448 protein-coding genes, 12 tRNA genes, 3 rRNA genes, 2 other RNA genes, 1 pseudogene, 3 riboswitches and 5 other annotated features (2 of these 474 cut by a window edge) are annotated in these 461,373 nt (G+C 39.4%); of the genes and pseudogenes, 317 read left to right on the top strand and 149 right to left on the bottom strand.

Annotation, left to right across the window (positions count from 1 at the left end; genetic code table 11):
- The 3 genes from PL11_RS07210 to PL11_RS07220 all read left to right on the top strand — a co-directional run.
- Positions 1–1,133: the 3' portion of a CTP synthase gene (locus PL11_RS07210; RefSeq protein WP_035168692.1), read on the top strand. Its footprint begins 484 nt before the window's first position; only the last 1,133 of its 1,617 coding nucleotides appear in the window; the start codon falls outside the window, past its left edge; the stop codon is at positions 1,131–1,133.
- 206 nt (positions 1,134–1,339) lie between these two features.
- Positions 1,340–2,611 (top strand): UDP-N-acetylglucosamine 1-carboxyvinyltransferase, encoded by a 1,272-nt coding sequence (locus PL11_RS07215; RefSeq protein WP_035168689.1) that lies wholly within the window; start codon positions 1,340–1,342, stop codon positions 2,609–2,611.
- A gap of 115 nt (positions 2,612–2,726) precedes the next feature.
- Positions 2,727–2,978 (top strand): type B 50S ribosomal protein L31, encoded by a 252-nt coding sequence (locus tag PL11_RS07220; RefSeq protein ID WP_035168687.1) that lies wholly within the window; start codon positions 2,727–2,729, stop codon positions 2,976–2,978.
- Positions 2,979–3,071: 93 nt separating this feature from the next.
- Here the strand turns inward: PL11_RS07220 and PL11_RS07225 are convergent, their stop codons facing one another.
- Entirely contained in the window at positions 3,072–4,274 is a 1,203-nt protein-coding gene (locus tag PL11_RS07225; RefSeq protein WP_035168685.1) for an MFS transporter, read from the bottom strand.
- 38 nt (positions 4,275–4,312) lie between these two features.
- Between PL11_RS07225 and PL11_RS07230 the strand changes: the two genes are divergently transcribed.
- Complete coding sequence (locus PL11_RS07230) at positions 4,313–5,089, top strand: class A sortase (protein ID WP_035168683.1); 777 nt, start codon at positions 4,313–4,315, stop codon at positions 5,087–5,089.
- Here the strand turns inward: PL11_RS07230 and PL11_RS07235 are convergent.
- Complete coding sequence (locus PL11_RS07235) at positions 5,086–5,550, bottom strand: low molecular weight protein-tyrosine-phosphatase (RefSeq protein WP_035168681.1); 465 nt, start codon at positions 5,548–5,550, stop codon at positions 5,086–5,088. The genes PL11_RS07230 and PL11_RS07235 overlap by 4 nt on opposite strands.
- A gap of 149 nt (positions 5,551–5,699) precedes the next feature.
- On the opposite strand from PL11_RS07235, the gene PL11_RS07240 reads away from it, so the two are divergent.
- From PL11_RS07240 to PL11_RS07270, 7 genes are all read left to right on the top strand, one after another.
- Entirely contained in the window at positions 5,700–6,467 is a 768-nt protein-coding gene (locus tag PL11_RS07240; RefSeq protein ID WP_035168679.1) for a hypothetical protein, read from the top strand.
- 43 nt (positions 6,468–6,510) lie between these two features.
- Positions 6,511–7,893 carry a UDP-N-acetylmuramoyl-tripeptide--D-alanyl-D-alanine ligase gene (locus PL11_RS07245; RefSeq protein ID WP_035168677.1) on the top strand — a complete coding sequence of 461 codons (1,383 nt, stop codon included), beginning with the start codon at positions 6,511–6,513 and terminating at the stop codon, positions 7,891–7,893.
- A gap of 187 nt (positions 7,894–8,080) precedes the next feature.
- Positions 8,081–9,631 (top strand): degradosome RNA helicase CshA, encoded by a 1,551-nt coding sequence (locus PL11_RS07250; RefSeq protein WP_035168675.1) that lies wholly within the window; start codon positions 8,081–8,083, stop codon positions 9,629–9,631.
- 164 nt (positions 9,632–9,795) lie between these two features.
- Complete coding sequence (gene acpS, locus PL11_RS07255) at positions 9,796–10,155, top strand: holo-ACP synthase (RefSeq protein ID WP_035168673.1); 360 nt, start codon at positions 9,796–9,798, stop codon at positions 10,153–10,155.
- Between the two features lie 6 nt (positions 10,156–10,161).
- Positions 10,162–11,286 (top strand): alanine racemase, encoded by a 1,125-nt coding sequence (gene alr, locus PL11_RS07260; protein WP_035168671.1) that lies wholly within the window; start codon positions 10,162–10,164, stop codon positions 11,284–11,286.
- Positions 11,287–11,355: 69 nt separating this feature from the next.
- A complete protein-coding gene (locus PL11_RS07265) occupies positions 11,356–11,649 on the top strand; it encodes a hypothetical protein (RefSeq protein ID WP_035168669.1) in 294 nt (97 codons plus the stop codon).
- Between the two features lie 29 nt (positions 11,650–11,678).
- Positions 11,679–12,035 carry a type II toxin-antitoxin system PemK/MazF family toxin gene (locus PL11_RS07270; RefSeq protein ID WP_035168667.1) on the top strand — a complete coding sequence of 119 codons (357 nt, stop codon included), beginning with the start codon at positions 11,679–11,681 and terminating at the stop codon, positions 12,033–12,035.
- A 126-nt stretch (positions 12,036–12,161) separates the two neighbouring features.
- Here the strand turns inward: PL11_RS07270 and cbpA are convergent, their stop codons facing one another.
- On the bottom strand, positions 12,162–12,809 hold the full coding sequence (gene cbpA / locus PL11_RS07275; protein WP_035168666.1) for a cyclic di-AMP binding protein CbpA: 648 nt from the start codon (positions 12,807–12,809) through the stop codon (positions 12,162–12,164).
- 136 nt (positions 12,810–12,945) lie between these two features.
- Positions 12,946–13,902 carry an L-lactate dehydrogenase gene (locus PL11_RS07280; protein WP_035168664.1) on the bottom strand — a complete coding sequence of 319 codons (957 nt, stop codon included), beginning with the start codon at positions 13,900–13,902 and terminating at the stop codon, positions 12,946–12,948.
- A gap of 223 nt (positions 13,903–14,125) precedes the next feature.
- Between PL11_RS07280 and pth the strand changes: the two genes are divergently transcribed.
- The 28 genes from pth to PL11_RS07420 all read left to right on the top strand — a co-directional run bounded on the left by pth (position 14,126) and on the right by PL11_RS07420 (position 41,434).
- The gene (gene pth, locus PL11_RS07285) at positions 14,126–14,683 is read left to right on the top strand and encodes an aminoacyl-tRNA hydrolase (RefSeq protein WP_035168662.1); all 558 of its coding nucleotides are present in this window, start codon (positions 14,126–14,128) and stop codon (positions 14,681–14,683) included.
- Positions 14,684–14,706: 23 nt separating this feature from the next.
- A complete protein-coding gene (mfd, locus tag PL11_RS07290) occupies positions 14,707–18,237 on the top strand; it encodes a transcription-repair coupling factor (RefSeq protein WP_035168660.1) in 3,531 nt (1,176 codons plus the stop codon).
- Positions 18,230–19,807, top strand: a complete 1,578-nt coding sequence (locus PL11_RS07295; protein WP_035168657.1) for a putative polysaccharide biosynthesis protein — start codon at positions 18,230–18,232, stop codon at positions 19,805–19,807. Before mfd ends, PL11_RS07295 begins: the two co-directional genes overlap by 8 nt.
- On the top strand, positions 19,804–20,082 hold the full coding sequence (locus tag PL11_RS07300; protein WP_035168655.1) for an RNA-binding S4 domain-containing protein: 279 nt from the start codon (positions 19,804–19,806) through the stop codon (positions 20,080–20,082). The genes PL11_RS07295 and PL11_RS07300 overlap by 4 nt, the downstream gene beginning before the upstream one ends.
- Positions 20,083–20,179: 97 nt before the next feature.
- Positions 20,180–20,575 carry an FtsB family cell division protein gene (locus tag PL11_RS07305; RefSeq protein ID WP_035168653.1) on the top strand — a complete coding sequence of 132 codons (396 nt, stop codon included), beginning with the start codon at positions 20,180–20,182 and terminating at the stop codon, positions 20,573–20,575.
- A gap of 168 nt (positions 20,576–20,743) precedes the next feature.
- Positions 20,744–21,238 (top strand): S1 domain-containing RNA-binding protein, encoded by a 495-nt coding sequence (locus tag PL11_RS07310; RefSeq protein WP_035168651.1) that lies wholly within the window; start codon positions 20,744–20,746, stop codon positions 21,236–21,238.
- 54 nt (positions 21,239–21,292) lie between these two features.
- A complete protein-coding gene (gene tilS, locus PL11_RS07315) occupies positions 21,293–22,657 on the top strand; it encodes a tRNA lysidine(34) synthetase TilS (RefSeq protein ID WP_078256942.1) in 1,365 nt (454 codons plus the stop codon).
- Between the two features lie 15 nt (positions 22,658–22,672).
- Positions 22,673–23,215, top strand: a complete 543-nt coding sequence (gene hpt / locus PL11_RS07320) for a hypoxanthine phosphoribosyltransferase (RefSeq protein ID WP_035168649.1) — start codon at positions 22,673–22,675, stop codon at positions 23,213–23,215.
- A 69-nt stretch (positions 23,216–23,284) separates the two neighbouring features.
- Positions 23,285–25,387: an ATP-dependent zinc metalloprotease FtsH gene (ftsH, locus tag PL11_RS07325; RefSeq protein WP_035168647.1), complete on the top strand. Its 2,103-nt coding sequence runs from the start codon at positions 23,285–23,287 to the stop codon at positions 25,385–25,387.
- 96 nt (positions 25,388–25,483) lie between these two features.
- Entirely contained in the window at positions 25,484–26,380 is an 897-nt protein-coding gene (gene hslO / locus PL11_RS07330; RefSeq protein WP_035168645.1) for an Hsp33 family molecular chaperone HslO, read from the top strand.
- 77 nt (positions 26,381–26,457) lie between these two features.
- Complete coding sequence (dusB, locus tag PL11_RS07335) at positions 26,458–27,465, top strand: tRNA dihydrouridine synthase DusB (RefSeq protein WP_035168643.1); 1,008 nt, start codon at positions 26,458–26,460, stop codon at positions 27,463–27,465.
- Between the two features lie 55 nt (positions 27,466–27,520).
- Positions 27,521–29,026 carry a lysine--tRNA ligase gene (gene lysS, locus PL11_RS07340; RefSeq protein WP_035168641.1) on the top strand — a complete coding sequence of 502 codons (1,506 nt, stop codon included), beginning with the start codon at positions 27,521–27,523 and terminating at the stop codon, positions 29,024–29,026.
- Between the two features lie 385 nt (positions 29,027–29,411).
- Positions 29,412–30,987 (top strand): 16S ribosomal RNA (locus PL11_RS07345).
- Positions 30,988–31,210: 223 nt separating this feature from the next.
- Positions 31,211–34,131: ribosomal RNA gene (locus PL11_RS07350) — 23S ribosomal RNA — on the top strand.
- A gap of 76 nt (positions 34,132–34,207) precedes the next feature.
- Positions 34,208–34,324: ribosomal RNA gene (gene rrf, locus PL11_RS07355) — 5S ribosomal RNA — on the top strand.
- The 16S, 23S and 5S rRNA genes sit together here with 2 tRNA genes alongside, the layout of an rRNA operon.
- A 6-nt stretch (positions 34,325–34,330) precedes the next feature.
- Positions 34,331–34,403: transfer RNA gene (locus PL11_RS07360), tRNA-Asn, on the top strand.
- A gap of 61 nt (positions 34,404–34,464) precedes the next feature.
- Positions 34,465–34,537: transfer RNA gene (locus PL11_RS07365), tRNA-Thr, on the top strand.
- A 240-nt stretch (positions 34,538–34,777) separates the two neighbouring features.
- Positions 34,778–35,101 (top strand): PTS sugar transporter subunit IIB, encoded by a 324-nt coding sequence (locus PL11_RS07370; RefSeq protein WP_035167655.1) that lies wholly within the window; start codon positions 34,778–34,780, stop codon positions 35,099–35,101.
- 1 nt (position 35,102) lies between these two features.
- Entirely contained in the window at positions 35,103–35,417 is a 315-nt protein-coding gene (locus PL11_RS07375) for a PTS sugar transporter subunit IIA (RefSeq protein WP_035167653.1), read from the top strand.
- Positions 35,418–35,634: 217 nt separating this feature from the next.
- Positions 35,635–37,125 (top strand): peptide MFS transporter, encoded by a 1,491-nt coding sequence (locus PL11_RS07380; protein WP_035167651.1) that lies wholly within the window; start codon positions 35,635–35,637, stop codon positions 37,123–37,125.
- 57 nt (positions 37,126–37,182) lie between these two features.
- Positions 37,183–38,004 (top strand): metallophosphoesterase, encoded by an 822-nt coding sequence (locus tag PL11_RS07385; protein WP_035167649.1) that lies wholly within the window; start codon positions 37,183–37,185, stop codon positions 38,002–38,004.
- Positions 38,005–38,076: 72 nt separating this feature from the next.
- Positions 38,077–38,159, top strand: a tRNA-Tyr gene (locus tag PL11_RS07390).
- A 7-nt stretch (positions 38,160–38,166) separates the two neighbouring features.
- Positions 38,167–38,238: transfer RNA gene (locus PL11_RS07395), tRNA-Gln, on the top strand.
- A 256-nt stretch (positions 38,239–38,494) separates the two neighbouring features.
- Positions 38,495–38,577, top strand: a tRNA-Tyr gene (locus PL11_RS07400).
- Positions 38,578–38,587: 10 nt separating this feature from the next.
- Positions 38,588–38,659, top strand: a tRNA-Gln gene (locus PL11_RS07405).
- A gap of 123 nt (positions 38,660–38,782) precedes the next feature.
- Positions 38,783–39,580 (top strand): pyrroline-5-carboxylate reductase, encoded by a 798-nt coding sequence (gene proC, locus PL11_RS07410; RefSeq protein WP_035167648.1) that lies wholly within the window; start codon positions 38,783–38,785, stop codon positions 39,578–39,580.
- Positions 39,580–40,716 (top strand): N-acetylglucosamine-6-phosphate deacetylase, encoded by a 1,137-nt coding sequence (gene nagA, locus PL11_RS07415; RefSeq protein ID WP_035167647.1) that lies wholly within the window; start codon positions 39,580–39,582, stop codon positions 40,714–40,716. The genes proC and nagA overlap by 1 nt, the downstream gene beginning before the upstream one ends.
- A 13-nt stretch (positions 40,717–40,729) precedes the next feature.
- Positions 40,730–41,434, top strand: coding sequence for a GntR family transcriptional regulator (locus PL11_RS07420; RefSeq protein WP_035167646.1), 705 nt, complete (start codon positions 40,730–40,732; stop codon positions 41,432–41,434).
- 213 nt (positions 41,435–41,647) lie between these two features.
- Here the strand turns inward: PL11_RS07420 and PL11_RS07425 are convergent, their stop codons facing one another.
- On the bottom strand, positions 41,648–42,382 hold the full coding sequence (locus PL11_RS07425; RefSeq protein WP_035167645.1) for a WecB/TagA/CpsF family glycosyltransferase: 735 nt from the start codon (positions 42,380–42,382) through the stop codon (positions 41,648–41,650).
- Positions 42,383–42,497: 115 nt separating this feature from the next.
- Here PL11_RS07425 and PL11_RS07430 point away from each other — a divergent pair, with 115 nt between their 5' ends.
- The 9 genes from PL11_RS07430 (at position 42,498) to PL11_RS07470 (ending at position 53,170) form a co-directional block, all read left to right on the top strand.
- Positions 42,498–43,970, top strand: a complete 1,473-nt coding sequence (locus PL11_RS07430) for a nicotinate phosphoribosyltransferase (RefSeq protein ID WP_035167703.1) — start codon at positions 42,498–42,500, stop codon at positions 43,968–43,970.
- Positions 43,970–44,797 (top strand): ammonia-dependent NAD(+) synthetase, encoded by an 828-nt coding sequence (nadE, locus tag PL11_RS07435; RefSeq protein ID WP_035167644.1) that lies wholly within the window; start codon positions 43,970–43,972, stop codon positions 44,795–44,797. Before PL11_RS07430 ends, nadE begins: the two co-directional genes overlap by 1 nt.
- A gap of 184 nt (positions 44,798–44,981) precedes the next feature.
- A complete protein-coding gene (locus tag PL11_RS07440) occupies positions 44,982–47,645 on the top strand; it encodes a calcium-translocating P-type ATPase, PMCA-type (protein WP_035167643.1) in 2,664 nt (887 codons plus the stop codon).
- 17 nt (positions 47,646–47,662) lie between these two features.
- Positions 47,663–48,097 (top strand): hypothetical protein, encoded by a 435-nt coding sequence (locus PL11_RS07445; RefSeq protein ID WP_035167642.1) that lies wholly within the window; start codon positions 47,663–47,665, stop codon positions 48,095–48,097.
- A 139-nt stretch (positions 48,098–48,236) separates the two neighbouring features.
- Positions 48,237–50,414 carry a Tex family protein gene (locus tag PL11_RS07450; protein WP_035167640.1) on the top strand — a complete coding sequence of 726 codons (2,178 nt, stop codon included), beginning with the start codon at positions 48,237–48,239 and terminating at the stop codon, positions 50,412–50,414.
- Positions 50,415–50,416: 2 nt separating this feature from the next.
- A complete protein-coding gene (locus PL11_RS07455) occupies positions 50,417–50,863 on the top strand; it encodes a SprT family protein (protein ID WP_035167639.1) in 447 nt (148 codons plus the stop codon).
- A 16-nt stretch (positions 50,864–50,879) separates the two neighbouring features.
- Entirely contained in the window at positions 50,880–51,758 is an 879-nt protein-coding gene (gene thrB / locus PL11_RS07460) for a homoserine kinase (RefSeq protein ID WP_035167638.1), read from the top strand.
- Between the two features lie 57 nt (positions 51,759–51,815).
- A tRNA-Leu gene (locus tag PL11_RS07465) sits at positions 51,816–51,901 on the top strand.
- Between the two features lie 300 nt (positions 51,902–52,201).
- Positions 52,202–53,170 carry a helveticin J family class III bacteriocin gene (locus PL11_RS07470; RefSeq protein ID WP_035167637.1) on the top strand — a complete coding sequence of 323 codons (969 nt, stop codon included), beginning with the start codon at positions 52,202–52,204 and terminating at the stop codon, positions 53,168–53,170.
- Positions 53,171–53,221: 51 nt separating this feature from the next.
- Here the strand turns inward: PL11_RS07470 and PL11_RS07475 are convergent, their stop codons facing one another.
- Positions 53,222–54,076, bottom strand: a complete 855-nt coding sequence (locus tag PL11_RS07475) for a hypothetical protein (protein ID WP_052127803.1) — start codon at positions 54,074–54,076, stop codon at positions 53,222–53,224.
- 387 nt (positions 54,077–54,463) lie between these two features.
- On the opposite strand from PL11_RS07475, the gene PL11_RS07480 reads away from it, so the two are divergent.
- Complete coding sequence (locus tag PL11_RS07480) at positions 54,464–55,312, top strand: helveticin J family class III bacteriocin (protein ID WP_035167636.1); 849 nt, start codon at positions 54,464–54,466, stop codon at positions 55,310–55,312.
- A gap of 133 nt (positions 55,313–55,445) precedes the next feature.
- On the opposite strand, the gene PL11_RS07485 is transcribed toward PL11_RS07480, so the two are convergent.
- Both PL11_RS07485 and PL11_RS07490 read right to left on the bottom strand, forming a co-directional pair.
- Positions 55,446–56,222, bottom strand: a complete 777-nt coding sequence (locus PL11_RS07485) for a hypothetical protein (protein ID WP_052127802.1) — start codon at positions 56,220–56,222, stop codon at positions 55,446–55,448.
- A 190-nt stretch (positions 56,223–56,412) separates the two neighbouring features.
- A complete protein-coding gene (locus tag PL11_RS07490; RefSeq protein WP_035167634.1) occupies positions 56,413–56,823 on the bottom strand; it encodes an ImmA/IrrE family metallo-endopeptidase in 411 nt (136 codons plus the stop codon).
- A gap of 187 nt (positions 56,824–57,010) precedes the next feature.
- On the opposite strand from PL11_RS07490, the gene PL11_RS07495 reads away from it, so the two are divergent.
- The 4 genes from PL11_RS07495 to PL11_RS07505 all read left to right on the top strand — a co-directional run bounded on the left by PL11_RS07495 (position 57,011) and on the right by PL11_RS07505 (position 59,099).
- Positions 57,011–57,427, top strand: a complete 417-nt coding sequence (locus PL11_RS07495) for a hypothetical protein (protein WP_035167632.1) — start codon at positions 57,011–57,013, stop codon at positions 57,425–57,427.
- A gap of 287 nt (positions 57,428–57,714) precedes the next feature.
- On the top strand, positions 57,715–58,044 hold the full coding sequence (locus PL11_RS07500) for a phage terminase small subunit P27 family (RefSeq protein WP_035167630.1): 330 nt from the start codon (positions 57,715–57,717) through the stop codon (positions 58,042–58,044).
- 120 nt (positions 58,045–58,164) lie between these two features.
- Complete coding sequence (locus tag PL11_RS10430; RefSeq protein ID WP_250637998.1) at positions 58,165–58,530, top strand: helveticin J family class III bacteriocin; 366 nt, start codon at positions 58,165–58,167, stop codon at positions 58,528–58,530.
- Positions 58,527–59,099, top strand: coding sequence for a class III bacteriocin (locus tag PL11_RS07505; RefSeq protein WP_250637999.1), 573 nt, complete (start codon positions 58,527–58,529; stop codon positions 59,097–59,099). Before PL11_RS10430 ends, PL11_RS07505 begins: the two co-directional genes overlap by 4 nt.
- 36 nt (positions 59,100–59,135) lie before the next feature.
- On the opposite strand, the gene PL11_RS07510 is transcribed toward PL11_RS07505, so the two are convergent.
- Entirely contained in the window at positions 59,136–59,960 is an 825-nt protein-coding gene (locus PL11_RS07510; protein ID WP_052127801.1) for a hypothetical protein, read from the bottom strand.
- Positions 59,961–60,214: 254 nt separating this feature from the next.
- Here PL11_RS07510 and PL11_RS07515 point away from each other — a divergent pair, with 254 nt between their 5' ends.
- The 4 genes from PL11_RS07515 to PL11_RS07530 all read left to right on the top strand — a co-directional run bounded on the left by PL11_RS07515 (position 60,215) and on the right by PL11_RS07530 (position 64,195).
- Positions 60,215–60,619, top strand: coding sequence for a hypothetical protein (locus PL11_RS07515; protein ID WP_052127800.1), 405 nt, complete (start codon positions 60,215–60,217; stop codon positions 60,617–60,619).
- Between the two features lies 1 nt (position 60,620).
- Positions 60,621–61,535, top strand: a complete 915-nt coding sequence (locus PL11_RS07520) for a GH25 family lysozyme (RefSeq protein ID WP_052127799.1) — start codon at positions 60,621–60,623, stop codon at positions 61,533–61,535.
- 5 nt (positions 61,536–61,540) lie between these two features.
- Positions 61,541–61,834 carry a hypothetical protein gene (locus tag PL11_RS07525; RefSeq protein WP_035167626.1) on the top strand — a complete coding sequence of 98 codons (294 nt, stop codon included), beginning with the start codon at positions 61,541–61,543 and terminating at the stop codon, positions 61,832–61,834.
- A gap of 135 nt (positions 61,835–61,969) precedes the next feature.
- Positions 61,970–64,195 carry a metallophosphoesterase family protein gene (locus PL11_RS07530; protein ID WP_035167624.1) on the top strand — a complete coding sequence of 742 codons (2,226 nt, stop codon included), beginning with the start codon at positions 61,970–61,972 and terminating at the stop codon, positions 64,193–64,195.
- Between the two features lie 39 nt (positions 64,196–64,234).
- Here the strand turns inward: PL11_RS07530 and PL11_RS07535 are convergent, their stop codons facing one another.
- Positions 64,235–65,095, bottom strand: a complete 861-nt coding sequence (locus PL11_RS07535; protein ID WP_052127798.1) for a hypothetical protein — start codon at positions 65,093–65,095, stop codon at positions 64,235–64,237.
- Positions 65,096–65,697: 602 nt separating this feature from the next.
- On the opposite strand from PL11_RS07535, the gene PL11_RS07540 reads away from it, so the two are divergent.
- Together PL11_RS07540 and PL11_RS07545 are read left to right on the top strand one after the other, a co-directional pair.
- Entirely contained in the window at positions 65,698–66,006 is a 309-nt protein-coding gene (locus PL11_RS07540) for a P27 family phage terminase small subunit (protein ID WP_078256943.1), read from the top strand.
- Between the two features lie 122 nt (positions 66,007–66,128).
- Positions 66,129–67,106, top strand: coding sequence for a helveticin J family class III bacteriocin (locus PL11_RS07545; RefSeq protein WP_035167620.1), 978 nt, complete (start codon positions 66,129–66,131; stop codon positions 67,104–67,106).
- Between the two features lie 40 nt (positions 67,107–67,146).
- Here PL11_RS07545 and PL11_RS07550 read toward each other — a convergent pair whose 3' ends face one another.
- A complete protein-coding gene (locus PL11_RS07550) occupies positions 67,147–68,010 on the bottom strand; it encodes a hypothetical protein (protein ID WP_052127796.1) in 864 nt (287 codons plus the stop codon).
- Positions 68,011–68,354: 344 nt separating this feature from the next.
- Between PL11_RS07550 and PL11_RS07555 the strand changes: the two genes are divergently transcribed.
- The 5 genes from PL11_RS07555 to PL11_RS07575 all read left to right on the top strand — a co-directional run bounded on the left by PL11_RS07555 (position 68,355) and on the right by PL11_RS07575 (position 71,581).
- Positions 68,355–68,969, top strand: coding sequence for an HAD family hydrolase (locus PL11_RS07555; RefSeq protein WP_035167618.1), 615 nt, complete (start codon positions 68,355–68,357; stop codon positions 68,967–68,969).
- 89 nt (positions 68,970–69,058) lie between these two features.
- A complete protein-coding gene (locus PL11_RS07560; protein ID WP_035167616.1) occupies positions 69,059–69,475 on the top strand; it encodes a PTS sugar transporter subunit IIA in 417 nt (138 codons plus the stop codon).
- A complete protein-coding gene (locus PL11_RS07565) occupies positions 69,472–69,963 on the top strand; it encodes a PTS sugar transporter subunit IIB (RefSeq protein ID WP_035167614.1) in 492 nt (163 codons plus the stop codon). The genes PL11_RS07560 and PL11_RS07565 overlap by 4 nt, the downstream gene beginning before the upstream one ends.
- A gap of 14 nt (positions 69,964–69,977) precedes the next feature.
- Entirely contained in the window at positions 69,978–70,757 is a 780-nt protein-coding gene (locus PL11_RS07570; RefSeq protein WP_052127795.1) for a PTS sugar transporter subunit IIC, read from the top strand.
- A gap of 11 nt (positions 70,758–70,768) precedes the next feature.
- Positions 70,769–71,581 (top strand): PTS system mannose/fructose/sorbose family transporter subunit IID, encoded by an 813-nt coding sequence (locus PL11_RS07575; protein ID WP_035167613.1) that lies wholly within the window; start codon positions 70,769–70,771, stop codon positions 71,579–71,581.
- An 87-nt stretch (positions 71,582–71,668) separates the two neighbouring features.
- Here PL11_RS07575 and PL11_RS07580 read toward each other — a convergent pair whose 3' ends face one another.
- On the bottom strand, positions 71,669–72,778 hold the full coding sequence (locus PL11_RS07580; protein ID WP_035167612.1) for an LCP family glycopolymer transferase: 1,110 nt from the start codon (positions 72,776–72,778) through the stop codon (positions 71,669–71,671).
- 203 nt (positions 72,779–72,981) lie between these two features.
- Between PL11_RS07580 and PL11_RS07585 the strand changes: the two genes are divergently transcribed.
- The 3 genes from PL11_RS07585 to PL11_RS07595 are packed head-to-tail and all read left to right on the top strand — an operon-like array spanning position 72,982 to position 75,621.
- Positions 72,982–73,947, top strand: coding sequence for an AEC family transporter (locus tag PL11_RS07585; protein WP_035167611.1), 966 nt, complete (start codon positions 72,982–72,984; stop codon positions 73,945–73,947).
- A 15-nt stretch (positions 73,948–73,962) separates the two neighbouring features.
- Positions 73,963–74,931, top strand: a complete 969-nt coding sequence (locus tag PL11_RS07590) for a DMT family transporter (RefSeq protein ID WP_035167610.1) — start codon at positions 73,963–73,965, stop codon at positions 74,929–74,931.
- 18 nt (positions 74,932–74,949) lie between these two features.
- Entirely contained in the window at positions 74,950–75,621 is a 672-nt protein-coding gene (locus PL11_RS07595) for a 2,3-bisphosphoglycerate-dependent phosphoglycerate mutase (protein WP_035167608.1), read from the top strand.
- 47 nt (positions 75,622–75,668) lie between these two features.
- On the opposite strand, the gene PL11_RS07600 is transcribed toward PL11_RS07595, so the two are convergent.
- Positions 75,669–77,003 carry a C1 family peptidase gene (locus PL11_RS07600; RefSeq protein ID WP_035167607.1) on the bottom strand — a complete coding sequence of 445 codons (1,335 nt, stop codon included), beginning with the start codon at positions 77,001–77,003 and terminating at the stop codon, positions 75,669–75,671.
- A 185-nt stretch (positions 77,004–77,188) separates the two neighbouring features.
- On the bottom strand, positions 77,189–77,869 hold the full coding sequence (gene rpiA / locus PL11_RS07605; RefSeq protein ID WP_035167605.1) for a ribose-5-phosphate isomerase RpiA: 681 nt from the start codon (positions 77,867–77,869) through the stop codon (positions 77,189–77,191).
- A gap of 136 nt (positions 77,870–78,005) precedes the next feature.
- Between rpiA and PL11_RS07610 the strand changes: the two genes are divergently transcribed.
- The 22 genes from PL11_RS07610 to PL11_RS07715 all read left to right on the top strand — a co-directional run bounded on the left by PL11_RS07610 (position 78,006) and on the right by PL11_RS07715 (position 98,868).
- Entirely contained in the window at positions 78,006–78,545 is a 540-nt protein-coding gene (locus PL11_RS07610; protein WP_035167603.1) for a dCTP deaminase/dUTPase family protein, read from the top strand.
- Positions 78,546–78,640: 95 nt separating this feature from the next.
- Entirely contained in the window at positions 78,641–80,011 is a 1,371-nt protein-coding gene (gene radA / locus PL11_RS07615) for a DNA repair protein RadA (RefSeq protein WP_035167602.1), read from the top strand.
- A gap of 24 nt (positions 80,012–80,035) precedes the next feature.
- The gene (locus PL11_RS07620) at positions 80,036–81,157 is read left to right on the top strand and encodes a PIN/TRAM domain-containing protein (protein ID WP_035167600.1); all 1,122 of its coding nucleotides are present in this window, start codon (positions 80,036–80,038) and stop codon (positions 81,155–81,157) included.
- Positions 81,158–81,267: 110 nt separating this feature from the next.
- The gene (gene gltX, locus PL11_RS07625; protein WP_035167599.1) at positions 81,268–82,758 is read left to right on the top strand and encodes a glutamate--tRNA ligase; all 1,491 of its coding nucleotides are present in this window, start codon (positions 81,268–81,270) and stop codon (positions 82,756–82,758) included.
- A 154-nt stretch (positions 82,759–82,912) separates the two neighbouring features.
- Positions 82,913–84,322 carry a cysteine--tRNA ligase gene (gene cysS / locus PL11_RS07630; RefSeq protein ID WP_035167597.1) on the top strand — a complete coding sequence of 470 codons (1,410 nt, stop codon included), beginning with the start codon at positions 82,913–82,915 and terminating at the stop codon, positions 84,320–84,322.
- A gap of 5 nt (positions 84,323–84,327) precedes the next feature.
- Positions 84,328–84,741 (top strand): Mini-ribonuclease 3, encoded by a 414-nt coding sequence (locus tag PL11_RS07635; RefSeq protein WP_035167594.1) that lies wholly within the window; start codon positions 84,328–84,330, stop codon positions 84,739–84,741.
- Positions 84,728–85,492, top strand: coding sequence for a 23S rRNA (guanosine(2251)-2'-O)-methyltransferase RlmB (rlmB, locus tag PL11_RS07640; protein WP_052127794.1), 765 nt, complete (start codon positions 84,728–84,730; stop codon positions 85,490–85,492). Before PL11_RS07635 ends, rlmB begins: the two co-directional genes overlap by 14 nt.
- Positions 85,493–85,500: 8 nt before the next feature.
- Positions 85,501–86,040: an NYN domain-containing protein gene (locus tag PL11_RS07645; protein ID WP_035167591.1), complete on the top strand. Its 540-nt coding sequence runs from the start codon at positions 85,501–85,503 to the stop codon at positions 86,038–86,040.
- Between the two features lie 127 nt (positions 86,041–86,167).
- Positions 86,168–86,716: a sigma-70 family RNA polymerase sigma factor gene (locus tag PL11_RS07650; RefSeq protein WP_052127793.1), complete on the top strand. Its 549-nt coding sequence runs from the start codon at positions 86,168–86,170 to the stop codon at positions 86,714–86,716.
- 56 nt (positions 86,717–86,772) lie between these two features.
- Positions 86,773–86,922 (top strand): 50S ribosomal protein L33, encoded by a 150-nt coding sequence (rpmG, locus tag PL11_RS07655; protein WP_035167590.1) that lies wholly within the window; start codon positions 86,773–86,775, stop codon positions 86,920–86,922.
- Between the two features lie 32 nt (positions 86,923–86,954).
- Entirely contained in the window at positions 86,955–87,131 is a 177-nt protein-coding gene (secE, locus tag PL11_RS07660) for a preprotein translocase subunit SecE (RefSeq protein ID WP_035167589.1), read from the top strand.
- 113 nt (positions 87,132–87,244) lie between these two features.
- On the top strand, positions 87,245–87,793 hold the full coding sequence (nusG, locus tag PL11_RS07665) for a transcription termination/antitermination protein NusG (RefSeq protein WP_035167588.1): 549 nt from the start codon (positions 87,245–87,247) through the stop codon (positions 87,791–87,793).
- Positions 87,794–87,809: 16 nt separating this feature from the next.
- A complete protein-coding gene (locus PL11_RS07670; RefSeq protein WP_078256944.1) occupies positions 87,810–88,664 on the top strand; it encodes an alpha/beta hydrolase in 855 nt (284 codons plus the stop codon).
- Between the two features lie 123 nt (positions 88,665–88,787).
- Complete coding sequence (rplK, locus tag PL11_RS07675; protein ID WP_035167585.1) at positions 88,788–89,213, top strand: 50S ribosomal protein L11; 426 nt, start codon at positions 88,788–88,790, stop codon at positions 89,211–89,213.
- Between the two features lie 100 nt (positions 89,214–89,313).
- Positions 89,314–90,006 (top strand): 50S ribosomal protein L1, encoded by a 693-nt coding sequence (gene rplA / locus PL11_RS07680; RefSeq protein WP_035167583.1) that lies wholly within the window; start codon positions 89,314–89,316, stop codon positions 90,004–90,006.
- 57 nt (positions 90,007–90,063) lie between these two features.
- Positions 90,064–90,174: a sequence feature (ribosomal protein L10 leader region), on the top strand.
- Between the two features lie 28 nt (positions 90,175–90,202).
- Positions 90,203–90,715 carry a 50S ribosomal protein L10 gene (gene rplJ / locus PL11_RS07685; RefSeq protein ID WP_035167582.1) on the top strand — a complete coding sequence of 171 codons (513 nt, stop codon included), beginning with the start codon at positions 90,203–90,205 and terminating at the stop codon, positions 90,713–90,715.
- 42 nt (positions 90,716–90,757) lie between these two features.
- Positions 90,758–91,123, top strand: coding sequence for a 50S ribosomal protein L7/L12 (rplL, locus tag PL11_RS07690; protein WP_035167581.1), 366 nt, complete (start codon positions 90,758–90,760; stop codon positions 91,121–91,123).
- A gap of 147 nt (positions 91,124–91,270) precedes the next feature.
- On the top strand, positions 91,271–93,853 hold the full coding sequence (gene mprF, locus PL11_RS07695) for a bifunctional lysylphosphatidylglycerol flippase/synthetase MprF (protein WP_035167579.1): 2,583 nt from the start codon (positions 91,271–91,273) through the stop codon (positions 93,851–93,853).
- A gap of 263 nt (positions 93,854–94,116) precedes the next feature.
- Positions 94,117–95,283 carry a galactokinase gene (locus PL11_RS07700; protein ID WP_035167578.1) on the top strand — a complete coding sequence of 389 codons (1,167 nt, stop codon included), beginning with the start codon at positions 94,117–94,119 and terminating at the stop codon, positions 95,281–95,283.
- A 25-nt stretch (positions 95,284–95,308) separates the two neighbouring features.
- Positions 95,309–96,310 (top strand): UDP-glucose 4-epimerase GalE, encoded by a 1,002-nt coding sequence (gene galE / locus PL11_RS07705; protein ID WP_035167577.1) that lies wholly within the window; start codon positions 95,309–95,311, stop codon positions 96,308–96,310.
- A gap of 4 nt (positions 96,311–96,314) precedes the next feature.
- Positions 96,315–97,778, top strand: a complete 1,464-nt coding sequence (locus PL11_RS07710) for a UDP-glucose--hexose-1-phosphate uridylyltransferase (protein WP_035167576.1) — start codon at positions 96,315–96,317, stop codon at positions 97,776–97,778.
- A 94-nt stretch (positions 97,779–97,872) separates the two neighbouring features.
- Positions 97,873–98,868 carry a D-2-hydroxyacid dehydrogenase gene (locus PL11_RS07715; protein ID WP_035167575.1) on the top strand — a complete coding sequence of 332 codons (996 nt, stop codon included), beginning with the start codon at positions 97,873–97,875 and terminating at the stop codon, positions 98,866–98,868.
- A 53-nt stretch (positions 98,869–98,921) separates the two neighbouring features.
- Here the strand turns inward: PL11_RS07715 and nrdF are convergent, their stop codons facing one another.
- The 3 genes from nrdF to PL11_RS07730 form a co-directional block, all read right to left on the bottom strand.
- Positions 98,922–99,878 (bottom strand): class 1b ribonucleoside-diphosphate reductase subunit beta, encoded by a 957-nt coding sequence (nrdF, locus tag PL11_RS07720; RefSeq protein ID WP_035167573.1) that lies wholly within the window; start codon positions 99,876–99,878, stop codon positions 98,922–98,924.
- 13 nt (positions 99,879–99,891) lie between these two features.
- A complete protein-coding gene (gene nrdE, locus PL11_RS07725) occupies positions 99,892–102,057 on the bottom strand; it encodes a class 1b ribonucleoside-diphosphate reductase subunit alpha (protein ID WP_035167572.1) in 2,166 nt (721 codons plus the stop codon).
- 94 nt (positions 102,058–102,151) lie between these two features.
- On the bottom strand, positions 102,152–102,382 hold the full coding sequence (locus tag PL11_RS07730; protein ID WP_035167570.1) for a redoxin NrdH: 231 nt from the start codon (positions 102,380–102,382) through the stop codon (positions 102,152–102,154).
- A gap of 162 nt (positions 102,383–102,544) precedes the next feature.
- Here PL11_RS07730 and PL11_RS07735 point away from each other — a divergent pair, with 162 nt between their 5' ends.
- The 16 genes from PL11_RS07735 (at position 102,545) to tsaD (ending at position 113,447) form a co-directional block, all read left to right on the top strand.
- Positions 102,545–103,156 (top strand): class I SAM-dependent methyltransferase, encoded by a 612-nt coding sequence (locus PL11_RS07735; protein WP_035167569.1) that lies wholly within the window; start codon positions 102,545–102,547, stop codon positions 103,154–103,156.
- 6 nt (positions 103,157–103,162) lie between these two features.
- Positions 103,163–103,636 (top strand): tRNA adenosine(34) deaminase TadA, encoded by a 474-nt coding sequence (gene tadA / locus PL11_RS07740; protein WP_257787903.1) that lies wholly within the window; start codon positions 103,163–103,165, stop codon positions 103,634–103,636.
- Positions 103,637–103,683: 47 nt separating this feature from the next.
- Positions 103,684–103,770, top strand: an RNA gene (gene ffs, locus PL11_RS07745) — signal recognition particle sRNA small type.
- Positions 103,771–103,903: 133 nt separating this feature from the next.
- Positions 103,904–105,736 carry a DNA polymerase III subunit gamma/tau gene (gene dnaX / locus PL11_RS07750; protein WP_035167566.1) on the top strand — a complete coding sequence of 611 codons (1,833 nt, stop codon included), beginning with the start codon at positions 103,904–103,906 and terminating at the stop codon, positions 105,734–105,736.
- 17 nt (positions 105,737–105,753) lie between these two features.
- A complete protein-coding gene (locus tag PL11_RS07755; RefSeq protein ID WP_035167565.1) occupies positions 105,754–106,065 on the top strand; it encodes a YbaB/EbfC family nucleoid-associated protein in 312 nt (103 codons plus the stop codon).
- Positions 106,066–106,086: 21 nt separating this feature from the next.
- Positions 106,087–106,686 carry a recombination mediator RecR gene (gene recR / locus PL11_RS07760; RefSeq protein ID WP_035167562.1) on the top strand — a complete coding sequence of 200 codons (600 nt, stop codon included), beginning with the start codon at positions 106,087–106,089 and terminating at the stop codon, positions 106,684–106,686.
- 16 nt (positions 106,687–106,702) lie between these two features.
- Positions 106,703–106,972, top strand: a complete 270-nt coding sequence (locus PL11_RS07765; RefSeq protein WP_078256947.1) for a YaaL family protein — start codon at positions 106,703–106,705, stop codon at positions 106,970–106,972.
- Positions 106,973–107,102: 130 nt separating this feature from the next.
- Positions 107,103–107,750, top strand: coding sequence for a dTMP kinase (gene tmk, locus PL11_RS07770; protein WP_035167560.1), 648 nt, complete (start codon positions 107,103–107,105; stop codon positions 107,748–107,750).
- Positions 107,751–107,755: 5 nt separating this feature from the next.
- Positions 107,756–108,082 carry a cyclic-di-AMP receptor gene (locus PL11_RS07775; RefSeq protein WP_035167558.1) on the top strand — a complete coding sequence of 109 codons (327 nt, stop codon included), beginning with the start codon at positions 107,756–107,758 and terminating at the stop codon, positions 108,080–108,082.
- A gap of 23 nt (positions 108,083–108,105) precedes the next feature.
- Complete coding sequence (gene holB / locus PL11_RS07780; RefSeq protein ID WP_035167556.1) at positions 108,106–109,110, top strand: DNA polymerase III subunit delta'; 1,005 nt, start codon at positions 108,106–108,108, stop codon at positions 109,108–109,110.
- 19 nt (positions 109,111–109,129) lie between these two features.
- Positions 109,130–109,459, top strand: a complete 330-nt coding sequence (locus PL11_RS07785; RefSeq protein WP_035167553.1) for a DNA replication initiation control protein YabA — start codon at positions 109,130–109,132, stop codon at positions 109,457–109,459.
- 21 nt (positions 109,460–109,480) lie between these two features.
- Positions 109,481–110,368, top strand: a complete 888-nt coding sequence (rsmI, locus tag PL11_RS07790) for a 16S rRNA (cytidine(1402)-2'-O)-methyltransferase (RefSeq protein WP_035167552.1) — start codon at positions 109,481–109,483, stop codon at positions 110,366–110,368.
- An 11-nt stretch (positions 110,369–110,379) separates the two neighbouring features.
- Positions 110,380–111,135, top strand: coding sequence for an acyl-[acyl-carrier-protein] thioesterase (locus tag PL11_RS07795; protein ID WP_035167551.1), 756 nt, complete (start codon positions 110,380–110,382; stop codon positions 111,133–111,135).
- The gene (gene tsaB / locus PL11_RS07800) at positions 111,135–111,854 is read left to right on the top strand and encodes a tRNA (adenosine(37)-N6)-threonylcarbamoyltransferase complex dimerization subunit type 1 TsaB (protein WP_035167550.1); all 720 of its coding nucleotides are present in this window, start codon (positions 111,135–111,137) and stop codon (positions 111,852–111,854) included. Before PL11_RS07795 ends, tsaB begins: the two co-directional genes overlap by 1 nt.
- Positions 111,838–112,416 (top strand): ribosomal protein S18-alanine N-acetyltransferase, encoded by a 579-nt coding sequence (gene rimI / locus PL11_RS07805; RefSeq protein WP_035167549.1) that lies wholly within the window; start codon positions 111,838–111,840, stop codon positions 112,414–112,416. Before tsaB ends, rimI begins: the two co-directional genes overlap by 17 nt.
- An 8-nt stretch (positions 112,417–112,424) precedes the next feature.
- Complete coding sequence (gene tsaD, locus PL11_RS07810; protein WP_035167548.1) at positions 112,425–113,447, top strand: tRNA (adenosine(37)-N6)-threonylcarbamoyltransferase complex transferase subunit TsaD; 1,023 nt, start codon at positions 112,425–112,427, stop codon at positions 113,445–113,447.
- A gap of 57 nt (positions 113,448–113,504) precedes the next feature.
- On the opposite strand, the gene PL11_RS07815 is transcribed toward tsaD, so the two are convergent.
- The gene (locus PL11_RS07815; protein WP_035167547.1) at positions 113,505–115,457 is read right to left on the bottom strand and encodes an ABC-F family ATP-binding cassette domain-containing protein; all 1,953 of its coding nucleotides are present in this window, start codon (positions 115,455–115,457) and stop codon (positions 113,505–113,507) included.
- A gap of 173 nt (positions 115,458–115,630) precedes the next feature.
- Between PL11_RS07815 and PL11_RS07820 the strand changes: the two genes are divergently transcribed.
- The 4 genes from PL11_RS07820 to PL11_RS07835 all read left to right on the top strand — a co-directional run bounded on the left by PL11_RS07820 (position 115,631) and on the right by PL11_RS07835 (position 120,420).
- Entirely contained in the window at positions 115,631–116,263 is a 633-nt protein-coding gene (locus tag PL11_RS07820) for a redox-sensing transcriptional repressor Rex (protein ID WP_035167545.1), read from the top strand.
- A gap of 195 nt (positions 116,264–116,458) precedes the next feature.
- Positions 116,459–116,743 carry a co-chaperone GroES gene (groES, locus tag PL11_RS07825; RefSeq protein ID WP_052127792.1) on the top strand — a complete coding sequence of 95 codons (285 nt, stop codon included), beginning with the start codon at positions 116,459–116,461 and terminating at the stop codon, positions 116,741–116,743.
- Between the two features lie 52 nt (positions 116,744–116,795).
- The gene (gene groL, locus PL11_RS07830) at positions 116,796–118,412 is read left to right on the top strand and encodes a chaperonin GroEL (protein ID WP_035167541.1); all 1,617 of its coding nucleotides are present in this window, start codon (positions 116,796–116,798) and stop codon (positions 118,410–118,412) included.
- 166 nt (positions 118,413–118,578) lie between these two features.
- Complete coding sequence (locus PL11_RS07835; protein WP_035167539.1) at positions 118,579–120,420, top strand: APC family permease; 1,842 nt, start codon at positions 118,579–118,581, stop codon at positions 120,418–120,420.
- Between the two features lie 98 nt (positions 120,421–120,518).
- Here PL11_RS07835 and lrgB read toward each other — a convergent pair whose 3' ends face one another.
- The gene (gene lrgB, locus PL11_RS07840) at positions 120,519–121,262 is read right to left on the bottom strand and encodes an antiholin-like protein LrgB (protein WP_078256948.1); all 744 of its coding nucleotides are present in this window, start codon (positions 121,260–121,262) and stop codon (positions 120,519–120,521) included.
- A 30-nt stretch (positions 121,263–121,292) separates the two neighbouring features.
- Positions 121,293–121,721 (bottom strand): CidA/LrgA family protein, encoded by a 429-nt coding sequence (locus tag PL11_RS07845; RefSeq protein ID WP_035167536.1) that lies wholly within the window; start codon positions 121,719–121,721, stop codon positions 121,293–121,295.
- A gap of 252 nt (positions 121,722–121,973) precedes the next feature.
- On the opposite strand from PL11_RS07845, the gene PL11_RS07850 reads away from it, so the two are divergent.
- Entirely contained in the window at positions 121,974–123,065 is a 1,092-nt protein-coding gene (locus PL11_RS07850) for a glycosyltransferase family 4 protein (protein ID WP_035167534.1), read from the top strand.
- A 51-nt stretch (positions 123,066–123,116) separates the two neighbouring features.
- Here PL11_RS07850 and PL11_RS07855 read toward each other — a convergent pair whose 3' ends face one another.
- Positions 123,117–123,761 carry a YigZ family protein gene (locus PL11_RS07855; RefSeq protein WP_035167533.1) on the bottom strand — a complete coding sequence of 215 codons (645 nt, stop codon included), beginning with the start codon at positions 123,759–123,761 and terminating at the stop codon, positions 123,117–123,119.
- Between the two features lie 252 nt (positions 123,762–124,013).
- Here PL11_RS07855 and PL11_RS07860 point away from each other — a divergent pair, with 252 nt between their 5' ends.
- From PL11_RS07860 to whiA, 26 genes are all read left to right on the top strand, one after another.
- Positions 124,014–125,129 carry a helicase-related protein gene (locus tag PL11_RS07860; RefSeq protein WP_237047484.1) on the top strand — a complete coding sequence of 372 codons (1,116 nt, stop codon included), beginning with the start codon at positions 124,014–124,016 and terminating at the stop codon, positions 125,127–125,129.
- Complete coding sequence (locus PL11_RS07865; protein WP_035167531.1) at positions 125,119–125,829, top strand: ComF family protein; 711 nt, start codon at positions 125,119–125,121, stop codon at positions 125,827–125,829. The genes PL11_RS07860 and PL11_RS07865 overlap by 11 nt, the downstream gene beginning before the upstream one ends.
- 127 nt (positions 125,830–125,956) lie before the next feature.
- Positions 125,957–126,505 carry a ribosome hibernation-promoting factor, HPF/YfiA family gene (gene hpf / locus PL11_RS07870; RefSeq protein ID WP_035167529.1) on the top strand — a complete coding sequence of 183 codons (549 nt, stop codon included), beginning with the start codon at positions 125,957–125,959 and terminating at the stop codon, positions 126,503–126,505.
- Positions 126,506–126,728: 223 nt separating this feature from the next.
- Positions 126,729–129,092, top strand: coding sequence for a preprotein translocase subunit SecA (gene secA / locus PL11_RS07875; RefSeq protein WP_035167522.1), 2,364 nt, complete (start codon positions 126,729–126,731; stop codon positions 129,090–129,092).
- Positions 129,093–129,158: 66 nt separating this feature from the next.
- Positions 129,159–130,281 (top strand): peptide chain release factor 2 gene (prfB, locus tag PL11_RS07880; RefSeq protein ID WP_191982058.1). Its coding sequence is split into 2 segments (ribosomal slippage): positions 129,159–129,236 and positions 129,238–130,281, totalling 1,122 coding nucleotides; the frame shifts between segments, so codons are not numbered across the junction.
- Between the two features lie 558 nt (positions 130,282–130,839).
- A complete protein-coding gene (locus PL11_RS07885) occupies positions 130,840–131,997 on the top strand; it encodes a PDZ domain-containing protein (RefSeq protein WP_035167519.1) in 1,158 nt (385 codons plus the stop codon).
- A gap of 14 nt (positions 131,998–132,011) precedes the next feature.
- Positions 132,012–132,728, top strand: a complete 717-nt coding sequence (locus PL11_RS07890; protein ID WP_035167517.1) for a response regulator transcription factor — start codon at positions 132,012–132,014, stop codon at positions 132,726–132,728.
- A gap of 28 nt (positions 132,729–132,756) precedes the next feature.
- Positions 132,757–134,085: a PAS domain-containing sensor histidine kinase gene (locus tag PL11_RS07895; protein ID WP_237047485.1), complete on the top strand. Its 1,329-nt coding sequence runs from the start codon at positions 132,757–132,759 to the stop codon at positions 134,083–134,085.
- Positions 134,086–134,231: 146 nt separating this feature from the next.
- A complete protein-coding gene (locus PL11_RS07900; RefSeq protein ID WP_035167514.1) occupies positions 134,232–135,116 on the top strand; it encodes a phosphate ABC transporter substrate-binding protein PstS family protein in 885 nt (294 codons plus the stop codon).
- A gap of 1 nt (position 135,117) precedes the next feature.
- Positions 135,118–136,047, top strand: a complete 930-nt coding sequence (gene pstC / locus PL11_RS07905) for a phosphate ABC transporter permease subunit PstC (RefSeq protein ID WP_035167512.1) — start codon at positions 135,118–135,120, stop codon at positions 136,045–136,047.
- Positions 136,044–136,931 carry a phosphate ABC transporter permease PstA gene (gene pstA, locus PL11_RS07910; protein ID WP_035167511.1) on the top strand — a complete coding sequence of 296 codons (888 nt, stop codon included), beginning with the start codon at positions 136,044–136,046 and terminating at the stop codon, positions 136,929–136,931. Before pstC ends, pstA begins: the two co-directional genes overlap by 4 nt.
- Before the next feature lie 10 nt (positions 136,932–136,941).
- Positions 136,942–137,751 (top strand): phosphate ABC transporter ATP-binding protein PstB, encoded by an 810-nt coding sequence (gene pstB, locus PL11_RS07915; RefSeq protein WP_035167510.1) that lies wholly within the window; start codon positions 136,942–136,944, stop codon positions 137,749–137,751.
- A gap of 12 nt (positions 137,752–137,763) precedes the next feature.
- On the top strand, positions 137,764–138,522 hold the full coding sequence (gene pstB, locus PL11_RS07920; RefSeq protein WP_035167509.1) for a phosphate ABC transporter ATP-binding protein PstB: 759 nt from the start codon (positions 137,764–137,766) through the stop codon (positions 138,520–138,522).
- Between the two features lie 10 nt (positions 138,523–138,532).
- Positions 138,533–139,189, top strand: coding sequence for a phosphate signaling complex protein PhoU (phoU, locus tag PL11_RS07925; protein ID WP_035167508.1), 657 nt, complete (start codon positions 138,533–138,535; stop codon positions 139,187–139,189).
- Between the two features lie 83 nt (positions 139,190–139,272).
- Positions 139,273–139,593: a PspC domain-containing protein gene (locus tag PL11_RS07930; RefSeq protein WP_035167507.1), complete on the top strand. Its 321-nt coding sequence runs from the start codon at positions 139,273–139,275 to the stop codon at positions 139,591–139,593.
- Positions 139,594–139,947 carry a phage holin family protein gene (locus tag PL11_RS07935; RefSeq protein ID WP_035167506.1) on the top strand — a complete coding sequence of 118 codons (354 nt, stop codon included), beginning with the start codon at positions 139,594–139,596 and terminating at the stop codon, positions 139,945–139,947. It abuts the gene before it with no gap.
- A gap of 54 nt (positions 139,948–140,001) precedes the next feature.
- The gene (hprK, locus tag PL11_RS07940; RefSeq protein WP_191982059.1) at positions 140,002–141,024 is read left to right on the top strand and encodes an HPr(Ser) kinase/phosphatase; all 1,023 of its coding nucleotides are present in this window, start codon (positions 140,002–140,004) and stop codon (positions 141,022–141,024) included.
- A 12-nt stretch (positions 141,025–141,036) separates the two neighbouring features.
- Positions 141,037–141,873: a prolipoprotein diacylglyceryl transferase gene (lgt, locus tag PL11_RS07945; protein ID WP_035167502.1), complete on the top strand. Its 837-nt coding sequence runs from the start codon at positions 141,037–141,039 to the stop codon at positions 141,871–141,873.
- A gap of 12 nt (positions 141,874–141,885) precedes the next feature.
- The gene (locus PL11_RS07950) at positions 141,886–142,902 is read left to right on the top strand and encodes an NAD(P)H-dependent glycerol-3-phosphate dehydrogenase (protein ID WP_035167500.1); all 1,017 of its coding nucleotides are present in this window, start codon (positions 141,886–141,888) and stop codon (positions 142,900–142,902) included.
- Between the two features lie 21 nt (positions 142,903–142,923).
- Positions 142,924–143,817 carry a UTP--glucose-1-phosphate uridylyltransferase GalU gene (gene galU / locus PL11_RS07955; protein ID WP_035167499.1) on the top strand — a complete coding sequence of 298 codons (894 nt, stop codon included), beginning with the start codon at positions 142,924–142,926 and terminating at the stop codon, positions 143,815–143,817.
- Between the two features lie 76 nt (positions 143,818–143,893).
- Positions 143,894–144,841, top strand: a complete 948-nt coding sequence (trxB, locus tag PL11_RS07960) for a thioredoxin-disulfide reductase (RefSeq protein WP_035167498.1) — start codon at positions 143,894–143,896, stop codon at positions 144,839–144,841.
- Between the two features lie 145 nt (positions 144,842–144,986).
- Positions 144,987–146,990, top strand: a complete 2,004-nt coding sequence (gene uvrB / locus PL11_RS07965) for an excinuclease ABC subunit UvrB (protein WP_035167497.1) — start codon at positions 144,987–144,989, stop codon at positions 146,988–146,990.
- 13 nt (positions 146,991–147,003) lie between these two features.
- Positions 147,004–149,859: an excinuclease ABC subunit UvrA gene (gene uvrA, locus PL11_RS07970; protein WP_035167495.1), complete on the top strand. Its 2,856-nt coding sequence runs from the start codon at positions 147,004–147,006 to the stop codon at positions 149,857–149,859.
- Positions 149,860–150,008: 149 nt separating this feature from the next.
- A complete protein-coding gene (gene rapZ, locus PL11_RS07975; protein ID WP_035167492.1) occupies positions 150,009–150,893 on the top strand; it encodes an RNase adapter RapZ in 885 nt (294 codons plus the stop codon).
- Positions 150,893–151,888: a gluconeogenesis factor YvcK family protein gene (locus PL11_RS07980; protein ID WP_035167490.1), complete on the top strand. Its 996-nt coding sequence runs from the start codon at positions 150,893–150,895 to the stop codon at positions 151,886–151,888. The genes rapZ and PL11_RS07980 overlap by 1 nt, the downstream gene beginning before the upstream one ends.
- Positions 151,889–151,909: 21 nt before the next feature.
- Positions 151,910–152,848, top strand: a complete 939-nt coding sequence (gene whiA, locus PL11_RS07985; protein WP_035167488.1) for a DNA-binding protein WhiA — start codon at positions 151,910–151,912, stop codon at positions 152,846–152,848.
- Between the two features lie 53 nt (positions 152,849–152,901).
- On the opposite strand, the gene clpP is transcribed toward whiA, so the two are convergent.
- Positions 152,902–153,519, bottom strand: a complete 618-nt coding sequence (gene clpP / locus PL11_RS07990; RefSeq protein ID WP_257787916.1) for an ATP-dependent Clp endopeptidase proteolytic subunit ClpP — start codon at positions 153,517–153,519, stop codon at positions 152,902–152,904.
- Between the two features lie 173 nt (positions 153,520–153,692).
- Between clpP and PL11_RS07995 the strand changes: the two genes are divergently transcribed.
- Positions 153,693–154,601 carry a VOC family protein gene (locus PL11_RS07995; RefSeq protein ID WP_335621936.1) on the top strand — a complete coding sequence of 303 codons (909 nt, stop codon included), beginning with the start codon at positions 153,693–153,695 and terminating at the stop codon, positions 154,599–154,601.
- 234 nt (positions 154,602–154,835) lie between these two features.
- Here PL11_RS07995 and PL11_RS08000 read toward each other — a convergent pair.
- Positions 154,836–154,907 (bottom strand) — tRNA-Arg (locus PL11_RS08000).
- A gap of 278 nt (positions 154,908–155,185) precedes the next feature.
- On the opposite strand from PL11_RS08000, the gene gap reads away from it, so the two are divergent.
- From gap to smpB, 10 genes are all read left to right on the top strand, one after another.
- Positions 155,186–156,196: a type I glyceraldehyde-3-phosphate dehydrogenase gene (gene gap, locus PL11_RS08005; RefSeq protein WP_035167482.1), complete on the top strand. Its 1,011-nt coding sequence runs from the start codon at positions 155,186–155,188 to the stop codon at positions 156,194–156,196.
- 90 nt (positions 156,197–156,286) lie between these two features.
- Positions 156,287–157,501, top strand: coding sequence for a phosphoglycerate kinase (locus PL11_RS08010; RefSeq protein WP_035167480.1), 1,215 nt, complete (start codon positions 156,287–156,289; stop codon positions 157,499–157,501).
- Between the two features lie 130 nt (positions 157,502–157,631).
- Positions 157,632–158,390, top strand: coding sequence for a triose-phosphate isomerase (gene tpiA / locus PL11_RS08015; RefSeq protein WP_035167479.1), 759 nt, complete (start codon positions 157,632–157,634; stop codon positions 158,388–158,390).
- A gap of 104 nt (positions 158,391–158,494) precedes the next feature.
- Complete coding sequence (gene eno, locus PL11_RS08020; protein ID WP_035167478.1) at positions 158,495–159,814, top strand: phosphopyruvate hydratase; 1,320 nt, start codon at positions 158,495–158,497, stop codon at positions 159,812–159,814.
- Between the two features lie 100 nt (positions 159,815–159,914).
- Positions 159,915–161,585: a MucBP domain-containing protein gene (locus PL11_RS08025; protein WP_078256950.1), complete on the top strand. Its 1,671-nt coding sequence runs from the start codon at positions 159,915–159,917 to the stop codon at positions 161,583–161,585.
- Between the two features lie 81 nt (positions 161,586–161,666).
- Complete coding sequence (locus tag PL11_RS08030; protein ID WP_035167476.1) at positions 161,667–163,199, top strand: ClC family H(+)/Cl(-) exchange transporter; 1,533 nt, start codon at positions 161,667–161,669, stop codon at positions 163,197–163,199.
- 79 nt (positions 163,200–163,278) lie between these two features.
- Positions 163,279–163,515 carry a preprotein translocase subunit SecG gene (gene secG, locus PL11_RS08035; RefSeq protein WP_035167470.1) on the top strand — a complete coding sequence of 79 codons (237 nt, stop codon included), beginning with the start codon at positions 163,279–163,281 and terminating at the stop codon, positions 163,513–163,515.
- Between the two features lie 40 nt (positions 163,516–163,555).
- On the top strand, positions 163,556–164,329 hold the full coding sequence (locus tag PL11_RS08040) for an alpha/beta hydrolase (protein WP_237047486.1): 774 nt from the start codon (positions 163,556–163,558) through the stop codon (positions 164,327–164,329).
- Between the two features lie 19 nt (positions 164,330–164,348).
- A complete protein-coding gene (rnr, locus tag PL11_RS08045; RefSeq protein WP_035167468.1) occupies positions 164,349–166,682 on the top strand; it encodes a ribonuclease R in 2,334 nt (777 codons plus the stop codon).
- A 19-nt stretch (positions 166,683–166,701) separates the two neighbouring features.
- Positions 166,702–167,175 carry an SsrA-binding protein SmpB gene (smpB, locus tag PL11_RS08050; RefSeq protein ID WP_035167466.1) on the top strand — a complete coding sequence of 158 codons (474 nt, stop codon included), beginning with the start codon at positions 166,702–166,704 and terminating at the stop codon, positions 167,173–167,175.
- Positions 167,176–167,252: 77 nt separating this feature from the next.
- Here the strand turns inward: smpB and PL11_RS08055 are convergent, their stop codons facing one another.
- A complete protein-coding gene (locus PL11_RS08055) occupies positions 167,253–167,777 on the bottom strand; it encodes an LURP-one-related/scramblase family protein (RefSeq protein ID WP_035167465.1) in 525 nt (174 codons plus the stop codon).
- A 107-nt stretch (positions 167,778–167,884) separates the two neighbouring features.
- Here PL11_RS08055 and PL11_RS08060 point away from each other — a divergent pair, with 107 nt between their 5' ends.
- The 4 genes from PL11_RS08060 to PL11_RS08075 all read left to right on the top strand — a co-directional run bounded on the left by PL11_RS08060 (position 167,885) and on the right by PL11_RS08075 (position 170,615).
- Complete coding sequence (locus tag PL11_RS08060) at positions 167,885–168,583, top strand: uracil-DNA glycosylase (RefSeq protein ID WP_035167464.1); 699 nt, start codon at positions 167,885–167,887, stop codon at positions 168,581–168,583.
- A 23-nt stretch (positions 168,584–168,606) separates the two neighbouring features.
- Entirely contained in the window at positions 168,607–169,590 is a 984-nt protein-coding gene (gene pta / locus PL11_RS08065; RefSeq protein ID WP_035167463.1) for a phosphate acetyltransferase, read from the top strand.
- Between the two features lie 69 nt (positions 169,591–169,659).
- Entirely contained in the window at positions 169,660–170,127 is a 468-nt protein-coding gene (gene tsaE / locus PL11_RS08070) for a tRNA (adenosine(37)-N6)-threonylcarbamoyltransferase complex ATPase subunit type 1 TsaE (protein WP_035167462.1), read from the top strand.
- A gap of 2 nt (positions 170,128–170,129) precedes the next feature.
- Positions 170,130–170,615, top strand: coding sequence for a GNAT family N-acetyltransferase (locus PL11_RS08075; RefSeq protein ID WP_035167461.1), 486 nt, complete (start codon positions 170,130–170,132; stop codon positions 170,613–170,615).
- Positions 170,616–170,660: 45 nt separating this feature from the next.
- On the opposite strand, the gene PL11_RS08080 is transcribed toward PL11_RS08075, so the two are convergent.
- Positions 170,661–171,194 (bottom strand): 3'-5' exonuclease, encoded by a 534-nt coding sequence (locus PL11_RS08080; RefSeq protein WP_035167457.1) that lies wholly within the window; start codon positions 171,192–171,194, stop codon positions 170,661–170,663.
- A gap of 161 nt (positions 171,195–171,355) precedes the next feature.
- On the opposite strand from PL11_RS08080, the gene murB reads away from it, so the two are divergent.
- Positions 171,356–172,264 (top strand): UDP-N-acetylmuramate dehydrogenase, encoded by a 909-nt coding sequence (murB, locus tag PL11_RS08085; protein WP_078256951.1) that lies wholly within the window; start codon positions 171,356–171,358, stop codon positions 172,262–172,264.
- A gap of 14 nt (positions 172,265–172,278) precedes the next feature.
- Positions 172,279–174,399 (top strand): cation:proton antiporter domain-containing protein, encoded by a 2,121-nt coding sequence (locus PL11_RS08090; RefSeq protein WP_035167455.1) that lies wholly within the window; start codon positions 172,279–172,281, stop codon positions 174,397–174,399.
- A 70-nt stretch (positions 174,400–174,469) separates the two neighbouring features.
- Here the strand turns inward: PL11_RS08090 and PL11_RS08095 are convergent, their stop codons facing one another.
- On the bottom strand, positions 174,470–175,129 hold the full coding sequence (locus tag PL11_RS08095; RefSeq protein WP_191982060.1) for a DUF1361 domain-containing protein: 660 nt from the start codon (positions 175,127–175,129) through the stop codon (positions 174,470–174,472).
- A gap of 176 nt (positions 175,130–175,305) precedes the next feature.
- Between PL11_RS08095 and cdaA the strand changes: the two genes are divergently transcribed.
- From cdaA to PL11_RS08145, 10 genes are all read left to right on the top strand, one after another.
- The gene (cdaA, locus tag PL11_RS08100) at positions 175,306–176,151 is read left to right on the top strand and encodes a diadenylate cyclase CdaA (protein ID WP_035167450.1); all 846 of its coding nucleotides are present in this window, start codon (positions 175,306–175,308) and stop codon (positions 176,149–176,151) included.
- Between the two features lie 2 nt (positions 176,152–176,153).
- Positions 176,154–177,116, top strand: a complete 963-nt coding sequence (locus PL11_RS08105) for a CdaR family protein (RefSeq protein ID WP_035167448.1) — start codon at positions 176,154–176,156, stop codon at positions 177,114–177,116.
- Between the two features lie 27 nt (positions 177,117–177,143).
- Entirely contained in the window at positions 177,144–178,490 is a 1,347-nt protein-coding gene (gene glmM / locus PL11_RS08110; RefSeq protein WP_035167446.1) for a phosphoglucosamine mutase, read from the top strand.
- 164 nt (positions 178,491–178,654) lie between these two features.
- On the top strand, positions 178,655–180,472 hold the full coding sequence (gene glmS / locus PL11_RS08115) for a glutamine--fructose-6-phosphate transaminase (isomerizing) (RefSeq protein ID WP_035167445.1): 1,818 nt from the start codon (positions 178,655–178,657) through the stop codon (positions 180,470–180,472).
- Positions 180,473–180,672: 200 nt separating this feature from the next.
- Positions 180,673–182,178 carry a glucosaminidase domain-containing protein gene (locus PL11_RS08120; RefSeq protein ID WP_052127790.1) on the top strand — a complete coding sequence of 502 codons (1,506 nt, stop codon included), beginning with the start codon at positions 180,673–180,675 and terminating at the stop codon, positions 182,176–182,178.
- Between the two features lie 144 nt (positions 182,179–182,322).
- Entirely contained in the window at positions 182,323–182,979 is a 657-nt protein-coding gene (locus PL11_RS08125) for a glucosaminidase domain-containing protein (protein ID WP_237047487.1), read from the top strand.
- Positions 182,980–183,082: 103 nt separating this feature from the next.
- Entirely contained in the window at positions 183,083–184,150 is a 1,068-nt protein-coding gene (locus tag PL11_RS08130) for an ABC transporter ATP-binding protein (RefSeq protein ID WP_035167443.1), read from the top strand.
- A gap of 207 nt (positions 184,151–184,357) precedes the next feature.
- Positions 184,358–184,666, top strand: a complete 309-nt coding sequence (locus PL11_RS08135; protein ID WP_035167441.1) for a hypothetical protein — start codon at positions 184,358–184,360, stop codon at positions 184,664–184,666.
- Between the two features lie 87 nt (positions 184,667–184,753).
- Positions 184,754–184,825, top strand: a tRNA-Asn gene (locus tag PL11_RS08140).
- A gap of 141 nt (positions 184,826–184,966) precedes the next feature.
- Positions 184,967–186,208 carry a peptidoglycan recognition protein family protein gene (locus PL11_RS08145; protein WP_078256953.1) on the top strand — a complete coding sequence of 414 codons (1,242 nt, stop codon included), beginning with the start codon at positions 184,967–184,969 and terminating at the stop codon, positions 186,206–186,208.
- Between the two features lie 104 nt (positions 186,209–186,312).
- Here the strand turns inward: PL11_RS08145 and PL11_RS08150 are convergent, their stop codons facing one another.
- Together PL11_RS08150 and PL11_RS08155 are read right to left on the bottom strand one after the other, a co-directional pair.
- Positions 186,313–186,621: a DUF960 family protein gene (locus PL11_RS08150; RefSeq protein WP_035167439.1), complete on the bottom strand. Its 309-nt coding sequence runs from the start codon at positions 186,619–186,621 to the stop codon at positions 186,313–186,315.
- 73 nt (positions 186,622–186,694) lie between these two features.
- Complete coding sequence (locus tag PL11_RS08155) at positions 186,695–187,549, bottom strand: LicD family protein (RefSeq protein ID WP_269466545.1); 855 nt, start codon at positions 187,547–187,549, stop codon at positions 186,695–186,697.
- 170 nt (positions 187,550–187,719) lie between these two features.
- Here PL11_RS08155 and PL11_RS08160 point away from each other — a divergent pair, with 170 nt between their 5' ends.
- Positions 187,720–188,175: a MarR family winged helix-turn-helix transcriptional regulator gene (locus tag PL11_RS08160; RefSeq protein ID WP_418287655.1), complete on the top strand. Its 456-nt coding sequence runs from the start codon at positions 187,720–187,722 to the stop codon at positions 188,173–188,175.
- A gap of 63 nt (positions 188,176–188,238) precedes the next feature.
- Here the strand turns inward: PL11_RS08160 and PL11_RS08165 are convergent, their stop codons facing one another.
- Positions 188,239–188,598 (bottom strand): hypothetical protein, encoded by a 360-nt coding sequence (locus tag PL11_RS08165; RefSeq protein WP_035167434.1) that lies wholly within the window; start codon positions 188,596–188,598, stop codon positions 188,239–188,241.
- Positions 188,599–188,910: 312 nt separating this feature from the next.
- Here PL11_RS08165 and PL11_RS08170 point away from each other — a divergent pair, with 312 nt between their 5' ends.
- Positions 188,911–190,260 (top strand): amino acid permease, encoded by a 1,350-nt coding sequence (locus PL11_RS08170; RefSeq protein ID WP_035167432.1) that lies wholly within the window; start codon positions 188,911–188,913, stop codon positions 190,258–190,260.
- A 17-nt stretch (positions 190,261–190,277) separates the two neighbouring features.
- Positions 190,278–191,171 (top strand): magnesium transporter CorA family protein, encoded by an 894-nt coding sequence (locus PL11_RS08175; protein WP_035167431.1) that lies wholly within the window; start codon positions 190,278–190,280, stop codon positions 191,169–191,171.
- A 33-nt stretch (positions 191,172–191,204) separates the two neighbouring features.
- On the opposite strand, the gene PL11_RS08180 is transcribed toward PL11_RS08175, so the two are convergent.
- Together PL11_RS08180 and PL11_RS08185 are read right to left on the bottom strand one after the other, a co-directional pair.
- Positions 191,205–191,543, bottom strand: a complete 339-nt coding sequence (locus tag PL11_RS08180) for a hypothetical protein (RefSeq protein ID WP_035167425.1) — start codon at positions 191,541–191,543, stop codon at positions 191,205–191,207.
- A 115-nt stretch (positions 191,544–191,658) separates the two neighbouring features.
- Complete coding sequence (locus tag PL11_RS08185) at positions 191,659–192,360, bottom strand: hypothetical protein (protein ID WP_035167423.1); 702 nt, start codon at positions 192,358–192,360, stop codon at positions 191,659–191,661.
- Positions 192,361–192,469: 109 nt separating this feature from the next.
- Positions 192,470–192,551: riboswitch (SMK box riboswitch) on the top strand.
- Here PL11_RS08185 and metK point away from each other — a divergent pair.
- Together metK and PL11_RS08195 are read left to right on the top strand one after the other, a co-directional pair.
- On the top strand, positions 192,549–193,739 hold the full coding sequence (gene metK / locus PL11_RS08190) for a methionine adenosyltransferase (RefSeq protein WP_035167421.1): 1,191 nt from the start codon (positions 192,549–192,551) through the stop codon (positions 193,737–193,739). Its footprint overlaps the riboswitch before it by 3 nt.
- A 78-nt stretch (positions 193,740–193,817) precedes the next feature.
- On the top strand, positions 193,818–195,293 hold the full coding sequence (locus PL11_RS08195) for an MDR family MFS transporter (protein WP_035167420.1): 1,476 nt from the start codon (positions 193,818–193,820) through the stop codon (positions 195,291–195,293).
- Positions 195,294–195,350: 57 nt separating this feature from the next.
- Here PL11_RS08195 and mnmM read toward each other — a convergent pair whose 3' ends face one another.
- A complete protein-coding gene (mnmM, locus tag PL11_RS08200; protein WP_035167688.1) occupies positions 195,351–195,920 on the bottom strand; it encodes a tRNA 5-(aminomethyl)-2-thiouridylate-methyltransferase MnmM in 570 nt (189 codons plus the stop codon).
- A gap of 2 nt (positions 195,921–195,922) precedes the next feature.
- Positions 195,923–196,414 carry a phosphatase PAP2 family protein gene (locus PL11_RS08205; RefSeq protein ID WP_152639011.1) on the bottom strand — a complete coding sequence of 164 codons (492 nt, stop codon included), beginning with the start codon at positions 196,412–196,414 and terminating at the stop codon, positions 195,923–195,925.
- A 249-nt stretch (positions 196,415–196,663) separates the two neighbouring features.
- Positions 196,664–196,868: a binding site (T-box leader), on the top strand.
- A gap of 69 nt (positions 196,869–196,937) precedes the next feature.
- Between PL11_RS08205 and leuS the strand changes: the two genes are divergently transcribed.
- Positions 196,938–199,358 (top strand): leucine--tRNA ligase, encoded by a 2,421-nt coding sequence (leuS, locus tag PL11_RS08210; RefSeq protein ID WP_035167417.1) that lies wholly within the window; start codon positions 196,938–196,940, stop codon positions 199,356–199,358.
- Between the two features lie 73 nt (positions 199,359–199,431).
- On the opposite strand, the gene PL11_RS08215 is transcribed toward leuS, so the two are convergent.
- Complete coding sequence (locus PL11_RS08215; RefSeq protein ID WP_035167414.1) at positions 199,432–200,388, bottom strand: alpha/beta hydrolase; 957 nt, start codon at positions 200,386–200,388, stop codon at positions 199,432–199,434.
- A gap of 1 nt (position 200,389) precedes the next feature.
- Positions 200,390–201,430 carry an acyltransferase family protein gene (locus tag PL11_RS08220; protein ID WP_418287656.1) on the bottom strand — a complete coding sequence of 347 codons (1,041 nt, stop codon included), beginning with the start codon at positions 201,428–201,430 and terminating at the stop codon, positions 200,390–200,392.
- Positions 201,431–201,633: 203 nt separating this feature from the next.
- On the opposite strand from PL11_RS08220, the gene PL11_RS08225 reads away from it, so the two are divergent.
- A complete protein-coding gene (locus PL11_RS08225) occupies positions 201,634–203,283 on the top strand; it encodes a putative polysaccharide biosynthesis protein (protein WP_035167410.1) in 1,650 nt (549 codons plus the stop codon).
- Positions 203,284–203,319: 36 nt separating this feature from the next.
- On the opposite strand, the gene PL11_RS08230 is transcribed toward PL11_RS08225, so the two are convergent.
- The gene (locus tag PL11_RS08230; RefSeq protein ID WP_035167408.1) at positions 203,320–204,147 is read right to left on the bottom strand and encodes an NAD(P)H-hydrate dehydratase; all 828 of its coding nucleotides are present in this window, start codon (positions 204,145–204,147) and stop codon (positions 203,320–203,322) included.
- A 107-nt stretch (positions 204,148–204,254) separates the two neighbouring features.
- Here PL11_RS08230 and pepV point away from each other — a divergent pair, with 107 nt between their 5' ends.
- Both pepV and PL11_RS08240 read left to right on the top strand, forming a co-directional pair.
- Positions 204,255–205,649 (top strand): dipeptidase PepV, encoded by a 1,395-nt coding sequence (gene pepV, locus PL11_RS08235; RefSeq protein ID WP_035167406.1) that lies wholly within the window; start codon positions 204,255–204,257, stop codon positions 205,647–205,649.
- 14 nt (positions 205,650–205,663) lie between these two features.
- Positions 205,664–206,137 (top strand): universal stress protein, encoded by a 474-nt coding sequence (locus PL11_RS08240; protein ID WP_035167404.1) that lies wholly within the window; start codon positions 205,664–205,666, stop codon positions 206,135–206,137.
- A 103-nt stretch (positions 206,138–206,240) separates the two neighbouring features.
- Here the strand turns inward: PL11_RS08240 and PL11_RS08245 are convergent, their stop codons facing one another.
- The gene (locus PL11_RS08245) at positions 206,241–206,897 is read right to left on the bottom strand and encodes a deoxynucleoside kinase (RefSeq protein WP_035167402.1); all 657 of its coding nucleotides are present in this window, start codon (positions 206,895–206,897) and stop codon (positions 206,241–206,243) included.
- A gap of 151 nt (positions 206,898–207,048) precedes the next feature.
- Here PL11_RS08245 and PL11_RS08250 point away from each other — a divergent pair, with 151 nt between their 5' ends.
- Positions 207,049–207,819 carry a Cof-type HAD-IIB family hydrolase gene (locus PL11_RS08250; RefSeq protein WP_035167401.1) on the top strand — a complete coding sequence of 257 codons (771 nt, stop codon included), beginning with the start codon at positions 207,049–207,051 and terminating at the stop codon, positions 207,817–207,819.
- Positions 207,820–207,876: 57 nt separating this feature from the next.
- On the opposite strand, the gene pgmB is transcribed toward PL11_RS08250, so the two are convergent.
- The 3 genes from pgmB to mscL all read right to left on the bottom strand — a co-directional run bounded on the left by pgmB (position 207,877) and on the right by mscL (position 211,788).
- Positions 207,877–208,548, bottom strand: a complete 672-nt coding sequence (gene pgmB, locus PL11_RS08255) for a beta-phosphoglucomutase (RefSeq protein ID WP_035167400.1) — start codon at positions 208,546–208,548, stop codon at positions 207,877–207,879.
- Positions 208,549–208,563: 15 nt separating this feature from the next.
- Positions 208,564–211,278 (bottom strand): glycoside hydrolase family 65 protein, encoded by a 2,715-nt coding sequence (locus tag PL11_RS08260; protein WP_035167399.1) that lies wholly within the window; start codon positions 211,276–211,278, stop codon positions 208,564–208,566.
- Positions 211,279–211,398: 120 nt separating this feature from the next.
- Complete coding sequence (gene mscL, locus PL11_RS08265; protein WP_078256989.1) at positions 211,399–211,788, bottom strand: large-conductance mechanosensitive channel protein MscL; 390 nt, start codon at positions 211,786–211,788, stop codon at positions 211,399–211,401.
- 140 nt (positions 211,789–211,928) lie between these two features.
- On the opposite strand from mscL, the gene PL11_RS10275 reads away from it, so the two are divergent.
- From PL11_RS10275 to PL11_RS08310, 10 genes are all read left to right on the top strand, one after another.
- Complete coding sequence (locus PL11_RS10275) at positions 211,929–212,120, top strand: hypothetical protein (protein ID WP_152639012.1); 192 nt, start codon at positions 211,929–211,931, stop codon at positions 212,118–212,120.
- Between the two features lie 13 nt (positions 212,121–212,133).
- Positions 212,134–213,966: a S53 family peptidase gene (locus PL11_RS08270; protein ID WP_035167686.1), complete on the top strand. Its 1,833-nt coding sequence runs from the start codon at positions 212,134–212,136 to the stop codon at positions 213,964–213,966.
- Between the two features lie 11 nt (positions 213,967–213,977).
- Positions 213,978–214,685 (top strand): CPBP family intramembrane glutamic endopeptidase, encoded by a 708-nt coding sequence (locus PL11_RS08275; protein WP_035167396.1) that lies wholly within the window; start codon positions 213,978–213,980, stop codon positions 214,683–214,685.
- Between the two features lie 110 nt (positions 214,686–214,795).
- Positions 214,796–215,902 (top strand): DmpA family aminopeptidase, encoded by a 1,107-nt coding sequence (locus tag PL11_RS08280; protein ID WP_035167395.1) that lies wholly within the window; start codon positions 214,796–214,798, stop codon positions 215,900–215,902.
- Positions 215,902–216,447, top strand: a complete 546-nt coding sequence (locus PL11_RS08285; RefSeq protein WP_035167392.1) for a C39 family peptidase — start codon at positions 215,902–215,904, stop codon at positions 216,445–216,447. The genes PL11_RS08280 and PL11_RS08285 overlap by 1 nt, the downstream gene beginning before the upstream one ends.
- Positions 216,448–216,541: 94 nt before the next feature.
- Positions 216,542–218,167 carry a peptide ABC transporter substrate-binding protein gene (locus PL11_RS08290; RefSeq protein ID WP_035167391.1) on the top strand — a complete coding sequence of 542 codons (1,626 nt, stop codon included), beginning with the start codon at positions 216,542–216,544 and terminating at the stop codon, positions 218,165–218,167.
- Positions 218,168–218,176: 9 nt separating this feature from the next.
- Positions 218,177–219,247 (top strand): dipeptide epimerase, encoded by a 1,071-nt coding sequence (locus PL11_RS08295; protein WP_035167390.1) that lies wholly within the window; start codon positions 218,177–218,179, stop codon positions 219,245–219,247.
- Positions 219,248–219,371: 124 nt separating this feature from the next.
- Positions 219,372–220,256 (top strand): C40 family peptidase, encoded by an 885-nt coding sequence (locus PL11_RS08300; RefSeq protein ID WP_035167387.1) that lies wholly within the window; start codon positions 219,372–219,374, stop codon positions 220,254–220,256.
- Complete coding sequence (locus tag PL11_RS08305) at positions 220,256–221,011, top strand: serine hydrolase (protein ID WP_035167386.1); 756 nt, start codon at positions 220,256–220,258, stop codon at positions 221,009–221,011. Before PL11_RS08300 ends, PL11_RS08305 begins: the two co-directional genes overlap by 1 nt.
- Positions 221,012–221,113: 102 nt before the next feature.
- The gene (locus PL11_RS08310; protein ID WP_052127788.1) at positions 221,114–222,100 is read left to right on the top strand and encodes a DUF1002 domain-containing protein; all 987 of its coding nucleotides are present in this window, start codon (positions 221,114–221,116) and stop codon (positions 222,098–222,100) included.
- Between the two features lie 162 nt (positions 222,101–222,262).
- Here the strand turns inward: PL11_RS08310 and PL11_RS08315 are convergent, their stop codons facing one another.
- The 3 genes from PL11_RS08315 to PL11_RS08325 all read right to left on the bottom strand — a co-directional run bounded on the left by PL11_RS08315 (position 222,263) and on the right by PL11_RS08325 (position 223,889).
- A complete protein-coding gene (locus PL11_RS08315; RefSeq protein ID WP_237047488.1) occupies positions 222,263–222,745 on the bottom strand; it encodes a hypothetical protein in 483 nt (160 codons plus the stop codon).
- 340 nt (positions 222,746–223,085) lie between these two features.
- Positions 223,086–223,169: transfer RNA gene (locus PL11_RS08320), tRNA-Leu, on the bottom strand.
- Between the two features lie 21 nt (positions 223,170–223,190).
- Positions 223,191–223,889, bottom strand: a complete 699-nt coding sequence (locus PL11_RS08325; protein WP_035167385.1) for a DUF2238 domain-containing protein — start codon at positions 223,887–223,889, stop codon at positions 223,191–223,193.
- A gap of 111 nt (positions 223,890–224,000) precedes the next feature.
- On the opposite strand from PL11_RS08325, the gene PL11_RS08330 reads away from it, so the two are divergent.
- Positions 224,001–224,444 (top strand): MarR family winged helix-turn-helix transcriptional regulator, encoded by a 444-nt coding sequence (locus PL11_RS08330; RefSeq protein WP_035167384.1) that lies wholly within the window; start codon positions 224,001–224,003, stop codon positions 224,442–224,444.
- Between the two features lie 125 nt (positions 224,445–224,569).
- Here the strand turns inward: PL11_RS08330 and PL11_RS08335 are convergent, their stop codons facing one another.
- Genes PL11_RS08335 through PL11_RS08340 form a run of 3 tightly spaced genes read right to left on the bottom strand, consistent with a single transcriptional unit; the run spans position 224,570 to position 225,175 of the window.
- Positions 224,570–224,815 carry a GlsB/YeaQ/YmgE family stress response membrane protein gene (locus PL11_RS08335; RefSeq protein WP_035167382.1) on the bottom strand — a complete coding sequence of 82 codons (246 nt, stop codon included), beginning with the start codon at positions 224,813–224,815 and terminating at the stop codon, positions 224,570–224,572.
- Positions 224,815–224,946, bottom strand: coding sequence for a hypothetical protein (locus PL11_RS10460; protein ID WP_257787904.1), 132 nt, complete (start codon positions 224,944–224,946; stop codon positions 224,815–224,817). The genes PL11_RS08335 and PL11_RS10460 overlap by 1 nt, the downstream gene beginning before the upstream one ends.
- Positions 224,947–224,989: 43 nt before the next feature.
- Positions 224,990–225,175 (bottom strand): hypothetical protein, encoded by a 186-nt coding sequence (locus tag PL11_RS08340; protein ID WP_035167381.1) that lies wholly within the window; start codon positions 225,173–225,175, stop codon positions 224,990–224,992.
- 218 nt (positions 225,176–225,393) lie between these two features.
- On the opposite strand from PL11_RS08340, the gene PL11_RS08345 reads away from it, so the two are divergent.
- Positions 225,394–225,840: a universal stress protein gene (locus tag PL11_RS08345; protein WP_035167380.1), complete on the top strand. Its 447-nt coding sequence runs from the start codon at positions 225,394–225,396 to the stop codon at positions 225,838–225,840.
- Between the two features lie 468 nt (positions 225,841–226,308).
- Here the strand turns inward: PL11_RS08345 and PL11_RS08350 are convergent, their stop codons facing one another.
- Positions 226,309–226,545, bottom strand: coding sequence for a hypothetical protein (locus tag PL11_RS08350; protein ID WP_035167379.1), 237 nt, complete (start codon positions 226,543–226,545; stop codon positions 226,309–226,311).
- Positions 226,546–226,744: 199 nt separating this feature from the next.
- Here PL11_RS08350 and asnB point away from each other — a divergent pair, with 199 nt between their 5' ends.
- From asnB to PL11_RS08370, 4 genes are read left to right on the top strand one after another with little or no spacing between them, the layout of a single operon-like run.
- Positions 226,745–228,625, top strand: a complete 1,881-nt coding sequence (asnB, locus tag PL11_RS08355) for an asparagine synthase (glutamine-hydrolyzing) (RefSeq protein ID WP_035167378.1) — start codon at positions 226,745–226,747, stop codon at positions 228,623–228,625.
- 34 nt (positions 228,626–228,659) lie between these two features.
- Positions 228,660–230,183: a UDP-N-acetylmuramoyl-L-alanyl-D-glutamate--2,6-diaminopimelate ligase gene (locus tag PL11_RS08360; RefSeq protein WP_035167683.1), complete on the top strand. Its 1,524-nt coding sequence runs from the start codon at positions 228,660–228,662 to the stop codon at positions 230,181–230,183.
- A gap of 2 nt (positions 230,184–230,185) precedes the next feature.
- On the top strand, positions 230,186–231,436 hold the full coding sequence (locus PL11_RS08365; protein ID WP_035167377.1) for a carboxylate--amine ligase: 1,251 nt from the start codon (positions 230,186–230,188) through the stop codon (positions 231,434–231,436).
- A gap of 18 nt (positions 231,437–231,454) precedes the next feature.
- On the top strand, positions 231,455–232,168 hold the full coding sequence (locus PL11_RS08370) for an aspartate/glutamate racemase family protein (RefSeq protein ID WP_035167376.1): 714 nt from the start codon (positions 231,455–231,457) through the stop codon (positions 232,166–232,168).
- Here PL11_RS08370 and PL11_RS08375 read toward each other — a convergent pair.
- Positions 232,158–232,496, bottom strand: a complete 339-nt coding sequence (locus PL11_RS08375) for a DUF1516 family protein (protein ID WP_035167375.1) — start codon at positions 232,494–232,496, stop codon at positions 232,158–232,160. The genes PL11_RS08370 and PL11_RS08375 overlap by 11 nt on opposite strands.
- Before the next feature lie 113 nt (positions 232,497–232,609).
- Between PL11_RS08375 and PL11_RS08380 the strand changes: the two genes are divergently transcribed.
- The 8 genes from PL11_RS08380 to PL11_RS08415 all read left to right on the top strand — a co-directional run bounded on the left by PL11_RS08380 (position 232,610) and on the right by PL11_RS08415 (position 243,967).
- A tRNA-Gly gene (locus tag PL11_RS08380) sits at positions 232,610–232,680 on the top strand.
- 286 nt (positions 232,681–232,966) lie between these two features.
- A complete protein-coding gene (argS, locus tag PL11_RS08385) occupies positions 232,967–234,658 on the top strand; it encodes an arginine--tRNA ligase (protein WP_035167374.1) in 1,692 nt (563 codons plus the stop codon).
- Between the two features lie 187 nt (positions 234,659–234,845).
- Entirely contained in the window at positions 234,846–236,951 is a 2,106-nt protein-coding gene (locus PL11_RS08390) for a PBP1A family penicillin-binding protein (RefSeq protein WP_035167373.1), read from the top strand.
- Between the two features lie 65 nt (positions 236,952–237,016).
- Complete coding sequence (locus PL11_RS08395) at positions 237,017–237,361, top strand: YlbF family regulator (RefSeq protein WP_035167372.1); 345 nt, start codon at positions 237,017–237,019, stop codon at positions 237,359–237,361.
- Between the two features lie 82 nt (positions 237,362–237,443).
- Positions 237,444–238,667 (top strand): metallophosphoesterase family protein, encoded by a 1,224-nt coding sequence (locus tag PL11_RS08400; protein WP_035167371.1) that lies wholly within the window; start codon positions 237,444–237,446, stop codon positions 238,665–238,667.
- Position 238,668: 1 nt separating this feature from the next.
- Positions 238,669–241,194, top strand: a complete 2,526-nt coding sequence (locus PL11_RS08405; RefSeq protein WP_035167369.1) for an ATP-binding protein — start codon at positions 238,669–238,671, stop codon at positions 241,192–241,194.
- A gap of 20 nt (positions 241,195–241,214) precedes the next feature.
- Positions 241,215–243,014, top strand: a complete 1,800-nt coding sequence (locus PL11_RS08410; protein ID WP_052127787.1) for a glycerophosphoryl diester phosphodiesterase membrane domain-containing protein — start codon at positions 241,215–241,217, stop codon at positions 243,012–243,014.
- Positions 243,015–243,016: 2 nt separating this feature from the next.
- Positions 243,017–243,967 (top strand): 3'-5' exoribonuclease YhaM family protein, encoded by a 951-nt coding sequence (locus tag PL11_RS08415; protein WP_035167367.1) that lies wholly within the window; start codon positions 243,017–243,019, stop codon positions 243,965–243,967.
- A gap of 55 nt (positions 243,968–244,022) precedes the next feature.
- Here PL11_RS08415 and PL11_RS08420 read toward each other — a convergent pair whose 3' ends face one another.
- The 3 genes from PL11_RS08420 to PL11_RS08430 all read right to left on the bottom strand — a co-directional run bounded on the left by PL11_RS08420 (position 244,023) and on the right by PL11_RS08430 (position 245,780).
- Positions 244,023–244,904, bottom strand: coding sequence for a peptidylprolyl isomerase PrsA (locus PL11_RS08420; protein WP_035167681.1), 882 nt, complete (start codon positions 244,902–244,904; stop codon positions 244,023–244,025).
- Between the two features lie 131 nt (positions 244,905–245,035).
- Positions 245,036–245,350, bottom strand: coding sequence for a hypothetical protein (locus PL11_RS08425; RefSeq protein WP_035167366.1), 315 nt, complete (start codon positions 245,348–245,350; stop codon positions 245,036–245,038).
- A gap of 1 nt (position 245,351) precedes the next feature.
- A complete protein-coding gene (locus tag PL11_RS08430) occupies positions 245,352–245,780 on the bottom strand; it encodes an HIT family protein (protein ID WP_035167364.1) in 429 nt (142 codons plus the stop codon).
- Positions 245,781–245,903: 123 nt separating this feature from the next.
- On the opposite strand from PL11_RS08430, the gene PL11_RS08435 reads away from it, so the two are divergent.
- From PL11_RS08435 to trmB, 3 genes are all read left to right on the top strand, one after another.
- Positions 245,904–246,650, top strand: a complete 747-nt coding sequence (locus tag PL11_RS08435) for an ABC transporter ATP-binding protein (RefSeq protein WP_191982061.1) — start codon at positions 245,904–245,906, stop codon at positions 246,648–246,650.
- Entirely contained in the window at positions 246,643–247,857 is a 1,215-nt protein-coding gene (locus PL11_RS08440) for an ABC transporter permease (protein ID WP_035167362.1), read from the top strand. Before PL11_RS08435 ends, PL11_RS08440 begins: the two co-directional genes overlap by 8 nt.
- A 65-nt stretch (positions 247,858–247,922) precedes the next feature.
- Positions 247,923–248,564: a tRNA (guanosine(46)-N7)-methyltransferase TrmB gene (trmB, locus tag PL11_RS08445; RefSeq protein ID WP_035167361.1), complete on the top strand. Its 642-nt coding sequence runs from the start codon at positions 247,923–247,925 to the stop codon at positions 248,562–248,564.
- On the opposite strand, the gene PL11_RS08450 is transcribed toward trmB, so the two are convergent.
- Positions 248,554–248,877 (bottom strand): hypothetical protein, encoded by a 324-nt coding sequence (locus PL11_RS08450; RefSeq protein WP_035167360.1) that lies wholly within the window; start codon positions 248,875–248,877, stop codon positions 248,554–248,556. The genes trmB and PL11_RS08450 overlap by 11 nt on opposite strands.
- 106 nt (positions 248,878–248,983) lie before the next feature.
- Between PL11_RS08450 and PL11_RS08455 the strand changes: the two genes are divergently transcribed.
- The 25 genes from PL11_RS08455 (at position 248,984) to rpmF (ending at position 271,480) form a co-directional block, all read left to right on the top strand.
- A complete protein-coding gene (locus tag PL11_RS08455) occupies positions 248,984–249,304 on the top strand; it encodes a thioredoxin family protein (protein WP_035167359.1) in 321 nt (106 codons plus the stop codon).
- Positions 249,305–249,329: 25 nt separating this feature from the next.
- Positions 249,330–249,971, top strand: a complete 642-nt coding sequence (gene ytpR / locus PL11_RS08460) for a YtpR family tRNA-binding protein (protein ID WP_035167358.1) — start codon at positions 249,330–249,332, stop codon at positions 249,969–249,971.
- Positions 249,972–249,994: 23 nt separating this feature from the next.
- On the top strand, positions 249,995–252,211 hold the full coding sequence (locus PL11_RS10540) for a DNA translocase FtsK (RefSeq protein ID WP_035167357.1): 2,217 nt from the start codon (positions 249,995–249,997) through the stop codon (positions 252,209–252,211).
- Between the two features lie 26 nt (positions 252,212–252,237).
- Positions 252,238–253,569 carry a UDP-N-acetylmuramate--L-alanine ligase gene (murC, locus tag PL11_RS08470; RefSeq protein WP_035167356.1) on the top strand — a complete coding sequence of 444 codons (1,332 nt, stop codon included), beginning with the start codon at positions 252,238–252,240 and terminating at the stop codon, positions 253,567–253,569.
- Between the two features lie 97 nt (positions 253,570–253,666).
- Positions 253,667–254,386, top strand: coding sequence for a Bax inhibitor-1/YccA family protein (locus tag PL11_RS08475; RefSeq protein ID WP_035167355.1), 720 nt, complete (start codon positions 253,667–253,669; stop codon positions 254,384–254,386).
- Positions 254,387–254,542: 156 nt separating this feature from the next.
- Positions 254,543–257,191 carry a DNA polymerase I gene (gene polA, locus PL11_RS08480; RefSeq protein WP_035167354.1) on the top strand — a complete coding sequence of 883 codons (2,649 nt, stop codon included), beginning with the start codon at positions 254,543–254,545 and terminating at the stop codon, positions 257,189–257,191.
- Positions 257,192–257,213: 22 nt separating this feature from the next.
- Positions 257,214–258,050 carry a DNA-formamidopyrimidine glycosylase gene (mutM, locus tag PL11_RS08485; protein WP_035167353.1) on the top strand — a complete coding sequence of 279 codons (837 nt, stop codon included), beginning with the start codon at positions 257,214–257,216 and terminating at the stop codon, positions 258,048–258,050.
- Positions 258,051–258,054: 4 nt separating this feature from the next.
- Entirely contained in the window at positions 258,055–258,645 is a 591-nt protein-coding gene (gene coaE, locus PL11_RS08490) for a dephospho-CoA kinase (RefSeq protein ID WP_035167352.1), read from the top strand.
- A gap of 13 nt (positions 258,646–258,658) precedes the next feature.
- A complete protein-coding gene (gene nrdR / locus PL11_RS08495; protein WP_035167350.1) occupies positions 258,659–259,153 on the top strand; it encodes a transcriptional regulator NrdR in 495 nt (164 codons plus the stop codon).
- Positions 259,154–260,527 carry a DnaD domain protein gene (locus PL11_RS08500; RefSeq protein WP_035167348.1) on the top strand — a complete coding sequence of 458 codons (1,374 nt, stop codon included), beginning with the start codon at positions 259,154–259,156 and terminating at the stop codon, positions 260,525–260,527. It abuts the gene before it with no gap.
- 9 nt (positions 260,528–260,536) lie between these two features.
- Entirely contained in the window at positions 260,537–261,463 is a 927-nt protein-coding gene (gene dnaI / locus PL11_RS08505; protein ID WP_035167346.1) for a primosomal protein DnaI, read from the top strand.
- 304 nt (positions 261,464–261,767) lie between these two features.
- Positions 261,768–263,714 (top strand): threonine--tRNA ligase, encoded by a 1,947-nt coding sequence (thrS, locus tag PL11_RS08510; protein WP_035167345.1) that lies wholly within the window; start codon positions 261,768–261,770, stop codon positions 263,712–263,714.
- Between the two features lie 53 nt (positions 263,715–263,767).
- Positions 263,768–263,902, top strand: a sequence feature (ribosomal protein L20 leader region).
- 18 nt (positions 263,903–263,920) lie between these two features.
- Positions 263,921–264,448, top strand: a complete 528-nt coding sequence (gene infC, locus PL11_RS08515; protein ID WP_191982106.1) for a translation initiation factor IF-3 — start codon at positions 263,921–263,923, stop codon at positions 264,446–264,448.
- Positions 264,449–264,473: 25 nt separating this feature from the next.
- Positions 264,474–264,668, top strand: a complete 195-nt coding sequence (rpmI, locus tag PL11_RS08520) for a 50S ribosomal protein L35 (protein WP_035167341.1) — start codon at positions 264,474–264,476, stop codon at positions 264,666–264,668.
- A gap of 40 nt (positions 264,669–264,708) precedes the next feature.
- Positions 264,709–265,065 (top strand): 50S ribosomal protein L20, encoded by a 357-nt coding sequence (gene rplT, locus PL11_RS08525; RefSeq protein ID WP_035167338.1) that lies wholly within the window; start codon positions 264,709–264,711, stop codon positions 265,063–265,065.
- Positions 265,066–265,142: 77 nt separating this feature from the next.
- Positions 265,143–265,658: a YqeG family HAD IIIA-type phosphatase gene (locus PL11_RS08530; protein WP_035167336.1), complete on the top strand. Its 516-nt coding sequence runs from the start codon at positions 265,143–265,145 to the stop codon at positions 265,656–265,658.
- A 10-nt stretch (positions 265,659–265,668) separates the two neighbouring features.
- On the top strand, positions 265,669–266,805 hold the full coding sequence (yqeH, locus tag PL11_RS08535; RefSeq protein ID WP_035167333.1) for a ribosome biogenesis GTPase YqeH: 1,137 nt from the start codon (positions 265,669–265,671) through the stop codon (positions 266,803–266,805).
- Positions 266,806–266,816: 11 nt separating this feature from the next.
- Positions 266,817–267,128 carry a YhbY family RNA-binding protein gene (locus PL11_RS08540; protein ID WP_035167331.1) on the top strand — a complete coding sequence of 104 codons (312 nt, stop codon included), beginning with the start codon at positions 266,817–266,819 and terminating at the stop codon, positions 267,126–267,128.
- Positions 267,129–267,140: 12 nt separating this feature from the next.
- Positions 267,141–267,773, top strand: a complete 633-nt coding sequence (locus PL11_RS08545; protein WP_035167329.1) for a nicotinate-nucleotide adenylyltransferase — start codon at positions 267,141–267,143, stop codon at positions 267,771–267,773.
- Positions 267,763–268,374, top strand: a complete 612-nt coding sequence (gene yqeK / locus PL11_RS08550) for a bis(5'-nucleosyl)-tetraphosphatase (symmetrical) YqeK (RefSeq protein ID WP_035167326.1) — start codon at positions 267,763–267,765, stop codon at positions 268,372–268,374. The genes PL11_RS08545 and yqeK overlap by 11 nt, the downstream gene beginning before the upstream one ends.
- A gap of 11 nt (positions 268,375–268,385) precedes the next feature.
- Positions 268,386–268,742: a ribosome silencing factor gene (gene rsfS / locus PL11_RS08555; protein WP_035167324.1), complete on the top strand. Its 357-nt coding sequence runs from the start codon at positions 268,386–268,388 to the stop codon at positions 268,740–268,742.
- Positions 268,739–269,476 (top strand): class I SAM-dependent DNA methyltransferase, encoded by a 738-nt coding sequence (locus PL11_RS08560; protein WP_035167322.1) that lies wholly within the window; start codon positions 268,739–268,741, stop codon positions 269,474–269,476. The genes rsfS and PL11_RS08560 overlap by 4 nt, the downstream gene beginning before the upstream one ends.
- A 4-nt stretch (positions 269,477–269,480) precedes the next feature.
- Positions 269,481–270,617, top strand: a complete 1,137-nt coding sequence (locus PL11_RS08565) for a nucleotidyltransferase (protein WP_035167320.1) — start codon at positions 269,481–269,483, stop codon at positions 270,615–270,617.
- Between the two features lie 82 nt (positions 270,618–270,699).
- Complete coding sequence (locus tag PL11_RS08570; protein WP_035167318.1) at positions 270,700–271,257, top strand: DUF177 domain-containing protein; 558 nt, start codon at positions 270,700–270,702, stop codon at positions 271,255–271,257.
- 49 nt (positions 271,258–271,306) lie between these two features.
- The gene (gene rpmF, locus PL11_RS08575) at positions 271,307–271,480 is read left to right on the top strand and encodes a 50S ribosomal protein L32 (RefSeq protein ID WP_035167315.1); all 174 of its coding nucleotides are present in this window, start codon (positions 271,307–271,309) and stop codon (positions 271,478–271,480) included.
- Between the two features lie 156 nt (positions 271,481–271,636).
- On the opposite strand, the gene adhP is transcribed toward rpmF, so the two are convergent.
- Positions 271,637–272,653, bottom strand: a complete 1,017-nt coding sequence (adhP, locus tag PL11_RS08580) for an alcohol dehydrogenase AdhP (RefSeq protein WP_035167314.1) — start codon at positions 272,651–272,653, stop codon at positions 271,637–271,639.
- Positions 272,654–272,872: 219 nt separating this feature from the next.
- Here adhP and PL11_RS08585 point away from each other — a divergent pair, with 219 nt between their 5' ends.
- Both PL11_RS08585 and PL11_RS08590 read left to right on the top strand, forming a co-directional pair.
- Positions 272,873–273,559, top strand: coding sequence for a response regulator transcription factor (locus PL11_RS08585; RefSeq protein WP_035167312.1), 687 nt, complete (start codon positions 272,873–272,875; stop codon positions 273,557–273,559).
- Complete coding sequence (locus PL11_RS08590; protein WP_035167310.1) at positions 273,556–275,085, top strand: sensor histidine kinase; 1,530 nt, start codon at positions 273,556–273,558, stop codon at positions 275,083–275,085. The genes PL11_RS08585 and PL11_RS08590 overlap by 4 nt, the downstream gene beginning before the upstream one ends.
- A 123-nt stretch (positions 275,086–275,208) precedes the next feature.
- Here the strand turns inward: PL11_RS08590 and yidC are convergent, their stop codons facing one another.
- On the bottom strand, positions 275,209–276,147 hold the full coding sequence (yidC, locus tag PL11_RS08595) for a membrane protein insertase YidC (RefSeq protein WP_035167308.1): 939 nt from the start codon (positions 276,145–276,147) through the stop codon (positions 275,209–275,211).
- A gap of 72 nt (positions 276,148–276,219) precedes the next feature.
- On the bottom strand, positions 276,220–276,495 hold the full coding sequence (locus PL11_RS08600) for an acylphosphatase (protein WP_035167306.1): 276 nt from the start codon (positions 276,493–276,495) through the stop codon (positions 276,220–276,222).
- 42 nt (positions 276,496–276,537) lie between these two features.
- Here PL11_RS08600 and PL11_RS08605 point away from each other — a divergent pair, with 42 nt between their 5' ends.
- The 9 genes from PL11_RS08605 (at position 276,538) to PL11_RS08645 (ending at position 284,856) form a co-directional block, all read left to right on the top strand.
- Positions 276,538–277,305: a TrmH family RNA methyltransferase gene (locus PL11_RS08605; protein ID WP_035167305.1), complete on the top strand. Its 768-nt coding sequence runs from the start codon at positions 276,538–276,540 to the stop codon at positions 277,303–277,305.
- Between the two features lie 68 nt (positions 277,306–277,373).
- Positions 277,374–277,856, top strand: coding sequence for an HD domain-containing protein (locus tag PL11_RS08610; protein ID WP_035167303.1), 483 nt, complete (start codon positions 277,374–277,376; stop codon positions 277,854–277,856).
- Positions 277,857–277,881: 25 nt separating this feature from the next.
- On the top strand, positions 277,882–278,232 hold the full coding sequence (locus tag PL11_RS08615) for a winged helix-turn-helix transcriptional regulator (protein WP_035167301.1): 351 nt from the start codon (positions 277,882–277,884) through the stop codon (positions 278,230–278,232).
- 37 nt (positions 278,233–278,269) lie between these two features.
- Positions 278,270–278,492 (top strand) — a binding site (T-box leader).
- Between the two features lie 42 nt (positions 278,493–278,534).
- A complete protein-coding gene (gene pheS / locus PL11_RS08620; protein WP_035167298.1) occupies positions 278,535–279,584 on the top strand; it encodes a phenylalanine--tRNA ligase subunit alpha in 1,050 nt (349 codons plus the stop codon).
- A 1-nt stretch (position 279,585) separates the two neighbouring features.
- The gene (gene pheT / locus PL11_RS08625) at positions 279,586–281,997 is read left to right on the top strand and encodes a phenylalanine--tRNA ligase subunit beta (RefSeq protein WP_035167296.1); all 2,412 of its coding nucleotides are present in this window, start codon (positions 279,586–279,588) and stop codon (positions 281,995–281,997) included.
- A gap of 45 nt (positions 281,998–282,042) precedes the next feature.
- Positions 282,043–283,155, top strand: coding sequence for an endolytic transglycosylase MltG (mltG, locus tag PL11_RS08630; protein WP_035167295.1), 1,113 nt, complete (start codon positions 282,043–282,045; stop codon positions 283,153–283,155).
- Positions 283,156–283,176: 21 nt separating this feature from the next.
- On the top strand, positions 283,177–283,848 hold the full coding sequence (gene udk / locus PL11_RS08635; RefSeq protein WP_035167293.1) for a uridine kinase: 672 nt from the start codon (positions 283,177–283,179) through the stop codon (positions 283,846–283,848).
- Between the two features lie 20 nt (positions 283,849–283,868).
- Positions 283,869–284,342, top strand: coding sequence for a transcription elongation factor GreA (gene greA, locus PL11_RS08640; protein ID WP_035167291.1), 474 nt, complete (start codon positions 283,869–283,871; stop codon positions 284,340–284,342).
- A gap of 202 nt (positions 284,343–284,544) precedes the next feature.
- Positions 284,545–284,856 carry a HesB/YadR/YfhF family protein gene (locus PL11_RS08645; RefSeq protein ID WP_035167289.1) on the top strand — a complete coding sequence of 104 codons (312 nt, stop codon included), beginning with the start codon at positions 284,545–284,547 and terminating at the stop codon, positions 284,854–284,856.
- Between the two features lie 109 nt (positions 284,857–284,965).
- Here the strand turns inward: PL11_RS08645 and PL11_RS08650 are convergent, their stop codons facing one another.
- The gene (locus tag PL11_RS08650) at positions 284,966–287,587 is read right to left on the bottom strand and encodes a YfhO family protein (RefSeq protein WP_035167287.1); all 2,622 of its coding nucleotides are present in this window, start codon (positions 287,585–287,587) and stop codon (positions 284,966–284,968) included.
- Positions 287,588–287,713: 126 nt separating this feature from the next.
- Here PL11_RS08650 and PL11_RS08655 point away from each other — a divergent pair, with 126 nt between their 5' ends.
- The 7 genes from PL11_RS08655 (at position 287,714) to PL11_RS08685 (ending at position 292,969) form a co-directional block, all read left to right on the top strand.
- Positions 287,714–289,762, top strand: a complete 2,049-nt coding sequence (locus tag PL11_RS08655) for a peptidoglycan D,D-transpeptidase FtsI family protein (protein WP_035167286.1) — start codon at positions 287,714–287,716, stop codon at positions 289,760–289,762.
- Between the two features lie 111 nt (positions 289,763–289,873).
- Positions 289,874–290,023: a 50S ribosomal protein L33 gene (gene rpmG / locus PL11_RS08660; protein WP_078256956.1), complete on the top strand. Its 150-nt coding sequence runs from the start codon at positions 289,874–289,876 to the stop codon at positions 290,021–290,023.
- 59 nt (positions 290,024–290,082) lie between these two features.
- Positions 290,083–290,622 (top strand): 5-formyltetrahydrofolate cyclo-ligase, encoded by a 540-nt coding sequence (locus PL11_RS08665; RefSeq protein WP_237047489.1) that lies wholly within the window; start codon positions 290,083–290,085, stop codon positions 290,620–290,622.
- A 33-nt stretch (positions 290,623–290,655) separates the two neighbouring features.
- Positions 290,656–291,291, top strand: a complete 636-nt coding sequence (locus tag PL11_RS08670; RefSeq protein ID WP_052127786.1) for a rhomboid family intramembrane serine protease — start codon at positions 290,656–290,658, stop codon at positions 291,289–291,291.
- Between the two features lie 44 nt (positions 291,292–291,335).
- Positions 291,336–291,539: a YqgQ family protein gene (locus tag PL11_RS08675; protein WP_035167281.1), complete on the top strand. Its 204-nt coding sequence runs from the start codon at positions 291,336–291,338 to the stop codon at positions 291,537–291,539.
- 15 nt (positions 291,540–291,554) lie between these two features.
- On the top strand, positions 291,555–292,532 hold the full coding sequence (locus PL11_RS08680; RefSeq protein WP_035167280.1) for an ROK family glucokinase: 978 nt from the start codon (positions 291,555–291,557) through the stop codon (positions 292,530–292,532).
- A 23-nt stretch (positions 292,533–292,555) separates the two neighbouring features.
- Positions 292,556–292,969, top strand: a complete 414-nt coding sequence (locus tag PL11_RS08685) for a rhodanese-like domain-containing protein (RefSeq protein ID WP_035167277.1) — start codon at positions 292,556–292,558, stop codon at positions 292,967–292,969.
- Between the two features lie 58 nt (positions 292,970–293,027).
- Here PL11_RS08685 and PL11_RS08690 read toward each other — a convergent pair whose 3' ends face one another.
- Positions 293,028–293,204 carry a DUF3042 family protein gene (locus PL11_RS08690; RefSeq protein WP_035167276.1) on the bottom strand — a complete coding sequence of 59 codons (177 nt, stop codon included), beginning with the start codon at positions 293,202–293,204 and terminating at the stop codon, positions 293,028–293,030.
- A 98-nt stretch (positions 293,205–293,302) separates the two neighbouring features.
- Between PL11_RS08690 and PL11_RS08695 the strand changes: the two genes are divergently transcribed.
- The 9 genes from PL11_RS08695 to PL11_RS08735 all read left to right on the top strand — a co-directional run bounded on the left by PL11_RS08695 (position 293,303) and on the right by PL11_RS08735 (position 301,114).
- Complete coding sequence (locus PL11_RS08695) at positions 293,303–294,055, top strand: glycerophosphodiester phosphodiesterase (protein ID WP_035167274.1); 753 nt, start codon at positions 293,303–293,305, stop codon at positions 294,053–294,055.
- Positions 294,048–294,956, top strand: a complete 909-nt coding sequence (miaA, locus tag PL11_RS08700) for a tRNA (adenosine(37)-N6)-dimethylallyltransferase MiaA (protein WP_035167272.1) — start codon at positions 294,048–294,050, stop codon at positions 294,954–294,956. Before PL11_RS08695 ends, miaA begins: the two co-directional genes overlap by 8 nt.
- A gap of 93 nt (positions 294,957–295,049) precedes the next feature.
- On the top strand, positions 295,050–295,433 hold the full coding sequence (locus PL11_RS08705; protein WP_035167271.1) for a MerR family transcriptional regulator: 384 nt from the start codon (positions 295,050–295,052) through the stop codon (positions 295,431–295,433).
- A 22-nt stretch (positions 295,434–295,455) separates the two neighbouring features.
- On the top strand, positions 295,456–296,799 hold the full coding sequence (gene glnA / locus PL11_RS08710) for a type I glutamate--ammonia ligase (RefSeq protein WP_035167270.1): 1,344 nt from the start codon (positions 295,456–295,458) through the stop codon (positions 296,797–296,799).
- 206 nt (positions 296,800–297,005) lie between these two features.
- A complete protein-coding gene (locus PL11_RS08715) occupies positions 297,006–297,884 on the top strand; it encodes a hypothetical protein (protein ID WP_035167268.1) in 879 nt (292 codons plus the stop codon).
- The gene (locus tag PL11_RS08720) at positions 297,877–298,809 is read left to right on the top strand and encodes a hypothetical protein (protein WP_035167266.1); all 933 of its coding nucleotides are present in this window, start codon (positions 297,877–297,879) and stop codon (positions 298,807–298,809) included. Before PL11_RS08715 ends, PL11_RS08720 begins: the two co-directional genes overlap by 8 nt.
- A 15-nt stretch (positions 298,810–298,824) precedes the next feature.
- On the top strand, positions 298,825–299,364 hold the full coding sequence (locus PL11_RS08725; protein WP_035167265.1) for a dUTP diphosphatase: 540 nt from the start codon (positions 298,825–298,827) through the stop codon (positions 299,362–299,364).
- Between the two features lie 127 nt (positions 299,365–299,491).
- Positions 299,492–299,761: an ACT domain-containing protein gene (locus PL11_RS08730; protein ID WP_035167264.1), complete on the top strand. Its 270-nt coding sequence runs from the start codon at positions 299,492–299,494 to the stop codon at positions 299,759–299,761.
- A 9-nt stretch (positions 299,762–299,770) separates the two neighbouring features.
- A complete protein-coding gene (locus PL11_RS08735; protein ID WP_035167263.1) occupies positions 299,771–301,114 on the top strand; it encodes a PFL family protein in 1,344 nt (447 codons plus the stop codon).
- A gap of 63 nt (positions 301,115–301,177) precedes the next feature.
- Here PL11_RS08735 and PL11_RS10390 read toward each other — a convergent pair whose 3' ends face one another.
- Positions 301,178–301,315 (bottom strand): hypothetical protein, encoded by a 138-nt coding sequence (locus PL11_RS10390; protein ID WP_191982062.1) that lies wholly within the window; start codon positions 301,313–301,315, stop codon positions 301,178–301,180.
- Between the two features lie 223 nt (positions 301,316–301,538).
- Between PL11_RS10390 and PL11_RS08740 the strand changes: the two genes are divergently transcribed.
- The 14 genes from PL11_RS08740 (at position 301,539) to recN (ending at position 311,238) form a co-directional block, all read left to right on the top strand.
- Positions 301,539–301,612 (top strand) — tRNA-Arg (locus tag PL11_RS08740).
- 587 nt (positions 301,613–302,199) lie between these two features.
- Positions 302,200–302,272 (top strand) — a sequence feature (ribosomal protein L21 leader region).
- Positions 302,273–302,289: 17 nt separating this feature from the next.
- On the top strand, positions 302,290–302,598 hold the full coding sequence (gene rplU / locus PL11_RS08745) for a 50S ribosomal protein L21 (protein ID WP_035167262.1): 309 nt from the start codon (positions 302,290–302,292) through the stop codon (positions 302,596–302,598).
- Positions 302,599–302,617: 19 nt separating this feature from the next.
- A complete protein-coding gene (locus tag PL11_RS08750) occupies positions 302,618–302,950 on the top strand; it encodes a ribosomal-processing cysteine protease Prp (RefSeq protein ID WP_035167260.1) in 333 nt (110 codons plus the stop codon).
- Positions 302,951–302,976: 26 nt separating this feature from the next.
- Positions 302,977–303,270 carry a 50S ribosomal protein L27 gene (rpmA, locus tag PL11_RS08755; protein WP_191982107.1) on the top strand — a complete coding sequence of 98 codons (294 nt, stop codon included), beginning with the start codon at positions 302,977–302,979 and terminating at the stop codon, positions 303,268–303,270.
- 118 nt (positions 303,271–303,388) lie between these two features.
- On the top strand, positions 303,389–303,949 hold the full coding sequence (efp, locus tag PL11_RS08760) for an elongation factor P (protein ID WP_035167256.1): 561 nt from the start codon (positions 303,389–303,391) through the stop codon (positions 303,947–303,949).
- Positions 303,950–303,976: 27 nt separating this feature from the next.
- Positions 303,977–304,429, top strand: coding sequence for an Asp23/Gls24 family envelope stress response protein (locus tag PL11_RS08765; RefSeq protein ID WP_035167255.1), 453 nt, complete (start codon positions 303,977–303,979; stop codon positions 304,427–304,429).
- On the top strand, positions 304,419–304,832 hold the full coding sequence (nusB, locus tag PL11_RS08770) for a transcription antitermination factor NusB (RefSeq protein ID WP_035167253.1): 414 nt from the start codon (positions 304,419–304,421) through the stop codon (positions 304,830–304,832). Before PL11_RS08765 ends, nusB begins: the two co-directional genes overlap by 11 nt.
- A gap of 59 nt (positions 304,833–304,891) precedes the next feature.
- Positions 304,892–305,755 (top strand): bifunctional 5,10-methylenetetrahydrofolate dehydrogenase/5,10-methenyltetrahydrofolate cyclohydrolase, encoded by an 864-nt coding sequence (locus PL11_RS08775; RefSeq protein ID WP_035167252.1) that lies wholly within the window; start codon positions 304,892–304,894, stop codon positions 305,753–305,755.
- Entirely contained in the window at positions 305,748–307,097 is a 1,350-nt protein-coding gene (xseA, locus tag PL11_RS08780) for an exodeoxyribonuclease VII large subunit (protein WP_035167250.1), read from the top strand. Before PL11_RS08775 ends, xseA begins: the two co-directional genes overlap by 8 nt.
- A 1-nt stretch (position 307,098) precedes the next feature.
- A complete protein-coding gene (locus tag PL11_RS08785; RefSeq protein WP_035167248.1) occupies positions 307,099–307,347 on the top strand; it encodes an exodeoxyribonuclease VII small subunit in 249 nt (82 codons plus the stop codon).
- Positions 307,334–308,224 carry a polyprenyl synthetase family protein gene (locus PL11_RS08790; RefSeq protein WP_035167246.1) on the top strand — a complete coding sequence of 297 codons (891 nt, stop codon included), beginning with the start codon at positions 307,334–307,336 and terminating at the stop codon, positions 308,222–308,224. The genes PL11_RS08785 and PL11_RS08790 overlap by 14 nt, the downstream gene beginning before the upstream one ends.
- Positions 308,224–309,039, top strand: coding sequence for a TlyA family RNA methyltransferase (locus PL11_RS08795; RefSeq protein WP_035167244.1), 816 nt, complete (start codon positions 308,224–308,226; stop codon positions 309,037–309,039). The genes PL11_RS08790 and PL11_RS08795 overlap by 1 nt, the downstream gene beginning before the upstream one ends.
- Positions 309,040–309,054: 15 nt before the next feature.
- Positions 309,055–309,513 (top strand): arginine repressor, encoded by a 459-nt coding sequence (locus tag PL11_RS08800; protein ID WP_035167243.1) that lies wholly within the window; start codon positions 309,055–309,057, stop codon positions 309,511–309,513.
- Positions 309,514–309,528: 15 nt separating this feature from the next.
- Entirely contained in the window at positions 309,529–311,238 is a 1,710-nt protein-coding gene (gene recN / locus PL11_RS08805) for a DNA repair protein RecN (RefSeq protein ID WP_035167242.1), read from the top strand.
- A gap of 62 nt (positions 311,239–311,300) precedes the next feature.
- Here the strand turns inward: recN and PL11_RS08810 are convergent, their stop codons facing one another.
- On the bottom strand, positions 311,301–311,609 hold the full coding sequence (locus PL11_RS08810; RefSeq protein WP_035167238.1) for a hypothetical protein: 309 nt from the start codon (positions 311,607–311,609) through the stop codon (positions 311,301–311,303).
- A 153-nt stretch (positions 311,610–311,762) separates the two neighbouring features.
- Here PL11_RS08810 and gmk point away from each other — a divergent pair, with 153 nt between their 5' ends.
- The 11 genes from gmk to PL11_RS08865 all read left to right on the top strand — a co-directional run bounded on the left by gmk (position 311,763) and on the right by PL11_RS08865 (position 323,683).
- Positions 311,763–312,377: a guanylate kinase gene (gmk, locus tag PL11_RS08815; RefSeq protein WP_035167237.1), complete on the top strand. Its 615-nt coding sequence runs from the start codon at positions 311,763–311,765 to the stop codon at positions 312,375–312,377.
- Between the two features lies 1 nt (position 312,378).
- On the top strand, positions 312,379–312,591 hold the full coding sequence (gene rpoZ / locus PL11_RS08820; RefSeq protein ID WP_035167235.1) for a DNA-directed RNA polymerase subunit omega: 213 nt from the start codon (positions 312,379–312,381) through the stop codon (positions 312,589–312,591).
- A 95-nt stretch (positions 312,592–312,686) separates the two neighbouring features.
- Positions 312,687–313,886, top strand: coding sequence for a bifunctional phosphopantothenoylcysteine decarboxylase/phosphopantothenate--cysteine ligase CoaBC (gene coaBC / locus PL11_RS08825; RefSeq protein WP_035167234.1), 1,200 nt, complete (start codon positions 312,687–312,689; stop codon positions 313,884–313,886).
- Positions 313,887–313,900: 14 nt separating this feature from the next.
- Complete coding sequence (gene priA, locus PL11_RS08830) at positions 313,901–316,294, top strand: primosomal protein N' (RefSeq protein ID WP_035167233.1); 2,394 nt, start codon at positions 313,901–313,903, stop codon at positions 316,292–316,294.
- 11 nt (positions 316,295–316,305) lie between these two features.
- Positions 316,306–317,250, top strand: a complete 945-nt coding sequence (gene fmt, locus PL11_RS08835) for a methionyl-tRNA formyltransferase (protein WP_035167231.1) — start codon at positions 316,306–316,308, stop codon at positions 317,248–317,250.
- Positions 317,251–318,591, top strand: coding sequence for a 16S rRNA (cytosine(967)-C(5))-methyltransferase RsmB (gene rsmB / locus PL11_RS08840; protein WP_035167230.1), 1,341 nt, complete (start codon positions 317,251–317,253; stop codon positions 318,589–318,591).
- A gap of 14 nt (positions 318,592–318,605) precedes the next feature.
- On the top strand, positions 318,606–319,355 hold the full coding sequence (locus PL11_RS08845; RefSeq protein ID WP_035167228.1) for a Stp1/IreP family PP2C-type Ser/Thr phosphatase: 750 nt from the start codon (positions 318,606–318,608) through the stop codon (positions 319,353–319,355).
- On the top strand, positions 319,348–321,408 hold the full coding sequence (gene pknB / locus PL11_RS08850; RefSeq protein WP_035167226.1) for a Stk1 family PASTA domain-containing Ser/Thr kinase: 2,061 nt from the start codon (positions 319,348–319,350) through the stop codon (positions 321,406–321,408). Before PL11_RS08845 ends, pknB begins: the two co-directional genes overlap by 8 nt.
- 71 nt (positions 321,409–321,479) lie before the next feature.
- Positions 321,480–322,364: a ribosome small subunit-dependent GTPase A gene (gene rsgA / locus PL11_RS08855; protein ID WP_035167225.1), complete on the top strand. Its 885-nt coding sequence runs from the start codon at positions 321,480–321,482 to the stop codon at positions 322,362–322,364.
- 12 nt (positions 322,365–322,376) lie between these two features.
- On the top strand, positions 322,377–323,030 hold the full coding sequence (gene rpe, locus PL11_RS08860) for a ribulose-phosphate 3-epimerase (RefSeq protein WP_035167223.1): 654 nt from the start codon (positions 322,377–322,379) through the stop codon (positions 323,028–323,030).
- The gene (locus PL11_RS08865) at positions 323,027–323,683 is read left to right on the top strand and encodes a thiamine diphosphokinase (protein ID WP_035167221.1); all 657 of its coding nucleotides are present in this window, start codon (positions 323,027–323,029) and stop codon (positions 323,681–323,683) included. Before rpe ends, PL11_RS08865 begins: the two co-directional genes overlap by 4 nt.
- Before the next feature lie 120 nt (positions 323,684–323,803).
- On the opposite strand, the gene rpmB is transcribed toward PL11_RS08865, so the two are convergent.
- The gene (rpmB, locus tag PL11_RS08870; protein ID WP_035167220.1) at positions 323,804–323,989 is read right to left on the bottom strand and encodes a 50S ribosomal protein L28; all 186 of its coding nucleotides are present in this window, start codon (positions 323,987–323,989) and stop codon (positions 323,804–323,806) included.
- 227 nt (positions 323,990–324,216) lie between these two features.
- Between rpmB and PL11_RS08875 the strand changes: the two genes are divergently transcribed.
- The 19 genes from PL11_RS08875 to PL11_RS08965 all read left to right on the top strand — a co-directional run bounded on the left by PL11_RS08875 (position 324,217) and on the right by PL11_RS08965 (position 344,081).
- On the top strand, positions 324,217–324,576 hold the full coding sequence (locus tag PL11_RS08875) for an Asp23/Gls24 family envelope stress response protein (RefSeq protein WP_035167218.1): 360 nt from the start codon (positions 324,217–324,219) through the stop codon (positions 324,574–324,576).
- Between the two features lie 30 nt (positions 324,577–324,606).
- The gene (locus PL11_RS08880; RefSeq protein ID WP_035167217.1) at positions 324,607–326,289 is read left to right on the top strand and encodes a DAK2 domain-containing protein; all 1,683 of its coding nucleotides are present in this window, start codon (positions 324,607–324,609) and stop codon (positions 326,287–326,289) included.
- 59 nt (positions 326,290–326,348) lie between these two features.
- A complete protein-coding gene (recG, locus tag PL11_RS08885) occupies positions 326,349–328,376 on the top strand; it encodes an ATP-dependent DNA helicase RecG (RefSeq protein WP_035167215.1) in 2,028 nt (675 codons plus the stop codon).
- A 14-nt stretch (positions 328,377–328,390) separates the two neighbouring features.
- Complete coding sequence (plsX, locus tag PL11_RS08890) at positions 328,391–329,437, top strand: phosphate acyltransferase PlsX (protein ID WP_035167214.1); 1,047 nt, start codon at positions 328,391–328,393, stop codon at positions 329,435–329,437.
- 53 nt (positions 329,438–329,490) lie between these two features.
- Positions 329,491–329,730: an acyl carrier protein gene (acpP, locus tag PL11_RS08895; RefSeq protein ID WP_035167212.1), complete on the top strand. Its 240-nt coding sequence runs from the start codon at positions 329,491–329,493 to the stop codon at positions 329,728–329,730.
- An 84-nt stretch (positions 329,731–329,814) separates the two neighbouring features.
- Complete coding sequence (gene rnc / locus PL11_RS08900; RefSeq protein ID WP_035167210.1) at positions 329,815–330,525, top strand: ribonuclease III; 711 nt, start codon at positions 329,815–329,817, stop codon at positions 330,523–330,525.
- A 20-nt stretch (positions 330,526–330,545) separates the two neighbouring features.
- On the top strand, positions 330,546–334,100 hold the full coding sequence (gene smc / locus PL11_RS08905) for a chromosome segregation protein SMC (protein WP_035167207.1): 3,555 nt from the start codon (positions 330,546–330,548) through the stop codon (positions 334,098–334,100).
- Complete coding sequence (ftsY, locus tag PL11_RS08910; RefSeq protein ID WP_035167205.1) at positions 334,100–335,740, top strand: signal recognition particle-docking protein FtsY; 1,641 nt, start codon at positions 334,100–334,102, stop codon at positions 335,738–335,740. Before smc ends, ftsY begins: the two co-directional genes overlap by 1 nt.
- Positions 335,741–335,867: 127 nt before the next feature.
- The gene (locus tag PL11_RS08915) at positions 335,868–336,209 is read left to right on the top strand and encodes a putative DNA-binding protein (protein WP_035167204.1); all 342 of its coding nucleotides are present in this window, start codon (positions 335,868–335,870) and stop codon (positions 336,207–336,209) included.
- Positions 336,210–336,223: 14 nt separating this feature from the next.
- Positions 336,224–337,678, top strand: coding sequence for a signal recognition particle protein (gene ffh / locus PL11_RS08920; RefSeq protein WP_035167201.1), 1,455 nt, complete (start codon positions 336,224–336,226; stop codon positions 337,676–337,678).
- 102 nt (positions 337,679–337,780) lie between these two features.
- Positions 337,781–338,056, top strand: a complete 276-nt coding sequence (gene rpsP / locus PL11_RS08925) for a 30S ribosomal protein S16 (protein ID WP_035167200.1) — start codon at positions 337,781–337,783, stop codon at positions 338,054–338,056.
- An 18-nt stretch (positions 338,057–338,074) separates the two neighbouring features.
- Entirely contained in the window at positions 338,075–338,323 is a 249-nt protein-coding gene (locus PL11_RS08930) for a KH domain-containing protein (RefSeq protein ID WP_035167198.1), read from the top strand.
- A gap of 77 nt (positions 338,324–338,400) precedes the next feature.
- The gene (rimM, locus tag PL11_RS08935) at positions 338,401–338,925 is read left to right on the top strand and encodes a ribosome maturation factor RimM (protein WP_035167197.1); all 525 of its coding nucleotides are present in this window, start codon (positions 338,401–338,403) and stop codon (positions 338,923–338,925) included.
- Positions 338,915–339,667 (top strand): tRNA (guanosine(37)-N1)-methyltransferase TrmD, encoded by a 753-nt coding sequence (trmD, locus tag PL11_RS08940; RefSeq protein WP_035167195.1) that lies wholly within the window; start codon positions 338,915–338,917, stop codon positions 339,665–339,667. The genes rimM and trmD overlap by 11 nt, the downstream gene beginning before the upstream one ends.
- Positions 339,668–339,790: 123 nt before the next feature.
- On the top strand, positions 339,791–340,150 hold the full coding sequence (gene rplS, locus PL11_RS08945) for a 50S ribosomal protein L19 (protein WP_035167194.1): 360 nt from the start codon (positions 339,791–339,793) through the stop codon (positions 340,148–340,150).
- A 139-nt stretch (positions 340,151–340,289) separates the two neighbouring features.
- On the top strand, positions 340,290–341,216 hold the full coding sequence (gene xerC, locus PL11_RS08950; protein WP_035167678.1) for a tyrosine recombinase XerC: 927 nt from the start codon (positions 340,290–340,292) through the stop codon (positions 341,214–341,216).
- An 11-nt stretch (positions 341,217–341,227) separates the two neighbouring features.
- Positions 341,228–341,770: an ATP-dependent protease subunit HslV gene (hslV, locus tag PL11_RS08955; RefSeq protein ID WP_035167193.1), complete on the top strand. Its 543-nt coding sequence runs from the start codon at positions 341,228–341,230 to the stop codon at positions 341,768–341,770.
- A gap of 13 nt (positions 341,771–341,783) precedes the next feature.
- Complete coding sequence (hslU, locus tag PL11_RS08960; protein WP_035167191.1) at positions 341,784–343,193, top strand: ATP-dependent protease ATPase subunit HslU; 1,410 nt, start codon at positions 341,784–341,786, stop codon at positions 343,191–343,193.
- Positions 343,194–343,208: 15 nt separating this feature from the next.
- Entirely contained in the window at positions 343,209–344,081 is an 873-nt protein-coding gene (locus tag PL11_RS08965) for an aldose 1-epimerase family protein (RefSeq protein WP_035167190.1), read from the top strand.
- Between the two features lie 81 nt (positions 344,082–344,162).
- On the opposite strand, the gene plsY is transcribed toward PL11_RS08965, so the two are convergent.
- A complete protein-coding gene (gene plsY, locus PL11_RS08970; RefSeq protein WP_035167189.1) occupies positions 344,163–344,798 on the bottom strand; it encodes a glycerol-3-phosphate 1-O-acyltransferase PlsY in 636 nt (211 codons plus the stop codon).
- Positions 344,799–344,945: 147 nt separating this feature from the next.
- Between plsY and parE the strand changes: the two genes are divergently transcribed.
- The 6 genes from parE (at position 344,946) to msrA (ending at position 352,444) form a co-directional block, all read left to right on the top strand.
- A complete protein-coding gene (parE, locus tag PL11_RS08975) occupies positions 344,946–346,904 on the top strand; it encodes a DNA topoisomerase IV subunit B (protein ID WP_035167187.1) in 1,959 nt (652 codons plus the stop codon).
- Between the two features lie 13 nt (positions 346,905–346,917).
- Positions 346,918–349,356 carry a DNA topoisomerase IV subunit A gene (parC, locus tag PL11_RS08980; protein ID WP_035167186.1) on the top strand — a complete coding sequence of 813 codons (2,439 nt, stop codon included), beginning with the start codon at positions 346,918–346,920 and terminating at the stop codon, positions 349,354–349,356.
- A 97-nt stretch (positions 349,357–349,453) separates the two neighbouring features.
- Complete coding sequence (locus PL11_RS08985) at positions 349,454–350,419, top strand: LysR family transcriptional regulator (protein ID WP_035167184.1); 966 nt, start codon at positions 349,454–349,456, stop codon at positions 350,417–350,419.
- A gap of 14 nt (positions 350,420–350,433) precedes the next feature.
- Positions 350,434–351,363 carry a manganese-dependent inorganic pyrophosphatase gene (locus PL11_RS08990; protein WP_035167182.1) on the top strand — a complete coding sequence of 310 codons (930 nt, stop codon included), beginning with the start codon at positions 350,434–350,436 and terminating at the stop codon, positions 351,361–351,363.
- Positions 351,364–351,474: 111 nt separating this feature from the next.
- Positions 351,475–351,906: a peptide-methionine (R)-S-oxide reductase MsrB gene (gene msrB, locus PL11_RS08995; protein ID WP_035167180.1), complete on the top strand. Its 432-nt coding sequence runs from the start codon at positions 351,475–351,477 to the stop codon at positions 351,904–351,906.
- A gap of 19 nt (positions 351,907–351,925) precedes the next feature.
- Positions 351,926–352,444 carry a peptide-methionine (S)-S-oxide reductase MsrA gene (msrA, locus tag PL11_RS09000; protein ID WP_035167178.1) on the top strand — a complete coding sequence of 173 codons (519 nt, stop codon included), beginning with the start codon at positions 351,926–351,928 and terminating at the stop codon, positions 352,442–352,444.
- Between the two features lie 45 nt (positions 352,445–352,489).
- Here the strand turns inward: msrA and xerS are convergent, their stop codons facing one another.
- From xerS to PL11_RS09050, 10 genes and pseudogenes are all read right to left on the bottom strand, one after another.
- Positions 352,490–353,581, bottom strand: a complete 1,092-nt coding sequence (gene xerS / locus PL11_RS09005) for a tyrosine recombinase XerS (RefSeq protein WP_035167177.1) — start codon at positions 353,579–353,581, stop codon at positions 352,490–352,492.
- Between the two features lie 680 nt (positions 353,582–354,261).
- Positions 354,262–355,212, bottom strand: coding sequence for a quinone oxidoreductase family protein (locus PL11_RS09010; RefSeq protein WP_035167176.1), 951 nt, complete (start codon positions 355,210–355,212; stop codon positions 354,262–354,264).
- A gap of 54 nt (positions 355,213–355,266) precedes the next feature.
- Positions 355,267–355,785, bottom strand: a complete 519-nt coding sequence (locus PL11_RS09015; RefSeq protein WP_035167175.1) for an NUDIX domain-containing protein — start codon at positions 355,783–355,785, stop codon at positions 355,267–355,269.
- 14 nt (positions 355,786–355,799) lie between these two features.
- A complete protein-coding gene (gene folP / locus PL11_RS09020; RefSeq protein ID WP_418287671.1) occupies positions 355,800–356,879 on the bottom strand; it encodes a dihydropteroate synthase in 1,080 nt (359 codons plus the stop codon).
- Between the two features lie 14 nt (positions 356,880–356,893).
- Positions 356,894–358,180, bottom strand: coding sequence for a bifunctional folylpolyglutamate synthase/dihydrofolate synthase (locus PL11_RS09025; RefSeq protein WP_035167174.1), 1,287 nt, complete (start codon positions 358,178–358,180; stop codon positions 356,894–356,896).
- Complete coding sequence (folE, locus tag PL11_RS09030) at positions 358,164–359,237, bottom strand: GTP cyclohydrolase I FolE (RefSeq protein ID WP_035167172.1); 1,074 nt, start codon at positions 359,235–359,237, stop codon at positions 358,164–358,166. Before folE ends, PL11_RS09025 begins: the two co-directional genes overlap by 17 nt.
- A complete protein-coding gene (gene folB, locus PL11_RS09035) occupies positions 359,237–359,584 on the bottom strand; it encodes a dihydroneopterin aldolase (protein ID WP_035167170.1) in 348 nt (115 codons plus the stop codon). Before folB ends, folE begins: the two co-directional genes overlap by 1 nt.
- Positions 359,585–359,657: 73 nt before the next feature.
- The gene (locus PL11_RS09040; protein WP_035167169.1) at positions 359,658–360,185 is read right to left on the bottom strand and encodes a folate family ECF transporter S component; all 528 of its coding nucleotides are present in this window, start codon (positions 360,183–360,185) and stop codon (positions 359,658–359,660) included.
- A gap of 59 nt (positions 360,186–360,244) precedes the next feature.
- Positions 360,245–360,344: riboswitch (THF riboswitch) on the bottom strand.
- 86 nt (positions 360,345–360,430) lie between these two features.
- A pseudogene (locus PL11_RS09045) lies at positions 360,431–361,303 on the bottom strand (DegV family protein).
- Positions 361,304–361,323: 20 nt separating this feature from the next.
- On the bottom strand, positions 361,324–361,737 hold the full coding sequence (locus PL11_RS09050; protein WP_035167167.1) for a MarR family winged helix-turn-helix transcriptional regulator: 414 nt from the start codon (positions 361,735–361,737) through the stop codon (positions 361,324–361,326).
- Positions 361,738–361,852: 115 nt separating this feature from the next.
- Here PL11_RS09050 and PL11_RS09055 point away from each other — a divergent pair, with 115 nt between their 5' ends.
- The gene (locus tag PL11_RS09055) at positions 361,853–363,562 is read left to right on the top strand and encodes an NFACT RNA binding domain-containing protein (RefSeq protein WP_035167165.1); all 1,710 of its coding nucleotides are present in this window, start codon (positions 361,853–361,855) and stop codon (positions 363,560–363,562) included.
- Positions 363,563–363,596: 34 nt separating this feature from the next.
- On the opposite strand, the gene PL11_RS09060 is transcribed toward PL11_RS09055, so the two are convergent.
- The 7 genes from PL11_RS09060 to PL11_RS09090 form a co-directional block, all read right to left on the bottom strand.
- Positions 363,597–366,110: a carbamoyl phosphate synthase preATP-grasp domain-containing protein gene (locus PL11_RS09060; protein WP_035167163.1), complete on the bottom strand. Its 2,514-nt coding sequence runs from the start codon at positions 366,108–366,110 to the stop codon at positions 363,597–363,599.
- Positions 366,094–367,185 carry a carbamoyl phosphate synthase small subunit gene (locus PL11_RS09065; RefSeq protein WP_035167162.1) on the bottom strand — a complete coding sequence of 364 codons (1,092 nt, stop codon included), beginning with the start codon at positions 367,183–367,185 and terminating at the stop codon, positions 366,094–366,096. The genes PL11_RS09060 and PL11_RS09065 overlap by 17 nt, the downstream gene beginning before the upstream one ends.
- Positions 367,186–367,209: 24 nt before the next feature.
- The gene (gene pyrR / locus PL11_RS09070; RefSeq protein ID WP_035167161.1) at positions 367,210–367,743 is read right to left on the bottom strand and encodes a bifunctional pyr operon transcriptional regulator/uracil phosphoribosyltransferase PyrR; all 534 of its coding nucleotides are present in this window, start codon (positions 367,741–367,743) and stop codon (positions 367,210–367,212) included.
- Positions 367,744–367,808: 65 nt separating this feature from the next.
- Positions 367,809–368,708, bottom strand: coding sequence for an RluA family pseudouridine synthase (locus tag PL11_RS09075; RefSeq protein ID WP_035167159.1), 900 nt, complete (start codon positions 368,706–368,708; stop codon positions 367,809–367,811).
- Between the two features lie 3 nt (positions 368,709–368,711).
- Positions 368,712–369,149 carry a signal peptidase II gene (lspA, locus tag PL11_RS09080; protein WP_035167158.1) on the bottom strand — a complete coding sequence of 146 codons (438 nt, stop codon included), beginning with the start codon at positions 369,147–369,149 and terminating at the stop codon, positions 368,712–368,714.
- Positions 369,150–369,160: 11 nt separating this feature from the next.
- The gene (locus PL11_RS09085) at positions 369,161–370,819 is read right to left on the bottom strand and encodes a formate--tetrahydrofolate ligase (protein WP_035167157.1); all 1,659 of its coding nucleotides are present in this window, start codon (positions 370,817–370,819) and stop codon (positions 369,161–369,163) included.
- A gap of 11 nt (positions 370,820–370,830) precedes the next feature.
- Positions 370,831–371,229: an EbsA family protein gene (locus tag PL11_RS09090; protein ID WP_035167156.1), complete on the bottom strand. Its 399-nt coding sequence runs from the start codon at positions 371,227–371,229 to the stop codon at positions 370,831–370,833.
- Positions 371,230–371,263: 34 nt separating this feature from the next.
- On the opposite strand from PL11_RS09090, the gene PL11_RS09095 reads away from it, so the two are divergent.
- On the top strand, positions 371,264–371,650 hold the full coding sequence (locus PL11_RS09095) for a ribonuclease HI family protein (RefSeq protein ID WP_035167155.1): 387 nt from the start codon (positions 371,264–371,266) through the stop codon (positions 371,648–371,650).
- On the opposite strand, the gene PL11_RS09100 is transcribed toward PL11_RS09095, so the two are convergent.
- The 5 genes from PL11_RS09100 to PL11_RS09120 form a co-directional block, all read right to left on the bottom strand.
- The gene (locus PL11_RS09100) at positions 371,638–372,738 is read right to left on the bottom strand and encodes an NAD(P)/FAD-dependent oxidoreductase (protein ID WP_035167153.1); all 1,101 of its coding nucleotides are present in this window, start codon (positions 372,736–372,738) and stop codon (positions 371,638–371,640) included. The genes PL11_RS09095 and PL11_RS09100 overlap by 13 nt on opposite strands.
- Positions 372,739–372,749: 11 nt before the next feature.
- On the bottom strand, positions 372,750–373,883 hold the full coding sequence (locus PL11_RS09105) for a THUMP domain-containing class I SAM-dependent RNA methyltransferase (RefSeq protein WP_035167151.1): 1,134 nt from the start codon (positions 373,881–373,883) through the stop codon (positions 372,750–372,752).
- Positions 373,884–373,968: 85 nt separating this feature from the next.
- An RNA gene (gene rnpB, locus PL11_RS09110) (RNase P RNA component class B) lies at positions 373,969–374,344 on the bottom strand.
- A gap of 14 nt (positions 374,345–374,358) precedes the next feature.
- Positions 374,359–374,739, bottom strand: a complete 381-nt coding sequence (gene gpsB, locus PL11_RS09115; protein ID WP_035167674.1) for a cell division regulator GpsB — start codon at positions 374,737–374,739, stop codon at positions 374,359–374,361.
- Between the two features lie 56 nt (positions 374,740–374,795).
- The gene (locus PL11_RS09120) at positions 374,796–375,368 is read right to left on the bottom strand and encodes an SLOG family protein (RefSeq protein ID WP_191982063.1); all 573 of its coding nucleotides are present in this window, start codon (positions 375,366–375,368) and stop codon (positions 374,796–374,798) included.
- Positions 375,369–375,491: 123 nt separating this feature from the next.
- On the opposite strand from PL11_RS09120, the gene recU reads away from it, so the two are divergent.
- Positions 375,492–376,097: a Holliday junction resolvase RecU gene (gene recU, locus PL11_RS09125; RefSeq protein ID WP_035167149.1), complete on the top strand. Its 606-nt coding sequence runs from the start codon at positions 375,492–375,494 to the stop codon at positions 376,095–376,097.
- Between the two features lie 22 nt (positions 376,098–376,119).
- On the top strand, positions 376,120–378,582 hold the full coding sequence (locus PL11_RS09130; protein WP_078256958.1) for a PBP1A family penicillin-binding protein: 2,463 nt from the start codon (positions 376,120–376,122) through the stop codon (positions 378,580–378,582).
- A gap of 53 nt (positions 378,583–378,635) precedes the next feature.
- On the opposite strand, the gene PL11_RS09135 is transcribed toward PL11_RS09130, so the two are convergent.
- The 5 genes from PL11_RS09135 to PL11_RS09155 form a co-directional block, all read right to left on the bottom strand.
- Positions 378,636–379,346 carry a DnaD domain-containing protein gene (locus PL11_RS09135; RefSeq protein WP_191982064.1) on the bottom strand — a complete coding sequence of 237 codons (711 nt, stop codon included), beginning with the start codon at positions 379,344–379,346 and terminating at the stop codon, positions 378,636–378,638.
- A 31-nt stretch (positions 379,347–379,377) separates the two neighbouring features.
- Entirely contained in the window at positions 379,378–380,673 is a 1,296-nt protein-coding gene (gene asnS / locus PL11_RS09140; protein ID WP_035167148.1) for an asparagine--tRNA ligase, read from the bottom strand.
- A 15-nt stretch (positions 380,674–380,688) separates the two neighbouring features.
- Entirely contained in the window at positions 380,689–381,873 is a 1,185-nt protein-coding gene (locus tag PL11_RS09145) for a pyridoxal phosphate-dependent aminotransferase (RefSeq protein WP_035167147.1), read from the bottom strand.
- 15 nt (positions 381,874–381,888) lie between these two features.
- Complete coding sequence (locus PL11_RS09150) at positions 381,889–382,392, bottom strand: cell wall elongation regulator TseB-like domain-containing protein (protein ID WP_035167146.1); 504 nt, start codon at positions 382,390–382,392, stop codon at positions 381,889–381,891.
- A 65-nt stretch (positions 382,393–382,457) separates the two neighbouring features.
- A complete protein-coding gene (locus tag PL11_RS09155) occupies positions 382,458–385,271 on the bottom strand; it encodes a helicase C-terminal domain-containing protein (RefSeq protein WP_035167145.1) in 2,814 nt (937 codons plus the stop codon).
- Between the two features lie 165 nt (positions 385,272–385,436).
- Here PL11_RS09155 and mvk point away from each other — a divergent pair, with 165 nt between their 5' ends.
- Genes mvk through fni form a run of 4 tightly spaced genes read left to right on the top strand, consistent with a single transcriptional unit; the run spans position 385,437 to position 389,531 of the window.
- Positions 385,437–386,411, top strand: a complete 975-nt coding sequence (mvk, locus tag PL11_RS09160; protein WP_035167144.1) for a mevalonate kinase — start codon at positions 385,437–385,439, stop codon at positions 386,409–386,411.
- Positions 386,395–387,381, top strand: coding sequence for a diphosphomevalonate decarboxylase (mvaD, locus tag PL11_RS09165; protein WP_035167143.1), 987 nt, complete (start codon positions 386,395–386,397; stop codon positions 387,379–387,381). The genes mvk and mvaD overlap by 17 nt, the downstream gene beginning before the upstream one ends.
- 14 nt (positions 387,382–387,395) lie before the next feature.
- Complete coding sequence (locus PL11_RS09170) at positions 387,396–388,478, top strand: phosphomevalonate kinase (protein ID WP_035167141.1); 1,083 nt, start codon at positions 387,396–387,398, stop codon at positions 388,476–388,478.
- A 12-nt stretch (positions 388,479–388,490) separates the two neighbouring features.
- Positions 388,491–389,531 carry a type 2 isopentenyl-diphosphate Delta-isomerase gene (fni, locus tag PL11_RS09175; protein WP_035167139.1) on the top strand — a complete coding sequence of 347 codons (1,041 nt, stop codon included), beginning with the start codon at positions 388,491–388,493 and terminating at the stop codon, positions 389,529–389,531.
- 47 nt (positions 389,532–389,578) lie between these two features.
- Here the strand turns inward: fni and PL11_RS09180 are convergent, their stop codons facing one another.
- A complete protein-coding gene (locus tag PL11_RS09180; protein WP_035167137.1) occupies positions 389,579–390,937 on the bottom strand; it encodes an RsmF rRNA methyltransferase first C-terminal domain-containing protein in 1,359 nt (452 codons plus the stop codon).
- A 93-nt stretch (positions 390,938–391,030) separates the two neighbouring features.
- Between PL11_RS09180 and PL11_RS09185 the strand changes: the two genes are divergently transcribed.
- The gene (locus tag PL11_RS09185; RefSeq protein WP_035167136.1) at positions 391,031–391,858 is read left to right on the top strand and encodes a Cof-type HAD-IIB family hydrolase; all 828 of its coding nucleotides are present in this window, start codon (positions 391,031–391,033) and stop codon (positions 391,856–391,858) included.
- A gap of 68 nt (positions 391,859–391,926) precedes the next feature.
- Here PL11_RS09185 and glpK read toward each other — a convergent pair whose 3' ends face one another.
- Complete coding sequence (gene glpK / locus PL11_RS09190) at positions 391,927–393,435, bottom strand: glycerol kinase GlpK (protein ID WP_035167135.1); 1,509 nt, start codon at positions 393,433–393,435, stop codon at positions 391,927–391,929.
- Positions 393,436–393,552: 117 nt separating this feature from the next.
- Positions 393,553–393,741 carry a 2-hydroxymuconate tautomerase gene (locus PL11_RS09195; protein WP_035167134.1) on the bottom strand — a complete coding sequence of 63 codons (189 nt, stop codon included), beginning with the start codon at positions 393,739–393,741 and terminating at the stop codon, positions 393,553–393,555.
- A gap of 134 nt (positions 393,742–393,875) precedes the next feature.
- Between PL11_RS09195 and PL11_RS09200 the strand changes: the two genes are divergently transcribed.
- Positions 393,876–395,306 (top strand): C69 family dipeptidase, encoded by a 1,431-nt coding sequence (locus tag PL11_RS09200; RefSeq protein WP_035167133.1) that lies wholly within the window; start codon positions 393,876–393,878, stop codon positions 395,304–395,306.
- A 273-nt stretch (positions 395,307–395,579) separates the two neighbouring features.
- Here the strand turns inward: PL11_RS09200 and topA are convergent, their stop codons facing one another.
- The 12 genes from topA to PL11_RS09260 all read right to left on the bottom strand — a co-directional run bounded on the left by topA (position 395,580) and on the right by PL11_RS09260 (position 407,654).
- On the bottom strand, positions 395,580–397,694 hold the full coding sequence (gene topA / locus PL11_RS09205) for a type I DNA topoisomerase (protein ID WP_035167132.1): 2,115 nt from the start codon (positions 397,692–397,694) through the stop codon (positions 395,580–395,582).
- Positions 397,695–397,775: 81 nt separating this feature from the next.
- Positions 397,776–398,645 carry a DNA-processing protein DprA gene (gene dprA, locus PL11_RS09210; RefSeq protein ID WP_035167131.1) on the bottom strand — a complete coding sequence of 290 codons (870 nt, stop codon included), beginning with the start codon at positions 398,643–398,645 and terminating at the stop codon, positions 397,776–397,778.
- A gap of 36 nt (positions 398,646–398,681) precedes the next feature.
- Positions 398,682–399,443, bottom strand: a complete 762-nt coding sequence (locus tag PL11_RS09215; protein WP_035167130.1) for a ribonuclease HII — start codon at positions 399,441–399,443, stop codon at positions 398,682–398,684.
- Positions 399,430–400,302: a ribosome biogenesis GTPase YlqF gene (gene ylqF, locus PL11_RS09220; protein ID WP_035167129.1), complete on the bottom strand. Its 873-nt coding sequence runs from the start codon at positions 400,300–400,302 to the stop codon at positions 399,430–399,432. Before ylqF ends, PL11_RS09215 begins: the two co-directional genes overlap by 14 nt.
- A gap of 12 nt (positions 400,303–400,314) precedes the next feature.
- On the bottom strand, positions 400,315–400,530 hold the full coding sequence (locus PL11_RS09225) for a YozE family protein (RefSeq protein ID WP_035167128.1): 216 nt from the start codon (positions 400,528–400,530) through the stop codon (positions 400,315–400,317).
- A 21-nt stretch (positions 400,531–400,551) separates the two neighbouring features.
- The gene (locus PL11_RS09230; protein ID WP_035167127.1) at positions 400,552–401,151 is read right to left on the bottom strand and encodes a YpmS family protein; all 600 of its coding nucleotides are present in this window, start codon (positions 401,149–401,151) and stop codon (positions 400,552–400,554) included.
- 57 nt (positions 401,152–401,208) lie between these two features.
- Positions 401,209–402,045, bottom strand: coding sequence for a DUF459 domain-containing protein (locus tag PL11_RS09235; protein ID WP_052127784.1), 837 nt, complete (start codon positions 402,043–402,045; stop codon positions 401,209–401,211).
- Positions 402,046–402,141: 96 nt separating this feature from the next.
- Positions 402,142–402,987, bottom strand: a complete 846-nt coding sequence (locus PL11_RS09240) for a DegV family protein (protein WP_035167126.1) — start codon at positions 402,985–402,987, stop codon at positions 402,142–402,144.
- A gap of 91 nt (positions 402,988–403,078) precedes the next feature.
- Positions 403,079–403,567: a dihydrofolate reductase gene (locus PL11_RS09245; RefSeq protein ID WP_035167125.1), complete on the bottom strand. Its 489-nt coding sequence runs from the start codon at positions 403,565–403,567 to the stop codon at positions 403,079–403,081.
- 10 nt (positions 403,568–403,577) lie between these two features.
- Positions 403,578–404,528 carry a thymidylate synthase gene (locus PL11_RS09250; RefSeq protein WP_035167124.1) on the bottom strand — a complete coding sequence of 317 codons (951 nt, stop codon included), beginning with the start codon at positions 404,526–404,528 and terminating at the stop codon, positions 403,578–403,580.
- 15 nt (positions 404,529–404,543) lie between these two features.
- Complete coding sequence (locus tag PL11_RS09255) at positions 404,544–406,439, bottom strand: ABC-F family ATP-binding cassette domain-containing protein (RefSeq protein WP_035167122.1); 1,896 nt, start codon at positions 406,437–406,439, stop codon at positions 404,544–404,546.
- Complete coding sequence (locus PL11_RS09260) at positions 406,440–407,654, bottom strand: CCA tRNA nucleotidyltransferase (RefSeq protein ID WP_237047490.1); 1,215 nt, start codon at positions 407,652–407,654, stop codon at positions 406,440–406,442.
- A gap of 132 nt (positions 407,655–407,786) precedes the next feature.
- On the opposite strand from PL11_RS09260, the gene PL11_RS09265 reads away from it, so the two are divergent.
- Positions 407,787–408,677 (top strand): YitT family protein, encoded by an 891-nt coding sequence (locus PL11_RS09265; protein WP_035167118.1) that lies wholly within the window; start codon positions 407,787–407,789, stop codon positions 408,675–408,677.
- 53 nt (positions 408,678–408,730) lie between these two features.
- Here PL11_RS09265 and PL11_RS09270 read toward each other — a convergent pair whose 3' ends face one another.
- The 17 genes from PL11_RS09270 to dnaE all read right to left on the bottom strand — a co-directional run bounded on the left by PL11_RS09270 (position 408,731) and on the right by dnaE (position 427,750).
- Positions 408,731–409,993, bottom strand: a complete 1,263-nt coding sequence (locus PL11_RS09270) for a tetratricopeptide repeat protein (RefSeq protein WP_035167116.1) — start codon at positions 409,991–409,993, stop codon at positions 408,731–408,733.
- Between the two features lie 65 nt (positions 409,994–410,058).
- A complete protein-coding gene (locus PL11_RS09275) occupies positions 410,059–410,334 on the bottom strand; it encodes an HU family DNA-binding protein (protein ID WP_035167114.1) in 276 nt (91 codons plus the stop codon).
- 201 nt (positions 410,335–410,535) lie between these two features.
- Entirely contained in the window at positions 410,536–411,843 is a 1,308-nt protein-coding gene (der, locus tag PL11_RS09280) for a ribosome biogenesis GTPase Der (RefSeq protein WP_035167112.1), read from the bottom strand.
- Between the two features lie 75 nt (positions 411,844–411,918).
- Complete coding sequence (gene rpsA, locus PL11_RS09285) at positions 411,919–413,139, bottom strand: 30S ribosomal protein S1 (protein ID WP_035167109.1); 1,221 nt, start codon at positions 413,137–413,139, stop codon at positions 411,919–411,921.
- Between the two features lie 81 nt (positions 413,140–413,220).
- Entirely contained in the window at positions 413,221–413,904 is a 684-nt protein-coding gene (cmk, locus tag PL11_RS09290; RefSeq protein WP_035167107.1) for a (d)CMP kinase, read from the bottom strand.
- 21 nt (positions 413,905–413,925) lie between these two features.
- A complete protein-coding gene (locus PL11_RS09295) occupies positions 413,926–414,675 on the bottom strand; it encodes a LysM peptidoglycan-binding domain-containing protein (RefSeq protein WP_035167106.1) in 750 nt (249 codons plus the stop codon).
- A 63-nt stretch (positions 414,676–414,738) separates the two neighbouring features.
- Positions 414,739–416,190 carry a RecQ family ATP-dependent DNA helicase gene (locus tag PL11_RS09300; protein WP_035167104.1) on the bottom strand — a complete coding sequence of 484 codons (1,452 nt, stop codon included), beginning with the start codon at positions 416,188–416,190 and terminating at the stop codon, positions 414,739–414,741.
- Positions 416,180–417,232, bottom strand: coding sequence for a helix-turn-helix domain-containing protein (locus PL11_RS09305; protein WP_035167102.1), 1,053 nt, complete (start codon positions 417,230–417,232; stop codon positions 416,180–416,182). Before PL11_RS09305 ends, PL11_RS09300 begins: the two co-directional genes overlap by 11 nt.
- Positions 417,233–417,279: 47 nt before the next feature.
- Positions 417,280–417,864, bottom strand: a complete 585-nt coding sequence (locus PL11_RS09310; protein WP_035167101.1) for an ECF transporter S component — start codon at positions 417,862–417,864, stop codon at positions 417,280–417,282.
- Positions 417,865–417,937: 73 nt separating this feature from the next.
- Positions 417,938–418,058, bottom strand: a riboswitch (FMN riboswitch).
- Between the two features lie 56 nt (positions 418,059–418,114).
- The gene (locus PL11_RS09315) at positions 418,115–418,837 is read right to left on the bottom strand and encodes a pseudouridine synthase (protein ID WP_035167098.1); all 723 of its coding nucleotides are present in this window, start codon (positions 418,835–418,837) and stop codon (positions 418,115–418,117) included.
- Positions 418,837–419,427 carry an SMC-Scp complex subunit ScpB gene (scpB, locus tag PL11_RS09320; protein ID WP_035167097.1) on the bottom strand — a complete coding sequence of 197 codons (591 nt, stop codon included), beginning with the start codon at positions 419,425–419,427 and terminating at the stop codon, positions 418,837–418,839. The genes PL11_RS09315 and scpB overlap by 1 nt, the downstream gene beginning before the upstream one ends.
- A complete protein-coding gene (locus PL11_RS09325) occupies positions 419,408–420,163 on the bottom strand; it encodes a segregation and condensation protein A (protein WP_035167095.1) in 756 nt (251 codons plus the stop codon). The genes scpB and PL11_RS09325 overlap by 20 nt, the downstream gene beginning before the upstream one ends.
- The gene (locus tag PL11_RS09330) at positions 420,160–420,516 is read right to left on the bottom strand and encodes a hypothetical protein (protein WP_035167093.1); all 357 of its coding nucleotides are present in this window, start codon (positions 420,514–420,516) and stop codon (positions 420,160–420,162) included. Before PL11_RS09330 ends, PL11_RS09325 begins: the two co-directional genes overlap by 4 nt.
- A gap of 11 nt (positions 420,517–420,527) precedes the next feature.
- Positions 420,528–421,415 carry a site-specific tyrosine recombinase XerD gene (xerD, locus tag PL11_RS09335; RefSeq protein WP_035167091.1) on the bottom strand — a complete coding sequence of 296 codons (888 nt, stop codon included), beginning with the start codon at positions 421,413–421,415 and terminating at the stop codon, positions 420,528–420,530.
- 1 nt (position 421,416) lies between these two features.
- On the bottom strand, positions 421,417–422,283 hold the full coding sequence (locus tag PL11_RS09340; protein ID WP_035167089.1) for a CvfB family protein: 867 nt from the start codon (positions 422,281–422,283) through the stop codon (positions 421,417–421,419).
- 148 nt (positions 422,284–422,431) lie between these two features.
- Positions 422,432–424,189, bottom strand: coding sequence for a pyruvate kinase (gene pyk / locus PL11_RS09345; RefSeq protein WP_035167087.1), 1,758 nt, complete (start codon positions 424,187–424,189; stop codon positions 422,432–422,434).
- Between the two features lie 216 nt (positions 424,190–424,405).
- Positions 424,406–427,750 (bottom strand): DNA polymerase III subunit alpha, encoded by a 3,345-nt coding sequence (gene dnaE / locus PL11_RS09350; protein WP_035167085.1) that lies wholly within the window; start codon positions 427,748–427,750, stop codon positions 424,406–424,408.
- A 119-nt stretch (positions 427,751–427,869) separates the two neighbouring features.
- On the opposite strand from dnaE, the gene PL11_RS09355 reads away from it, so the two are divergent.
- Entirely contained in the window at positions 427,870–428,061 is a 192-nt protein-coding gene (locus PL11_RS09355; protein WP_035167083.1) for a DUF2929 family protein, read from the top strand.
- Between the two features lie 45 nt (positions 428,062–428,106).
- On the opposite strand, the gene clpB is transcribed toward PL11_RS09355, so the two are convergent.
- From clpB to rpsU, 15 genes are all read right to left on the bottom strand, one after another.
- The gene (clpB, locus tag PL11_RS09360; protein ID WP_035167670.1) at positions 428,107–430,701 is read right to left on the bottom strand and encodes an ATP-dependent chaperone ClpB; all 2,595 of its coding nucleotides are present in this window, start codon (positions 430,699–430,701) and stop codon (positions 428,107–428,109) included.
- Positions 430,702–430,823: 122 nt separating this feature from the next.
- A complete protein-coding gene (gene pepT, locus PL11_RS09365) occupies positions 430,824–432,062 on the bottom strand; it encodes a peptidase T (protein ID WP_035167079.1) in 1,239 nt (412 codons plus the stop codon).
- A gap of 14 nt (positions 432,063–432,076) precedes the next feature.
- A complete protein-coding gene (locus PL11_RS09370) occupies positions 432,077–433,192 on the bottom strand; it encodes a Nif3-like dinuclear metal center hexameric protein (protein ID WP_035167077.1) in 1,116 nt (371 codons plus the stop codon).
- Positions 433,182–433,886 carry a tRNA (adenine(22)-N(1))-methyltransferase gene (locus PL11_RS09375; protein WP_035167075.1) on the bottom strand — a complete coding sequence of 235 codons (705 nt, stop codon included), beginning with the start codon at positions 433,884–433,886 and terminating at the stop codon, positions 433,182–433,184. Before PL11_RS09375 ends, PL11_RS09370 begins: the two co-directional genes overlap by 11 nt.
- Before the next feature lie 103 nt (positions 433,887–433,989).
- Complete coding sequence (rpoD, locus tag PL11_RS09380; RefSeq protein ID WP_035167073.1) at positions 433,990–435,123, bottom strand: RNA polymerase sigma factor RpoD; 1,134 nt, start codon at positions 435,121–435,123, stop codon at positions 433,990–433,992.
- 20 nt (positions 435,124–435,143) lie between these two features.
- Positions 435,144–436,979 (bottom strand): DNA primase, encoded by a 1,836-nt coding sequence (dnaG, locus tag PL11_RS09385; RefSeq protein WP_237047540.1) that lies wholly within the window; start codon positions 436,977–436,979, stop codon positions 435,144–435,146.
- A gap of 129 nt (positions 436,980–437,108) precedes the next feature.
- Complete coding sequence (glyS, locus tag PL11_RS09390; protein WP_035167069.1) at positions 437,109–439,190, bottom strand: glycine--tRNA ligase subunit beta; 2,082 nt, start codon at positions 439,188–439,190, stop codon at positions 437,109–437,111.
- Positions 439,190–440,113 (bottom strand): glycine--tRNA ligase subunit alpha, encoded by a 924-nt coding sequence (glyQ, locus tag PL11_RS09395; protein ID WP_035167067.1) that lies wholly within the window; start codon positions 440,111–440,113, stop codon positions 439,190–439,192. The genes glyS and glyQ overlap by 1 nt, the downstream gene beginning before the upstream one ends.
- A 274-nt stretch (positions 440,114–440,387) precedes the next feature.
- Positions 440,388–441,149 (bottom strand): DNA repair protein RecO, encoded by a 762-nt coding sequence (recO, locus tag PL11_RS09400; protein WP_035167065.1) that lies wholly within the window; start codon positions 441,147–441,149, stop codon positions 440,388–440,390.
- 23 nt (positions 441,150–441,172) lie between these two features.
- Complete coding sequence (gene era / locus PL11_RS09405; RefSeq protein ID WP_035167063.1) at positions 441,173–442,075, bottom strand: GTPase Era; 903 nt, start codon at positions 442,073–442,075, stop codon at positions 441,173–441,175.
- Between the two features lie 11 nt (positions 442,076–442,086).
- Entirely contained in the window at positions 442,087–442,482 is a 396-nt protein-coding gene (locus PL11_RS09410; protein WP_078256992.1) for a diacylglycerol kinase family protein, read from the bottom strand.
- A complete protein-coding gene (gene ybeY, locus PL11_RS09415) occupies positions 442,466–442,948 on the bottom strand; it encodes an rRNA maturation RNase YbeY (RefSeq protein WP_035167059.1) in 483 nt (160 codons plus the stop codon). Before ybeY ends, PL11_RS09410 begins: the two co-directional genes overlap by 17 nt.
- Before the next feature lie 17 nt (positions 442,949–442,965).
- On the bottom strand, positions 442,966–443,931 hold the full coding sequence (locus PL11_RS09420; RefSeq protein WP_035167058.1) for a PhoH family protein: 966 nt from the start codon (positions 443,929–443,931) through the stop codon (positions 442,966–442,968).
- A 31-nt stretch (positions 443,932–443,962) separates the two neighbouring features.
- Entirely contained in the window at positions 443,963–444,412 is a 450-nt protein-coding gene (locus PL11_RS09425) for a GatB/YqeY domain-containing protein (protein ID WP_035167056.1), read from the bottom strand.
- A 93-nt stretch (positions 444,413–444,505) separates the two neighbouring features.
- The gene (gene rpsU, locus PL11_RS09430) at positions 444,506–444,697 is read right to left on the bottom strand and encodes a 30S ribosomal protein S21 (protein ID WP_003553874.1); all 192 of its coding nucleotides are present in this window, start codon (positions 444,695–444,697) and stop codon (positions 444,506–444,508) included.
- A gap of 163 nt (positions 444,698–444,860) precedes the next feature.
- Between rpsU and PL11_RS09435 the strand changes: the two genes are divergently transcribed.
- Positions 444,861–445,685 carry a pyruvate, water dikinase regulatory protein gene (locus PL11_RS09435; RefSeq protein ID WP_035167053.1) on the top strand — a complete coding sequence of 275 codons (825 nt, stop codon included), beginning with the start codon at positions 444,861–444,863 and terminating at the stop codon, positions 445,683–445,685.
- A gap of 1 nt (position 445,686) precedes the next feature.
- Here PL11_RS09435 and PL11_RS09440 read toward each other — a convergent pair whose 3' ends face one another.
- The 7 genes from PL11_RS09440 to hisS form a co-directional block, all read right to left on the bottom strand.
- Complete coding sequence (locus tag PL11_RS09440; protein ID WP_078256960.1) at positions 445,687–446,607, bottom strand: deoxyribonuclease IV; 921 nt, start codon at positions 446,605–446,607, stop codon at positions 445,687–445,689.
- Positions 446,600–447,823, bottom strand: a complete 1,224-nt coding sequence (locus tag PL11_RS09445; protein WP_035167051.1) for a CDP-glycerol glycerophosphotransferase family protein — start codon at positions 447,821–447,823, stop codon at positions 446,600–446,602. The genes PL11_RS09440 and PL11_RS09445 overlap by 8 nt, the downstream gene beginning before the upstream one ends.
- Positions 447,824–447,837: 14 nt before the next feature.
- Complete coding sequence (locus PL11_RS09450) at positions 447,838–448,647, bottom strand: ABC transporter permease (RefSeq protein ID WP_035167049.1); 810 nt, start codon at positions 448,645–448,647, stop codon at positions 447,838–447,840.
- A gap of 18 nt (positions 448,648–448,665) precedes the next feature.
- Positions 448,666–449,784: a CDP-glycerol glycerophosphotransferase family protein gene (locus PL11_RS09455; protein WP_237047491.1), complete on the bottom strand. Its 1,119-nt coding sequence runs from the start codon at positions 449,782–449,784 to the stop codon at positions 448,666–448,668.
- 130 nt (positions 449,785–449,914) lie between these two features.
- Positions 449,915–450,790, bottom strand: a complete 876-nt coding sequence (locus PL11_RS09460) for a YitT family protein (RefSeq protein WP_035167046.1) — start codon at positions 450,788–450,790, stop codon at positions 449,915–449,917.
- A gap of 93 nt (positions 450,791–450,883) precedes the next feature.
- A complete protein-coding gene (gene aspS / locus PL11_RS09465) occupies positions 450,884–452,674 on the bottom strand; it encodes an aspartate--tRNA ligase (RefSeq protein ID WP_035167043.1) in 1,791 nt (596 codons plus the stop codon).
- A gap of 12 nt (positions 452,675–452,686) precedes the next feature.
- Positions 452,687–453,985, bottom strand: a complete 1,299-nt coding sequence (hisS, locus tag PL11_RS09470) for a histidine--tRNA ligase (protein ID WP_035167042.1) — start codon at positions 453,983–453,985, stop codon at positions 452,687–452,689.
- Between the two features lie 335 nt (positions 453,986–454,320).
- Between hisS and PL11_RS09475 the strand changes: the two genes are divergently transcribed.
- Positions 454,321–455,163: an N-acetylmuramoyl-L-alanine amidase gene (locus PL11_RS09475; protein WP_035167040.1), complete on the top strand. Its 843-nt coding sequence runs from the start codon at positions 454,321–454,323 to the stop codon at positions 455,161–455,163.
- 34 nt (positions 455,164–455,197) lie between these two features.
- Here PL11_RS09475 and PL11_RS09480 read toward each other — a convergent pair whose 3' ends face one another.
- From PL11_RS09480 to PL11_RS09505, 6 genes are read right to left on the bottom strand one after another with little or no spacing between them, the layout of a single operon-like run.
- A complete protein-coding gene (locus PL11_RS09480; RefSeq protein WP_237047492.1) occupies positions 455,198–455,839 on the bottom strand; it encodes an HAD-IA family hydrolase in 642 nt (213 codons plus the stop codon).
- Positions 455,840–455,849: 10 nt separating this feature from the next.
- On the bottom strand, positions 455,850–456,296 hold the full coding sequence (gene dtd / locus PL11_RS09485; protein ID WP_035167036.1) for a D-aminoacyl-tRNA deacylase: 447 nt from the start codon (positions 456,294–456,296) through the stop codon (positions 455,850–455,852).
- Positions 456,297–456,308: 12 nt separating this feature from the next.
- Positions 456,309–458,540, bottom strand: a complete 2,232-nt coding sequence (locus PL11_RS09490) for a RelA/SpoT family protein (RefSeq protein WP_035167035.1) — start codon at positions 458,538–458,540, stop codon at positions 456,309–456,311.
- 52 nt (positions 458,541–458,592) lie between these two features.
- Positions 458,593–459,336, bottom strand: coding sequence for a 16S rRNA (uracil(1498)-N(3))-methyltransferase (locus tag PL11_RS09495; RefSeq protein ID WP_035167034.1), 744 nt, complete (start codon positions 459,334–459,336; stop codon positions 458,593–458,595).
- 2 nt (positions 459,337–459,338) lie between these two features.
- Positions 459,339–460,301 carry a 50S ribosomal protein L11 methyltransferase gene (prmA, locus tag PL11_RS09500; protein WP_035167033.1) on the bottom strand — a complete coding sequence of 321 codons (963 nt, stop codon included), beginning with the start codon at positions 460,299–460,301 and terminating at the stop codon, positions 459,339–459,341.
- A gap of 33 nt (positions 460,302–460,334) precedes the next feature.
- Positions 460,335–460,685, bottom strand: coding sequence for a hypothetical protein (locus PL11_RS09505; RefSeq protein ID WP_035167032.1), 351 nt, complete (start codon positions 460,683–460,685; stop codon positions 460,335–460,337).
- 143 nt (positions 460,686–460,828) lie between these two features.
- On the opposite strand from PL11_RS09505, the gene PL11_RS09510 reads away from it, so the two are divergent.
- A complete protein-coding gene (locus tag PL11_RS09510; RefSeq protein ID WP_035167031.1) occupies positions 460,829–461,224 on the top strand; it encodes a hypothetical protein in 396 nt (131 codons plus the stop codon).
- A 39-nt stretch (positions 461,225–461,263) separates the two neighbouring features.
- Here PL11_RS09510 and lepA read toward each other — a convergent pair whose 3' ends face one another.
- Positions 461,264–461,373, bottom strand: the 3' portion of a protein-coding gene (lepA, locus tag PL11_RS09515; RefSeq protein ID WP_035167030.1) for a translation elongation factor 4. The gene runs 1,729 nt beyond the window's last position; 110 of the gene's 1,839 nt are visible here — the last part of the coding sequence; the start codon falls outside the window, past its right edge — the gene reads right to left on this strand; its stop codon occupies positions 461,264–461,266.

The raw sequence follows: 461,373 nt of genomic DNA on the forward strand, positions 1-461,373 counted from the left end.
AAAACGAAGCTGGCGAAGAAAACACATTTTACATTCACACCACATTAATTCCTTACCTGCGAGCTGCTGGTGAAATGAAGACTAAGCCAACGCAACACTCAGTTAAGGAACTTCGTGGTTTGGGTATTCAACCTAATTTATTGGTAGTTCGTTCTGAAAAACCAGTAACTGATTCTATGAAAAAGAAAATTTCGCTTTTCTGTGATGTTAAGAAGGAAGCTGTTGTTGAATCACTTGATGTTCCAACCCTTTACTCAATTCCTTTGAGACTACAAGAACAAGGAATGGATCAACAAGTTCTTGATCATTTTGGTATCAACAAGCCTGCTGCTGATATGTCTGAATGGCAACAATTAGAACAACACGTTCAACACTTGAAGCGTAAGGTCAAGATTGTCCTAGTTGGTAAGTACGTTGGCCTTCAAGATGCTTACATTTCAGTTGCTGAAGCACTTAAGCATGCTGGTTATCCAGTTGATGCTGATATCGACTTAGAAATGGTTGATGCTGAAAAAGTTACTCCAGAAAACGTTGAAGATTACGTTGCTAGCGCAGACGGAATCCTAGTTCCTGGTGGTTTTGGAGATCGTGGAATTGAAGGAATGATCACTTCAATTAAGTACGCTCGAGAAAATGACATTCCATTCCTAGGAATTTGCTTGGGAATGCAAATGGCAAGCGTTGAGTATGCTCGTGATGTTTTGGGCTATGCTGATGCAAACTCAACCGAAATGAACCCTAACACTGAACATAAGGTAATTGACCTAATGGCCGACCAAGAAGATGTTTCTGATATGGGTGGTACGCAACGTTTAGGTGCATATCCTTGCAAGCTTAAACCAGGTACTAAGGCAGCTGCCGCTTATGACAATGCTGCTGAAATTTCAGAGCGTCACCGTCACCGTTATGAATTTAACAATGCGTTCCGTGAAGAGATGGAACAGCACGGCTTGGTATTTTCAGGAACATCACCTGACAATCATTTAGTTGAAGTTATTGAAATTCCAACGAACAAATTCTTCGTTGCTGCTCAATATCATCCAGAATTCCTTTCAAGACCTAACCGTCCTGAAGGATTATTCAGAGATTTTGTTGCTGCTGCAAATGATCGTTACCTTGCAAACGAAAACTAATCTTTAAAAACAGCCCCGATTTTAGCTACTTAAAATCGAGGCTGTTTTTTTACATATCTATATTAATTACGGTTTTGGTTTAAATTACGTGATTGTGTGAACAACAATTTGTATAATTCAGTCGTAGGTGTTGTATTTTGCCATTTTTTTTTATAAGATATTTCTTGGCATGTATTTGCCTGAAATAAGAAATGAGGAAGTTTACGATGAGTAAATTAATTATCAATGGGGGAAAGAAGCTAACCGGTGAAATTACGATTGGCGGTGCAAAAAATAGCACCGTTGCGTTAATTCCAGCTGCCATTTTAGCAGACACACCTGTTAGTTTTGATTCGGTACCAGACATCTTGGATGTCCACAATTTGATGGTCATTCTTGAGTCTATGAACGTATCGTCTGACTTCCACGATGATGTGCTAAACATCGACCCAACAAATATCGTGGAGGCTCCCTTACCAAGTAAAGCAATTAAAAGCCTGCGTGCATCGTATTACTTTATGGGTGCGCTGCTGGGTAAATTCCACCGAGCTACCGTAAGCTTTCCCGGTGGAGATAATATTGGTCCACGACCAATTGATCAGCATATTAAAGCATTTGAAGCTCTCGGTGCTAATGTCACCGATGAGAATGGTACTGTAACAATTACAACAGACGAATCAGGACTTCACGGAGCCCAAATCTTTCTGGACGTGGTTTCAGTTGGGGCGACAATCAATGCAATTCTCGCTGCCGTAAAGGCTAAGGGAACTACCGTCATTGGTAACGCTGCTAAGGAACCTGAAATAATTGATATTGCTACTTTCCTAAATAACATGGGTGCTAATATTCGTGGTGCAGGAACAGATGTAATCCGAATTGAGGGAGTTGATTCCCTAGTTGCCAAGAATACTCACACGATTATTCCTGATAGAATTGAGGCCGGTACATACCTTTCTCTAGCGGCAGCCGCAGGTGATGGGATTACGATTACCAACGTTATTCCTGAGCATTTAGAGGCCTTTGTAGCTAAACTAGAGGAGTTGGGTGTGAACTTAAAGGTTAACGAAGACAGTATCTTTGTTGGCCCTTCAGATACTTTGAGACCAATTCAGGTTAAAACAATGCCATATCCTGGATTCGCGACTGACTTGCAGCAACCACTGACCCCATTGCTTTTTAAGGCAAAGGGGAGAAGTGTCATTATTGATACGATTTATCCTAAGCGAGTTAAGCATATTTCAGAGCTGGTTAAATTGGGCGGTAACATTAAGTCTGAGGATATCGAAGAGGGCATTATTGTCGTTGATACCTCCAATGACTTACACGGAACCACAGTTTCCGCTGGAGAGATTCGTGCGGGAGCCTCATTATTGATTACGGGATTAATGGCGGATGGTGAGACCGAAATCGACGAAGCTGACAACATTCTTCGTGGATACGGTAGCATCGTTGATAAGCTTACTGCTGTCGGTGCTGATTTAAAATTAGTTAGCGACTAATTATTTCTGTAATTTTCATATTGAACCAAGTTTTAAATTATGTTAAACTAACAAAGTTGACTAATCGATAATCTCTGGGTCATCACATTGGTTCAGGGCAAAGGAGCGATATATTATGAAACAAGGAATTCATCCAGATTACCACAAAGTTGTATTTCAAGATTCAAGTACTGGCTACAAGTTTATGTCAAGTTCTACTAAGGGCTCAGACGAAACTATTGAATGGGAAGATGGCAACACTTATCCATTGATTCGTGTTGAAATTTCATCTGATTCACATCCTTTCTACACTGGTAAGCAAAAGTTTACTCAAGCAGATGGTGCTGTGGACCGATTCAACAAAAAGTACGGTCTTTCAAACAACTAACAAAGATGCGAGGCTTTTGCCTCGTTTTTTTGTTGCCAAAAAAACCAGCTTAACTTGGATTCAAACTTGAATCGGGCTAAGCTGGTTTTTAGTTTATGCGCTACGTCTCATAGCTTTTGTGTTGGTGTAAACCATTGCTAGGTTAATGACAACCAGCAATGCGGTTGAAATGAACACACCAGAATAGTCAAACGATGATGAGACCACTGAACCAATCATTGGGCCAGCAACGTTTCCCATTGCTTGAAATGATTGATTCCAACTAAATATTCGGCCAGTAACGTGTGGCGGAGTGTTCTTAGTTAATATGGTTTGAACGGCAGGAAGCATTGAAGCGTTCGAAACGCCAATCATGAATCGAAGGCCGATTAATTGCCAGACGTTTGTTACAAATGCCATTGGAATGTATACAATGATTGCCAAGGCAAAACCAAACATCAATATTTTATCTGAGCCGATTCTATCCCCGACTCGGCCAAGCGCGGGAGCAGCAAACAGGGTAGCGATTCCTGGAATGGCAGCTACAACTCCACTGAAGAAGGTTGTCTGCGGACTGTTATGCATGATTTCCCGGACATATAATGCTAAAATTGGTGCTATAGAATTGTTAGCAGCCTGGATGATCATTGTCGTGATAAACATTCCAAAAACTAGCTGAGAGTTGTTAAGTGATTTGATTACGCCTCTGGTGGTCATCATAGCTTCCTTTTGAACTGGTTCAAAGTTTTCGTGAACCAAGAAGGTGGTTACCAAGAAGACGACAACGAACAGCAACCCAGTAATCATAAACGTAAGCCGGTAACTGAAAATTGATGCTAGGGTTCCACCAAGTAGTGGCCCAAGTAAAGTTCCCGAAACGTTTCCAGTAACCAGTGTTCCGAGTGCTTGACCGGACTGATTCTTAGGTACTTGAGTGGCAATCAGAGCGTTAGCGTTGCTAATGTATCCTGAGAACACTCCTTGAATAAGTCTGTAAGCAACTAGTTGCCAAACGTTGGTTGCAGTTCCCATTAAGAAGAATACCAATGCTAACCCAGCCGACGCCCGAACCAACATTAGTTTACGTCCAGTTTTGTCTGCTAGTTTTCCCCATAAGGGTGACACGATAGCGGTCATGAAGTAACTTGCAGCAAATGCTAAGCCACTATAAAGACTAAGTTGTCCCTTTGTGAAGTGGCCCATCGTGTCTACGTATAGGGATAAGAATGGCATGACTTCTGAAAAGCCAATCCCGGCCATAAACGTTCCAAACCACAGAACGATTAAGTTTTGTTTCCATGAAAATTTTTTTGCCAAAAAGGTCTTCCCTTCAATAAAAATTCGGAGTTTTAAAAATGAAATCAAATAAAGCTTTAAAAATTATTATTACGTTGGGGCTGGTAATCCTCATGGTCATTTCTTTATTGCTGATATTTAATCGGCAAGTTAAAAACCAGTTGATTCGCACTTATCAGCCAACAGTTTCCCGTAGTTCTGTAATTAAAAATGAAAGATTACTTGATAAAAATAAACACACATCTAGTAAGTCTAACGCAGGTACCACAAAACAAGCAAGCACAAAAAAGTCCCCCAAAATGCCAAAGGGTGTTAGCTTTAATTTCAGCAAGGTTAAGTCTTTAGATGTCCAAACTGCAGTTGGGGCAAGAATGAATGCTAGCCAGGTACGGAATGTCGGCCAGATCATGATTCCTCAATCAGGCCTCCATCTACCAATTGGATTAGGAGTTTCAAACACTACCCTAGCTTTAGCCGCCGGAACGATGCGACCAAATCAAAAAATGGGGGAGGGGAATTATCCCCTTGCAGGTCACCACATGGTAAATCATGACATTTTGTTTGGGCCACTATATTACCGGACAAAAGTCGGCCAAAGTATCTACTTAACTGATATGAAGTATATATATCGGTACGTCGCTTATCAAAAGAAGTTTATTTCGGCATACCACGTCTCGGTGATTAACCAAACAAAAAAGCCAATTCTTACACTCATCACTTGTGATAAGATCGGTAAGAATCGGCTAATGGTCAGGGGCAAGTATCAAGCAAAGGTCTTGCTCAAGGATGCCCCAACTAGATTAAAACGGGCGTTCGAACATCCACAGTACAATTAATGTCTTTGCTTAATGTAGTTCATCCATTCGGGAAGAGCTTCAGAAAGTTGCTTATATGTTCTATCGAAGCGGTGATCATACCAAGGATCAGGGATATCTTCTCCTTTTTGGTCAGATAGGATATCTAAACAAAGGTGGATTTTTGATTGGTCCTCTTCGGGGGCCATTTTTTTTAGTGATTGGATATTTTGGCTATCCATCCCAATGATTAAGTCCGCCCATTTAAAATCATCTTGATTAACTGGGCGGCTAACTTGCCCAGCCATTGACATTCCGTACTTTGCTAATTCTGCGACTGCACCAGGGTGGGGTGGATTTCCCTGTTCATAACTACTAGTACCAGCAGATTCCACGTTGATTTCGCCAGTCATTGATTGATCTTCTACCATCTGTTTGAACATGGTTTCAGCCATCTGTGAGCGACAGATGTTTCCTAAACATACGAATAAAATATTAGTCATTATTACACCTCGAGTTTTCAGTAAAGTATATGTTACCAATCTCGTTGTCAAATCGCAAATTTCTTGAATGTTTTCAGAGTTTATTCACACAATGTTTTTTATAAAGTGTACAATTAAAATAGATTATTAAATGGGGTAAGGGATAAACAATGAAGGGTAATTATCTATTTATAAATTCAAATCCGCTAGCTAATATGGTCCTTTCTTACGGGATCACTGGCGCTGACTTTTTGAACGGAATTGATGATATTCCAGATAATGTCCTGTTGCTGGATAACAACGTTGAGTCAGCCAATGGTTTTAATTCACACTCAAAATTTAACCTGATAAATGGGTCTGGTGATGTTCGTAGGTACATATTGCGTGAGCCTAACAGAGTAAAGAAATTTGTTGATTTTGAGTCTGAAGATAGCCTAAATAGCTTAAACCCTTTTGAGATTGCTGAGTTGCTGTACCTTGCACACATGCATACTCCCATGGGCAGGCCGTACTCATCAAAGTTAGTGAACCGGTACATTTATCTAAGTAAAGGTGATGGGTTGATGAGAACCTATTATCGAAAGTTTTCTGAGTTTAACCACATCCTAGAGATTGCTATTAAACGCAAGCTGCGGGAAATTCATAACTCCCGTAGAGTTTTTTTACGTCCATTAGCCATAAAGGATTTGGAAAAATCAATGTTAATTGATTTAGTGAGCAAGGGCGGGGATGGACTATTCATCGACTTTGAGGGACTTGTTGAGAAACACAAGACTTATCCAATCCCATTGAGGATTCTCAATAATCCTGATGGGTCGTCAGTTGTCCTAAAGACCTCACAAGTTAAGGAAAATACTAGGCAAGTGGGAACGTTAACTTATAATTTGAAGACTTCTGAATGGCATCTTCAGTGGATTGATGATGAAGACTTATTATAGGGTGTGGTATTATCTTTAAAGACAACAAATTAGGAGATAACTTATGAAGATGACAATTGCGGAGATTGCACAGGCAATCAATGCTGATACCTCATTACTTTCTGAGGATAATTTAAATAAGGAAATTACGAGCGTTGACTTTGATAGTCGCAACATTCAACAGGACGGTCTTTTCATTCCGCTTAAAGGAGAAAAGGACGGCCATAATTACATTGAAAGCGCTGCTGCTAACGGAGCTGGGGCTACTTTATTTGCTAAAGATCATCAAGATCAGTTACCAGTCGCCATTCCAGCACTACTTGTTGACGATCCTTTGAAATCTTTTCAAGAGCTTAGCAAGTACTACCTACAAAAAATTAATCCGCGAGTAATTGCGGTAACTGGTAGTAATGGTAAGACCACTACCAAAGATATGGCTGCATCAATAATGAGCGCTGGCTTTAACGTGGTCAAAACTCACGATAATTTCAATAATGAAATTGGGGTTCCATATACTTTATTACAAATGGAATCTAACACTGAATTTTTGGTCGTGGAATTAGGTATGGATAGACCGATGCAACTTGATTTTTTGAGTAAGTTGGTTGAACCAGACGTTGCCATTATCACGATGATTGGTGAAGCACATATTGAGTTCTTTAAAACTCGGGATAAGATTGCTGATGCAAAGATGGAAATTACCCATGGGCTTAAAGAAGACGGTATCTTCATTTACGATGGTGATGAACCATTACTTCAAGAGCGAGCAAGGGACCTTAGTTTTACCAAGATGACCTTTGGTCGTAATGAAAATAATGATGCATACTCTACTTCAGTTGATGTAGAAAAGTACGAAACCAAGTTCAAGACTAACTTGTGGCCCGATCAAGAGATGACAATTCCACTGATTGGTGATTACAATGTTAACAATGCTTTGGCAGCAATTTTGGTTGGTAAGATCTTTAGAATCCACGAACAACTGATTTGTAAACAACTTGCAAACGTCGAACTTACCAAAAATCGGACCGAGTGGCTAAAGGGAAAACTAGGTGAATCAATTCTTAGTGACGTCTATAACTCCAACCCTACTGCTGCTTTAGAAGTTTTACGGACGTTTAATGGGACTCAAGTTGATGGACGGAGAATTATTGTCCTAGGAGACATGCTTGAACTTGGTGAGCAGTCACTTAAGATGCATGCTTCCTTAGCTAGAGAAATTTCTGTAGACAAAGACGACCAAGTATACTTAATTGGTAGTGACATTAACGCTTTGGCTGATACTTTGGAACCTGAATATGACAGCACGCGCTTACACGTTTACCCAAAGGAAAAGTTGGCTGAGTTAGCCAATGACCTGGCTGTAGATATGCAACCAAATGACACAGTGTTATTAAAAGCTAGTCACGGAATTCATTTAGAACAAGTGGTTGCTAAATTGATCGATTAAAAAGGGGAGAATGGCTGAACAACGGTCATTCTCTTTATTTGGTTGCGTACAGCTAATGAATGTAGTACACTTGTACAGTTATTTTATTTGAGAATTTCGGTCAAACCATGAACGGTACCTGGAAAACGGATTTTTTCCTAGTTTATGGTGGTACCCTGATGTTTCATAATTTTAGGAGGAAACATATTTGAAGTTTAGTGAATTAGGATTGTCAGATAGCTTATTGTCTGCTATCTCAAGTAGTGGTTTTGAAGAAGCCACTCCAATCCAAGCCGAAACCATTCCGATGGTTCTACAAGGTAAGGATGTTATTGGTCAAGCCCAAACAGGAACTGGAAAGACAGCGGCCTTTGGACTACCAATCTTACAAAATGTTGATTTAAACAGTAAAGATATCCAGGCATTGGTGATTTCACCAACCCGGGAACTAGCAATTCAAACCCAAGAGGAATTATATCGTCTTGGAAAAGATGAAAAGGCTAAGGTTCAGGCTGTTTATGGTGGTGCCGATATTCGTCGCCAAATTAACAACTTAAAGAATCATCCACAAATCGTCGTTGGTACTCCAGGACGGATTTTGGATCACATTAGCCGTCATACACTCAAGCTAGAGAATTTGAAGTTCCTAGTTCTTGACGAAGCCGACGAAATGTTGAACATGGGATTCCTTGAAGATATTGAATCAATCATCAAGCAAACTCCTGCTGAAAGACAAACCCTTTTGTTCTCAGCAACAATGCCACCAGCAATCAAGCGGGTTGGGGTTCAGTTTATGAAGGATCCTCATCACGTTAAAATCAAGGCTAAGGAATTGACCACTGATTTAATTGATCAATACTACGTTCGGGTTAAAGAATACGAGAAGTTTGATACAATGACTCGCTTCTTTGACGTTCAAGATCCAGAAGTAACAATCGTGTTCGGTCGGACTAAGCGCCGGGTAGACGAAGTTTCTAAAGGACTTGAAGCTCGTGGCTACAAGGCCGCTGGTCTTCATGGTGATTTAACTCAATCACGCAGAACTCAAATCATGAACGAATTTAAAAAGGGTAAGATTGATATTTTAGTTGCGACTGACGTTGCTGCTCGAGGAATTGATATTTCTGGAGTTACTCATGTCTATAACTACGATATTCCATCTGATCCAGATAGTTATGTTCATAGAGTTGGTAGAACTGGCCGTGCCGGCCAACACGGAGTTTCAGTAACCTTTGCAACTCCAAACGAAATGGACTACCTTCGTGAAATTGAAAAGCTTACTAAGGTGAGAATGTTGCCTTTGAAGCCACCAACAGAAGAAGAAGCATTTGTTGGTCAAATGAATGCTGCTGAATCAGAAATTGGTGATCTGATTCAAAAGACCAACACTGACAAGTATGCTGACATGGCTAACAAGTTGCTTGACGAGTACGAAGCTACTGACCTTGTTGCAGCACTGTTGAACGAGACAACTCGTGACAATGTTAAGGTTAAGATCACACCAGAACGTCCACTATCACGTGGTGGTCGTTCACGTCGCGGAGGCGGTGGACATGGTCGTGGCGGTCACGGTGGTTCTAGAAATAGAAATGATTCCCGTGGTGGTCATCGTGGTAATGGCGGCAGTCGTGGCGGTTGGAGCAAGCGCTCATCAGACCGTAACAAGAAAAACGGCGGCAGTCGACGTGATGGCGGTAAACGCGAAGGCGGAAACCGTAGTTCTGACAAAAAGAAGAACTTTACCATTAAAAACAGTTAATTAAAAAAGTTTCAGTTCATTTAGAACTGAAACTTTTTTTATGCCCAAAATGCGATTCAACCAACGGTGAATTATTTTCACCATCACGGATGACTACTGCCACATACCGTTGCGGTTATCTGTGGTATCATATAATGTGACTTTTAATTGAAGAGGATAAAAATATGATTGCAGGAATTGGAATTGACATTACAGAAATTAGCAGGGTTAAAAAAGCGCTTGATAAAAACCCAAATTTTTTACAGCGCACATTGACGCCCGAAGAAATTGAGGCATTACCGCAATTGTCTGAAAAGCGAAAGCTAGAGTTTCTAGCTGGACGTTTTTCAGCTAAGGAGGCTTACTCAAAAGCTATGGGGTCTGGCTTGGGGTCAACGGTTTCTTTTCAAGACCTCACAATCTTAAATAATGAGTTAGGAAAACCAATCTTGAAACAGCATCCGTTTGATGGAGCGGCTCACCTTTCAATTTCTCATACAGATACCTTAGTAATGACGGAAGTAATTTTGGAAAAAAGGGGATAATTCGAAATGGTAGTTTCAATGATGAGAAACAGCCAGGTAATTATTAATCAGCAGGCGATTTTTGATAATGTAGCCAATTCTCGCCAACAGTTAGATTCAAAATCAGATTTATTTGTAGTTGTTAAAGCTAATGGATATGGTCACGGGGCAGTCCAAGTGGCTAATGTTGCTAAAAAAGCTGGGGCAACGGGTTTTTGCGTGGCATTAATTGATGAAGCGATGGAATTGCGTGAAGCAGGAATTCTCGAACCAATTTTGGTACTAGGAATTTCAGATCCACAGTGGGCTCCAGTTGCGGCTGAGAACAATATCTCATTAACGATTTCTTCGCCTGAGTGGGTAAAACAGGCGCAATCAATTTTAAGTGTTGCAAGGTGTGACTCGAAGTTGAAAATTCACGTAGCATTGGATACCGGAATGGGGAGAATTGGATTCCAAACTCCAGAAGAATTGCAATCAGCCTTGAAGGTTATCAATGAATCAGCTGGCCAAATCGAGTTTGAAGGAATCTTCACTCATTTCGCTACTGCTGATGAACCTGATGATGCTTATTTTAAACAGCAATATGATAAGTTTAATGCATTTATGGATGTAGTTGAAAGCCGGCCAAAATACGTTCACGTTGCCAATTCAGCAACTAGCCTTTGGCATAAAATTTGTGGAGGTAACATGATTCGATTAGGGATTGCTGCCTATGGATTAAACCCTTCACAACGCGCCATAACTGAATTACCATATAACTTGGAGCCAGCTTTAAGTTTGGAGTCAAGCTTAATTCACGTTAAAGAGGTCAAAGCTGGTACTCATATTGGGTATGGGGCAACTTACGAGGCCAAACAAGACGAGTGGATTGGTACGGTTCCAATTGGGTATGCTGATGGGATTGCTCGGAAACTTCAAGGCTTTTCTGTCCTTGTTAACGGCCATCGGTGTGAAATTGTTGGTCGGGTATGCATGGATCAAATTATGATTCGCCTTGATCGTCAATATAATTATGGGACTAAGGTGGTTATCATTGGTAAATCAGGCGATGAGCAGAATACCGCTGAAGATTTGGCTGAGTACATTGGCACAATTAATTACGAAGTAATTTGTGGGCTTCAACCGCGTTTAAAGCGAGTGTACGTATAATTTGTAATGCACGACTAAATAATTCATGGTATATTAGTAGTCAAAGACGAAAAAATAGGGGACATTGCTATGGAAAAAGCCGTCAAAAGCAGTATTCATTTTTCACTAACGGTAAACGATCAAATCGCACACAGGTTAAGTGATTTCTGTCGTCATGTGGGAGTTTCACAAACCACGGCAGTAAACATTGCCATAAACTATTTTTTTGATGATCCGAAACTGATTCATTCTTTAATGGATGGGTATCGTGAGATGGGTAGCTTGAATCGTGAGATCACTCATGATTTCTTAGCTAGCGAGGACGATGCGGAACTCCACCTTGCTCAGTATCGGAAAAATACGATCTACAACTATTTTGAATAAATAGTTATAGTCGTTTGGGGGGTTAAATAATGGCTGACGTTTTGTTTAAACGTGGAGACATTTTTTACGCTGATCTCTCGCCAGTAATTGGTTCTGAGCAGGGGGGAATGAGACCAGTGTTAATTGTTCAAAATGATATTGGTAATCACTATAGTCCGACGGTAATTGTTTCGGCGATTACTGCGAGAATTTCGAAGCCAAAGATGCCAACTCACGTTGGAATTAAGGCGGGGGACGGGATTGAGCGCGACTCAGTGATTTTACTGGAACAGATTAGAACCATTGATAAGCAACGCTTGAAGGACAAAGTGACGCATTTAAATCCTGCAATTATGACTAAGGTTGATAAAGCAATCAAAATTAGTTTAGGAATTGCAGATAAGTAGTCCTTTAAGTTAGCTGTACATAAAAATGGGGTCACGGAGTGATTTAACTCTGTGAAATGCTACGTTTAAATTACATTAAAAAATAGGAGTTGAGGATAAAATCCTCAGCTCCTATTTTAGGTTTAATTAAATTCCGTCTTCTTCTTGTAAGTTTTCGACTTCCGGTACGCGGAATTCTTTTCTTTCCAAAGCAGCGATAATTCTGTTTAGTCGATCTTGATCAACGTCTGCTGGTAAGGTAAACATGATTCTGTGGACAAGTTCGCCTTCTTGGGCATCCAAGGAGATTACACTTGCAATTGCGGTGTACTTGGTAATGATTTTAGCAATTTCTTCCAAGTCCCCACGCTCACCACTGGCAACAACAGTTAGTACGTAACTACCAACGTTAACGTTCCATGATTGAGAAAGCATATCAAGTAATCGTGTATGGGTCACAATTCCGTAAAAGTTATTTCTTTCATCAAGGACTGCAATAAATGGTAAGTCTTTAATTGAGAAAAATACTTGGAAGAACGCTGAGTTCACGTTGATGAACTTAGTTGCGTTTTTCAATAGAGTGGTTACAGGTAGTGTCATGTCGCCGCCACGAGATTTGTGACGGTAAATGTGCATTTTGTAAATGTTACCTCTGAAAATTGTTCCAGTTTCGTCAAGAATTGGCACACAACGATATCCAGAATCTTCCAAAATTGTGAGAGCTTCCTCAAGGGTGGCACTTTCCTTAACAGTGACGAGACGTTCTTTTGGCTTAACTAGGCTTTTTAATAGCATGAACATTCCTCCAGATTATGAATATTATGTGTTTATCATACCATACCCGCCAAATTAAGTTCGGCACAAAGGGGAAAATTAAAATTGAAGACACAAAAAAAGTCGCCGAGGCGACCTTTTGAGTTTAAACCAAGAATTATAGTTGAGCCATACCGTCTGCAGTAGTCTTTTGAAGAGTTTCTGCTGACTTTCTCATAGCTTCTTTTTCTTCATCGTTTAATGGAACTTCGATAACTTCAGCAATCCCTGAAGCGTTAACGATTGCTGGGGCACCGATGTAAACATCGTTCAATCCGTATTGGCCGTCCATTGGTGCACCAACAGGAAGAACAGTGTTTTCATCACGAAGAACAGCCTTTGAAATTCTCATAAGGGCAGTTGCAACACCATAGAAGGTTGCACCCTTACGGTTAATGATTTCGTAAGCCTTGTGACGAGTTTCGTCTTCGATTTGGTGAAGGTCATCCATTGATAAACCAGCGCGCTTTGCACGTTCGATCAATGATTCGCCACCAACTGTTGCTGAAGCGTAAGCAGCAAATTCTGAATCACCATGTTCACCCATAATGTAAGCGTTGATTGATTGTGGGTTAACGTTAAGTTTCTTACCCAAAGCAACTTGTAGTCTTGAAGTATCCAATGAAGTACCACTACCGAATACTTTGTTCTTAGGAAATCCTGAGAATTTTTGAGCAGCGTAAGTCAAGATATCAACTGGGTTAGCAGCAACTAAAATTACACCCTTGAATCCTGAACCAACCAATGGTTTGATGATTGATTGCATAATCTTAAGGTTCTTGTTAACAAGATCCAAACGAGTTTCGCCTGGCTTTTGAGGTGCACCAGCTGTAATAACAGCTAAGTCAGCATCTGCACAGTCTGAGTAGTCACCTGAGAAGATGTGCTTTGGTGAAGTGAATACTTGAGCATCCTCAAGGTCAAGTGCGTCACCTTCAGTACGTTCTTTCACAACATCAACAATTACAAATTCTTCAGCTAGTCCTTGGTGCATCATTGCGTATGCGAATGATGAACCAACAGCACCATCACCGATTAAAGCAACTTTTTGGCGATCTAAAGTCAAATTGATCATCTCCTATAAAATTTTCTGAATCCAAGGACATTATACCATAGGAATGTTGCTAAATTCACAATCAATTGATGGTTAGTGTTGGTTATTTTAAAAAAGGTGACGAAGCTGCTGTTAAAATTGGCGATTAGAAAATTATGGTATAATTTACTGGATATTTAAAGAGGCAAGCTGAACATTAATTTGTTCAGCCTTTTGTGTTGTCAGAAAGAAAGAGGAACAAAAAATGAAACTCATCGTCGGACTAGGAAATATTGGTCCCCAATACACCGGGACGCGTCACAATACTGGATTTATGGTCGTGGAAGAATTTGCAAAGCGACACGACATTCAAATTACAACTAGAAAAATGGATTCAAAGTACGGAACGGGCTTTATCGGAACTGAAAAAATCATGGTAGTTGAGCCAACTACCTTTATGAATGAGTCCGGTCGGGCAGTTGCCCAACTACAAAATTACTTTGACGTTGATGTGGATGATATTATTGTCGTTCATGATGACATGGATTTACCTGTTGGTAAAATCCGGATTCGCAATACCGGGTCTGCTGGTGGTCATAACGGAATCAAGAGCATTATAAACTCAATTGGAACTCGTGATTTTGCCAGAATTAAGGTTGGAATTGCTCATCCACAAAAGAAAAAGGTTGTCGACTATGTGCTTGGAAAGTTTTCTAAGGAGCAGTTGCCAGACTTTTTAAATGCACAAGACAGAGCCGCCAGTGCAATTGAAGATTGGATTGCTGGTAGTACAATTCCAGAATTGGAAAACAAATTTAATTAGGTAGTTGAGAGAGGAAGATATAGATGAAACTAGATCATCTATTTGATCAGGTTACCGAATTTAATAATGTAATCACCAATGCAAAGCCAGGTTCTAGGCAGCTAGTTACGGGGTTGAATGGTTCATCTAAAACGGTCTTTATTAATGGAATCTATAAAAATTTAACGCGGCCAATGGTAATCGTGACTGATACGCTGGCTCATGCTGATCAATTGACTGCCGATTTGGCTAACTTAATCGCTGAGGACCAGCTATTTGAGTTTCCAGTGGAAGAAATAGGTGCTAGTGAATTAGCAACTAGTTCTCCTGAATATAAATCACTCAGGGTGTTAGCCTTAAATAAGCTAGCTTCTGGTGAACCGGCCGTGATTGTTACCTCAACGTCAGGGATTAGGCGGATTTTACCGACAAGAGAACAGTTTGCGAGTGCCCACTTGAAGATTTCTTTAGGCGATGAATTCAACTTAGCTGACTTAAAGATACAACTACACCAAATGGGATATTCGATGCAGAAGATGGTTGCTGCCCCGGGGGAGTTTTCAATCCGAGGTTCGATCGTCGATATCTATCCTCTTAGTGATGACAACCCTGTTCGAATTGACTTCTTTGATACTGAGGTTGATTCAATGAGAAGCTTCAACGTTGCTGACCAAAGAAGTATTGAAAATGTTGAAAGTAGTGAAATTCTTCCTGCTAGCGACTTACTAATGACTTCGGAACAGCGTCAGAATTTGGTTGAAAAACTTCAGCAAAGCTTGGCAACTGTCAGTGATGATTTGGATGATGAAGCTGCCAAAACCTTGTCTGACAGTTTAGGAGTTAAAATTACTGACTTGCAAAATGGTTTGAATGATCCTTATTGGTTATTATTTTCCAGGATGATGTACGCTGAGCGGACGTCAATTTTGGACTATCTAGGCGAAAACGGAATCGTGCTGTACGATGAGTATTCCAAATTAACCGAAACCAATAAACAGTTACTTAGTGACGAAGAGGATTGGTTATCAGATAAGGCAGCTAACCATGAAATTCTGCCTGGATTTGAATACACCAATGACTTTAAAGCGGTCTTTAAAGCTGACAAACATGCCAGCGTTTTGTTTTCCTTATTCAAAAAAGGGTTGACTAACTTAAAGTTTACCCAACTCAGTCAGTTGAACACCCGACCGATGCAACAATTCTTCTCCTCAATGCCAATGCTTAAGGGTGAAGTTGACCGCTGGACGAAGGGAAATACTACTGTCGTCATGATGGTTCAGGATCAAAACCGACTAGAAAAAGTAGCTAATACATTAGCCGATTTTGGAATCACTGTAACGGTGACGAGCCCAACTAAAATCATTGAAGGCCAAGCACAACTGATTGCTAATGGTCTGGATAATGGTTTTGAGTTGCCACAAAATAAACTGGCAGTTATTACTGAACGTGAATTATTCCAGAAAGTTACCAAAAAACGGCGGAAGATGACCACGTTTAATAATGCCGAGCGAATTAAGAGCTATACAGATTTAAAGCCGGGTGATTTTGTTGTCCACGTTAACCACGGGATTGGTCGCTACGAAGGTATGAAGACCATGGAAGTTGATGGAAAACACCAGGATTATTTAACCATTACCTATAAAGACAATGCGCAATTATTCATTCCGGTTTCGCAACTAAACTTAATTCAGAAATATGTTTCTTCTGAAGATAAACACCCACGTATCAATAAGCTTGGTGGTAGTGAGTGGGCAAAGACAAAGCAAAAAGTTGCCAGCAAGATTGAAGACATTGCTGATGACTTGATTGAATTGTATGCCAAACGAAGTGTTCAAAAGGGATATGCATATCCAAAAGATGATTCACTGCAGCATGACTTTGAAGATGAATTTCCATACAATGAGACTCCTGATCAGTTAAGAAGTGCCCAGGAAATTAAGCGTGATATGGAGGCTTCCCGTCCAATGGATCGATTATTGGTTGGGGATGTTGGTTATGGTAAGACCGAAGTTGCACTACGGGCGGCTTTTAAAGCAATCGAAGTTGGTAAGCAGGTAGCATTCTTGGTGCCAACAACAATTTTAGCTCAGCAACATTTTGAAACCATGACGGACCGATTCTCTGAGTATCCAATCACCATTAAGGTGTTATCAAGATTCCAGACAAAGGCTGAAATGAAGGAAACTATTGCTGGATTGAAGGATGGTTCAGTCGATGTAGTAGTTGGAACTCACAGGATTTTATCTAAAGACGTCGGGTTTAAGGACTTGGGACTGCTGATCATTGACGAAGAGCAACGTTTTGGGGTTAAGCACAAAGAGCGTATCAAGGAATTAAGAAGCAACGTTGACGTGTTAACCTTGACGGCGACACCAATTCCAAGAACATTGAATATGTCGATGATGGGAATTCGTGATTTATCTGTAATTGAGACGCCACCAGCAAACCGGTACCCAATTCAAACCTATGTAATGGAACAAAACGCTGGGGCAATTAGGGATGCAATCGACCGGGAGATGGCCAGGGGAGGCCAGGTATTTTACCTTCACAACCGGGTTGATGATATTGAGAAGACGGTGGCGGATCTAGAAGAACTTGCCCCCGATGCCAGAATTGGTTACATTCACGGCAAAATGACTGAGAACCAATTAGAAAATGTTTTGTACGAATTTATTAACGGTGAATATGATGTTTTGGTCACAACGACAATTATTGAAACCGGAGTTGATATTCCAAACGTGAATACGTTGTTTGTGGAGAACGCTGATCGAATGGGACTTTCGCAACTTTACCAACTTCGTGGCCGAATTGGCCGAAGTAGTCGGGTTGCTTATGCTTACTTTATGTACCAACCCAATAAGTCTTTGACCGAGGTTGGCGAAAAAAGGTTGGAGGCCATTCGTGATTTCACAGAGTTGGGTTCAGGATTTAAGATAGCAATGCGGGACCTATCAATTCGTGGAGCTGGGAATCTCCTTGGAAAACAGCAACATGGATTTGTGGATTCAGTGGGGTATGACTTATATACTCAGATGCTATCCGATGCAGTTGCTAAGAAACGTGGTAAGGAAGTTACCCAAACGACTGATTCAGTTATTGAAATGGATATTGAAGCCTATCTACCAACGGAATACATTGATGATGGGCAGCAAAAAATTGAATTATATAAGCGGATTCGTCAAGCAGAAAACAAGGCGCAAATCGATGAAATTACAGATGATTTGATCGACCGTTTTGGCGATTATCCAGAACCAGTTGCCAACTTGCTTAAAGTGTCTGAAATTAAGTTAAATGCTGACTTTGATTTAATTGAAAAGGTGCAAAGGAAGTCTCATAATTTGACTCTGACCTTTTCTAAATTAGCTGACACAGAATTTGAAAGTAAAGACTTGTTAAAAGCGATTGCTGAAACGAAATTCCGTGCTACTATCAATTCAGCGGAGAAAAAGTATCAAATTAAATTAGTGATTCAAAATAACATGACCGACTGGCTCGATCAATTGATCAAGTTATTGGTAGAGCTAGCAAAAATCCGCCAAGAAAAATCAGCAGATGGGGAAAAGCAGAATGAATGAAAATTCTAAACGAAATGCCTTAGTAAAGGGGACAGCGCTGCTAACGATTGCATCGCTAGTTGCTAAGATTTTGAGTGCTGTTTATAGAATTCCATTTCAAAATATGGTGGGTAACGTTGGCTTTTATGTATACCAACAAGTCTATCCAATATACGGAATCGCAATGACATTTGCTCTGTCAGGGTTACCAGTCTTTATTTCTAAGTTGGTGGTCGACTCAAAGTCAGAGGCGGACAAATTAAATGTCGTTCATCACATTCAGCAATCATTGATGATTTCATGCGTGATAATTTTTATAGGGCTCCAGATTGGTGCTCAGCAAATTGCTTTTTGGATGAATGACGGTCGGTTATCCCCAGTAATTGCTTCAGTTTCGTGGATGTTTTTAATTGTCCCGTTTTTGGCAAGCTGGCGTGGCTATTTCCAGGGTCATTACATGATGAAACCAACTGCGTATTCGCAGGTGTTGGAGCAATTTATTCGCGTGTCAGTAATCCTTGTGGTTGCGTATTTGTCAGTAAAGATGGGGATGGAACCCCACCGGATGGGACAATTTGCAATGCTATCAGCTCCAATTGCGACTTTGATGTCAGCAATGGTGTTATTCGGATTCAGGCGTCATGCTAAAGTGGGCAAATTACCTAAGCTGCAACCGATTCCTGGTTTGTCTAAACGATTGTTGCTTGAGGGAATTACCATTTGTTTGGTGGCCTCAGTGATGTTGCTACTCCAATTGGTTGATTCTTTTTCGGTCGTTGCTAATCTGTTGCACATCGGGGCTAATGAAATTGATGCGCAAAACACAAAGGGAATCTACGATCGAGCACAAACTTTGGTTCAGCTGGGACTAGTGATTACGACAGCCTCAACAACGGCAATGCTGCCACAATTGGTTTCAACAATTCGGGAGAAACAAATTAACCGTTATAAACGTTTGGCTCGTGCCTGCATTTCCACAAACTTTGGAATTGCTTGTGCTATGAGTGCGGGGATGTTCAGTTTGATGGCGGCCATCAATCCATTATTGTTTGCAACTCCTGAATTAAGTTTAACAATTGCGGTGTACTGTCTTAGTGTCCTGGTAGCTTCGATGATTTTAGTTATCAATACAATTTTCCAAAGTCGTGATGTGTACATCCCAACCATTTGGGCCATTGGAGCCGCTGTGCTAAGTAAAATAATCCTGAATCATTTATTGATTAGGTCACAGGGAATTATGGGAGCAAGTGAAGCTACGATTCTTAGCCTGTTGGTTGCTGTTGTGGTGATGACTGTTCTTGGTAAACAATACCTTGTGGGACTAGTCAATTGGTCCCAATTATCAAAATTGGTAGGAATCAGCCTAATTATGTGGATAGTTGTCCTAGTTACTAGAAATTTGACGCAATCCGTATTGATTGGAAAAATTCCCTTTAGAGCTGATGTAGCTATCCAAACATTAGTCGGAGTCGTTGTCGGTGTCATAGTATTTATCGGTTTGGCACTGGCTTTCAATGCCCTTGATGAGCAAGAGTGGTCACTAATTCCGATGGGTGAAAAAATTAATAAAATTCGAGGAGAACAAAAATGAGAATCGATAAATTTTTAAAGGTTTCGAGAATTATTAAACGGCGGTCTGTTGCAAAGGAAATTGCTGATCAAGGCAGAATTAGTGTCAACGGCCGAGTAATCAAATCATCGAGTGAAGTTCATCCAAATGATGAAATCGTAATCAAATTTGGGAATAAGACGTTAACAGTTAGGGTTAAAGAACTATTGGATACTACCAAGAAGGACGATGCCCAACGGATGTACGAGATTATTAATGAAGAATACGAACGAGACTTTCGCTCCGAAAATGAATAAATGTCCTGAAAATCACGATTAGAATGTGGACAAACCTTAATTCTTTGTTGTAGTATGGTTTAAAAGGGTTTGAGTCATTTTGATCGGGGGATTTAACATGACGAATTCAAAAGGGAAAATCAGGAAGCTTGAAAACGAGTTTACCAAGAAGCGCGAAATTGAAATTATGAAGAATAAAATTTCAGTTAAACTCAGTGCTAAAAGAAAACGGCGGGCCATGTTTATCGTGGGGTTATTCATGTTGTGTGTCTGTGTTTTTGGGGTGCAAATTATCCGGGCTAAGTCTAACTTGGCACAAATTAACGACCAGATAGTTAAACAAAAAGCTGATTTAAAGACTGAAAAAGCGACTAATAAAAAATTGAGCGTTAAGGTAAAGCAGTTGAATAACCGCTCTTACGTAGAGAAACTCATCCGTGAGCGTTATTACTACACTAAGCCCGGTGAAACAGTTTATAGTTTTCCTGATAAGGCAATTGATGATTTAGATTAATAAACTTTATAGTTTAAAATAGTGAACTTCTGGGCTTAATTAATTGTCCGGGAGTTCACTTTGTTTTTGGTGAGAAAAAAAGATTAATTCTCACTGAGATTATTAAACGATTTCCAATTAAGTATGATATAATTTACCTACAACTACATAGGAGGAACAATTTTTTAAATGGCAATTGAAGTTGGGGAAAAAGTCAGTGGCAAGGTTTCTGGAATTACTAATTTCGGTGCTTTTGTTGACTTAGGTGATCATAAAACAGGATTGGTTCACATTAGTGAAGTTTCAGATGGATTTGTTAAAGATATTCATGACATCCTTAAAGTTGGTGACGAAGTAACTGTTAAAGTATTGAAGGTCGATGGCGATAACAAAATCAGCCTTTCAATTCGAAAAGCAAACGAAAATCATGAAGCCAATCATGAACACAGTCACAACAGTCATGAGCGCAGTAACTCAGGTTATCATCACGATAATCGCAATGAGCATCATAATAATTCAGGTCGACGTTCCTTCGATCATAAATCAAATAATGATAGGGGTCACAAATCAGAAAGTTTTGATGATTTGATGTCAGGCTTTTTGAAACAAAGTGAGGATCGCCTATCAACGCTTAAAAAGAACACAGAAGGTAAACGCGGAGGCCGTGGCGGTCGTCGCAGTTAATAGATAATTCAGGTACTTTAATTAGTATCTGTTTTTTTATTGGTGGGGGTAAATTTGGAACTTTCAAAGCAATTTATTCAAAATATTAGTGAACACGGTTGGTTTTCTACACCCAAAGTGGCGGTGCTTGCGGTTTCTACTGGGGTTGATTCAATGACTCTGTTGGACCTATTTTTGAAGGCAAAGATTCCAGGACTAAAATTGGTGGTTGCATATGTTGATCACAAGTTACGGCCAGAATCAGCTAAGGAGTCTGAATTTATTCACCAATTCTGCCAAGAACATGATCTCGAATTAAGGACTAAGATTTGGAAAAATCAATTTCATCCGCAGTCAGGGATAGAAGAGGCAGCCCGAAACTTCAGGTATGAATTTTTTGCTGAAGTGATGAAGGATGTTTCAGCAGATTATTTGGTAACTGCTCATCACGCAAATGATTTGGCTGAAACGGTAATCATGAAGATTATTCGCGGTGGTTGGCTAGAGTCAGCAATTGGCATTCCTGCTGAACGGCTTTTTGCTGGTGGTAAACTTATCAGACCATTGTTAGGTATGACCAAGGCAGATATTCGTGACTATGCTACCCAAATCGGTCTTAAATGGTTCGAAGATCAGTCTAACTATACGGATGAAAATTTGCGAAATCGAATCCGTCATGAAATTATCCCGAAATTGCAAGAGGAAAATTCTGCTGCTGTTGAGCATATTGCCAGCTTTTCTCACCAGCTGACGGAATTATTGGCAGTTAGTGATGAATTCGTTGAGCAACAATTGGCGGGGATGAGTGTTCACTCAGACGAAGAACACATTTTAGACATCGATAATCATGACCGATTGAGCTATCCTTTGTTAAAACTCATATTAAAGCGTTGGTTAAGCGATGGGATTCCTGCAGTCGGAATTAGTAATGATAGTGTGGACCAAATTATAGCGTTGATCAATAATCAAGAACGTCCACAAGGTGAAGTAGTTCTGGCGGATAACGTGATTGTTAAAAAGCGATATTCGAAATTGATTTTGCAATCCTTGCCTGAAAATCCCAAATTCCACTCTCAAAAAAGTAGTGGTTTTATGGTAACATTAGACCGGTGGTACCAAATAAATGAAAGCCAGCGTTTCGGTGTGTTTAAAGAACTCCCAAACCAAGTAACGGGTAAAGTTTCTGAGATTCGGTTGAGAAAATCAGATCTCCCACTTTATTGTAGGAATACTGAATCTGGAGATAGGTTTGAATTGGAGAATGGGGGCCATCAAAAGGTGTCTAGACTGTTGATCAATCAAAAACTTCCAGTTGAGAGTCGGGCGATGGTTCAAGTTGTAACCACGTCAACAAACAGAATTTTAGCAATTCTGGGTCTTCGAGTGGTTAAAACTAATCGAGACGGTGGCAGTAACATTTACTATTTAATTGAGAATTGAGAGGAAACCAAGTTAATGGATAATGACATCTTAAAGGTGCTGTACAGTAAGTCCGAAATTCAAGAAGCGTGTGAACGGTTAGGAAAAGAAATCAAAGATTTCTATGGAGATAAAGTTCCAGTAGTTATCGGTGTTTTGAAAGGGTCAATCTTTTTTATGACTGATGTAATTCGTGATGCTGATATGTATATGGAGCTAGACTTCATGGATGTTTCTAGCTATCACGGAACCACAGAGTCATCAGGTAATGTGGAGTTAGTTACAGATATTTCAACGGATATTGCTGGCCGGGACGTTTTAATAATGGAAGATATCGTTGATACAGGTAGAACTTTGCAATTTTTAATTGACACGCTTAATGACCGTGGGGCAAAGTCAATCAAAGTTTGTACATTACTAGATAAGCCAGCTGGTAGAGTGGTTGAAGCTAAGTCAGATTTTACCGGATTTGAAGTCCCAAATGAATTCGTGGTTGGTTATGGTCTTGATTATGACGAAAAGTACCGAAACCTACCGTACATCGGAGTTTTAAAGCCAGAAATTTATACGAATAATTAATAGTCAAATATAGTCAAATGTGGTAGTATTTGGACTATCAAAACAAATTAGTACTTTAGGAGGACGTTGATGAACTCAAATAAAAATGGACTCTTTAGGAGCAGTCTATTTTATATCGTGATGTTCTTGCTTGTGATGGGGGTAATTTACTTCTTTAGCGGAAGCAATACCAACACGCAATCACAGGAAATCCGATCAAGCCAATTCGTTCAAAATTTAAAGGACGATAAGATTAAGAACTTTTCGATTCAGCCAAGTGGCGGAGTTTATAAAGTCACTGGTGAGTATCGCCAAGCTCAAAAGGTAAAGGAGCAAACTGGACTTTTAATTGGGGGTTCAACCCAAACAAAGGACGTTTCTAAGTTCAGTACAACTGTACTTGAAAACAATACTTCAGTTGCTGAAATTACCAAGGCTGCTCAAGATAACAAAGTTAAGATGAATGCCAAACCCGAAGAATCAAGTGGTTTCTGGGTAAACTTACTAGTTTACGTATTACCACTGGTAATCTTTATCTGGTTCTTCTACATGATGATGGGTAAGGCTGGCGGACAAGGCGGCGGTAATGGCCGAGTAATGAACTTTGGTAAATCTAAAGCTAAGCCTGCTGATAGTAAACAAAACAAGGTCCGCTTCTCCGATGTTGCGGGTGAAGAGGAAGAAAAACAAGAACTTGTTGAAGTTGTTGAATTTCTGAAAGATCCAAGGAAGTTTACTTCGTTGGGAGCAAAAATTCCACATGGCGTGTTACTAGAGGGACCTCCTGGTACTGGTAAAACTTTACTTGCTAAAGCTGTTGCCGGTGAAGCAGGCGTACCTTTCTACTCAATTTCCGGATCAGATTTCGTGGAAATGTTTGTCGGGGTTGGTGCTAGCCGTGTTCGTGATTTGTTTGAACAGGCTAAAAAGGCTGCTCCTGCAATCATCTTCATTGATGAAATTGATGCAGTTGGTCGTAAACGTGGTGCCGGAATGGGTGGTGGCCACGATGAACGTGAACAAACCCTTAACCAATTGTTAGTTGAAATGGATGGTTTTGAAGGTAATGAAGGTGTTATTGTCATTGCTGCTACTAACCGTTCTGACGTTCTTGATCCAGCTTTGACTCGTCCAGGCCGTTTTGACCGGAAGATTCTGGTTGGCCGTCCAGACGTTAATGGTCGTGAAGCAATCTTGAAGGTTCATTCTAAGAATAAGCCACTTTCTAGCAATGTTGACCTTCATGAAATTGCTAAGCAAACCCCAGGTTTCGTGGGTGCTGACTTAGCCAACTTGCTTAACGAAGCTGCACTTCTTGCCGCACGTCGTAATAAGGCTGATATTGATGCATCCGATGTTGATGAAGCTGAAGACCGTGTTATTGCTGGTCCTGCTAAACGTAATCGAGTTATTTCTAAGCATGAACGTGAAACGGTTGCCTACCATGAAGCTGGTCACACCATTGTTGGGTTAGTTCTTAACGATGCGCGAGTAGTTCATAAAGTTACAATCGTTCCTCGTGGTCGCGCCGGCGGATATGCAATCATGTTGCCAAAGGAAGACCAACAGTTGATGTCTAAGAAAGATGCCCAAGAGCAAATTGCTGGTTTGATGGGTGGACGAGCTGCTGAAGAAATTATCTTCAACTCTGAATCTTCAGGAGCTTCAAACGACTTTGAGCAAGCGACAAATATTGCACGAGCAATGGTTACTCAGTACGGTATGAGTGACAAACTTGGTCGAGTTCAACTTGAAAATCCATCTGAAGAAGCTTACGGACCAAGATATTCTCAAGAAACTGCTGCCTCAATTGATGATGAGGTCAGAAGATTTACTGATGAAGGTCATGCAGAAGCAACTCGGATTATCGAGGAGCATCGTGATCAACACAGAATTATTGCTGAAGCGTTGCTTAAGTACGAAACTCTTGATGAAAAACAAATCTTATCACTTTATAACACTGGTAAGATGCCTGAGGATCCTTCAACTAGCGACTTCCCAAGTGAACGTGCTTCGACATTTGAAGAAGCAAAACGCGAACTTGAACGTAAGGAAGCTGAGCGTCAAGCAAGCATTGAAAAGGGTAAGGATAATAGTGATGAAACAGATACTTCATCAACTGATCCTCAACCAGACGATGTAAAACCAGACAACGATTCTCAAAACAATCATCAAAATAATGATGACGAATAAGCCAAATAGCTAATTTGTTTACCGAATAATTAAGTGGGATTGCAACAAAACGCTGGTTTTGTTGTAGTCCCGCTTTTATTTCTAAAGGAGATTAAAATGAAAGACTATCTAGTAAAAGCAATAACTAATGACGGCATGTTCCGCGCATATGCTGTGAATGCTCAGCAAATGGTTGCTGATGCCCAAAGTAAGCACGATACATGGAGTGCATCATCTGCTGCGCTTGGACGAACAATGATTGGTTCAACAATGCTAGCTTCATCTGTTGATAAAAATGGGGCAGCAATCACCGTCAAAGTTAATGGTGGTGGCCCGGTTGGCCAAATTGTTGTTGACGCCGATTCTAAAGGTAACGTTAAGGGGTATGTTGGCGATTCTCACGTTCATTTACCATTGAATCAATTCCATAAGATTGATGTAGCAAAGGCTGTTGGTAATGGTGGAATTTTAGAGGTTACCAAAGTATTAGGTAATGGTGATCCATACACAAGTAGTGTTCCCTTAGCATCTGGTGAAATTGGAGATGATTTCACTTTCTATCTAGCTCAATCTGAGCAGATTCCATCTGCTGTGGGAGTTTCAGTTTTTGTTAATGATGATAATTCAATTGGGGCGGCTGGTGGTTACTTGGTTCAGGTTCTTCCAGGTGCCAGTGATGAAGCGATTGATAAGTTGACCCAAAGGATTAAAGAAATGCCGATGTTATCAGAATTGTTACTCAAAAATCAATTACCAGAGGAAATTTTGAATCTGTTATTTGGTGAGGGCAATTTGAAATTTTTGACGACAGAACCAGTCAGATTTTACTGTAATTGTTCAAAAGAAAAATTTTGGAATGATTTAGTTGGGATCCCAGTCTCACAACTCCAGGAAATTCTTACTGAAGATGGCAAAATTGATGTAACTTGTAATTTCTGTCAGTCTAAGTACCACTATGATGCTGATGAATTAAAACAAATTATTTCCGAAGCAAGTGCAAACAGCAATAAGTAGCTATTAAAATATTAAATTGTGTGATACTATTACTCACGGTATTTTTAGATTTAAATTAAGCGTTTGAGGTGAAAATAATGGAATGGAAAATTGGTGACATCACAATTCCAAATCAAGTAGTAGTCGCTCCGATGGCTGGGGTTACAAACTCTGCATTCAGAATTATTTGTAAGGAATTTGGTGCAGGATTAGTTGTTTGTGAAATGATTTCTGACAGAGGAATCATGTACAAAAATAAGAAGACCCTCGATATGATGTTCGTTGATCCTAAAGAACATCCTATGAGTATTCAAATTTTTGGTGGCACAAAGGAAACCCTTGTCGAAGCAGCTAAGTTTGTCGATCAAAATACAGCAGCTGATATTATTGATATCAACATGGGTTGCCCGGTTAACAAGGTCGTTAAGACTGATGCTGGTGCTCGTTGGCTACTTGATCCTAACAAAGTTTATGAAATGGTTTCATACGTTACTGATGCTGTTAAGAAACCCGTTACTGTAAAAATGAGAACTGGTTGGGATGAAGACCATATTTTAGCTGTTGAAAATGCCCTTGCTGCTGAAAAGGCTGGCGCATCCGCACTTGCAATGCATGGTAGAACTAGAAAGCAGATGTATATGGGTCATGCAGACTGGGAAATTCTTAAACAGGTTGCCAATGAATTAACTATTCCATTTATGGGTAATGGTGATGTTAAGACACCTCAAGATGCCAAAAAGATGATTGATTATGTAGGCGCTGATGCTGTAATGATGGGTCGGGCCGTTGAGGGTAACCCTTGGGTTCTTAGACAAACCGAACATTACTTGGCAACTGGTGAGCTACTTCCAGAACCATCTGCTGAACAAAAAATTCAAACTGCTAAGGAACATTTACATCGTCTAGTTGAATTAAAGGGCGATTATGTTGGCTCACATGAATTTAGAGGACAATCTGGATACTACTTAAAGGGTGTATCTCATTCTGCAAGAACCAAAGTAGCGTTGAACAACGCTGATGGTGAAGAAGCAATGAACGCCATTTTTGATGAATTCTTGGAAAAAAACGCAAAGAGACAAGCACAACAACACGAAATCGCCCAATAAAACGGGTCAATTTGTGATAGAATTGTACTGTTAATACGATTTAGGAGGTTTAAAAGTGGCCAAAGATAAAGAAATGAATGATCAATTGATCGTTCGGCGCCAAAAAATGAACGAATTACGAGAGGAAGGAATTGATCCTTTCGGTCATCGGTTTGAAAGAACTGATTTAGCTCAAGGCCTTCATGATGAGTTTGAAGATGCTGATAAAGACGAATTGATGGATATGGATAAAAAGGTTACGATTGCTGGACGGATGATGTCTAAGCGAGGAAAAGGTAAGGTTGGCTTTGCTGACTTACGTGACCGCAGTGGTAAAATCCAAATTTATGTTCGTAAAGATATTGTTGGTGAAGATGTTTACCACATTTTCAAACGTTCAGACATTGGAGATCATTTAGGGATTTCTGGTCAGTTAATTAAGACTGACATGGGAGAACTTACTGTAAGAGCTGAGTCAGTTACATTTTTGTCTAAAGCTTTACGACCTCTTCCTGATAAGTTCCATGGTCTACAAAATCAGGAACAAAAGTATCGTCAACGCTATTTGGATTTGATTGCTAATCCAGATAGTTTTGAACGATTCAAGAAGCGTAGCAAGATTATTACTGCTGTTCGTAGTTTCTTAGATGGCAATGATTTCTTGGAAGTTGAAACCCCAGTTTTGCATAATCAAGCTGGTGGTGCAAACGCCCGTCCATTTATTACCCACCACAATGCATTGAACATCGATTTATACCTTCGAATTGCACTTGAGCTTCACTTGAAGCGTCTCATCGTTGGTGGTATGGAACGAGTTTATGAAATTGGCCGGGTATTCCGTAACGAAGGAATGGATACTAGACATAATCCTGAGTTTACGATGCTTGAATCATATGCTGCATACTATGACTTTAATGACGTCATGGATGAAACTGAAGGTATCTTTAAAGCTGCCGCTTCTGCAGTGACTGAAGATGGGGTGGTTGAATATCAGGGCCACACTATTGATTTGAATAAAGAATTCACCAGAATGCATATGGTTGATGCCATCAAGGAATATACAGGAATTGATTTCTGGAAAGAAATGTCTGTAGACGAAGCCAGAAAACTGGCTGATGACAATGGCATCCATTATGAAAAATACTGGAAGGTTGGCCACATTATCAACGCCTTCTTTGAAGATCTAGTTCAACCTAAGTTGGAACAACCAACGTTTATTTATGGTCACCCAGTGGAAATCTCTCCATTGGCAAAGAAGAATGATAAAGATCCTCGTTTTACTGATAGATTCGAGCTTTATATTGTTACAAACGAATTTGCTAATGCATTTACTGAACTTAACGATCCAATCGATCAACGTGAGCGTTTCGAAGCCCAGGTTGCAGAACGTGAAGAAGGTAATGACGAAGCTGAAGGCATTGATGAAGATTATGTCGAAGCTCTTGAATATGGTATGCCACCAACAGGTGGACTCGGAATTGGTATCGATCGTCTAGTAATGTTTTTAACTAACGCTGATTCAATTCGCGACGTTCTTTTGTTCCCAACTATGAGACCAGAAGACAATACTGACAACGAATAGCTTTTAAAACCGCCAATTTGGCGGTTTTTTTGTGCCCTTTATTAGTTAGATCACTTAATGCGAGATTTTCGTGTTGACACTATCCGCAAAAGACGGTATATTATTACTTGCGGCTTTTGAGACACAGCGCTTTGAACCGCAAAAGATATTTCAAAAAGTCGTTGACACATAAGCGGCCACATGATATATTGTAATAGTTGTCAAAAGCGATGACGTCAGTCATTCAGACAACATTAGATTCAGATGTAGACCTTTGAAAACTGAACAAAATTTTCGACAAACAAATGTGTAGGGTCCTTTGATCGTTAGATCAAAGACAAACATTTGCGAAGTCAATTCGCGATAAAGAACAAATATAATCATGAGCTTACAAGCTTATCATTTTTAAAATGAGAGTTTGATCCTGGCTCAGGACGAACGCTGGCGGCGTGCCTAATACATGCAAGTCGAACGCGTCCTCGCTGATGAAGTTGAAGTGCTTGCACGGATTCTGATTCAACATTTGGACGAGTGGCGAACTGGTGAGTAACACGTGGGTAACCTGCCCTCAAGCAGGGGATAACACTTGGAAACAGGTGCTAATACCGTATAACAATGAAAACCGCATGGTTTTCATTTGAAAGATGGTTTCGGCTATCACTTGAGGATGGACCCGCGGCGTATTAGCTAGTTGGTGAGGTAACGGCTCACCAAGGCAATGATACGTAGCCGACCTGAGAGGGTAATCGGCCACATTGGGACTGAGACACGGCCCAAACTCCTACGGGAGGCAGCAGTAGGGAATCTTCCACAATGGACGAAAGTCTGATGGAGCAACGCCGCGTGAGTGAAGAAGGGTTTCGGCTCGTAAAACTCTGTTGTTAAAGAAGAACAGGTGTAAGAGTAACTGTTTACACCGTGACGGTATTTAACCAGAAAGCCACGGCTAACTACGTGCCAGCAGCCGCGGTAATACGTAGGTGGCAAGCGTTGTCCGGATTTATTGGGCGTAAAGCGAGCGCAGGCGGTCTTTTAAGTCTGATGTGAAAGCCTTCGGCTTAACCGGAGAAGTGCATCGGAAACTGGGAGACTTGAGTGCAGAAGAGGACAGTGGAACTCCATGTGTAGCGGTGAAATGCGTAGATATATGGAAGAACACCAGTGGCGAAGGCGGCTGTCTGGTCTGTAACTGACGCTGAGGCTCGAAAGCATGGGTAGCGAACAGGATTAGATACCCTGGTAGTCCATGCCGTAAACGATGAGTGCTAAGTGTTGGAGGGTTTCCGCCCTTCAGTGCTGCAGCTAACGCATTAAGCACTCCGCCTGGGGAGTACGACCGCAAGGTTGAAACTCAAAGGAATTGACGGGGGCCCGCACAAGCGGTGGAGCATGTGGTTTAATTCGATGCTACGCGAAGAACCTTACCAGGTCTTGACATCTTCTGCTAACCCAAGAGATTGGGCGTTCCCTTCGGGGACGGAATGACAGGTGGTGCATGGTTGTCGTCAGCTCGTGTCGTGAGATGTTGGGTTAAGTCCCGCAACGAGCGCAACCCTTATTGTTAGTTGCCAGCATTTAGTTGGGCACTCTAGCAAGACTGCCGGTGACAAACCGGAGGAAGGTGGGGACGACGTCAAATCATCATGCCCCTTATGACCTGGGCTACACACGTGCTACAATGGACGGTACAACGAGTCGCGAAACCGCGAGGTCAAGCTAATCTCTTAAAGCCGTTCTCAGTTCGGATTGCAGGCTGCAACTCGCCTGCATGAAGTTGGAATCGCTAGTAATCGTGGATCAGCATGCCACGGTGAATACGTTCCCGGGCCTTGTACACACCGCCCGTCACACCATGAGAGTTTGTAACACCCAAAGTCGGTGAGGTAACCTTTTGGAGCCAGCCGCCTAAGGTGGGACAGATGATTAGGGTGAAGTCGTAACAAGGTAGCCGTAGGAGAACCTGCGGCTGGATCACCTCCTTTCTAAGGAATAATACGGAAACCTACACATGTCGAAAGTTTTGTTTAGTTTTGAGAGGTCTACTCTCAAATTTTGTTCTTTGAAAACTAGATAATATTAATTTTCTGTAGTGAATTATATTTAAAATATAATTTCAACCGAGAACACCGCGTTTATTGAGTCAAATTAACGAAATGTTTTATTCGCGTAAAACTCAATTAACTTGAGTATCACGAAGTGATACTAGGTTAAGTTATTAAGGGCGCATGGTGAATGCCTTGGCACTAGGAGCCGATGAAGGACGGGACTAACACCGATATGCTTCGGGGAGCTGTACGTAAGCTTTGATCCGGAGATTTCCGAATGGGGAAACCCAGCAGTTTTAATCGACTGTTACTGTTCAGTGAATACATAGCTGATCAGAGGTAGACGTGGGGAACTGAAACATCTAATTACCCACAGGAAGAGAAAGAAAAATCGATTCCCTAAGTAGCGGCGAGCGAACGGGGAACAGCCCAAACCAAAGAGCTTGCTCTTTGGGGTTGTAGGACTGAACATTTGAGTTACCAAAGTTGTTGATAATCGAACAATCTGGGAAGATTGGCGAGACAGGGTGATAGCCCCGTAGATGAAATCAATGACCCTCAGTTCAGGATCCTGAGTACGGCGACACACGTGAAACGTCGTCGGAATCCGGGAGGACCATCTCCCAAGGCTAAATACTCCCTAGTGACCGATAGTGAACCAGTACCGTGAGGGAAAGGTGAAAAGCACCCCGGAAGGGGAGTGAAATAGTTCCTGAAACCATGTGCCTACAAGCAGTTAGAGCCCGTTAATGGGTGATAGCGTGCCTTTTGTAGAATGAACCGGCGAGTTACAGTAACATGCAAGGTTAAGGTGAAGAAGCCGGAGCCGCAGCGAAAGCGAGTCTGAAATGGGCGTTTAAGTATGTTGCCGTAGACCCGAAACCAGGTGATCTACCCATGTCCAGGCTGAAGGTGAGGTAAAACTTACTGGAGGGCCGAACCCGTGTACGTTGAAAAGTGCTGGGATGAGGTGTGGGTAGCGGTGAAATTCCAAACGAACTTGGAGATAGCTGGTTCTCTCCGAAATAGCTTTAGGGCTAGCCTCGGACTTAGAATCATGGAGGTAGAGCACTGTTTGGATGAGGGGCCCGTCATGGGTTACTAAATTCAGATAAACTCCGAATACCATTGATTTATATCCGGGAGTCAGACGGTGAGTGATAAGATCCATCGTCGAAAGGGGAACAGCCCAGACCACCAGTTAAGGTCCCTAAATGTATGCTAAGTGGAAAAGGATGTGGAGTTGCATAGACAACTAGGATGTTGGCTTAGAAGCAGCCACTCATTTAAAGAGTGCGTAATAGCTCACTAGTCGAGTGATTCCGCGCCGAAAATTTACCGGGGCTAAGCATACTACCGAGACTGTGGACATGACCTTATGGTCATGTGATAGGAGAGCGTTCTAAGGGCAATGAAGTCAGACCGTAAGGACTGGTGGAGCGCTTAGAAGTGAGAATGCCGGTATGAGTAGCGAAAGATCAGTGAGAATCTGATCCACCGAATGACTAAGGTTTCCTGGGGAAGGCTCGTCCTCCCAGGGTTAGTCGGGACCTAAGCCGAGGCCGAGAGGCGTAGGCGATGGATAACAGGTTGAGATTCCTGTACTAGTTGATTATGTTTGAACGATGGAGGGACGCAGAAGGCTAAGTTGTGCGCACGATTGGAAATGTGCGTTCAAGCTACAAGTCAGTTGAGGAGTCAAATGCTTCTCAGCGGGTTGACAAGTAGTGATGAGGACCGAAATTTAAGTAGGGAAGCGACTGATGTCACGCTGCCGAGAAAAGCTTCTAGTGAGTAATCAACTACCCGTACCGCAAACCGACACAGGTAGTCGAGGAGAGAATCCTAAGGTGAGCGAGTGAACTCTCGTTAAGGAACTCGGCAAAATGACCCCGTAACTTCGGGAGAAGGGGTGCTGACCGCAAGGTCAGCCGCAGTGAAAAGGCCCAGGCGACTGTTTATCAAAAACACAGGTTTCTGCAAAATCGTAAGATGACGTATAGGGGCTGACGCCTGCCCGGTGCTGGAAGGTTAAGTGGATGAGTTAGCTTCGGCGAAGCCCAGAAATGAAGCCCCAGTAAACGGCGGCCGTAACTATAACGGTCCTAAGGTAGCGAAATTCCTTGTCGGGTAAGTTCCGACCCGCACGAAAGGCGTAACGATCTGGGCACTGTCTCAACGAGAGACTCGGTGAAATTAAGATACCTGTGAAGAAGCAGGTTACCCGCGACAGGACGGAAAGACCCCATGGAGCTTTACTGTAGCTTGATATTGGGTGTTGACACAGCTTGTACAGGATAGGTAGGAGCCGATGAAGTCGGAACGCTAGTTTCGACTGAGGCGTTGGTGGGATACTACCCTCGCTGTGTGAACACTCTAACCCGCGCCACTAAGCGTGGCGGGAGACAGTGTCAGGTGGGCAGTTTGACTGGGGCGGTCGCCTCCCAAACAGTAACGGAGGCGCCCAAAGGTTCCCTCAGAATGGTTGGAAATCATTCATAGAGTGTAAAGGCAGAAGGGAGCTTGACTGCGAGACAGACAGGTCGAGCAGGGACGAAAGTCGGGCTTAGTGATCCGGTGGTTCCGCATGGAAGGGCCATCGCTCAACGGATAAAAGCTACCCTGGGGATAACAGGCTTATCTCCCCCAAGAGTCCACATCGACGGGGAGGTTTGGCACCTCGATGTCGGCTCATCGCATCCTGGGGCTGTAGTCGGTCCCAAGGGTTGGGCTGTTCGCCCATTAAAGCGGTACGCGAGCTGGGTTCAGAACGTCGTGAGACAGTTCGGTCCCTATCCGTCGCGGGCGTAGGAAATTTGAGAGGAGCTGTCCTTAGTACGAGAGGACCGGGATGGACATACCGCTGGTGTACCAGTTGTGCCGCCAGGCGCATCGCTGGGTAGCTATGTATGGATGAGATAAACGCTGAAAGCATCTAAGTGTGAAACTCGCCTCAAGATGAGATTTCCCATTCCTATATGGAAGTAAGACCCCTCAGAGATGATGAGGTAGATAGGTTGGAAGTGGAAGTGCAGTGATGTACGGAGCGGACCAATACTAATCGGTCGAGGACTTAACCAAAATAAATGGTAAGTATCGGCAGCAGAAAATTAATATTAGCTAGTTTTGAGAGAACAAAGTTCTCTAAAGTAAATAGTGTGGTGGCGATAGCCTGAAGGATACACCTGTTCCCATGCCGAACACAGAAGTTAAGCTTCAGCACGCCGATAGTAGTTGGGGGATCGCCCCCTGCAAGGGTAGGACGTTGCCACGCGATTATTCCGGCATAGCTCAGTTGGTAGAGCACCTGACTGTTAATCAGGTTGTCGACGGTTCGAGCCCGCCTGCCGGAGCTAATGAGTGCTAACGAGAGTTAGCACTTTTGTGTATACTGTTACATTACTTTGACTGCATGCCGGCTTAGCTCAGTTGGTAGAGCATCGGTATCGTAAACCGAGGGTCACAGGTTCAAGTCCTGCAGCCGGCATAAATGTAGAGAAGAGATTCACATCCTAATTAAATGGGTGTGAATCTTTTTTTGTGGGGATATGAAAGCGATATCACAGACTGAACTAGATGTTCACAAATTGGTATATCTCCATCGTCTATATTGGTATACACCTATAAACACCCAATTAAAGGCGATTAAGAGGATATTATGCCTTGCGGTATACCAAAATATATGATAACCTATATAGGTAACAGGGGAAGAAAAGGAGATATAATCATGAAAAATGTAATGCTATTATGTGAAAACGGAATTTCAAGTAACTTTCTAGAAAGATCTGCAAAGCGATTTATGGAAATTACTAATGCAGACTTCAATTTGGCTTCAGCGGATGTTAATAATGCTGATAAATTGTTAGATAAAGGAATTGATCTTGTCTTGATTGCACCACAAGTTACATATCGGGACAAAGAACTCGAATTAATTGGGGATAGAGCACCAGTAGAAGTAATTCCAGATGATGTATATGGATGGGCAAATGGAGAACACTTAGTTAAGTTTATCAATAGAGTGTTGGAATCAATGAAGCCACAAGCAGTTTAATATGACTGAACAACAGTTGGCACAACGTGCGATGAGGATACTTACTCTAGCTGGAAATGCTAAGAGTAAACTATCAAACACATTAGATTTATTATCTAACGAAAATGTGAATGAGAGATCGATAAACAAATTATTGAATGAGGCTCATGAGTTGCTTGTAAGGGCTCATAAAGTCCAGAATGAAGTAATCAAAGAGGTTGAGAGCATTGATTATTCAATACTATTGACACATGCTCAAGACACGTTGATGAACGTTGAAACAATCGAGTTTATGACAAATAAAATGCTTAGTTTACAAAAAAGGAGCGAATCATGAGGAATGCCTCATATTTGCTCCTTTTTATTATAGTTGCATAGGTGAATATTAAAGATACATTGGAAAAGCATTAAGTGGCACACACAATTCTATTGAATTTGAATCCTAACAGGAATATAATTACTTATTGACTTACTTCTTAAATATTAAGAGTAATAAATGAATTACATATCTAACCCAAGCAATTGGGTTAGATTTATTTTTTGGAGGGTATTACATGCAACAACAAGGTCAAACGGACCAAGAACGTCAAGCTGATGCTTCGTTCTTTGGCCAACCTAGAGGTTTGTCCACATTGTTCTTTACAGAAATGTGGGAACGTTTCTCGTATTACGGAATGCGTGCTATTTTACTTTACTACATCTACTTCAGCGTAAGTAAAGGTGGTTTAGGGTTTCCTCAATCAACAGCTGCTTCGATCATGGCAATTTATGGATCATTAGTATACCTATCATCAGTGATTGGTGGATTTGTCAGTGACCGAATTTGGGGAAGTCGAAAGACCGTATTTTACGGTGGTGTCTTGATCATGCTTGGTCACATCGCCCTATCATTACCAATGGGTGCGGTTGCGTTATTCGCATCAATTGCATTGATTGTTATCGGTACTGGTTTACTTAAACCAAATATTTCCGAAATGGTTGGTGGTTTGTATACGGAATCTGATTTACGTCGTGATTCTGGGTTCACCATTTTCGTCTTCGGAATTAACTTAGGATCATTCGTTGCTCCTATCTTGGTTGGTAAATTAGGAATGGACGTTAACTTCCACCTTGGCTTTTCTCTTGCCGCTATCGGAATGTTCTTTGGATTGTTACAGTACTACTTAGGTGGTAAAAAACACCTTCCTAGTTCAAGTTTGTATCCAAGCGATCCATTAGAACCAGACGATGCTAAGAAATTGTCAGTTAGAGTTGGTATTGGTGTAGTTATCTTTGGTTTGGTACTATTGCTACTTGCCTTTATGGGTGCGCTTAACATTGATAACTTTATTTCATTGCTTAGTGTGATTGCCATTGCCACACCTGTCGTATACTTTATTATGATGATTTCAAGCAAGAAAGTTACTAGTACTGAACGTTCGAGAGTTATTGCTTATATTCCTTTATTTATTGCCGCTGCTGTTTTCTGGGCAATTGAGGAACAAGGATCAGTTGTGCTAGCATTATTCGCACAGGACCAAACTAATAATAATTTGGGATTCTTTAATATCCCTGCTGCTTGGTACCAATCACTTAATCCATTCTTCATCATGCTATACACACCATTGTTTGCATGGTTATGGACTAAATTAGGCAAGAAACAACCAAGTTCTCCAGGTAAGTTCTCAATCGGAATGGTGATTGCTGGGCTTTCATACCTATTTATGGTAATTCCGGTTATGCTATTCGGAACTTCAGCAAAAGTTAGTCCATTATGGCTAATCGGAAGCTGGGCAATCGTTGAAATTGCTGAATTATTGATCTCACCAATTGGTCTTTCAGTAACTACTAAACTTGCTCCTAAGTCATTCGAATCACAAATGATGAGTATGTGGTTCTTAGCCGATTCTGCTGGTCAAGCCGTTAACTCACAAATCGTTAAATTTTACACTCCAGGTAACGAAGCAAATTACTTTACCATTGTTGGTTTAGTTGCAATCGTTGCTGGTATTGTGCTCTTTATGCTGATCAAACCAATCAAGCGATTGATGGAAGGCGTAAATTAGCCGTCTAAAAACTGTGTTATCCTGTTAGGGATAACACTTTTTATTTGGAGAGAAAAAATGGTAAAAATTGCTGCTACAAGTGATAATCATTTTGATTTAAATTCTGTAGATTCAGAGCAAGTCATCGATGCTCAAGTAAAGCATCTGCAAAAATTAGGAATAGATATCTACCTAATTGCGGGTGACTTATTTAATGATTTTCAGCTTTCAGTTAAATACGTAAAAAAGCTCCAAGCTGCGATGCCACGGATTAAAGTTTTGTTTATTGCCGGAAATCACGACATGATCAAAAATGTTTCGTATTATGACTTAGAACAAGGAAAGTGGCAGGGGTACCTGAATAACCGTTATTATGACGTACCTAACAGTGATGTGAGGGTGGTGGGAATCAACGGCTGGTATGATTACTCATTTGCAGTCAATGAACCTAAAACTGATGAACAATTCCTTGCTTGGAAGAACACTTATTGGATAGATAGGCTTATTAGCCAACCAGTGAGCGATAAAGAACGTGAAGCAATCGTGTTAACCCAACTTACCAGCCTGCTTAAAAATGCCCAGGAGGCGTCAAAAAACGTCGTATTGATGACACACTTCGTTCCGAACGTAAAATTCATTCATTATTCAGATGATTTTCGCTTTTGGAACATGGCAAATGCGATGCTTGGCAGTACGCGATTTGGTGAAATTATTGATGAATTTAAGGTGCCTGCAGTTGTGTTTGGCCACATTCATGACCGAATTGATCCTGTAAAATACAACGCTACGACATATTATAATGCCGCTGTGGGATACAATCGTAAGCGGCATAAGGAGTGGCAGTCAAATGATTTTATAACTGAATGGTGTGCCCAACTAAAAATATTTGAACTTTTTTAGTTTGAAGGGTTGACGAAAACCTCAGAATTCGATATGATTATATTCGTTGCTTTGGTAGTATAAAAGCATTTCGGAGGGGTAGCGAAGTCTGGCTAAACGCGGCGGACTGTAAATCCGCTCCTTCGGGTTCGGTGGTTCGAATCCACTCCCCTCCATTTTTATTGGGCTATAGCCAAGTGGTAAGGCAACGGGTTTTGATCCCGTGATGCGCTGGTTCGAACCCAGCTAGCCCAATTGTTACGCCTTTCGTCGTTATATTAAGTGATTTCGCTTAGTACAGCGACTTTTTTTGACTCTAGATTCTGATTTGTTTGGAATTGAGGGTAGTTTTTTCCAAAAATAGTGATCTGCGAAAGTACCAATTTGCCAGTGACATTTGGATACAATATAATTATTAATAAAGTCACTTAACATTGTAAATTCGGGGTTGACGACAACCTTAGAATTTTGTATTATTATATTCGTTGGTTTGGTACTACAAACCAGTTTCGGAGGGGTAGCGAAGTCTGGCTAAACGCGGCGGACTGTAAATCCGCTCCTTCGGGTTCGGTGGTTCGAATCCACTCCCCTCCATTTTCATTATTGGGCTATAGCCAAGTGGTAAGGCAACGGGTTTTGATCCCGTGATGCGCTGGTTCGAACCCAGCTAGCCCAACTACTAACGTCGGTTCTCGGTGAGAGCCGACGTTTTTTTGTTTTGGTTGCAAATTATCCAATTATCGGATAAAGTCAAATTATAAGAATTGGCATAGACAAATTTTGCAGGAGGAATTACATTATGAAAATTGGTTTTATTGGTGTGGGTGCAATGGCTCGGGCAATTATTGAGGGACTACTAAAAGCAAAGTTTATTGAAGCAAACGATATTTTGGTACATAGTCAACACAAAGAAAGTTATGTTCCTTACGCACAGGAGCATGGACTTACTAGCTGTGACACTAATTCTGAGTTGACCCAGAAGAGTGACGTTGTAGTGATTGGGGTTGTTCCAGGAGTTGTTAAACCCGTTTTGAATGAAATTGCGGGCACTTTAAATCCGACCCAGCCAGTCATCTCAATGGCATCAGGAATCACCTTGGATCGACTAGAAGAGTTGACGGACTATAACCAACCAATTTTGAGAATTCTTCCTAACGTTAACTCTGCATTCAATGCTGGAATGACTGCTGTTGCAGCTAACGAAAATTTAACTGGTGATAATCTAGATTACACAATGAAGTTTGTGGCAGCTTTAGGTGAGGTTTCAGAGATGCCAGAATCACAATTTGCTAACTTCAGTGCGATTTCTGGAAGTGCGGTAGCGTACATTGATTTCTTCATCGATGCTCTTAGCCGGGCAGGGGTAAAATATGGCTTTACTAAAGAAGTTGCGACCAAGATTGCCACCCAGACGACTTTAGGATCAGCCCAATCTTTAATTGAATCTGGAGAAACTCCCGCTGAGATCATCGACAAAGTTTGCTCACCAGGTGGTGATACCATTGCCGGCCTTTTAGCAATGGAACAAGCAGGATTGCTGAACGCCGTAGTCAAAGGGATTGATGCCACAATTGAGAAGTCAACGGGAAATAACTAATGGCGCGAGTTTTAACCAACATCAGGCTAATTGACGGTCAAACAGAAATTAAAAATGCTTTTCTACGGTTTGAAAAACGGATAATCGATTCAGGAATGATGGCAGATTTTGAGCCGCAACCAGATGATCAGCAGATTGATTGTGTTGGCAAAATCGTTGTGCCAGGGTTTATAGATATGCATTGCCACGGTGGCTATGGCATTGATACGATGACGGGAAATCCCGAGGATTTAGTTCAGCTAGTCAAAAAGCTCGCCCAGGAAGGCGTTACAGGCGTTTTACTAACCACAATGACTCAGAGTGTTCCTAACATCCAAAGTGCCCTTAAATCGATTGTGAAGGCTACTGAAACAAGTGAGGGAATCCTGGGCATTCATTTAGAGGGGCCATTTGTTGCGAAGGCCTATCACGGAGCACAACCTGCATCAGAAATTATCAATTTCAATCCAAATTTGTTTGATAACTGGCAACAAATTGCAAAAGGCAGAATTAAGGCCGTGACGTATGCACCTGAACTTCCTAATTCAGACATGCTTGAAACCCAGTGTCATGAGAATGGTATTTTGGCATCGATTGGTCATTCACAAGCGACCTTCACCGAAGCCGACAAAGCTCATGCTGACCGAGTTACTCATTTGTACAATGCACAAACTCCACTACACCATCGAGACGTTGGGGTAGTGGGAGAAGCATTCTTAAACCCAAAACTAAATGTTGAGTTAATCGTGGATGGAATCCACGTCTCACCGGAAGCTGTTAAAATTGCCTACCAACAAATTGGATCTGACCGATTGGAATTAGTTACTGATTCGATGGAGGCACGCGGAATGCCCGATGGGGTTTATGAGCTAGGTGGCCAACAAGTTAACGTTGCAAACGGAGCAGCAAAGCTAATCAATGGTCATTTAGCTGGCTCGGTACTTAAATTTAAGGACGCTTTTAAAAATATGATCCAATTTACAGGATGTAGCTTACTTGATGCGGTCAAGATGAGCTCCGTTAACCAAGCGAGAGAATTGGGGCTAGCTGATCAAGGAATCTTAGTTACTGGATCAGTGGCAAATGTAAATGTATTTGACAATGACCTAGACCTTTGGCAAACTTATTACCAGGGAGAACCATTAAATAGACGTTAAAGGAGTTGGTGGCATGGGCTTACCAATTTATATTAAAATTCATAACGAGATTAAGAGAAATATCGAAGCAAGCAAGTGGAAAGTCGGTGACAGAATCCCTTCTGAGCGAGAACTTTCTGCTGATTTTGGAGTAAGCCGAATGACGCTTCGTCAAGCCATTCAAACTTTAGTAGACGAAGGAATCCTTGAACGTCGAGTTGGTTCCGGTACCTTTGTCGCTAACCAAAAGGTTCAAGAGAAGATGGCAGGTGTGACTGGGTTTACTGACTTGATGCTTGCACAAGGTAAGCAGCCATCTTCTAAAACGATTTCTTACCACACAATGGAACCTTCACTATCAGAAATGGAAAAGTTAAACATTAAGGAAACTGATCTAGTGCTACGGATGGAACGAATCCGGTATGGAGATAACGTTCCGATTTGTTTTGAGGTGGCAACGGTTCCGGAGAACATTATTGAGGGGCTTGATAAAGCGGAGGTAACCAGCTCACTTTACCGTTCACTAGAACAAAAAAAGGGATTAGTTTTGGGGAAAGCCAAGCAAACCGTTTCAGCGATGTTGGCCTCTGAAAGAATTTCAGAATTTTTGGATATCAAACGTGGTGATCCAATTTTACGTCTACGTCAAATTACTAATCTGCAAGACGGCCGACCATTTGAATACGTTCGGACTCAGTATGTGGGCGAACGATTCGAGTTCTATTTGGAAAAAGAATAGTAAAAAGCAGCTGAGACAAAACTAGGTTCACCGAAAAAAGCCGTTATAATTTAAATTTTTGAAATTATAACGGCTTTTTTCTTTTATTCAGATAGTTGCTACACGCAGTAACCATCAGGACTGAGAGTCGTCAGTAATGACTCTCAGTTACTGTTGGTCTTGCGGGGGTGGTACAACGAAAGCGTCTTCGTATGCCTTCTGTACCACTCCCTTTTATTTATTATTAATTCTTTGCTTAGCCACATCAGCCAAGTACTTTGGCAAAATCGCTAATCGTTTAAAGCGACTTGGCTCTTTAATTGCTCGGTACAGCCATTCGAGCTTGAGATCCTGCCACTTCTTTGGAGCTCGTTTAACGTTACCAGTTAACACATCGAATGAGCCACCAATTCCCATGAATAAAGCCTCAGCCTTGTTGATGTTACGACTAATGAACTCTTCTTGTTTGGGAGAACCGGTTGCAACAAATACCATATCAGGATCTGCTTGACGAATTGCCTCTGCGACCGCCTGTTCATCTGTGAAGTAGCCGTCCTGAGTTCCGCCAATTATCAGACCTGGATATTCGCGAGAGACAATCTTGCGTAAATCAGCAATAACGTTAGGCTTGGCACCGACAAAAAATGCCGTCTTTTGGTTGTCTGATCCCCACTTGAGCATTCTGGTAAATACATCGTATCCCGCTACTCTTTCTGATAATGGGGTAGCGAGTAGTTTTGCACCTAAAATAATGCCAATGCCATCGGGGATGGTGTAGTCCGCATTATTGATTAGGTGGGCGAATTTCTTGTGTTCATTTGCGTACATCACAATCTCTGGATTAGCAGTGACAACAAAGGTTCGTAGATGGTTGTCAATCCGTTTAGTGAGTACACGGACAAAGTTGTCTAGGGTGGTATCATCAAAATTAATTCCTAAAATTGAAACCTGATTCATTGGTTCAGTCATATGTAATTCCTTTCGCATTAAAAATAATGCAGTTTAATTTGTCGCTAAGCAAAAATAAATGCTAGAATTAAGGATAATTATATATCAATTATCCCAGGAGGATACGGTGATTACCATGTCAGATGAAACTAATTTAACTCTACATACAGATTTTTACGAAATCAACATGATGGCGACATACTTTGAAAAAAATATGGAAAATCGTCATGCTGTGTTTGAGGTGTTCTTCAGAAACTTACCTTTTGGAAATGGTTATGCAGTGTACGCTGGCCTAGAACACATAATTAAGTACATCAATGAACTGAACTTCACTGATGAAGATATTGATTACTTGCGTGAAGTTACGGATTATCCAGAATCATTTTTGGAATATCTTCGTAACTTTAAGTTTAAAGGTGATATTCGCTCAGCACTTGAAGGGGATCTTGTCTTTAACAACGAACCAATTTTACAGGTTGAAGGAACCCTTGCTGAATGTCAGTTGGTTGAAACGGCAATTCTGAACATGATCAATTACCAGACGTTAATTGCAACTAAGGCTTCTCGGATTCGAGTTGCTGTTGGTGATGATCCGCTGATGGAATTTGGTAGTCGGCGTGCTCAAGAAGTATCCGCAGCCCTTTGGGGAACTAGAGCTGCCGTTATTGGTGGCTTTGACTCAACGTCTAACGTCCTTGCAGGCAAGATGTTTGGAATTCCAATTAGCGGTACCCATGCCCATTCAATGGTTGAAGCATTTGGGAATGATTATGATGCCTTCAAGGCGTACGCTTCAACTCATCATGACTGTGTATTTTTAGTTGATACCTATGACACTTTGAGGAGTGGGGTGCCATCAGCAATCAAAGTCGCTGATGAAATGGGAGACAAAATCAACTTCCAAGGTGTCAGAATTGATTCTGGTGACATGGCCTACATGTCGAAACGCGTTCGTGAATTGTTGGATCAAGCTGGTTATCCAGATGCTAAAATCTACGCATCAAATGACCTGGACGAAAACACGATTGCAAGTTTAAAAATGCAACACGCTAAAATTGATATTTGGGGTGTTGGAACCAAAGTAATTACTGCGTTTGATCAACCCGCACTTGGCGCCGTTTACAAGATGGTTAGCTGTGAAGACGAGAATGGTCAGATGATTGACACCATCAAGATTTCAAGTAACGCTGAAAAGGTTTCTACTCCAGGAAAGAAACAAGTATGGCGAATTACTGACAAGGAGGATGGTAAGTCTGAAGGTGATTACGTGACCCTTCACGATGAAGATCCTCGTAAGGAAGATTCAATTTTCATGTTCCACCCACAATACACGTACATTAATAAGACAGTTTCAAACTTTGATGCTCGTCCACTTCTTCAAGATATCTTCGTTGGTGGAGAGCAAGTTTATAAACAACCAACATTGAAAGAGATTCAAGCTTATGCAAAGAGTGCTTTGGCTTCATTGTGGCCTGAGTATAAGCGGGAGTTGAATCCTGAAGATTATCCGGTTGACTTATCTCAAAAGTGTTGGGATAACAAAAAGAAAATTATTGAAAAAGTTCACAGTTACGTTCAAAAAATCAAGTACGGTTCGGAGAAAAATTAATGAGAGACAAACAAGCAAAGATAATCGCTGACTTGCGGGTTAGTTCAGAGATTGACCCTGAACAAGAAATTCGCCGCAGTGTTGATTTTTTAAAAGATTACTTACTAAAATACTCATTTTTAAAGGGCTTAGTTTTGGGCATTTCTGGTGGCCAAGACTCCACATTAGCGGGAAAACTATCACAGATGGCCATCTCAGAGCTTAGGGATGAAACTGGTGACATGAGCTACCAATTTACAGCTGTTCGGTTGCCATATGGCGTGCAGGCAGATGAATCTGATGCCTTAGCTGCCATTGAGTTCATGCAAGCAGATAACGTGGCACGGGTGGACATTAAGCCAACTGTAGATGAAGCGGTAAAGTCAGTTGCTGCAAACAACATTGAAATTTCTGACTTTAACAAGGGAAATATTAAAGCTCGTCAACGAATGATCGCTCAGTACGCAATCGCATCAGCTAAGTCTGCAGCTGTAGTTGGTACTGATCATGCTGCAGAAGCGGTTACCGGTTTTTATACTAAGTTTGGTGACGGAGCAGCAGACATTACCCCGCTTTGGCGATTAGATAAGCGCCAAGGAAGAAGTCTACTTGAATATCTCGATGCCCCTAAGCATCTTTATGAAAAGACGCCCACGGCTGATCTTGAGGAAGATCGACCAGCACTTCCTGATGAAGTTGCTTTAGGCGTTTCATATACAGACATCGATAACTATCTAGAGGGGCATGAAGTTTCAGACCATGCTGCAGAGATTATTGAAGGTTGGTATGACAAAACAGCTCATAAGCGCCACACACCAATTAATGTTTACGATAATTTTTGGAAGTAAAATCGTGACAAAAGAAATGGCTTATGGGTATAATCATTATTAAAAGAGGGAGTAACCAGCGACTAAGTCGTGACTATCTCGTCAACGTGAAATCAATGTGATTTCCGGGATATCTTAAATGGTGAGACTTATGCAATTCAGTTACTGGATTCGTAAGTCTCTTTTTCTTTAGAGGAGGAAAGCAATGGCGGAAGCAAGAAAGACAATTTATCAATTGTCGGAAGATGAAGTACTATCGAAGGTTAGTGCCACCAAGAACGGTTTAAATAACGAAGAGGTTAAGGCAAGACAAGAAGAATTTGGTTTTAACCGACTGCAAGCCCAAAAGCGAACAACCATTTTGCAAAAGTTCATTGAGCAATTTAAAGACTTAATGATTATCATTTTGATTGTCGCTGCGATTATTGCCGGGATTGCCGGCGAACATATTGATGCAATTATTATTATTGCGGTGGTTATTTTAAACGCAATTTTTGGTGTTTTTCAGGAAGCTAAGGCAGAAAATGCAATTGATTCCTTGAAGCAAATGTCCGCACCGATGGCGACTGTTTTAAGAAATGGTCAGACTGAGTCGGTTAAAAGTGAGGACATTGTTCCTGGAGACATTGTGTTGCTTGAAGCAGGGGATGTTGTTCCTGCTGATTTGAGATTACTGGAAGCAAATTCCTTAAAGATTGAAGAGGCAGCTTTGACTGGTGAATCAGTTCCCGTTGATAAATCGGTTGCCGCAATCAAGGATGCTGATCTTCCACTTGGTGATCGTGACAACTTGGCCTTCATGAACAGTAACGTGACTACTGGTCGTGGGGTTGGGGTTGCGGTTTACACCGGGATGAATACAGAAGTTGGTAAAATTGCTCACATGCTGAATACCACTGAAGAGCAGACTACTCCATTGCAAGAAAACTTAAAGTCACTTGGTAAGATGTTGACTTGGTTGATTTTAGTAATCGCTGTGATTACGTTTGCCGTAGGGATGTTCAGAGGCTCAGAAAGCTTGCTAAACATGTTGCTAACAGCTATTTCATTGGCCGTTGCAGCCATTCCTGAAGGTTTACCAGCAATTGTTACAGTTACATTGGCTTTAGGAACCCAACAGATGGCTCGGAATAATGCCTTAATTAGAAAATTACCAGCTGTTGAAACCTTAGGAAGTACCGACATTATTTGTTCAGATAAAACTGGGACTCTAACCCAAAATAAAATGACGGTTGAAAAGGTATTCTTAAATGAACAGTTAACTGATGCGGGTTCAACAGAAGTCAACCTCGATGATCGATTAGCCCAAATTATGATCTTAAACAACGATACTAAGTTCCAGTCGGGCGAACTTGTTGGTGACCCAACTGAAACGGCGTTGATTCAATATTATTTAGATAAGAAATTACCAGTTAACGACTTTTTGGCTGAACACGAGCGGGTTGCTGAAATTCCGTTTGATTCAGAAAGAAAGCTAATGTCCACTTTTAACAAGTATCCTGACGGTTCAATTCAGATGAACATGAAGGGTGCTCCTGACCAGCTATTGATGCGAGTTACTAAAATCGTGGACAATGGTGAGGTTCGTGACATCACTGATGATGATTTAGCAAAAATCAGAGAAACTAATCATGACTTAGCAACATCAGCATTGCGGGTGCTAGGCTTTGCCTATAAACCAGTTGATCAGGTTCCAACCGAGCTCACTTCAGAAGCCCAAGAAAACGACATGATTTTTGTTGGTTTAATTGGAATGATCGATCCTGAACGACCAGAGGTATACCAAGCCGTTGCCGAAGCTAAGACAGCCGGAATCAAGTCAATCATGATTACCGGTGACCATCAAGATACCGCCCAAGCAATTTCGGGTCGTCTAGGAATTATCGATGATCCCAATGACACTAGCTCTGTTATGAGCGGTGCTGAGTTGGAAGAGATGTCTGATGCTGACTTTGAAAAACGAGTAGAAAACGTTTCTGTTTACGCTCGGGTGGCACCTGAGCACAAAGTTCGGATTGTTAAGGCATGGCAAAAGAAGGGGAAGGTTGTTGCGATGACCGGAGACGGTGTTAACGATGCCCCAGCCCTGAAAACTGCCGATATTGGTGTTGGAATGGGAATCACTGGTACAGAGGTTTCAAAGGAAGCGTCTGATATGGTTCTGGCAGATGACAACTTCGCCACTATCGTTACGGCTGTTAAAGCTGGTAGAAAAGTGTTTGCTAACATTCAAAAGGCATTGCAATACCTCTTATCAGCTAACTTGGGTGAAGTTTTAACCTTGTTTGTTATGACGTTGATGGGATGGCAAATTTTAGCCCCTGTTCAAATCCTTTGGATTAACTTGGTTACTGATACTTTCCCAGCGATTGCCTTAGGAGTTGAGCCGGCTGAACCAGGAATTATGAAACGCAAGCCTCGGGGAAGAACATCAAACTTCTTGTCCGGTGGGATAATGACCAATATTTTATATCAAGGTTTATTTGAAGGAATCATCACGCTTGCGGTTTATGCATTCGCAATCGCTAACCCAGTGCACAGTTCAGAAGCATTGGCCCATGCTGATGCGTTAACGATGGCGTACGCAACACTAGGTTTAATTCAGCTATTCCACGCATTTAACTCGAAGACGATTCATCAATCAATCTTCACTGTGGGGATGTTTAAAAACAAATTCTTCAATTGGGCAATGGTCGCATCAACAATTTTATTGATTGCTACTATCGCAGTTCCTGGATTTAACAAGATGTTCCACGTAACTCCATTAGTTTCTTCTCAATGGATGGTCGTACTTTTCGGTGGAATTATGATTGTTATCATCACAGAAGTAGTAAAATGGGTACAGCGTCATGTGCTCCATGAAGAATAATTAAGGTGGGAATTTAAGTGAAACAAAGAGACGTACAAACTTACGCAAAGGTTATTTCAGACGTTATCGACTTTACAGGTACTAATGGTGAGGACCTTAACGCAGATTTTGAGACACTAAGAAAGGCAGTCGATAATGATTCTGTCAGTGAAATTAGTGTTGCTGAACTAACTAGAATCAAGGATCATTTCCAATCAGGAACTGATAAGTACCAGGAGAATGTTAACAAGCTTCAAAATGCATCCGTTCCAGTTAGAATTTTAGGCCGCCATAAAACAATGGTTGCTGCATATCACGATTATGCTGATGCTTGCCAAAGCATGACTGACAGCATTGACGCTGATAATCAACAAATTGATACTGACAAGTTCAACCAGTCAGAAAAAGACCAAGAAAACTTTATTGATAAGTTTTCTAAGGCTGCGAACCGGGTCATGGGTAGCATAATGTAGGCAAACGCCGGAAATCAAATTCAGCTAGCTCTTTTCAAGTCACAAACTTGAGGGCTGGCTGTTTTTTTGTCTAAATCTTACCTGTCACACTTGGCCAGAATGATATAATAATTAGTGAGAAAATTTTGAGGTGAATGTAGTGACTGAATTAAGTAAAAAGGTAGTTGCTGAACTATCGGGGATTTCTAAATCTCAAGTGGATGCAACATTGAAGATGCTAGATGAAGGCGATACAGTTCCCTTCATTGCTAGGTACCGAAAGGAAAGAACCCATAATCTGGACGAAGTTCAAATTAGGGATATTCAAGATACAGCTAAGAAAATTCAGAACCTTGATAAGCGAAAAGAAGATGTGGTTAAAAAAATTGCTGAACAAGATCAGTTGACCCCTGGGTTAAAAACTAAGGTTCTCAATGCGGAGACTCTCCAACAAGTCGATGACCTGTATTTGCCATACAAACAAAAGCGGCGGACTAAGGCCACAATCGCTAAGGAACAAGGGATGATGCCAGTTGCTGAAGCGGTATTAACGTTTGCGGGCGACATCAAACAGAAAATTAAAGCAGCAGTTGATCCTGATAAAGATTTAGCAACTGAAGAAGACGTAGTTGCTGGTGTTCATGAAATTTTAGCAGAGCAGATCGGTGAGCATGCGGAATACAGGGCGTGGATTCGTAAACAAACTTTAAGTAAGGGCGTGTTAGTCTCTAAAGTTAAGCCCAAGGTTAAGGACAGTGAGGATGCTCAAACTTACCAACAGTACTTTGATTTTGAGGAAAACGTCAAAACTGTTCCAGAATTTAGAGTATTAGCAATCAACCGGGGCGAGAAAGAAAAAATTCTTAGTGTTAAAATTTCAGTCGACGAAGATGAAATTACTAATTACCTCCACTTTAAGTTGATTGGCAACCACAATGATTACAATGCCGAAGTAATTGCAGATGCCGCGGCGGATGCGTATAAACGGTTCATTGGCCCAGCCATCGAACGAGAAATTCGTGCTGAGCTTACTGAAAAGGCTGATGCCCATGCTATCGATGTGTTCGGAAAGAATCTGTACAATTTGTTAATGCAGGCACCTTTAAAGGGCAGAATTGTTATGGGGTTTGATCCGGCCTATCGGACAGGGTGCAAGCTAGCTGTGATTGACCAAAATGGTAAGTATTTGGGTAAGACGGTAATTTATCCCCATAAACCGGCATCCGAGTCTAAGCGCAAAGCAGCTAAGGGTGAATTTATCGACTTTATCAATCAATTCAATGTTGAGATGATCGCCATTGGTAATGGAACGGCAAGTCGAGAATCAGAACAATTTGTTGCAGATGCGATTAAAGAAATAAAGCACCCAATTTTTTACGTAATTGTTAATGAAGCTGGAGCATCAGTCTATTCTGCAAGTGAAGTTGCCAGAAGAGAATTTCCGGACTTCAGTGTTGAACAGCGATCAGCAGTTAGTATCGGTCGTAGAATTCAGGATCCGTTGGCGGAACTGGTTAAAATTGATCCCCAGGCAATTGGCGTGGGTCAGTACCAACACGATGTTTCCCAAAAGGAATTGTCGGAAAAACTTGATCAAATTGTTGAAACTGCCGTTAACCAAGTTGGGATTAATTTAAATACCGCTAGTCCTGACCTGTTAGTCCATATTTCTGGATTATCTAAGACGATTGCTACGAACATTGTTACTTATCGTAATGAAAATGGACGATTTAATGATCGTAAGCAATTGACAAAGGTTCCTAGGCTTGGACCGAAAGCATTTGAACAGTCAGTTGGGTTCCTGCGCATCATTGGTGGTAAAAATGCCTTTGACAACACTGATATTCATCCGGAAAGCTATGCTGCAGCAAATAAATTATTAAAGATGTTTGACTTGGATGAGTCTGACTTAGGTTCCCAAGCGGCAAAAGAAAAATTGATGAACGTAAATACTTCAGAATTGGCAACTCAATTGGATATTGGTGAAGCGACTCTAAAAGATATCATTAAAGGAATCGTTGCCCCAGGACGTGATCTTCGTGATGACATGCCCACTCCGTTACTGAAGCAGGATGTGTTGAAGATTAGTGACCTTCGTCCAGGGATGAAACTTCAAGGGACAGTTAGGAACGTTGTTGATTTTGGGGCATTCGTCGATATTGGGGTTAAACAAGATGGTTTAGTTCATATTTCTAAGCTAAGCAATAAGTTTGTTAAGGACCCCAGTACAGTTGTTGCTGTGGGAGACATCGTGAATGTTTACGTTGAATCAATTGATGAAAAACGCTCACGAATTCAGTTGTCAATGATTGAACCAAGTGCGTCAGAAAAGGAATAGAATTGATAGATTCAGAATTACAACGATTAGTTGAACAGGTTTCATTGGAATCCTTTGGTAAGCCCTTTTTACACCAGGCGTCCTTTAATGGCAGGTTAAAGACTACGGGTGGTAGGTATCGTCTAAATGATCACAATATCGAAATCAATAGAAAAATAGCTGAACAGTATGGGCAAACGGTTCTTGTAGGGATTATTAAGCATGAACTTTGCCATTATCACCTTCATTTATCTGGTCATTCTGGGAAGCATAACACCCCTGAGTTTAAAAACCTGTTGAAGGCTGTTGGGGGATCAAGGTTTGCGCCACCGGTTGGTAGTCCTTATAAATATGGCTACGTTTGTGAGAAGTGTGGTCTAAAATACCAACGAAAGCGAAAAATTGACTTAAAAAAGTATGTTTGTGGCCGTTGTCGTGGTAAATTGAAATTAGTAGAAGAAATAAGCTAAGAAAAGGGGAATTGTGATGGCAAAGATTATCGTTAGGGTGCCAGCATCATCCGCAAATTTAGGACCCGGAATGGATTCATTAGGATTGGCATTTAAGCTGTATTACACAGTGATTGTTGAAGAGAAAACTACTGAGTGGAAGGTTAATCATGCATTAGGTGATGACGTTCCTACGGACGAAAACAATTTGATTGTCCAAAGTATCTTAAAAACAAACCCAGATATTCATCCACACCAGTTAACCGTTATTTCTGATGTTCCAATTGCCCATGGGTTGGGTTCAAGTACCACAGCTGTAGTGGCTGGTATCAAAATTGCAAATTCACTAGGTGACTTAAATCTTTCCACTGACGAACAAATCAGAATTGGTAGTGAGATTGAGGGACATCCGGAGAATGTTGCTGCCGCAATTCTCGGCAATTTGATTGTATCAACATATGATGGCAAAGATGCTGTTGCTAGTGCAATTGATGCGGGTGAGCTATCTGCACTTATGTATATCCGCCCAGACGGAATTTCTGAAGTAGAGAGTCGAGCAAAATTACCAAAGACGCTGAATTATCAGGATGCAGTGCTTAGCAGTAGCCGAGCCAATATGTTTGTAACGCTAATGAGTCAGGGAAAAATCCACGATGCGTTGCCACTAGTTGAAGGTGATAAGATGCACGAACCATTTAGAAAAGCAATTGTTCCTGAACTAGATGTGATTCGTGAAAAGGCTCATTCAATGGATATTTACGGCACATATTTAAGTGGTGCTGGTCCTACAGTAGGAACTTTGGGCAAGAAATCTGATCTAGTTCAGTTGCGCTTAGAATTGCAACAAATGGACCTAAATGGAAGCCTCAGAATACTCGATGTAGATACTGAAGGGGCAACCGTTCGCGGAGAATAAAAAAACCATTGTCATGAATGCTGCCATCTGATATAATTATTCTTGTTGATTGATGATGCGGCCATGGCGGAATTGGCAGACGCGCAAGATTAAGGATCTTGTCGGGAGTTCTCCCGGTGGAAGTTCGAATCTTCTTGGCCGCATAAATATATAATAAAAGTCCGAAACAGCTTGGGAATCCTTGCTGTTCCGGACTTTTTTTGTATTAGTTTGGATGTTATTAACAGCAGCAAAGCTTCTAGGATGCGATCCTATGGTAATCTATGCTGGAGATAGTGAATTTGAGCACCCTGCAAGAGTCTGCGTAAATATTTTACTAGGTTCACTTCATGGAACCATCCATAAAAGATACGACAAAGATGCGACTTTTGACATTACTTTTTGTTATACACTGACTTTTGCAATCGGCCGGTTATAAAAAACAGAAGAGGAAGTAATTTAAAATGGCAAAAGTTCCAGCAAAAAAAGCTTTTACTATTACAAATTTAGATTCAGATAACGCAGTTCAAAAGGTATATGTGGGAACAAAGAACTTATATGCCTTGCAACGGGTTGGATCTGATTCATATATCTCACGTGCACCCATTGACCCATTCACAGGTACAGCTCAATCTGCAGTTGCCCAAGATACAATGATTATTAAAGGTACCGGTCATTCTCAAACATTAGACTGGTATCAATATAATGGTGTTGATTACTTTTTGGTCGCTATTAAGACAAATGACAAAAAATGGGCAACGCAAATTGGTCGAGTACAGTATAAAGCAGGTACTACTATCACTGGTAACACCCTTATTACAAGAATGTCGTCAATTAACAGGGCACAAAAGGCCGACGCTTCAATCGGTACTTTACTTCGAACCGAAGCAGCTGTTTCCACTAGCCGGAAGGAAATTTTAATTCTAGCTATGGCTCAAGACGCAGCGGGTCACAATACAAAATCTGTATTTACTCGTTACAATTTGAACGCGGTAAATGCTATCTTTGACAGAATTGAGAACAGTTCAAAGAACTTCATTTCAGCAGGAGACGCTGAAGTTCGTGCTGCTGCTATTTCAACAATGACTGTTAATGGTAGCCTGTACAGTAAAACAGCAAATAATTCTATTCAGGGAATTGATTTGTCTGATGGTGCTGCAGTTTACTTGTCATCAGGTAATGAAGGCGAAACTCCTTACATCACAAAGTTCCTTTGGAATGGTTCAATTTCAATTGGTAAGCCTTTATATAATATTTATTGGCCAAAATATCCTAGCACTGGTGAAAGCCTAGTTGAAACCGAAGGATTGCAATTGAAGGACTATCTATATTTGGGCATTGGAACTCATACAAAGCCTGCTAGTTACACTTATAATCAAGGTAATCATACAAAAAATAACTACGTTTATTACATTGATAAAACATTGTTTTAATATAAAGAAAAAACACTGCCAATAGAGGTAGTGTTTTTTTGTGCTTGCCTACTATTTTGCCAACACTAGGCCATATTCAATTGTTCCACCTTTAAGCGTTGAAGGATACCCTTGCTTATTTGCTGATGTATATAGGTTACCAGAAACGGATATACCCAACTTATATCCTTGCGATATAAGTGCTGCAATTTTTTTGGAAGTATATCCGTTTGATTGTAAGATACCTGATACTTGTTGGGCAGTATAAGCTGCACTAGGAGCTGAACTACTAAGCACATACCGCATATTCTGTTTAGAAGAATATGGTTTACCATTTGTAACAACACTTGGCAAAGTATAGTTACCTTGTAAAGAACTTAAATTTATCACGTGGCTGTATCCTTCAAGTTCAGGATATAAATTATTAGTAACATTTTTTATTGCCTTTTTTGACAAATCTAAACTGACATCAGCATTGGGGAATAATTTAAGCACCGCTCTAGCTAATTTTTGCGACCTGTCAGTATTTAAATAGTTTGTATAGTCACTATCAGAAGAAAAGCTGTTGATGTTACGGGCAAGGAATGGGGCAACGTTTCCAGACCACGTATAACCACTAACTTTACCGCCAAAATTACTAATTTTATAATACACCCGTTTATTATGGACAAACGACCTAGTAACGAACCACGTTGTATTGTAGTAATTTTTAAGATTATGAATTTTCTTTTTAAAATTAGTGTTCCAGATATAAGCGTTTGTTTTTGATTTAGTGTAATACGTTGGGATATCTTCGTCACTACGATATGTGTACCATGTATATTTGTTAATTGTACGGTCGGCATGTGCGATTGGTTGTTGCATAGCAAGCCCCAACCCTGCAGCAAACAAACCGGTTATTAGAATGCTTGTAAATTTCTTGTTCATAATTAAATCTCTCCCCTCAATACCCTAATTATCTACTGATGTAATTTATCACACAAGTGATTTACACAAACGCAATGGGTTCTTAATCTTTTTGACTTACCCCAAAATTAATTAACGTTGTCTCACTTTAGAAAGTGATATGTACTTGCTGTGTTCAGCTAGATTCAGGATCATCAAAGTTTCTAGTATGCGAGTCTATGGTAATCTATGCAGGATATAACGCAGTTGATCACCCTACAAGAGCCTGCGTAAATATTTTACCAGGTTCACTTCATGGAACCATCCATAAAAGATGCGACAAAGATGCGACATTTGACATTACTTTTTGTTATACACTGACTTTTGTAATCGGCCGATTATAAAAAACAGAAGAGGAAGTAATAAAAAATGGCAACTAAAGACCATAGCATGAAACCAGGAAGCATTGCCGCATACAAGCAGTACACATTGGAAGGGCTACCTTCAACTGATAGCTACATGCGTGTAGCACAAAAAACATTTATTGCGGGTGAATTTGCATATGCTGTGCAAGTATTCAAAGGTGCTTCAATTGCAAAGGTATCAAAAGGACGTATTAGCGGAAGTGTTATTGACTTTTCAGAATTCCAACCAATGACGTTAAATGGTTTTGGTCATACCCAAACATTAGAATTGTATAATTGGCAGGGCAAAGATTACTTTTGGATTGGTACTAAGGGCATTCAAACACAAAATAATGAAGCAAACCACTACAACAAAGATTATTGGGCAACTCAATTAGGAAGATTTGAATTTCAAGAAGGTCAAACCCTTGAAGTTACAGATATTGATAGATTGACTTACCTCACTAGAATCAACACAACAGGGGCTTCAGAAGGGGCGATTGGTCGTGTAGAAGCTGCTCTATCGTCAGATAATAAGTATCTCTTAATTATGACCGTTAATAAAAATTGTAAGCAAGCCCGTATGACCATTTACGACAATGCTGCTCTTAACACTGCTCTTGATTCAAGTTCCACTGTTTCAATGGCGGATATGACCGGCAACATTAAGAAAACATGGTTAGTATCAGGAAACATTTACAGTATCTTGTTAAATGGTTCCATTCAAGGCATCGACCTTTCAAATAAATTTAAGGCTTCAGATAACTGGTATGTTTATATTAGTGGTGGTAATGCTGGTGAAACACCTTCAATTACTAAAACTACATTTGGGAACACCGCTGGATTATCTAAAGGTAAGTATGCAGATAATTGACAGTACTAATATCTATCTAGGTATTGCATACCATGATAGTGAGCACACAATTGGTAATTATATTTACCGTACAGATAAAAATAGTTACTAATAATACAAAACACACACCGAAGTGTGTGTTTTGTATTATCTATTATTTTTCTATTAATACCAGTCCTTGTTGCGGATCATCTACGTTCTTTTTTAAGTTAAATCCATTCATATATATTCCTATGGTATATGCTTTATTTAAATCAACACCATGGTTTAATAGCATTGATTTGATTTTAGCTACCCTTTGAGCATTTGAATCAGTATTCGGCGAATTCAAGTAGTTGTCAACATCTTTAAATGCTAGCACGTTTCCTTTAGGTTTATCTTTTGTATCTCTGAACAATGCATACAACGACGCATTAACAGTAACCTTACTATTTGGGAAAAGCGATAATACTTGCCTTGTTACCATTTGAGTAGGCGATTGAGAAATAAAACGACCGTAATCAGTATTCGTCATTTTGTCCAATAAGATACTTTTTACTTTAGAAAAATCGGGGTTATAACCCTGATTCAGATAACCACGCCAAACGTAACCGGTAACCAATTTTTTTGACACAGGTGACATGTTGTAAACTTGATAATAAACAGAATTTTTACCATTGTGCTTTAAAACGATTGTTCCAGAGCTATACCAAGTGGTATTTGGGTAGTTTTTAAGGTTTGCAGCTTTTTCTTTGTGATTCAAATGTTTCCAAACATAAGCATTTTTAGAGAAGCTTTTTGCATGATACACCTTTGCCCCAATACCCCCTGGAAATGACGACTTAACAACGGTGTAACCATTACTTGCATGTGTTATAGGCTGTTGTACTGCAATCCCCAAACCTGCTGCAAGTAAACCCGTTGTTATGATCCCTGCAAATTTCTTGTTCATAATTAAATCTCTCCCCTCAATACCCTAATTATCTACTGATGTAAGTTATCACACAAGTGATTTACACAAACACAATGGGTTCTTAATCTTTTCAAATGATAAAATCTTTACTTTATTTGCCTTATTTTTTTGCACCAATGGAGTTGAACCGTTGCTTGTCACCAGAAATGGGGTGAAATATCCTTTTGGGCTACTCATCAGAACCATACAAAGCTTTTAACTCATTACCTACTAAGCCTTCTAGTCTAGTGGGAATGCCAAATAATTCTGTAAATTTAACAGCATTATATGTGGGGATTTCATTTAATTTCGCATACTCAATTAAAAGATCAATTGCAAATTTGTCTGCGGAATTTTCTTCTCTAATAGTTGTGGTGCTAACCGTTACAACATCACTATCACCATTTATAATATGACCCATTTCATGTGCAAATTGGAATGGAATTTGTGTTTTAGGATCCCAGTTCATGTTTATAATAACTAGCTTCATAAGATAGCTTGAGGTGGGCACATAGTCCGAACGCATACGATCACTACTTAGAATAAAACCAATGTGGTGTTTGTATGCATAATTACAAAGATAGTTAATCAATTCATCCATATATTATTTGTCCTTACTTTTAAGATATGCTGTAACAATGTCTAGTAAAACCTCCCTTTGGGATTCCGAAATAGGCTTTCCTTCAATATGTAAACGTTCTTGCGATTTTATTGGACCGGTTCTACGCTTTGAAATCATATAAAAGAAATACAGTGCATTTAATTATTATGTTAGGGGAGGCTACTGAATGAGGAGTGGAACATATAAACACATTGAACAAATTCTTATGGATCATCCTTATATAGAACGTTATATAAAAGAAAGAGAAGATGAAATTAGTTATCCATATATTCAACGGGATGCAAACGTTGGTGGTGGTAAAGCCCAGTATAAAAATGATGAAGGGACAGCCATGATGGCAATAACTATTGCATCCGATAAAGAAATTAATTTTCTTCGTTTCACTAAACAAATGGTAGATGAATGTGTGAATGAAACGGATCCAGAAACGCTATCAATAATTACTGAATTATACTTTAAGAAAAACCGTAGTTTAACTTTGACCGGACTTAGCCAGAAATTGAATCTTAGTCGGTCACAAATCGCTAGGAAGCGAAGTGATTTCTTTGAACAAGTTGCTTTGAAGTTAGGATTTCCGGATTAAAAGATGCGACAAAGATGCGACTTTTGACATTACTTTTCGTAGTATTCTGGTACTGTAGAAAAAGTTAATAAATAGCAAGTCTATAGGTTAGAATAATATTCTTCAATATTTAGCAGTGCTACCACTTCAATCCAATGAGTGGTGGCACTGCTTTTGTTTACTTAAAAATTGATGAATAGAAGAAACACTCGCTATCGATTATTTATATATTCAACGTTCCTTTAGGAAAACTCAACTATTCTCCCGTACAGAATCCGACGATTGTGTGACCGAAAGTAGAAACTAATATTCAGTTCCAAGATAAGACTTTGATTGAAGCGCGGTGCATTAACTATCAACAAATGAGAAATGCGTATGCAGATATTATGGAAAATGGTTCAGTCAAAGCAGCGTACCGAACCGTCACCAACCCGACGAACGGAGAAATCATGGCAACTAACTTTACAGGTTATAAGCGGAACCCGTCGACGCAGATATTCGACGCAGCTACTGCGAAAATTAAATCAATTTCGAAAGATCTAGGTATGACCCCACAAAGTAGAGCGGAATTATTGGACTTATCAAAAGACGACGATAACGGTGATTCAGTTAAGAAATTGAAAGAATTGTTTGGTTAAGCACGTAAAGGCGTGCTTTTTATTTTGCAATAAAGGGGGTGATTAGGTTGGTATGAATAAAGTAGTTTTTGAAGATGTTGTCGAAAATTATATATAAATAAAGAAATGGAGAAATAAATAATGGTAACTGCAAAAAGAAAATATAAATTAATAATGCCAGGTTCACAGGTTGTGCAAAAGTTTTACTTAGATTCTGATGATACTGCTTATGCATTACAAATGTATGGATCAGACGGAAAGGACATGATGTTGTGCTACGGTAAAATTAACCCTAACCAAACTGAAATTGACTTTACGGGATCTGGTTTTAAGAGAACCAGATTGGTTAACTTTGGGCATGGGCAAACTTTCGAGCCTTTCAAGGATACTACTGATGACGGCAAATGGGCCTGGGTAGTAACGTATGCTAAATCAAGTACTGATGAAGATTCTATTCATTGGGCAACTAGAGTTGGAGTAATTCCGCTCATTCAATTACTTATTTGAATAATCTAGGAACTGGTAAAAATCCAAATATGTCACTACATCGGGTGGATGCGGCGTTATCATCGGATAAGTCTAGGTTAGCAATTTGGACACAAGGATCAGGATCAACATCAAGTGCAACTAAACGGATTACAGCATTAAATGCTATGCCGCTATTTGAAGCTTTAAAGAATGGCAATATTAGTGCCAAAACTGATCCAAGATTGGTATCTGGTGGAAGTTTTTATGTTTCTAGTCGAAACATTACAAAATATGTTTATCCGCAAAATTCCTGGCAAGGTATGGAACTGTCTAACAAACGTAGTGCAGCAAATGGTGGATACAACTGGTTATATTTCACCAGTGGACAGGCTGTAAGTAATAATGTACCTAAGATTATTCGCTCACCTTGGAATGTCTTAGCTTCGACTCAAGATATAATTAATATTACCTTTACAGATTTATCAGGTAATGTTGAAATTGAGGCTCCACAGTTACTGGATAATTATGTATACTTCGGTATTGAATCAGGAACTGCTGGTGGTAAAACACATTATATTTATAGCGTTCTTAAATCAGATTTTGATTAAAGAAAAAGCCTTACCATTAGGAGGGCTTTATACATATTATTTCGGAATTCCAATAACTATTGCACGTGATTGATAATCAATCATATCTACAAAATTTGGTAAATTTACGGGGAAGGTATATTGCTTAGAAAGTTTTAAAGCTTTTGTATTATCGATAGCTTCTGCGTTACCGACAAAGTCTGCGGCAATTTTGTAATCACTCATAGACTTGCGTACATCACCTGTATATCCCATGTTATTCAAATCTTGTTCAATATATTTTATGGCAATCGACGGAGCCATTCTTTCGTAACGATCATCTGGATTAAAAGTGATTACTTTTAAATTTGTAAAGTGGTTAGAGTATTTTTTTGATCTTGTATATGAATATTTTGCTAAATTTACATCTATACCCGAATTTGGAAATAACTTGTTTACCATTGAATTTAATTTCGAGGCACGATTGGTGTCAATATAGCTTATATAAGAAGCGTTGTCGTTAAAGAGTGTAGCCATTTTTTGTGTGTTCTTTGTAAGGTAACCTGACCAAACTGTTCCCTTCACTTTTGGATTATATGCAGAAGCGACCTGATAGTAAACTTCGTTTTTTCCCTTAACTTGTTTAACGTAAGCCTTAGATACCATCCAGATGGTGTTAGGATAATTTTTTAGGTTATGAACACGTTTGGTGTGAGGGTTATTCCAAATATAGGCTTTTTTACTACGGGTAATTGAGTAGTAAGGAATCGGACCGGTAAACTTACTGCCATCAAACGAATAATTGCTAGGAATTTTGCTTGCACTGGCTTGCTGACTCCATGCACCAGTAAAGCCCATTAGCAGGCCGTAAGTAATTATTGCGAGTTTAATTGATTTTTTCATATTCTCTCCTCCATTATTGCTATCAAGTATAACAAGAAAGGTGGTGATGCAGCTAGAATTGTCTTATATAATGCTTAAAAATGTACCTAATAAGCCAAAGAAACTGACAGTTAACCAGCAACTAATCCTGTTGATAGGTGCAATAGATTCAGAGAATCATTTGGTCTGCAAAGATTTAGATTCACGACTAACGAAATTAGAAAACCAAGCAAAGCCTGAATAAGGCTTTTTTATTTTGAAAGGAAGAGATATTTATGAATAATGGTTCATTTGATATTGCAAGCGTACTTACATTTGTGCTTACGGTAATTCCGGCACTTTACAAATTGTTACACCCACTGATTCAAGCAAAGATTGATACTGAAAAAGACGAACAAACCAAACAAAAACTAGAAATTGCCGACAATTTGGCCAAAGCAGGCGTGGCTGAAATGGCAGTCATGCAAGATATGTCAGCGACTGACCGTAAGAAGGAAGCCATCAACTTCGTTATTAATCACATGGATGATTTAGGTAAGACGATTTCTGAAGGTGCAGCAAGTGCTAAGGTCGAATCTGCCTATCAAAATTACAAAAACAATATCGGTGGTGACATTCACCGACCAATCGAACCAACCGAAGTTGCTGCTGACCCTGACCCGGTAAAGGACGGTGAATAATATGACTAGAGAAGTTGCAGATATTGCTTCATATCAAGGTAGTTCAATTGAATACTTGAAAACATTGCGTAAATACGCTTCAAGTTTGTTAGTCAAATTAACCGAAGGTTCTGAAAATGGTTCAGCATATGTTAACCCCAAAGCTGGCGCACAAGTTGCCAATGGGCTGCAAGTGTTTGAATCAGTGGGGGTCTATCACTTCTTTAAAGGAAACTCACAATATTATGGTGACAACGACCCAATTAATGAAGCAAAGTTTTTCTTGAAGCAAGCCTTGAAGTTAGGGCTAGATAAAACCACGGTCATGATCATTGATGTCGAAGATACATCAGTAATGGCTGACGCCACGCATGATGTAAATCTATTTCTGAAGTACCTAAACGACAACGGATATATGAATACGGTCGTCTACGCTTCCGCTTCATGGTTCAAAAAAGGGTGGGCAACTCACTATATTAATAAGGACGCCTTATTTAACAACGCGCCAATTTGGGTTGCTTCATATGGTTCAGCAAATAGTGGCGTAAGTGGTACCAATGCATGGCAGTACACTAACAACGGTCACGGCTTGAATGTAGACTTCAGTTATGACCTGGACGGTTGCTTATCCGGAATCGCTGATTATCAAGTTAAGTCAGTTAACGATACACCAACAACTGACCAACCGGAAACGCCACAACCTGACCAACCCGCACAACCTGAAACTACTGAACTAGAATCAGGCATGTACACGATTGTCGCTGATTATGTGACGGTCTATACTGACCCAAAACTACAAGCAACAGCCAATGAACAGCTGGCTAAAAGCAGTGTCCTGGTATGTGTTCCCGCTGATAATACAGGTAAAAGTTTGATGATTGGCCGGGATATGTATATCACTGCTGATCAAAATAAAGTGCAATTTAAGAAGGGGTGATTTAATTGCGCATGCTAGGGCTGACAATCGAAGATTGGGCTTCGCTAATTGGAGTAGTAGGCTCCATTTCTGGCATTGTATTTTACCTGTTTCGGGTAATTGTCGTTAAACCAATGTCCGATAAAAGCCAAGCACTAAATACAGCAATCGAATCACTAACTAAAGAAGTTAAATCAATGCGTCAACAAGAAGAAGCTGAACATGAAAACTACGAAGGAAAGCTGCATAGTCATGATATTCAGCTGGCTCGTCATGAAGAAGAAATCAAAACGCTATTTCGACATACCGATGACAACTAAAAAGCACCCCTATTTGGGGTGTAGTTATACATAAAAGATGCGACAAAGATGCGACTTTTGGGCATACAAAACGGTATACACTTAGTAGTGTAATCCAGCTGGTTACCAATAATAATCCTAAAGGAGTTACAAAATATGTCATTTGATGTTTCAAATACACCTGATGGTTACGAAATTGACGATTCAGGTTCATTTACTTTTAATACAAAATGCGGGGTGCGTACTAGTCCCGACATGAGCGTAACACCAGTTACTTATTATCAAGTCGGTCAAACTGTGTACTATGCCCGAAAAATTAAGAATGGTAATCATTTCTGGTTATCTTATATTGGTGCTTCAGTAAATTGGGCATTCGTACCTTACGCGAATACTGATACTGGGGTAGTTTTTGGTACAGACTCAGATAATACTAATCCAATCAAACCAGTTGACGGTGGTTCTACGGGTGGAAGCACAAGTGGAAACCAAGACGGGGTTGGTTCATTAACTGGTCAAGCAGCCGCAGACGTTGCTGACCAAACACCAGAAGGTTTTGAATATGTGACAAATGGAAGTATTACAATTACTGATTCTGCGTATGCTTATGGTTATGCACAGCCCAACACCCTAGCTGATTTAGTTGATGAAACATTATCAGTAGGAGATACAATTTATTATGATAAGAAAATTAAGGAAGATGGCTGTTACTGGTCACACTATACAACTTCAACTGGGGTGAGTGCGTTCTTACCATATGGTCAATTTATTCCATCCTTTATGTATTATTCAACAGACAACAATCCTGGAGACCCAGTGATTCCACAAAATGGTTCCACAGGAGGTGGTGAGACCGGTGGCGGTTCAACAACCGGGCGTCCACAAGGTGGAGAAGATACCGAACAGTCAAGTTTCAAAAGTACAGCACTACCCAATAAAGAACTGATTGATGAAGTGATTCATGTTCGTGGTTTTGTAAAACTGGTTGATAGTAATGGATGGACTCGAGAGACGCCGGATAAGGATGGTAAAAAAGTTACTCTTTTAAAGATTGGTGATAATTACCATTACGAATATAAACTTGTGGCACAAGGTAGATTATGGGCTAAAGGTAAAGATGGCACATATTTAACATTAGGTACATTAACAAAGCCATTGAAGACCACTAAGAGTTCTAGTACACCAACTTCTAAGTTTAACTATGTAAATGATTCCTCACATAAGCAGCCAATTGAAGATATTTGGGACTATACTTTTAGTGATGAAGAATACAATAGTGATGATTCAGGTTATAGTGTTCAAACCTTACGGGAGAATCCACAAGAAGATCTAGTTTTGAATTCGTCAGAGGAAACTTTAATTGAACAACTTAGAAATGATATAAGCAGTACCGACCAACAAAATGGTATAGAAGACAGTGTTCTAGTAGGCTTTATTACTGATACTCACTTTAATAGTTTTAAAACACCTGGAACCGTTCGTGCTCTTAGACAAATGAAGCTAATGAGTTATATTGCTAAAAACGTTGGTTTGGACTATGTAGTTCATGGCGGTGACTTGAACGATGGAGTACAACCTATCGCTTGGGAAAAAGCAGATGTTCAAAGAGCAGTGGATGCAATGAAGTTAGGACGCCGGCCATTTGCAATTCTCCAGGGTAATCATGATGACAATTCTGGAATGGCACGTGATGACAACCGGGACTATGCTAACGGAGAATGGGGTTATTGGCCAGGTCATATTATCCATAATGATGTTGCAAACCAATTACGATTAAATGAATTTAGTCAATTTATCAATGCTAAATCAAATGCTAATAATGCCTTATATGGATCATATAAAATACCAAATAGTGATGTTAATATTGTTATTTTAGATGGTTTTGATCAGCCTGATAATTACGGCTCATTTGTTCAAAAGCGCTCCGCATTCAGGCATGGATGGACTCATTTTAGTTCAACTCAAAGAGCCTGGCTTCAAGGTGAGCTTGATGATATTCAAGGACGAGGTGAGAAGGCGTTAGTGTTCACTCATATTATGTTTAAAGGATTAACCTGGCAAGCTGCTGAAAATACTTTTGCAGAAAATGATGTGAATAATGACGGTGGTTTGATTAGAAATGTAATCGAAGCTCATTCGGGCACCGTATTAGGTGTATTTGGGGGGCATACGCACGTAGATGATTATACAGAGTCGGGTAATGTGACATATGTAACTACAGGATGTGCACTTCCTGACCGTGGCGAAGGCAGTGAGTCTCGAAGCATTGGTTCGGAAAATGAACCACTGTTTGATGTACTTCAAATTAAGCCAAGTCTGAATAAAATTTACAGACATCGAATTGGGTATAAAGGAAATCGTTTTATAAACGAAATTAGTTTCTAAATAAAAAAAGGTCTTGCAGTAGCAAGACCAATACATAGATTATTTCATAATAAATATAGAACTGCCACTATAAAGGCCACCTTCTCGACCCTTAAGATGATTTAAGATAACAAATCCTATTTTACCGTTAAAGCTTTCCCTGTCATTAGCTGAGATGCCATCGGCAGTAAGGGCATTATAAAGGTCGGAAGTTGTGGGCAATGAATTACTTGAAGGCAAAGAATTTACTAACTGTTCCACGTTCTTTAGTTCTTTGACACTACTATTAATTGCATTCACGTCATATTTTATTGAATTAACTGCATTATCATCCCAGTATAGTGATCCTTTATTTTGTGCATACTTTGATAAGTTCAAATCTAGTTTTGCATTTGGAAGTGCTTTAAGAATCATTCTGGAAACCGCTTGCTTAGAAGCAGATTGAACGAAGTGCAAATAATCGTTACTGGAACCGTAGTTAGTGAGAATTGGTAATGAAGACAAATCGTTTTGAGCACTAATTGAGTTTCCTACAGTACCGCTGTTTTCAGAGTTTGAACTGCCCTTGGTTGTGTTGTTAGTGCTTATTTTTAAATAATTCCTGTGTACGAATCCTGAAACTTTACCATTGCCACTAGTAACCTGATAGTATATTCCTGATTTATGCCCCTTAACCATTTTGACGCTTTTTGACAAGTACCATGTAGTGTGAGGATAGTTCTTTAGATTGTGCAGTTTTTTGGTATGATTCCAATTCCACATGTATGCAGTTCCCTTCGTTTTAGCACGTAAAGGTACATTATTGTAATTTTTGGTTTTAGTCCACTTATATGCGGCGTGTGCTGTTGGTTGTTGAACCGCAAGCCCCACACCTGCAGCAAACAAACCGGTTATTAAAATGCTTGTAAATTTCTTGTTCATAATTAAATCTCTCCCTTCAACACCCTAATTATCTACTGATGTGATGGCCCACACAAGCGATTTACACAAACGCAATGGGTTCTTAATCTTTTTGACTTACCCAAAAATCAATTAGCGTTGTCTCACTTTAGAAAGTGAGGGGGCCTTTTGTCTTAACTGTGTTTAATTATGTTTAGCATAACAAGCTTTTAGGAGCGTGACACTGTTGATCTATGCCGGATATAGCGAATTTGAGTACTCTGCAAGAGTCTGCGTAAATATTTTATTAGGTACCTTTCATGGACCATCCATAAAAGATGCGACAAAGATGCGACTTTTGGCATTACTTTTCGTAGTATTCTGGTACTGTAGAAAAAGCTGATAAATTGCAATTCTATAGGTTAGTATAATATTCTTCAAAAATTTAGCAGTGCTACCACTTCAATCCAATGAGTGGTGGCACTGCTTTTGTTTACTTAAAAATTGATGAATAGAAGAAACACTCGCTATCGATCATTTATATATTCAACGTTCCTTTAGGAAAACTCAACTATTCTCCCGTACAAAATCCGACGATTGTGTGACCGAAAGTAGAATCTAATATTCAGTTTCAAGACAAAACTTTGATTGAAGCATTGTGTATTAACTATCAACTAATGAGAAACGCATACGCGGATATTATGGAAAATGGTTCAGTCAAAGCAGTATACCGAACCGTTACCAACCCGACGAACGGAGAAATCGTGGCAACTGACTTTATCGGCTACAAATGCAAACCGTCAACGCAGATATTTGATTTCGCCACTGCAAAAATTAAATCAAACTCAAAGGATTTAGTCATGACCCCACAAAGTAGAGCGGAATTATTGGACTTATCAAAAGACGACGATAACGGTGATTCAGTTAAGAAATTGAAAGAATTATTTGGTTAAGCACGTAAAAGCGTGCTTTTTATTTTGCAATAAAGGGGGTGATTAAGTTGGTATAAGTAAGAGTAGTTTATAAAAACGTTGTTAAAAAATTATATGAAAATACAGAAATGAGGAAATAAATAATGGTAACTGCTACTAAAAGATACACTTTAAATTTTGCGGGTGATGATTCTCACAACAAGGTTGTACAAAAGACATACCTTGACTTCGCGAATAAGGATGAAGTTACTGGCGAAGTGACTGCATATGCAATGCAAATGAAACCAGGCAATACTACTGATATGGAATTATATATGGGTAAATTCCAAGAGGGTGATTCGGAAATAACTCTAAAGCCCTACATGAGTTTAAGTAATTTTGGTCACGGGCAAACCTTTGAAGTATTTAAAGATACCGATGGTTCCAAGTGGGCATGGGTGGCAACTTATAAAAGTTCTAGTGAAGTAGATACTCTTGGTGATCATTGGGCAAGTCGTATTGGAGTTATTCCGCTGGATGGAATTGATAAAAATGCTAGTTCAGTCCATTCATTGACTGATCTTAATTATCTTGGTGGTAAGAAGGACTTTTCTATGCACCGTGTTGACGCAGCTTTGTCATCAGATGGTACTAGGCTTGCAATTTGGACTGAAGCTAAAGGTAACTCTTCAGCTCAAAAGAGAATTACAGCCTTGGATGCAAAACCTTTATTTAATGCACTTAAAAAAGGAAATATTGACGTAAAGAAAGAACCCAGTGTTCTTCCTACTGGATCTTTCTTTGTTTCAAGTCGTAACATTTCATCATATTCATATCCTCAAGACTCTTGGCAAGGTATGGAATTATCAAACATGACAAGCCATGGATATAATTGGGTTTATTTAACTAGTGGTCAACCTGGAGACACTACTAAAATTGTTCGTGCTCCATGGAACTTTAGCAGTCCAGCGCCTAAAACATTGAATGTTTCCATTCCTGGGGTTAGTGCTGATCATGAAACCGAGGCGCCTCAGCTTTATGGTAATGATGTGTATTTTGGTGTTGAAGAGAAATATACTACTGTTAATAAGAACCAAAGTAATCATCACTATATTTACAGTATTCCCAAAGATTCTTTCTAACAAAAAAAGCCCATTAAGGGCTTTTTCATACATAATTAGTTTAATTCTTAGTGGCTAAATAAAAGTATGCACCGGAACCTAACTCATCTTCTTCAGTCTTCATTGGGTATGGTGATGTAAAATAATTACTTTTTCCAGGCATTTGCGCACCATCGGTAGAAAAGATACCAATGGAGTAATTCCCCATGGAAGCTCGCTTGCTTGGGGTGTACCCGTGTTCTGCCATAATTTGAGAAATGTGTTTAATCCTTGGTGTAATCGCCAAGCCGGCTGTCTTAATTAAATAAGTATTAATGTTATTGTTGGTACTATTGCTAGATAGTGGTTGTAAATTATTGAAATTAATTAAATTACCAAAATCCGGACTCACATTATTACTTTCAATAAAGTTAGACTTTATTTTTGAAAGTGAGAGACTAACTTTGCTGTTGGGGAACAATGCCACAATAGCTTTTGCCAATCGCTGGGAACGGTTGGTATTGATGTAATGCTGGTATTCTTGGTCAGTTTTAAAAGAACTTAGTGGTTTGGCTAATAACCGATACAAATAACCACTCCAAATCAATCCTTTAATTTTAGGATTATTGGCAGATGATACTCGGTAATATACATTTGGATTCCCACCGTATCTTTTAACCGATGCATAATGCACATACCAATCCGAATTAGGATAATTTTTGATGTTATGGAGCCGTTTAGTGTGGCTATAATTCCATAGATAGGCTGATTTGGTCGTGCTTTTTGGAGCGTATCTGACTGCACCAGCTCTGGACTTGTTTTCATCAAACACATAATTACTGGGAACACTAGGCATTTTGCTGGCCATAGTCTGATGTCCCCATATACCAGTGAAGCCAATTAATAAACCCATCGCAATCATTGCTAATTTAGTTGTTTTTTTCATAGTTAATCATCTCCCACATGCATTATCTAACGTTACCATAGGGTAAACAAGTAATTCTCACTGAATTAAACGTGTTCTTAATGTTCTAATAAATAAAATGCACTCATCTCTTCGAACGTGGATGACTTTTGTGTAAGTCAATACTACCAGACGTTAAATATCAGCAAGATTAAAAAAATCCTTCGCACAATTTCTAATCCAGTTTTGCTTTATATCCCTCTAAATGCTATCATATCAACGGGTATAAAGATTATTAACGAATGTTTTTCACCACATAAATTATTCGGGCCATTACCTTACCGGTGTGGTTCGTTTTTTTGAATTTAATTTGGGGGTATCTTGATATGGACGCTTATATTTTTGATGTGGACGGGACTTTGATTGATAGTGAGAAAATGTACATGCTTTCTTTACTGAAAGTCCTCAATGCACATGGATATAATTACAAGTACGATGAAATTACCCAAGCGTTTGGAATTAATGCGCTTGATGCCGTGATTCAACTTGGGGTTAAGAATCCCCAAGCCATTCTGGACGAGTGGTTTTCAATCGTGGATGATTATAAAGACTTAACGCATGTATTTCCAGGAATTAAAGAGGCTTTAGCAGAATTGCATGCAAGTAGTTCGAATCGGTTGGCAATTGCAACGTCAAAATTGAGAAAAGAATTGTTACGAGATGTTAAGCCATTTGGGTTAAACCCTTATTTCGATGCGGTCATTTCTTCGGATGATGTTGAACACGGCAAGCCTGCACCTGATATGGTGATCAAAGGAATGGAGAAACTGTCGTCAACTACAAATAGCACGGTTTATGTCGGGGATACAGTGTATGATTTGGAAGCAGCCCATCGTGCAGGAGTTAGTTTTGCATTGGCAGGTTGGGAGACTAAAATGGCGGACAAGTTCAAGGATAGTGAGTACTATCTAACAACTCCAGCCGATTTGTTGAAAATTTAGGTATAGTTTACCTAGAATAGTGATAATCACTGTTAAATGGTAAACTAAAGGTAAGATTGAAAGCGATTTAATAATATGGGGGCGATAGTGTGATTTCAATTATTGTGGGAACTCACGGCAATTTCGGGGTTGAACTGGTCAAATCAGCAGAGATGATTTTTGGTAAACAAGATCAAGTTACGTCTGTTGCAATGGCAGGTTCTGATTCACTTGATGTGGTAAAGGAAAAATTTACAACGGCAATCAATCAGTATTCAAACGAAAACCAGGTATTATTGTTAACTGATTTATTCGGGGGAACCCCGTTTAATGTTTGTGCACAAATCGTGGCGACTGATTCCAAACGGTTTGAATTAGTTGCTGGGGTCAATTTAGGGATGGTGCTGGAATCGTTTACTAGTTTGAATATGGATGTCCATGAATTAGCCGACCACCTAGTAAGTTCAGGCCAACAAGCAATTAGAAAATTCGAAATGCCTAAAGATGAGGAGGATGATTTAATATGACAATGAGTATTTTACTAGCTAGGGTAGACAGCCGCCTATTGCATGGCCAAGTGGCAACATTTTGGACCAAGCAAGTTAATCCTAACAGGATCTTAGTGGTTTCCGATTCCGTTGTTAATGACCCCTTGAGAAAGACACTCATTACTCAGGTTGCTCCTCCAGATGTTAAAGCGAATGTAATCTCGGTGGATAAGATGATTTCAATATACAAAGATCCAAAGTTTGATTCGTTTAAGGCACTTTTATTAACCGAAACTGTTGCGGACATGGTTCGATTAGCAGATGGTGGGGTTGATTTTTCTAGCACCGGAATCAATTTAGGTAATTTAGCGTACACTCCTGGCAAAAGGATGCTTACGGATACCGTTGCAGTAGATGATAACATTGTTAGCCAAATCCGTCAGTTAACTGACGACTATCACTTTGATGTATACGTCCAACAAGTTCCTAGTGAAAAGCCACAGGGTGTCTTAAATTTGATTAAGTAGGTGTTGGTGAGAACATGAATTTATTGACAAACTGTCTAATTTTAATTGTGGCTTTTTTTTCGGGCATTGATGGCATTTTGGATGAGTGGCAATTTCATCAACCAATTGTAACGTGTACATTAACTGGTTTAATTTACGGTGATCTCAATACGGGAATTTTAATTGGTGCTGCTTTACAGGTAATTACGATTGGCTGGATGAACTTAGCTTCTGTAGTTGCCCCGGACATTGCGTTTGCGGGGGTGACTGGTGGAATCATGGTTTGCGGGCCTGCCCAACTGACTGTCAGTCAAGGGGTTATCATTGCAATTTTGGCTTCAGTAGTCGGCCAGTGGTTAACGGTTAGATCAAGAAAGGTTGCCGTGAACTTTGTTCATCAAGCTGATCAAGCTGCGTTAGATGGTAAACTTTCGTTGATTTCGAGTTTGCATATTAAAAGTATGACAATTCAGGGACTGCGTGTTTTACTGCCAACAGTGTTGGTGTTGCTAATTTCAGTTAAGCCAGTTGGTGATGTGTTCAGGCTGATTCCTAAAACTATCAACCATGGCCTAGATATTGCTGCTAGTATTTTAGCGATTGTTGGCTTTTCGATTATTGTTACGACGGTTGAAACCAAGTCGTTGTGGATTTGGTTTGCAGGTGGTTTTGTGCTTGCAGCATTTTTAAAATTGAGTTTAGTTGCTGTGATTTTGATAGGAATTTTCTTAACCGCAATATATTTGGTGATTGAAGCTAAACGTCAGAATAAGCAACCGGATGATCCATTTGGAGACGATTTAGATGATTTGTAAGGTGACTGATTATGAATAGTGATGAAAACAATCAAATAAGCCGCTGGGATTTCACCCGAGTATTCTTACGATCTTCGCTGGAACAAGGATCATGGAACTATGAGCGGATGCATAATCTTGGCTTTGAATATATTTTAGTTCCGGTAATTGAACGGCTTTATCCGAACAAAGCAGATAGGATTGCGGCGATGAGTCGCCACCTAGCTTTTTTTAACACAACGCCAGTCATGCAGTCGTTAATCACAGGAGTAACGATGAATATGGAGACTGAAGTTGCAGCTGGAAGATTGCCAGCGGATCATGTTAACCAAGTTAAGACAGCTTTGATGGGTCCTCTAGCATCATTTGGTGATCCGCTTTTGTGGGCGGTGCTACGACCCATGATTGCGGCAATCGCAATTGAACTCTCACTTTCCAGTTCTCCGGTTTGGGGCCCAATATTTTTCTTTGTGGCTTGGAATGGCTTGCGGCTGACATTTAGGTACATAAGCCAGTCGGTAGGTTATAAAAGGGGATTAAATATTCTGGAAATAGTTCAGTCGTCGTTGATTAAAAATGTAGTTAAGGCATCATCGGTATTTGGGATGTTTTTGATGGGTGCATTAATTGCCAGATTCGTTAGTTTAAATGCGGTTCGCGGGCTTTCTTCCGTTTCCATAATTAACCATCTGAATTTTAGTCCCGTATCTATTTTGTCGGCAGTCATTGCGATTTGTTTAATGAGTATTAGTATGTGGCTGTTAAGACACAGGGTAAATGCGGTTTGGATAATGCTGGGGATTACAGCGGTTTGTGTGATGTTAGCTATGATTAAAGTAATCTAGAATTGTTGATTAAAAATTATTCTAAAAAAGGGTTAAGATGTTTTACAACATCTTAACCCTTTTGATTTGTACAATTTACGTTATCTTTTAATAGCCACTTGCAGTTCCGGTTGAACCAGTGGTATCTGTTGTAGTACCAGTAGTGTCAGTAGTTCCGGTATCAGTGCTTGATTGGGTACTTGATAGTTTCTTTGATTTTCCCAATCCAAGAGAGCCGCGAATATCGTTTGAAACTCTCAATAATTCATCTTGAGGAACATCTTGGTATGAAATGCCATCAATCATTGCCCCAACTCCTTGAAGAGTTTGTGACTTGATATGGTGAGTAGCATCTCCATACTTAGCTCTAACCGCAATCATGTCGTCAAATGACATGTCGGTTTTTAGGTTACCCTTTAGTGAAGTTAAAATTTGTTTGTATCTTGGTAATGAAGTAATCTTCAAGCCCTTCATAACCATATCCTTGATGATTTGGCGTTGTCTAACTTGACGACCATAATCTCCAAGGGGATCTTCTTCTCTCATTCGGGCATAGTCTAATGCTTGCTTACCATTTAAGTGAATCTTAACACCCTTTTTAACATTAGCGTGTCCGTACTTAAATGTTAGGGTTGGCTTAACGTCAACGCCACCAACAGCGTTAACCATCTTTTCAAGTCCACCCATGTTGACAATTGCATAGAAGTCAATTGGGATGTCTAGTAATTGTTGGACGGTTTTGATGGTTGTTCCGGCTCCACCAATGGTGTAAGCAGCGTTAATTTTTTCATATGGAACTGTATCACCTGGAATTTGAACCCTTGTATCACGAGCGATACTTGTTAAGTGAATAGTTTCTTTCTTTGGATTAACGGTGGCGACGATGATGGTATCCGTTCTACCGGTATCGTGTCTACCTAATGCTCCCGTATCAGTTCCTAACAACAGAATGGATAGGGGCTTTCCTTTGTTGATAACTGATGAAACGTTTCTTGATTTTTGAATTGATGCGGTGTCATAAGTTTGTTTGAAAGTCTTCTTGGCGTTCTTATATGCACCGTAACCCCAAACTAGGCCACCACCAACGATTAACAGAACAATTATAAAAATTGTCCAGCCAATCTTTTTTCTCTTACCAGATTTCCGGTAATGAGGTTTCTCGTCAGAGCGTCTCGAATATACGTGATCAAAGTTCTTATCTTTATCATCTAATGGCATATTAATTCCTCAATCTTTAAAAGTCTTACAAAAGTATATTGCAGAATAAGCTTACTGAAAATGCTTTATTTTCAATTTTAGACTATTTTAATAAAATAGAAAGTTTAGCAAATTAAATCTACTATTACGATTATAGCAAAAGTTGATAATTTAATGTGCTACAATATGAAAAGTATCATTTTCTTAAGAATCGAGGGGTAGTTATGTCAGTTTTTTATTCTGCTATTTCTGGTGTTCTGGAAATTTTAATAATGATTGCTCTTGGATTTGTGCTTGCAAGAAACGACTGGTTTGATTCAAAAATGACCAGCCTAATTGCAAAATTAGTTACTCAAATTGCGCTGCCTGCGTACATGGCAGCAACCATTATTGAAAAGTTTACAGCAAAGGAATTGTTGAAAACTTTACCAGATTTGTTGTTCCCAGTTGTCTCGATGTTGGTTTTGTTCATTGTTTCGATTCCGGTCGCAAAACTTTTTAAAATAAAAAAGGATCATCGCGGCCTTTTTCAATCAATGTTTGCAAATTCCAACACCGTTTTCGTTGGGTTGCCCGTGAACATGGCATTATTTCATGAAAAAAGTTTGCCGTTTGTGTTGGTTTACTACATGGCAAACACCACATTCTTTTGGACATTGGGAGTTTATTTGATCCAAAAGGATGGGACGGGTAGTGGCCACTTTGAGTGGAAGACCACACTAAAGAAGGTATTTTCACCACCACTAATGGGTTTTATTGTCGGTGTGATTTTAGTACTCACCGACATCAGCCCAATTTTCCAAGATCCACATAGGCTAGGATTTTTATTAACAGATTTAGATTACATAGGTGGACTCACAATTCCACTGTCGATGATTTTTATTGGAATCTCAATTAACAGCGTAAACTTGGTCAATGTGCACTTTGACCGCAGCCACTGGTTAATTCTGTTAGGAAGATTCATTATCGCACCATCTCTGATGGCGGCCTTGGTAATTCCCACACCAATGCCATTACTTATGAAGCAGGTATTTATTATGCAATCCGCAATGCCTGTCATGACGAATGCACCCGTTGTATCTCGACTGTATAATGCCGACTCCGAGTACGCCTCAATCATGGTTACCGAAACAACTCTGATGAGTTTATTGGTAATTCCAGTCCTAATGGTTTTGGTTCAACACATATAGTTAGGAGTTCATGTTTTGAGAAAGACAATTGTTTATGTTTTAATTTCCACATTAATGTTTAGTTCTATGGAAATTGCTTTGAAGAGTGTTACCAATTTATTTACCCCGATTCAGTTGAATCTGATTCGCTTTTGTATCGGTGGAATAGTTTTGCTACCGCTTGCTAACAGTCATTTGAAAAGGGCTGGCGAAAAATTGACTGTGAAGGACTGGTTGATTTTTGCCTTGACTGGATTTCTGTGCATTGTGGTAAGTATGACTTTATACCAACTAGCAATTGTGTATGGTCAAGCAGCTAGTGTTGCTGTCCTATTCAGTTGTAATCCGGTATTTGCTCTGGTTTTCGCCTTTTTAATTCTTCACGAAAGGTTAAACCGAGCTTCGATTTTGTCCTTGATTATTTCTGTGATCGGACTTCTTGTGATTGTTAATCCAGCTAATTTGACTAGTCCAGTTTCAACAATCCTAGCAATTTTATCCGCCGTATTTTTCGGACTCTACAGTATTATTTCTCGTGGTGGTTCCATCATGGAAGGTTTCGATGGAATAACTATGACTGCTTACACATTCATTGCTGGTACTGTCGAACTATTTATTGTGGTTTTATTGACCCATATTCCAGCGGTTGCTAGTTGGATGAAATCAGTTCCGTCACTAAAGATGTTTGCAAATACACCAATCTTATCAAACCTTAATCTGTCTCATTTTTGGATTCTGTTTTTCATAGGTGTTTGTGTTACCGGTGGGGGATTTGCGTTTTACTTCTTAGCTATGGAAGCAGGTGGGGTTTCAATTGCCTCACTCGTATTCTTTATCAAACCAGCCCTGGCACCAATTCTGGCCATGATTTTGATTCATGAACATATCACTGTTAACATGGTTATTGGAATCATCATTATCTTGATTGGTTCTGTTATCACCTTTATTGGTAACTTGAATCAGGATAAAGAGTTGAAAAATAACGAGAAATTACGTAATTCGTAATTAAGGGGAGTGCTTTAAATGGCAAAACTCGTAGTGATGAGACATGGGCAAAGCGAAGCTAACCGTGATAATGTTTTTACTGGCTGGAGTGATGTTCCACTAACCGAACTAGGCTATGAACAAGCACATGAAGCTGGTAAAAAGATTGCGAAATTAAGCATTCCGTTTGCTGATGTCCACACTTCATTTCTAAAACGAGCCATTGTCACTGCCAACATAATTTTGGATGAAATCGATCAGAATTATGTTCCGATTCATAAAACTTGGCGACTCAATGAGCGCCACTATGGAGCCTTGCGTGGCCGAAATAAGGATGAGGTAAAAGCAGAGGTTGGTGAACAGCAATTAAAGATTTGGCGGAGAAGTTTTGATGTTGTGCCGCCTAAATTAACGAAAGCTGATGAAGAACCTAGATACTCTAAGATTGGGGTTCAAGTTCCCAGAGCCGAAAGTTTGGAAATGATTTGGAATCGTTCGCTTCCATATTGGGTGGATCAAGTTGCACCAAAACTGCTAGCTGGTAAAAATCAGTTGATTGTTGCCCATGGTAGTACACTGAGAGGTTTGATCAAGTATCTAGATCACATTTCAGACGAAAACATTACCAATGTTGAAGTTCCCAATGGGCTGCCAATCATTTATGATTTTGATGATAAACTACACGTTATTTCAAAAGAGATTAGTAAGTAAAAAATAGGGACCAGGATGATATCATCCTGGTCCCTATTTTTAGTAGTTTATGCCAAAGCACCCATTGGATCCCATGGATTCAATACGGTTGGTTCTTGTGCTTGAGCTTTAAGTTGTTCTTCAGATAGGTACTTTTTGTTGATTACGAATTGATAAACGAATTCATCCATCCATTCATCACTCATTACAAAGTATCCTTTATGGCCAGGTTTTTCACCCCAGCTGTTTTCAACTTTCCACTTAGTTGGTTTGCCATCCACTAAGTCAACTCCAGTGATTACCATGGCGTGAGTCATCAAACTTTCACCATAGTCTAAGCGTTCTGCCTTTGAAAGTGAAAGGTCAGTGCTAAACAATTCGTCAGGGGCATATAGACGAGTATCCATAATTCCCTTCTTTGAGTTTGAACTTTGACCAACATCACTACCGAACCAAACAGTCTCGCCACTTTCTAGTTGCTTGATTGCTAGATCCTTTAGGGTGTCCATTTCAAGGTTTAAATGCTTAACTTGACGGCCGCCTTCAACGTTACCCAACATTTCAATTGTGTAAGTTTTGTCATAAGGCTTGTCATCAGTAGGTGAGTTGATCAATGATACGTAGTCATCAAGGTTGATACCAACGTATTTTTTGAAGAAATCTTGTGGAGTAAGGTTTCTGTCGATGTGATAGTTCTTGTCTTTGTCACGGTATTCAAAGTCAAAGTGATCTACAGGTTCGCCTAAACTGTATGAAAGCATCTTGTAGATTTCATTGAGCATTTTATCCTTTGTTTGGCTTAATTCTTCATCAGATGCTTTGTTAGCAACTAATTCTCGAAGAATCACGGCATCATGACGGAGCTTTAGGTTCAAGAACTTATTAAGTTCGCGTGATGCTGAACTACTGAAGGTTTCAGGCATTACTGACTTAGGCACGATACCGTACTTTTCAATTAATGCGCAAAGCATATCCCATTGTCCACCGTCTTGTTGCGGTGTGGTCATTAGCCATGAAACCTTGCGGGAATCCAATGGCTGGTCAGCAGTCCGAATAACGTTCTCCAAGAAGTAATTTGATTTTTCAAACTTATCCCAAAAGTTTGTGTAGTTTTGGGAAAGTTCAAAGTCATCTTCAACTTTGAATCCGTTCATTAAACGAACCCGCATTGTGTTTAGGGCTGCAAACATCCAGCACCGACCACTTTGCTTTTGGTCAGCAACCTTTCCGGTGGATAAATCAATTGAAAATACTGGTTCCATAGCACTGTCTGACTTAAAGTCTGAACTAGTGTTAAGAATTCCTTGGTGAGTTACTGCTCGTCTGATAACTGATGAAACCTTGTCGTCATCAAGATTTTTTTGATAACGTTTGATTTGGTCAGTCTTAATATCTGATGTCAAAACATATCACACTCCTTAATGATTTATTATTTTACTCTCATTTTCGCTGAAAAAACAGAGTCACATCTGCAAATATGAGATTTCGTCGTGAGAAAAAATTGGGAAAATAAATCCACCCAGTAACTTCGCAACCTAGTGAAAGGAAACGAGCTACTGAATGGATTCTGTTAGTTATTGGGAGGTGATTAGCGGGCTTTAAGAATTTGTGGACCACCTTCTCGGCCGACAATAACTGTATTTACTAAGTCCAGGAACAACCCATGTTCAACAATCCCAGTCATTGAGTCTAAGTCCTTTGCGAGTTCTTGAGGTTCTGAGATGTGGCCCATATGCAGATCAATCACAAAATTGTCTGAATCTGTAAGCACGTGTTTCCCATTAGCCATTCTAAATTCAGGGTGGTACCCCTTAGCTTCAAGCCGTTTAAACAATTGCTTGCTACCATAAGGGATAACTTCAAGTGGGAGAGGGAATGATCCCAATTCATCAGCCATCTTGCTCTCGTCGACAATCCACATATTTTTGTTTGAATTAATGGCGACAATCTTTTCCCAAAGGTGAGCGGCGCCGCCACCCTTGATTCCTTGGAAGTTTTTATCGATTTGGTCAGCTCCGTCAATAGTTAGATCAATGTGGTCAACTTCGTCAACATCTTTAATTTCAATTCCTAGTGCAGTTGCTTGTTCAGCAGTTCGCTTCGATGTTGAAACCCCAACAATGTTGATTCCTTGTTTTTTTACTTTTTCACCTAAGGCATCGACCATGTATTTAACGGTTGAACCAGTTCCTAAGCCGACCGTCATTCCATCTTCAATGAAGTCGACTGCAGCCTTACCTACTAATTGTTTTAATTCATCTTGAGTCATTAATATTTCCCCTTTAATTATTGGAAGTTTAATGTTTTACCAAATCACATTTTGCAGGTATTTTTTGCTTTTGTCAATCTATTAAATCAAAAACATCTAGTTTATACTTGAAAAAAAGACTGAAAGAGGTACTAACATGACTAGAGGATTTGAAATTGTTTCAAAGTATCAAAACGATGGGATCAACGTTCCATATAGAACAACGGAGAATGCTGCAGGCTATGACTTTGAAAGTGCAACTGATTTCACATTACCTTCAATTTGGAAGTTGAATTTTTTGAAGGTCTTGTGGGCATTGCACCATGAAGAAAATCCAACTAATGAGGATTTCGATAATGCGAAAGCTGTTTTAAAACCATATCTAGTACCAACTGGAATTAAGTCCTATATGAATCCAGATGAGGTTTTAATTATTGCCAATCGTTCCAGTAACCCCTTAAAACATGGTTTGATTTTGCCAAATGGTATTGGGGTGATCGATGCAGATTATTACAATAACGACAGCAATGAGGGCGAAATTTTTGTTCAGTTAATAAACTTTTCACTCAAAGATGTCGTAATTAAAAAGGGACAGAGAATCGCTCAGGGAATCTTTATGCCATATTTGCTCGCTGACCAAGACGGTTTAACTACCAAGTCAACGAGAACCGGCGGTTTTGGTTCATCAGATAAGTAGTGTTTAAGAAGCATTAAAAGAATCCTGATTTGTGCAAATATTGGGGCGCGCAATGCTACAATAGTATTCACTAATAAATTCGAGGAGTAAGTTAATTGGCAAAAGTAAAAACTCAGTTCGTCTGCCAAAATTGCGGATACATTTCCCCCAGATATTTGGGTCGTTGCCCAAATTGTAACGAGTGGAACACATTAGTTGAAGAGACTGTGGCGGCTAAACCCACTGCAAGTGCAAAAGCAAGTGTCTCAGGTGGAATCCATAATAATCGCCCAGAGTCTATCAACCAGGTTACATTTAAAGAAGAGTCAAGATCTGATACCGGATTGACCGAATTAAATCGGGTCCTTGGTGGTGGGGTAGTTCCAGGTTCACTAGTATTGATTGGTGGGGATCCAGGAATTGGAAAGTCCACACTTTTGTTACAGGTATCTGGAAACTTAGCAAACCATTCCAAGGTTTTGTATGTTTCAGGTGAAGAGAGTGCCAGTCAGATTAAAATGCGGGCTGATAGATTGGGCGTTAATGGGGATGATCTATACGTCTACCCCGAGACCGATATGAATGTTATCAAGTCGGCTATCAACGATGTTAGTCCCGATGTTGTTGTTGTGGACTCTGTGCAAACAATGCAGATTCCAGAATTACAATCTGCAACAGGATCTGTTGCCCAGATTAGAGAAGTGACTGCGGATTTGATGAGCATCGCTAAGGGTCAAGGAATCACGGTGTTTGTAGTTGGGCATGTGACTAAGGGTGGTGCAATTGCAGGCCCTAAAATTTTGGAGCACATGGTCGATACAGTTCTGTACTTCGAAGGTGACTTACATCACTCTTACCGAATTTTGCGGGCGGTTAAAAACCGATTTGGGTCTACAAATGAATTAGGCGTGTTCGAAATGAGGGAAGATGGTTTAGCCGAGGTTAGTAATCCATCAGAGATTTTCCTAGAAGAACGGTTGAAAGATGCTACCGGTTCTGCCATTGTTGTTTCAATGGAAGGAACCAGACCAATCTTAGTGGAAATTCAGGCACTAGTTACCTCCTCAGTTTTCGGGAACGCTCAAAGAACCGCTACGGGACTGGATAGAAATCGAGTGTCACTAATCATGGCTGTGCTAGAGAAGCGGGCTGGTTTGATGCTCCAAAACCAAGATGCTTATTTGAAAGCAGCCGGTGGGGTTAAGCTTGATGAACCGGCAATTGATTTGGCAATTGCAGTAAGCATTGCTTCATCGTATAAGAACAAGGGAACCAACCCGACAGAGTGTTTTGTTGGGGAACTTGGACTTACTGGCGAGGTTAGACGGGTTACTAGAATTGAGCAGAGGGTTCAAGAAGCTCAAAAATTAGGGTTTACTAGAATCATTGTTCCGTCTAACAATTTAGCAGGTTGGACAGCCCCTGAAGGAATCGAAGTTGTGGGAGTCAAAACTCTTGCCCAAGCTTTGAAGGTTGCGTTAGGCTAAAATAATGGAGGGAGGTGAAATAGTTTGAGAAAAAGAATTGTTCAATTGATATTTACAGTAGCTGGGGCTGCTTTAGGAGCTAGTTATTTTCCGCTTCTCTGGTTACTATTTCAAATTCGCTACGGAACGTTGTTAAATAACACGATTACAAACGCAATTTTTGGAGCAATTATTTTTTATTTATTGTCGTTGGTATTTGGCAAGGCCGTGCTGAGAATTATTGATCGCATCGAAAAGGAATTAACAAGTAATAGTCCAGTACAGTTACTGTTTGCTTCTTTGGGATTGATTTTGGGATTGGTGGTTGCAATTCTGGTATCCACGGTATTCTTCAGGGCTCACACTGTGTTTATTAATACAATGATTCCAGTGTTGTTGATGGTCGTGCTTGGGTACTTTGGATTTAGAATTGGTAGCACTCAATCTGATAGATTTAGAAAAATGTTTACCAAAAATCGGAGTAAGGATAGCGGTAAGCACGAAGAGGATATTATTGATAAGCCACTCGATGATAACTATCATCACTACAAGATTTTGGATACTAACATCCTAATTGACGGTAGGATTTATGATATTGTCAAAACTGGATTTATCGAAGGAACCTTGCTAGTTCCAAAATTTGTTCTGTATGAGCTTCAATACATTGCTGACTCAAGCGATAGTGTTAAACGTGTTCGAGGCCGTCGTGGACTTGACATTTTAAATAAACTTCAAAACGAGGATTTGATTCCAATCGAGATTTCTGATCGGGATTATGAAGACATTTCTGAAGTGGATACAAAATTGATTCAGTTAGCAAAAGACGTGAATGGGGTCATTATTACCAATGATTACAATCTGAATAAAGTTATTCAGTTCCAAAACGTCGATGTCTTTAATATTAATGCTTTATCGACGGCATTAAGGCAAAAGATTTTGCCAGGACAAAAACTGAACGTGATGGTCGTGAAAAACGGTACGGAACGACAACAAGGAGTTGCTTACCTTGATGATGGGACGATGGTCGTTGTTGAAGATGGTCGTTACTATCTCAATAAACATATTGATGTTGTGGTTACCAGTGCAATTCAAACTGATGCTGGTAGGATGATTTTTGCTAACCCAGAGCATTCAACCAAAAAGATCAATCACAGTGATAAAGAATAAACAAAATAGTTAATTGAAAATGAAGGGCTTACGCCCTTTATTTTTTTGGGTGTTCATTGTACACTAAAAACACTGACAAAAATTAGAATCTTAGAAAGAGGCGTTATAAATTGGCAAACGACGCAATTCGAGTTCGTTATGCTCCAAGTCCAACTGGTCATTTACACATTGGAAATGCCAGAACTGCAATTTTCAACTATCTTTTTGCCCGTCATAACAAGGGTAAGTTCATTATCAGAATCGAAGATACTGATACCAAGAGAAACGTGGCGGATGGTGAAAAGAGTCAGCTGGAAAACCTTCAATGGTTAGGTTTGGATTGGGACGAAGGCCCTGACAAACCCGGTGACGTTGGCCCATACCGTCAATCAGAACGACAAGATATCTACCAACCACTCATCCAACAATTATTGGATGAAGGCAAGGCTTACGAATCTTACCGAACTGAAGACGAATTGGAAGCCGATCGTGAGGCACAAAAAGCTCGCGGAGAAATGCCTCATTACGAGTACGAATATGCTGGTATGACCGATGAAGAAAAAGCCAAAGCAATTGATGATGCCAAGGCTAAGGGATTAAAACCAGTTATTAGATTCAGAGTTCCAAAGAATCATGATTACGCATGGGATGATATTGTTAAGGGAAACGTTTCCTTTAACTCAGATACTATTGGTGGGGATTTTGTTATCGCTAAGCGTGACGGAATGCCAACCTACAACTTCGCCGTTGTTGTTGATGATCATTTGATGAAAATCAGTCACGTTTTCCGTGGTGATGACCATGTTGCGAACACACCAAAGCAATTGATGATTTATGAAGCATTTGGTTGGGAAGCACCTAAGTTTGGTCATATGAGTTTAATTATCAGTGCTGACACTGGTAAGAAGCTTTCAAAACGTGATGAAACGGTTCTCCAATTTATCGAACAATACAGAAATCTTGGATACCTACCAGAAGCAATGTTCAACTTTATTTTGCTTCTAGGTTGGTCACCAGTTGGCGAAGATGAAATCTTCTCCAAGAAAGACTTCATCAAGATGTACGATGAAAAACGTTTAAGCAAATCTCCAGCTAAGTTTGATTCTAAGAAGCTTGAATGGATCAATAATCAATATGTTAAATCATCTGACGAAGATGTCGTTATGGATTTAGCTTTGAAGCAATTGATTGCTGCTGATAATTTGCCTAAGGATCCTGATGAAAAGACTCTGGAATGGGCTCGTAAGTTAATTAATGTTTACAAACAACAAATGAGTTACATGGCGCAAATCAACGAAATGGCTGATGTGTTCTTCAACGAACCTGACAAGGTTGAAGGTGAAGCACTTGAAGAAATTTCAAATGATGACGCAAAAGTTGTCTTGAAAGCCTTCAAGGAAAAGATGACCGAAATGGAAATCTTTGATAAGGTTCAAATTTTAGCTTCAATCAAGGCCATTCAAAAGGAAACTGGGATTAAAGGTCGTAAATTGTGGATGCCAATCAGAATTGCGGTTACTCACGAAATGCATGGCCCAGAATTACCTGAATCAATTGAATTAATTGGTCGTAAGACTGCAATTAAGCATGTTGATGAAGTATTATCCCAACTTAATATTTAAATATTAATAGAAAAATATTTTTAACAAAATTGGTCTTGTTGATTTTGACAAGACCAATTTTATTTTGGAGATTTTTAAGTTGTTGGAAATTTAGAAATCATGCGGTATGTATGCTATGATTTCAGTATATAAAAAATGAAAAGAGGACTAGGCTATGCTACAGATTTTTAATACACTAACTCGCAAAAAAGAAAACTTTGAACCAATTAAGCCAGGCGAGGTAAGTATGTATGTCTGTGGTCCGACGGTCTACAACTATATCCATATTGGAAATGCCAGAAGTGCCGTGGCTTTTGATACGATTCGGAGATACTTTGAATACCGTGGATACAAGGTTAACTATGTCTCAAACTTCACCGACGTGGATGACAAAATGATTAACGCTGCCCGTGATAACCACACTACTGTTCAAGCAATTGCAGATAAGTACATTGAAGCATTTAATGAAGACATGAAAGCATTAAATGTTTCTAAAGACATCGTGCATCCTAGAGCAACTGAAAATATTAAGGAAATTATTGATTTTGTCCAATCGTTGGAAAAAGAAGGCTATGCCTACAATGTTGATGGCAATGTTTACTACCGTGCCCGTAAATTTTCAACTTATGGGGCTTTAGCTCACATTGATGTTGATGAACTTGAAGTGGGCGCTAGCCAACACGTAAACGATGAAGAGCTAGCACAAAAAGAAGATCCAATTGATTTTGCTCTTTGGAAGAAATCTAAGGGTGATGAGATTGCGTGGGACTCTCCATGGGGTAAGGGTCGCCCAGGTTGGCATATTGAATGCTCGGTAATGTCAACTAAATACCTAGGTGACTCAATTGATATCCATGGTGGTGGAGAGGATTTAGTATTTCCTCACCACGAAAATGAACGTGCCCAAAGTGAAGCCAAGACACACAAGCAATTCGTTAAGTACTGGATGCATAACGGCTTTGTGACCATTGGTGATGACAATGAAAAGATGAGTAAATCACTCGGTAACTTCATTACTGTTCATGATTTATTAAAAGAAATTGATGGTTCAGTAGTGCGGTTATTAATGTCAACAACCCACTACCGGCGTCCAATTCAATATAATGATGCTAGTGTTCAAGAGGCTCAGAGCAATTTGAAGAAATTGCAGAACGCTTACGAGAATCTTTCATACCGACTGGAAGACGCACAAAGCGGTAATGATCCAAAGAGCGATCAAGAGATTCGCCAAATTGTTGCCGAATTCACTGACGCAATGGACGATGATTTTAACGTTCAAAACGGAATCGCGGCAGTATATGAGCTTGCTAAATTAGCAAATACCTATGCTCAGTCTTCAACCGTTAGGGCAGATACCTTGCAATTGTTTTTAAGTAAGCTGCAAAAGCTATCATTAATTTTTGGAATTACTTTCCATAAGACTGAGCTTGATGATGACGAAATTTTAGCTTTGATTGACGAGAGAAACCAAGCGAGAAAAGACAAGAACTTTATTCGAAGCGATGAAATCCGTGAAGAGTTAAAGCTTAAGGGAGTTGTTCTTGAAGATACTCCCCAAGGAACACGGTACAGAAAGGAAAAATAAATTTAATGAGTGAAGAATATTCTTCAATTAATGGAATTGCGTTAGCCTACATGGGCGATGCGGCATATGAAGTTTACATTCGCGAACATTTAATTCGTGAGGGCCTAACTAAACCTAATCGGTTACACCATGTTGCAACAAACTACGTGTCCGCCAAGGCTCAAGCTGCATTAATCAAATTAATGGAAGACGATAAATTCCTATCCGAAGAGGAATGGGAATACTTTAAGCGGGGACGTAATTCTAAGAGTTACACTCATGCTAAGAATACTGATGTTGTAACTTATCGAATATCTACCGGATTTGAAGCAATTTATGGATTCTTATTCTTAAGTAAACAAACCGAACGGATGCAAGAAATTGCTGACTATTGTATTGAACAAGTAGAAAGTGGGCGAATCGAACGTGGCAAAAACTGAAAGTGAAGATTTTATCATCGGTCGTCACCCGGTAATTTCTGCTTTAAAGGGTGATAATCCCGTTAATAAGCTGTTTGTTCAAACTGGAATTAATGATGATGAAAATGTTGTTGCTGAGATTTTTAAATTAGCACGGAAGAAAAAGTTAGTAATTTCTCAAGTTCCTAAGCAAAAGTTAGATTTACTGTCTGACCACCAAAATCATCAAGGGGTAGTCTTATCTGTGGCTGCTTTCAAATATGCGTCAATTGATGATTTGTTTGATCACTCAGAGAAGCTTGGTGTGGCACCATTCTTTGTGATTTTGGATAACATTGAGGATCCACATAACTTAGGCTCAATTATTCGAACCGCTGATGCAGCTGGAGTTACCGGGGTAATTATCCCTAAGCACCGTGCGGTCGGGTTAACTTCAACAGTTTCAAAGACTTCAGCTGGGGCAATTGAACGAGTACCGGTTGCTCGGGTAACTAATCTTTCTAGCACAATCAAAGAATTAAAGGATCGTGGTTTGTGGATTTTTGGTACTGATGTGAAGGGAACCGACTATCGTCGTTGGGACGCAAAGGGTGCTGTTGGCGTCATCATTGGTAACGAAGGTAAAGGGATTTCGCCTTTGGTTAAAAAGCAAGTTGATGAGATGCTAACTATTCCGATGGTTGGAGATATTCAAAGTTTAAATGCCAGCGTTGCGGCCAGTGTTTTAATATATCAAGGTTTCAACTCTCGGAACCCACTTGGCGGAAACTAGGTGGTTCGATGAAGGAAGAACTACTGATTGTTGATGCGTATAACATGATTGGTAATTGGCCACACTTAACTAAGTTAAAACTAGCTGATCGACTAGAGGACGCTAGGGATGAGTTGTTGAGTGAGCTGGCTGAATATAAGAAGTACCAAGACGTCAACATGATTGTCGTGTTTGATGCAATGTACGTTCCTGGTAATGCAAAAAGTTTCGTCAATAAATACGACATGGAGATTGTTTGGACTAGTAAGGATCAAACTGCCGATAGTTATATCGAGGCCTTAGCAAGAAAGAAGCAAAACAGGTTTACTCAGGTAGTGGTTGCTACAAGCGACCAAGCTGAGCAGTGGACAATTTTTGCGGCAGGAGCACTTAGAATACCTGCTAGAGAATTACTTGCAGACGTGAACAGAACCAAAAAAGATGTTGAAGTAGAAGCTAGGAAGATTACGGATCAGGCACTAGTATCTAGACGTGGCAAGCTAAAGCCAGAGCAGTTGAGGGCATTAGAGCGTTTACGGGACAAGTTATCTAAGGATTCTCAGCAGTAAATATTAAAATATTAATATTAATCAATTGGTATAGTTGGAATTTAACGTTTTAAACTAAGGTTCGCTTGTTGAATGATTTCTCCTTTTGTAATGTATATTTGTAAATTACGAAAGGGAGAAATTTGAAATGAATAGCATAAATGAGCAACAAAAAGTAATTGTTGCCCTTAATGGTGATGATGTTGCGTTCGAGGAAATTTTTGTTAAGTACTATCCAGTTGTTAGAAAGGTTAGAAATAACTTTTTCGTTTCTGGAATGGATAAGGATGATTGGGATCAAGAAGCAAGAATTATCCTTTATCGTTCGATGCAAAAATTTAATCCTAGTTTACGGGTCAGCTTTGGTAGTTTCTATAGTAGGTCATTAAGAAATCGCGCAATTGATTTAGTTCGCCAAACCAATGCTCAAAAGCGTGTTCCAGAAGGCCACCTGACATCGATTGACGTGAATGAGGCATACTACTGTGACACTGTGGAGGACGAAGCATCTGCTTGCCCAGAAAGAACGATGATTTACTTAGAAAAGTTTAAGTGGATTTTGGACGGCTGCTCTTCGATGGAGAGGGATGCATTCCTGAGAATGATGTCTACTCCAAACGAAGATTTAAATTTAACTAGTGAACGTGCCATGATCAATGCGTTTGAGCGATGCCGTAGAAAATTTAAAAATGACTAAATTGACGTGATTGTGATACAATGCTATGATTGTTTTGCTTGTTAGGAGGTGCCAAGATGGCACAAAGAAAGGCTGCTCTAGCTTGTTCAGTTTGTGGTTCACGGAACTATACAATTCCTGTAAATCCTAATAGAACAGAGCGACTCGAGCTAAATAAGTTCTGCAAACATTGCGGAAAGTATACACTTCATAAAGAAACTCGTTAATTAAAATGATGATTAAGTAGGGAGATTTGAACTTGAAATTAGGAAAATTCTTTAAATCAGTTGTTACCGAAATGAAAATGGTTACCTGGCCAAATGCCAAGCAAACTAAAACAGATACAAGCACAGTTATCGGCACAGCTATTTTGATGGCAATTTTTCTAGGAATCGTAGACTGGTTAGTACAATACGGTTTACAATTTTTAGCCTAGTAAATGTCGCATTATTAACAAATATTTGATATTATGTTTCTGAGGCCTGGATTAAGTTCAGGTTTTTTTGTTTGGAAAGAATTTAAGTGAGTTATTAAAAGGAGATTAGCACATTGGTTGAATCCGTTGAAAAAAAGTGGTACGTCTTACATACGTATTCTGGGTACGAAAATAAAGTTAAAATGAATCTTGATAGTCGTAAAGAATCAATGAATATGGAAGATTTTATCTTCCGTGTTGTTGTTCCAGAGACTGAAGAGCATGAAGTTAAAGATGGAAAAGACAAAGTTAAAATGGATAAAACATTCCCTGGTTATGTTCTTGTTGAAATGGTCATGACTGATCAAGCTTGGTACATTGTGCGGAATACTCCCGGAGTTACTGGATTTGTCGGGTCTCATGGGCAAGGTAGTAAACCAACACCACTCTTGGATGATGAAGTTAGCCTAGTGCTTAAACGCCTTGGTATGAGTACTCGTCATGAAGAATTAGACGTCAATGTTGGTGATACAGTTAAGATCGTTGACGGTGCCTTCACTGGATTAGATGGTAAGGTTACTGAAATTGATAATGAAAAGATGAGATTAAAGGTAAATATCGATATGTTCGGTCGTGAAACTAGTACTGAACTAGAATTTAATCAGGTAGATACCGAAATTTAAACCATCAGGTGATATTATGGGACAGGTTCTGTGGGTTGCTTTGATTATTCTAATTCTCATTGTGCTAGCTTTTGCGAGCCGATGGTATTTTAAAGCTGGTCAAACATTACTTTCCGGTCAAGATGTAATTGCATCTCATAGAGATGACGTGCCAACAATCTTCATTCCCGGCTTCTTAGGGAACCGCTTTTCGTTTGGCCGTTTAATGGCCCGTTTGGTTCGCAACGTTAACGCAAATAAGTCACTGGTAGCTACCATCAAACCAAATGGTAATATCAAACTTGTGGGTAATATTGCAAATTACCGTCCGTTGGTTCAAGTCTTGTTTTCCAATAAATCTGTTAGGGTTCAAGGCCAGGTTGCCGGGGTCATCAAATTAATCAAATTGCTTAATCGTGATTATGGTATTAGTGAAGTTAACCTTGTGGGGCACTCTATGGGATCGATTTCCGTTATGTGGCTTGCAGCAAATCTTTTGCAGCAAACAGGTGTCGAGGTCAACCGGGTGGTTACAATTGCGGGACCATTTAATGATATCGAGGTTGCTACCAACGCATACGGAATTGAGAAGACAGTTCTTACTAATGATGGACCAGAAAAAAAGAGTCGTGTCTACCGAATTCTGTCTCAAAATATCAAAAAATTACCCACCAACGTTCAAGTTTTGAATATCGGTGGTGTGTCAGATCTGAGTAACAATAGTGATGGTTCAGTTTCGGTGAATAGTGTCCGCTCTCTCCGATTCATAATGAAGCGGATTTCTCAGCAATATCAAGAGCTAATTGTGAGGGGAAAGGGTTCTGGACATAGTGAGCTGCATGAGAATCGACAGGTAGATAAGTCTATTGAAGTTTTTCTATGGAAAAACTAGAAACCTATTGTCGTCACTTTGGATTTGTTGTATACTATCAAAGTATGTTTGTGCATACGAACAAGTGGGAGGAGAAATCTACATCTCCATTAACCACACACGGACTTAAGGAGGTTATGTCTCGTGGCAAAGAAAGTAGCAAACGTTGTTAAGTTGCAAATTCCTGCGGGCAAAGCAACACCCGCTCCTCCTGTTGGACCTGCGTTAGGACAAGCAGGTATCAACATCATGGGCTTTACAAAGGAATTTAATGCAAGAACTGCTGATCAAGCAGGAATGATTATTCCAGTTGTAATTACTGTGTACGAAGATCGTTCATTCGACTTCATCACAAAGACTCCACCTGCTGCTGTTTTACTCAAGAAAGCTGCTGGTGTTCAAAAGGGTTCCGGCGAACCAAATGTTAACAAGGTTGCTAGTGTAACTAAAGACCAAGTTAAAGAAATTGCCGAAACTAAAATGCAAGACCTAAACGCAGCTGACGTCGAAGCAGCAATGCGAATCATCGAAGGTACTGCTCGTAGTATGGGATTCACTGTCGAAGGATAGTCTATTTCATCATTAAGAGGATTATTTTCAATGATGCGTTGCTTGCGCGTCGCGTGGGAGGTTAATCCGTTATAACCACAAAGCTAGGAGGAAAACACACATGGCTCGTAATAGAGGTAAAAACTATAAAGCAGCTTTAGAACAAGTCGACTCAGAAAAGGCTTATTCAGTTGATGAGGCTGTTGAATTAGTAAAGAAAATTGATTTCGCAAAATTTGATGCAACTGTTGAAGTTGTATTCAATCTAAACGTTGATACAAAACAAGCTGATCAACAATTACGTGGTGCCGTTGTTTTACCAAACGGAACTGGTAAAGATCAAACTGTTGTTGTATTTGCAAAGGGTGACAAGGCTAAAGAAGCCGAAGCAGCCGGTGCAGACTTTGTTGGTGAAACTGACTTAGTTGAAAAGATTCAAGACGGATGGTTAGACTTTGATGTTGCCATCGCTACTCCAGACATGATGGCCCAAGTTGGTCGTCTTGGACGTGTTCTTGGACCTAAAGGTTTAATGCCTAACCCTAAGACTGGTACAGTTACTATGGATGTTGCTAAAGCTGTTGAGGAATCAAAAGCTGGTAAGGTAACTTATAGAACTGACCGTGACGGTAACGTTGCAGTTCCAGTTGGTAAGGTATCATTTGATGCAGACAAACTTATTGGTAACATTAAGACCATCGAAGAAGTTGTTGTACGTGCTCGTCCAGCATCTGTTCGTGGTACTTACGTAACCAACGTTTCTGTTTCATCAACATTTGGCCCTGGTGTCAAAGTTGATATTGAATCATTCTAAAGATATTTAATTAAAATCCCTATTTGACGACTGTCGTCGCCTATGGTATATTACTATTTGTCGTAAATATACGCGCCTAAGACTCAGGTGGCATTTTGCCTTAATATCCTGCCGAGGAATAATCTTTTTCCTATGTCTAGGTGGGCATAGGGATTTTTTTTAAAGTCCCGACCAAATAAACTGGGAGGTGAAATTCGTGAGTGAACAAACTATTGCTGTTAAAGCAAAACAAGTTGAAGAAATTGTTGAAAATATGAACAATGCATCTTCAATGGTAGTTGTTGACTACCGTGGTTTAACTGTTGAAGAAGTAACTGATTTGCGTAAGCAATTACGTGAAAGCGGCGTTAAGATGAGCGTTCTTAAGAACAAGTTATTACAACGTGCTGCTGAACAAGCAGGCTTGGAAGACTTGAAGGATGTATTCTCTGGCCCTACAGCTGTTGCTTTTGCATCAGACGATGCTGTTGCTGGTCCTAAGATCATGCACAACTTCGCAAAAGACCATGATGCCCTTGAAATTAAGGGTGGTGTAATTGACGGTAAGGTTGCTTCAATTGATCAAATCAATCAATTTGCTACATTACCTAGTCGTGAAGAATTGTTGGCTACTCTTGCTAACATCCTTCAAGCACCAGTTAGAAACGTTGCATACGCTGTTAAAGCTGTTGCAGATAGCAAGGATTCAGATGACGGCGATGCCGCATAAACTTAAAATACTTACTTTAGAAGTATAATGGAGGAAAATATAATGGCTTTCGATAAAGACAATATTATTGAACAAATTAAAGATGCTTCAATTACTGACTTAAACGACTTAGTTTCAGCAATTGAAGAAGAATTTGGTGTTTCTGCAGCTGCTCCAGTTGCTGCTGCAGGTGCTGCTGGTGGAGACGCTGGTGCAAAGGATTCATACGACGTTGAGTTGACTGAATCAGGTGACCAAAAAGTTAAAGCAATCAAGGTTGTTCGTGAAATCACTGGCCTTGGTTTGAAGGACGCTAAGGGTCTTGTTGATGGTGTTCCATCAGTTATCAAGGAAGGCCTTTCAGAAGACGAAGCTAACGACATCAAGGCTAAGCTTGAAGAAGTTGGTGGAGTTGTAACTCTTAAGTAGTCTCACTACTTTTCAGTTATCAAAATGGGATTATATCGCTTGTCGATATAATCCTTTTTTTGTACATAAATCCTTAGAACGTTATGATTTGTCAGTAACATTTTTTATTGGCATAATTAGGTTAATATGAGGACACGGGGGCAAAAAATGCTAAAAAAGATTTGGTCATTTATAGATAAAAGAATGACACTGTTCAAAATTATCTTTGTATTTTCGGTATTGATTTTTGTGATTAGGGAATCTGCAAAGGTTTTTCGCGAAGTTAGTGGCAATCAATTGAGAGAGGTTGTTTCCCAACAATCTCAAGGCGCAATTCTTGCGATGTTGGTAGTTGGATTTATTTCAATATTACCGATGATGATTTACGATTTTTCGATTGTCAGATTTCTGCCTGGCACTTTTTCTAAATCGTATGTCATTAAAAGTGGTTGGGTCGTCAACACATTCACTAATTTGTTAGGATTTGGCGGCCTTTTAGGTGCTAGTTTACGAGCCCATTTCTACGGTAAAAATGCCACGAGAAAACAGGTAGTTTACGCAATTTCAAAGGTTGCTTTATTTTTAGTCTCTGGGTTATCGCTACTTTGTTTCGTTGCATTAGTTTTAGTCTTTGGCTTTGGAATTGGAAGTCAATTCACTCATTACTGGATTTGGATGGCTGCTGGAGCAGTTTACTTTCCCGCTATGTTTATATTTACACGGTATAATCAGTCATCATTTTTTGATGATCTAACGATTAAAGAAGAGGCCACAATGACCATCGGATCCTTTTTAGAGTGGGGCAGTGCGCTTGGATTCTTCCTTTTTGTTGGATATATGATGGGAATTGATGCGAGGTTTGCCGCAATCATTCCAATTTTTGTCGTTGCCAATGTTGCAGGAGTTATTTCCATGATTCCCGGTGGTTTGGGATCGTTTGATGTGTTTATGGTAATTGGCCTTGGGTTTGTTGGTGTCGGTAAAAGCGATGCAATTGTTTGGATTCTGATGTACCGACTGTTTTATTACCTGCTGCCTTTCTTAGTTGGGGTAATCTTATTTATTCATGATACTGGAAGCAAAATTAATCAGTATCTTGATGGTCTACCTAAGATTATTATTCAAAGAACCGCCCAAATTTTACTAACAGCATTTATGTATTTCTCAGGAATTATGATGCTGTTGTTTGCAACGATTCCAGATGTTGTTGCTGAGAACAAATTCTATTTAAAACTATTTCCGTATACGATCCTGTTTTTAAGCCATGTGCTTAACATAATTGTGGCCTTTTTACTAATTGGATTAGCAAGTGGATTGTGGTCACGGACTAAACGAGCATTTGTGCCAACGGTGATAGTATTATTGATATCAATTGTTAATACGTTACTAAATGAAGCATTCACTTGGAGAATGATAGCAGTGTTTGTGGTGATTTTGGTGTTATTGATGCTCTCCAAAGGGGTTCTTTATCGCGATCGAATGGCAAATTCTTGGGGGAAACTTGCATTTAACGGTTCCATATACTTCATCACGTTTTTAGCATATGCGCTTTTAGGAATTGCTACTCATCAGAACCGGCTTCATTTTGATAAAGCTTACTTATTCCCATCTGAGGCAGCCTGGCTAATTGGCTTTATTGGCTTGCTAGTGGCAATGTTTGTGTTGATTGGAATTAATGCCTATCTAACTGGTAAAAAGCCAGCGTGGTTCAATTTGCCCTTTGATGGGCCAAGAATTCAAAGATTGATTGATCAGTATGGTGGTAACGAGGTAAGTCAACTAGCGTTCTTGAAGGATAAAACAATTTTTTACTATCAAGAGGGCGGAGTTGACCAAGTTTTCTTCATGTTTAGACAGGTTGCTGATAAATTAGTTATCATGGGTGAACCAGTTGGAAACCCAGAAAAGTTCAGCGCAGCCATTGACTACTTTATGGAGCAGGCGGATCAGCAGGGATATCGGTTGGTATTCTACGAAATCAACGAAGATATGACCATGATGCTTCATGAGAAGGGGTTTGACTTTATCAAAACAGGTGAGACTGGTTTGGTTGATGTCCAAAACTTTACTTTGGCTGGAAAACGCCACCGTGGTGAACGGGCGTTAATGAATAAATTTGAGCGAGAAAATTACAGCTTTGAAATTCTTAAGCCTCCATTTGATCATGAATTTATTGAAACTTTAAGGTCAATCTCTAATGAGTGGTTAGACGGGAAAGAGGAGAAGGGATTCTCCTTGGGATTTTTCGATGAGTACTATTTGAACCAAGCACCAATTGCGGTAATGAAGAATCCAGAAGGAAAAATCGTTGCCTTTGCCAATATAATGACTAGTGGCAATGATGAAGTTACTTCAATAGATTTGATGCGATCGAGTGAGAAAGCTCCGTCAGGAATTATGGATGGAATATTCGTTAATTTGTACAATCAGGCAAAGGATGATGGGTTCCAGTATTTCGATCTCGGAATGTCTCCGCTATCGAATGTTGGGACTTCAAGGTTTAGTTTTATGGAAGAGCGAATTGTCCACATCATCTATGAGTATGGTGCAAGATTTTACAGTTTTGAAGGACTACGTTCCTACAAAGATAAATATGTAGACAAGTGGACGCCAAAGTACATTTCGTATTTTAAAGGTTCATCACTGGCATTAGCTACGATGCAGGTATTCACAATAGTTAACCGCAGGGTCGACGAAAAGAGAAGACGACCACGATTTATCAAGTTTTTACCTTTCATCGATGAAAAATAAGCAATTAAAAAACAGAACTCATTTTCATGAGTTCTGTTTTTTTGTTTTTAGTTTTACTAACTTTTTACCAACTCTCTACTAACAATTATCGAATCGGGTTTGTTCAGACGTTCACTAAATGAAATTGCTTACATTACCTAAGAAAGGGCGTTTGTACAAGAAACCGTTTTTTGATAATTTGCGTTGAATGATTGACAAGCATGATAAAAAAGAGTAAGTTTTAGTTAGTAAAATTTAGTAAAAAACGTAAAGGGATGAAAACAATGATTTATGATGATGCTAAGAGTAAATTTAAAGAATTATATGGTTCAGATTCAACCCGCCTGTTTTTCTCACCAGGCCGGATCAATTTAATTGGTGAACATACCGACTACAACGGTGGAAACGTATTTCCATGTGCCATTAGTTTGGGGATCTACGCTGCTTACGCTAATCGTGATGATAATGTAATCCGGATGTATTCAATGAACGTTCCTGATCAAGGGGTTGTTGAATTTTCACTTGATAACATGGAATATGATAAACAAATTGGCTGGGCAAACTATCCTAAGGGAATGATTGCTGAAATTATTAACCAAGGTCATAAATTAAACCACGGATTTGATGTTGTCCTAAATGGTAACTTGCCAGATGGTGCAGGCCTTTCTTCATCAGCTTCAATTGAATTGCTGACCGCAGAAATTGTTAACGATGTATTCTCATTTGGTATCGATCAACAAGAGCTGGTTGAATACGGTAAGTTGGTTGAAAATAACTACATTGGTGTTAACTCAGGAATCATGGATCAATTTGCAATTGGAATGGGTAAGAAAGACAAAGCAATCTTACTAGACACTAACTCAATGAAATTTGAATATGTTCCTGTTGAACTCGGTAACCACGTTATTGTAATTATGAATACTAAGAAGCACCGTGAGCTTCAAGATTCTAAATACAACGAACGTCGTTCAGAATGTGAAGAAGCATTGAAACGTCTTCAGACCGGGGTTGATGTTAAGTCGTTGGGTGACCTAAATGAATCAGAATTTGATCAACACAGTTACCTAATTAACGATGACACGCTGATTAAGCGGGCACGCCATGCTGTATTTGAAAACCAAAGAACCCTACAAGCGAAGAAAGCATTGATAGACGGAGATCTTGAAACATTCGGTCGGTTAATTAACGCATCACATGTTTCTCTTCACTACGATTATGACGTTACTGGTAAGGAACTTGATACTTTGGCTGAAACTGCTTGGAAACAACCAGGAGTTGTTGGTGCCCGTATGACAGGTGCTGGATTTGGTGGTTGTGCAATTGCTATCGTTGAGAAGGATAAGGTTGATGACTTTATCAAGAACGTTGGCGATACTTATGAACAAACCATTGGCCATCCAGGTGAGTTCTACATCGCTGAAATTTCAGACGGTCCAAGAGAGATTAAGTAAGAGAAAAATTAGGAGGTAACAATCAATGGCAGTTTTGGTATTAGGTGGAGCCGGATACATTGGCTCACACGCAGTAGATAGATTAATTGAAAATGGATATGACGTAGTTGTAGTCGATAACTTGGTAACTGGTCACGTTGCTGCAATCAATAAGAAGGCTCGTTTTTACGAAGGCGACGTTCGTGATAAAGAATTTTTGAACGGCGTATTTGAAAAGGAAGATATTGAAGGAGTTATTCACTTTGCCGCATTTTCAGTGGTTCCAGAATCAATGGAAAAGCCGCTAAAGTACTTTGACAACAACAATGGTGGAATGATTAGCTTACTTGAAGTTATGCACGATCATGATGTTAAGTTCATCGTATTCTCATCAACTGCTGCAACTTATGGTGAACCAAAACAAATTCCAATTAAAGAAACTGATCCGCAAGTTCCAACTAACCCATATGGTGAAAGCAAGTTGGCAATGGAAAAGATTATGCACTGGAGTGATGTTGCTTACGGCATCAAGTTTGTTGCGCTCCGTTACTTTAACGTTGCTGGTGCTAAGTCAGATGGCTCAATTGGTGAAGATCACAGTCCAGAAACACATTTGGTACCAATTATTCTTCAAGTTGCTTCAGGTGAACGTGAACAGCTAACCATTTTTGGTGATGATTACGATACTAAAGATGGTACAAACGTACGTGATTACGTCCACGTTGTCGATTTAGCAGACGCCCACATTTTGGCACTAGAATACCTAAAGAAGGGTAACGATAGCCAAGCATTTAACCTTGGTTCTTCAACTGGTTTCTCAAACAAAGAGATGCTGGAAGCTGCTCGTGAAGTTACTGGTAAAGAGATTCCTGCCGAAATGGGACCTCGTCGTGCTGGTGACCCAAGTACATTAATTGCATCAAGTGAAAAGGCTCGCAGTGTTCTAGGCTGGAACCCACAATTTGATGATGTTAAGGAAATTATTAAGACCGCCTGGAATTGGAAGATGTCACATCCAAAGGGATACAACGATCGGGAAGGAAAGTAGATTAATGATGGCAACAGCAGTTGATAAATTTGTTGATTTAATTATTAAGTCCGACTCTCCTTACTCAGAAGTCGACAGAATTTACGTGACTAACCTAATCTTTCGTTTGATTGGTGATGGTAAAGGTAACGAAACCGATGATGAGGATCCAGTAGATTTGGCTAATGATTTAGTAGACTTAGCAATTGAACACGAGAAAATCGAGGATTCGATTACTAATCGAGAAATATTGGAAGATCAGTTAATGGATTTGTTAACACCGATTCCATCTAAGGTGAACTCACTTTTTTGGAACAAGTATAATGATGCTCCAAAAGAAGCAACTGACTATTTCTACAACTTAAGCCAGAAGAATGATTACATCAAAACTCGGGCAATTGCCAAGAACATTTCTTACGAAACCAAGACAGAATACGGTAATCTTGAAATTACTGTTAATCTATCGAAGCCGGAAAAGGATCCTAAGGCAATTGCAGCCGCAGGCAAAGCTAAGGCGACAAGTTATCCAGTTGGTCCTTTGGCAATCGAAAATGAAGGCTATTTAGGTCGTTTAGGCTATGCTGCGAGAAGTAATCACCGGGTAATCCGCATGATGATTGGTGGCCAACCTTGGGGATTCCAATATTCTCCTTATGCCTATTTTGGTGAACATGCCATTTTCTTAAACCAAAAGCACGTCCCAATGGCAATCAATAACCAAACGTTTATTAATTTGGCAGATATTATTCGTCAATTACCACATTACTTTGTTGGTAGTAACGCTGATTTGCCAATCGTTGGTGGGTCACTATTAGCCCAAGATCATTATCAAGGTGGTCGTCACAGTTTTCCAATGATGAAGGCACCAATTGATCGTAAAGTAGATCTAGGTGTTGACGGTTTGGATGCCGGAATTGTGAAGTGGCCAATGGCAACTATTCGTTTGGCCAGTGAAGATTCAACTAAGGTAATCGCTGCCGCAAATAGAATTTTTCTTAGTTGGAAAGAATATTCAGATGAGTCTGTTGATATTCGGGCATACACAGATGGAACTCGCCATCACACGGTGACACCAATTGCTCGGATGGATGGAGATAAGTTCGTTATGGATATCGTTCTTAGAGATAACCAAACATCTGCTGAATACCCAGATGGAATCTTCCATCCACATAAGGATGTTCAACACATTAAGAAGGAAAACATCGGTTTGATCGAAGTTATGGGAAGAGCGATTTTACCGGCAAGATTAAAGACAGAGATGAAGGAAGTCGAAAAGTACCTTGTTGGTAAGCCTAATGAAATTGCGGATTACCACAAGGAGTGGGCAGACCAGATTGCTAATGACAATGAAATCAATGATCAAAACGTTGAAGACGTTGTTAATCGTGAAGTCGGCTTAGTATTTTCTAGAGTGTTAGAGGATGCTGGTGTGTACAAATGGGATGCGAAGGGACAAGCAGCATTCGATAAATTTATTTCACAAGTCTAATAATTTGATGATAATGCGATGGGAAACAATACTTTCCCATCGCATTTTTGATAAAATTAAGCTAGTTAAAAATTTGTGAAAGTAGGAAATTATAATGAAGTTTATTGCATACAATGTCCGCGATGATGAGATACCGTTTGTTAAAGACTGGGGTAAACAAAATGGTATAGAAGTTGACTACTCTACCGATACGTTGAATCTTGACACTGTCAGCGAGGCAGATGGATTTGACGGAATTTCTGGTTTGCAGACCATTCCTTACGATGCAGAACTTTTTGCAAAGATGAAGGAGCTTGGCATTTCGATGCTTTCATTGAGAAATGTTGGTCTTGATAACGTCGACTTAATTGCTGCTAAGCAGAATGGGGTTACTGTAACTAATGTTCCTGCCTACAGCCCTGCAAGTATTGCTGAGTTTGCTGTTACCTTAGCGTTGATGGTTAATCGTAAAGTTGGCTATATGTACAATCAACTTCATGACTTAGGTGAGTTCCATATGGCATCAGATTTTATGGGCCGCTTAATGAGTAACTCAACTGTTGGGGTTGTTGGTACCGGTAGAATTGGCCGCGAGGCAATCAAAATGTTTGCAGGCCTGGGTGCCAATGTAATTGCTTACGATAAGTTTCCAATGAAAGATTCTGACTTACCATTTAAATACGTAGATAGTTTAGATGATATTTTAGATCAAGCTGATGTGGTTGACCTTCACATGCCAGGATTACCAGAAAATGACCATCTATTTGATGAGAAAGCTTTTAAACGAATGAAGGATTCTGCAATTCTAATCAATACCGCCCGCGGTTCGATTGTTGACACTCCTGCAATGATTAATGCGTTAAAGAGTGGAGAAATTGCTGGTGCCGGAATTGACACTCTAGAGCATGAATCAGCCGATTTACAAAATTCACGGTCAACTGCTATGGTTGAAGCTGAAGATGTCTTAGAACTGTCAAAAATGCCTAACGTGATTGTTACACCGCACTCCGCTTTCCATACGGATGAAGCAGTTAAAAACATGGTTGATATTTCGCTTAACAACTTAAAAGCAAAGTTAAGTGGTGGCGAAGTTGAAAATCTAGCAAAATAGTTATAAAAAAGCCACCCAAGATTTAAATCTTGGGTGGCTTTTAATTTTATTAACTAAATATCGTAATCACTATCACTCATCGCTTCAACGTTTCCAAGTAGGTAACCATTACCAACTTGTGAGAAGAAGTCATGGTTAGCAGTTGATGTTGAAATCCCGTTCATAACGACTGGGTTAACGTCAGCAGCGGTGTCTGGGAATAGTGGATCTTGTCCCAAGTTCATCAATGCTTTGTTGGCGTTGTAACGGATAAATGTCAACACTTCTTCAGTCCAACCAGTTTGGTCGTACAGGGTGTGGGTGTATTGCTCTTCGTTTGAGTACAATTCGTACAAGAAGTTGTACATCCAATCCTTGAGTTCTTGTTGCTTTTCTTTTGGAAGTTGGTTGAAAGTTACTTGGAATTTGTATCCAATGTAAGTACCATGAACTGATTCGTCACGGAGAATCAACTTGATAATTTCAGCAACGTTGGCGAGCTTGTTATGACCAAGATAGTAGAGTGGGGTATAGAAACCAGAGTAGAATAGGAATGTTTCTAGGAACACACTAGCAATCTTTTTCTTGAGCGGATCATCTTGGTTGACGTAAAGATTTTCAATCTTAAGTGCCTTATTTTGCAAGAATTCCTCACTGTCACTCCACTCGAAGATTTCGTCAATTTCATCTGGAGTATTCAACGTTGAGAAGATTGATGAGTAACTCTTGGCATGAACAGATTCCATGAATTGAATGTTGTTCAATACGGCAGTTTCGTGCATTGTCTTAACGTCTTTTCTAAGTGAGGCCATACCTTCTTGTGATTGAAGCGTGTCAAGCAAGGTCAAACCACCGAAAACGTGGCCAACAACCCATTTGTGATCGTCGTCTAATTCCCGCCAATCGGCGAGGTCATTTGATAATGGAATTCGCGTGTCCAACCAAAATTGTTCAGTTAACTTTTCCCAAGTTGCCTTGTCAATTTGGTCATCGATTGCATTCCAGTTGATTGCGTTATAATTTTCAGTCATCAGATTACCCTTTCTAAATTACACAGCTTTCGCATTCATTCGAGCCAACTTCTTGCTGGTCATCGGTAAATGTACGAATGTAGTAGATTGATTTGATACCTTTTTTGTGAGCGTAGTTTCTCAAGATGTTTAAATCACGAGTTGTCATCTTGTCAGTCCGACCGTCTTTCCAGTCGTAAATCCCGGCAGGAATTGTTGAACGCATGAATAGAGTCAAACTCATTCCTTGATCAACATGCTCTTGGGCAGCTGCATAAATGTCAATTACCTTTCTCATATCCATATCGTAAGCTGATTTGTAATATGGCATAGTATCGTTTGAAAGGTATGGAGCAGGGTAGTAGATCTTCCCAATCTTAGACTCTTGGCGTTCTTCAATCCGATTGATGATTGGATGTAGACTAGCAGTAGTGTCGTTGATATAAGAAATTGAACCATTTGGTGCTACAGCCATTCTGTTTTGGTGATATAAACCGTACTTCATAACTGATTCTTTAAGAGCTTCCCAATCCTCTTTAGTAGGAACAGGAATGTTGGTGAATAGTTCCTTAACCTTATCAGATTTAGGAGCAAAGTCTTCGTTGAGGTACTTGTCAAAGTAAGTGCCGTCTGCGTATTTACTCTTGTCAAAACCAACAAACGTTTCGTTGCGTTCCTTAGCAATTTCGTTTGATGCCTTTAAACTCCAATAGTTAAGTAGCATGAAGTAAGTGCTAGTAAACTCAATTGATTCTGGTGAACCGTATTCCATGTGGCTCTTAGCAAAGAAACTGTGAAGTCCCATTGCTCCAAGACCGATTGAATGTGATTCATCGTTACCCTTTTGAATTGATGGGACAACATCAATGTCAGAGTGGTCAGTAACAAAGGTGAGGGCTCTAACCATGGTTTCAACTGAGTGACCAAAGTCATTAGAGTTCATTAAGTTATTGATGTTTGTTGATCCAAGGTTACAAGAAATGTCCTTACCAAGTTTGATGTAATTTTGTTGATTATCAACAGTTGATGGAGTTTGTACTTGAAGAATTTCTGAACAGAGGTTACTCATTGTAATACGACCTTCGATAGGGTTAACACGGTTAGCGGTATCGATGTTGATAACGTAAGGGTAGCCAGACTCTTGTTGTAGCTTACTGATTTCAGTTTCTAGATCACGAGCCTTAATCTTCTTCTTGCTGATTTTGTCGTTAGCCACTAAATTATCGTATTCTGCGGTAATGTCGACGTATGCAAATGGTTTGCCATATTCACGTTCAACATCGTATGGGCTGAATAGATACATATCTTCGTTATTTTTGATCAATTCATAGAATTTATCAGGAACGATTACACCTAGTGAAAGGGTCTTTAGACGGATTTTTTCATCAGCATTTTCCTTCTTAGCAGAAAGGAAGTCGATAATGTCAGGATGGAAAACACTTAGGTAAACAACCCCGGCACCTTGACGTTGGCCAAGTTGGTTAGAGTATGAAAAACTGTCTTCTAGTAATTTCATAACTGGTACGACACCTGATGCGGCACCTTCAATGTGCTTGATTGGTGCGCCAGCTTCACGAAGGTTAGTCAAGTTGATACCAACCCCGCCACCGATACGTGATAGTTGTAAGGCGGAATTGATTGTGCGGCCAATAGTGTTCATATCATCAGTACTTTGAATTAAGAAACATGATACGAACTCGCCACGGTTTTCGCGTCCAGCATTCAAGAAACTAGGAGTAGCGGGTTGGTAACGTTGGTGAATAATTTCGTCCGCAAGGTCCATAGCCAACTTTTCATCACCATCTGCAAAGAAGAGGGCATTAGCGGCAACACGATCACTAAATGTTTCTAGGTATGAGTCATTATCGTTAGTCTTGAGTGCGTATTGAGCATAGAATTTATAGGCTGCCATGAATGATTTGAAGTGAAAGTCTTGTTCCTTCAAATAGTCGTACAGTTTTTCAATGAATGAAAAGTCGTACTTGTTAATGAAGTCAGCTTCATAGTATTTATTATCAATCAAGTAGTCGAACCGTTCTTTTAGTGAATCGAATTTCACTAAGTTTGGCTCAACATTTTCTTTAATGAAGGCGTCAAGTGCTTCTTTATCCTTATTTAGTGGTATTTGGCCGTTAACTGGGATATTGATTTGGTTATTGAGATCGAAGTACGAGACATCCTGTAAATTGTGTAAGGACATGCTAGAGACCACTCTTTCTTTGAAATTTGAGTAATAAAATAGCGGGCCAAAAGGTCGCCCGCTTTGGTTATCTGATATGTTAAAATGAATAGGACTAGTTTGCGATTGACTTGAGTTCGTCAGGTCTGAAACCACTGAAGGCTTGTTGACCGTCTACATCAACAACGGGAACTGCCATGAAGCCCCGTTCCTTCAAGTAATCAACGTATTCAGGTTGTTCGTTAATATTGTGTTCTTCAAACGGAATGTTGTGTTCTGACAAGTAACGCTTAGTCATTTTGCATTGCATGCAGTTGTTTTTTGAATATACTGTGATTTTTCCCATTTCATACACCTTCCCTATGTAACTAATTCATTTATCTACGTTTTATAGTGTACACCAAGCAAACCAAAAATCAAAGAAAAAACACAATATATTGTGATATTTTTTTGATTCGACACCAAATATAGGAATCGTCGAAAGTAGGCGGTTTTAAGGAGTTTAACGATGACAGACGATCAATTTTACTATTCAGAACACCCAGATGTTGTGTCTGATCCTCAAAAATGGAACTTTACGTTACTTGGAAACAACATTTTGTTTACTTCGGACAACGGAGTGTTTTCTAAAAAAACGGTCGATTACGGTACCAGGGTACTTATTGATAACGTAAATTACGCCATTATTCCAGAAGGGAAAATTCTTGATTTAGGTTGTGGATATGGTCCCGTTGGGATTGCAATCGGTAAAAAGTATCCTGAACGGCAGATTGATATGGTTGATGTTAATGAAATTGCGTTAGAACTGGCAAAACAAAATGCTAAGGAAAATAATGTCAATAACGTTAAGATTTTTGCTAGCAACGTTTATCAGCACATCAATGATAGCTATGCGGCCATCATTACTAATCCGCCGGTTCGGGCAGGAAAAGATGTTGTCGACCAAATGTTGAGTGAGGCTAAACAACATCTAGTGGCTAACGGAACACTGACGATTGTTCTGCAGAAGAAGCAGGGAGCTCCATCTGCCAAAAAGCTAATGGACGGCGTTTTTGGTAATTCAGAAATTTTAAAACGTGATAAAGGCTACTATATTATTCAGTCAATTAATGAAGGATAGATAAATTTGAGCACAAAACAAACATATTATATGCAGCAAGCACTGATTGAAGCGAAGAAAGCCTACCTCATTGGTGAAGTTCCGATTGGGGCGGTCGTGGTTAAAGACAATCAAATTATCGGTCGTGGTCATAATTTAAGAGAATGGCTTGAAGATTCAACTGTTCATGCTGAGGTTGTAGCAATTCAGGAAGCTTGTCGCACACTCAATAGTTGGCGATTAATCGATTGTGATCTATATGTGACAATTGAACCTTGTTTGATGTGTTCAGGGGCAATCGTTAATTCTCGGATTCATAAGGTATATTTTGGGGCAGAGGATCCAAAAGCTGGTGCAGTTACATCACTTTATCAAACGTTAAGCGATCAACGCCTGAACCATCAGGTTGAAGTTGAACATGGATTACTGGGTAATGAGGCATCACATTTAATGAAGAGTTTCTTCAAGGCAGCTAGAAAAAAGCGAAAGTTGAAAAAATAGGCTGGATATTTATCTGATAGTTTGTTATGATATTTAGTGCCGTAAGGCCTTGAGACAAAGGTTGACTTACGAATTGTGTCAGGTCCGGAAGGAAGCAGCACTAAGTATTTTTGATCTTGTGTCTCTCGTTTATAGCAATTTAACTCCTGACAGTTTTGTCAGGAGATTTTTTTTACAACTAATAGATGAGAATATCTTGATTGGAAAGTTTTGTCCATTCATACTATAATTATTTAGATGTGAAGCAAATTTTCGGGAGGAATAACGATGAGTTATCAAGCTCTTTACCGGGTTTGGCGACCACAAAGATTCGATGAGTTGGTCGGCCAAGAAATTATCACCCAAACATTAAAAAATGCGTTAATCACTGGTCAAACGAGCCATGCTTATCTTTTTACAGGTCCGCGCGGGACTGGTAAAACCTCTGCAGCCAAGATTTTCTCAAAGGCAGTCAACTGTCATTATTTAAAGGACGGTGAGCCTTGTAACGAATGTGAAACCTGTAAAGCAATTACTGAAGGTAGCTTAAATGATGTGATTGAAATTGATGCCGCCTCAAATAATGGGGTTGAAGAGATTCGTGACATTCGAGATAAGGCGAAGTATGCACCAACAGTTGCTGACTATAAAGTTTATATCATTGATGAAGTTCATATGTTATCAACTGGGGCCTTCAATGCTTTGTTGAAGACCTTGGAGGAACCACCTGCTAATGTGATCTTCATTTTAGCTACAACTGAACCTCATAAAATTCCAGCGACAATCATTTCTAGAACACAAAGATTTGATTTTAAGCGAATCAAGCCCAAGACGATCCTTGAAAGAATGGAATACATTCTTGGTCAGAAGGGTGTTGAGTACGAAGACAAGGCACTAAAGCTGATTGCTAAATCAGCTGAGGGTGGAATGCGGGATGCACTCTCGATTTTGGATCAAGCCATGTCATATGGTGACAACCAAATTACTTATGATAATGCGTTGCTGGTCACAGGAAGCGTCAAAAATGATTTGTTGTTGACCTACTTGGAACAGGTGACTGGCGGACAGACCAAAGATGCACTGAAAACAATTCAAGCAATTCTGGATGAGGGTAAGGATCTTAAACGTTTTGTTGAGGACCTGACCAGTACTTGCCAAGATTTACTTTTGTATCGGCAAGATACTGAAATGGTTGAAGAAATGGAATTGGGAATCGTTGATGAAAAGTTTAAGCAACTTAGTGAGACGATTACTGATCAACAGATATACGACATCGTGGAAGCACTCAATGATGTTTTGAATTCGCTGAGATTCACGACTCACCAAGACGTATATCTTGAAGTATTGACAGTAAAACTGACTCACTTGGACGCTCAACCGGTTGAGGTAGCAAGCAACTCTGCAACACCTGCTGGACCAGAATATCACGACCTACTTGATACAATTCAGTCTTTAAAGGATCAGGTTCGGGAACTGTCTAAAGAAGTTAAACAGCAACCAAAAGTTGTTGCTTCAGCGGATAATGTAGCTCCAGAAGTTACTAAACCAAGCCCAATCGAAAAGAAACCTGCTGATACTCGGGTTGAGTTAACTAAGATCTATCCAATTTTGGATAGTGCCACTAGGGATGAACTTAACCAATTCAAACAAGTTTGGCCAGATCTAATGGAGTCGTTATCAGTCACTCAAAGAGCAGTTATGCATGTTTCAACGCCCGTAGCAGCTAGTGATGATGGAGTAATTGTTTCTTTTGAATATCTTTTTCTATACCAAAAGGCAAAGTCAGACACTGATTTAAAGGATGCCCTTGAAAATAGTCTTGATCGTATTGTCGGTAAGGCACCGCAAATCGTGTTTGTTCCAGAAAACCAGTGGCCTGAGATTCGCAGCGATTATCTATCCAAGAATGGTCATCCAAAGCCAACTTCAACTGAAAAAGTGACAACTGACTCAACCACAAAATCTAATTCCGCGGATCAAAGTGAACCACCTTTGCCACCAGAACCAGGTGATATTGATACACCAGCTCAAGAAATGCAAAATGAAAACCAAGCCAACTTAGTCGTAAAAAAAGCCGAAGAACTCTTTGGCAGTGACATTGTTGACGTAAAAGATGATTAAATGGAGGAACTTTTTCTATGATGAACGGCATGAACATGAACAAGATGATGAAACAAATGAAAAAGATGCAACAACAATTGGCCGAGGAACAAGAAAACCTTAATCAACAAGAATTTAAAGGTAACTCACCAGAAGATATGGTGGTAGCAACATTTGACGGCAGCAAGAAGCTAAAGGACTTGCAAATCAAAAGCGAAGCCATTGACCCAGATGATCCAGACATGTTGGCAGACCTTATAATTGCGGCTGTAAATGATGGTTTAGAAAAGGTTGAAAAACAAACTCAACAAACTATGGGTAAGTATACTAAGGGAATCCCAGGACTATAAAAAGGAATCGAGCGAACTGCAATGCAATATCCAGAACCAATCGCAAAATTAATTGAAAGTTTCATGAAGCTACCTGGTATCGGAAACAAGACGGCTACTAGGTTAGCTTTTTACGCAGTCGACATGAATAATCAAGACGTGATGGATTTCGCAGATGCGCTTAAGCAAACAAAGGAAAACCTCAAGTATTGTTCTATTTGTGGGAACCTTACTGAAGAGGATCCCTGTGAAATCTGTCGGGATAAGTCTCGAGATCAATCAACGATTCTAGTGGTTGAACAGCCGAAAGATGTAATGGTGATGGAAAAAATTCAGCAATACCATGGTCTTTACCATGTTCTTCACGGAGTTTTGTCTCCAATCGAAGGCATTGGTCCTGAGGATATTAATGTTAGTTCGTTGATCAAACGGCTGCAAAAAAATGACGAGGTCAAAGAAGTCATTGTTGCAACAAACGCAACTCCGGAGGGGGAATCAACGGCAATGTACCTATCTAAGTTGATTCGCCCATCTGGAATTAAGGTAACAAGGCTAGCCCGTGGATTATCAATGGGAGCTGATATTGAGTACGCTGATGAAATGACCTTGTTCAAGGCCGTTGAAGGTAGAACAGAAATATAACGGGAGCTGAGTGAAGATGTTGTTTGGTCGGAGAAAACGCAAAGTGAAAGCTGAGTACGACGAGGAGCTTTTGGATTTGATCAATACTTTGAAAGAAAAGTGGGATTATGCTCAAAAAACTCAGGATGCAATCGCTGACGTAGACAATGAAATCAGGATTGAAACAGCACTTGCCAGACAGAAGTATTTTTTCATTTACCGTGAAGCTAGACTCCGTAGTGTTAAAAATGATCATATTCAACCTTCGGTTATTAACTATGATCACAGTTACGATCACTACGAGTAATTTATTATTGCAGAGTGGTTGTGTTTGGGATTAGTATTCAAGCATACACAACTACTCTTTTTTAATGGAATAGACAAGCAAATATGCATCAAGTACAATTACTTTAGATAAGTTTTGGGGGTAGTCCAAGTTGACGGGAAAGTTTATTACGTTTGAAGGCCCTGACGGTGCTGGAAAAACGACTGTTATGAACAATGTGGTAGAAAAAATCAGTTCTTTACTTGGTGATCGACTATTAGTCACTAGAGAACCTGGTGGTAATAAAATTTCTGAACAAATTCGTAACGTGATTTTGGATCGGAAAAACACTGAAATGGATGCCCGAACTGAAGCACTTCTATATTCGGCAGCTAGAAGACAACACTTAGTTGAAACGATTATTCCAGCCTTAAATGCTGGAAAGTTGGTCTTATGTGACCGTTACGTTGATAGTTCAGTCGCATATCAAGGATCTGGCCGGCAAATTGGAATGGATGAGGTTTATCAGATGAATCGGTTTGCTACCGAAGACCTGTTGCCATTTAAGACAATCTATTTTGATATTCCGGTACAAGTAGGCTTAGATAGAATTGCTGCTCACAGAAGTAAAGATGCGGTTGACCGCTTAGACGTTGAAGCAGTGTCCTTTCACGAACGGGTTCATGATGGCTACCTAAAAGTTGCGAAGAACAACCAGGAAAGATTTGTCATGATTGATGCCACAAAGCCTCTGTCAGAAGTAATTGAAAGCACAATTAGTGTGATTAAAACTGAAGCCCAAGAATTCTTTAAGGAGTAGATATTATGAAATTAGTAATTGCAATTGTCCAAGATAAGGACGCTAACAAACTTCGCTCGGTGTTTGTTGCAAACGAAATCATCGCTACTAGATTTTCTACATCAGGTAGTTTTTTAAGAGCCGGAAATACCACTTATTTGGTTGGAGTTGACGACGACAAAGTAGAAAAAGTTCTTGAGCTAATAAAGGAAACTTGTTCATCCAGAGAGCAATTTATGACGCCGCCAGTAAGTTTAAGTGGTGACACTTCAGAACATACATTTCCAATTGAAGTTCAAGTTGGTGGCGCAACCGTTATGGTGCTACCAATCGAATCATTTCATCAGTTTTAAGAAACAATTAGTGGGTGTAAGCGTTGGCTAATGATGTATTAAAAATTGTAACTGAACGGCAGCCGCAAGTTTTTGATCAATTTATGAAAATAATTGATAAGAACGAGCTATCGCATGCGTATTTATTTACGGGCGAGGAGGGTGCTGGTGAATTTGAAGTCGCTTTGGGAATCGCAATGCGGCTTTTTTGTGAGAACGTTAAAGATGGCAAACCATGTGGGGTATGTCATGAGTGCCAACGAATCTTAAACTACGATAATCCAGATGTTGTGATTGAAAGAACCGATGATCGTAGCATTAAGGTAGATCAGATCAGAAGAATTAAAGATGAATTTTCTAAGTCCGCCGTTGAGGGGAGTAAGAAGGTTTTTATTATTTCTGGTGCTGAGAAGTTAACTTCTGGTGCTGCTAATAGTTTACTTAAGTTTATTGAAGAACCAATTGGTGAAGTGGTAACAATTCTGATTACTCAAAATAAGAATTTGGTTTTACCAACAATTGTTTCTAGAACCCAAGTAATTGAATTTCCACAGTTAGATCGAAATGATTTTTTAAAACAAATCAGGGCCGCTGGGATTACTCCTAGTTCTGCGAATTTAATGCTAAGTTTGACCAACGATATTTCAGAAATGACGAGTTGGTCTCAAGACGGTTGGTTCGAAAATGCTCAAGCCGCAGTTGGTCAGTGGTTTAAGTATGTCGTAAAGGGCGATGCAATGGCATTTGCCTTCATTCAAACTAAACTTTTGGGCATAGTTACAAATCGGGAAGAACAGAGTGTCATCATAGCGATGATGGTACAAATCTTTAGTGAACCAATGGAGCTTAAGTATTTGGGAAATGATGTAGAACGAAAGTTTCCTCAGATATCTGATAGTATTGACCAGGCAACTGACAAACTTTCAGCAAGTCAGCTTACTAGTAGCTTAGAATTACTGCTTAAAATGAGCAGTAGTTTAAATGGAAATATTAATTTCCAAAACATATTAGAAGAAACAACATTGAAATTACTGGATATTGTTAAGTGATAGCAAGGGATGGTATTAATTGAATCCAAATGACCTTTATGAAAAGTTAAGAGACCTCAATCAAAAACTTAATGATACTGCGACTGAATTTACCGAACTTCATGAAGAAATGATTCGGCTAATGGAAAAGAACGCAGAACTAAATATTGAAAATCAAAATCTTCGTGAACGCTTGAAAACAGTCAATCACGATAATAATGAACCGGATGATGGTCTGTCTAGTTCACGTAAAAACTTAGAAAAACTTTACCATGAAGGATTTCATGTATGTAATGATTATTATGGAAAACGCCGAGAAGATGGTGAAGAGTGCATTTTTTGTACTGAAATAATTTACGGACGCCGATAATTTTAGGGAGGAGACAAGCGATTGGAAACACAGAAGAGTTTTGCAAGCAACCAACCTTTTGGGACGCTGTACCTTGTTCCAACGCCAATTGGTAATTTAGATGATATGACTTTTAGAGCCATTAAGGTTTTAAAGGAAGTTGATTTGATTGCGGCTGAAGATACAAGAAATACAGCAAAGTTGTTGAATCACTTTGAGATTGGGACTCATCAAGAAAGTTTCCATGAACATAACTCTCACAGTAAAATTCCAGAACTAATCGATAAATTAAAGGCTGGGCAATCAATTGCGCAGGTGTCGGATGCGGGGATGCCTTCAATCAGTGATCCTGGACATGATTTAGTGGTCGAATGTACAAAACAGGGGATATCAGTAGTGCCGCTTCCTGGTGCAAATGCTGGAATTACAGCATTAATTGCCTCTGGATTATCTCCACAACCATTTTATTTCTTTGGCTTTTTACCACGAAAGGGTAAGGAACAACAGGATGCTTTAACGGAGTTGGCTGAAAAGCCCGAAACGTTAATTTTATACGAAGCTCCTCATAGATTGAAGCAAACACTTAAAGTACTGGCATCAGCATTTTCCGCTGACAGACGTGCAGTACTTTGCCGAGAATTAACCAAACGTCATGAGGAGTTTATTCGGGGGACTTTTTCTGATTTGATCGAATGGTCAGAAACAACGGAAATTCGTGGTGAGTTTGTGATTATTATTGATGGAAATGACCACCCAGCAGTTGGAGCAATTGATGAAGAAGCTAATGCTTTATCTGGGCTTTCAGTTAAAGAGCAGGTCGACCATTATGTAGAATCAGGATTAAAAGTTAACGATGCAATTAAAAAGGTTGCTAAACTTCATGAAGTTAAAAAGCAGCTAATTTATCGAGAATATCATCAATTAGATTAGGAAGGCGAGTCATGACTGCAAAAACATTTTCAGAAACACACACAATTCCATATTACGAAGGAAATGTGACTAATCACATGACTTTAGCGATGTTATTGAATGTCGTGATTCTGGTCTCTGAACACCAAAACGAAACCTTAGGGGTCGACCATAAGCAATTAATTAATAATTATGGGACTGGTTGGATTGTGACGTCCTATTCAATCAAAATTAACCAAATGCCAGCTATTGATCAAACCATTAAGTTAACGACCAGAGGAACTTCATACAATAAGTACTTTGCTTTTCGTGAATTTTGGATTGAGGACGAAGCTGGTAATGAATTAGTCAAAATTGATAGTATTTGGGTATTAATGAACGAAGAAACCCGAAAAGTAACAACTATTGACAGTGAAATCATTGCCCCGTATGAGTCTGAAAATGTAAAGAAAGTTCCTAGATTACCTCGACCTGAGAAAATCGGTTCGGATTTAGATTTCAGCAAAAAGTACCAAGTTCGTTCGAATGATATTGATTTTAATGGCCATGTTAATAATGCCCATTATCTAGACTGGATGGTAGACGTATTGCCGATGGACTTCATTATTGGTCATACTCCAGTCCAAGTTGATATTCGGTTTGAAAATGAAGTTAAGTATGGTAGTTGGGTTGAAAGTGCAGCTACCCAAGAAACAAATGACGCTGGTATGATTAAAACGGTTCACTGCATTAAATCGGGAGAAGACACGTCAGCAATTGCCACAATAATCTGGAAGGAAGCTGAATAATGAATGTATTAGCGATTGACACCTCAAATAAGCCTTTATCAGTGGCAGTTCTTAATGATACTGAATTATTGGCAACTGAAACAATCACCACCCATCAAAAGCATGCAGAGTTCTTGTTGCCGGTTATTGAAGACTTGGTGAGCAAGGCAGGACTAACCCCAGCCGAGATTGATAGGATTGTGGTCGCAACTGGTCCTGGTTCGTATACCGGTGTTAGAATGGCAACTACGGTGGCAAAGACGCTAGCAATGACATTAAATATTGAATTGGTGTCTGTCTCTAGTTTGCTGACATTGGCGCTAACTGTTCAAAAAAGCCAAAGACTAATTATTCCCGTTTTTGATGCTAGAAATGATAATATGTATACAGGTTTATATAAATGGGATGAGGACCAGTTAAAGTCAGTTTTGCCAGATCGCCATACTAACATTCATGAGTGGCTTGAGCGCTTAAAAGAGATTAACGAACCAATGGCCGTAATTTCTAGTTCAGCCAATTTTGATGATAAATTCAGTGATCAATTAGACCGAGTTGAGATTATTGATCATTCAGAGGCGGTTCCTAATGCAGTCCTACTTGGACGGTATGGTTTAAATTTAGCGCCTGTTACTAACGTAGATGAATTAGTTCCAAGGTATCTACGGTTAACGAAGGCAGAAGCCGACTGGCGAGAAGATCATCCTAATGAGGACGAAAGTGATTATGTTGAAAAAAATTAAGGATTGGTATTCGGAACATTTTTTTGATAAAGAAAAATCGCTTAGACAACGTTTTTTAGACATTAAAAATCATGACGTTGACATCAACGGAACTGAATTTTTCTTGGCTAAAGCCATGATTCCGGATATTCCTGAAATATTGGGGATTGAAAGAGCGGTTTACGGAGGGCAAACTCCATGGGACGATCGGGCATTTAGAAGCGAATTGATGCGTAAAAATGACCGTTTGTATTTAGTATTGCGTAGAAATGATTGGCTAGTTGCTTTCATTGGTTGTTCATTAAACTTTAAGACAAAGGATTGTCATATTACCAACGTCGCGGTTGCACCAAATTTCCAAAACCACGGATTAGGTTATTTTTTGGTAAACACAATTATAAAAAAGGCTCGTCAAATGGAATTTGAAAAGGTGACATTGGAAGTTCGTATGAGTAATACCCGCGCACAAAGACTATACCGAAACATCGGTTTTGTAGACGATGGCATCAATAAGGGGTATTATTTTAACGATCGTGAAGATGCTTTAAATATGAAAATGGACATCACCAAGCTTGGAGAGTAAGAGGTATTATGGATAACAATTTAATTCTTTCGTTTGAAACTAGCTGTGATGAAACTTCAGTCGCAGTTATCAAAAATGGAAGCGAAATTCTTTCGAACATCGTTGCAACCCAAATCAAAAGTCACCAACGGTTTGGGGGCGTGGTTCCTGAGGTCGCTAGTCGGCATCATATTGAACAGATTACGGGTTGTGTTGAAGATGCTTTAGCTAGAGCGAGTGTAACTTACGATGATTTAGATGCAGTTGCAGTCACATATGGTCCTGGTTTAGTGGGAGCGCTGCTAATCGGAGTGACAGCTGCAAAAACGATTGCTTGGGCGCATGGTTTACCGCTAGTTCCTGTCAACCATATTGCTGGTCATATTTACGGTGCCCGGTTAGTAAAACCAATTGAATTTCCTGCCATGGCGCTTGTAGTTTCTGGAGGTCATACCGAACTAGTGTATATGCCAGAAGAAGGCAAGTTTGAAATCATTGGTGAAACTCGAGACGATGCAGCTGGTGAGGCTTACGATAAAATTGGTCGGGTGTTATCGATTAACTACCCTGCAGGAAAAGAAGTTGACGAGTTAGCTCATCAAGGTAAGGATACCTTTAATTTTCCGAGAGCAATGGATGATGACAGCAACTTTGACTTTAGTTTCAGTGGTCTAAAAAGTGCATTTATTAACACTGTTCATCATGCTGATCAGATTCACGAAAGTCTGAGTCGGGAAGACTTGGCTGCAAGTTTCCAACAAGCAGTTGTGGACGTTCTTGCTGATAAAACTAAGCGAGCTCTCCGGGAGTTCCCAGTAAACCAATTGATTTTGGCTGGGGGCGTTGCTGCAAACAGGGGACTTCGCGAAAGGTTGACTGACGAATTGACTGCATTTAAAGACACTGAGTTAGTTTTAGTGCCGCTCTCACTTTGCGGAGATAATGCTGCAATGATTGGTTCTGCAGGAGAAATGCTTTACCGTCAGGGTGTCCGTGCTGATGCAACCCTTAACGCAGACCCATCTCTTGAATTTGATTTAATGAATAAATAACTCAAAAAAGGTTCCCTAATCGTTATTGATTAGGGAACCTTTTTGTTTGTCTAATTATTAATTGAAACTTTCTAATTCGATACTCTTTTCTTCCCAGGTATCTTCTGTTTTGCTAATTTCAACTTCAATTTCACTTAATTTAGTCTGCAAGTCGGCTGACTTTTGGACATCGTTAAAGTTCTCGGGAAGGGTCATTTGCGTTTCAATCTCAGACTTTTGATTATTAAGGTCGTCGATTTGTTCTTCTAATGCGGCGACTTCTCTGGTTAATTTTCTGAGCTGCTTTTGTGCTTCTTTATTGTTTTGATAATTTTGCTTATCAGTGGTTGCGGGTTTGTCATGTAGATGGGGATTTTTTGCAAGTTCTTTTTGCTCTTCACGCTCTTTATATGCATCCTGTTCAGCTTTTTTATCTACATAATAATTATAATTTCCAAGATAAATTTTACTTCCATCTGCAGAAATTTCAATTGTAGAAGTAGCTAATTGGTTAATGAAATAACGGTCGTGAGAAACGAACAAGATGGTACCATCAAATGACTTTAACGCCTTTTCTAATACTTCTCGGCTGTCTATGTCCAAATGGTTAGTTGGTTCGTCTAAAATTAGGAAGTTATTATGTTGCATCGCTAACTTTGTTAACAATAGTCGAGCTTTTTCGCCACCTGATAAATCGGCAACTAGTTTATCAACATCATCGCCGGAGAAAAGAAAGCTCCCTAAGATACTTCGAATATCGCCTTCGTTAGTGGTGGGATGATCGTCCCAGAGTTCATTTAAGACTTTTTTACCACGGTGCAAATTCTGCTGTTCCTGGTCATAGTAACCCACATCGACGCCAGTTCCATAGTGAGAAGAACCCTTGATGAACGGAATCTTTCCCAGAATGCTTTTGAGTAACGTTGATTTTCCAACACCATTTGGACCAACAATGGCAATCGCTTGATTTCGTTTAACTTCAAAATTAACGGGTTCGCTTAAGATGTGGTCGTAGCCGATTGCCGCGTTAGTCACCTTGAGCACGTTTTCACCGCTTTTCTTACTTGGGGTAAACGCAAAGCGGGCTACTTTTGTGTAGTCGACGGGCTTCTCAATAACGTCCATTTTTTCTAGTTGTTTTCTTCTTGCTTGGGCTTGCTTGGTTGTCGAAGACCGGACGATGTTTTTGTCCACAAATTCTTGAAGTTTGGCAATTTTTGCCTGTTGTTTTTCGTACTCTTTCATTCTGGTAGCGGTCTGCATCTCTTTTTGTTTTACAAAATCGGTGTAATTTCCCTGATAATGTTTGAGAGTTTTGTGCGCCATTTCATAGACCTCATTAACAATCTGATCTAAGAAATAACGGTCATGTGAAATTATCAGTAACGAACCAGAATAGTTCTTTATGTAACCCTCAAGCCAAGTAATTGTGTCAACATCCAAGTGGTTAGTTGGTTCATCTAAGATCAATAAATCAGGCTTTTCAAGTAGGAGTTTAGCGAGGGCAAGTTGGGTTTTTTGACCACCAGATAATTCGTTGATTTTGTGATCATAGTCATCTTCGCCGAATCCGAATCCGTGAAGAACTCCCCGAATCTCAGCTTCGTACGAGTAACCATTATTTTGCTCAAAGTCTGCTCGAAGGTTGTCATACGTCTTGGAGAGCTCAGAAAAGTCGTCAGGGCTCATTGATGGGCCTTCCTCACTCATCTGTACTTCCAGGTTATGAATCTTTTGTTCTGTTTTCTTTAGGTCATCAAAAACCGATTCCATCTCATCGTAAATGTTTTTGTTCGAGTCAAGGCCGGTATCCTGGGCTAAATATCCCACCGTAAGGTTTTTCTTTTCTGAGATACTTCCTTCGTCTGCTGTCATCTCTCCCATAATTACTTTTACTAGGGTTGACTTACCAGCACCGTTTTGACCAACTAATGCGATTCGGCTTTTTTCCTGGATGTTTAAGTTGACTCCGGAAAAAATATTTTCGCCATTAAATCGCTTTGCGACGTCTTGGACCTGCAAAATAATCATGCGGCATCCACCTTTCTAAGTATTAACATTCTATCACACATCAGCATTCTGGAAAAAGCTATCAAATATTATTTGAAATTGTTTTCACAAGCACTCATCTTATGATAGAATAAACAGTGAAGAGAGATTCACAAACTTTTTAATAAGCAAATAAAATTGAGGAGGAATTACTCGTGACGGCTGAAAATATCCCAAAGGCAACAGCAAAACGATTGCCAATTTATTACCGTTATCTAAATATTCTCCATGACACTGGAAAAGAAAGAATTTCTTCAACGGAGCTTGCAGATGCCGTTCAAGTAGATTCCGCAACAATTCGTCGCGACTTTTCTTATTTTGGTGCGTTGGGGAAACGGGGCTATGGTTATGATGTTGATAATCTGCTCAACTTTTTCAAACAGATTTTAAACCAAGAACATTTAACTAACGTTGGCTTGGTCGGGGTTGGTAACTTGGGTCACGCTTTGTTAAACTTTAACTTCCACAAAGATGGGAATGTTAGAATTTCAGCAGCGTTTGACTCAAATGATAGTATCGTTAATACAATCCAAGATGGAGTTCCTGTCTATCCAGTTAGTGATTTGGCTAACCAATTAAAGGAACAACAAATCCAAGTGATTATTTTGACTGTTCCATCAGAAGTTGCTCAAGGAGTTGCTGATCAAGCAGTTGAAGGTGGGGTTAGGGGAATCCTTAACTTTACACCAATTCGAATTTCAGTTCCTGATAGAGTTCTGGTTCAAAATGTTGATTTGACAAACGAATTACAAACATTGATCTATTTTATTGAAAACTTTGGAAAGTAAGCATCATTAAGTCAGAGAGTTTCTCTCTGGCTTTTTTATTTTGGCTTTTTTGCATGTCGTCGGCGAATTTTTTGATTTTTAAACCGTTGAGGCTTGCATTTTAGGACTGATAATAATATTATTGATAACAGTGATTAGCACTTTTATCAAACGAGTGCTAATGTTGCTAAAAACATTCAGTATGGAGGGACTAACGTGTTAAAACCATTAGGAGATCGCGTTATTATTGAAACGCAAAAAGAAGAAGAAAAAACGGTTGGTGGCATTGTGTTAGCAGGTAACGCAAAGGAAAAACCACAAACTGGTAAAGTTATTGCCGTTGGATCTGGCCGTGTTTTGGACAATGGTAACACCGTTGCACCAGTAGTTAAGGCTGGCGATGAAGTTATGTTCGACAAATACGCAGGTACAGAAGTTGAAGACGGAGATAACTCCTATTTAGTTTTACATGAAAAGGATATTGTTGCTATCGTTGAATAGTGATTAGTTCCATTAATAATAATTAAAAATAATTTATGAGGTGGATTTAAGAATGGCAAAAGAAATTAAGTTCTCTGAAGACGCTAGAACTAAGATGCTTGCCGGTGTCGATAAATTAGCTGATACTGTAAAGACTACAATTGGTCCTAAGGGACGTAACGTTGTTTTGGAACAGACTGCTGGTAACCCAACCATCACAAACGATGGTGTAACAATTGCAAAGTCAATTGAACTACCAGATCATTTCGAAAACATGGGTGCTAAGCTAGTTTCTGAAGTTGCTTCTAAGACAAACGATGTTGCCGGTGATGGTACTACTACCGCAACTGTTTTGACTCAAGCAATCGTTAACGAAGGAATGAAGAACGTTACCGCTGGTGCAAACCCTGTTGGGATTCGTCGCGGGATTGAAAAGGCTACTAAAGCTGCCGTTGAAGCACTTCACAAAATGTCACATGAAGTTGCTACTAAGGACGATATCGCTCAAATCGCCTCAATTTCTTCAGCCAATGAAGAAGTTGGTAAATTAATTGCTGACGCAATGGAAAAGGTTGGTAACGATGGTGTTATCACGATTGAAGAATCTCGTGGAGTTGATACTAGTTTAGATGTTGTTGAAGGTATGCAATTTGATCGTGGTTACATGTCACAATACATGGTAACTGACAACGAAAAAATGGAAGCTAACCTTGATAGCCCATACATCTTAGTTACTGATAAGAAGATTACAAACATTCAAGATATCTTACCACTTCTTCAACAAATCGTTGAACAAGGTAAGTCATTGTTAATCATTGCTGATGATATTGGTGGTGAAGCTCTTCCAACTCTTGTTTTGAACAAGATGAGAGGAACATTCAATGTTGTAGCTGTTAAAGCTCCTGGATTTGGTGATCGTCGTAAAGACCAACTTCAAGATATTGCTATCTTGACTGGCGCTACAGTGATTACTGATGACCTTGGTTTGAACTTAAAGGATGCCACTATGGATCAATTAGGCCAAGCAGGTAAGGTTAATGTTACTAAAGATTCAACAACTATTGTTGAAGGCTCAGGTGCTAAAGACCAAATTAGTGCTCGTGTTGATGAAATCAAGAACCAAATCGAAAAGACTACTTCTGACTTTGACCGTGACAAGTTAAAGGAACGTCTTGCCAAGTTATCTGGTGGGGTTGCCGTTGTTCGTGTCGGTGCCGCAACTGAAACTGAATTAAAAGAACGTAAGTACAGAATCGAAGATGCTTTAAATGCAACTAGAGCCGCTGTTGAAGAAGGATTTGTTCCCGGTGGTGGTACTGCACTGATCAATGTTATGAAGAACATTGATGGCGTAACTGCAACTGGTGATGAAGCAACTGGGGTTAAGATTGTTCGTCGGGCTCTAGAAGAACCTGTTCGTCAAATTGCTGAAAACGCCGGAATTGAAGGTTCAGTAATCGTTGAAAAACTTAAGAATGAAAAGGATGGTGTTGGTTACAACGCCGCCGAAGATAAGTTTGAAGACATGATTGCTGCCGGAATCGTTGATCCAACCAAGGTTACCCGTTCAGCACTACAAAATGCTGCATCAGTTTCTGCATTGTTGTTAACCACTGAAGCTGTTGTTGCTGATGAACCAAAGGATGATGCTCCACAAGCACCAATGCCAAACCCTGGAATGGGAATGTAATTTAATTTGAATTTTAACGAAGCGTCCAGTTTACTGGGCGCTTTTTGTGTTATCGTAGTTAGTGATATTTGAAAATAATTAGGCTTGTTTTTGTAGGCGATATGGACTATTATTTGTTAGTTCGTAATTAACGCAATTATTCTTTATTTTAAAGGGGTTACTAATTATGTGGCGATATATAAAACGCCTTCTCATTGGGAAGCCGTTGAAGACTACTGATGAAGGTGGTCAATCGTTAACAAAATTCAAAGCACTCGCACTGTTGTCTTCTGACGCGCTATCGTCAGTCGCATATGGTACTGAGCAAATTACAACGATCTTGATCACCTTATCTGCTGCGGCTATGATGTATCAAATTTGGGTTGCAGCCCTTGTGTTGGTATTGTTGACAGCAATTACGTTGTCATACCAACAAATTATTCATGCTTATCCTTCTGGTGGTGGAGCATACGTTGTTGCTAGTACAAATTGGGGCCAATCTGCTGGGTTGGTAGCTGGTGGGTCTCTGCTGGTTGACTACATGTTGACCGTGGCCGTTTCTACAACGTCTGCAACCGAAGCGATTACATCGGCAATTCCTGGTTTATACAAGCACCAAGTTCTGATTTCTTGTTTGATAGTTATCGGAATAATGTTGCTTAACTTGCGGGGGATGCGTGAGTCTGCGTCATTCTTGACTCTACCGGTTTACCTATTCATTTTGATGATTTTGGGAATGGTCGGCTATGGAATTTACCAGATTGCAACTGGAAACATTCAGTACCACGCTGCTGCTAATGTTGGTTCGCCGGTTGCTGGGATGACACTGATTCTGTTCTTCAGAGCCTTCTCAAGTGGTTCATCATCACTGACAGGTGTTGAAGCAATTAGTAATGCGGTACCAAACTTTAAGAATCCCAAGAGCAAGAACGCTTCGCATACGCTTGCAATCATGGCAACGATTCTGGCGTTCTTCTTTGGTGGGATTACGTTCTTAAGTTTCTATATGGGAATTGCCCCAAATGGCCACGAAACAGTTTTATCACAAATCGGTGAAGGAATCTTTGGTCACGGGTTACTGTACTACTTGTTGCAATTATCAACAGCGATGATTTTGGCAGTTGCTGCCAACACTGGTTTCTCGGCCTTTCCAATCCTTGCCTATAACCTCGCTAAGGATAAGTTTTTACCCCATGCGTATTTGGATAAAGGTGATCGGTTAGGGTACTCAAACGGAATAATTTCGCTTGCTTTAGGTGCGATTGTTCTGATCCAAATCTTTAACGGTAAGACAAATTCATTGATTCCACTTTATGCTGTTGGTGTGTTTGTTCCGTTTACATTATCTCAATCAGGAATGATCATTCACTGGAAACGGAATCGTGGTAAGGCATGGCCATTTAAGATGACAATCAACTTTGTTGGTGCAGTTATTTCACTGGCGTTGGTTGTATTCTTGTTCTTACTAAGATTTGGTAATGTGTGGCCTTACCTAATCGTAATGCCATTAGTTCTAATGTTGTTTTACAAGATTAAGTCTCATTACATCAAGGTCGCTAAGCAACTTCGAGTTTCAGAAGATGACACTGAGTTAACCCCAGTTCATCATTTCGACGGATCAACCGTGATTGTTTTGGTTGGTGGGGTAACAAAGGTTACCGCTCGAGCAATTAGTTATGCGCAGTCAATCGGGGACTATGTTATTGCAATGCATGTCTCATTTGATTCTGATCCTGAAAAAGAGCACAAAATTTCAGAACAGTTTAGAAAAGAATTCCCAGACGTTAGATTCGTTGATATCCATTCGTCATATAGATCAATTACTCAGCCCGCTTTAAGGTTCTGTGATGTTATTGCAAAACGGGCGGCTGATCGGAATTATTCAACTACGGTTCTGGTACCACAATTTGTTCCTCATCACAGATGGGAACATGTTCTGCATAACCAAACTAGTCTGAGGTTAAGAGCAATTCTTAACTCCAGACAAAACATTATTGTATCTACTTATAATTACCACTTGCGTGAGTAGTTACCCAAACAAAAAACCGGTTAAAATGTCAATTTGCGAAATGCAGAGATGACTTTTAACCGGTTTTATTTTACTTAAATATTAAAACTACAATTTGATTAATGAATTAATCCCATCAAGTGGGCAAACGTTGGAACAACTAAGTCAACAACGATTGAGATGATAACTACGGCAATGGCTGCCATCGCACCAGGAACAGAACCGATTTGGATAGCTTTAGCTGATCCAACGGCGTGTCCTGCAGTACCAAGTCCAAGACCCATACCAATAGGTTCTTTTAGATGGAAAATCTTAATTAACCATGATGCCAAGGCGTAAATCAGAACGGCGTTTAAAATACATGCCATGGCAGTGATTGCTGGAGTACCACCAATTGCTCCCGAGATAGGCATTGCAATCGCGGTAGTAGCTGCTTGTGGAAGCAGTGATGCGATACCGTTGTTGTTGAGTCCCATAACCTTTGCAAGTCCGTAAATCAAGAATAGGGAAATAAACAGTCCAACGACAAGTGAAAGAACAATTTCTAACCAGAAACGTTTAACGACATCATTTCGTTTGTATAGAGGAACGGCAAACGCAATTGTTGCTGGATTCAAGAACCAGAAAATGATATCCCCACCTGGTTTATAAGCGTTGGTGTAGAACCAAGTTACATCAACTCCAAAGGATTTAGCCATTAGCCAAAGGATAAAAATACCTAAAACCATTCCAACAAATAGTGGTTGGAAAATAAATAAACCTTTGCTAATTTTAAATAGCCACTGGCCAAGCAGAAAGACTGCTAGTGAGAGACAGATCCCGAACACGGGCGTCCCCAAGTAAGTAAGAATTGTTGTTTGCATTATAGTCTCACCCTTTCCTTATATAAGATGTTATTCTTCGACGTTAGCGTTTTTATGGAAAACTTTTTTCCTAAGCATGATGAAGAATGATGTGGTGTAAGCAACAACAACAAGTAAGATAACGGTTGAAATAATAATTGCAATGATGAGTTGTAGACCTTGTGCTTTCATGATGTCCAGTGAGGCCGTCAATTGGATACCTGAAGGTACAAATAGAAAAGCAATCAGACTAATCATAAAATCAGCAAATTTTTCTACCCATTCTACTTTGATGATATGAAAAGTAAGTAATAAGTAGAGCAACACTAACCCAATAACTGGAGTAGGGACTGGAAATGTTGCTGGAAATAGTGGTGAAATTAAACTAGAAACGAATAATACTGCAGCAAAAATTCCCATTTGAATGAGAATTGGAGCTTCTTTTGTTTCTGCTTGTGTATTATTTTGTTTTTCAGCCATAATAAAAACTCCTTTCACTTATAAGTTAAATAGTGGTAACAAAACCTGATATCTTACAGTTTCAAGTATAAATGGTTTTGTGAAATAAAACAATTATGTACACTTGTAAGCGTTTTGAAAGTGAAACATTAAACAAAGATTAAGATTATGAGGTTTAGCCTAATTTATCCACGCCCATGCCTTGATTGACCTTGTATTTATTGGCTTTGGTTTGTATAATTTATTTAATACAGAATTGAGAGGTTTCAAACTTTGAGACTTGAAATAATTGTCTCCTTACTGGGGACCATGATAATATCAGCTGTTCTCACCCCGTTTATAAGGCAACTTGCATTTAAGGTTGGGGCAGTCGATAAACCTAATGCTAGGCGAGTGAATAAAATTCCGATGCCTACCATTGGTGGCTTTGCAATCTTTTTAGCCTATACCTTTTCCACGATGGTTTTGTTGAGAAACCAGATGCCCACCAAGTATCTTTGGGGAATATTTGGCGGTGAGGTAATCATTATTTTGACCGGAATCATTGATGATATCTTCGAGTTAAAGCCAAGGCAAAAGGTTTTGGGGATATCTATTGCTGCATTGTGGGTTTACTTCTTTGCGGGAATCAGAATGACGACCATCACACTACCATTCTTCACAATTCATTTAGGGTGGTTATCACTTCCAATTACTTGGTTGTGGATTTTGGCAATTACGAACGCCGTTAATTTGATTGATGGCTTGGATGGTCTAGCCACGGGGGTTGGAATCATCGGTCTTACCACGATGGGGATTACGGGAATGTTCTTTTTAAATATCGGGAACATATTTGTATCCATCATGATTTTCACTTTGGTAGCGGCTTGTTTAGGGTTCTTACCCTACAACTTTTTCCCTGCCAGAATCTATCTTGGCGATACTGGGGCACTGTTTATCGGGTTCATGATCTCGGTGTTTTCACTCTTTGGATTGAAAAATGCGACATTTATCACTGTGCTGATTCCAGTTATGATTCTTGGTGTTCCAATCACAGATACAGTATTTGCAATCTTTAGAAGAATGCTGAATCGCGAGCCGATTTCACATGCTGATAAGCGTCATTTGCATCATAGATTGATGCAAATTGGACTAACACACCGCCAAACTGTATTAGTAATTTACGGTATTGCGTTGATTTTCTCATTTATTTCATTGTTATACCCAATCTCAACTCTATGGGGTTCAGTCTTACTGACGGTGGCCTCACTGGTTGGGCTTGAGTTGTTTGTGGAAACAATTGGACTGGTTGGTGAATCTAGACAACCGCTGTTGAATGGAATCAAGAAGATCGTTAAAAATACCACTAGTAAAAGCAACCATTAAAAAACCAGTTACCTACTGTTCGTTAATTGAACAGGATAGTAACTGGCTTTTTTATTCTCTGTGGTAATCAACTTCGAAGATTTTTGTTTCACCAATCGAACTGGAAAATTTATCGGCCAAAAGATTAGTGATGGTGGTGAGAAAACTATCTACTTTATCATCATCAACGGCTACTTTGACGGTAACCTTATCAGTGTACTCAGTGCCTTCGAGTGGGTAATCATTTTCTTCAAGGTAATAATTTAATTTATCAAACAGTGGGTATTCCACCGTCAGTGATATTACCTTCTTATCAAGCAGTTGAACAATTCCAACGCTTTCAATTGCGGTTGAAGCAGAATTACTATATGCCCGGATTAATCCTCCGGCCCCCAGCTTGATCCCACCAAAATATCTAGTCACCACCGCCAAGACGTTTTTAACCTCAGTTTTCTTTAAAACTTCCAAAATTGGAACACCTGCAGTTCCTGATGGTTCACCGTTGTCACTTTCTCGTTGAATTTCGTTGTTTTCACCAAGAACGTAAGCGTAACAGTTGTGGGTTGCTTTTGCGTGCTCCTTTGTGATTTCTGCTAATTGTCGTTTAGCATCATCTTCATCTTTAATTCTCCGCAGATTACAGATGAAATTAGATTTTTTTATATCAAGTTCGTGGATTCCATTTTGTTTGATTGTGAGTAATGTTTTATCTGCCAAATTAAAGTCTCCATTTTTACGTACTTAATTATTGAGGTGATTTTCATTATTCATGATATAGCAGAATTATATGGACGCCAAATAAATTCGCAACTTGTGTCTGAAAATATACTCACTGATTCTAGGATTGTGCGAATAAATTCTTTGAAATTAGTACACGGCATTCCTGTTTGCCAACGCTGTGGCGCTAAGTTGAATCGAAAGTTAGCCCAGCTCCCCAATGATAACTACTATTGTTATGCGTGTATCCATATGGGGCGAGTTGATTCGTTATCACAATTGATAACTGTTGCTGAACCCAATGCGTTTTCTGTGCCCGTTAAACCGCTAGCTTGGAGTGGTAACTTGACTTCTTCTCAGAGTGAATGCTCAAAGGCGATAGTTAATGTAGTCGATAATTTACAAACTCATTTGTTGTGGGCGGTGACTGGGGCGGGAAAAACCGAAATGATCTTTGCAGGAATTGAGAAGGCTCTTCTTGATCGGAAGCGGGTGGCAATTGCTTCACCAAGAATAGATGTTATTAACGAACTTTACCCAAGACTGAAAGCTGCCTTTCCGAATACAAAAATATGTTTGCTTCATGGGCGGACAGATACTAGGTATCAATACTCCCAGTTAACGGTTTGTACTACTCACCAATTGTTGAGGTTTAGACGGGCATTTGATTTGCTTATAATTGATGAAGTTGATGTTTTTCCATATGCGGGTAATCCGCAACTTCATTTTGCGGCAGGCCAAGCGGCCAAGACACGTGCTAGTCGGTTGTATCTAACCGCAACACCTGATGATTACTTGTTGAAATTAATAAAAAAGAAGAAAATCACCACCAGCTATCTGCCCCGTCGTTATCACGGATATCCATTACCAGAAATCACTGTGAAGAAGACTACTCACTTGCGACAAATGATTGACCAAGGCAAACTCCCAACTGCAATCATCAAAATAATAAAACAAATTGTCGGTCGTCAGCTTTTGCTCATATTTGTACCGAAAATTAGTGATCTCAGTTTAGTTGGGAGGGCGTTAGCGTTGTTCTCTAAAGATTGGCGATATGAAACCGTCCACTCAGCCGATCCCCAAAGAATTGAAAAGGTGCAGGCGATGAGGGATGGAAAACTAGATTTTTTGATTACAACGACGATTTTAGAGCGGGGAGTTACCTTTAGAAATTTAAGCGTAATCGTTTTGAATGCGGACAATGATATCTTTGGAACGCCAGCCCTCGTTCAGATTGCTGGTCGAGTCGGTAGAAGTGCTGACTATCCAGGTGGATTAGTGCAATTTTTTGTTGAGCAACGAACTGCCAAAATTAAGGCAGCTCAAATGCAAATTAAAAAAATGAATAAGATGAAAAATGAAACTTAATATTTGCTTGGTCTGTGGAGGAATATTAGCACCGTCATTTAAACTTGAGGATCTCTTTTCGGTGGCTGGCTTAAATAAGAGGTTAGTGTGCAGCACCTGTTGGTCAAAATTTGAATACTTACCCCAAAGAGTAACTTGTCAGGGGTGTGGTCGCTGTATAGATGAATCATCAAGAGAACGGATTTGTCCTGACTGTACTAGGTGGTTAGTTAACGAGGAGATGGATTTTAATAACGTGGCATTATTTGCCTATAATTTATGGATGAAAGAATATATGCACCGGTATAAGTTTATTGGCGATTACAGGTTACGGTTAATATTTACACAGTTTATAAAAAATTATATCCGCACAAATTATCCCAATAGAAATTTGGTTGTGGTACCGGTTCCTGTTGCACCAGAGACAAGTGCTCTTCGTGGATTTAACCAAGTGCAGGGATTACTCGAAGATGTTGACTATCTAGAAGCTCTACACACAATTGACAGTAAAAAATCGCCGCAATCTGCAAAAAATCGTTTTGAAAGAATGTCAACTAGTCAGCCATTCGCATTGATCCAGGGTTGTGAAAAACAAATATATGATAAAAATGTGTTGATTGTCGATGATGTATACACCACAGGGAGAACTATAAGACACGCAGCTACTGCGGTTTTGATGGCAAATCCTAGAAAAATTATGGGGTTAACATTAGCTAGATGACAGCGTTTTAGTTCTAATGATTGTTAAATGTCGCACTTTAATCTATACTTAAGTTGTAGCCAATGATGAAACCAAAAAAGGGCATCATTGGACCATTAAACCGTTAATGGTGAAGGGAGAGAGTGTTATGTTAATTTTTAACATTCGGGGAGAAAATATTGAAGTAACGCAAGCAATTCGTGAGTATGTAGAGAAGCGGATTAGCAAGTTGGAAAAGTACTTTGACGACGATGCCAAGAATACCGCTCACGTAAACTTGAAGGTATATCCAAACAAGCAGGCCAAAGTAGAAGTTACAATTCCTTTGCCATACTTGACACTACGTGCGGAAGAAATGTCTAACGATCTTTATGCAAGTATTGATTTGGTAACTGACAAGTTGGAACGTCAAATCAGAAAGTATAAGACTAAAGTTAACCGCAAGTCTCGTGAAAAAGGTTTCAAGAACTTAGAGTTCGCACCAACTACTGAGCCAGAATCAGATGATGATTCTAAGTTTGATGTAGTAAGAACTAAACGAGTATCATTGAAACCAATGGATAACGAAGAGGCAATCCTTCAAATGGACATGTTGGGTCATGATTTCTTCATCTATGAAGATGCAGAAACTTCAGGAATCGACATTGTCTACCGTCGTAATGACGGCCGTTACGGTTTAATTGAAACGGGCGACTAATATTAATAAGTTTCTTCAAAGAGTCAGAGCTATGGCAGAAGATTTTGCCATAGCTCTTTCTTATTTGATAGAATTGTAATAGTATTGTGATTACAGCTTAACCATGTTTATGTTTCAAATATTTTCATGAAATGATACAATTGATTAGTATGTAAAATAACAATATTTGAAAAATTATAAATATCTCGAATTAGAATTTAATGCAAGAAGGGAAATTTACTAGATGCGAAATGTCTTAAAGAAATGGGTCGAAAGTGACAAGCACGAACTTAAACGACTCAGTAAAATGGCCGATGAAGTTGGGTCATATTCTAAAGAATATCAGGAACTTAGCGATGAAGAACTTCAAGCAAAAACCCCTGAATTCAAACAACGTTATCAAGATGGAGAAACACTTGATGACTTACTTCCTGAAGCCTTTGCCGTTGCTCGTGAAGGTGCTAAACGTGTGCTTGGACTTTATCCATTCCACGTTCAAATTATGGGAGGAATTGTTCTCCATGAAGGTAATATTGCTGAAATGAAGACTGGTGAAGGTAAGACACTTACTGCTACTATGCCAGTTTATTTGAATGCACTTGCTGGTGAGGGTGTCCACGTTGTTACTGTCAACGAATACCTATCACAACGTGATGCTACTGAAATGGGTGAACTTTATAACTGGTTAGGTTTAACTGTTGGAGTTAACTTAACTCAAATGAGCCCTGACGAAAAACGTGAAGCTTACGCAGCTGATATCACTTACTCAACTAACAGTGAAATTGGTTTTGATTATTTGCGTGATAACATGGTTGCTTATAAAGAAGAAATGGTTCAACGACCACTTAACTTTGCAATCGTTGATGAGGTTGATTCAATTTTAATTGATGAAGCTAGAACGCCATTAATTATTTCTGGACAAGCAACTGGAACTTCACAGTTGTACCAAAGCACAGATCAATTTGCTAAGACACTTCACGAAGGCGAAGATTTTAAGGTTGATCTTGAAACTAAGACAGTTTCATTGACAGATAAAGGAATTGAAAAGGGTGAAAAGTACTTCAACTTAGACAACCTTTATGATACTGACAATACTGCATTGACCCACCATTTGGATCAAGCATTGCGTGCCAACTTTATCATGCTTAGAGATAAAGACTACGTTGTTCAAGACGACGAAGTTTTGATTGTTGATTCATTTACTGGTCGAATCATGGACGGACGTCGTTTTTCTGACGGCCTTCACCAAGCAATTGAAGCCAAGGAAGGCGTTACTATCCAAGAGGAAAGTAAGACCATGGCTAACATTACTTACCAAAACATGTTCCGGATGTATAAGAAGTTAGCCGGTATGACTGGTACTGCTAAGACTGAAGCAGAAGAATTCCGTGAAATTTACAACATGGAAGTTATCTCTGTTCCAACTAACAAGCCGGTTGTTCGTGTTGACGAACCAGATATCTTATACCCTAACTTACAATCTAAGTTTGAGGCCGTTGTTAACAAAATTAAGGAACTTCATGAAAAGGGTCAACCAATGTTGATCGGTACTGTTGCTGTTGAAACTTCAGAATACCTTTCACAAAGACTTGACCAAGAAAATATTCCTCACGTGGTCTTGAACGCTAAGAATCATGCTAAGGAAGCTGAAATTGTTACCAATGCCGGTCAAAAGGGTGCGGTTACTATCGCTACCAACATGGCTGGTCGTGGTACTGATATTAAATTAGGACCGGGCGTTGTTGAACTTGGTGGTTTAGCAGTTATCGGTACTGAACGTCACGAGTCACGAAGAATTGATAACCAACTTCGTGGACGTGCAGGTCGTCAAGGTGATCCAGGATTGTCACAATTCTACTTGTCACTTGAAGATGACTTGATGCTTCGTTTTGGTTCTGAAAAGATTAAGAACTTCTTGGAAAGTATGAATGTTGAAGGCGAAGATGCCGTTATTCGTTCAAAGATGATTACCAAGCAAGTTGAATCTGCTCAAAAACGGGTTGAAGGTAATAACTACGATTCACGTAAGAACGTTCTTCAATACGATGATGTTATGAGACAACAACGTGAAGTTATTTACGGTGAACGTCAAGAAGTCATTGAAGAAGATAAGTCCCTCAAGTGGGTTATCATGCCAATGATTGAAAGAACTGTTAACCGAATCGTTGATCTTCACACCCAAGGAGATAAAGCAGACTGGGACTTACAAACTATTCTTGATTTCGCAATTTCAGCAATGGTTAACCCTGATCAAGTTTCATTAGACGACTTGAAGGGACTATCATCTGACGAAATCAAAGAATTCTTGATGGGTCTTGCTACTAAGGTTTACGACCAAAAGAAGGAAGAACTTTATGACGAGTCTCAAATGCTTGAGTTCGAAAAAGTTGTTATTCTTAGAGTTGTTGATTCACACTGGACTGATCACATCGATATGATGGATCAATTGAGACAATCAATTGGCTTACGTGGTTATGGTCAACAAAACCCATTGGTTGAATACCAACGTGAAGGTTACAAGATGTTTGAAGAAATGATTGCTGATATTGATTACGATGCAACCAGATTATTCATGAAGGCAGAAATTCGTCAAAATATGCAACGTTAATAACTCTAGAGAATCCAGGCAGTTACTGTTTGGATTCTTTATTTTGAAAAGGGAACGGTGAGTAAAATGGCCTTTGAACTAAGCGAAGCCAAAAAACAATTAGCTGAAATGCAAGAAGCCATCGCTGGCTTTAGGAGGTCTCTTTGACTTTGATGCGTTAAGCGAAAGCATTGAAATTAACGAGTCCAAAATGGCAGAACCTGGATTTTGGGATAACCAAAATGAAGCCCAAAAGTTAATTGATGAAACTAATCAAATGAAGACGAAAGTTGATAGTTACTCGCACCTTAAAAGTGAGAGTGATGATTTATCAGTAATGCTTGATTTGATTGGTGAAGATTCTGATTCAGATATGGAAAGTGAGTTTGTTGACCAACAGGATAAACTTGCTAAGGAATTGAGCCAGTATCAATTGCAGCTGTTACTGAACGAAAAGTACGATCATAACAATGCCATCCTCGAAATTCACCCTGGTGCAGGTGGAACAGAATCTCAAGATTGGGGTTCAATGCTACTTAGAATGTATACTCGCTGGGCAGAGTCTCATAATTTTAAAGTAGAGGTTTTGGATTATCAGGTTGGGGATGTTGCGGGAATCAACAGTGTTTCACTATTGATTTCTGGTACAGATGCATACGGATATTTGAGGTCTGAAAAGGGTGTTCACCGATTGGTTAGAATTTCACCATTTGATTCGGCAGCAAGGAGACATACATCATTCGCTTCAGTTGATGTGATGCCTGAACTGAATGATGATGTGGAAATTGAAATTAACCCTGATGACCTAAGAATTGATGTTTATCGCTCTAGTGGTGCAGGTGGTCAGCATATTAACAAGACATCGTCAGCAGTTCGAATTACCCACGAACCAACAGGAATTGTGGTTGCTAGTCAGGCACAAAGATCACAGCTACAAAACAGACAAACGGCGATGAACATGTTGAAATCAAAGTTATATGAACTTGAGGAGCAAAAGAAGGCGGAAGAGAAGGCTAAGATTGAGGGAGAGCAACTTGATATTGGCTGGGGATCGCAGATCCGTTCTTACGTTTTTCATCCATATTCAATGGTCAAAGATCACCGAACCAATCATGAAACAGCTAATGTTAATGCGGTAATGGACGGTGATTTAGACGGGTTTATCAACGCATATTTGCAGTGGAAACTGGAACAAAAAAATCCAGATTAGGGAGCGTTACAGAAATCTCTGATTTCGTCTTAACGCCCCCACAACGATGACGCGTACTGAGCGTCACGAATAGTGACGGTCAGTCGCGACAGAGACTGTGTGGAGCTTGCAGGAATTTTCGATTTCGTCTTAGGGAGCACTACATGAATCTTCGATTCAGTCGTAGTGCCCCGACAAGAGCAACAGTTAGTGAATTTTGCGAGGAGCAAGATTCACTCCTGATGCTTACTGTCTCGGCGGTTAGTCGCGACAGAGACTGTGTGGAGCTTGCGGAAATCTCCAATTTCTTCATAGGGAGCACTACTTGAAGTTTTGATTCAGCCCCAACAAGAGCATCAGTATGTGAATTCTGCGAAAGCGGGATTCACTCGTGATGCTTACTGTCCCCCACAATGAAAAGAAAAGATGCCGTGATAATTTCATTTTTGAAATTATCACGGCTTTTTTACCGTATTGAGGTATGATTCGGCTTTCTTTTAGCAATATTGACTGAATTACTGCTTAATATAAAATATGGACAATGCTATACTTAAGCTAAACTGAATAGGGGAAATGAAAATGAAAATTTTGTTTTTACTCCTGTTTTTCTTACTCCAACCAGTACTATGGCTGACAGTAATTAGGGCGGGAGCGCTTTTCTCGAACAGAGTAAAACGGGAAAGAAAATTATTTAGATCCGCAATCTATGAAGACTTTTTCGAAGGTCGTCATTTGGCTAAGACCATGTTGTTATCGGGAATCGTTTCATCAATCCTTGGTGTGGTATTACTGACCATGTCCGCTAAATGGGTGGTCGTGTACATAGGAATAGAATTACTTAGCGTGGTTGTTCTATTCTTTACCAGTTTGCCGATTACTGTAATTGCTGCAAGTGCGGTAATTGTTTCTACATTAACAATACCTAATAATTTGTTTGGCTTTAGCTGGCTAAAATCGGGGTTAGGTACGAGCCTCACTGCTGTACCAGCGGCTAACCTGACAGCTCTGCTAAGCATCGTGGTGATATTAAACGCTCTGTACGTCAAAAGAGTTGGTGGTACATACGAATCTCCAATAATTGATAGAAATAAACGGAACACCAAAATTGCAAAGTATAGATTTAATGAATCTGCAGTGATTCCAATGCTAATTGTCCTTCCTGGAGATTGGTTTGCTAGTCACATATCATTTTGGCCAGTATTCAATTACTCAGGTCATACGTATACATTATTTATCCTACCTTTGTTACTTGGACTTAGGTTGACTGTTAAGCGTGGCGAATTTAAGGAAACTCTAGCATTGTTCTCTAGAAATTCAATGATCATTGGGTTGATTGGGTTGATTTCTGCTGTTGTAACTAAGTTTGTACCAGTTCTTAGCTTTTATCCAATACTTTTGGTTTGGTTTATGTATGTGGTCAATTTGTATGTCATTAAGCTAAAGGATAACCAAATTGATTTTGAATATAGTGAGGTTATGGACGGAGTTCGGGTTATTGGAATTAAGCCGGAGACCCCCGCAGCAAAAATGAATTTGGTTATTGGTGATGTAATTCTAGAGGTTAATGGTAGTCCCGTTGCCAACGAAACGGAATTATATCGGGCGATTTCGCTTAATTCAACGTATTGTAAGTTGAAGGTAAGGGACCGCAATGATCAGTTAAAAGTAACCGAGACGGCAATTTTCAAAAATTCGCCACATGAAATTGGAATTAAAACATACTCAGATTACGCTTAATGGAGGAGTCAGTCGTGAAAAAGGTACTAGTTGTAGATGACGAACCGTCGATTGTAACTTTGTTGGAATATAATTTAAAGCGCGAAAATTTTGAGGTTGAAAGTGCAACTAATGGAACTGATGCCTTAGATAAAATTGAAAATAACAACTATTCAATCGTGTTGTTAGATTTGATGCTTCCGGAAATGAGTGGGGAAGATGTTCTTAAACGAATTCGAATGGATCGGATTGAGACCCCAGTGATTGTTTTAACTGCCAAGGATACTGAGTTTGATAGAGTCTTTGGCTTAGAGATGGGTGCAGACGATTATATTGCGAAGCCATTTAGTCCGCGGGAAGTCATTGCCAGGATTAATGCGGTACTAAGACGTTATAAGGCAGAGAAACCCCAACCAGCAAATTCTGAAAAAGCTGATGGCGATGATCATAGTGCAGTGGGACCATTTACGATTGATACTAAGCAGTATCGAGTACTACTGAATGGCAAAAATTTAAGGCTAACACCAAAGGAATTTGAACTGTTTGAATATTTAGCTAACCATGAGCGCCAGGTATTCAGCCGTGAGCAATTGTTGTCAGGAGTGTGGGGATTTGATTACTCTGGTCAAAGTAGAATGGTTGATATTCAAATCGCCCACCTTCGGGAAAAAATTGAAACGGATCCCAAGCACCCTGTATATTTAAAGACTGTTCGTGGCTTTGGATATGAATTCGTGAGTGGAGATGAGTAAACTGAACCGATTAACTAAAAACCTTTACTTGTTATTCACTCTCAGTGCGGTTGGGTTTGTTGGACTACTACTAGGAATTATAACCGACAATAAAGCATGGCAAATTATTGCATTGCTAATTTTAGGTGTCACGATAATTGTTTTTATCGGCGCATTGATTCAAAATCACCGTGAAAATCGGGTGATTTTTAGGCTTCAAAGGGCAGTAAAAAATTTAAACTTACAGACCCAAGCAAAGCCAGTCCTAGTTAGGCCTGACGATGAATATAAGGGCTTGGCTGACGAAATTAATGAGTTGGCATCTGCGAAGGATGACGAGTATCAAAAATCATTGGCCGAGACGACCGAAATTGAAAAAATTATTAATGTTCTCCCTGTTGGGGTAATGGTAGTTGACCAAGCAAAAGATGTCATCTTTGCGAATAGTCAAATGGAAGATATTTTGGAAAGGCAAATCAAACCAGAACCGCATCCGTACACTTTGGACATCGCTAATTATGAGTTGCTGACAATGATTGATAGTGTATATAGTGATCATCAATCAACTAGAACTGAGATCAGTGAGGTTTCTAACGACCCTAAAACAATTGATGTTCAAGTTGTTTATAACCGAATCAAGAATTCGTTTCATTTAGTGGTGATTGCTTATGACATTTCTGAAGTTATTAACATTAAGCAGATGCAAATTGATTTTTTGCGCAATGCTAGTCATGAACTGAAAACGCCGGTTACCGCAATTTCAGGATTTGCAAAAACTCTGTTGGATGGGGCTAAGGATGATCCTGAGAGCCTAACTGAATTTTTAAAAATAATTGATCAACAAAGCGACCAATTAACATCTCTGATTAATGACGTGCTAACAATTTCGCACATTCAAAATCATGAATCTAATGCAGCAGAGCCGTTGTTACTAAGAGCATTTGTGGATCAAGAATTTAAAACTCAAAGTAATCAAATAAAAGCACAAAATATTCAAGTTGAAAACTTAATCGACGAAGAGTTTCAAGTTAAAATTGATTCTGCATCCTTACGCCGAATCGTTCGAAATTTGATTTCAAACGCAGTTAAGTATAATCGACCATCGGGAACAATCTCGATTGATGCTAGTCGTCAGGGAAGTTTCTGGTACCTAAATGTCAAGGATACTGGAATTGGAATCTCTCAAAAAGATTTGGCAAGAATATTTGAGCGCTTTTATCGGTCGGATGAGTCGCGTAATAAACAGGAGGTTCCTGGTACAGGTTTGGGACTTTCCATTGTAAAAGAGTTGGTTGACTCGTTATCAGGTAAGATCACTGTGCGCAGTCAACGTGGGGTTGGAACAACTTTTACAGTTAGGTTGCCTTATATAGATTAAAAACCAAGCAGAATTGAATCTGCTTGGCTTTTTTATTTGAATATAGTTGACTGTGGAAACTATTTACATAACTTTTACATTCGGCTGGTTAAATATTTACATTGATTATTTACAATAATAAGTGATTAATTTAGGAGGATTTTGCCATGCGGAAACAAACGGTTATTAAAATTTGTGTGGGTTTGCTACTTGTATTTGGGCTTACATACGCATTTGCCACTAGAGACAGTTCAGAAAGTAATGGGGAATCAATTACTGCTGTTGGCTCAACGGCACTTCAGCCTTTAGTAGAAGCTGCCAGTGAGGAATATATTTCTGATCACCCGGGCGTGTTTATTAACGTTCAGGGTGGCGGTTCTGGTACAGGACTTAGCCAAATTGAATCTGGTGCTGTGCAGATGGGGAATTCTGACTTATTCGCTGAAGAAAAAAGTGGAATCGATCCTAAGGGATTAGTTGACCATAAAGTTGCGGTTGTTGGGGTTGCTCCAATCGTGAATAAAGACACGGGTGTAAGCAATTTGACAACAGAACAACTAATTAAGGTGTTCACTGGTAAGGTTACAAATTGGCGCCAAGTCGGTGGTAAAAACATTCCGGTAACATTAATTAACCGTTCGCAAGGTAGTGGAACTCGAGTAACTATTGAACAATATGGCTTAAATGGTAAAGAAAGTGCTGTTGCCCAGGAACAAGATTCTTCGGGGACTGTTCGCCAAATTGTGGGGACTACTCCTGGTGCAGTTAGCTATGTAGCGTTTGGATATTTAAACGATTCTGTCAAACCACTTAAGTTAAACGGAATTGCTCCGACAGCTACAAACGTAAAAAATAACCAGTGGAAGATTTGGTCCTATGAACATATCTACACTAACGGCCAACCTAAGGGACTAACCAAAACATTCTTAAGCTTTTTGAAGGGTAAACACATTCAAGAGCAACTATTTCAAAAGTTAGGTTATATCTCCGTTGGGGATATGGAATATCAAAGGTCTTGGAACGGCAAAATAACGAAAGGTTCAGGTGAGTAGTTTGGAAAACAAAAAATTAGCCTCACAACTAATGAAAAAATCAAAAACCGCTCGCTACGAACGGTTTGGGAAAATGATTAGTTTGCTAGCGTTGTTACTGATTATGGTAATTGTTGCTGGGATAATTGTTTTCGTCGCATCTAAAGGACTTTCAACTTTCATCTCAGACCACATTTCATTAAAAGATTTTTTTGGTGGCACGTTGTGGAATCCAGGAACTGAAACTCCCGCAGGCAAACCAGCCGTCGGAGCGTTACCAATGATTGTGGGATCATTCTTAGTGACTCTGCTAGCAGCGTTAGTCGCTACTCCGTTTGCAATTGGAACGGCAGTCTACATGACAGAAATCTCCCCCAAAAAGGGTGCCAGATTCTTACAACCCGTAATTGAGCTTCTTGTGGGGATCCCCTCAGTTGTTTACGGATTTATTGGTCTATCGGTGGTTGTTCCGTTTGTTAGAAATGTATTCGGAGGATCTGGATTTGGAATTCTATCCGGAACTTTCGTGTTGTTCGTCATGATTTTGCCAACGATTGTTTCAATGACGGTTGATTCATTGAAATCTGTACCCAAATATTATCGGCAAGCTTCATTAGCGTTGGGAGCGACAGCTTGGCAAACGATTTGGAAAGTGGTCTTGAGGGCAGCGACACCAGGAATTTTGACAGCCATTGTTTTCGGAATGGCAAGGGCGTTCGGTGAAGCACTAGCCGTACAAATGGTTATTGGTAACGCTGCATTAATGCCACAAAACTTGGTTTCACCAGCGTCAACACTAACTTCTGTATTGACATCTGGGATGGGAAACACAGTTATGGGCTCACTTCAAAATGATGCCTTATGGTCATTGGCCTTAGTATTGTTGTTCATGTCACTATTCTTCAACCTGTTAGTCCACTTTATTGGTCGGAAAGGGGCATTTAAGAAATGAAAACTCAAAAACAAAGTCAAGTGGCAATTGCCATCCTCAAAGGTATCGCGGCTTGCGTTGTCCTGATTTTGGCCTTCTTGTTGGGCTACATTTTTATAACTGGTCTGCCAAACGTTAGTTGGGGTTTTCTAACTAGACCCGCCCGAGCATTTCAAGCTGGCGGTGGAGTTGGAATTCAGCTATTTAATTCATTCTACCTACTAATTTTGGCAATGCTGATTTCAACACCAATTGCTCTGGGTGCATCAATTTATTTGAATGAATACGCCAAGGACAACTGGTTTACTTCAACCATTAGAACGGCAATTGAAATCCTAAGTTCACTTCCTTCGGTTGTGGTGGGGCTGTTTGGATTCTTGTTGTTCGTTATTCAATTTAACTATGGATTTTCTATTTTATCAGGGGCATTGACGCTAACAATCTTCAACCTACCGCTACTGACCAGAAACATTGAAGAGGCGCTGTCCAGCGTATCGGACGCTCAGCGTCAAGGTGGCCTTGGTCTTGGCCTATCGAAGTTTGAGACAATTATTCACATTGTTGTTCCGGCTGCTTTACCAGGAATCATCAGTGGAATTATTCTTTGTTCTGGCCGAGTTTTTGGTGAAGCTGCAGCGTTAATTTATACTGCTGGACAAAGTGCACCCGCACTTAACTTCGCTGACTGGAACCCATTCAACATTGATAGTCCCCTTAGTCCATTAAGACCTGCTGAAACCTTGGCTGTTCACATTTGGAAAATTAATTCTGAAGGAATCATGCCAGACTTATCTCAGGTATCATCTGGGGCATCAGCAGTCCTTGTTCTAGCAATCTTAATTTTTAACTTATCAGCTAGATTCATTGGCCGAAAGATTTTTGAAAAAATGACGTCAGCAAGTTAGGAGAATTAGCATGCAAGAAATGTTAAACAATCAAACTCAAGAGCGATTCATTTATCAATTTGATGATAATGATGAAATTACAATGGCGACTGAAGATTTGCAGGTGTTTTATGGTGATTCACTAGCAATGAGTAACGCTGACTTAACTTTTAAGAAGAACACGATTACTGCACTAATCGGTCCATCTGGTTCTGGAAAGTCTACGTACTTACGAAGTTTAAACCGAATGAATGATGAAGTAGCAACAGTTAAGGGCAAAATCCTGTATCAAGGTGTGGATATCAACCAACCTGGAATCGATGTTTATGAAGTTCGGCGTCGAATTGGGATGGTATTCCAGCGTCCGAATCCGTTTGCTAAGTCAATTTATGACAACATTACCTTTGCTTTAAAGCGTCGGGGAATAAGGGATAAGAAAAAGTTGGATGAAGTGGTTGAAACTACGCTGAAGGAAGCAGCTGTGTGGGATCAAGTTAAAGATGTTTTGCATAAAAGTGCCTTGGAGCTTTCTGGTGGCCAAGCACAACGGGTTTGCATTGCTAGAGCGTTAGCCGTTCGTCCTGATGTACTACTGCTTGATGAACCTGCTTCAGCCTTGGATCCTGTTTCCACTGTCCAATTGGAACAAACCCTAAGAGAGTTAAAGAAAGATTACACGATTATTATTGTTACTCACAATATGCAGCAAGCTGCTCGGCTAAGTGACTACACAGTATTTTTTAACCTGGGGCAAGCAATTGAATACAATAAAACCAGAAAGATATTTACGAGACCAAAAATCAAGCTTACCGAAGATTATGTTTCAGGTAACTTTGGGTAGGAGGAAACCAATATGAGTGAACCAGTAATTGAATCAACTAACTTAGACTTATTTTACGGTGACTTTCAAGCCCTTCACGACATTAATTTAGCTTTTGATCCAAACGAAATCTCAGCACTAATCGGTCCTTCAGGATGTGGAAAGTCAACGTTTTTACGATGCCTTAACAGAATGAATGACATGATTGATAACGTTACGATTACCGGATCTGTTCAGTTTCGGGGTGATAATATCTATGCTCCCCAGACGAACTTAGTTGAATTACGTAAAGAAATTGGTATGGTGTTTCAACAGCCTAATCCGTTTCCGTTCTCTGTGTACGATAACGTAACGTATGGCTTGAAGATTGCCGGAATTAAGGATAAAGCTAAACTAGATGAAATTGTTGAGCGTAGTTTAAAGCAAGCCGCAGTATGGGACGAAGTTAAGGATCACCTCTATGACAATGCCTTGTCCTTTTCCGGGGGCCAACAACAAAGAATTTGTATTGCCAGAGTGTTAGCAGTTTCTCCAGACATTATTTTGATGGATGAACCAACTTCGGCACTTGATCCAATCTCGAGCGCAAAAATTGAAGATACGTTATTGGATTTAAAGGAACAATACACAATTGTGATTGTGACCCACAACTTGCAACAGGCATCTAGAATTTCTGATAAAACGGCGTTCTTTATGGATGGAACGGTTATCGAGTACGATAAAACCAGCAAGATATTTGTTAATCCAGAAAATCAAAAAACTGAAGACTACGTTTCTGGTAGATTCGGATAGGAGGAGTAAGATGGGAAAAATATTTGATGATGAGTTATCAACTCTCAAAGCTGATTTTATGAAGATGGCAGCATTGGTTAGAGATGCAGTTGCCAATAGTGGCCAGGCATTTATCGATCACGATGTGGATGCTGCTAACGCAGTAATTGAGCGGGATCATAAAATCAATGAGATGCAAACATATTTGGAAAAACGCTCGTTTGAGCTAATTGCGTTGTATCAACCGGTGACTACTGATTTACGTGAAGTTGTTGGGGTGTTAAAGAGTGTTACCGACCTTGAGCGGGCGGGCGATCATGCCAGAAACATTGCCCGATCCACAATTAAGATCAAGGGTCAGGATAGAATTAGCGAAGTTGAGAAGGTAATTGCGACCATGGTCAATGAGGTAGTGAAGGAGTATGCCCAATCAATCGAGGCATACGCTGCAGCGGACCAGAATAAGGCAGAAGAAACTGCTCAGATTTTTAATGAAGAAATTAATGATCTTTATAACGGTGTTGCTTCACCAAGCTACCGGACAATGTCTGAAAAACCGGATATCTTGAATTCAGCGATTATCTATTTGAATGTGGCCAAAGATCTGAGTCGGATTTCTGATTATAGTACAAACATTTGTGAGTGGACTGTCTACCTTGCTACCGGAAAAATAATTGAACTAAATTAAGTTTTTGTGATTTTAGCGCTGCATACTTGAATGCGGTGCTATTTTTTAATACTCTTAAGTTAATATCGAAGGAGGAATTCATCATGAAACAAGCAAAAAATTTCAAAAGATCTGCGACTGACAAATTAGTGGCGGGTGTTTTGGGTGGGATTTCCCATGAACTCAATTGGAATTCTACTTTAGTTAGAGTGCTGTTTTTGATTTTGATGTTTACCCCAGGAATCAACATCCTGTTGATCATTGCATATATTGCTGCCGTGATCATGGTACCTTCCGAAGGGTCAACGGCATCATTCTTTAATCTATTTAAGAATACTTATCAGACAACTAAAGATGGGAAATCTTCCAGAAAAGTAATTCATAGCGTGGAAGAACACGATGTGAACGATAAAGGAGAAAAATAAATGCGTTTTTTAACTAATCTATTGCTGAACACGGTTTTGTTCATGGCAATTAGTGGCTTTTTACCTAACTATTTTTACGTTTCTAGTTTTGGAGTTGCCTTTTTAGCCGCGTTTGTGCTTGCATTCCTTAACTTTTTAATCAAACCGTTACTGACTTTGTTCTCACTACCAATCACCATTTTGACCTTTGGACTTTTCAGCTTGGTGATCAACGGAATTATTTTGGAGTTAACTTCTAAAATTGTTGGACCTGGGTTTGAATTTTCATCGTTTTGGGTAGCAATGTTAGTTGCAATCATCATGTCAGTTCTTAGTGGTATTATCGTAGAATTCTTTTCTCGTGAGTCACATTAAGCGCTAACAAAGTGGTAAAATTAAACCAATAATGTGCATTAAGGAGGGATTAGTTTGGCAGAAAGCGTTACGATTGCTGATTTAGTTAAAAATGCTCGACTCGACGTTTATGCAGGCGAAGAGTATCTGGCTGAAAGAAGTGTTTCAACTAGTGATATTTCTCGTCCAGGATTGGAATTAACGGGCTTTTTCAACTACTATCCATCTAAACGAATCCAGCTATTAGGAATTACCGAGATTTCATATTCAAAAGGATTGTCTCATGAGGAACTTCTTAAAGTTATGCAGCAAATGTGTCAACCAGAAACACCTGCCTTTGTGATTTCAACTCAGTTGGAGCCACCTGAAGAATTACTTGAGGCCGCTGAAGAAAAACACATTCCCATTTTAGGTTCAAAACTAACGACGTCTCGGGTTTTAAGTAACATGACTAATTACCTTGAGGATAAGTTGGCTGAACGTCAGTCAATTCATGGGGTACTTGTTGATGTCTATGGATTAGGTATTTTGATCACTGGTGACAGTGGGGTTGGTAAGAGTGAAACTGCTTTGGAATTGGTTAAACGTGGTCATAGACTGATTGCCGATGACCGGGTCGAAGTTTATCAACAAGACGAACAAACATTGATGGGGGAAGCTCCAGCAATTTTGAAGCATCTATTGGAAATTCGGGGAATTGGTATCATAGATGTAATGACGCTGTTTGGAACTGGTGCGGTTAGAAGCCGAACCAAGGTTTCACTAATTATCCACCTTGCTAATTTTTCAAAGGATGCCAAGTATGATCGTCTTGGAAATGGTACTCAGGACGTTAAGTTTTTTGACGTAAACGTGCCTAAAATGGTCATTCCCGTTAAGACTGGTAGAAACTTAGCTATCATCATTGAGGCCGCAGCGATGAACTTCAGGGCTCAATCAATGGGGTACGATGCAACGGAGACGTTTGATCGTAATTTGAATAACTTGATTAAAGTGAATAGTGAAAAAGATGCTGATGAAAAGAAGCAAGAAGACAAAGCTAAGAAGGCTAATAAAAAAGCGTTGTCTAAAAAAAGTGGGGATAAAGACAAAGACTAGGAGTTTTTAATTTTGAACAATTTGTTGTTATCAGCATTGAACCCGATTGCTTTTAATTTGGGACCAATCCAGGTTCACTGGTATGGAATCATTATTGCAACCGGGGTTATTTTGGCGGTTACACTAGCAGTTCAGGAGGGTAAACGTCAGGGAATTGACCCAGATAATATTTACGACATGATTCTTTGGGCACTTCCAGTCGCTCTCATCTGTGCAAGGGCCTATTACGTGATTTTTCAGTGGGGGTATTATAAAAACAATCCCGGAGAAATCATTCGGATCTGGGATGGTGGAATTGCGATATATGGTTCCTTAATTGGGGCAATGATCGTGGTAATTCTATTTTGCCGAAGTCGCTTTATTCCAGTGTGGAAGATGCTCGATGTGGCGGCACCAACGGTAATCATGGCCCAAGCAATTGGCCGCTGGGGTAACTTTATGAATCAAGAGGCCTTCGGTAAAGTAACATCTTTACAATTTCTACAAGGCTTGCACTTACCTCAGTTCATCATCAACCAGATGAATATCTCTGGAGCGTACAGACAGCCGACGTTTTTGTATGAGTCTATCTGGAGCTTCCTCGGATTTTTGGTGTTGATTTTCTTACGTCACAATCCAGGACTATTCAAGCGCGGAGAAATCTTTTTGGCCTACGTAATGTGGTATTCGTTCGGAAGATTCTTCGTAGAAGGAATGCGCACAGATAGCTTGTACTGGGGTCCACTGCGAGTTTCTCAGATTCTTTCAATTGTGTTATTTGTTGGTGCGTTGGTAATTCTAGTAATTCGACGCAGAAATAATCAAGATGTGTGGTATGTTAATAAAGAGATTTCTAAGCAAGAAGACTAAAGGAGAATTTTAATGACAAGCAAAATTGCAGTTTTAGGGGCAGGTTCTTGGGGCAGTGTGTTAGCAAGCGTTCTAGATGAAAACGGGCATGACGTTCGCTTATGGTCGTACAATAAGGAACAAGTTGACTTGTTTAACTCAACTCATACGAACCCTCACTACATTAAGGATCACACTTTCTCTAAAACGTTAGTTGCATACAATGACTTAGCTGAAGCAATTGATGGGGCTGAGTACATCCTATTTGTTGTTCCAACTCAGGTTACGCGTTCGGTAGCTAAGCAAGTTGCTGAAATTCTAGAAAAGAACAACCAAAAAGTTGATTTGATTCATGCTTCAAAAGGAATCGAGGAGGGGACATATATGCGCCTTTCTGAGGTTTTAGCTGAAGAAATCAAACCAGCAAACCGTAATTCAATTTCCGTTATTTCTGGTCCAAGCCATGCTGAAGATGCAATTCGTAAGGATATTACTTTGGTTACAGTAGCTAGCAGAAATTTGGGTGATGCAGAGAGAGTGCAACATCTATTTATGAACAGTTACTTCCGGGTTTATACCAGCGATGATGTTATCGGGGTAGAAATTGGAGCAGCATTGAAGAACATTATCGCAATTGGCGCAGGTGCACTTAACGGTTTAGGGTACAAGGACAACGCCAAAGCTGCTTTGATGACCAGAGGATTAGCAGAAATTTCTCGTCTTGGAACTTCGTTTGGTGCAAATCCATTAACGTTTATCGGTCTTTCAGGGGTTGGTGACATTATTGTTACTGGTACCAGCACTAACTCACGTAACTGGCGAGCAGGTAACGAACTTGGTCAGGGAAAGTCACTTGATGAAGTTATTGACAATATGGGAATGGTTATCGAGGGGATTGCCACGACCAAAGCAGCATACGAACTGTCAAAGAAGCGTGGAGTAGATATGCCGATTACTAGTGCAATTTACCATGTGCTTTACGACAATGCAGATATTAAGGAAACGATTAATCAATTAATGACCCGTGAAGGTAGATCAGAACTTTCATAGGATAATTCGGAGGTAGAAGTGATGCCAAAAAAAGTTACAAAGGCTGTTATTCCAGCAGCTGGTTTAGGAACTAGATTTTTACCAGAAACTAAGGCACTTCCAAAAGAAATGCTACCAATCGTTGATACACCAACGATTCAATTCATTGTAGAAGAAGCCAAAAAATCTGGAATCAAGGACATTGTAATTGTAATTGGTAAGGGGAAGCGTTCAATCGAGGATCATTTTGATTCTAATCCTGAGTTGGAATTAAACTTGGAGCAGAAGCAAAAAACTAAGATTCTTGAAACCATTCGAAAAACAAATGATATGAACATTTACTTTATTCGTCAATCACACCCACGGGGACTTGGGGACGCAGTTTATACTGCGCGGAGCTTTATCGGTAACGAACCCTTTGTTGTGATGTTAGGCGATGATGTAATGGAAGATAAGGTTCCGTTGACTAAACAGTTAATGGAAAGCTACAAGGAAACCGGAGCCTCAACCCTTGCCGTTAAACGAGTTGCTCATAAGGACATTTCAAAGTATGGGGTCATCGACCCATCTGAAGAGGTAAAATCAGGTCTCTTTAATGTTAAAAAATTCGTGGAAAAGCCATCTCCTGAAGAGGCTCCATCGGACCTTGCCATCATTGGTAGGTATCTGTTAACTCCGGAAATCTTTGGAATTTTGGAAAATACTAAACCCGACAGTTCAGGAGAAATCCAATTAACATCCGCAATCGACGAATTGAATCAAACTCAACGAGTATTTGCCCATGAATTTAAGGGTGAAAGATTCGATACTGGGAACAAGTTAAGTTGGTTAAAGACAAACATTACGTTTGGCTTACGACACGATGAGATTGCTGATGGCCTTCGTGAGTATCTAATTGCACTTGGTAAGTCACTAAGTGATGAAAATAAAAAGTAATTTGGACAATTTACTTTACATACTTACATTTTGATAGTAAATTAAATTGCGTAAGATTTAAAAAGGAGGATCCATTATGACAAAAAGTTACGATGTTGTAGTGATTGGTGCAGGCCCTGGTGGAATGACTGCTGCGCTTTATGCTTCAAGAGCCAACCTGTCTGTTGCTATGATCGACCGGGGAATTTATGGTGGTCAAATGAATAATACCGCCGAGATTGAAAACTATCCTGGTTTTAAATCAGTGATGGGTCCAGACTTGGCTCAACAAATGTACGATGGCTCAATTAACTTCGGTGCTGAGTACGTTTATGGATCAGTCGAAGAAATCATCGATAATGGTGATACTAAAGTAATCAAAACAGATAGTGAAGAAATTGAAGCAAAGGTTGTTGTGATTGCGACTGGATCTGAGTACAAGAAGCTGGGCATTCCTGGCGAAAAAGAATACGGTGGCAAGGGAGTTTCATACTGTGCCGTCTGTGATGGGGCATTCTTTAGAAATAAGGATGTTGTTGTCGTTGGTGGTGGTGATTCGGCAATTGAAGAAGGTTCTTACCTTTCTGGAATTGTGAATAAGGTTACAGTTATTCACCGTCGTGACACACTTCGTGCTCAAAAGGTCATCCAAGACCGTGCGTTTGAAAATGATAAGATGGATTTCGTTTGGAATACAAATGTTGTTGAAGTTCTTGGCGATGGCGACAAAGTTACAGGCGTTAAGGTAAAGAATAACGAGACAGACGAAGAAAGTGTTGTGGAAACTTCAGGAGTATTCATCTATGTTGGGTTGTTGCCAATGACCGATCCATTTAAGAGTTTAAACATTACTGATGAATCTGGTTGGATTGTTACTAATGACCATATGGAAACGTCAGTTCCAGGTATTTATGCAATTGGTGACGTGCGTCAGAAGGAACTTCGCCAAATCACAACTGCTGTTGGTGATGGTGGAATTGCTGGTCAACAAGCATTTAAGTACATTGAGGAATTAAACTCAAAGTCACCAGTTAAGGGTGCTTAAAAAGGTACGACAAAATTGATTTGCGAAAGTATGTTCGTATGGTAAAATACTTTTGTGAGTAAGGCTGAAACAAAACTTAGTTTTGCTGAGGCCTTTTTATTTACTTTAAAAAAATCAGCTTTCAAGTTGGATTGGAGGACTTTGATTGATAGAGCGACAGGATGATAGAAAATTTGATTTAGTTTCTCAATACAAACCAACTGGAGACCAACCAAACGCCATCAAGGAATTGGTTGCGGGGGTTGAAAGCGGTGAAAAAGAACAAATTTTAATGGGCGCTACTGGGACTGGAAAGACGTTTACAATTTCTAATGTTATTTCTCAGGTTAATAAGCCAACACTAGTTTTGTCTCACAATAAAACGCTGGCTGGTCAGTTATATAGTGAATTTAAGGAATTCTTCCCTAATAATGCGGTGGAATACTTCGTTAGTTACTATGATTACTATCAACCAGAGGCTTATGTCCCTTCCAGTGATACCTATATCGAAAAGGATTCATCAATCAATGATGAAATTGATAAGTTGCGGCATTCCGCTACCAGTTCACTGTTAGAGAGAAATGATGTTATTGTTGTGGCGTCGGTTTCCTCAATTTTTGGATTAGGTAGTCCTAAAGAATATAAGGACCATGTAGTATCGCTGCGTGTCGGTCAGACAATGGAACGGGATGCACTGTTACGGGCATTAGTTTCGATTCAATTTGATAGAAATGATATCGATTTTCAACGGGGGCGTTTTAGGGTTCACGGAGATGTTGTGGAAGTTTTCCCAGCATCGTTAGATGACCATGCCTTACGAATTGAATTTTTTGGAGACGAGATTGACCGAATTCGCGAAGTCGATACTCTGACGGGTGAAGTTATCGGTGACCGGGAACACGTAGCCATTTTCCCGGCGACTCACTTTTTGACCAATGACGACATTATGAATCAGGCGCTTCCAGAGATTAAAGAAGAGCTTGACCAACAAGTAAAAAAATTTGAGGCGGAAGGTAAACTTCTTGAAGCCCAACGATTAAAGCAAAGAACTACGTATGATATCGAAATGATGCAAGAAATGGGTTACACCAGTGGAATTGAAAATTATTCGCGATTTATGGATCGAAGAAAACCTGGTCAACCACCGTTTACGTTACTAGATTTCTTCCCAAAAGATTTCTTATTGGTTGTTGATGAGTCCCACCAAACGATGCCCCAAGTTCGGGGAATGTACAATGGTGACCGGGCAAGAAAACAACAATTGATTGATTATGGTTTTAGACTGCCATCAGCACTTGATAACCGACCTTTACGTCTGGAAGAATTTGAAAAGCACATCAATCAAGTTATTTACATGTCTGCCACTCCAGGGCCTTATGAATTAGAGCGGACCAAAAATGTTGTTCAACAGATTATTCGGCCAACCGGTTTACTGGATCCAACTATTGATGTCAGACCGATTATGGGTCAGATGGATGATTTGGTTGGCGAAATCAATAAACGAATTGATAAGCATGAGCGGGTTTTCGTTACTACGCTTACCAAGAAAATGGCTGAAGATTTGACCGACTACCTTAAAGATTTAGGAATTAAGGTAAAGTATCTACATTCTGATATCAAGACTTTAGAACGTACTCAGATTATTCGGGACTTGCGACTGGGTAAGTTTGATGTTCTTGTTGGAATCAACCTGTTAAGGGAAGGAATTGACGTTCCTGAAGTTTCATTGGTTGCGATTTTGGATGCTGATAAGGAAGGCTTCTTGAGAAATGAACGTTCATTGATTCAGACAATTGGACGGGCTTCTCGGAATGAGAATGGTGCCGTGATTATGTACGCTGATAAGACAACGGATTCGATGCAGTATGCCATTGATGAAACTAAGAGGCGGCGTTCGATTCAAATCAAGTATAATGAAGAACACGGAATTACTCCGCATACTATTAAGAAGGATATTCGTGGATTGATTGCCTCTACCGTTGAAACTAGCGATAGTGGTGAGAAGGATGACTTTGTTGAAAGCGACTTCCAACAAATGTCTCCTAAGGATCAAAAGGCAATGATTTCCCGACTAGAAGATGAAATGAGATCAGCTGCGAAGGCACTTGATTTTGAACAGGCTGCTACGCTTCGCGACACTGTTATTGAATTAAAAGGTGAAATGGATTAAAGAGGAATTTAAATTGGCAAATGACAAAATAATTATTAGTGGAGCCAGAGCTCACAATTTAAAAAACATCAATGTTTCAATTCCTAAGAATAAATTGATTGTTATGACGGGCTTATCGGGTTCAGGGAAAAGCTCCTTAGCGTTCGACACGCTGTATGCCGAAGGACAGCGTCGTTACGTTGAGAGTTTATCGTCATACGCTCGGCAATTCTTGGGACAGATGGATAAGCCGGATGTTGATTCAATTGAAGGACTTAGTCCAGCAATTTCAATTGACCAAAAAACAACATCAAAGAATCCCCGGTCAACTGTCGGGACGGTTACAGAAATTAACGATTACCTTAGGCTACTTTGGGCTCGTGTAGGAACACCAATTTGTCCAAACGATGGCTCTGTTATTTCTAGTCAATCTGTAGACCAGATGATTCAGCAGATCATGGCACTTCCAGAAAGAACTAAGTTACAAATTTTTTCTCCAATTGTGAGGGGCAAAAAGGGTGAACATAAAAAGATTTTTGAAAAAATTAAGCGTGAAGGTTTTGTCCGGGTTCAAGTTGATGGTGAGAACTATGATATTGATGACGATATCGAACTTGATAAGAATAAACAACATGACATCAACATCATAATCGACAGAATTGTTGTCAAAGAAGGAATTAACAACCGCCTTTCAGATTCTTTGGAAGCAGCGCTTAGATTATCTGGCGGGTATGCAGTTGCTGATTTCTTGGGCGAGAGAGACCCAATGTTGTTTTCAGAGCACTATGCTTGTCCAGTTTGTGGATTTACCGTTGGCGAATTGGAACCCAGATTATTTTCTTTTAACTCGCCCCTTGGTGCTTGTCCAGATTGTGATGGCTTGGGGATGAAGCTGGAAGTCGATCCAGATTTAATCGTTCCGGACCAGACGAAAACTTTAAATGAAGGTGCGTTAGTTCCTTGGAGTTCTTCTAACTCAAAATACTACCCCAATATGCTGGAACAAGTGTGTGCATCTGAAAAAATTGATATGGACACACCGTTTAAAGATTTAAGCAAGAAACAGCGTGACTTGCTGCTATATGGATCAAAGAAGTCGAAGATATACCATTTTCATTTAAGTAGTGATTTTGGCGGGATTAGGGATGTAGACGGTCCGTTTGAGGGTGTTGTTAACAACGTTGATCGCCGTTATCATAACACTTCAAGTGACTACGTTCGTGATCAATTAGGTTCATACATGACTGAATTGACCTGTGCAACTTGTCATGGATACAGACTTAATCGCAAGGCACTTGCTGTTAAAGTTGATGGTCAAAACATCGCCCAAATTTCTGAGCGAAATGTTGGTCGAGAGCTTAATTTCTTTAAGGAAGTTAAGTTTGGTGAACAAAACTCGATGATTGCTAAGCCAATTATTAAGGAAATTTCTGACCGATTAACTTTCTTACAAAATGTTGGGTTAGACTATCTAACTCTGTCTAGATCGGCGAGAACTCTATCTGGTGGTGAAGCACAACGGATTAGGTTAGCAACTCAGATTGGATCTAACTTATCTGGAGTTCTTTATATCCTGGATGAACCTTCTATCGGTTTGCATCAGCGTGATAACGACCGTCTGATTCAGTCACTTAAAAACATGCGAGACTTGGGTAACACTTTGGTTGTTGTTGAACACGATGAGGACACGATGCGGGCTGCTGATTACATTGTTGATATCGGACCTGGTGCTGGTGCTGATGGGGGAGAAGTAATGGCTTCAGGAACTCCCAAGCAGGTTGAAAAAGTCAAAAAGTCAATTACCGGTCAGTATTTAGCTGGCAAAAGATTTATTCCCGTTCCAACCGAGCGACGTAAGGGTAATGGCGAAAAGATTACTGTCGTCGGTGCCAAGGAGAATAACCTGAAGGACACCACTGTCGACTTTCCACTCGGAGAATTTGTGGTGGTTACTGGTGTGTCTGGATCTGGAAAATCAACGTTAGTAAATGAGATTTTGAAGAAGGCCTTGGCTCAGAAATTAAACCACAATTCTGAAAAGCCTGGTGCTTACGCTGATATTAAGGGTTATGACAATATTGAAAAAATTGTTAATATTGATCAAACTCCAATTGGTAGGACCCCTCGGAGTAACCCAGCAACCTATACGGGAGTTTTTGATGACATTCGAGATTTGTTTGCTAGCACTAATGATGCCAAACTCCGTGGATTCAAGAAGGGACGCTTTAGCTTTAATGTTAAGGGCGGCCGTTGTGAAACTTGTCGTGGTGATGGAATCATTAAAATTGAGATGAACTTTTTGCCAGACGTTTATGTTCCTTGTGAAGTGTGTCATGGTAAGCGTTACAATGCAGAGACCCTTGAAGTTGAATATAAGGGCAAGAGCATTTCTGATGTTTTGGACATGACGGTTGAAGAAGCACTAGACTTCTTTAGTGCCATTCCCAGAATTCAACGAAAACTCCAAACAATTAAAGATGTTGGCTTAGGTTACGTTTCGCTAGGACAACCCGCAACTACGTTATCTGGTGGGGAAGCTCAACGAATGAAATTAGCTTCTGAGCTTCATAAGAAGTCGTCTGGAAAGAACTTTTATATTCTCGACGAACCAACAACTGGTTTGCATACCGAAGACATTCGTAAGTTGCTTGGCGTGTTGCAGCAGTTAGTTGATCAAGGTAACACAGTGTTAATCATCGAGCACAATTTGGACGTGATTAAGAGTGCGGATCACCTGATTGATTTAGGCCCTGAAGGTGGGGATGCCGGCGGCCAAGTCGTGGCAACGGGAACTCCTGAAGAAATCGCTGAAACTAAGGATAGTTACACTGGTCAGTATTTAAAGCCGGTACTTGAAAGAGATAAAAAGCTTACAGCAGAAAATCAATAAAATTCGTATATGTACAAACAGCGTTGGTACCTAATTTATGGGTTAAGACGCTGTTTTTTTGAGATTTCATGCATTCTTAACCTTTTTTATTTAAAATGAAACGCCCGGTATGTTATACTCGAGGAAGTTTGTATACGAAAGGGAATAATATGGCTGTCAGAAATCGTTTCGTGATCATTACTGGAATGAGTGGAGCAGGCAAAACCGTTGCTGCCCAAAGCTTTGAAGATTTGGGCTACTTCGTGGTTGATAATATGCCACCAACTCTATTACCTAAGTTCATGGATTTAATTCGTACAGAACGTGAAATTAACAGAATTGCCCTAGTCGTAGATTTACGATCCCAAGTATTTTATGACGAAATTTTGGCAATGAATAAACAACTTAAGGACGATTCTAATAACGATGTTGAGTTAATCTTCTTGGATTCATCTGATACTAAGTTGGTATCTAGATATAAAGAAACTCGGCGATCACATCCGCTTGCAAGAAATGGGCGGACAATTGATGGCATTCGTCAAGAACGTGATCTATTGAAGAGTGTTAGGGACGCTGCCGACTTAGTGGTTGATACAACAACGTTATCACCGAGAAAATTACGGGAAGAAATTTTTCATAACTATTCAATTGATAACGGCAAACTCCCATTTCATGTCGAGGTCATGTCGTTTGGCTTTAAATATGGGCTACCATTAGATGCCGATATTGTTATGGATGTAAGGTTTTTACCTAATCCATATTATGATCCCGATATGCGTTACAAAACTGGACTTGATAAAGTTGTAAGTGATTTTGTAATGCATTCAGATGGTGCTGAAGAATTCTATGCAAAGCTGCATGACTTAATTTCGTTTACTTTGCCAGGGTACGAAAAAGAGGGAAAAGCAAATTTAACCATTGCGATTGGTTGTACGGGTGGTCAGCATCGATCTGTAGCCATTGCACAGCGTTTAGCAACTGATTTAAAGCAAAATTATACCGTTAACATAACTCATCGGGATATAGATAGGATTAAAGCAAAGGGGGATGACTGATGTATAACGCGTTGAATAGTCACCAACCTAAAGTAGTTGTGATTGGTGGAGGAACTGGGTTACCAGTAATTTTAAAAAATTTAAAAAACCATCATGTCGATATAACTGCAGTGGTTACGGTGGCAGATGACGGGGGATCTTCGGGTGTAATCCGAGATTACATTAACGTTGTTCCACCTGGAGATATCCGAAATGTAATTGCGGCACTTTCTGAGTTGCCACAAACGGTGCTTGATTTGTTTCAATATCGTTTTAACAGTAAGGACCAATTTTTTGCTGGACACGCAATTGGAAACCTAATAATTGCGGCACTCTCTGAGATGGAAAATGGTATTTTTGATGCTGTTCAATACCTTAGTAAGGCGATGCAAGTTGATGGGCATATCTATCCAGCCGCTAACGAGCCGTTAGAGTTAAATGCAGAGTTTACCGATGGCACCACAATGAAGGGTGAATCGGAAATTACTGCAGCGGATAAGATGATTAAACGGGTGTGGGTTGAAACTCATGATAAAAAGCATGAGCCTCAAGCTGTGCAACAAGTAATCGATGCAATTTTAGATGCGGATCAAATTGTTATTGGACCCGGAAGTTTGTTTACTAGCATTTTGCCTAATTTAATGATCAAAAATGTAGGTCAGGCGATTCTAGAGTCTCAAGCTGATGTTGTGTACATCTGTAACATTATGACCCAAAAGGGTGAGACTGATAACTTCACTGAAGCTGACCATGTGCGTGTTTTAAATGAGCATTTAGGCAAAAACTTCGTTAATACGGTTCTGGTAAATAATCGTGAGGTACCTAGCGAGTACATTGATCACCAACGTTGGAACGAAATTTCTCAACCAGTTAAGCACGACTTTAACGGTCTCAGAGAGATGGGGTGTCGTGTGATTTCCGCTGACTTTTTGGAATTAAAGGAACGCGGTGCGTTTCATAATGGTCAAGAAGTAGCTGATGAACTAATGAATTTAATTGGCAGACCCAACGAATAATGAAGGAAAGGAGTGGTAGATATGTCTTACGCAAGTGAGGTAAAAAAAGAGCTTACGTCATTGACTGTTCACCGTGATAATGCCAAAGCTGAATTAATGGCATTGATCAGAATGAACGGCTCAATTTCGCTAAAAAACCACCACTTCATATTGAATGTTTCATCTGAAAATCCCGCTATCGCCAGAAGAATGTATAAGCTGCTGACGCAGTTTTACGGTATTACTGGTGAACTAAGCGTTCGGAAGCAAATGAAGCTTAAAAAGAACAATCTGTACATCTTAAGGGTTAATGAGCGGGCAGCAGAACTATTAGATGACCTTAAAATCTTTGACGGTGTCCAGATTGTTGATCGCGTTCCGATTGAGTTGCTTAAAAAGGATTCTCAAATTCGTTCTTATTTAAGAGGGGCTTTTTTGGCCGGAGGATCTGTTAACAACCCCGAAACCTCCAGATATCATCTGGAAATCTACTCACTGTATGAAAATCATAACGATATGATTGCAGAAATGATGCAAGGGTATAATTTACCAGCCCGAACAACTAAGCGCCGGAGTGGGTATATTACCTACATTAAGGAAGCTGAAAAAATTGCTGATTTTCTTCAGCTAATTGGAGCAACTAGTTCCATGCTTAAATTTGAAGACATTCGAATTGTTCGCGATATGAGAAACTCAGTTAATCGTTTGGTAAACTGCGAAAATGCCAATATGAACAAGGTAGCAAGTGCTGCCAGTCGACAAATTGAAAACATCAAGTTGATTGATGACACAGTAGGGTTAAACCAACTGCCTGACAAGCTGGCACAAATTGCCCAGACTCGATTAAACCATCCGGAAGTGAGCTTAAAGGAATTAGGCGAAATGGTTCCCGGTGGCCCAATATCAAAGTCTGGAGTTAATCATCGACTTAGAAAAATTAATGAGTTTGCTGAGAAATTAGGTTCAGAAGAAACTGCATAAAAATATGTATTAAAAAAACCGTGAACATTTTTGTTCACGGTTTTTTGTTTAGACTACTTTTGTTCGTTACTTGACTTCATAATGCCATCAAGCAAACCATAATCAACGGCTTGTTGCGCTGTTAAGTAATGGTCACGATCAGTGTCTTTATTAATTTGCTCAATTGATTGGCCAGAATTGTCAGCCAAAAGTTGGTTGATCATCTTACGAGCCTTGAGAATTTCTTCAGCAGCAATTTCAATCTCAGTCTGTTGACCTTGAGCACCACCAAGTGGTTGGTGAATAAGGACTTGAGAGTGAGGCAATGCAAAACGCTTACCCTTAGTTCCTGATGAAGCCAATACAGAGGCCATTGATGCGGCCATACCCATAACGATTGTTTGAACGTCAGCTTTGATGAAGTTCATTGTGTCATAGATAGCCATTCCAGATGTGATTACACCACCTGGAGAGTTGATGTAAAGGTAAATATCTTTTTCAGAGTCTTGAGCATCTAAGAATAATAGTTGCGCAATGATCGCGTTTGCCATATCATCGTTAATTTCACCCGATAACATGATGATTCTATCCTTTAATAAACGAGAGTAGATATCATAGGCGCGTTCTCCGTTTGATGATTGTTCAATAACGGTTGGCACTAAGTTCATTGAGAATGCCTCCTTTTTTTCTATTGTGATAGATGGCTTCTACCAAGTTCACGATTATAAGTTTACTGTATTGGTCAAAAAAGGTCAAATAGTTTGGCTCAAACTTTGATCAATGACTATAAACCAATAGTAGCAAACCTTTATGACCGTAATTTTACCACAAAAATGGTATACTCATGGCAATGAATGGAGGTCGAATTATGCAAACTCATCACATTTCTTTACTAACCAAAGACGCAAAACAAAATATTGATTTTTATACTAGGGTCATGGGATTGCGTTTGATAAAAAATACAGTTAATCAAGAGAACATCAAGGTTCGTCATCTGTTTTACGGTGACTATTTAGGAACTCCTGGCAGTGTAGTGACTTTCTTTGCGCTGCCTTTATTAGGCCAAAGGACTGACGCTAAGCACTTTTTTAATGGATTCCGGTTATCTATCCCCGAAGGTAGCGTTGATTTTTGGAAGGAAAGATTGTCATCTGAGGGGCTTAAAGTAACTGAGACGGCAACTGGGTTGATGTTTGATGACCCAGAAGAGATTCCCGTTGAACTAGTTACTAGTAAGTTGAAATTGGTGGGTTATCAAGTAGTTCCTGAAAATGGTATTCCCGCAGAATTTCAGGTAACCAAGCTTTTGGGAACTGATTTGCACATTCCTGATCCCGACAAAACTGCGGATTTTTTTCATGAATGGTTAGGGCTAAATGTAAATGATAATGTTGTTGAATTAGAAGATAACCAAAGTATTAAACTTTTTAAGACTGAAACAGAGGATAAATCTCGGTTTGGTAGGGGCAGTATCGATCATTTTGCGTTGGCTGTGAAAGATGTGGATGAACTTGAAATGTTCTACCAGAGAGCAAAAAATCAGCACCAGAACATTGAAGAGTATATTGATCGCGGTTGGTTCAAGAGCTTGTATGTTCGCGACCCGGGAGATAATCGAATTGAGTTGGCAACGATGGGGCCGGGCTTTAGCCTCGATGAACCAATTTTAACCATGGGTAGTTCACTTGGGTTGCCACCGGCATTTGAGGGAAAGCGTCAAGAAATTATGGATTACTATGCAAAGTCGAACGTTAATTTTGCAGATAAAAATTAATTAGTCAAAAAAGGTGCCCATTGATGGACACTTTTTTTGAGCACATAATAAGGCTGTAGGAACCCTGCTCAAAGCTATGTATAACGCCCTACCAGCGCAAATGATTTTTTTATTTTCGTACGGCATCCGTACGGCATTTGGTGCTAAAACGTGCCGAAATGTGACGCAGGCAAAAAAACAAAACGTTGATTTAACAACGTTTTGCAATGATTTACTATCTATGAAAACCTATGATGCGCCCGGAGGGAATCGAACCCCCATTTCAAGAACCGGAATCTTACGTGCGATCCATTACACTACGGGCGCAACTACAACTTAATAATATACAGAAATTTCAATGATTCTTCAAGTGCTAAAAGCAAAAAAGGTTGAAAACGGTTACTCAAACGTAAGTTATTGCATTCCACCAAACGTCTGATATACTTGTGGTTGGAATTAAATGTGTAGGACTTCTTCATTGAATTTTTTTCACAAAGAGGTGCTGACTTTGTTCTGATTTAGTGGTACGATTAGTTCTGTACAGTGGTACGAGTTATCGTACTATTTTAAATTTTTCTTGATTTCCTAAAGGAGGAAAATACAGTATGACTGTAAAGATTGGTATTAATGGTTTTGGCCGTATTGGTCGTTTGGCATTCAAACGTATTCACGAATTGCACTCTGACGAAATTGAAGTTGTTGCAATTAATGATTTAACTACACCTGACATGTTGGCATACCTTTTGAAGTATGACTCAACTCATGGTCGTTTTAACGGTGAAGTTTCATCAACTGACAAGGGTATTGTTGTTGATGGTAAGGAAATCCCTGTTTACGCCGAAAGAAACGCAGCTGACTTGAAGTGGGTTGCTAACGATGGTGTTGACTACGTTCTTGAATGTACTGGTTTTTACACTTCAAAGGAAAAGTCACAAGCACATATCGATGCTGGTGCAAAGCGTGTCTTGATCTCAGCTCCTGCTGGTCCTATCAAGACTGTTGTTCCTGGTGTTAACTTGGACGTATTGAACTCAGACGATGTTATCGTTTCAGCTGGTTCATGTACTACAAACTGTTTAGCACCTATGGCTTACTTCTTGAACCAAGAATTTGGTCTTGAAGTTGGTACCATGACTACTGTTCATGCATTCACTGCTTCACAACAAATCCTTGATGGTCCTAAGTCAAAGAAGAAGCGTGTTAACAGAACTGCTAGTGCAAACACTATTCCTCATTCAACTGGTGCAGCCAAGGCTATTGGCTTGGTTATCCCAGAACTTGACGGTAAACTTCAAGGACACGCACAACGTGTTGGTGTTGTAGATGGTTCATTGACTGAATTGACTACTATCCTTAACAAGAAAGTTACTGCTGAAGAAGTTAACGAAGCAATCAAGAAGCACACTGTTGATAACGAAGCATTTGGTTGGAACGAAGACGAAATCGTATCATCTGATATTATTGATGATGACCACGGTTCAGTATTTGACCCAACTCAAACTGAAGTTACCACTGCCGGTGACAAGCAATTAGTTAAGACTGTTGCTTGGTACGACAACGAATGGGGCTTCACTTGCAACATGGTTCGTACTTTATTGAAGTTTGCTACTCTTTAATAAGTAGTTTTACAATTAACGGAGGAGAGCTTCTTCTCCGTTTTTTATTACCTACACAAAATAAATTTAAAAACATAGGAGGTTACTCAATTGGCAAAACTTACAGTTTCTGACCTTGATCTCGAGGGCAAAAAAGTTTTAATGCGGGTTGATTTTAACGTTCCAATTAAAGACGGTGTTATCGGCGATGACAACCGTATTCAAGCTGCATTACCAACAATTAACTTTGTATTAGACCACGGTGGAAAGGCAGTATTGTTCTCTCACCTTGGCAGAATTAAAAAAGAAGATGACAAGAAGGATCTTTCAATGCGTCCAGTTGCTGAAAGACTTTCAAACTTGTTAAACAAGCCAGTTATCTTTGTACCTGTTACTGAAGGTGCTCAACTTGAAGAAGCGATTGACAAAATGGACAACGGTAGTGTTCTCTTATTTGAAAACACCCGTTATGAAGATGTTGTTAACGGCGAATACGTTAAGCGCGAATCAGGTAACGATGCAAAGCTTGGCGAATACTGGGCTTCATTAGGTGACGAATTTGTCAACGATGCATTTGGTACTGCTCATAGATCTCATGCATCAAATGCCGGTATTGCTGAAGCAATGCATAAAGATGGCAAACCAGTTGCTGCTGGTTTCTTAATGGAAAAAGAAATCCAATTCTTGGGTGAAGCAGTTAACAGTCCGAAACGTCCATTTGTTGCCATTTTAGGTGGTGCCAAAGTTTCTGATAAGATTGGTGTTATCGACAACTTGCTCGATAAAGCTGATAAGATCATTATCGGTGGTGGAATGACTTATACATTCTATGCTGCTAAGGGTATTAAGATTGGTAACTCACTTGTTGAAGAAGACAAGATTGACGTTGCTAAGAGCATTCTTGAAAAGGGTGGCGACAAAATCGTGCTACCTTCTGACAACGTTGTTGCTGAAAGTTTCAGTAACGATGCCAACCACAAAGTCGTTGAAGGCGACATTGACGATGGTTGGATGGCATTGGACATTGGTCCTAAGTCAGTTGAAGAATTTGAAGCTGTTCTTAAAGATGCAAAGACTGTTGTTTGGAATGGACCTATGGGTGTGTTCGAAATGGAAAACTTTGCTAAAGGAACCCTTGAAGTTGGCCAATTCCTTGGTGGTTTAACTGAAGCTACTACAATTGTTGGTGGTGGTGATTCAACCGCTGCTGTTAAGCAATTAGGTGTTTCTGACAAGCTTACCCACATTTCAACTGGTGGTGGAGCTTCACTTGAATACCTTGAAGGTAAAACCCTTCCAGGAATTGCTGCAATCGACAACAAATAATCATTGAAAAGTCTGGCATTTGCTAGGCTTTTTTATTTTGCATTTTAAATTGGTATATGTTTATTTGTGGCTTTGATGGCGGATATTCGGTACAATAGTACTAACTAATGTATAAGGGACTGATCAAGTAATGAGAACTCCATTTATCGCAGGAAATTGGAAGATGAATCTTTCCGTTAAGGAGGCAGTTGATTTCTTGAATCAATTGGCTGGCAAGCTACCAGATCCATCAAAAACAGAAACGGCCATTGCGGCATCACCGTTATTTTTAGAGAGTATGGTTGAAAATAGTGGGGATTTACCACTAATTATTGCCGCTGAAAATTGTTTTTACGAAGATTCTGGTGCTTATACAGGTGAAACCAGCCCGTTAGCACTTGCTGAGATGGGGGTAACTCATGTTATCATCGGCCATTCAGAACGTCGTAAGTATTTCAAAGAAACTGATGATATCATCAACAAAAAGGTTCAAGCAGCATTTAGAAACGGTTTAACTCCAATTATTTGTTGCGATGAAACTATGAGTCGCCGAGAATCACCTGATCGAATCTCATGGGTGGTTAGCCAAGTAACCAATGCTTTGAAGGGAATTTCCGACGAACAAGCACGGACTATTATCGTCGCTTACGAACCTAGTTGGGCGATTGGTAGTGGAAAGACTGCTAGTGCATCTGAAGCCGAAGAAGGATGTTATTTAATTAGACAAACCATTGCTGACTTATACTCAGATGAGATTGCCAACGAAGTAAGAGTTTTATATGGCGGTAGCGTGAATGATAGCAACTCTGCCGAAATTTTATCTCAAAACGATATTGATGGAGTTTTAGCTGGTGGAGCAAGTCTTAAGCCAGATTCATTTTTAAAATTAGCTAACTTCCTTGAAAAATAGTCCGCTAGTTGAGTATTTTATATTGAAAGTTTACTGAAAAACAAATAGAATTGAATTGAGCCTTGTACAAAAGGTCACAACTTTCGTTAAGGAGAGAAAAAAACATGTCAATTATTTCTGATATTTATGCTCGTGAAGTCCTAGATTCACGTGGTAACCCAACTGTTGAAGTTGAACTATATACTGAAGCAGGTGCAATGGGTCGTGGAATCGTTCCTTCAGGTGCTTCAACCGGTGAACACGAAGCTGTTGAACTTCGTGATGGTGATAAGGACCGTTACATGGGCAAGGGCGTACAAAAAGCCGTTGACAATGTAAACAACATCATCGCTAAAGAAATTGTTGGTTACGATGTAACTGACCAATTAGCTATCGATAAAGCAATGATCGAATTAGATGGTACTCCAAACAAGGGTAAGTTAGGTGCTAACGCAATTCTTGGTGTTTCATTAGCTGCTGCTCGTGCTGCTGCTGACGAACTTGAAGTTCCATTGTATAACTACCTTGGTGGTTTCAATGGTCACACATTGCCAACACCAATGCTTAACGTTATCAATGGTGGAAAGCACGCCAACAACAAGGTTGATTTCCAAGAATTTATGATCATGCCTGTTGGTGCCCCAACTATCAAAGAAGCTATTCGTTGGAGTTCAGAAACATTCCATAACTTAAAGAACCTTTTGAACGAACGCGGTTACTCAACTGCTGTTGGTGACGAAGGTGGATTTGCTCCTGACTTAAAGAACAACGAAGAACCATTCGAAATCCTTGTTGAAGCAATTCAACGTGCCGGCTACAAGCCAGGTAAGGATATTGCAATTGCTTTTGATTGCGCATCATCAGAATTCTACAACACTGAAACTAAGAAGTACGACTTAGTTGGTGACGGTAAGTCATACACTGCTGAAGAATTCGTTGGTTTGCTTGAAGAAATCGTTGACAAGTACCCAGTTATCTCAATCGAAGACCCATTGGATGAGAATGAATGGGAAGATTGGCAAATGGCTACTGAACGCCTTGGTAAGAAGGTTCAAATCGTTGGTGATGACTTGTTCGTTACTAACACTGACTACCTTAAAAAGGGTATTGACAGTGGCGTAGCTAACTCAATCCTAATCAAGCTTAACCAAATTGGTACTTTAACTGAAACAGTTCACGCTGTTGAAATGGCTAAAGAAGCTGGTTACACTGCAATCATTTCTCACCGTTCAGGTGAAACTGAAGACACAACTATCTCTGACTTAGTTGTTGCCTTGAATGCAGGCCAAATCAAGACTGGTTCAATGAGTCGTGGCGAACGTATTGCTAAGTACAACCAATTGATGAGAATCGAAGATCAACTTGGTGACGTAGCTGAATACAAGGGTATCGACGCATTCTACAACTTGAAATCAGAAGCACGTCAAAACATTACTAACAAGTAAAACTGAAAGAGTCGTCTTTTGACGGCTTTTTTTATTTTAAAAAGAAAAGTGACCTTCGTTTGCGTATTTAATAATGAATACACAAATGGAGGTTTTTTTAGTGAAAAATTTTGTTTTATTATCAGTAGGGTTAATGTCAATGTCAGTGGTTATGAGTGGTGTTAGACCAGTGCTAGCTGATACAACATATCCCGCAGAGGTTGTTAGTTCCTCAGAGAAGCTTGCTTTTCAGTGGGAAACGCATGTGTTTGCTTACAATACTGATGGTTCTAAAGAAGAACTCGAGGTGAAATCAATAGATGCTGAAAAGCGAGTAAGAATTGGTGATGTTGAGAAGCCTACCCCAGTTCTTGGATATCAATTACTCAGTACAGACCCAGTTAAGGTATTAAAACGAGAGGGTGATTTTGCTAAAGCGAGACGTGACGTTGCCTATAAAAAAGCTTTGGTAACTTTAAAATTTGTAGACAATTCTGGAAATGAAATTGTTAAACCACTTGTTTTAGATAGAGGCACAGTGAATGGCCGAATTGTGTTACCAGAGATAGCCAAAATTTCTGGATATACTTTGAGTAATGAGGCTGAATTGCCAACCAAAATTACAAAGACGGATATGAAATTAACATTGGTATACTCAAAGGATAAATCAGAATCCAAACCTGAGGTAGAATTGCCAAAAGAGGAAGTAAAGCCAGACGTTGAAGATCATAATAAAGAAAATCCAGCGGCGGATGTAGATGAACCCAAGGTTAAGGATGAAGGTTCTCAAGCGGGAGACGACGTTCAAACTAAGGAAGAAGGTACTGGAACTGACTTGAAGCCAGATACCAAGGAAGAAGGTACTGGAACTGACTTGAAGCCAGATACCAAGGAAGAGGGTACTGGAACTGACTTGAAGCCAGATACCAAGGAAGAGGGTACTGGAACTGACTTGAAGCCAGATACCAAGGAAGAGGGTACTGGAGTAGACTTGAAGCCAGATACCAAGGAAGAGGGTACTGGAGCAGACTTAAAACCCGACACCAAGGAAGAAGGTACAGATGCGGAATTGCTACCAGAATCTAAGGATGAAGGTACTCAAATCGGAAGTAACAAAGAAAGCAAGGATTCAGAAAGTCAAACTGAATCAGAAAAAAATGTGGTAACTAAGGATAATAGTTCGCAAACTGATTTGGTTAACTCAAATATTGTTACGAATGTAAAAAACGATTATCCATATCAAATTATCGGTAAAACTACTGGTGGCCAGACTTTGTTTACTGAAACAATCAATCAAAATAATCAAACAAAGTTGCTGAATACCGATATCAAAGGCTACCACGTTGTCGGTAGTGAACTTGTAAATGGCAACCTAACTTTATTTTTTGCACCTAAAAGCGTGTTTGTAATCGTTACTTCCATTGACGAAAAGGGAAGCATTTTACGACAAGATAAAAGCAGCATGGTGTTTGGAGACAGATTTAAATATGTTCCAGCTAATATTTTGGGTTACAGAGTATTAGATGCTGAAATTGACAAGATTATTGATGAGCAAGGAATCATTGAGTATACAGTTCATTATCAAAGTAAAAATACTCGTCAATCTAAAAAGGCAACTAAAAAGCAAAGTAGTAAAAGAGTTGTAAAAGCGAATAGACATAAAAAAGGCAAACCAAAATCTACTAGTCATAAACGAGCAGTGAAGAAAAATCGTAGCAAAAAAATCACTAAGAATAAATTAATTAAAAAGGGTGGCCATCATCGAGTTCGTTCTGTACACCGCCACAAGTAGTCGGAAATCTTCAGTTTTAGGTAATTTAGTTCAAGACCTGTGATAATATAGTTTAGTAGACTATTTAAAGGGATGAATTAAGTGCAAATTCGTGGCAGTTATAAAAAGAGTCAATTAAAAATGATTGGCAGTGGAATACTAATTGGAATCGCTGCAGGAACAGTTGTTGCCAGTTTTCGGTATTTGATTGAGCATTTGACATCTCTGTTTATCTGGATTTTTGCTCAGGGAAAGACAGATTTTTTGTGGTTTGGACTTGGACTAATAATGTTGATTGCTATCTGTTTAGTAAATGGGTGGTTTTTAAAAACTAATCCTGAAATCAAGGGTTCTGGGATTCCCCAAGTTGAGGGTCAGCTAATTGGACTATTTGATTATGCTTTTTGGCCAGCGTTGTGGCGAAAATTTGTTGGTGGCGTCTTGGCAATTGGTAGTGGCCTTTTCCTAGGTAGAGAAGGCCCATCGATTCAATTAGGATCTACGATTGGTCAGGGAATTTCTAAATTGACAAAACAGGTCGGTACAGATCGTAACGTCTTAATTTCAAGCGGTGCCGCCGCTGGCCTGAGTGCAGCGTTTAATGCGCCGATAGCTAGTACAATGTTTGTTTTGGAGGAAGTTTACCATAATTTTTCAACAAACATTTGGATGGTTAGTTTGACCGCGTCGATTTCATCTGATTGTATCGCTACTTATGTATTTGGGTTGAAACCTGTGCTATTTATGAAGAGCACGTCTTTACCACTAAAATACTTTGTGTGGATCATACCGTTTGCAATTCTCTTGGGGATTTTTGGTCGAGTATATCAACTAATGACTCTAAATATCAGCAAACTATATTCCCGAATAAAATTTATTCCTAAAGAGTTTAGTAGCATATTTTCATTTCTTTTAATTATCCCAATTGCGATGTACCTTCCGCAGCTAATGGGTGGAGGCAGTCGCTTGATACTGTCCCTTCAATATCTTAAATATCCTGCGGTTATCCTAATTGCCTTCTTCGGCTTAAGGTTGCTACTTTCAGTATTCACTTATGGGAGTGGTTTGCCAGGTGGAATATTTTTACCCATGTTATGTTTAGGTGCACTTCTTGGAGCAACTTATGGCTCAGTCCTTATTAGTATGGGATTAGTTTCCAAGTTGTATTTTGCGACCTTTGTAATTATGGGGATGGCTGGCTATTTTGCCTGTGTCAGTAAAGCTCCATTTACGGCAATTTTATTAATTACTGAAATGGTAGGGACTCTTTCACACTTACTTGGACTTGCATTGGTGTCCTTACTTGCTTATTTAGTGGTTGATATTTTGAATGGAAAACCAATTTATCATTCATTATTATTACAGATGTTGGGTAAACGTGAGGAAAGGGAATCTATCACTGCCTTTGAAACCATCCAAACTGTCTTTGTGGGAGCTTTAGCAGATGGTAAGACGGTTAAGCAATTATCCTGGCCAAGCGGGTCATTGTTAATTAAAATAAAACGTGAAGGCAGGGAAATTGTTCCCTCTGGTGAAACTGGCATTAGGGCCGGTGACATCCTGATTATCAGTGTGACTGGGAAGAAACGCCAGCAGATCATTCATCAGGTTCAGACACTCACCAGAGAAAACTAGGTTTTGCTAGCAAATTTTTCTGGTTTATGATAATGTAGTATGAGTAATGTAAGCCGAACGATCGGTAGGAGGCTATCACGTGTATAATTTTTTGTTAACACTATTGATAATTGATTGTATCTTAATCACAATTGCTGTTTTGATGCAACCATCGAAGACAAATGATGCAATGTCAGCATTAACTGGTGGTGCAGATGATTTATTTGCAAAGCAAAAGCCTCGAGGCTTTGAAGCTTTCATGCAAAAAACAACTTTAGTTTTAGGAATCATCTTTTTTGCAATTTCACTAGCTTTAGTGTGGATTTCATCACATTAAAAAATTCCTCCTGTTTAAACGCAGGGGGATTTTTATTATAATGAGAATGTATGGAATTGGAGGAATGCAGATGACTCAACCCGGAACGTTTTATTTTGATCATGGCAATCAGGCTGTGATTTTATTACATGCCTTTGCTAGCGGACCAATTGATGTGCGATTGCTAGCTCGAAGGCTGGAGTCTGAAAACTATTCGGTTTACGCACCAATGTTTACGGGACATGGGACAGCTGATTTCTCTGATATCATTAATAATGGTTCTCCCGAAGTTTGGTTGCAGGATGCTGAAGATGCAATTGATTTTGTTAAATCAAAGGGAAAAACAGAAGTTGCTATTTTTGGGATTTCTCTCGGGGGTATTTTTGCAGCCAAAATTTTAGAGGAACATCCTGAGCTTACTGGCGGTGGTTCGTTTGGTTCGCCAATCGTTAGGAATGGTCCCTCTAAGGTAAGAGGTACATTTTTACAGATGGCGAAGGCCAATTATCAACGATTTGGTGTTGATAACGAAACAATTAACAACAAACTTAAATGGCTTGATGATAATATCGACCCGTTACTAGCGAAGATTAATGACTTTGCGAATGGTGTAGCGGAGGACCTTGCAAAGATTCATCAGCCATACTTTATTGGTCAAGGATCAAAGGATGAAATCGTTGATCCCCAAAGCGGTGGAAAGTTGAAAGACAGATTGGTAAACAGCAGGGATGTTAGCTTTCATGTATATCCGGAGGCCAGTCACATGATTACGGTCAATTCTGCTCATCCAGATTTAGAAGCAGACTTAAAATCGTTTTTAAAGAAAATATACTAAAAAGATTGAGGAATAAATTTTGCAAGATAATGAATTAAAAAATGAAATTGCTAACGTACTTATGGGTCACCCAGATAAGTCGTTTTCTGTCGAAGAAGTTGCGGACGTTTTAAAGTATCATGGATCTGCCGCATTTAAGCTAATTGTCCAGGAATTAGCGATTTTGGAACGTGAAAAGGTTGCAAAGGTAACTTTAGACGGTAAATTCCAACTCAGCCCTGACAAGCGCAAATTAACTGGGGTTTTTCATGCGAACGATAAAGGCTTCGGTTTTGTTGCTTATGATGAAGTTGAGCCAGATGCTTATATTTCTCCTGACAACACTATGAAGGCTTTAAATGGCGATACAGTTGAAATTGAGATCGTCCGTCCAGCTTCTGCTGACCAATCAAAAGGTCCAGAAGGTAAAGTTACAGCGATTGTTGATCGCAAATACAAATCTGTTGTTGGTGCATTTTCTAAATCAGAAGACGACAACGGTTTCTTTGGTGAGGTTAAGCTTACCGATAAGAAAATTGCGAAATACAAGTTTTATATCAACGATGTTGGCTTGAAACCAACTCCTGGTGAAGTTGTGACTGCTCAGATTGTTGAGTATCCAGATGCAAAACACCCAGACTACATGGTTGGTATCGCTGAAAAGGTCATTGGATCAGTTGATGATCCTGGAATCGATATCTTGCAAATTGTGTACGCTCATGACATTCCTGCAGAATTTCCTGAAGACGTAATCGAAGCAGCAGATGCTATCCCTGATCATGTCACAGAGGCAGAGAAGGTTGGTAGAGAAGATATTACTGACCAGACTTTGGTTACAATCGATGGCGAATCATCTAAGGATTTGGATGATGCCGTTACAGTTTGGAAGTTGGATAATGGTAATTACCATCTTGGTGTCCACATTGCTGATGTAAGCCACTATGTAACGCCAGGCAGCCCATTAGACAAGGAAGCTTTCCGGCGAGGGACTTCTGTATACTTGACTGACCGAGTAATCCCTATGTTGCCAAGAAGATTATCAAACGGAATTTGTTCTCTTAACGAGGGTGAACTCCGCCTTTGTATGAGTTGTGACATGGAAATTGATCAGGCTGGTAATGTTATTAAGCACAGAATTCATCCAAGTTTGATGAGATCTAAAGCACGGATGACATATACTGCAGTTAACCAAATTCTTGAATCCCATGATGAAAAGACGATGGACCGTTACAAAGATTTGGTACCAATGTTTGAACAGATGGGCGACCTTCATAGAATTTTAGCTAAAAATCGGAAAACTCATGGAGCCATTGACTTCGATGATCACGAAGCGGAGATTATCGTTGATGAAAAAGGCCACCCAATTGACATTCAGTTGCGGGTTCGTGGATTGGCCGAAAGAATGATTGAGTCATTCATGTTGGCTGCTAACGAAACAGTTGCCCAACATTATTATGAAGCTCACGTTCCATTCTTGTACCGGATTCATGAGACTCCAGATGCCGATAGAGTGAAGACTTTCTTCGAAACATTGACAGCATTTGGTATTAACGTGAAGGGTGATCCAGAACACGTTAAACCAAAGATGATGCAAAACATTCTCAAGCAAGTTGCAGGAAAACCTGAGGAAACAATGGTTTCTGTAATGTTGCTTAGAAGTTTGAAGCAGGCCAAGTATTCCGACCAATCACTCGGTCACTTTGGATTGGCAGCACCATACTATACTCACTTTACTTCACCAATTAGACGTTACCCTGATACTATGGTTCACAGAATGATTCATTACTATGATGAAAATGGTATCAATAAGGAAACTAAGCAAAAATTTGGTGGCGTACTTGATGAGATTGCTGTTACCACATCTGAATATGAACGTCGGGCAATTGATGCTGAGCGTGATACAGACGCTATGAAGAAGGCTGAATACATGAATGATCACGTCGGTGAAGAATTCGATGCGGTCATTAGTTCTGTGCTTAAATTTGGGATGTTTGTTGAGTTACCAAATACGGTTGAAGGACTAGTTCATATCAGTCGCATGGACGATGATTATTACGAATATGTTGAACAATTTATGGCGCTTGTTGGTAGAAATACCCGAAGAACATATAAAATGGGTCAACCAATTCGGGTTAAAGTCATTAACGTTGACGTTGAGCAGAGTGCAGTTGATTTTGACATTGTTGATCCTCAAAATACCCCAACAAGTGATATGTTGCCCAAGCGGCGTCATAATGATAATTATCGTGGCGGTCACAATAACAATCGCAACCACAATGGTAACAACCATGGCAACGGCGGTAGAAATAATAACAACAATATTAAACGAGGCTCGTTTAATAAGTCTCGCAGCAACAACAATCGGAAGCACTAAAAAATCATGAGGTGAGATTATGGTTAAAAACAAAACCAAAAAAAATGACGATAATCTAATGGCTCAGAACAAGAAAGCCCGCCATGATTATTCCATCCAAGAAACTTATGAAGCAGGAATTGTTTTAACAGGTACAGAAATTAAATCGATTCGTGACCGGCGGTTAAACTTGAAGGATGGATTTGTGCAAATTAAGAATGGTGAAGCATACATGATGAACGTTCACATTAGTGAATATACTAATGGGAACCAGTTCAATCATGACCCATTGCGTAATCGTAAACTGTTACTTCATAAAAAAGAAATTAAACGGCTTGCTGGTGCATCCTCTGATAAAGGAGTTACAATCGTGCCATTAAAGGTTTACCTTAAAAATGGGTTTGCGAAAGTCTTGATTGGAGTTGCCAAGGGTAAGAAAGAGTACGATAAGCGAGAAACAATTAAGCGTAGAGAACAAAATCGTCAGATTGAACGCGTTATGAAGCATTATTAATTTTAAGACATTCAAAAAGAGCTACGGTATTTTTTAGTTAAATATCGTAGCTCTTTTTATGGTGAATTTTAGAATGATTAATCTAGGGAAGGGGTAAAGTTTTTAAACGGATTTTTTGAGATATTAAGTTGGTCGGCAGCGACTGGGTGGTTGAGAATTGCGGCAATTGATACCAAAATTGGTTCCTCATCTATTTCATTGGCAGACACAATTCTGACTACATCGTTATGGGTGTTGTACGAATTAATGGAGCCAACTCGTTTTCTGCCTGAATAAATAACGTAATTTTGCTTTACGTCATTACCGACAACAAGCCAATTTAACCCCTTAATATAAATTGTTGAGAAATGAAGGGAGAAGTTGACCATTGATGATCCGACTAATGCATCATCATACCAAATTTCAAATTGTGGGCTAGTTCCTAAGGATTTTTGCTTAATCTCACTCAGTACTTCACCTGCAATCGAGTAAATGGAATAACTGTCGGACACTAATCCCCATTTACCGACAACGAGATACTTACTGTCATCGTATTTATCTACAACTTTTGTCGCGTGTGATCTTTCAAGCTCAGACACGTTAATTTGAACTTTTCTAGCCATAGCATTATCCCTTTACAAGTGTTTAACTCATTTTAACATGGTAGCTAACAGATTACCGAATGTTATTTAACTTTTGGTATGGTAAAATAAATGTTGAGGTGTTAGGAATGAAACCGTTTATCAAGAATGACTGGTGGGATGTTTTAGAACCAGAATTTGAGAAGGAGTATTATCAGCAACTTCGCAAATTTTTAGTTACAGAATATCAATCTCAGTTTATTCATCCAGACATGAACAATATTTTCGAGGCATTTGCTTTAACTCCTTTTAGTAAGGTAAAGGTGGTTATTCTAGGACAGGATCCTTATCATGAACCTAACCAGGCTCATGGACTTAGTTTTTCGGTTCTACCCGGGGTAACGATTCCGCCATCGCTGCGTAATATTTATAAGGAACTGCAGTCCGATTTAGGGATCAAGCCGGTCAATCACGGGTACCTTACATCTTGGGCCAAGCAGGGTGTCTTGATGCTAAACTCAGTATTGACAGTCAGAAACGGTCAGGCCTTCTCTCATAAAGGCAAGGGGTGGGAGCAGCTTACAGATGCAGCAATCAAGAAGCTCTCGGAGCGAGAGCAGCCTGTCGTCTTTATTCTTTGGGGAAGAGCTGCCAGGGATAAAATTGCGTTAATTGATACAGACACTAACGTAGTTATTCAGTCAGCCCATCCTAGTCCATTGTCCGCTAATCGGGGCTTTTTTGGATCAAAACCATTTTCAAAAACCAATGAGGCATTAGTAGCAATGGGCGAAGAACCAATTAATTGGCAACTACCTGAGCGGGTTGAATTACCTTCTCAGAGTTAATCACATTATTGGAGGAACGGATAATGGAATTATTTGAAAGCTTAAAGCAAAAGATTCAAGGCAAACAGATCAAGGTTGTCTTTCCAGAAGGAAACGACGAGCGAGTTGTTAAGGCTGCCTCACGGCTAGCTCAGGATGACTTGGTTCGTCCAGTTATCTTAGGTTCAAACGATGAAGTTTCAAAGGTGGCCACTAACCTTGGTGTTAACTTAGACGGGGTTGAGGTGGTTGACTACTTGAATCAACCTCAAGATGTGATTGATCAAATGGTTGCCGCAATTGTTGAGCGTCGTAAAGGTAAAACTGATGAAGATAAAGCTCGTCAATGGTTGAATGATCCAAATTACTTTGGAACCACAATGGTATATTTAGACAAAGTTGATGGGATGGTTTCAGGTGCCAATCATCCAACGGGTGACACTGTTCGTCCGGCATTACAAATTATTAAAACTAAACCTGGTGTAAAGCTAATTAGTGGTTCATTTATCATGCAACGTGGGGATGAACGTTATTTATTTGCTGACTGTGCGATTAACATTGAATTAGATGCTCCTTCAATGGCAGAGGTTGCTGTTGAAAGTGCCAAGGTTGCCAAGACCTTTGATATCGATCCAAAAGTTGCCTTACTTAGTTTTTCAACTAAGGGTTCCGCAAAGGGTGACATGGTAACTAAAGTTCAAGAAGCAACTAAGCTTGCCAATGAAATGGCTCCTGAATTGCCAATTGATGGTGAGATGCAATTTGATGCTGCATTTGTACCTGAGGTTGGTGAAAAGAAGGCTCCAGGCTCAAAGGTTGCAGGTCATGCCAACGTATTTATTTTCCCAGAACTTCAATCAGGTAATATTGGTTACAAGATTGCACAAAGATTTGGTGGATTTGAAGCTATTGGCCCAATCCTGCAGGGGTTAAACAAACCGGTATCGGATCTTTCTCGTGGTAGTAACGAAGAAGATATCTACAAAGTAGCAATCATCACGGCTGCACAATCACTACAAAACGATTAATATAATAATTAATAATGAGGATTGGGGTATACGTACCGCAATCCTTTGATTTTCAAAGGGGTGAAATAATTGCAGTCAGTTAAGGTTAAGTCTGCAGACGAAACAATTGAATTAGGTAAAAAACTAGCATCGCTCCTAAAAGCGGGTGACGTAATTCTGCTAGATGGCGATTTAGGTGCCGGCAAAACCACGTTCACAAAGGGGCTAGGCGAAGGCCTTGGAATCAAAAGGTCAATTAAAAGCCCTACCTTCACAATTATTCGTGAGTATTCCGGAGGTAGACTACCTTTGTATCACATGGATGTTTATCGCTTAGAGGATGGTAGTGGAGATGAGCTTGGGCTCGATGAGTATTTCGAAGGCGATGGTGTTAGTGTAGTCGAATGGTCTCAATTCGTTGCTGATACTTTGCCAGAAGACTACTTAAAAATTAGTTTTCAGAGACTAGATAACGAGGCAGAAAGTGAGCGTGAACTGACCTTTGAAGGTGCCAATTCACGCTTCAATAATATGATCAATGATGTACTTGGAGGATAGTTATGGCCGAAGAAGTTGATTTTCGTCTTGCAAACGAAGACGATGCTAAGGCAGTGATCAGTCTACTGAAACAGCTAAAGACGGAATCGGATACTTTTGTTGTTGATTCAGATTTGGATTCAATTGAAGTAGAAGATGAAGCAAAGATGATTTCACTGATTAACCTATCAAAGAGTAGCCTGATTGCAGTTGCTACCTTAGGAGAAAAGTTAATTGGGATAGTAACTGTGGAGTTCTTAAAAAAGGGGATTGGTGAACTTGGAGTCGCCGTTCTTAGTGAATACCAAGGTTATCAAATTGGCTCTAACTTGGTTGAATTAGCAACCGAATGGGCAATTGATTACTCAAATTTGGATAAACTGGCTTTGACAGTTTTTAAAAGTAATCAACCAGCAGTTCATATTTATCAAAAAATGGGCTTTCAAACAATCAGTGAAATTGAGGTTGACGGTAAACCATCGCTTTATATGGAACTTTCAGCTAACTAATAAAATAATCCCCAAAATTCTATAGTCAGAATTTTGGGGATTTGTTTATATGGTCTTTACGAATGGAACCAGCGCTTGACTGCCAAACTGTTTTTGTTCATACAGCAAAATGTTCGCGCAGGCAATACTGTCATCCAAAGCGTTATGGTGATGCTCTAGTGTTATGTTGAACTCATCACAAAGAGTGTTTAATTTGTGATTTTCAAGGTTAGGATAAAACTGTTTTGACGTTTTTAACGTATCAAGTGACATGTAGTGAGGCGGTTCAATTCCGTATCGTTCTAGTGAACGTTTTAAGACACTATTGTCAAATGATGCGTTATGGGCGACAATCAATCGGTTATTTTTAAACAAACCGTTAATGTGTTCCCAGAGTTCGGGGAAGTTAGGGGCGTCAACAACGTCTGCTTCTCGGAGTCCATGGATCTGAGTGTTACGCCAATCAAATTCTGCTTCTGGGTTTATCAGTGAGTAAAATTGATCCGCAATTTTATCATCTCTAACTAGCGTCAACGCTAAAGAACACGCACTAGCCCGTTTTCGGTTTGCTGTTTCAAAATCAAATGCCACAAAGTTCATTTTTTCACCTCAGTTATTTGAGTTATATTTTAAAGGTAAAGTCCCAATGATGCAATCTGTTTTATCCCTTAACACTGGGATGACTTGCTAGTTCAGTGAAACTAGCTTAATTCGTGTTACAATATTAATACATATGTATTCGGAATAGAGGAATGGGTTACATGGAAAAATACGCAGAAATGAAGTCAGAGTTTTCAGAAAAAATGGATGTTTTTTTAGATGAACCATTGTCTAAATACACTCACACTAAAACTGGGGGGGAAACAGACATCCTTGCTTTTCCAGAGTCGGTTGATCAGGTTAGAGAGCTATTGCAATATGCAAATGACCATCAAATTAACATTACTGTAATCGGCAATGCTAGCAATTTGATCGTCCGTGATGGGGGAATTCGCGGTTTAACCATCATTTTGACAAAAATGAAAAAAATAACGGTTCATGAAAATATGTTGGTTGCTCAAGCAGGTGCTGCGTTTATTGAGACTACCAAAGTTGCTCAAGCAAACTCATTAAGTGGCATTGAGTTTGCTGCTGGAATCCCTGGAAGTATTGGTGGTGCTGTCTACATGAACGCCGGTGCTTACGGTGGGGACGTTGACGATGTTGTAGTTGCTGCAGATGTTCTTACTCCAGATAATCAGGTTTTACACCTAAACCAAAAGGAGCTTGATTTTGGCTACCGTCATTGTAGTGTTCAAGACAATAACCAAATTGTCTTATCAGCAACATTCCAATTAAAACACGGTAGTAAGGATAAAATTCAAAAGCAAATGGATCATTTGAATGAGTTGCGAGCATCTAAGCAACCGTTAGACCTACCATCATGTGGAAGTGTCTTTAAGCGCCCAGAAGGACACTTTGCGGGTAAACTAATTCACGATTCAGGACTACAAGGATTCCAAATTGGTGGGGCTCAGGTTTCTAAAAAGCATGCAGGGTTTATCGTAAATGTTGATCATGCTACGGCAACTGATTATCTTAACGTTATTAAACATGTTCAAAAAACAGTAATGGAAAAATTTGGTGTTCAACTTGAAACTGAAGTTAGAATTATCGGAGCTGATGCGTAGAGGGGGAATGCTAATTGCACATACTTGAGGCGATAATCTTATTAATTGGAATCGTTCTGTTCTCGAATGTGGTGGATCATTTTATTCCTTCCATTCCGGTCAGTTTGATTCAAGTAACTTTTGGTCTATGTGCGGCACTATTTTTGCAGGTTTCAATTCCCTTAAAAACTGATTGGTTCCTGCTGCTATTTATTGCCCCGTTATTATTCAATGATGGTCGCAGGTTTCCAAAACGTGAACTATGGAAAATGCGGGGGCCAATACTAGGTAACGCAATTATATTAGTGTTTTTGACCACGTTACTTGGTGGGTTACTTTTTCACGTCATAATTCCAACCATGCCAATTTCTGTTAGTTTTGCGCTGGCAGCAATTTTATCACCCACTGACCCGGTGGCGGTACAGTCGATTTCTAAACGAGTTGCTTTACCAGAAGGGGTTCTCCACATTGTTAGTGGTGAAAGTTTAATTAATGACGCATCAGGGTTGATTGCATTCAAATATGCAGTTGCTGCAACGGTTACGGGTGTATTCTCATTTAAAGCGGCGACCCTCGATTTCTTTTACATCAGTATTGTTGGATTTGTCAGCGGAGCAATATTGATTACATTGGTTATTCTTTTGCAGAACTGGCTTTTCAAGCAGGGAATCAACGACGTAATTTTTAACACGATTTTACAAGTTCTGACCCCATTTGGAATCTACTTAATCACTGAAGAAGCGTTCCATGCTTCAGGAGTAATTGCAGTGGTTGCTGGGGGCGTGTTGTTCCATTTCTTTGGTGGAGTTACGGATTATAGCCAGCCAGAGCTGACTTTAGTTAGTGAGAAAACTTGGGACATCATTATTTATATGTTAAACGGGATTGTGTTTGTTATCTTGGGAATCGAGTTACCGATTGCAACCAATCAGATCATTCAAAATGATAAGATCAATACAATCCATGCAATTTTTATTTCGTTTATTGCATGGCTGATCTTATTGGTAATTCGGGTAGTCTGGATATACCTATACCAAGTATTAGGAACTGCAATAACGCATGGACATAATTCAATGCATCCTCTCAAGGCTTCAATCTTAGCGGGATTGTCCGGTGTTAGGGGAGCGGTTACCATGGCTGGTGTCCTTTCAATTCCAACAATTATTGATGGTGGGGCTAGATTCCCATCAAGGTCTTTAGCTTTATTTGTGGCTGCGTTTGTAATCATTATTAGTTTACTTGCTGCGACGATTACCCTGCCTCTAATTTCGAAAAATAAGGCGCCATTAATTACCCGTGGCTCCAACGTTGATGGTGTTGATGATGACGAAATTGATGATACGGAACCTGATGATAATTCTGGTCACGTAACCGAAGAACAAGCTAGAATCTACATCATGAAGTTAGCAATCAATAACGTTGAGGAACACCGACGGGCCGATAACCAACAGGCTGCTTTTGATTTAATCCTTGATTATCAATTTTTGATTCGTAGGTTGGAGATAAAAGAAAATAATCTTCAGGATATGAATAAAATCATTGCGGATGAGCTAGCACTTAGACGGGTGGCTTTGAATGGTGAGTTTGATGCTTTAGAGGAGTTAAGAAGTAACAATGAAATCTCTGAAGAGGCGTACCTAAGTAACCTTGATCAACTTCAAAGAGCTGATAAGCGTCTTAGAAAATCAATCGGTTCTCGGCCTAAGATGCACCTTAACTTGAGAAACCAGCATAGGATTCAAAAGATTAAGCGAGCAGTTCGGATGTGGTTTGTGTACCGGAATTCTAGTTCAGGTTTAGGTGATGAGCTGGCAAAAGCACACATTGAACAGGCAAAAGCTGCAATTAAAGCTTTGTCCGAGTATTTTAACCGTGATGATATTGAGAATGAACGATTTGATAGTCAATCAGTTTATCATTTGGTGATTCATTATCGTAACCAAATTGAAGAAGCAAAGAATCGTTTGACAACCAAAAAGGACGATATGCATTCTCAGATTCAAAGTCTCCGAATCAAGGCATTAGCAGCAGAACGTGAAGGCGTTCAGGTTCTTCTTGAACAAGGGAAAATCGATTGGAAAATGGCTGCACATTTACGGCAGTATATCAACTATTCGGAAACTGTTTTGATTATGGATTATCAGAATCGGGAATAATAAAATCGCTAAGGTGTTTTAAACACCTTAGCGATTTTTTGATTTATATGGCCAAAGTCACGACCGAATTTTAATTTTGTTGAACTGGTTTAAGTTGGATCAATTTGATGAGATAGAAGAAGACCAGTTGGATAATCGTTAGTAACGCGATGAAAAAGATTGCTTTAGGGCTCCACATATTCAGCAATGGCTTAACGAACTGTTCCGGCGTTAAGAATAGATAAACTGTATGGATTCTTAAGAATCGGCCAATAAAGATTCCAATTGAGGATAAGATTGAAAGACCCACAATAATTATGTTTTGGAAAACAAAGTGGTTTAGTCTAAATCTTGCGGCAATTGCTTTCGCAACTCTGTCTAATCCCCAGAATCCCAACAGGGTACTGGAAATCGTCGATAACATTAAGAGTGTATAATTAAACCACATGGTATTATCAAGTCTCAGCAAACCATTGCTTCCGTATGGTTGCAACAGTGACAGGTGAAACAGATCAGTTAATAGATATGGTGTGTTTGGATAAAACAGCAACCACACGATTACGATGATCCAAAATAAAATTGGATTTTTGGGCTTTCCTTTATCGATATGGAAGCTTAATTCGATTGGGATAAACGCTAGAAAAGTGTTTAATACCAAAAAATTGAATGGAGGATTTTTAAGGTAAGTGTAAAGAAACCCTAGCCATAAAACGGCAATGATTCTAATCACCCACTTAGTTAAATTACTCAAATTAATTCCTCCTTATCATTAATATTAAACAATGTTTTACACGAAATTTCCATGAAAAAATTTCATTACAATTGATTTTTATATTTTACTTAAAGAACTGCTTAATTTGCAGGAGATTAGGCGAATGCTGCTGGTAAATGATATAATAATAGAGAATATTTTTTAAGGAGAACGCAATGGATTGGTCTACGATATTTACATTACAAAATTTTTCAAAGTTAATTGATTTCGTAGTCGTTTGGATCCTGATCTACTATCTGATTTTAATGGTTCGCGGCACTAAGGCTGTTCAACTGCTTCGGGGGATCGTAGTGATCGCCATCGTCAAAATCATTAGTCTATGGTTAGGGTTCCCAATGGTCTCTTGGTTAGTTGACCAGGTGCTTAGTTGGGGAGTTATTGCGATTATCGTGGTCTTCCAACCGGAAATTAGGCGGGGACTTGAGCACCTTGGGCGTGGTTCGCTGTTTGTGAAGGGAAGAAAAGAGAATAAAGCGGCTGAAAAGCTAATTTCTGAACTTGATAAGGCAATTCAATACATGTCAAAGCGGCGGATTGGTGCGTTAATCACTATCCAGATGAATACGGGACTAGAAGAATATATCGAAACGGGTATTGATATCGATGCTGAAGTGACAGGCGAGCTATTGATTAATATATTCATTCCTAATACACCTCTGCATGATGGTGCTGTCATTATCAAGGATAATCGGGTGGCTGTAGCTGCGGCGTACTTGCCTCTGTCACAGAGTAACTTGATTCCCAAAGAATTAGGAACCCGTCACCGAGCAGCCGTCGGAATTTCCGAATTAACCGACGCAATGACAATTGTTATCTCAGAGGAAACTGGTGAAGTTTCAATTACCCAAAATAATGAGTTGCTTCGCGGGATGACTCAAGATGATTACATCAAATACTTTAGGGATCAACTTATCAAGGTAGATAATGATGAAGAACATCATGGAAACTTTTTTGCCGAAGTTTCTAAGTTTGTGGATGCCCATTTCAAAGGGGGTAAATAGTTATGAAGAAACTTTTATTTAGTAACTGGACCTCTAGATTAATGGCATTGTTCTTTACGATAGTTTTGTTTGTCTTCGTTCAAGGAACCCCGAGTGGGACATCTTCGCCAAACTCAACTAGTAATAAGATTACCCAACTTTCATCGAACAAGTCTGAAACATTTTCTGTCCCATTATCCCTTACCGTTAACAGTAACCGGTTCTTTGTTAATGGGTATCCAGAAAAGGTTAAGATTCACCTCACTGGCCCATCGGCTTTGGTGACTACCACAGCAAACACTCAGAACTTCAAAGCATTTGCCGATTTATCAAAACTATCTGTTGGTAAACATAAAGTGCGAATCCAACAGGAAGGTCTTAATAGCGAATTGAAGTATGAATTCGAACCCGAAACAATCACTGTTGATATTCAACCTAGAAAGACTGTTACTTATCCGCTTGAAGTGAAGTATTCAAAGAACAACATCGCTGCTGGATACCAGGTTGGAAATGCTAGTGCAGATGTTAAAAATGTTAAGATTACTGGTGCTTCTGACAAAATTAATAAGATTGATCGAGTTGTTGCCCAACTTAATGTTCCTCAAAATGCCAAGACTTCGATTAACAGTCAGGCCATTATTGAAGCACTAGATAAAAAGGGCAATACGGTTAACGTGGTTATCACGCCAGCAACTGCTGACGTAAACTTACCGATTACTCCTGGTAATAGTAAAGAGGTTCCGGTGAGTTTAAAGAGTAAGGGAATTGAAAACCAAACTGATCAATTTGATCTATCGACGACAGTCAAACGAATCAAGGTTTTTGGAACTAAGAAACAGTTGAGTGACTTGAAACGAGTTGAAGTGGAAGTTGATACTAGTGACGTATCGGATTCTAAAACTAAACAAATTGTTTTAGATCCAAAACTCAATGGGGTTGAAGGGTTTGATCCTGAAAAGATTCCGGTAAAGATTACAAGAAAATAATTGAAAATTTGAAATGAGGAATTACTGATGAAGTATTTTGGAACTGATGGTGTACGGGGAGTTGCCAATTCTGAGCTTACCCCCGAATTAGCATTTAAGTGTGGTCGAGCAGGTGGATATGTTCTGACTCATCATTCGAAACGTGATCAACCTCAAGTGCTTGTTGCCAGAGACACCAGAATTTCTGGACAAATGTTGGAAGAAGCGCTGATTGCAGGATTGCTATCAGTTGGAATTGAGGTGCTTAACCTCGGAATTATCACTACACCGGGTGTTGCTTACTTGGTTAGAAACCAGGAGGCAGATGCGGGAGTTATGATTACCGCATCACACAATCCGGTTGAATATAATGGAATCAAGTTCTTTGGCTCAGACGGATACAAGTTGTCAGATGATATGGAAGAAGAAATTGAAGCCATTTTAGAAAAAGATGAAGATATTCTTCCTCGTCCTTCAGCTCAAGGATTAGGGGTTGCTGGTGATTATATGGAAGGAAGTCAAAAGTACATTCACTTCCTTGAACAGACGATTTCTGATGATTTAACTGGAATGAAAGTTTGTGTTGACTCTGCAAACGGGGCTACCAGTAAACTGGTTACAAGTTTGTACGCCGATTTAGGAATTGATTTTGAAACCATGGCTACTAACCCCAATGGTTTGAACATTAACGACGAGGTCGGATCAACGCATCCAGAACAACTACAAAAGTTTGTTGTGGAAAAGGATGGCCAAGTGGGGCTTGCCTTTGATGGCGATGGTGATCGTTGTATTGCTGTCGATGAAAATGGTCACATTGTTGATGGTGACAAGATTATGTATATCTGTGGTAAATTCATGGCAGAGCGGGGTAGATTGAAAAAGAACACAATCGTAACCACCGTTATGAGTAATTTGGGGATGTACAAGGCAATGGAACGTAATGGCCTAACAAGTGTTAAGACAAAGGTTGGTGACCGTTACGTTGTTGAAGAAATGAACGCTAATGGTTATAATCTTGGTGGTGAACAATCAGGTCATATTGTCTTCCTTGATTTCAATACCACAGGTGATGGAATGTTGACTAGTTTACAACTTCTTACTGTAATGAAGGTAACTGGTAAAAAACTTTCAGAATTGGCGGATGAAGTTACTAAGTATCCTCAAAAATTAATCAACGTTAAAGTTCAAGACAAGAAACGGGCATTAGAAAACGAAAAGGTTAAGCAAGCAATTGCTCAAGTTGAAGATGAAATGAATGGCAATGGTCGCGTGTTAGTTCGTCCTAGTGGAACTGAACCGCTACTGCGAGTTATGACTGAGGCTCCAACCAAGGCATTGGTTGAGAAATATACTAATGAAATTGCTGACGTTGTTAAATCAGAATTAGGTATTTAAAAAGGGTCCCTTTGGGGATCTTTTTTATTTTGATGGAACAACTATACCATTCAGTGTAAGTTATTGACATTTTACGTAAACTCCTGTAAATTTAACGTGTTGTTTGAATATATACGATACTATTTTGTATATACCAATTTTAAAAATGATTAGGAGAATATGATATGTGTGGAATTGTAGGAGTAACGGGAAACGATAATGCTGTTTCAATTCTGTTAGAAGGGTTACAAAAGCTTGAGTACCGTGGTTATGACTCAGCAGGAATTTATGTAAATGATTTAAAGGGGAATGATTACCTAGTTAAAGAAAAGGGCAGAATCAGTGACCTTAAGGCTGCGGTTACCCCCGATGTTCACGGTGTTGCCGGAATCGGTCACACTCGTTGGGCAACTCATGGAGTTGTTAGTGTTGCTAACGCTCACCCTCAATTTTCAGAAGACCACCGTTTTTACTTAGTACACAACGGTGTGATTGAAAACTTTAAAGAATTAAAGTCACAATACTTAAGTGACACTACTTTTGAAAGTCAAACTGATACTGAAGTGGTTGTTCAACTTCTAGATAAATTTGTTAGAACTGAGAACCTTTCAACTAAGGATGCTTTCACCAAGACTTTGTCATTACTTGAAGGTTCATCATATGGTTTCTTATTGGTCGATAGTGAAGACCCAGATACATTGTATGTAGCTAAGAATAAGAGCCCATTATTGATTGGTGTTGGCGATGGTTTTAACGTGGTCTGCTCAGATGCAGTTGCAATGTTGAAAGAAACTCACGACTTTTTGGAACTTCATGATGGCGAGGTTGTTACCATTAAACCTGACGAAATCTTGATTGAAGACCAAAACGGTAATAAAGTTGAACGCGATACATTCCATCTTGATATGGATGCAGAAGAGACTGACAAGGGACCTTACCCATACTACATGCTTAAGGAAGTTGATGAACAACCAAACGTTATGCGTAAGTTGGCTTCAACTTATACTGATGAGAGTGGTAAAGATACTTTAGATCCCGAATTAGTTGACGCAATCAAGAGCGCTGATCGGATTCACATTGTTGGTGCTGGTACTAGTTACCATGCTGGTCTAGTTGGTAAGAAGATGTTTGAAAAACTAACTCACATTCCAACTGAAGTTCACGTTGCCTCAGAATTTGCTTATGATGATCCATTGTTGACTAAAAACCCATTCTTCATTTTCCTATCACAAAGTGGAGAGACCGCTGATAGTCGTGAAGTTTTGGTTAACGTTAATGCGCGAGGATTCAAGAGCTTAACCATCACTAATGTGGCTAACTCAACCCTTTCACGTGAAGCAAATTACACACTGTTACTTCATGCGGGTCCAGAAATTTCAGTAGCATCTACCAAAGCTTACACTGCTCAAATTGCTGTTGAAGCAATCTTAGCAAAGGCAGTTGGTATGGCTAAGGAACAAGTTACTGCCGAAGACTTTGATGTTCGTCAACAACTTGGATTAGCAGCTACTGGAATGCAAGCGATTATCGATGAAAAAGAAACGATTGAAGATTTGGCTAAAGAATACTTTGTTAATGCAACTAGAGCATTCTATATCGGCCGTGGAATTGATCAAACTGTTTCTCTTGAATCAGCTTTGAAGCTTAAAGAAATCTCTTATGTTCAAGCAGAAGGATTTGCTTCAGGTGAGCTTAAACACGGAACCATTGCGCTGATTGAAGAGGGAACTCCAGTTGTTGGAATCATCACTCAAGCTAAGACCGCCGGTTTGACTAGATCAAACTTGCAAGAGACTTTGTCACGTGGTGCTCAAACACTTACAATTGCAAGAAACGGTTTGAAGAAGGACGATGATACAATCATCATTCCTGATATCGATGAAATGATTACTCCATTATTGAGTGTTGTACCTGCTCAACTTTTGGCATACTATACTAGTTTGAATAAGGGCCTCGATGTTGATCGTCCAAGAAACTTGGCAAAGAGTGTCACTGTAGAATAGTTTGAATCGATTCACTAAGATTTAAAATTTTAAAGGATTCTCCTGGCGGGGATCCTTTTTTTGTTTGGTGTAACTTATTCCTTAAGAATCTGATAACTTTTGTTTAGGATTCGAAAAATGAGCAGTAAATTCTTTAGTTTTCCTCAAATTTCTAATAGTATTGACCTAGATAGTTTTTCCATATTTAAGGGGTGAATCTAGTGAAATCAGGGATAGTTAAAAACTTATCAGTGCTAAGCTGTACCATGATGTTAGCTTTTGGGGGGATTGTTGGCTCAGGTGTTGCCGTCCATGCTGCATCTTCAGGTAATACTCAATCAGCAACCTTTATCAGTGAGTACAAGGGTGATGTTCAAAAAGCATCTAGCAAATATAAGCTCTATGGATCGGTCATGATGGCGCAAGCAGCACTTGAGAGTGCTTGGGGGCAAAGTCAACTCACTAAGCAGGCAAACAACTTCTTTGGGATTAAAGGAGCGTTTAACGGACAATCAGTGTCAATGCCAACTACAGAGTATGACCAAAATGGTCAAATTCAAAATGTAACTGCAAACTTTAAAAAATACCCGACTGCATACGATTCTTTTGCTGATAACGGGTCAACTTTAAGAAATGGTACTAGTTGGAATCCATCTTATTATTCCGGCTCGTGGAAAGAAAATGCATCTACATACCAAGATGCTGCCAATGCATTAACGGGAAAGTATGCAACGGCACCAAATTACGGAACTGCATTGATTTCTTTGATTCAACAATATAATTTGGATCAGGTATTCAATGAAGACGGAAGTGGCTCCAATTCTGCATCCACTCCGGGTTCATCATCATCTTCGTCAAATAGTTCGTCTACCAATAACAACGATTCTGATACCGAGTTGTTGGAAACTACTCAGCCCAATGTTGCTGAAGATAGTAAACCACTTGCTAAGGTGAAGTACACTAAGGGAGACCCAAACCAATTAGTGCAATTGTCAGCAACGTTTAACAAGTATTACGCATATAATCACGTTAAGGGTGCTAACAAGAACGAGAAAAAGTATAAGTTCAGATCACTTGGAATTACTAAACCTGTTTGGGTTTACGTTGACATGAAGGGTACTAAATCTGGAAGCAATACTCAATGGTATCGAATCAGGTTTTACAAGAATGCCAAATCACAGAAGTTTTGGGTTTATGCACCAACACTTAATTTTCCACAAGCTTTTTATAGTAAGAGCAGTGGTAGTGTGACTGTCAATACAAAGTCTAAAGCTAAGATTTATAACCACGTGTATGGAACTGATCAGTTATCTAAATCAGTGAGTAAGGCCAGCTCGTTAAACTCAAATTTTAAGTATCCCGTTGATGGTGAAGCAATTAAAGACAACGGGAGTAATGGTGAACTGTGGTATCGAATTAAATTCAATGGAAAACGTGGTTGGATTAAGTCGACCTCAATAAATTCATACACACCGAAGACAGTTTATGTTAAATTAAAGGCAACAAAGAAATTATTGTCTTCAGCAAAAAATGGATACGCATATAATCGCGTACCTACTAATAGTGGGGCAAAAAAGTCCACACTAAAATCTTTAGGCATTACAAGTAAAACAAAGTTGACTTCAAATATGGTTGGCTATACAACAGGCTATACCGATATTTGGTACAGAATAGTAGCACCTAAAAACGGTAAGCAATATTGGGTTTTGGGGAGTATGCTTAACTGATGAGGTCAATCGGGAGGTATATGAATCATTATGTGTCATAAATTTTGGGGCAAGTTTGTAGTGGCCTTTTGTGCCCTAATTTCGTTATTTTGTTTTGGCAAACTTAGTGTCAGTGCGTCTGTTCAAACAGATTTTATTAATCAAATGAAGGCTCCGATTATTAAAGTTAGTCGTGAAAACCACTTATATGCATCAGTAATGATGGCTCAAGCCATGTTAGAAAGTGATTGTGGGCAATCTGAACTTGCAACTCAAGGTAACAACTACTTTGGAATTAAAGGTAGTTATGATGGCCAATCAGTTACAATGAATACGCAAGAAATGACAGAGAAGGGCAAGACCGTATCTACTAGTGCGGTCTTCAAAAAATATCCAACTTTATTGGAATCGATTGAAGACAACGCCCGGATACTCAGAAATGGAACGGATGATGACCCCCAACTTTATTCGGGAACTTGGACAACTAACTCTTTGAGTGCGAGCGATGCTGCAATGGCATTGTCGTCAACGTATGCTACTGATATGGAGTATGGTGATAAGCTTAATCACCTTATTAATACGTATCACTTGGAGAAGCTAGACACAAGTCCAAGCTCAACGAACATCAACGACAAAATTGCTGCAGAAATTAAACAGCAGATGAGTAAGCCTAAACCAGTTGCTCAAACTTCTGAAGAAACAGTCCCATCAAAAATCACCAACCGAAAAATTGAGATTGCTTCCCAACATGTGTTTCAAACGAAACACAGTAAGCAAGCAACTAGAATTAATTTGCCAATTGAGCATGCAATTCAAAAGTAGGTGGAAGTTAAGGTTCGCATAAGTAACCAAGCGGGCCTTCTTTTTTTGGAAAATTTTGATATAATATAGCAGTTAATATTGATTTCTCAATAGGAGAATTAAAATGGTAGAAGATTATAAAGTTAAAGTAGAAAATGTAACTAAGGAGTACGATCTTTTCAAGACTCAATCAGAAAAACTTAGATCGTTCTTTTCTTTAAAAAATAAGCGCCGAGTACCACATTTCTGGTCATTGATGGGCGTTACATTGACGATCAAGCCTGGAGAAACGATGGGGTTGATCGGGGTTAATGGTTCAGGAAAGTCAACGCTTTCTAACATCATTTCTGGAATTATCCCCCAAACAACTGGTCGTGTTGACGTCAAGGGTGATACTTCAATCGTTGCAATCCGTGCCGGGCTTAGAAATAAACTAACTGGTAGGGAAAACATTCGTCTTAAGTCGTTAATGCAAGGTATGACCAATGAGCAAATTGATGAAATGATGCCTGACATCATCTCGTTTGCCGATATTGGTGATTTTGTTGACCAACCGGTTAAAAGCTATTCAAGTGGTATGCGTTCACGGCTAGGGTTTGCAATTGCTGTTCATATTGACCCCGATATTTTGATTATTGATGAAGCATTATCTGTTGGTGATGATACATTTTACCAAAAATGTGTGGACAAAATTACCGATTTCAAAAAAGAAGGTAAGACCATTATCTTCGTTAGTCATTCACTCAAACAAATCAGAATGCTTTGTGACCGAGTTGCTTGGATTAACTATGGTGAACTAAAGATGGTTGGACCAACTAAAGAAGTTGCCGATAAATATCATGAGTTTACCCAATGGTTTAAAGAACTGAGCAAAAAAGAAAAGAAAGCCTTTCAAAAGGAACGTAAGAATGTTCAGAAGAACTTTAGCATCAAAAAGTATGAGCAGGAAGTTACTGAACAACATCAACAAGAAAATCCTAATGATAAGTCTATCCCATCAAAAGTCCATAAATTATTTTATGGGTCTGTTATTTCAGAGAAGATGTCTGTATTCAATCAGATTTTGACGTGGGTAGTATTAATCGCGTTAGTCTTTTTCTGCCTAGTTAATGTTTCTGGGTATTCTTTGGAACATGTATTTGCTAATCCGCAATTGCTGTTTAATCCTACCCATACGCTCCACATTCCGTAAAAAATAAATACTTCAAAATTTGCAATGAATTTTGAAGTATTTTTATTGGAATGCATTGACAGCGCTTACAAAAATGCGTATATTAATTATGGGTACTAAATTGATACCTTCTAAATCAATTCTCTTTCTCTCTGTAACCAGTGGACTTTATCCCGCTGGTTATTTTTTGTATAATGGTTCTGGTCTACTAAAGAGGAGTGCAGATATATGAAAAGCAATGAGGAATTGACATTGATCGAGGAAATTACTCGTAATGATGGTACCAAGTACATAGAGATTAGTAATATGGTTCAGAATGGTAGAGCAGAGCTTGCTGCCGAACGGGGATTTATCAAGGAAGTTAGGATATTACAACTAAATATTCCTCATTCTGCCCACGTTGCTAAATATGAACAGTATATTAATGAGAACTTTACCATGCCAGACGAGGACATGGATCACTTTGAAGAGTGGACTAAGACTGACGAAATGAACAAAGAAATCTCGGTCATTCTAAAAGAAAATCACATTGGATGATTTTATGATTAGCACATCATTAAAATTTTGTTGCACAGAATTTAATTATATGGTATAAATATATCATGGCTTTTACAGCTAGATTATTGCTCCGTAGTTCAGTGGTAGAATAATTGACTGTTAATCAAGAGGTCGCTGGTTCGAGCCCAGCCGGAGCAGTATTATAAGGCGTTAGGATAATTCCTAACGCCTTTTTTATTGCTAAAATAACCATTTACTATTTTTCACATCGACTTGTGAATATGGTAATATACAGTTACGGTTTCGAGAGGTTAAAACGAACATTTAGGGGGATTTATTTTGACTAAAAACTCGATTAAAAAAAGCTTGTGTGGACTTGCTGTTGGCTGTTTATCTGCTTTATGTATTGGAATACAGGTAAACGCTGATTCAGCTGTAAATTCTTACATTATGGATAATAACCTACAACCAGTAAAAACTACTAGTGCCATTTGGAGTGGCTTTCCCAAAAACAATTACACAACTGGCAAACCTAATGGGGTTGTGGTTCACGAGACTGCAAATCCAAATTCAACAATATATGGCGAAATTAGCTACATGAAGAGCAATTATCAAAATGCTTTTGTACACACATTTATTGATGCCTCACGCGTGATTAATATTGCCAATACTAATTACCTCGCTTGGGGTTGTGGGTACCCTGGAAACGGCCGATTTATTCAATTTGAACAGGTTGAGGTTCATAGTAAGTCCGCGTTCGCTAAAGAAGTTAATAATGCAGCTAATTATACTGCTAGTATGTTGAAACAATATAACTTGCCTCTGGACAATGCTGTTAATGACGGTAAGGGAACTGTTTGGTCTCATAAGGCAGTCTCAACATTTCTTGGTGGAACTGACCATGGCGATCCAGACGGTTACTATGCTAGCAATGGCTCAAAGTACTTTGGAGAACCATACACGATGAACGATTTTTACTCATTGGTTAAGTACTACTATGGAGGCTCCAGTGCTGTTACCTCACAGCCAACAAGTAACACTACAGCGACGCCAAAGAATACTACGGCCACCAAGCCAGCAGTTAAGTATTACAAGGGTCAGGGAAATGAGACGGCTAAATTAAGTGCAACGTACAGCAGGTACAAGCTTTACAATCATGTTAAGGGAACTTCAAGGCAGGAAGCTAAATATAGCTTTAGTTCACAACCTGCGTTTGTCGGGAAAACAGTTTATGTTGACTCGCGTGCAGTAACATCTAAAGGATCTACCTGGTATCGAATCAGATTTGCAAAAAACACTACCAAAAAGTACTGGGTTTACTCAAAGGCACTGAGTTTTAACCCAATAAGTTTTTCTGACAGTAACAAAACGATTACCATAAAAAATGGGAAATACTCATTGAGAAATCACGTGTATAATACCAAGTACTTATCAACAGTAGCAGGAAATACTAGTAACATTTTAAACCAGTCTTTTAAGGTGAATAAGGTTGGGATTAAAACTCATTCAACTGGACAAACTACTTGGTACCGAATCAATGTTAACGGCAAGAATGTTTGGGTTTGTGAGCAAGCATTGTGATTTTCTAGATAAACTAAAAAACAGTGACAATTTCAGAAATGAAAGCATCACTGTTTTTTTATGCGCTCCTACTTATGTCCGATTCTCTTGTCTTCTGGCAATCATTAAAGATTGATTTCAGAAGGAACGGCAATCAATTGCTGTTCGCCACTGTCATACACAACAATTGATTGAGGATAGTCGGTACTGTAAGGGTACGGTGAATCAAAGGTTGCAACCAGTTCATTGTCTTGTAAGAAGTCATACGAAAGGTTGCCATCGTTGTTCACTAGGTTAAAGGTTACCAAGTTTGATAATGGAAAGATCCCTTGAAGATCGTTATCAATGATAAACCAAACATTATCAATTGTCTGGTCTGGCATTTTGGAAACAATATTATAGCTAGCAAATCTAGCTTGCGTGCGATCAAACATAATACCACCTCACAGTCAAATTCTTATTAATTTCAAACTACCAAAAATACTGGTGCAATGCAAGCAGAAGTGATTACTGCGTGAACTCTTGGTTATCCATAATTAACCGGTTAATGTGTTTTGAAGTTTGTTGATTTTCGGGTGGAAGACTCATATAATCCCCATAAATATTCTTCAAAATTTTATCGTAATCGGCGAATACTGGGATTGTCGTGTTTTCAAATGGGACTTCGATAATATTATCAAATTGCTCATCGGAAAAAATCTCGGCCTCGTAATCGTATTGAGATGCAAGATTTTTAAACAGCGACAGATTTTCGCTATCCTCATATTCTCGCATGATATTTTCACGTTGAATTTTAAAGTCTCGTGCAGCCGATAACTGCTGATCATTCAATGGCGAATAGAATCGTTTAATTGGGTTATCGATAAAATTATAACGTAATCTAAGATATAATCTGCTGTCTAACCGCTTGATGTTTAGATACTGTTGCCTCTGCTTCTCGGCAGAATTTGGAATTATATCAATCGGAAAAATATCGATAAAAACTCCTTTTTTGGCATCGTTGTAGTTATTTTTTTCTTCAATGTAGGTGTTTCGATTCAGAAGTTTGCCATAACTTAGGGCGTAATTAGGATCGGAGAAAGGGTTCTGGAAGAAGTACTTGGTATCTACAAATTGTTCTTTTGCTAATACCAAAAACTTTTCGTAGTCCTCTCTCGGCATACCAATGTCCATGTCATCATCCCATGGAATAAACCCATGATGACGAATTGCCCCCAACAGGGTTCCTCCAAGAGCCAAGTATTTTAAATTGTTTTCTACCAAAAAGTCTTTAAGAAAGTGGTAGCTGTCAAGCTCGACTTTTTGAATTAATTTTGTTAATTCGGGCATAGTTTTCACCTTTAAGTTGATTTTAGAATCCATTTTCGTATATATTATATATTATGTGATTAAAGATGCTGCTTTTTATTACTAAGTAGATTTGATAGGATACATGTGGTTTCTAATCATTGTAACCATGTTCCTTTGGTAATATAATAGATTAAGGGTATTAATAGTTAACTTACACAAAAATGACAGGAATGGTGATTCGAATGAGCAACACAAACGACCAACTTTTGAAGGAAGCAATTGACGTCTATTTATCGTCACTAAAATATTTAGATAGTTTTGTATCTGAGCCGGCTGTTAAATATGGTTTATCATTCGAACAATACTTAATTTTACACACGATTGCAGATCAAGAGAACGTTTCGCTAATGGATATTGCGGCAGAGCGTAAGGTTACTAGAAGTGCAATCTCAAGGCAAATTAAGGTATTGCTTCAGCATGACTATATTTACCAGAAGCCTGCTGAAAGTGACCGCCGGAGACTTTATTTGCACCTGACACCAGCTGGAAAAGATGTTGAACAAAAAGTGTATGAATTGACCACAAAACGTTTTGACCACTGGATTTCAAATTATGGTGAAGATAAAGCTCGGGAGATTATTGGTTTCATCAAAGATTTTTCTTCAAATGAAATGACCAACTTTCCACCAGAAGATTAACTAAAATTGATAATCATAAAAAGCCAAGTATTGCTTCGTTACTTGGCTTTTTGTATGTACAAATTAGATACTGACGTCCTCTTCTAATTCCAGCCACAGAGTAAGTGGGGTTGGATTAAAGTCTGGCCAATTAGCAATGTGATCGTAACCGCGTTGGAGTAGTTGACTACCGCGTTTTTTCTTCAAATCGTCAAAAACTGATAAGGCAAACGGGTTATCTTCTAAGTCGGAGATGACTGTTGGTAATTTATGCTTCCACTCCATTAGTAGATCTTGATAGATTAAAAGTTTCCGGGCATTTTTAATCGTGTAATCGACTCCGTTACTTCTTAATTCCTCAAGATAATTTTCGTATTCTTCAGCAACAGCTTCTTGAGCAGTTCGCCATTGCTGTTCATTAAAGACCGGTTTTTTAGTACTCATTGTTTTGCCTCCAGTGTTAAAAGCTCATAATCCAATTTAACACTATCTATTTGGTTTTTGCAAAGCAAATGGATTAATTGAGAACTTGACAAACTGGAATGTGTATATTTATAATGTTTGTCACATGGTAAACAGAGATTCGGCGTTCGCTGAGAGCCGAAGCTAAAAATGGCATTACTATCGGGGCGTCCGTTAACCGCAACTTAAAAGGCAATAATTATTGTAAAAAATGGGTGGAACCGCGTTTAAAACGCCCCTGGTACTCGACGGAGTACTAGGGGCGTTTTTTTATTTGATTTGGAGGATTTTATAATGGAGAAAGAGAATAAGGTACTGTCAAGATCTTTAAAGAGTCGGCATATTCAGATGATTGCAATCGGTGGGGCAATTGGAACAGGGCTATTTTTAGGCTCTTCGAGTGCAATTCACTTATCAGGTCCATCAATTATATTGTCATACCTGATTGTCGGTGGATTCTGTTTCTTGTTAATGAGAGCAATTGGAGAGTTGCTACTATCAGATCAAACAAAACATTCTTTTTTAGACTTTGTAAAAGAATATTTAGGTGATCGCTTCGAATTCGTTACTGGTTGGACATATTGGTTCTGTTGGATAAGTTTAGCAATGGCTGATTTAACAGCCACTGGGATTTATGTTAAATACTGGTTTCCCAATATTCCCCAATGGATTCCTCCTCTGGTGATTCTGTTAGTTCTGTTTTTGGCCAATAAAGTTAATGTAAAACTTTTTGGTGAACTAGAAACTTGGTTCTCAATGATCAAGGTCGTTGCAATTATTCTACTGGTTGCCGTTGGTTTGTTCTTAGCAATCTTTAGGTTTAAAGTAGCAGGTTCAACTGCTGGTTTTAACAACTTGTTTGATCATGGTGGCTTTTTCCCAACTGGAATCAGTGGATTTTTACTTTCGTTTCAAATGGTAGTATTTGCTTTCGTTGGAATTGAAATGGTCGGAATGACTGCTGGAGAAACTGATAACCCAGAAGAAAATTTACCCAAGGCCATTAACAGTCTCCCAATTAGAATTGGGTTGTTTTATGTTGGTTCAATGATTGCTGTAATGAGTGTTTACCCATGGAATCACATCAGCACTAGCGTTAGTCCTTTTGTTCAAGTGTTCTCTGGAATTGGGGTCGTGGGTGCTGCTGGAATTCTTAACTTTGTGGTTTTAACAGCAGCCATTTCAGCAACCAATAGTTGCTTATTTAGTACCAGTCGGACGATGTATGCTCTAGGAATGGGTGGAAATGCTTCGTCATTTGTTACTCGGTTGTCCAGAAACGGAGTGCCCAATTTAGCGCTGAACGTCTCAACTGCAGTATTAATGTTAATTGTTATTTTGAATTATTTTATGCCGGATGGGGTGTTTAACCTCGTGTCTAGTGTTTCGACGATTAACTTTGTAATCGTTTGGGTTATCTTGATTGTTGTTCACTTAGTATATCGTCACAAACATCCAAAGGGTGCAAAGACCTTCAGAATGCCGGGTTATCCAGTAGCGGACTACTTTACCTTAATATTCTTTGTTGGTGTTTTGGTGTTCTTACTGATAAACGCCTCCACAAGAATCCCGATGATCATTTCACTTGGGTCGGTATGTTTGCTATTCTTAGTGTATGAATTAAGTGTAAAGAAGCATAAGTAAAGTCTGGGGGATTGTTGATGATTGAAGTGCATGATATGAAAAGTTATCACTGGGTTGAAGTGGTTGAACCACAGCCACAAGAGTTACGCTCTGAATTGGCTGCAATCGATTTGCCTGAAAAATACTTTGACTACATGATGGATACGCGTGAGCAACCCCGTGCCACTTATGATGAGTTGAATAAATTTGGCGCATTAGTAGTTCGTGCCTTGCCATTTAATATTTCTCAAAAATCAACGACCGTTCCAATTTTTATCGGGTTTCGTGACGGAACGCTGATAACGGTTTGCCATGATTCCCAAGAACGTGAGGTTATCTCTGCTCCTAAAAAGGAGTCCGGACTAACCAATCATATTATGGACATTTTGAGAGGAATCGTTGACCACTATCTTCAGTTGCTTGATCAAATGAGTGAAAATGCGGAAAGACTAGAAATGCGTGGCCATCAAGTCACGAACAAACGGTTGTCTGCGATTTCCGACTTAAAACGCAAGTTGATATATTTACGTTCTGCTTGTGCGGGCAATCTAATTGCAATTGAACAGCTTAAGGAATTGCTTGATCATGAACAGGTTGAATCTGGGCAAACTTCCAGAGACCATCAAGCAGTAACTGATTTACTGATTGAATATCGGCAATGTCAGAATAGTTTTGAGATTGTCAGTACAGTTGTTAGTGAGTTTGAAGATACCTTCGGAAATGTAATCAATAATCGATTAAATCAGACCATGCAATTTTTAACAGTCTGGTCGTTAGTGTTGGCAATTCCACCAATTGTGTCTGGCTTTTACGGTATGAATATGTTTTTGCCGTTGGCTAGTGGTAAGTGGGCGTGGGCTTACTCATTAGTTATCACGCTTGTTTTGGTGGGATTGATGATCTGGTATTTAAAAAGAAATAAAAAATTGTAAACAAAAAGCTTGGCGTTAGCCAAGCTTTTTTGTTTACACAACTTTATTTAAATAGTCTGCTAGTTTTACAACAATATTATCGACACTACCATGAAGCATGTCAGTATGATTTACGTTAATCAGGTTATTGTTTTTCTTAACTTCGTTATCAAGATACTTAGAAATACTATCATCAATTACAATAATTGAGTTTTCTTTTGCATCAGGGTTGAAGAAGTGGTCAACCGACACACTAACGTCATGGATTGCGGTTATTTTACTTTTTAAATTTTTGCAGAAATTATCGATTAGAGCATCGTCAACAATTGGATTTCCAGTTAATGTTGGTTGAAACTTACCGTTTCGAATGTCCCCGACGATTTTTACGTCCATTAGTATGTCACCACTTTCTTTATTACAGCAAAAATTGTAACATCTTCAGAAGTCTGTGAGTGGCGAAATAACAATTATTTGGAAATCTTTAATAAGCTTAATAAAAGCTCAAACTTTACGCAAATAATACGATGGCGCAAAGCAGTGACAAAGCAGTGGCAATATCAGCTTTTTGTTGGTACTTATTACTTTTGATCGAAAATTGCAGGAATAGGAAAAGTCCTGTCAGGACAATGAATCCGACAATCCTCATGGCAGAAGGAATAATGTTAATTGCAAAAATTATGGCGATTATTGCAATCGCTAAAGTAAATGGCCAGTGTGGTTGCCTTAAAAATAGTGGGAATGCAAATAATGCATTCATAAATATCAGCAGCGTAAGGGTTACTAAATCAATTATGGAAATAAAGTGGTTGCTGGCAATCATTAAGGCAAAGACTACTCCTGTACCACTGATTAGTGAGTAAATAATCCAGGCACAATGAGGTTCGTCAATGAGGTCAGTAAACATGAGAGCGTGAGCTAATACCAGACCAATAATAATTAGAATGGTGTTGAATAGCTCTAAAGAGCTGACTAGCTTAATTAGCAATAAAATGGCCACAATATCAACAACTAACACTATCAACAAGTTTGGTTTAGCAACGAACATTTGGCTAATAATGAATGAATAGAAAACAGCAAATCCAATAAGAGTCAATAAATTAATGTTTGAAACATATTGGTGAACTGGAATGCCCGCAAAAAAGAACCAGATAAGCACAGGCCCTAGTATCTTAAAGGCTTCGTACGAGATTGATTTAATGTCTAAATTCATTGGTTCACTTCCTTAAACTTCATACCTAAAATCATATTATTAATTGGTGTGGTGGTCAATTAAACAATCAAATCGGGGTTTTTTTACCTGAAAAATTGTGATAGGATAACATAGTTATGAGTTCCCGATAGGATCCACGACAGTGGAGAAGCCTTGTAACCATAAAAAATAACGATGGGGGAAAGACGATGCAAGAAAGACATCTGTTTACATCAGAATCAGTTTCAGAAGGACATCCAGATAAGATTGCTGACCAAATCAGTGATGCAATTTTGGATGCGTTGTTAGAGAAGGACCCGAATTCACGGGTTGCTTGTGAGACCTCAGTAACAACTGGGTTGGTGTTAGTATTTGGTGAGATTTCAACCAATGCATACGTAGACATCCAGCACGTTGTTCGTGAGACAATCAAACGAATTGGATATACAGGCGGTAAGTATGGCTTTGATGGTGATACTTGTGCAGTGATGGTTGCAATTGATGAGCAATCACCTGACATTGCCCAAGGAGTTGACGAAGCACTTGAAACGCGTGAAGGGGATAGCGATCCTCTTGACCAAATCGGTGCAGGTGACCAAGGATTAATGTTTGGTTATGCAATCAACGAAACACCAGAGTTAATGCCACTTCCCATTTCTTTGAGTCATAAACTAATGCGCAGACAAGCCGAGTTGCGTAAGAGTGGTGAATTGTCATACCTTGGCCCAGATGCTAAGGCTGAAGTTACGGTTGAGTATGATGATAATAATAAGCCTGTAAGAGTTGATACAATCGTCTTAAGTACCCAACACGATGATGGTGTTGAACTAGATCAAATTCGTAAAGATGTTGTGGAGCACATTGTTAAACCAGTAATCCCTGCAGAATACCTTGATGACAATACTAAGTACTTCATTAATCCGACTGGTAGATTTGTAATCGGTGGCCCTCAAGGGGATGCTGGATTAACTGGCCGTAAGATTATCGTCGATACTTACGGTGGTTATGCCCATCATGGTGGCGGTGCATTCTCAGGTAAGGATGCCACTAAAGTTGATCGTTCAGCTAGTTACGCATCACGTTATATTGCAAAGAATATTGTTGCAGCTGGCCTCGCAGAACAAATTGAAGTCCAATTAGCCTATGCTATTGGTGTGGCTGAACCCGTTTCAATTTCTGTTAATACTTTTGGAACTGCAAAAGTTCCGGAAGACCAATTGGTTTCAGCAATTAGAGAAATTTTCGATTTACGCCCTGCTGGAATAATCAAAATGCTTGACCTTAATCGGCCAATTTATGAACAAACTGCTGCTTATGGTCACTTTGGTAGAACTGATGTTGATCTACCTTGGGAACATACTGATAAAGTTAATGCGTTAAAAGACCACTTCAAGTTATAAACAGCTACTTAGCAAAACGCCCTTGAATGACAATTCAGGGGCGCTTTTTCATTTGAAACCAAAATAAGGAGAATTTACATGTCCCAGCAAACCAACAACAAAACGAACATTCCGGTAGTTACGGTAGCATTGTTCGTTGCCACGTTTATGAGTGCCATAGAAGGAACGATCGTCTCAACTGCCATGCCAACCATTGTCGGTGACCTTCATGGTGTGTCCTTGATGAACTGGGTGTTTTCAATCTTTTTACTTACTAATGCCATCTCAACCCCAATTTATGGCAAGCTAGCCGATCAAATTGGTAGAAAGCCAATGTTTTTACTTGGCTTGTTGATATTTATAATTGGGTCGGTGATGTCTGGACTTTCCCATTCTATGATTGTGCTGATTTTTTGGCGGGCAGTTCAGGGAATTGGAGCAGGCTCAATTATGCCAGTTTCCAATACGATTATTGCTGATGTTTATCCGTTGGAAAAGCGGGCACAGGTGTTAGGCCTAAATAGTTCTGCTTGGGGAATCGCCTCAATTATTGCCCCGTTACTAGGTGGGTTTATTGTCGATAACTTAAGTTGGCACTGGATCTTCTTCATCAATTTGCCAATTGGTTTGATTGTAATGGGAATGATTTTTATTTATCTAGACGAAGATAAAGTTACTACTAAGTCAAAAATCGATGTACGGGGAATGACGTTTCTTACAGTCACGTTATTGGCAATTATGTATGCCTTTCAAATTTTAGGCCAAACACCAGTTAACTGGTTTGAGATTGGTGGCTGTCTAGTTGTCGCAGTATTTTCTGGGGTGATGTTTATTCGAACAGAAACGGTAGTTGAAAACCCATTGATACCTCTATCGCTTTTTAAAAATCGAACGTTTGTTGCACAAAACTTAGTGGCAGCATTGGTAAGTGGATTTTTAATTGGTTACGAGGTTTATTTGCCAGATTGGACACAAGGAATTTTAGGACTTAGAGCATCGATGGCTGGATTTGCGGTTACCCCAAGTTCTCTGATGTGGATTGTTGGTTCGTTTATTGCTGGAAAAATGATGGCTAAAATGACTCCAAAAGCAATTATCAATGCCAGTTTAGCATTCGTATTAGTTGGGGCGGTCATTATGATTTTAATTCCAGCAGAAACACCATTCGTTGCATTCCTATTGATTTCCGCAATTTGTGGGGTCGGATTTGGAATTACAATAACGACATCTACAATTAGTGTGCAAAACACCGTTGATCACAATCAAATTGGGGTGGCAACTTCATTTAATACATTGGCGAGAACTCTTGGTCAGTCCTTGATGATGTCAGCGTTTGGAATTGTTATGAATATGACAATGATGGGCAAGGTGGCTTCTAGTAACGGAATTACGCTTAATATGATGGATAAGCTGATCAATCCACAAACTGTCAGCGAATTACCGGTGAAAATGTTGCCAGAATTGCGACAAATATTGTATTCATCATTACACAACGTATTTATTTTGGGACTTATTTTAATTGTCCTTGCATATGCTGCAAATTCTTATGACCGCAGCAAAAAATCAAAAAAATAAAAGACGGTTCAAAACTCAATTCTCTTCCAACGTGGATTGAGTTTTGAACCGGCTTTTTTATTTTCGCTTTTCAAATGCTAAACAAATTGGTGGCGCCTGTACTTGATTAATGAACTGATACGTCATTACGTTAAATTGGTGTTGGTCAAGTTGGCTCGCAAATTGTAGAATTGCATTTTTTTCTTCAACGCCACCTTCGTGCCCGTAGTACAATACCACGATGACCAATCCGTGTGGAAATAGTAAATCTAAACATTGTTTGATTGCGTTTAGGGATGAATCTTTGTGGGTGATAACGGTTTTGTCTCCGCCTGGCAAATAGCCTAAGTTAAAAATTGCTGCGCTGATTGGCTCTGAGGCAGGAACAGTTTTAGCAATCGTATCATGGCTAGCCTGATGAAGAGTGTAGGTGTTCTTTGCAATCTGATTTTTTTCTAACAAGCCGTTTGTTGAAGTGAGTGCTTGCTTTTGAATATCAAACGCATCTACGTGACCAGAATCACCTACCAATTGTGCTAAAAACAGCGTATCGTGTCCATTTCCCATTGTTGCATCAATTACCCGGTCACCAGGTTTCACTGCGTTAGAGAGCAACGTATGGCTGAATGAAAGTGCAGATTGTAAAATGTTCATAATAGATTCCACCTTTTAAAGAAAACATTCGTAATATTAATGATTAAGAGCCCTAAGCAAAAACCAGCTAAAACGTCGCTGGGGTAATGAACCCCTAAATAGATTCTTGAATATCCAATTAGCAGAATAAAACCGCAAATTAAGCAGTCAACGATAAACTTTGTTGTCTGGTGACTAATTATTTTATTCAAAACAAAGATTAAAGATCCGCCAACCATGATACTTACCATCGAATGACCACTCGGAAAACTAGAGGAGTTCACAACTGCCAGGTGTGGCAAGCTTGGCCTTGGTCGATTAACTAGAAACTTGATGCCGACGTTGATCGGGTATGATAAAAGCAGTCCGTTAACCATTAAGAAGGCTGCTGAATTAAAATGTTTGGTCACTGCAAGTAACAACACTAGGATGATTGAGATAATCATCGAATCGGAAACGCCCATTAAATTTGTGATGGTTAACAGAACGTGAGTTAATTTTGGCGACATGGGTAGTCGTAGGCACGATTGAATTTGATCGTCTATCGTTTGAAAAGTTTTTGAATGGATGACAACTAGTAAAGTAAGCACAATGAAAATAATTGCTGCGAAAATAATTGTATTTGATTGGCGCTTAGAAATTGATTTGTTCACGGGGGTTCCTTCTTATGCGTAGTTTATTTACATTGATAAGTATATCATTGTGATGTTGCTTTTTTCTAAATGATTTGATAGCATTAATGTCAGCAATTTTAATTTTTTAAAATGACGAGGCGAATTAGTAATCATCTAAACCTTTTACAGAAACCAAGTGGTAAATGTGAACTTGGAAGGTTAGGTGGTGAACTCATCGCTGAATGGTTAATTGAACAAAAGTAAACTAACCCGGTAGCCACGTTAAGGCGTTTGAGTGCTCTTCGAATTGAAGAGAATATAGGTGGTACCGCGATAACTCGCCCTATGATAAGCCAAGAATTGGTTTGTTATGGGGCTTTTTTAGTTAAAAATTGCAGAAATCGAGAGGATGAGATGTATGGCATATAATCACGATGTGATCGAGCGTAAATGGCAACATTACTGGAATGAAAATAAGACGTTTAAGGCGTCTGATTCAATGGATAAGGAAAAGTACTACGTACTAGACATGTTTCCTTACCCATCAGGACAAGGGCTTCACGTTGGTCATCCTGAAGGATATACCGCAACTGATATCATGGCCAGAATGAAAAGAATGCAGGGTAAAAATGTACTTCACCCAATGGGCTGGGATGCGTTTGGACTACCTGCTGAGCAATATGCTTTAAAGACTGGACATAACCCACGCGATTTTACTGCAAAGAACGTTAAGAACTTTAAACGTCAGATTAAATCGCTTGGCTTTTCATATGATTGGGACCGCGAAGTTAACACAACTGATCCAGATTACTACAAATGGACTCAGTGGATTTTTGAACAATTGTATAAAAAGGGCTTGGCCTACGAAGATGAAATCGAAGTAAACTGGGCACCTGACTTCATGGGCGGGACGGTGGTCTCAAACGAAGAAGTTATTGATGGTAAAACTGAACGTGGTGGTTACCCAGTTTACCGTGTACCAATGCGTCAATGGGTCTTAAAAATCACCGCATATGCTGATCGTTTGATTGATGATTTAGACGATCTTGACTGGCCTGAAAGTATCAAGGAACAACAAAGAAATTGGATTGGTCGCTCGAAAGGTGCCAGTGTGTTCTTCGGAGTTGATGGTCATCCAGATGAAAAGATTGAAGTCTTCACTACTAGACCGGATACTTTATTTGGTGCAACTTATATGGTGCTGTCACCCGAACATGACTTGGTTTCAAAAATTGTGACTGATGAACAGCGTTCAGTCGTTGAAGCATACCAAGACAAAGTGTCACGGAAGTCTGATCTTGAACGGACTGATTTGAACAAGGATAAGAGTGGGGTATTTACCGGAGCTTATGGTATTAACCCAATCAACGGTAAAAAAGTTCCAATCTGGATTGGTGATTATGTTCTTGCTTCATACGGAACTGGTGCCATCATGGCCGTTCCAGCCCATGATGATCGTGATTATGAATTTGCTAAGAAGTTTGACTTACCAATTGTACCGGTTATCGAAGGTGGCAACGTTGATGAAGAGGCCTTCACTGGAGACGGTAAGCACATTAATTCTGATTTCTTAAACGGAATGAATAAGGAAGATGCAATTAGTGCAGCAATTGATTGGTTAAGTGATAAGGGTGTTGGTAGCGAAAAGGTTAACTACAGACTTCGTGACTGGATTTTCTCACGTCAACGTTACTGGGGTGAACCAATTCCAGTTATTCACTGGGAAGATGGCGAAACCACATTGGTCCCTGAAAACGAACTCCCACTTAGATTACCTAAGGCTAAGAACATTGAACCTTCAGGTAGCGGAGAGAGCCCACTAGCCAACCTTGATGACTGGGTAAACGTTGTCGATGAGAACGGCCGTAAGGGTAAACGTGAAACTAATACAATGCCACAATGGGCAGGTAGCTCATGGTACTTCTTGCGCTATGTTGATCCACACAATAATGACGCATTAGCAGATTATGACAAACTTAAATATTGGTCACCCGTAGATCTTTACGTTGGTGGGGCTGAACATGCCGTATTGCACTTGCTTTATGCAAGATTCTGGCATAAATTCCTTTATGATATTGGTGTTGTACCAACAAAAGAACCATTCCAGAAGTTGGTCAACCAGGGAATGATTCTTGGAACCAACCACGAAAAGATGTCTAAATCAAAAGGTAACGTTATTAATCCTGACGAAATTGTTGACCAGTATGGTGCTGACACCTTGAGATTATATGAAATGTTCATGGGACCTTTGGATGCTTCAAAGCCTTGGAGTACTGAGGGAATTCACGGGGCACACCACTGGTTGGACAGGGTTTGGCGCTTGATGATAGATGATAATAACCATCTTCGTGATAGAGTTACTACATTTAATGACGGCACATTGACTAAGATATACAACCAAACAGTGAAAATTGTTAGCGATGACTTTGAAAACATGAGATTCAATGTCGGAATTTCTCAAATGATGGTATTTGTTAATGATGCTTACAAGGCTGACGCTTTGCCAATTGAGTACTTAGAAGGATTTGTGAAATTACTTGCTCCTGTTGCTCCCCATATTTCTGAAGAATTATGGAGCTTGATGGGACATGACGATACCATTGCTTATGAAGACTGGCCAACTTATGATGAAAGCCAGTTAGTTGAAAACACTGTTGAGATGGTGGTTCAAGTTAATGGTAAAGTTCGTGCCCACATAAAAGTAGCACGTGATGAAGATCAAGATAAGGTCAAAGAGACTGCATTAAATGATGAAAAGGTTAAGGAATTTACTGGCGATGCAACAATTCGCAAGGTAATCGTAGTTCCTAACAAGATTGTTAACATTGTAGCTAAATAAATTATCGGATAAATAAAAATGGAGATTAGATATTAATCAAGAATATCTAATCTCCATTTTTTGTTTGGGTATTTTATTGTTGCAAATCATTTGCTGTATTTGGTTGATAGTTTTTAGACCAAATAAATTCTGTCAGCTGTTTGTTTACAGCAAGATTGTTATTGTGTAGGGCAGAGTGTTGAGCTTTAGCTCCAAACACTTCATATGTTTGGTAAAAGTTAACGTGATCACGCAATAAATACCCTAGTGACAGGGCAGACGCGTTGGTGACAACGCCATCTGAATTTGAACCATCACCTAAGTTCCCGTATATGTTAAGTACTCTAGTTTGGTGAGGAAAATTATTTCGCAGACGGTATAGCAACTTAAACTCCGGATGAATGATCTCGGGTTTTCCATCAGCTAAGATTTTATTTTTATTTGGGACATCATCCCAAAGCTGACTTAGTGGCCCAGAAGTTGGTTGATTAGCTTTTTGATTGTTAATGATGCCATCATATGGACCAGCAATTAAACAAAGCTTCTCACTAGTTGGCAAATCCTTACGGTTACCATTCATAAGGTTGTAGTAAACCGTCGCATATGCTCCCATAGAGTGGCCAACAAAATTCAATTTGTTAACGTGGTACTTGGACTTTAGTAATTTGCACACCTTTGTGATCCAGTGTGCGTATTGAACTTCGCCAGCCCGGTTATTATTAAATTGAACCATGATAATGGGATTGCGCATCCACTTTTTGATGGTTCCTTGAATAACAATTTTACCGTTAGATTTAACATTAACAATCATTCGCTTCTTGGCAATCCCCCGGACTTCGGCGGATGTAACCATATCCCTTTCAGCAAGTAGGCTACTTGACCAGCCGTGAATAAACATCGTTGGGGTATTGCTGTCGACGAACCTTGAATCGGGCCGTTTGAGTTCCTGTGGGCGAGATTGCCAAAAAGAGAATCCCAATATGAGAATAATTATGATTCCGATTGGGAAATATAGCGCTTGATATTTAAATGAGCGCAACTTTGCAAACATACTATTCTCTAGCCACCTTGTTCATTTTGGATAATCTAATCCGATTTAGGAAATACATATAAATATATGAAAGAATAAAGGAAATTACAAGGGCAAAAAAAGTTTGTACGTATGGAGATTGAATCCCAATCTGACCTAAAATATCTAAGAAAGCCTTGTGTAGGTACATGATTCCTAAGGTTTGTTGACCGATTACCTGAAGAAAATGTACCAAGAAATGTGGTGTGTATTCTGATAGGAAATAACAAAAACTGAAAACCACGATGCTTACCATGATTGGAATAATTGTTATATAAGATACCCGTGAGAGGGGAATGTGATGGTATGAAGCGTGAATTAAACGTGATTTCAAGAAGAAGCCAAAGTTGAATTTATCAGCGTGTTGCATGAAAATCAACCAGCACGTAATCATTGCAGATGGAATGATTATCCAAAGATCTTTAACGATTTTTTGAATATTTTTAAAGTATAAATAACCGAATATAACAAAGAATGCCACGATGAGAGCAACATCAAAGTCCCATGGTGTGTATTTCCAGTTTAAGAAATGAATGTGCTTATAGCTTGTTCCGATAATTAAGGAAATAAAACCAGCAATAATCAAATATTCCCGGTTTTTAATGTATGTAATTAGGAAAGTAACGAATACCAAAGCAAGTAGGTATACGTTAATGTACCAAAAAACACTAGTGTAATGATTTAATACTCGCCCACCATATACAAGACGGACAAAGTAAAACATCGTATATTTCCAACTTTCGTTTCTGAAGAAATGAGAGGCAATTACCAAAATCGTTCCACAGAAGAAGTAGGAAATAAGCAGTGGGAATACCCGTTTCTTGAAAAATGTCAGCCACTGGCCAGGTTTAACGGGCCTTAAGAAGAAACCACCCATTATGAAGAAGATTGGCATATGCCACCAGTATAGAAAATGATATAACGTACCATGAACAGTAAGGGAGTGTCCTAGGACAACCGCCATAATTCCGATTGCTTTGGCCACGTCCACCCATTCGATCCGTTTTTTACTCAATTTATTCACCCCAAGATTTTTTATATTGCTAAAATAACCAATAATAACATTCTAGTGCATTTATTAATTTTAATACAATACTTTTTCTTTACAGTCAGATTAAACTTTTTTTGATAAAGTTTTGTAAAGACCTTAAAATGAAAGATTGATATTAATTTGATTCTTGATAAAATAGTACGAGTGTACTATATCGATGAAAGTGGGACGTTGTGATGAATGAGATTGATAATTCGCAAGGGGATGCCTCTAGGGATAAAATGCTATCCGGTTCTGCATGGATGACTGCAGGAAGTATTTTCTCTAGAATTTTAGGAGCAATTTATATTATTCCTTGGCGCCAATGGTTTGGCGATTATTTCTACCGTGGAAATGCACTTTATGGGTTTGGATATAATATTTACAGTTTTGTCCTGATTGTAGCGATTGCGGGTATCCCTTCTGCAATTGCTAAACAAGTTTCCCATTATAATGCCATGAATGAGTACGGGGTTGGGATTAGAATTTATAAACGCGGATTGGTTTTATCAGCTGCGTTAGGGATAATTTCCGCCTCAATTCTGTATTTTGGAGCGCCGTTGTTGGATGGGGGCAACGCTAACGTAATTCCCGTTTTGCACTCCCTTGCTTGGGCGGTGTTGATTATTCCAACCATGAGTTTGACCCGTGGATATTTCCAGGGGTATCAAGAGATGGCACCATCAGCAATTTCTCAATTTGTTGAACAATTAGCAAGAGTTATTTATATGTTGGCAACTGCCTACATAATTATGGAAGTTCTTCACGGTAACTGGGTAACTGCTGTTTCACAATCAACATTTGCTGCGTTTATTGGAGCGGCATTTGGAACATTAACTCTAGGCTTTTATTACTTTAAACGCCGCGCCCATTTCAGAGGTTTGGTTGCTAACAGTAATAATCAAATTCGGGTTGAGCCCAAGCAATTATATCAAGAGATAATTGCTCAATCCGTTCCGTTTATCATCTTGGGTGCCGGAATTACAATTTTTCAGTTGATTGATCAGTATACTTTTTTCCCAATTATGAGAAATATTTCTGGCTTTTCTGAAACAGAGATCAGCGATTTGTTCGCAATGTTTGCGGCCAACTCAAACAAACTGATAATGATTTCAATCTCTTTGGCTTCAGCATTGGCAGTGACTGCAGTACCACTTTTGTCAGAGGCACTAACCAATGGGAATAAAACTCAAATCAAATCTCAGAATACAAATGTGTTATCAATGTTTATGTTCACAATGATTCCTGCTGCTTTAGGAATGGCTGCGATTGCGGGGCCGCTTAACCGTGCTTTTTACGGAGCTCAGTATCGATCTTTAGCAGCCAATGTTTTAACGGTCTCATCAATCGTTTCTATTTTAATGGGCTTGTTTGTTGTCACGTCTGCTGTAATGCAGGGACTGTCAGAGAACAAACGAGCAGTTAAGTACTTCTTCATTGGAACTGCTGTTAAATTAATTGTTCAGTGGCCTCTGATTCACTTCTTAGGTGTTTTTGGACCGCTAATTTCAACTGCGATTGGATTATTGGTTGCTAACTATCTCATTTTAAGATACTTAAAAGGTCACTTTGGGTATGATACTAAAGCACTTAACGCTACTTTTGTACACGTAGGTGTCGGCTCGCTCTTGATGTATGTGGTTGCTGTAATCATGGTGTATATTGGCAATATGTTGATTTCAATTTTTGCCAATCCTTATGGCACGATTGCAAGTGCAATTGTGGCCGTTATTTCAGCAGTAGTCGGTGGATTCATTTACTTGTATATTACATTGAAAACCCGAACTGCGGATGTGATTCTTGGGGCACGTAGCGATAGTTTGAGAGCTAAATTAAGAATAAGGTAGTCAAAAGGCCATGATGCAGTGCATCATGGCCTTTTATTAATGCTCATTTTTTTTCATAAACTCTGGAATTGCTTGAGAAATTTGGTGTGGCAGCACTACGTACTGTGTTTTAGCTAGTTGTTCGGCAATGGCACTGTGTGTGTACACTGCCGCTTTAACAACATCAGCCTGATTACCAAACTGACAAATAAAACCACCGACTAATCCAGCGAGGGTGTCACCCATACCACCTGTGGCTTGGGCGGGAGTGCCTACTGTGTTTTCAGCAACTTCCTGGTGAGGGCTACAAACCTCTGTGCGACTTGATTTAACGACTGCGATTACGTTAAGCCGTTCAGCAGCAGCTTGGTTCAACTCTGGGGACTGATTCTTGATCTCTATGCCAGAAACCCGTTGCCATTCCATTTGGTGAGGGGTCAACACGTTAGTCGAATTGGTTGGAAGTGATAATTTTTGTTCAGCCACAATGGTTAACGCTGAACCATCAATCACTAAAGTTTGACCAGTTTTTACTTGGTTGAATAATTCCTTTAGAACTGAAACGCTGCGGGGCTCGGTGCCTAAGCCAGGTCCAATTACGACTACGTTTGCTTGGCTTACAAGTTTCATAACGGCATCTAAATCATCAATGTCTTGGAACATTGCTTCTGGAGTGTGACTATGTAGACTACTTTGGTTACTCTTGTCAGTAACTGCAGTTACCAATCCGGCTCCAGAATAAACTGCAGCCATTGTTGCCATCATAATTGCCCCACCAAAGTTCTGATTTCCACCAATCAAAACGATTCGTCCAAAGGTTCCCTTGTAACTATTTGCTGGTCTTTTTTTTATTATCTTTAGAATATCATTTGTAATTTTTTGCATAGGCTTGCCTCCTATGTAAAGTATAGCATTTACCAGTTACATAGATTAAACGATGCCATGATGATATGATAGAATATTATAAAAGATGATAGAAAGAGAGATTTAACATGACAATTGATTGGAAGTCATTAGCAAACAACTATCAAGAAGATTACTTAGCTGACTTAAGTGAATTGATTAGCATCGCTAGTGTCCGCGATGATGATAACGCTACAGATGAATACCCACTTGGTGAAGGCCCAACCAAGGCAATGGAGAAATTTTTGTCATTTGGTGAAAGGGATGGATTCAAAACAGTTAAACTGGATAACACTGTTGGCTATATCGAATACGGTGAGGGTGATAAGACACTTGCCATCCAATCTCACGCGGACGTTATGCCAGCTGGGGACGGTTGGAAAACTGAGCCGTTCGAAATGACCATTATTGATGGTTTGGCATACGGTCGGGGAACCTCCGATGATAAGGGACCCGGATTGGCAGCCTATTACGGTCTCTGGATGTTAAAGGACCAGGGTGTTACCCCTAAGCTGAAGATTCGCTTGATTATCGGGACTGATGAAGAAAGTGACTGGACAGGGATGAAGCATTACTTTGATGTTGAACCCCAACCAACATTTGGTTTTTCACCAGATGCTGAATTTCCACTGATTAACGGTGAAAAGGGAAACGCTACTTACGAAATCAAATTTGGTAGCAAAAATGGTGAAGAATTCCGTTTGAAGAATTTCGATTCTGGTTTGAGAACTAACATGGTTCCAGGAAAAGCGGAAGCGCTGGTTGAAACGGATGACAATCAAAAATTTGTGGATGCGTTCACAGATTACCTAGATAAGAATCCGGTCGCGGGTGACGTTAAAGCTATTGGTGATGGTGTTTCCGTCCACGTTACAGGTAAGCAGGCCCACGCGATGGAGCCTAATAACGGAATTAATGCCGGGACCTACTTGGCTAACTTCCTAAGCCAGTTTAGTTTTAGTGGGGATGCCGAAAAATTCTTGAAACTAGCAGGGGTGACTTTGCATGATGATTCTCGAGCTCACAACATTGCAGCCAACTATACGGATGATGTAATGGGTGACTTGACCATGAATGTCGGTATTCTTAAGTTTAGTGAGACCGATGGTGGTTTAATTAATACTAATTTTAGATATCCTAAAGGTAGTTCAGATGAGATTATCTTGAATAATCTCAAAAAAGTTGCTGACGATGTAGATGAACTTTCACACATGGTACCGCACTATGTAGCCAAGGATGACCCAATTGTCTCGACGTTGCTAGGAGTTTACGAACGGCAAACCGGTGAGACTAACGTTGAACCAGAAGTTGTTGGTGGTGGAACTTATGCTCGCCTTATGGATCGTGGAGTTGCTTTTGGAGCACTCTTCCCAGGGACAGAAGATACCATGCATCAAGCAAATGAATTTCAGCCCGTTAGCGACCTGATCAAAGCCATGGCTATTTATGGTGAATCAATCTACGAACTTTCTCAAGAGGGCTAGAATCGGGGTGGAAAATGTTCGATTTTAATTATTCAAATGTAGTTGTTGGAGTTGATGGTTCCAAAGCATCCGATAGGGCGTTTAAAAAGGCCATGATTATTGCTGAACATAATCAAGCCCGCTTGGCAGTGATTGCAGTGATCAATGATCGAGATGTGCTTGGAGTTAATAAAGGGGCATCGATTGGTTTTGGTGCAGTCAACCCAACTGCCGTTGAAAATCTTAAAGTTCAAATTCAGTCAATGGTTAGTAACTATGTTGAAATTGCAAAAGACCGCGGCTTAAATGCTGTAGGGGCAATTGATTATGGAGATCCTCGCGAAATATTGACTTCCACAGCCTTGTCTGATTACCATGCAGACGCTTTAGTTGTAGGAGCAACTGGTGCCGGAATTGTCAGTCGATTGACAATGGGATCAACGGCTGCTTACGTTGTTACTCATTCACCCGTTGATGTTTTTGTGGTCCGAACCGATCAAAAATTATAAAAGTATTTAACTGATTTTCAAAGTTAATATAAAACAGTCGTGCTATTTCTTAAATAGAAATTGCACGACTGTTTTTATGTGTAAATATTTAAGCAATTTGAGCTTACATTGCTTGTTCTTCTGCTGGCTTTCTAATCTCAGCCAGTTTTTCATCAATTTGACCCAATACAATATCAATATTTCCAGGAATCGATAAATCGTATTTTTGCAAGTCAATTTTCATCTTTGGGCTGACGTCATATTCGTCAAACCATTTTTTGTACGCAGTCCACATCTTGAAATAATACTTTTCAAGGTCTGGATTGTCGTCAAATTGCTCATAGTCCCGACCACGTTTTTTGATTCTGTACTTGATAGTATCAAAATCACTATCTGCGTACACTAGTAGGTCTGGTGCTTTTTTGGGCATTTGCTTTAGCTCGTTCATCATGTTGTCGAGCAGAGTAAGGTAAACAGACAGTTCTGTGTCCGTAATGTTACCTTCAGCGTTATTCTCTTTTGTAAACAAAGCATCTTCATAGATGGAACGATCAAGAACGTTGTTGTCATCGCTTAGTGCTTGTTTGATCATTGAGAAACGCTTGTTGAGGAAGTAAATTTGCAACAGAAAACCGTATTGTTTCTGATCTGAATAGTAAAGTGGGAGAACCGGGTTGTCACCAACTGGTTCAAAAAATGCTTTAGTACCCAGATGCTCTGCAATTTTCCCCGTAAGTGTCGTCTTACCGACACCAATCATTCCTGCTGTGATTATCACCATATTAGCCCCTCTTTTTTCATAATTACAATATATAGTGTACCATAAATTTCCGACCACAATATATCCAATTGTGCTGAATTCAGAATTAGGAAAAACTGATAGAAGTAGTGTACAATAAATGTATTGGATTACTAAATTGGAGGGGATTGTATTGTATAAAGGTGTAGTATTTTTTGATTTGGATGGAACGTTGTTTGATGATGACAAAAATGTCTCTCAACAGAACATTGATGCGATTCAAGAATTGAAGCGTAATGATATTTTGCCAATTATTTCTACTGGTAGAAATATTTTTGAAATTGATTACGTGCTAAACGCAACCAAAATCGATTCAATCGTTAGTGCCAATGGGAGCTTTGTTCAGTATGAAGGTAAGAAGCTAGATGCTGAAATAGTTCCAAGAGAAGTGATTGAAGACTTACTTGAATTTGCAAGACGCCAGGGGGATGTCGTGGCGTTCTACAATGACCGTGAGTTCGCACTGACAGCGGATAATGATTTAACAGTTGAGAATTATAAGTTGCTACGATTGGAAACTCAGGTAGATCCAAAGTGGTACTTAAAACATGATGTCAACTTCATGTGTGTTTTCAATTATGATAAGGACAAACGCTATCAAGATAAATTTGAAGGCGAACTATCATTAGTTAGAAATAATCCACGTTGTATGGATACAATGAACTGGGGTGTTTCCAAACAAACTGGGATTCAGACTTTGATGGAAAAAGCTGGTTTGCAAGGAGTTCCGTCGTATGCGTTTGGTGATCAGTTAAATGATCTTCAGATGTTTGCTGAAGTTGATCACCCAGTTTCAATGGGGAACGGCCATGAAAAGGCTAAGGCAGCTGCTGAATATATTACTGACACTAATATGGATGGCGGGATTGTTAAGGGCTTACGCCACTATGGATTGATTAAATAAATAAGCTTAAAACAAAAAGCCACTAAGCGATTTCGCTTAGTGGCTTTTTGAATACTCTTAATCCATTTGGTTCTTAATATTTGCTAGTGTCATTTCACTAGTATCATTAAACTTCACGTCAGCTGCACTTAAAACTTGTGGGTCACCAATTCCGATTGATGTTTCGTTGGCGGCGTTGATTGATTCAACTCCAGCAGCTGCATCCTCAACACCGATACATTGTTCTGGGTTAAGGTTGATTAGTTCAGCGCCTTTTAAGTAGATCTCAGGGTCTGGTTTACCCTTTGAAAGACTCTTTGGATCAACAATCTCTGGGAAGTAATCAGCTAATTGTAACTTACTTAGCACTTTGGGGGCGTTCTTTGAAGCAGATGCCAATGAGATCAAGTAGCCATTTGATTTTAAATCATCAAGAAATTCTTTGATGCCAGGTAGAATGTTATCTGGTGTCATTTGGTCAACTAATTTCAAGTAGTTAGTGTTCTTTTCGGTAGCTAGGTCGACCTTTTCGTCATCAGTGTACTTGTCACTAACGTTACCAGCCTTAAGAATCATTTCTAAGGAATCCATGCGACTGATTCCCTTGAGGCCGTCTTCCAGCTCCTTAGACCAAGGTGCACCGACTTTGTCAGCAACTTGATGCCATGCTTGACTGTGGAATACGGAAGTATCAGTAATTACACCATCTAAATCAAATACAAATCCTTTAATATCACTAAATTTTGCCATTATAAATCTCTCCTATTAACGGTAATTAATTTTTTGAGCCTTATTCTTGGTTAATGAATAGTTTTTACCTTTGACTGAAACATTAGTATCTGCATCCGCCTTAACTTCTACATTATTGTGATCAATGGTAAACGTGTATGTGACCCCTTGGAAGAGGTGTTTGAATGACAACTTTGTCCAAAGCTTTGGTAGGTGAGGGTTTATTGAAATGTTTTCACCATCGGTTGAGACACCACCATAGTTACGAGTTTCAATTTGCAAGGTAGCTCCCATAACTCCCAAGTGGATTCCTTCCGCCGTGGTTCCTCCTTGAATATCGTAATAATCAGAGAAGAGGGCGGTAGAGAATAGTTGCCATGATTGATCCATGTTACCGTCTAATTCGTCAAGGACTGAATAAACGATTCTTGAAAGGGTTGAACCGTGAGTAGTTCTATCAAGGTAGTATCGCAAATTCTTTGTGAAGTAATTGTCTGGTAATTGATAACCAAGCTGGTTGATTACACGTTCGATTTCGCTTGCGGGTAATTCGTAGTAAGCCATCAAGGTATCTGCTTGTTTAGCAACTTGGTATGCATCTGGAGATTTACCTTCACCCTTTAATAGACGGTCGATTCTAGAAATATCACCGTATTTCTTGCGGTATGACTCAAAGTTTAGTTTTGAAAGCTTGAAGTATCCTTCAAATTGACCGATAATTCCTTCTTCGCTGATGTCTAGGCGAAGTTTATGAGCAATATCATTCATTTTGGCTTGATCAGCATCAGAGAAGTCTGCCTTGGCAAAGATTGGTTTAACGGTGTCTTCATGGTTATTGATAAGATCGTTAACTTTTTCAAATAACCAAGAAACCATGATGTTAGTGTATGCGTTATTGGTTAATCCACGCTCATCAGAGTTAGGGTACTCCTCATGAAATTCATCTGGTCCCATGACTTCTTTAATATCATAACGGTCGGCAGTTTTGTTATAACTGGCCATACTGATCCAGAATTTGGTGATTGAAAGGAGCATCTCCAATCCATAGTCCTTCATAAATTTCAAGTCACCGGAAATATGAACGTAAGTGATTACGTCGTAGGCTACTGAAATTGAAACGTGACGTTGAAGGCGGCTATTATCTGGATCCCACTTACCGCTAACTGGGTTCAAATGAACAAACTGTGACTGTTCATCACCATACATCCCTGATTGCCAAGGATACATTGCTCCATCCTTGTCCTCGCTCTTTGCGTAATCTCTGGCAGGATTCAGGCGGTTGTATCGATACATTAGGCATTGACGGGCAATCTTTGGGAAATGAAGTGCATAGAATGGCAAGTCAAAGGTGACGTCCCAAAAAATATGTCCCCGATAAGCTTCACCGTGAAGTCCACGAGCACCGGTTGATGCATCCAAATCTCCAGTTGCAAGTGCTGAGCCTGATACCATTAAGTGAAAAATGTTGACCCGAGTCAACCGTTGAGAGGTGATATCGTGTTCAATTTGGATGTCTGAAGTGTGCCAAACGTGATCGTAGAACTTCTGACTGTCCTTTAAAGTGTCGGCGAAAGATGAAGCATCCAGATCCTTACGAGCCTTTACGTCTAATTCATCATCTGGTTGTTCACTAGTAAAGACAGAGATGTTTTTCTCAAATGTATAAGTTTTATTTGGATCAACATCCAAATTTAATGTTTGACTAATAACTTGGTTTTCAGTTGCAGTATCAATGATGCTCTTTGTGTCGCAGTCGATACTTGTCAGCTTAGAATTGATGACAAACTCAACCTTTGAGGTCTTCGTGCGACCACGCATTGAAATTTGATCATCATGCGCTGACATTCCGACAATGTCCAAGTGTTGTTGATTGAAGTCGTTGTATCGCTCAACATTGCGGTTTTGAACACTACCGTCAATCTTTGTATATATTTGAAGGCTACCAGAAAAGTTGATTGGTTTAACTTCATACTTTATTGCAAAGCGATGGTAGTTAGTCATGTTGGCAACTTTTTGAGCACGGATTTCAAGCACGTGACCAGTCGACAGTTGAACGTGAAGTGTAGTCGTAAGGACCCCAGTCTTCAAATCGAGGCTTCGGTAGATATCCTGAATATCCTCAGGCTTGATTTTAAAGGGTTCCTGTTGGTCAACGCCAAATGTAATGAATTGGCTATTAGGTAGATTAACTAAATCTTCATTGATGACATCGTGATCATTTATCTTAGTTGTTAACTGGTTAAAGAAGCCAGCGATGTACATTCCAGGATAATTGTCTTGATCTGCATTGGATTCGACGAATGCTCCCCGCAGCCCGAAGTAACCATTTCCGATTGTCAACATTGCTTCTTGACCATAATTTCTCTTACCGCTGTATTCACCGTAATAATCAAGGTGCCATTTAAGATACTCTGACTTATCCTTAACGGCTTTTTCTAGGCCGATTTCGTTTACAGTCTGCATGTTTACGACTGGCACGTTAAGCATGTTCGTAATTGCTAAACCGATATCAATTTTTTGATGGTTGATTCCGATGATCGTGTCAGAAAAATCATAGTTCAATGAATTCTCGATAATTCCTGCGTCAATGGGTAACCCTGTTAATGCGGATTTAATACTTTCCAAGTTCTCACCAATGGAGAGTTCTGGATTGTATGTAATGATGAATTTTCTGAAGGGTGGCTGATTCGAATTCTCTGAGTAGTTGATTTCGAGCACACCTTCGCGTGCTTTTATGGCGAATGTTCTCATTTATTTTCCCCCTTAAAAATTGTTTGTTACATTTTTATCTTAGTTCAAACCCTGTTAAAACTCAATTTACAGCGCCTTTTATTAGCGTATAAAAAAAGCACCGCAAAAAAGCGGCGCTAATTAATTAATTTTGGTATCGTCTTGATTATCTTTTTTTAATAGGTCTCTAATTTCTGACAACAGCACAACTTGTTGGTCAGGACCAGCAGATGAGTCTTGTTTGTTCTTTGTTAACTTGTTGATCAGCTTGATTAACAAGAATACAACAAACGCCACAATAACAAAGTTGATTAACGAGTTGATAAATGCCCCGTACTTGAATGTTGCATCCCCAACCTTGAAAGTTAGGCTTGATAAATCAAGTTTACCAACGAAGATTCCAATTAATGGATTGATCAAATTGTTGTTTAACGAAGTGACAATGGCAGTAAAAGCACCACCAATAATGACACCAACAGCCATATCAACAACGTTTCCCCGTGTGATAAAGTCTTTAAATTCTTTAAACATTACTAACATTCACTTCCCTTCGAACCTTTATTAACTATCATTATACATATTGGCCGTAGGGTTAGACAACTTTTGGGGGTATAAAATTCCTAAAATCGTGTGATAGAATTAATTAACTAAGATAATGGGCAGGATAATTCATGAGAAACATATATTTGGTAGCATCAATCATCGTCACAATGTTTTTAATTGCATACTTGGTGGCGCTACTGGTAGTGGTTGGCGGTAACGCTGGAAAGTTTATTTTGTTTACGGTTATTGGCGTAATTGTCTACCAGTTAATTTTCACACCACTAGTTGTGTTGTACCAACGTAGTAAAAAAGATGATTGATCAAGGAGTAAAAATGAGATTTAGAGTAAAAAAGTTGAATTGGGTTCACTTACTAATTTTGGGAATTGTGTTTTCGGGAATCATTAATTTTGTGCATACGGATAAAGTGGCGGCAAAGAAAGTCTCGACCGAAACTATTAGTGTAGTTTTAAAGCCACACAATCAAAGTGAATTGACGAAGTTTATCTATTCGACAAGCAACCCTAACTCCAAGAATTATCACAAGTACATAAGCTCATCACAGTTCGCTGACCGGTATGGCGCCCGAACGAAGACAATTAAACTGGTCAAGGCTTACTTTAAAAAGTACCACTTAAAAACCAAGGTAAATCGGGGGAATTTAGTTATTTCGGTAACCGGAACTCGTCGCCAGTTGGAAAATGCATTTCACGTTTGGTTTACTAAGTCATCCTGGAATGGAAGCAGTTATCGTAAAGTAGTTGGAACACCCAGAATCTCAAAAAAACTTTCCAGGGAGGTAATGGCAGTTTCTGGACTTTCAAAGTATTATGCGGTCAACGCCCGCCATACTCAACTTCAGCCGACATCCTATGAAACTCGTGCACAAAGTGACCAGTCAAGTGACGGCCATACTCCAAGTAAGTTTATTAATCGCTACGGAATTCGTTCGTTGTACGCTGGAGGTAACTCTGGTCGCAGCAAAACAATTGGTATCATTTCGTTTGCAAACTACCATTATGCGGATGCCTATCATTTTTGGAATAAAATGGGAATTAAAGCTAAGGCAAATCGTCTAAGTGTTAATCGAACTAAGGGTACTAGTGGCAATTGGGCTAATGCCGAAGAAACCACTATGGACGTTGAACAAGCTGGAGCAATCGCACCTGATGCCAATATTCGTAGCTATATCAGTCAGCCGGATGTTACAGGGATGATTACATCAGTTACCAACGCACTGGCCGAAAACCGTGCTGATGTTTTATCAATTAGTTGGGGTCAAAGTGAAGTTAAATTAGCCCAGGAAATTAAATTAGGGATTACTCCTAAAAGATTTAACCAAGTGATGAACTTGTTATTTGAGCAAGCTGCAGCACAGGGGATTACTGTAACGACTGCTAGTGGTGATAATGGGGCTTACGATGGAATCCTTGAGGGTAACCGCCAAGGACTAGCAGTTGATTCACCGGCTAGTTCACCATACGTAGTAGCCGTTGGCGGGACTACGCTACCAAATTCGTACTTGGTGAACCATAAAAAAGTTGTTGTTCAAGCTGAACGTGCGTGGGGAACCGACTTTTTGTATCCTAATTACAGTCATCAACAGTATTATTCTCAATCAGAAAAGCTTGCTAACTACTTTACTGGTGGAGGTGGCGGGTTTAGCAAAATCAATGGAACGCCAAAGTACCAGCAAGGTGTAAGTGGAGTTAATACTTTTTCTGCAATAAAAATGTGGTCTTTTGCTAACAACAAGGTGACGAGAATAGGTGACCAACGGTTAGCAGGTAAGAGTCATGGTAGAAATTTACCTGACGTGTCAGCAAATGCTGATCCAGCAACTGGTTACAGCATGTATGTATCCGGATCTAAAGACGGATCTGATGGCTCTTGGTATGTGGTTGGTGGAACGAGTTTGGTTGCTCCACAAATGGCCGCCAGTCTTGTCTTAACAGGAGATGAAGTTGGTGGTAGGCTTGGCTTCATCAACCCAACTCTTTACCGCGTGGCGCAAAAAGCAAATTCGCCGTTCAAAGTTTTAGATAGTGCAAAGAACAATAATAATCTTTATTACACTGGCCAACCGGGAAAGTTGTACAACCAAGCTACAGGTTTGGGAACCGTTAATTTTGGTAGGTTAGCTGATGTAATAAAATCAAACTATTAGTGGAGGTAAACATGAACTCAAATGAGCACAAGCTCCAGGCCGGAGATTACTTCGAAAGAATTGGGATTTTTATATTACTAGTGGTGTTGGTGCTATTCGTGCAAATTCCGCTTGGGTTAATTGCTAAAGCACCTAAAGTCGATGCTTTAGCAATCGGTACAGGAATCGTCTATTTAGTTTTATTTATCGGATTCATTGGCTTAGCATACTATTTTTACCAACGGTACGGCCAAGTTAAACTAAAATCGTTGAGGTGGAACGACGTTAAGTTGATTTTGCTTGGATTTGTTGTAATGATGGTAATCGAAATTGGGCTAGGAATTCTCAACCAAAAAGTTTACGGTGTCCAACAGACATCTAATAACCAGTTGGTGGGTGAACTTTTGGGTTCCAACAAGCTATCGTTGATTTTGCTGTCAATCTCGTCGGTATTTTTATCACCAATCTTGGAAGAACTTGTCTTTCGGGGATTCGTGATTAGTGCCTTTTTTAAACAAAGCGCAAGGGTGTTGCCCGTAATTGTGAGTGCAGTTTTATTTGCAATTCCCCATATGGAGGATACTAACGTAATTAGCTTTTTAACTTATGCTTCAATGGGGGCTGTTTTGGCTTATGTTTATAACAGTACCAAAAATATTAAGGTATCAATCGGACTGCATTTTTTAAACAACCTGTACGCAATGGCGGGAATGTTGTTTTTAATGTTTGGTAATCATTAACATCGAACGTGTTGGCTATTGTAGCTAGCCGTTCGTTTTTTTGTTTGACTAGAAACATTGATTCGGGCAGTATTTAGTTAATACATAACAAAAACTAGGATGGTGACAACATGGGGTTATCAAAGAATTTATTTAATGATTTATCGGCTGGAAATAAGGGTCAACGGAATTTAATTACTGACGTCCCCGGTGTAAAAGTGGGCCAAGTGACAGTTGATGATGGGAAAGTTCACTCTGGAGTAACTGCAATTATTCCCGTAACGGGGAACCTTTTTCGAGAAAAGCTCCCCGCTGGAACTTGTGTCCTCAATGGTTTTGGAAAGAGTGTTGGCCTAGTACAAATCGACGAATTGGGGACGTTAGAGACCCCAATCGTTTTGACAAATACATTTGCAGTTGGAACAGCTGTAAACTCACTGACCCGAAGAATGTTAGCAGAAAACCCAGAAATTGGCGACAGCACTAGTACCGTTAATCCGGTGGTAGCGGAATGTAATGATGGCGATGTTTCTGATATTCGGGCCATGCGCCTTACTGAATCTGACGTTGAGCAAGCATTTGCCAATGTTGGCGAAGAGTTTGAAGAAGGTGCAGTTGGTGCAGGTCGAGGGATGATGTGTTACGACTTGAAGGGCGGGATTGGTTCATCATCACGAATTGTTGAAGTTGATGAAGAGCACTCTTATACAGTTGGAACATTAACTATGACTAATTACGGATATCTTCAAGATTTTATCGTCAATGGATTGCCAATTGGTAAGCCGCTTTCTGAAATGATAAAAGCGGATAAAGAAAAAGAAGAAAAGGGATCAATCATTACCATCATTGCCACTGATGCCCCGCTTAATTCTCGCCAACTGAAACGGCTAGCCAAACGGGCAACTGTGGGGATCAATCGTTCAGGAGGATATATCGGTAACGGTAGTGGGGAAATTGTATTTGCTTTTTCAACTCAAAATAGAGTTAGTCACTTTGCCAAAAGCGACCTCGATACCGTAACCCGTTTTAATGACAATCACATCGACAAGTTCTTCAGAGCAGTGGCTGCTAGTGTTGATGAGTCAATTTTAAGTTCGATGGTTCACGCTGAATCAGTTGTGGATCGTAAGGGAAGAAATCGCTTAGGCTTAGTCGATGCTTGTCATAAACTGTCAGCCGAACAGCCAGAGTATGCGGAAATGGTAAAAGACGCACTTGATCTATTGGGGGTAGAGTAATGGTTGAATTATTGAATGCTCCTAACATTGATCAATATGCATGGGGAGCAATCAACGGTTGTGAAGCTGCTAGCTTATTAGAGGGATTACACTGTCTTGGTAAACTAACTAACGTAAATTATGGCGAGTTTTTAAAACAAATGCCAATTGATGAAGGTGGTAATCCAAATTATGGGTTTGGCGGTTCACCCTATAAAAATCAGGCTGGTAAGTTTGAGGCGATATTTGTTAAACCCTTAGCGGATTGGGCTGCTAACTACACCACGTACGAAGATTTAAGTGATTCTGGTGTTGAACCGATTTACCAATCCGTTGAGGCCGGTAATCCTGTGGTGACTTATGTCACGGTTCACTTTGAAAAGCCGGAAATTGAAACTTACCCGTTTGGTGACGTTGCTATTAATAACCATGCGGTTTTGGTGGATGGGGTGAATGCAACTCAAGTGCACCTTAGTGACCCGATTGATGGCAAATACTATCTTGATAAAAGTAAATTTGAAAAAATTTATTTATCCAGAAATATGGCCTTGGCTTTACTAAAATGAAAAACAAATTAAAAACAGAATGCAACTCTCTAATATTTATGCTAAATTAGAATGTAATACAGGTTATTAATTTAAATTTGGGGAGTGAAGTTTTATGGGTTTATCTCATAGAGTGACAATGGCATCAGTTTTCGCAACGGTGTCTTTAATTTTAGTTGGCTGTGGTAATTCTGCTACCAGCTCAAAGAAGCAGTCAATCACGACATCAACTGATACCGAGTTGTCGACGATTGATTTGTCAAAAACCACGTCAATTTCAGCATTTAACGTTTTGAATAACGTTGATGAAGGGCTATTTAGACTTGGTAAGAACAGTGAAGTTCAACCTGGAATTGCCACTGATAGTAAAGTGTCAAATGATGGTAAGACTTACACGTTCAATCTTAGAAAGAATGCTAAGTGGAGTAACGGTGATCCGGTTACTGCTCAGGACTTTGTATATTCCTGGCGCAGAACTCTTGACCCTAAAACTGCTTCTCAATACGGATATTTATTCTCAGGAATTAAGAACGCCGATAAGATTCAAAACAAAAAAGCCGCTCCTTCAACTCTCGGGGTTAAAGCTGAAGGCAAGTATAAGTTAGTGGTTAATTTGGAACAAAAAATTCCTTACTTCAAGTTGCTATTAGGATTCCCTGTATTTTTCCCACAAGATTCTAAAGCCGTTGCTAAGTATGTTAGCAAGTATGGAACTACCGCTAAGACTATGGTTTATAACGGACCGTTTACTCTTAGTGGTTGGAATGGTACTAATTTAAGTTGGACACTCAAAAAGAATAAAGATTACTGGGACAAAGGCAAGGTCAAGTTAAACAGCATTAAGTTTAACGTAGTCAAAGATCCATCTACTGGCCTAAATCTTTATAACCAAAAGAAGCTTGATATGGCTCAACTTTCTGCTACTCAAGCAAAACAAATGGGTAACAAGCCAAACATGGTTTCTAGAAAGCAATCATCATCGTACTATATTGCCTTTAACCAAAAGATTAAGGCATTTAAGAACAAGAAAATCAGACAAGCTATTTCAATGGCAATCAATCGCGACACTTTAGCTAACAAAGTTGTCGGTGGTGGTGCTGTAGAAACTGATAGTTTTGTTTCAAAGGGACTAGCTGTTTCACCTAAATCAAAGACCGACTTTACTAAAGATGTAACTGCGCCAGCTTCAATGAAATATAATCAGGCAGAAGCTCGGAAACTATTTAAACAAGGTATGAAAGAAGTTGGCAAAAAACAACTTAAATTTACTTTGTTAAACGTGGATACTTACGATCAGAAGCAACTTAGTGAGTACTTGCAAAGTGCAATTGAAAAAACATTGCCACAGGTCAAGGTTTCTTTGAATAACATTCCTGGCCAAACCGTCCTTAGTCGTCAAGCTGACCAAGATTTCCAAGTAACTGTTGCTAATTGGTTTGCTGACTTCTCAGACCCCGTAACCTTCTTGAACATTTTGACCTCAAAGAACCCAAGTAATATTTCTAAGTGGTCAAATAAGCAATACGATTCATTGATTGATAAAACCAATGGCGTCGATGGTAGTAAACCAGAAGCCCGTTGGCAAGACATGGTCGATGCCCAAAACTTGGCACTCAAAGAACAAGCAATTGTGCCGCTTTATCAATCAGGTGAAAAATGGCTAATCAATAGTAACATCAAGGGTATTGTGTACAATACTGCCGGTGCTAACTACAACTACAAAGAAGCTTACGTTAAATAGGAGGCCGTTTTGAGTTTAGTGATTGAAAGTATAACTACTCAGGTCGTTGACGTTCCACTAAAGCGCCCATTTGTAACTGCTCTAAGAAAGGTCACTACTGCGGAAACTGTCATTTTAAAGATGAGGGATTCTCAAGGTAGAGTTGGTCACGGAGAGGCTGCACCTAATGCGGTAGTGAGTGGTGATACGACTAAAAGCATTGTGAGCGCGATTGAAGATGTGATTGCCCCAAAAATTATTGGCATGTCTTTAGATCAACCCGATGTAATCAAGTCCGCCATAGATGATTCAATGATTCATAATTCTAGTCCCAAAGCTGCTGTGAATATCGCCCTGAATGATTTGATTGCTCAGAGGTATCAGGTGCCTTTGTATGTGTTGCTAGGTGGTTCAGATAATGAAGTAATTACTGACTACACTGTTAGTGTTGGTGATACCAATGATATGATTAATCAGGCAAAACAGTTGGTTGAAGATGGATTTGACACATTAAAACTCAAAGTTGGTGCTGATAGCGAAAAAGCGGATTTTGATAAAGTTGCCGCCATCAGAAATGCTGTGGGGAGCAAAGTTAAAATCCGGCTAGATGCTAATCAGGGGTGGCACCCCAAACAGGCAGTTGCTGCTATTCACAGAATGGAACGGGCAGGTCTCGACATTGAGTTGGTAGAGCAACCGGTTAGGGCAAATGATTTTGCCGGGATGAAATTCGTTACCCAAAACGTTGACACCCTAATATTGGCTGATGAAAGTATTTTCTCAGTTGAAGATGCTTTGAGATTAATTCAGATGCACGGTTGTGACTTGATCAATCTTAAACTGATGAAGGCCGGTGGAATCGATAACGCACTAAAAATCAATACGCTTGCCGAAGCAGCAGGAATTAAATGTATGGTAGGTAGTATGATTGAGTCGTCAGTTTCGGTCGCCGCTGCCGCTCATCTTGCAGCTGCAAAGGAAAACATTCAGTATGTTGACTTGGATGCTGCACTGATGTTTTCTGAAAACCCGGTTTCTGGTGGTTACGTTAATGATGAAAATCGGATCGAATTATTAAATAAGCCAGGACTAGGATTTTAGTTTTATAGGAAAAGGCGGAGTATGGTTTATCCATGCTCCGTTTTTTGTGACAGTATTCGGTAGTTAATTACTTATAATTAGCAAAAACGTGTTAATATATTGGAAGAAAAGGAGGGGTGGCAGATTGAAAACTATGAGAATTAACGTGCCTGTGGCAACAATCTGGACATCAAAGACATCTTTTAGACCGGTAGATGAACCCGCATTGAAGGGGGATACTAAAACCTGGGCTGAACAGATGTCCGATGAGGAAACAATCGATTTAGGAGATAGTGATCGAGTTGTCACCCAAGCGTTATTCAACGATGAGGTTATTGTTGATAGAGAAGAGGGTGACTGGTCTAAGGTTGTCATTCCAACCCAAAGTGACGATTCAGATAAGCGTGGTTATCCTGGATGGGTACCCAGTGCATTAATTAGTGAAACTCAGAGTAGTACTACTACTGCCCAGGTGAGAATTGCTACTAAATTTGCGGACTTGTATGATGCAAATAAGCAAAAAATCATGGAATTAAGTCAGGGAACGTTTCTTGAAGAAACTAATCGTGATGGTGAGTGGATTGAGGTAAATACACCATTAGGCTCAGCTTTTATTAAGGTAGAAGCCACTGTAATTCCAGTATCTGCTGACAACACAGGGCAAATTATGGTTGAACTTGCCAATCAATTTTTAGGTCTACGCTACATTTGGGCTGGAATTTCGTCTTATGGGTTTGACTGCTCGGGCTTAGTTTATAGTTTGCATAGGTTGCTAGGGATTTTAATTCCTAGAGATGCCGATGATCAGCAAGCAAACGGTACCCCAATTTCACCAGAAAATGTACTGCCAGGAGATTTAGTATTTTTTGCTTACGATCACGGAACTGGGTACGTACACCACGTTGGTATGTATATTGGTAACGGCAAGATGATTGAGTCTCGGACTTTGGGGAAGACTGTTGATATCGCTGAATTAACTGAACCCAAATTTGCTGAAGAGTTTGCTGGGTTTAGAAGGTATTGGCATTAATGGTAAAGGAAATTTCAGCAATCAAGGAGTTGATTGCGAACTTTCAAGGCAATGCAGCGATTGTCATTAAGCATAATGGGCAGTTAGTTCTTAGTGTCAATGAAAATGAGCGGATGAAATCAGCTTCTTTAATTAAGTTGGCGGTACTCAATGCAGTTTTTGATAATCATCTTGATTTGTCGGAAATCGTTGCCATAGATACAGCTGACTTGGTTGGCGGTTCGGGTGTGCTGTCGTTGATAAAACCACAATCACTTTCACTGGGGCAACTCATGAATTTGATGATCAGTGTTTCTGATAATTCAGCCACCAACGTAATAGTCCATCGGCTAGGCGGTTTGGGTGTAGTTAACTTATGGCTAACTGATAACGGCTATCAATTGACGCAGATGAACCGTTACATGATGGATTCAGAGGCTACACAGGTAGGTAACGAAAACCTTATCAGTGCTGGTGAAGCAATTCGATTGTTTAATTCAGCCTTTAAAAGAGGGAAGACAACTCAGAATTGGTTTTTGAACCAGCAGTTTCGTTATAAGTTACCTGGTACTTTTGATGAGTTAGGCATTGATATTCAGGTGGCAAATAAAACTGGTGAAGGTCCTAGAGTTGACCATGATATTGCTAGATTTAGCGTTGGTACCGACACTGCTGTTGTTGCACTGCTGACTAGTGAGTTTAGTGATCGGACTACTGCCTTGCAGCTATTTAATCATGTTGGTCAACTTGTTGCAGATGCAATGTTAAATAAATGATTAATTTTATGTTGAAAAACGTTTAAGTAAAGCCAATTCTTATAAGAATTGGCTTTTTTGATGGTAAACTTTAGTCGCAAATAAATATTTGGGGAGCTCACTATGAAAACACAAATTCAGTCAAAAATTAAATATGGCTTGCTACTAATAGCTGCATTGTTCGGCTTTATCTTTATTGGGATGACGAATGCTAATGCTGATGGAAACGTTCAAACTAAAGCACTTTCTAAACCTTATGTAGTTTATGGATCAGGACTAGCTTCTGAAGATAAAAATCAAATTGACAGTACCCTAGGAGTTAAATCAAACTACCAATCATTGACTGTCAATGGATCTGATTATGCAACTTACATTAACTCTGCCGGTACCAGTGATGCTAGTATGATTAGTTGTGTTTCCCTAGCGCCTGCAGACCCCGGAACCGGAGTTAAGGTAAATATTGAGCCCTATAATGGTCAAAACAACATCACTCAAGTAACTTCGCAACAGTATGCAATGGTTGCAACGATGGCTGGAGTAAGTGATGTGATTATTACTGTGACTGCCGATAAGTCAGTGTCTGGCGAATCTGCCTTAACAGGGGTTTATAAAGCATTAGCAAATGACGGAATCACTCTGAACCAACAAAACACTCAAGCTGCAAATGGAGTTCTTGATGCAACACAGCCTGCAATCAATCAAAATAGTGATGATAAGAGCTATCCCGGTAAGTTGATGGCGGCAATTGGGCAAGTATCTTCTGACTTAGCTAAACAGCGTCAAAAGGAAGATCAGCTAGCAACCAAGGACGATATTCAGCAAATGTTACAAGATGCACTTGAGAATCAAGGAATCTCTGATAATACACCACAAACAACAATCAATAACATTGTGATTGCTTTAAGTAATGTTCAAAAGGCGCCAATTTCGCAATCTAATACGTACATTGAAAATGCCAAAGGGATGGCTAATGACTTAGCAAACTCGATTGGTGACAAGATGGCTGGATTAAAAGATTTCGCCAATAGCGATGATGCCAAGAAGGCAGAGGGATTTTTAGCAAAACTGTGGCAAGCAATTGTAGATTTCTTTAGTAATTTATTTGGATAAAAATTAAAAACGCAACGATTTCAATTTCTTGAAATCGTTGCATTTTTTGATTTAATTTGTTTTTATATCAACCATTTTTGTCCGTTACAATTGGGATACGGAACTTACTTAGGTGCTTTTTTGGGAAAACCCGGGTGACATAATTAAACAATTCAATAGGGACTAGTGTACGTTTAATTGTCTATCTTGAACCTGGTGCTTTTTCAGAATAATTAGCCTAGCAAAAGGTTGAGCTATGCAAGCCTCTACTAAAAATGAAATTGTAAAGTTACGGGGCCATTTGTAGAAGAAGTGTTCAATTGGAAACCATGAAATCGTTTTGGTTCCAATCCAGACACCAACTACAGACAAAACAATGGACATCATCATCACGTTTACTAAAGTATTGATAATCATGTGTGCGCTAAAACTGTCCTCTTCAGAAATTAAGATGCCCGTTACCTTTGAAGCTAATGAGTTAGTCAGCAAAACTAGCAAAACAACAACAACCCACATAAAAGGTAATATCCCCAAAGTTTGTTTCCATGTTTCAAAGCTAAAGCCCATTTCAAAGCAAGAAATAAGCGGTGCAATAATATTGACGGAAAGAACTGAAACAATAAATATGAACAAACTAAATTCTTTCCTATTGCGTGGTAACTTCATGTAAAAATCCAAATCAATCATTCCTTTTCTGCATCTTTGCGTAAAAAAAGCGCAAAGACACCTTTAGTGTGTGCTTTACGCTGAACAATTATACGTAGTAAAATACTGAAATAGTTTATCATTGCATTTCCAAAAAAGTCAATTTATTTTTTGCATTACGAATAAAAATAATTGCTTATAACTCATAATTGAACAGCAAAGTCAGATTTTATGGGGATAACTACTAAGTGCCTAATAATTGTCATCTTTGTGGCAATTTTCTGTAATTCCATGAAAAAAACACCGATTTAACTCTAAATGAGCTAAACCGGTGCCTTTAAAAACTCTCTGAAACTATTTATGCCCCGAGCAGGATTCGAACCTGTACTTGATTTCTCAAACAGCGACCTGAACGCTGCGCGTCTGCCAGTTCCGCCATCGGGGCAACAACAGGCTTAATTTTACACTAAAAACGCAACATTGAAAAGTACCGGTTTCGTTTTGACTTAAAAATTAAATAGTCGCTTGTGTTTGGGTTTTGTCTCATCATTAGATAACCAATCAATGCCATGATCAGTGCTCCAATCACATCAGCCAACAAATCACCCATAGTATCCATTAATGCAGCTCGACCAACAAGCATTTTACCGGCCGCTTCATACCGTTGCAGGTTAAGACCAGCCAATGAGTCAGCGGTAAATTCGTAGAACTCCCAGAATACTCCACAGGTAATTCCAAAGGTGAAGGCAAACAGGCTCATCAAACCAGGATGAATTCTGGAGCTAGACCGCACATTGACTAAACTATTAAAAATTGGATACCCAAGTCCAGCGAGCATCATGCCGGCGAGAACATGTTCATACTTGTCCCAATGCGGAACACCGTACATCTGTAAGCCAGATCCTAGGAAAATCGAAAGAAACAAAAAAATAAAATAAAAAATCAATTCAATCTGTGGAAAATAAAATTGACCAATTTTTTCAATTATAAACGGGAGAGCGACCAAAATGATTCCTGCAGCAACTTCAATCAACAACAATTTTTGTCCCGTAAATTTAGGTTTACCTTGATATAGCAAATATCCGAAATATCCTATGTATCCAAGCATTGCAATAACATTGATAATTGCTAGCCAAGAACTGAAACGCAATTTAGAAATTTTCATAAATTTCCCCCATATTTAGTTGTGTAAAGTTAAATTGTTTCCCATTTCATTTGGTTTTTAACCAAAAGTAATTTACAATATCATTATAATACAATGAACGGGGTTGAAACCATGTCAAATGTAAAACCAGTCTTGTTGGAAGACCAATTATGTTTCCAACTATATACCGCAAACAAAAAATTCAACCATTTCTATCAGATTGCTTTAAAACCTTATAAGTTAACTTACCCACAGTACATTGCAATGTTAACCCTTTGGGAGTATGCACCACTGTCAGTTAAGGAATTAGGTAATTACCTCCACCTTGATAGTGGAACGTTAACTCCACTTTTAAAGCGACTTGAAAATAACGGTTGGATTACTCGTGAACGTAGTGAAAGCGACGAGAGATCTGTGACCGTTAACTTGACGGATATGGCCAATGTTAAAAGAGACGATGTTTACAAACACGTTTCTGGCTGTATCGACACGTTAGGTCTAACAGAAACAGAAAAAAATGAATGTTTTGATAATGTTGCTTCTGTTGAAAAAAAACTTGATAAGTTTGAAGGGTAGTGGGCAAAGCGTTACAGGAATCTATGATTCCGTCTCAATTTTTACAAACTGTTAAGCTGTCTAATAACTATCTGGTTAAAAAAATGCCATGGTAATTTCAAAATGAAATTATCACGGCTTTTTTGTTAATCTTTTTTTCCGATGAAGAATGAAACCACTAGTACCAAGACTACCGCACCAATAATTGATGGTACGATTGCCATTTCAGCCACTTGTGGACCCCAATCACCGAGAATTGCTTCTCCTAATGAAGAACCAATCAGACCTGCAATAATGTTGGTGATGCAACCCATGGACTTGCCACGGCCAGTAATTGCACCAGCAATCGCTCCAATTACAGCACCAACGATTAATACCCATATCCAGTGCATTAATGTCCCTCCTTGTTTGTCGGTCCATTTTTGCTATTTCGATACTGTTTGAGTAGGGAAACTAGTGAAAGGATTAGTTGACCGAGACCAATCAATAAAGAAATCTTCGACCACAAACTATTTTTTTTCATTTGTTAGGCCTCCTAACAGTATAACGGTAAGTATTGTTTTTTATTATTTGCCGAAAATGCCCTTAATTTTGTCCATGATGCCTTCTGCACCACCACCAAGCATATCTTTTGCTTTGTCGTAGTAGTCACCAAGGTCATCCTTGTGATCTTCTAGGAATTGTTTAGCGTCGTCCATTTTACCGTCGCCAACTAATCCCTTTAACTTGTCCATGATTTCGTCTTTGTTCATACCAAATTCCTTCCATAAAGATATCTTTAAGAGCATAAATTCATGCTCTAGTGATTATTGTAGCAAAGCAGTGCATGTTTATTAAATAAAATGACTCGAGATTAAAAATGTAACCGTTTTAAAGTTTTAAAAACATTATATTTGCATTTATAAAGTCAAAATATCATTATAAAAGTGTAAAGGTTTTGGATGTTTTTATATCTAAGGAGGTTGTTAAAATGTTTAAAAATATTGCAGTAACTTTAGATGGAAGTGACAATTCAAAGGATGCACTGGCACAGGCGGTAGATATTGCGAAGTCGTCAGATGCTAAGTTGACTTTGGTTTCTGTAGTGAATGAAACTAGTTATTATTACATGGGAAATACATCTACCGTAGGGACTTCAATGATTCCAACGGATTTTAGAAGCACACAAAGAAAAGCTGCTCAAGATGTACTTGATAATGCTAAGGCTTATTGTGATCAACATGGTATTGATGTGGAAGTTAAGGTAGAAGAGGGAATCCCTAAGAGAGTGATTGTTGAGTCCTATGGTAAGGAAAAGGGATACGATTTGCTTGTGATGGGTAAATCCGGAGTAGATGCTTTGAGTAGGGTGATTGTGGGGTCGACAACAGCCTATGTGGTTAGAAATTCAGACACTACTGTGATGGTAGTGGGATAGGGAGCACTGCAGGAATCTATGATTCCGTCGCAGTGCCCCCACAACGATGACACATACTGAGCGTTGCGAGTAGCGACGGTCAGTCGTGACAGAGACTGTGATGAGCCTGCAGGAATCTATGATTCCGTCGCAGTGCCCCCACAACGATGACACATACTGAGCGTTGCGAGTAGCGACGGTCAGTCGTGACAGAGACTGTGATGAGCACTGCAGGAATCTATGATTCCGTCGCAGTGCCCCCACAAGGATGGGAGCACTACATGAATCTTCGATTCAGTCGTAGTGCCCCGACAAGAGCATCAGTATGTGAATTCTGCGAACAGCAGGATTCACTCCTGATGCTTACTGTCACACATAGCACTGTCCTGCAGCAACTATTGGTGATCATTACTAAAACCAAAAAAGATCTACGATGGAAGTCATCGTAGATCTTTTCTTGTGTGGTTCCCACGGGTTAACAAGCCTTTTCTAAACCTTATCTGAAACCTTGTAAGGTTTAGTTAAGGTATCATTTTCATTGTCGTGTGAAATCTTGTCGTCTTCGAGGAAGATATCGAATGTTTCATTATCTGGTCCATGGACAACCAAGACGTTCTTATTTTGTTCTTCCTTTTCCTTGTATATTTGTGCTGTTTTCACGGCCTCGTTGTGGTCGTGAAATTTGCCAATTGAATCTCCTGGATTAAAAAATACGATTTCGTCCATGCATACCATTCCCTTCCCATTTATCTTAATTTAAGTATAATCTAGTTAATTAAGAAAAGAAAACATCACGTCTAAAAAGATTGGTAAGCCTATGACTTGTTAAGAAAACGTTATGGTACTGGTAGGAAGACGCCTTATCTGCTAAAATAATATCGTTATGTTTTTGGATTTAATGTAAAGAGAAAAAGGGGAAAGACTTATGTGTGGATTTGTTGGTTTTGTAAACCAAAAGGATGTCCCAACCGACACGATTAACAATATGGCCGATCGGATTAAACACCGTGGCCCTGATGACGAAGCATACTTTAGTGATGAAAATGTTTCAATGGGATTCAGACGTCTCTCAATCATTGATTTAGCCCATGGCGGTCAACCAATGAAAAACGGTGACGGCTCAAAAGTCCTCACTTTTAACGGTGAAATTTACAACTACAAAGATATTAGAAAAGAACTTCAAGACCTTGGATATGAATTTAAAACTGATGTGGACTCAGAAGTTTTGATTCATGGTTATGATGCTTGGGGTCCTGATTTGTTACAAAAACTACGTGGAATGTTTGCTTTCGTAATTTACGATAGCAAGACTAACGAAGTATTTGGTGCCAGGGATCATTTTGGTATTAAGCCACTTTATTACTATGATGATGGCAAGGCATTTTTATGGGCTTCAGAAATCAAGGCATTTTTGGAACACCCAAACTTTAATAAGCAATTGAATGTCGATTTATTGCCTATCCATTTGAGTTTTGAATTTATTCCATCAAGAGAAACCATGTTCAAAAATGTTTATAAACTACTTCCTGGCCAATACTTCCTTCATAAAGATGGTAAGACTGAAACTCACCGTTACTTTAAATTTAATTATGATCACATTGACAATACTCAAACAGTTGAGGAAGACTCAAAGAAGATTGAGAAACTTGTAGACGATTCAGTTAAGGCACATATGATTGCCGATGTTGAAGTTGGTAGTTTCTTGTCTAGTGGAATTGATTCAAGCTATGTGTTGAATGAGGCTGCTAAATTAAAGCCGATCCAATCATTCTCGATTGGTTTCCATCATTCTAAATACAGTGAATTGGGCTGGTCAACGGAGTTTGCTAAGGCAATCAAACAAAAGAATACGCCAATTTACATGGATGGTGACGATTACTTCGATATCCTACCAACTATGATGTATTACATGGATGAACCCCTTTCAAACCCAGCAGCTGTTCAGTTGTACTACTTGACTAAACGCACATCAGAAAGCGTTAAAGTTGCTCTTTCTGGTGAAGGTGCCGATGAATTCTTTGGAGGATACAACACTTATCTTGAAGCAATTCCTTTCGAAAGATATCAAAAGTTTGTCCCCGGATTTGTTCGTAAGGGATTAGCATCGGTTGCTCGTAAGTTGCCTAGATTTCATGGCAAGCGTTTCTTGATTCGTGGGGCACAACCACTTAGTGAACGTTATTACCGAGTTAACTACGTTTACAACTACGATGACAGAAATCGGGTATTGAAAGATCCAAGCATCAACACTGATTCAGGTGCATATACCAAGCACATCTTTGATGATGTTAAGGGTAAAGACGAAATGACCCAAATGCAGTACTTTGATATCAACACTTGGTTACCATACGATATCCTTCATAAAGCTGACCGAATGAGTATGGCAAACTCCCTAGAGGTTCGGGTTCCGTTGGTTGATAAGGAAGTTGCAGCATTTGCATCAACTATGCCAGTTAATACTAGAATCACACCTGAGGAAACAAAAATTTCTCTTAGAACTGCGGCAGAACGCCACATGCCTAAGGAAAACGCCTTGAAAGAAAAGCTTGGCTTCCCATCACCAATTGCTAGCTGGATCAATGATCCTAAGTATCATGAAAGAATTGTTTCAGCTTTCCATTCAGATACTGCCCAAAAGTATTTTAACGTTGCAGAACTGGACAGATTATTGGAAGAGCATGCGGGTGGTAAATCAAACATGCAAAAGCTCTTCACAGTTTACACATTTATTCTTTGGTATCAAATCTACTTCCCAGAAGACACGAGTGAAAAGACTGTTGAACTCGTAAGAAGAACGCAGATTTAATAACTTTTAACGGAGGGTACAGCAGTTGGCAAACATGACAAATGGTGAAATATTTAAATTACTCTCTGAACATGATTTGCTCGTAAAGACTTCACACAACTTAGACTTAAATGCTGACTATGCTGGAATCACATATGATTCTCGTGCAGTTCAAGACGGTTTCTTATTTTTCTGTAAGGGAAATTTCAAGCCGGAATACCTAAGCAGTGCGAAGGATAAAGGGGCAACTACCTATGTTTCTGAGGTTGAATATGCCGATGTTGAACTACCCGCAATTATCGTGAATAATGTCCAAAAAACAATGTCGCTCTTAAGTGCGGCATTTTTTGGCTTTCCACAAAATAAACTCACGACCATTGCATACACAGGTACTAAGGGGAAAACAACGTCTGCTTACTTCACAAAAAATATCCTTGATCATCAATACAAGGTTGGCTTATTTTCGACGATTGATACAATCGTTGGCACTGGTGCTGACGATGAATTTAAATCTAGCTTAACTACACCAGAATCTCTTGACTTGTTTACTAATATGAATCGGGTTGTTAATAACAAGTTAGATCATTTAGTGATGGAGGTTTCATCGCAAGCTTATAAAAAGAATCGGGTATACGGCTTAAAGTATGATGTGGGAATTTTTCTAAATATCTCTCCAGATCATATTGGAAGAAACGAGCATCCAACTTTTGCAGATTACCTACACTGTAAAGAACAGTTGTTGGTTAATTCTAACTCGGTAGTTATTAATGCAGATGGTTCCCATCTGCTTGATACATATATGACTGCAAAGGCCACTACCGAGCCAGAAAACATTTATTTATTTGCAAAGGCAGAAAGTGAAAATTCTAAAGAATATCCAATTGACTTTGAATATAGGTCTTTAGCTGACTCATTGGAATCCAACCGAATTTCTCTCAAGGCAATAAGTGAAAAGGGACAACAGCTTGGAATTGACGGTGACTACGAAATTGGGTTACCAGGTGATTACAACGAGTCAAACGCAGTTGCCTCGGCAATTGCTTCAGCATTAGTTGGCGCTCAGCAAGACAACATCAAGGCAGGATTGGCTAGAATTGTTATTCCAGGCAGAATGGAACATTTTAACACGCAAAGTCACGGAACTGTTTATGTTGATTACGCTCATAACTATGCCAGCATGGATTCTGTTCTTTCGTTTTTGAAATCACAAAATCCGCATGGAAAGGTTATTGTAGTTACAGGTAGTGCTGGTGATAAGGGAATCGATCGTCGTCCCGGACTGGGAAAGGCAATTGGCCAATCAGCTGATATTGCTATTCTGACGGCAGATGATCCAGGATATGAACAGCCTAAGGATATTGCTGATACGATTGCTGACAACATCAATAATGATTCTGTTCAAGTAAAGTACATTGAAAATCGTGAAACTGCAATTAAACAAGCAATTGAATCTAGCCAATCAGGTGACGTTGTTTTGATTGCTGGTAAGGGTAGAGACCCTTACCAAAAGGTGAACGGTGTGGATACCCCTTATGCTGGGGATGCACAAATCGTTGCTGAATATACTAAGGGGGTATAAGGATGCAAGAAAATCAAACCAAGTTCACGCCAGTTTTGTTAGGTAGTGACTTCAATGCATACGGAATGGCAAGAAGTTTGTATGAAATTTATGGTCAACCTGTAAAAGCATTTGCTCAAGCACAGTTAGCACCAACTAGATTTGCTAAGATTGTTGATTTGGAGTTGATTGATGGCTTTTCAGAAGACCCAGTATGGATCAACGAAATGATGAAAATCAAGGAACGTTATGCTGATCATGAAGAACCAGTTATTTTAATTGGCTGTGGTGACGGTTATGCCGAATTGATTTCTAAGCACAAGTCAGAGTTAGAAGACGTATTCGTCTGCCCATACATTGACTATGACCTAATCAAACAGTTAAACGATAAAGAGAACTTTTATAAGATGTGTGACAAGTATGACTTGCCATACCCAAAAACTAAAATTATCACCAAAGCCGAATATGAATCTGGAGAGAAAGTTGCTCAACCCTTCGATTATCCAGTTGCACTGAAGCCGGCCAACAGTGTTGAATGGTTAGACATTCACTTTGAGGGTCGGAAAAAGGCATTTATTATTAAGTCAGAAGCAGAGTTTTACGATATAGTTGGTAAAATTTATGATAATGGCTATACTTCTGACTTGATTTTACAAGACTTTATTCCAGGCGATGACAGCAATATGCGGGTTCTAAACGTATATGTAGACAAGAATCATAAAGTTAAATTTATGTGTTTAGGTCACCCATTATTAGAGGATCCAGCACCATCAGCAATTGGTAATTATGTTGCCATCATTCCTGAGTTTAATCAGGATATTTACAATAAGGTAAAGGACTTCCTAGAAAAAATCGAATTCACAGGATATGCTAACTTTGATTTGAAGTACGATACCCGTGATAATTCTTACAAATTGTTTGAAATCAATTTAAGAACTGGCCGGAGTAGTTTCTTCGTTACTTTGAATGGCTATAAATTAGCTGATTGGGTTGTTCAAGACTACGCATTTGACTCATTGAAGGACAAAGACACTTTCTTTGCCAACCAAGATTCTAGCAGGTACTTCCTTTGGTTAGGAGTAACTCCAAAAATTTTCAAGAAATATGCCAAGGAAAATGATGTTAAGGAACATGCCGTCCAGTTATTAAAAGAAGGTCGTTATGGGGACACCTTCTGGTACGATCGTGATAAGAGTCCGAAGCGATTTGCACTGTATAAGTGGATGATGCATAATTACGCAAAGAACTTTAAGAAGTATTTCACTGCTAAATAGCAAATAGGGGATGCAATTATGAATCACTTTTTCTCAATTATTGGCGGAATGGGGACGGAGGCCACAGAAACTTTCATTCATATTTTGAATGATAAGACTGATGCCCAGAAAGATCAGGATTACCTTAACTATATTTTGGTTAACCATGCGACAATTCCTGACCGGACGGATTATATCTTGGACCATAGCAAGCCTAATCCATTTATTCCGTTGAAGGATGACATCTTGACTCAAGCGAAATTAGAGCCTGATTTTTTCTCCATCCCATGTAATACCGCCCATTATTTTTATGATGATCTTCAAGCATTGACCGACATTCCAATTTTGCACATGCCTAGACTGACAGTTCAGCAAATCAAAACTAATTTTCCTAAGGCTAAACGAATCGGCTTAATCGCAACCCGCGGTACTCTGCATGACGGAATTTATGATAAAGAGATTCTTGATGCTGGCTATGAGCTGGTTAAGCCAACTGAAAAAATTGCCGATGAGACAATGGAACTAATTTACGACAATATCAAACAAAAAAACCATGTCGATCCAGAACTCTATCACAGAATTTTAGGCGAAATGGTTGATGAACTTCACAGTGATGTTGTCATTTTAGGCTGTACCGAATTGTCAGTTGCAGAAGAGCGGGCCAGTGACCACAATTACCCTGTGATCGATGCTCAGACAGTTTTAGCTGATAAAACAATTGAATACGCAAGAAAAAGCCAGCCTAAAAGTTAACGGCTGACTGTAATAAGATTGCGATGACGGCGACCACGACAAAAGTGGCCGTCGTTTTTATTTTTAAAATTCCATCCTGCTTACGACCGATTATAGTCTCTGAAAGGGCGATGGCAATCAGAGTTAAAATTGCAGAAATGATAATGAATACGGGGTGGCGTTCGAAGGAGCGAATATCAATCACGACCTGCGAAATCATAATTCCCCAGTAGAATAATCTCGAGTACATCATTGACTGGATTACTCTCTTTTTTGTTGTTCTGGTGATTGCAAATAGAACGGCAAATATCAGTCCTACCCAACAAATATAGTTAATGGCGATCCACAATTGGCCATCCCTCCCTTACGAATATAGTATTGGTTATTTTTGAATAAAATGCAATTAACAAGCAATCTACAATAGAAAAGTTAGTGGACTGGTGCTATACTATAAAGAGTGTTGCGGGTATAGTTTAGTGGTAAAATCCAAGCTTCCCAAGCTTGTGTCGCGGGTCCGATTCCCGTTACCCGCTTGTGTCTGAAATTAATGTATTGACAGACATGGGTTTCATTGGTTATCATTTGAATGTTATTTACAATTCAACAATAAGAGAAGAGTAACTAGGTATCATACTTCAAGCAAGTTCGGGGCGATGGGAGCCGGGCAGTATCACTAGTGAAGCGCGCTCTTTAGAATTTTTTAGTTTAATAATTGAGCGGATTTTTAAAATCAACTAGAGTGGTACCGCGGGTTTACTCGTCTCTTGCAACTATGTTTTGCAAGGGACTTTTTTTATACAAAATTTTGGAGGTAGTCTAATGGATTATAAAGCGCAAGTTACAAACTCACTTTTGGAAGCATTGAACGATGAATTAACATCAGCAGATGTTTATCAAAAATTGGAAACACCTAAGGATTTATCAATGGGTGACCTAGCATTCCCTGCATTTACTTTAGCCAAAGTAATGCACAAGGCACCAAATATGATTGCTGAAGAGTTGGTTTCAAAGATCAATACTGCATCATATGAAAAGGTAGAGGCCAAAGGTGCTTACATCAACTTCTTCTTGGATAAAGGTCACATGAGTAACGAAGTAATCACTAACGTTCTTGAAGAAGGAGCTGCATATGGTCAAAATGATTTAGGTAAGGGTGGTAATGTCCCAATCGATATGTCATCACCTAACATCGCCAAGCCAATTTCAATGGGTCACTTGCGTTCTACAGTTATTGGTAACTCAATTGCTAAAATCTTGGTTAAAAATGGTTACCATCCAATCAAAGACAATCACTTGGGTGACTGGGGTACTCAGTTTGGTAAATTGATCGTTGCCTATAAAAAATGGGGTAACGAAGACGACGTAAAGGCTGATCCTATTAACAACTTGGTTAAGTACTACGTTAAATTCCATCAAGAAGACAAAGAACATCCAGAACTTGATGACGAAGCTCGTGAATGGTTCAAAAAGCTTGAGGATGGCGATGAAGAGGCAACTTTCTTATGGCAATGGTTCCGTGATGAATCGCTGAAGGCCTTCAACAAGATCTATGACAAATTAGGCGTTACCTTTGACACATACAATGGTGAAGCATTTTATAACGATAAGATGCAAGCCGGAATTGACATTTTGAAAGAAAAAGGTCTTCTTGAAGAATCACAAGGTGCTCAAGTTGTTAAGCTTGATAAATATGACTTGAACCCTGCTTTGATTTTGAAGAGTGATGGTGCCACTTTGTACATCACTCGTGATATTGCTACTGCTATTTACCGTGACCAAACATACAAGCCAGCACTTAATCTTTACGTTGTTGGATCTGAACAAACATACTATTTCCAACAATTAAAAGCTGTTTTACTTGAAATGGGATTGAAGTCAGCTGAAAACTTACATCATATTCCATTTGGTTTAATCACTGTTAATGGTAAGAAGTTGTCAACTCGTTCAGGAAGAATTATCTTACTTGACGAAGTTCTTGATGATGCAATTGAACTTGCCAAAAAGCAAATTGAAACTAAGAATCCAGACTTACCTAACAAGGAAGAAGTTGCTAAAGAAGTTGGTGTTGGTGCCATTATCTTTGGTGATTTAAAGAATGAAAGAACTAATAATATTGATTTTGTTCTTGAAGATCAATTGAGATTTGAAGGAGAAACTGGGCCTTACGTTCAATATTCTCATGCTCGTGCAGAAAGTATTCTAAAGAAAGCCGGCAACATTGACCTTCACGCTGCTGATAAGTCAATCACCGACGAAAATGCTTGGGATACAATTAGAACTCTTCAAGACTTCCCAGAAGTTGTAAAGAGTGCATGCGCTGACTTTGAACCTTCAGAAATTGCTAAGTACTCATTGAGATTGGCAAAAGCGTTCAACAAGTACTATGCACACTCAACAATTTTGGGTGACGATGAAGGCTTAGCATCAAGGCTTTCATTAGTTAAGGCAGTTTCCATTGTGCTTAAGGAATCACTAAACTTATTAGGGGTTAAGGCACCAGACGAAATGTAATTCGGAACTTTTCCGTAACTAACTATATAAATAAGCTCCGTGATATTGATCAGTGATATCAGGGAGCTTTTTATTTGCTAAAAGTTATTTTAAATTTGTTAAAGGGTAATTTAAGTTTTCTATGGCTTACCGGCCAATTAAGCTGGTTGTGATACAATATCCTGGTAATTATAAAAGGAGATTTTGTATGAATAACAATTCTTCAGGCTTTTTTCATAAGTTAAAAGCTAAGTTAGGCCCTGCACATAAAAAGTGGCGGCGGGTCAACAAAAAGTTCCATATTCTAAAATGGCTGACTGTAATGGTACTTGCTTTCGGCCTTTGTCTAAGTGGATATTTAACGTATGTTGCCAAGACTGCTCATGTCCAAAATCTGGAATCATCTTTATCAAAGACTACAGAAATATTTGATGTAAGTAATCAAAAAGCTGGCGAGTTGTACGCTCAAAAAGGAACCTACGTTAAGTTAAACAAGATTTCTAGTAATATTCCAAAAGCAGTTCTTTCAACTGAGGATCGCAACTTTTACCATGAACATGGTTTTTCTGTGAAGGGAATTGCCCGGGCATTCCTGTTATTGCTAAAGAATAAATTGCTGCATAGAGATTATATCAGTGGTGGTGGTAGCACCCTGACCCAACAATTGGTCAAGAATGCTTACTTATCTCAGGAGCAGAGCTTTAGTAGAAAACTAAAGGAATTATTTCTATCTATTCAAGTTGAAAATGTGTACAGCAAGAACGAAATTTTGACTATGTATTTAAACAACGCATACTTCGGTAACGGTGTCTGGGGCGTTCAAGATGCATCTCAAAAGTACTTTGGTGAAAATGCGTCCCAACTCTCAGTCCCAGACGCAGCTGTGCTGGCGGGAATGTTAACGTCTCCAAGCGCATACAATCCAATCGATCACCCAAAAGCGGCCCGCGAACGCCGAAATATGGTTTTGCAATTGATGGTTGAAAACAAAAAAATCACCCAATCACAAGCAAATTACTACAAATCAACCCCAATTACCGTCAATGACACCTATGTTCGTAAGGATGGATACAAATATCCATATTATTTCGATGCGGTAATTAACGAGGCAATTAGTAAGTATGGGTTGACTGAATCCCAAATTATGAATAAAGGATACCGAATTTATACTAATTTGAATCAAAATCAGCAGGCATCAATGCAACAGAATTTTGATAACAATACATTGTTCCCAGCAAATGCTGCTGATGGCACTGAGGTTCAGGCCGCTTCGATTGCGGTTTCACCAACTACTGGTGGAGTTAATGCTGTCGTTGGTGGACGTGGTCAACACGTATTCCGAGGATTTAACCGAGCCAACCAGATCAAGCGGCAACCTGGTTCGACAATGAAGCCACTTGCTGTCTATACTCCGGCACTCCAGTCAGGCTATAAGTTTGATTCTAACTTGGTAGATAAAAAGAAATCATACGGATTAAATCACTACACTCCAAAGAACTACAACAACCAATATCTTGGTAGTGTACCAATGTATCAGGCATTGGCTCAGTCGATGAATGCACCAGCTGTCTGGTTATTGAATCAAATTGGTGTTGATAAGGGTTACGATTCCGTCAAAAACTTCAATATTCCGGTGTCTAAGAGCGATAAGAACCTTGCCCTAGCACTTGGAGGATTATCTTCTGGAGTATCGCCACAGCAAATGGCAGGGGCGTATACAGCATTTGCAAACGGCGGGAAGGTAATGAAGCCTTTCTACATTAGAAAAATCGTTGACTCTACTGGAAAAGTAGTTGTTGATAATACTGAAAAACAGAGTGGTCGACAAATCATGTCGTCACGAGTAGCTAAACAAATGACAAGCATGATGCTCGGCGTATTCAACAGTGGTACTGGTACTGATGCCAAACCATATGGTTACTCTGTAGCTGGTAAAACTGGTAGTACTGAGGCTGATAATACCGGGTCTTCTGATGCAACCAAGGATAAATGGATCATCGGCTACACTCCTGATTTAGTTGTTGCAACCTGGGAAGGCTTCGATAGTACCAACTCTGCTCACCATTTAGAGAATCTGAGTGGGACTGGTGTAGGGGCATTATTTAGAAATGAAATGCAGACAATGCTGCCATATACTAAGAACACTAGCTTTGATACTGAAGATGCAGAAACAATGGCTAAGGGAAACAATCAAGGATCTGGTGATTCAATTTGGAGCACTATTCAAGATAAAGCTAATGAAGTCGGTAGTCAGTTTGAAGAAAAAGCTAAAGATTTCATCGACGATGCCAAAAGCTGGTTGGGTGGAAACTAAAAATTAGCTAAACGAGCCGTTATGTATGTTAGACTAGTATTAACTAATAATTAAGGTGGATTTTTATGACTGATGATATTAAAAGTGCAGCAATTGCACTTTCTGAACAAGTAAAAGAAGCAGAAGAATTTAAGCAATTAGGCAAAGCTTACACTGACCTCAAAGCTGATAAGGACACTTTTGAATTATTTGAAAAGTTTCAAAATCTTCAAATGGGATTACAACAAAAGCAAGCCAGTGGCCAGCAACCAACTGACGATGAACTAAGTGAAGCCCAATCAATGGCACAAAAAATGAGTTCAAATAAAACCATTACAGATTTGATGGACAAAGAACGCAACCTTAACAACTTGCTCAATGACATCAATCAAGTGGTTACTCAACCAATCGTTGACTTATATCACGACTAAACGAAAAGCGCCAAAGTTAGTGTTAATTTAGCTAATTTCGGTGCTTTTTTGTACATATAAAATTTTATAAGAGGGATTATCGATGAAATTTATTCATGCCGCGGACGTGCATCTAGACAGTCCGTTTTCTGGCTTACTACAAAAGGGTAATTTACCAAATACGTTAGCTACTGCAATTACAAAATCTACCTTCAGCTCATTCAAAAAAATTGTTAATGACGCAATTGAAGAATCAGTGGATTTTGTGATTTTGGCAGGGGACCTTTTCGATCGGAACGATCGGAGTATCGCTGCTGACGCATTTATTAATGATCAGTTCAATCAATTAAAGGATCATCAGATTCCCGTTTACTTGATTTTTGGAAACCATGATTTCTTTAATTTTGATAACGACCATTTAGACTATCCAGAAAATGTTCATGTGTTCAAAAATGATGTTAGCACTGAAACATTGACCTTAAATGACGGTAAAACCGTCGTACTTTCTGGATTTAGCTTTAAGACCCAGTGGATTCATGACAGTTATGCGGATAAATTTCCAGCCAAGTCCGGAACTGACTGGGCAATTGGGATTATGCACGGGAGCGCTGATTCAGTTGATTCTCCAGAAGCGAACTACGCTCCGTTCAGCATTAGTCAACTTGAAAATAAGAATTATGACTATTGGGCACTTGGTCACATCCATAAACGACAATCGCTCAATGCTGACAAAACAATCAACTATGCTGGAAATACTCAGGGGAGAAGTATCAATGAAGCAGGCGATAAGGGATATTTATTAGTAAGTGAACAAAACGGCAAGCTAATCCCCGAGTTTAAAAAAACCGCAGTAATTGACTGGAAACTTGTCACGATGCCTGTTGATGAATTAAAACCTGCTGAATTGGTTGACCGAGTTTTAGCGAAACTAGCCGATTTGAACTTGCCTACTACAACGCTGGTAAGGCTAGTTCTTCAGTCAACTAAGCCAAGTTCGGTTATTGGTGACGCGGTTAAAGAAGGGGACTTGTTAGAGCAGTTACAAACCTCTAATTCTAGAGTTTATGCAGATATTAATGCCTACATAGTTTCTGTTAAGTATCAAGTAACTGAAACAAAAATTACCAGTCCAGTTGACCAAGAATTTTTTGAGCAAGCAGCTGATAGCGTTTTAAAAGAAACACAAGTTGAAAAATATCAAAGTCTTTTTAATGACTACCAGTTTATTTCAGAGGACTTAAAAACAGCAGAATCACAGTCTGAAATTGTCCAAATGAGTCGACAGGTAATTAATGAAAAAGTAAATATTGAGCAGGAGGACCGCTAAAGTGATTATCCAAAGGCTAAAAATTTACGGCTATGGTAAGTGGTCGGATCAACAATTCGAGCTTGATGAATCAATCCAAGTGATTATGGGGCCGAATGAAGCTGGTAAATCGACAATCGTGGACTTTATTAAGTCAATTTTATTTGGCTTTCCCACAGCTAAACAGGCCACGCATGGACAGTTTATTCCAAAGGACGGCAGTAAGTTTGGCGGGGAGCTATTCTTTCGAGAAGCAGGTCATGACTATCGAATAGTAAGAACAAAGGGTACCCACGGAGGAAAAGTCAGTTTTTATGATTTAACCGCGGATATTGAACTAACCAAGGCGGACTTTGAAGAGTTACTTTCGCCAATAACCAGGCAAGTGTACGACAACTTATTTTATTTTGGTGAGTATGTTCAAAAGGAGCTCTATGGCCTCAATAAAGATAAATTAAGATCGAGAATCCAGCAAATTGGCGTCGCTGGTTCTGATCAGTTGATTGACATTAACGAAGATTTCGAAAAACAAGCTGAGCACTTTTTTGCAAAACGTGGGACAAAGAGAGTTATTAACAAAAAATTAACCGAATACGATAAATTAAGTGCCAGAGTTGAAGAGGCAAAGAGCAATTTTAGTGAATATGAATTGCTAACGAGACAAGTCACTGACCTAAATAGTGTGAATTCAGAAAAGCGAGCTTCATTAAAGGAGAAGCAATCGAAGTTATCAATGCTGCAGTCACAGGCAAGCCTGGTTCCTTTGTTGAGTGAGCTTAACAGCATACCAGAAATAAGCGAACATCAACTTAAACAAGGGTTTAGCGAAAAAGATCATAACCAAGTTAATGAATACTTAGCTGAAAAGTACTCATTATCTAAAGAAGTGGATAGGGTAAAGAAGCAAATTGATGATCCAAAAATGACGGTGTCATTATCGCCAGCAGCCAGTTTTTACCGACAAAATTTATATAAAATTGATAGCCTTTACAATCAAACAACTGATGTTCAGGAGCAAATTTCACAGTTGACCTATAATCAGCAAATGATTGAAAATAATCAAGGGAAAATTAATTCTCTAAAGCAATCAAATAACTTAACTGATCCATTACCCAAGCCTTTTGATGATCAGACAAAGGTGAATGTGGCTAATTGGCTAAAACGTGAGAGTCAAATTGAAGCCGCTCAAGCCAGCGTTCCGGACGTAAAAACTTCAATGACGATTAATCCAGTCATGATGGGAATTTCTGTGCTAATTTTGGTAGTTGGGTTATTGATGAATTCAATCGCAGTGAAAATTGGCGGCATCGTAGTTGCTGCAGCAATTGCTTACTTTTTCGGCATTAACCGGCAAGCTAGTCAAGATATTCCTGACTATACCGAAGAATTAGCCGATCTTGAGAAAAAACTAACACGGGTGCGGCAGACACATAATCTGAATCAGATTGATTCGGCGGATTGGCTAAATATTCAACCAGCTTTATACCAAATTACAGAATTGAATAAAGAAATTACGGAATCATCTACAGTGGTGGAACAGCTGAAATCCTCAGTCAACGATTATTTTATGCAGTGGGATTTTGCCAATGATTGGTTAGCTGGCTTTTCTAACGGGGATGCCAATATCAAGCTGAATACCATTCGTGATTCTGTTACCAGGTGGCGTCAAGATTCGAACCACTCTTTGAATACTGAAAATCAAGTTAATACACTTAAGGGAGTATTAACTGATAATCAAGAAAATCTTGAACAAGTGGAACAGAAATTGGCCAAGTTTTTAAGTACTCGTCATATGAATAATGCTGCTGACTTTGAAACTGAATATACCAGGCAGCAACAATTAACTAAGCAATTTAATCGGCGCCAACAATTAGTCGACCAAATTGAAGCCAGCAAGGTTCAAGTCGACCTTAATACTGATTTAACTGAAATCCAGCAATCTATAGATTCACTAAAAGTTAAAATAAATTCATTACGCAATGATTTGAGTCAGGGAGAAACTCAGGCGACTGAGTCAGAAACAAAGCTAGCTCATTTAATCCGTGATGGGGAATATCACGAGTTACAACAGCAGCAAGCTAACTTACAAGCTGAAATTTTAGAAGATGTTCATACCTATGTATCGCTGCTGATGGGTTCTGAATTCATCAGTAAGGTTTTAGATTTAGCATCAAAGGGTCGATTACCTAAAGTTATCAATCAGGCAACTGATTATTTCGGAATATTAACTAATCATCATTATGACAAACTTAATTTTGATGCTGAACTAACTGTGACTGCAAATGATGGTATGATTTTTGCAATCAATGAGCTTTCTAGGGGGACGTTAGAACAGCTGTACTTATCACTTGTATTAGCGATGGCGGTTAATTTTGCGGACGAATATCAAATGCCAATCATTATTGATGATGGATTTGTAAACTTTGATGTTAATCGTCGAAATAATGCTTATGAATTACTCAATCAAGTAGCCAAACATACTCAAGTTATTTATTTGACTGCTAATCAATACAGTGACAATCTAGAGTTACCAGTAATAAATCTTTAATAGACAACAGGGGGGATTTGATGATATCTGCGTTATTGACAGCTACGGCGGCGTTTAAAAAGCGTTTTTCTCAGTACATGATTTTATTGATCTCGATGAACGTCGTATTGGCAATGTTGGTGGTTGCCTTTAAATGGGTGACCGGATACGTTCTTTCTCTCTTAGGAATTCCATATGTGTCGTACACTAACGCTCTGCAAATAATTAAAAATCCAACGGCTGTTTTAGTGTTATTGGTAATTTTAATACTGCTGTTAGTTACAGTGTACTGGCAATTTGCTTTTATCCTACTGGGATTAAAGCAGATTGAAAACCATAATTTTTCGTTGCGTTATTTAATTGGTAGTAGTCTGGAAAGTCTTTTACACTTATCTGGGTGGGAAATCCTATTCTTTATCTTTTATTTCGTATTAATATTGCCACTATCTCAGGTGATATTTAGTTCGAGACTTTTGGGTAAAATCGTAGTTCCAGACTTTATCATTGAATTTTTGGAGACTCAGCCACTTCTTATTGCGGCTTCACTATTTGCCTTGGCTATCATCATTTATGTAGCAATCAGAATGGTTTTTGTGTTGCCATTGATGATTTATGGCCGCCTACGAGTTAGAAGGGCAATCAAAGAGAGTTTACAGATTTCCCGGGGAAACTTCTGGAAACTGGTGATTACGATTGCTTTCTTAACGTTTATGACTAGAGTAGTTGTTTACGGTCTGTTTCTAGTGATTTATGGATTTCAAGTGTTTTGGGATTCAGTTGGTAAGCCTGACTCACTAATTTTCGGGGTTCTTAACCTTTCACTAGTTCAATTGATTAACTTAGTTGGGAGTGCTTGGACTCTAGTTGTTTTATTCAGGTTTGTGCTGTTATTTCCAAGGATGAAGGCGTACTTTGCTAGCTCATTGAGAGTTGATTTTCGGGCTCACGAATCGACAAGATGGCGGTTTAAATCATTACCAACGTTGATTTTAGCAGTTGTTGGTTTGTTTTTTCTGGCGGGTAACGTTGTATTCTTAAGCAATTCACTTGGTAAGATGCCGTTAACGATTTCTCATCGAGGAGTGAATAACAATAATGGGGTTCAAAATACAATTCCTGCGATGGCGAAAACTATCAGGAACAAACCAGATTACATTGAGATGGATATTCAAGAAACGAAAGATAATCAATTTGTTGTGATGCATGACCCAAATTTGAAGAATTTGACAGGTGTTAATAAGCGGCCAAAGCAGTTAACTCTCAGACAGATAACTAAGCTGACAGCTAAGGAAAATGGCCATAAAGCAAAAGTGCCTAGTTTTGACCGATACTTTAGTTATGCTCGGCGTCATCATCAAAAGCTATTAATTGAAATCAAAACTCAGCCAGATGATTCAAAGGGCATGGTGGGCAGGTTTGCAAAAAAATATGCGGCACTAATAATTAGGAACAATGATATGGTTCATTCTCTTGACTATTCTGTGGTTCAACAATTAAAGCGGCGAGTTCCACAAATCTATGTTAGTTACATCATTCCATATAGTTTGACGTATCCAACCAGCAGAGCCAATGCGTATACAGTTGAACAGACTACACTGGACGATAGTTTCGTTGAGGCTGCTCATTCTCAAAGAAAACAAGTATTTGCCTGGACGGTGAATGATCCAGATCAGATGGATAGTATGATTTCAATGGGAACGAATGCAATTATTACTGACCGTTTGTCTGAGTTGCGCTCTCAAATTGATGAGTTTAAAGGGCAGCCAGGATACGCGGAAAAAATTCTGTATTACTTTGTTACTACCCCAGCAACAACGGGTGGTACTAGCCAAGGAGTGTAATTATGACCAAACAATTGATGGATTTAGTAGAAAATGAAGATTTCGAAATGTTCGTGATACTAAAGAAGGCTGAAAAACGAGTAGCCAAAAACGGTAAACAATTTTTAGCCATTACGTTTCAAGATAAATCAGGAGAAATAAATGGAATGTACTGGGATGCTAGCGATGATGATGTTGAAAAGTTCACGGCTGGTACGATTGTGCATCTAACCGGGAAGCGCGAAAGTTACTTAAATAGCCCTCAAATTAAGATTTCTTCAATGAATTTGCCTAATCCGGATCAGCATCTGGACCGTGAAGACTTTGTTCAATCAGCTCCAATGAAAGAGGCGGATATGAAGTCAGAGATTGACCAGATTGTTTTTTCAATTACTAATGCAACATATAATCGAGTTGTAAGGTATCTTTTGAAGAAACATGGAGATGCATTCTTTGAGTTTCCTGCTGCCAAATCAAATCACCATGATTTTGAAGGTGGGTTGGCCTTTCATACAATTTCTATCGTTAGGCTAGCTGAGCACATTGTGGATCAGTATGGGGACATTGATGCACCGTTACTATACGCTGGTGCTGTTTTGCATGATTTAGGAAAAACAATTGAGCTGTCTGGACCAGTTGGAACTACCTACACATTGGCTGGTAATTTACTTGGCCACTTAAGTATTATTGATGCGGAGATTGTTGAAGCTGCTGATAATTTAGGGATCTCTCAAGACTCAGAAGAATTACTGTTATTAAGGCACATGGTGCTTTCTCATCATGGTCTGAAGGAATATGGGTCACCAGAAAGGCCACAGTTGTTAGAGGCGGAAATTCTCCATGATTTAGACGAGCTTGACGCTTCTATCATGATGATGAAGAGGGCGCTTAACCAGACTGCACCAGGAGAATTCTCTGATAAGATTTTTGGGCTAGATAACCGGAGATTTTACAGACCAAATACAGAAGAATAAACAAAAAAGGCATCAATTCCATGTGGAATTGATGCCTTTTATAGTTAGTGATTAATTACTTCTTTTTGCTTGATGAAGTTAAGTAATCAGCAAGGACGTTTTCAAGATCTTTGTCTTGAATTTGAACGTTACCTTTCTTCAATACCTTAGATACGACTGAGTGAACAGTAGCACTGTCTTGAAGCTTGTTAGCGACGATTTGGTCCTTTAATTCACTTTCGTGATCCTTGTATGAACCCTTCTTAGGATGGTTTACCATTTGAATAACTTGGTAACCATATTGGGTCTTAACAGGAGTCTTAGTGTATTCACCGTTGTCCAACTTGAAGGCAGCAGCCTTAAAGTTCTTGTCTAGTGAAGTGTTAGTGTTATCAAATGCGGCGATACGGCCACCTTTTTTCTTAGTAGCTGAGTCGGTTGAGTACTTCTTAGCTAAGCTTGAGAAGCTCTTACCGTCTTTAAGTTCGCTGATAACTTTTTCAGCTGTTGACTTCTTTGAAACTAAGATTTGGTTAACAGTAACTTTTGGTTGGAATGATTTGAACTGTTGCTTCAATTGAGCATCAGTAATCTTGATGTTATCCTTAACGGCTTCTTGTAGTAATAAGTTAGCCTTGATATCATTCTTAAGACCTGAAGCAGTCATTCCGTTTTGTTGTAGTACGGCATTAAATGATGAACCGTATTGTTTCTTATACTTTGCAAAGTCCTTGTTAACTTCTGAATCCTTGACCTTGTCACCGTATTGCTTATCCAATACCTTGTTCAAGATCATTTGTTGAAGTACTTGCTTACCACTTGAAGTATTCTTCAAGCTGCTGTAATAAGCACTTTCTGTAATTTTTCCACCGTCAGTAGTAGCAACTGATTTGCTACCACAGGCAACAAGAGTAAAACTAAGTAATACCCCGGCTAAAGCAATTAGCCATTTTTTCATACGAAAACACATCCATTTCTCCAGATTTTTGCGTTTAAATGCAAACGTTCTTGAAAATAATAACATACAAACGACGAAGTAGGCCAATGAGACCTAAACTTAAACAAATATTCATAAATATTAAATGAACCTTAATCCATTTTAGTTATATCGTCTGAATGTTTTTGAATCTCATCCAACCTTGGTTGAATTTGAAACATCGCTTCTTCAACAGCACGTTGAATGTCAGAAACCACTTCATTAATTGTAGCGGCTTTTTCCGTAAAGTCACTTAATGATGACTTGAAATTATCAAGAGCTGACTTGAAGTTTTCAGCATCCTGTTTCTTTTGAGTAAATTTTTGCTTGGTGTTATCGATAAATTCTTGGGGAGTTTCTTTTCTGGTATACAGATAAACTCCAGCCAAGAATGCCGAGCCACCAATCATTTTAATCAATGTCTTCATGTTAATCACCTAGAGCCTTAACAATAGAATTTTGAATATCCTCTAATTGTTCTGACGTGTACTTATTTGAATTATCTTTAAACGTCATTGCAAAATCATCATGGTCTGTATACCGAGGCACTAAGTGAAAGTGGGAGTGGAATACAGACTGATAAGCGATTTGACCATTGTTGTTCACAATGTTCATACCCTTAATTTCAGGGTTTGAGTCACGCACAGCTTTGGCAATCTTTGGAATCCGTGAGAAGACTTCAGCTGCAAGCTCTGGGTCATACTCAAAGATATTTGGAACGTGCTTTTTGGGAATTACCAAAGTGTGCCCAGGCGTCCCTTGAGAGATATCCAGAAACGCCTTAACTACATCGTCTTCATAAACGGTGTAGCTAGGAATTTCGCCAGCAACAATTTTACAAAAAATGCAATCTTTCATATTTCATACCTTCTTTCTAAAGCATCTTAAATCAATTATAACATTGACTCCGTCCATGACTAATTCAAAGTTCTCTTACCTATGTTATAATCATCGTTGTAAATTTATACGATTGGAAGTGGCATGGTGGCTTTAGAAGTCAATAAATTAGTGGGTGGCTACTCTTCAGTGCCCGTTTTAAAAGACATTACCTTCGATATTAAGGACAGCGAACTGGTTGGCCTTATTGGACTTAACGGTGCTGGTAAGTCTACTACGATCAACCATATCATTGGGTTACTAACTCCGTTTTCTGGATCGATTGAACTAAATGGAATTACGATAACCGATGATTTAAAAAAATATAAGGGACAAATTGCTTATATTCCTGAATCACCAATCGTTTACAAGGAATTAACCTTAAAAGATCATATCGAAATGACGATTATGGCTTACGATTTGGATCCTGATGAAGCTTGGAAACGAGCTCATTCACTTTTAAAAACTTTTAGATTAGACAATAAGTTAGACTGGTTCCCTGATAACTTTTCAAAGGGAATGCGGCAGAAGGTAATGATTGTTTGTGCCTTCATGACAAACGCCAAACTATTTATCATTGATGAGCCATTTTTAGGACTAGATCCATTAGCCGTTAGTGATTTGCTTGAATTGATTACTGAACGTAAAAGACAAGGTGCAAGTATTTTAATGTCGACCCACGTTTTGGATACTGCACAGAAATATTGTGATCGCTTCGTCTTGGTTCACGAAGGGCGAGTGAGAACTGAGGGAACACTCGAAGAGCTAAAACGTGAATTTCCAGAGGCGGGAGATTCACTTAATGATATTTACCTAACGCTTGCAAAGCAGCAAGGTGAACGAAATGAATAGCCTATTTAAAAAACGGCTTTCCTCACACTTAACAGAAATGCTAAAGTATTTACGTCTCGTCTTTAATGACTACTTTGTGTTGGCATTGATGTTTATGGTTGGGGGGCTAGGCTATTACTATTCTGGAGTATTAAAGGACCTTCATAAGGGGACTTGGTGGGCACCATTACTAGTGATTGTTTTTTTCTTGATTACGGTTCAATTTGGCAGGCTAGCAACGCTGATTGAGGATCCTGATTACGTGTTCTTGTTGCCGAGAGAATCGGAGATGCCCAAGTTCTTTAAGGCAGGGTATCGCTACAGTCTAGTGATTGCCCTTGCAATTCAAGTGATTCTTTGGTTTATCAGTATTCCGTTCATTGAGAGAACTCTAACTGTTGAAACGATATCGTTGCTGTGTTCACTAGTTTTGTTGAAGATAACTTGGCTAACTAGCGATTTCATTCGGAAGTTTAAGGTAAAAACCTGGTTGTCAAACCGACTATTTTTCCGGTGGTGTTGGCCACTTGTTGTTTTGGGCATCAGTTTGTACACAAACGCTGTACTGGGTACTATCTTTGCCTTGGTTATGTTATTAATAAGCTTGGTATTTTCTATGCGGTTAACAGTTAATGTGCCGGTTGATTGGCAAACAGCAATTAGCGATGAAAATAGTCGAATGCACACTATTTACTCATTCTTTAACTTGTTTACAGACGTTAAGTCGATGAGCGGTTCTGTTAACCGACGAAAATATCTTGACTGGGTAGTTTCCAAAATTAAACTTAAGTCAGAAAATACCTATTTGTATCTCTATTCTCATGGTATTATTAGGGATACAGAAATGAGCGGATTGTTTGCTCGGCTAACCTTGATTGGAATGGTGCTATTGGCGTTTATCGCAGGGACTTGGTTACCAGTGATCCTTTCGGTACTGTTCATCTATTTGATTGGGTTCCAACTGATTCCGTTTTATTATCACTTTGATAACAATGCCTTCGTGCACATTTATCCAATTGATAGGAAAAATCAGTTAAGTAGTTTTCAAACGGTAATTAGGAATATGTTGACAGTCACTGCAGTGCTATTTGCGGTTGTGGTTATCCTAGTTAATCTGCACAATCCAGTTACCATTATTGCCGTGATTGTTGCCGAAATTTTGGAACTACTTGGATTCGTATACTTGTATGTTCCAAGCAGAATAAAAAAGGCGTATTCTAAGCGCTAATCTCATAGGCTGAGGTGCTTTTGCCCCCCAGCTTTAATTATGTAAAAAGAAAGAAGGCGGTTTTGATGCGAGTAAGAAAAAAGCCCTGGGCAGAACCATATATTAAAGAACATCAAGAATATATCGTGCTTGATCCTCAAAGTTATTTAGGAAAATGGCAAGATAGATTTGCAAAGAAGCAACCACTCCACGTGGAAATTGGAACTGGAAAGGGCCAATTTATCATTCAAATGGCAAAAAAATATCCCGACGTTAACTTTATCGGGATAGAATTACAGGAGTCAGTTATTGCCACTGCGTTAAGATCATTTTTAGAGGACCCAACTCCTAATTTACAATTTGTTTTAACTGATGGTGGGGACGTAAACGAATTCTTTACAGCTCATGAGATTGAAAAAATTTACCTTAATTTCTCTGATCCTTGGCCAAAGACTCGACATGCTAAACGGCGTCTAACGTCTCCTGGATTTTTGAAAAGTTATCAAGATGTCTTGAAAACTGATGGTGAAATTGAATTTAAAACTGACAACCGTGGGCTGTTTGAGTATTCTTTGGGTAGTTTTAACAACTATGGGATGCAGTTTGAATATGTCAGTTTAGATCTTCACAAATCACCAGAGGCCGAGGACAACGTTGAAACTGAGTATGAACAGAAATTTAGTCCCCAAGGACCAATCTATAAGCTAGTCGCAAAATTTAATTCATAATAACGTTGTGATCAGTAATTGTTCCAGATTTATCAGCGTAGTATTCGTGAATCAAAGATTGTGAGTTTGAATCTTTATAATCAAGACCAAAGTGGAATACATGTTTGCCGTCATTGGCTTTTTGCTCAAACCAGCTACCAATGAAGGTTAATTCATTGTCGTTGATAGTTGGTTTAACCTTGTTGATCAGCCGATCTTCAAGCGATTCCATTAGTTCTTCTTGTTTTTTTGCGTCGCCAGTTTTTTTAGCGACAAAAAGTGCCATAGAAATGGCTGTAAGTGATAAACTATAAAGAAGAGATTTTACTTGCATATTAATTCCCCCAGTAATTACTTTGTTTAATTGTTGGTTATATTATATATCAAGGATTCTCTTTGTAAATTAACTGATTCATCAGTAGAAAGAAAAGGGATTTTCAATGGAAGTACTTGAGAAAACAAATTACGATAATATGGTCGATCAAATCAAGGATGGCAAGTATATGCTGTTCTTCACAGCCGACTGGTGCCCTGACTGCCGCTTCATTAAGCCAGCAATGCCAGAAATTGAACAGGAATTTTCCGAGTACAAATTTCTCACGGTAGATCGTGATGAAAACATCGACCTTGCCGCTGAAATGGGCATTATGGGAATTCCTAGTTTTGTTGCTTTTTCAGATGGAAAAGAACTAGGTCGCTTTAATAATGGTGATCGCAAAACTAAAAAAGAAGTTGAGGACTTTATCAACTCACTTAATTAATTTGTTATATGGAAAGGTTTTTTAGATGTTAATTGCAAGTTATAACCACAAGGGTACCGGAGATACGTTAGTTGTTTTATTGCGCCAAGATGTGGCGGAACAGGCAAGCACGGTTAAGGATGGCATCGCCAGAATCTTTGACCCGGAGACCGATAATACCCTAGGATACAATTTTTTAAATGCTAGTGAAGTTTTAGATGACCTTGCTGATGTAAACGGACAAGCTCATTTATCAGAGGCAGATGTGGCTAAGCTTAACGAAGCACTTGTTGATGCTGGCTTCCCAGGTGACATTGAATTTGATCCTGAACCTAAATTTGTCATTGGGTATGTTAAAGAAATTAAGGATCATCCAGATTCAGATCACCTTAAGGTTACAACTACAGTAGTCGAAGATGGTAAAGAGTTACAAATCGTTAGTGGTTCGCCCAACATCACGGACAACATTAAAGTGGTAGTTGCTAAAGTTGGTGCTATGATGCCAGATGGATTGATTATTTGGCCTGGTAAACTTCGTGGAGTTGAAAGTGACGGAATGATTAGTTCTGGTCGTGAACTTCACTTAGCTAATGCCCCTCAAAAGAAGGGAGCTTTGATTTTGCCAGATGATTTTGGTGAAGTCGGCACAGAGTTTGATTTTGAAAAGGGTCAACATATTTTTGATTAAAAGAAAAAACGCAGGGGTTTGCAATGGAGCATTATGACGGCCCTGCTTTTTTTCGCAGAAAACGCGAGAAAAAACAGGATTTACCAAAAAAACAACTGAATAGACAACCAAGTGTTCACCAATCAAAAAGTAAGCCTGAACACGCGACTAAGCACCGGCCCACGCCGGTTTCTCGTCCCAAGCAAAAAGCTTTAGATTCTGCTAGGTCTTTTTATGACTTACCTAGATTTAACAGTGCTAGAAAGCAGGAAGTGGAAACTAACAGTTTTTTAACGCAAAAGCGAAGACGTCAGGGAATTTACGAGCTATTCAAGCAAGAGTTAGCGTTAACTACTGATAAGCTCATTTTGATGGCCACTACAGCGAGCGATTATGACTTCGACCTTGATAAGCGCAATGGTAACTTTACTCCTGAACAAAAGTCTGCGTCAGAACCAGTTGAATCATCAGAAATACGAGTTGACAATCAAGAGTTACAAACAGACAACTCAAAACCTGTTGAACATTTTACCGAAACTGATAGTTCTAACCTTGAATCAGCAGAAAAGCCAGTTTCACCAAAGCACGTTAAGGTACGCCGCGGATTAGGAAAATCATTTAGGTCAATGGTTCATCGGGAGCGGGAAAAAGCAAGCAGGCTTAATGTGTTTAACGATCAGAAAAAAACTGAGCTTGATAATCAATCTTCGAATATTGAGAAATCAACCGGTAGTGTCGAGGCCAATTCAGCAACCCCTTCGGCAGACTCTAAACCTGAGTCTGTTGGGTTACATAGTTCTGAAAATCAGTCTTATTCTTCAGAAACGAGTTCTGATAAATTAGATATAACAGCTGACAACTGGGTTCCATCTATTAATTTGCTTGATCATGAGCAGACTAATGATGCTAAACTAAATGATTCTTTTGTTACTGATCAGATAACTAAGTTGAATAAAACGTTATCTGCATTTAAAGTCCATGCTGAAGTTGTTAATTATACTGTAGGGCCAACCATTACCCAATTTGAAGTTAAATTGGCACTGGGAGTCAAGGTTAGTCGAATAACCAATCTCGCTGACGACATCAAACTTGCTCTTGCAGCTAAGGATGTCCGGATTGAAGCTCCAATTCCAGGTAGGTCAACTGTCGGAATCGAAGTTCCTAATCCGCAGTCTCGGCCTGTAAACCTTGCTGAAATTATCGATTCTCCGGAATTTATTAACAATGCTGCTACCTTGTTAGCAGCAGTTGGTGAGGATATTTCGGGAAAACCAGTTGTTGGCGATATCGCTAAGATGCCTCATGCATTAATAGCTGGTGCAACTGGCTCTGGTAAGAGTGTCTTTATTAATGGGCTGTTGACCTCATTACTGTATAAGGCGAGTCCAGCTGACTTGAAGCTGCTACTGATTGATCCTAAGGCGGTAGAATTGTCAATGTACAGTGGGATTCCACATTTATTGGCACCAGTCATTTCAGATCCACAGACAGCTACTCAGGCTTTGAAGTGGGTAACCAAGGAAATGGATGAGCGGTACGAAAAGTTAGCAGCCGCTTCGGTTCAAAATATTAAACAATTTAATGACCGAGCTGAGGAAGCAGGAGAGTACGGTCTTAAGATGCCGTATATCTTAATCGTAATTGATGAATTGGCTGATTTAATGATGGTATCTTCTCAGGATACTGAAACTTATATTGCTAGAGTAACTCAAAAGGCAAGAGCTGCAGGAATTCACTTGATTGTTGCTACCCAAAGGCCTAGTGTTGATGTAGTTACTGGAACAATTAAAAATAATATTCCAACAAGAATTGCGTTTGCCGTTTCCAGTCAGATAGATTCCCGGACGATTTTAGATTCATCAGGGGCAGAAAAATTGCTTGGTCGAGGGGATATGCTTTACTTAAGAAGTGGGGCATCTAAACCTGTTAGGCTACAGGGAGCTTTCGTTAAAAATGATGAAATTCACCGTGTAATTGATTTTGTCCGCAGTACCGGTTCACCGCACTACCAGTTTTCTCCGGAGCAACTTAAGAAGTCTTACGAAGAGGCCGAGCAAAACGACCCGATTATGGGAGACGTTTTAGAATATATTGCCGGAGAAGACTCAATTTCCACTTCTAAGCTACAACGAGTTTTTTCAATCGGTTATAATAGAGCTGCAACTATTATTGATGATCTTGAAGATCAACACTATATTTCTGAACAGCACGGGTCTAAACCTAGGGAAGTTTATTACCGTAAAAACAGTGATCAGGAATAAAAATATATTTAGTTAGGAAGAGAGATATGGATTCAGATACTACTTATCATTTTGTAGGAATTAAGGGGACAGGGATGAGCGCTATGGCACTCATTTTGCATGATCGTGGCATGAGTGTTCAAGGTTCAGATATTGAACAATACACTTTTACTCAACGAGGATTAGAAAAAGCCGGCATTAAAGTAATGACATTTGATCCTAGCAATATTCATGAAGGATTAACTGTGATTGCTGGAAACTCATTTAATGATGATCATCCAGAAATCAGAAAAGCTCGTGAAATGGGGCTCACAGTTTACCGCTATCACGATTTCTTGGGCAAAATGATTGAAGGCAAAACTAGTATTGGAGTTGCTGGTGCTCACGGTAAGACTAGTACCACTGGCTTGCTTGCACATGTCCTTTCTGGAATTTCACCAACAGATTATTTAATCGGCGATGGCTCAGGAAAAGGTGTTCCTGACGCGCGTTTCTTTGTGTACGAAGCAGATGAATATCGCCGCCATTTCTTAGCTACATATCCAGATTACGCAATCATGACCAATATTGATTTTGATCATCCCGACTACTACGAAAGCATTGATGATGTTCGCAGTGCATTTGATACTTTTGCTAGCCAAGTTAAGAAGGGGATTTTTGCTTGGGGCGATGACGAGAATCTGCGTAAGTTGAAGGCTGATGTACCTGTCTATTATTATGGCCTCAAGGATACTGACGATTTCCAAGCCGTTGACGTTAAACGGACTACTAGTGGTTCAACATTTACTGTTATGTATCATGGCGAATCACTTGGGGAATTTGAGGTTCCACTTTATGGAGAACACAACGTGCTTAACTCTTTAGCAGTTATTGCTGTGGCATATTTCGAAAAGGTAGACCTTGCCGAAATTCGTCGCGAATTGTTAAGCTTCTCAGGGGTTAAACGGCGGTTCTCTGAACGCAAAGTTGCCGATATGACGATTATTGATGACTATGCTCACCACCCATCTGAAATTAAGGCTACTTTGGACGCCGCTAGACAAGAGTACCCAAGTAAAGAAATTATTGTGGTATTCCAGCCACATACTTTCAGCCGGACGATCGCCCTGATGGACGATTTTGCTAAGAGTCTTAATAAAGCTGATAAAGTTTTCTTGACTGACATTTATAGCTCACCACGTGAGAAGTCAGGTAAGGTATCTTCCCAAGATCTTGGTGCTAAAATTACCAAGGGTGGAGAAATTCTTAAAGTTGAAAATATGTCACCATTGTTGGACTTTGACAACGATGTCGTAATCTTCATGGGTGCTGGTGATATCCAGAAGTATGAACAGGCTTATGAAGAACTTCTAAGTCACCTAAGTAAAAAAATAAATTAATTTTTCCTTATACTGACCATTAATTGAGCAAAGTTGCTTGATTAATGGTTTTTCTTTGCTAAAATTATCTAAACAGATATAAAAAGGAGCGGTTTAATTGAACAATTTTCCCAATGAAGATGCTCGTCGAGTTGTAAATGCAGATTCTGGTTTGAATTCATTCTTATCTAAAATGTATGGTTGGATGGCACTAGCAGTTTTAGTGTCAGCAGCTACTGCTTACTTTGTAGTTAATGTTGGTCAAGGCCAAATTGTTTACACCATGATGGCAAATCCATTTCTTAAGTGGGGGTCGTTAATTGCTTGGATGATTATTCCAATCATGATTTCTTTTCAAGCGCTAAAGCGACCAACCTTTAGTTTTGGAATGCTGATGCTTTATTCAGTGTTAACTGGCTTCGTTTTTTCAAGCTACTTGTTGATCTATACGGGAGCTTCAGTATTAGCTGCGTTCCTTAGCGCATCGGCAATCTTTATTACGATGGCTGTGATTGGTTTAACCACCAAGAAGAATTTAAATCGACTTGGTACTCAGGTGTTTGGTGCTTTAATCGGTTTAATGGTGGCAATGGTAATCAATATGTTACTAAAGAGCAGTGCCATTGGCTTCTTCATTTCAATTGCAGCAGTTATTATCTTTTCAATTTTGACGATGTATGATTCAAATAGAATGGCAAAGATGTACATGCAATACGGTAGCACTGGTCAAGTTTCAATTACTGGGCTTGCGGTGTCAGGCGCATTACAACTTTATCTAGACTTTATTAACTTGTTCATCCAATTGCTTAATATCTTGGGTGTTGTGGATGATCGTTAATCTTGGTTGATAGCAAAAATCAGAAGTAATCTGCAAGGATGCTTCTGATTTTTTGTTTGTAGAAATCAAATAAGAATAATTCTAAATCAGCTTGGGAATTATTAACTGACCCGTGGTAAAATTAATGAGAAGTATACAAATGTTAGGGAGATTCTAATGCCAAAAAAATTATTATTAATCGATGGAAATAGTGTTGCTTTTAAAGCGTTCTATGCGCTTTACACCTCAATGGATAGGTTTGTTAATTCAGAGGGATTACACACTAGTGCTATGTATGGATTTAACTTGATGTTAAATAAGGTGTTAGAAGATGAACAACCTACTGATATGCTAGTGGCGTTTGACGCTGGCAAAACGACGTTTAGAACTAAAATGTTTGATGATTACAAGGGTGGTCGGAGCAAAACACCAACGGAGTTGTCAGAACAGTTTCCGTTCTTAAAAGAAATGTTAGCGGCGAGGGGAATCAAGACTTATGAACTCCCCAATTATGAGGCTGACGATATTATTGGTACGCTGGCAAAAAAAGCCGAGGATGCCGGCGATTATGAAACTGTAATTGTTACTGGAGATCGGGATTTAACCCAACTAACTTCTGCCACAACTACTGTGCAGGTTTCTAAAAAAGGGGTAACTGATTTGGAGTCATATACTCCAGCTTACGTTGAGGAGAAGTTAGGAGTTAAGCCGAGCCAAATTATCGAAATTAAGGGGCTTCGTGGCGATAATTCCGATAATTATCCAGGAGTTGAAAAGGTCGGTGAAAAGACTGCTGTTAAGCTAATCCAGCAATTTGGAAACATTGATAATATTTATGAAAACCTTGATGATGTTTCTGGGAAAAAATTAAAGGAACACTTGATCAACGATAAAGATAAAGCGTTAATGGCAAGAACATTGGCGACAATTAATCGAGATTCACCAATTGAAGTGAGTCTTAAAGATTTGGCTTATACAGGTGACGATCCTGAAAAATTACCGGCATTTTATGAAAAAATGGGCTTTAAGTCGTTTCTTGATAAGTTAGACACAGCTGATGAGGTTGATCAAAGCACCGAAATCGAATATCAAGAACTAACTAATGAAAATATTGCAAATTTGAGTAAATTTAAAGATGAGTTCTCAATCCAAGTTGAACTTAGTGCTGAGAACTATCATACTGCCGAAATTGTCGGCTTTGCCATTGGTAGTGGTGATGACTGGTATGCAAGTAATGACAGTAGCTTACTAAAGAGTAAGGTCCTTAAACAATTGCTTGAATCGGACGACGTTAAAGTTAATGTATTTGACGCAAAACGGACCTATGTCGCTTTGAACCGGTTAGGAATAAAACTAAACGCGGTTGATTTTGATATGCTGTTAGTTTCATACCTATTGGACACAAGCAATAATAGCAACGATGTGGCAACGATTGCCCGTAGTCAGGGATATCGTAATATTCAAACTGATGAGGATGTTTACGGAAAGGGTGCCAAACGGCATATTCCAGTTGACCAACCAGAATTTCTTGACCACCTGGTTCATAAGGCGTGTGCAATTGACCGACTTCATGAACAAATGTTTACTGAGTTAGACAAACACGACCAGACAAAGTTGTACCGGGATATGGAAATTAAGATTGCCTTTGTTCTTTCTAGAATGGAAATTGCTGGAATCAAGGTGCTTCCAAATACGCTTGAGGAAATGGGCAGTAAATTCAAAGAACGACAAAGTGAAATTGAACAACAGATTTTTAACCAAGCTGGGGAAGAATTTAACATTGGTTCTCCAAAACAATTAGGAGTAATCCTGTTTGAAAAGTTGGGACTACCGGTTATTAAGAAAACTAAGACGGGCTATTCGACTGCAGTGGATGTTTTGGAAAAGCTGGCACCAGAAGCTCCAATCGTGCAGAATATATTGGAATATCGCCAAATAAGTAAGTTGCTTTCAACGTACATTGAAGGCTTATTAAAAGTTATTCATCCTGAGGACTCCAAGGTTCATACTAGGTACTTGCAAACGTTGACAGCAACCGGCAGACTTTCATCGGTTGATCCTAATTTACAAAACATTCCAGTGAGAACCGATGAAGGAAAGAGAATTCGCTCGGCGTTTGTTCCTAGTCACAAAGGTTGGCACATCTTCTCCTCTGATTATTCTCAAATTGAGTTACGGGTGTTAGCATCATTATCTGGTGATAAGAACATGCAAGAGGCATTTAAATCTGGTGAGGATATTCATGCTGAAACCGCCCGGAGAATTTTCGGATTGGATTCTAATGCAGACGTAACGCCTAATTTACGTCGCCAAGCCAAGGCCGTTAACTTTGGAATCGTTTATGGGATTTCTGATTATGGTTTGGCTAACAATACTGGAATTTCTAGAAAACAAGCACACGAGTTCATTGAGAGGTATTTTGAAGAGTACCCAGGTGTGAAAAAATATACGGAGGATATCGTTAAGTTTGCCCGGGAAAAGGGTTATGTAGAAACGATTGCTCATCGCCGTAGATACTTACCAGATATCAATTCAAAGAGCTTTAACCTAAGATCATTTGCTGAGAGAACTGCTATGAACACACCTATTCAAGGAAGTGCTGCAGACATCATTAAAATTGCGATGATTAAGATGGATGAAGCCTTGGCCAACATGGATACTCGGATGCTTCTTCAAGTGCATGATGAGTTGATTTTTGAGGTTCCAGACGAGGAGTTAGCCACAGTTCAAGAACTGATCCCTAAGGTTATGGACTCAGCTATCAAACTTGAAGTACCACTTAAAGTTGAAAGCCATTTTGGTGATACTTGGTACGAAGCAAAATAATTAATGTCAGTGAGGTTTTTTTATGCCAGAATTACCTGAAGTTGAAACTGTTCGGCGAGGTCTAAATGAACTTGTTGGTGGCAGTGAAATAAAAACTATTGAAGTCCTGTATCCCAAGATGCTTAACAATCTGACCGCTGATCAGTTTATTGCCACATTAAGTGGCAGGACAATTGAAAAAGTAGATCGTCGGGGAAAATATTTGTTAATTAGGCTATCAGGCGACTTAACTATTGTTTCTCATTTACGGATGGAAGGAAACTATGATGTTGTCCCTGAAGGTACGACACCCCACAAGCATACGCACATCATCTTTCATCTAACTGATGGGCGTGAATTAAGATATAACGACACTCGTAAATTTGGACGAATGGCGGTGGTCAATACTGGAGATGAGTACACCGTTTCTGGATTGAAAACAATTGGTCCTGAGCCAACTGAAAAAACTTTGAAGCTTGAATACATGGAACAGATTTTTGCAAAGAGTAAGAAGGCAGTTAAGCCATTTCTACTTGATCAAAGTAAGATTGCCGGACTAGGTAATATCTATGCTGATGAAGTGTTATGGATGAGTAAAATTCATCCTGAGAGGCCTGCAAACTCATTAACGATTGCTGAATTAAAGGAATTAAGAAGCAACATTATTCTGGAACTGCAAAAGGCAATTGCTGGTCACGGAACAACCGTCCACTCTTACTCCAACGCATATGGTGAAGCCGGCAGTTTTCAGAATCAGTTGAATGTTTACGGACGTGAGGGAGAACCTTGTTTGCGCTGCGGTACCCCAATCGTGAAGATTAAGTTGGCTCAACGGGGAACGCATTTTTGTCCTAATTGTCAGGTACTAACTGAGGAGTGATCGTTTGTCAAAAATTGTTGGTTTAACGGGTGGAATCGCCACAGGAAAAACCCAGGTATCAAACTATTTAAAGACATTTGGAATCCCAATAATTGATGCTGACATTGTTACCAAAATGGTTGAGGCTAAAGGTCATGAGGGATTAGTTGCCATCATTTCTGAATTTGGTGAAGATTTTCTTGATGTAAACGGCGAGTTAGACCGCAAAAAGCTGGCGCAAACCGTCTTTAGCTCAGATAGTGAGTTAAAAAGATTAGTCAGGGTGATCAACCCGTTTATTGGTAGTGAAATTTACCGTCAGATTAATGAGTTGAAAGACCAAAAAATGGTGGTGTTAGACGCTCCAACATTGTTTGAAAATGGTTATAATAGTATAGTTGATGAAACGGTGGTTGTTTATACTGACCCCGTAAAGCAGCTTTCAAGATTGATTAATCGAAACCAGCTATCTATCACTGATGCAATGGCTAGAATCAATAGTCAATGGTCATTAGAAACGAAACGAGATTTAGCTGATGTAATAATTTATAATTCAAAAGAATTCGATTTGACTAAACTCCAAATCGATGACTGGTTAAGAAACGAAGAATTTTAAGGAGTGAACGTTCATGCAGTGTCCTCATTGTGGTCACAATGGATCAAAGGTTGTTGACAGTCGGCCAACGGACGATGGTCGGGTAATTAGAAGACGGCGAGAATGTGAAAGTTGTGGCTTTAGGTTTACGACATTTGAACGAGTAGAAGCTACCCCATTATTGGTCATCAAAAAGAACGGGAACCGTGAAGAATTTAACCGCGAAAAGTTGATGAAGGGAATCGTTAGGTCCGCAGAAAAGCGGCCTGTGTCTATGAATGCAATCACAGACTTGGTTGACAAAGTTGAGAATAAATTGCGTTCAACCGGTGATAGCGAAGTCACAAGTACTGAAATTGGTGAATATGTGATGGAGGATTTGGCCTCACTTGACCAAATTGCCTACATCAGGTTTGCCTCTGTGTATCGCCAATTTAAAGATATGTCTGTTTTTTATAAAGAGTTAAAAGAAATGATGGAAAAAACAAGCGGCAACCCAACCGATTCAAAAAACAGTGGTGATAAATAAATGTTAAGCGAAGAAAAGCTGTCTCCTGACAGTCGGTTTGTGGCATCTAACCAAAATGGTAATCAGGAATTAAATTTAAGCGTTCTTACCAATTTGTATTTACCTTTGATTGGCGCAAACGCTTTTTCGTTATACACATTTTTGTTTGGTGTTGCTAGGTCTGACCAACACACTTACCGGGTTCATTCATTCTACGAGATTCAGTCCTCGCTTAGCCTATCGTTAGAGTCAATTCAAACTGCTCGAAGAAAGTTAGAGGCTGTTGATCTAATGGCAACTTTCAAGACAAATGAGTCGCTTTTTGAATTTTCTGTGCAACTACCACTTTCTTCTGTTGAGTTTCTCAAGACGGACTTACTAACAACTCTACTGTTAGGTACAGTCGGTGAGCGAACTTTTAAGCAATTGGTAGGTCGGGTTGATGCCCCTAGAGAGCAAGCAAAACAAGCTGAAAACATTTCAGCATCGCTATTGGATGTTTTTTCAGTTCCTAAGTCTGTAATTGATCAGCCGTCTGCTGAGGTTGCTTCAGTTAAAAATCAACAAATTACCACAAATAAATTATCTGCAAATCAGCAAGATTTAAAAGAGCACCCATTTGATTTTGACCTATTATTAGAAATGTTACGCACATCATTCGTTGACATTGAAAGTGTGAAGGCGGCATACAATCCAATTATTGCTGAACATCTTTTGTATGACATTGATGAAATCAACATGAGCAAGTTGATTTTAAAGGCAGTTGATTTAAAGACAAACCAAGTTGATACAAAGCGACTTAGCGTGTTGGTAGCAGATAAATATGGGATTGGTAAACGACAAACGAGTAGTCGGGTGGCTCAAGCTAGTAGTTCTCAGGCATCTAAGACTGATTTAAGTGGTTTCGATTCACAAATCCAGCAAATTATTACCATTGCTCAAAAGACAGCCCCGATTGCATTTTTAAACCAAATCAAGAAGCAGAAGGGCGGTTTTGTTTCTAGTAACGAACAACGAGTGATTCGTGATTTAGTTACTAGAGATATATTGCCAGCCGAGGTAATCAATATCTTGTCCTACTACGTTTTGGTGAATCTTGGGAATGCGACTTTGAATAAGGCGCTAGCAGAGACAATTGCCAACGATTGGACACAGCACAAAGTAAATACTGCTCCCGAAGCAATCAAAGCGATTGAGAGTCGTAATGAGGCTAAGGTAAATCAGAAACCTCAAGTAAGAAGAAACAATGGTAGACATACCGTTAAAGAAACTTTACCTGACTGGGCAAAACGAAATAAAGATAACAAACCACAAGCTACGACAAAGACCGCATTAACTCCTGAACAGGAGAAGTTGCTTGATGAAAAACTTAAAAATTTAAAAAAAGAAAAGTAGGTGAGAGAATTGGAAAAAGTGTCTGATACAATGAAACGGATTATGGCTAGTAAACACTTGAACGGTGATTTCGCCACTTTGGTGAACACGGTAAAACAAGACGCCGAAATTCAAAGTTTTGTGAAAGAACACCAAGATGAATTAGCGGATGACGCTGTTGATCGTTCAATTGCAAAATTGTACGAATTTTATAACGTCAAACAAAAGGCTGCCAAGCAAGAAAAAACTTTTGCTCCAGGTTATCTACCTCATTTAGTAGTTAATGATAGGCTAATTGACATCTCGTATAGTGCCTCTCCTGAAGTAATTGCTCGCCAAAAGGAACAGGCACAAAAACGGTTAGTTACTAATATTTTGATGCCTAAAGATATTCAAAATGCGAGTTTGGATGACTATTATCGTGATGGAAATAAGAGTATTGCTTTGGCTGAGGCCGTTGAGTTCGTTAGTGGCATGGAAAGCGAACCAAAGAAGTTTCATAAAGGCCTGTATTTGTATGGACCTTTTGGAATTGGGAAAACTTACTTACTTGGAGCGATTGCTCGCCAACTTGCACTCTCTGGTATTCAAACAACGTTAGTACATTTTCCAAGTTTGGCTGTTGAAATGAAATCTGCAATTTCTGATAACTCGGTTGCTGGTAAGATTGATGCAATCAAGAAGTCACCAGTTTTGATGATCGATGATATCGGTGCAGATTCAATGTCTAGCTGGGTTAGGGATGATATTCTCGGAGTCATTCTGGAATATAGAATGCAGCAGCAATTACCTACATTCTTCTCGTCTAATTTTTCAATGGATCAGCTTGAGGATGAACATTTACGAATAAATCAACGTGGGGATGATGAACCACTTAAGGCAAGGCGACTAATGGAACGAATCCGTTTCTTGGCAAAGCCGATAGAAGTTGAAGGCCCGAATCGACGTTTAAATTAAAAATTAATTTGACAACGATAAGAGTGACCCTTATACTTTAATCGATATAGAAAAGACATGATTATTTCAACTCATCACAGGGAGGGTTCTTCTAGCCTGGAAGAGAACCCGTTAAGATTGAAATGATTACCACTTTTCGACAATGGATTGCGGACAATGCTATCCCGGTTGGTAACCGTTAGCAGCCACTTGAGAGCTTTTATTTAATAAAGTAATATGGGTGGAACCGCGCTAAATGCGTCCCTGGTGTATATTTGTGCACCAGGGATTTTTTTGTGGTTCCAGAAAAAAAGGAGAGAGTACAATGGCAGATTTATCATTTGAATTTCCAGATGGCAGCGTAAAGCAATTTGCTGACGCAGTGGTTGGTGAAGAAATTGCAAAATCAATTTCAATTAGTCTTGCAAAGAAGGCAGTTGCCGCTAAAGTTGATGGCAAGCTTCACTCAGTAAATGAACCTTTACATAAGGGTGGTAAGCTTGAAATTATCACTAAGGACAGTGAAGAAGGATTAACTGTCTTAAGACAAACTGCAGCCCAGATCTTAAAGATGGCAATCAACCAAGATTTCACTAACGTTAAGATTGGTGAAAGTGTTGCTGACGAAGACGGTTTTTACGTTGATACTGACAAGCCTGACACTCAAATCAGTGTTGATGAACTTGAAGGTTTATCAAAGACAATGAAAAAAATTGTTTCAGACAATTTAGAAATCAAGTCAGTTGAGTTATCTGTTGCTGATGCTAAGGCATTAGCAGGTGAAGATCCATATCAAAATTCTTTGATTGATAAGTTAGCTGTCGATGGCCAAGTTCTCTACAACGAAATTGGCGATTTCAAGGGAATTGCCGAAGGTGCCGTTCTTCCTAAGACTGGTGCTGTTAAGATTTTCAAGTTACTTTCAGTAGCTGGTGCTTATTGGGAAGGTAAGTCATCTAACCCAATGCTTCAAAGAATTTATGCAACTGCATTTAACAAACAAGGTGAACTTGATGAAGATTTGAAGAAGCGTCAAGAAGCCCATGATCGTGATCACCGAGTTATCGGTAACCAGCTTGATTTATTCTTTGTTGACCCCAAGGTTGGTGCAGGTCTTCCTTACTGGATGCCAAACGGTGCAACAATTAGAAGAACAATCGAACGTTATATCATTGACCGTGAAGTTGCGAATGGTTATAAGCACGTTTATACCCCAGTTCTGGCTAACTTAGACTTATACAAACAATCAGGTCACTGGGATCACTACCGTGAAGATATGTTCCCACCAATGGACATGGGTGATGGTGAAATGCTTGAATTACGTCCAATGAACTGTCCATCGCATATTCAAGTTTACAAGCATCACATTCGTTCATACCGTGAATTACCACTTAGAATTGCTGAACTTGGTATGATGCACAGATACGAAAAATCAGGTGCGTTGTCAGGACTACAACGAGTTCGTGAAATGACTTTGAATGACGGTCATACATTTGTAACTCTTGACCAAATTCAAGAAGAATTCCAAAAAATTCTTAAGTTGATGGTTTCTGTATACCACGATTTCGATATTAATGACTACACATTCCGTTTGAGTTACCGTGATCCTCAAAACACTGAAAAGTACTTTGATGATGATGAGATGTGGAATCGTGCTCAAAGCATGTTAAAGAACGCCATGGATGAACTTGGATTGGATTATGTAGAAGCTGAAGGTGAAGCCGCATTCTACGGTCCTAAGTTGGATGTTCAAACGAAGACTGCACTTGGTAACGAAGAAACTCTATCAACAATCCAATTAGACTTCATGTTGCCAGAACGTTTTGACCTTCATTACATTGGAGAAGATGGTAAGGAACACCGTCCAGTTATGATTCACCGTGGCCTAGTTTCTACTATGGAAAGATTTACTGCTTACCTAACTGAAATTTACAAAGGTGCATTCCCAACTTGGTTAGCACCACAACAAGTTAAAATTATTCCTGTTAGTGAACAAAAGCATGGTAAGTTTGCTCAGGAAATTGGTGAAAAGCTTCGTGGGTTTAACATTAGAGCTGATGTTGAAGAAAGACCTGAAAAGATGGGTTACTTGATTCGTGATGCCCAAACTCATAAGATTCCATATACCTTGGTCGTTGGTGACGAAGAAATGAACTCTGGTTCAGTTTCAGTACGTAAGTATGGTGAGGATGATTCTAAGTCAGAATCAGTGGATAGTTTTGTTGATGAAATTAGACACGATATTGACACTTACTCTAGAAATGAAGATTAATTAGTGCCCTTGACACTAATTTGATTCAATGGTATTCTATTAAAGTTCGAAAGAAAGCAAAGCAGAAGCAACCCGCTTCTCGCCTTAGTAAAATTGTTTACTGGGCATGATATCGAGTCAGGACTGATCACTTGTGAACAGTCTTGTAATTGAGCGGGCGCACTGTGTGCCCGCTTTTTTCTGCTTTTAATCAATTTTGGAGGTGAATTACCATAGCAAAAGATATGATGGTTAATGACGGAATTCGCGCTCGTGAGGTTCGACTTATCGGGGCCAATGGTGATCAACTTGGTGTTAAGTCTAAGGATGAAGCTTTAAAGCTTGCCGAAGACGCTGAGTTGGACTTAGTTTTGGTTGCTCCTAAAGCTAAGCCACCAGTAGCAAAGATTCTGGATTATGGGAAATATCGTTTCGAGCTTCAAAAGAAGGAACGCGAATCTCGTAAGAAACAAAAAGTCATCAGTGTTAAAGAAGTTCGCCTAAGTCCTACAATTGATGTTAACGACTTCAACACTAAGCTTAAGAACGCTAAGAAGTTCTTGGCTAAGGGTGAAAAGGTTCGAGTTTCAATTAGGTTTAAGGGTCGGGCAATTACTCACAAGGATATTGGTCGTGAGGTGCTTGATCGTATGGCGAAGGAAACTGCCGACGTTGCAAACGTTGAGCAAAAAGCCAAAATGGATGGTCGGAGCATGTTCTTAGTGCTTGCGCCAAAAGATTCGGATAAAAAATAGTTAAAATTTTTGAGGAGGAACCATAATGCCTAAACAAAAAACAAACCGCGCTGCCGCAAAGCGTTTCAAAAAGACCGCTAACGGTGGTTTCAAGAGTGCAGCTGCTTACACTAGTCACCGTTTCCACGGTAAGACAAAGAAGCAACGTCGCCAACTTCGTGGCACTCACATGATGGACAGCACTAATGTGAAGACATACAAGAAGTTATTAGCACACTAATCAATTAAAATTAATCGCCAATAATTAGGAGGAATTCGATATGCCACGAGTAAAAGGTGGAACAGTCACACATGCACGTCGTAAGCGTGTTTTAAAATTAGCTAAAGGTTACCGCGGTGTAAAGCATCTTCTTTTCAAGACTGCTAAAGACCAAGTAATGAAGTCACAAACCTACGCATTCCGCGACCGTCGCGCTAACAAGGGTAACTTCCGTAAAATCTGGATTGCCCGTATTAACGCTGCTTCAAGAATCAATGGTTTGAGCTACAGTCAATTTATGCACGGTTTGAAACTTGCTAACATTGATATGAACAGAAAGATGCTTGCTGATCTTGCAGTTAACGATGCAGATGCATTCAAAGCACTTACAGATGAAGCCAAGAAGGCTCTCAAGTAATTTTTGACTTAAACAAGACTTTCACTGGTTAACGGTGGAAGTCTTTTTAAATAATTTAGTAAAAGGGAGTCCCCCTCATGATTTCTAAATTCAAACCAACTTGGATGTTTGGGGATATTTATAGTATTTCTCCAGAATTTCTAACCGCCAACCACATAAAATATGTACTTACTGATCTTGATAACACGCTAATTCCTTGGAACCAAAAGGATGGCGACACAAGATTGTCGTTGTGGCTGAAAGAACTTAACAAGTTTGGAATTAAAGTGATTGTTGTGTCTAATAATAGCCATGACAGAATCGAAAAAGCGGTTGCTGATTATGATGTGGAATTTATTTCAAGAGCATTAAAACCCTTAACAGTAGGGATTAATCGCGCTATGAAACGTTATTCTATTAACCCACGAAATGTGGTCATGGTGGGCGATCAGTTGCTTACTGATATTTTTTCTGCTAATAATAGTGGAATTAAAAGCGCCCTGGTTAAGCCATTGGTCAGTAATGATGGCTGGACTACTTGGTTTAACCGTTTTGTTGAAAAATATGTATTTAAACTACTAAAGAAAAAGTATTCTGATATACACTGGCAATAGGAGGAAGTATATGGCTGAAAATGAAATTATAGTTGCTGGAGAAGTGGTTCACTGTATAGGTTGTGGTGCCGCAATTCAAACAGTGGATAAAGCTAAACCTGGGTATACCCCGGAGTCGGCACTTAACAAAGGTCTAGAATCTGGTGAGGTATATTGTCAACGTTGCTTTAGGCTCCGTCATTATAACGAAATTGTCCCAGTTGGATTAACTGACGATGACTTTTTAAAGTTGTTGTCTAGTATTTCAGCCACTGACTCATTGATTGTCTATGTAGTAGATGTTTTTGACGTTAACGGCAGTTTAATTCCAGGATTACACCGATTAGTTGGAGATAACCCGGTACTACTTGTAGGAAATAAAGTGGACATTTTGCCAGCTTCATTTAAGCATAAAAAGGTTGCTGACTGGTTGCGTCAGCGCGCTAATGCCGCTGGTTTGAGACCGATTGGTGTTCAATTGGTTTCAGGAAAGACAAACGCTGATGTTGATAGTTTGCTAAAACAAATTGAAAAATATCGCGATGGCAAGGATGTTTACGTTGTTGGGGTTACTAACGTTGGTAAATCAACACTGATCAACCAAATTATTAGTCAATCCACTGGTGTTAAGGATTTGATCACGACCTCTAGGTTCCCAGGAACGACATTAGATAAGATTGAAATTCCTTTGGAAGACGGCCAGACATTGGTCGATACACCCGGAATCATCCAACCAGAACAGATGGCGCACTTATTATCAGGGTCGGAACTTAAACTAGTTACGCCACAAAAGATGATTAAGCCGAAGGGATACCAATTAAACCCAGAACAAACACTATTTCTGGGTGGCTTAGGTCGTTTTGATTACGTGTCTGGCGATAAAAAGCATGGATTTACAGTTTATGCGGAGAATAGTCTATATCTTCACAGGACAAAACTGGAAAATGCTGATGAGTTTTACGCTGGTCACGTAGGTGGCTTACTAACACCGCCGGAGTCCGACAATGCTGATAAATTTGGCAAGTTAGTTCCGCATGAATTTAAGACTACTGAAAAAAGTGACATTGTAATTGAAGGTTTAGGTTGGATTACTGTTCCTGCTGGTGTAGTTGTTCGTGGATGGGCACCAAAGCAAGTTGCTGTGTTGATTAGACCAGCAATGATTTAGAGGAGTAAATAATGGAATTAAAAGGTAAACAAAGAAGATTATTAAAATCAAAAGCTAACAGGATGAAGCCAATTTTTTCGGTTGGGAAAAATGGTCTTTCGGAAGTGTGGCTCGAAGAAGTTACCAATGCAATTGAAAAGCGAGAATTGATGAAGATCAATATCTTACAAAATGCTGACGTATCAACTGATGATGTAAGAAATTATATTGAAAAGAACTCTGATATCATGGCTATTCAAGTAATTGGCCGAAACTTAGTTTTATTTAAACAAGCAGGCGATCCTGATAATCGTAATGTATCAGTGGAAGTAACATCAATCTAGGAGTGTTAAAACATGACAAAGGTTGCTAGTACAGTTCAAACTTATGCAAAAACTCAATTAAGCACCAAAAATGAGCGGAAAAAAATTGGCTTGTTAGGTGGGACATTTAACCCGCTCCATAATGGCCATTTGATTATTGCTGAACAGGTAATTGACCAGTTAGGGCTTGATGAAATCCGGTTTATGCCGGATTATATGCCCCCACATGTCGATAAAAAATTAGCTATTGATGCAAGAGATCGGGTATCAATGATTAATGGGTCGATAAGGGACAATCCCCACTTTGCAATTGAGATGGAGGAGATTGCCCGAGGTGGAACAAGCTATTCGTATGATACGATGGTCGCACTTAAGCGCCGTAATCCCAATTATGAATATTACTTTATTATTGGTGGTGACATGGTGGAGTATCTGCCAAAGTGGTACAAAATTGATGAGTTAGCTAAGCTAGTTACGTTTGTTGGAGTCAAACGAGATGGGTACAAAACCACCTCAAAATACCCAATTATTTGGGTTGACGTTCCGTTTATTGATATTTCATCAACATTGATCCGTTCTAAGGTTAGAGCAAGGCATTCCATTAAGTACTTGGTTCCTTCATTTGTTGAAAAATACATTAAGGAGAATGGTTTATATGCAAACTAAAGACATTGTTTATCAGGGAAAATATACGCAACTTACTCGTCTCGAACTTGTCGATCGCTTGAAGTCAGCCCTGACTGAATCGCGATTTCAACACGTTTTGCGAGTTGAGCAGAGTGCCGTAGACTTAGCGGAGCAAAATAATATTGATCCTGAACGGGCTAGTATCGCTGGTTTAGTTCACGATTATGCAAAGCAACGCCCAGATGAAGACTTTATTGAAGCCATTAAGTTAAACCAACTAGACCCAAACTTGCTAAATTACGGCAACGCAATTTGGCATGGGGTTGTTGGTTGGCTATTTGTTAAGGATGAATTGGGAATTAACGATATTGAAATTTTGAATGCTGTTAATTATCATACAGTTGGTCACGAGACAATGACCAAGTTAGAGCAAATTGTTTATATGGCGGATTACATTGAACCAAACCGAAACTTTCCTGGAGTAGACGAAGCCCGTAAGCTAACGCACCAAGATTTAGCATTAGGGGTGGCATACCAGACGAAGCAGACCTTAGAGTATTTAGTAAAGAACAATCGACCAGTATTTCCACAGACAGTGATTACCTATAATAGTTGGGTTCCTGGAAGTGGTTTGGAATAATAGGAGGATTTATGAATAGTAAAGAAATTGCACAAATCGCGGTTAGAGCTGCTGACAGCAAACGGGCCGAAGATATTGTGGTGTTGGATATGGAAAATGTTAGTTTAATGGCAGATTACTTTGTGATTGCCGATGCTAACTCAAACAGACAAGTTAAGGCGATTGCCGATGAGATTACCTCACAAGCATCTGCTGCTGATGTGGAAATTTACCAAGTTTCCGGTAAGGAAAGTGCTAAGTGGATTCTGATTGATTTAGGAGACGTGATTGTTCATGTTTTCCAAAAGGACGAAAGAGAATTCTACAATTTAGAAAAATTGTGGTCAGAAGCACCACTAGTTGACACTCGGGACTGGATTGAGGCATGATTTACGAAAAATTCGCTAAATTTTATGACGAATTGTTTGATGATGACTTATACACGGACTGGGGCAATTACTTTGCCGAACGGGTTGATAAGTCAGCTAGCGTGATGGATTTAGCGTGTGGTACGGGTAAGCTTGCAATTGAACTTATTCGCCAAGGATATAACGTTGTTGGTTCTGATATCTCGGAAGACATGCTGAAGTTAGCAAGTGAGCACGCCCAGACAGCAAATGTTAACTTACCATTGGTTCAGATGGATATGCTGGCCATGGATGGCTTGCCAAATTTTGATGCAATATCGTGTTTCGATGATTCACTTTGCTATTTGACTGAAGATGGTCAGCTTGAACAGGCTTTTTCTGAAGTTAATGCTCATTTAACGGCTGGAGGAGTGTTCTTATTTGATGTAATCACTCCGTATCAGACTGATAAGGTTTATCCTGGTTACATGTTTAATGATCGAACTGACGACTCGGCATTTATGTGGTCATCATATTCAACTGATGACTCTGAGCATGCAATTGAGCATGACTTGGTATTCTTCTTATACAATGAAGATAAGGAAGCGTATGAGGCATATAACGAAGTTCACGATGAACGTTCATTTTCTCTTGCAGAATATCAACAAAAATTGAATGATGCAGGTTTTACTGCCGTGAAGGTTACAACTAATTTTGGTAAGGAACCATACCAAGAAAACGTTAAACGATGGTTCTTTGAATGTAAGAAGGGATAGTAAGGTGGACACTGCGGTTGGGATTGTTGCTGAATACAATCCGTTTCATAATGGACATCAATATTTAGCTGCTCAAGCTAGAAAAATGGCTCATGCAGACACAGTTATTGCCATTATGAGTGGTAACTGGGTCCAAAGAGGCGAACCTGCTATGTTTGATAAGTGGCATAGGGCTGAAGCTGCAATCGCCGCTGGCGTTGACTTAGTGGTGGAATTGCCATTTTTCGGCGCTGTTCAGCCATCCCATATTTTTTCGAAAAACGCCGTTAAAATTGCCCAAGCAGTCGGTTGTGACGCGCTATCGTTCGGTGCAGAACATCCCGACATGGATTATGATGTGTTGATTGCAAACCAACCGGTTAGGGCAGATGCCTTTAAGCGATTTGATCGACCTTATGCGACAATATTTCAGGAGTACCTTCGTAAAAAAACCGGGATAGTTTTGAAAGAACCCAATGACATTCTAGGATTTGGTTATGCAAATGCTAACCATGAGTTAGGGAACCCATTAAAGTTATATCCAGTTAATCGAAAGGGTGCTAATCACAATGATAAGTGCCTTGAAGGGTCGCTTAACATTGGTAGTGCTTCCGCAATTCGTAACGAAATTCAAAGGAATAATCTTGCGGCAATTAAAGATTTTGTCCCGAAGACAACCCTGGAGATGGTAGGCAAGTCGTTTCAGTATGACTGGAATCAATTTTGGCCATTCTTGAGGTACGAACTGATTGAAAGCTCAATTGATCGGCTTCATGAAATCTATCAGATGACTGAGGGCATTGAATATCGGCTTAAAGACTCAGCAAAAAAGGCGCAAAGTTTTTCGGAGTTTTTAAACCTAGTCAAAACTAAACGGTATACTTACGCTAGAATTCAGCGTTTGTGCGTTTATGTTCTTGTTCAGTGTTTTGAAGAGGATATGCTTGAAGAACCTAGCTACATTCGACCACTTGCGTTTAATCAGCAAGGAAGAAAGCATCTAAACCAAATAAAACATGATGTCGATTGGCCAATTATCACTAAAGTAACGGACGAACAAATCAAGAATCAGCTGTTACTTGACTATCAGTCGTCTATGTTGCTGCAAACAATAAGTAATGAAAATCAAGACATTTATCGATACCCCATCATAAAAAATTAAAAACGTTTGCCTATCAAGGAAATAGCCTTGACAAGGTATTTTGATGCCGGTATAATAAGTCGTGTTGCATTGGAGGAATAACATGAAAATGTATTTTAGGGAACTTCAGAAGTACCCCGAAAGTGCACCTTTCAAGTTTGAGGAAACTCTTGATATAAAGCAAGAGCTTCTAGACAGATATGCTGATCAAGTAATTGATGCGGACAAGTTTACCATAACTGGAACAGCTTTTGCTGACCAGGGCGACGTGATTATTGATTATTACGTGACTGGTAAACTAATAGTGCCATCATCTAGATCATTAGTACCTGTTGATCTGCCTATGGATTTTGACGTTGAAGAGTTTTATGTGCCATCAAAGGCTGCAGAAGCCAGGTACCCCAAAGATTCGATTGTGTTTGTTCTTGATGAAGAAGCAGAAGTCGATTTGACGGGCTCAGTTATTGATAACGTCATACTTAACATTCCGATGCAAGTTCTATCGGAATCAGAAATCAAAACTCAGGATATGCCGAGTGGCGATGGCTGGGAAGTTATGACAGCCGATGATTTTGATAAGAACAAGGCAGAATTAGAAACTGTTGATCCACGTCTAGCTAAACTAAAGGATTTGTTCGACGAGAATGATCAAGGTAGTTAGACACTAATAATTCACTAGTGGATATTTTTTAGTAGAGGAGGGATTTTTAATGGCTACACCAGCACGTAGAACCTCTAAGACAAAGAAGCGCATGCGTCGTGGTCACATCAAGTTACAAACACCAAATCTTAGCTTTGATCCTAAGACTGGCGAGTACAGATTGCCACACCGTGTATCACCATCAGGCTACTACAATGGCCGTAAGGTTCTTGATAACAAGTAATACTTACTTGGCTAAACTCTTAAGAACGCCATGGATTCTTAACGAGTTTGTGAAGGGGCTCTAAGCTTAACGCTTAGAGCTTTTTTAGTGCGATAATTCTGGAATAAAAAAGTCCTAGTCAAAGTGACTAGGACTTGAAACAATTTAAAATTGAATTTATTTGGTGAAGTCAATAACCATCCGACCAACGATTTGGTTGTTCTTCATTTCATCAATGATGTCGTTAACTTCTTCAAGCTTTCTTGTTTGGACAATTGGTTTAACTTTACCTTCTGCACCAAATTGGAAAGTTTCGGCAAGATCTTGACGAGTTCCAACAAGAGAACCAGCAACTTGAATTCCATCAAGAACTGTTTTATCGATGTTAAGTGCCATGTCACCTTTTGGTAGGGCAACAGCAACTAACTTACCATCTGGACGGAGTGAGTTAACTGATGTAGTAAATGCGTCGGTGTTAACAGCAGTAATTTGTGCGTTGTGAACTCCACCAACTTTGTTTTGGATTTGTTCAGCAACATCTGGATCATGACGGTTAATTGTGATTTCAGCACCATTTTCTTTGGCAGCGTTAAGTTTCTTATCATTACCATCAACGGCAACTACATGAGCACCAAAGACGTTGTGTGCAAATTGAACAGCTAAATTACCAAGACCACCGGCCCCAACAACTTCGACCCATTGCCCTGGGCGAGTTTGGCCAACCTTTAGTGCTTTGTACATAGTTACACCGGCACAGGTTAATGAAGTTGCTTCAACAGGGTCAAGTTCTTCTGGAACCTTAACCGCATAGTTTGCATCAACAATAACTTCTTCAGCCATCGCACCATCAACACTGAAACCGGCGTTCTTTACATTACGGCAAAGTGTTTCTCTACCAGTGTTACAGTACTCACAGTGACCGCAACCCTTAAAGAACCATGCGATTGATACCCGATCACCAATCTTTAGGTTAGTAACGTCGTCGGCAACTTGAATTACTCGACCAACACCTTCGTGACCAATAATTCTGCCAGGTACTGCACCAAAATCACCAGCAGCAACGTGAAGATCTGTGTGACAAAGACCACAATATTCAACCTTAACTAGTGCTTCACCATTAGTAATGGGGCGTAATGTAACATCCTTGATATCAACATATCCGTCAACTGAATCGCGTACAACTGCAGCTTTCATATAAAAACCATCCCTCTGAAATTTTTTTTCTAAACAACTTCATTATAGAGGATTTTGGTTGTTTATCAAGTGAAAAAATGCACAAATTCAAGGATAATATTGAAAATTATTTCCACCATAATTATGAGAAAAGTACTCGTAATTTACCTAAGTGTGTTAAAATTAGATTATTATTAAAAAGAATTTAAAAAAGATTTATAAAGTAGGAGAAATCAAACAATGAGTCGAGTTTTAATTATTGAAGATGAAAAAAATCTTTCCCGATTTGTAGAATTGGAATTACAACATGAGGGCTACGAAACCCAAGTTGAGTTAGATGGTCGTAAGGGTTTAGATGCTGCGTTAAATGAAAACTTTGACGTAATTTTACTAGACTTAATGCTTCCTGAACTTAATGGTATGGAAGTTGCCCGTCGCCTAAGAGAAAAGAAAAACACCCCAATCATTATGATGACTGCTCGTGATTCAGTTATCGACCGAGTATCTGGTTTTGATCACGGTGCGGACGACTACATCGTTAAGCCATTTGCAATTGAAGAATTGCTTGCCAGAATTCGGGCATTACTAAGAAGAATTCAAATTGAAAATGACCAACAAAAGGGCAACAAGAAGACCGTTACTTTCAAGGATTTAACTATTGAAAAAGAAAGTCGGATCGTTCGTCGTGGCGACGAGGTAATCAACCTTACGAAGCGTGAGTATGAATTGTTGCTGGCATTGATGGAAAATGTCGATGTTGTTTTAGCACGTGATGTCCTATTAACCAAGGTTTGGGGATATGATTCAGAAGTTGAGACTAACGTTGTCGATGTTTACATTAGATACTTAAGAAACAAAATTGATCGTCCCGGAGAAAACAGCTATATCCAAACTGTTCGGGGCACTGGGTACGTGATGCGTTCATGATCACTGAAGGTAAAAAGAAAAAAAGGACCTCACTTAGACTAAAGTGGTCCTTTTTCACATCTATAGGTGTATTTATTATTGTCCTGATTTTTTCTGTGTTGATTTATAACCGGTTTACGAATGTTTTGATTCAGCAAGAGCGTGGCTATATAAATAATACATTGATGACGGTCTCAAATCGGTTGTCAAGTTTTGATTCCCCATTTGACAAGCCAGGAGTTAATTCTATGCTTCGTCCGGATATTACCTCAAAGGGAGAGAACGATGCACTGGTTGATAAAAAAACCAACCAAAACATCTATTCTGATTCTTTGATTGTGAACTTATCGCGCGACAGCATGGTGGTTAATGTGTACAGCACAGATAATAAGTTGCTATTTGAATCTCGAAAGTCAAACTTTGATTTCAAAAAAAGTGACAAGAAAAAGGTCTCATTAATTCGTGAACACGGTCAACAGGTCATGGTTGGGCGGATGCCTGTTTTGTCTAAGCAAAACGGCTCATTAGTTGGTTACGTTCAAGTTACTGATACGCTGAATAATTATCACACTACTGTCAGAAAACTGATTGCTATTATGGTTATTTTGGTAATCCTGGCCGTAATTATTTCAGTTGTAGTAGCTTACTTTTTGGCATCTGAATTACTTAAGCCGATGAAGGAAATCCAACGCACTATTTCTGAGATTAAAGAGAATCCCGATTCTGATGAACGAGTTCCTGACCTGCATACAAACGATGAAATAGCTGATCTTGGAAACTTATTCAACGGGATGCTTGATCAGACTCAGCGGTACATGAACCAGCAAAGTCAGTTTGTGGAAGATGTTTCTCACGAGTTGCGGACACCGGTTGCCGTTATTCAAGGACACATGGAAATGTTATTGCGATGGGGTAAAGATGATCCTCAAGTCTTAGACGAGTCCTTGAAGGCATCTTTACAAGAAACCAAACGGATGCAATCTTTGGTTGCTGAAATGCTGGATCTTTCAAGAGCTGAGCAAATTGAAATCAATTATAGTGATGAAGTGACTAAAGTTAATGAAGTCTTTGATCAAGTTAACAATGACTTCAAGATGATTCATCCGGAGTTTACGTTTATTGTTGATGATGACACCGATGGGGATATATACGTCCAAATTTATCGAAATCATTTAGAGCAGGTATTAGTCATTCTGATTGATAATGCTATTAAGTACTCTAAAGATCGCAAGGAAATCCACACTTCAATTTCAACGACACCTTCGACCGTAAACATTGCGGTTCAAGATTTTGGTGAAGGAATTTCTAGTGAAGATATTTCAAAAGTATTTAACCGCTTCTACAGAGTTGATAAGGCGCGCTCGAGGGATAAAGGTGGAAATGGATTGGGATTATCAATCGCCCACAGGTTAATTGAAGCCTATCATGGTGATATATCAATTGAGAGTTCACTAGGGTATGGATCAATTTTCCAAATCAAGCTGCCAATTCTGAAAAATAAGCAGGATGATGATACAGAAGAAAATTCTGCAGATCTAGATAAATAAACGGGACTAGGGGTTTAATGCACCCTGATAAATTTATCTCGATTGCCATCAAATAAAAAAGAGCTACGATGTTAAAAACAGCGTAGCTCTTTTTGTTAATATCACATCTTTGCCAAACACAAACTACTTTCGATTTCTTTGTTGTTTGCCGGCGTTTCGTTTGCGATTATTATTGTTGTTTGTTTGATTGTTGTTACTTTGATTATTGTGGTTTAACTGGGTAGGTTGTTGTGGTTCTTGCTTAGGAATTAAATCGTCCACATTAACTTTCTTGATGTCTTTCATTTCTTCTGCAATATCTTTTCTAATCTTAGGCCGATATAAATTGATAATTAAGGTTTGCAAACAAGCAAACAGTCCACCGATGAAGAAGTAAAGTCCCAATCCGGCCGGTGCACTCAGCGTAAAGAACAGGATCATGACAGGGCTCATCAACATCATTGCGCCCATTTGTTTTTTCTGCTCTTTAGGAACCCCAAGAATTGAAAGGTAACTTTGAAGCAGGTAAGACAAGAATGAAAGTAACGCTAATACCCAACTTGCTTGTCCTAACTTAATGCCCATAAATATTTCGTGAGAAAGTTCTGGTGAATACCTAATTGCAGCATATAGACCAGCAAAAATTGGCATTTGAATAATTAATGGTAAACAACCAATTCCACCTGTCATTGAAATGTTGTTCTCTTTGTAGACGGCCATCATTGCTTGGCTAACAGCGGCTTGCTCCTCTGGAGTTTTAGCTGCTTTTTGGCGCTTTTGAATTTCGTTTAGTTGTGGTCTAACCAGTTGCATCTTTTCCTGTTGAATTGTTGAGCTTTTCATCTGTTTGACCATCATTGGAAGTAAGAACATTCTAACGACAACAGTCAGTACGATGATTGCCCAGCCATATGAACCGGTAAAGTTAGCAATCCATTCCATGATTGCCTGTCCTGGCTTTGCCAAATAATCGTATACGAACCCGTAAGGTTTGCCAGACTTTGTAGTTTGGACACATCCACTTAGCACAATTGCTAGCATGGAGATTAATCCAAACACAGTGAGTGATTTTGCTTTTTTCATTAATTGAGACCCTTTCTGATCTTTAATAACATAACAGGTTAAATATTACTAGATTTATTTAAGGTTTTCAATTTAATATTTAACATCAAACCCTTTATTAACGTTTGAGGTTGTATAATGGATTTTGGTAGAGGTGACTTTTCCGTATGGCGTAGGCGATGCCTTAACGCTATTAATAAACTGATTTAACTGGTTGTCGTTAGCTGATGCAACTATGTGCACTGAGCCGTCTGGAAGATTTTCAACGTAACCGTCAACTTCCAGACTATCAGCCAGCCTGATTGTTGCATATCTGAATCCAACACCTTGGACTCGGCCTATCACAATGATATCCACTGTTTTTTTCATTATTATTGACCTCAAATCATTTTGTATTGAAAGGAAATTTACATGGAAATATTAACTTCAAATCAGAATCAACGTGTTAAAGATTGGAAGAAACTTCAAAGTAAAAAACAAAGAACAAAGACTTCTTCTTATATTATAGAGGGTTGGCACTTAATTGACGAAGCTCAAAAAAGTGGCAAAGAATTCGAAGAAATAATGGTTGTTGACCCTGATGACTTAGATGATTTAAATATTAGTTCAAGTACTAGTATCTTTCAAATAACCGAAGAAATTGCTGATCATATTTCATCTACGAAGACTCCTCAAGGGATATTTGCTGTTTTACCCACTGAATCATATCATGAAGAAGTTCCGGATGATGTCAAGGGGCGCTGGATATTGTTGGATAATGTTCAAGATCCAGGGAATCTGGGAACGATTGTCAGAACAGCAGATGCTGCAGGACTAAAGGGTGTTGTTTTAGGTGGTAGTAGTGTCGATATTTACAATCCGAAATTAATTCGTTCTATGCAGGGTAGTCATTTTCACATTGCACTATACTCAGGTGACCTTGATGAATGGATGAACAAATTTAAGCAAAATGAAATTCCCGTATTTGGTACTGAATTAAACGAAAATGCAAAATCTTATAAAGATGTAGGTCATCCTAGTGACTTTGCATTAGTAATGGGGAATGAAGGAAACGGTATGAGTGAGAGCTTACTCTCTAAAACTACGCAAAACCTTTATATTCCTATGAATGGTAACGCCGAATCGCTTAACGTTGCGGTTGCTGCAGGAATTGTTATGTTTCAACTTGTAAATAGTTAGTCAATTTAATTGATTATTTTTCAAAATCCTAGTATTATCTCCTTAGACATTAAGAAAAGGGGTATTGCATGCAAAGAGATGAATGGAAGAACGACGAATTATACGTTTCAATCGTCGAAGATTTGCTATCAACTGACTTAGTTCAAAGCATGGCTAATTACACACAACATCACAATTCGACTCGACTTGAACATTCGTTAGCTGTTTCGTTTGACAGTTACCAAATTGCAAGGCGTGCTAATCTTGACTACCGTTCTGTAGCCAGAGCGGGATTGTTGCATGACCTGTTCTTTTACGACTGGCGAACAACAAAGTTCGACCTTGGTTCGCATGCATACATTCACCCTCGAGTTGCGTTGCGTAATGCTGAAAAGATTACAGATCTCAACGATATGGAAAAGGACATTATCCTTAAACATATGTGGGGGGTTACTTTAGCTCGTCCTAAGTATAGGGAAAGTGTTATTGTTTCACTCGTTGACGACTATGAGGCTGTCCATGAATTTATGCAACCTTTTAAAAAACGGATTATTGCAAGGCTTAAAGCTTAGTTGCTAGTGTTAAGGAGGAAAATAAATGAGAACGAATTTATCTATAAAAGACCCAGTTAACTATTATCTTTGTCCACGCTTTGAAAAAACATTTTCATTCTTAGGCAAAAAGTGGAATGGACTAATCATTGACGTTCTTCTGCAAGAAGGATCTTTACGTTTCCGTGAAATTGCTCGCCAGATTCCTAAGTGCTCCGATCGGGTTCTAGTAGAACGCTTGCGTGAACTAGAAGAAGACGGTGTATTAATTAGAAATGATTACGAAGATTCATCATTGATTGAATATTCACTGACTAAACAAGGTGAAGAACTTGCTCCAATTATGAAGCAACTTCATGATTGGTCAGAAAAATGGTATCCAGTTAACAAATGTTAGCTTGACCATTTTTTTATTTTAGTCTATTATTTTTAGAGTAAATGCGATATAGAAGAAGCAGTAAGTTATACCGATTATTCAGAGACTTCTGGGTTGGTGCGAACAGAGGAAATTGGTTAGCTGAATTCATCTTCTTAGCTGAAATTGGGAGTTCTAATAACGAAAAATTTTCCGGTTATCGCCGTTATCGATTTGAAGTGTTCGTCTAGTCTTTACTGGACGTGAACTAGGGTGGTACCGCGAGAAACCTCGTCCCTTTTTGGGATGAGGTTTTTTTGTGCCTAAAATATTGGAGGGATTCTATGTCTTTAAGAGAAGACTTAACTAACATTAGAACGGAAAATCTTAAGGTAATTGAGACAACTGGTGACCTTAAGAAGTTGAACGATATTCGGGTAAACTTGCTCGGAAAAAAGGGACCAATTACCACTGCCTTGAGATCAATCAAGGATTTACCGGTTGAAGAACGACCAGAAGTTGGTAGTTATGCAAATGAAATAAGGGATGACTTGACGCAAGCTATCGCTAACCAAAAGGAAAAGCTGGAAACAGCAGAGATGAATGAACGGTTAGCCAAGGAATCAATTGATGTTACCTTGCCAGGAACTGAATTACCCCAAGGCCAACCACATGTTATCCAACAAATTATTGATCAAATCGTAGACTTATTCTTAGGAATGGGCTACGAGGTATTGACTGGCCCCGAAGTTGAAGAAGAAAAATATAACTTTGAAATGATGAACCTTCCTAAGGACCACCCTGCACGTGATATGCAGGATACCTTTTATTTAACTAGCGATATATTAATGAGAACTCAAACATCACCAATGCAAGCAAGAACTTTGGAAAAGCATGATTTTAGCCAAGGACCTTTAAAGATGATCTCACCAGGAATCGTTTATCGACGTGATACTGATGATCCAACCCACTCTCATCAATTTCATCAGGTTGAAGGGTTGGTAATCGATGAACACATTACCATGGCTGACTTAAAGGGTACCCTTATCACTATGACTCATGAAATATTTGGTGATAAGTTTGATATTCGACTTCGCCCAAGCTACTTCCCATTCACAGAGCCTTCAGTTGAAGTTGATGTGACATGCTTTAACTGTATGGGTAAGGGTTGTGATGTCTGCAAGCACACTGGTTGGATTGAAGTGTTAGGTGCTGGAATGGTTCATCCTAATGTTTTGAAGATGGCAGGCGTAGATCCAGACGTTTATGGAGGATTCGCTTTTGGTCTTGGACCAGATAGATTTGCAATGCTTCAATATGGGGTAACTGATATTCGTGACTTCTATTTGAACGATGTTCGGTTCCTAAATCAATTCGACAAGAGGAGTAATTAAATTGAAACTTTCATATAAATGGGTAAAAGAATATTTAGATTTAAACATTCCAGCTAAGGATCTTGCCGAAAAGATTGAAAGAACGGCGGTTGAAGTTGACTCGGTAAGCCGTTTAGCTGATGGATTAAAGAAAATTGTAACTGGTAAAGTTTTGAGTATGGAAAACCATCCAGATTCTGATCATTTGCACGTGTGCCAAGTTGACGTTGGTGAAGAAGAGACACTGCAAATCGTTTGTGGTGCGCCTAATGTGGCAGCTGGTCAAACTGTAATTGTTGCTTTGCCAGGTTCACGAATCGGTGGAAATGTAAAAATCAAGAAATCTAAAATGCGCGGTGTTCAATCGAATGGAATGATTTGTGCACTCGATGAAATTGGCTTTTCTAAAGATGTTGTACCAAAGGAATGGGAAGATGGAATTTATGTATTTGATGATTCAGTTCCCGTTGGTGAGGATGTATACAGCTATTTGGGAATGGATGACGATGTAATTGACCTTGATGTGACTCCTAATCGTGGAGATATGTTGAGTGTGTTGGGTACAGTTCATGATTTAGCTGCAATATATGATCAAAAACCAGAAATTAAACAGCCAACAGTAAGTGAAGATGCAGCAATCAAGGTAGAAGATGAACTTTCTGCATCTGCGGACCAAACGCTTGCCCCCACATACAAACTGAGAGTAGTTAAGGGAGTTAAGATTGCTCCTAGTCCAGCTTGGTTACAGGTAAGGCTTTGGACATCTGGAATTAGACCAATTAATAATGTTGTTGATGTTACCAACTACATTCTCTTGAAGTACGGCCAACCTTTACATGCTTTCGATAGAAATAAAATCGATGGTAATATTAACGTTCGAGCTGCTAAGGATGGTGAGTCAATAACAACACTAGATGAAGAAGAACGTAAATTAGCAGCAGGTGACATTTTGATTACTGATGATAATAAGCCAGTTGCAATTGCAGGAATCATGGGTGGATTGGATTCTGAAATCAGTGATGATACTACTGATGTTGTAATTGAATCTGCAATTTTTGATTCAATTCAAATTCGGAAAACAGCAAGACGCCTTGTTCTTCACTCTGAAGCCTCACAACGATTTGAACGGGGAATCAATTACGATACTGTAGAAGATGCTGTAAATGAAGCTGCCCAAATGATGGCTGAACTTGCAGGTGGTAAAGTTGCTACCGGTATTATTTCTGCCACTGACACTCCGCGAGAACTTCCAACGATTCACGTGTCAGATAAAAGTGTTAACAAAGTTCTGGGAACTGATTTGAGCTTAGCAGATGTTACAAACATTTTTGACCGGTTAGGTTTCACTTCAGTAAAAGATGGGGATGGATTAGATGTCACAATTACTGCTCGCCGTTGGGACATTGAAATTCCTGCTGATTTAAATGAAGAGGTAGCCAGAATTTACGGTTATGATAACCTACCAGTGACACTTCCAACGGGGAGAATGGGGGTTGGTGCATTAACTGACACACAAAAGAATGAACGCGCCTTGAGAAACGTTTTAGAAGGGTTAGGCTTAACACAGGCCATCTCATACTCTCTAACTACGGAAGACAAAGCGAAAATGTTTTTAACTAGGAACTCATCTGAAACCAAATTGAGTTTTCCAATGACTCAAGATCATTCAGTACTTAGAATGAACTTACTATCAGGACTGCTTGATGATGTGGCTTACAATAAGGCTCGTAAAGTCGGCAACGTTGCCCTTTATGAATTTGGTCGAGTGTTCTTCAAAGATAGTGAAGAACAAGTTCGTCCTGAAGAAGTTAGCCACGTTGCCGGGGTGCTTTCAGGAAACCTGGTCGATAAGAGTTGGAGCCATCAGTCAGTGAAGGCTGACTTCTTTATGGTCAAGGGGATTGTTGAAAAACTAATCAAGAACTTTGCTCCGAATGGGGAAGTTGAGTTTGTAGCTGACAATTCAATCAAGGAAATGCATCCAGGAAGAACTGCCAAGGTATTGGTCCATGGCAAAGAAGTTGGTTTTGTTGGTCAAATCCATCCGGTAACTGAAAAGCAATTTAAAATTAATGATACTTATGCTTTCGAGCTTGATTTTGATCTTTTGAATTCATTGCCTAAGAATGCTGATCAATTTAGTCCAATTTCTAAATTCCCAAGTATCAAACGTGATATTGCGTTATTAGTTGACGATGCTATAAGTAACGATGATTTATTAAAGGTCATTTCAAAATGTGGTGGAGCATACCTTGCTAACATTGAATTGTTTGACCTTTATACCGGTGAAAATGTTGCTGACGGCAAGAAGTCTTTGGCTTACTCGCTTACTTTTGAGAATAAACGTGATACTCTTAAGGACGATGAAGTCAATGCGTCAATGGAAAAGATTAAAAAACACTTAACAGATGAATTAAATGCAGAAATTAGGTAGTTTCATATCTATAATTGACGTGAGAACTAACAGGAGGAACTACTGATGAATAATGGTCCAACAACTCCTGCCCCAAAGCAAAATAAAGGGCTGGGAAAGAAAATAATTATCACCGTTGTGACGTTACTGGTTATTTTACTGGCAGCAATCGGCCTCTTGGGATATAACTATTTCCAAGAGTCACTTAAACCACTTGATCCTAAAAATGAACAAGTTAGCCAAGTTCATATTCCCTTAGGGGCTTCAAACAAGCAAATTGGCTCGATCTTGCAAAATAAAAAGATTGTTAAAAGTGGAATGGTATTTGACTACTATGTTAAGTCAAACAACATGACTAATTTCCGTGCGGGCTATTACCAGTTGAAACCTTCAATGAGTTTGAAGCGAATTGCTAAGGAACTTCAAAAGGGTGGTAGTGACGAACCAATTCAAAGTGCAAAGGGTAAACTTCTTGTCATGGAAGGTGCCAATATCAAGGATATTTCATACAGAATTAGTTCAACCACTGACTTTTCAAGTAAGAGCTTTTTGAGTTTGATGAAGGATAAGACCTTTATCAATTCACTTTATAAGAAGTATCCTCAACTCCTTCAGTCAGCAATGAAAGCTAAGGATGTTAGATATCGGCTTGAGGGCTACTTGTTCCCTGCGACATATGAAGTTAAGAAGAATATGTCACTAGAAGCATTGGTTACTCAAATGGTGGCTAAAACAAATCAAGTAATGACACCTTATTATTCACAAATTAAGAAACGTCACATGACGGTTCAAGAATTTATGACTTTGGCTTCCCTTGCTGAAAAAGAGGGGGTTAATCAGACTGACAGACGTAAAATCGTTGGTGTATTTATGAATAGAATTAAAATTAATATGCCAATTCAGTCAGATATATCTGTTTTGTATTCTCTAGGAGTCAGAAATAAGGACCTTACTACCAAAGACCTACAAAATGATTCTCCATATAATTTGTACAAAAATTATGGATATGGACCAGGACCATTTGATAGCCCAAGCTTGAGTTCAATTCAAGCAGTGCTTCATCCGCTTTATCGTTCTAAGGGATATTTATATTTCGTTGCTGACACCAAAACTGGAAAGGTGTATTATTCAAAGACGTACGCTGAGCACCAGGAAAAAAGTGCGAAGTATCTACACTAATTAGAATCTGAGGAGTTTGAAATGAGCGCTAAGAAAAAACCGGTAGTAATCGGGGTTACTGGAGGATCAGGTAGTGGGAAAACGACTGTTAGCCGAAAGATTTTTAATCAGCTTGCAGATAATTCAATTATGATCTTGCAACAAGATTCTTACTATAATGATCAGGCTGATATGTCAATGGAGGAGAGAAAGCAGGTTAACTATGATCATCCGCTTGCTTTTGATATTGACTTATTGGTTGCCCAGTTAAAAGATTTGTTAGATTATAAGGCAATTGAAAAGCCGGTTTACGACTATTCTCAATACACTCGAAGTGAGAAAACTATTCACCAAGAGCCTCGAGAAGTTATTATTCTGGAAGGAATCCTTCTATTAGATGATAAACGTCTTCGAGATTTGATGGACATCAAAGTATATGTTGATACTGATGATGATATTCGAATAATTCGGAGAATTCAGCGAGACAACGGTGAACGTGGTCGTGACTTGAATGGTATCATCAAGCAGTATCTTAGTACTGTAAAACCCATGTATCATCAATTCGTTGAGCCAACTAAACGGTATGCTGATATCATTGTTCCTGAAGGTGGGGAAAATCAAGTTGCGATTGACTTGTTAACCACCAAAATCCGTTCAATACTAGTTAAGCGTGGTAACAAACACGTTGCAAATAACACCGATTCAACAATTTAGATTTAAGGGAGACATTTTAAATGGCTGAAGATAGTTATCCAATGACGGCTGATGGCCGCGAAAAATTACAAGCAGAACTTGAGGACTTAAAGCTTAACCAACGTCCAAAAGTGGTTGAAAGAATTAAAATTGCTCGTTCATATGGTGATTTGTCTGAAAATTCAGAATATGAATCTGCAAAAGACGAACAAAGTATGTTAGAAAGTAGAATTCAAACTATTGAACACATGCTTCAATATGCTGAAATTATTGATTCTAACAACAGTGATAAAGATGAAGTCACTGTCGGTAAGATGGTAACGTTCCAAGAATTACCGGACGAAGAACCAGAAACTTACCAAATCGTGGGGGCTGCTGAAGCAGATCCGATGTCTGGCAAAATTTCAAACGAATCGCCAATTGCTAAGGGATTGTTAGGTCACCGAGTAAATGATGAAGTAACAATTGAAATTCCAGCCGGTAATATGCAAGTTAAAATTACCAAGGTTGACTAAGTAGTTTGTGAATTTTTGACATACAAATCAAAGCCATGTTGTCTCCGTTATTTGGAAATGACATGGCTTTTTCTTTAGTATCAGACATTTAAAAATGTTTGATTTAGATAAAATGAATAATTTAGATTATAAACTTTGTGAAATACATTTGAGGATGTTATACTATTGTAAGCGAATACAATACGATTTGGCGGTGACAAATGTGAAAATTACGGTAACTGAAGCAGCAAGTAAATGGTTTGAAGACGAGATGGGCTTAACTGACGGGAACGGTGTTCGTTTTTATGGCAAGGTGTACGGCAATACTCCGGTTCACGATGGTTTTTCCTTGGCACTAACTAGAGATGACCATCCTAAGGAAGTTTACGCTGAAACTGAGAAAGATGGCATCAAGTTCTTCGTTGATGAGGGTGACGAGTGGTTCTTTAAAGGATACGATCTAACAGTGGATTTTGATCCTGAACTGTCTGACGATGTTACCTATCGTTATGAAGAAAATGGCGAATTAGAATAAATAAGAATTGATTGACGGATATTGTCAGGGGTGGAATTCGACCTAATAAAGAAGGACTACGATGTATTTTTTCAACATCGTAGTCCTTCTTTAATGCCATTATTAATGCTTAATATCTTCGATTTCGTTTGAAAATAAAGTGACCTCCAATTAATCCCAATATTGTTATTCCAGTTAGGATAACTCCTAAAACCATGCCCTGTGGGTGATACGTAAATGCGACTTTTTGGCCATGTTTAGGGTTATTTAGGTAAATGAATGTGTTAGCCCATTTGTGGATCTTAACTGGTTTTCCGTCAATTGTTGCGCTCCATCCTTGCTCATAGGGGATGGAAGTGATGATCTGCTTTGAATTTTTCGACTTAAAGTTAGCCGTAAGTTGGGTGCTGCTATGCTGTTTTACATTACCGGCGTCACTTTTAACTCGGTTTACCCAATTAAGCAGGATTGGTTTATTTAATTGGTAGAAGCGCATCGATGACAACCAAATGTTTTGCTTAGTGGTGCTTATAGTAATGCTAACATCTTTAGATTGAGTACTTGTATTTGCGATGTTTACTACGACAGGGTGCTTATATGGCTTAAATTGGTGAATGGCCACCCCGTCTGCAGTAATTGAAATGTCTTTCAGTGGGGCCTGTTCACTCAACTCCATATACAATGAACTGTGAGCTTTTACATGAATCTTTGCACTTATAGTTGCCGGCTTTAATAATGACTTTTTGCTGAGGATGGCATTATCAAACTTATTGATTGGGTTGGTATTGTTGGCAACATAATTTTTGGGATTTACTTGAGTGAAGAGCTGACCACGTACACCTAATTGTTTTGCTAAGTCGTTTTGATATTGTAATGGGTCGGCGTCGCGGTACTTAGGTGGATTATTGGATAATTCTGATTTAAAAATTATTGGTAGAGCAGCGGGATTTTCGTAAACATCCAAATATTTAGATCTATCGATTAATGAGTATGCCTCAAGTTCGGGCCTAGTAGTGTTTAAGTTTGTGATTGATTTAAAAATTTCTTGCTCAGCTCTTGAAGCGAAAGGATTTTCTGATAATGAGTATTTGAATCCTAATAAAGCGTCTGTAAAAAGCGTGGGGTTAGTATACACCACAAAAGCATCGCCATTTGGATTACCGATATTACCGTAAAATTTCGAGACGTTATTTTCTAGTGTTGAGGAGAAATTCGACCCACCATTGTAATTACCAGTTAAAGCATCGTTTTTTGATCTCTGAAATGTTTCGTTCACTCTAAAAAATGAAGAGTCCTGTTTGTTAAGCATTTTGGAGGCGTCATTAGTAATTGTCGCAAAGTTTGCGTACTCACTTGCACTTAAATAAGAAATGCTATTTAAAGAGTTAACTAGATTTAAGCTCATTTCACCACCAACCAATATCAGCATTCCGATTTGGATTAGTTTACTGCTACGATTACTGTTTGCAATAACTATTAATGCGATGGTGGCAGTTACATATACAACTCCAAAAATAAAGGTTCCTGAATTCATGTATTCAAATTTCTTAATGTTGGCGAAAATGTACAGTAGGCCAACAATTATTAGGATACTTGAGATGGCCATCGGAATCTCTCTGAGCCTATCAGTTCTAATTGTTTGATATGCCCGGAAACCGATAAAAATCATCCAGAAAGAAAAAATGTATGAGAATCGGTATGAATACCAAACAGGTAGTTGAAATGCGTGCCATAAAATATCTAAAGGATTAAAACACATTGATATCACGAAAAATGCTGTGACTATCAACCCGATGATTTTATCTTGTTTTGGGAATTGTTTGGATACGAAGAAATATAGAAACGTGAAGATAACTAAGCTGGCCACAAATAAATTAGGGGTTCCGTTTGGCATTTGTTTAAAGTCGAACGCACCATTGATAAACTTACCAATCATCAACAATGGATTGTACTCAAATTTAAATTTAAGTTCGTTTGTTGAATAGGCTACCTTACTGTTCAAAAGAGACATGAAAGTTGGGATTGTGATCCATGCTGACAATAATGCAGAGATTAAAAAGTGAATTACGTAATGGCCAATCCTCTTAAGATAGTCAACAAAGTTACTTGCTAGAGGAATACTGTATAAAATAACGTAAATTGTCGAGAATAAAGCAATCATGTACGCCATATAATAATTAATCATAAGCATTGCTGCCATTGTACCGATAAATAATTTTGATTTACCGTTAGCAATTAATGCTTCTAAACCAAGGAAAATCAGTGGCAACAAAATAACGGCGTCAATCCACAATAAATTAAGCTGGTTGGCAACCATCCAACCCATTAATGCGTACGAAGTAGAAAAGGATACTACTGAAAATGATTTATCTGAGAACCTGTTGGTCAAAAAAATACTACACGTTAATCCAGCCAAAGCATATTTGAGAATTGTGATTATGCCAATTACAGATGGCAATGCTTTTACAGGGAACAATAGCAAAAGTAGATTGAGGGGACTCATTAGGTAATAGCTCCATGTCCCAATCATATTTCCACCTAGAGCTTTTTGAAAACTGTATAGGATTGATGAGGGATCTGAAGTTAGAGCATTTTTGAAAAACGCATAAAAGTCAACATATTGCTGCCCCAGATCAACTGTTAGCACAGACGAGCTACCAAACGGTGCAAATCCTCTAAAGATAAAGTAGGCAGTTACGATTACAAGTGGAATTAAAAAACTTAATGAATAAATCGATTTTTTTGTTTTCATAGTGACTTCCTTTGCGACATTTTAACAAATTTTAGAATAGCATAAATAAGTTAAAGATTGTTGAAGCATTCTAGTTTTTAAACAGAAATTCTGATAAAATTAAGTTTACGCGAGGAGTTAAGAATATTGAAATTATTTAAAGGCAAAAACAAGAAAAATAAAAGTTCAAAAGCGGCTTCACTACCCTTTAGAATCAACATTATTTTTATGGTAGTCGGGGTCTTATTTATTGCATTACTTACAAGATTAGGATATCTGCAAGTAGTTAACGGAGCAAAAATGAAGGCTGAAGCAAATCGTAGTGACACGACAGTGGTTTCAGCTAATACTCAACGGGGGATGATTTACGATTCAACTGGCCAAGTATTAGTTGGAAATTCTGCCCACCAAGCAATTACGTACACTAAGGGTGTTAATGCCCTTTCTACTGATATGTATGCGACAGCAAAAAAATTAGCTCAATTTGTTAAGGTACAAACCGGCACATTGACTGAGCGTCAGTTAGCTGATTATTACCTGGCAAATAATGACAATTTGAAAAAAGTTTTGGAACAAATTCCAAATTCAGCTCAATATAACGATGATGCTAAGTATAATAAAGCATTAGCATATGTACAGAGCCACAAAATTAACTTTACTGCTTCCGACAAGAACGCAGCAGAAATTTTTGCCAAAATGAGTGGTGCTTACCAACTGTCCACAGTTAATATTAAGGACAGCGGAGTAACAAACACTGAAATAGCTCAAGTTGGTGAACATTTATCCGAACTAGAAGGCGTTAATATTGGTACAAGTTGGAGCCGAAACTACCCAGTTGGTCAATCTATTCAAGGGCTTACAGGAACCGTTTCAACAGAAAAGGCGGGTCTACCTTCTGATCGGGTTAATGAGTTGTTGGCTCAAGGATACTCGCGAAATGACCAGGTTGGTCAAAGCTACTTGGAACAAAAATATGAACCCGTTTTACGAGGCTCAAAGTCCCAAACACAAGTTTACTTGAACAGTCAAAATGAAATCACCAAGGAAGTTAAAAAGTATGGTGGCCAAAAGGGTGATAATCTACAGTTGACGATTAATGCTAACTTCCAAAAGAAGTTATCTTCACTTGTAAAATCTGCTGAGCAAGGTGCAGGTGGATATTCAACTGGAACCTATGCGGTCGTTATGAATCCTAATAATGGTGCCATTTACGGTATGGCTGGTGTTGATCGGAATCCAAAGACACAAAAGATTACCAGTAATGATTTGGGAAACATAAATAGTTCAATCGTTATGGGATCTGTTGTTAAAGGAGCAATGGTTTCTGGAGCACTTCAGGATGGAGTTATTACACCAACAAATAGTACGATGACTGATTTTCCAATCCATATTGGTGGAGTAACCAAATCCTCTTGGTTCAATAAAAAAGGCGGAGCAAATATTGCAGTCGATGCGGCTGGGGCACTGGAAGTATCTTCTAACTCATATATGATGCAACTCGCAATGAAGGAAGCCAAGTTTAAGTACGTAGATGGTGCTGCATTAACCATGAATCCATCGATTTTCACCAAATTAAGGGCACATTTCTCTCAATTTGGACTAGGTGTTAAGACTGGAATCGATATTCCTGGTGAGACTACTGGTCTTCAAGGTGCAAGCGATTTTGGCCATATTGGTTCAGCACTTGATCTTTCATTTGGTAACTATGATGCGTACACCACAATGCAAGTTGCACAGTACATGTCAACAATTGCTAATGGTGGATACAGGATTCAGCCTCATATTGTTTCAGCAATCCGAGGAACCAGTAAGAATGGTGGCCTCGGTGCTATCAAGGACACGGTAACCCCAAATGTCCTGAATTATGTAAGCATGACCCCAGCACAACGTAAATTAGTCAAACGTGGATTGTATCAAGTGGTTCATGGAAGTAATCAATACAAAACTGGTGGTCAACTATCATCTATCAAGCCAGAAATTTCTGCCAAAACTGGTACTGCCCAAACATTTTATAATGGTAATGAGACAGTTACTTTAAGTTTAGCCTCATTTGCACCTTCTAAGCATCCGCAAGTGGTAGTTGCATTGGCAATGCCTAATTTGGGAGTTAATGCTGAAAGCAATAACATGCAACTAGCAAAGAAAATTTACTCTGCATTTTGGTCAACCGTCCAATCAAAATCAACTGTTAAGTAAATTTACTTAACAATTATCTATAATGTACTGGTAAATTTTGACTATTGATGATAGAATATCAAGAGTTGAGGTTATTACTAGCCACATTTAAATGTTTGGAGGTTATATTCCATGCGAGTACACATTACAATGGAATGTACTGAATGCCACGAACGCACATACTTATCAAGCAAAAACCGTCGTAACAATCCAGACCGTTTGGAGCTTAACAAGTACTGCCCTCGTGACCGTAAAGTTACATTACATCGCGAAACAAAATAAGGTTTGGGGTAAATACCCAAACCTTTTTATTATACATAGAAAAAATGGTGGTGAGCGGAATGAAGAAGTCAGAGATTAGAAAGTCAGTAATACCTGCGCTGTCTGAATATGTTAAGTCTCCAGCTGGTAGAGCCAATGCTCAGGATTTGTACCAACAACTGTTTGAAAGCGATGATTTTAAACAGAGTAGTACTGTTGGGGTTACGCTTAACATGGAAGATGAGTTGGATACTCAGCCAATCATTGATAAACTGAACAACCTGAATAAGCGTGTAGTTGTCCCTAGAACCTTACCGGACTTTCAAATGGAGTTCGTGGTACTTGATGAACGAACTCGCCTTGAAAGAACCAAATTTGGGGTTAGAGAGCCGGTTGGTGGCCAAGTTGTTGATCCAAGTGATATTGACTTACTAATTGTTCCAGGGGTTGCCTTTACTCCGTTAGGGGAAAGAGTCGGGTTTGGGGCTGGATTTTATGATCGCTATTTAAAGAAATTTTCAGGCCGAACCATTACGCTTGCCCTAAAACCACAATTTTTTGACAAGGCGGATTGGGTAGTAGATGATTATGATGTTTTAGTTCAGCAGGTTTTTCATTAAGGGAGAATTAAATTGATAAGACAAAGACCGTTTATGACGTACATTCTGTTAGGAATCATGGTTGTTGTGTACGGATTAATGACACTAAGTGGCGGTACCCAAAATGCTGGTGTCTTAGTAGAATTTGGTGCTAAATACAATCCGTTGATTGTCGCTGGACAATACTGGCGATTCGTTACCCCAATTTTTATCCATATCGGGTTTACCCATATCCTTATGAATGGGATAACACTTTACTTTATTGGTCAGTATGTGGAAAATATTTTCGGCCACCTGCGATTCTTCATCATTTTTATGGCTTCTGGAATTGTGGGAAATATTGCCAGTTTTGCATTTAGTGATGGCCTTTCAGCGGGAGCTAGTACCGCAATTTTTGGCTTATTTGGAGCATTTTTGATGCTTGGAGAAAGCTTTCAAGACAATCCGGCAATTGTGTCACTAGCTAAGACGTTCTTAGTATTTATCGTCTTGAACATTGCGGTTGACCTATTTGCATCAGGAATAGATATTGCTGGTCATTTAGGAGGATTAGTTGCCGGATTCTTAAGTGCATACGTTGTTGGAGTAAGCTTTGATAAGGTGTCTCCGGTTAAAAGAGCCATTTCAACAATTATGTTGATATTTGTTGCTGGAGCAATTTTATACCTAGGTTTTAGCAAAAATATGTAAAAAATTTTCCAAATCGAAAGAAATTTTTATTAGGATGTGAGATAATGAAAACGCTATATGATGTTCAACAGCTTCTTAAAAAGTTCGATATTTACGTTTACGTTGGAAAAAGGATTTGGGATATTGAAGTTATGGCGTTGGAACTCGACCATCTGCATGAAGCCAAACTTATTTCTCAAGACGAATTTTTGCACGCCAAAATGGTTTTAAATCGGGAGCATCGTGTGGAAGAAAAGAAACAAAAATAGTAGGAGGAAGTAAGTATGGCCAAGAAATTAATCGGGATTGACCTAGGGGGTACTACCACCAAATTTGCTTTCCTTGATGATCAAGGAAATATTCTTTCAAAGTGGAGAATTCCAACTGATATTAGCGACGAGGGATCACATATTGTCCCTAACATGATTAAATCAATTGAAGAACAAATGCGTAGAGAGGATTACAACACTGAGGATTTCATTGGAATTGGGATGGGAACTCCTGGTGCGGTTAATCGCGACGAAGGTACTGTCGTAGGTGCCTACAATTTGAACTGGAAAGAAGTGCAACCGGTTCGCCAACAAATTAGCAGTGCATTACATTTACCAATTATGATCGACAATGATGCCAACAGTGCTGCCCTTGGAGAATTCTGGAAGGGTGCTGGAGATAAAGCTGATGACGTTGTATTCGTAACCTTAGGAACGGGTGTCGGTGGCGGTGTAGTCACTAACGGACGTTTGGTTCATGGAATTAACGGTGGTGCTGGTGAAATCGGTCACATTTGTGTCGAAAAAGACGGATTCCAATGTACTTGTGGTAAGCGTGGCTGTCTAGAACAATACGCATCAGCAACTGGTGTTGTAAAAGTTGCTAAAGATACAGCGGCTAAATTTACTGGGCACTCAAGAATTAAAGAATTAATCGATAATGATGAAGACATTACTTCAAAGCTAGTATTCTTCTTAGCTGATAATGGTGACATTTTGGCAAATCAAATTGTTAACAGAGTTTGTTCATACTTAGGCTTAGCATTATCACACATCGGAAACATTTTAAACCCAGAGAATATCATTATTGGTGGTGGAGTTTCTAATGCTGGAAACACACTTTTACAACCAACAACCAGATATTTTCAAGAAAATGCCTTTCCATCTGTTAGAGATTCAACTAGACTTAAACTAGCTCAGTTAGGTAATGATGCTGGAGTTGTTGGTGCTGCATCACTAGCTTTACAGCTGAGAAAAACTAGCTCGTTATAGAAGCAAAAGGAGTGGAGTAACAAGTGAACGTTGCTGCAATTAATGGAAATATAGTTTCTTGGATTATTTTGGTGATTTTAATCGTTGCTTGGTTAGGATGGACCTTGTTCCAAAATTACCGAGTGCGCCAAGCTGCTAAATATTTGTCAAATGATGAATTTAGGGAAGGCATGAGACGTGCTCAGGTTATTGATCTACGCGAGAAGAGCAACTTTAAGAGTGGCCACATTCTTGGAGCTAGAAGTCTTCCATATTCAACAATTCGCAGCTTCTACTCTCAAATTAGGGCTGACTTACCTGTTTACCTTTATGATCAGGGTAGAACGGTTAGTAAGCGTGCCGCCTTGTTCTTGAACAAGAAGGGTTACAATGACATCTACATTTTGAAGACAGGTTATCAAAACTGGGATGGCAAAGAGAAGAAGGACGAGTTTTAAAAAAAGATTGGGATAAAACGTTATGTTTTATCCCAATCTTTTTTGTTTATATTAATAATTATCCTTGGTGAGCTGAGCGGCTCTTGCGCATTGCTTTTCTACGATTATCGTCGAACTTTTCTTCTTCATCCTCAATTGGATCAACAACCGTTTTTTTGAATGTAAATAGGCCACCGAATAGTGCGGCTAATGTACCTAATACTCCAATAAATAGGCCACCTGTAAATTTTTTCATTATGACTGCCCCCTTAAGTTGGTTTATAATTATATTATGCTTTATTCGACTACAATTATCTAGTTAATTGACTAATTTATCAATGGAATGGTGAAAAATTGAAAATTAATACTGAAATTTTTGCACATCGGGGAAGTAGCGGGGACTTTCCAGAAAATACAATGCCGGCTTTTCGAGATGCAATTGACTCCGGATGCGATGGAATTGAAACCGATGTTCAGCTTTCTAAGGACGGTCGGTTTATCATAATGCACGATGAAAAGGTTAACCGAACCACAAACGGCAAAGGATATATACAAAACTTAACACTCGAGCAGATTAAAGGACTGGATGCGGGAATAAAAAAATCTACGCAATTTAGAGATGTGACTGTACCAACTTTAGAAGAGTTGGTTGATTTGTTAGTTGCTAGTGACTTTCAAGGAAAATTGAATTTAGAATTAAAAACCAATAAGATTCCCTATCCAGGAATTGAAAAACAAGTTTTTGATTATTTAAATTCGCGAACGGATATCAAATTTGAAATCATTTACTCTAGTTTTAGTGATCGGTCGGTGCAATTGTTACATAAACTTGATGCACACCGGGTTGCAGCGAAACTCTTCAAAAAAAACTTTAGCTCGGCAATTGCACTCCACAAGGAACGAGTGATTGAAGACATTCATTTAGAAATTGGTTGGTTAAAGAAACATATTGGTGAGTTTCAGGTTAATCACGTTAGACCATGGCTAGTTAACACGCCAGCAGATATGGAATTCTGTTTTAAATCTGGAGTTGCTGGTTTCTTCACAGATTATCCAAGAAGAGCAATGAAGTTAAAACGGGAAATGGAGAATGGCGCAGATGCATAAGGTACTGGCAATTGTGGGTCCAACAGCTGTTGGTAAAACATCGCTGTCAATTGAAATGGCAAAGCAACTGAACGGCGAAATAATTTCCGGGGACTCGATGCAGGTTTATCGAGGCCTTGATATCGGAACTGCCAAGGTAACCCCAAAGGAAATGCAGGGAGTAACTCATCATTTGATCAATATTTGTGATGTTCATGAGCGGTATACCGCAGCTAAATTCGTAGCTGATGCTACCAAAGCAATCAATGAAATTGAGAAAAATGGCAAGTTGCCAATAATTGCAGGCGGAACAGGCTTCTATTTGCAGGCATTGAATCAAGGAATGAATTTGGGTGGGAACACCAATTCAGAGACTAGAAGTAAGTTAATGGATCAAGCCAAGGCAGATGGCCCTGAAAAAATGCATGAATGGCTTTCTAAGGTCGACCCGCAATCTGGCAACAAAATCCCCGCTAATAACCTTCGTCGAGTTGTGAGAGCTTTAGAAGTCTATTTGGACACTGGTCAAAGGTTCTCTGAACAAAAAAATGCTGACCAATTATTTGATTTCCACTACGTGGCATTGACTACCGAGCGAAACTTGCTTTATGACCGCATCAACCGCCGAGTTGATATGATGGTTGATGATGGGTTAATTCAGGAAGCTCGCTGGTTGTTAGAACAAGGTGGACGAGAATTGCCGGCCAGTCAAGGGATTGGCTACCATGAATTCTTTGATTTCTTTGAGGGCAAAGTGACCGAAAATGAAGCAATTAGTAAAGTTAAGCAGGATTCACGGCACTATGCAAAACGCCAATTGACTTGGTTCAGAAATAAAGTGGTCGCAAATTGGTACAACCTGATTGAAAAGGAAAATACGATTTCTGAAATAATTTCTGATACTAGAAACTGGCTTAAATAATAGCTTTTTTAAAACAATGTTATATTTTATGACATCTAATGTTGACTATTCATTTTCAAATGGTATTATTAAATCAAGTTTTGGAGGTGAAAAATGTCTGAGAAGGAATTAAGGCGGTCGATGTCAGTACTGCCTATTGGCACGGTTATGAAACTAACTGATTTGTCAGCAAGACAAATTCGTTATTATGAGCAGCAGGAGTTAATTTTACCAGAGCGTAACGAAGGCAATCGGAGGATGTACTCTTTAAATGATATTGATCGTTTGCTAGAAATAAAGGACTACTTGGATGAAGGATTGAACATTTCTGGAATCAAAGAAGTCTATAAGAAACAGCAGATGATTGAACAGGAAAAGAAGAAAAATCGCGAAAAACAGCTTACCGATACTGATGTTCGCAGAATTTTGGAAGATGAGTTTTTGCATATTAGTGGCTTGATGCCACCTTCTTCCACATTAAATAACCAAAAACTATAAATCACAGATAGGAGAGGTCAGGATGGCTACAAAGCACGATTACACGAAAGATGATATTCGGCAGATGGTAAAGGATGAAGATGTTAAGTTTCTTCGTCTGATGTTCACAGATTTATTTGGTACGATCAAAAACGTTGAGGTTCCAATTACTCAATTAGAGAAGCTACTAGATAACAAATTGATGTTTGATGGATCTTCAATCGAAGGATTCGTTAGAATTGAAGAAAGTGACATGTACCTGTACCCAGACCTATCAACTTGGATGATTTTCCCATGGAGTTCTGAACGTGGAAAGATTGCCAGAGTGATTTGTGAAGTATATACCCCAGATGGCAAACCATTTGAAGGGGATCCAAGAAACAACTTAATTAGAGTTCTTGGTGATATGAAGAAGGCTGGCTTTACTAGTTTCAACATTGGACCAGAACCAGAATTCTTCTTATTCAAGATGAATGATAAGGGAGAACCAACTCTCCACCTTAACGATAAGGGTAGTTATTTCGATATGGCCCCAATGGACTTAGGTGAAAATTGTCGTCGTGAAATTGTGCTTACCCTTGAAGAAATGGGCTTTGATGTTGAAGCTGCCCATCATGAGGTTGCTCCTGGACAACACGAAATTGACTTTAAGTATGCAGACGCACTTGCAGCTGCTGATAATATTCAAACATTTAAATTAGTTGTTAAGACAATTGCTAGAAAGTATGGCCTATATGCAACATTTATGCCAAAACCACTTAGCGGTATCAATGGATCAGGAATGCATTTAAATATGTCATTATTCACTGATAAAGGTAATGCTTTCTTTGACGAAAGTGGTGAGCTTAAATTATCTAAGGATGCTTATTACTTCTTAGGTGGCCTATTGAAACATGCTCGTGCATTTACTGCAGTATGTAACCCGATCGTTAACTCATACAAGCGTTTAGTTCCTGGATATGAAGCACCAGTTTATGTTGCTTGGTCAGGATCAAACCGTTCACCACTTATCAGAATTCCTAACGCCCGTGGAAATTCAACTCGTTTGGAAGTTAGAAGTGTTGATCCAACTGCTAACCCATACCTAGCAATTGCTAGCGTCCTTGAAGCCGGATTAGACGGTCTTAAGAATAAGATTGAACCAGAAGATAGTGTTGATCGTAACATCTATCGTATGGATGCAGAAGAGCGTCAGGAAAGCCACATCAAGAACTTACCTGACACACTCCACAATGCCTTGAAAGATTTGGCAGCTGATGAAGTTATGAAGGGTGCTTTGGGTCCAAAACTTTACCAAAGCTTTATTGAAGCTAAAAATCTTGAATACGATTCATATCGTACCCAAGTTTCTGGCTGGGAACGTGACCAGTACCTTGAAAAATACTAAAAAAGTTGCTATTTAATTAAAATTCACCTTAAAAGGGACTCAAATCACTGATTTGAGTCCCTTTTATTTTCTAAAAGTAAATTTCTGAATTAAAATAGAATTAGTTACAAATTCTATTTAAAAAATGGATAAATAGCTTTATTTCTAGGTGTAAGTTAGATACCATTAAAATAGGATTATAAATAAAAAAGTGATGAGGATATGCTATGGATATGAAAGAGCAAAATGATCAATTTGCACAAAATGATTCAATTTTGTCTTCTGCAATTGACCATAAATTAGATTATTTAAATCAAATAAATGAATCTATAAAAAATGGGGATGATTTAAAACTATATGAATTGATTGACGCAGCAAGATTCCACCAAGAATTCAAGGAAGATGGAGAAGTCCCACAGCAACACGATTTCAGCTTGGTTGCTGACTTGAACTCTGAGCTGAGTCATCATCTTAGTAACAAATTGATCGATTATTTGGGGGATACATACCCGTTCTTCTATTACCACGAGTTTGAACTGGGAAAGTTTAATATATACTTTGGTAACTGGTGGGATCACCGGATGTTTGGTGAACTTGATGCGTTGAATGTGGAATTTCACTTTGCAGAGGATGAATACAATAAATTATCGGATTCTTTCTCTCTGGAAGCTCAAAACCAACGGGTCAACGATGCGCCAATGCAACAACTTGCCGACGAAAACGAGCGATTGTCTCAATTGATCGAGCAACAAGATCAAAGGGATCAGCAAAAAGAAGAGATTCGCGCCCAAATTAGGGAAAATGAAGAAAAATCACCGATGCCTTGGGAAGCTGCAAAAGTTCGCGAGGAAAAAGAAGCTTTAAACAAGTCGATGCTTGAATTGACACAAGTCGATGAAGAAGCTGCTAATGCAAGGCAAACGATGAAGGAAAATGAAGCTAAAATTTTGTCACTTTCAAAAGATGAAACAATTCTGAATCTTGAAAAGCAAAACATTAGATCTTCATTTGGCTCTTTTGAAGAGTTTAATAAGAATAATAGCCAACTTTACACCAAATACCTTTCATTTTTGGAAGATGGATCGAAGGTGAACGCAAATGACTAGTGAAACTCCAGAAGTAGAAACTACTGTTGAAGATACATTTGCGTCCTATACGACATCACTTCAATCAGGATTAGATAATGGTCTGCAGTACGTTAAACTGTTTGATAAGTTAGTTAAAACGACAGATTTTGATGAACTATTAAGTGCATCCGAAAAACTGGCTGATTTCTCGTTAGATACGGAATTTTTGAGCTTTCCACACCAATTCAGTGGTGAAGATGTTCAAACATTGTTTTTCTCTCGGGTGCTTGAACTAGGAGGCGTTTCTGGACAGTTCCAGATCAAAGATACTTCTAGAATTCAAAAGTTACTCGGTTCATTTAAGGAAATTGATGATGAACCGTTTACCTTTGTCAGTTCACCTAAGGCAGGTGCCGGTTACTTTTTCACGGCAACTAACGATAACCAACCATTGATGTACCTTAATTTAAAGACTAAAGAGTTGTTGTTTAATGGCCGTTCACTGATTGATTTCTTTGTAGTTGCCCTTGAAGGCAAAGAAACAGCTAAGGTTAAAGGTGCGTTAACGACACTTAAAAAATTTGGTAAGATTCTGAAAGAAAAGGCTGGGTTTACCGTTGATTTCAACGTCCTCGATAGTTTTAATGGCGAGTTCTTTGAGTTTGCTGGTGGCAACGTTTCTGAAGAAATTATGGATGAATTGTTTGTTAAATCAGCAGAAAATGACTACATTTTGATGGCCGATGAGAGCGGAAACGCTACACTAGATCTTGATGCAACAACCAAGTTAGTGATTTCAGATCAAGGTACAGATGAGCATCACCGCTATGGTGCGTATATTCAAGATCACGGCCAAACCGAAAATTGGATTTTCTTACTGCTTGATTATGAATTCTTACAAAAATGGTACTTAAGAAACGAGAAGCAACTTGAAATATTGTCAAACCAAGTTGTTTTCGGGTAGGAATGGAGTTTGAAGATGGATTTACAGAAGATGCTAAGTGCGTCTGTTTATTTAAATAGAATGATCGATAGCAAGAAACAGTTACACTGGGCTCCTGATTCACGAATTCAAAATGCGTTTGTTGCTTTGGACGTCGAGTTGTCTGAAGTTGCTAATACCTCTGAATGGTTCAAGGTTTGGAAAACTCATCGTGGCAAGCATGATGATGGGAAAAGTCCTGAAGAGACACTACTTTATGAGTATGTGGATGCAATGGATTTCTTTTTGCTAATTTCAAATCTTAAAAATTGGAACCACATTATTTTGAATACCCAACCCGATTTGGATAAGATTTCTGGATATAAGAAGGAACAGAATCTGGATAAACAGTATCTAATAATTAAGCGAATGCTATTTGATAGTTTCTTTAATCGGAGCGAGTCAGCATTTAGCCACTGCTTTAGATTGTTTATCAAGATGGGACTCGTTGATTTTGGCTTTTCTCAAGACCAAATCGAAGCGGCATTTATGGAAAAAAATCAGATTAATCAGCAACGTCAAGATAATAATTATTAAGCATTATGCACTTTCCTTTTTTAATGATGGGAGAGTGCTTTTTTATTTTTAATGTTGTGTTTTTACTGCAAAATACTGTAAGCTCTAATTAAATAAATTAAGGATTCATGAGAGGATGGTTAAAAGTATGAAAGCAATCGTTACCGTAATTGGCCACGATCAAGTTGGTATTGTTGCGCAAGTTTCTGCAAAGTTGGCGGATTTACAGGTAAACATTACTGATATGTCGCAAACTCTATTAGATGGGGAATTTACCATGATGTTAATGGGTGAATGGGATGATAATGATACTTCATTTGAATCCGTTCAAACTGCATTGACTGATTTAGGTCGTCAATTGAAGCTAGATATTAGAATTCAGCGTCGTGAGCTTTTCGATGCGATTCAAAAGTTATAGGAGATTATGATGGAAACAAATCAAATTATTGAAACGATTCAGATGATCTCAGAGGAGAGGCTTGATATTCGAACGATTACCATGGGAATCTCCCTTTTTGATTGTATTGACAGTGACGGTGATACAGCACGGCGAAAAATATATGATAAATTAACATCAAGTGCGAAAGATTTGGTAAAGGTTGCTGACCAAATTGAAGCGGAATACGGGATTCCGATTGTTAATAAAAGAATATCTGTTACCCCAATCGCTTTGATTGCTGCCGCGAGTGGTGATCAAGATTATGTTAAGTATGCCAAAACTATGGATCAAGCTGCTGCTGCAGTTGGCGTGGATTTGATTGGGGGATTCTCCGCATTAGTTCAAAAGGGATATCAAGTGGGAGATTCTCGGCTAATCAAATCATTACCTGAAGCCTTAACTGAGACAACCCGGGTATGTAGTTCGGTAAATGTTGGCTCAACTCGGTCTGGAATCAACATGGATGCGATTGGTCAAATGGGACACATAATTAAAGATATTGCCGCCATTGATGTTCAAAGCTGTATGAGTCTAGTCGTATTCGCCAATGCTGTTGAGGATAACCCATTTATGGCAGGTGCTTTCCATGGTGTAGGAGAAGCTGATAAGGTGATCAACGTTGGGATTAGTGGTCCAGGCGTGGTTAAACGTGCATTAGAGAAGGTTCCGAACGCATCTTTGGATAAAGTTTCAGAAACAATTAAAAAAACGGCATTTAAAGTAACTAGAATGGGTCAATTAGTCGGAAATGTTGCTGCTAAGGCATTGAATGTTCCGTTTGGAATTGTTGACCTGTCATTAGCGCCAACGCCTGCAGAGGGGGACTCTGTTGCTGAAATATTAGAAGAAATTGGGTTGCAAAGCGTAGGAGCACCTGGAACGACAGCTGCTTTAGCAATGTTAAATGATGCGGTTAAAAAAGGTGGAGTGATGGCCTGTGAACGTGTAGGCGGATTATCTGGTGCATTTATCCCTGTTTCTGAGGATGCCGGGATGATTAGAGCTGTTCAGGCTAGCAATCTCAATATCGAAAAGCTTGAGGCAATGACGGCCGTTTGCTCAGTGGGATTAGATATGATTGCTATTCCGGGAGATACAAGTGCGGAAACCATAAGTGGAATGATTGCAGATGAAGCGGCAATTGGGGTTATTAATAATAAAACAACTGCTGTGAGAGTTATTCCTGCTGTTGGCCAATCTGTTGGTGGCAACGTTGAATTTGGCGGTATATTTGGATCTGCTCCTGTAATGCCAGTTAATCAGAATAGTCCTGAAAAGATGATCAAACGGGGTGGGCATATTCCGGCACCAATTCATTCATTTAAGAACTAAATATAAAAGGGCGTTAAAAAAGCCACGATAATTTCTTAATTGAAATTGTCGTGGCTTTTTTAATTATTCAGATACGTTTTTTGACTTTGTCAGCTTGCTTGTTGTTTTTGAACAAGCTGATTTGTAACTTGACTTATTTTGAGAGTAACCAGCGAGTGGACTCTTTACTACATTCTTTGGGGTATCATCATATAAATTCATATTGATCGCTCCTTCACATTTTCGATAATCTGATTTTTACACATGGTACCGCTAGTTGGCAAAAAATATGCCTATGCATTTTTTAGGGATAAATTTAGTTAAATAGTCAATTTTGACTTATATTTAATTCAAGTTTGTGCTCATGGATAATTAATTTGTGAGTTTAGTTCATTTTAAGATTGACGTAAGCATAAATATCCCATATAATAATTAACGTTGATTTGTCACAGTAGCTCAGCTGGATAGAGCAACGGTCTTCTAAACCGTAGGTCGAGAGTTCGAATCTCTCCTGTGACATAAAACGTACGACGTGTTCTTTTAATTAAGATCATAAAAGTAAAAAAGCACTGATATCACTTGCATTGAGTGGTGTTGGTGCTTTTTTTGTATCCACAGATTTTGGATTGAATAATCAACGAAGCTACTATACCGTATAAATTTGCAAGTTTTTGAGCTTTTCGGGGGCAATATTTGTAGAATAAGTTGCGATTTTATTAAGATAGTTTAGTTTTGCTTAAAAGGAGGCCGTTTTTAGAGTAAATATTTGGTTTTAAGCCAAATTAACCAGATAATAGAATTGTGCACAAAGGTTGCACATCTTTTAGGAGGTGGAAGTTGTGGGATTCGTTGTATTTATTGTACTTATATTTATTGTTTGTGGATTAATTCAATTATATATGGATACTTCAACATCCATGAAAGAAAGCGGCAAGCACCTTGCAAAAAAAGACTAATTTCGGGGGAAAACCAATCGTACTCGGCGATTGGTTTTTTATTTTGGAGATTTATTGTATACTGTTCAGGCGGTGTGATTGAGCACCGTAAATCTTTTGTTGACTGTAACGAGAATATTTTGTATACTATTCTCGTTGTAATTGTGGCTTCCACAGCTACAACCGCACGATTTGAGCTTCTAAGTCCTACGGGCGCTTAATTTCGGCGAGTCTAAGCAAAAATACAAGGAGGTGCACAAGATGTACGCAGTTATTACTACAGGCGGTAAGCAATACAAAGTAACCGAAGGCGAAGCAATTTACGTTGAAAAATTAGACGCAAACGAAGGCGACAAGGTTACATTCGACCAAGTTGTTATGGTCGGTGGCGATTCAGCCAAATTTGGTACTCCATTAGTTGATGGAGCATCAGTTGAAGGTACTGTTGAAAAACAGGGTCGCGAAAAGAAGGTTACTATCTTCCGTTACAAGCCAAAGAAGGGCTCACGTTCTAAGAAGGGTCATCGTCAACCATACACTAAGGTTGTTATTGATTCTATCAAGGCCTAACTTAAATTGAGGTGGCTAAATGATTAAAGCATCAATTGATCACTTTAAAAACCATGTAAGTGGTTTTAAACTTACTGGTCATGCTGACGCAGGGGAGTATGGGCAGGATATTGTTTGTTCAGCCGTTTCGGTTTTGAGCATAACAACTGTTAATGGACTCCAGGAAGTCGCTGGTATTGACTTGGAAGTTGATAGTGACGATGATAACGGTGGTTATTTGTCAGTCTCGATTCCAGTTTTAAGTGATGCCCAGAAATCAATTAAAGCTGACGCAATTTTAGATACTTTCGAAAATGGAATGAAAGACATTGCAGAGAGTTATTCTAAATACATTAATTTGAAAATTAACTAATTTATATTATGGAGGTGAATCCTATGTTGAAAATGAATCTACAATTCTTCTCTCACCATAAAGGTGGTGGATCAACTGCTAACGGTCGTAACTCTGCTGGACGTCGTTTAGGTGCAAAAGCTGCTGACGGTTCAACAGTTACAAGTGGTTCAATCCTTTTCCGTCAACGTGGTACTCACATTTACCCAGGTAACAATGTTAAGCGTGGTAACGATGACACATTGTTTGCATTGGTAGATGGTGTTGTTCGCTTTGAACGTAAAGGCCGCGATAAGCGCCAAGTTTCAGTTTATCCTCTTGAGGAAGCTGCTGCTAAATAAGAATTATTAATTGGGCCCTTACAGGGTCCTTTTTTTATGCCAATCTTGAAAAGTTGGCTATTTAACCCCAAAGTATTATATAATTAACTATGTTATAAAAATCGAGGAGGACGTTAAAATGGCAATTTCAACTGCTGATTTTAAAAACGGATTGACCATCGAAGTTGATGGCGCAATCTGGAGAATTATTAGTTTCCAACATGTTAAGCCTGGTAAAGGTGGCGCATTTGTTCGTTCAAAGTTAAAGAATCTTAGAACTGGTGCTGTTCAAGAAAAGACATTTAGAGCTGGTGCCAAGATGGAACAAGCACAAATCGATACCCGTAAGATGCAATATCTTTACGCTGATGGTGAAGACCACGTGTTCATGGACTTGGATACTTACGATCAAATCAGCATCCCTGGCGACCAAATTACAGACGAACTTAAGTACCTACAAGAAAACATGGAAGTTAACGTTATTCAATTTGGTACAGAGACACTTGGTGTTGAATTACCAAACACTGTAACCCTTGAAGTTGCCGAAACAGAACCAGGAATCAAAGGTGATACTGCTTCTGGTGGTTCAAAACCTGCAACGATGACTACTGGGTTAACTCTTCAAGTACCATTCTTTGTTAACCAAGGCGACAAATTGGTTATCAATACTCAAGATGGCACATACATTTCTAGAGGTTAATTTCTGAACTGAAACGGAGGCTATACAATGGCTGATGAAACCAACATTATTTTGCAAAGTGATGATCCTGAATTAGGTAACATCGAGATTGCACCTAATGTTCTTGAAATTATTGCTGGAGTTGCAACAACTGAGGTTGAAGGTGTTAACCGGATGCGCAGTTCAATTGCAACTAGCTTAAACGAATTGATTGGGCGTAAAAAGGAACATGGTAAGGGTGTTAAGCTTACTTACAATTCTGACCATGAATTAGTGGTTGATATTGACGTCTTTTTGAACTATGGAGTTTCTGTGCCTAAAGTTGCATTAGAAATTCAAAGCCAAGTCGAACAACAACTGTACTTCATGACTGAACTAGAAGTCTCAGAAGTAAATGTTCATGTACAGGGAGTAGTTCCTGAAAAAACTGAAAGTTCAGTTGATCCTAACAATCCGTTTGCTAATGATGACACAGAAAATGGTGAAGAAAGTGGAAATTAATCGTCACAAAATTCGGGAAATTGCGTTTCAAACGTTATTTGCCATGAATACCAACGCTAAGACTGATGTGAAGGACTTCTATGTCGTAATTACTGATGGTAAGTACGGAGAAGATGTGCCTGAATATTTGACTACGCTAGTTTCTGGGGTTGTTGAGCACAAAGAAGAATTGGATGCTTTAATCGAGAAAAACTTAACAAGCGGTTGGTCTATTACCAGAATTGCTAAGACTGATTTAATCATCATCGAAGTTGCTTTGTTTGAAATGAAATATGTAGATGACGTTCCGGCCAAAGTTGCAATCAACGAGGCCATTGAATTAGCTAAGAAATTCAGTGATGATCGATCAAGAAAATTTGTTAACGGGATTTTGTCACACGCCCACGAAGAACTGGTAAAATAGATTTACACACATGTAAATCTATTTTTTTGTACATAAAATTACTTGAGGAGTGGTTAATTTTGGCAACACTGATTGATGGTAAAGCTTTAGCAAAGAAAGTAAATGCCCAAACGGCAGAACGAGTTGCAAAGTTGAAAGCAGAGCATAATATTGTTCCTGGGCTGGTAGTAGTAATTGTTGGTGATGATCAAGCTAGTCAAAGATACGTTAGAAATAAACATAGAACAGCTCAAAAATTAGGTATTAATTCGTCAATTAAACAGTTGCCAAATAGCGTTTCTCAAGATGAATTATTAGAATTGATCAACGAATATAATGCGGATAGTTCGATTAATGGGATCTTAGTTCAAGATCCTCTACCCGACCAAATTGATGAAAAATTAGTTACTAGAACCATTTTGCCAGAAAAGGATGTTGATGGTTTTCATCCAGAAAACGTTGGTAAGCTGTTTTTAGCAGATACAACAGATTATCCAGTATCTTGTACTCCAAAGGGAATCATGACCATGTTTACAGAATATGGCATCGATTTAATGGGTAAAGATGCCGTCATGATTGGTAGAAGTTCAATTGTTGGGAAACCAATGGCTTCATTAATGTTGAATGAGGGTGCAAGCGTGACGGTAGTCCACCGGCATACTAAAGATGTGAAATTTTACACTAAAAACGCTGACGTAATTGTATCGGCAACAGGGCAATTGCATACACTTACCGCATCTGACATTAAGGAAGGTGCAGTGGTGATTGATGTTGGTCAAAATATGAATGAAGAAGGGCACCTTGTTGGTGATGTTGATTTTGATGAAGTTGAGAAAAAAGCATCATATATCACCCCTGTGCCTGGTGGTGTTGGTCCGATGACAATCGCCACTTTGATGCAACAAACAGTAGATTTGACTGAATGGAGTCTTATGAGTGAATAACGAGTATTTAACGGTATCCGCACTAACTCAATATATCAAGAAAAAATTTGACTATGATCCGTACCTATCTAAAGTGTACTTGACCGGTGAAATTTCAAATTTTCGATTACGCAAAAATGCTCACCAGTACTTTAGTTTGAAGGATGACAACGCAAAAATTAGTGCTATTATGTTCAAGTCTGCATTTAATAAGTTAAAGTTTACTCCCGAAGAAGGAATGAAGGTTCTGGTAGTTGGTCATATTTCAGTATATGAACCAACTGGGAGCTATCAAATTTATATCGAGCGAATGGAACCTGATGGTGTTGGTCAACTGTACCAAGCCTATGAGCAATTAAAGAAACGACTATCTGCCGAAGGATTGTTTACCAAAACCAAACGACCCTTAGTCAAGTTTCCAAAAAGAATTGCGGTGGTAACTTCACCTAGTGGGGCGGTCATCAGAGATATCATCACAACAGCCAGGCGGCGTTACCCGATAGCCCAAATTGTGTTGTTTCCAGCGTTAGTTCAAGGAACCGAAGCTAGTAACGACATAGTTAGACAGATCAACCGTGCTAATGAAATGGGTGATTTTGATACGCTAATCATCGGGCGTGGTGGTGGTTCAATTGAAGACTTGTGGCCATTTAATGAAGAAAATGTAGCTAGGGCTATCTCAACGAGTGAAATCCCAGTGATATCTTCCGTTGGCCACGAAACCGACACAACAATTGCCGATTTAGTTGCCGATGTGCGCGCTGCCACCCCAACGGCTGCAGCGGAATTGGCGGTGCCAAAGTTAGAACAGGTAATGTTGGATATCCGTAACAATCAAAACCGATTGATGAATGCAGTCTTCCAATTGATCAAACAAGCTAAGTTGAGGTTGCAAAAGTTAGAAGAATCAACGGTGTTTAAGTCGCCTCAAAGAATTTACGAGACTTACACGCAGCGAGTTGATTTACTAACCCAGCGACTAATAGCAAACAATAATCAAAATCTGAACCATCACCAAAGTGAATTTTCTGCGGTTGATAATCGATTAAAATTAGTTGCCCCAATTACTAAGATTGAAAGATACCAGCAATTAGCTGCTACTTATCAGATGCGCTTAGTCCAAGCACAAAAGCTTAAGTTAGGTGATAGTAGGAAACAATTTCAGCTGGCAGTTTCCTCGCTTGATCACTTAAGCCCACTTAAAATATTGGCAAGGGGTTACTCATATACAACCGATGCTGATGATCAATTAATTAGTAAAGTTGATTTAATTAATCAAGGTGATAATCTAACGGTTCATTTGAGTGATGGGTCAGTTGTCGCAACGGTAAACGAGATTATAAAAGATAAGCGAGAGGAATAAGATGGCAGATAACAAAACTTTTGAAGAAAAAATGCAAGAATTGGAGACCATCGTTTCCGAGCTGGAACAAGGTAACGTTCCACTGGAGGAATCCATGACTAAGTTCAAGGATGGCATGAAACTCAGTGAAGAGTTATCCAAAACACTAAGTAGTGCTGAAAAAACGATGGCTAAAATTGTTGACGATAGCGGAAAAGAATCTGAGTTTGAAAACCTAGGAGATAGTGCAACTAACAATGGCCAAGATTAAGCAATTTGAACAAGAATGGATTCCCAAAATCGACCACCTTCTAGATTCACAAATGAATTATGATGTGAGTCAACCCGAATTATTGGCCGCAATGAAGTATTCTGTTGACGCCGGAGGTAAGAGATTTAGACCGCTTTTAGGAATTGCTACAGTACTCACAGTTAATAAGCAAGTTGGTGCGGTACAGCTTAAGGCACTGAGCGCAATTGAACTGCTACACACGTATTCGCTGATTCATGATGATTTACCAGCGATGGATGATGATCCTATCAGACGGGGAAAGCCTTCAAACCATATTAAATTTGGCGACGCATTAGCAACGTTAGCCGGCGATGGGTTACAGGCACTTGCCTTTCAATGGGTAGTCGATAATCAACTCCCTAGTACCGTTAAAAGTGAACTAGCCTTAAAGTTAGCAATTGCGGCTGGGCCGGCGGGAATGGTTGCTGGTCAAGCAGATGATGTTTTGAACGAAAATCATGAACTATCGTACGATGCGTTAAAGAAATTGCATCGTAATAAGACTGGGGCGTTAATCCACTATGCAGTTGAGTCAGGCTTAATTGTTGGTGGGGTCAATGAAGCCGATAGAAAACCATTTTTAGAGTTTGCAGATGCGTTTGGTTTGGCATTCCAAATTTATGACGATATTTTGGATGTCATTAGCAACGAGAGAGAATTAGGCAAACCAGTTCATCAAGACAGCGGTAAAAATACTTACCCTAATTTATTTGGTCTAAGTAAATCAAAGGAAATTTTAGCAATTACCGTATCTAAAGCTATGGATGCGTTAGATTTGATTTCTGATGAGCAGGGGTTTGATACTAAGCTATTAAAAGAATTTTGTGGCTATTTTAAGATTGAGGAAATTGAGTAATGGAAAAACAACGCGTTGATATTTTACTAGTTGAACAGGGATTATTTGATACCAGGGAAAAAGCTAAACGGGCCGTGATGGCAGGAGAGATTCTTGGTAATAACGAAGAACGTTTAGATAAGCCAGGAGTGAAAATCCCAGTTGATACTGAATTGCACATTAAAGGCAAGCCAATGCCATACGTAAGTCGTGGTGGTTTAAAATTGGAAAAAGCCTTGAAGGTATTTGGTGTTAGCGTTCAGGACAAGGTGGTTCTGGACATTGGGAGTTCTACTGGCGGTTTTACCGATGTAATGCTTCAGAATGGAGCTAAATTAAGTTATGCCCTGGATGTTGGTAGTAATCAGTTAGTTTGGAAATTACGCCAGGATCCCCGTGTGGTGGTAATGGAACATACAAACTTCCGTTACAGCAAACTAGCTGATTTTACAGATGGCCAACCCGAATTCTCATCAATTGATGTTTCATTCATTTCATTAAAACTTATTTTGCCAACCTTAAAGGAAATAATTATTCCTAATGGCCAAGTGGTCGCACTGATTAAGCCACAATTTGAAGCCGGCAAGTCTAAAGTTGGGAAACACGGAATTGTTCGTGACCCAGCAGTGCATAAAGAGGTTTTGAATTCCGCGTTAAAATTTGCGGTCGAAAGCGGCTACGAAGTTGAAAATCTTGATTTTTCGCCAATTAAAGGTGGTTCTGGGAATATCGAATTTCTAGTTTTGCTCAAGTCGGTTGATGAACCAAGAATTTTACCGAATGTATCGATTGAAAAAGTTATTGAAAACGCTTATTCTGAGTTAAAGAAGGACTAGACCCAGGAGGTTATTATGAGAAAAAAGGAAAGACAAAGAATCATTCGCAGGCTGTTATCAACCAATGATTTAGAAACTCAAGAAGATTTTGTAAAGATACTGTCTAATCAAAATATCTGGGTTACCCAGGCAACGATTTCTCGTGATATTAAAGAAATGCAGTTAGTTAAGGTGCCATCCCCAAATGGTGGATATCGCTATAGCCTACCGACTCAGAAGAATGTTGATACAGAAAAAAAGTTAGTTCAATCGATTCAAGACTCGTTTGTGTCTATTGATACGCAAGACAAGCTAGTATTTATGAAGGTTTTGCCAGGTAGTGGACCAATCATTTCTAGTTTGTTGTACCAACTGAAGAACGATGACGTATTTGGTACGCTTGGTGATGATAATACTGTACTGGTCATCTGTGTTTCAGATTCTGCCGCAGAAGCATTTAAAAACCGTGTTAACGAAATGCTTAAGGGTATCTAGTAAGAAGGATGATCTATGCTATTAGAATTATCGATAACTGACTTTGCAATAATTGAGCACTTAGATGTGGACTTTCAATCAGGGATGACGGTTTTAACCGGAGAAACTGGTGCTGGAAAGTCCATTATTATTGATGCAGTTTCATTGTTGGCAGGCTCCCGAGGTTCAAAAGATTTTATCCGAACTGGGGCCAAAAAGGCGATTATTTCTGGTAATTTTGTACTTGATGAAAGAAACCCTACATATGGTGTTTTGGATGAACTTGAAATTGAACATGATGATGGCAGTGTGGTAATTGAACGTGAGCTATTTGAAAACGGTCGCAATAGTTGTCGGGTTAATGGCAGGATGGTCAATATTTCCACACTACGCAGAATTGGCGAGACCATCGTGGATATTCAAGGCCAAAACGATCATCAAGAGTTAATGAATCCGGATCGGCATATTTTCTTGTTGGATGAATTTGGCGAAGACAAGTTAACTAACCTGCTTGAAAAGTATCATGCTGAGTACTCGACTTATTTGAAGCTTAAAGCGATAAATGATAAGAAAAACCAAAATGAAAAAGAGTGGGCGCAGCGACTAGACATGTTGAAATTTCAAATCAACGAAATCGATGCTGCCAACTTGGTTGCCGGTGAAGAGGAAGATTTGGTTGCTCAACGAGATAGATTGAACAACTTTCAACGAATTCATGATGCGTTAGTGACAAGCTACGAGAGTCTTAACAGTGATGAAAGTAGTGCCCTTGATGGGGTTGGAACCGCTATGAGTTCTATGCAGTCTGTAGAAGACCTTGATCCAGATTTTAAACAAATTTCTGAAGATGTTTCTGGAGCATTTTATTCATTGCAAGATGCGGTTAGTTTGTTGTCAGACCAAATTAGTAATCTCGAGTTTAATCAGGATACTTTAGATGAGGTTGAGCAACGACTGAATCTCATCAGCCAGTTAGAAAAGAAGTACGGTGATACTGTCAATCAAATCCTTGAGTATCGTGAGAGCATCAGCGATGAACTTGATCAAATGCAGGGGAATGCGGCTGAGGATGACGATTTAGCTGATCGACTAGAAAAATCTAAACAAATGCTAATAAAACTTGCAAAACAAATTTCTGATAAGCGCAAGGTAATTGCTAAAAGTCTTGAGCTTGGAGTTCAAAAACAGCTGGCAGATTTATTTATGGAAAAGGCGGTTTTTGAGGTCAACATTACAGATGCAACTTCACTGACAAGAACAGGGATGGATAACGTGGAATTCTTTATCCAAACCAATCCGGGTGAAAAGATGTTGCCATTGGTTAAATCCGCTTCAGGCGGTGAGTTATCGCGAATTATGCTAGCTTTGAAGACGATATTTGCCAAAGCAGCAGGAGTTACTTCAATTATCTTTGATGAAGTAGATACTGGGGTATCAGGCCGGGTTGCACAAGCAATTGCCAATAAAATCTATACAATTTCAACCAAGTCTCAAGTTTTATGTATTACGCATTTACCACAGGTCGCCGCAATGAGTGACCAACACTACTTTATTTCTAAGCAAACATCTGAAAATCGGACGATGACTCACTTACAAGAACTAAGTTCTAAAGATCGGATTGGAGAATTATCGAGGATGCTCGCGGGAACCGAAGTTACTAAAATCACTACTGAGCATGCTGATGAGCTCCTTAAGCTGGCAAGTCACGAACGAGATGTAATTCGTAAAGAATTGAAGAAAAAATAAGACGATATTCGGATTGCAATTGAGCAATTGAATATCGTCTTTATTATGAATTGTATGCGTAGTTAGTTGAATCTTTGGATTGATTGTAGTTCGCCTAGGTAAAAGATTTTGGTTAAATTACCTGTCATATCCTTGATTAGGAGTCTGTCGTCGGAAAGTTTGGTTAATGAACCGGAAATACTGATGGTTTCGCTATTGAAAGCGACAGTTACGCGAAAGTTTTGGCAAATAGCTTGATCAGCGAAGTATTGGAGCTGACGCATGGGCATCTGGCCTAGATTTCTGTGATTAGGAAGAATTTTCAAAAATCTTTGATAGTTTTGTTTAACTGTGTTGGTGATTTCGGTTAGATAGGATTGTCTGTTTTGCATTTTAATCACTCCGAACGTTTGTTTGTGTCTTAATTATACGAACAAGCGTTCTAAATTGCAACCCTAATTCTCACTTTATTTTTCGCCCTTGCCAAAAGTGACAAATTGCGTGATAATTATGGGTATTATTAAAAAAGGTGAAGGGATCTTTCAATGACTAAAAGAGGAATGTTAATCGTGCTGTCTGGACCATCTGGTGTTGGTAAGGGGACTGTTCGTAAAGCATTATTTAATGAACCTGACGTTGATTTTGAGTATTCAACTTCAATGACAACCAGAAAACCACGCGATGGTGAAAAAGACGGTGTGGATTATTTCTTTGTTTCAAAGGAACAATTTGAAGATAATATCCAAAATGGGGAGATGCTAGAGTACGCCAAGTACGTTGACAATTACTACGGCACCCCATTAAAATATGTTAACGAAACTTTGGAATCCGGCAAGGATGTCTTCTTAGAAATTGAAGTCAATGGTGCAATGCAGGTTCGAGCTAATTGTCCCGACGCTGTCTTTGTATTTTTAACCCCACCAGATTTAATGGAATTGAAGCACCGTTTGATTGGTCGTGGAACTGACAAAATGGAAGTTATCGACAAACGAATCAAAACAGCAGCTTCTGAAATAAGAATGATGCGTAACTATGATTACGCTGTGTTAAACGACGAAGTTTCTCAAGCAGTCGATAGAATTAAATCAATTATTCGCAGTGAGAGACTTAAAGTTACTCGTGTGATGCCAGACTATGAATCCATGTTAGGAGATTTTTAATATGTTACTTTACCCATCTGTTGATAAATTATTAGAAAAAATTGATTCTCGTTACTCATTGATTGCATTAGCAAGCAAGCGAGCTCATGAACTTGATGCCGGTGCAAAGCCATTGCTTAATGAATACAAATCACAAAAATCTGTTGGTAAGGCGCTTGAAGAAATTGAAGCAGGATTACTAAAGATCGACGAAAATAATAAAGATTTTGACTAAAGTGCTGTAAACCGGGAATTTAAAAGTTCTCGGTTTATTTTATTTGTTAGACCTTTGGTACAATTAAACTGATAATAAATTTGGTGGTGAGACTAGTGTTTTCAAATAAACAAGTAACTTTAATCGTTACTGGAAGCATTGCAGTATACAAATCACTGACTTTGGTCAGAGAATTAATTAAAAATAACAATCGGGTCAGGGTGGTGATGACCACAGCAGCAACAAAATTTGTCACTCCGCTTGCTTTTCAGACATTAAGTAAGCAGCGGGTAATCGTTGACGAATTTCAGGATTACGATGTCGATAAAGTTCTTCACATCGACATTGCAGATAGCACTGATTTGACCATTGTTGCTCCTGCGAGTGCCAACATCATTGGCAAACTTGCTAATGGAATCGGTGACGATGCCGCTAGCACAGTTTTATTGGCCAATCACGCACCGCTTTTTGTGGTGCCAACCATGAACACTAATATGCTGGAAAATCCGGCAAACGCAAGAAATTTGCGTACGTTGGCTGCTGATGGTATTCACGTAATGGATTCGGCAACCGGCTTTTTGGCAGAGGGCTATTCTGGAAAAGGTAGAATGCCGGAACCCACTGAAATTTTGCAATGGGTTTCTAACACCATCGACCAATCACAAGTCCTTAAGGGCAGAAAAATTATTGTTACTGCCGGGGGAACTCGAGAACCAATTGACCCGGTTCGTTACATTACTAATCATTCTTCAGGAAAAATGGGGTTTGCAATTGCTAAGGCTGCTGCCGATGCAGGTGCAGAAGTTACATTGATTGCTGCAAACACTAGCCTCCCCCATTTCGATGGAGTGTCAGTTATTTCAGTAGTGACTGCCCGTGAAATGGCTGCTGAGGTTACAAAACGTTTTGCGGAGGCAGACGGTTTAATTATGTCAGCAGCGATTGCTGACTTTAGACCTGAAACCGTTGCTGACCATAAAATTAAAAAGGTTGCTGATGAAGACAAAATGACCTTAACGATGGTTAAAAACCCCGATATCGTCAAAAGTATCGGTAAAGTCAAACGAGCTGATCAATTCGTAGTTGGGTTTGCTGCAGAAACAAATGATTTAATGGCAAACGCGAATAAAAAAATTACATCTAAAAACCTTGACTTGATTGTTGCTAATGACGTTGGCAACAAAAAGATCGGTTTTAATTCTGACCAGAATCAGGTAACGCTTATTTGGCCAAATGGCGAAACTAAGAAAACTAGTGTTGAAACTAAATCAAAGGTTGCTGAAGAGTTAATCAAAATTATTGCAGAATTTAAATAATTGGAGGGACCAGTTTGCAAGTTGCGAAGGTTATTGTTGATGTTCCTAGTCGACAAACAAATATTCCATTTTCATATTTAATCCCCGATAACCTTAGCGATTCAGTGACCGTGGGAATGAGAGTCCAGGTTCCGTTTGGTAGACGAAAAATTACTGGATTTGTTGTCGAGCTATCTGATCATTCAGATTTTGACGGTAAGCTAAAGCCAATTGAGGCACTGATTGATTTGACACCGGTTATTAATCCGGAATTAATGGATTTGGCAGTCAAAATGAGTCAAACGACCTATTCATTTTTAATCAGTTGTTTACAAACGATGCTCCCCGGTGGAATGCGGACATCCTTTGCCAAGCGAATCACTGCAAAAAGTGAGCAAGTTGTTAAAGAAAATGATTGGCTGTTCCAAGGAAAATCTTCGGTTGAAATTAATCCGTCAACGACAGCAGAGAGCACCACTAAAAAGTTGCTTGATTTAAATAAAAGTGACGAAATAGTGGTGGATTACGTATTAAAACGTAATTCCAGTGCAATCGAAGTTTTGGGTATCAAGGCAACAATGACACCTGAACAGTTAGACAAGCAGCGTGGCCTGATTCGGGCCAACGCTACAAGTCAGCATAAATTACTCAATGTATTGAGTGAACAGAATAACGCAAAACTCTTACAATCGGATTTAGTTAAATCTGGAATTTCAGCATCTGCAATTAAGTCGGCCATTGATAAGGGCTGGGCTAAGCAAATCAAGATTCATCAAAATCGAAATCCATTTATGCAACCCGTTAAGCAAACTTCTGCATTAAAGTTAAACGTTGCTCAACAAAATGCAGTTGATAAGGTTAGTTTATCCATTGATGAAAGGGATGCTACGCGGTTCTTATTGGAGGGAGTTACCGGATCAGGTAAGACGGAAGTCTATCTGCAATCAATGGCACATGCTCTTGAACAAGGACGAACTGCATTAATGTTAGTTCCCGAAATCACCTTGACCCCGCAAATCGTTAACCGAATTCGTTCTCGCTTTGGTGACCAAGTGGCAATGTTACATAGTGCGATGTCCAATGGCGAGCGGTTTGATGAATGGCAACGAATTAATCGGGGTAAGGCGAAGGTTGTAGTTGGTGTTCGTTCGGCGATTTTTGCCCCGATTAAAAATCTTGGGGTAATTATTGTGGACGAAGAGCATGATTCGAGCTACAAGCAAAGCGATAATCCACGATATCAGACCAGAGAAGTAGCGAAATTTCGGGCGGACTATAATCACTGCCCAGTTGTGTTCGGTAGTGCCACGCCTTCGCTTGAATCGCGGGCGAGAGCACAAAAAGGGGTATATCAATTATTGAGTCTACCTAAGCGAATAAATGACCAAGTGTTACCCAAGGTAGATGTGGTTGATATGCGACAGGAACTAAAGAACTCTGGGTCATTATTATCTGCACCGCTTCAAGAAAAAATTACTGAGAAGCTGTCTCGACACGAACAAATTATCTTAATGCTAAATCGCCGTGGGTATGCTTCGTTTTTGATGTGTCGAGATTGTGGCTACGTTCCTCAATGTCCTAATTGTGATATCTCGTTAACGGTTCACAAAAATAGTCATTCACTGCAATGCCATTACTGCGGCCATCAAGAGCCAATTCCCACTGAATGCCCTATGTGCCACAGCAAACGAATTCGTAACTTTGGTTATGGCAGTGAACAACTGGAAGAACAGGTTAAGGAGTTATTTCCCGATGCAAGAACGTTACGAATGGATGTTGACACTACCAGAAAAAAGGGATCACACGAACGAATTATTGATGCCTTCGCAAATCACGAAGCTGATATCCTGCTAGGAACTCAGATGATTGCTAAGGGACTTGATTTTCCAGATGTCACCTTGGTAGGAGTATTGAACTCAGATTCTGCCTTACAGTTTCCTGATTTTCGTTCAAGTGAACGAACTTTTGAACTGCTGACACAAGTGGCTGGGAGAGCTGGAAGAGCCGATAAGGTTGGAGAAGTTGTGATTCAGACTTATAACCCTAATCATTATGCAATCAAGTTTGCAAAAACTCAGGACTACGAAGGCTTCTACCAAAAGGAAATGGGAATTCGTAGACTTGGAAAGTACCCACCGTTTTACTACACGATTAAAATAACGGGTAATTCGAAAAACGAAAACACGGTGATGACCAGAATGGTAGCCCTGACTAGCTACTTAAAAGAGCACCTTTCCTCAAAAGCAATAGTGTTGGGACCAACCCCCAAAATGATTACGCGGGTCAATAACCAATACTATTATCAGATCATCATTAAGTACCGATTTGAAGATCAACTTCAATCGGCATTAAATAGAATTTTAAATGATTCACAAAAATTAAAGGACGTTCAGTTATCAATTGATAACGAACCTCTCGATTTTATGTAGGAGGAACTAATTTGACATCAATAGTATTTATGGGAACACCCCATTTTTCAGTACCAATTTTAAAGGGCTTGGTGACAAACGGTTATGACGTTAAGTATGCTGTGACCCAACCAGACCGTCCCGTTGGTAGAAAACATGTTTTGAAAAAGACGCCGGTCCGGGAGGCGGCCGAAGAACTTTCAATCCCAGTCTTGGCTCCTGCAAAGCTTTCTGGCAGCGACGAAATGTCAACAATAATTGAAACCAATCCGGATTTAATTATTACTGCAGCTTATGGTCAGTTCTTACCAACTAAGTTATTGGCCGCAGCAAAGGTTGCGGCGGTCAATGTGCACGGTTCGCTGTTACCCAAGTATCGTGGCGGCGCCCCGGTTCAATATTCAATTATGAATGGTGATAAACAAACTGGAATTACCATTTTGTACATGGTCAAAAAAATGGATGCTGGGGATATTTTATCGCAAAAGGCAATCGATATTGAAAACGACGATGACACTGAGACTATGTTCGCTAAACTTAGCATTGTCGGAAGAGACTTGCTTTTGGATACGTTGCCTAAAGTAATTAGTGGAGAAATCAAACCAATTCCTCAAGTTGAAGAAGAAGTGGTGTTTAGCCCTAACATTAAACCTGAAGAAGAGGTGCTTGATTTTTCCAAGAGCGCATTCCTGGTTGATGCAAAGGTTCGGGCACTGCGACCTGATCCCGTAGCATATACAGAACTTAACGGCAAACGCACTAAAATTTGGCGGTCTAAAGTTGTTGATGCGACTACAGAACTGGCACCAGGAACAGTGGTGTTGAAGAGCAAACATGAATTACAACTTGCTGCTGGGGATGGTACAGTAATTTCAATTATTGAACTTCAACCCGCAGGTAAACCAAAGCAAAAGATAACTGACTACTTAAACGGTGCTGGACAAAGCATCAAGGAAGGCCAAAAGGTGATTGACTAGATGAAGACTGTATCAAATAATCCACGTGAGTTAGCAATGCAAACGTTGGTACTCACGGCAAAGGGAGCATATTCAAACCTCCAGATCAATTCAGTACTGGAAAAGACAACTATGGGGGTAGAGGACAGGGCACTTTACACCAACATAGTTTATGGAGTATTGCAACACATGCTGACCTTTGAATACCAACTAGCACCATTTTTAAAAAACGCTGACGAGACCGAAGACTGGGTTAAAGAGCTTTTGTATACAGCAATTTATCAATTAGAGTATCTTGATCGGGTGCCTAAACGGGCAATATTTGACGAAACTATCAAGATTGCTAAAAAAAATGGTCACGACGGAATTCGGCGAATGGTAACTGGAATTCTTCATTCCATTGACCGTAAAGGTTTGGCAGACCCTAAAAAAATCAAAAATCGGTCTGAAAGACTCTCAATTGAAACCAGTGTGCCAGTGTGGATCGTTAAGATTTTAACTGAACAACTTGAAGGTCCGAAAGCTGAGTCAATTTTACGTTCGATCAATCATCCAGCTAAACAGTCCGTTAGGATCAATCAAGCCTCTGGGATGTCTAAAGAAGAAATCGTATCAAAATTAGAATCGGAAGGCTTTGAAGTTTTCGACAGTGAAGTTGCAGCTAATGGTCTTGTCTTGCAGAAAAAGCTGGCAATCAATAGCGAGTTGTTTGCTGATGGGACAATTACAATTCAGGATGAAAGTGCTATGCTACCGGTAGAATCAATGTCAATTGCTGGTGATGATCAAGTACTTGATGCATGTAGTGCCCCTGGTGGCAAGACTACGCAAATTGCCGAAGAGTTAACAACGGGGATGGTAACTGCCCTAGATATCCATGATAAAAAGTTACGCGTTGTTCGGAGAAATGCCGAAAGAATGAACTTAGCCGATAAGGTGACAACTGTGCCCCTTGATGCTAGGAAAGTCGATGAAAAGTTTGCTGACGAACAGTTTGCCGAGATTTTAGTTGATGCCCCTTGCTCAGGATTAGGCCTGATCAGAAGAAAACCAGAGATTAGGTATTCAAAAACTTTGGCGGACTCAGAAAAGTTGAGTGGCATCCAAAAGCAAATTTTGGATGCAGTTGCTCCCAAGGTCAAAGTTGGTGGAACAATCACTTACAGTACTTGCACAATTTTGAATCAAGAAAATCAGGATGTTGTTTCTGAGTTTTTAGACGCCCATCCTAACTTTTCCCTAGAAACAGTTTCCACACAACTTGACTTATCTGCTAATATTAAAGACAAATTATTAAAAATATATCCTGATGACTATAATTCAGACGGATTTTTCGTAAGTACTTTACGAAGAGATAAATAACGGAGTTGATTTAATTGAAAATCGCCTATAATTCGTCAATCGGTAAGGTCCGCGAGAAGAACGAGGACGCGGTTGGAACATTTAAAAATAAACAAAATGTGATTTTAGCACTGATTTCAGATGGGATTGGTGGTAATAAAGCGGGAGAAGTGGCTTCTCAGCTAGTTGTTTCTAATTTAGGAAATAGCTTTGAGAAAACTGACTTTAACTCGATTGAAGAATCACAAAAATGGTTGGACTTGAAGCTGAGTGAGGTCAATGATGCGATTTTAGTAGAGTCTAATTCAGATACTCACCTAAAAGGAATGGGGACTACCTTTGTTGCGGCCTTGATTTCAGGCATTGATGGATTTATTGCTAACATTGGTGATAGTCGGGGATACCTCTTTTCCAACAATCAACTCCAGCAAGTCTCAGAAGATCATTCATACGTTAATGAATTAATAAAATCAGGCGATTTAACCCCAGCTGAAGCTAGAAACAATCCATATAAAAATATCATTACCAAAAGTTTGGGGATCAATGACGCTTCAACAGCTGATTACATGGCATTTAAACTTAAAAATCAGGATCAAATTTTGTTATGCAGTGATGGGTTGACCAATATGGTTGAGGACTGTGACATTGCCAACGTGTTGGCTGAACAGATATCAGTTAAAGAGAAGTGTGAAAAATTAATCTCAATGGCTAATGAAAATGGTGGTTTGGACAACATATCCGTGTTAGTCATGAGTTATGAATCGGAAGGTGATTCCGATGAATAAGGGTTACGTCTTAAATGGTCGTTACGAAATCATTGCTCGTTTGGGTGAAGGTGGAATGGCTGACGTTTACTTGGCCAAAGACTTAATTTTAAATCGGCAAGTTGCGGTTAAACTGCTGCGATTAGATTTTAGGGATAACCCGCGGGCAAAGGAACGCTTTCAAAATGAGGCACTTGCTGTTACCCAACTAAACAATCCGCATATTGTTGGAGTTTATGATGTTGACGAAGTCGATGGAATGCAGTACATCGTCATGGAAAACGTTGAGGGTGAGGATTTAAAAGATTACATTCGCGATCATTCGCCTATTCCTTATCCGACAGTTGTCGACATTATGGAACAGATTTGTAGTGCTGTTGGTGAGGCACATAGACACAATATAATTCACCGTGACTTAAAGCCGCAAAACATTCTGGTTAACAATAATGGTTACGTTAAGATTACTGATTTTGGTATTTCTCGGGCGGCTACTGAAGACACTATGACCCAGACTCGCTCAATAATTGGTTCGATTCATTATTTATCTCCTGAGCAAATAAAGGGCATGGTAGCCACTAAGCAGTCTGATGTGTACTCCCTTGGAATCATTCTTTATGAAATGCTTACAGGGAAAGTTCCGTTTGATGGAGAAACCGCCGTTTCAATTGCAATGAAACATTCTCAGGAGTCAATTCCGTTTGTAAAGGATACTAATCCGAGAATTCCCCAACCACTTGAAAATGCAGTTTTAAAGGCCACTGCCAAGAATCCCACTGATCGATACTTAACCGTGGATGACCTTGCAGATGACTTAAAAACGTCGTTGTCTGTCAACAGATTAACAGAACCTCGTTTTGTTCCTAGTGAAGACAATAGTGAGACAGATGGTAAAACTAGGGTGATGCCATTCTCGCCGTTGGCCGATACTAATTTAGCCAAAGCTAACGAAGACAAACAAGAGGAATCTGAACCTGAGGAACACCAGCGAGAAGAAAAGCCACGAAGAAAGCATCACAAGCGTCGCTGGATAATTTTGGGAATTGTTTTGTTACTTCTGATTGGATTAGGAACACTAATTGCGACAGCTAATGGTAGTACCCATGTCCCTCAAGTGTCTGGATTGACTGAAACTGATGCAAAAGAGAAAATTACCGATGCTAAGCTCAAGGTTGGTAAGGTTCGGTACAAAAACAGTTATTCAGTAGACAAAAATCGGGTAATTAGTTCTGATCCCGATGAAGGCCAAAAAGTGGATAAGCAGTCTAAAGTTGACTTGGTGATTAGTTCTGGAATCAGAATGGTTCGTTTGGATAATTATGTTGGCCAGTCATTTAATTCGGTATCGGCTAAGCTGAAAAATGAAGGATTTAAAATCAAGCGTAGAAACGCTCCTTCTAGCACTTTTGGACCAGGCAAAATTTTGCAACAAGGATTTAAGGCTGGGACCAGTGCAGATCCTAATAAAAAGACTTTGTCGTTCGTGGTCTCAACAGGGATTAAAGAGATTACCCTGAAAGATTTAACAGGGATGACTAAGGAACAAGTTGTCGATTACTCGAATACGGCTGAAATCAATCCAACCTTTGAGTACGCCTATTCAAATGACACCCCCAAAGGAAAGGTCATCCGTCAAGCTCCAGTTGCTGGTGAGAGAATTCAGCAAGGTGGTAGTTTAATGGTCTACATCTCTCGTGGGAAGAAGACTTCTAACGAAATTAAAAGCTTTAATGTTCGGGTAACGATTCCATATCACGAGAACCCATCCTCAGTCACGGATCAGAGTGATAGTAGTAATAGTTCAGAGACAAGTTCTACATTAGGAACAGCTCCCGTAACTAACAGCTCATCCTTGGAGGAAAGCTCATCAGATGACTCTCAGGAAAATGTAATTTTAATTTACCTAAAAGATCATGATCACGACTACACGCATGTTTATAAACAGATGGTGATTCAGCGTGATACGACTGTCCTATTACCGTTCAAGTTGACTAAAGATGAAATTGGTAAATACAAAATTGTTCGTGATGGCAAGACGATTCTTAGAGATAACAACATCACTTACGAAATGCATTAGCGGAAGTTAATGCAAAATCTAATCACTTCTCTTATAATAAAAGGGAAGTGATTTTTTATTGAGGTGGTTAATTGACAAAGGGTAAAATTTATCAATCATTAAGTGGGTTCTACGATATTTTGTCCTCTGAGGATGGAAAGATTTATCGAACTAGAGCCCGTGGAAATTTCAGAAAGCGTGGGCTTACTCCAATTGTTGGGGATGAGGTTGAGTTTGAGGATGGATATATCCTCAGCTTACTTCCCAGAACTAATTCATTGGTACGTCCCCCGATTGCTAACATTGATCAGGCAATCGTTACTACTGCTACAACGCAACCGGAATTTTCGAGTAACCTTTTAGATCGGCAATTGTTAGCGCTTGAGGTTGCAGGAATTGATTCTGTAATTTACTTTACAAAGACCGATTTGCTTCCTGACGGTGAAATTGAAAAATTCGAGCGGGTTGCCGACGGATACCGAAAGATTGGTTATGAAGTTATTCTGCCGAAACAGGCGTTTTCAGCTGATTCACTATCAGAGGTATCAAGACTACTTGCGGGCAAAGAAAACGTCATTATGGGGCAAACAGGGGCGGGTAAGTCTACGTTGCTGAACCACATTACTCCTGAGCTACAATTAGAAACGGGCGAGATATCAGCGGCATTGAATCGTGGTAAGCACACAACCAGAAAAGTGGCGTTACTGAAAGTAGGCGACGGCTTAGTTGCAGATACACCAGGATTTTCGTCATATGATCCCATCCAGTTGGATGCGCGTGATTTGGGTAAATATTTCCCCGAGTTTAAGCGGGCGTCGGTAAAATGTCGGTTTAGGGGATGCGTCCACGTTAATGAGCCTGACTGCGAAGTAAAAAGTGAGGTAGAGTCTGGTGAAATAATGCACAGTCGCTACGACAATTACTTGCAGATATACACTGAAATTAAAAATCGCAAACCAAATTATAAAACAAAGTGAGGAAACATTATTATGATCAAAGTTGCACCTTCAATCTTAGCTGCAGATTACTTAAATCTTCAAAGAGACATTGAAACTGTTGAAAAGGGTGGCGCAGAGTACCTTCACATCGATATTATGGATGGGGCTTTTGTTCCTGCAATTTCATACGGCCCGGGCTGGGTAAAACAAATCAGACCAATTTCAAAGATGGTTTTGGACGTTCATCTTATGGTGCAAAATCCAGAACGTTACGTTGATGAATTTGCGGATGCTGGTGCTGACATTATCGGAGTTCAGGTTGAAGCAACCCAGCACATTCACAGAGTATTGCAAATGATTAATAACAAGGGTGTTGGCGCTGAAGTTGTCATTAATCCCGGTACTCCCGTTTCCGCAATTGAACCAGTGCTTCACATGGTCAAACAAGTGTTAGTTATGACTGTTAACCCCGGCTTTGGAGGCCAAAAGTTTCTTCCAGAAACAGTTGATAAGATTGCTGAATTGGATGCAATTAAAAAAGCTAAGGGTTACGATTTTGACATTGAAATTGATGGTGGGGTAAACAACGAGACAGTTGTTGAAGCTGCTAAAGCGGGTGCAACTGTTGCAGTTGCTGGTTCATATGTATTCGGTGCAGATGATCCCGTTGCTAAAGTAAACGCAATCAAGGAAGCTACAAAATGAAAAGAATAAATCTGTTGGTCGGCGGTCCCACAGATTTATGGCCAGATGAATTGGTTAATGGTCAAGTTCCTGGCAGCTTTATTGGGATCGACCGTGGAAACCTGCATTTGATTAATATGGGAATTGATCCAATCGTTGCGATTGGAGATTTTGATTCACTTCAGAAATCCGAGTTTGACCTAGTTAAAGACCATGTTAATGATATTCGCCAATCAATTCCGGAAAAAGACGATACAGATACCCAATTGGGCGTAAAAGTTGCCTTAGAAGAACAAAACGCGGATGAATTAGTGATTTATGGAGCAACTGGAGGCAGACTGGACCATTTTTTAGCCAACCTGTGGATGGTTCTTGAACCTCGGTTTAAGCAATTTGCTCCAAAAATTAAAATGGTTGATCGTCAAAATATAATTACTTTCTTTCTTCCTGGGAAATATTCAATTGTTAAGGAAGATTCCAAAAAGTACTTAGCCTTTGTATGTCTAACGCCGATGAATTCTTTGAGTTTATATGATGAAAAGTACCAACTAAAGGATCGTAAAATCAATCAGCCTACTTCGTGGGCAAGCAATGAATTCATGGGTAAAGAAGCCTCATTTGAGTTCGATAGTGGGGTTATGTGCGTCATTCAGAGTGCTGATTTAAAGAAATAGTGTTAGAATCGTGGAATGCCTGTTGTAGGTAAATCACGATTTTTTTATTTTTGGGTACAAAAAAACACCACTAGCAAGTTGCTAGTGGTGTTAAAATGTTATCAGGATGCTCGGTTTAAACTAAACGCGAGTAACTTTACCTGATTTAAGAGTTCTTGCAGAAACCCAAACTTTCTTAGGCTTGCCATCAACTAAGATGCGAACTTTTTGCAAATTTGGCTTCCAGCTACGACGGCTAGAATTCAAAGCGTGTGAACGCTTGTTACCAAAGTGAGTACGTTTACCACTGAAAAAATCTTTTGCCATGGTTAACAAATCCCCTTTCTCATCGGTTTAATATTTACATTCTGTTTTGTTCCACCTTAGTAATTTATCATAGTTACCCTGACATTGCAATACTTTTCTTTCAAGTGAATTTACTTGACAGTTAATTATTATAGATTGGCGGTTTACTTTGGTTTTTTGCTTGATTGTGGTAACATTAACTATCGTTAATGGTAGTTACACATTATTTTTCAAGGAGGCTGTAACTAATGGCCGTAAAGATTAAGACAAAATTTGGAACAGTTGATATTGATAACGATGTTATTGCCAACGTTGTTGGTGGTACTGCAACTGATAACTATGGAGTTGTCGGAATGGCAAGTCGCAATCAATTTCGAGATAACGTCAACGACATTCTCAAAAAAGAAAACTTTTTTAAGGGTGTTGAGGTTAAACAAGTTGATAATCAAATTACCGTAGATGTTTATATCGTGGTAAGTTATGGTACCAAAATTTCTGAAGTTTCTAAAAGTGTTCAATCTAAGGTCAAGTATAACTTACAACATATGCTTGGCGTTACTGCAAATTCGGTCAACGTAATCGTTCAAGGGGTTCAAATTACAAACTAACGATCGATTTTGCTTAGGGAGGAAAAATAATTGAAAGTCACCAAAATAACCAATACCGAATTTACGGCAATGGTTTTAGCCGCATCAAATAAATTAAATAAAAATGCGGAATTCATTAACTCTTTAAACGTGTTTCCAGTTCCCGATGGTGATACTGGTACAAATATGAATTTGTCACTTAAAAGTGGCTATAAATACGTTAATGAAGAAGTTAGTACCAGTGTTTCCAATTTAGCTAAAGCTCTGGCAAAGGGGTTGCTAATGGGGGCACGAGGAAATTCTGGCGTAATTCTTTCACAGATTTTTAGAGGGTTTTCAAAGTCCACTGAGGGTAAGAACGAGTTAAGTGCACAGGATTTAGCTGATGGGTTTGTTGCTGCTACGGAAACTGCTTATAAGGCCGTTATGAAACCAACTGAAGGTACGGTACTGACAGTTGTTCGTTTGGCCGCTCAAGCAGGAAAAAAAGTTGCGGCAACTACTGATGATGTTGTTGCAGTTATGGATGCAATTTATGAAAATGCCAAAACTGCTCTTGCCAAAACACCTGATTTATTGCCAGTTTTAAAACAAGTTGGCGTAGTTGATTCTGGTGGTCAAGGACTCACATTCGTATTAGAAGCATTTGATGATGCTCTGAACGGTCGTACAGACGAAGATGATGGTGCATATCAACCAAACACTTCTGAAATGGATGAAATGATTGATGCTGCTCATCATCAAAGCGTTCAAAGTCAAATTGACCCCGATGATATCGTGTACGGTTACTGTACTGAAATCATGGTTAGAATTGGCCGTGGTAAAGAAGTTGATCAAAAGTTCGATTACCAAAAGTTCTATGATTACTTGGCAGAACTTGGAGATTCACTACTCGTTGTTAACGATGATGAAATAGTTAAGGTCCATGTTCACACGGAGCACCCAGGAAAAGTTATGGCCTGGGGGCAAGAATTTGGTGATTTAGCAAAGGTTAAAGTTGATAACATGCGGATGCAACAAGAAACCATCATTGCTAATGATCAACCAAGTGACAAATCGACAGATACTGAGAAAGTTCCTGATACTGCTGTAATTTCAATTGCAAGTGGTGCTGGACTATCTGAATTGTTCAAAAGTTTAGGAGTTACAAATATTCTTAATGGCGGGCAAACAATGAACCCAAGTACTGAGGACATTGTTAAAGCTATTGCAGCTACTAAGGCTAAAAAAGCAATTGTTCTTCCAAACAACAAGAATATCTTCCTTGCTGCTGAACAGGCAGCCGAAGTTGCTGAGATTCCGGTTGAAATCGTTCATAGTAAGACAATTTCCCAAGGAATCACTTCAATGCTTGGTTTTAATCCAGATGCAACTCTGGAGGATAACCAAAAGGAAATGGAAGACAACTTGGATACTGTTGTTTCTGGACAAGTAACCAATGCAATTCGTGATACAGAAATTGACAATGTTAAGATTAAAAAAGGTCAATTCATGGGAATCATTGATGGAGACATTGATTTAGTCAATGATGACCTTTTGACTACGGCTGTTGAAATGACCAAGAAAATGTTGGATGAAGATAGCGAGGCAATTACCATTATTTGGGGTGAAGGTGCAGATGAAGCCTTAGCCCAAAAGGTAGCTGACGAAATTGGAAACATCGACGAAGACCTAGAAGTTGAAGTCCATGAGGGAGACCAACCGGTTTACCCATTCTTAATTTCCGTTGAATAGTATTTACTAAGTTTGGCGTTTGCCAAACTTTTTATTTTGAATGAAAGTGGGTGAGTGATGTGGAACTGAATGATCCAGTTACCGTTTTGAGTGGAGTTGGTGAAAAAAAGAGCGTTACACTTAATAAGTTAGGAATTAACACAGTTAATGATTTATTGACCTACTTTCCTTGGCGTTACGATGATTTATCGGTGAAGGATCCTCAAACTACTGAAAGTGGGCAGAAAGTTACTATCAGAGGGGTAGTTGCAACTGAGCCAACAGTGAATTTTTTTGGCAGAAAGAAAAGTCGGCTTAGATTTTTATTGAAGGTTGACGGACAAACCTATCCAGTAACTTTTTTCAATCAGCCATGGTTAAAAAAACAATTGGAACTTAATCATGAGGTTTCAGTTTATGGAACGTTTGATGCCGCGAGACAGCAGATTAATGGCATGAAGTTAATTAAGCAAGAGCTAGGTTCGAGTTTTGATTCAATTTATCCAGCGACAAAAGAAGTTAAGCAAAATACAATCAAAAAATTAGTGAAAACGGCGTTTGATGAATACGAGTCAGTCATTCCTGAGGTATTACCTGAATCTTTAATTCAAAAATACAGGTTAGAATCATTCCATGATATGATCAAGAACGTTCATTTTCCCAAATCACCTAAGGATGCAGATAAGGCATTTAGAACGGCTAAGTTTATGGAATTTTTCTTTTTTTCGATGAGAATTCAGCAACTTAAAAAAATGCACCGACAAGAAAACGATGCCAGTGTGGTCCAGTACGATGACCAATTATTGACTAAATTTAGCCAGAAACTACCCTTTTCACTCACTGACTCACAGCAAAAAGTAACCGACGAAATCCTTAAAGATTTAAATAGTCCATACCCAATGAACCGTCTGCTACAAGGAGATGTTGGTAGCGGGAAAACAGTCGTGGCAGCAATCTCCATGTTTGCAACTGTAACAAGTGGTAAACAAGCGGTAATTATGGCGCCGACAGAAATTTTGGCTGAGCAACACGCTGAAAATCTAGCAAATATGTTCAGTGATTTCGATGTGAATATTGCACTACTTACTGGAGCAACTAGTGCCCAGGCTCGAAGGGCAATGTTGCCAAATATTGAGAATGGTGAAATAAATATAATCGTGGGGACTCACGCACTTTTTCAAGACTCAGTACATTATCATGATTTAGGACTAGCAGTTATTGACGAACAACACCGGTTTGGCGTTAATCAACGACAAGCGATGCGCGAAAAAGGCGAGGGTACTAATGTTTTAGCAATGACGGCGACGCCAATTCCAAGAACGTTAGCAATTACTATGTATGGGGACATGGACGTATCAATCATCAATCAGATGCCAAATGGTCGCAAACCAGTCAAAACTACATGGATTTCTGCCACTAAGACTAAAAGTGCCTTAGCGTTCTTAAAGAAGCAATTATTGGCGGGAAAACAAGCTTACGTTGTTACCCCTTTGATTGAAGAGTCTGAAGCTGTTGATATGAAAAACGCTGTGGCTATTTATGAAAGGTTTCAAGCGATTTTCGAACCTGAATTTAAGGTTGGATTGTTGCATGGACGAATGACTAACGATGAAAAAAACACCGCAATGACCGACTTTGCAAGTAACAAATTCTCTGTTTTAGTTGCGACAACGGTGATTGAAGTTGGGGTTGATGTTAAGAATGCAAATGTGATGCTGATTTTTGATGCTGATCACTTTGGTCTCTCACAATTACACCAACTTCGGGGACGGGTTGGCCGTTCCAGCGAACAGGCATACTGTGTTTTAATTGCCGACCCAAAAACTGAGAATGGTAGAAAACGAATGGAAATTGTTGCTGAAAGTTCGGATGGTTTTTATTTGTCACAAAAAGATTTGGAGTTGCGGGGTCAAGGTGATATAACTGGTAAGCAACAATCTGGTGTGCCAGACTTTAAAGTTGCCGATCCTGTTGAGGATTTAAACATTCTGAACGTTGCCAATCAAGAAGCTCAGAGAATTACTTCCGAAAGTGATTGGAAAAGAAAACCAGAAAATGTACAATTAGCTAAGTATTTAAAAATGAATCAACATATTTTTACCGATTGAAAGGATTAATAAAAATGAGAATTGCAATTGATGCTATGGGTGGAGACCACGCTCCTAAGGAAATTATCGAAGGAGTGGAGTTAAGCCGTGATGAAAATCCAGATGTCATCTATGACTTATTTGGGTTAACTGATGAAATCAAAAAGTATCTTAAAAATGATCAAAACATTGAAATTACACAAGCTGATGAAGTTATCGAGATGGGTGAAGAGCCAGTTAGAGCTATCCGAAAGAAAAAGCAATCAAGCTTGGTGTTAGCTGCACAATCCGTTAAAGATGGTAAAAACGATGCATTCTTCTCCGCTGGAAATACTGGAGCAATTCTTGCTGCCGGTTTGTTTGTGGTTGGAAGAATTAAGGAAATTGACCGCCCGGCATTAACCACTACCTTACCTATAGTGACTCCCAAAGAGGGCATGTCTGATAAGTTTGTAATGCTTGATGTTGGTGCGAATGCTGATTCTAAAGCTCTAAACTTGTACCAATTTGCTTTTATGGGTAAGTATTACGCAACCAATGTGTTGAAAATTGACAACCCAAGAATTGGTCTACTAAACAACGGAACAGAAGCCGATAAGGGTGACATGTTGCACAAAGAAGTTCACGAATTACTGGCCGCCAATAAGGATATTAACTTTATTGGGAACGTTGAAGCTAGGGAGTTATTGAACGGTGCAGCAGATGTGGTTGTTACTGATGGCTTTACAGGAAACGCAGCTCTTAAAGGAATCGAAGGAACTGCCTTGAGTACACTTAACTTGATTAAGAGTAGCATCATGGATGGTGGCATGAAGTCTAAGATGGGTGCCTTAATGTTAAAGGATGTATTTAAGTCAATTGCCAGCAAGATGGATTATTCAAAATATGGCGGTGCAATGTTCCTTGGACTAAAAGCTCCAGTGATCAAAGCTCACGGTGCAAGTAAACAGGAAACCGTTAAAAATACCCTTGCCCAAATTAAGACCATCATTGATTCAAAGATGATTACTGAAATGGTTGACTATGTTGATAGTCATAAAGCCGAATTGGATGCCATTAAAGAGAGTGTAAAAAAAGGTTAATTATTTGCTATAATAGCTGAAGTACTTAAATTAAAAATAAATGGGTGTTTTAAATGACTAAAGAAGAAGCTTTTAACAAAATCGCCGACATGGTTGCTGATCAATTTAATATTGATCGTTCAAAAATTACGGGTGATTTAAACTTTAAGAACGACTTAGATGCCGATTCAATTGATTTCGTTGAATTTGTCTTGGATTTAGAGGATGTATTTAACTCGGAGATTTCAGATGAAGACGCTGAGAAACTTAACACCATTAATGAAGCCGTTGACTTTGTTATGAAAAATCAATAGGTTGCTAATTTAGCGACAGAAACTAATTAATTCCCGAGTAGATTAGTTTCACTTTTTTGTTTTAAATATTTTTGGAGGAAATAAATGATAAAAGGCTTAGACGAAATGCTTAATCGTGATTTTAACATTACGATTAACAACACTGATCTTTTAGACGAGGCGTTTACGCAAGCGTCTTACGTTAACGAACATAAAGATCAAAACCTGAAATTTTATGAACGAATTGAATTTCTAGGAGACGCGGTTTTACAATTAGTTGTCTCGGAGTACATTTTCAAGCGTTATGAAAGATTGCCACAAGGTCGACTAACTAGATTAAGGGCTGCCATGGTTAACGAAAAAAGTTTCAGTACTTTTGCCAGGGAATGTCACTTTAATGAGTACATTCGGCTCGGAAAAGGTGAGGAACGCGCTAACGCTAGAAATCGAGACTCACTACTTTGTGATATCTTTGAGTCTTTTGTTGGGGCTCTTTATCTTGATCAAGGTAAAGCTGCGGTTGAGAAGTTTTGTCACCAAGTGATTTTTCCAAAATTAGATTCGGGAATGTTTGATGAATTCTTCGACCATAAGACTGAGCTACAAGAAGTTGCCCAGGAAGATGGTCCTGTAGACATCGATTATGATCTAGTTGAGGAATTTGGCCCTGCCAATGACAGAATGTTTAGGGTCAAGGTGTCTATCGAAGATAAGGAGTTTGGAATCGGCGAAGGCCATTCTAAAAAGGAAGCTGAACAAAAGGCAGCTCAGCAAGCTCTAAAGCATTTTGACACCACCAACATGAATTTACTTTAGATAGGGGATTTGATGTTTCCGTGCAACTGAAATCGATTGAAATCGTGGGGTTCAAGTCCTTCGCGGAAAAAACTAAAATAGATTTTCCTGATGGAATGACGGGAATAGTAGGCCCAAACGGAAGCGGTAAGAGTAATATTGCTGAGTCAATTAGGTGGGTGCTAGGTGAACAATCAGCTAAAACTCTACGGGGGTCAAAAATGTTTGATGTGATTTTTTCAGGTTCTGCGAACCGAAAATCACAAAGTATGGCGGCAGTTACCTTGACTTTAGATAATAGTGACGGGTATGTTAAAACTCCGTTTTCGGAGATTAAAGTTGCTAGGAAGCTGTTTAGAAATGGCGATAGTGCTTATTTCATTAATGAAAAAGAGTGTCGGCTAAAGGATATTGTTAATATGTTTATGGACTCTGGCATTGGCCAGGGTTCTTTGTCGATTATTTCCCAAGGAAATGTTGAAGCAATTTTTAATAGCAAACCTGAGGATCGGCGGTCAATTGTTGAAAACGTTGCGGGTGTCTATAAATATAAGCAACAGAAATTGTCTGCTCAACATGAGTTAGATACCACCAGTGAGAACCTTGATCGTGTTAACGACATTATCCACGAGTTACAACAACGTATGAACCCACTTGAAGAACAGTCAAGTTTGGCAAAAGATTATTTAGACCAGAAAAAACAACTTGATGCATTGGAAAAGTCTAAGCTAATGATTGATGCCAATCGTTTGGAGACTGAAATCGAAGGACTAAAGGCGAAAGCAAAAAATCTGGATGATGCCAAAAACAATCTTACTGAACAGTTACGGGGACAAACCCAACATAAGATTGATCTTCAAGCACGGTTGGAAAGTAACAACAGTGAAGCTGAAAAGTTACAGAATCGTTTGCTTGAACTATCAAAACAAATTGAACGGCTAAAAAGTGAACAACAGCTTTCTAGTCAGAAACAAAATTTTAATAGTGAAAATATAAAGCGGATTTCTGACCAAATTGAAGCCGCCGAGGCTGAAAAACAGAGCCAAAGTCAAAAATTTGAACAGCTGGTTGTTGACCAAAATGATATTAAACAACAATTGTTGTCATCCCAATCGAAGATTGACGATTTGAATGCAAAACTTCCAAATAAAAGTTCAGACGAACTTGATAAGGAAATTCAGGCCACTAGAGACAAGTACGTTGAATTACTACAGTCCAAGACTGAGTTGAAAAATCGAATCAATTTGCAGACTAGGGACAGTCAACAGCTTGATGAACAATTAAAATCACAATCCACCAGAATAAGTGATTTATCCAAGCAAATTGACGAACGTCAATCGGCAATAAACAAGGATCAACAGGCACTAAATGAATTGAAAGTTCAGTTGGACGAACGGACTGAACAATTGAAAGTCTTAGGCACCAGTTATCAAGAAGTCAAAGAACAGACGGATCGGGCAAATCAATCGTGGTTAGCAGCATTGAGAGTTGCAGAGGAAGCAAAGGCTAAATTGCAATCTCTTAAAAATCTTCACGATTCTTATCGAGGCTTCTATTTTGGTGTATCTAATTTATTAAAACATCGGGACGATTTTGAAGGTATCTACGGTACAGTTTCAGAATTTGTTAAAATTGATACTGAGTATATAAAGGCAATCGATGTTGCAATGGGAGGCCAGTCCCAAAACGTGATTGTTGAAAATAACTCAGTTGCATCTAAAGCAATTCATTTTTTAACAAAGAACCGACTGGGTCGGGTAACTTTACTACCTTTAGATACGATTAAGGGTAGGTACATAGCTGACGCGACACTTAATAAAGTAAAACAAGCAGATGGTTTTATTGGTGTTGCTAGCGATTTGATTGCTGTCGATAATAAATTTCTGCAAGTAATTAAATTCATTTTAGGAACCACCATCGTTGCGAGAGACTTAGATTCAGCTATCAAAATAAGTGCCATGATCAGTCACCGAAACCGGGTGGTCACATTGGATGGTCAAGTAGTTAATCCTGGTGGCTCACTTACTGGTGGGGCATCTAAGAAAACTAGTCAAAGTGTTTTGGTTCAGCAAACTGAATTAGAAGAACTTGAGAAGACCGTTGCCCAAATGAATCAGAAATTAGAGTCTAAAGAAAAAGAATTAGCAGATCTAAAGGCAAGAAACGCCGAGCAGCTCGATCAAGGCAACAAATTGAAGGACGCGCAACAGTCTTTAAAGCAAAAATTTGATATTAAAAGTGAGCTGATTGACCAGAGTCAAGAGAGTCTAGATCATCTGACCAGACAGTTAAAGACGCTTAAGCTCGCATATAACAATGCAATTAAGGGAAATGTGAGTGATGAAGCTAATGGGTTATCAGACCAGCTTGTCGAGATAGAGAATTCTTTAGCTTCAGCAGAAACTAAAGTGGCTGATTTAACTGAAGAGTTAAAAAATGCTAAGGCAGCTGAAGCTTCATTTAGAACCGAACAACAAAGTTTGCACGAACAGCAAGTTGTTTTGCAACAAAGACAAAAACAGATCAACAAGGAAGTTAGCCTAGTTAAAGATAGCCTGAATGAGTCGAAAAATCAGATTATTGAGTACACTAAGCAACAAGCTAAATTAAAATCTGAGTCTGCAAACCAAGTTTCAAAGGCTGATTTGGTCAAACAATTAAGCCAGTCGCAGTTAGAAGAGCAGCAGGCAAACACAGACTTAGAGAAGTTAAAGGCGCAGATTGCTGACAGCAACCAAGCACTTGCGAGTTTGAATGATGATATTGCTGAAAATCAGATTAATTTAACAAATGTTAATAATGAAATTAAGGCAAATTCTGATAGAAACAGCCAAGATACACAAAGACTTGAAAAGTTGAAAGCTGATTTACTTGATAAATATGGTGTTGAAACCCAGTCAATTGAGGACTTTAATAATCAAGAAATAAATATTTCGGAGTTGATTAGTCGGATTAAGATGCTGCAAAGGGGAATTGCTGAGATAGGTCCAGTTAACGTTTCTGCAATTCAGGAATTTAACGACGTATCTGAACGTTATAAATTTTTGAATGAACAACGTGATGATTTAGTTGCCGCAGAAAATAAGCTTCAAAGAACCATGAAGTCGATGGATGATACAATTTCAACTAAATTTGCAGAGTCCTTTGCAGAAATTTCAAAGAACTTTTCAAAGGTCTTTGTTGATATGTTTGGTGGTGGTGAAGCCAAATTAGTTTTGGTTGATCCAGATGACATGCTGAATACAGGAATTGAAATTATGGTTCAGCCACCTGGAAAGACTTATAGAAATTTGAGTTTACTTTCCGGTGGTGAAAAGGCATTAACAGCAATCACTTTGTTATTTGCCGTTATCAAGGTTCGGCCAGTTCCTTTCTGTATTTTGGATGAGGCTGAGGCAGCCCTTGATCCTTTTAATGCTGATCGATTTGCTCAGTATTTAAAACGCTATGGCTCCGATACCCAATTCATTGTAATTACCCACCGAAAGGAAACGATGATTTATGCAGATCAGCTGTATGGAGTCACTATGCAGGAATCTGGTGTTTCTAAGGTAGTTACGGTTAACTTAGATAATGTTCAGGAAGAGGTACAATAATGGGACTTTTCGATATATTCAAGAGACGTTCAAAGCAGGCAGATAAGAAAAAAACAGAAGAAAAGAACGAAGAAGAACTGAATCAACAGACCGACTCAGAAAAAAATGAGCAGGCTAATGTTGACCAGGTTGAAGATCAAACTACTAGTGAAAATCGTCAAGAATCTAAAAATGATGAAGATAATGCCGAAGATACAGGTACCGGTAGTGAAACTGATGTTGCTGATAATAAAGATGATGTGGCAACGCTTAAGCCATTGGAACCAGCTAAGCTCGAAGAATCAACTGAGGTTGAGGAACAGGCTGACGAATCTGCTACTGAAGTAAATACTAGCAAAGAGGAAGATGCTCTCCAAACAGCTTCAAAGATGCAGGAGCCAGCTGAAAAGCATGAAGACTTAGTTAGTGAAACATCCACTTCAGACCAACCAGTGTCCGAGGACAAACCAGAAATTGCTGAAGTTTCATCCACCACTGATAACACAAATCCAATAAGCAGCATGGAAACGATTGATTCTGAAACGAGTGAGACTGAATCAAAAGCTTCTTCTGATGATAATGAAGAAAATTTGACTGAGATAGCCACGGAGTCAACAGCATCAGTGGACCAGCAACCTGAAACTGCAGAAGATGTTGAAACTAAGGTTGAAGACAGTGAAAGTGCAGAACCAGCTGATATCGATGAATCTGAACCAGTAACGGAGGCCAAGGAAGAAAAGTATGAGCAGGGGCTTACCAAGAGTCGAACAACGTTTGGGCAGAAACTAAACGCCCTCTTCGCAAACTTTAGAAGTGTTGACGAAGAGTTCTTTGATCGGTTGGAAGACATGTTGATTGAGTCTGATGTTGGTTTTGAAACATCAATGAGAATCACGGATGAATTGCGTGACGAAGTTAAGTTGCAAAATGCTAAAAAGCCTAAGGATGTTCAGAATGTAATTGTTCAAAAGATGATTGAAATTTATGACTCTGAAGGAAATGGTGAGGATAATTCGCTACATCTAGCGGAAACTGGTCCGAGCGTTTTACTATTTGTTGGGGTCAATGGTGTTGGTAAGACCACTACCATTGGTAAACTTGCTAAACGATTTAAAAATGAAGGCAAAAAAGTTCTGTTAGTTGCCGCTGATACATTTAGAGCAGGTGCAATTGAACAGCTAAACGTTTGGGCTCAGCGTGATGGTGTTGATATCGTTAAAAATGAACCTGGGTCTGATCCAGCGGCTGCTGTATTTGACGGAGTAAAAAAAGCTAAGGCAGAAGCCTATGACATTTTATTAGTCGATACTGCTGGAAGACTGCAAAATAAAGTTAACTTAATGAACGAGTTAGCTAAAATGAAAAAGATTTTAACCAGAGAGATACCGGACTCACCTCACGAAGTCCTATTGGTATTGGATGCAACTACTGGTCAGAACGCTATGACACAAGCGAAAACATTTAAAGAAACCACTGATGTTTCTGGAATCGTGTTAACTAAACTAGATGGAACTGCTAAGGGTGGAATCGTCCTTGCCATTAGAAACGAGCTCCATCTGCCGGTTAAACTAGTTGGGTTAGGTGAAAAGGTAACTGATTTGGCAGACTTTGATCCAAATAACTTTGTTTACGGTTTATTCAAGGGATTGTTTAAAGACTGATTTTTAACAATTATTAGGTGAGAATTAGTGACTGTGGTCCTAGTTCCCACTTTTTTATTTTCTGATATTGACTTGCTGAATAAAAATCGGTACTGTAAACTAGTGTGAGACTAGAAAGGAAGCAATTATGGAACTAGAAAAAAATAACTATATAAATTCTTTATTTGAATTTTATCAGCCACTTTTGACTGCTAAACAATCTAGTTACATTGAGCTTTACTACGCTGATGACTATTCCTTAGGTGAGATTGCTGAGGAGTTCAACGTTAGTCGCCAAGCAGTTTACGATAACATCAAGCGATCAGAAAAAATTCTGAACGGTTATGAAGATAAGTTAAAACTATATCAAAACTACATGGACCGAAACTCTAAGCTGGATAAGATTAGAGAATACGTTCAATTGAATTATCCCAATGATACTGGACTAAATGATTTGATTAGTTCATTGGAAACTACTGAAGAAGAATGAGAGTGGTGTAAATTATGGCATTTGAAGGCTTAACAGAGCGTCTTCAAAACGCAATGAAAAAGCTTCGTGGTAAGGGTAAAATTAGCGAAGCCGATTTGAGAGAAACAATGCGGGAAATTCGTTTGGCACTTTTGGAAGCCGACGTTAACTTTACCGTGGTCCGTAACTTTGTAAAGACTGTTCAAGACCGTGCAAAGGGTTCAGAAGTCCTTGAAGGTTTGAACCCATCACAACAAATCATCAAGATTGTTGATGAAGAGCTGACTAAGATGATGGGGGACGAAGCTGTCCCTCTTAATAAAGCTCCAAAAATTCCAACTATTATTATGATGTCTGGGCTTCAAGGTGCAGGTAAAACAACCACTGCCGGTAAGTTAGCATTAAAACTTAAGGATGAAGAAAATGCGCGGCCACTTTTGGTTGCGGATGATGTTTATCGTCCTGCTGCCATTGATCAATTAGAAACTGTCGGTGAGCAGATTGGCGTTCCTGTATTTCAGTTGGGTACGGATGTTGATCCAGTCGAAATTGCTAAACGCGGGGTTGCTAAGGCCATTGAGGACCATAATGATTACGTGATCATCGATACTGCTGGTCGTTTACAGATCGATGAAGCCTTGATGGGTCAGCTTAAAAACATTAAAGCAGAAGTTCAGCCTAATGAAATTTTACTGGTTATTGATTCAATGACTGGTCAAAATGCGGTCAACACTGCTGAAGGTTTTAACGACGCCCTTGACGTTACGGGTGTGGTTCTTACCAAGCTGGATGGTGATACGCGTGGTGGTGCTGCTTTATCTATCAGAGCAGTCACAGATAAGCCAATTAAGTTCGTTGGTCAAGGAGAAAAGATGTCCGACTTGGACGTTTTCTATCCTGACAGAATGGCTTCTAGAATTCTTGGAATGGGAGATATGCTTTCCCTTATCGAGAAGACTCAGAAGGAATATGATGAAAAACAAGCACAAGAACTAACCGAAAAGATTAGAGAAAATAGTTTCGACTTTAATGACTTTTTGGATCAAATTAGTCAAATTCAAAAAATGGGTCCTTTGGAAGACATCATGAAGATGATTCCAGGAATGGCCAATAATCCTGCACTTAAAAATGTCAACATGGATCCAAAGGATATGGAACACATTAAGGCCATTGTTTATTCAATGACTGAGCAAGAACGAGAAGATCCAGATGTGTTGAATCCTTCAAGACGGCGCAGAATCGCTGCTGGTTCTGGTCGACCAATTCAGGAAGTTAACCGCATGATCAAGCAGTTTAACCAAATGAAGAAGATGATGAACCAAGTTTCTAAAGGGAATATGTCTGGTATGGAAAACATGATGAACGCTACCGGTATGGGCGGCGGAGGCATGGGTTCTAAGATGTCTAACCTAGCAATGAAGCAAATGAGTAGAAAGCTCCACAAGAACAAAAAGAAACGTCTTAAAGCCAAGAAGAAACGTAAGAAATAGTCTATTATTTCAACGGTTTAGTGGTGTAAAGAAAAAAACCTTTACAAGCGTTAGAATTGTTGGTATATTATAATACGTTAAAACAATATAGGAGGAATAAGCATGTCTGTTAAAATTCGTTTAAAGCGCATGGGCTCAAAGAAGCGTCCATTCTACCGTATCGTTGTTGCTGACTCACGTAGCCCACGTGATGGTCGTTTCATCGAAAACGTTGGTACTTACAGCCCATTACAACAACCTGCTAAGGTTACTTTGGAAGAAGATTCAATCCTTAACTGGTTAAACAATGGTGCTCAACCATCAGATACTGTTCGTAACATTTTATCTGATGCAGGTATCATGAAGAAGTATCACGAAGCTAAGTACTCAAAAAAGTAAAGTGAGTGATTCTACAACATGGTTAATGTTGATGAGTTAATAAAAACTATTATTGAACCACTTGTTGATGATAGGGAAGAGGTAAGCATTAGTCATCAGGAAACTGATCGGTTTAATGAATACCACTTGCACCTTAGCGATGATGATGTTGGCCGAGTAATTGGTAAACATGGTCACGTAATTCAAACAATCAGAACGCTGGTTTACAGTGTCCCTGTTTCAGGTTCAAAAAAAGTGCGCCTTGTTGTTGATGACGGCAAGGAATAAAAAAGTTCTTATTCGAAACGGTGGTTTTGTTTAAGAGCTTTTTTGTTATCTAACGGTCAAAAATATAGGAGGTTGCTTTGGAATATTATAATGTTGGAAATTTAGTTAATACTCAAGGAATTAAAGGTGAAGTTAGAGTAATTTCAATTACTGATTTCCCTGAGGATAGATTTAAAAAGGGCAATACTTTATTTGTCGATGATGAGAAAACCCATTCAATGACTAAACTGGAAATTGATGGGGTTAGAAAGCAAAAGAACTTCATCATTTTGCATTTTAAAGGTTATGACTCAATTAATGATGTTTTGAAGTTTAAGCCTGGGGTGCTGAAAGTTAGCGAAGATAGTATCCCGGATGACGAATTGGATGAAGGAGAGTACTACTACCACCAAATAATTGGACTCTCTGTAGTTGAGGATGGCAAGCAACTTGGAACAGTGAAGGAAATTCTGTCTCCAGGAGCCAATGATGTTTGGGTAGTCAAAAGAGACCACAAACAAGATTTGTTACTTCCGAAAATCGATTCAGTCATCAAAGGCGTAGATTTAGAGACAGGCATAATCGATGTCGAAGTTCCAGAGGGGTTAGACGATGAAGATTGATGTTTTGAGCTTATTCCCAGAAATGTTCACTGGTCCAATGCACGATTCAATTATTGGGAAGGCAATTGAAAATAAAATTATTGATTTCAACGTAACTGATTTCCGCGATTTCACAACCGATAAGCATAATCACGTTGATGATTACCCATTTGGTGGCGGGGCTGGAATGCTGCTGCAAGCACAACCAATTCTAGATGCGTTTGAGCATACTCAAGCAGAATCAAAGGCAAAAGGGTATCCTGATGGCAAAGTTATCTTAATGGACCCAGCAGGCAAACAATTTACGCAGTCAGATGCGGAAAGCTTGGCAACAAGTGAACATTTAACTTTTATTTGTGGCCACTATGAGGGTTATGATGAACGAATTCGCTCGATTGTGACTGATGAATACTCATTAGGGGATTATGTGCTGACAGGTGGAGAATTACCTGCTATGGTCATGATTGATGCAATTTCTAGATTAATTGACGGTGTGCTTGGTAATAATGAGTCTGCCGTAACTGAATCATTTTCAACTGGATTGCTAGAGGGTCCTCAGTATACGCGACCAGCTGACTTTCGTGGCATGAAAGTCCCGGAAGTTTTGACCAGCGGGAATCATCAAAAGATTTTTGAATGGAATCAAAAAGAGTCATTACGCCGAACTTATTTGCGTCGTCCCGACTTGATTGATCATCAAAAATTAACTGATTTGCAAAAGCGGCTACTAGCTGACGTCAGAATTGAAGAAGAGAAGAACTAGCTGACAAGAAAATTAACTTTACAGATAGCGAATAACTATGATACACTAATTTTTGGCGTAAGCCGTAAAACAACATTCCGCTGTCCGAGAGATAATGAATGCTATTGAAAGGAAGATTTGTTCATGCGACAAAATCAATTGATTGAAAAGCTTAATAATGAACAACTACGTAGCGACATTCCAGAATTCCGTACCGGAGATTCTGTTAAAGTTTACGTTAAGGTTGTTGAAGGTACCCGCGAACGTATCCAATTGTTCGAAGGTGTTGTAATTAAGCGTAAAGGTTCAGGTATCCAAGCTACTTATACTGTTCGTAAGATCAGTAACGGTGTTGGTATCGAACGTATTTTCCCATTACACTCACCACGTGTTGATAAAATCGAAGTAGTTCGTCATGGTCGGGTTCGTCGTGCAAAGCTTTACTACTTGCGTGCATTGCAAGGAAAAGCTGCTCGTATTCCTGCATCACGTCGTGCAAGATAAGCTTTTATCGAAAAAAAGGCCAAATCCATTATTTGGATTTCGGCCTTTTTTATTTATAATTGTTTAATTTTTGTAACCGGAACCAAAGTTGAACTGATAATCTGTTATCATAGTTCTCAGGGAGAAGGTGTGTAAGTTGATTAGTGATAATGATCAAAACTTAGTGTGGTTCATAAAGTACATTAAAAATGAACGCAAATATTCAGATGAAACTGTAGCTGCTTATCAGCGGGATATTTATGAATTTATAGCTTTTTTAAATCAAACTAATCAGGAACAAGCATCCCTGCTACGTGTGGACTCATACGATGTTGAGGCGTACTTAACGAACTTATACGACAAGGGATTCTCGAAGAACTCCGTTGCCCAAAAGATTTCTGCACTGAAGTCGTTTTATAATTACTTGGTTAAAAACGAGGAGATGCCACTAAATCCGTTTGAATACGTCCACCTTAAGACAAACAATAAAAAGCTTCCCAGGTTCTTTTACCAAGAAGAAATGAAAGCTTTGTTTGAGAGTGCAAAAAAGGATGAAAACAATCCGCTCAGAATGCGTAACCTAGCTTTGCTTGAAGTGTTTTACGCAACGGGAATCCGTGTGAGTGAATGTGCTGGGCTTACCCTTGACAGAATTGATATTGCTAATAAGATGATGTTAATCTTTGGGAAGGGCAATAAGCAAAGGTATGTTCCGTTTGGAAATCATACCAAGGATGCACTTAGTGATTATTTGCCCGAAAGGGACATCGTGATGGAAAAATACCATGAGTCCCATCAGTATCTGTTCATTAATCACTATGGTAAGCCACTTAGCGCTCGTGGAATTGAATATATTTTAGATGACATTATCAAAAAGAGCAGTTTAAACTCCGAAATTCATCCCCACATGTTGCGGCATACATTCGCAACGGCGATGTTAAATAACGGGGCTGACATGCGAACTGTCCAAGAACTTCTGGGTCATGCTAGTCTATCTTCAACTCAAATTTATACGCACGTTACAAAGGCTCACTTAATGAGTGATTATAACAAATTCTTCCCTAGATCAAAGAAAAATCAAGAATAGGAGTTTATTTTATGCCAGTAAAATTTGAAGCAACCACAATCTGTGCCGTTCGCCACAATGGCCACCTAGCAATGGCTGGTGACGGTCAAGTTACCATGGGCGAAAAGGTAATAATGAAGGGTACAGCCCACAAAGTTCGCCGAATTTTTGACGGTAAAGTCGTAGTTGGCTTTGCGGGAAGCGTTGCGGACGCATTTAATTTGGAAGAAAGATTCGAATCAAAGTTAGGCCAATATGACGGCGATTTAAAACGTGCTTCAGTCGAATTGGCACAAGATTGGCGAAAAGACCAAGCCCTACAAAAACTAGAAGCACTGTTGATTGTAATGAATGATACGGATCTATTATTGGTATCAGGTTCTGGAGAAGTAATCGAACCAGATGATGATATCTTAGCTATTGGTTCAGGTGGCAACTTTGCATTAGCAGCTGCGACGGCAATGAAACACCATGCAGAAAACATGAGTGCTAAGGATATTGCTGAAGCCGCAATTCACATTGCTGGCTCAATTGACATTTTTACAAACCAAAACGTTATTTCTGAAGAATTGTAGGAGGAACATAATAGTGGACGAATCTCAAATTACCCCTAAACAAATCGTTGAAACCTTAGATCAATACATTATTGGTCAGGGAGAGGCTAAAAAAGCGGTGGCTGTTGCTTTAAGAAATCGTTACCGTAGAATGCAGCTTTCAAAAGATATGCAAGATGAAATTTCACCCAAAAACTTGCTAATGATTGGACCTACCGGTGTTGGTAAGACAGAAATTGCTCGTAGGCTAGCTAAAATTGTTAATGCGCCATTTGTTAAGGTCGAAGCCACCAAGTTTACTGAAGTCGGTTATGTCGGCTCAGATGTAGAATCAATGGTTAGAGACTTAGTCGAAAATGCAGTTAACTTGCAAAAAGTAGAAGCATATAAAAGTGTTAGAACAGACGCTGAAAAGGAGGCTAATAACCAATTAGTTAAGTTGTTAGTTCCTGCCGAGCGGAAAAAGAATAACAAAAATGACATGCAGAATTTAATGAGTATGTTTTCTGCGATGCAAAAGGGAGAAATGCCTACCCCTGATGCCCCTGAAGAAGAGGTCAGTGAGGATATTCGTGAAAAGCGGATGTCGACATCAGAAAAGCTTCGTGCAGGTCTTCTTGAAGATGAACAAGTAAAAATTAAAGTTGATGATTCATCAGCTAACATGGCTGGTCAAAATAGCATGTTGAATCAAATGGGAATTGATCTAAATGATACTCTTTCAGGATTAATGCCCAAAAAACAAATTGAACGGACTGTAAGTGTGAAGGAAGCTAGGGAAATTTTGGCTCACCAAGCTGCAGAGAAGTTGATCAATCAAGCTGACCTATATCACGATGCAATTACAAGAGCTGAAAACACGGGAATTATTTTTATCGATGAAATTGATAAGATTACTGGAGGCAATTCTAATAACTCTGGAGAGGTTTCTCGTGAGGGTGTTCAAAGGGACATTCTTCCAATTGTTGAAGGTTCCCAAATTAATACTAAATATGGTTCTATTAATACGGATCACATCTTGTTTATTGGCTCTGGTGCATTTGCCACCAGCAAGCCATCTGACCTGATTCCCGAACTCCAAGGTCGTTTCCCAATTAGAGTTGAATTGGATGACTTGAGCAAGGAAGACTTCGTTAGAATTCTAACTGAGCCAACTAATGCACTCACTAAGCAATATGTAGCATTGATTGGTACTGATAACATTAAGATTACCTTTACGATTGAGGCAGTTAATAAAATCGCCGAGATTGCATCAGATGTTAACCACAATACGGATAATATTGGTGCAAGAAGACTCCACACGATTCTTGAGAAGCTTCTTGAGGACATTCTTTATGAAGGTCCAGATATGCAAATGGGTGAAATTACCATCACGGAACAATATGTTGATGATAAAGTTGGCAAACTTGCTGGCAACAAGGATCTTTCAAGATATATTCTATAAGAATGAAGGCTAATGATGATTAAACTTAAAAATGACTACTTAACAGTTACAATTAATCCGCTAGGAGCTGAATTAACCAGCGTTAAATCAGCAGATACTGAATATATTTGGACTGCAGACAAACAATATTGGGGTCGCCATGCGCCAGTCTTGTTTCCCATTGTTGGCAGATTAAAGGACAATCAGTATCAATTTGAGGGAAAAACCTACGAAATGACGCAACATGGTTTTGCTCGGGATAATGAATTTACTGTAGAAAATCAAACAGATACTGAAGTTACTCTATCTTTAAGCGATAACCAGGACAGTTTAGCAAAGTATCCTTTCAAATTTAAGTTGACAATTAGTTACGTTTTAACCGATCATGAACTGTCAATTTCTTTAAACGTACTGAATACTGATACTAAAGAAATGATTTTTCAAATCGGTGCCCATCCCGGGTTTAATATTCCATTCAACCCCTATGAGGGTGGCTTTGAAGACTATTCAGTCAAGTTTGCACCCCAGAAGGATTATGTGAAGGTACCCTTAAAACCACCATATAGTGACCCAAATGACACTTCTGTGGTTGATTTAAGGCAACCAATGCAACTAAAACATGACTTATTTGATCAGGATGCCCAAGTGCTTGAATTGAATGGTGAAGAAACGACATTATTACTTAGTAGTAGTGTCAATGAAACTGGAGTTTCAATCCACATCAATAACGCTAAATATGTTGGGGTGTGGTCACCATATCCTAAAGAGGCACCATTTGTCTGTGTGGAACCTTGGTGGGGACTAGCAGATACAGTTGATGCCGATGGCCAACTTGACAATAAGTTTGCGACTAACCGACTAGCACCTAAAGAAGACTTTACAGGAAGTTACTCATTGACTTTCTTTTAATCAAAAAAAATCAAGCGCAAAACACCGCGAAATAGCGAGAATGTTTTGCACTTGATTTTTTAATTGCTATATTATTTATTACTATTTTGATTTTTTCTTATTGGAAAACCAGTAGAACAAGCCAAATGGGACAATGCTTTCCGTTCCGTGGAAAATTCTGGCAACATTACTACGATGCCGATAGATGATAAATCCTGTTAGGATAATTGCTATAATACTGAGCAATACATCGTGGCTAAATATAATCACAACTGTAATCACAAAGAAACCGATGATGCTGGCAAGACTGACAGTGCTGGTGACCAGGATGACAAACAGCCATAGGAACAAAGCAATGAAGAAAAACAGTGGTCGATATGCCAACAACATCCCTGCACTGGTTGCAACAGCCTTTCCTCCCTTGAATTTATCAAAGATTGAAAAGGTATGGCCAATAATTGCCATTAATCCAAATAAAAGCGGTGTGATTCCCGTAATACCAAAGAGCGTTGGCAATAACGTAGCCACTGCACCTTTGGAAATGTCCATGATCATGACGATACTTCCAGCAATCGGTCCTAAAACCCGGTAGGTATTGGTAGTACCGATATTTCCAGACCCGTGACGCCTAATATCGATGTTAAAAAAAATCTTACCGATCCAGACTCCACTTGGAATTGACCCAAGTAAATAAGCTAAAAGTAACAATAAAATAATTTCGTATGTATTATTATCCACCGTAAAACCCCATTAAATGTTAGTTTGTTCATTTCACAAGCAAGGATTATTTTAGCATCTTTCGTGGGTTTAGCCAATAAAATTCGTTTTCAAAGCCGAGCTTTTAAGGTATTATGAAATAGATTGCAAGTAAAGGAGTCAGAATAAATGTCAAAGCAGAGTCAGAATTACGATGATTCCTCCATTCAAATATTAGAGGGGCTGGACGCCGTTCGTAAACGTCCAGGTATGTATATCGGATCAACGGATTCTAGGGGACTTCATCACCTTGTCTATGAAATTGTGGACAATGCAGTAGATGAAGTTTTAGCAGGATTCGGTAAAGAGATAAATGTCATCATTCACAAAGATAATAGTGTTACTGTAGTTGACCATGGTAGAGGTATGCCAGTTGGAATGCACAGTTCTGGTAAACCAACAGTTGAGGTCATTTTTACCCAACTACACGCAGGTGGAAAGTTTGGCCAGGGTGGGTACAAAACCTCCGGTGGTCTTCATGGTGTGGGAGCTAGTGTTGTAAACGCACTATCCACTTATGTGAAGGTCGATATTGTTCGTGATGGCTATAAATACGAGGAGACCTTTGAAAACGGGGGTCATCCAACTAAGCCATTTAAAAAGATTGGTAAGACTAGAGAGTCATCTGGAACCACAGTGACCTTTAAGCCAGATCCACAAGTGTTCACCAGTACCGTTTATAATTTCGGAACGCTGTCTGAAAGAATGCGTGAGGCTGCCTTCCTGCTTAAGGGAACAAAAATTACGCTTACAGATGAACGAACTGACCCACAAACAGAAGAAAGCTATCACTATGAAGAAGGAATCAAGGAGTTTGTTAACTATCTGAATGAGGATAAACATACGTTAGGTGAGGTAATGTACTTTGACGGTTCCCGTGAGGGAGTTGAAGTTGAGGTTGCCGCTCAATATAACGATGGTTATTCTGAGACGCTATTGTCGTTCGTAAACAATGTGCGTACTAAAGATGGTGGAACCCATGAATCTGGTTTAAAGAACGCCTGGACTAAAGCTTTTAATGATTATGCGCGAAAAGTAAACCTACTAAAAGATAAGGATAAAAACCTTGACGGCTCTGATGTTCGTGAAGGCTTATCTGCTGTGATTTCACTTCGAGTTCCAGAAGAATTACTTCAATTCGAAGGCCAGACAAAAGAAAAGCTCGGTACCCCAGAAGCACGTTCCATTGTTGATAGCGTAGTTTCTGAACAGTTAGGTTACTACTTGATGGAAAATGGCGAGTTTGCTCAAACACTAGTTCATAAGGCATTAAGAGCTCGCCAAGCAAGACAAGCCGCTAGAAAAGCTCGTGATGAGAGTCGAAACGGCAAGCATAAGAAGAAGCAAGAGCGATTACTTTCGGGTAAGTTAACTCCTGCCCAATCTAAAGATTACAGTAAAAACGAGTTGTTCTTGGTCGAAGGTGATTCTGCCGGTGGTTCAGCTAAGCAAGGCCGAGATCGGCGTTATCAAGCGATTTTGCCACTTCGTGGAAAAGTTTTGAACACAGAACGTGCTAAACTCGAAGATATTATGAAAAACGAAGAAATCAACACAATGATTTACACAATTGGTGCCGGCGTTGGTGCTGATTTTGAATTAAAAGATGCGAACTACGATAAGATTATCATCATGACGGATGCCGATGATGATGGGGCCCACATTCAAATCTTGCTGCTGACATTCTTCTACAAATATATGCGACCAATGATTGAAGATGGCCGGGTATTTATTGCCCTACCACCACTCTACCGTTTACAAAAGGGGAGTGGCAAGAAGATGCGTACTCAATATGCATGGACTAACGAAGAATTAGATGTACTTTCAAAAGACTTTGGCAAGGGATACAGTTTGCAGCGATACAAAGGTCTCGGAGAAATGAATGCGGACCAACTATGGGAAACAACAATGGATCCAGAGTCAAGAACCTTAATTCGCGTAAGAATTGAAGACGCTGCGTTAGCTGAACGACGAGTTACCACGTTGATGGGTGATAAAGTTGAACCTCGGAGACGCTGGATCGAAAGTAACGTTAAATTCACCCTTGAAGAAGACGGAAGTATTTTGGATAATACTTCCAACCAGTAGGAGGAACGATTGATTGAGTAAAATTGAAAATCTAACCCTTGAAGAAGTTATGGGTGACCGGTTTGCGCGGTATTCAAAATCAATTATCCAAGAACGGGCACTCCCTGATATTCGTGATGGATTAAAACCAGTTCAGCGTAGAATTCTTTACGCAATGAACAAGGATGGTAATACCTACGACAAAGGGTTTAGAAAGTCTGCTAAGTCTGTGGGTAACGTCATGGGTAACTTTCACCCCCATGGTGATAGTTCGATTTATGAAGCCTTAGTCAGAATGAGTCAGGACTGGAAACTCCGCGAGCCATTGATTGAAATGCACGGGAATAATGGTTCAATGGACGGTGATCCTGCTGCTGCAATGAGGTATACAGAGGCCCGATTGAGTAGAATATCGACAGAAATGTTGCGTGATATCGATAAGGACACTGTGGATTGGGTACTAAATTTTGATGATACGGAGTATGAACCGACTGTATTGCCATCTAGATTCCCTAACTTATTAGTTAACGGATCTACTGGAATTTCAGCGGGTTATGCTACTGATATTCCACCTCACAATCTTGGTGAAGTTATTGATGCGATTTTATATCTACAAAAACATCCACAAGCGTCATTAGACGACTTGATGGAGTTTGTTAAAGGGCCAGACTTTCCAACTGGCGGAATTGTTCAAGGAATTGACGGAATCAAAAAGGCCTATGAAACTGGCCACGGAAAAATTGTTGTTCGCTCTAAAACAACGATTGAGAAGTTGCGTGGAAACAAGTCTCAAATCGTAGTTACCGAGATTCCTTACGAGGTAAATAAAGCTCAGCTTGTAAAACGAATGGACGAAATTCGCTTAAACAAGAAAATTGATGGAATTGCTGAAGTTCGGGATCAAAGTGACCGCGAAGGATTATCAATCGTGATCGAACTTAAAAGAGACGTAGACAGTCAAGGGGTTTTGAATTATCTGTTCAAAAATACTGACTTACAAATCTCTTATTCGTTTAACATGGTTGCCATTAACCACATGCGTCCAGAACGGCTTTCACTGAAGACGATTTTGACCTCATATTTGGAATTTCAACAAGAAATCGTTAAGAAACGGACTAAGTATAACCTTAACAAGGCAATGGATCGTCAACATATCGTTGAGGGGCTTATCAAAGCTCTCTCAATTCTTGATAAAGTGATTAAGACTATTCGTGCTAGTGAGAATCGTAAAGATGCTCGCGATAACCTGGTTAAGGAATACCAGTTCTCTGAAAAGCAAGCAGACGCAATTGTCGCTTTACAACTTTACAGATTAACTAATACTGACGTTACAGAGCTTGAAAAAGAGTCTCAAGATCTTAGCGAAAAGATTGCGGAGTATAACAAAATCCTTGGTGATGATAAGGAGCTTAACCGAGTTTTGGCTAAGGAACTTAAAGCAATCGCCAAAGAATATCGCAATGATCGAAAGACTGAGATTCAAGAAAAAGTTGCCGATATTAAGATTAATACAGACGTTATCGTACCTGATGAAGACGTTATTGTTTTAGTTTCTCATGACGGTTACATTAAGCGAAGTAGTATCCGTTCGTTCACAGCCTCATCAGATGAGTCTGGTCTGAAGGACGAGGATTATGCAATCTTCACTGAGAAAGTGAACGCGCGTGATCACTTATTTATGTTCACAAACAAGGGAAACCTAATCTATCGGCCTGTATTTGAAATTACTGATGTAAAATGGAAAGATACTGGCGAACATATTTCCCAAACGATCGGTTTAGATTCTGATGAAGAGATTATTGCTAGCTATAGCTTTACTAGTTTGAAGGAAGCCGGCTGCTTCCTAATTGCAACCGATGATGGGTATATCAAACGAGTAAACTTTGATGATTTAACGCCAGGAAGAACGTACAAAAAGCATGCGTACACGTACATCAAGATGAAGGCTGCTGAATCTCGGGTAGTTTCTGTTGATTTTATCGATGACAACGAAACTAAGAAGGAATTATTACTTACTTCTAAAATGGGCTTAGCTCTACGATTTGCTATCGAAGAGGTGTCCACCTATGGGGCTAGAACTACCGGGGTTAAGTCAATGAATCTAAAGGACGACGATAGGGTTGCTAACTTAGCGATTGTGCAAGAAGACGATGTCCTCGGATTTATTACCCAGCGTGGTTCATTCAAAAAATTGGCCGTAAGTGAAGTTTCAGCAACTTCAAGGGCTCGCCGCGGGGTAAATATTCTTAGAGAACTTAAGCGTGAGCCACATAGAATCGTTGACTTTACGGTGCTTAAATCAGAGGATTCACCACTCGAGGTTATTACTGATCGACGGAAGTTCCACGATATCATTCCGAGCGATTATTCACTTGGAGGTCGTTATTCAAATGGATCATTTGTTGTTGACGTGACGACTGAGGGAACGCCAGTGATTATTAGGCAGAAACCTGAAGAAATTTCTTTAAATTAATAAAATTTCCACGAAACGTTTGATTATCTATTAATTTGGCATTATAGTAGTGATAATAAATGTTTATCAAACCAGATTTGATACAAGGAGAGTAAACATGAAAACTACTCAGGAAAACATCTTTTCATCAAAAACTTTGACATATTTTTTGCAATTGTCAGAGACCATGAATTACACACAAGCAGCTCAAATTTTAGGAATTACCCAACCTGCATTAACTCAGCAAATCAAGAAACTTGAACGGACAGTTGGAACTAACTTATTTTACTCTGTTGGTAAAAAGTTGAAGATGTCTGACGCAGGATACATTATGTTAAAGACAACCCATCAGATTTACGATTTGCTTAATCAAGCAACTGATGAGATTCAACAAGCAACAAGTTCAACTACCGGCGACATTAATTTGGGGATTTTGGCTTCCATTGAAACCAAGGTCTTCGAAAAATTTGCGCTTGAGTTGTACAAAGAAAATCCTGATTTAGTAATCAATTTTCATATGCTTACTAGAAAAGAAATTTGGGAAAGTCTTGAAAATAACAAAATTGACTTAGCAATTATGTACTTGCCAGATGAGTCCATTAAGAATTGGAAACCTTACAGTTCTAAGAAAATCATCACTGATGATTTGTGGTTGATTCATCACGATGAGAAAAAGGCTGGCCGTAAAAAGGTTAAGATCAAAAATGCCAATGATCGTGGATGGGTAATGTATCCCACTGAATATTACTTGAATGTTGCTTTAAGAGAAATGTTTAAGAATAACATGGTGGATAGTCCACACGTGCAGGCTAGATTTACGATGCCTGAGCAAATTTTGAACTTTGCGGTACACGCTGGTCTAAATACAGCACTTCCAAAATCATATTTACTCAATGTTGATTTAGATGAGCTTCAAAATAAGGGCTTATATACAGCACAGTTTGACCCCAACATCACTTTTGATTTAGAATTTGTATATCGAAAAAATAAAAACGAGATTCCTCGAATTGGTAGATTCTTAGATAAGTTTGATGAATTCCTAGCTAAGAAGGACTACTTCTCAAGGTTGACTGAAAAAGACTAAGGAGATTTTTGATAATGAGCAAAGAATTAATTTTTGGCCACTCAAATCCAGATACTGATGCAATTGTTGCGGCAAAGGCATACTCATACTTACAAAATAAATTAGGTTATGATACTGAAGCTGTTGCTTTAGGCGAACCAAACCCAGAAACTCAATTTGTTTTGAACTACTTTGATGAAGCAACACCACGTGTAATTAGTGAAGCATCTTCAGAGGTTGACTCAGTTATGCTGGTTGATCACAATGAAGCTCAACAAAGTGTCAGTGATATTGATAAGTTAACGGTAACTCACGTAATTGATCATCACCGAATTGATAACTTCCGTACTGATTTGCCACTTTACTACCGTGCTGAACCAGTTGGATGTACAAGTACTATTTTGACTAAGATGTTTGATGAAAATAAAGTTGAAATTCCTGCTCAACTCGCTGGATTGATGCTTTCAGCAATTGTGTCTGATACATTGCTTTTGAAGTCACCAACAACCACTGATGACGATAAAATTGCTGTAAAAGCCTTAGCAGAAATTGCTGACATTGATGTGGACAAGTATGGTATCGAAATGCTTAAGGCAGGTACTAACACTGACGCTAAGAGTGATCAAGAATTGATCGATTCAGATGCAAAATCATTTGATATGAATGGTAAAAATGTCCGTATCGACCAAATCAATGTTGTTGATTTCGACGATATTCTAAAGCGTAAAGCCGACATCTTAAAGGCAATGGAGACTGAAGCTGGTTCTGAAAATTATGATTTATTCTTAGTTTTAGTAACTAACGTTCTGAATAGTGATTCAAAGATGATCGTCTTTGGGGAACCTAAGGATGCAGTTGAATCAGCATTTAACGGCTCAATCAGTGATGACATGATGAACTTACCAGGGGTTGTTTCAAGAAAGAAGCAAGTTGTCCCACAATTAACAGATGTTTTAAACAAGTAAATAAATTCAAAGGGGTGGCATTTTTTGCGGCCTCTTTTTATTTACTATTTAAAAAATTCCTCTATAATGTAGTTAGTTGTACACAACCTAAATTGTGTTGGAGGTTTGATAATGAATAAAGATGAATTAAAGAACAAGCTAACTGATGAGCAGTACCGAGTTACTCAAGAAGCCGCGACTGAAGCGCCATTTACAGGTAAATATGATGATTTTTATGAAGATGGCATCTATGTTGACGTTGTGTCTGGAGAGCCGCTATTTTCTTCGACTGATAAATACGATGCTGGTTGTGGTTGGCCTTCATTTACCAAACCAATCGATAAACAGGCAGTTAAGAACAATCTGGATTTATCACACGGAATGATTCGCGAAGAAGTTCTCAGTAACCAGGCAGAATCCCACTTAGGCCATGTATTTCCAGATGGACCTGCTGACAAAGGTGGAGTTCGGTTTTGCATCAATTCAGCTGCATTGAAGTTTATCCCCGTTACTGAATTATCTGAGGCGGGATATTCTGATTATGAGGTTTTATTTAAAAAATAAACGTTAGGGAGTAATTAATTTGGAAGATACTGCAATTTTTGCTGGCGGATGTTTTTGGTGCATGGTAAAGCCATTCGACGAAATGCCAGGAATTGATAAAGTTGTCTCAGGATATACAGGAGGCCACGTAGCTAACCCAACTTATGAACAAGTAAGCAGTCACACTACTGGTCATACAGAAGCGGTGAAAATCACCTTCGATCCTGAGAAAATCAGCTACAAAGACTTAGTTAAAATTTATTGGCAGCAAACAGATCCAACTGATGCCATGGGTCAATTCCAAGACCGCGGCGATAATTACCGCCCAGTAATCTTTGTGAAGGATGAAGAACAGCGCAAGATTGCTGAAGAATCAAAAAAAGAACTAGAAGCTAGCGAAATGTTTGATGATCCAATCGTAACTAAGATTGAAGACGTTCAACCATTCTATGATGCTGAAGAAGAACACCAAGAATTTTATAAAAAGAATCCACTTCGTTTCCAAATGGAAGAGCAAGGTGGGCGTGAACAATTTAAGCAAACGCATTGGAATGACTAGCAATTAATAAAAACCACAGTATTTGACAAAAATACTGTGGTTTTTTTAGTTGTTATCTTTGTGTAGTTCGTTCAAAGCGGCACGTTGCTTTGTATCGACAATGTGTGTATATAAACTGGTTGCCTTAGTTGACGACTGACCTAACTGAGTGGCTACTAGCCGCTCGTTATGAGTTTGCAAGTATAGTTTTGAGGCTAACGTGTGACGTAGCTTGTGCGGCGTTATTCTCACACTGTTGAAGGCCTGCGAGTATTTGCCGACCAAAAGCTCAACTGTTGCGGTTGAAATTCGCCTAGGTCCCTGTGCCCCTTTTGTTAAAAAAAGGGCAGGGGTGCTTTCGTTAGCTTCATATCGGGATTTACGGACTTGTAAGTATGGAGTGATATAGGGAGTTACCCAGTTAGCAATCGGAACGGCGTCCCATTTACCACCTTTACGCCGAACAGAAATCGTGTTGTTAGTTAAACTCAAGTCCTTTAAATTTGAATTTGTAAGTTCAGACACGCGAATTCCAGTTCCAAGCAGCAATGCATTGATAGCAACGTCGCGTTCACAATCACGTTCATACATTTTCAGAATTCGCTTACCGGTGATTTGCTTGGGATATTCAGTTTTAATAAATTCAAGATAATTAACGTCTGTATCGCCAAGCATCAGCTTATCCTTAATGTTATTAGCACGCGTCTGGTAGGTTTCACTATCAGGTACTAAGCTGATTTTCTTCATGACGTTTCGATAAAAATAAGGCTCGCCGTCATAATTTTCTGATTCTTCAGTTAAGAACCTAAATAAAGCAGATAATGCGTTCAGTGATCGGTTGACGGTGCTGTGTGACAGGGTTGCTTGGCTCTTAGTCGTTGATTGCTTGCTTCGGTTCAGCAGAAAAGACTTATATAGCTCCATGTCTTGTTTTTTTAAATGTTCCAATTCTGCAAGGCTTACATCTTTTGGATTCTTAGCAGCGGTGATACCAGTATCAATCAACCAATTGAAGAAGCGGGTGAATTCATTTAGATACTGATAAAGAGTAGCTGGCGATAATGGAATTGTAGACTTTTCTATGTAATAGTCATTAACAAAATTAGGAAGTTTAGAAATTATTTGTTCATTATGTCTTATGTAATCATTTTTACGCATATTATAAAACTCCTAAAAAGTGAATTTTTGGTGGGGGTTCTTTTGATAAATTATTATAACTTAATAAAACTTATATTTTACTAAGTTTCATTATATCAAAGAATCTCCGGGTAGCAAATAGCAAAAAGGCGGTTTTGTGGCTCAGTGTTTCGCACCTAAATTAGTATCATGTTGTTTCCTTTCGCAAAAGAATACATATTAAACTGATCCAAAACAGTTCTTCGATACCAAAAAACCGTCAGAACAGGCTTTTGAGCAATTCTTATTTATTACCAAAAGAATGCGTTATATACGCGCATTCTAAGACAGTTTTTAACTGATCAGCAGCTAGTTATCCATTAACTTGAAGAATGTAATTTGGAATTCATTTCATTGCTTGGTCTGAAATGTATCGGCAACTGTTTTTAAGGTTTGACCACTGATAAACGTAACTTGCTTAAGTCAATGATAAAGAATAAAACAATTGCAGGAATAACAACCATTAGTTAGATTATTAGATTAATGGTTGTAAAACTGGCTTACTGATACTACCACCATGATTTATTAGTTTTAGCACTACTTCGTATAATATATATTATGTAAAGTAAAATTTAAAAATTAACATTTCACCAATTTTTTAGCTCCCCACTATTTTTTGGCAATAAATAAAAACCCGAATCAATTTGCGATTCGGGAATTTTTTATATAAGAATTACTGGCAGACCTGGTGCATTCCAAGCTTCAGAAATTTCATCAAGCTTAAATTTATTTACGTCTAGTTCAAGTTTTCCTGCTACGGCATACCTGAACAATTTTGGTAATTCTGTTTGCAAATACTTCTCAAATTCAATTGGTTCGAAACTACCAATTCCTGAACCAATCAAAGCTAAATCACGGCTTCTAAACAGCTGTGATGAAATATTTATATCTGGACCAGCCATTTGGCCGATTGTAATGAATTTTAACGGTCTAGCTAACTGTATCTGACCTAAAGCGCTTAGTATCATCTCTGCAGGTTTACCCCAAAGATAATCAACAACTATGCTAATTGGATACTGGTCGTAAATCTTTTTTATTTGTTGAGTGATTTCTGCCTCAGAATCTGAAAGTACTACAATTTCATCGGCACCAATTTTCTTGAGGCTTTCTAGTTTATCAGCGTTCCGACCAGTAGCAATGACCTTGCTTGCACCACGGTACTTGGCCATCTGGACTGCCATTGTTCCCGTTGATCCGGTAGCACCATTTACTAGCACCACGTCGCCTTCAGAAATGTTTCCCCTAACTGTCAGTGCCACATCAGAACCCATTAACACGTTTGGCATAGCGGCAGCGATTGCTGGATCTAACTCAGCTGGAACATCGACTAAACGATTTTTATCTACGATTGCCTTTTCTGCCATCATTCCAGATAAGCCCATTGAGAACACCAATTTACCCTCATCGGTTTTGGCAACTCCGTCCATTCCCATTACCGCTGGCAACGGGTCAAAATTTGTGTAGTGCTTACCGGCAGCTTTACCAATATCTAATCGTTTAATTGAAGACGCAACCGGATTTACAATGATTTGTTGGGCATTGGTTGTCTTAGGATCTTTATAATCCAGGTATTCTGGAACTTTACCATATTCAGTTAAAACTGCTGCTTTCAATTAATTCACCCCATTAATTTAATGTCAAAATGCTATCATTTTGATTTCTACAAGTCAATTATAGTACATAGCAAAGTATGGTTGAAATTCCAACGGCGCTTCTTTTTTTGTCAGCATAAACACTGGGAGCTCAGCTACATCATCCGCATTAAAATTTGACTGAAAAGTAAACCTTAAATCAATGTGCTGGTGATCTGCCTCGCCTTTAACTGGATTGGCAGGAATATTGATAACATTAACGTCAATCAATAGCGGTTTAGATATGGCATAAAACCCTGTTTCTTCATGGAATTCACGAATGGCACAGTCAATTGGGAGCTCTGTTGGTTCTACGTGTCCCGCCGGAAGTAAAATCGTGTGCAGGTAGGGATGCCTAATAAAAACGGCTTGCCCTTTACTTAAGATAAATGCGCTGGCAGACAAGTGAACCCCTGACTTTCGATTACGCAGACTTGATGAGTCAGACTGATCAAGAAGACGTGTGACTTGCTCCAATTTGCCTGCTGACAGCCACGGATAATCCGTATCTGCTAATGCCGCTATTTGAGAAATAAGTTGCTCTTTGAAGTCCATCTTAGTCACCGACTTTAATCAAGAGCTGCTTTTAGCAGCTCAAATGTTTTGGTCATCATGGCGGTTTCCTTTACGTCATGAACCCTAATTATCCGCCCACCAAGAACGGACATTAGTGATTCAAATAACAGCGTTGGCAGCAATCGATCATCTGCTGAATCAAGGTCAAACAGTCTGCTGGCAAAGCTCTTTCGGGAAATAGCAATCATGATTGGTACATTGAATCTGGTCATCTGTTTGGTGTATTTCATCTTAATCAAATCAAACTCTAACGTATTATGATCAGAAAAGCCGACACCTGGGTCTAAAACAATGTTTTCTGGTTTAATTCCTGTTGCTAGTAAATCTTCCAAGTTTTGGTCAAAAAAGTTATCCATTGTTTTGATAAGTGTCTCAGCTTGTTCGTTAAAGTTTCTGCCATTGAACATGCTGACAACTGCTGGTTGATACTCTTTTACCAAATCGAGTTTCGATTTCGAATTAAAGCCATCGATGTCATTAATAATTTGAATTCCATCATCGAGGGCTAATTTAATTACCTCCGGAGTATTTGAGTCAATCGCCAGCACAATGTCTGGAAAATTGGCATGGATTTCCTTAAGGTATGGAGCTAATCGTGACCATTCTGCTTCGGGACTAATATCGTCAAAATGAGGTTTAGATGATTTTCCACCTACTTCGAACACCTGCGCTCCAGCTTCTTGTTCAGATTCAATTCTTTTCAGTACTCCACTAATCGAGTTGTTGACGCCCCCATCGTAAAAAGAATCGGGAGTTAAATTCAGGATGGAATAAATCAAAGGTTGCGTCGTAATGTCAAAATCAAAACCTCGGCCGCTGAAATGAATTTCCGTTTCAAAAACCAATTGTTTTAATGTATCTACTGAAGATGATGATAGTTCAGTTTGTAGATCTTTCAATAACGAAGAAAGCATATCCCTTTGAATTTCTATGGACATTTTGCGACTATTTGCATCATACAACTTGTTAGTTGCATATTCCAAATTACTGACCTTGTTGACTTCTTCCTCTGTTGCTAAAAAAACTATTTTCAATTTATTCCTTAATGCTGAGTTAACTGATTTGACATTGATAGGTTCCAAGACTTTCACTCTCCTGTTAGTCTTTCCCTTATGGGATTAATAAGATAGAATGAGCCGACAACAAAAATTACGGCATCTGGTATTTCAGATGTTGCCTGTTCGATTGCGAAATCTAGTGCTTTGATTGGGCCCGAAAAGTTGGGATATGTTATCCCGGTTTCCCTATAAAACACCTCATCCAATCGCTTTGAATTAAGTTCTCTAGATTCATTTCGCGGATTGGTAATGATAAAACGGGTGTTTTTAAGTTTAAGCAACTCAGAAACGGCAGTTTTAAAATCTTTGTCCTTTAAAAAGCCATTTATGATAATTTTTGGTTGATCTGAATAGTTATCTGCGACAGTCTTTACGAAAGCCCCAACCCCATCTGGATTGTGAGCTGCGTCTAAAATAATTGCTGGGTTTTTAGTTACTAGTTCAAATCTTCCAGGAATGGACAAGTTATTTCCCAAAGCACTGCTGACGGCTGTTGCGATTTTTTCTTCTGAAATCGTCAGGCGATTCTTAAAATTAGATAGCCAGCACAAAACTGTGTTTAGGTTTTCTTGTTCATAGCTAGCCTTTAAACCGAATTCAAATTCTTGATTTAAAAACGAAAATTTACCATTGGAAACTGTAGTTTGGTGTTGATCTGCATCAATCAAATCGGCTTGTTTGATTTTAGCTTCACCTTGGATGACTTTTTTAGTTATCATCTGCTGATTGGGAGCCATAATAGTAGTGTTTTGGGGCCTAATAATTTTGGACTTTGTGGTCGCAATTTCAGCTAGACTGTCACCTAGAATCCCCAAGTGATCCAGACTGATCTTGGTGAAAATTGAATACATAGTTGTGGTGACTGCATTAGTAGCATCCAATTCTCCTCCTAAACCGCATTCTAAGACAACATAATTAACTTTGGCCTCAGCAAACACCATCATGGAAATTATAAAATCAGCTTCAAATTTTGATAGCTGATCGTCGTTAAAATCAGCGGTACTCATAAGCTGTCCTAATTGAGCCACCTTTGTCTGGTACTCTATCATCGAAATGCGAGTCATATTAACCCGAATGGTGTCAGTAACGTTCCCAATCGCGGGACTAGTGAACAGACCGGCGGCAATTCCTAATTCTTTTAAAATGTTTGCAATCATAATCGCGGTGGAACCTTTGCCATTGGTTCCACAAACGTGAATAATTTTAAATTTCATATCAGGGTGATCAAGAGCCGCTAATACCCGTTTTAATAATGAAATCCGGTCACCTTCGTCATATAAGAACTCAGCAAATTTTGAATTATAAGTTTTGGTCATTTAAATCACCGATTGAATTTAAGAACTCAGCTTGTAAGTTACTGTCTTCTTTGAAAAGGCCGGAAAAGCTAAAGGTTCTGGTCGAGGAATCCGTTTTTTTAACTCCCCGCATTTCAACGCACATGTGGCGAGCATCAACCACCACTGCAACTCCCTGTGGATTCAGAATTTTGTTTAACTGGGTAGCAATATCATCAGTTACCTTTTCTTGAAGGCCGAGTTTGTGAGTAACAAAGTCAACTAGACGAGGAATCTTACTTAGGCCAATGATTTTTCCATTTGTAGGAATATAAGCAACGTGAGCTTTTCCAAAGAATGGCATCATGTGATGTTCACACATTGAATAAAACGGAATATTCCGCATCATAATCATTTTTGAACTGTCAGGGTTTTCAGAGTCAAATAATTTATAGTCCTGAAACTTTTCTTGACCAGTAGTACTAAAGATTTCCGCATACATTCGTTGAACGCGGTCAGGGGTTTCCAACAGTCCTGCACGATCTGGATCCTCACCAATATTGGCCAAAATTGTCCGCACACTTTGCATGATTTCTTGATCTCCCCGTTTGTTTTGTTTAATCAACTTAATGGATTGATCTGAGGCGGATAATTCAGTGATTCGTTGCTTAATCGTATCGTTAAGATTAAAGTCAGCTGGCAAAACTTCTAGACTTGGAACCAACACAAATAAACGGTTGAATGCTTCTGGATGTGGAACAACCAGATCACTATCTGAAATTGTCTGGTCACCCCAAAAAACAATATCTATATCAATAGTCCTGGGTCCCCAATGAATGTCGCGGGTTCTATGCAGGTCCGCTTCAATTTGATGAATTTTAGCTAATAATTTTTCAGGTTCATAGTTAGTGGCAACGTTAATGGCAACGTTAATAAAGTTTTTTTGTTCAACATTGCCAACTGGACTAGTTTCGTAAAAGTTTGACGTGTTTACCAACATATTCTGTGGATCACTACTTATGGCAGTGATTGCTCGGTTAATGTTAAATTCTCGATTACCAATGTTGCTGCCTAGGCTGAGTATTACGTTAGTTTGCATTATTCTGTTACCTCAATTTCTACATTATCGAAAACTCCATCAACCGGTAAGTTGATTTTTCTGATCCTAACGGTCAATCGGGTGATTCTGTTATCAATTTGTTTAATCTTGGAGATGATTTTATCTGCGAGCGTCTCAAGTAATTTATCATTACTCTTATCAATAATTCGCTTAATAGTTGGATAAAAGTCAGCATAGCTTACCGTACTATTGAGATCGTCGTTTTCTGGTTTTGCATTAATCTCGGCTATCAAATCAATTTGCAACGGTTGGCCAACAACCCTTTCCTCAGGGAGAACCCCAATATGACTGTGGAATTGCATATTATTAACGGTAATTTTATACATAAATATTCTCCTAATCGTCCAAAATGAGTTTATGCCAAAAAACGGCCCTAACCGCTTGTGGTCTGTGCCGTTGTTAGATTAACTTTTCTTTTAACTTGTTAAACTGTGGTGAGTTTAACAAGAAGTAAATGATGATAATTTGAATTGGTGTTGTAACGACCTCTTTAAGGATACGGGTCATTAAAAATGTCACGTAAGGTGTCTGATACATTAATGATATCCATAGCGTGTTTAACACTAAATTAACAACTAACATAATCAGAAGTTGTGATATGACTATTCGCTTTATAGATGGTTTATGACCATATAGAAACCATCCATAAACGATGGCACCTAAAATTGCGGACAGCGTAAATCCCGGGTTGTAAACTTGGCCAGAGACCAGCGTACCAATAACATCTGTTAATCCAGCCATGGCAGCTGACCATACAGGTCCATAGAGATAGCTAGCAATCACTACAATAACAAACCCAAAACCAAGTTGGATTGTTTTGGTACCAACAGTAAATCGGTCTACAATCAGGCCGAGCGCCATAAGGATTCCCAACACGGTCACGTCGAGAGTTCTTAGTTTCTGAAACCTAAATGGTACTGTGTTCATAATAATGACATCTCCTAAAAGGAGCTCACCAATATTTAGAAAGTCGGATACTAAATACTAATGGTGAATGCGAATATAGCACCGCAAGTGAAGTTCACTTTTCGTTCGGAGTTCACATTCCGTTCCTCCGACACTTAACGCGATATATCCTACCCCAAAAATTTTATTTCACGAATAATTATAGCATAGAAAACAAAAACAATCACAAACTTTATTTAAAAAGTGAATGTGATTGTTCGTGTTTATTATAATTCGTCTTTTTCGAAATCTCTTAGCCAAGCCAAAGCCAAAGACTTATCACCTAAGTGAGTACCAATACTTGGGCCAAAATAACTACGTTCAATTGGCATATCGGGATATTGTTCGTGAATGGTTTTTGCCTATTCCTCACCAGCTTTTGGATCATCGCCATCAATAATTAATCCTCGGAGAGGATATTCTGCATTAGCTTTCGCTTCAGCAAACTTGGCTTCTACTCTTTTTAAGGCTTTTTTTCGAGAGCGAATTTTTTCAATTGCGACGATTTCATGACTATCATCATCAAAAGTCAATAAAGGCTTAATTTTCAGTAACCCGCCAATAAAGGCCGATGCATTTGAAAGGCGACCTCCACGAACGAGGTTTTGCAAATCGTCTACGACAAACAATTCATCGAACGTTGCTCTCAAACCATCCAGGTAATTTATAATTTCTTCTGGGGTGCGGTCTAGAGCTGCCATTTTACTAGCTTGAATTGCTAGGTAACCCATTAATTTAACGGTGATTTGGGAATCATAAGGGATGACCTTGATTCGCTCAATTGTTGGAGCAATACTGACTAGTGAATTATACATACCTGATATTGTGCTAGCCAAATGAATGCTGATCACAGTGTCGTATCCCTTATCAGCAAGCGAGTTATAAACATTGATCATTTCCCCTACAGGAGCTTGCGAAGTGCTTGGAAACGACTTTGAGGTAGTAAGTTTGTCGTAAAATTCTTCGGTTGTTATATCCTGTCCTTCGTGATATTCCCGACCATCAATAATAACTGGCATTGGGACTACCGTAATGTTGTATTTTTCTGCTTCCTCTTCAGAAAGGTAAGAAGTACTATCTGTTACAATTGCAATTTTCATATTCACCCGTCCAATTTGTTTTAAATTCGGCCGATACTGTTATCTAACCGGTTAATCAAGATTTTCATTAGTCGTAATTCTTCCTCAGTCCAATGCGTAAAGATTCGCTGCTTGATGTCCACTAATCCTGCCGTTATCCGTAAATTAATGGAATTTCCCCGTTCTGTCACTGAGTACTTGAGCTGGCGCCTATCTGGGCCAATCGTTACCTTGGTTACCATCTCTTTGGTAACTAGTCGCTTTAACTGGCGCGACAAAGTAGATATATCAAGATTTGTTACATTTGCTAACTTTTCTTGAGTATCGTGACCCGCAATAATTTGTTGGAGGAGACGCCATTCGGACATTGTTAAGTTATCCTGTTTAACCAGTTTACCAGATTTTTCAAGATATGCATTGGCAGAATCAAGTAATCCGTCAATTATTTCTTTCATATTGGCCCTCCTCAATACTTTATAAATCTAAAACGAGTATTATCCCTTTCGTTAGCCCCCTATCATAGGATATACTAAAGGGTGCAGTTTTTATGCGTAGAAAGGGAGTGAAACTATGTCATTTGATGGTTCATTCACACATTCAATGGAAAAAGAGTTAACGTCCCTTTTAGCAACGGGAAGGGTTAGCAAAATCAATCAACCTTATCCAAATGAAATGTTGTTGACAATCAGAGCTCATAGTAAAAACCGAACAGTACTATTATCTGCAAATCCCAGTTATGCTCGGGTGCAGATAACCAAAATTCCGGCGGCAAATCCAGCCGTTCCAAATAACTTCACTATGGTGATGAGAAAGCATCTTAGTGGAGCAATTCTCAACTCGGTAAACCAACTAGACAACGACCGTGTTCTCCAGTTTCACTTTTCTGGTCGTAACGAAATTGGTGACCAAACTTCACTAATGCTGGTAATCGAAATAATGGCTCGCCATAGTAACGTTATCTTAGTTGACGAAAACACCAACAAAGTTATCGATGCAATTAAACGAGTTGGTTCAGACGTTAATCGATATCGGACACTACTTCCTGGTTCAACTTATGTGAACCCACCGAAGCAAGATTTACTAAATCCATTTGAGCTTACTAATTTTGAGATGATTCAAAAAATTGTGGCTCAATACCCAAACGTTGATGTTTTGGCTGAACAACTAAGAAAAACATTACAGGGACTTGGTAACGATACATCCTTGGCATTAGCAACTAGCTTGCATAAAACAGGAAGTTTAGAAGATAACTTTAAAGCATTCTTCAAGCAATTTGATAACCCAATCCCAGTCCTAAGCGAACTTGCTAATAACAAAATCAATTTTACCGCATTTCCATACCCGGATACAATTGAAAATCAAAAATATGATACGTTAAGTGAATTATTGGATGCTTTCTATGAAACTAAAGCACAACGTGACCGGGTTCGTGAGCAAGGGTCAGTTTTAATTGCTGTTGTTCGAAAGCAGTTAAAGAAGAATCGCACTAAATTAAAAAAACTTGATAAGGATTTAGCTCAGACTGAACACGCTGACACGTTTAGGATCAAAGGTGAAATTTTGACCACCTACCTTAATCAAATCCAGCGAGGAAGTTCAGAGATTGAGCTACCTAACTTTTATGATGAAAACCGGCCTATCAAAATCAGTTTGACTAACAGTATCTCCCCTTCAGAGAATGCTCAAAAATACTTTAAAAAGTATCAAAAGCTAAAAAATGCGGTTAAGTATTTAGATGAACAAATAGTTCTCACCCAATCAGAAGTTGACTATTTCGAAAGTATTCAAAGTCAAATTGAACTTGCAAATCCAGAAGATCTGGTTGATATTCGGTTGGAGCTTGAGCAAGAAGGCTATCTTAAAAACCATGATCAGCACAAGAAAGCTAAGAAAAACCGGCAAAAAATCAACAAACCCGAGCGATATGTCTCTACTGACGGTACTGAGATACTGGTTGGAAAAAATAATCTTCAAAACGAGAAATTGACTATGCATACGGCTGACAAGCGGGAAACCTGGCTTCACACCAAAAACATTCCCGGTTCTCACGTAATTATTCGTAGTTTTGACCCGAGTGAAGAAACTATTTTGGAAGCAGCAAATCTAGCTGCTTACTTCTCAAAAGCTCAACATTCAACTAAGGTGCCTGTTGATTATACCCGGGTTAAAAACATTCGTAAGCCGAACGGAACTAAGCCTGGGTTTGTAATTTACGATAATCAGACAACCTTGTTGGTTGACCCTGATGAGACCAAAGTAAAGAAATTAAAGAGCAAATAAAAAATCCTGCCTCTAAATTGTGAGGCGGGATTTTTTAGTCATTTCTATTCTCAAAGTTTTTATAACTGATTCGGGCACCTGATTCTTGAGCGATAGTTCCGTCTGTCAGTCGCGATTGTAACGCTTCAAATGGGAATACCGCATTAAGGTACGCAAACCGCTTATGAGTGAAGGAATGGAGTTCATCTTGAATAAACGAAGTGCTAACTACACCAAGATGTTTTCTGACCAAAACTGAGATCCAGTCAATTCCGGTAACTTTGCTTAGGAAAGTGGTTTCAGTAATAGTAATTGGTCGAATTCCGATTAAATTAAACTTATTATCTGCCTTATTGAAAAGAACTTGAACCAACCCCTGCCAGTCATTGGGATTAACTTCGTTGATTGCTAAGTTAACCAAATCAGCAGAATCTTGTTTCCAATTAGTCATTGGAATTTGCAATTGCGTTAAGAATTTCAGCTGGTTTTTTCCTTGGGGATTTGAAAAGCTAACCGTAGTAATTGGCATGACCTGATCACCATCAATAAATAAATCAACCGCATCTGAAGCAATTGTGTCATTGAATAGTGAATTCTTTTGATCTGGCGGTAAAACGACTACATTTAAATCCTCAAACTTTTTTAGTTGGTTGGACAAAAAGTGACGATTTCCGGGCAGAAAAATAATGTCTGGCTTTTCAAGCTCAATAATATTTAATATATTCCCCAGTTGAATTGGCTCAATGTATTGTTTATCGCTAATACTTGGAGTTAGCGAAACGGCATTAGGGTTAGTGTTCATAATAATCGTTTTGTAGCCTGACTTCCGTAATTGAATCAGGATTTGTGAGGTGTAGTAGTCTGATCCGGTGTTTGGACCTAACTGGTTACCACCTCGACCAATAACTAATGCAACTTTTTCGTCAACGAAGGGATGACTTTCATTTTCAGTTTCGTAACTCGAATAAAAAATGTTGGTATTTTCAACTAGTTCCCCGCCGGTTGGTTCAACCTCTTTAAACGTTACTTTATGGCTAACGTTTCGGTTCATTCTTAAAATGGTTGAAATACTAACGTTCCAAAGTTCTGCAAGCATTCCGTCACCAAATCCGTACTTATGGCCAATTTCAATCGATTGTTCCGATAATGGGTGATTGCTTACATAGTCTTGGGCCTTCAATAATTGATTCAATTTGTAGAAATAAAATTTATCAATCTTTGTTAGTTCGGACAATTCATCAATTGAAAATCCACGTCGTAAGGCTTCCATCAAAATCAGCATCCGACTTGCAAGTGGATGGATTAATTGGTTGATCAATTCATCATCGTTAACTTTTGAAACACTCGGTAAAACATCACGAGGAGACAATTGCGAACTGTGGAGAGCTTTAATGATTGCCTCCTCAACAGTTCTCCCAACTCCAATTGTCGATCCAACTGATTTCATAATTGTATTCAAATGTTGGTCAACGTCCTCAATATCCTCAAAGGGCCATATTGGGACTCTAACCACGATGTGATCGGTTGTTGGTTCCATTATTCCCATGAACTTGTTGTATCGACCAGGAAGCTTAATTTCGGTTAGAGAGTAACCCAATTCTAAGAATGTTGAAACATAAGAGATTGGGTATCCCGTCACCTTCGCAGCAAGAGCTGTGTTCCTTGTAAAGTAAGGGCTAACTTTCGTAACAAAATGGCTGTTTTCCATCCGGTGCTGGGCAAATTGAACGTGACAAGTTCCAGTAATGTTAAGAGCGTCCATAATCTTAAATGTGGCAGTTCTTAATTTCTGATACTCCTCATTCAACAATGTTTGTGTTGGTGCAAAAATGATTGAATCGCCAGAGTGAATACCAATTGGATCCATATCTTCTAATCCGGAAATTAGCATCTTGTTTCCCTGGTTATCTCGGATTCCGACCATCTCAATTTCCTTATAGCCAACAATACTTTGCTCAATCGAACAACGCTTTATGTATGTTCGCTTAAAACTTACCTCCAACGCTTCATCCAGTTCCTCTGAATTGTTGCAAATAAATCTACTGGTATCATGATTTGTGGAAATTGGCTTAACAATCACTGGGAAATCAACTTTTCTAACAAAGTCCATTGCCTCATCTTCGTTAGCAACAATTACCGATTCGATAGTTCGTTCATTGATGTCAGTCAAAGTCCGTTTTAGTTCAACATTTTCAACTATCTTCGCTAGGTTGGCATCGCGAACACCCACTAACGTGATGTTATTGTCTTCCAATACGCCACTTTCGAATAATTGCCACGCAATTTGTAATGCTTTAAGTCCACCAATCGTCGGTAGGATAGCATCTGGATGTTCCTTTTCAATTACGTTAACAACATTTTTAAAATTAATTTCAGAAACGAATACATCTGCTGGCTGAATTTCTTCAGCAGTCACTGAAAAAGGGTTATTGTCTATCAACAAAACCTTAGCACCCGTTTTTCTGAGAGCAGCTAACCGCTCGAAACTAGAGGCATCAAATTCATTTTCGATACCAACGTTCGTAGGGCCGCTTCCGATAATCAGAATTTTTTTAATATCTAAAGGCATTGTTTTCCCTTCTTCTGGCCATGAATTCCATGAAGTCATCAAATAAGTCTGCACTATCTTTTGGCCCAGGAGCACCATCTGGAGAAAATTGCACTGAAAAGGCTGGATAGTCTCGGTGACGTAATCCTTGAATGGTACCATTAATCAAATCAAGGTGTGTGATGTAAAGGTTATCATGGTCGATTGACTTTGGATCAACAGCGTATCCCTGCTCTTGACCTGAATAAAAAATTTCGTTAGTAATTATTTCTCTTATTGGATGGTTGCTACCATGATGTTCAATCGGCATTTTTTCAATTTTGGCGCCGTTTGCCATCGCAAACAATTCATGACCAAGGCCAATTGCAAACAAGGGTACTGATTGCTGGACCTCCTGAATCATGTCAAGTACGCCATCAGCCAAACTTTCCGGATTACCTGGACCTGTTGATAGAACAACACCATCTGGATCAAGATCCAAAATCATTTCACTTGAGAAACTTGATGGAACAACAGTGATGTTACAGTTACGTTTGGATAGCTCACGTAAAATCCCACTTTTAAGCCCAAAATCGACAACAATTACGTTGTCCCCATCTCCAGGATTAGCATATGGCCGCGAAGTAGCCACTTGAGATACCTGTTGATTAGTCAAAACAGTCGCATGAAGTTGATCAAAGGCGTGTTCATCATCAACGTCAACGATGCTGGCCTTCATGTTACCAGCTCGATGTAAGTGATGGACAAGTTCCCTAGTGTCCAAATCATAAATGCCAGGAATTCTGTGTAACTTTAAATACCGATCCAATGAAATTCGCTTAAATTGGTCGGTGGCTAAGTTTTCATACTCACGAACAATCACTCCCTTGGCCGTTGGAAGCACTGATTCATAAGCATTTTGTGCCAAACCAGTGTTTCCAATTGATGGTTGAGTGAATACAATAATTTGGTTGTGATAAATTTGGTTAGAAATTATTTCTTGGTAACCATTCATCGTGGAGTTAACTACAATTTCTCCGGTAGTTGTTGAAGCAGCACCAAATGCCTTCCCACGATAAGAAGTGCCGTCTTCAAGAATTAAATACCTGTCTGTCATATCCACGCCCCATTTACGAAAAAATTATTTAGTGATTTCGACTGCGTCCCTGTCGTCGATTTCTTCAACCAAGACACGAATCTTTTCTTTTTGTGAACTGGGGATGTTTTTGCCAACAAAATCTGCTCTGATCGGCAATTCTCTGTGGCCACGGTCAACTAAAACCGCAAGATTTATTGACTTGGGTCTACCAAGATCCATTACCGCACTAAGGGCTGCTCTGACAGTTCGGCCAGTATACAATACATCATCCACAAGGATCACCCGTTTATTTTCAACTGAAAAGTCCACGCCATTATTTGCAATTCTAACGTCAGCACTCATTGAGTCATGCTCAATGTCGTCACGGTAGTTGGTGATATCTAATTCACCAACTGGGATCGTTACATTTTCTAGTTGTTGTAGGCGATTAGCAATTCTGGTTGCTAAGAAAATCCCCCGGGTTTTAATTCCCACAAGGACTAAATCGTCTACCCCTTTGTTGCGTTCAACGATTTCATAAGTAATCCGGGTAAGTGCCCGCTGCATTGCCATTTTGTCTAAGATTGTTTTCCCCATTTTATTTGCTCCTTAAAAGAAATAGTTCTAGATTCAGAATATTTGTGATAAATGCTATTGTCAAGTTAGATCTCAGTCGGAGCCAACTTGGCTAATTGATTTTTAAAGTACTCTGGTAACGGTGATGAAAAAATCATTAGTTCACCAGTTTTAGGGTGCTCAAACCCTAACTCTTGAGCGTGTAAAAATTGACCGTTATTACCGTAAACCTTTTTAGGGCCGTACAAAGGGTCACCCACCAGAGAATGGCCAATGTACTTGAAATGAACGCGAATCTGGTGAGTTCGGCCCGTTTCTAATCTGCATTCTACTAATGTGAAGTTTTCAAACCGCTTAATTACAGAAAAATGGGTAATGGCATCTCGGCCGTCGCTCACAATCGCCTGTTTTTTGCGGTCAGTTTTTGAACGACCAATTGGGGCGTTGATTGACCCAGAATCTTCGTCAATGACCCCGTAAACTAATGCGACATATTTACGAAGATTTTTCTTCTCCTTTAGCTGTTTAGACAGCTCAGTGTGAGCATTGTCATTCTTGGCAACCATCAATAAACCAGACGTGTCCTTGTCAATTCTGTGAACGATTCCAGGCCTAAATTCACCATTAATGGTTGAGAGTGGACTATGAGCCAGCAGACCGTTTACTAATGTGTGACTCTCATGACCAGCCGCTGGATGAACTACCATTCCTGAAGGCTTATTGACAACAATCACATCGTCATCTTCATAGACAATATCTAAACTCATCTCTTCAGGGGTCAAATCAATTTCTCGCGGTTCTTCATTTTGAATCACGATGGTGTCACCAGAACTAACCTTATACTTAGGCTTCACCACTTCGCCGTTGACCGTTACATTACCCTCATCCGTGAGTTTCTTAGCTCGGGAACGCGAGATGCTTTGATCAATCTCAGAAATGACCTTATCAATTCGTCCAGATTCATCTGTTACGTGTAATTCTTTCATTTGTTAATCCTTTATTATTGTAATTGCCAGAATTAAAATTCCGAACGTTAAAAACATATCTGCACAGTTAAAAATTGGAAAGTTTATAAAATCCAATTGGAACATATCGACAACGTGCCCCTGAAAGATTCTGTCAATCACGTTTCCAAGTGCGCCCGCCAAAAGAAGTGACAGACTAAACTGATACAAAAAATGTCCCCGGAACTTGAACATGTAGTAAATAATGGCCAGCGCAGCAACTAAGGCAATGACCACGAATAACCACTGTTGCCCAGACAACATACTCCATGCTGCTCCAGTGTTGTTCAATCTGGTTATGGACAAAAGCCCGTCAATTACTGGATTGACTTGGCCTAAATGTAAATTAGCAACTACGAGATGCTTTACCAGTTGATCAATACAAATCAGTAAAGCACTCAGCAAAATATAGACAAATGGCATGTTATTCCTTTCTAGAATAGCCCAGTTATTTTTCCTTGATCATCGATATCCATATTTAGTGCAGCTGGATGTGATGGCAAGCCAGGCATAGTTAAAATTTTACCGGTTAAGGCAACTATGAATCCAGCCCCTGAACGAATTTCCAATTCAGAAACATGAATCGTGAAGTCAACTGGTGCTCCTAATTCTTTAGGATTATCAGTAAATGAGTACTGAGTCTTTGCCATACAAACAGGTAGTTTGTCGTAGCCAAGCTTCTTAATCTTTTTTAGTTGGGTTTTAGCTTTGCTTGAAAGTTCGACGTTTGCACCGCCATAAACTTTAGTGACAATTTTTTGCATCTTGGTTTCAATATCATCATCAGAATCGTAAACCGGGGTAAAATTGTTTGGTTGTTCAACCGCATCAATTACTCCCTTAGCCAAATCAATTGCTCCTTTGCCACCCTTTTCAAAGTTTTCAGAAACGTAAGTTGGTAAATTTAAATTGTCTTTGATTAATTTGGTTAATAAGGTAACTTCATTCTCGGTATCAGTCCCAAATTTATTGATAGTGACTAAGACAGGAACTTGGAAGTTACGCATTGACTTGACGTGTCTGAAGAGGTTAACCGCCCCTGTTTCCAATGCGTGCAAGTCTTCCGTAGCTAATTCCTTTTTGTTTTGACCACCATTTAACTTTAATGCTCTTATTGTAGCAACAACCACAACACAGTCGGGATTTTTACCAAGCTTTGGAGTAACGATATCCATGAACTTTTCTGCACCTAAGTCTGAGCCAAAGCCTGCTTCAGTCAGTGCAATGTCTCCATAATGCATTGCAGCTTTGGTTGCTAAAATACTGTTACATCCATGAGCAATGTTGGCAAATGGACCACCGTGAATAAAAGCTGGTGTGTGCTCGATTGTTTGCACTAGATTTGGCTTGATAGCATCCTTTAATAGCAATGCTAAAGCACCCTGGACCTTTAAATCTTTTACATAAACGGGTTTGCGGTCATACGTATAACCAATTAAAATGTTTGAAATTCGGTCTTTCAGATCAGTTAAATCTGTCGATAAACAGAGGATTGCCATTAGTTCACTGGCTACAGTAATATCAAAGCCATCTTGGCGAGGAACACCAGAGGTGCGTCCACCAAGTCCAATCACAGTCTGTCGAAGTTCCCGATCATTTACGTCAAGTACTCGTTTCCACTCGATTTGTCGAGGGTCAATGTTGAGCTCATTGCCATGATGGATGTGATTGTCAATAAGCGCCGCTAAAGTATTATGAGCTTCAGTTAAAGCGTGAAAATCACCGGTAAAGTGAAGGTTGATGTCTTCCATTGGGACAACTTGAGAGTAGCCACCACCTGTGGCACCACCCTTCATTCCCATAACTGGTCCCAAAGAAGGCTCTCTAAGTGCAAGAACCGCATTTTTGCCAAGTTCATTAAGGGCATCGCCCAACCCAACAGTCAAGGTAGTTTTCCCCTCACCGGCAGCAGTCGGGTTGATTGACGTTACTAAAACGAGTTTTCCTTGATTTTTATCAACATCTGACAAGGAAACTTTTGCTTTGTAATGTCCATATTGTTCTAAATTGGCATCATCAATTCCAATTTTTTCAGCAACCTCATTAATGGGACTTAATTCAACAGCTTGGGAAATCTCAACATCACTTTTCAACTGAATTCCTCCTAATGATTTTTCTGTTCACTTTCTATCAGTGTTTTGATCTCAATCACCGAATTTTGGGGCAAAATAAAGCTATAAATCTTTCCTTTGGCAACAAACCCTAACTGATACTTAGCAGTTTTTACATTGGAAATTTCACTTACGTCAGTGACTAGCCAACGAGGGTTGATAATTCGACCAACACTTAACACTCCATCTTCGATCTGAATCTTGCGAAAATGAATCTCCGCCCAGCAAATAAATGCAAACATTGCGAAGAAAAATAACGTGATCCATTGAAAATGAGTGATTTCTAGCCAAATAATTACCCCAATGAAGAACACTACTAAAGTCCAACTCCAACAAATAATGCTACTAAGTGGACTGGGCTGATATAAAAATCGTCTTTTTTGCGTTATCATAACTTTAAAACTCCTTAGAAAGTGACACCATACTATGATTAAACTATATACTGACGCTGCCGTAAACCAAAAATCGAAAAAAAGCGCTGCTGGATTGCTAATTGTTCGAAATTCACAGCAAAAACAACTGACAGAGCCACTAAAAATTACGGATAATCACGCTGCTGAGTTTGAAGCGGCCATTTTGGGCCACCAAAAAATTCTGCCTAATGTGGATGGTGAATTGGTATTTTTTTATACTGATAGTAAGATTGTTGCGGATGCGGTACACAAGCAGTACGCAAAGCATTACCAAGAATATGTAGATCGCTTAGTAGCCTTGCAATCACAGTTAGGAACCGTAATTACTGAGTGGATACCTGACAAAGATAATAAAGGAGCCCATAACTTAGCATTACAGGCTCTCCATCATTTAGAGTAAATATAGTTTGATACTGGTTTAGTGAGTAAATCGAGATCAGCTGGTGGGGTTTGAGAACTAATCCAATCAGAAATTAATTTTCCAATAATCGGCCCCGTTGTTAAGCCTGATGAACCTAAACCACCGGCAACATACATGTTAGCAGTCAGTTCACCAAAGAATGGTGCAAAGTCTGATGTATAACCTCTAGTTCCAATTCTGACTCCTAAACGTTCAGCACTCTTCAATTCAGTAACAAACTTAGTACCACTATTTAGTAAATTATTAATTTCAGTATTAGTGGGAGTTAGATCAAAGCCTTCGTCGTTTTCATGAGTCGCCCCAATGGTTACGATTCCGTCTTTAAATGGAATGATATCATTTTCTGATTCAGGCATCATCACTGGCATTTCGTCAGTTACCTGATTTGAAATTCGCATATCAACTAACTGGCCCTTTTGAGGGCGAATATCGACATGATAATTAAGCGGTTCTAGTAACTGCTTAAGAAAAGCCCCTGGACTTAGTACCAAGTTTGAGAATACAAATTGATCAGACTTAGTTCGTACTGTATTTTCATTAACCAAGCTTACTTGTTCATTAACTAATTTTAGGCCGTTGTTTTTAGCATGGAAAAGAAGTTTTTCAACCAAACCTTCACCGTTAATTTTTGCACCACCTGATACATAAATGCCAGATTCATCACAGCTCACAATGGGCATAAGGTCAGTGATTTCCGCGGCAGATACCTTTCTAACCTCTCCAATTGCTGAAGTTGTTTTAGCTCGTGATTTCGCTAAATCATATAACTCATCGACGGCTTGGGCATCTTTTCGGGTAACAATCGTACCGGTCTGCTCGTATACGCTTTTATCTAAATCTGCATCGTGCACCAATTGTTCGTAAAATTCAGCTCCAGATTGAGCTAAGCTGTACCAGCGCTTATTTCTACGTTTCGATAACCATGGAGAAATAATTCCAGACGCTGCCTTTGTGGCTTGACCGCGGCCGGAATCAAATAAGGTGACCTGTAAATCAGGCTGTTTAGTTAAATAAAAGGCAGCAGTGGCGCCAATGATTCCACCACCGATAATTCCAACTGTCCTCATGTTATCCTCCACTAATGTCTTGGTTTTCTCTCAGCCCAGAATTGGAAGTAATCTGTTCTCAAGGCACCGTTGTAAAGTTTTCGCTTCTTGGTAGCCTTTTGACCATAATACTTTTCGAATTCTAGATCTGAAGTAATAAAGTATTTTGACCAGTCTGTTAATGGGCCGAAAGCCTGCCCCATTTGGCGGTAAAGTTGATGAACCTGTTCCTGTTCGCTCATTCGTTCACCATATGGGGGATTGCCAATCATCACTCCATCGTGTAAATCAGTCTTAAAATCAGCAACAGCAACCTGTTTGAATTGAATGTCTTGGGTTAAGCCAACCTCTCGGGCGTTAGTTTTAGCGATATCAATCATGGAACCATCAATATCAGATGCATGAATTTCTAATGGGCTATCATAATCTGCAAGGCCATCTGCCCTGTCTCGTTCGTCCTCAATCAACTCATTGTCGATAAATCCAAACTGTTCAAATGCAAATTCGCGGTTAAATCCAGGAGCTAGATTACGGGCAATCATTGTTGCTTCAATAGGAATTGTCCCTGAACCACAGAACGGATCCCAAAATGGCATATCTTTGTGCCAATTTGTAAGCAGGATCAATGCCGCAGCTAGGTTTTCCTTCAATGGAGCATTTCCCTTTTCAACTCTGTATCCCCGTTTAAACAACGATGAACCGGTAGTGTCCAAAGTGAGAATTACGTGGTCCTTATTAATTGCAACTTCCAGAGGGTACTTTGACCCTGTTTCAGGTAATCTGGTGTGACGGTGGTAAACGTTTGATAATGAATTAACAATGGCTTTTTTTACAATTGCTTGCACGTCAGGCACACTGTGAAGCGTCGACTTCTGAGACTTGCCTTCCACTGGAAATGCCGCATCCATTGGTAAATATTGTTCCCAGGGAATTGATGTCGTTTGATCAAATAATTCTGTAAATGACTTGGCATCAAACTCGTCGACGATAATCTTGACGCGGTCAGCTACCCGCAACCAGAGGTTAGTTCTTACGATATCCCTTTCTTCTCCAGAAAAACGTACCCGGCCGTTTTCAGTTTGGACTGAGTAACCCAAATCTTTTAATTCATTAGCCACAAGCGATTCAACTCCTGCAGCACAAGTAGCGATTAAATTGAATTTCATATTGTATATCTCAATTCTTTTTTTTATATTTTTAGGTAATAAAAAAGTGGGAGCAAGCTCCCACAAATTCCTGAATGGTGTAGATTCCTGTAAGCCATGTTTTGTGCCTGCCTATCCCCCAGGAAAGGGATATCAGGTAGTAATCATCTATCTCGAAAACAAATGAATGTTTTCCCCCCACACTTGGTTTGTTTTCCGTGTGTGAAGCTCCCCTACCAAAAGTTTGGGTTTCCCGCTCGAGGGGTTTACCGCGTTCCAACACCTAGGTTTCCCTAGGTACTCGTCTCTGTGGCACCTTAAGGATCGCCGGCATAGCCGAAGCCTTAGCCTTAAATCCGCCGTAACTCGTTAGAGTCCCCCGGCTTATTTTTTCACCGAGCACGAACACTACAGGCATTGCAGCCTGTGCGAGCATGGACTTTCCTCAGCTGCCTCAAGGGCAGCCGCGATTACTCAAAATCTACACCATCATGTATTAGAGTCTATGAGACTCGTTTGTACCATTATCAAGTTGTGAACCAAAAACTCTTCTTTCAAGATTTGAAAGCCGTTTTAAAATGTCCATGTTTGTTGCACTAGACATTGCTTGGGTTGCGGCTGGCCTAGTTACTTGGCTAGCACCAGTAGGGCCGCTAGTTTGGTTAGACGAAACAGCAATTTGCTTGTTTAGTTCGTCGACCTGAACCCGAAGCTTTTCATTCTGGTCAGTTAAATCAGAGTTTGCTTTTGAAAAAGTTTCGTAGTCCTTAATAACGTTGTCTAAAAAGGTATCAACGTCGTCAGGATCATAACCCCTCATCTTCTGACGGAATGTTTTTTGTAAAATGTCCTTTGGAGTAAAATTAATGTTTTCCATTTGTCGGTACACCTCATCAATACTTTGCAACAAGCCAAATAATAGAATACCATATTTCATTCATCTTGAAAACCATTATTTAAACTTTCAAAGTATTCCTCTGCGGCGCTTTGAAGATCATCAAAGGTAATCAATCTGTATGGATATGGGTGCTTGTCTGCATATTTTTTTATTACATTATAATCGTACTGCGTTTTTCCAGGATTGTCTAAATCATAGACTAATAATGCACTATCTGTGTGATTAATCATGAATTCTTGGTAATTTCTTAATTGTTGAGGAGAATTATATGGCTGGTTACTGGTTGATGCGAAAAAATCAACTTGCGATTTTATTTGATTATAGATAGCTTGATTATTTTCATTCCAATGGCCAGAGAATTCAGCAAACGGCACCATCATCGACACTTGGAATTCATCTGGGTATTCAGACTTCAATGAATTAGCAGCTTCGATAGTCCACTGTTCAATACCCATTTGTCCACCAGTAATTATCCAGTCGACACCATTCTCAATTTCTGCAGTAATTTCCTTACGGAGAACATAGTTGATTACGTCGCGTTTTTTATCATGATTGTCGAATATTCCAAGCTCATAACTCCGATATCCAGTTACCCAAAGCCTACTCAAGTTACCACCCATACCTATTATTATTTAAAATATTTTTTACTATTGTTATAATATCATTAACGGTGCCCAAAATTTACAAATGTGAAGTACAATTAAGTGTGTTACCGAGGAGGATGCTTAAGTATGACAATCAAATATCCAAATGGGAAAACATTTAATGATGACGAAAATTTTGATAAGCGTCAATCAAGTCAGCGTTCTGTGGACTTCTCAAATCGGGGGATGACGTTAGAAGCCGAGTTAAATAAGAGCAACCAATATTACTTACGTAATAATATTGCGGTAATCCATAAAAAACCTACCCCAATTCAAATTGTTTCGGTAGACTATCCTAAAAGAAGTGCCGCAAGGATTAAGGAAGCTTACTTTCGGCGGGCATCGACTACCGATTATAATGGAGTTTACCGGGGAAAATATATTGACTTTGACGCAAAGGAGACTCAAAATAAAACATCATTCCCATTAAAAAACTTCCATGAACACCAAATTGAGCACATGAGGATGTGCCTTAAACAAGATGGAATATGCTTTGCTATTATTAAATTTGTTTTTGATCAGACCATCTTTGTTTTAAAAGCATCCGATTTAATCCATTTTTGGGATTTGCAAGTCTCTGGGGGGAGAAAATCAATTTCTCGAGAAACGATTGAAAAGTTGGGCTATAAAGTTCAGTACAGAATCAACCCACTTATACCTTATCTCGAGGCTGTAGATTCGTTAATGGAGTAACTTTTTTAGTAAGGAGAGACTTATGTCACAGAATAATCCGCAGCGCGAGGAGCCAACTAGGAGCTCACAGCGCCCAAAAAAGAGAAAATCATTATTTAGAAGAATCATAAAGATAGCCATTTGGGCTTTTGTGATTTTATTTATTTTAGGGGCCGGTCTATTTACATACTATGCGGCTACAGCACCAAAAATTACGGGGGAAGCTCTATCAAGTGATAACTCAACGAAGATCTATGATTCTAAGAACCAAGTTATTTCCAGATTGGGTAGCCAAAACCGGGACTACGTGAAGTCCAATAAAATTCCTGATACTTTAAAGAATGCAGTTGTATCAATTGAAGACCGCCGTTTTTACAAACACCATGGGGTGGATCCAATTAGAATTATGGGAGCTGCAATTGCAAATGTCACGGGATCTTCCCTTGGACTTCAAGGTGGAAGTACTTTAACTCAACAACTAGTAAAGCTGTCCGTATTCTCAACCGCTGCATCGGACCAAACTTTTAAAAGAAAAGCCCAAGAAGCTTGGCTAGCAATTCAAGTTGAAAATAAATATTCTAAGTCAAAAATCTTAGAATTTTACATTAACAAGGTTTATATGGGTAATGGTGTTTATGGCATGCAAACAGCCGCAGAATATTACTATAACAAGACACTTACTAAGTTGACATTGCCACAATTTGCAATGCTAGCTGGGATGCCTCAATCACCTACCCTGTATAATCCATATAAGTACCCTAAGTATGCTACTCAAAGACGTAATGAAGTAATTGATGCAATGGTCAAAAACAAGGCAATTACAAGCTCTCAGGGCCAAAAAGCCAAAAATACTAGCGTTAAGTCAGGTTTAGCAAAAACTCACACTAAAACAACAAGTAGTGAACGATTAAATAAGTACGTTGATGCTTATCTAAAGCAAACATTGATTGAATTAAACAAACGTGGATTCAAACCTAACAGTGGTTTGAAAGTTTATACTAACCTTGATTTAAGCGCACAAAAGAAACTGTATAAGACTTCTAATAGTGATCCTTCAATCGCTTACCCAAGCGATCGTTTCCAAGTCGGAGCAACGATGGTTAACTCAAAAAATGGTAAAGTTGTTGCAATGCAGGGATCCAGAAAAACTAAGGTAGCATTTGGGTTGAATCGGGCTATGCAAACGGGTCGATCCTCAGGTTCTACCGCAAAGCCAATTATGGATTACGGTCCCGCAATTCAGTACCTTAAATACCCTACTTATCAGCCCGTAAAGGATACTCCTTACGTCTATCCGGGCACAAACAAACAGGTAATGGACTTTGATAATAAATATCAAGGCACAATTACGATGCGTAAAGCTTTGGTTGAATCTCGAAACATTCCCGCATTGAGAACCCTAGAAAACGTTGGGGTTCCTAGAGCTCAAAAATTCTTAAAAAATTTGGGAATGCCATTTGATAAGGAACTTGAACTTCAAAACGGAATTGGGTTATACATTTCTTCAGAACAGCTTGCTGCATCGTATGCCGCATTTGCAAATGGAGGCATTTACCACAAGCCATATTTGATCAAAAAGATTGTTCAAGCAAATGGCGAAACTAAGAATTATAAATCAAAGGGTAAGCGAGCAATGTCTCCTTATACTGCATTCATGATTACCGATATGCTTAAAGGTGTCATGGATTCTGAAGATGGCTCTGGTACAGCAGCCAAAACATCTGGTTTATATGAAGCCGGTAAAACTGGTACAACTCAATACCCAAGTGATTACATCAACCAAGTCCCTTCTGATTCTTCGATGGATTCATGGTTCTCTGGTTACACTAAAAACTACTCCTTAGCAATTTGGACTGGGTATGATCATCAATTTAAAGCAAATTCGTACATTACCCAATCACAAACGACAATTGCTCAACAAATTTATAAGAACGTTATGAGCTATGTATCACAAGATAAACCTAATACTGACTGGGTTAAACCAGCGGACGTTGCTTCGAACGGTGGCAACAATTATTACGTTGCTGGCTATCCAAATGCCCAAACTGATAACAGTTCAAATCAGACTACGAGCGGTTTCACCGTTGATAGCAGTTCAAGTTCAGATACTGTCAATGGAACAGTAACCTCTCCTAGATCTGAAGAAGGTACAACTACCTCAGGTACTACCTCAGGATCAACTAGCGGTTCTACTCAATCCGGAACTTCCACCCAGCAGCCAACTGGTGGCTCTGGTAGCGGAACTAGTGGTGGTGGCAATTCTGGTAGCGGTACTGGTGGCGGCGATGGTGATGATACAGATACAGGTGGCACCACTTCATCCAACCAAGGGACTACAAACTCTGGTGGAACTTCAGACACAGGTGGCAATTCCAACAATAGTGGTAATAGTACAACAACTGGAGGAGACACTGGAAATAGTGGATCTACCAACAGCAATACAGGAGCTACTACGGGGAATAATAGTACAGGATCTGACAATTCAGGTGCAGATGCTTCTGAATAATTCAACTAAAAAACAGGATTCAATGATTAATTCATTGAATCCTGTTTTTTTGACTATTTGAAATTAATGAATGGAATTTCTGGTCCCGAATAGTGGTCGTCGTCTGAATTGTGACCACCAGAACTACCCTCTCGTTTGGCGGTATATGCTTGAATCTGGGCAGCTGAATGGAGATTGAGCTTATCCCAATTTAACATGATCCGGTCCATATATTTTAAGTTGTAGACCTGATTTAAGACAGCTTCGCGCAGAGCTAACGAAATTATTTCTGAAGAGTAGTGGTCAATGTCTAACCAGCCACTAATGGTTTCCATTTCAATTGGAGACAAGGTTCTCCCAAATTCCTGTTCGATGTTATTAAACACTTCTGAACGATCTATATTAACGTTTGCTGAAGCCGGTGTGTCCTTTTCTTGCACATCATCTGTAGACTGATTTTGAACCAAATCCAGTAGTTTTTCATACATTGGTGAAAAGTCATAGGCATCCACCTGTCCGTTTGGACCAGTGACTCGTGTGATGGTTGCATTCTTATGCTCGATTAGGCGGTGAAACAATTCGAAAATTTTATCCTTCGAAAAACCTGTCATAGATACTAATGTTTGAATGTTTGGCATTGGAATTACTAATTCTTGATCATGCTTAATTAGCAAATAAATTAGTAACTCATCATTCGACAACCCAATCTGGGGGTAATGTTGTAACAACAAATTATTGATACTTGTAGATCCTTGAAAAATGTTTTTCAACGAGTTATCTGCCAAAAAAATCCCCCCTGATTTCTGTATTTTTCTTTTATGGGTAAATTCGGTTTAACAATCTTGGGAATGGAATCGCTTCACGAACATGGTCTTCACCAGTGATCCAGGTGATAGCCCGTTCTAATCCCAAACCAAATCCGGCATGAGGAACACTACCATACTTCCTCAAATCTAGGTACCATGAATATTCTTTTGGATCAAGACCAGCCTTCTTTATCTGGTCAAGTAAATAATCATAATCAACTGCCCGTTCTGAGCCGCCAATAATCTCGCCGTATCCTTCAGGAGCCAATAAATCAGCACAGATAACTACATCATCACGAGTTGGGTGTGGCTTCATGTAGAATGGCTTGATTGCCTTTGGATAGTTCAGAACGAACACTGGTTGCTCAAAATGGTCAGCCAAGAATGTTTCCTCTGGTGAGCCAAAGTCAGCCCCCCATTGAACATCAAAATCATTTTTTTGCAGAAGCTCGATCGCTTCATCATAGCTAATTCGAGGATATGGTAGCTTAGTGTACTTTTTGAGTTGTTCTACGTCACGATCAAGTGTCTCTAAATCTGTGGCACAGTTATCAATTACATTTTGAACTAGAAAAGCAATGTATTGTTCTTGAATTTCCAAACTTTCGTCTTGATGCATGAATGCCATCTCTGGTTCAATCATCCAAAATTCAATTAAATGACGGCGAGTTTTAGATTTTTCAGCTCTAAATGTTGGTCCAAATGTGAACACTTTTCCGAAGGCCATCGCCCCTGCTTCAGCATACAGTTGGCCACTTTGTGACAAGTAAGCATCACGGTCAAAGTATTCAGTGTGGAACAAGTCTGTTGTCCCTTCCGGCGCACTTCCCGTTAAAATTGGTGAATCTACCTTAGTAAAGCCTTCTTTATTGAAAAATTCATAGGTAGCCCGAATTATTTCGTTTCTGATTCTCATAATTGCATGTGGTCTACTTGACCTTAGCCATAAGTGACGGTGATCCATCAAAAAATCGATTCCATGTTCTTTTGGAGTAATTGGATAATCATTTGACTCAGAAACCACTTCAATATCTTCGACTTCAAGTTCATAGCCAAACTTTGAACGTGAATCTTCGTGAACAACTCCAGTTACCCACATACTTGTTTCTTGGCGAAGCTCTTTAGCAAGCTCGAAGGTTTCTTCAGCAACGTTATTTTTGACAACGACTCCTTGGAAAAATGCTGTGCCATCTCGTAACTGCAAGAAAGCAATCTTCCCACTTGACCGTTTATTAGTTAACCAAGCACCAATTTTCACTCTCTCATCAACGTATTTTGGTGCGTCGATCATATTAATTTCTTTCACAATTGATCCTCCAAATTATTTATTAACACTGAGCATGTAATTCTTAATTCGTGTCACTGCATCAATAAGATTATCAAGACTAGCAGCATAACTCAACCTAAGATATCCTGGCATTCCAAATGCTGCACCGTCAACAACAGCCACGTGAGCTTTTTGGAGTAATTCCTCAACTAATTCACCAGAATTGCTTAAACCAGCGATTCTAACTGCTTCTTCAACATTTGGGAATAGGTAAAATGCACCTTGAGGTTTTGTTTGTAATTTAAATCCGGGCACCTCTGCCAGCAATGGGAACACCTTGTTCAAACGGTCCTCAAATGCTAACCTCATTTCTTCAACAACTGATTGATCTCCAGTCAACGCAGCAATTCCTGCATATTGGCTAACAGCTGCTGGATTACCGGTAGAATGAGATAATATTGCGTTGACCTTTGAAATTATCTCAGGAGCACCTGCAACATAACCTACCCTCCAGCCAGTCATTGAATAGGCTTTAGATAGTCCGCTAACCAGAATTGTTTGGGCAACTATGTTGTCATCTAATTGAATTAAAGATGTATACTGATTGCCGTTATAAACTAGGCTGCTATAAATATCGTCAGCAATGATCAACACATTGTGCATAATTGCCCAATTACCAATTTCTGTGAGCTCATCCTTGGTATAAATAGTTCCTGTCGGATTCTGAGGTGAATTGATCACGAGCACACGAGTATTTTTAGTGGTAACCGCATTTAGTGAGTCAATTGTCACTTTAAACTCACCATTAGTTTTAACCATAACTGGTTTAGCCGATGCTAAAACAATTTGTTGTTCGTAACTTACCCAACCCGGTTGCGGAATTAAAACTTCGTCGTTCTCATTAACTAACGCCTGCATTAGCACATATAGAGCCATTTTTGCCCCGTTGGTAATGCTAATGTTGTCAGGACTATAAAAAACATCAAAGTCTTCTTTGATGCGTTGAGATACCGCTTCTTTTAATTCATAGATTCCACTTGCTGGAGTATAAAAACTGGTTTTACCAGATTTAATTGCTTCAATTGCTGCTTGATCAATAAAATCAGGGGTCTCAAAATCAGGTTCACCAATTCCAAGGTTGATGACGTCAATCCCATCAGCCTTCATTTGTTTGGCAAGATTAGATACTTTAACGGTTGCTGATGGTTTTACGGCTAATGCGCGTTTTGAAAATTTCATTTGCTTTAAGACTCCTTAAATGTTTGCAATTAATTTTTTGATTTTACCAGTTTTAAAGTCAGTGGTAGCAAAACATAGCTTACCCGATTTATTAACGTAACTAACCACCCAATAGGGTTTAGACTTCTTTAAGGTAATTGCAATCCCATTAATTTTTTTGGGCTTTTTAGTATTTTCAATCGATTGCTTGATTTGGTCTGCCGTAAGTCCAGATTTTTGGTCGATAATCGTTACCTTACCACCCTTTTTAGCGATAACTACGTAAATCGCCTTCCCACGCTTATCATTGCCAGAAACTGAGTAGTAAGTTTTTCCTAGGTTCGAATTGTAAAACCCGTTTACATTTTTTATGCCTGCATATTTTTGTGCAATTTGAAGAGCCTCGGATTTAGCTGTAACCATCGGCTTTTCAGCTTGGTGAAAGACGATAAAAACACTAAACAGTACAATCAGCAGAAATAAGATCAACCCAATCCAGAACTTTCGATTTGATTTTTTAATTCTTCTTTGGCGTTGCATATCATGACTCCCATCGTTTTAACTATCCTTAAGTATAGCAAATAATTAATCGTGAAACCGGGTTACTAATGCTTTTCATAAAAACTTAGCATATTAACAATTGATTCATCTAAGCTACCTGATTCAATCGGAATGTTGCTATCAATGTTGGCCATCATAATCGACCCGTAGTGTTTCGTTACCGCTCTGGGATCAAGGATAAAAACCGTTCCGATATCATCCTTAGTTCGTAAAAGCCGACCGATTCCTTGACGCATTTTCAGGGTCGCGTTTGGCAAACTAATCGAGTAAAACGGATTTTGTTTATTCATCCTGGCTCGTTGATATAGTGCACTGTTGTACGGATCCGTTGGCACGTCAAACGGTAACTGAGCAATTATCAGGTTTTCCAATAGGTCCCCGGGAAAGTCAACACCAGACCAGAAGGTTCCCGTTCCTAATAAAATTGCTGGTTCCTGTTGTCCAAACGCCCGGCTAATTTTATTAGCAGTTCCGTTGACTCCTTGCGCTAATACCATTCTAGTTTCAGTAAAGCCATCTTCAGCCATAAAGTGGTATGTCTGTCGAATTGCATCCAGTGAATTGAACAACACCATTGTTTGTCGAGGGGAGTTTCTGAATATTCGCTGAATTGATTCACTTAAGAAGTGGTAGTACTTTTCTGTACCTACTTCTGAGTCTGGTTCAAAACTATTTACCATGTAAATTCTTGCTTTGTCACTGGCAGCAAAGTCACTCTTTAGTCGTCTAGAAATAACGTCGTTTCTTTGTAGTCCCAAGTTGTCAAAGATAAACTTTGATTTTTTTGAAGAAAAAATTGTCGCTCCGGTAAAAGTTGGCTTTTCAAAGTTATTGTAGATTGTCTTCTTCAAATAGTTAGCTGTTTCAAAAATTGCGCAGTTGAAACTTAAGGTTTCATAATTCGTAATGTCGTCAACGGTAATCCAAAATACTTGTTCTGAGAAGTGATTGATGAATAGATCAATCACCGTCAATAAGTCAACCAGACGGGTTTCTAACTTTTCAAGTTGCTGAAACCAGGACTTTAACTCATGTTTGTCAGAATCAACCATTGCTTGGTTATTGTTGTTCACTTCGGATTGTAACCGTTTAGCATACTTAGTTAACTGCTTTAGTTTAGGAGCAATTTCACCCTTGAGGTTAGTTAATAAATCTAGATACTGGTCACGGTTTTTGGCGTTCACATTTACCTGAAGCTTGGAGTTTGCTTTTTTATAACTGGCCCTAGAGATGATTTGCTTAAATATAGTTGAGAACGTTTCGTTGACACTTGCTCTTGCTGAACTTAAAAGCCACACTAATTTTTGCTTAGAGCTGCTCAAGGACTCGTTGTTGCTGAAGATTTCCGCGGATAGGGCATAGCGAATCCCAATCGATGTCCTGTCAAAATCGGCTAGAATCATTCCTGGAAGAATTTGTTGCTTATTTTCGGTACGTACTGATTCTAAAAATTGCTGTGTTTCATCAATACATAAGTAAGGTTTTTCGTTGAGCTTAGAAAATCCTTCCCAATTCGATAGTAAATACGAGTGATTAACGATTATAAAGTTTGCCCGCTTAGCGTTTTGAATGTTGAACCGTAGAAAATCATCTGAAAAAAACGGGTTGTCAGAATTTATTTCTTTTGTGCTGCGATGGTTTATAGATTCAAGAAGCCCGTTTTGGTCAACGTTCAGATGTAACTCGTCCAAGTCACCTGTCTTTGTCATGGTCAACCACACTAAAATCTGACACTTCAAAAACGAATTATGAGGGTGCGAATCGCTACTGTATAAAACAGTTTTAAACTTACTAAGATCAATATAGTGAGAGCTCCCCTTTAAAATAACGCTCGATGTGTGAAATGGTAAGCCGTCATTTAGGAGTGGGATTGTCTGGTCCTGCAACTGTTGTTGCAAGTAATTTGTTGCGGTACTGATAACGACTTGCTTTTTCTCCGCTAAATAAGCGAATGGTAAGCTATAACCCAAAGATTTACCAACTCCAGTGGGAGCTTCAATGATTAGGTTCTTGCTACCACTTTGGTTATCCTCTGAATAATTGTTATAAATCATGTTCATCATGGTATTTTGCTGAGGACGAGACTCTAAATTATCAGGCAAGACCTTCTGCTTTTGACGCTTGTTTTTGGGATAAGTGGCAACGACCTTTTCTTGAGAATTTGATAACAATTCTTTTTTTCGAAGCACTATTCCATTTGCTATGTACAAATAGTTAGGTATTGGCTTAGCGGTTGGTTGCGACCGATTGTCTGCGTCCATCCGCTTTAAAACTTCAAAGGTGTCTAGAGGTAAGTTTGGCCGCACCCTGACAATTTGTGAAAGTGTCATTGCCGGTAATTCTTGCAATTGCTTGAACAACACAATCAGTAATTTTGAAGTTGCGTAGGCATCGCCATTAGCTGAATGCGGATGCTTGTGGAAAATATTGAAGTACTTACTTAAATCTGACAGTCGGTAACTAGTTAGCGTCGGTAGTAATAGCTGACTTAAAGTTACCGTGTCGATAGCTTCCAATTCCAGCTCTGGGTATCCAGCTCGCTGAAATTCGCTATTTAAAAATGGGTAATCAAAATTAACGTTGTGGGCAACAAATATCGTGCCCTGCAACAATTTATAGATTGTTCCAGCTAAAGCATCAAATGGCTTAGCAGAGTCTAATCTCTGTTGATTGATACCTGTTAATTGGCTAATCCGTGACGAAATTTCCCGATTGGGATTGATGTCCGTCGTAAATTCATTAATAATTTCATTGTTTTGTACTTGATAGCAGCTAAATTGAATTATTCGATCTTCATTAGCTGAGTCGGTTCCAGTTGTTTCCATATCAACAACTGAGTATATTGAATTGCTATTCATTGATTTCACCGCTACTTTTTCGCTTAATTACTCTCATTATGATACTACATTTACTACTGTCTAATCTAGTCAACTAGATGTTATGAAACGTTAAAATATAACCTTATTCGTAAAAAGCGGTTTGATTTATGATAAAATTGGACTGTTTGAAAGCGAGCGATTATTGTGAAAAAAACTACATCTGCAAAAAGTTTTGCGAAGATTATTTTATTCGGTGAGCACAGCGTTGTTTATAAACAACCAGCAATAGCTTTGCCACTATATTCAGTTGACGTTAACGTAACAGTCACTCCCAGAGATACTGGTCAATGGATAGAAAGTCGTTACTACGACGGACCAATTGATCGACTTAACGGTAACCTGCTAGGAGTAAAAAAATTAATTAATTGGATTGTGACTAATGTTGGTGATCCAGCGGTTACCTTTACCTTAAAAATTACTAGTAAAATTCCATCTGAGCGTGGTATGGGGTCTTCTGCAGCTACTGCTGTTGCAATTACCCGTGCGCTATACGATTTCTTTGAAGTTCCCCTTTCACGAGCCGAACTTTTGAAAATTGCTAACATTGAGGAACTGGTAACTCATGGTAATCCTAGCGGAATTGATACGGCCACCGTTAGTTCAGATAATCCAGTCTGGTTTGTGAAGAACCAGCAAAACGAACAAATTGACTTTAATTTATCTAGCGACTTTTTAGTGGTCGCTGATAGTGGAATTAAAGGAAAAACATCTGCAGCGGTCGGATTGATTGCTGAAAACAAAATTACCAATCCAGATGCGGTAAATCCACTGATAAAACAACTTGGTCAGATTGCAATCCAAGCACGTGAAGGTTTGCGAGCAGCTAACTCAGGATTAATTGGTAAACTGATGACTGAGAGCCACCAAATTCTTTGTAAATTAGGTGTGAGTACACCCACCCTTGACCGCTTTGTCAAATTAGCAATTAACAGTGGTGCTTATGGAGCCAAATTGACAGGAAGTGGTATGGGTGGTTGTATGATTGCCCTAGTTGATTCAAGTCAAAAAGCTCAGAAACTTGCCACTACGTTAAGAAATGCAGGGGCCACTTCAACTTGGATTCAATCATTTAAAAATTATGGCTATAAGACGGAGGTAGAAGATGACTACATCGGCTAATAACCAAGGGACTGCAATTGCTCATACTAATATTGCGCTGGTAAAGTATTGGGGAAAAATTGACTCTGAGCTAACCCTCCCGTACACTGGGAGCTTATCTCTCACGTTAGATAAGTTTTACACCGAAACAAAGGTAACGTTTAACGAAGAGTTATCAGCAGATAAGTTGGTTGTGGATGGAATTCCCCAAGACAACGTGAATAAAGCGAAGAAAGTTTTGAATCGCGTAAGACAGTTGTCTGGAATAGAATCTTTTGCAAAAGTTGAATCAGCAAACTTTGTGCCAACTTCTGCAGGATTTGCTTCCTCTGCATCCGCATTCGCAGCAATGGCTGCCGCCAGTGCATCTGCAGCTGGGCTTCAGCTTAGTTCTAAAGACTTATCGAGATTAGCTAGACTTGGATCAGGCTCTGCTAGTAGATCCGTCTTTGGCGGGTTTGTTGAGTGGCTGCCCGGAACAGATGATGAATCCTCCTATGCGTATCCATTGGAAGATGTTGTGCTAACCGACATTTTTGTGTTAGCAGTTAACATTAGCTCTAAGAAAAAGCAAGTATCAAGTGGTGAAGGCATGAAACGCTCAGCTAGCACCTCACCTTACTACGCTGATTGGCAAAAAGTAGTTGCTGAAGACTTAATCAACATTAAGCACGCTTTAAAAACCGATGACTTCTCACTTTTGGGTCAAATTGCCGAAGCAAATGCCATGAGGATGCATTCATTAACGCTTAGCTCCCTTCCACCGTTTACATATTTTGAACCCGGAACACTGAAAGTAATCAAACTGGTTCAGGATTTAAGGAGTCACGGAGTCGAGTGTTATTACACGATTGATGCGGGACCTAACGTCAAAGTTCTCGTACAGTCTAACAATCTGGAAGCAGTAAAAACAGCTCTATCAGAACAATTTGGAGCTACGAAAATTTCTGAAGCTAAGCCTGGCCCAGAAATTGAATTATTAGATAATTGAAAGGACATGATGGCTTGATTACAGCAAAGGCCCCTGGAAAACTTTATATCGCAGGTGAATACGCAGTGGTTGAACCTGGTTATCCTTCAATCATTGTAGCCTTAGATCAATTTGTCACTGTGCAAATCGAACAAAGCGAGGGATTTGGTAAAATCGTCTCCCATCAATATCAGGATGGAGCCGTTCGTTGGCGTAGAAACGGTGATCAAATGGTGATCGATAATCGGGATAATACATTTAGCTACATCATTTCAGCGATTTCGATTACAGAAGAATATGCACAATCACTTGGAAAACCAATGAAAGTATATGATTTATTCGTCAACAGTCAGCTAGACAGTCCCAACGGACGCAAATACGGTCTAGGATCTTCGGCTGCAGTGACTGTGGCAACCATTAAAGCCCTTTGTCAGTTCTACAATCTTCCCCTTACTAAGGCCAAACTTTTCAAGCTGGCAGCGATTGCTCATCTAGATGTCCAGGGTAACGGATCCCTTGGAGACATTGCAGCAAGCGTGTACGGCGGCTGGATTGAATATCGGTCCTTTGACCGTGAGTGGTTGATGTCCATGAGAAACACGGCCGGATTGCTAGATATTATCAACCAACCTTGGCCTGATTTAAAAATCACCCAATTAACTCCACCAAAAGAATTAAAGTTGATTATCGGTTGGACCGGTTCACCTGCTTCTACTTCGCATTTAGTCGACAAAGTGACGATTAAAAAAAGCAGTAACCGTGAGGCGTATCTCAAATTTCTCTCTGCAAGCAAACAATGTATCGAATCTCTTCTTATCGGGTTTAACAATGGTATCATTGAACAAATTGAATCTGGGATTTTAGAAAATCGCCATATTTTAAATGCTCTATCAGAATTTACTCAAGTTCAAATTGAAACTCCAATGTTAAAGAGAATGTGCGACATCGCAGTCAACCACGGTGCTGCTGCAAAATCTTCAGGTGCAGGTGGTGGTGACTGTGGGATTGTAATTATCGATGACAATGTTGACTCGAATGCGCTAATTAAGGACTGGCAATCAGAAGATATCACCCCACTACCACTTAAAGTTCATGAAGTTGTTGACGTCAAATCTTAGGAGGCAATTATCGTGGTTTCTAAACAATCACACCGTAAGGATGAACATATTTCATTAGCTGAACACTTTTATGAAGATAATCACTCAGATTTTAATGACATACGCTTAGTGCCAACATCACTTCCGCATTTTAATGTAGACGATGTTGATATTAGTACTGAAATTTCTGATCTTAAGTTCAAAGTGCCATTTTTTATCAACGCAATCACTGGTGGTAGCGAACAGTCAGCGAAAATAAACCAAAGGCTTGCAAAAATTGCAGCAAACACTGGCCTGGCAATGGCAGTTGGTTCTCAAAGTATTGCGATAAGTGACCCAACTCAGGAGGCAAGCTTCTCCGTCGTTCGGGAGAACAACCCAGATGGAATCGTTATTGCTAACATTGGAGCTAACCACGGAGCTGACGTGGCAAACAAAGCGGTGGAAATGATTAATGCTGATGCACTGCAAGTTCACATTAATGCGGCACAGGAGCTGGTGATGCCTGAAGGAGATCGTGAATTTAACTTTATTGACAACATCAAAAATATTATTGATGAAGTTTCGGTTCCGGTAATCGTCAAGGAAGTCGGCTTTGGAATGAGCCAACAAACTATTACTGAATTAACGCAACTAGGCGTAAAAATTGTTGACGTTAGTGGTATGGGTGGAACCAATTTTGCAAAGATTGAAAATTTCCGCCGTTCCGACAAGACCATGCCTTATATGGCGGATTGGGGACTGACAACTCCTGAATCCCTACTTGAAGCCTCACCCATTAATTTGGATATCGACGTCATTGCATCTGGTGGCGTTAAAAATCCATTAGATATGGCAAAATGTTTCTCACTTGGTGCCAAACTGGTTGGAATGTCTGGCGAATTTCTTCATCAACTGTTAACGTATCCGGAAGATGAAACCGTTGTGGAACACGTTAACGATTGGATATACGGACTAAAGACCATCATGGTTTTAACCAATTCTCAAAAAATCTCTGACTTAACTAAGGTAGACCAAATCCTTAGTCCACAATTAACAGCATATAAAAAACAACGCGGTAGCGGATTATTTTAAAAAACGTCTCAGTGGCTTTCATAACGAAAGTCTGAGACGCTTTTTATTTAAGCTTGATATCTAAGTCCCTTGGGGAAGAAATTCTTCACCGTTGTCCCCACTAACTTACCAAATCCAACTGGTAAGCCTTCACAGACTAATTGGTACCAACCCTTGGGGTTAGATTCAGTAATTGTAAACGTATCACCATGAACATATTTACGCCACTGATCATCATCAATATTCAACTGATGCTTGTTCTCATTCTCAGTTAATGCCAATCCCAAAGCAAAACTAGGTTCAAATCTCCCCTTCTTAAACTCGCCAAGAGGAAAGCCGATTTTAACAATTTTCACCTTACTGAGATCAGGTAAATCATAGTTACTTGAAAACAAGGAATCTTTGTAAACAACTAAGTCTTTGAAGTCAGCATCGATTTGGTTTTCTTGTAAAAACTTTTTAAAATAGTCCGTCTGGTCTTTATTTGGACGCTGAAGATTTTTATTTTTCCAGAAAGGCTTGATCTTTGATGACACTTTGCCGTTGCCTTTCACCAATTTCGCGATAAAGTGGCCTTCACCGTTGAAGTGAAACGGAAATAAACGGACACAATTACTTAAATCAGAATTACCATTGCCCCACTCCGGACGACCATCATCCATACCGGCAAATTTCTTAATTGGTTTAATCGTAAAGTCATAGTTTTCAACCAGCCATGAAATTATTTGTTCATCTTCTTCTGGAGCAAAAGTACAGGTTGAATAAATTAGTTCACCACCAGGTTTGATTGTCTTAACAGCCTCCGTCAAAATTTCGCGTTGGCGGGTCGCACACTGGCCTGGATAATCAAGACTCCAGTAATCCATAGCTGCTGGGTCTTTTCTAAACATTCCTTCACCAGAGCAAGGGGCATCCACTAGAACTTTATCAAAATATTCTGGGAAGGCACTGGCAATTTTTTCTGGATTGGTATTCGTGATCACCGCATTTCGGATGGAAAAACGCTCGATGTTTTCAGCCAATACTCCAGCTCGTTTACTATCAATTTCGTTGGCAACCAGAAGGCCCTGATTCTCCATAAAACTGCCTAGATGAGTAGTTTTACCACCAGGAGCCGCACAAAGGTCCAAAACTCGTTCCCCTGGCTTCGGATGCGCAACTTCACCAACATACATTGCACTTGGTTCTTGGCTATAGACTAAGCCACTTTGGTGGGTTAATGATTTGCCGTCTACTTTACCGAAATAGCCAAATTCACAATGGTCCGCTTTTGTGCCAATTGGTAACTTTGCAGTATACCCCCTTTTTAAGGGGTTGACTCGATAACCATGGTTAGGTTCTTTTTCGAAACCAGCAAAAAATTCTTTTGCTTCCGTTTCGCCTAATAAATCTGTGTATTTTTGTTTAAAATCCGTTGGTAGTTCCACGTTATGATGCTCCTTCAAGCAAATTATATATTGTTCAGTCTAATTGACCCCAATCGATATTTACGTTACTATAAACGCCATATGGACTAAGGAGTGATACTTATCGCAAAAAAATTAATCGCCCTTGACTTAGACGGGACGACTTTAAACGACAAGCCAGCAATTTCTTTTAAAACTAAGCAGGCAATCGCGGCTGCTCAACAACAAGGTTATGTTGTCAGTATTGTAACTGGCCGCCCTAACCGAATTTCTGAAAACTTTTATGATGATCTTGGACTAAATACGCCAATGATCAACTTCAATGGTAACCTAGGTATTTTACCACATAACCACTGGGAACTTGAATACCAGTACACAATTGAAAAAGATATCGTAATGGATTTACTAGAAAAAAGCAAGCAGCTTGGAATTAACTTGTTAGCGGTTGAAGGTAGAAACATGTTTTTGGCCAACCATGGTGCAAGAAATAGTTTTGGCTTCTTCCCAACGGTAATCAAATCAAATGAAGTTCTTAATCAACAGAGCTTAAAGGATAATCCAATTAGCATCACGGTTGAACTTCAACCGGAAGCCAAGGAAAGTTTTATGGCATACACTAGAGCTAATTTTGGTGATGTGGTTGACGTTGCACCGTGGGGAGGCCCGCACGCAGTTGTTGAAGTGACAACAAAAGGAATTCAGAAAGCTACTGGGCTGAAGGTATTATCTGATTACTACGGAATTCGTCAAGATGATATTTATGCTTTCGGTGATGAAGCTAATGACCAATCCATGATTAGTTATGCTGGTCATGGAATTGCCATGAAGAATGCAATTCCAAGCATTAAACAGATCGCAACTGACGTAACGGACTTCACTAATGACGAAGACGGAGTTGCAAGGTACCTTAAAGATCATATGGACATTGCGGTTGGCTTGTAGAATTTAATTATAAAATAAAGGACTGGCTAAAGGATATTTATCCTTAGCCAGCCTTTTTTTGTTATTTTTTATTCTGATTCTGGGTGAAACAATCTGGTTGCTTCAACAGCTTTTCTCCAACCAGAATAAAGTCTTTCCTTCTCATCCTCAGCCATCTTCGGTTCAAATTCATCACCAGTTTTGACCGTTTGCTTGATTTCTTCAACGTTATTCCAAAAACCAACCGCCAATCCCGCAAGGTAGGCAGCTCCTAAAGCGGTAGTTTCAGAAATTGATGCCCGCTTAATTGGAGTATTTAAAATGTCAGCCTGAAATTGCATCAGATAATTATTGTTAGCAGCACCACCATCAACTGCGAGTGCCTTAATGTCAATTCCAGTTTCTTTTGACATTGTGTCAACAACGTCACGAGTTTGGTATGCTAATGAATCTAAGGTAGCCCTTACAAACTGAGCTTTATTTGTCCCTCTAGTTAGTCCTAAAACAGCTCCTCTGGCGTCTTGATCCCAGAAAGGTGCTCCTAACCCTGTAAAGGCTGGAACAACGTAGACGCCTTCTGAGGACTCAGCTTCAAGTGCCAATTGCTCGGATTCTGGAGATTCCTTAACCATTTGCATTCCATCACGTAACCACTGAATAGCAGAGCCCGCAACAAAGATACTTCCTTCAAGGGCGTAATTCACCTTACCATTAATTCCATAAGCAATCGTGGTCAACAGGCCATTGTTAGAAAGAGTTGGTTCTTCGCCGGTGTTCATCACGATAAATGCACCAGTTCCGTACGTATTCTTAACCATTCCTCTTTCGAGAGCCATTTGACCAAACAAAGCAGCCTGTTGATCGCCGGCAATTCCAGCAACTGGAACCTGAACGCCAGAAAAAGTATAACCTGCAGTATAGCCATAGACTTCTGATGATTGCCTTACTTCAGGAAGCAATGATTCAGGAATATTTAAATCTTTCAGAATATCTTGATCCCAGGTCAAATCATGGATATTAAATAGCATCGTCCGGCTAGCATTGGTGTAATCCGTTGCGTGAACTTTGCCGCCAGTTAGTTTCCAGAGAATCCAAGTATCGATGGTTCCAAAGAGCAAGTCGCCCCTTTCTGCTCGTTCCCGAACTCCTGGAACATTGTCCAAAATCCACATGATCTTAGTTGCAGAAAAATAAGAATCTATCACCAATCCGGTTTTTTCATGAATCATATCACTAAGCCCATCGGATTTAAGCTTATCCGCAATCCCCGCAGTTTGTTTAGATTGCCAAACAATCGCGTGATACACGGGCTCGCCTGTATTCTTGTCCCAGATAATTGTGGTTTCACGTTGATTTGTGACCCCAATCCCCCGAACTTTGTAAGGTGGAATGTCCCCACCAATCAAAGATTCCGAAATCACTGATTGAACAGCATTCCAAATTTCGTTGGCGTCGTGTTCAACCCAACCAGATTTTGGAAAGTATTGGTGAAACTCTCTTTGAGACTTAGCCACAATTTCACCAGCATTATTGAAAATAATCGCCCGAGTGCTAGTGGTCCCCTCGTCCACAGCCATTATGTATTGTTCGTCACTCATACTTTTTCTCCGTTTCAATCATTTATTTACTCGAATTACATCTAGTTTATTATACAATACCTGAAGCGGTTACACCATTAGCTCACCAAATAAAAAAGACCCGTTTCCGGATCTCCTTTACTTTTCGTCACTCTTTAGAACGCCACCAACACTGTAACGGTTGGGTTGCATTTCGTTGAGGATTACGTGAACGTGTTCTGCCGGAGCACCAGTATTTTTTACAACTGCACTAGTTACGTCCTCAATAAGTCCTTTAAGCTGATCTTGGCTTCTACCAGCGATTAAGTTAATGTTTACGATTGGCATCAGATAGTCCTCCAATAAATTAGTTTACAAAAATTATACTTTAATCAGCTCTGGTAAACAACAGGTATGGTAAATTTCCATCGTAAAGCATTGAATGATGTTACAATATCATTATTAAAAAATTGGAGGCTACCATGAAACCAATTAGAAACTATTCAGCATGTACCAGTATGATTGTTGGGAAAAAAGCTAGTATTGATGGCTCAATAATGATTGCTAGAAACGAAGATAGTAAAGCATCATGGCCAAAAAACTACGTTGTTCATCCTGCTAAGGACTTTAACGAGAAACAAACATTTAAGTCCACTGATAACGGGTTTACCATGCAGTTGGAATCTCACCAAGCACAATATTCAGCAACTCCTGAATGGACTAATAAATTTGGCTTATTCGAAGAAAATGGGTTTAACGAATTCGGTGTGGCAATGAGTGCGACTGAAAGCACCTACACTAATGACCGAGTCTTGGCCGTGGATCCACTGGTTAAAGACGGGATCGGTGAAGAAGCTATGATCACCGTTGTCTTACCTTACGTAAAAACAGCAAGAGAAGGAGTTGCTAGACTCGGACAAATCATTGAACATTACGGTACGGATGAGTCTAACGGAATTTTGTTTGCTGATAGCAATGATGCTTGGTATATGGAAACTGGTGGTGGCCATAATTGGGTTGCGATTAGAATTCCCGATGACGCCTACGCAGTGATTGCCAATCAGATGGCTATTCAGAATATTGACTTCTCAGATTCAGATAACTTCATGTGGTCAACCGGGATTCGTGAGTTTGTAAATGAGAATCATTTAAACCCTGATCCATTGGAAACTAGCTTTAACTTTCGAGAAATTTTTGGTACTTCTGATTTATCAGATACTTATTACAATACCCCACGTGTTTGGTACGGGGTAAAGATGTTTTCACCAAATGAAGAGCACCTGCCAACTGATTTTGACATTCCATTTCTTCACCGTGCTAATCGAAAGTTAAGTGCCTTCGATGTCCAAGATTATCTCAGTTCTCACTACCAAGGGACAGAGTATGATCCAATTGGCGAAGGCTCAGACAAAGATAAGAGACGTTTTAGGCCCGTTAGTGTTGCTAAGACACAAGAGGCTCACATCTTGCAAATTCGCCCGGACATGCCAATTGAAGCCAATTTGCAGTGGTTATCAATGGGGGTCGGAGCTCAGAGTGTCTTTGTTCCATTTTATGCGGGAGCTACTGATACACCCGACTACTATCAAGACACTAAGGGCGAGTATGAACCCGGCAAAGCTTATTGGGTATACAAACAAGCTGGTGTATTAGTTGATTCTCACTACCTCGAGCTGGGCGGTTTCCTAAGTGAAACCCAGCAAAACCTACGGATTGAATTTAACCAGAACCTAATGACTGCCGACAAGGCAATTAAAGAAATGTCTGGTAAAGAATTACAAGCCTATGTCACAAAGGTCAACTTTAAAAATGCGAAAGCCGGCTTGGATGGATATAACTCATTGATTAGTAAATTGATTACAAAGTCGACTGACTTTTCTCCAATCAATTATAAACAAGACGTTAATTTGTAATTTTTGAGTAACAAAATTTTCGCAATAAAAAGGAGCTACGATGAAATGCATCGTAGCTCCTTTTTGTTACTATACTCATTTATTATAAATTCACACTGCCACTATCATAAATAAGCGCATGCGTGACAGTAAGCATCAGGAGTGAATCCCGCTGTTCGCGAAATTCACTATCTGTTGCTTTTGTCGGGGCACTACGACTGAATCAAAGATTCATGTAGTGCTCCCATCCTTGTGGGGGTGCTAAGACGAAATCAAAGATTTCTGTAGCACTCCCTATTTTTGAGCGGGTTCTTCATAGTCGCCATTAGGACACACAACTTGAACTCCACCCTTAACCTTCTTTTCTACTAAGAAGTGGCCATCCTTCGGACAGTCGCGACCAATTGGCTTATCCCAAGAAACAAAATCGCAATCAGGGAATCTAGAACAACCGTAAAAGATTCTATTCTTTTTGGATTTTCTTTCAATAACTTGTCCCTTGTGGCACTTAGGACAAATCACACCGATTTCCTTAACGATTGGCTTAGTATTACGACAATCTGGGAAACGTGAACAAGCATAAAACTTCCCGTAACGTCCCATTTTAATAACCATTGGGGCACCACAAATATCACAATTAAATCCAGCTGGTTCATCCTTAATTTGGATTTTTTCCATTTTTTCGGTAGCTGAATCAACTTCCTCAGAGAATGGTTTGTAAAATGAATCGACGACCTTGACCCAGTCTTCAATTCCATCTTCGACTTTATCCAAATCGCCCTCTAAGTTGGCTGTAAAATCAACGTTTACCACATCGGGGAAATATTTAACGATAATATCATTAACTATTTCTCCCAACTCAGTTGGTTCGAAACGCCGACCAACTAGCTTGACATAGTATCGTTTTTGAATCGTTTCTAAAGTTGGTGAATATGTTGACGGTCTACCAACTCCCTTTTCTTCCAACGTCTTAATCAACGTTGCTTCGCTATAACGAGCAGGTGGCTGAGTAAAGTGTTGATCTGGGTTGGTATTAGCTAGCTTAACGGTGTCACCTTCACTAAGGTCAGGTAAAATATTATCCTTTTCCTTGCCGTCCCCGTAAACTTTCAAGAAACCATCAAATTTCATCTTTGAACCATTGGCTTTAAAGGTAACGTTATTTTGTTCAATGGTTACTGCCATGGTATCCATTACTGCAGGAGTCATTTGACTAGCCATAAAACGTGACCAAATTAATTGGTATAGTTTGAATTGATCGTTATTCAAATATTCTTTCAAACTCTTTGGAGTTCTGAATACTGAGGTCGGTCTGATAGCTTCATGGGCATCCTGTGCTCCTTCAGGCATCTTACCTTTAATTGGCTTGGTGGCAGCATATTCTTCACCGTATTCTTCGTGAATAAAGGTTGAAGCTTCATGTTTAGCAATCGCGGAAATTCTGGTTGAGTCAGTACGCATGTACGTGATTAAACCCTGGCTGCCTTCCTTACCAATATTAATTCCTTCATATAATTGCTGAGCTGCCATCATGGTTCTTCTAGTTCTAAAGTTCAGCTTACGGTTGGCCTCTTGTTGCAAAGTACTTGTTGTAAATGGAGCTTGAGGCTGACGTTTTCTTTCTTTCTTAGTAACTTTTATGATGTCGAAAGGTTGGTCTTTATCAATTTGTTGAAGAATCTTTTCGACCGCCTCATTGTTTGGCAGTTCTTTCTTCTTACCGTTAACTCCGTAAAAGTTTGCGGCAAACTGTGATCTTCCTTTTTTAAATTTAGAATCAATTGTCCAGTATTCTTGTGGCTTGAATTCTTGAATTTCGTGTTCTCGTTGAATAATCAGCCATAGTGCAATTGACTGTACTCGACCAGCACTCAATCCCTTCTTAACTTTTTGCCATAATAATGGTGAAATTGAGTAACCAACAAGTCGATCAAGAATACGACGAGCTTGTTGTGCATCAACCAAGTTCATATCAATTCCACGTGGATGTTTAAATGACTCCTTAACGGCGTCCTTTGTAATTTCGTTAAATACGACCCGGTTCTTATCATCAGGGTCTAAATCAAGTACATGGGAAAGGTGCCATGCGATTGACTCTCCTTCACGATCCGGATCGGCTGCAAGGTAAACTTTCTTTGCCTTTTTGGCAGCAGATTTAAGTTCTTTAATAGTGTCGCCTTTTCCCCGAATCGAGATGTAATGAGGATCATAATCATTATCAATATCGACCCCCATCTTACTCTTAGGCAAATCACGAACGTGTCCCTTGCTGGCCACAACTTTGTATGAGCGACCTAAATACTTTTCGATTGTCTTTGCCTTAGCAGGCGACTCAACAATCACTAAGTTCTTTTTAGGTGCTTTACGTTTGGCTTTGGACTTTGTTTTTGTCTTTGTTGTTGTTGCCATGTGTTCTCCCTTCGAATATTTGTTATTTACATAAAATGGAATCACAAATCTTTCATATCATATTGCACAAATTTCTGAGTGTCAACACAATAACTCTTCAATAACGTGTTCTGCAGCTAAAATTGGTTTGGCGCCTGCCAAAATCAACTCGTTGGTGCCAACAGACATTTGAGCATTAATTGGCCCGGGAATCGCGAATACTTCTCTGTTATTTTGCAGGGCCAGGTTAGCTGTAATCAAACTTCCAGAATGAGATTTAGCTTCAGTAACCAACACTCCCTGGCACAAGCCGGCAATAATCCGATTCCTTTCGGGGAAGTGATGTTGCATTGGTCCCATACTTTCTGGATACTCACTGATCAATAATTGGTGCTCACCTATGTGTTCTTGGAGCTTACGATTTTCACTTGGATAATATCGACCAATTCCAGTTCCAATAACTGCAATCGTCTTACCTCCATTAGCAAGTGATATTCGATGAGCTAAAGAATCCACCCCCCGGGCTAAACCTGACACGATAGTCAGATTATGTAGCAATAAATCAGGAACGATTTGGCTTAAAACGTTCCTTGAATAATCAGTTGCTGTCCGACTGCCAACTACTCCAAGCATTGGCGTCTTTAATAAATCTAAGTTACCTTGATAGAAAAAACCAATTGGTGGTAAATAACTTTCCCTTAGTTGATTTGGGTATCTATCGTCAGTGATTGACAACCAATTATCATAATTTAACTTACCCTGTTTTTCAAGACTACGCTGCTCGTTAAAACTGGAAGTAAATCTCGCTTGCCTACTTTTGGGAATCTTTAAAATTTCGATAATTGCTGTTGCATCAAGACACTCAATCTCCGAATCAGAAAAACTTTTCAGCGCCTGATACAACAAATATTCAGACTTTAACCCCAATCCAGAACTTTTCTTTACTATTAATAAGAACTCAGATAAACGCATCTAATCACCCTTTTAAGTAATAGATACGGATTTGGGTCATAGATTATCTGCGACAGGTGAAAAACTCCGTCGATGAATTGGACAAGGCCCAACCGATTTAAGAGCTTCAAGATGCTTTTTGGTTCCATACCCAGCATTAGTATCAAAATCATATTCTGGGTATATCTTTGCGTAATCTGCCATTACTTCATCTCGGTAAACTTTTGCAATGATACTTGCGGCTGAAACACTGATGCTCTGGGAATCTGCCTTGACCATATCCAACTGGGGAATTGATACCGGAACGTTCATTGCGTCAACGATTAACTGCTCTGGGCGTGGCGATAAAGATAATACCGCGTCTTTCATCGCAAGTCTAGCAGCTTCGTAAATATTTACGGAGTCGATAATTTGATTATTGATTACCCCAAAGCCATATGCGAGCGCCTCTTGTTTGATTTGTGGAGCTAAAAGCTGGCGTTTCTTGTCACTCAATTGTTTTGAATCATTCACTTCAATCAGATCAAAGTCAGACGGTAAAGTTACGGCGGCAGCAACCACTGGGCCAGCTAATGGACCTCGGCCAACTTCATCAACTCCGGCAACGTAATTGATACCTTTGTGCCACAGGCTCTGCTCGAACTTAAACCGTGCCTGAAAGGCTACTTTTCGCTGATTATCCTTTTTAATGCGGCGCTTACATGAAGTTAACGCCTGGATAACACCTTTTCTAGGATCGCCACTTAAGCTTTCTAATAGTGGATCATCGAGCTCAGTAACATCAGCCAACAGGCTTTTTATTACACTAATAGTCTGCATTATCTGACTCCTCTAAATCCGCAACAGAATCTAGAGTAAATCCACCTAATTTTCCAGATCTTGCATCCTGAATTAAGCGGTCACTTGCTCGCATGTAATCATCTTGCATACCCACTTGTTTGGTTATTTTAAGAAGCAGGTCTACATCCGAAAGCTCAAAGTCAGATTCACTCAAACGATAACGTTCTGCTAGGCCTTGGTGAAGGGAAGTTCTAAACTGGCTCAATGCATAAAGAGCGATGTCATCAGATGAATAAACACTCTCTTTAATCGCCCCAGTCAAAGCCAATTTATTGGCAATCTCTTGGCTTTGAAATTTTGGCCATAAAATTCCTGGAGTATCTAATAACTCTAATTTTTCACTAGATTTCAACCATTGTTGTCCCTTGGTAACTCCAGGACGATTTCCAACTTGTGCGGCACGACGATTTACTAATCGGTTAAGAACTGTTGATTTACCAACGTTTGGCACCCCAACACTCACGGCTCTAATTGGTCTACTCTTCATGCCCTTTGCTTCTTCTCGAGCAAGCTTATCCTTCAAGATTGGATTAATTTTACTAAGAACTGAGTTAGTCCCAAACTTTGTCTTTGCGTCAACTGCCATTGCTGGTTGTCCAATTGAATCAAAGTACTCCAACCACTCTCTAGTTTGCTTTTCATCAGCTAAATCGCGCTTAGTCATGATGTAAAGGTGTGGTTTATCACCACTAATTCTTTTAACTTCAGGGTTCATTGATGATAGTGGAATCCTGGCATCAAGAATTTCAAAAACGATGTCGACTAACGAAACATTTTCTTCGAATTGGCGAATCGCCTTGGCCATATGGCCTGGAAACCATTGAATATTAACTCCCATGTTGTTCCTCCATTAAGATTCTCTGTATTCATTAAATACTTTATCAAAGATATCCATGCTGGGTAAGTAACCAGCGTTTTCTTCAAGGTACTTTGAAATTTCCTCAAAATCAGTTGATTGCTTGGGGAAAGATTGGTCGTAAAATGCGTTGTTTGCAAATTCTGCCTCCGGGTCAATGCTTCCCGGATTACGCTTTGTCATCAAAAATTGATAAAACGTCCTTCTCATATTAGATACACCTTCACTTAATTACTCTTTTGGTAACAAAATTTTTAGTTTGAACTTTCCATTACCAGCCATATCTATCTTTGTTGCTTTGAAGTTAATTCCTTCGGCGCCATTGAGACTAGTAATATTTAAATTGATTTTTTTGGCAGCAGGATCTATTGAGACCCACTGAGGTAAGTGGTAACTGCTCTTTACGTATAATAACACTAACCGCAAAGGCAACCGTTGTCTACCAATCGACAATTTATTAGCATCTAACTCAACATTTCCGCTCTTTGTGACTTTAGGCGTAAACGACAATGCATAAGGGACATCAGCACCCAGTAATTTTAATTTTCCATACACAATTCCATCGTCTTTAACCTGGAATCGATACTTAATTGAGCCTGACTGCTCCTTTTGGATTTTATCTAAATAAAAGTCGGCTAAGTCATTTACCTGACTTTTGTTTAAAGTTATATCTACCGCTTGGCGACTAGAGTTATCAGTTGTTGAAGATACTGGAGTCCTTGACCCAGCAAACATCAATCCTATCATAATTACAAAACCGGCAATTATGACACCAAGCAAGCTGAAAAAGGCAATTTTATATGGCTGTTTTTGTTGATTATTTTTTCTCATCGCTACTCCTTAGTACCGGTAAATGTGTTTTCATGCTTTTGTACAGCTGTTGTGTCATCACTTGATATCCTTTTTGTTTGGATGAAAATGGTCATCGTTAGAAATTAAATTATTTTTGTCATCGTTGTTTGAACCAAATAATTCAATAATCGAGTTTGCTGAAAGACCATGCTGAAGACTAGGCTGTTTTTGAGCATCACGTATTAGTTTCTTGTGTTGTTCTTGAGTTTGATACTTTCCATCAGACAATTCGTTGCTGATGGGAACAAAGTACATATTTTTATGATTTTTTACTGTCGACTTGGTTAATTTATTAGTCTGGTTGATTGCTTGGCTGATAAATTTCACTTGTGGCAAATAAACGTAAACTGGATTATAAATTCCAAACACATATACCTGTGCATCAGGATTCTGCTTTCGAACGTCGGCGAGTAACTTATTCGCATTCTTTGCATAATCCCGTTCAAATGTGGCTAACTGTAAATCAAGTGTACTTTTCTGTTCCATCATCAAATTTCGTTTAATAAAATGAATTAAGTCGTTGCCACCAAAGGTCATTACAATAACGTTCGAACGTTGAATGTTTTTCTGCAATTTGTGGCTATGATCAACCCGATAGTCAATTTGAACCGAGGTCTCCCCAGCTATCCCAAAATTACTTGCAGTTACCTTAGAGGTGGGCAGCTGATCTTGAAGTTTCTTGGTAATCATATACACATAACCACCACGATTATTGGGATCACCAACTCCCTGTGTCAGCGAATCCCCGACAGCGGTTATATCGATGTTTTCGGTCCGATTTGATTGTGACCACCACCGAAAGCCAACCCAACCGCCCAGACAAATTAACACTAATAAGCCGAGTGATATTACTAATTTAACGCTTTTTTTCATAAACTGTCCTTAAAATTTTATCGTTTTTTTAATATTTATCATAAACAAACAAAGACTGGTACAAAACACTCGTTTTGCATCAGTCTCTAAGCCAATTTAGTAATTCTCTAAGTAATAAAGCGCAAATGCCCCTTCGCCAGCGTGGGTAGAAACTACTGGTGAGGTTACGCGATATAAGAACGGAATATCTGAAAATGACTGCTTAACCTGATCAGCAAGTTCAGAGATGAAATCAGTCGAGTTAACGTATGAAATAGCTACAGAACTGAGACTCTCATCTTGCTTCAATTTATCAAGTGCATTAAAGCAGTACTTCTTCATTGATTTCATTCCGCGTAATTTTGATTTGATTTTTAAATCGCCATTATATACAGAAAGAATAATCTTAATATTTAATAGGTTTGTAACCGCACCAACAAATGGATGTAACCGGCCACCTTTAACGATATTGTCTAGGGTCATTACCCCCATGAACATCTTTGTATGAACCTTAACCTTTTCGAGCTCTGACAGAATTTCGTCAATGGAGTTTCCTTCTAAAGCCATCTGTCCAGCCTTAATAACTTGGAAAGCAAGGCCACGGTCAATGTTGCCACTATCAATTACGGTTACATTTGAACTTGAAAGTGTACCAGCTTGTTTAGCTGCGTTGACAGTACCGCTAAGCCCTTCCATCATACAAATACAGAGAACTGGACTGCCATCTTCACCAAGTCGATTGAAAGCATCGACAAATTTACCAACTGGCGGTTGGCTTGTCTTGGGCAAGTTATCCGCAGTTAACATTTTTTTGACAAAATCTTCTCTAGTAATGGTTTCCCCATCAACATAGACTGTTTCGTCAATCATAACTGACAAAGGCACCACAGTAATCCCCAAATTATTGATTTCTTCTTCGCTCAATTGTGCAGATGAATCTGTAACAATTTTAACGTTTGCCATATTTGCCACTCGTTTCCTTTTTTAAATGTAAATAATAAGTCACCAATTATTATAACAAAGATACACCGTTTTAACACGGCATTCTGACGACTTAATTGTTTCTAACAAAGATTTGAAATTTGTGTGGATATTGGTTCTTTTCATCCATAATTCCCTGGGTCTCAGATAATAAATCAAATTGTGTGTAATCAATTTCTGGAATGTAAGTATCACCAGAAAAATCGTGGTCAATTTTGGTTCGGTATAGCCGATCGACACTACCAAGTAATTGTTTAAAAATGTTGGCCCCGCCGGTAACAAAAAATTCCTTATCGCCATTATTTTTAGCGAGCTCTAAAAAGCTATCAATACTTGATAGCACAATTACGCCCTCAGGAAAATCGTTATGAGTCGAAATCACATAATTATCCCGACCAGGTAGTGGCCGGTTGTAACTTCTAAACGTCCTTGAACCAGAAACAATTGGGTTACCCATTGTCGTATCTTTAAAGTACTTCATATCGTCAGGAAGTTTCCAAGGCAACGTCCCATGATTTCCCATGACGCCATGGTTAGCTTCCGCCCAAATAAAAGATATCATTAGCTCACCCCTACACAGCAACTGGTGCTTTAATTGCTGAATGAGGATCATAATTTTCCACTTTAATATCTTTCATATCAAAGTCATCAATACTATGTTTTTCAGGATTTAACCAAAGCTTTGGAGCTGGACGAGGGTCACGCATCAATTGCTCTTTAATCTGATCAATGTGATTTGAATAAATATGAGCATCACCCAACGTGTGGACAAACTCGCCTGGTTCCAACCCAACTTCTCTTGCAATCAACATAGTTAGTAATGAATAACTAGCAATGTTATATGGCACTCCAAGGAAAATATCTCCCGAGCGTTGGTAAAGTTGGCAGCTTAATTTTCCATCTGCAACGTAAAATTGGAACATAGTGTGGCAAGGAGGTAAAGCCATTGATGGAACATCTTCTGGATTCCAAGCTGAAACAATCATTCTCCGAGAATCTGGATGAGTCTTTAATGTATCAATCACGTTTTGAATTTGATCAATAGTTTCGCCGTTTGAGGTTTGCCAAGCACGCCACTGACTTCCATAGATTAAACCAAGATCGCCGTACTTTTCAGCAAAAGTATCATCATTGACAATTTGTTCACAGAACTTTTTCTTTTCATCCTGATAAACTTTGTTAAATTCAGGATCATTTTGCGCCCGATGAGAAAAGTCCGTCATGTCTGGTCCTTTGTAGTCAGCAGAGGCCACATACTTCTCAAAGGCCCATTCGTCCCAAATATGATTCTTATGCTTAAGCAAGTATTGGATGTTGGTATCACCCTTTAAAAACCAAAGTAATTCGCTCTTGATTAAACCAAACGGAACCTTTTTGGTAGTCAATAAAGGAAACCCCTTTGATAAATCAAAGCGCATTTGGTAACCAAACGTACTTAACGTACCGGTATTCGTCCGGTCAGTTTTCTTATTTCCATGTTCTAATACATAGCGTGCTAAGTCTAAATAGGCATCCTCAATCATGAAAAAACCTCCATTTTAATTATCAAACTGAGAGAGATATTCCCAGCGATTCATCTTTTCATTTATTCTATCATCAAGTTCGTCTTTTTGGTTCTGCAAATCAGAAAGTTTTCCGTAGTCACTACCATCAACAGTTCCCATTTCCTGCTGTACCGCGGTTTTCTTCGCTTCTAATTTATCAATATCTTCTTCAATTGTAGCGTACTCTTTTTTCTCCATGTAAGATAACTTAGTTTTTTCTTTTGGCTTTTCGGTATCTTTTGCAACGTTCTGTTGTTTTTCCTTAGTTTGCTTTTTTATCGCAGTCTTTTGCTGAGCCACCGTTTTTAAATACTCACTAAATCTTCCACGGTGTTCCTCAATCTTGCCATTTCCTTCGAATATCAGTAACCGGTCCGCAACTTTATCCAGGAAGTAACGATCATGTGAAACGGTAATGACAGTTCCCTGAAAGTGATTAATGTAATTTTCCAACACAGTTAACGTTGAAATATCTAAATCATTTGAGGGCTCATCTAGAAGCAGGACATTTGGCTGTTCCATCAATAGTTTCAATAGATAAAGCCGGCGTTTTTCGCCACCAGATAACTTTCGAATCAAAGTACCATGCATAAACTTGGGAAACAAAAACTCCTCGAGTAATTCAGTAACGCTAATTTTCTCGCCGTTATTATTAGTAACTTGTTGTCCAATGTCACTTAGGTAAGAAATAACCCGCTTGTCATCATCGATTGGTTCGGTAATTTGTGTATAGTAAGCCAGTTTTACCGTCTCGCCAATCTTAACAACTCCTGAATCGAGGGGAACTTTTCCAGCAATTACGTTTAGCAAAGAAGTTTTTCCTGCTCCGTTTTCACCTGAAATTCCAATTCGCTCATTTCCCTGAATCAAGATGCTAAAGTCATCTAAAATTGGTTTATTATCAATTTTTAAATTTGCATCTTTAATATTGATAACTTCTTTACCCAAACGAGACTGTCCAAGCGAAACCTTGACGTCCTCATCTACTTGCAGGTTCCCAACGTTATCCTTTAACTCATTGAAACGATTAATCCTAGCCTGTTGCTTGGTCGAGCGAGCTTTGGCTCCAGACTTCATCCACGCTAACTCACTTTTATACAATTGTTGAGCTTTATGTTCTGCCTCAATCTCACCTTGAACTCTGGTCGCCTTTTGTTCGACATAGTCCTGGTAATTACCTGTGTACTCATAAAGTTTTCCAAATGACAATTCAAAAATTTTAGTTGCCACTTGATCAAGAAAGTACCGATCATGAGTGACCAACATGATTGCGCCTTTATAGCCGGCTAAATATTTTTCAAGCCAATCAATTGAGTCAAAATCCAGGTGGTTTGTTGGCTCATCTAGTAACAGTAAATCAGGTGACTCAACTAAAACTTGGGCTAAGGCAACCCGCCTTTTTTGTCCACCAGAAAGTTCGCCAACTTTTTTATCGTATTCGGTAATTTTCAACTGGGTCAGAATGGTCTTAACATCACTTTGAATATTCCAGGCATCGTCTTCATTCATTCGTGCCTCAGCCTTCTCGTAACGAGAAACTGCATTTGCATCGTCTGGATGGGTAGAATATTCAGTTAGTGCTTGTTCATAGTTCTTAATGGTTCGGTATATTTGTTGCGATCCACTAAACACCGCATCCATGATTGATAGGGTGTCATCCAAATCTGGATCCTGAGTCAGGTAAGCAATTGAATATGATTTTGAAGTGATAATATCACCGACAGAATCGTGATCTCTACCCGAAATGGCATTAAGCAAGGACGTTTTTCCGGTTCCGTTAGTTCCGATCAAGCCAATCCGATCGTGTTCGTTTATGATAAAGCTCAGTTTATCAAAAAGTGTTTTTTCACCATAGGTTTTAGTTAGATTTTCAACCCGCATCGTTTCCATCTAGTTACTGCCTTCTTCCTTAAGTGCCTTCGCGCTAGCTAGTAAGTCATCATATGTGTTATTTAAATTGTTATTAACCACATTTTCTTCTAGGTACTGTAACACCTTACCTAGTTCTGGACCGGGCTGATAGACATTTTCCATCAACAAATTTTTTGCAGAAAGCGCTAGATCCTTTTTTGATTTAATTTGAAGTTTTGAATATTGGTTGATGAGTACTTTAGTTTCAACATCTAATCCAAATATTTGAGCAACGTGGTCAGCAGCAATCACTGCCACTTCTCCTGCTTGATACAAGGCAAGGTTATCTACTTTATTTGCAGTTACCTTAGTTAATAGCTCAGTTGCCCTAGCAACTTCTTCAGTCAATTGATTAGAACTTTTCCATTCGCGCATAAACTTCGTAGTAGTACTTTGGTTGTAACCAAATACATACGCAAAGATCGTCCACACTTCAATCTCTGATTCTGGTGTTAAATCCAGAGCCAACAACTTTTTAAGCGCTAAGTGCTCAGCTTTGAATCCAGGAACATAGTCAGTTAGCTTAGTTTCAATCATTTTTTCTAAGCCTAAATTTGGCCTGGTTCCCAGCATCATTTTGACAAACTCTTCGTGAATTCTTTCGATGGCAATTTTTTCTAGTAGATAAGCATGACCATGAATTGCGTCTTCAGTAGCAGGTTCAATGTCAAAATCCAGCTGACTAGAAAAGCGAATTGCCCGCATCATTCTGAGTGCATCCTCGTTGAACCGCTCTTCAGCTTCACCCACCGCCCGAATTAATTTATGTTCCATATCATCAAGCCCAGAAAACAAATCTGTGACTTGGCCATCTTCACTGAGTGCCAGGGCATTGATTGTGAAATCACGGCGTTTTAAGTCCTCTTTTAATGAACGAACAAAGGTGACTTCGTCTGGTCTCCGATAATCTTGATAAGTCGACTCTGTTCTAAACGTAGTGACTTCATACCCGTTACCATGATCAAGCACCATAACCGTTCCGTGTTGAATCCCAGTGTCGACGGTACGATTAAATATTTTTTTTACCTCTTCAGGATACGCGCTTGTAGCAATATCTACATCATGAATTTTTCTACCCATAATTGTGTCGCGCACTGACCCGCCGACAAAATAAGCTTCAAAGCCGGCGGCCTCAATGCTTCTCAAAATTGGTAAAGCCTGTTCAAATTCAATTGGAAAATTAGTAATCTTCAAAATAATCGCCATCCGTACATTAATTTACTCACTAAACAATATTAACAGAATGCGATACGATAAAAAAGATGGACAATGATATCTTTAGACTGTTAATATTAAACGTCTGATTAAACATTAAGGGGGTCCATGATGAGCAAAGTAAAAGGACTTTTTAAATCTTACATTTCGATTGTTGATTTACTCATGATTGCACTTGGAACAGCACTATATTCATTTGGAATCGTATATTTCAACATCGCCAACAAGTTAGCTGACGGTGGTGTAACTGGTATCACGTTGATTTTAAGAGCATTATTCGGAATCGACCCAGCATATTCCACGATTTTAGTTAACATTCCACTATTTTTGATTGGAATCAAATTTTTGGGCAAACGAGATATGTTTTACACCCTATACGGAACATTAGCACTATCCATGTTCCTATGGATCTGGCAACGGGTTCCAATTCAAATTAATATACAACACGATTTGCTATTAGCCTCACTTGGAGCAGGATTATTTGGTGGTTTTGGTTCGGGACTAGTATATCGTTTCGGTGGTACCACTGGCGGAATAGATATCGTCGCGCGCCTATTTGAACGGTTCAAAGGAATCCAGATGGGTCAATCCTTACTAGTAATTGATGTGTTAGTTCTGCTATCGTCACTAGTTTATCTTGATATTCGCCAAATGGCATACACATTGATTTATGTCTGGATTTTCTCAGTGATCGTCAACTTCACTCAGCAAGGTGCATACACAGCCAGAGGAATTATCATTATTAGCAATCATTCAGAAACAATTGCTGCAGAACTTATGAAAGAACTTTCTCGTGGTGTTACCTACCTAAACGCTGAGGGTGGCTATTCTCACGTGTCAAAGCAAGTGATTTACACCGTAGTTTCTCCCAGCGAGCTTCACAGGCTTAAGCAAGTTGTCGAGACAATCGATGAACAGGCCTTTATTTCGATTCTAAACGTCCATGAGGCCATTGGAGAAGGCTTCACGTACAAACGGCCAAAGAAGTTCAAACTATTCTAAAACCGCACAAAAAAGGCAGCTGATAAAAAACATCAGCTGCCTTTTTCTATTGCTTAATAGTTTAATTCCTCATCAAGCATTTGTTGCATTTCAAAGTCCTCTGGATCCACTTTAAGATACTTTTGCAAAAGTTCGATTTCTTTTTCTCTGTTGCCGTTTTCCCGATAGAAGAAAATCGCATCCTTTAAAAATTTTGTATCAGAATCTAATTCACGCTCAGCAATCTGAAAATTGGTAGTGGCCCCTTTAATGTCTCCTTTATGATTCAAAGACAAGGCCAGATTGTAAGATAAATGGGCATCAAATAACTCTTGATCAGCAACTGGTTTTAATAAAGTTATGTTCTTATCATCCTCGTTGTTGTCAATGTACCAATCCGAAAGCTTACTCAAAATGGAGAGATCATCTGGCTCAGTTTCATTTGCCTTTTCAAGGTACTGGCCAACCAGTTCATCTTGACCTGCTTGTTTAGCAATTTCACTAGCTTTAACCCACAATTGCTCATTATACTGGTCGTTAGCTAAGCCTTCCTGAACAGTGAGTAGCGCTTTATCCACACGGTTGAGTTCAATGTAAGAATCCGCTAAATATGGATAGATAGAACTGTATTGAGGCTCAAGTTCCCTAATCTCTTCAAAAACATCAATCGCTTTTTGATATTCTTCCAAGCTGAAATAGGTAAACCCAAGTTCAAACTTAACATCAGAATTCATATGAATAGTCTTGATTTGTTCAAGGTATCCTAATGCTTGCTCGAACTTACCAATTTGAGCATAAGAAACTCCTAGTCGTTCTACCAAGTTAACTGCTGACATTTCGGTTGTTCCAGTCTTGATCAGATCAAGGTAGTAGTTAATCGCTTTTCGATATTCCCGGGATGCAAAGTAAAATTCTGCTAGGGCAAACCAAATTGCGGGCTCGTCAGGAGCTAAATTTTGAGCTTCTAAGAGCTTTTGCTCGCTGATCTCAAACATACCTTGCGTCTGGTATAAGTCGGCTGAAACCATTAAAGAACTGACATATTCGTCAGAATCTGGGTTTACCGATGACAAATACTCCAAAGCTTTATCATCATCGTCAGAATCGATTGCCAATTCAGCTAAATTAACTTTTAAAGTATCATCGTCTGGAAATTTTTTGAGTAATTGTTCATAGATATTCTTAGAATGGTCAGAAAAACCATATGAATATAATTCCTCTGCTAAAGAAAACAGATAATCGTCTGTATCATTTTTCAATGCAAGTTTATAGTTTTTTTCAAAGTCGTCTAGTTGTCCCTTTTCAAGAAAATCAAGGGCAGTTTGTGAATAGTTCATAGCAAACCTCCATGAAATAAAAAAAGCCAGTTCGACAATTGCCGATCTGACTTATCAGATGAACACTATTTTACAGCATCCTTAAGCGCTTTACCAGGTTTGAATGCTGGTACCTTGCTTGCTGGAATTTGGATTTCTTGACCTGTTTGAGGGTTACGACCTTTACGTGCAGCACGTTCGCGTACTTCAAAGTTACCGAAACCGATCAATTGAACCTTGTCCCCTTTTGCTAAACTAGCTTGGATTGAATCAAAGACTGCATCCACAGCTGCTGTAGCATCTTTCTTAGTTAAACCAGTTGAAGTTGCAACTGAGCTTACTAATTCTGCTTTGTTTGCCATGAGTGTATTCACCTCCCTCGAAGATAGGTATGTAAAACATCACAAACTGGATTCATAAAAGAATCAGAATTGCTAAAATGACGCCGTTTCAAACATCATTTCTTTTTCAAAGATAGCATAAGAAACCCGTCAGTGCAATGTTTTAACCCAAAAACTTGGGAAAATGGACTTTTTTTGGCATATACAATTTGGTAAACCTTTTTACTTACGACTACGCTTGATTATTCGGATTGGAGTCCCACTAAAGTCAAAATGGTCTCGAATCTGATTTTCCAAGAATCTAGAATAAGAAAAATGCATCAATTCTGGATCATTAACAAAAATCACGAATGTTGGCGGTCCAACAGCAACTTGAGTGGCGTAGTAAATTCGAAGACGCTTAGTATTAACTGTTGGGGTTGGATGAATTGCAATTGCATCCATAATAACGTCGTTCAGTGCAGATGATTGAATTCTACGCTCATGGTTGTCATATACCCGTTTAATCAAGTCAGGTAACTGATCAATTCGCTGCTTAGTTTTAGCTGAAACGAATATAATTGGCGCATAAGTCATGTATTGGAATTCATCACGGATGATTTTTTCAAAGTCTGCTTGAGTATGGTTATTCTTCTTAAGTGTATCCCACTTATTTACCACGATCACAATTGCCTTACCAGCATCATGAGCATACCCTGCAACTCTCTTATCTTGTTCGCGAATTCCTTCTTCAGCGTTGATTACGAACAGAGCAACATCGCTTTGGTCTATGGCACTCATTGCCCGCATTACTGAGTATCTCTCAGTATTTTCATAGACCTTACCCCGTTTTCTGATACCGGCAGTATCAACCATTGTAAAACTAATGTCATTAGCTACAAAACGAGTATCAATTGCATCACGGGTAGTTCCGGCAATATCCGAGACGATTACGCGATCTTCACCTAGTAATGCATTAACAATTGATGATTTTCCAACGTTTGGTCGACCAATTAAACTAAAGCGAATATCATCGTTTTCAACTTCTCCTGAAAGGTCTGGGAAGTTTTCAACGACCTTATCCAAAAGGTCGCCAATACCAAGTCCGTGAACTCCAGAAATTGGAATTGGATCGCCAACTCCCAAAGCATAAAAATCATAGATATCTTCACGGGTTTCTGGATTATCAGCTTTGTTGACAGCCAACACGATTGGCTTATCACTTTGATACAAAATTCGTGCCACCTGCTCATCATCGTCAGTTAAGCCGCTTTTGGCATCAACAATAAACACAATCACATCTGCCTCTTCAATGGCAATTTCAGCCTGGCTCCGAATCTGGGCAGAAAACGGTTGGTCATCCATCTGAATTCCACCGGTATCGATCATGGCAAATTCTGTAGTTAGCCATTCGCCATGAGCATAAATTCTGTCACGAGTCACGCCAGGAGTATCTTCAACAATTGAGATTCTCTCACCGGCAATTCTGTTAAAAATGGTTGATTTCCCAACATTTGGCCGCCCAACAAAGGCAACTGTAGGCATTTTCATAGTTTTGCCTCCCTTCGTAACGAAATAAAAAGATTATCCTGCAAAACGAGGATAATCTTTTTAACTCGTACTTGTTTATTTGTTATCTGAATCTTTAAGTTCGTCACCAATGATGTCACCTAAAGTGAAACCTGATTCTTCATCAGGAGCATCTGCAGTAGAGTTATCGTTAACTGGACCGCGTGATGAACCTTGTTTGTTTGAATTTTCAGTCTTTGGTGCTTCAGTTAGAGCCTTGATAGAAAGTGCAAGACGTTTTCTATCAGGATCAACATCAAGAACCTTGACCTTTACATTTTCACCTTCACTAAGTACATCACCTGGTGTAGCAATGTGTTCGTGAGCAATTTGTGAAATGTGAACTAATCCTTCAACACCTGGGAATACTTCAACAAAGGCACCAAAGTCAGTTAGGCGTTTAACAGTTCCGTCAAGTACGGCACCTGCTGGAGCTTTTTCTTCAATATCGTCCCATGGTTCAGGAAGGGTTTGTTTGATTGAAAGTGAAATTCTATTTTTGTCAAAGTCTACAGAGAGCACCTTAACTTTAACTTCTTGACCCACTTCAAGTACATCAGATGGTTTGTTTACTCGTTCGTAAGCAATTTGTGAAACATGGACTAATCCATCAACACCACCAAGGTCAACGAAGGCACCAAAATCAGTTAAACGAGCAACTTTACCTTCAACAACATCACCTTCGTGAAGAGTTTCCATCAATTTTTCACGGTTAGCAGACTTTTGAACTTCAAGAACTGCACGGTGTGAAAGGATAAGACGGTTAGTTGCAGGATCGATTTCGATAATCTTAAGTTCAAGTTCTTGGTCCTTGTATTCACTAAGATTGTCTACAAAATGGTCAGAAATCATTGATGCAGGAATAAATCCACGTACACCAGTATCAACAACTAGGCCACCTTTAACAACTTGTGTAACTTTTGCATTGATTGTTTCGTCGTTATTTGACTTTTCAACCAATTCGTCCCAAACCTTACGTGCTTGAAGACGACGTGATGAAAGAAGGTAGCTTCCGCCTTCCTTGTCACTACCGATTCTAGAAGTAACAACTAATTGTAGCTTGTCACCAACTTTAATATCATTTACATCTTGGTCTGAAGCAAGTTCTCTTTGTGGAACTACTCCTTCAACACCGGTACCTTCGATACCGACAATTAATTGGTTGTTGTCATCGATTGCTAATACTTCAGCGTTGACGACGTCACCAACATTAACCTCACTTACGCTATTTAAAGCGTCTAATAAATCTTTGTTTTCGTTATTGGTGTTTTCACTCATCAAACATTTCCTCCTTGAAACAACTCTAACCATAAGTTTATCTTATATTTGCTCTAATTGCTAGTTTAATAAACAATTTGTTTAGTTAGAATTGAGTTTTTCTGTAATCACTGAAGCAATCTTGTCAACAACTTCGTCAATTGACAATGAAGTGGTATCAATTTCTACTGCGTCATCGGCCTTAGTTAATGGTGAGATTTTGCGGTGAGAATCTTTGTAATCGCGAGCTTCGATTTCTAATTGCAATTCATCGAGCGGAGTATTAATTCCCTTCTCAATGTTTTCTTTATAACGTCGTTGAGCACGCTCTTCAACGCTGGCGATTAAAAAGATCTTCACTTCAGCATCTGGAAGAACAGTAGTTCCGATGTCTCTACCATCCATAACCACACCACCATCAGCGGCAATTACTTGCTGATCATTGCTCAGCTCTTCGCGCACACTTTGAATTGCGGCGACAGCCGAAACTGAATTAGTGACATCCTCTTGTCTGATGGCCTCAGTAATTTCTTCACCATCAATAAATACCCGTTGATCCGCTTCTCCAGGTTGGAAACTAATTTCTGAGTTTTTAACGATTTCAGAAATTGCCTCAACGTTATCTAGTGAGGTGCCACTTTTGATTGTCTTGTAAGTAATTGCTCTGTACATTGCACCAGTGTCAACATACACGTATTTAAATTGTTTAGCAACTAATTTGGCAACGGTACTTTTACCAGCAGAAGCCGGGCCATCAATTGCTACTTGTAATCCATTCTTGTGCATTTTAAATTTCCAATCCTTAAGTTATTTTACCCGAAGTCTTTGACCGGGTTGTAATTGTGATGTTGAGCTTAAACCATTCATTTGCATTAACTGCTCAACGGTTAAACCATTATTAACGGCAACCCGATAAACACCTTGTCCTGCCTGAACAGTTGCATAATCGCCAGTATTTGTATTTGATGAGCTACTAGACGACGTTTGCCCAGTCTGTGTGCTTGATGAATTAACTGCACTACTAGAAGAATTAGTGGCGGCAGAACTATTTGAGCCCGACTGACTATTCTGCTGTGTTTGGCTGCTATTGTCAACCCTTGAACTTGAAGTAGTTGAATTTGTTCCAGTAGAACTAGAAGCATTCGGCTGACTAGTCTGATTTGTATTACTAGTTGAACCACTCTGAGTATCGGTAGTTGAACTATCATCATTTGAACTAGTTGATTTTTTGTCAGGTTTATCTGCTACATCTGAACTACTGTTTTTGCTATCCGATTTGGATTTTTTTTTTGAATCTGATTGGGAAACCATGGTTACTGAAGAAGAATTACCCCCGTCATTCTTACCCATAGCATTTTGTTTAAACATTCCATAGGCTAAAGCAACCAATGAAATGATAATAATTAACGCCACAACAACAATCGTAATCATATTATGATTATTGTTTTCTTTCCGAAGTTTTACCCTTGACAGATTTCCGTTCTCATCGCGATCCTCTGAAAATGTTTGGTTCCATGGTTCATTTTCTTCAGATGGCTTTTGGTTTTTAGACCCCATACTCTCTCCTCCTTTAGATATCTCCATTAATAAATTTTATCATTAATTAAATCAAAGCTGTAATTAATTTTTCAATAAAAATAACTGATTCAGAATTTTATGCCAATTATCAGCGCTTTGTCGTTGAGTTTGGCTATTGATTGCACCAAAATTGGTCGTGACAAAATTATCTTCATCGTTCCAAAAGTCATTGTCTACATCACAACAAAAAGAGGATTCTGCTTCAAATTCAGCTTGGAAAGGTTCCAATAACTTCTGCCTTCTACAAGTTTGTGATTTAACATAATCAATTACCGCTTGAAGTTCATTCAATCGTTGAATCTTTCTCTGTTTAAAGATTGCCAACACCTTTGCAAGTGGAACTTGATGACGTACGTAATATTGAATAACCCGATAGGACTCATCATTAAACTCAATGGTTGGATTGTCATAAGCATATTCAATCACACTATCATCAGGAATAGTCTTGTCTAGTAAACCCAGATGAACGAATCGGTCATTGTCTGTATATAGCGCTAATGCAATTCCGGGCTTGCCATCGCGACCGCAACGGCCAATTTCTTGCATATAACTTTGTAAATTTGCAGGCACATGGTAATGAATTACAAACCGAATATCTTGTTTGTCTATACCCATTCCAAACGCACTAGTAGCACAAATGATATCAATTTGGTCATTCATAAATTGCTGTTGAACTGAAAACCGATCTTCATTTGACATGCCTCCGTGGTATGGAAGCACACTTAAATCAGTCGACTTTGTTATCTCCTCTGCGACCTTCTCTGCCTTCGAACGACTAGAAAAGTAAATAATTCCCTTCCCCGGCATTACATTTAAAAAATTCGTCAATATGGCCATTTTTGCTGATTCGTCTGGAACTTCCTTAGCTGCCAAAAAAATATTTTCACGATTCACCGGTTGAATTTCAGTAGCAACCGTTTCCTCTGAAAATCCGAGTTTCTGAATAATATCTTCTCTAACTCTATGTGTTGCTGTTGCAGTGATCATCAACGTTAATGGTGAGTTAAGCTGTATCCGAATTCTACCTAAATTTTGATACTCGGGTCGAAAATCGGGCCCCCATTCAGATACACAGTGAGCCTCGTCGATAACAAATAAGCTAATTGTAAGTCTGGTGAATTTAGCCAAAACATCTTGATTTGAAAGCATTTCTGGTGAAACGTAAATGTATTTATAATTGCTCAAATGAGCTAAAACAACCTGCTTTTCTTGATAACTTAAAGCAGATGTCAATGCCACTACCCGTTTCTCTCCTAAATACTGCAAGCGTCGCACTTGATCTTGCATTAATGAAATCAGAGGTGAAACAATCACGACCGTGCCAGGTGAGATTCTGCCAAACAACTGATAAATCAGCGTCTTACCACCACCAGTAGGTAAGATTGCAAAGGTATCTATACCCTGTTCAAGTTTATCAAGCACTTCATGTTGGCCTGGACGAAATTCAGAAAAACCAAAATCTTGCCTGAGAATTTCATTAAGCTTATCTGCCATCTATATTTCTGCTCCTCATTATTTGATACATTCTAAATTCAAAAAAATCGATGTGAAATTGTTCCTCAATTGACCCAGTATACTTCCAATCTACAACTAACTTAGGTGCTTTACTATCAAGCTGTTTAATTAATGCTGGGGAAAGGACTCTTTTGAATACTGGAATCGGATTATCAGCAAGAATTGCCCATTCAAGTAAGTGCTCTCTAACTGTTGTACTCTTAACCCCACGTTTATTTGCAATTTGAACTAAAGAAAGCCTGTCATTTTGAATAAAAATATCGTAAGTGCTTTGCGTGCTCTTAGAAATCAACTCTTTATGTAAGCCCCTCATCAATAAGCTAAAACGTTCATCTTTTCTGGTTAACATCGTTTTTAGTAGTAAGCAATCCCCAATATACATCCAAAGCCAGGCTTCAGGGTTAGTCATCTCATTATTTGAAGCAATTTGGTTGATTGTCTGGCCAAATAAATTATGGCCCACCAACGATCTTGCATAACTGTCAGCAAGGGTTGTTGGCATTTCACTAAAAACAGTTGTCCAAAGAGACTTCATTGCTAAAACTAAATCGTCACCCTTATTATTGACGAACCACGATTTCACCAAGCTATCATTCAACATATCGATTGACTGCGGATAATATTTTGAATTTCCAAAACTATATTCCGAAACAATCTGAGTCGCTAAAACTATTCTGCGCTTGAAAAGTGAAACATCATATTCGCTGGCGATTTGGATGTCATTAACACCTGTCAGTTTTGATAATAACCTTTCTTTAGCCGCCTGGCCTGCTGAGGTCAACTTAACAAAATTATCCGCTGGGGTCTCAATCATTCCTTGCTTAGATAAATCTTTAAGTGCTGTGGTTAAATCCGTAAAGTCTAAGCCGTGAAAAGCATCTAAGTAACCCAAAATATTATAATTTAATCCCCAAAAAAGATTGGAAACAGTTTTCTTTCCAATCAATACGTTGAAAATTGCCTTAATTCGGCGAGATTCAGTATTTGAGCAAAATAGTAAGATTAGGGTCTCAGTTTTCATAATTCTCCTAAAAAAACAATTACCATGTAGGTAATTGTTTTGTGTTATTAGTGATTACGTTTGAATGCTGGTAATAGTGATCCCTTAACTAACAGGAACGCAGCTGCAACAATAATCCCTTTTATTATATTAAATGGAGCCACACCGTACAAGACGATTTCGTTAAGTGGCATTGATAACTTGAATCCAATTAATTGCATGTACATTGGTAATACAAACGCCCAGTTAAGAGCTGTCATGACAACCGTAATCGCAATGGTCATAAAGGCAACAATTGCAAAGCCTTTAACCCATTTATTACGATTTCTAAACAGTTTAGATGCCAATTCGTACCCAAGAATCAAAGTTCCTGATGAAACGAATGAGGCAAAGATTCCAATGAAATTTGGAATTGATACGCCTGTGGTTACCCAATAAAGTAACGCTTTGAGGCCAGCCACCGTTAACCCTGCAAGTGGTCCAAATACGACCGTTGCTAACAAGATTGGTATATCACTAAAGTCAACCTTCATCCACGGAACAAACATGATGATCGGAAACGAGATAAACATCAAAACGTACGAAACTGCTGATAAAACTGACAACTGAACGGTTCGGGTTAATACAAACCTGTTCTTTGAACTTCTTTCCATTGAAAAAACTCCCTTATCAATGGTTATCTTCAAAAAAAGTCCTGACACGGGTGTCAGGACACAATTGTATTAATACAATCTTCTACATACCAGACTTTACTGTCGGCACTGGAATTTCACCAGCTCAGCCGCATCACTGCGGGTCGCGGACTATAACCGCCGGTCGGGAATCTAACCCTGCCCTGAAGACTAACCAAGTTATTTTGTTTAATTAAAATATACCAAATATCGAGCCAAAGTCAATCAATTATCACTTATTATTTGTAAGTTTCTTTAATTGTTCAACTTCATGCGGTTTTAATCTCCGATATTCACCAGCATTTAAACCATTCAGACTCAAAAAGCCGTAGTCCGTTCGGCTGAGTTTTTCAACGGGATGGCCAACCGCAGCAAACATATTTTTAACCTGATGGTTTCTTCCTTCATGAATCGTTAACGAAACAATCGAAGATTTACCATCATCACCTGGCTTTACCAGGTCAGCAGATGCCTTAGCCGTCTTCTTACCATCAATTACGATCCCATCACGCAACTTTTTTAATTCTGGAACGGTAACAGTCCCCTTTACCTTAGCAACATAGGTCTTATCAACCTCGTACTTTGGATGGGTCAATTTATTATCTAGGTCACCGTCATTAGTTAGTAACAGAATCCCTGAAGTATCATAATCCAAACGGCCAACTGGATAGATGCGATATTCAACATCCTTGAAGTAGTCGAGGACAGTTTTTCTACCCTTATCGTCAGAAACGCTAGTTATTACCCCACGAGGTTTATAGAAAAGGTAGTAAACAGGTTCTTCTTTTTGAATCTGAACTCCTTTAACCTCAACGACATCGTTACCAGAAACTTTAGTTCCCAGTTCCTTAACAACTTTCCCGTTGACTTTAACTTCACCGTTAGTAATGTATTGTTCTGCTCTTCTTCTTGATGCAACCCCTGCTTGGGCGATTGCTTTCTGTAATCTTTCCATTAATTTTCCTGCCTTTTACTATCAATTTCACGATTAAACCTGGTCATCAAGGAGTCACTAGTATCTTCGTTCAATACCTCATCCTTTGGTAATTCGGGTAGCTCTGCTTTTGATTTTAAACCAAAGTAGTCCAAACAATAATTCGTAACCCCATACGTTTTAGGATTGCCAATTTCTTTTTTAACACCAGTCACCTTCAATAATCCTTGGTTAACCAACCGATGAATAATTGCAGAACTATTTACCCCCCTGATTTCATCAACCTCAATTCTCGTGATGGGCTCGTTATAGATGACAATTGCGATTGTTTCCAATGAAGCCTGAGACAAAATTCTTGGTTTCTCATCAACAATAAAATCCGTAACTAGGTCTTCGTAGTCAGGCTTTGTTTTTAATCTGTACACATCGTCGCTGACAGTTAATTCAATCCCAGATTGATCATCTTGAGATAAATTGGTAACCATTTCTGCCAAAATTTGTCGACATGCCGGTTTAGCAAGTGATGTCCGTAGAGAAATCTGGGATAAAGAAATTCCAGTATCGCCGGCGGCGTATACCAGTGCTTGAACTTTAGCGTAATTTGTTTGCAACGTCAGCGTCTCCTTTAACTATCTTAATTGTTGAGTTGTGGTCTGGCTGGGTCAACTTGACCTCTTGATACTTGGCCATCTCTAAAATCGCTAGAAAGTCAGTTACCACTTCTTCAGGTTCAGAAGCATGACTAACCAACTGATTAAATGTAATGGAGTTTCCTGACCGGTGCATTAGCTTTCTAATTGCCTCAGTCTGGCTTTCAATCGTATATTGCCATTCATGAACTACAGTAGAAACCGGTTGATTGTATCTAAGCCTCTTTAGTGAATCAACGAATGCTGCCATTAAGTCATACTTGTTAAATGGTGATGGCTCAACTAATGTTTGATCAGGTTCTAGAACCTCAACTGTTGAACGAGTATAACTTTTTCTGCGTTCAGCTTCATGCTCCTTAAAGAACCCAGTAACACTTTTGAAGCGTTTATAGTTAATTAACTGTTGAACCAGGTCTTCCCGTGGATCTTCATCTAGTTGTTCATCGGTATCTTCAATAGCCGGTAATAACATCTTTGATTTTATCAGCATTAACTTAGCTGCCATCACAAAATATTCACCAATAATGTCCAGATTTAGGCTTTCAGCATCATAGATATACTCCATATACTGATCGGTTATTTCAGCGATTTTAATATCATAAATATCCATCTTCGATTGTTGGATTAGGTGAAGGAGCACTTCTAGTGGGCCATCAAAATCGTTCAAGTGAAGCTCAAGTGATTTAGTTTCTGTCATTTTTTGCTCTGCTCCCAACTCTTTAAAATGCTGTGGGTGCTAAAGCTCCCAACAATCTGCTTTTTGCCATAATGTTCTGCTAATTCATTTAACATCTGGTTGCAGCTTTGCTGACTTTGGTTTTGGGGAGTTAATAATAGCTGGTGAATAACAACCTGGCTATCTAATTCCTCAACTCCCAGTAATCCTGCCCAGTTATTGGACTCGCTCTTCCAAAGAAAAATCACCCGGTTATCAGCCTGAGCGTACCAATCCATTTCCTGCTCAACCAAATCCATATTTGGAAATTCGGTAATTAGGGAAAGTAGCCCCATCGTAATTTTTTCATAGTCTTTGCGATATTGATACAGCATCCTACTTCCTCCTAACTCCGCGGGTGAAACTGCTGATAAACTTTTGCTAAGTGCTTTTTTGAAATGTGTGTATAAATTTGGGTTGTCGAAATATCAGAGTGACCCAACAATTCTTGAACAATTCTCAAATCCGCACCATTCTCTAGCAAGTGGGTCGCAAACGAATGGCGGAGTGTATGGACGGTAACGTGGTGCTTGATTCCTGCCAATCCAGCATACTTCTTTATCATTTGCCAAATTGCTTGTCGGGTCAAATGACGGCCACGAGAATTCAAGAACACTTCAGCAGCATTGGTCTGATTTGCCAAAAGTTCTGGCCTAACATCCTCCAAATATTTGGTTAACCATTCCTTAGCAATATCTGAAATCGGCACAATTCGTTCCTTGTCACCCTTACCAAGTACCTGGATCAGATTCATCGGTAAATGTAGATCAACAAGTTTTAAATTAATCAATTCAGACACCCGCAAACCAGTAGCGTACAGGACTTCCAAAATTGCTCGATCTCTAAGTCCCAGTTTTTTTGAAGTTTCTGGTTGCTCAAGTAAACTATTTACTTCATCAATCGACAAAACATCCGGTAGCGTTTTAGCCTGCTTAGGAGAGTCGATTTTTGCCATCGGATCACTCGTAATTTGATTAAATTGCACTAAATAAGCGAAGAATTTTCTTAGGCTAGAAACCATGTGGATAATGGTATTCCTTGATTTTCCTTGGCTCTCTAATTCTTCAAGTAAATTCAGCACAGCATACTGGTCAACAGATTTAATATTGCTATTTTTATCAGCAAAAAAAGCGGTGGCTTCAGTTAGGTCTTGATGATAACTTTGAATTGTGTTGTCAGAAAGGCCCCGTTCCACACGCAAATAATGCAAATAATCCTGTACCAGTTCGTTCATTTTAATCCCTGTCTTTTAAAATAATCTTGCCATCTTCTTGAGTAATTAATCGTTCCTTTAACAAATGGCCAAGGGCTCTTTTAAAAGCACCCTTGCTAATCCCGAAAAATGTTTTAATGTCTTCAGGATCACTCTTATCTGAGTAAGGTAGCTCCCCATCAGCACTATGTTGCAAAACAGCTAAAACCATTTCAGCATCATCACCAATTGCCTTATATGCCTTAGGTTTAGTGGTCATGTTGATTGTTTGGTCACGCAGTTGGCCAATTATCCGTCCTTCAACAACTTCACCTAAGCGAGGTTCTTGAATTCGCTCGTCTGGATGCAAAAAGGCCAACTCGTAATTGGTGGTCAAAATCCTAGTTCCCGCCATCTTCAGACGGTAAGCTGTTCCCTTGATTGGTTTATTGTTAACAACCTTCTTTGGTTGTTGAGAAATAGCTTGGAAAATCTCCTCATCAGCCAAGTGACCCCAGATTCTGCCCTTATTATCAACACCTAAATCAATCATCAATTTGTCACCTTCTTTAGGCCACAAATCAGTCATTGTTGGCAACTCATCTAATGAGACTACAACGTCCTTATTAGGCAAGCCAATATTAACAAAGACACCCAATCCATGATGTTGTTTGACCACAGTAGCAAATCCGTAATGGTCTCGGCGAATTGCAGGGGCAGTTCTCGTAATTTGTAATTTATGTTGTTCGTTTTCATAGGTAAATCCAGTAAACATGGATCCCAATTTAAGTGGCTTTTTAATTTCAGCCTTATCTAAGGTAAAGGTAGTTCCTTCGATTTGTACAAAGTAACTATCATCATTTTCATCTGTAACTTTACCCGTTAGCACCTTTGCGATTAATTCGTTCATATAAATCTCCATTCAAGACGTTCTTAATTGTATTTTACACGTTTTTACTATTTAGTGCTAATCGTACTAAAAGCATTCCATTCTAGCAAATAAAAAAGTGGAATGGAGAAAATCTCCATTCCACTTTCGGATTTTAACTAGTTAAATGTTAGATTGAGCTTGATGCACCATGGTAAATTACACCGCGACGTGAGTCAACAGTGATTAATTCGCCATCAGAAATCTTGCTTGTTGCGTTAGCAGCACCAACGATAACTGGAATACCCATTGAAATACCAACAACTGCTGCGTGTGATGTTAAACCACCATTTTCAACAACAACTGCTGAAGCTTTTTCAATAGCTGGCAAGTAATCCTTGTCAGTTGAGCTAGTAACTAAAATGCTGCCTTCAGTAACTTTGTTGTTAGCGTCTGCGGCGCTCTTTGCTAAAACCGCTTTACCAATAACAGTCTTGTCACCAACACCTTGGCCTTGAACTAGCTTTGAACCGATCAATTGGATTCTCATCAAGTTAGTAGTACCACTTTCACCAACTGGAACACCGGCAGTAACGATAATTAAATCGCCTTCCTTAGCTAAACCAGTTTCAACGGCTTTCTTTGAAGCAAGTTCAAAGATTTCGTCAGTACTTTGTACTTCGTCAACAAGAACTGGATGTACACCCCAGTTAACCATCAAACCACGACGAGTTCTTTCGTCGAATGTGATTGCAAGGATGTCTGCATCTGGATGGTACTTAGAAATCATCCGTGCAGTGTAACCTGAACGAGTAGCAGCAACAATAGTATGAATACCAAGTTCCTTGGCTACGCGAGCAACTGAGTCACCGATTGATTCAGTGACGTCACTAGCATCGAATTGTGGACGTGGAGTACCAAATTCGTCAAAAGCATTTTCAGCCTTAACGTCGATTCTTGCCATAGTTGAAACAGCTTCAACTGGGTAGTCACCGTTAGCACTTTCACCTGAAAGCATAGTTGCGTCAGTACCATCAAATACGGCATTGGCAACATCAGATGCTTCGGCACGCGTAGGACGTGGGTTTTCTTGCATTGAGTCAAGCATTTGGGTAGCAGTGATAACTGGCTTACCTAAAGCGTTACATTTCTTGATCAAAGTCTTTTGAACCAAAGGAACGTTTTCTGCTGGAATTTCAACACCCATGTCTCCACGAGCAACCATCAAACCATCAGCAACCTTGATAATTTCGTCAAAGTTGTTAATACCTTCTTGTGATTCAATCTTAGGGAAGATTTGTACATGTTCCATGTGCTTTTCTTCAAGTAATTCACGGATATCCATGATATCTTGTGGCTTACGTACGAATGAAGCAGCGATGAAGTCAATATCATGATCCAAACCAAAGCGGATGTCGCTTGAGTCTTTTTCAGTAATACCAGGCAAGTTAATTGAAACGCCAGGTGCGTTAACACCCTTACGTGATCCCAAAAGACCATCGTTTTGAGCAGTAACAACTAATTCCTTAGTAGCATCGTCTTTCTTTTCAATCAATGTGTCCAACAAACCATCATCGAATAATACGTGACCGCCTTCGTGAACATCGTCGAATAGACCTGGGTAGGTTACCGCAATCTTTTCTTTAGTACCTTCTAGGCTGTCATCCATAGAAATGCGGAAAGTATCGCCGGTATGGAATTCAAGCTTACCACCTTGTTGAATAGTGGTACGGATTTCGGCACCTTTAGTATCAAGCATGAATCCAACTGTCTTACCAGTCTTCTTTTCTGCTTCGTGAACTTTGTTCATGCGGTCTTCATGTTCTGGATGATCACCGTGTGAAAAGTTAAATCGGAAAACGTTAGCGCCTGCTTCGATTAGTTGAGCAATAGTGTCAACGTCAGTACTTGCGGGGCCAAGCGTACTTACGATCTTAGTTTTCTTCATAAGAAATATCTCTCCTTGTTTTGATGGACACCCAATATTTAACTGGTGTTCACACCAATCAAATTATCGGTTTTCCAAATTGATTTCAAACTGTATTTTATCACTTTTAAATCGGTCTGTCTGCTCATTTTTAAGGCAATGAGCTATTCAAAAAAAGTTAAATCACTATATAGCAATAAAGAAAGCCCTTACTTGAAGTAAAATTGAATTCCAATTTTACTTATAAACCACATTATCTTGACCTAAAATTGTGATTAATTGATCATAAGTTGGTTTCCCATCTGGTAACCAGTACCGGTTTTCTAATTTAGTTGTCTTTTTGGTAGCTGGTTCGTAGACCACAACAGGATGAGCATCCCCATCCCCCTTTGCCAATTCCCTAATCAGAACAAAAAGTTTCCTCTTATCCGTTCCTTCTGGTAACCGCAAATACCAGACCTTAGGTTGCTGTCTTTTATACTTAGACAACACATTAGAGGCCGGCACCATCTCATTGGCAATCAGCTCCAAAGAATCCTTAGCTTCAACGTTACCGTTGATGAGTAAGACGATATCCTTTTTAAGCCATGACTGCACTTTATTGAACAAGTTAGGAAACACCGTGACAGATAGGTCACCAACGTCATCATTTCCATCTACAAACGCCATTTGTTTCCCTGTCTTCGTACGAATTACCTTTACTTTGCTGACATAAAGCAAAATGTTAACGTTTTTCATGTCAGGAACCAAGTCAGCAATTGATGTAATTGCCATTTGTTCAGCTAGTTTTTTGAAACGCTCAGTTGGATGACCAGATATATATGCTCCTAATAACTCATCTTCCTTAGCCAATTTGGTAACCAAAGGTAGATCATCTAAATGAGGCATCTTGGGTTCCAAAGCTTTAAATAAACTCATTGAGTTACCGGAAAGGTTGATTGAGTTAATGAACTCTGGTGCCGCAGCAATCAATTCAGCTCGGTTATTAGCAAATTCATCAAAACAGCCGGAATAAATTAGTGCCTCAATTGCATCCGGTTTGCGAAACCGTTCGTCAATTCTACTAAGAAAGTTTTGAAATGACTTGTACTTACCATTTTCATTTCTCTCATCAATAATTGCCCGAACAAAGTCACTGCGAATCCCTTTGATGCTTCCCAGACCAAACCTAATTTGCTGATTGGTAAATGTAAAGCTAACTGAGCTTTCGTTGATACTAGGTGCAATCACACTAATCTTTCGTTTTTTGGCATCTGCAACATACTGCTTTACTTTGACAGGGTTACTATGAACTGAGCGAAGTAACGCTACGTGAAACTCTCCAGGATAATGAACCTTTAAAAAGGCTAGTTCCATCGCCATCTTGCTGTACGCGTAAGCGTGGGATTTATTAAAACCATAATTGGCAAACTTTTCGATATATTCAAATGTTTGGGTGGCAACTTGTTCTGAATATCCACGTTGTTTGGCACCATCAATGAAGGTGACTTTCATCCCCTCCATCACCGCAAACTTTTTCTTACTCATTGCTCTTCTGAGCATATCTGCTTGCCCTAATGAGAACCCTGCCAGCTGGTTAGCAACCAACATAACCTGCTCTTGATAGACAATCACTCCATACGTTGGGCTTAATATCGATTTTAACGAATCGTCAACGTATTCAATCGGCTTTGATGAATGCTTACGCTTAACCACTTCGTCAATATTTTCCATCGGTCCGGGACGGTACAATGCGTTTACCAACGCGACATCGTCAAATCCAGTTGGCTCAATTTTTTTCAGAACATTTCTAATCCCGCTTGATTCAAACTGAAAAATTCCAGTTGTATCTGCGACATCAAATAATTTGATTGTCTCCGGATCGTTCAACGGTATGAGTGAAGGATTGATTTGTTTTCCCGTGCTTTTATTGACCTCTGTTAAAATATCAGCCAGAATCGACAAATTTCGTAATCCTAAGAAATCCATTTTTAATAGCCCAGAAGTTTCAACGAATTCTTTGGGATATTGAGACATCACTAATCCTTCGTTACCATCCTGAAGGGGGACATGATTCACAAGTGGATCGTCACTTAATACCACCCCAGCTGCATGGGTTGAATAGTGTCTTGGTAGTCCTTCCAAAGCACTTGCGACCCGAAATAGCTCAGCATTGATTGTTGAGTCGCTAATTAGGTTTCTCAGTCGCTGGGAATGTTCCTTAGCTTCTGTAAGCGAAATGTGAAGGGCATTAGGAATTGCTTTACTCCACTGATTTTGCTGGGTGGTGGTTAGTCCAAAAGTCCTGCCAACATCCCTAATTGCTTGCTTCGCGGCTAACGTTCCAAACGTGATGATTTGGCCAACTCGGTCATGACCATATTTATCACCCACATACTGAATCACTTCATCCCTGCGAGTGTCCGGAATATCCAAATCGATATCCGGCATTTGCTTTCGTTCAGGATTTAAAAACCGTTCAAACAATAAGTTATACTTAATTGGATCAACATCAGTAATTTTCAATACATATGCTACTAAAGATCCTGCTGCTGAGCCTCGACCTGGACCAGTGATAATGCCTGCCTGGTGGGCAAAGTGAATCACGTCTTCAACAATTAGAAAATAGTCATCGAATCCCATCGAATGGATGACACTAAGCTCGTGTTTTAATCGCTGTTTGTATTCATCCGTTTGCTTAATTCCATCTACTTTGACCCGCTCAGAAAGCCCCTGGACACATAATTGCTGAAGATACTCTTGTGAAGAGACTTCCTTATCGTTTTCAAACTGTGGGAGCTTTGGCGTTTGAGTGGTCAATGTGACATCTGTATTAGCAACAATTCGCTCAAGTTCTTGGATTGATCCCTGTAAGTTTTGGTTGATAAACTCCTGCTCAACATCATTTGCTTTGCGCAGGAAATAATCGCCACGCTTCTTGCTGGCATCAAACACATTTTCCAGCTTGACGCCGCTATCGATGGCGTTTAGAACCTTGTTTAAAAAAAGGTCCTCACTATTTAAATACTCAACCGGAACATCTGCAACTAACTTGATGCCATTGTCTGCGGCTGTCTTACTAAGCATATCCACAACGACCGCAGATTGATGAAAATCTACCCCAAATTTAAGCTGGTTATCATCTGGCAAAACTTCATCTAAGGTGGCAACTAAGTCGCTCACTTGTTTAGAATTTCCCTGGACGATCAAGTCTGATACTTCTCCCTTGGCGGGGATAATCATAGTTAATCCTGATAGTCTCCCTTGCAAACCCTTCACCGTTAATTCTTGGCTAGTGTTTACTAAACTAGAAATTGCCATCAAGTTCTGGTATCCTTGGTTGTTCATGGCAACTAGGCTTATCTGATATTGCTGCTCAGACATTATTATTCCGGGAAGCTCAATCGTTAATCCCAATATTGGTTTAATATTATTTTGTACGCAAAGGTTATAAAAAGCGGGGACTGCGTACATTACATTTAGGTCACTGATTCCTAGGCTTTGGTAGCCTAGATCCTTAGCTTTAGTAACTAAGTCAGTTAGTCTAACGGGGCTTTTTAATAAGCTGAATGCTGTTTTTACTCGTAATGGGACAAAACTCAAGTGTGCCGCCTCCCTTTTCCTGTTTTAATTATACCAGAGCTGCCAAGGGCAACTTTACAAATTTCATTTATTTTCACCCGTAATTGTGCTATTATACTTTTGATAGTGAGGTGGGCGTGATGCCAAAAATTATTTCTGCAAATATAGTAGCAATTTTTTGGGCATTCATCTTCGGTGAAGTAATTGGATACATTGCTTCTGCCCTTGAGTTAATGCCATACAATGCCTTAGAAATCGGAATAACTGCTGCATTAACTGCTTTTATTGCAGTTAACGGAATCTTCTTAATTAGCAAGGTTTCTCAAGACTAATAATAAAAAAGAGTGAGCTAATCGGCTCACTCTTTTTTTGTGGATTTATTTATTCGTAGTTGAAAATGCCAGTTGGTCAGCAACGATATCAATTAATACCGTACTTCCAGCCGCAATTTCATCCCCAATTATCATTTTAGCAATTGGCGTTTCCACTTGATTGGTTACGAACCTTTGCAATGGTCTGGCACCATACTGAGGATCATAACCATTATCAGCTACCCATTGCTTTGCTGCGTCGGTAATCTTCAAGGTAATTGATTGAGCCTTAGTTCTGGCAGATAAATGATCGATAATCTTTTGCACGATTTGCTTAATGTTTTCCTTGGTCAGTGGTGCAAAGGTAATCACGTCATCAATTCGGTTTAAGAACTCGGGCTTAAAACTAACCTGCAGTAATTTTTCCACCTGCTGCTTAGCTTGATCACTAATCTTACCATTTTCGTCAGTTCCCGATAGCAGAATGTCTGACCCAAGGTTCGAGGTCATAATCAAAATCGTATTTTTAAAGTTGATGGTTCTTCCTTGACTATCGGTCAATCGCCCATCATCTAATACTTGAAGCAAAATATTAAACACGTCTGGGTGTGCCTTTTCGATTTCATCAAAGAGAACGATTGTGTAAGGGTTTCTTCTAACAGCTTCTGTTAGTTGGCCCCCTTCCTCATAACCGACATATCCAGGTGCCGCACCAACCAGCCGAGATACTGATTCCTTTTCCATGTATTCAGACATATCGATTCTCACCATGTGGTTTTCTGAATCAAATAGGTCTTCTGCGAGTGCTTTAGCTAACTCAGTCTTACCAACTCCAGTAGGGCCAAGGAATAAAAATGATCCCAGTGGCTTGGACGGATCAGCTAGGCCAGCCCGAGAACGCAATACAGCGTCCGACACGGCCGTTACGGCTGCATCTTGGCCAATTACCCTTCGGTGGAGATTATCGGCTAATTTAAGCAATTTCTGCCGTTCTCCCTCAACCAATTTATTGACCGGAATGCCGGTTTGGCGACTAACAACGTTAGCAATTTCCTCACTGGTAACCGACTCAGAAACTAACCAATCATCATGCTGGTCATTACTCTCTAGGTCGTTAATTTCCTTTTCCAAGTCAGGAATCGTCCCGTGTTGCAAAACAGCAGCCTTATCCAAGTCGTAATTGTTTTCAGCGTTTACTAAATCATTTTTTGCTTGGTCAAGTTTTCGCTTTACATCACTGATGTGTTGAATTGACTGCTTTTCAGACCCCCAGCGGGCATTTAATTCGTTAACTCGCTCTTGAATGGAGGCCAGTTCCTTTTGTACACTTGCCAACCGCTTCTTTGACGCAGCGTCTGTTTCCTGCTTAAGAGCAGCTTCCTCAACCTCTAATCTCATTAACTGCCGATTAGCCGAATCTAGTTCGGTTGGCTGGGAATTCATTACAACCCGAATTTCAGCCGAGGCCTCATCAACGAGATCAATCGCCTTATCAGGTAAATTTCTGTCAGTAATGTAGCGATCAGATAGTTTAGCCGCCGCTACCAACGCGTTATCGTGGATTCGCACCCCATGATGAATTTCTAGGCTTTCGCGTAACCCACGTAAAATCGTAATGGTGTCTTCGACCGTAGGCTCCTCGACAAGGACCCGTTGAAAACGTCTTTCCAATGCCTTGTCTTTTTCCATGTACTTCCGATATTCGTCAATTGTTGTGGCTCCAATCAAATGAAGTTCCCCACGAGCAAGCATTGGCTTTAGGATGTTACCTGCATCCATACTACCTTCTGCCTTTCCGGCACCAACAATGTTATGAATTTCATCAATAAACATGATGATCTGACCTTCAGATTTACGAACTTCCTTCAAAACTGCCTGAAGTCGTTCCTCAAATTCACCACGGTATTTCGCACCGGCAATTAGTGACCCCATATCTAATTGGTAGATAGTCTTGTCCTTCAAATTTTCGGGGACATCATTTGAAGCAATTCGCTTGGCTAAGCCTTCGACCACTGCAGTCTTACCAACACCAGGTGCCCCAATCAAAACGGGATTATTTTTATTCTTTCTGGATAAAATCGTCACAACTTCAAGGATTTCTTGGTCACGACCAATTATTGGTCCTAACTTATTTTCTCTAGCCGCTTTAACTAGATCAGTTCCGTACTTTTCAAGCGACTGGTATGAATCCTCTTGGTTCTTATTGACAACTTTTTGGCCACCACGAATGTTTTCAACTACGTTTTGAACCTTTTGTTCCGTAACGTCTTGACTTGCTAAGTAGTCCTTAAACTTATCCCCATGAAGTCTCATCAAGGCAATTGTTAAGGTGTCTACCGCAATGAACTTGTCATCAAACTTATTTTTTACTTGTTCAGCGTTTTGTAAGAGTTCGTATAGATTTGCGGACAAAGACTGCCCGTATGTGATGCTAGAACCTTCGACGACGGCAATTGCATCAATTTCCTTGTCAAGCTCGCGTTCCAAAGCGTTTAAATCCAAACCAAGTTCAGAATAGATTTGGCGGGCTAACTCACCTGGTTGAACTAGAGCTTTAAATAAATGAGCAACGGTGATATTTTGCTGTTTTCTCGTTACTGCAATTTGTTGTGCTGATGAAATAGCAGTCGAAACTGCTTCGGTTAAATTATCAGGATTCAATTGTTTGTCACCCTTTTTCTTTGTATTAAAAAAGTTTGAAATAAACATATATTTCAAACTTCACTGCATATATTCTAACAAATCGGCCTAAAAGTAAACAATTATTTGACCAATTTTGACTTTTATTTTTCAGCGTATAATTTTGCGATTTCCACGATGACATCAACCGCTTTCTCCATTGTTTCTTCAGACACATACTCAAAGCGTCCGTGCATGTTTTCCCCACCAGCAAAAATATTTGGCGTTGGTAATCCCATATACGAAATCTTTGAGCCATCTGTCCCACCACGAACTGGGAAGATGTTTGGAGTAACCCCAACGTTTTCCATTGCCTGCTCCGCAACCTTAACTACCGTTGGATCTTTAGCAACAACTTCCCCCATATTGTAGTACTGGTCCTTTAATTCAACCTTCACACGGTCGACGCCAAAGTCACGGTTCATCTGATCAGCAATTCCAGTAAACAACCGTTTTCTGGCCTCGAAGCGATCTCGATCATGATCACGAATGATGTAAGTCAATTCAGAATGATCAACAGACCCAGAAAAACTATCGATGTGGAAGAAACCTTGACGACCTGACGTTTTCTCTGGTCGGTCATACGTTGGCAACTGGTCATGAAAGTCCATTGCAACCTGGATTGCGTTGACCATAATCCCTTTGGCCTCAGCGGGATGAACATCAGTACCAGTTACGGTTACCTTAGCTGCGGCTGCATTAAAAGTTTCGTAATTCAAATCTCCAAGTGGCCCACCATCAACTGTGTACGCAATGTCCGCACCAAAGTCATCAACATCAAAATGGTCAGCGCCTGTTCCGATTTCTTCATCTGGTCCAAAGCCAATCTTGATAGTTCCATGTTTTAGGTCTGGATGGTCTTTAAAATATGTGATCATTGAGATGATTTCTGCCACCCCAGACTTATCATCCGCACCAAGTAGAGTTGAACCATCAGTGGTTATCAAAGTCTGGCCAGCATATTTCTTTAAACTAGGAAAGACTGCTGGATCAAGCTGATATTCACCTTTGTCATCTAAATTGATTACAGACTTACCATCATAATTTTCGATGATTTTAGGACTGATGTTTTCAGCGTTAAATGCTGCAGTGTCTACGTGAGAAATAAACCCAACTGCTGGGACTTGCTTATCTACGTTACTCTCAAGAGTTGCATATACGTAGCCACTTTGTTTATTAATGTGAACGTTGCTTAAACTCAAGTTTGTTAACATCTGCTCAAGCATTTTGATAAATTCAACTTGATTGCTTGATGATGGAATCGTGTCTGAATTTGGATCAGACCTGGTATTAATTTTCACAAATTTCAAAAAATTAGGGATAAGTTCTGCATATTTTGCCATGATAGTTCCTCCAATTATTTAAATGTAAATGGATCTGTATTAATTTTTGATTCAATGATTTCAATGTCCCAGTCATCAGCCGCTTTCCATTGGTTAAACAGGTCAGCAAGCTTTGCTTTGCAAACACTTTCGATGTGGTGGCCGGGATCAATAACTGGCATATCGGCTGCTAGCATATCATGTCCAGTGTGGTAATAAACATCCCCAGTCACATAAACGTCAGCCCCCAGTTTTTGGGCAAGTGGGTAAAATTTACCACCATCTCCTCCAAGAACGGCAACTTTTTTCACCGGTTTACTTAAATCATTCGCAATCACTCTTAGACCTTGGACCTGGAATTTATCCTTCACAAGTTGAACAAATTCATCCAAACTCATTTCACTTTCCAAATCACCAATCCGCCCCATAGTGTATTGATGCTGCTTATCTTGCACCTTAATAATGTTATAGAGTGGCTTATCAAGTGGATGCACATCATGAAGTGCGTGCATAACCGGCTCCAATTTGCTCTTAAATAGTTCAAATTCTAATCGGGCGTCTTCTCGTTCTGTTGGTTCCCCAACGTTGCCAATTTCTGGATTTGAGAATGATTTAGGGACATAGTAAACCGTCCCGTCAATTTCATAAGTATAGCTAGTATATTCACTACTATTGACTTCAGCACCAGCATCAACTAAGGACATCCGGACAGCTGCCGAATAAACCTTAGGTACCTGCACCGTTAGTCGGTAAACCGGATCTGCATATCCAGGAACCATCCCAGATAGATCAGTTAACCCTAATTGTTCTGCTAGCCAGTCATTCATTCCACCATCCGCAAAATCCAGATTGGTGTGCGCAGAATAAACGGTAATGTGATTTTGTAATAAGGTGGCATACATCTGATTTTGTGGGATCGATAAGTCCAGATTTTTAGCAGGGTGAAACATCATTGGATGATGAGCAAAGATCAAGTCAACACCGTTAACAATGGCTTCTTCAACTACTTCTGGGCGAACGTCTAACGTTGTCATCACTTTGTGAACCTTGGCATCAAGTGAGCCAAGTTGCAGGCCAACTGGATCATTGTCCATGGCCAAATGCTTAGGAGCGAATTGTTCGAAACGTTCAATTAATTGTCTAACCTTCACCTTCAAGCATCTCCTCTATCATTTTAATTTCAGTAGTAAATTGCTCAATCTTCTCTGGCTCAGATTTCTGCGATTGCTGAATATTTTTCAAAATAACCTTTTTTTGTGATAATTCATCACGCCATTTTTGCAAGAAAACGGTGTTTTTTTCTTGTCTAAGATGCGGACCGAAAAATAAATCGGCTCGTGAATACTCTGGCTGATCGGCCAACTTTTGCCCAACGATGATTTCGTAAGTATGACCATCTTCTGCCAAAATTTCTTCAGCAGTAATGGTATACCCATATGACTGTAACCAGCGTCTAACATTTTCTTCACCAACGTTAGGTTGAAGAATCAATTTTTCTTTCCCAGTAAGTTTATCCTTACCTGTTTCTAAAATATGGCTGATCAGGGCACCGCCCATACCAGCGATTGTAATGTGATCGACGTTATCGTCTGGTTCAATTGCAGCTAATCCATCAGCTAAGCGGGGATGCAATTTATCAGTTAACCCCTCCTTAGCAATTTCGTGCTTTGAATTTTCAAGCGGTCCCTGACGAACTTCGCCCACAACTGCGTAATCAATTACCCCATTAAGTGCAAGATTGATTGGCAGGTATGCATGATCAGAGCCAATATCGGCTAATCTACTACCTGATTCAACGTGCTGGCCAACTGTAGCTAGTCGGACAGATAAGTGTGTACTATTCATTGTTTACTCCTATTTTTGATTGTACTTTAATTATAATTTATATATATGTAAAAAAACAGGTACGGCCACAAAACAATTGTTTTGAGTCGTACCCGGCTAATAATTATTCTAAAAAGTCTTTAAGTTGTTTACTACGTGATGGGTGGCGCAACTTTCTCAAAGCCTTAGCTTCAATTTGTCGAATTCGCTCACGCGTAACCCCAAATACCTTACCAACTTCCTCAAGAGTTCTGGTTCTTCCGTCATCAAGCCCAAAACGTAAACGAAGAACGTTTTCCTCACGGTCAGTTAAAGTGTCTAGGACACCTTCAAGCTGCTCCTTTAATAACTCATAAGCAGCATGATCAGCAGGTGATGTAGCGTCTTGATCCTCAATGAAGTCGCCTAAATGAGAGTCGTCCTCTTCACCAATTGGGGTTTCCAATGAAACGGGCTCTTGAGCAATCTTCAAGATTTCTCTAACCTTTTCAGTTGGCATATCCATTTCGGCACCGATTTCTTCAGGTAACGGCTCACGGCCAAGGTCTTGAAGTAACTGACGCTGGATTCTAATCAATTTGTTAATAGTTTCAACCATGTGAACTGGAATCCGGATAGTTCTAGCTTGGTCAGCAATGGCACGAGTAATGGCCTGACGGATCCACCAAGTGGCGTAAGTTGAAAATTTAAATCCCTTTCGGTAATCAAACTTTTCAACAGCCTTCATTAGTCCCATGTTACCTTCTTGAATTAAATCAAGAAATTGCATTCCCCGACCAACATACCGTTTAGCAATTGAAACCACCAAACGAAGGTTGGCTTCAGCAAGTTCTTGCTTAGCTTCTTCATCGCCGTCTTCAATTCGCTTAGCTAAACTAATTTCCTCGTCCGCACTAAGCAACGATACTCGACCAATTTCTTTAAGGTACATTCTAACTGGGTCATTGATTTTAACTCCAGTAGGAGCAGATACATCAGAAAGTTCCTTTTTAGTAACTTTCTTAGCGGCATCAATTGCCCGAGGATCTGGATCACCGTTTTCATCGACAACACTAATTCCGTTATCTTCAACTGATTCTAGTAACCCTTCGATACCTTTTTCATCAAGAGCGTACTGTTCAATGATCTTTTCACTCAACTCATCATAAGTGATGTGACCGATTGGCTTGTTTTTCTTAACAATCTCGTTTAATTCAGATTGATAAACTAATGTCTTTTCTACTTTTGCATCTTTTTTAGTTTCGTTCTTTTTTGCCATTCAAAATGCCTCCCGGTACGTTAGATGTGTTTTCCCGCTTGTTTTTTTTGTTCTAATTGAACAATTTCAATTGTTAATTGACGCTGCTTTTGTACATCACCGATTGCTACCGCCTCCTGAAGTGACTGGCGCTTTTGTTTCAGTTGATCAACGACCGGTGCTCTATTCATAATCACGTTTACATAGTCGTTGATTTCACTTTCGGTTGACTCAACTGCCAAATCGAGCGAATCAATGTCCATTAGCAAAGTTTGTAGAGAATTTTCTGTTATAAAACTACTTAACGTAGCTACATTATACTCGTCAAACTTGGTAAAGTAACCTTCGGCCAAAAGATACAGCATTTGAAAGTCCTCGTCAACAAATGCGAAGTTTTCAATTCCTTGTACCATCAGCCAAATATCATGATTGTGGAGCATTCGGTTAAGCAACCGTGCCTCTGCAAATTGGACAACGTTCCAGTGACGTTCCGACTGAGCCGACTGGCGAATTACAGCTGGCGGCACCGGCGGTTGATCAGCGACAGCCACTTGAGACTGACGCTGATTACTCTGAATTAATGGTACTAACCGGCTGGTCAACAATTCCTTGCCAACCCCAAACTCAGTTGCCACCTTATTCACATACAAATCACGGGTGATTGGCGATGGCTCCTTAGCAATCACTGACAGGGCCTCAGAAATGTAATTGCTAACATCAACTTCGGACTCCAAATTGTATTGCTTTTTCATAAATTGAAGTTCGAAGTCAATCGGCGAGCTGGCGTGTTTTACCAATTCCATAAATTGATCAGCACCCCGTTGACGAACAAATTCGTCAGGATCTAACCCGTCAGGAACGGTAACAATTTTTACGGCAACCTTTGAATTGTTTGCAAAGCTATCAATGGCGCGTTTAATTGCCTTTTGTCCCGGAGTATCACCATCGTATGAAATTACCACCTGACTAGTAATCCTAGAAATATCGTAAACTTGCTGGTCAGTTAAGCTAGTTCCCATCGAAGCAATTCCAGAATGGATACCAGCCTGGTCTGCAGAAATAACATCCATGAAACCTTCCAACAAAATTGCTGGATCGTTTTTTCTGATGCTTAACCTCGCTGAGTCAAGGTTAAACAAGACTTTACGTTTATTGAATATCTCAGTTTCTGGACTATTTAAATATTTAGGTGATTCGGGATCTTTTACTAACAGCCGCCCAGAAAAGGCGACCGTTTTACCATTCTCATTTCGAATTGGAAACATCACTCGATCTACAAATCTGTCATAAATGTCCCCAGAATCATTTTCTGAAAACAACCCAGATTTTCTCAGTAATTTAAAATCGGTTTTCTTCTCTTCGAAAAATGGCTTTAATAATCTTTGCCCAGGGGCAAAACCAAGTTGATATTTTTCAATCGTTTCATCCGTCAAACCGCGTTTTTTTAAATATTCTAAGGCTGGCTGGCCCAGTTTTGTATTCATTAAAACGTGGTGATACAAGGTGACTGCTTGCTCATGAACCTGAATTAGTTGTGATGCGAGCGAATTAGTTTGCTGTGCTTGCTGAGATCCCCCAGAAGTATACTTTTCATCCAAGGGAATATTTTGAAGCTCAGCTACTTTACGAACCGCCTCCGGGAAGGTTAAATTTTCAAGTTCCATTAAAAACTTAAAGACGTTACCGCCTCGGCCACAACTAAAGCAGTGAAATATTTGCTTATCTTCAGATACGGAAAAAGATGGGGTCCTTTCCTCATGAAAAGGACACAGGCCGAACAGGTTTTTCCCAGATTGAGTTAGTTGCACGTATTGAGAGACCACATCCACAATGTTAACTTGTGAACGGACCTGCTCAATCACTTCCTCAGGGATCATTGCCAATTGCATTCGCCTCCCATCTCTTAGTTCCATTCCATTAAAAAGTCGCACCAGAAAGTGCGACTTAATCTTTGCGACACATATAAGATAATACCATACAAAGAATGATTAAACAATCAAATTAGTCTAGCCTTTAACAACCAATTCATCAAAATTACCAACGTGCATAATCAGATCTGATAAAATCGTCAATTGTTTCAAACGGTTATTCTTTAATTGTTCATCCTTAGCCATGATCATAGTGGCGTCGAAGTATTTATTAATTGAATCTTTAAGTGAAGTTAACCGGACAAATGCTTCATCGGCACTTACATTATAAAAACCATCACTAGCTTTGTTTACTGCATCGAACAGTTCTGATTCAGAATCATTTTCAAACAGTGAACTATCAACTACTAGCTCAGAATCTTCAAAGCTACCCTTTTGAGAGATTCTCAATACTCGGGTCAACGACTCGACACTTTCCTTAAAGTTATCATCATTTGAGTGACTAGTTAGAACTTTACCACTTTCAATGTTAAACAAGATATTAGTAGCTGAACCGCTAGTGACTGCGGCACTAATATCATACTTAGTACCCAAATCATTAAGGTATTGGCGAATTCTGTCTTTAAAGAAGTCAGAAATTGCTGAAATTTGATCTTGCATAGGAAGTTCCGGTGCAACCTTAGAATCGGACATCAACTTAATAACATCAGTTAACGCCGCTTCCAAGTCAAAGCTCCATTGCTTGTCAGCTACAATTCTAACAACACCTGAGGCTTGTCGTCTCAAGGCATATGGATCATTTGATCCACTAGGAATCATCCCCGCTGCAAAGAACGTCAAGATTGAGTCCAACTTGTCAGCAATTGCCAAGACAGAACCAACCTCACTTGCTGGCAATGCTGAGCTTGCAGAAATTGGCATGTAGTGTTCACGGATTGCGGCCGCTACTTCTTTATCTTCACCATTTAGTAAGGCGTACTTTTCACCCATAATTCCTTGAAGTTCAGCAAATTCACCAACCATACCAGTTACCAAATCAAATTTATAAATTTCACTAGCTCGGTTTAGGTGATCAAGTTGTTCTGAATTTAAATCAAATTTCTTACCAAGATAGCTAGCAATTACCCCAACCCGTTGCATCTTCTCATACATAGTTGAAATTTTATCGTGGAAACTAACTGTCTTCAAACGGTCAACGTATTGGTCAATCGTCTGCTTCTGATCTTCTTCGTAGAAGAACATAGCGTCTTCAAGACGCGCAGTTAAAACTTTTTCGTTTCCGGCAGACACGTTTTCGATTGCCTTGTCATTACCATTACGAACTGACACAAAATGTGGTAATAGTTTGCCTGATTGGTCGGTTACGTAAAAGAATCTTTGATGATCTTTCATCGATGTAATCAATACTTCATCAGGAATTTTAAGGTATTTTTCATCGAAATTACCGAAAAATGCCGTTGGCCATTCAACAAGGTTATTAACCTCTTCCAAAAGGTCTTCATCAATATTGATCACCCAATTGTTTTTATCAGCAATCTGAGCGATCTGTTTTCTAATTAGATCTTTTCGTTTGTTAGCATCAGCAATCACAAATTGCTCAGTTAATTTTTCTTCGTATTCATCACAATTTGCCAATTCAACTTGTTTACCTAAGAAACGATGACCTGAAGTCAATCGATCTGACGTAACATCGAGAATTGTGATTGGAATTACTTTGTTATCAAGTAAGGCGACAATCCATTTAATTGGGCGCACAAATTCAAAAGAATACTCGCCCCACTTCATCATGGTTGGAAAATTCATTGCCATAATGACGTCTTTTAACCCAGTTAAAATTTCTTCCACTGTCTTACCCGCGATGTGCTTATCAACATACACATATTCAACACCCTTAAGTTCCTTGAAGGTGATGTCGTCAACAGTTGCTCCTTGACCCTTAGTAAATCCAATTGCAGCTTTTGTCCAGTTGCCGTCAGCATCTTGAGCGATTTTTTTAGCAGGTCCCTTAACTGTTTCATCAATGTCAGGTTGCTTATCACTTAAACCAGTAATTTTTAATGCCAATCTTCTTGGAGTGCTGAAAGTTTGAATGTCAGAAAAATCGATTCGCTGATCCTTCAAGTAATCTGCTGTCCGTTTCTTTAATTGATTAATACTTGGGGTAACAACGTGAGCAGGCATTTCTTCTAAGCCAACTTCTAATAAGAAATTCTTAGCCATTATTTTTCCTCCTCATCTTTCAATAATTCTTGGCGTTTTTGTTCATCTTTAATCAATGGGAAACCAAGTTTCTTCCGTTCTTCAACGAATTCCTTGGCAACCATCCGAGCCATGTTCCGAATTCTTGAGAGGAATCCGGCCCGTTCTGTAACTGAAACTGCTCCACGCGCATCTAACAGGTTAAACGTGTGGCTACATTTTAGAATGTAATCATACGCAGGGTGAACCAAGTTCATATCAAGAAGTCTATGAGCTTCTTTTTCGTAAGAGTTAAAGAAGTTCATCAACATTTCTTGGTTGCTTTCCTCAAAACTATACTTTGAATGTTCAAATTCTGGCTCTTTGAAAATGTCCCCATACTTAACGTTATCAGACCATTCAAGATCAAATACTGAGTTAACATCTTGAATGTACGAAGAGAGACGTTCTAGTCCATAGGTGATTTCTGAAGCGACAGGATCCATTTCTAACCCACCAACGATTTGGAAGTACGTAAACTGGGTAATTTCCATCCCATCAAGCCAAACTTCCCAACCAACTCCGGCACATCCCATTGAGGGATTCTCCCAGTTATCCTCTACGAAACGGATATCATGTTCAAGGGGATCGATTCCTAATTCGCGAAGACTATCCAGATATAATTCCTGAATGTTTTCTGGGGATGGCTTCATAATCACTTGAAATTGGTGATGTTGGTACAAACGGTTAGGGTTTTCACCATAACGACCATCAGCTGGCCGTCTTGATGGTTCAATGTACGCTGCATTCCATGGTTCTGGACCAACAGCCCTTAAAAAAGTGTATGGGCTCATAGTTCCAGCACCCTTTTCTGTATCATAAGCTTGCATCAACATGCAGCCCTGTGCAGACCAGTATTGCTGCAATCGTAATATTATTTGTTGCACGGACAATTTTTCAGTCATTACTAATTCCTCCTAATTTTTGCCGCAAAAAAATCCCTATGAAGAGTGAACTGAATACAGCTCATTCAACATAGGGACGATATTATCGCGGTTCCACCCTAATTCTGGCATAAAAACCAGCACTTAATTTTCGACAACGAAAGCGCCAAGGGTTTCTAGTCAGCTCTCACCGTTCTGACCTCGCTTAAAAAACCACGATTTAAAATTCTCTCTAAACGTCGAATTATTTAACTAAAATAATGATAGTTGACACCATGCTAAATGTCAACGCGCACTACATCTTAAAGTCACCTAATTGGTCTAAAAAACGTTTGCTTTTTGGAACGTAACCAACGCTTCGCGAATAAATTTGGTCAATTACCTTTCTTAGGCGTTGCTTTGTTTCAGCGTTGACATCAACCTTATTCAACTTTCGCAAATCGATTGCAGAAAACAGTCGTAAATAATAAATCGTTCTTTGATCGAGGTGCATTCGGTATGGGTCACGGTCCCAATGATTTGAGCAGAGTAGCCCACCAAATGACTCAGAATAATCAAAAGGCAAATCATTTCGGTGACAAATTGAGCAATCCACCCAATTAGGCGCCACCCCAAATGCCTCAAGAAGCTGAATTTCAAATATATTAGTGATAATGCCAGCATCAAAGCCATCATTCATCAGTGCTAAACCAATTGAAAGCTTGTCAAACCACTCAGGAATCTTCACGCCATCTTGAAATGCAAAATCAATTAAAGACATTACGTAAGTAGCATAAGCGTTAATTTCAATGTCATCACTAATTTCCTGATAATGGGCAATAGTATTCCCGCCATTTAAATATGAGAGTCCATCGCCTTTGATAACCCCATTAAATGTGCCGTATGTAAAGGGCAAAACTGCCGCTCGGTTTTTATACGTCGGTCGTTTTGCCCCCCTAACCAAAAACATCTTTTTGCCAAACTGCTTGGTCAAAAATTTTATCAACAGGTCATGTTCTCGGTATGGCTTTTGGTACATCAATATGCCGGTAAAATCTGTAGCGCCAGTTTTTGCCACGATCATTTACCTCCGAACTCAAATTAATAGTTATCCTTGCGGTAACCATAAGATTGCAACAATGATTGCTTGTCACGCCATTTGGGTTGAACTTTGACCCACAATTCAAGGTAAATTTTATTTCCAGTTAAGTTTTCAATATCTTTTCTAGCAAGGGTCCCAATCTTTTTCAGCATTGAACCTCCCTTACCAATAACAATTGCTTTTTGGCCATCACGTTCCACGATGATTGTTGCTTGAACGTTAAGAATATCATTTTCATTCTTAATTCGTTCAACAAAAACAGCCGTCGAGGTTGGGATTTCCTGACGAGTAAGCTGGAACACCTTTTCACGAATGAGTTCCGAAATCACAAAACGTTCTGGGTGATCAGTAATTTGATCTTCAGGGTAATATTGTGGCCCGTTAGGTAATTCACCAACCAGAGATTCAACCATTTGTGGAACGTTGTTACCTTCAAGAGCAGAGATTGGGAAGACTTCCTTGAAAGGCAGTGCATCCTTATACTGCTCAATAACCGATAGCAAATCATCCGGAGTAACCTGATCAATTTTATTAATTATCAAATAGATTGGTTGATCAACCTTTTTTAATTGGTCAATGATGAAGTTATCGCCAGCACCGCGGCGTTCAGTTGCGTTGACCATAAACAAAATGGCATCCACTTCTTTTAGAGTTGATAATGCTGAATCAACCATAAAGTTTCCTAATTGATCCTTAGGTTTGTGAACTCCAGGTGTATCAATGAACACAATTTGTGCGTCATCTGTTGTGTACACTCCCTGAATCTTATTACGTGTGGTTTGAGCCTTGTCACTCATAATTGCAACCTTTTGCCCAACAACTCTGTTTAAAAATGTTGATTTACCAACGTTTGGGCGGCCGACAATTGCCACAAACCCTGATTTAAAATTTGGATTATCCATAATTTACCTCACTATTTGATTAAAGAAACAATTCTAGGAATAAAAATTAGGCAGCCAATAATGGTTGCAAACAACGCTGACAGCAGTACGCCACCCGCACCAATGTCCTTAGCACGTTTTGCCAAGTCATTGTAATGTGGACCAACGATTAAGTCCACAACATTTTCTACTATGGTGTTTAATACTTCAGAGCCAATCACCGCAAAAAATGCCGCAAACAACCATAACCAGTCATTAAGATTGATTTTGAAGATAAATCCTAAAATCAAAACAACTGCAGAAATAATCAAATCAAACCGAAAATTTCGCTCTTCCAGGATTAACCGACAAATCCCAGCAATTGCGTGTCTTACGGATTGAAAAAACGATTTGTTTTTTTCGACTTGACGCTTATCTTTTAAGCCCATAAGCATTTAGTATTTCCTTTTGGAGTGGGAACATCACATCCGCATCTTCCTTCTTCATGTGGTCATAGCCATTGAGGTGAAGAAATCCATGAACGACTAAAAAGCCAAGTTCACGGTCAAATGAATGTTCTAAGTAATCAGCTTGTTCAGCAACTTTATCAACGGAAACAAAGATATCACCAATATTTTGCGGAATCTCCTCTTTCAGAGTGTCATCCAAAATAATTGGCAAATCATCTTCACCTTCATCTTCAATTGCAAAACTAATTACGTCGGTTGGGCGATCAACATCGCGGTACTCACGGTTGATTCGTTGTATTTCATCGTTATTAACTAAAGTAACTGACATTTCTGCATTATCAGGTAGATGAATATATTCACCAGCAAAATTTAATACGTTTCTGATTAATTTAAGTTGGTCTTCAGTTACTTTTTCTGCTGTCTTGTCATAAATTTCTAAATCCATTAATTACTCCTATCCAGTTAACCAGCGTTATCTTCATATGCATTGATAATTTTTGAAACCACAGGGTGACGAACAACATCTTTTGAGTTGAAAGAAACAAACTCAATCTGATCGATACCCGCCAGAATTTTTTGGGCGGCAACTAAACCACTCTTAGCATTCCTTGGCAAATCAATTTGTGACACGTCACCATTAACAATCATTTTTGAACCAAAACCTAATCTAGTCAAAAACATCTTCATCTGTGAATTAGTTGTGTTTTGAGCTTCATCCAAAATTACAAATGCATTATCCAATGTCCGCCCACGCATATAGGCTAACGGTGCAATCTCGATTATTCCTCTGTCTAATAAGCGTTCGGTATGCTCTGTTCCCAAAATTGCGTGCAAAGCATCATATATGGGTCTCAGGTATGGATCAACCTTGTCTTTTAAGTCACCAGGTAAGAATCCTAAACTTTCACCAGCTTCAACAGCGGGACGGGTTAAAACAATTCGGTCAACGATTCCCTTCTTAAGTGCGGCAACAGCCATAACGACAGCGAGATACGTTTTACCCGTACCTGCAGGACCAACACCAAATACAATGTCATGTCTTCTGATTGCTTGGACATACTGTCTCTGGCCGAACGTCTTGACACGAACAGCGTGATTTTTTGCATCTTTAATTAGAACCTGGTCATAAAGATCAGTAAAGTACTCCAAAGTACCATTTTCAGCCATGTTCAGTGCGCTAACAAAGTCACTTGAATTAACACTGATTCCCTTTTCAATAAGTCCCAAAATATTTTGCAGAATTACAATAGCTGTGTTTACAGGTTGTTCATCACCTGAAACTTTCAAGCTATTACCAAAAACATTGATTGAAACGTTGAGCCCACTTTCCAAAATTGAGACATACTCATCTTGAGTACCAACAATCGTGAGTAGGTGGTTTGGGTCTGAAACGATAAATTCCTTAGTTACTACTTGTTCTTCTGCCAATAATTACGGCTCCTTTTCCGGTTATTTATGATTAACTTTGAAGGTGCTCCTTCACGAGCTTATTAATTACGCTTCCATCAGCTTGGCCCTTAACTTTAGGCATAATTGCCCCCATGACCTTACCAAAATCAGCCATTGATTCAGCACCAACCTCAGAGATAGTTTCACTAACAACCTTAGAAACTTCTTCCTCAGACATTTGTGCCGGAGCATAAACTTCAGTTAACTTTAGTTTTTCTTCTTGATCAGCAACTAAATCATCACGATTGCCCTTTTTAAATTCGGCAATTGATTCTTTGATTTGCTTGATTTCTTTTAAAACGATTTGGCCGACCTGTTCGTCAGTTAAATCTTCGTTATTATTATCTACCTTGGCATTTGTGATTTGGGACTTCAATCCACGAATCACACCAAGTTTAATCTTATCTTTAGCTTTCATTGATGCCTTTAGATCAGAATTCAATTGTTCATTAATTGACATTATAATTCCTCTTTTCGATTATACATAAATTTTAACATTAAAAAAGACCGAAGACTAACACATATTAGTCATCGATCCTTTAATAATTACAAATTAGAAACGGCGCTTCTTCTTGTTGTTACGCTTACGTGCCGCCTCAGACTTTAACTTACGCTTAACACTTGGTTTTTCATAAAATTCTCGTTTACGATATTCTTGTAGTGTACCGCTTTTAGAAACTGTACGTTTGAAGCGTCGAAGAGCATCATCAAGAGACTCGTTTTTACGAACGACTGTCTTTGCCATATGAAATTCCCTCCCTCCGAGCTCAAAGTTTAACAATTCTGATGTCGTAACACCAAAACGGTTCGAAAATAATTATACATACTTTGATAAACCACGTCAATTGTTTCTGGTAAAAAGAGTTTCCATGTTAAAATTTATTTAAATAAATCAAGGGAGCAGGAATATGACAACTAAACAAAACATCTACATTATTTCCGATTCAAGCGGTGGTACCGCCCAGACCATTGCCCAAACTGCGGTATCGCAGTTTCCTGATGTAATTGCCGAAATCAAGCGATTCCCATTTGTCCAAACATCATCGATGTTGGCCGGAATTTTAAAGCTAGCTAAACAAAATCAGGCAATGATCTTTCATACCCTAGTCAATACTGATTTAAGTGACCAGGTAAATAATTTCTGTCACGAAAATGGGATGTACAACTTTGATTGTGTCCAATCGCCAATGAATATGCTCGCAAAAGCCACGGGACAGACCCCAGCTCACGTACCTGGCCTCATTCATGACTTGAATGAAAATTATTTTGAACGCATATCAGCAATTGAATTTGCGGTTGAAAATGACGATGGTAAAAATGCCAAAGGTCTCCTACAAGCAGATGTTGTCCTTTTAGGTGTCTCCAGAACGTCAAAAACGCCCCTCTCGCTTTATCTAGCTAACCAGAACCTCAAGGTAGCTAACTTGCCTATTGGTCCTACAATGCAAATTCCTGACGAAATAAAGCAGGTCGAGACTAAGCGGATGTTTGGATTAATCAATACACCTGAGAAATTAAGCCGAATTCGTAAGCAACGAATGATTTCGTACGGTCTTGATGCAAACACCCCATATTCAGATCCTGAAAATATCAAAAAAGAGCTCGACTTCGCTAAGAAACTTTATCGAGATTTGGGTTGTTTAACAATTAATGTTGCCAACAAATCCATTGAGGAAACCTCAACCATCATTCTCGAGAGTTTAGACTTAGACGAAACCGAGCTCGAACCTTAACCTAAAATGGCTTACCAGCCATCATATCTTCAATGATATTAGGGTTAAACTTTTGTTCACGGAGCATTTTAACTTCATAACCATGTGGATTGTAGCGAACTTTCTTATCGTTTTCATCCTTCAAAATTGGCGTTTCCATAATCTTGGGAACGTCTTTTAATTGCTCATGATGTGCAATGTAGTTCAAGGAATCAAATCCAATTGTTCCTAATCCCAAGATTTCATGCCGATCTTTATGACTACCTTGAGGATTTTTGGAGTCATTCAGATGAATCACTTTTATCCGATCAAGGCCCACAACTTTATCAAATTCTGCCAGAACGCCGTCAAAGTCATCCTTGACGTTATATCCAGCATCATTTGTGTGACAAGTATCAAACGTAACTGAAAGTTTGTCATTATCCTGAACTTGATCAATTATTTCGGCAATTTGTTCGAATGTAATTCCAACCTCAGTACCCTTGCCTGCCATGGTTTCAATGGCGATTTGTGTCGTTTGATCAGGCTCAATTACTTCATTTAATCCCTTGGCAATGTGCGCAATTGCAGCTTCTGGCCCAGCACCCACATGTGCTCCTGGATGCAAAACGATTTGGGAAGCACCGATTGCTTGAGCACGCTTGATTTCTTCGTGAAGAAAATCAATTCCAAACTGAAAGCTCTCAGGTTTTTTGGTATTACCCAAATTAATAATGTAGGGAGCGTGAACAACCGACTCAACCAGTCCGTTATCCTTCATGTATTGTTTTCCTTCATCTGCCATTAGCTTATCGATTGGTTTTCGAACCGTATTTTGTGGCGCACCAGTGTAAACCATGAATACATTTTCTTTCAATTCATGAGCTTGCTTGGCTGAACCCAAAAACATCTCTTTCCCATTCATATTTACATGTGATCCAACTAAAAATTCGCTATCAGTCATTAGTATTTGTACCTCCATTCAAGATTAGCTTAGCTACATGGTCTGAGGCCTGTCCGCTCTCCCACGCACAAAACTTTTGGTTAAACGCGGTCATTTGTTCTTCATAGTTAGCAAACGTTCCTGTATTGGTAAACTCAGTTATTTTATCTAAGAATTCTTGCTCATCGGTAACCAACGGTCCCGACAATGATTCTTGTGAGTAATCAAAATAAAATCCTCTGAGTTCATCTCGATAATGGTCTAAGTCATAAGCATAAAATAACGTTGGTCGCTTTAAGTTCGCGTAGTCAAACATCACTGACGAGTAGTCTGTGATCAATAAATCCGAAATCAAATAAAGTTCATTGATATCATTATCGGCTAAAATCTTAACCTGATCTTCAAAGCCTGTAATGTTGATTTTATCCTTTACTAAATAGTGAGGTCTAATAATTAGCTGGGAATCTTTGGGTACCCGTTCAAAAAAATTCTCTAGGCTAAAAGGTAACTCAAAATTATAGACCCCTTGTTGCTTAAAGTTATCATCACGCCAAGTTGGTGCATACAAGAACACTGTGTTAGGTTGGCTTCCAAGTAACTTTTGTTTAAGCTCAGCAATCTTACCCGCCTGATTATCATTATACAAAACATCGTTTCTGGGATAACCAATGTTTAGAAACTTTCCAGAAAATGCAAATGCAGACTTGAATATTTGTTGGGAATACTTATTAGGGGCGATTAAATAGCTCCAGCGAGATGCTTCTCGTTTGAAATCTTCATGGTACTGAGCGGTTGTTGTTCCAGGAATCTCCACATTAGGAATGTCACGACCCAATTTCTTTAATGGTGTACCGTGCCATGTCTGAATATATACAGTTTTACGGTTTTTATGCCACCACAATGGAAGTCGTGAATTCATGACCCAAATCTGTGAGGTTGCCATTAAAACTGCCCATTGAGGAGTAAACCTTCGAATTAGTTTAATTTCCGGGTGGGCTTTTTGAATGCGTCTATATTCTGATGGTTTAACACTAAAGTAAGCTGTGTCCGTATATGAGGAATCCAGACTAACAAGTGCCTTGTACACAGCGTATGGGTTGTCACTAACGTCTCGACCATTAAAGCTTTCAAACATGACACGCCCTTTTTTTACCGGCATACAAAGAAACCCATCGTTAATAACGATGAGCACCATGCGAGCAATAAGTTTTATGAACGTCTTAATTTTATTACCCATTCTTATTACCTACCCTATATCAAATCAACAAATCTTGACCGGAATTTGTAGTGGAGATGTGAACCGACCAGAAGGAAGAACAACACAAATCCCCAGAAAACGATGGTTAGCGTTCCCTGTTGCCAGAAATGTCCTTCACCAAACATAGCCTGTCTAAACCCATTAATTACATAGAAGAATGGATTAAGTTGCAAAATTCTAACCATTGGTGCTGGAAATGCATTGGTTTCGAAATTGAACAGAACCCCAGATAAGTAGAACAGCATCCGCATTACTGATTGCAATAAAATTCTGTAGTCACGGACTAGTACTGAGATAGTCGAATTGAAAATTCCAAAGGCAATTAACCAAGCAATCATACAGATAAAGTAGTAGATCCATTCAAACCATGAAACAGCTGGGTAAACCTTATTCAGTAAACCGATTAAAATAGTAAATACTAACATCGTCCAAAAAGTCGTTAGGTTACTTACTACCTTGATTGTTGGCAAAACGCTGACTGGAAATTTCATTTTTGAAACCATCCCTACGCGCTCGTAGATACTCTTAGAAGCATCTAAAACGGCACGGTTCATGAAGAACCAAGGGGTAATCCCGATAACCATCCAAGGAAGGTAGCCAACTCCGTGTGTTGAGGAGCCATGTTTTAAACCAACCCCAAATACTACCCAATAAATTCCAATTTGAATCAAGGGATATAGATATTCCCAAACCAACCCTAAGTAATGGCTTTGGTATTCAGCTTTATCCTCATATCGAGAGATTCTGAATATAATGCCAATGTTTTGAATTTGTTCCTTGATTAATGTAAATACTTCTTTCAAAACAAGCTCTCCTTAATTTTAAGAATTGAACAATTCCAAGTAATGCTTAATAACTCGATCTGAAGCGTTACCGTCATTGTATGTATTCCATTTATGATTAAATTCAGTGAAATCAGATGACTCATCTGCAATGATTCGTTCAGCCAAATCATCAACATTGAGGACCGGATTGGTTGGTAGCCAATCTAAGAAATCATTCTGGATCCCTGGATCTTTCCGGTACTTTTCTAAATCAAACATGAAAAAGATAACTGATTTTGCACTTTTAAGCAAGCTAAAATCAAAAACTACTGAAGAATAGTCAGTTACCAAAGTGTCAGCAACCGTCAATAAATCACTAGTTGAAAATTGATGATAGAACCTAATTTGAGGGTTACGAACTTCACGAACGGCATCCTCACGATCCCTCACCACAGGATGGAGCTTTATTACTACAATTGCATTTGGATCACTTGTTAGCGCCTTGCTAGTGCCAACAGGAAGTTTAAATGTCCCGTCATCACGATAAGTTGGTGCATACAAGATCACCCGCTTACCCTTTAATTCTGGAGCAGTTCGATAGATTCGTTCCCTTGATGCTTGAATCGCTTCTTCATCGAAAAATGCGTCAGACCGTGGATATCCTAACAAGCGCATCTGGTCTGAATTTGCGTGGTAGCTTTGTTCAAAAACTTTCCCCATAGCATTAGAAGATACGATATAATCATCAAATTTATCATACACTGCTTGAAAACGCCGCTTGTCTGAACCTGAACGTTGATCCGTAGTTGGATCTTCCCAACCAAATTTTTTGATTGCTCCATTCGCATGCCAGACCTGAACAATTTTCATCTTAGGTGTCTTAAACAGGCCCCCTAAAAAGGCATAATAATTATCACAAAAGATCAGCCTTGCTCCCATAAGTTGAGGAACTTTTCCCAGCACAAAGCTAATATTGTCCTTAAATGGTCTGGTAATAATTCCAAAGGCAGCTAAATCAGTGGCTGCTGCTTCGGTACTGTCACGATAATAGACAATCAACCGGCTTTTTGCTGGCTTATTTGCAGCCAATTTTTTTATAAAATCTACATTACTGTCAAAACTCATAAAGTAGACAATGTTTCTCTTTTTTCTAAATAGATTAAGAAAAGAAACCATCCTAATCAAAAAGAGATAAATCACTTTCACCATATTCACCAATTTTCATTCATATTCACTAACCCGAGTATTATACCATAACGAATAAATCACTTGAGCCACAAAGTCAATCATAGATAATTCTTTAGAATTAAGGCATTGGATCGTAAAACCGCCCTAAGATTTTGACGGTATCAGATAACGAAGCAAATGCATGTGGATCAGATTCTAGAAGTGCTTCTTCAAGTTCACCCATTTCATACCGGGAGATTACTGTAAACAAAATGGTCTTTGAATCATGTTGGTAAGCACCCTCAGCATTGTGAAGAATGGTTATCCCCCGACGCAAATGGTTCTGCACGCTATCAATGACGGTATTGGGGCGTGAGGTGATAATCATCACCTGCATTCGTTGTTGCTTAGTGTAGGTCATGTCCATAACTTTAGCATTTACAATTAAACTTAGAGCAGAGTAAAAGGCGTATGGCCAGCCATACATTGTCCCAGCAGCTAAGATTATCAGAGTATTAAATGCAATATTGATTGAACCGATTGAGCGGCCTGTCCGATCCCGAATTACAATTCCGAGGATATCCAAGCCACCAGTCGAAATCCCATTCTTCAAAGCTAATCCTGTACCAAACCCGTTAACTGCCCCACCAAAAATCGCACAAATAATTGGGTCATGGGTCAGTTGAATTGGGTTGATCATCTGGATCATTAAACTTGAAAGGAACACAGTAATCACCGTAAAGACAGTAAACTGCCGACTGATAGCTCGCCAGGCTAGTAAAAACAATGGAATGTTGAGTAAGAATAACCCCACACCTGTAGTGATAGTCATTGGAAAAAATCGTTCAGAAATTGTGGTCAATAACTGAGCAAATCCAGTGATTCCTGACGAATAAATGTGCCCCGGTGTCCAAAAGAAGTTCACCGCAATCGACACTAAAATCGCGTAAATCAGTGAAGTAGATGTTTTTGTGATATATGCATGCCGTTTAAGTACTTTTGAAACGTCGTCCATTTAGTTCCCCATCCTCAATTGATATATTCATAATGATTATATACTTAACTTCACAATAAAAAAGGCCGATTTTCATCAGCCAGTTTTAAATCCTTATTTTTTATCTTCATCGTTATCGGCAACAAAGATTCCCAAATCTTCGAGCTGCTTAGTTGCAACCGGTGCAGGAGCACTAGTAAGCGGTTCAACTGCCTTAGAATTCTTAGGGAAGGCAATAACGTCACGAATGTTATCGCGGTCAGCAAGCAATCTAACAAACCGATCCAAACCAATTGCCAAACCACCATGAGGTGGGAAGCCGTAATCCAATGCATTCAAGAAGTACCCAAATTGAGCTTCGGCACTTTCCTTAGTAAAGCCAAGGGCTTCGAACATTTTTTCTTGGATGTCACGACGGTGAATACGGATTGAACCACCACCAAGTTCCAAGCCATTCAAGATAATATCATAACTTTGGGCATAAGCCTTATGAGGATCCTCATCCGCATTCATCAAGTAATGAAGGTCCTCTTCATTAGGCATGGTAAATGGATGATGAGCTGCAACGTAACGCTTCAAATCAACATCGTAGTCAAACAAAGGCCAGTCAACAATCCACAAGAAAGCAAACTTCGATTCATCAATCATGTTTTGTTCCTTGGCAATTTGGACTCTAAGGTATGACAATGTGTTAGCAACTACCCGGCTGTTATCTGCAGCGAAAAGTAATAGATCCCCAACCTTTGCTTCAGTTTTAGCCAAAATTTCGTCACGAACTGCATCATCACCAAAGAACTTAGCAATTGGTCCTGAGAAACCATCATCAGTAACTTTGAGCCATGCCAATCCCTTTGCACCAAAACGTTCAACATACTTACCAAATGCATCAAGATCTTTTCTTGAGTACAAGTCAGCACCACCAGGAACGGCAATCGCCTTAACTTGGCCACCGTTTTCAACGGCAGATGAGAACACTTTGAAGTCAACATTCTTCATAATTTCTGAAAGGTCCTTCAATTCCATACCAAAACGGACATCAGGTTGATCAGTCCCAAAACGGGCCATTGATTCATCCCAGCTCATTTTTGCAAATGGAAGTTGAACTTCTTTGCCCAAAGCATCCTTCATTACTTTAGCGATTAAGCCTTCAGTAACCTCTTGAATTTCTTCTGGGTCAGCAAATGACATTTCCATATCAATTTGAGTAAATTCTGGTTGGCGGTCACCACGCAAATCTTCGTCACGATAACAACGAGCAATTTGATAATATTTATCAAATCCAGCCCCCATCAATAATTGTTTAAATTGTTGTGGAGATTGGGGAAGTGCATAAAAAGATCCTGGATACACTCGTGATGGTACTAAGTAATCACGGGCACCTTCTGGAGTTGATTTAGTCAAAGTTGGAGTTTCAATGTCAATGAACTCTTGTGAGTCAAAGAAACTGTGAACTGCTTGAATAATCCGATTTCTCATCAAGATACTGCGTTGCATCTCAGGACGACGCAAGTCAAGATAACGGTACTTCAACCGCAAATCATCGGAAACATTAATGTCGTCTTGAATATAAAATGGTGGTGTCTTAGCAGTTGCCAAAATCTTTGCTTCAACAATGTCCACTTCAACCTTACCAGTCCGCATCTTATCGTTTACTTCTTTATCAGCACGGGCAACTACTTTTCCACGAACTTCAATTACGTATTCACCACGAAGTTGGTCAGCAACCTTCAAGGCATCCTCGCCATATTCTTCACTAAAGACTAATTGGACAATTCCCTTAATGTCACGAAGGTCGATAAAGATTAATCCACCTAAATCACGTCGCTTTTGAACCCATCCCTTTAGGACAACTTCTTCACCAATCAGTTTCTCGTCTACGAGTCCTGCATACGTTGTTCTCTTCATTCTTCTCACTCTCTATTCATCAAAATTAAAGTTATTAGTAATTACTTCATTGAAATTAGCTGTAATGTCCTTAAGTGGCACATTAACTTCCTTACCAGACACCATTGATTTTACGTTGGCTGAATCACTTTCAAGTTCCTTTTCGCCAATGGTGATCGTAAATTGTGCGTTTAACTTGTCTGCTGATTTAAATTGGGCTTTCGGTTTTCTATCGAGGTAGTCACGGTCAGCTGAAAAGCCGTCATTTCTCAATGCTTGTACGATTTTTAAAGTGGCTTCACTGGTGCCTTCACCGATACCAACTGCGTAAACGTCAAGTTGATCTAACACTGGTAGTTTTACTTCTTGAGCGTCCATCAGTACCATCAACCGTTCAACACCTAATCCAAATCCGATACCTGGAGTTTCTGGTCCACCTAATTCTTCAACCAAACCGTTGTAACGACCACCAGCACAGATTGTTGTGTAGCCTTCTCCAAGCGAGCGTGAGTCGACCATAATTTCAAAAATCGTGTGGGTGTAATAGTCAAGCCCACGAACCATGTTGTCATCAACATCATAATCAATTCCCAATGTATCTAGCAAATGCTTAACTGCTTCAAAGTGCTTCTGAGAATCCTCAGATAAATAATCCAAGATTGATGGTGCACCCTTAACAATTTCTTGATCTCGATTGTCCTTACTGTCAAGCACCCGAAGTGGGTTCTTATGCAACCTAGTCTTGGAATCATCACTCAATTCATCAAAAAACGGATCTAGATAATCAATTAAAGCCTGCCGATAATTAGTGCGAGTCTCTTGATCACCTAAAGTGTTAATAGCCAACCGAACACCAGTTAAACCAACATGCTTTAATAGATCCATTGCCATCGAAATTACTTCAACATCTAACTCGGGCTCATTACTACCAAATGCTTCGACTCCAATTTGGTGGAACTCACGTTGTCGACCCGATTGTGGTCTTTCATACCTGAACATTGAACCCATGTAGAATAACTTTACTGGTTTTTGATGTTCAGGGCCGTATAGTTTATTTTCAACGAATGCCCTTACAACACCGGCAGTTCCTTCTGGACGTAAACTGATGTGACGATCACCCTTATCGTGAAAATCATACATTTCCTTAGTAACCACATCAGAAGTGTCACCACTGGTTCTAGAGAACACTTCGAAATTTTCAAACAATGGGGTTCTAATTTCGTGATAACGATAATTGTCAAAAATCATTCTGGCTGTCTCTTCGACATAGCCCCACTTCTTTGCCTCGTCTGGTAAAATATCGGCCGTTCCTTTTGGTCGTTGATATCTCATGAAAAGCCCTCCTAAAAATAAAAAGCACCCTTGTCATTGACAAGGGTGCTTATCGCACGGTACCACCTTAATAAAACTCAAGAATAACGCTCGCGCGAATAGTAATTACACCATTAACCTTAACTAAAAAGTGTCATTCAAAACTACCGTTACGTCTTTTCAGCAAACAGACGCTCTCTTAAAACGGAATCGTTTCTACTGTTCTTTTCATCGGTTGTTTATTTAACTGCTTATAACATTAGTCGAGTTTTTAGTGAATGTCAAGATGAGAAATCAATTGCTTATCATCCTGCTTACACTATAATAGAATTACTGAATTGATTGGATGAGAGAAATTGAAAAAAATAATCAAGAATCGTAGTTGGATAATCACCACGGTAACGATAATCGCAACCCTAGCAATTATGTTAATTGCGTTGTATGCAAACTCGGTAACAGTTAAGGTTAATTCATTGAATCTACGGACTGGACCTGCAGTTACTTACTCGGTTAAAGAAAAGATCAACAAAGGTGAACGCCTTCAAGTTATCAGCCGTAAAAATGACTGGATCAAAGTTATTTCTCACCACAGAGAAATTGGCTGGGTCGCTTCATGGTTGGTTGAAAACTCTAGCATCAAGCACGTTTCAAGCCTGTCTGAAGCCACAATTGTTATCGACCCCGGGCACGGTGGCTCTGATTCAGGTGCTTTATCAACTAAGGGAAAAGAAGAAAAACATTACACGCTGATTTTTGCTAATAAACTTGCCAACGACTTAAGAGCAAAAGGCGCTAGAGTTATATTAACTAGAGATACAGATAAAACCGTCGCCCTTTCAAAACGACCAGATATCGCCATTAAAAACTCAGCTAGTGCATTTATCAGTATTCACTTTGATTCTTCTGACACCGCTAATGACGCCACCGGATTTACAACATATTATTACCATCCTGGAAGATCAAGGGCATTAGCACAGTCAGTTGACAGCGGCTTGGATAATTTGGCACTTGATAACCGTGGCGTGGAATTCGGTAACTTCTTAGTAATCCGGGATAATTCCGTACCGGCCATTTTGATTGAAGGCGGATATATTAATAATGATAATGACTTCAAAAAAATTGATTCTGCTGCTTATCAAGATCAATACGCTCAAGACGTTACAACAGGTTTAGCCAACTACTTTAAATCTAATGGATAATAAAAAGGTCAGCCCTCTAGGCTGACCTTTTGTTTTACTTCACTAAGAAATCCTTTAGTTCAGATAGTTCAGTTACGCGGACATCGGGTGATCCCGTTTTAACAATTGTTCTATCTGGATCAAACAACGCCGTAGAAACATTCGCTCGGTTTCCTGCTTCAATATCAAGCTGACGGTCCCCAATCATTACGGTTGATTCATTGGCTAATTGATATTCTTGCTTTAACCAGTTTAATGAATCTGGCTGAGGCTTACGAGGAAATTTATCAGCAGACGTCACAAATCCTGTGAATTTAGAAAGCATTCCAAAATTATCTAGTAATGTCTTAGCTTGTTCATCCCGATGTGTCAGCAAGTAATTGCCACCACCATTTTCAATTGCGTAGTCCAACAATTCGTTCGCACCAGCAAAGGGTTTTGCATCCTTTACTTGCTCTGTCTGGTACTTAGCGTTCAGCTGCGCCAATTTTGATTCTTTAATTCCGTAGTATGCGGAAAACTTTTTTAAAGCAGCTCCAACTGATTGTTGCCTCATAATTACATAAATATCATGCTCATCAATTCCAACGTCATCAATTCCCATGTCATTTAATCCATTGACAAAAGCGTTAACCATTGCTGGATAAGTATCAAACAGGGTACCATCGAAGTCCCAAATCAAATTATTTATCATCATAAACTCCTAGTTACTTGTTTTCAGTATCGAACATAATCGTCACTGGACCATCGTTTTGAATATCTACTAGCATATCTGCACCAAATACTCCTGGTTTAACTTCTAAGCCAGTCGCTGCAAGCTGGTCATTGAACTGTTCATAAATTTTCTTAGCGTGCTCAGGTTGCCCTGCACCTGTAAAGCTTGGCCGGTTACCCTTTTTAGTGTCTGCAAATAAGGTAAATTGAGAAATTGACAATATCGAACCATTAACACGGTTAATATCAAGATTGAGTTTCCCCTGCTCATCTTCAAATACTCGTAACTTGCTAATTTTATGAACTAGATACTCAATTTCTTCATTACCATCATTGTCATTGACACCAACGAGTAATACAAATCCCTTATCGATTTTGTTATAGACCTGGTCATCGATACTGACCGATGCTCGACTAACTCTTTGCAATACAACTCTCAAATTCAGCGACTCCTATCTAAAGGTTCTTTCAATTACGTAAACATCAGGAATGTTTTTTATGGTATTAATCAAACGCTCTAATTGTTCGAGATTACGAATACCAACGGACACAGAAACGGTTGCCATCTTGTTGTGGTCAACTTGACCGTTAATCGAAGATACATCCTTAGTAACGTTATTAACTGCGTTAAGAACGTCAGTAAGTAACCCAGAACGGTTATAACCAGAGAAAGACAAGTTAGCTGGATAGTTAGTGCGGTTAGTTCCAGGATCATCCCAAGAAACTTCAATTAACCGCTCACCATTTTCCTCTGCCTTCTTGATATTAGGGCAATCCACCCTGTGGACTGAAACCCCTCTACCTTTTGTAATGTATCCAACGATATCATCACCAGGAACCGGGGTACAACAATGACTTAAACGAACCAACATGTTGTCAACGCCTTCAATAATGACCCCACTAGATGATGATTGTTTAGCATGTCTTTGTTGCTTGGTTTCAGTCTTCTCAGAGATAGTCTGGTGTTTTTCGAGAACTTCTCGTTCTGCTTGGTCTTGACGCTCTTTCTTCTTTTGGGCGCGAATATCTTCTGTAATTCGGTTGATAACACCAGTTGGTTGAAGATCCCCAAATCCAACTGCTGCTAATAGATCTTCACCATGTTGATAGTGCATATTCTGAGCTACTTTATCAAGCTTCTCATCAGTTAGCACTGCTTTGGGGCTAAAGCCAGCATTTTGCAGATGATGAGTCAAAATTTCTCGACCAGTTTCAATGTTTTGAACTCTATCCTCTTGGCGGAAGAACTGCTTAATCTTATTTCTTGCTCTTCTGGTATGAACCATCTGTAACCAATCGCGACTTGGTCCTGCAGAGTTTGGTGAGGTAATAATATCGACGATATCACCGTTTGAAACCTCAAAGTCTAGCGGAACTATCTTACCGTTAACCCTAGCCCCAGTAGTGTGATTTCCAACCTCAGTATGAATAATGTAGGCCATATCAAGTGGCCCAGCACCCTTAGGCAGTTCAAAAACATCGCCCTTAGGAGTAAACGCATAAACCCGGTCACCGAAGAGTTCACCTTTGACGCCATCCATAAAGTCAGCCGCATCATCGGTATCTTCTTGCAATTCAATGATTTCTTTAAACCAGTTTAGCTTATTGTTGTCGTTTGAACCTTGGACCCCATCCTTGATTCCTTCTTTATATGCCCAGTGAGCCGCAATACCAAATTCAGCAACCTGGTGCATTTCCTCAGTTCTGATTTGGACCTCAAGTGGTTTACCTTCCGGACCAATAACTGTTGTATGCAGTGACTGGTACATGTTGTCCTTAGGCATTGCAATGTAGTCTTTAAATCGACCCGGCATTGGTTTCCATTCTGAATGAATGGCACCCAAAACGGCGTAACAATCTTTAATTGATTCAACAATTACCCTAATTGCCAGCAAATCGTAAATCTGGCTAAATTGCTTATGTTGATCAACCATTTTTCGGTATACCGAGTAAATATGCTTTGGTCGACCATAAATATCAACCTTAAGGTCAAGGTCAGCAATTGCCCCCTTAACTTGTTTGATTGCTTTTTGAATATAGTCCTCTCGCTGATCCCGACGTGAGTTCATTAGATGAACGATTCGATAGTACTGTTGAGGATTTAGGTAACGAAGACTGATGTCTTCAAGTTCCCACTTAACGGTACCAATACCTAAACGATCCGCAATTGGAGCGTAGATTTCAAGGGTTTCTTTGGCAATCCGCCGCTGCTTATCTGGCCGCAATGACTTAAGGGTTCGCATATTGTGCAAGCGATCCGCTAATTTAACGATCATCACCCGAATATCCTTACACATTGCCAATAATAATTTACGGTGATTTTCAGCAAGCCTTTCCTGACTTGACTTGTACTTAATTTTTGAAAGCTTAGTAACTCCGTCCACAATTAAACAAACATCATCACCAAACAATTCCTTTACATCAGACAATTCCACACCGGTATCTTCCACAATGTCATGAAGAAATCCCGCAGAAACCGTCGCAGGATCCATGTGCAAGTCTGCTAAAATACCAGCAACCTGAGTTGGATGAGTAATGTAAGGTTCACCAGATTGTCTTGTTTGATCTGCATGTGCCACAGCAGCAAACTGATAAGCTTTTTTAACTTCTTCAATGTGTTCTTGGTTCATATATTCGGCTACCTGTTTGATAACCTCATCTGCTGTCCATACTTTTGTGGCCATATGATCACTTACTTTCTTGGTAATTACTTAGACCTATTTTACAATCATTTAGCTAATGACTCAATTCAAAGTAATAAGAAGCTGCTGCCAACACGTAAAATGGTGCAGTTTCCGTTCTTAAAATCCGTGGGCCTAAACCAGCACTCACAAATCCTTCACCGGTCATCCAGTCCATTTCTGAGTCTGATACTCCGCCCTCAGGACCAATTACAAACAATCCAGATTCACCAGTTTTCATTTGACTAAACACTTTACTTAAATTTGATTCTTCACCTTGCTTAGCAGCTTCCTCATATGCAATGACCTTAGCATTATAACTAGCTAAATCAATCATCGATAAATCGTTAGCATAACTAACTTTAGGAATCACGTTTCGATGTGATTGCTCGGCAGCGCTTTTAGCAACCTCTTGCAAACGACTAATTTTTTTGTCAGCTTTACCGTTCCAATTGACAATCGATCTTTCCATGCTGGTAAAAATAACGTTTGCAACACCAAGTTCTGTAGATTTTTGCACAATTATTTCCGGCTTGCTTTGCTTTGGTAAACCACATACTAAAGTAATGTCTACCGGTAATTCAACATTCCGGTCAAGATCCTTAATTATTTTGCACCTGGCTTGCCTATCTTCAACCGCTACTAACTCCGCTAAATAAACGTGGTGGTCACTTAAGACTAACTCAACTTGTTCGCCAATCTCACTTCTGAGTACGCGAACAAAATGTTTAGCGACGTCAGCTGGTAGTTCAACCACGCCATCAGTCGGTTTAGCTTTTTCAATAAAATAATGTTGCATTGCTACTCCCCGTCTTTGCCGGGCTTCTTGGCAATAATTGAGTACCAATCACCCATGTTTAATACTTGTAATACTTTAAATCCTTGTTTTTCAATCGCATTTCTGACAGTATCCAACTTAGAATTAATAATTCCGGCAGTAATAAACGTTCCATTTGGCTTTAAATTCTGAAATGCTTGGGGTACAAGCGGAATAATAATTTCAGCTAAAATATTAGCAACCACCAAATCAACTTGTTTATGAATTCCATTTAATAAATCGTTGGCTACGATTTTCATGCTATCTGCGTCAAAGTTCAACTTGATGTTTTCCTTTGCTGACCTGACAGCAACATCATCAACATCAGTGGCAAAAATATCTTTAACACCAAGTAATCTGGCTCCAATGCTCAAAACTCCAGAACCAGTTCCGACGTCAATCATTGACTCACCACCACGAACTACAGTTTCAAGTGCTTGAAGAGAAAGCTGTGTAGTTGGGTGCGTTCCAGTACCGAATGCCATTCCTGGATCCAAGCGAATGATTTTTTCGTCGCCTGTGGATGGCTGATAGCCTTCCCAGCTAGGGACGATTGTTAAATAACGAGTAATTCTTAGGGGATGATAATATTTTTCCCATTCGGTTGCCCAGTCTTCATCAGCGACCGGATTAGCTTTAACTTCAGCTGGTCCAGGATTTAACCCAAATTCTTTAAGGTTACGAACCCTTTCCTCAATTTGGGGTAGTTTTGTCTCAATGCTGTCTGTCTCTGGAAAATACGAACTAACAATTGCCCCACTTTTAATGTGAGGAATCGCATTTACGTCAAAGATTCTTCCGTGCTCTGCCTCATCTTTAGTGTCAATATTTTGAAAATCTTGAGCGTCTTCAATCTTAACGCCCTTGGCTTCAAAATCCATAAATATGTTGCTGACTGCCTCGACAGCCTCGCTAGTGGTTAATACAGATACTTGTGTCCAATTCATACTAGATTTCCTTTCCGATACAAAAAAAGCACCCTATTTGGATGCACCGTTTGATACTTCTTCTTTACCTTGTTGATCGGTTTCGCTATGAACTCTAGCTTCGTGATCCATCAAGTGTGTTTGTAAGTATTCTAATAACTCGGCCTCCGTGCGGAATACACGAGGATGCTTTTGTTTATGGAGTCTTAAATCGATTTCATTAATACGCTGTCTACCAGTCCACTTGTGACTGTACCTAATTATCAGTCTATTATCAAGTTGTTTTCTACCAAACTTAAAGATATAGATGTTGTCGGGGGTCATCAAGGGGCGCATATACTCTTTTTTATAGTAAAAGCCGTTTTTTCTAAGATATTGTTTAGTTCGACTAAGAATAATGAACACCTCCCGTTTATTTTTTTATTTCTCGTGAAATTCTTCATAAAAACAATTAATATATATATTAATAGAATGAACTTGAAAACGCAAACGATTTATTTGAATTTTTCCAATTTGTTTGTAATGATAGTTTTAAGGAGATGAACCAAATGGAAACGTTCCGCATCCGCTTTATCAACCGGATTACTGACGAAACAATCAGGATTGGTTATACCGCCATCTTGGAAAATAACCAAAGCCCCACAATCTATGAAGGTGAACAGGTCTTTTATCGAAGCTTTTTAAACCCGGACCTATTAATCACTGGTGAGGCAGCGCTAAGCTCAATTGAGAACATTTTTAGTGCCATTCCAAAGGAATACATACTTAAACAAGTTGCCTTTGAAGACTCGCATAATTTTGATTTATTACGAGTACCGTCTAAAGAATTATTTAGTAACTATATGATCAAACATAAGTTGCTTAATCGAGTACGTTATCACAGAAATAAAGAAGATAAGCCCGTAATTGATACAAATTTAATTACTGAACTAAGGTTGGGTTAACCCCAAAGGATTTTCAAGTTATTGACTTGAAAGTCCTTTTTATTTATCATTTGCTTCTTCTTCATCGGTTTGAAGAACAGCCATAAATGCAGCTTGCGGAATTTCGACCTTACCGACGGCCTTCATCCGTTTCTTTCCCCGTTTCTGCT

Source organism: Lentilactobacillus curieae, from assembly GCF_000785105.2.
Lineage (GTDB): Bacteria > Bacillota > Bacilli > Lactobacillales > Lactobacillaceae > Lentilactobacillus > Lentilactobacillus curieae.

Coding starts and splice junctions, on each gene's coding strand:
- PL11_RS07215 (WP_035168689.1), top strand. CDS start 1,340: ATGAGTAAATTAATTATCAATGGGGGAAAGAAGCTAACCGGTGAAATT.
- PL11_RS07220 (WP_035168687.1), top strand. CDS start 2,727: ATGAAACAAGGAATTCATCCAGATTACCACAAAGTTGTATTTCAAGAT.
- PL11_RS07230 (WP_035168683.1), top strand. CDS start 4,313: ATGAAATCAAATAAAGCTTTAAAAATTATTATTACGTTGGGGCTGGTA.
- PL11_RS07235 (WP_035168681.1), bottom strand. CDS start 5,550: ATGACTAATATTTTATTCGTATGTTTAGGAAACATCTGTCGCTCACAG.
- PL11_RS07240 (WP_035168679.1), top strand. CDS start 5,700: ATGAAGGGTAATTATCTATTTATAAATTCAAATCCGCTAGCTAATATG.
- PL11_RS07245 (WP_035168677.1), top strand. CDS start 6,511: ATGAAGATGACAATTGCGGAGATTGCACAGGCAATCAATGCTGATACC.
- acpS (WP_035168673.1), top strand. CDS start 9,796: ATGATTGCAGGAATTGGAATTGACATTACAGAAATTAGCAGGGTTAAA.
- alr (WP_035168671.1), top strand. CDS start 10,162: ATGGTAGTTTCAATGATGAGAAACAGCCAGGTAATTATTAATCAGCAG.
- PL11_RS07265 (WP_035168669.1), top strand. CDS start 11,356: ATGGAAAAAGCCGTCAAAAGCAGTATTCATTTTTCACTAACGGTAAAC.
- PL11_RS07270 (WP_035168667.1), top strand. CDS start 11,679: ATGGCTGACGTTTTGTTTAAACGTGGAGACATTTTTTACGCTGATCTC.
- cbpA (WP_035168666.1), bottom strand. CDS start 12,809: ATGCTATTAAAAAGCCTAGTTAAGCCAAAAGAACGTCTCGTCACTGTT.
- PL11_RS07280 (WP_035168664.1), bottom strand. CDS start 13,902: ATGATCAATTTGACTTTAGATCGCCAAAAAGTTGCTTTAATCGGTGAT.
- pth (WP_035168662.1), top strand. CDS start 14,126: ATGAAACTCATCGTCGGACTAGGAAATATTGGTCCCCAATACACCGGG.
- mfd (WP_035168660.1), top strand. CDS start 14,707: ATGAAACTAGATCATCTATTTGATCAGGTTACCGAATTTAATAATGTA.
- PL11_RS07295 (WP_035168657.1), top strand. CDS start 18,230: ATGAATGAAAATTCTAAACGAAATGCCTTAGTAAAGGGGACAGCGCTG.
- PL11_RS07300 (WP_035168655.1), top strand. CDS start 19,804: ATGAGAATCGATAAATTTTTAAAGGTTTCGAGAATTATTAAACGGCGG.
- PL11_RS07305 (WP_035168653.1), top strand. CDS start 20,180: ATGACGAATTCAAAAGGGAAAATCAGGAAGCTTGAAAACGAGTTTACC.
- PL11_RS07310 (WP_035168651.1), top strand. CDS start 20,744: ATGGCAATTGAAGTTGGGGAAAAAGTCAGTGGCAAGGTTTCTGGAATT.
- hpt (WP_035168649.1), top strand. CDS start 22,673: ATGGATAATGACATCTTAAAGGTGCTGTACAGTAAGTCCGAAATTCAA.
- ftsH (WP_035168647.1), top strand. CDS start 23,285: ATGAACTCAAATAAAAATGGACTCTTTAGGAGCAGTCTATTTTATATC.
- hslO (WP_035168645.1), top strand. CDS start 25,484: ATGAAAGACTATCTAGTAAAAGCAATAACTAATGACGGCATGTTCCGC.
- dusB (WP_035168643.1), top strand. CDS start 26,458: ATGGAATGGAAAATTGGTGACATCACAATTCCAAATCAAGTAGTAGTC.
- PL11_RS07370 (WP_035167655.1), top strand. CDS start 34,778: ATGAAAAATGTAATGCTATTATGTGAAAACGGAATTTCAAGTAACTTT.
- PL11_RS07375 (WP_035167653.1), top strand. CDS start 35,103: ATGACTGAACAACAGTTGGCACAACGTGCGATGAGGATACTTACTCTA.
- PL11_RS07380 (WP_035167651.1), top strand. CDS start 35,635: ATGCAACAACAAGGTCAAACGGACCAAGAACGTCAAGCTGATGCTTCG.
- PL11_RS07385 (WP_035167649.1), top strand. CDS start 37,183: ATGGTAAAAATTGCTGCTACAAGTGATAATCATTTTGATTTAAATTCT.
- proC (WP_035167648.1), top strand. CDS start 38,783: ATGAAAATTGGTTTTATTGGTGTGGGTGCAATGGCTCGGGCAATTATT.
- nagA (WP_035167647.1), top strand. CDS start 39,580: ATGGCGCGAGTTTTAACCAACATCAGGCTAATTGACGGTCAAACAGAA.
- PL11_RS07420 (WP_035167646.1), top strand. CDS start 40,730: ATGGGCTTACCAATTTATATTAAAATTCATAACGAGATTAAGAGAAAT.
- PL11_RS07425 (WP_035167645.1), bottom strand. CDS start 42,382: ATGACTGAACCAATGAATCAGGTTTCAATTTTAGGAATTAATTTTGAT.
- PL11_RS07430 (WP_035167703.1), top strand. CDS start 42,498: ATGTCAGATGAAACTAATTTAACTCTACATACAGATTTTTACGAAATC.
- nadE (WP_035167644.1), top strand. CDS start 43,970: ATGAGAGACAAACAAGCAAAGATAATCGCTGACTTGCGGGTTAGTTCA.
- PL11_RS07440 (WP_035167643.1), top strand. CDS start 44,982: ATGGCGGAAGCAAGAAAGACAATTTATCAATTGTCGGAAGATGAAGTA.
- thrB (WP_035167638.1), top strand. CDS start 50,880: ATGGCAAAGATTATCGTTAGGGTGCCAGCATCATCCGCAAATTTAGGA.
- PL11_RS07470 (WP_035167637.1), top strand. CDS start 52,202: ATGGCAAAAGTTCCAGCAAAAAAAGCTTTTACTATTACAAATTTAGAT.
- PL11_RS07475 (WP_052127803.1), bottom strand. CDS start 54,076: ATGAACAAGAAATTTACAAGCATTCTAATAACCGGTTTGTTTGCTGCA.
- PL11_RS07480 (WP_035167636.1), top strand. CDS start 54,464: ATGGCAACTAAAGACCATAGCATGAAACCAGGAAGCATTGCCGCATAC.
- PL11_RS07485 (WP_052127802.1), bottom strand. CDS start 56,222: ATGAACAAGAAATTTGCAGGGATCATAACAACGGGTTTACTTGCAGCA.
- PL11_RS07490 (WP_035167634.1), bottom strand. CDS start 56,823: ATGGATGAATTGATTAACTATCTTTGTAATTATGCATACAAACACCAC.
- PL11_RS07495 (WP_035167632.1), top strand. CDS start 57,011: ATGAGGAGTGGAACATATAAACACATTGAACAAATTCTTATGGATCAT.
- PL11_RS10430 (WP_250637998.1), top strand. CDS start 58,165: ATGGTAACTGCAAAAAGAAAATATAAATTAATAATGCCAGGTTCACAG.
- PL11_RS07510 (WP_052127801.1), bottom strand. CDS start 59,960: ATGAAAAAATCAATTAAACTCGCAATAATTACTTACGGCCTGCTAATG.
- PL11_RS07515 (WP_052127800.1), top strand. CDS start 60,215: ATGAATAATGGTTCATTTGATATTGCAAGCGTACTTACATTTGTGCTT.
- PL11_RS07520 (WP_052127799.1), top strand. CDS start 60,621: ATGACTAGAGAAGTTGCAGATATTGCTTCATATCAAGGTAGTTCAATT.
- PL11_RS07530 (WP_035167624.1), top strand. CDS start 61,970: ATGTCATTTGATGTTTCAAATACACCTGATGGTTACGAAATTGACGAT.
- PL11_RS07535 (WP_052127798.1), bottom strand. CDS start 65,095: ATGAACAAGAAATTTACAAGCATTTTAATAACCGGTTTGTTTGCTGCA.
- PL11_RS07545 (WP_035167620.1), top strand. CDS start 66,129: ATGGTAACTGCTACTAAAAGATACACTTTAAATTTTGCGGGTGATGAT.
- PL11_RS07550 (WP_052127796.1), bottom strand. CDS start 68,010: ATGAAAAAAACAACTAAATTAGCAATGATTGCGATGGGTTTATTAATT.
- PL11_RS07555 (WP_035167618.1), top strand. CDS start 68,355: ATGGACGCTTATATTTTTGATGTGGACGGGACTTTGATTGATAGTGAG.
- PL11_RS07565 (WP_035167614.1), top strand. CDS start 69,472: ATGACAATGAGTATTTTACTAGCTAGGGTAGACAGCCGCCTATTGCAT.
- PL11_RS07570 (WP_052127795.1), top strand. CDS start 69,978: ATGAATTTATTGACAAACTGTCTAATTTTAATTGTGGCTTTTTTTTCG.
- PL11_RS07575 (WP_035167613.1), top strand. CDS start 70,769: ATGAATAGTGATGAAAACAATCAAATAAGCCGCTGGGATTTCACCCGA.
- PL11_RS07580 (WP_035167612.1), bottom strand. CDS start 72,778: ATGCCATTAGATGATAAAGATAAGAACTTTGATCACGTATATTCGAGA.
- PL11_RS07585 (WP_035167611.1), top strand. CDS start 72,982: ATGTCAGTTTTTTATTCTGCTATTTCTGGTGTTCTGGAAATTTTAATA.
- PL11_RS07595 (WP_035167608.1), top strand. CDS start 74,950: ATGGCAAAACTCGTAGTGATGAGACATGGGCAAAGCGAAGCTAACCGT.
- rpiA (WP_035167605.1), bottom strand. CDS start 77,869: ATGACTCAAGATGAATTAAAACAATTAGTAGGTAAGGCTGCAGTCGAC.
- PL11_RS07610 (WP_035167603.1), top strand. CDS start 78,006: ATGACTAGAGGATTTGAAATTGTTTCAAAGTATCAAAACGATGGGATC.
- cysS (WP_035167597.1), top strand. CDS start 82,913: ATGCTACAGATTTTTAATACACTAACTCGCAAAAAAGAAAACTTTGAA.
- PL11_RS07635 (WP_035167594.1), top strand. CDS start 84,328: ATGAGTGAAGAATATTCTTCAATTAATGGAATTGCGTTAGCCTACATG.
- PL11_RS07645 (WP_035167591.1), top strand. CDS start 85,501: ATGAAGGAAGAACTACTGATTGTTGATGCGTATAACATGATTGGTAAT.
- PL11_RS07650 (WP_052127793.1), top strand. CDS start 86,168: ATGAATAGCATAAATGAGCAACAAAAAGTAATTGTTGCCCTTAATGGT.
- rpmG (WP_035167590.1), top strand. CDS start 86,773: ATGGCACAAAGAAAGGCTGCTCTAGCTTGTTCAGTTTGTGGTTCACGG.
- PL11_RS07670 (WP_078256944.1), top strand. CDS start 87,810: ATGGGACAGGTTCTGTGGGTTGCTTTGATTATTCTAATTCTCATTGTG.
- rplA (WP_035167583.1), top strand. CDS start 89,314: ATGGCTCGTAATAGAGGTAAAAACTATAAAGCAGCTTTAGAACAAGTC.
- rplL (WP_035167581.1), top strand. CDS start 90,758: ATGGCTTTCGATAAAGACAATATTATTGAACAAATTAAAGATGCTTCA.
- mprF (WP_035167579.1), top strand. CDS start 91,271: ATGCTAAAAAAGATTTGGTCATTTATAGATAAAAGAATGACACTGTTC.
- PL11_RS07700 (WP_035167578.1), top strand. CDS start 94,117: ATGATTTATGATGATGCTAAGAGTAAATTTAAAGAATTATATGGTTCA.
- galE (WP_035167577.1), top strand. CDS start 95,309: ATGGCAGTTTTGGTATTAGGTGGAGCCGGATACATTGGCTCACACGCA.
- PL11_RS07710 (WP_035167576.1), top strand. CDS start 96,315: ATGATGGCAACAGCAGTTGATAAATTTGTTGATTTAATTATTAAGTCC.
- PL11_RS07715 (WP_035167575.1), top strand. CDS start 97,873: ATGAAGTTTATTGCATACAATGTCCGCGATGATGAGATACCGTTTGTT.
- nrdF (WP_035167573.1), bottom strand. CDS start 99,878: ATGACTGAAAATTATAACGCAATCAACTGGAATGCAATCGATGACCAA.
- nrdE (WP_035167572.1), bottom strand. CDS start 102,057: ATGTCCTTACACAATTTACAGGATGTCTCGTACTTCGATCTCAATAAC.
- PL11_RS07730 (WP_035167570.1), bottom strand. CDS start 102,382: ATGGGAAAAATCACAGTATATTCAAAAAACAACTGCATGCAATGCAAA.
- PL11_RS07735 (WP_035167569.1), top strand. CDS start 102,545: ATGACAGACGATCAATTTTACTATTCAGAACACCCAGATGTTGTGTCT.
- dnaX (WP_035167566.1), top strand. CDS start 103,904: ATGAGTTATCAAGCTCTTTACCGGGTTTGGCGACCACAAAGATTCGAT.
- PL11_RS07755 (WP_035167565.1), top strand. CDS start 105,754: ATGATGAACGGCATGAACATGAACAAGATGATGAAACAAATGAAAAAG.
- recR (WP_035167562.1), top strand. CDS start 106,087: ATGCAATATCCAGAACCAATCGCAAAATTAATTGAAAGTTTCATGAAG.
- PL11_RS07765 (WP_078256947.1), top strand. CDS start 106,703: ATGTTGTTTGGTCGGAGAAAACGCAAAGTGAAAGCTGAGTACGACGAG.
- PL11_RS07775 (WP_035167558.1), top strand. CDS start 107,756: ATGAAATTAGTAATTGCAATTGTCCAAGATAAGGACGCTAACAAACTT.
- PL11_RS07795 (WP_035167551.1), top strand. CDS start 110,380: ATGACTGCAAAAACATTTTCAGAAACACACACAATTCCATATTACGAA.
- tsaB (WP_035167550.1), top strand. CDS start 111,135: ATGAATGTATTAGCGATTGACACCTCAAATAAGCCTTTATCAGTGGCA.
- rimI (WP_035167549.1), top strand. CDS start 111,838: ATGTTGAAAAAAATTAAGGATTGGTATTCGGAACATTTTTTTGATAAA.
- tsaD (WP_035167548.1), top strand. CDS start 112,425: ATGGATAACAATTTAATTCTTTCGTTTGAAACTAGCTGTGATGAAACT.
- PL11_RS07815 (WP_035167547.1), bottom strand. CDS start 115,457: ATGATTATTTTGCAGGTCCAAGACGTCGCAAAGCGATTTAATGGCGAA.
- groL (WP_035167541.1), top strand. CDS start 116,796: ATGGCAAAAGAAATTAAGTTCTCTGAAGACGCTAGAACTAAGATGCTT.
- PL11_RS07835 (WP_035167539.1), top strand. CDS start 118,579: ATGTGGCGATATATAAAACGCCTTCTCATTGGGAAGCCGTTGAAGACT.
- lrgB (WP_078256948.1), bottom strand. CDS start 121,262: ATGCAAACAACAATTCTTACTTACTTGGGGACGCCCGTGTTCGGGATC.
- PL11_RS07845 (WP_035167536.1), bottom strand. CDS start 121,721: ATGGCTGAAAAACAAAATAATACACAAGCAGAAACAAAAGAAGCTCCA.
- PL11_RS07860 (WP_237047484.1), top strand. CDS start 124,014: ATGGGGCGAGTTGATTCGTTATCACAATTGATAACTGTTGCTGAACCC.
- PL11_RS07865 (WP_035167531.1), top strand. CDS start 125,119: ATGAAACTTAATATTTGCTTGGTCTGTGGAGGAATATTAGCACCGTCA.
- hpf (WP_035167529.1), top strand. CDS start 125,957: ATGTTAATTTTTAACATTCGGGGAGAAAATATTGAAGTAACGCAAGCA.
- secA (WP_035167522.1), top strand. CDS start 126,729: ATGCGAAATGTCTTAAAGAAATGGGTCGAAAGTGACAAGCACGAACTT.
- PL11_RS07885 (WP_035167519.1), top strand. CDS start 130,840: ATGAAAATTTTGTTTTTACTCCTGTTTTTCTTACTCCAACCAGTACTA.
- PL11_RS07900 (WP_035167514.1), top strand. CDS start 134,232: ATGCGGAAACAAACGGTTATTAAAATTTGTGTGGGTTTGCTACTTGTA.
- pstA (WP_035167511.1), top strand. CDS start 136,044: ATGAAAACTCAAAAACAAAGTCAAGTGGCAATTGCCATCCTCAAAGGT.
- pstB (WP_035167510.1), top strand. CDS start 136,942: ATGCAAGAAATGTTAAACAATCAAACTCAAGAGCGATTCATTTATCAA.
- pstB (WP_035167509.1), top strand. CDS start 137,764: ATGAGTGAACCAGTAATTGAATCAACTAACTTAGACTTATTTTACGGT.
- phoU (WP_035167508.1), top strand. CDS start 138,533: ATGGGAAAAATATTTGATGATGAGTTATCAACTCTCAAAGCTGATTTT.
- PL11_RS07930 (WP_035167507.1), top strand. CDS start 139,273: ATGAAACAAGCAAAAAATTTCAAAAGATCTGCGACTGACAAATTAGTG.
- PL11_RS07935 (WP_035167506.1), top strand. CDS start 139,594: ATGCGTTTTTTAACTAATCTATTGCTGAACACGGTTTTGTTCATGGCA.
- PL11_RS07950 (WP_035167500.1), top strand. CDS start 141,886: ATGACAAGCAAAATTGCAGTTTTAGGGGCAGGTTCTTGGGGCAGTGTG.
- galU (WP_035167499.1), top strand. CDS start 142,924: ATGCCAAAAAAAGTTACAAAGGCTGTTATTCCAGCAGCTGGTTTAGGA.
- trxB (WP_035167498.1), top strand. CDS start 143,894: ATGACAAAAAGTTACGATGTTGTAGTGATTGGTGCAGGCCCTGGTGGA.
- rapZ (WP_035167492.1), top strand. CDS start 150,009: ATGGCTGTCAGAAATCGTTTCGTGATCATTACTGGAATGAGTGGAGCA.
- PL11_RS07980 (WP_035167490.1), top strand. CDS start 150,893: ATGTATAACGCGTTGAATAGTCACCAACCTAAAGTAGTTGTGATTGGT.
- whiA (WP_035167488.1), top strand. CDS start 151,910: ATGTCTTACGCAAGTGAGGTAAAAAAAGAGCTTACGTCATTGACTGTT.
- gap (WP_035167482.1), top strand. CDS start 155,186: ATGACTGTAAAGATTGGTATTAATGGTTTTGGCCGTATTGGTCGTTTG.
- tpiA (WP_035167479.1), top strand. CDS start 157,632: ATGAGAACTCCATTTATCGCAGGAAATTGGAAGATGAATCTTTCCGTT.
- eno (WP_035167478.1), top strand. CDS start 158,495: ATGTCAATTATTTCTGATATTTATGCTCGTGAAGTCCTAGATTCACGT.
- PL11_RS08040 (WP_237047486.1), top strand. CDS start 163,556: ATGAGAATGTATGGAATTGGAGGAATGCAGATGACTCAACCCGGAACG.
- smpB (WP_035167466.1), top strand. CDS start 166,702: ATGGTTAAAAACAAAACCAAAAAAAATGACGATAATCTAATGGCTCAG.
- PL11_RS08055 (WP_035167465.1), bottom strand. CDS start 167,777: ATGGCTAGAAAAGTTCAAATTAACGTGTCTGAGCTTGAAAGATCACAC.
- PL11_RS08060 (WP_035167464.1), top strand. CDS start 167,885: ATGAAACCGTTTATCAAGAATGACTGGTGGGATGTTTTAGAACCAGAA.
- pta (WP_035167463.1), top strand. CDS start 168,607: ATGGAATTATTTGAAAGCTTAAAGCAAAAGATTCAAGGCAAACAGATC.
- PL11_RS08075 (WP_035167461.1), top strand. CDS start 170,130: ATGGCCGAAGAAGTTGATTTTCGTCTTGCAAACGAAGACGATGCTAAG.
- PL11_RS08080 (WP_035167457.1), bottom strand. CDS start 171,194: ATGAACTTTGTGGCATTTGATTTTGAAACAGCAAACCGAAAACGGGCT.
- murB (WP_078256951.1), top strand. CDS start 171,356: ATGGAAAAATACGCAGAAATGAAGTCAGAGTTTTCAGAAAAAATGGAT.
- cdaA (WP_035167450.1), top strand. CDS start 175,306: ATGGATTGGTCTACGATATTTACATTACAAAATTTTTCAAAGTTAATT.
- PL11_RS08105 (WP_035167448.1), top strand. CDS start 176,154: ATGAAGAAACTTTTATTTAGTAACTGGACCTCTAGATTAATGGCATTG.
- glmM (WP_035167446.1), top strand. CDS start 177,144: ATGAAGTATTTTGGAACTGATGGTGTACGGGGAGTTGCCAATTCTGAG.
- glmS (WP_035167445.1), top strand. CDS start 178,655: ATGTGTGGAATTGTAGGAGTAACGGGAAACGATAATGCTGTTTCAATT.
- PL11_RS08125 (WP_237047487.1), top strand. CDS start 182,323: ATGAAGGCTCCGATTATTAAAGTTAGTCGTGAAAACCACTTATATGCA.
- PL11_RS08130 (WP_035167443.1), top strand. CDS start 183,083: ATGGTAGAAGATTATAAAGTTAAAGTAGAAAATGTAACTAAGGAGTAC.
- PL11_RS08135 (WP_035167441.1), top strand. CDS start 184,358: ATGAAAAGCAATGAGGAATTGACATTGATCGAGGAAATTACTCGTAAT.
- PL11_RS08150 (WP_035167439.1), bottom strand. CDS start 186,621: ATGTTTGATCGCACGCAAGCTAGATTTGCTAGCTATAATATTGTTTCC.
- PL11_RS08155 (WP_269466545.1), bottom strand. CDS start 187,549: ATGGATTCTAAAATCAACTTAAAGGTGAAAACTATGCCCGAATTAACA.
- PL11_RS08160 (WP_418287655.1), top strand. CDS start 187,720: ATGAGCAACACAAACGACCAACTTTTGAAGGAAGCAATTGACGTCTAT.
- PL11_RS08165 (WP_035167434.1), bottom strand. CDS start 188,598: ATGAGTACTAAAAAACCGGTCTTTAATGAACAGCAATGGCGAACTGCT.
- PL11_RS08170 (WP_035167432.1), top strand. CDS start 188,911: ATGGAGAAAGAGAATAAGGTACTGTCAAGATCTTTAAAGAGTCGGCAT.
- PL11_RS08175 (WP_035167431.1), top strand. CDS start 190,278: ATGATTGAAGTGCATGATATGAAAAGTTATCACTGGGTTGAAGTGGTT.
- PL11_RS08180 (WP_035167425.1), bottom strand. CDS start 191,543: ATGGACGTAAAAATCGTCGGGGACATTCGAAACGGTAAGTTTCAACCA.
- PL11_RS08185 (WP_035167423.1), bottom strand. CDS start 192,360: ATGAATTTAGACATTAAATCAATCTCGTACGAAGCCTTTAAGATACTA.
- metK (WP_035167421.1), top strand. CDS start 192,549: ATGCAAGAAAGACATCTGTTTACATCAGAATCAGTTTCAGAAGGACAT.
- PL11_RS08195 (WP_035167420.1), top strand. CDS start 193,818: ATGTCCCAGCAAACCAACAACAAAACGAACATTCCGGTAGTTACGGTA.
- PL11_RS08205 (WP_152639011.1), bottom strand. CDS start 196,414: ATGTCGCCAAAATTAACTCACGTTCTGTTAACCATCACAAATTTAATG.
- leuS (WP_035167417.1), top strand. CDS start 196,938: ATGGCATATAATCACGATGTGATCGAGCGTAAATGGCAACATTACTGG.
- PL11_RS08215 (WP_035167414.1), bottom strand. CDS start 200,388: ATGTTTGCAAAGTTGCGCTCATTTAAATATCAAGCGCTATATTTCCCA.
- PL11_RS08225 (WP_035167410.1), top strand. CDS start 201,634: ATGAATGAGATTGATAATTCGCAAGGGGATGCCTCTAGGGATAAAATG.
- PL11_RS08230 (WP_035167408.1), bottom strand. CDS start 204,147: ATGCAAAAAATTACAAATGATATTCTAAAGATAATAAAAAAAAGACCA.
- pepV (WP_035167406.1), top strand. CDS start 204,255: ATGACAATTGATTGGAAGTCATTAGCAAACAACTATCAAGAAGATTAC.
- PL11_RS08240 (WP_035167404.1), top strand. CDS start 205,664: ATGTTCGATTTTAATTATTCAAATGTAGTTGTTGGAGTTGATGGTTCC.
- PL11_RS08245 (WP_035167402.1), bottom strand. CDS start 206,897: ATGGTGATAATCACAGCAGGAATGATTGGTGTCGGTAAGACGACACTT.
- pgmB (WP_035167400.1), bottom strand. CDS start 208,548: ATGGCAAAATTTAGTGATATTAAAGGATTTGTATTTGATTTAGATGGT.
- PL11_RS08260 (WP_035167399.1), bottom strand. CDS start 211,278: ATGAGAACATTCGCCATAAAAGCACGCGAAGGTGTGCTCGAAATCAAC.
- mscL (WP_078256989.1), bottom strand. CDS start 211,788: ATGTTTAAAGAATTTAAAGACTTTATCACACGGGGAAACGTTGTTGAT.
- PL11_RS10275 (WP_152639012.1), top strand. CDS start 211,929: ATGAGAAACATATATTTGGTAGCATCAATCATCGTCACAATGTTTTTA.
- PL11_RS08270 (WP_035167686.1), top strand. CDS start 212,134: ATGAGATTTAGAGTAAAAAAGTTGAATTGGGTTCACTTACTAATTTTG.
- PL11_RS08275 (WP_035167396.1), top strand. CDS start 213,978: ATGAACTCAAATGAGCACAAGCTCCAGGCCGGAGATTACTTCGAAAGA.
- PL11_RS08280 (WP_035167395.1), top strand. CDS start 214,796: ATGGGGTTATCAAAGAATTTATTTAATGATTTATCGGCTGGAAATAAG.
- PL11_RS08285 (WP_035167392.1), top strand. CDS start 215,902: ATGGTTGAATTATTGAATGCTCCTAACATTGATCAATATGCATGGGGA.
- PL11_RS08290 (WP_035167391.1), top strand. CDS start 216,542: ATGGGTTTATCTCATAGAGTGACAATGGCATCAGTTTTCGCAACGGTG.
- PL11_RS08305 (WP_035167386.1), top strand. CDS start 220,256: ATGGTAAAGGAAATTTCAGCAATCAAGGAGTTGATTGCGAACTTTCAA.
- PL11_RS08310 (WP_052127788.1), top strand. CDS start 221,114: ATGAAAACACAAATTCAGTCAAAAATTAAATATGGCTTGCTACTAATA.
- PL11_RS08315 (WP_237047488.1), bottom strand. CDS start 222,745: ATGAAGTTACCACGCAATAGGAAAGAATTTAGTTTGTTCATATTTATT.
- PL11_RS08325 (WP_035167385.1), bottom strand. CDS start 223,889: ATGAAAATTTCTAAATTGCGTTTCAGTTCTTGGCTAGCAATTATCAAT.
- PL11_RS08330 (WP_035167384.1), top strand. CDS start 224,001: ATGTCAAATGTAAAACCAGTCTTGTTGGAAGACCAATTATGTTTCCAA.
- PL11_RS08335 (WP_035167382.1), bottom strand. CDS start 224,815: ATGCACTGGATATGGGTATTAATCGTTGGTGCTGTAATTGGAGCGATT.
- PL11_RS10460 (WP_257787904.1), bottom strand. CDS start 224,946: ATGAAAAAAAATAGTTTGTGGTCGAAGATTTCTTTATTGATTGGTCTC.
- PL11_RS08340 (WP_035167381.1), bottom strand. CDS start 225,175: ATGAACAAAGACGAAATCATGGACAAGTTAAAGGGATTAGTTGGCGAC.
- PL11_RS08345 (WP_035167380.1), top strand. CDS start 225,394: ATGTTTAAAAATATTGCAGTAACTTTAGATGGAAGTGACAATTCAAAG.
- PL11_RS08350 (WP_035167379.1), bottom strand. CDS start 226,545: ATGGACGAAATCGTATTTTTTAATCCAGGAGATTCAATTGGCAAATTT.
- asnB (WP_035167378.1), top strand. CDS start 226,745: ATGTGTGGATTTGTTGGTTTTGTAAACCAAAAGGATGTCCCAACCGAC.
- PL11_RS08360 (WP_035167683.1), top strand. CDS start 228,660: ATGACAAATGGTGAAATATTTAAATTACTCTCTGAACATGATTTGCTC.
- PL11_RS08365 (WP_035167377.1), top strand. CDS start 230,186: ATGCAAGAAAATCAAACCAAGTTCACGCCAGTTTTGTTAGGTAGTGAC.
- PL11_RS08370 (WP_035167376.1), top strand. CDS start 231,455: ATGAATCACTTTTTCTCAATTATTGGCGGAATGGGGACGGAGGCCACA.
- argS (WP_035167374.1), top strand. CDS start 232,967: ATGGATTATAAAGCGCAAGTTACAAACTCACTTTTGGAAGCATTGAAC.
- PL11_RS08390 (WP_035167373.1), top strand. CDS start 234,846: ATGAATAACAATTCTTCAGGCTTTTTTCATAAGTTAAAAGCTAAGTTA.
- PL11_RS08395 (WP_035167372.1), top strand. CDS start 237,017: ATGACTGATGATATTAAAAGTGCAGCAATTGCACTTTCTGAACAAGTA.
- PL11_RS08400 (WP_035167371.1), top strand. CDS start 237,444: ATGAAATTTATTCATGCCGCGGACGTGCATCTAGACAGTCCGTTTTCT.
- PL11_RS08410 (WP_052127787.1), top strand. CDS start 241,215: ATGATATCTGCGTTATTGACAGCTACGGCGGCGTTTAAAAAGCGTTTT.
- PL11_RS08415 (WP_035167367.1), top strand. CDS start 243,017: ATGACCAAACAATTGATGGATTTAGTAGAAAATGAAGATTTCGAAATG.
- PL11_RS08420 (WP_035167681.1), bottom strand. CDS start 244,904: ATGAAAAAATGGCTAATTGCTTTAGCCGGGGTATTACTTAGTTTTACT.
- PL11_RS08425 (WP_035167366.1), bottom strand. CDS start 245,350: ATGAAGACATTGATTAAAATGATTGGTGGCTCGGCATTCTTGGCTGGA.
- PL11_RS08430 (WP_035167364.1), bottom strand. CDS start 245,780: ATGAAAGATTGCATTTTTTGTAAAATTGTTGCTGGCGAAATTCCTAGC.
- PL11_RS08435 (WP_191982061.1), top strand. CDS start 245,904: ATGGTGGCTTTAGAAGTCAATAAATTAGTGGGTGGCTACTCTTCAGTG.
- PL11_RS08440 (WP_035167362.1), top strand. CDS start 246,643: ATGAATAGCCTATTTAAAAAACGGCTTTCCTCACACTTAACAGAAATG.
- trmB (WP_035167361.1), top strand. CDS start 247,923: ATGCGAGTAAGAAAAAAGCCCTGGGCAGAACCATATATTAAAGAACAT.
- PL11_RS08450 (WP_035167360.1), bottom strand. CDS start 248,877: ATGCAAGTAAAATCTCTTCTTTATAGTTTATCACTTACAGCCATTTCT.
- PL11_RS08455 (WP_035167359.1), top strand. CDS start 248,984: ATGGAAGTACTTGAGAAAACAAATTACGATAATATGGTCGATCAAATC.
- ytpR (WP_035167358.1), top strand. CDS start 249,330: ATGTTAATTGCAAGTTATAACCACAAGGGTACCGGAGATACGTTAGTT.
- PL11_RS10540 (WP_035167357.1), top strand. CDS start 249,995: ATGGAGCATTATGACGGCCCTGCTTTTTTTCGCAGAAAACGCGAGAAA.
- murC (WP_035167356.1), top strand. CDS start 252,238: ATGGATTCAGATACTACTTATCATTTTGTAGGAATTAAGGGGACAGGG.
- polA (WP_035167354.1), top strand. CDS start 254,543: ATGCCAAAAAAATTATTATTAATCGATGGAAATAGTGTTGCTTTTAAA.
- mutM (WP_035167353.1), top strand. CDS start 257,214: ATGCCAGAATTACCTGAAGTTGAAACTGTTCGGCGAGGTCTAAATGAA.
- nrdR (WP_035167350.1), top strand. CDS start 258,659: ATGCAGTGTCCTCATTGTGGTCACAATGGATCAAAGGTTGTTGACAGT.
- PL11_RS08500 (WP_035167348.1), top strand. CDS start 259,154: ATGTTAAGCGAAGAAAAGCTGTCTCCTGACAGTCGGTTTGTGGCATCT.
- thrS (WP_035167345.1), top strand. CDS start 261,768: ATGGCAGATTTATCATTTGAATTTCCAGATGGCAGCGTAAAGCAATTT.
- rpmI (WP_035167341.1), top strand. CDS start 264,474: ATGCCTAAACAAAAAACAAACCGCGCTGCCGCAAAGCGTTTCAAAAAG.
- rplT (WP_035167338.1), top strand. CDS start 264,709: ATGCCACGAGTAAAAGGTGGAACAGTCACACATGCACGTCGTAAGCGT.
- PL11_RS08530 (WP_035167336.1), top strand. CDS start 265,143: ATGATTTCTAAATTCAAACCAACTTGGATGTTTGGGGATATTTATAGT.
- yqeH (WP_035167333.1), top strand. CDS start 265,669: ATGGCTGAAAATGAAATTATAGTTGCTGGAGAAGTGGTTCACTGTATA.
- PL11_RS08540 (WP_035167331.1), top strand. CDS start 266,817: ATGGAATTAAAAGGTAAACAAAGAAGATTATTAAAATCAAAAGCTAAC.
- PL11_RS08545 (WP_035167329.1), top strand. CDS start 267,141: ATGACAAAGGTTGCTAGTACAGTTCAAACTTATGCAAAAACTCAATTA.
- yqeK (WP_035167326.1), top strand. CDS start 267,763: ATGCAAACTAAAGACATTGTTTATCAGGGAAAATATACGCAACTTACT.
- rsfS (WP_035167324.1), top strand. CDS start 268,386: ATGAATAGTAAAGAAATTGCACAAATCGCGGTTAGAGCTGCTGACAGC.
- PL11_RS08560 (WP_035167322.1), top strand. CDS start 268,739: ATGATTTACGAAAAATTCGCTAAATTTTATGACGAATTGTTTGATGAT.
- PL11_RS08570 (WP_035167318.1), top strand. CDS start 270,700: ATGAAAATGTATTTTAGGGAACTTCAGAAGTACCCCGAAAGTGCACCT.
- rpmF (WP_035167315.1), top strand. CDS start 271,307: ATGGCTACACCAGCACGTAGAACCTCTAAGACAAAGAAGCGCATGCGT.
- adhP (WP_035167314.1), bottom strand. CDS start 272,653: ATGAAAGCTGCAGTTGTACGCGATTCAGTTGACGGATATGTTGATATC.
- PL11_RS08585 (WP_035167312.1), top strand. CDS start 272,873: ATGAGTCGAGTTTTAATTATTGAAGATGAAAAAAATCTTTCCCGATTT.
- PL11_RS08590 (WP_035167310.1), top strand. CDS start 273,556: ATGATCACTGAAGGTAAAAAGAAAAAAAGGACCTCACTTAGACTAAAG.
- yidC (WP_035167308.1), bottom strand. CDS start 276,147: ATGAAAAAAGCAAAATCACTCACTGTGTTTGGATTAATCTCCATGCTA.
- PL11_RS08600 (WP_035167306.1), bottom strand. CDS start 276,495: ATGAAAAAAACAGTGGATATCATTGTGATAGGCCGAGTCCAAGGTGTT.
- PL11_RS08605 (WP_035167305.1), top strand. CDS start 276,538: ATGGAAATATTAACTTCAAATCAGAATCAACGTGTTAAAGATTGGAAG.
- PL11_RS08610 (WP_035167303.1), top strand. CDS start 277,374: ATGCAAAGAGATGAATGGAAGAACGACGAATTATACGTTTCAATCGTC.
- PL11_RS08615 (WP_035167301.1), top strand. CDS start 277,882: ATGAGAACGAATTTATCTATAAAAGACCCAGTTAACTATTATCTTTGT.
- pheS (WP_035167298.1), top strand. CDS start 278,535: ATGTCTTTAAGAGAAGACTTAACTAACATTAGAACGGAAAATCTTAAG.
- mltG (WP_035167295.1), top strand. CDS start 282,043: ATGAATAATGGTCCAACAACTCCTGCCCCAAAGCAAAATAAAGGGCTG.
- udk (WP_035167293.1), top strand. CDS start 283,177: ATGAGCGCTAAGAAAAAACCGGTAGTAATCGGGGTTACTGGAGGATCA.
- greA (WP_035167291.1), top strand. CDS start 283,869: ATGGCTGAAGATAGTTATCCAATGACGGCTGATGGCCGCGAAAAATTA.
- PL11_RS08650 (WP_035167287.1), bottom strand. CDS start 287,587: ATGAAAACAAAAAAATCGATTTATTCATTAAGTTTTTTAATTCCACTT.
- rpmG (WP_078256956.1), top strand. CDS start 289,874: ATGCGAGTACACATTACAATGGAATGTACTGAATGCCACGAACGCACA.
- PL11_RS08665 (WP_237047489.1), top strand. CDS start 290,083: ATGAAGAAGTCAGAGATTAGAAAGTCAGTAATACCTGCGCTGTCTGAA.
- PL11_RS08670 (WP_052127786.1), top strand. CDS start 290,656: ATGACGTACATTCTGTTAGGAATCATGGTTGTTGTGTACGGATTAATG.
- PL11_RS08675 (WP_035167281.1), top strand. CDS start 291,336: ATGAAAACGCTATATGATGTTCAACAGCTTCTTAAAAAGTTCGATATT.
- PL11_RS08680 (WP_035167280.1), top strand. CDS start 291,555: ATGGCCAAGAAATTAATCGGGATTGACCTAGGGGGTACTACCACCAAA.
- PL11_RS08690 (WP_035167276.1), bottom strand. CDS start 293,204: ATGAAAAAATTTACAGGTGGCCTATTTATTGGAGTATTAGGTACATTA.
- miaA (WP_035167272.1), top strand. CDS start 294,048: ATGCATAAGGTACTGGCAATTGTGGGTCCAACAGCTGTTGGTAAAACA.
- PL11_RS08705 (WP_035167271.1), top strand. CDS start 295,050: ATGTCTGAGAAGGAATTAAGGCGGTCGATGTCAGTACTGCCTATTGGC.
- glnA (WP_035167270.1), top strand. CDS start 295,456: ATGGCTACAAAGCACGATTACACGAAAGATGATATTCGGCAGATGGTA.
- PL11_RS08715 (WP_035167268.1), top strand. CDS start 297,006: ATGGATATGAAAGAGCAAAATGATCAATTTGCACAAAATGATTCAATT.
- PL11_RS08720 (WP_035167266.1), top strand. CDS start 297,877: ATGACTAGTGAAACTCCAGAAGTAGAAACTACTGTTGAAGATACATTT.
- PL11_RS08725 (WP_035167265.1), top strand. CDS start 298,825: ATGGATTTACAGAAGATGCTAAGTGCGTCTGTTTATTTAAATAGAATG.
- PL11_RS08730 (WP_035167264.1), top strand. CDS start 299,492: ATGAAAGCAATCGTTACCGTAATTGGCCACGATCAAGTTGGTATTGTT.
- PL11_RS08735 (WP_035167263.1), top strand. CDS start 299,771: ATGGAAACAAATCAAATTATTGAAACGATTCAGATGATCTCAGAGGAG.
- PL11_RS10390 (WP_191982062.1), bottom strand. CDS start 301,315: ATGAATTTATATGATGATACCCCAAAGAATGTAGTAAAGAGTCCACTC.
- rplU (WP_035167262.1), top strand. CDS start 302,290: ATGTACGCAGTTATTACTACAGGCGGTAAGCAATACAAAGTAACCGAA.
- PL11_RS08750 (WP_035167260.1), top strand. CDS start 302,618: ATGATTAAAGCATCAATTGATCACTTTAAAAACCATGTAAGTGGTTTT.
- efp (WP_035167256.1), top strand. CDS start 303,389: ATGGCAATTTCAACTGCTGATTTTAAAAACGGATTGACCATCGAAGTT.
- PL11_RS08765 (WP_035167255.1), top strand. CDS start 303,977: ATGGCTGATGAAACCAACATTATTTTGCAAAGTGATGATCCTGAATTA.
- PL11_RS08785 (WP_035167248.1), top strand. CDS start 307,099: ATGGCAGATAACAAAACTTTTGAAGAAAAAATGCAAGAATTGGAGACC.
- PL11_RS08790 (WP_035167246.1), top strand. CDS start 307,334: ATGGCCAAGATTAAGCAATTTGAACAAGAATGGATTCCCAAAATCGAC.
- PL11_RS08795 (WP_035167244.1), top strand. CDS start 308,224: ATGGAAAAACAACGCGTTGATATTTTACTAGTTGAACAGGGATTATTT.
- PL11_RS08800 (WP_035167243.1), top strand. CDS start 309,055: ATGAGAAAAAAGGAAAGACAAAGAATCATTCGCAGGCTGTTATCAACC.
- recN (WP_035167242.1), top strand. CDS start 309,529: ATGCTATTAGAATTATCGATAACTGACTTTGCAATAATTGAGCACTTA.
- PL11_RS08810 (WP_035167238.1), bottom strand. CDS start 311,609: ATGCAAAACAGACAATCCTATCTAACCGAAATCACCAACACAGTTAAA.
- gmk (WP_035167237.1), top strand. CDS start 311,763: ATGACTAAAAGAGGAATGTTAATCGTGCTGTCTGGACCATCTGGTGTT.
- rpoZ (WP_035167235.1), top strand. CDS start 312,379: ATGTTACTTTACCCATCTGTTGATAAATTATTAGAAAAAATTGATTCT.
- rsmB (WP_035167230.1), top strand. CDS start 317,251: ATGAAGACTGTATCAAATAATCCACGTGAGTTAGCAATGCAAACGTTG.
- pknB (WP_035167226.1), top strand. CDS start 319,348: ATGAATAAGGGTTACGTCTTAAATGGTCGTTACGAAATCATTGCTCGT.
- rpe (WP_035167223.1), top strand. CDS start 322,377: ATGATCAAAGTTGCACCTTCAATCTTAGCTGCAGATTACTTAAATCTT.
- PL11_RS08865 (WP_035167221.1), top strand. CDS start 323,027: ATGAAAAGAATAAATCTGTTGGTCGGCGGTCCCACAGATTTATGGCCA.
- rpmB (WP_035167220.1), bottom strand. CDS start 323,989: ATGGCAAAAGATTTTTTCAGTGGTAAACGTACTCACTTTGGTAACAAG.
- PL11_RS08875 (WP_035167218.1), top strand. CDS start 324,217: ATGGCCGTAAAGATTAAGACAAAATTTGGAACAGTTGATATTGATAAC.
- plsX (WP_035167214.1), top strand. CDS start 328,391: ATGAGAATTGCAATTGATGCTATGGGTGGAGACCACGCTCCTAAGGAA.
- acpP (WP_035167212.1), top strand. CDS start 329,491: ATGACTAAAGAAGAAGCTTTTAACAAAATCGCCGACATGGTTGCTGAT.
- rnc (WP_035167210.1), top strand. CDS start 329,815: ATGATAAAAGGCTTAGACGAAATGCTTAATCGTGATTTTAACATTACG.
- ftsY (WP_035167205.1), top strand. CDS start 334,100: ATGGGACTTTTCGATATATTCAAGAGACGTTCAAAGCAGGCAGATAAG.
- PL11_RS08915 (WP_035167204.1), top strand. CDS start 335,868: ATGGAACTAGAAAAAAATAACTATATAAATTCTTTATTTGAATTTTAT.
- ffh (WP_035167201.1), top strand. CDS start 336,224: ATGGCATTTGAAGGCTTAACAGAGCGTCTTCAAAACGCAATGAAAAAG.
- rpsP (WP_035167200.1), top strand. CDS start 337,781: ATGTCTGTTAAAATTCGTTTAAAGCGCATGGGCTCAAAGAAGCGTCCA.
- PL11_RS08930 (WP_035167198.1), top strand. CDS start 338,075: ATGGTTAATGTTGATGAGTTAATAAAAACTATTATTGAACCACTTGTT.
- trmD (WP_035167195.1), top strand. CDS start 338,915: ATGAAGATTGATGTTTTGAGCTTATTCCCAGAAATGTTCACTGGTCCA.
- rplS (WP_035167194.1), top strand. CDS start 339,791: ATGCGACAAAATCAATTGATTGAAAAGCTTAATAATGAACAACTACGT.
- hslV (WP_035167193.1), top strand. CDS start 341,228: ATGCCAGTAAAATTTGAAGCAACCACAATCTGTGCCGTTCGCCACAAT.
- PL11_RS08965 (WP_035167190.1), top strand. CDS start 343,209: ATGATTAAACTTAAAAATGACTACTTAACAGTTACAATTAATCCGCTA.
- parE (WP_035167187.1), top strand. CDS start 344,946: ATGTCAAAGCAGAGTCAGAATTACGATGATTCCTCCATTCAAATATTA.
- PL11_RS08985 (WP_035167184.1), top strand. CDS start 349,454: ATGAAAACTACTCAGGAAAACATCTTTTCATCAAAAACTTTGACATAT.
- PL11_RS08990 (WP_035167182.1), top strand. CDS start 350,434: ATGAGCAAAGAATTAATTTTTGGCCACTCAAATCCAGATACTGATGCA.
- msrB (WP_035167180.1), top strand. CDS start 351,475: ATGAATAAAGATGAATTAAAGAACAAGCTAACTGATGAGCAGTACCGA.
- xerS (WP_035167177.1), bottom strand. CDS start 353,581: ATGCGTAAAAATGATTACATAAGACATAATGAACAAATAATTTCTAAA.
- PL11_RS09015 (WP_035167175.1), bottom strand. CDS start 355,785: ATGGACTTCAAAGAGCAACTTATTTCTCAAATAGCGGCATTAGCAGAT.
- PL11_RS09025 (WP_035167174.1), bottom strand. CDS start 358,180: ATGACCAAAACTTATAATTCAAAATTTGCTGAGTTCTTATATGACGAA.
- folE (WP_035167172.1), bottom strand. CDS start 359,237: ATGCAAACTAACGTAATACTCAGCCTAGGCAGCAACATTGGTAATCGA.
- folB (WP_035167170.1), bottom strand. CDS start 359,584: ATGTATAAAATTACCGTTAATAATATGCAATTCCACAGTCATATTGGG.
- PL11_RS09040 (WP_035167169.1), bottom strand. CDS start 360,185: ATGAACACAGTACCATTTAGGTTTCAGAAACTAAGAACTCTCGACGTG.
- PL11_RS09050 (WP_035167167.1), bottom strand. CDS start 361,737: ATGAAAGAAATAATTGACGGATTACTTGATTCTGCCAATGCATATCTT.
- PL11_RS09055 (WP_035167165.1), top strand. CDS start 361,853: ATGTCATTTGATGGTTCATTCACACATTCAATGGAAAAAGAGTTAACG.
- PL11_RS09060 (WP_035167163.1), bottom strand. CDS start 366,110: ATGCCTTTAGATATTAAAAAAATTCTGATTATCGGAAGCGGCCCTACG.
- PL11_RS09065 (WP_035167162.1), bottom strand. CDS start 367,185: ATGACAGACAGGTATTTAATTCTTGAAGACGGCACTTCTTATCGTGGG.
- pyrR (WP_035167161.1), bottom strand. CDS start 367,743: ATGGGGAAAACAATCTTAGACAAAATGGCAATGCAGCGGGCACTTACC.
- PL11_RS09075 (WP_035167159.1), bottom strand. CDS start 368,708: ATGAAAGAATTACACGTAACAGATGAATCTGGACGAATTGATAAGGTC.
- lspA (WP_035167158.1), bottom strand. CDS start 369,149: ATGCCATTTGTCTATATTTTGCTGAGTGCTTTACTGATTTGTATTGAT.
- PL11_RS09090 (WP_035167156.1), bottom strand. CDS start 371,229: ATGATAACGCAAAAAAGACGATTTTTATATCAGCCCAGTCCACTTAGT.
- PL11_RS09095 (WP_035167155.1), top strand. CDS start 371,264: ATGATTAAACTATATACTGACGCTGCCGTAAACCAAAAATCGAAAAAA.
- PL11_RS09100 (WP_035167153.1), bottom strand. CDS start 372,738: ATGAGGACAGTTGGAATTATCGGTGGTGGAATCATTGGCGCCACTGCT.
- PL11_RS09105 (WP_035167151.1), bottom strand. CDS start 373,883: ATGAAATTCAATTTAATCGCTACTTGTGCTGCAGGAGTTGAATCGCTT.
- gpsB (WP_035167674.1), bottom strand. CDS start 374,739: ATGGAAAACATTAATTTTACTCCAAAGGACATTTTACAAAAAACATTC.
- recU (WP_035167149.1), top strand. CDS start 375,492: ATGACAATCAAATATCCAAATGGGAAAACATTTAATGATGACGAAAAT.
- PL11_RS09130 (WP_078256958.1), top strand. CDS start 376,120: ATGTCACAGAATAATCCGCAGCGCGAGGAGCCAACTAGGAGCTCACAG.
- PL11_RS09145 (WP_035167147.1), bottom strand. CDS start 381,873: ATGAAATTTTCAAAACGCGCATTAGCCGTAAAACCATCAGCAACCGTT.
- PL11_RS09150 (WP_035167146.1), bottom strand. CDS start 382,392: ATGCAACGCCAAAGAAGAATTAAAAAATCAAATCGAAAGTTCTGGATT.
- PL11_RS09155 (WP_035167145.1), bottom strand. CDS start 385,271: ATGAATAGCAATTCAATATACTCAGTTGTTGATATGGAAACAACTGGA.
- mvaD (WP_035167143.1), top strand. CDS start 386,395: ATGACTACATCGGCTAATAACCAAGGGACTGCAATTGCTCATACTAAT.
- glpK (WP_035167135.1), bottom strand. CDS start 393,435: ATGAGTGACGAACAATACATAATGGCTGTGGACGAGGGGACCACTAGC.
- PL11_RS09195 (WP_035167134.1), bottom strand. CDS start 393,741: ATGCCAATCGTAAACATTAACTTAATCGCTGGTAGAAGCCAAGATCAG.
- PL11_RS09200 (WP_035167133.1), top strand. CDS start 393,876: ATGAAACCAATTAGAAACTATTCAGCATGTACCAGTATGATTGTTGGG.
- topA (WP_035167132.1), bottom strand. CDS start 397,694: ATGGCAACAACAACAAAGACAAAAACAAAGTCCAAAGCCAAACGTAAA.
- dprA (WP_035167131.1), bottom strand. CDS start 398,645: ATGCGTTTATCTGAGTTCTTATTAATAGTAAAGAAAAGTTCTGGATTG.
- PL11_RS09215 (WP_035167130.1), bottom strand. CDS start 399,443: ATGCAGACTATTAGTGTAATAAAAAGCCTGTTGGCTGATGTTACTGAG.
- ylqF (WP_035167129.1), bottom strand. CDS start 400,302: ATGGGAGTTAATATTCAATGGTTTCCAGGCCATATGGCCAAGGCGATT.
- PL11_RS09225 (WP_035167128.1), bottom strand. CDS start 400,530: ATGAGAAGGACGTTTTATCAATTTTTGATGACAAAGCGTAATCCGGGA.
- PL11_RS09230 (WP_035167127.1), bottom strand. CDS start 401,151: ATGAGAAAAAATAATCAACAAAAACAGCCATATAAAATTGCCTTTTTC.
- PL11_RS09235 (WP_052127784.1), bottom strand. CDS start 402,045: ATGAAAAAAAGCGTTAAATTAGTAATATCACTCGGCTTATTAGTGTTA.
- PL11_RS09240 (WP_035167126.1), bottom strand. CDS start 402,987: ATGGCAAACGTTAAAATTGTTACAGATTCATCTGCACAATTGAGCGAA.
- PL11_RS09245 (WP_035167125.1), bottom strand. CDS start 403,567: ATGATATCTTTTATTTGGGCGGAAGCTAACCATGGCGTCATGGGAAAT.
- PL11_RS09250 (WP_035167124.1), bottom strand. CDS start 404,528: ATGATTGAGGATGCCTATTTAGACTTAGCACGCTATGTATTAGAACAT.
- PL11_RS09255 (WP_035167122.1), bottom strand. CDS start 406,439: ATGGAAACGATGCGGGTTGAAAATCTAACTAAAACCTATGGTGAAAAA.
- PL11_RS09265 (WP_035167118.1), top strand. CDS start 407,787: ATGAGCAAAGTAAAAGGACTTTTTAAATCTTACATTTCGATTGTTGAT.
- PL11_RS09270 (WP_035167116.1), bottom strand. CDS start 409,993: ATGAACTATTCACAAACTGCCCTTGATTTTCTTGAAAAGGGACAACTA.
- PL11_RS09275 (WP_035167114.1), bottom strand. CDS start 410,334: ATGGCAAACAAAGCAGAATTAGTAAGCTCAGTTGCAACTTCAACTGGT.
- der (WP_035167112.1), bottom strand. CDS start 411,843: ATGAAAATGCCTACAGTTGCCTTTGTTGGGCGGCCAAATGTTGGGAAA.
- rpsA (WP_035167109.1), bottom strand. CDS start 413,139: ATGAGTGAAAACACCAATAACGAAAACAAAGATTTATTAGACGCTTTA.
- cmk (WP_035167107.1), bottom strand. CDS start 413,904: ATGCACAAGAATGGATTACAAGTAGCAATTGATGGCCCGGCTTCTGCT.
- PL11_RS09295 (WP_035167106.1), bottom strand. CDS start 414,675: ATGGGGTCTAAAAACCAAAAGCCATCTGAAGAAAATGAACCATGGAAC.
- PL11_RS09300 (WP_035167104.1), bottom strand. CDS start 416,190: ATGGCAGATAAGCTTAATGAAATTCTCAGGCAAGATTTTGGTTTTTCT.
- PL11_RS09305 (WP_035167102.1), bottom strand. CDS start 417,232: ATGAAAACTGAGACCCTAATCTTACTATTTTGCTCAAATACTGAATCT.
- PL11_RS09310 (WP_035167101.1), bottom strand. CDS start 417,864: ATGGAAAGAAGTTCAAAGAACAGGTTTGTATTAACCCGAACCGTTCAG.
- PL11_RS09315 (WP_035167098.1), bottom strand. CDS start 418,837: ATGGAAAGATTACAGAAAGCAATCGCCCAAGCAGGGGTTGCATCAAGA.
- PL11_RS09325 (WP_035167095.1), bottom strand. CDS start 420,163: ATGACAGAAACTAAATCACTTGAGCTTCACTTGAACGATTTTGATGGC.
- PL11_RS09330 (WP_035167093.1), bottom strand. CDS start 420,516: ATGCTGTATCAATATCGCAAAGACTATGAAAAAATTACGATGGGGCTA.
- xerD (WP_035167091.1), bottom strand. CDS start 421,415: ATGAACGAACTGGTACAGGATTATTTGCATTATTTGCGTGTGGAACGG.
- PL11_RS09340 (WP_035167089.1), bottom strand. CDS start 422,283: ATGAACGAATTAATCGCAAAGGTGCTAACGGGTAAAGTTACAGATGAA.
- pyk (WP_035167087.1), bottom strand. CDS start 424,189: ATGAAGAAAACTAAGATCGTAAGTACGCTTGGCCCCGCAAGTACTGAC.
- PL11_RS09355 (WP_035167083.1), top strand. CDS start 427,870: ATGCCAAAAATTATTTCTGCAAATATAGTAGCAATTTTTTGGGCATTC.
- pepT (WP_035167079.1), bottom strand. CDS start 432,062: ATGGCAAAATATGCAGAACTTATCCCTAATTTTTTGAAATTTGTGAAA.
- PL11_RS09375 (WP_035167075.1), bottom strand. CDS start 433,886: ATGAATAGTACACACTTATCTGTCCGACTAGCTACAGTTGGCCAGCAC.
- rpoD (WP_035167073.1), bottom strand. CDS start 435,123: ATGGCAAAAAAGAACGAAACTAAAAAAGATGCAAAAGTAGAAAAGACA.
- dnaG (WP_237047540.1), bottom strand. CDS start 436,979: ATGATCCCTGAGGAAGTGATTGAGCAGGTCCGTTCACAAGTTAACATT.
- glyS (WP_035167069.1), bottom strand. CDS start 439,190: ATGGCTAAGAATTTCTTATTAGAAGTTGGCTTAGAAGAAATGCCTGCT.
- glyQ (WP_035167067.1), bottom strand. CDS start 440,113: ATGACTGAAAAATTGTCCGTGCAACAAATAATATTACGATTGCAGCAA.
- era (WP_035167063.1), bottom strand. CDS start 442,075: ATGGATAATCCAAATTTTAAATCAGGGTTTGTGGCAATTGTCGGCCGC.
- PL11_RS09410 (WP_078256992.1), bottom strand. CDS start 442,482: ATGGGCTTAAAAGATAAGCGTCAAGTCGAAAAAAACAAATCGTTTTTT.
- ybeY (WP_035167059.1), bottom strand. CDS start 442,948: ATGGATTTAGAAATTTATGACAAGACAGCAGAAAAAGTAACTGAAGAC.
- PL11_RS09425 (WP_035167056.1), bottom strand. CDS start 444,412: ATGTCAATTAATGAACAATTGAATTCTGATCTAAAGGCATCAATGAAA.
- rpsU (WP_003553874.1), bottom strand. CDS start 444,697: ATGGCAAAGACAGTCGTTCGTAAAAACGAGTCTCTTGATGATGCTCTT.
- PL11_RS09435 (WP_035167053.1), top strand. CDS start 444,861: ATGACAACTAAACAAAACATCTACATTATTTCCGATTCAAGCGGTGGT.
- PL11_RS09440 (WP_078256960.1), bottom strand. CDS start 446,607: ATGACTGATAGCGAATTTTTAGTTGGATCACATGTAAATATGAATGGG.
- PL11_RS09445 (WP_035167051.1), bottom strand. CDS start 447,823: ATGGGTAATAAAATTAAGACGTTCATAAAACTTATTGCTCGCATGGTG.
- PL11_RS09455 (WP_237047491.1), bottom strand. CDS start 449,784: ATGGTTTCTTTTCTTAATCTATTTAGAAAAAAGAGAAACATTGTCTAC.
- PL11_RS09460 (WP_035167046.1), bottom strand. CDS start 450,790: ATGGACGACGTTTCAAAAGTACTTAAACGGCATGCATATATCACAAAA.
- aspS (WP_035167043.1), bottom strand. CDS start 452,674: ATGAAGAGAACAACGTATGCAGGACTCGTAGACGAGAAACTGATTGGT.
- hisS (WP_035167042.1), bottom strand. CDS start 453,985: ATGAGATATCAACGACCAAAAGGAACGGCCGATATTTTACCAGACGAG.
- PL11_RS09480 (WP_237047492.1), bottom strand. CDS start 455,839: ATGATGATAAATAATTTGATTTGGGACTTCGATGGTACCCTGTTTGAT.
- PL11_RS09490 (WP_035167035.1), bottom strand. CDS start 458,540: ATGGCCACAAAAGTATGGACAGCAGATGAGGTTATCAAACAGGTAGCC.
- PL11_RS09495 (WP_035167034.1), bottom strand. CDS start 459,336: ATGCAACATTATTTTATTGAAAAAGCTAAACCGACTGATGGCGTGGTT.
- prmA (WP_035167033.1), bottom strand. CDS start 460,301: ATGAATTGGACACAAGTATCTGTATTAACCACTAGCGAGGCTGTCGAG.
- PL11_RS09510 (WP_035167031.1), top strand. CDS start 460,829: ATGGAAACGTTCCGCATCCGCTTTATCAACCGGATTACTGACGAAACA.